The sequence below is a fragment of the Segatella copri genome (assembly GCF_949820605.1).
GTDB lineage: Bacteria > Bacteroidota > Bacteroidia > Bacteroidales > Bacteroidaceae > Prevotella.
Genome location: NZ_CATKVU010000006.1, coordinates 57,672 through 519,044, shown reverse-complemented (window position 1 = coordinate 519,044; position 461,373 = coordinate 57,672). Strand labels below are relative to the sequence as shown.

The following is a 461,373-nucleotide window of genomic DNA, read 5'->3' as shown; positions in this document are numbered from 1 at the left end:
CGGTATCCTCACAGTGGGTCATCACCGGCAAATCCAGCTCTTTCGCCTTCTTGAAGATAGCCTGCAGCGCCTCATATTTATCCACCAGCATATTGCCCGTACTGGAGCCCATAAAGAGCTTGATGCCCGGAACATGATGCGTATCGAGCTGCTCAAAATCATTTACATTGTCATTGGTAGCACCAAAGAAGAAACTGTAGTTTACATGACTCTTCTCTGCGCCCAGCTGCCGCTTTGCCTGCCAGGCCTCCAGAGTGGTAGTCTGAGGTACCGTGTTAGGCATCTCAAAATAACTGGTCACACCACCAAAGGCAGCAGCGCGGCTTTCGCTCTCGATGTCAGCCTTCTGCGTAAGTCCCGGCTCACGGAAGTGAACATGATCATCAATCACACCCGGCAAAACAAAACACCCCGAGGCATCGATAACTTCATCGTAATTGCCACGGGGTGCCTCGCCTTCATATATTTCCTTGATAAATTTACCATCCAACAAGAGGTCGCCCACAAAAGAGCGACCCTCATTTATAATGGTTCCATTCTTGATTAATTTCATATTACTAAACTTATAAAATGAAGAGTTTTACAAGATGTTAATGCCCAAGACCTTGAAAGAGCCCTGTTTCTACTTCTGACCTTCCTGTTTTTCAGGAATCGTAGGCGCAGCCAGTTCGTTGGCTGTAGGTGCCGGAGCCGCATCAGGATTTACCTGTGGAGCCGCTTCCATCTCTGGCTGCATGCCGCTCTGCGCATCTCGGGTACCATTCATAATCTCCTGATTTTCTTGAGCTTTTTTATAATAGTCCTTTACATAAGGATCATTCTTGAAATAGTCGGTAGCCTTGCTCATGATATCCTCAATCCAAGGAGAGAGCATCGGATACTGGTTGCCCATTGTAACGAGAAAGAAGACGCCCGGTCCCAGCACATTGTTGAAGTTGTCGGTAACAAACGAAGTGATGAGCTTGTCTTCCTGCTCAGAGAGGCGGATGGATTCCTCGTTCAGATGCTTGTTGACAGCCGCCATATCGCTACCATTCATGATAGCCTGGTCGTGCTTGTGTACCAGTTCGCGCAACTGATTCTGAATCTGCTGGTATTTCCTGAAGAATCCGAAGAGTTTATCGTTCATAGGAGTACCGCTTACCACCTGCTGTGTATCATCGAGCTTCACCGTAATGCTTCCACTCTCCAGCACCAGCGGCAGCACAGGGTCATCATCCATGAAGATATTCGCCATCTTCATAGAGTCGACAGAACCCTGAAAATGGAACTGTCCGTGCACTACATCGCAAGAATCCACGTTCTTGAAATCGTTGTTTTCCAGTATCTTAAGGTACAGCATGCGTCCGTCCAGAGTACTTACGTTAGAAGTACCCGAGATATCGTAACTGTTGGCACAAGATGCAAGTGCCATCAAGACAATGAATGCGTAAAAAATTCTATTCATAAGCTATCTATATCACTTTCGGTGAACAAAAGTACAATCTTAATTTGAACTGACGAAATAAATTGCAGCAATTTAATTCATTCTTACAAGATTTATGTTTTGTTTGCACTCCTATTGCCCACCGAAAGCTTTTTTCTCGTCCTTTCTATATTACTGATTGTTTTCCTTCTTCAGTTCATGAGAGATGCGATGCGTGGTATACAGTTCCAGCAGGGCTGCGACGAGGAGGAAGACTACCCACTTATTATAGAAATAGGTGATATAGGTCTCATAATTCTCAAACCAGCGGCGCAGGAAAGCATACACCGTATCTACCATCGAGATGCCTGAGAGCACGAAGAAGATGTCTGCTACATACTGCATCCGCTTCAGGCGGTGGATAACCAACGAAGGTCCCTCATAGACCTGCATCGCCTGCATTACACTGAAGAGTATGGTGCCCAGCAGGAACCCCCAGCTCGTTACCTGCACCAGCTGCGGATGTGAAAAACCAAATGCGAAGCAAGCCGCACCGACAACCATCAGCACGCCGCCCAGCAAGAAAATAACACTTTCCAGTTTACTCAATTGTTTCATTTTCGTCTTGTTCGTTAGTTTTTTCCGGAATATCCGAACTCAATACAAAGATGTCTTCATCATCAGCCTTCATGAAATAACACTGGCGGGCTATCTTCTCAAATGCCCGCGCACCATGCTGCATATCGCGCAGGGTATGCTTGTCGTTTTCATACTGCTCACGATACTTTTCTATCTCCGAACGGAGCGTAGCTATTTCTATCTGGTACTTAATGTGCTGTCTTACACTGTTGTCATCAACTACACCAACTACCAGAACACCCGCCACAATCACTATAAGATACTTATAATGAGCGAGATAATTCCATATAATACCAAGTTTTTTACTCATTTCTTCCGAATTTGTTTGCAAAGATAATATTTTTTTGTTATCTTTGCATCATCAATTAAGAAAAAATAATGGAAGAGTATATAGTTTCTGCAAGAAAGTACCGTCCGATGACCTTCGATTCGGTTGTCGGACAGAGTGCATTGACCACCACTTTGAAGAATGCAGTGAAGAGCGGCAAGCTGGCGCACGCCTATCTTTTCTGCGGTCCGAGAGGTGTGGGAAAAACCACTTGTGCCCGCATTTTTGCGAAGGCAATCAACTGCGAGCATCCTCGTGAAGACGGCGAGGCATGCAACGAATGTGAGAGCTGCCGTGCCTTCAATGAGCAGCGTTCCTACAACATTTTCGAGCTGGATGCCGCCAGCAACAACGGTGTTGACCAGATTAAGGTTCTGATGGAGCAGACCCGCATCCCGCCTCAGGTGGGCAAGTATAAGGTGTTTATCATCGATGAGGTCCACATGCTCTCTACAGCCGCCTTCAACGCCTTTCTCAAGACGCTGGAAGAGCCACCTCAGCATGTCATCTTCATCCTCGCCACTACCGAGAAGCATAAGATTCTGCCTACCATCCTGAGCCGATGCCAGATTTACGACTTCGAGCGAATGACGGTAGCCAATACCATCAACCACCTGAAGATGGTGGCTGAGAAGGAAGGCATACAATATGAAGAGCAGGCGCTCGCCGTGATAGCCGAAAAGGCAGACGGAGGTATGCGCGATGCCCTCTCTATCTTCGACCAGGCTGCCAGTTTCTGCATGGGCAACATCACTTACCAGAAGGTAATCGAGGACCTGAACGTGCTCGACAGCGACAACTATTTCCGGCTGGTAGACCTGGCTCTGGAGAACAAGGTAGCCGAGATGATGGTAACACTCGACGGCATTCTGAACCGCGGTTTCGATGGTGGCAACATGATACAGGGGCTTGCCCAGCACGTGCGCAATGTGATGATGGCGAAGGACCCTCAGACCCTGCCTCTGCTCGAGACCAGCGACGACCAGAAAGCCAAGTTCCAGGCTCAAGCCCAGAAGGCACCTACACCTTTCTTATATAAGGCGCTGGAACTGATGAACCAGTGCGATATCCATTACCGCGCCAGCAGCAACAAGCGATTACTGGTAGAGCTCACCCTGATACAGATAGGCCAGATTACGCAGCCCGAGGATCAGGATGTGCCTAGTGCGGGGCGTACGCCCAATAGATTAAAATCCCTGTTTCAGAAACTCCTGGCTCAGTCTAAGCTTGCCTCTCAGGGTGCAGGTTCTGAGCCTTCCGGCAGCAGCGAAAACCGGTCATCACAGCCGGGAGCGTCTGCTGCTACAGCTACTGCCGTGCCTTCGTCAGGGGCACCGACAGCCGCTTCTGCAGCCTCCAATGCTGCATCTTATTCTGCATCTGCCACCGCAGCCGCATCTGCCTCTCCAGAAGACTCAGCCGCTGCCGGAGCTGCTATTGATGCTGCATCGCCTCACAAGCCACGACTCAAGAATATCAAGCTGGGCGGCATAGGCATGACTTTCTCTAACCTGAAGAAGAAGGAGGAGAACCAGCGCCGCCTGCACAGTCCGTATGATGATGCCAATGAGGAAAAAGCGACCATCACGGGCGACCAGAACGAGTTCACCCAGGAGCAGGTGGAAGCAACATGGTTCAGTATGTGCATGAGAATGCAGAACAAGCTGGATTTCATAGGCTTAGCCAACCGCATGAAGAGTATTGTACCGAAGATAACCAACTATCCGCAGATAGAGGTTATCATCAACAACCAGCTCTTGCTAGACGACGTTTTGAACATCAAGAACCGCATTCTCAAGACTTTCGTCTTAGGTCTTCACAACAGCGAACTGAGCATCAGCTACCGCCTTGCCGACCAGGAAGAGGTAGGCAAGGTTCTTACCAAGAATGAAGTTCTGGAACTTCTTATGGAGAAGAACCCTGCGATGAAAAAACTCACAAAAGACCTGGATCTGGTTATGACATAGAAGATACTCCACACGATACGAAATTCTCCACTCCATGTAGGACAACCTATACGGAGTGAAGAAAAATGTTTTACAAATATCAGAAGTCTGGCACTTTAAGAGATATAGAAAAGTAAAGATCTAAGGCGTTACCGTGTGACAGTTGTGACAGTTGTGACAGTTTTCAGCGGAGGGGGTATATTGCGAGTTTGCAGCTATTAAATTATAAGTATATATATTTAAATTATTATATATATAATAATTTACCTCTAAAGAAAGGGAAGGAGGGGGTAGGCGCTGAAAACTGTCACAACTGTCACAACTGTCACACTGTAACGCTTTCTGGGTAAAAAGGAAGTAGTCAGAAGAAATGGCTTTTTTATAGCATCTCATTGTTTTCTTGCTCAAAACACACAGAGAAACATTTTACAAAATATAGTTTTCTTCCCCGCAACTCTACGACTTTTTTTGTTTAACTACGAAAGCCGGAATGTTAAAATCGGTTTAACATAACTCTGCAGGGTGAAATTTGGCAGTTCGGAGATTTTGATGTACTTTTGCACCATCGTTAAAAAGATTCCCGTGAAGCGCAGACCTTGATGTCGCGAAACGCGACACCAAACTTTTACGACCCGCGAAATGCAAGGGTTGACGCTGTAAGACACAGCCTCAAGGTATAAAACAAAAAAAAGCCCCCGATGCAGAAACCCACCGGGAGCCTTCGTAAGCAAATTATTATTATCTTAAAAAGATCAACTGAATATGCAGCACATCACAGTACACACCATGAAGCACCGACAGAAAGGCTTAGATAAGATTCATGCCCGCTTCCTCAGCCTCCTTGCGCATCTCCTCAGGCCAGATGCTAGCCTGAATCTCACCAATGTGAGCCTTATGAAGCAATACCATGCACAGACGGCTCTGGCCGATACCGCCACCAATACTCAGAGGCAACTTGTCGTTCAGGAGCTGCTGATGGAAGTAAAGCTTCTCTCTATCCTCCTTGCCCTCCAGCTTAAGCTGACGCAGCAGACTCTCCTTGTCGACACGGATACCCATAGAACTGAGCTCGAAACTGCGACCCAGAACAGGATACCAGATGAGGATATCACCATTCAGTCCCACCTTGCCGTTCTCAGCCACGGTGCTCCAGTCATCATAGTCAGGAGCTCGGCCATCATGCTTCTTGCCATCGCTCAACTTGCCGCCAATGCCCTCTACAAATACAGCGCCATACTTCTTGCAGATTGCATCCTCGCGCTCCTTAGGAGAAAGGTCTGGATACATATCGAGTAAATCCTGCGCATGAATAAAATGAATCTCCTTAGGCAGGAAAGGCTTCAGCTGAGGATAATGCTCGCAAGCCAGGAACTCGGTACGCAGGATGGCACCATAGATGCGGCGCACAATATTCTCGAGGAAGGCGATGGTACGGTCTTCCTTGGTAATCACAGCCTCCCAGTCCCACTGGTCAACATAGAGCGAATGAAGATTATCCAGCTCCTCGTCAGCACGGATGGCGTTCATATCAGTATATACACCATAAGCAGGCTCAATCTCATACTCGGCAAGCGTCAGTCGCTTCCACTTGGCAAGAGAATGAACCACCTCAGCCTGGGCTTCGCCCAAATCCTTGATAGGGAAACTTACAGGGCGCTCTACGCCGTTCAGGTCATCATTGATACCAAGACCCTTCAATACGAAGAGCGGAGCGGTAACACGACGCAGACGGAGCTCGGTGCTCAGGTTTTGCTGGAAAAAATCTTTTATCATTTTAATACCCATTTCGGTCTGGCGCATATCCAGCAGCGCCTTGTACCCTTCAGGTTTTATCAAATTGCTCATTTTTATTTCATATTTAGTATTTGCGCTGCAAAGGTACAAAATAATAATTAATCTGCAAGCATTTTTCCGTATTTTTTCGCAAAATGATAGCATTTTTAAGTTTTTTAGTAGCATTTTGTAGAACAATTTGCAAATACACATTATATATATGAAAAAATCTGCCCCAAATATTTGGTTATTTCAAATAAAAGCAGTAATTTTGCAGTCGACTTCCCGATTCGATGTCATTCAGGCGGAGAAACGGGCGGCAGAAAAGAGGGTCTCGTAGCTTAGCTGAATAGAGCGTCAGATTCCGGTTCTGAAGGTCGTGGGTTTGAATCCCACCGAGATCACCCGAAACAACAGAAATGATTAATAATTGAAAACATGGATTTAGTAGAACGATTTATAAACTATACGAAATTCGACACACAGTCGAGCGAAGAATCGACCAGCGTGCCTAGTACGGCAAAACAGCTCGAATTTGCCAAGTACCTGAAGAAGGAACTTGAGGACGAAGGACTGAGCGATGTCGAAATGGATGACATGGGCTATATCTATGCCACCCTAAAGAGCAATACCAAGAAAAAGACTCCTACCATCGGATTTATTTCACACATGGATACATCGCCTGATGCCAGCGGAAAGGATGTAAAGGCGCGCGTCATCAAGAACTATGACGGCAACGACATCGAGCTGAGCCCGGGCATCATCTCAAGCGTTGAGACTTTCCCAGAGCTGAAGGCACACAAGGGAGAGGATATCATCGTGACAGACGGTACTACCCTGCTGGGTGCTGACGACAAGGCGGGCATCGCTGAAATCGTACAGGCTATGTGCTATCTGCGCGACCACGACGAAATCAAGCACGGCGATATCCGCGTAGGTTTCAATCCTGACGAGGAAATCGGTATGGGTGCGCATCATTTCGATGTAGAGAAGTTTGGCTGCGACTGGGCGTACACCGTAGATGGCGGCGACCTGGGCGATCTGGAATACGAGAACTTCAATGCTGCCGGAGCTAAAATCATCATCAAGGGCGTGAGCGTTCATACAGGCTATGCCAAGGGAAAGATGGTGAATGCAAGCCGACTGGCTGTGGAATTCCAGAACATGATTCCTGAGAACGAGACTCCTGAGCAGACTGAAGGCTACCAGGGTTTCTACCACCTCATCGGCATCGAGAGCCGCTGCGAGGAGGCAAAACTCAGCTACATCATCCGAGATCACGACCGCAACAGGTTTGAAAACCGCAAGGATTTCATCGAGGACTGCGTGAATAAGATGAACGAGAAGTATGGCGACGGAACCGTAAAGGCGGTTATCTACGACCAGTACTATAACATGAAGGAGAAGATTGATCCTAACATGCACGTCATCGACATCGTGCTCAGAGCGATGCAGGAGAGCGGCGTTCCACCTCGCGTAGAACCTATCCGCGGCGGTACCGACGGAGCCCAGCTGAGCTTCAAGGGTCTGCCTTGTCCTAACATCTTCGCCGGCGGTGTCAACTTCCACGGCCCTCACGAGTTTGTGAGCATCCAGGTAATGGAGAAGGTAGTGAAGACCATCGTGAAGATAGCGGAAATCACAGAAGAATACAACGACTAATACAGATATGGGGAATTTAGACACATCTAAATTCCCCTTTTTCATAAACAGAAAAATATGGCTGAAATTCCATTCTTAGTAAAAGACCTTGCCCTCATCCTGATGGTAGCAGGCATCGTAACCCTCATCTTCAAGAGGCTCAAGCAGCCGCTGGTGCTGGGATACATCATGGCGGGATTCCTGGTTTCGCCACACATGTCCTACACCATGTCGGTAGTCGACGAGACGGATATCCAGACCTGGGCCGACATCGGTGTCATCTTCACCCTCTTCTCGCTCGGTCTCGACTTCTCGTTCAAGAAAATCGTGAAGATGGGTGCCTCTCCCATCATCGCCACCGTGGTCATCGTGTTCTGCATGATGATGCTGGGCATCAGCGTAGGCCACGGCTTCGGCTGGGGAAGGATGGACTGCATCTTCCTGGGCGGTATGCTCGCCATGAGCTCCACCACTATTATATATAAGGCTTTCGATGATATGCGGCTGCGCACCCAGAAGTTTGCCTCGATGGTGATGAGCGTGCTGATACTGGAAGATATCCTGGCTATCGTGATGATGGTGATGCTGTCGGCGATAGCGAGCGGAAGCAGTCCCGACGGCGGGCAGATGCTTGCCTCTATCGTGAAGATAGGCTTCTTCCTGGGCGTATGGTTTATCGTGGGCATCTTCGCCATTCCGTGGTTCCTGCGTTCGGTGAGGAAACTCATCAATGCCGAAACCCTGCTCATCGTTTCGCTGGGTCTGTGCTGCGGCATGGCGGTACTGAGCACCAAGGTGGGGTTCAGCAGCGCCTTCGGAGCCTTCGTCATGGGCAGCATACTGGCAGAAACCATTGAGGCAGAGAAGATTATCAAACTCGTAGAACCGGTAAAGAATCTCTTCGGAGCCATCTTCTTCGTATCGGTAGGTATGCTGGTAGACCCGAAGATTCTGGTAGAATATGCCGTTCCTATCCTCGCCCTGGTCGGTACGATACTGGTAGGTCAGGCGATATTCGGCACCTTCGGATTCATGCTCGGAGGCGAGTCGCTGAAGTCGGCGATGCGCTGCGGTTTCTCGATGGCTCAGATTGGTGAGTTCTCTTTCATCATCGCCTCGCTGGGTCTGTCGCTCGGCGTCATCAGCAAGTTCCTCTATCCGGTAGTGGTAGCAGTGAGCGTCATCACCACCTTCCTTACACCTTATATGATTCGTCTTGCCACACCTACCTATCAGGTGATGGAGAAACATCTGCCCGACAAGCTCATCCATATTCTGAACCATTTCGCGATGAGTCATCCCCAGACGCAGCAACAGAGCAAGTGGAAATCGCTGATCCGCCAAATGCTGGTCAACACCACCGCCTACTCCATCCTCTCGGCAGCCGTCATCGCCCTGATGTTCACCTTCGTGCTGCCACTGATGCGCAATCTGCTGCCCGGCTGGCATCTCCACTGGTATGCCAACGCCATCACCGGTCTGCTCACCGTCCTATTCATCTCACCGTTCCTGCGCGCCATTGTGATGAAGAAGAACCACAGTGCCGAGTGGAAACGCCTCTGGGTGGAGAGCAGCATCAACCGCGTGCCGCTGCTCTTTACGGTGTTCGTGCGCTTCATGATAGCACTGGCTTTCATCTTCTATATCATCAATTTCCTCTCGCGCTTTACCAATGCGCTGATTGTCTGCATCGGTGCCGCCGTGGTGATGCTGATGCTGGCATCCCGCCACATCAAGAAGCGTAGCATCGTGATGGAGCGCGTCTTCGTCCACAACCTGCGTTCGCGCGATATTGCGGCTCAGGTGAACGGCGAAAAACGGCCGCTCTACGAGGGCAGACTGCTGGACCGGGATATCCACATCAGCGAATTTGAAGTGCCTGAAGATAGCAGTTGGACTGGCAAATCGCTGCGAGAGCTGCATCTGCGCCAGCGGTTCGGTGTAGACCTGAGCAGCATTCACCGCGGCTCTCACCGGCTGAACATCCCGAACGGCGACATGATCATCTTTCCGGGCGACAAGCTGCAGGTAATCGGCAACGACGACCAGCTGCAGAAATTCAATATCGCCCTGCAGAGCGACCTGCTGCCTGAGGAGGCTGAAATAGAAAAGCGCGAGATGAAACTCAGCCAGCTCATCATCTCTTCTTCCAGCGAATTCCTGGGCAAGACGCTCATCGAAAGCGGTATCAGAGACCGGTACAACTGCATGGTTGTAGGACTGGAAGAAGGTCGTGAGAATCTGACGCACGTATCCCCTACCCGAGTCTTCAAGAAGGGAGACATCATCTGGATAGTGGGAGAAGAAGCAGATTTGAAGAGAATCAAAAATTAAATGAAACACCACTACTTCACGGTGATATGGAAGCACCCCTGGTTCACCTCATATTTAATATAGCAGCGGTTCTTGTTGCGGAAATCGCGAAGCACCTCGGAGAACACCCATTTCAGGGTATCATTCTGCACCTGGCGGCGAGGCTGTTCACGAGTCTGAATCTGCTTATAGCGGTTGTAGCAGATATCGAAGGTAGTACCATAGAGATGGCACGAATTCTCGGTAGCATTACCGTTTCGGGTACGCAGTTTCGCCACATCATCCTTGGTGCGCAGAATGCTCGTCACGATAATCTTATGCAGCGGAATGCCCTTGATCTGCAGCGAATCGAAATAGGCACGACCAATATCCTGGAGCAGCACAGAGGCACGAGGCACCAGATAAGGAATACTGTTGTTCAGCTTGTCGACATAAAAGAAAGGATTGTTGCCCACATACACCAGCTTGCCCTTGCTGTTCTCCGCCTCCAGACGGTTCTGTACCGGTTTCACACCATGCTTAGTAGCCGCCAGAATCTGCACATCCTGCTGGTCGGGGAAAGTATTGCCGAAATGAGGCACCGAGAAGATGCGATGCTTCACCTCCTTGCCATCCTTGTCGAAGAAGATAGAAGGCTTGCCGCTCTGTGCCGTATCAGGCATAACAGAGAGTTCATCCTTCTTCAGGTCCTCAGCCACATTTCCATCAGCACCAGCCGATGCATCAGAAATTTCAGCAGAAGAAGCATCAGAAGCAGCCGCCGTTTTCGGTTTTGCCACCCCCGGGAAGATGACTCTCACCAGCGCCAGAAGCAAAACCACAATACCAAAACCCTGTAAATATCTGTTCTTACTAATCTTCATAATTATCTTATTTTCACGAAATAATATTCTATATTCTTCAGGCAAAACGGGAACCGCATCGCCAAATTTAGCTGCAAAGGTAACAAAATCTTTCGAAAAAATAGCTTTTTTAATATTTAAAGAATGTTTTATTCGCCGAAATTTGCTCATTTCATGGAAAAGTAGTAATTTTGCAGCGTTATATAACAAAATATTAGATAGGATAGTTTAAACTTTATAGAATTAAGACATTTTGATAGAGAAACATATTGTACTCGAAGATATCGATCCAGTGATGTTCTACGGTGTGAACAATGCCCACCTGCAGATGATTAAATCGCTGTATCCTAAGTTGCGTATCGTAGCACGCGACAACGTGATTCGTGTGCTCGGCGACGAGGAGGAAATGGCAAAGGTGGAAGAGGATATTGAGCAGATGCGCAAGCACTTGCTTAAATACAACATGCTCAATGATGAAGACATCCTGGACATCGTGAAAGGAAAACAGACCAAGGCGGACAGCGTGAAAGGCGTGCTGGTATACAGCATCAGCGGCCGACCTATCAAGAGCCGCAGCGAAAACCAGCAGCAGCTGATAGATGCTTACGAGAAGAACGACATGGTATTTGCCGTGGGACCAGCCGGTACCGGTAAGACCTATCTCAGCATCGCCCTTGCCGTAAAAGCCCTCAAGGAGAAAGCCATCAAGAAAATCATCCTCTCACGACCAGCCGTAGAAGCCGGCGAAAAGCTCGGTTTCCTGCCTGGCGATATGAAAGACAAAATTGACCCATACCTCCAGCCACTCTACGATGCGCTGGAAGACATGATACCTGCCGTAAAGCTACAGGATATGATGGAAAAGCACATTATCCAGATTGCTCCGCTCGCCTTTATGCGCGGACGCACACTCAGCGATGCCGTCGTCATCCTCGACGAGGCGCAGAACACAACCTCCCAACAGATTCGCATGTTCCTCACCCGTATGGGCATGAACACCAAGATGATTATCACCGGCGACCTGACACAGATTGACCTGCCACGCGAACAGCGAAGCGGACTGAAGGAGGCGCTCAAGATTCTAGACGGCGTGGAAGGCATCGGAGTGGTGAAGCTGGGACAGAAGGATATCGTGCGCCACAAACTCGTAACCCGCATCGTCAACGCATACGACAAGTATGACAAGGAGAGAGCGGAAGCACGGGAAGCTCAGAAAGCAGAAAAAGATAATTCAAAATAATCAGAATGAAGAATGAACTGAATGATTCTTTAAAAATAGATTTCATCAAGAATGCAGATCATAAATAAAGCATATCATAAAGTTCAAAGTTCAAAATTCAAAGTTCAAAGTAAAATGAAAGCATTAACAAAGACAGATTTCCATTTTGATGGACAGAAGAGTGTTTACCACGGTAAAGTACGTGATGTGTATGACATTAACGACGACATCCTCGTGATGGTCGCTACCGACAGAATCTCAGCGTTCGACGTTGTTCTGCCTAAGGGTATCCCATTCAAAGGACAGGTGCTCAATCAGATTGCAGCTAAGTTCCTGGACACAACTACAGACATCTGTCCAAACTGGAAGTTGGCTACTCCAGACCCAATGGTTACCGTAGGTTTGAAGTGCGAAGGTTTCCGCGTGGAGATGATCATCCGTTCTATCCTCACCGGTAGTGCATGGCGCGAGTATCAGAAGGGCTGCCGCGAGATCTGCGGTGTGAAGTTGCCAGACGGTATGCGCGAGAACCAGCGTTTCCCAGAGCCTATCATCACCCCTACTACAAAGGCCGACGAGGGTCACGACATGAACATTTCTAAGGAAGAGATTATCGCCCAGGGCATTGTTAGTGCAGAGGATTACGCTGTGATGGAGGACTACACACGCCGCATCTTCGCCCGCGGTCAGGAAATCGCTGCCAAGCAGGGATTGATTCTCGTAGATACCAAGTACGAGTTCGGCAAGCGCGACGGCAAGGTTTATCTCATCGATGAGATCCACACTCCAGACTCTAGCCGCTACTTCTATGCTGACGGTTACGAGGAGAAGTTTGAGAAGGGTGAACCACAGCGCCAGCTCTCTAAGGAGTTCGTTCGCCAGTGGCTCATCGAGCACAACTTCATGAACGAACCAGGCCAGACTATGCCAGAGATTACCGACGAGTATGCAGAGAGCGTATCAGACCGCTACATCGAACTCTACGAGCACATCACCGGCGAGAAGTTTGACAAGGCTGCTGAGGAAGGCGACATCGCTGCCCGCATCGAGAAGAACGTAAGCGAGTGGCTTGCTGCACACAAGTAAACTATATATTAATGTATAAGCAAGAACAGATAAAGCCCTACGAGGGCACAGGAGACAAGGGCAAACTGGTAGAGGAGATGTTCGACAACATCGCCCCTACCTACGATACCCTGAACCACCGACTCTCGTGGGATATCGATAAGGGATGGCGCAAGAAGGCAATCAGGCGTCTTGCGCCCTTCTCTCCTAAAAAAATGCTCGACATCGCTACCGGTACCGGCGATTTCGCCATCCTAGCCGCCCAGATGCTACATCCCGACCAGCTAATCGGAGCAGACATCTCGGAAGGCATGATGGAGATAGGCAGACTGAAGGTAAAGCAGCTGGGACTGGAAAACACCATCTCCTTTGCCAAGGAAGACTGCCTCAACCTCTCGTTCCAGGACGAGAGCTTCGACGCAGTAACCGCAGCCTTCGGTATCAGGAACTTCCAGAACCTGGACCAGGGACTGAAGGAAATGTGCCGGGTACTGAAAAAAGGCGGACATCTCTGCATCGTAGAACTCACCACACCGGTCAGTTTCCCGATGAAGCAGCTGTTCAGCATCTACAGCAACACCGTCTTGCCGATTTATGGCAAACTCATCAGCAAAGACCAGAGCGCCTACAGATATCTCAACAAGACCATCGAGGCATTCCCTCAGGGCGAGGTCATGATGGAGGTGTTCAAAAAGGCAGGATTCGCAAAGGCAGAGTTCAAGCGACTCACCTTCGGCATCTGCACACTCTATTTCGCAACCAAATAAAACAAAAATATTATGGACAAGTATGGACTCATAGGTTACCCTCTGGGACATTCGTTCTCAAAGAACTATTTCAACGAAAAGTTTGAGAACGAGGGCATCGATGCCCAATACATCAACTTCGAGATACCTTCTATCGAAAATCTTACCGAGATTCTCGACTCAAATCCTGAGCTTAAGGGTCTCAACGTCACCATTCCTTACAAGGAGAAAGTGATCAGCTATCTCGACGTGGTAAGCCCTGAGGCGAATGCTATCGGAGCCGTCAACGTGATCAAGGTGGAGCACAGAGGTGAAGATGTTTATCTGAAAGGATACAACAGCGATGTCATCGGTTTTACCAAGAGCATCGAACCTTATATCGAGCCTTATCACAAGAAGGCACTCATCCTGGGCACTGGCGGAGCTTCAAAGGCTATCAACTTCGGTCTGAAATCGCTCGGACTGGAGACGATCTTCGTGAGTCGATACGAGCGTCCGGGTACAATCCAGTACGAAAAAATCACCCCTGAGGTCATCCAGGAGTATAATGTCATCGTTAACTGCACCCCTGTGGGCATGTATCCACACGTAGACGAGTGTCCTGCGCTGCCTTACGAGGCAATGGACAGCCACACCCTGCTCTACGACCTCATCTACAATCCCGACGAAACCCTCTTCATGAAGAAGGGCAAAGAACATGGAGCCACAGTAAAGAATGGCTTGGAAATGCTCTTGTTGCAAGCCTTTGCATCATGGGATTTCTGGCACCAGGAAAAATAAGCATATCATAAAATTCAAAGATCAAAGTTCAAAGTAAGAATATGAGTAACAATAGATATATGATGCGCGGTGTTAGCGCAGCAAAGGAAGATGTTCACAACGCTATCAAGAACATCGACAAGGGTATCTTTCCACAGGCTTTCTGCAAGATCATACCTGATATCTTGGGCGGCGACCCAGAGTATTGTAACATTATGCATGCCGACGGTGCAGGTACCAAGTCGAGCTTGGCTTACATGTACTGGAAGGAGACAGGCGACCTCTCTGTATGGAAAGGTATCGCTCAAGATGCTATCGTGATGAATACCGACGACCTGCTCTGCGTAGGCGCAGTAGACAACATCCTCGTAAGCTCTACCATCGGACGCAACAAGATGCTCATCCCAGGCGAGGTAATCTCAGCTATCATCAACGGTACTGACGACCTGCTCCACGAGATGCGCGAGATGGGTATCGGCATCTATCCTACCGGCGGTGAGACTGCTGACGTAGGCGACCTGGTTCGTACTATCATCGTTGACTCTACCGTTACCTGCCGCATGAAGCGCAGCGACGTCATCAACAACGCCAACATCCGTCCAGGCGATGTCATCGTAGGTCTTTCTTCTACAGGTCAGGCTACTTACGAGAAGAAGTACAACGGCGGTATGGGCAGCAACGGACTTACTTCTGCCCGCCACGATGTATTTGCCAAGTATCTCGCAGAGAACTATCCTGAGAGCTACGACCACGCCGTGCCAGACGAGTTGGTTTACAGCGGTAAGTATAAGTTGACTGATGAGGTAGAGGGTTCACCTATCAATGCCGGAGAACTGGTACTCTCTCCTACCCGTACCTACGCTCCTGTCATCAAGAAGCTTCTCGATGAGCTCCGCCCAGAGGTTCACGGTATGGTTCACTGCACCGGTGGTGCCCAGACCAAGGTTCTTCACTTCGTAGGCGAGAACTGCAAGGTAGTGAAGGACAACATGTTCCCTGTGCCTCCACTCTTCAAGGCGATCCACGACTGCTCAGATACCGACTGGAAGGAAATGTATCAGGTATTCAACATGGGTCACCGCATGGAGATCTACGTACGTCCTGAGGTTGCCGAGAAGGTTATCGCCATCAGCAAGAGCTTCAACATCGATGCCCAGATTGTGGGTCACATCGAAGAAGGCAAGCGCAGCCTGACCATCAAGAGCGAATTCGGAACATTCGAATACTAAAAATAGAATTAAAATTAATGGATAATAACAACATATTACAGAAGCTAGAAGGCTTAGAGAGCCGATACGAGGAAGTAAGCACCCTCATTACCGACCCAGATGTCATCGCCGACCAGCCACGCTACGTGAAGCTCACCAAGGAATGGAAAGACCTGGGTGACATCATGGACGCACGCAAGCGATACATCAACTGTCTGAATAGCATCAAGGAGGCAAAGGACATCCTTGCCAACGAGAGCGATCCGGAAATGAAGGAGATGGCTCGCGAAGAACTCAACGAGAACGAGGCGCTGCAGCCTAAACTCGAAGAAGAAATCAAGATTGCGCTGGTACCTAAGGACCCAGAAGACGCCAAGAACGTACAGATGGAAATCCGAGGCGGTGCCGGAGGCGACGAGGCTGCCCTCTTTGCAGGCGACCTATTTAATATGTATAAGAAATACTGCGAATCGAAGGGATGGACCGTCAGCGTGACTTCTGTTTCTGAAGGCGCAGTAGGTGGATACAAGGAAATCGACTTCGCCGTGAGCGGTACTGACGTTTACGGTACATTGAAGTACGAATCAGGTGTTCACCGTGTTCAGCGTGTGCCTGCTACTGAAACACAGGGCCGTATGCACACCTCAGCTGCTACCGTGGCCGTATTGCCAGAGGCAGACAAGTTTGAGGTGAACATCAACGAAGGAGACATCAAGTGGGATACCTTCCGAAGTTCAGGTGCCGGTGGTCAGAACGTGAACAAGGTGGAGTCTGGTGTACGTCTCCGCTACCCTTGGAAAAACCCTAACACAGGCGAGGTAGAGGAAATCCTCATCGAGTGTACCGAAACCCGTGACCAGCCAAAGAACAAGGAGCGTGCCTTGAGCCGCCTCTATACATTCATCCACGACCGTGAGCACCAGAAGTATGTTGACGATATCGCCAGCCGCCGCAAGAGCCTCGTTTCTACCGGCGACCGCAGTGCGAAGATCCGTACCTACAACTTCCCGCAGGGCCGTGTTACCGACCACCGTATCGGTTACACCACTCACGATCTCAACGGTTTCCTGGCAGGTGATATTCAGGACATGATTGATGCCCTGACCGTAGCCGAGAACGCAGAGAAGCTGAAAGAAACAGAATTGTAAAACCCCGATTCATCGTTCCGTGCTTCGGGGCGATGAATCATCATATCAATCCATTATGAACAGAAAAGAACTCGTAGAGCAGATTTTCGCCAAGAAGAGTTTCTTGTGCGTAGGTCTTGACACAGATATCAACAAGTTGCCTAAGTGCATCACCGAGAGTGAAGACATCCAGGGCGCAGAAGCCGAAATGATATTCAGATTCAACAAGGCTATCATCGACGCAACAGCCCCATACTGTGTGGCTTACAAGCCAAACCTGGCTTTCTATGAGAGCCGCGGAATCGATGGCATGATTGCCTTCGAAAACACCATCAAGTATCTCCACAGCCACTATCCCAACCACTTCATCATCGCAGATGCCAAGCGCGGCGATATCGGCAACACCAGCAAGATGTATGCCCAGACATTCTTCGAGGAGTACAATATCGACTCTGTAACCGTAGCACCTTATATGGGTGAGGATTCAGTCAAGCCATTCCTCGAGTATGACGGCAAGTGGGTTATCCTCCTGGCACTTACCAGCAACAAGGGTAGCCACGACTTCCAGCTCACAGAGGATAAGGAGGGCGAGCGCCTCTTCGAGAAGGTTCTCAAGAAGAGCCAGGAATGGGGCAACGATGAGAACATGATGTATGTAGTAGGCGCTACACAGGGCAAGATGTTCGAAGATATCCGCAAGGTGGCTCCTAACCACTTCCTCCTCGTACCGGGCGTAGGTGCACAGGGTGGCAGCCTGCAGGAGGTTTGCAAGTATGGCATCATCAAGGACTGCGGCTTGCTCGTCAACTCTTCCCGCGGCATCATCTATGCCAGCAACGGCGATGACTTTGCTGAGGTAGCAGGTCAGAAAGCTAAGGAACTCCAGGAGGAAATGGCAGCCGAGCTTGCCAAGCTGGGCTAAGCCTCCCTTCCGCTAGGCCTCCCGGCGGATTTGAAATCCGCCGTAAAAAAGGTTCGACCTATTAAACCAGGGGATTTGCAATCCCCCACCAAAAATAAGATTTTAGGCGCAAAGTATCTTGAAAAAGAGGCTTTGCGCCTAAAAAATACCCATTTGTTTGCGAAAAAAACAAAATATTACGAAAGAATGACAAGATTCTAAATTTATTTTGTTATTTTTGCAAACAAAATGTGTTTCCTAAAAGAGAATCTTGCAAGGAGACCCTAAGTAAAACAAACTAGAAGATTGATAAATATGGAATTTACCGCAGCGCAAATAGCCCAGTTCGTTCAGGGCCGTGTGGAAGGTGATGAGAACGCAACAGTCAACACCTTCGCTAAAATCGAAGAAGGCAAGAAAGGCGCTATCTCGTTCCTTTCAAACCCTAAATATACTCACTTCGTGTACGACACAAAGTCGAGCATCGTACTCATCGACGAGAACGTGGAATTGGATCATCCTGTTTCTACCACCCTCATTCGTGTGAAGAATGCATACGAGTGCGTGGCAAAGTTGCTCCAGATGTATGAATCAATGAAACCTAAGAAGACGGGTATCGATCCATTGGCTTTCGTTTCTCCAAAGGCTAAGGTGGCTGAGAACGTCTATATCGGTGCTTTCGCCTATATCAGCGATGGCGCAGAGGTGGGCGAAGGTAGTCAGATTTATCCTCACGCTTACATCGGCGAGGGTGTGAAGATTGGCAAGAATGCCCTCATCTACCCTCACGTAACCATTTATTACGGCTGTAAGCTCGGCGATAACGTGACTCTCCATGCAGGTTGCGTCATCGGTGCTGATGGCTTCGGCTTCGCTCCAGGACCTGATGGATATGACAAGATTCCTCAGATTGGTATCGTCACCATTGAGGATGATGTGGAGATTGGTGCCAACACTTGCGTTGACCGCTCTACTATGGGCTCTACCTACGTTCGCAAGGGCGTGAAGCTCGACAATATGGTTCAGATTGCTCACAACACCGACATCGGTGCCAACACCGTGATGTCTGCACAGGTGGGTGTAGCCGGCAGTACCAAGGTAGGCGAATGGTGTATGTTTGGAGGACAGGTGGGTCTCGCCGGTCACATCACCATCGGCGACAAGGTATTCCTCGGAGCACAGAGTGGTGTGCCAGGCAGCCTCAAGAGCGGCCAGCAGCTCATCGGTACTCCTCCTATGGAGCAGCGTGCTTACTTCAAGTCACAGGCCATCTTCCGTCGCCTGCCTGAGATGTACAAGGAACTCAACGACCTGAAGAAGCAGATTAAAGAATTAAAGAAAAATAAATAAAACTATATATAATTATGTCAAAACAGAAGACACTGAAAGGTAGCTTCTCTCTTTGCGGCAAGGGATTGCACACAGGCTTGAGCCTCACCGTGACTTTCAATCCTGCACCAGAGAACACCGGTTATAAGATACAGCGCATCGACCTCGAAGGCGAGCCTATCATCCAGGCTGTGGCTGAGAACGTCGTTGAAACCCAGCGTGGCACCGTACTCGGTAAGGGCGATATCCGCATCTCTACCATCGAGCACGGTATGTCAGCACTCTATGCCCTCGGCATCGACAACTGTTTCATCCAGGTAAACGGTCCTGAATTCCCTATCCTCGACGGCTCTGCATCCATGTATGTAGAGAAGATTCAAAGCGTGGGCATCCAGGAGCAGAATGCAGAGAAGGACTACTATATCATCCGTCATAAGATTGAGGTGAAGGACGACAACGGTTCTGTTATCACCATTCTTCCAGATGAGGAATTCAGTATCACGGCGATGTGTTCTTTCGAGAGCAAGTTCATCAACAGCCAGTTTGCTACCCTCGACAAGATGGAGACCTACGTTGACGAGATTGCTTCGGCACGTACCTTCGTATTCGTTCGCGATATCATGCCATTGCTCCAGGCTAACCTCATTAAGGGTGGAGACTTGGACAATGCCATCGTTATCTACGAGCGCCAGGTGGAGCAGGCTCAGCTCGATCAGCTCGCCGACCATCTCAAGGTGCCTCACATGGATGCCAGCAAGTTGGGTTACATCCAGCACCGTCCTTTACAGTGGGAGAACGAGTGTACTCGCCATAAGCTGCTCGACATCATCGGCGATATGGCGCTCATCGGCAAGCCTATCAAGGGTCGCATCATCGCTACCCGTCCGGGCCACACCGTGAACAACAAGTTCGCCCGTCTCATGCGCAAGGAGATTCGCAAGCACGAAATCCAGGCTCCTATCTACGATCCAAACGAGGAGCCAATCATGGATAACATCCGCATCCGTCAGCTCCTGCCTCATCGCTACCCAATGCAGTTGGTAGATAAGGTCATCGCCATGGGTCCTACCAGCATCGTGGGCGTTAAGAACGTAACCAGCAACGAGCCATTCTTCACCGGTCACTTCCCTGAGGAGCCTGTAATGCCAGGCGTTCTCCAGGTAGAGGCGATGGCACAGTGTGGCGGTCTGCTCGTATTGAACCAGTTGGAAGAGCCTGAGCGCTGGAGCACTTACTTCATGAAGCTCGACGATGTGAAGTTCCGCAAGAAGGTGGTTCCAGGCGATACCCTCCTCTTCCGTGTGGAGTTGCTCGCACCAGTGCGTCATGGCATCAGCTCTATGAAGGGCTACATGTTCGTAGGCGACCAGGTGGTGGCAGAGGCTACTTTCACTGCACAGATTGTTAAGAACAAGTAATAATAAGATAGAAATATGAATCAGATTAGTCCATTAGCGTTTGTTCATCCAGAGGCAAAACTCGGTGACAACAACATTATCGGTCCTTTCTGCTATATTGACAAGGACACCGTTTTGGGCGATAACAACGTATTGCAGAACAGCGTTACCATTCACGTGGGCGCTCGCATCGGCAACAATAATGAATTTTTCCCAGGCGCCAGCATCTCTACCAAGCCTCAGGACTTGAAGTTCAAGGGCGAACAGACTACCTGCGAGGTGGGCGATAACAACAGCATCCGTGAGAACGTTACTATCTCTCGTGGTACAGCCTCTAAGGGCAAGACCGTAGTAGGCAGCAACAACCTCCTGATGGAGACTGTTCACGTGGCTCACGACTGCGTGCTCGGCAGCGGCTTGATTATCGGCAACTCTACCAAGTTTGCCGGTGAGGTGGTAGTAGACGACAACGCCATCGTCAGCGCCAACGTTCTCGTTCACCAGTTCTGCCATATCGCAGGTTACGTAATGATCCAGGGCGGTTGCCGTTTCTCTCAGGATATTCCTCCATACATCATTGCCGGCAAGGAGCCAACCCGCTACTGCAGCATCAACCTCATCGGTCTGCGCCGTCGCGGTTTCAGCAATGAGACCATCCAAAACATCCACGAGGCTTACCGTCTGCTCTACAGCAAGGGTATTTTGAAGGAAGGTATCGAGGAAATCAAGAAGAATCTTGAGGTTACCAAGGAGATTCAGTATATTATCGACTTCGTAGAGAGTTCTCAGCGAGGCATTATCCGATAAAAGTAAAAGGGTAAAAAAGTAAAAAGGTAAAAAGAGCATCCTTGCATAGGTTTATGAAACGAGCAAGGATGCTTTTTTCTTGAATATAAAGAATGATATATGAAAACATTGATTGTGGTTTTAGGTCCTACCGGTGTAGGTAAAACGGAGCTTTGCCTTTCACTGGCAGAGCATCTCGCTATACCTATTATCAATGCCGACTCCCGCCAGATCTTCGCCGAACTCCCCATCGGAACCGCAGCCCCTACTGCCGAACAGCAGCAGCGGGTAAAGCATTATTTCGTAGGAAACCACCACATCGAAGATTATTACAGCGCTGCCCAATACGAGGCTGATGTGATGAATCTCCTGCAGGAAGACATCTTCAAGAATCACGATGTGGCTCTGCTTACAGGTGGCAGCATGATGTATATCGATGCTGTATGCAAAGGAATCGACGACATCCCTACTGTTCGTGACGACATCCGCACTTGGATGAAACAGCGTCTGGAAGAGGAAGGGCTGGAGGCGCTGGTAGAAGAACTCCACAAGATGGATCCGGAGCACTGGGCGATAGTAGACAGGAAGAATCCACGCCGCGTGGTTCATGCCCTGGAAATCTGCCATCAAACCGGCAAGACTTATACTTCTTTCCGCACAGCCGAAAAGAAGCAGCGCCCTTTCCGCATCATCAAGATAGGTCTGAACCGCGACAGAACTGAACTCTACGACCGCATCAACCAGCGTGTACTGATGATGATGGACGAAGGTCTGGAGGCAGAAGCACGCAGCGTATATCCGCAGAAGGGACTCACCTCGTTGAGAACCGTAGGCTACAAAGAAATGTTCTCTTACTTTGACGGCGAGATAGACCGCGATGAAGCTATCAGACAAATCCAGTCGCACAGCCGTGAATACATGCGCAAGCAGCTTACCTGGTTTAAGCGGGATACCACTATCCAATGGTTCCATCCAGAACAGCAAGAAGAAATCCTTGCGTATATTGATAAAGAAATAGGATAACTCTTAGTCCCTTTTTACTAAGAGTTATCCTAAAGTAAGGCTTGACCCCTTATTTTAAGGGGTCAAGTGGGTAAACTTACTGATTTTCAAGCACTTAACATACATAATACGGTAAAACTCCGTAACAAGGTAGCAAACTAACTGATTTTCAGATATTTAACATACATAAAACCGTAAAACGCGGTAGATGGGTATCAGCAGATAAAGAGGAAAGATCGATATTCTCCCCCTTTATATCCAATCAAGAATTTCCTTGAAATATGAGATGCGGCGGAGTTTCGGGTGTTCATACTCTTCAGTCTTCTCATGCGCCCAGATAGATTGGGCAGGAATATGGATGGCAGAACAGCCGATGCTCAGCGCAGGAGCAATATCACTTTTGAAACTGTTACCCACCATCACGAGTTCTGAAGGCTGGACATCCAACTCCCTACAGAGGCGGCGGTAAGCTTCAGGCTTTTTATCGCTCACGATACTTACCACATCAAAATAACGCTGCAACCCCGAGCGCCATAATTTATTCTCCTGATCCTGCAACTCTCCCTTCGTAAAGACGGCAAGTTTCAATCCCCTGCCCTCATTCTTCTTTTCATGCAGCAGAGCCAGCGTCTCCTCTACCCCCTCCAGCGGTTTGGCATCAAGATGCAGCAGACTCTTTCCCAGCCCTATAATCTGAGCAATCACATAGGCAGAAATCTTGCCCTTACTTACCTTCACGGCATTCTCTACCAGCGAAATGGTGAAAGCCTTGCAGCCATACCCCAAGTCAGCCATATTACCACTTTCCGTCTCCAGAAGAGCGGCAGAAATTTCTTTCTCTTTTCCGTATTCAGAAAGAAGTTCGCAATATTCATGCTCCACCTCTTCGAAATATTCCTGTAATGCCCAGAGCGTATCATCGGCATCGAAGGCTATCGCCCTGATATCTTTAAATCTATCCATTTTCATGTTTGTTATGTTTTACACCTTATTATATATAGGCGTTCTGACTGCAAAGATACTACTTTCTTTCAGAAAAACAGAAGAAAAATCGTTTTTAACAAGAATGTAACATCTGTTTAAATAGCCTGTAACATTTCCTACGTACTTTTGCAGCCGAAAAGAAGGAGAAAATGGATAACTCCCGCAAATAAGGGAAAGAAATGTCCCCCACAAAGTAAACAATAACAATAAACATTAAGATAATAATGGGTACAATTTATTTATGTATTGTGATCTTCCTGCTCTGTCTAGCAGTGTTCGATCTCTTCGTAGGAGTCAGCAACGATGCTGTCAACTTCCTGCAATCTGCCATCGGAGCTAAGGTGGCTAAGTTTCGCACGGTGCTGATTATCGCATCCTGCGGTGTGGTTCTCGGAGCCATCATGTCATCGGGAATGATGGATATCGCCCGCCATGGTCTCATAAGTCCTGAACACTTTACATTCGAAGAGGTAATGACGCTCTTCCTGGCGGTCATGGTGACTGATGTCATCATCCTGGATGTGTTCAACACCTTAGGTATGCCAACCTCTACTACCGTCTCTCTGGTATTCGAGTTGCTGGGTGGTGCTTTCATCCTCGCTACATTGAAGATGTATGGCGACGACAGCCTCAACTATGGCGTATTGCTCAATAGCAACAAGGCGTTGGAGGTAATCATGGGTATCTTCTCATCTGTCATCATTGCCTTCGTGTTTGGTGCCTTTGTGATGTGGCTTTCCCGTATCATTTTCACCTTTAACTACCGCAAGCACAGCCGCTACAGCATCGCTATCTTCGGCGGTATCGCCTTTACAGCCCTCTCTTACTTCATCTTCATGAAGGGTTTGGGCAAGAGTCCTTACCTGCCTGCTGAGGTGCGCGATTACATCGACCAGAATCTCGGTTTCCTCATCTGCATCACCTTCGTGGTATCTGCTGTTGTAATGGAATTCCTGCACCTCTGCCGTGTCAACATCTTCAAGTTTACAGTGCTGATGGGTACTTTCGCCCTGGCTATGGCTTTCGCTGGTAACGACCTGGTAAACTTCATCGGTGTGCCTCTGGCTGGTCTCTCTTCTTATCAGGACTATATGGCAAATGCCAACGGTGCAGCGCCAGACCAGTTTATGATGACTTCATTGATGGAGAGTGCCAAGACTACTCCAGGCTTCCTGCTTGCTGCCGGTGCCATAATGATTATCGCCATGGCGACATCCAAGAAAGCACAGAACGTAATCAAGACTTCTGTTGACCTGAGCCGTCAGGACGAAGGCGATGAGATGTTCGGCAGTTCTTCTGCAGCCCGCGTGATTGTACGCAACTGCCAGGCTACAGATTCATGGTTGAAGCAGTTTATGCCAAAGGCACTGATGAACTGGATCAACAGCCGTTTCGACAAGAATGATGTTGAACTCGAGGAGAGTGCTGCTTTCGACGTGGTTCGTGCAGCCGTAAACCTGGTACTTGCTTCTATGCTGATCACCATCGGTACCAACCTGAAGTTGCCTCTCTCTACCACCTACGTTACCTTCATGGTAGCTATGGGTTCTTCACTTGCTGATAGAGCATGGAGCCGCGAGAGTGCCGTATTCCGTGTAACAGGTGTATTAAGTGTAATCGGTGGTTGGTTCATCACAGCCGGTGTAGCTTTCGCAGCCTGTGCCATTGTTTGTATCATCATGCACTTCGGTGGTGTGGGCATCCAGGCTTGCTTCATGGGCTTGGTTATCTACCTGCTCATCCGCAGCAACATCCAGTATAACAAGAAGGCTAAGGAAGAGAGCAAGAGTACTACCTTCCAACTGATGATGCGTTCTCGCGACCCAGAGATTGTATGGGATTTGCTTCGCCGTCAGGTTTCACGCACCCAGTCTTACGTCTGCCACTTCGCCCTGAACGAGTTCAACCAGATTATGGATGGTCTTGCCAACGAGAATACCCGCAACCTTCGTCATGCCAACAAGGATCTGAAGAAGGAACAGGATATGCTGAAGAAGTTCCGCCGTCAGGAGATGCTCGGTTTGAAGAAATCGCCTATCGAGATTGCCATCGAGCGCAACACCTGGTTCCATCTGGGTGCCAACAGCAACCAGCAGTTTATCTACTCTCTGCGCCGTATGCTCGACCCAATCAAGGAACATGTTGACAACAACTTCAATCCGCTTCCTGCTGAATACATCAAGGAGTTTGCTCCTGTACGCCAGAAGATCAACGACCTGATGCGCATGAGCTGCGAACTGATTGAAACTGGCAGATATGACAGCTATCGCGAGATACTTGCCGAGGCAGATGCCTGCAAAGACGAGCTTTCAGTTCTCCGCAAGAAGCATATCGACCGCATCCAGCACATGACTGACAATACGCTGATGCAGATTTCTCTGGTTTATCTCAACGTACTGCAGGAGAGTCAGGAATTCCTGAGTGTGATGAGACATCAGTTAAGAGCTGCAAAGAAGTTTATGGAAAAGTAAATTTTCTCTGACATCTTGTCATGAAACTACTTTTTGGTATATCTGTTGCTTGTTGACAGATGACAGCGGATAACAAGAGTGTTATTTCGCTATCACAATATAATCTGAAAAGGTTAGTTTCTCATAGGTTAAGATTGTTAGGTTTAGTTTTTAGAAAAAAGTTTTAGGTTTTTAGTTAGATAAGGGCTCCAAGTGCTAGTGATTAGTATTTGGAGCCATTTTTTTTGCCCAAATATTTGGCTATTAAGAAGAAATGTTGTAATTTTGCAGCCGATTTCTGAAAAGAATCATCATATTCAATAACCCGAGTGCTTGGTAAACCTCGTAAAAAACAAGAAAATGGACAAGAAAAAAACTCAAGTGAGCGTGCTGTTTATGCTTTTCAGCATCCTCTTCTGCGTTTGCCTGATTGCAGCAAACGTACTCGAAACAAAGCAAATCGCCTTCGGGCCAGTTTCCCTTACCGGTGGACTCATCGTATTCCCTGTAAGTTACATCATCAACGATGTGGTATGTGAAGTATGGGGCTATCAGAAAGCGCGTCTGTTGATCTGGACCGGCTTTGCGATGAACTTCTTCTTCGTGGCACTGGGTGCTATCTGCGATGTAATTCCTGCAGCGCCTTATTGGACCAATGATGCCGGTTTTCATGCCATCTTCGGTCTGGCACCCCGCATTGCAGCAGCCTCTTTCGTAGCCTTCATCATCGGTTCGTTTGCTAATGCTTATGTAATGAGCGTGATGAAAATCCGCGATGGTGGCAAGCATTTCTCTGCCCGTGCCATCCTCAGTACCATTGCAGGTGAGAGTTGCGACAGTCTTATCTTCTTCCCACTTGCCCTGGGCGGTGTGGTGCCTACATCAGAATTGCCTTGGCTCATGCTCTGGCAGGTGATACTGAAGACAGCCTACGAGATTGTGGTATTGCCTCTGACCATCCGTGTAGTGAAATACGTAAAGAAGCATGAAGGTGAAGATGCATACGACAATAACATCTCCTACAATGTATTCAAGATCTTCAGCCTCGGCTAAAAGACATCAGTAAATATCAAACATTAAAACATTACCAAGCGTGGATAGAAAAGAAGACGGTCTTCAGGCATTAGGTGCCAAGACTACATATAGAATGGATTATGCGCCAGAGGTGCTCGAAACTTTCGTGAACAAGCATCCTGGCAACGATTACTGGGTACGTTTCAACTGCCCTGAGTTTACATCGCTCTGCCCTATTACGGGACAGCCAGATTTCGCAGAGATTCGCATCAGCTATATTCCTGACGTAAAGATGGTAGAGAGCAAGAGTCTGAAACTTTATCTCTTCAGTTTCCGCAACCATGGCGATTTCCATGAAGACTGCGTAAACATCATCATGAAGGATCTCATCAAACTGATGGACCCTAAATATATAGAGGTAACAGGCATCTTTACTCCTCGTGGCGGCATCAGCATCTGGCCGTATGCCAACTATGGCAAGCCAGGCACCAAATACGAGAAACTGGCAGAGCAGAGATTCGCTACTCACGAATAAAAACAAGAAACCTCGGAAGATTGGCAGATTGCTTTTCTTCCGAGGTTTTTTATTGTTTATTGCTGATGAAATTATGGGAACTGAGGATAATCCTCGAAGCGAGGCTTGCGCTTCTCAAGGAATGCCTTGCCGCCCTCCTGAGCCTCATCCATCGTATAATAGAGCATCGTGGCATCGCCAGCCAACTCCTGAATACCAGCCTGACCATCCAGTTCGGCATTCAAGCCAGCCTTGATCATACGGAGTGCCAGAGGCGAACGTTCCATCATGATTTCAGCCCACTCTACACAGGTATCTTCCAACTTTTCGAGAGGCACCACCTTGTTCACCATTCCCATCTCTTCAGCCTCCTTGGCAGAATACTGCTTGCAGAGGAACCAGATTTCGCGAGCCTTCTTCTGACCCACCATTCTTGCCAGATAAGAAGAACCGAAACCGGCATCGAAGCTTCCTACCTTAGGACCAGTCTGTCCGAAGATGGCATTCTCTGAAGCGATGGTCAGGTCGCACATCACATGAAGCACATGACCGCCACCGATGGCATAACCATTCACCATAGCGATAACCGGCTTTGGCAAACGGCGAATCTGCATCTGTACATCAAGCACATTCAGGCGAGGCACACCATCGTTACCCACATAACCGCCTCGGCCCTTTACATGCATGTCACCTCCTGCACAGAACGCCTTATCGCCAGCACCCGTCAGGATGACCACACGGATATCCAGACAGTCGCGGCAATAGTTGAATGCCTGTGCCATCTCCCAAGTGGTCAACGGCGTGAAGGCATTACGGTAGCGCTCACGGTTGATGGTAATCTTAGCGATATGATTATACTCCTCGAAGATGATTTCCTTGAAATCAAAACCTTCTATTTTTTTCCATTCTCTCATTTTATTACTTTGAACTTTGAATTTTGAACTTTGAACTTTGAACTTTATGATTACTTACTATCTTATTCTTTTGTCAGAACTATCAGTTATAGTTCCTTATAAGTCATCTATCAGCACTTCTGAACGGCTTCCAGCATCTCGTTATCTACATCCATATCGGTGAAAATCTCCAGGAGCATCGGGCGCTCGCTCTCGGCATGAATCAATTGGCTGATGCCCTGTTCCATCTCTTCCATCGTATGAGCTGCGAGATATTTTACCTCATTCTGACTACAGATTCCTTCAGCCGTTGCATGATGCTTTGCCATTATTATTTCTTCACGAGCCTGACTCTCCTTTAATCCCTGGAACTTGCCAAAGATGGCACCGCCACCATTATTGAGCACGATGATACGGAGCTTGCCGTTCAGATTTCTACTCCAGAGCGCATTCTGGTCATAGAAGAAACTCAGGTCGCCGAGAACGCAGTATACATGCTTATCAGACTTGTTCTTGCACATCGAGAAACCTACAGCCGTAGAAAGAGAACCTTCTATGCCGTTCACACCACGATTGCAGTAAACATGGCGGTCGGCATACAGATTCATCAACCGGATGGCAGAACTGTTACCGGAGATGACGCTGCTCATCAGACCAGGAAGGAATGTATCGAATTCGCGGTCATAGATACCATCGTCCTGAGCATCTTTACCGCCTAAGGTGAACGCTTTGAAATCCTGAGGCTCAACCTTCTGAAGCTGGCTGAAGAATTCCTTTACGGTAGCCAGACTGCTGAACTCAGGCTTGAAGTTCTCTTTGCGTTCATAGCTTTTAGCCAACGCGTCCATCCACAATTTGCGATAATCCTCCCAGTGGTTGTGCCAGCCAAAATTATCCAACCATGACATGGCATCACTGTTTGGCAAATCCATCACTTTAGTAAGATGCATGAACGTATCTTCGATATCAGCCTCTTGCGAAATTCTTATCTGCTCAACTCCTTTAAGCGAACGCAGATAAGATTTCAGTTTCTTGCTTACAATATGTCCACCTATATAAACCACCAGGTCAGGACGGAATCTTTCATCGTCCTTTATTTCATCCAGCAAATTCTCGAAAGCGCCATACAGGGTGGTTTTATTCCAATCTTCTCCCAGTTCTTCCTGAACCTTATATAAATAAGGTGGCATTGCCAGAGATTCCCATAATATAGGCATTCGGTCAATATAAGCCAACAAGTCTACATATTTTTCGGTATTGTCCAACTGTCCTATTACCAACAATGGCCGTTTGGCTTCTAACACACATTCAAAAGGGGTCCCATCAAATGTGTCAATATTTGCCCTGCAGTAAGCAACCTCTATCTTGCGCTCTACGGGCAAAGTTTCTTTCGTAAACGAATAGAAAGGCTCAGAGATAGGTACATTGATGTGTACAGGTCCCTTTACCCGCCCCATGCTTTTCAACAGCGCTTCGTTGACCAGCCGGTTGCAATACCAATGCATCTCTTCCTGCTGCTCACCTTCGAACACTTCTGGCAGAGATACCGATTTTCTTACCATCTGCCCCAAAGCATCAGGCTGAGGAAGCGTCTGACCATCCAGCTGGTTGATCCACTGTGCCGGTCTGTCGGCAGAAATCACTATGAGCGGGATTTGCTGATAATAAGCCTCAGCTACTGCCGGATAAAGATTGAGCAATGCAGAACCCGAAGTCACACACACTACGACAGGCTGATAACCTTCAGCCATAGAAAGTCCAAGAGCTTGGAAGCCGGCACTACGTTCGTCGGTTACAGGATAGCAAGTGATGTCTTCACACTCGTTGAGATTGTGAACTATGGCTGCATTTCTGCTGCCCGGACACACTACAGCATGGCGAACACCATGCGCTACCAGTAAACTTGTCAAAATATTGACGTTTTCTTTATTGCTATACATTTCACCTTATTTTTTAGGTTATTTTTATGTTTTCAGATTCTTGAAGACCCTTTGTCTTTTAGCATTATAAAATCAGAATGAATCCCTATCATTTTCTCTGCAAGACCTTTACAGAACCGACAGAATGGTCTGCATCTTAGCTTCAGTTTCCTTCCACTCCTTCTCCATCTCGCTCTCCTTCAGCAATCCGCCTCCGGCATAGAGTTCGCAGGAACCATCATCCAGGATATTCATGCAGCGCAGGGAAACATAGAGATGCGTCTTACCTTTCGGCGAAATCGGTCCCACAAAACCACTGTAGTATTTGCGCGACTGATGTTCATGCTGCAGGATAAACCGGCGAGCTTCATCCTTCGGTATTCCGCAGACGGCAGGCGTAGGATATAAGGCATCGAGCACATCGCCCAGACGCCCCGTATCATGCAGACGGAAAGCGATGTCGGTACGGAGATGATAGAGATTGGCAGCCATCGTGGTATAAGGTCCCTTCTTCTGATAATCATCCGAAAAGACCTTGATGCAATCCTCGATATAATCGGTTACATACTGCTGTTCCTCTCTGTTCTTCTCCGACCATTCTATCCCTTCTACCGGATAATCGGCTTCGGTCTTGGAAGGTTCAGCCTTTTGGGTGCCTGCCAGCGACATGGTTGCCATCTGATTCTGTTCACCTTTGAGCAGAATTTCAGGTGTAGCCATCAGCCATAAACCCGACTGGGGTGTATAAATCAAGGCTACAAAAAGACGGGGATACATCCGGCAGGTCTTCAGAAACAGAGCCTTTAAAGAGTCTGAATCCTGCACAACTGAAGCATTGGCTGTATTCTGCACATCTGAAGGCTTGCCGGCATCTTGCACTGCTGAAGTCTGGACAGATCCTAAAGGCTGCCGATTGCTCTGAATACGCAGTTTTCTTGCCAGAACAATCTTGCTGAATTTACCTTCAGAGAGCTGCCGGTGAAAGCATTCAAACTCCCTTGCATAGGCTTCAAAATTACGTCCCGACGTAGATTCTGCTACGTCACGACGTAAATCCTGCTGCGTCACGACGTAGGAAGTGCCGCATCGCGATGCATTTTCAGCCCCCTCGGCAGAGAGAAGTTTGCTTTCATCCGGATGCATCAGCACCACGGGACATTCGCTGGATGGCGCGAAAGGAGCTATCACGAAACCTTCCTTGCCATTCAGTTCTGCCACAGAAGAGAGAACCTCAGGTTCTCCCACATGCTGAGCCACATAGGTAGCATGGTGCAGATAAGGCAGACGATAATACGCAAAAGCTATCATACCTTTGTTTCTGCCCCCTTTTTCTGATTATCTTTCTTTGGAGTGAACACATAGTTGGTTACCTGTACGGTACAGATTACCTCACCAGCCGTATTCTTGATATCCACCTGCCAGGTATGCAAGGTTCTGCCCTTGTGCACAATCTTGGCAAAGGCAGTAACCGTATCGCCCTCGCTGACCGCCTGAACATGAGTACCGCTCACGTTGATGCCCACGGCAATCTGTCCCGGACAGAGCGCCAGGGAACCGATACCCGCCACATTCTCGGCAAGAGCCAAAGAAGCACCTCCACTCAAGAAGCCGAAAGGTTGGCGATTACGCTCATCTACCTTCATCGTTGCCTGAAGCGTATCAGGCTCAGGGGTAGAAATGAAATGCATTCCGAGGGTCTTGGATAATCCATCAGTCTTGCTGATTCTTTTTACTAATTCATCTATGTTCATCTTATTATCTCCTATTTTTTCGTATTTTGTTATTGATTCAGAGCTATTCGTTTTCTCATCGCTCCAAAGTATGTTTCTGATAAACTCAACGCAAAGGTAAGACTTTCTTTAGAGAAAACAAAATTTATCGCACTTTTTATTTGATAAAGGGCAAACTTTACATACCTTTTCCTTTCTTTAATAATAAAAAACATAAAAAACGGCATATAGTTCAGATTTATTTTGTATTTTTGCACCAAAAATAAGAAAATAAAAGATATATCTGAATAGAATATGAACATTTTAGAGCTAAGCGAACAGGAAATCGTTCGCAGACAGAGTCTTCAGACATTGCGCGAGATGGGTATCGACCCATACCCAGCAGCAGAGTTTCCAACCAATGCATTCAGCACAGATATCAAAGCTGAATTCAAGGACGAGGACGAGCCACGCCAGGTAGTTATCGCCGGACGTATGATGGGTCGCCGCGTAATGGGTAAAGCTAGCTTCGCTGAGTTGCAGGACTCAAAGGGAAGAATCCAGGTTTATATCGCCCGCGACGAGATTTGTCCAGACGAGAACAAGGACCTTTATAATACTGTATTCAAGAAACTTCTCGATATCGGTGACTTCATCGGTGTAAAGGGTTTCGTATTCCGCACACAGACTGGCGAGATTTCTGTTCACGCCAAGGAACTGTGCCTGCTCTCTAAGAGCTTGAAGCCACTCCCTATCGTGAAGTATAAGGATGGCGTGGCTTACGACAAGTTCGATGATCCGGAGTTGCGTTACCGCCAGCGCTACGTTGACCTCATCGTTAATGATGGCGTAAAGGATACTTTCATGCAGCGTGCTACCGTACTCCGCACACTCCGCAGCGTACTCGACAACGCAGGTTATACTGAGGTAGAGACTCCTACCCTGCAGAGCATTGCCGGTGGTGCTTCTGCCCGCCCATTCATCACCCACTTCAATGCGCTCGATCAGGATATGTACATGCGTATCGCTACCGAGCTCTACCTGAAGCGCCTCATCGTAGGTGGTTTCGAGGGTGTTTATGAAATCGGCAAGAACTTCCGCAACGAGGGTATGGACCGCAACCACAACCCTGAGTTTACCTGTATGGAGCTTTATGTTCAGTACAAGGACTACAACTGGATGATGGCTTTCACAGAGAAGTTGCTCGAAACGATCTGTATCGCCGTAAACGGTAAGCCAGAGCGCGAGATTGATGGCAACATCATCAGTTTCAAGGCTCCATATCGCCGTCTGCCTATCCTCGATGCCATCAAGGAAAAGACCGGTTTCGACTGCAACGGCAAGACAGAGGAAGAGATCCGCGCATTCTGCAAGGAGAAGGGCATGGACGTAGATGAGACCATGGGTAAGGGTAAGTTGATTGATGAGCTCTTCGGTGAGTTCTGCGAGGGCACTTTCCTCCAGCCAACCTTCATCACCGACTATCCTGTAGAGATGTCTCCATTGACCAAGATGCACCGTTCTAAGCCAGGCTTGACCGAGCGTTTCGAGTTGATGGTAAACGGTAAGGAGCTTGCCAATGCATACTCTGAGCTCAACGACCCAATTGACCAGGAAGAGCGTTTCATCGACCAGATGAAGCTTGCTGACAAGGGTGATGACGAGGCAATGATCATTGACCAGGACTTCCTCCGTGCCCTCCAGTATGGTATGCCTCCAACATCAGGTATCGGTATCGGTATCGACCGCTTGGTCATGTTGATGACCGGCAAGACCTTCATTCAGGAGGTACTGTTCTTCCCACAGATGAAGCCAGAGAAGAAGATGCCACAGAGCACCATCAAGGAATGGGCAGAGATTGGCGTGCCAGAGGATTGGGCATACGTGCTCCGCAAGGCAGGCTTCAACCTCATCTCTGATATCCGTGAAGAAAAGGCTCAGGGTCTCCAGCAGAAAATCGGCGAAATCAACAAGAAGTACAAGCTCGGCTACGAGAAGCCTTCTGTTGACGACATCCAGGGCTGGATTGATCGTAGTAATGTTGAATGTTGATTGTTGAATGTTGAATTATGAGCAGCGCAAAAGATTTACTTATGACCAAGAGTATGGATTTTGCTGTACGCATCGTTAATCTATACAAATGGTTATGTAACGAGAAGAAGGAGTTTGTTTTAAGCAAACAACTCCTTCGTTCTGGTACTAGTATCGGAGCTAATCTTTCCGAAGCTCAGTCAGCAATCAGCAAAGCAGACTTTGCTGCAAAGGTTTACATTTCTCTCAAAGAAAGTAAAGAGACATTATATTGGATAGAGCTTTTGTATCGAACTAAATACTTAGACGAAAAGCTATACCTATATATAAGGATGCCAATGAAATGGTAAGTCTTCTTGCTTCTGTTACTAAGAAATTACAACCAGACAGCCATTAAGTCTCACAACATCCAGCATGCAAGGCGTATGCCAACTCAACATTCAACATTCAACATTCAACATTAACATGTATAATTGCGGTAAAATAGCGATAATTGGCGGCGGTAGCTGGGCTACGGCAATAGCCAAGATTGTGGTGGGTCATACTCATCACATAGGCTGGTATATGCGTCGCGATGACCGCATCGAGGACTTCAAGCGCATGGGGCACAACCCTGCCTATCTGATGTCGGCACGATTCAATGTAGATGAGATTTTCTTCTCTTCCGACATCAACAAGATAGTGCAGAACTACGATACACTCGTGTTCGTCACCCCGTCGCCTTATCTGAAGAATCATCTCAAAAAGCTCAAGACGCGACTCAGCGACAAGTTCATCATCACAGCCATCAAAGGTATTGTGCCTGATGAAAACCTCGTTTGCTCAGAGTATTTCCATCAGGTTTACGATGTGCCTTACGAGAACCTCGCCTGCATCGGAGGTCCTTCTCATGCCGAGGAGGTGGCACTGGAGCGACTGAGCTATCTCACCGTGGGCTGTAGCGATACCGAAAAGGCGCGTGCCTTCGCCAACGATTGTCTGGCGAGTGAATTCATCAAGACCAAGACTTCGAGCGATGTCATCGGTATCGAATACTCTTCGGTTCTGAAGAACGTATACGCCATCGCAGCAGGTATCTGTGGCGGACTGAAGTATGGTGACAACTTCCAGGCGGTACTCATGTCAAATGCCGTTCAGGAGATGCACCGCTTCCTGACAGCCGTCCACCCTATCGACCGAAGCATGTACGACTCAGTTTATCTGGGCGACTTGCTCGTAACAGGTTACAGCAACTTTTCCCGCAACCGCACCTTCGGAACCATGATAGGCAAGGGCTACAGCGTGAAGAGTGCGCAGATAGAGATGGAGATGATTGCAGAAGGATATTTCGGCACCAAGTGTATGAAGGAAATCAATCGCCACATGCACGTCAACATGCCGATTCTCGATGCTGTATATAATATATTGTACGAGCGCATCAGTCCGCAAATCGAAATCAAACTCTTGACCGACTCGTTCAGATAGGCACATCCTATCCTTCGGTTTCGGCAGAAGAGTTTGTCTTCAAGTAGTAACATTAACACATTCATTTAGAAATTAAAAGAAAAAATGAAAAGTATCAGCTTAAACATTACAAAGGCTGCATCATTCCTTGCAGAAGGTGCAGTAAAGGCTTACGAGCCTAAGGTTAAGGCCGCTCAGGAAGCTCTTGAGAACGGCACTTGTGAAGGTAACGATTTCTTGGGATGGTTGCATTTGCCATCTTCTATCACTCCTGAGTTCCTCAATGAGATTCAGGCTGTTGCCAATACTTTGCGCGAAAAGTGTGAGGTGGTTGTTGTAGCAGGTATCGGTGGTAGCTACCTCGGTGCACGCGCCGTTATCGAAGGCCTCGGCAACTCTTTCGCTTGGCTCGTAAACGACAAGAAGAACCCTACTATCCTCTTCGCAGGTAACAATATCGGTGAGGACTACCTCTTCGAGCTGACTTCTTTCTTGAAGGACAAGAAGTTTGGTGTCATCAACATCTCTAAGTCTGGTACCACTACTGAGACTGCTCTCGCTTTCCGTCTTTTGAAGAAGCAATGCGAGGATCAGCGCGGTAAGGAAGAGGCTAAGGATGTTATCGTAGCTGTAACCGACGCCAAGAAGGGTGCTGCACGTACTTGTGCTGACAAGGAGGGCTACAAGAGCTTCATCATCCCTGACAATGTAGGTGGCCGTTTCTCTGTTTTGACCCCAGTAGGTTTGTTGCCTATCGCAGTAGCTGGTTTCGATGTAAAGCAGCTCGTTGCTGGTGCGGCTGACATGGAGAAGGCTTGCGGCAAGGACGTAGCTTTCGAGGAGAATCCTGCTGCTATCTATGCAGCTACACGTCAGGCTCTCTATACTCAGGCTGGCAAGAAGATTGAGATTGTATGCAACTTCCAGCCTAAACTTCACTACTTCGCTGAGTGGTGGAAGCAGCTCTATGGTGAGAGCGAGGGTAAGGACCAGAAGGGTATCTTCCCAGCAGCTTGCGACTTCACTACCGACCTTCACTCTATGGGCCAGTGGATTCAGCAGGGCGAGCGCTCTATCTTCGAGACTGTTATCAGCGTAGAGACTCCTAACGAGAAGTTACTCTTCCCTCACGATGATGAGAACCTCGACGGTTTGAACTTCCTCGAGGGCAAGCGTGTTGACGAGGTGAACAAGATGGCAGAGCTCGGTACACGTCTGGCTCACGTTGACGGTGGTGTTCCTAACATCCTGGTTAACGTACCAGAGTTGAACGCTTACTACCTCGGTCAGCTGATCTACTTCTTCGAGAAGGCTTGCGGTATCAGCGGTCTCTTGGAAGAGGTAAACCCATTCAACCAGCCTGGTGTTGAGGCATACAAGAAGAATATGTTCGCATTGCTCAACAAGCCAGGTTATGAGGCAGAGAGCAAAGCTATCCAGGAGCGCTTGAAGAATGAATAATTGATGAAGGAAATTATTTTTAAATATATGAAAGAACACGGCTTTGGGGAATTCAACCCTAAAGCCGTGCTTTTTGATATGGACGGCGTGCTGTACAACAGTATGCCAAATCATGCTGTGGCATGGCAGGAATCGATGAAACAGTTTGATATCCACATGACAGCAGCCGATGCTTATGCCACCGAAGGAGCCCGAGGCATTGACACCATCCAGATGATGGTGAAGAAGCAGAAGGGCATCGACATCACGCTGGACGAAGCACAGAAGATGTATGATGTGAAGACCGAAATATTCCACTCGATGCCTACTGCCGGAATATTTCCTGGCGTAAAGGAAATCATGCAGAAGATTAAAGATGCCGGCATGCAGGTAGGAGTGGTAACAGGAAGCGGACAGCGCCCGCTCATCATGCGACTGCTCAACGACTTCGGCGATTTTTTGGATGAAGCACATATCGTAACCGCCTATGATGTAAAGCGCGGCAAACCAAATCCTGACCCATATCTCATGGGATTGCAGAAGGCAGGAAACCTGAAACCCTGGGAAGGCATCGTGGTAGAGAATGCTCCTTTGGGCGTCCGTGCCGGCGTGGCAGCCAACATTTTTACGGTAGCAATTAACAGCGGTCCGCTACCAGATGAAGAATTATCCAATAAGGGTTGCAATCTACTCTATCACCAGATGACTGAATTCTGTGATGACTTTGAAAACCTGATTGCTAAGGCTTAATCCGGTTCACCCACAGATATTCTGACTTATTCAATAAAAAGACATCATTAAAAACATATAATGACATGAATAGAAAAGTAGCTTTAATTACAGGTATTACAGGCCAGGATGGTTCATACTTGGCTGAATTATTGTTGGAAAAAGGGTATGATGTTCACGGAACTATCCGCCGATCATCTACCGACTACCGCGAAAGAATTGCCCATTTGGAAGGTACACCTAATTTCCATCTTCACTATGCTGACCTCGGTGACTCTATGAGTATCATCCAGGTAATGAACAAGGTGAAACCTACTGAGGTATATAATCTGGCAGCACAGAGCCACGTACAGGTGAGCTTCGACTCCCCTGAGTTTACAGCAGATGTAGATGCTACCGGTGTGCTCCGTATCCTGGAGGCTATCCGCCAATGCGGTCTGGAGAAGACCTGCCGTATGTATCAGGCTTCAACATCTGAGCTCTACGGTAAGGTAGAAGAGGTTCCGCAGAACGAGAACACTCCATTCCACCCTTATTCTCCATACGCTGTTGCCAAGCAGTATGGTTTCTGGATTGTCAAGGAGTATCGTGAGGCTTATGATATGTTCTGCTGCTCGGGTATCCTCTTCAATCATGAAAGTGAGCGCCGTGGTGAGACTTTCGTAACCCGCAAGATTACTTTGGCTGCAGCCCGCATCAAGCAGGGCAAGCAAGACAAGCTCTATCTCGGTAACCTGGATTCGCTCCGCGACTGGGGTTATGCCAAGGATTATGTAGAGTGTATGTGGCTGATTCTCCAGGCAGAGAAGCCAGAGGACTTTGTGATTGCAACAGGTAAGCAACACTCTGTCCGTGAGTTCGCCCAGCTGGCGTTCCACTATGTAGGAATCGAACTGAAATGGGAAGGCAAGGACGAGAACGAGAAGGGTATCTGCGTTGAGGGTCCTGAGGAACTCATCGGCAAGACACTCGTTGAGGTTTCTCCTGATTTCTACCGTCCTACCGACGTGGTGAACCTCTGGGGTGACCCAACAAAGGCAAAGGCTAAGCTCAACTGGAATCCTAACACCACCTCTTTCGAGGATCTCGTAAAGATCATGGTAGAGAGCGATATGGCGAAGGTAGCTGCCGAGGATGCCGGTCAGAAGGTTCGCTGCAATCTTGCAGAATATTTGGAAAAGGGAATTGTCAAGTAATTATGTTGGATAAGAATTCAAAGATTTATATTGCAGGACACCACGGACTCGTGGGTTCTGCTATCTGGAATAACCTTAAGAAGAGAGGTTATAACAACCTGGTAGGTCGTTCTCACAAAGAACTCGACTTGACCGACCAGTATGCAGTAGAGAAGTTCTTTGACGAGGAAAAGCCTGATGCAGTAGTATTGGCTGCTGCCTTCGTGGGCGGTATCATGGCGAATTCATTGTATCGTGCAGACTTCATCATGCAGAACATGAAGATGCAATGTAACGTAATCAGCAACGCTTATTCTCATGGCGTGAAGAAACTCCTCTTCCTGGGCTCTACCTGCATCTATCCTAAGAATGCACCGCAGCCTATGAGTGAAGATGTACTCCTTACCTCTCCGCTGGAATATACCAACGAGGAATATGCCATCGCCAAGATTGCCGGACTGAAGATGTGCGAGAGCTACAACCTTCAGTATGGTACCAACTATATCGCTGTGATGCCAACCAACCTTTATGGTCCAAACGATAACTTCCATCTGGAGAACAGCCACGTAATGCCTGCGATGATGCGCAAGATTTATCTTGCCAAACTCATCCACGATGGCGACTGGCACAGTATCGAGGTGGATATGAACAAGCGCCCTATCAACCCTACTGATAAGCTCCGCGAAATCATCGGCGAGGATAACGTAGACGGCAGCAACTCTCACGAGCGCATTCTGAAGGCGCTGGAGTTCTATGGCATCTACGACAACAAGGTAGTGCTTTGGGGAACAGGCAAACCATTGCGTGAATTCCTCTGGAGCGAGGATATGGCAGATGCCAGCGTTCACGTGCTCCTGAATGTAGATTTCAAGGACATCATCGGTATCGAGAAGTACAGTTCTGTATTCTATGGTGCCAAGGTAGATGGTGCTGTGGATAGAAACAACTCTGAGGGCCGTGGTGGCGCTATCCCTTCTCTCGGTGAGATTCGCAACTGCCACATCAACGTGGGTACCGGCAAGGAGCTCACCATCCGTGAACTTTCTGAACTTGTAGTAAAGGCAGTAGGTTTCGAAGGCGAAGTAGAGTTTGACGCCAGCAAGCCAGATGGAACCATGCGCAAGCTCATCTCTGTAGATAAGCTCCATAGCCTCGGATGGACGCATAAGGTAGAGATTGAAGATGGTGTGAAGAAACTCTTCGACTGGTATCAGGAGAGTCTGAAAGGCTAATAAAGAATATCGACTATGGATACAGAACAACTTTCTATGACCAAGAAAACCCTTGTGGGAGTACAGTTTCTGTTTGTGGCTTTCGGTGCAACGGTTCTGGTGCCTCTTCTGATAGGCATCGATCCGGCAACGGCTCTCTTCACCGCTGGTGTAGGAACCTTTCTTTTTCACTTCATCACCAAGGGTAAGGTGCCTATTTTTCTGGGCAGTTCCTTCGCCTTTATCGCCCCTATCATCGCTGCAACCAAGCAATGGGGACTGCCGGGAACAATCGCCGGACTAACCAGCGTTTCTCTGGTGTATTTCGTCATGAGCGCCCTAGTGAAATGGCAGGGCAAGAAACTGCTGGACAGGATTTTTCCTCCGGTAGTCATCGGTCCCGCCATCATCCTCATCGGTCTCTCCCTTTCGGGCAGCGCTGTGGATATGGCAAAGACCAACTGGATTCTCTCCTTTGCATCGCTCATCACCGCTATCCTGGTGCTTAACTTCTGCAAGGGCTTGATGAAGCTGGTTCCTATCATTTCGGGAGTTATCGTGGGCTATGTCATCGCCATCTGCATGGGCGAGGTAGATTTCTCGGGCGTGGCAGCGGCATCATGGTTCTCATGTCCTGTATCCTTCGATACCATCACCCATTTCTCCTGGGCTCCATTCCTCTATATGTTGCCCGTGGCAATAGCTCCGGTGCTGGAGCATATCGGCGATGTATATGTGGTGAGTGCCGTAGCCAAGAAGGATTTCGTGGCAGATCCGGGATTGCATCGCACGATGTTGGGCGATGGACTGGCATGTCTCTGTTCAGCCTTTCTGGGCGGACCTCCTGAGACCACTTATTCAGAGGTAACAGGTGCGATGTCTATCACCAAGGTAACGAGTCCTGCCGTGATTCGCATATCCGCAGCCACCGCCATCTGTTTCTCCATCGTGGGCAAGTTGAGTGCTTTGTTGCAGAGTATTCCTCAGGCGGTTTTAGGTGGCATCATGCTGCTGCTTTTTGGAACCATCGCAAGTGTGGGCGTTCAGAATCTGATGCAGAACAAGGTAGACATGAATGAAACCCGCAATGTTATCATCATCTCTGTGATGCTGACGATGGGCTTGGGTGGCGCCGTTCTCTCATCCGGTTCCTTCGCCATTTCCGGCATCGGTCTTTCCGCCGTCATCGGCGTTGTTCTCAACCTCGTTCTTCCTAAGACGAAGAAGAAAGAGGCATAAATAAGGAAAAAGCTTTGAAAACGAGATTGTTTTCAAAGCTTTTTTCTTTTTTATTAGAACAAGAAGAGGGGTAAAACAAGGATTTTAACCTACTAAAACAGTTCTTTCAACTAAGAAAAAAAACATTTATACCTAGATAAAATCTCCGTTCATAGACGTTGAATGTCCGTTCAAAGACGTTGAACCGCCGTTCAAAGACGCCGAACCGCCGTTCAACGTCTATGAACGGAGATTTCAATAGGGTTAAAGAACATTTTATCCTATAATCAACCAAGATTTTTCCCGAGATTAACACATTATTAATACAGGAAGAAGGAAGAAAGGAGATAAGAGAGATGAAGAAAAGACGTTGTTTCTATCTTGAACTAAAACCGATTATACAAGAAAAGCGTGCAAGCTACATCTCTGTCGCCTGCACGCATCCTCTTTTTATTTAATCGCGCTATGATATATAATAGCTTTTTACAATCTCGCTCCGAATCTTGCGCTTGGCAATGGAGCGGTAAAGTAATAGTTCTGGTCGTTATTCTTATCCAGGAAATTCACCTGCTTCATACCGAAGAATGGCAGACCACCAGGGAAGAGCGGAGTAAAATCGGTTACACCACCAGAGAGAGCAGGACTGTTATCCTGATACTCGAAATTCCAAGTCTTATCGAATGCCAATGGAGCACCATTCTCCACTTTATCAATCTCGCAGTTGATGTTCATCTTGTCGCTCTGAGTGAAACTCTTGAAGAGAGGGTTGAACTGACCAGCCACGCTGCTCTTGATATCAGTATCAAACCAGATGCCCAAAGCTGCATCCTTCGCCATCTGCTCTACTCCTGTTGCGGTAGATGCAAAGTAGTAGTTTGGAGTAAGACGGCTGTGCTCCATATCAGCACCATCCTTCTTTGGCTGCTTCAGGCCGAAACGTGAATCATAGATGAGGTTGTTCACAAAGATTGGCTTCGCAGCCTTCTCTACCCATACAGAACCACCCTTCTTGTTCTTGGCACGGCGCCATCCGCAATTAACTACGGTATTGTTGTAAGCAGTCATCTCGGTAAGCGGAATCACCTCACTATTGCCGGCATTAGAGAGTTTGAAGGCGTTGGTGCAGGCGTTGTAGATGATGTTGTTGGCTACATCAAGTTTGCAACCAGCCTTTACGTTGATAGCCTCGCCGCCATCGGCAGCATTTCCGCTATCAGCGAATATATTGTTGATAATCACACCGTTACCACCAGTAAAGTAAGTCTGATCGTTGTAGTTGTCATGGAAGAAACTGTTTGCCATCACGAACTTACCATTCACATTACAGAAGTGGAAGGCTGGCACACCACCATCAATGGTAGTCTTGAAAAGCTTGTTCTGGAAAGAAGCAGAACTCTCGGTAGGAGTAGCACCGGCATAGGCCACATCTACGTGGTTGAGCACCACCTCTTCTGAATTGTAGCCGCAGATGATGCCGCCCCAATCGGCAGGTTTCTTGGTATCAGAAGTGATAGTAACTGGCTTCTCGGCGGTTCCCAGACAATAGAGATTGCCCAATACCACGATTTCTACCGGTACCTGAACCTCTGATTTGCAGGTAACAGTTACGCCCGGCTCGATGTAGAGCGATGTTCCTACAGGAATCTCCACGCTCTCGCTGAGGGTAGTATCCTTGCTCCAAACCAGAGAGCCTTTAGGATATTCTGCCACCTTAGTTGTAATGACATCTTTAGAACCCTGGTTCTGGTTGCCATCACTACCATTAGCGCCATTATTCACGTAATCGTATGGATTTATATTATCGTTCTCGCAAGATGTGGAGAACATTGCAGCTGCTACCATCATAAGCAAAACTGCAAAAGTATTTATCTTTTTCATTTTTTACCTTTTTTTCTTTTTTACCTTTTTGCCTTTAAAAGCCTTTTTACCATTTAAAGCTTGTATCTTACGCCCAGTAGGAAGGTTCTACCGTACTTATATGTACCTACGATGGTCTTATCGCTCTTCTGTCCCTCATACTCCAGGTTGCTCTTGTTCACGGTCTTCAAGTATCTCTCGCGCTTGGCATCGAGCAGATTGTTTGCCTTGAAGAAGACGGAGATGCCGTTCTTGAATTGCTTCTCGGCACTCAGGTCGAGACCGAACATCGCCTTATCCCACTGGTCGGCATCCTTAAAAGGAGAAACCAGGGCGAGCTTGGTACCCGTGAAGGAAGAGGCAAGCTGAGCATTCCAGCCATTCTCCGTATCCTTATATAATAAGGAGATATTGGCGGTATGAGGAGCCTGGTTAACCAGCGGACGGGTCTGGGTTACGCCCGATTTATACTCGGCACTACCCTCATTATACTCACGCTTCGAGGTGGTAATTTCTGAATGGGTGTAAGTATAATTCGCCTTTACTCCGAAGTGGCGGATGTACTTGATTACATCAATTTCGAATCCCATGTTCTTGGCATTACCCAGGTTATCCGGTGTATAGTAGGCATCGGTTCCGGCACCAATCTTGCCATCAGAAGTTACGAACACCTGCTCAATCGGGTCCTTCAGATACTTATAGAATACGCCGGCAAGAATCTGCTCGGTCTTGCTTGGGAACCACTCCCAGCGCAGGTCGATGTTGTCGATGCGCGCACGCTTCAGGTTTGGATTTCCCTTCTCCTGATACTCCTCGCCCATAATCTGATAAGGCACAATCTCATAGAAGCCCGGACGGTTGATGGAGCGATAGTAAGAGAGACGCACGTTCATCTTCTTGGTTGGAGTCCATTTGATGGATGCAGATGGCAGATAATCCCAGTAGCTCTGCTCGCCTACCTGTCCCATGTTGCGGAAGTGCTGGAGCATGGTGTAAATCTGGTTGGTATGCTCGGCACGGAAACCGGCATTCAGTTCACCCACCTCGCTCTTCAGGGTTACCATGGCGTAGGCGCCTCCGATGTGCTCCTTGGAATCGTAGTTGAGTTGCGAAGCCTGAGAATAAGGAGTTTTGCAAACCCAATCGATATTGGCATACTGCTCTAATCCGTTTCCATCCATCGTCTGCGAGATGTCAGCAGGATTGAAGATGTAAGAATAATATCTGTTGCTGCGCTCTTTTCTGCGATACTGCGCACCCGCCTTCCAGAGAGCCTCCACATCATTGGCGAAATGGGTATCGTAAGAAAGGTTGATGTAACCCGCCCAGTCGGTATCCTTGTTGTGCTGGAACCGGCGCTCGGCACTCTTTGGCAGGGTCTTGGTGATGTTCTTGTCGGCATCCCAGATGGAACCCGATACGGCATCGCCGCCATTCTCGGCTTTTCTGCTCACGGTATTCGTCAGGGTTACGTAGGTTCTGTCTGGATCTTCCTCCTTTGCCTGCGAGAATACGCCCGACCAATCTACGGTAAAATCCTTGGTAAGATGATGCGTACCCTTCAGGTTAGTGGCGAAGATGCTCTGGGTGGTTGAGAGAGAGCGCACCTCATCGTCCTGGGTATAGCTGTCGGCTCCGATGTATTCGGTGTTGACGCTGTTATTGTATCTGATGCCCTTGGAATTGGTGTGCACATACATGTTGTACCATTCCAGCTTGTGGCCAGGCAGGGTTAAATCTATCTTGGCATGAGCACCCGTGGTAAGATCATGGATGCTGTAGTAGCGATGTTGCAGATTGGAAATGTACATTGCCTGCTCGCCCGAAGCCATCTTTACGGAATTGTAGGTGCGCTCGGTGCCACGGAAAGTATTCTGCACGCTTCCGGCGAGCATCACGCCCAGGCGGTCGCCCCAGAAGCGGTTGCCGATGCTCAGACCTCCAATGAAATTAGGAGATGGCATGGAATGGCTCTTCAACTGAACAGGGCCGTTCTTGAAATCACTCATCTGCGCCTTGTAGTCTTTTCCGAAAGCCTCGTAAGGAGCCTTCTTTGTATAATCAGAGCGGTTGCTGGTAAGATAATCTCTGCCATCCTTCCAGAAATAATCACTTGCTCCGATGGCTGCATTCGCCTGAATCTGGAAGCGGGATGGGGCATCCTTCATCACCATATCGACTACGCCGCCAGCTGCATCACCTTCCATATCAGCTGTCAGAGACTTGGATACTACCAGGCGATCCATCAGATCTGAAGGGAAGATATTCAGCGGAATATAGCGGTTTTTATCATCCGGACTTGGAATCTTCACGCCGTTTACCAGGGTGTAGTTGTAGCGCTTGTCCATGCCTCGAAGGATGGCGTAGGAAGCCTCGCCCGATGCATCACGCTCCATGGTTACACCCGACACACGCTGCAGAACGCTCGCCACGTTGACATCAGGCGAAAGCTGGATGCTCTGCTGGCTCATCACGTTGAGCACGTTGCCGGCATTCTTCACGGTTTCTATGGCGCTACGGTCGCTGCGGTATTCACGGTGGCCTGTGACCACCACTTCGCCCAACTGCTTCAGGTCTTCATCCATCGGAATATCCACCTTGTCTTTCTTAGCCACATCTACTACCATCTCCCTGGTCTTGTACGACATGTAGGAAACGATGATGGTAAACTTGCCTTTATCAGGCAATTCATGCAGGGTGAAAGTACCATCGAGTCCGGTGGTGGTACTCACGTTAGGCAGCTCCTTTACTCGGATTACGGTTCCGATGAGGGGTTCACCCGTTTTGTTATCCTTGACTATACCATCCAGCGTATGTGCCTGGATGGAGGTAGTCGCAGCGGCTAGAAGCGCCGCACTCAGTAAAATTCTTTTCATCTATATCGCTATTGAAATCTTCATTCGTTTCTTTTCGCAAAAAAGCTCCTTTTACTTTTTTACCTTTAAAAGCCTTTTTACTTTTTTACCTTTAGAACCGTGTGGATGATTTTTCCATCCTTGTCTATCATCGACATTCTCAGCTGCTTCTTATCTACTGTAAATACAGAGAAACCATCGGCAGAACTGCAGAACACAGTACCATCGATAGGCTTCACAGGGCGAGCCAGAGATGAAGAGGAATTGACTACGTAGTCGATGTTGTCGCCCTTCTTCTGGATGTGCTGGAAGTTGTGGATATGGCCGCAGGCATAAATCGCCACATTATTATATTTATGGAGGATAGGAAGAAGGCGCTTCTGCATGTCGAGACGCTCACTCTCCTTCTTCTCGGTGTAGGCGTAGATAGGATGATGACCTACCACGATGACCCAGTCTTCCTTGGCATTCTTCAGGGTTTCATCGAGCCAGGAGAGCTGAGCCTCAGCATCCTGCTTGCAGGCATCAGGATATTTTTCTGTCGCCTTGCGATAAGAATCGATAAGAGGTGTGGTGTCGAGGAAGATGACACGGATGGTGGTTCCCTCGTGGTCGAACACCTTGGTGTAATATTTGGCTGGCATCATCCAGCGTCGGCTCACCTTACCATAGTCCATAAAAGCCTGAGTATTACCACGATACTCATGGTTGCCACAAACCGGGAACCAGTCGAGCATCAGGTCTGGATGAGAATAAACGTATTCGTAATTGGTAAGCCACAGAGGATCCTGGGTGGAAGCCACGCCATTGAAATGGTGGATGTCGCCTACGGCAAGTACGCATTCAGGATCTACCGTGCCAGCCATCTCGCCCATCAGTTCGGCGATAGACTTCTGGTCGTAGTAGCCGTTGCGACCCATATCATTGGTCATGTAGAGGGTGATTTCGCCCTTCAGTTTCTGCCATTCGGCAGCATTCGCCTTCCAGTTAGGATTCTGCGGAATAGCGGTTGCTGCACTCTGAGAACAAGTGGTTAATGCTGAGTTTTGAGCCTGTGCAGTCAAGCCTCCGCCCAATAATAAAGCCGAAGCCAAAACTACAGTTGCTACTCTACCTTTCATCATAGCAAAGCCTTTGCTATTGCCATACTTACCCGAAACTTTCTTTTCCATTTTTTCTTTATCTGACTATAATACCTTATTAAACTATATTAAACTATTTCCCCTTTCAGGGCAATACTTGTTAAATTTCGGGTGCAAAGGTAAGGGTATAATATGTCAAAGGGGTTACAAGGATTTGAATTTGCAGATAAAGAATGCTACAATTTTGTTACAGGAATCTCCCCGATGCTTTTAGGGAAAATCATACGCAGGTTTATGGTTTTCCCCTTGTTGTTTTCAGCTATTCTCCCTATCTTTGCACCAGAAATAAATAAATGCAGTAATAACCCTTTAAAGAGAAGATAGTTATGAAAAGAATGATTATGACATTGGTAGCAGTATGGATGATGATTACATCTATGAATGCTCAGAGACTGACAAACATTCAGGCAGAGGCTCGTTTTATCACAGATAAGATGGTGGTAGAACTGGGATTGAGCAACGCCCAGCGCAACAATCTCCTGAACATCAACTTCACCTACCTGGACGGCATCCGCAGCTATCGCGACATCGATGCCTACGGCTGGCATTATCGCAACAAGCAGCTCAAGCGCATGATGACCGCCAGACAATGGAAGAGATTCAAGGACTCTTACTATTTCTATCGCCCTATCGGTTGGAATAATCATGTGTATGTTCACCATATTTACACCAAGTATCCAAAGCATAACTGGGGACACGACAAGCGCCGCCCTCGCCCTGAGTGCAGCTACGGAAGACCAGGATGGCCAGGCGGAACTCATGAAACTTACGGACCAGGAAAGCCGGGCAAGCATCACAAGCATCACAAGCACGATAAGAAGTGGAAGCACGACAAGAAGAAGTGGAAGCACGATAGAGATTGGGATGATGATGATGATTGAGATAATGACTGGGATGATGACTAAGATTAAGACTGAGATTAAGACAAACATTCGATGATAAAACAGAAGAAATCCAAGCTAGAGATGATTCTCCGGCTTGGATTTCTCGTTAAATAAAAACTAACTATGCCGTCTAACTAATCATTAATCATTAATAACTAACAAAACGTCTTCCACAATCTGCTCATCGAGCAGGCGATTATCCGAAAGCAATTCCTTCACATCGTATCTGTCGTAGAGTCCCTTCCTGATGCCGCCCACCATCACCTTCATTTCTGAAGTGCCATAGTAAGAGGCGATACGCTCGCCGAATCCGCCATCCTTCGAACCATCCTCCAGGGTTACCACCAACTGATGGTTTGCCTTCAGGCTATCCAGCACTTCGGCATCCACCTCATTCAGATAACGGGGATTGATGAGAGTAGCATCGATACCCTTATCAGCCAACAGGCGGACTACATTCTCGCCCTTCTGATAGAACGAACCGGCGGCGATGACTGCCACCTTCTCGCCCTGGTGCATCACCTTGTACTTTGCCTCGTAACCATACTCTGTATCAACGGTTTCTGAAGTATGAACCACGCCATTGCTTGGCACGCGGATGGCAACAGGTTTCTTATCCTGCAGAATGCTCCAGCGAAGCATGGCGAAATACTCCTCGCAGGTGGTTGGAGCCAGATAGATGAGCCCCGGAATGCTGCAGAGCATCGGAATATCGAAAAGGCAGATGTGGGTGATGTCGTTCATCGAGTTCACTCCACCTCCTACCACGTTGATTACGGCTGGGTTGGAATTGATGCAGAGGTCTTGCGCTATCTGGTCGTAGGCACGTTGGATGAAGGTGCTGTAAACCGTCCATACCGGATGCAATCCACCCTTCGCCATTCCCGAAATCATGGCTACCGCCTGCTCTTCGGCGATTCCCATATCGATGTGCTGCTTGCCAGCCAGTTGGCGTTTATCGGCAGTAAAGCCGCCAGCAGTAGGAGTACCGGCGGTTACGGCGATGAGGGTATTATCCTGCTTCATCTTGCTGAGCATCCAGTCAGAGAATAATGTACCGTAATCTTCAGTCGGAGCAACCTTCGGGAGGGTTCCATCGGCATTCCTTCTTGGTCGCGAACCGTCTTCCAGATTGAAAGGCATTCCCCAATGCCAAGCCTCCTTGTTGGCTACGGCTGGCGCAAATCCATGACCTTTCTCTGTGTGAATGTGAACCACGGTAGGCTTATCCGTATCCTTTACGCTCTCGAAAACCTGGATGAGTTTTTCGATGTCGTTACCCTCTTCCAGATACTTGTATTCAAAACCCCACGCCTTGAACCAGTTGTGCTCGCAGGTGCCGTTGCTCTGGCGCAGGGCACGCAAGTTCTTGTAGATTCCGCCATGATTTTCGGCGATAGACATTTCGTTGTCGTTCACCACGATGATGATGCCCGTACCGAGTTCCGAAGCCTCATCCAGTCCCTCGAAAGCCTCGCCGCCAGAAAGGGAGCCGTCGCCGATAATGGCGATGATGTTCTCATCGGTTCCCTTGATGTCGCGCGCCTTCTGCAAACCGGTGGCAAGACTCACGGAAGTGGAAGTATGCCCCACCTCAAAGTTATCATACTCCGGACATTCGGCAGGAGAAGAATAGCCCGAAATGGCATTCATGTCATCCACATCGCCGAGGAATCCCGCAGCTCGTCCGGTGAGCACCTTATGCGGATAACATTGGTGGCTTACGTCAAACACGAGCTTATCCTTTGGCGCATTAAAAACGTAGTGAAGCGCCACGGTAGCCTCTACGAATCCCAGGTTCGGTCCCACATGACCGCCATGCTTGCTTACACGGTTCAGCACAGCCTGTCTGGTTTCATCAGCCACCACCTGCAGCTCCTTCAAATCCAGCTTCTTCAAGTCGGCTGGCGACTTTATTTTCTCAATATACATATTTTTTATACTTATAGTTATATGATGATCATGATTTCCGAGTGCAAAGATACGAAGATTCTCGAAAACACGCATTACCCCAACTACAGAAAAAATGAATGTTTTTCCGGAAATCTCATCTAGGATTATTCTTCAGGAAAACTCATCTTGGAAATCAGCCTGCAGCCTTATCCCTATCCTTCAGAATCACAGCCATGTTATCCAGCGCCCATCCTATCAGATGATCCATAATAGGAATAAGGGTTTCAGTACGGGGTGTGAGAGAATACTCCACTCTTGGCGGCACTTCGGCATAAGCCTTGCGGGTAACGTAGCCATCAGCCTCCAACGATTTTAACGTGCTGGTAAGCATTTTCTGCGAAATATCCGGAATCAGCTTACGCAGGGCATTAAACCGGAGGGGACCATCCTGATGATTTTTCAGGGTGTAGATTACCAGTAGCGACCACTTGTCGCAAACGCGCGCCAGAACGTTACGGATGGGACAGTCCTGCACTACCATTTCTTTTATCATTCTTCCCATAATCTATCTTCTTTATATTCTACAATAATCTATAATTTTCTGCAATAATGTTCTGCAAAACTCTATAATATTCTGCAATAGGCTACAAAAGTAACTAATATCCGGAAAGATACCAAACATACCAAGTTAATCTAAGTTAACGCTTCATTTTTCTTTCTCCCATTCCCTCGCAATAGTTACCTCCCGGTAACCATCTTACCCCCAAGTGCCCTCTTGCAGGAACCAGTTTTTCGCAGTATCTTTGCAGCGCAATTCAGAAATGAAAGCTGAAAGCAAGCGCTATTCAGAATTGAAAGCTGAAAGCAGAAGTATTCACAAATTCACAATAAGAAATAAAAAAAAAAGAAATATAAACATTTTAAAATAACAGACAAGATGAAAGAAACAAAGATTATTGCAAAGGCAGAAAACTTCACAGCCACAGATTTTGGTAAGATGAGTGAAATCAAGGATTACACCTTAGAGATGGGTCCTGAGATTAAGATTCCTGGAAAGGTATTCGGAGGTCAGAGCGTGAACGCTACTGGTGGCGAGTTCTCATTCCAGAGCTTTGCTCCTGGCACAGAGACAGGATTCCTCCACACCCACAAGAACCACGAGGAACTGTATTTCTTCCTCAGCGGCAAGGGCGAGTTCCAGGTAGATGGCAAGGTATTCCCTATTCAGGAGGGAAGCGTGGTGAGAGTAGCACCAGCCGGCAAGCGCTCTGTTCGCAACAACGGTACAGAACCACTCGTGATGCTCTGCGTGCAGTATAAGACCAAAACCTTTACAGCCGAAGATGCAACCGACGGCGTGATTCTCAACGATAAGGTGGAGTGGTAGAAACTACTCCACCACCTCCATGATTTCAGGATGCTCAAGCTTTTCCTGTTTCTTGAGCTTCTTCACTACTTCGGAATAACTGTGGCGAATCAGGGCCTGGATGAAATCATCTTCCAGCGTGCCATAAAGGTTTACCTGATTCCAGTATTTCTTATTCCAATGCCATGCGCCTTCTATTTCGGGATGCACTTCCCGGAGTTCGAGGGCGTAATCGGCATTACATTTCATCGTAACCCATTCCGGGCACTCCAGGTCAGCACAGGCAAAGATCTTGCCCAAGATGCGAAACACCAAGGTCTGCTCATCAAAAGGAAAAGCCTCGGTTACGAGGGGAAGCGAGAGGCAATACTCTCTAACAGATTCTATATTCATAATTTCTTCTGATTATTTCTGATTAAAATGTTTCTATGTTTTAGGGGACAAAGATAATGAATTCTAATGAAACCGCAAAACTTATTCCACAAAAAAACATCAGATTTTCCAGCACAACGAATTCTACGATGTTTTCTCTTTAAAGTACAAAGATTATTGTAACTTTTTATTGTAATGAGACTGCAAAGATAGGCGATTTTTGGGGGAGAAGATTTTAACACAAAGGAATAAAACGAGAGTTTTTAGAGAAGATAGATTACTTTTTGATGGATAAACAGATGAAATTAAAAAGAAAAACTTTAAAATAACTCCCTTATGGGATATCTAAAAACAACCTTTTTGTAACTTTTTCAAGAAAATATTTGGTAGTTACATAATTTTATTGTAGATTTGCAGCAGATTTTTTAAAGAAGGAGTGCTTATGCAGAAGAAAAAGGATAAAAACCTGATGAAAACGGATGTAAAACCGATGAAACAAGGACTGCTGTCCCGGATATTCCATCTCTATTACGATGGTTTCAGGACGATGACCCTGGGCAAGACGTTGTGGGCTGTCATCCTCATCAAGCTTGCCATCATCTTCCTGGTGCTCAAGCTCTTTTTCTTTCCAGATTTTATCAATACGAATGCCAAGAACGGAGACAAGGCTGGCTTCGTTTCCAAGGAAGTTCTGAACAGATAAAACTCTGGATTTCAATCCTATACCATCAAAATAAATACAAAAACATTATATAATAACAATTATAAAACCATTCAACTATGATGACAAATTTATTGTTAGACATTACATCAGCCACCATCGACTGGTCGAGGGCGCAATTCGCACTCACGGCCATCTACCATTGGCTGTTCGTGCCGCTCACCCTGGGACTGGCAGTAATCATGGGCATCGCCGAAACATGCTACTACCGCACCAACAAGCCGTTCTGGAAACACGTAAGCCGTTTCTGGCAAAAACTCTTTGGCGTGAACTTCGCCATAGGTGTTGCCACAGGCATCATCCTGGAGTTTGAATTCGGCACTAACTGGAGCAACTACTCCTGGTTTGTGGGCGACGTATTCGGCGCTCCCCTAGCCATAGAAGGCATCCTGGCATTCTTCATGGAGAGCACCTTTGTAGCCGTAATGTTCTTCGGCTGGGATAAGGTGAGCCGGGGCTTCCACCTTGCCTCCACCTGGCTCACGGGACTTGGCGCCACCATTTCTGCCTGGTGGATTCTCGTAGCCAACGCATGGATGCAATATCCTGTAGGTCAAGAATTTAATCCCGACACCATGCGCTTCGAGATGACTTCGTTTATGGATGTGGCACTCTCGCCATTCGCCATCAACAAGTTCACCCATACCGTTACTTCCTCCTGGATTATCGGCGCCACCTTCGTAGTAGCCGTAAGCTGCTGGTATCTCCTGAAGAAGAGAGAAACCCAACTGGCGAAGGCGAGCATCAAGATGGGTGCCGGAGTAGGACTCATCGCCACCCTGCTGGCTGCGATGACCGGCGACAGCTCTGCCTATCAGGTGGCACAGGTGCAGCCGATGAAACTGGCAGCAATGGAAGCCTTATATAATGGTGGAAAGGGCGAGAGCCTTACGGCGATAGCAGCCGTTCACCCCTTCAAGCAGCCCGATTACGAAAGCGAGCAGGAGCCAGCCATGCGCATCGCCATCCCCAACATGCTCTCGTTCTTAGCCACCCGCACAGCCGATGGCTACGTGCCAGGCGTAAACGATATTCTCAAGGGTTACACTAAAGAGGATGGCACCCGGGAACCATCCGCGCAGGAAAAGATAGCCCGGGGCAAGAAGGCGATAGTTGCCCTGAAAACCTATCGTGAAACCAAGGCGCAAGACCAGCTCCCTATCTTAAAGGAAAATATGAAATACTTCGGATATGGTTACATCAAGGACGCCAAGGAACTGGTGCCGAGCATCCCTATCTGCTTCTACGCCTTCCGCCTGATGGTGGGAGTAGGATGCCTGCTCATCCTCTTCTTCGCCCTCAGCCTATTCTTGGTCTATAAGAAGGAAATCGCCCAATACCGATGGTTTCTCATTTCCGCCATCATCATGATTCCGCTGGCTTACATCGCCTCAGAATCGGGCTGGATAGTAGCAGAAATCGGTCGCCAGCCTTGGACCATCCAAGACCTGCTGCCAGTAAGTGCCGCCATCTCCGACATCGAGGCAGGCAGCGTGGCCACCACCTTCTTCATCTTCCTGGCACTCTTCACCACCATGCTTGCCGTGGAAATCAGCATCCTGGTGAAGCAGATTAAGAAAGGACCGGAATATGAATAATCTCTCTGATAATCAATGTTTTTCAGAAAGATTTCGAAAAGAATCATAGGATAGTTTTTCAGTAAACAACAAAACCCGAAAGTATTATGACATACGAATTTTTGCAATCATACTGGTGGTTCCTCGTATCATTATTAGGAGCCCTGCTGGTGTTTCTCATGTTTGTACAGGGAGCCAACACCTTGATATTCTGTTTGGGAAAAACGGAAGAAGAGCGTCGCCTCATCATCAACTCTACGGGACGAAAATGGGAGTTCACCTTCACCACGCTCGTCACCTTCGGCGGAGCCTTCTTTGCCTCGTTCCCGCTGTTCTACAGCACCAGTTTCGGCGGAGCCTACTGGCTGTGGATGATCATCCTTTTCTCGTTTGTGATTCAAGCCGTGAGCTATGAATTCCAGAACAAGATAGGTAATTTTCTTGGACCGAAGACCTTTCAGATCTGCCTCATCATCAACGGCATCGTGGGTCCGCTGCTTCTTGGCGGAGCCGTAGCCACTTTCTTCAACGGCAGCAATTTCCTGATAGACAAAGGCAATATTACCAACAGTCTGCAACCCGTCATCAGCCGCTGGGCAAACGCCAGTCATGGTCTTGATGCCCTGCTCGACCCATGGAACGTGGTGCTGGGACTTGCCGTACTGATGCTAGCCCGCATTCTGGGCATGCTCTACATCAAGAACAACATCGAGCACCCGCAGATTCAGGAGCGTTGCACCCGCCAGTTACCATGGAATGCCCTGCTCTTCCTATTGTTCTTCCTGCCATTCCTCATCAGATTGCTGGTAAAGGATGGATTCAGCACTTCTTCCGGTATTACGATTGAGAGCATGAAGTATCTTCACAATCTTCTGGAGATGCCAATCTTGATTGTAATATTATTAATAGGTGTAGTACTCGTTCTTTTCGGCATTTTCAAGTCATCGAGGAGCGTGCAGTATAGAAAGGGAATCTGGTTTACGGGCATCGGAACCGTGCTCACCGTGCTGGTTCTGCTGCTGATAGCCGGCTGGAACAATACCGCCTACTATCCATCCAACATCGACCTTCAGAGTTCGCTCACTCTCGCCAACAGTTGCAGCAGCGAGTTCACGCTCCGCACCATGGCGATAGTTTCCCTCCTCATCCCGTTCGTGCTCGCCTACATCGTCTTTGCCTGGCGCGCCATCGACCGCAAGCGCATTACGCAGGAAGAAATAGAGCAGAGAGAAGCGTATTAAAAAAGGCAGGGAGAAGCGTATTAAAAAAGGCAGGGAGAAGCGTATTAAAAAAGACTGAAAAAGTGAGTCTCTTCAAAAGTCCCACAGATACCACAGATTTACACAGATTCATTCTTGCCATAATCGGGAGGATAATTCCCTAAATATTCAAACAAAAAATCTGCGTGCCTTTTTATCCAAAGACCGAACAGGTCAAGAATCTGTGTAAATCTGTGAAATCTGTGGGACAAAGAAATCTGTGGGACAAATAAAATCCTACAGCTCTATCACCTCCAAATCATCCGGAACGAAGATTCTACCCTTGAAGTTCTTGGCAGCTTCACGGGTGTAATTTTCTTTACGATTAGCGAGTGTTTTCTCCTCCGTATGATACAGGATAAGATTCTTCACGCCCAGTTCCTCCGCCAGTTTTCCGGCATCAAGCGCCGTGCTGTGGCACTTCTCATAAGGCTTGAAAGTATCGCGGTCGGCATAGAGACAGAACGCCTCGCACATCATCCAGTCAGCCCCCACTATGTAGCGTCGGTTCTGCTCGTTATAAGGTTCATCACCCAGGCACGCCAAGACCAAAGGCTTACCCGATTCATCAGAAGAAGGCAACTCTGCTCGGAATCCGAACTGTTTTTCCTTAGTAGACTGAATATCAAAGCATTCCAGCTTCATATCCCCCACTTCGAAACAATCGCCATCTTCCAGCTGATGGAACACCACCCTTTCTGCCACCTTAGTCAGTTGCTTCTTGGCAAGAATCATGTCGATGATGGTCTTGATCACCTTCATCACCTTGTCGTTTCCATACACATGCAGCAATCCCTCATATCCCTTACATTGTGCCACCATTCGGATTACCCAGATCACACCCAACACATGGTCGGTATGGGCATGGGTAACGAAGAGGTGATGAATATCAGAAATCTGAACATTCACCTTCTTCAGCTGCGCCAGTATTCCGTTTCCTCCGCCCGCATCCACCAGCATCAGGGTGCTGGGAGTCTGGAGCACAAAACAGGTATTATAAATCTGGGAAACCGTAGCATTTCCCGTTCCGAGCATCGTAATTTGAGTCGTGATCTTATCCATTATCTTATTCGTTATCTATTTGATTCACGTCCGCAAAACTACTCATTTTCTGATAAACCACCAAGAAAAAGCCCCGAAAACTTTGCTTATTCCAAATAATAATCTTAACTTTGCGGCATAAAAACAAAAAGCAGGTTTCGATTATGGCAAAAATAGAAAGACAAAAGCGAATCTATCGCAAACGCATCCCTTACGGAATGCAGAACTTTGAAGATGTAATGGAAAGAGATTGTTACTATGTTGACAAGACCCCATTCATTGAGAAAATAGAAGAATCTAACATGTATTTCTTCTTCATTCGCCCTCGCCGATTTGGCAAGAGCCTTACCCTCTCCATGCTCGAAAACTATTACGACATCAACAAGAAGGATAAGTTCGAAAGCCTCTTCGGCAAGCTTTACATCGGAGAGAATCCTACCCCCGAACGCAACAGCTATCTCATCCTTCACCTGAATTTTGCCATGATTTCAGCAGGATTGGATAATTATAAAAAAGGACTTGATGCCCATTGCAGCAACAAGTTCAATACCTTCTGCAGCAGATACGCCCACCTTTTGCCACCGCACACAAAGGAAGAGATGAACCAAAAGGAAGATGCCGTTGCCCAATTGGGATTTCTATGCGACAAATGTGCTGAAGCAGGCTTGAAGATTTATCTCTTCATCGATGAATACGACCACTTTACCAATCAGATTCTTGCCCACAAGGAGCATGAAAAACGATACCGCGAGCAGACTCACGGTGAGGGATATCTGCGACATTTCTTCGACACAATCAAGGGAGCCGCCGGAGATTCTTTGGGCAGAGTTTTTGTTACAGGAGTAAGTCCCGTAACCATGGATGATCTGACCAGCGGTTTCAACATCGGTACCAACTATTCCCTGTCTCAGGAGTTCAACGAGATGGTAGGATTCACCGAGGAGGAAGTGCGTGAAATGCTGGCTTATTACGCCAGCGTGCTGCCATTTCACCACAGCGTGGATGAGCTGATAGAAGTGATGAAGCCATGGTATGATAATTATTGCTTCTCAGAAGAAGAGTACAGCAAGACAACCATGTACAACTCCGTGATGGTACTCTACTTTGTAGATAATTACATCCGCAACGATTATGATATTCCGAAGAAACTGGTGGAAACCAACATCCGCATCGACTACGACAAGATTCGCATGCTCATCCGCCATGACAAGGAGTTTGCCCACGATGCCAGCATCATTCAGGATATCGTGACCAGGGGATTCACCACGGGAACCCTGATGGAGAATTTCCCTGCCGAGCGCATCAACGACCCAGATAATTTCCTGAGTCTGCTCTTCTATTTCGGCATGGTAACGATAGACGGCACCTACCAGGGCAACACCCGCTTTGTGGTTCCCAACGAGGTGGTGCGCGACCAGATGTACACCTATCTGCTGGATACCTACAAGGAGAACGACCTCACCTTTGAGCAATACGACAAGACCCAGCTGGAGAGCAAGTTGGCTTACGAAGGTGCATTCAAGCCCTACTTTGCCTACATAGCCGATTGCCTGAAGCGCTTCTCCTCCCAGCGCGACAAGCAGAAGGGCGAAGCCTACGTTCATGGTTTCACTCTGGCGATGACGAGCCAATGCAAGTTCTACCGTCCTATTTCTGAACTTGACAACGATGGCGGTTATGCCGACATCTTCCTGCTACCCCTCTGCGACATCTATAAGGACATAGAAGATTCCTACATCGTGGAATTGAAATATTGCAAGCCGGGCACCAGCGATGAGCAGCTGAACCATCTCTTCGAGGAAGCCTCAGCCCAGATAAGGCGCTACGCCAATAGCGACATCGTGCACAAATCCGTGAAAACCACGAAGCTTCATCAGCTCGTTGTGATTTACCGGGGAGCAGAGATGGCGATGTGCGAGGAGGTGGAATAAATAAAACGGAAGAAAAGAAAGGGGAATAAAAGACATACAGAAAGAAAGGGCAAAAGCATCATACCATATATTGACAAGGTAATGCTTTTGCCCTTTTATCTTTAACGGATAATGTATTTCAAAACGCCGATGGTAGCAATCTTGGCTTCATTATCTTCCGGAATTTCTATGGTCTCGAAGCCATCCTTATTGAGTGGCTGCAGTTCTATTTTTGAATGAACTTCCACCCCTTCTTCGTTGCGTTCTTCGCTGAAATAACGACTTGAAAACTCCAGAAGAGGAATGTTGATACTACTATACTACTATTAAGAGATGACAGAGAACCGCAAACAATTTTTTGATGATTGCGAGGGTAAAAAGAGATAAAACGGAGTGAGGCTTTCTAGAGGAAATGGGGATTTCGGGGGGCCGGTAACAGGATTATCCCTACCCTCATTTCCTCTTCAAAACAGTCTCAAATCTCAGTCTCAGTTAGGAAAAATGTCACATTCCAACTTCAAACCCGCTTCTTAAATCGTTATAACTTAATGATTATTAATTAGTTATATATAATATATATAGGAAGCGAGACCATAAAAAAACAACTGAGACTCTGAGACTGAGACTGCAAGCAAGAAAAAATGAACATGAAATTTGATTTAACTCTCTAAAAAGCAATGGATTATAATATTTTTAGCAACATCGCTCCGGCGAAGCCCAAACCCAGCAAGGGTACTGAATTTGTAAAATTTGCCATCTCTCAGGCATCAAAAGACATGCAGGAAACCTTATTTCCGATGCTCTTCCCGATACTCGAAGTGGAGATAAATGGGGCTATTTTTCAGTATTCCGCCCTCAATTAGGAGAAATCATGCCGTATGAAGACCTATCTTGTTGCCGATTCGAGCTATAATAAGGAACAACTGTCCAACATCGTTGAAAACAACTGTCCAACATCGTTGAAAACATCTGTCCCAACTTCCGTGAACACGAAGAAAAGAGATTAGCGGAAAATGTTCCGCTATCGCACGACATCGCACGCTATCGCACAACTGATAAAACGGGATTTCGTATCTTTGCATCGTGATTCAGAAAGCGCGCAAAATCATTTGCCCAGTTGGAGAAAAAAATCTCCCTAATTGGGAAAATAAAAAGGCCTGATTTAATCCGATAAAAAAAAAGAGCCCCCAATGCGGGAAAAACATCAGGGGCTTTTATTTTGATATCAAAAATCCTTAGTAAGGAAAAAGGAGCGGAAGAACGAAGGTCATCACAACGCCGATGATAATCTGCAGAGGCAAACCTACCTTCACGTAATCCATAAACGTATAACCACCCGCCTTCATCACCAGCGCATTAGGAGGCGTGGAGAACGGAGAGGCAAAGCACATGCTGGCGCCCAACGTAACCGCAAAGAGGAAGGAATAAGGACTCACACCTACCTGTCGGGCCGCCACCAGGGCAATAGGAGCCATCAGCACAGCCGTGGCAGTATTGCTGATAAACATCGTCATCAGAGAAGTGGTGAAGTAGATACCTGCCAAGAGAGCTGTAGGTCCCATCGAACCCAAACTCTCTACCAGCCCCTGAGAAACCAAGGCAGAAGCACCCGTCTTCTCAAGCGCCGTAGACATCGGCATCATGGCGGCTATCAGCACGATGCTCTCCCAGTTGATGGTCTTGTAAGCCGCCTCCACATTCCGGAAACAACCGGCAAAGACGGTCAGCAGTCCGGCGATGATGACCGCCGTGACCGGAGCCACAGGAATGAAATCGAATACCATCATCGCAATCATCAGCAGCATGATGGCAGCCGCAACAGGCGCCTTGTAATCCAAGAGCACCTTGTCGGCAGTCTTCTCTGGCTGGTCGATAACCACCCAGTTGCTCGTATCGGTAGCCAGATGAGCCAAATTGGTCCATTCGCCCTGCACCAGGAGCATATCGCCCACATGCAGCTTGGTGGCTATCAGATTGTCGGTAATATATTCATCGCCACGCTTTACGCCCAGCACGTTGATGCCGAAACGCTTGCGCAGGTTGGCATCGCCTATGCGCAGACCGGCAAAATTAGACGTAGGCATCACCACGATTTCGGTCAGTCCCAAGTCGTAGAAATCAATCTTCACATCCTTCATCTTCCTGAGGCCGTAATCGTTGGCAAAGCATTTCATCTTCTCCTCCTCACCTATTATATATAAGGTATCGTGAACCTGAATGGTGCTGCTGCTCTTCGCCATGTTCTGGCTCACATCCTTCACCAGTCCCAGTCGTGATTTCTTCTCGTTTCTTATCTCGATGATACTCACGCCATATTTCTTCTGGATGCTCAGATCCTTCAGGGTTTTGCCCACGATATCCATCTGCTCGCCATTCTCGTCGAGGGTGGCAGAAGGGCGGCGGCTAGGCACGATGTAGCGATGCAAATTATCAAGCAGCTGATATTCGTCTACCAGGTCATCAAGCGATTTGCCCTGCTTCTTTTTCTTACCGCTCTGCTTTTTGCTGAGGAAGATTTTGCTGAGCGGCATGAGCACGATGATGCCGATGGCGATGACGATGATGCCCACAGGGAAGAAGCTGAAGAAGGCAAGCGGCTGATAACCGCTCTCGGTCAATACTTCATCGATAACCAGGTTGGGCGGCGTACCGATGAGGGTGAGCATTCCGCCCAGACTTCCGGCAAAGGCGAGCGGCATGAGGAAACGCGACGACTGCATGCCCGAGCCCGCAGCTATGCTCATGATGATAGGCATCATGAGGGCCACCGTTCCGGTATTGCTCACGAAGGCGCCGATAAAGGAGGTTACGAGCATTACGAGCAGAAAGGTAACGGTTTCGTTGCCGCGCGAGAGCGCCATGAGTTTATTGCCCGTAAGCTTGGCAAGTCCGGTCTGCATGATAGCTCCACCCACCACGAAGAGTCCTATCATCATGATGACGATGGGCGAAGAGAAGCCCGCCAGCGCCTCGGCAGGCGTCAGGATACCCAGAACCAGGAGTGCTGCCAGGGCGGTAAGCGCCACGATGTCGGCCCTCACCCTGCCCCAGATGAATAGGGCTACCGTAATAACCAATATGATAAGTGTTGTTGTCATGTGCTGTTTTTTGGCTGCAAATATACGGAAATAAAGTGAGAATTAAGAATTTGTGGGAAGAAAAATGAAGAAAAATCTTGCATAATACAGAGATTTATGCTAACTTTGCAAACAAAAAAAAAGTTAGCAACATGACAAAGAAAGGTAAACATACCGTATTATTTATCTGCCTGGGCAACATCTGCCGCTCTCCGGCAGCCGAGGGAATCATGAAGAGTCTTGTAGAAAAAGCAGGGCTTCAGGATGAGTTTGAAATCGATTCTGCGGGCATCGGTGGCTGGCACATAGGTCAGTTGCCCGACAGCCGCATGCGCAAATGTGGCGCCGAGCATGGCTACAATTTCAACAGCCATGCCCGCCAGTTTCAGAAGTCAGACTTCGCCCGTTTCGAAACCATCGTGGTAATGGACAACGAAAACTACCGTGCCATAACCTCCATGGCTTCTTCAGAGTCTGATAGGAAGAAAGTAGTGCGCATGGCCGATTTCCTGACCCACCATCGTGAATACACCACCGTTCCCGATCCGTATTATGGCGACTATAGCGACTTCGAGCTCGTCATCACGCTTCTCGAAGATGCCTGCCAGGGATTGCTGGACAACATTATCGGGGAAGGGTAAAAAGTATAAATTCCTATGCAGTTTGATTTTTTAGAGAAATAAATCAATAAAAGTGCTATTGTTTCGCTAAAACTTTGTATCTTTGCAAATAGATTTGTTAAAGCAATAAGATTATATTAAATTATGCCTAAAGTACTTCTCTATATAACTGCCAAAATAATATGGAACTTTCTGTTTTACAATACAGATTTCCATGAAAACAGAGCTCATGTTCATGTGGGTAAACGAGGGACAGAAGAACTCTGCAAAATTTGGTTAGAGCCAAATATAGAATTGGCAAAACAAGGTGACTTAACAGATAAGCAGGTCAAAGAAGTGATTAAGATAGCAGAAAAATACCAATCTAAATTACTTCATCAATGGAAGCAGTTTAAGAAAGGTAAGACAATAAAAATCATTAAAATAAAAGAGTAAGAATATGTATCAGAAAGAAGGTTATTGGGATGTGAAGCCAAAGATAAAGGCTTTATCCTTTCCCAAAAGAGGTAAGTTTGAAGTTACCCTGCAAGATGGCCGTTCCATAACGATGCCTATCTCTGCATTCCCAAGCATGAAAAAAGTCCCAGTAAAAGAAAGAAACAACTGGTATCTCATGGGGGGTGGCTTTACTTGGGATTCTTGTCCAGAAGTAATCCATATTGAACAGATTTTGGGCAACTATGCAAATTATGCCCACGAGCAAAATGCCTGAAACAGAATTATAAATATTGGGAGTATTCAGCAAATGAAAAAATGCTGATGATACTCCCTTTTTCTTTTTATACCGTAATCTCGCCCGAGCCATAGCAACGATGATGATGCTCATCATAAACTACACAGAACTGGCCGGGAGCCACACCATGAATCGCCTCTTCTGAATGAATCATCCAGCGGCCGTCTTCTAGCTTTTCTATCTTAGCAGGATGATACTCCGGCGTATGGCGAATCTTGAAAGTTACCTTCTGCATCGCAACCTCGCGTGTGAGGAAATGGAAATCATGGAGAGGAAAATCCTTCTTGTATGCCGACTGCGGATCATAACCATGACTCACATACAGGATATTGTTCTCTACATCCTTCTTAATCACGAACCAGGGACCGCCGCCAAAGCCCAAGCCCTTGCGCTGGCCGATGGTATGAAACCACAAACCCTTGTGCTCGCCTATGCGCTTGCCCGTTTCCATCTCTATGACATCGCCCGGCTTTTCGCCCAGATAACGGCGGATATAATCATTATAATTTATCTGTCCCAGGAAGCAGATTCCCTGACTGTCCTTGCGCTTAGCATTTATCAGATGCTCCTCTTCGGCTATCTCGCGAACCTCATTCTTGATATGATGGCCGATAGGGAAAATCGCTTTTTTCAATTGCCAGCTCTCTATCTGAGCCAGGAAATCGGTCTGGTCTTTCACAGGATCAGGACTCGTGACAAGCCATTTATCGCCATTTTCATCCGTTTCGGTCTGCGCATAATGCCCCGTGGCGATGAGGTCGTAGTTGTGACCCATCTTCTCATCGAAGGCACCAAACTTAATCAGGCGGTTGCACATTACATCCGGATTAGGCGTAAAACCAGCCTTCACCTTCTCCATCGTATAACGGGTTACCTCGTTCCAATATTCATGATGGCAGTCAACCACTTGCAGCTTGCACCCATACTTTCTAGCCACAGCCGTAGCCATCTCCAGGTCCTCCTCCGAAGAGCAGTCCCACTCCTCTTTCTCCTCAGGACCAATCTTGATGTAGAAGCAATCAGGATGCAGGCCCAGCTGGGCAAACTCCCAAACCACAACCGAACTGTCGACACCCCCCGAAAGGAGCACGGCAATTCTCTTATCCTTTATTTCATCAATATTCAGCATATTCTTTCCTGTTTATAATAATCCGGTTGCAAAATTACGAAAAAAAACTGATATAAAGAACATAGAAAGGGCTAGAAATGCATGAGAAAGAGAAAAGAAAAGCCCGCAAAGCCTATTTTCGCTATAGTAAACACTTATAGCCGCATTCGTAGCTTTTAAACATAAAACGAGTTTTGCTTTCGTTTTTATCTATACCTTTGCAATCGATTTCAGAAATCGATAAGAAAGAATGTTTTTGAAAAATCAGTATTTACATTAATAGATAAAGAAAAATGGAGATTTTAAAAAATCTATTTTATGGCTTCCCAGACCTTTGGGGAGGCGGAGTAGCCCACTCTGTGATGATTCTTTCGCTGGTCATCGCCTTGGGTTTGTGTTTAGGTAAGCTCAGAGTAAAAGGTGTTTCCCTGGGCTTGGCTTGGATTCTGTTCATCGGTCTTATCTTTGGACATTTCTCTCTCAACCTTGACGAGCATCTGCTCCACTTCCTCAAGGAATTTGGCTTGATCCTCTTTGTCTACTCTATCGGTCTGGAGGTAGGTCCGGGCTTCTTCGCTTCGTTCAAGAACGGCGGCAAGAGTCTCAACCTGCTCAGCATGATTGTTGTGGCCCTGAGTATCATTACTACCTTGGTCATCTTCTCATTTTCGGGAACATCCATCACCTCTATGGCAGGTATCCTTTCGGGTGCCGTAACCAACACTCCTGGATTGGGTGCAGCCCAGCAGGCATTCAGCGACTTGCGCCACATCGACGCCCCATCCATCGCAGCCGGCTATGCCATCGCCTATCCTATGGGTGTGCTCGGCGTTATCCTCAGCTTCATTATATTAAGGTTCGCGCTACGCGTAGACAAGCAGAAGGAAGAGGATGAAGCTAAGCGAGGCAAGGGACATCTTGAAGCGATGACCCTGAACACCTTCGCCGTAAAGGTTTCTAACCAGATGGTTTTCAAAGATACCGTCAAGCAGATTCGCTATCTCCTGAAGCGCGACTTCATGGTTTCCAAGATTATCCGTCATAACGGCGAACGCCAGGACGAGGTGGTTAACGGACAGACCGTGATAGAAGAGGGCGACATTCTGCAGATTGTGGCTCATCCTACCGTAGAAGAACCTATCATCGCCCTGCTCGGCGAGAAGGTTGACGTAAAGGACGAGGAATTCAGCAGCGAGCTCATCAACCGCCGAATCCTGATTACCAAACCGGGTATCAACGGAAAGAGCATCAGCCAGTTGCAGATTAGAAGCAACCTTGGCGCCAACATTACCCGCGTAAACAGAAATGGTGTAGACCTCATCGCAACCCCAGACCTGAAACTCCAGTTGGGCGACCGCGTAACCGTAGTGGGCAAGGAACTCGCCATCGCTCATACCGAGAAGGTGCTGGGTAACCAGATGAAGCGTCTGAACTACCCTAACCTCATCCCAATCTTCCTGGGCATCATGCTGGGTTGTATCGTAGCCAACATTCCGTTCTTCATCCCAGGCATCAACGAGAATCTGCGTCTCGGACTTACCGGCGGTCCATTGGTAGTAGCCATTCTGATAGGTTATTTCGGACCGAAATACAACCTCGTTACCTACAATACCATTTCAGCCAACCTGATGCTTCGCGAAATCGGAATCTGCATCTTCCTGGCTTGCGTGGGTCTCGGCACAGGCGAACAGTTTATCCAGACCGTAGCATCAGAAAGCGGACTGACCTGGATTCTCTACGGCATCGCCATCACCATGATACCAATCATTCTGGGCGGCATCATCGGCAAGCTCGTGTTCCACATCAATTATTATACATTACTCGGCGTATTGGCAGGTGCCAACACCAACCCTTCTGCCCTGGCTTACGTACGTGAGCAGACTTCGGCAGATGCGCCAACTGTAGGCTATGCGAATGTATATCCATTCGCCATGTTCCTCAGAATAGTAACCATTCAGATTATTATTTTTGTATTCGGATAAACATATATGACAGAAAAAGAATTGAAAACCTGCGCTTGCGGAGAGGATAACTGCAACTGCAAGGAAATAGCAGAATCAGAACTCAGGAGAAAACTCGACTTATTATTACGTACCGGTAGCATTCTCATGGAGAGTGCTGCCGACACATCCCGCATCATGCGAACCATGAAGCGTGCAGCAGCTTTCCTCGGTCTCGACGAGCGATACATGCACCTTTACATCAACTGGAACGTGCTGATGGTAAACTATAGCGACGAGGAGCATTCCTTCTCCAAGTTCCAGCGATGCGAGAAGCATGGTATCAACCTCACCTCTATTTCCCAGGTAAGTAAGCTCACCTGGAAGGCCATCAAGGATAACTATTCACTCGAACAGTATGAGCAGGCCCTGAACGACATCAAGGCCACCCCACGCAGCTTTACCCCTTGGCAGGTAGCCATCGGCGGCGGTTTTGCCTGCGGCGGATTCTGCATCCAGTTCGGTTGCGACTGGCCAGCCTTCTTCTTCTGTTCGCTTGCAGCCATTCTGGGTTTCCGCCTGAGAATGTTCTTGCCAACCAAGGGCTGCAACAACTATGTAGCCATCGGTATTTCGGCTTTCATAGCCACTCTGATAGCCTGGTTGACCTCATTCCTTTCGCTCAACCCATCGATTGCCAAAGCGCTTCCAGCCTTCATGCATTCAGATACCCCTTGGCATCCGCTGATGGCGTGTGCCCTCTTCATCGTGCCAGGAGTTCCACTCATCAACTTTGTAAGCGATATGCTAGACGGATATATTGAGGTGGGAATGGTTCGTGCCCTGAACACCCTACTGATGCTCTTCGCGATGGCTTTCGGTATCGCCTTCGCCATCCAGGTTTGCCACATCGACAACTTCGTGAAGGATCTTACGATGACTCCTCATCACGAATACTGGGAGTTTGCCATCGCAGCTGCCGTATCGGCCATGGGCTTCTCTACCATCTTCAGCATACCTCGCCGTCTGTTGCCGGTTGTAGCTGTGGGCGGTATCATCGCCGTATGCTTCCGCAATTTCGTCAATCTGGGTCCATCTAACGACAACATCGGTCTTGACATGGGTCTGAGCATCGGTTCGCTTGCCGGTTCTGCGCTCATCAGCATCATCGTGATCAAGGCGCGCCATTGGTTCCATACCCCTCACCAATGCATTACCATTCCTAGCGTTATCCCAATGGTACCGGGAGTTCTGATGTATCGCGCCCTGTTCGCCTTCATCGACATGCATGGCGTGGTAGGCGAAGTAACCGTAGGTATGAACAACCTCATCAAGGCTTCGCTCGCCATCATCTGCATCGCCCTGGGTGTGGCAATTCCAAACGTATTCTTCCGCCGTTTCATCGCCGACAACCGCAAGCGCAAGCTGCTTGCCATGCTGGTAGAAAGAAAGAAGAAGAATGGCGAATTCGTAGATTTGCACGAAGTAGAAATCAAATAATCATCTGGTTGAAAATCAGTTTTTCATCGGATGATAATCAGAAATTCATCCGATGTTAACCGGTTTTTCATCCTATGATAATCAGTTTTTTCATCTGATGATAACCGGATAAAAAGAAGTAGAGATGCGATAAAACATCATTTTATTCTTCAAAAAAGGAGGATATTAAAATAAATGTTTTATCTTTGCACCCAAATTTAGCTATCGGTTATTTCTATAGCCGATAGCTTCAATAAAGGAACAATATGGAAATACGACAACTGAAATATTTCTTGAAGGTAGCCGAGACGCTCAACTTCTCAGAAGCTTCGCGCAAGTTATACATCACCCAGAGCACCCTCTCACAGCAGATTTCGCATCTGGAACAAGAGATAGGTCTGCCTCTCTTCGAGCGCAATTCTCATGAGGTTTACCTCACAGAGGCGGGCAAGGAATTGAGACCTTATGCCCAAAACGCGGTCAATTCTGCCGAAGCCTGTGTAGACCACATGAACGATCTGAAGGAAATGCTTACAGGCGAACTGAACATCGGCGTAACGTTCTCCTTCAGCAACATCATGTCCGAGACGCTCATCGCCTTTCTCCACGCCTATCCTCATGTAAAGCTCAACATCCAATACCGCACCATGCAGGAACTGATGGACGGACTGAAGAAGCGCGAACTCGACCTCGTTCTGGCTTTCAAGCCTCTGAAGAACGAAAAGGCGGTAGACAGCCGAGCTATTTTCAGCAACCGTCTTGCCGCCATCGTGAACGAGAATCATCCGCTGGCGCGTCTTTCATCGGTCAAGCTTTCCGATCTGGAGCGCTACGACCTCATCCTTCCTTGCAAGGGTCTGCAGGCACGCAACGCCTTTGAGCACATGGTAGAGGGCAAGGACTTGAACTACAAGATTATGGTAGAGGTGAATAATGTAAACATCATCTTCGACCTTCTGAGCCGCAGCAATCTGGTGACCATTCTCTCCGAATCGACCACCATTCTGCAGAACGGCATGAAGGCGATTCCTATCGATGCTGCCGACAACGAAATGGATGGCTGCATCCACATTCTGAAAGATGCTTACATGAAAAACTCAGCCCAGGAGTTCATCCGCATGCTGAGCCAGTCAACATCCATCCTTGCCAATTTTGCCCTGAAGGATATCCTGAGATAATCATCTTAACGCCTGGCGGCTTGCGAGCCTATTTGCTTGCGGCTAGAACAGATAAAAAAATCCTCGCTCGAGTTCTTTTTCGAGCGAGGATTTTTTCTTCTTTTTACCTTTATGGGGACCAGCGATGGAATCGCTGGGAACGGGGGACGCAAGGGGGCTTTTTACCCTTTCTTTCTTGCGATGATAATCGTTACGCCAGCCAGAATAGCGAGGATGCCTATCGCCAGCTGCAGAGAGAAGCTCTCGCCGAAGACGCAGACGCCGATGATTACCGCCGTTACAGGCTCCAGGGCTCCCATGATGGCGGCTGGCGTGCTGCCGATGAGATTGATGGAGATGGTCATGAAGAAGAGCGACAATACCGTTGGCAACAAAGCCAGCTGGGCAGCACTGAGCCATTGTTTAGGCGTTTGCAGCATCTGTATCGGCTCGCCCGCAATAAACGAATAGATGAGCATCGTGATGAGTCCGAACACCAGAATGTAGAAGGTAAACTTGATGTTCGACATGCCCGGATTCTTCCATTGGTTGATGGAGATGATGTAAAGGGCATAGAGCAGGGATGAACACATGACGAGGGCAAAACCCGCCGTGCTCAACTTATCGTTTCCATCGCCCTGATAGAGCAATCCTACTCCCGATACCGCCAGAAGAATGGCAAGCGAGGTAGACCACGTTACCTTCTCGTGGAAGAAGACCGTCATCAGGATGGCCGTCATAATAGGATAAACGAAGAGGATGGTGCTGGCAATACCTGCCGCCATATAATGGAAACTGACATAAAGCGTAGCTGATGAGAGCGAAAACATGCAGCCCAGCACGCCAAGACGAATCAGATGTCCCCACTTCACCTTGAAACTCTCCTTGCGAAACAGCATCACCACGGCAAACATCAGTACCGCCAAGAGATAACGATAGATGAGTACAGAACTGGAATTGAATCCGTCTCCATAGAGTTCGAGCGTGCCCAAAGGATTGGTACCATAACATACTGCGGCAACAATACCCGCCGCAAAGCCTTTAACTTTATTACTGCTTGTCATTAGATTAAATACTATTTTCTTTCTTATACTTCTTGTTATCTATCTATTTCGGGCTGCAAAGTTACAGCAAATATTCGAGATAAGCTAACAAAATCGTATAAATATATTGTAATATCTGAGAAAAAACGCTCTTTTCTTGTGCTTTACGAAAATAAATTGTACCTTTGCAATATCTTTGAAAAAAGATAATCAGATGAAACATTAAAAACTAAACAAAAGAATTAATAACAATGGAACAGATTAAGAATGATCAGCTCACACTTGAGATTTCATCTCTCGGAGCAGAACTTCAGAGCATCAAGGATGCTAATGGTAATGAATATCTCTGGGATGGCGACGAGAAATACTGGAACCGCCACTCTCCTATCCTCTTCCCTATCGTATGCGGATTGTGGAAAGACACTTATCGCACAGAGGGCAAGGAGTATCACCTTTCTCGCCATGGTTTCGCACGCGATACAGAGTTCAAACTCGTTGGCAAGACTGCCGACCGCCTCACCTTCGCGCTCATCGACAACGAAGAGACTCAGAAGAACTATCCTTACCACTTCAACCTTGCCATCTCTTACCGCCTGCAGGGCAACGAGATTCATGTCATCTGGCACGTAGAGAATACCGACGACAAGGAAATCTTCTTCCAGATTGGCGGTCACCCAGCATTCATGGTTCCTGGCTGCAAGAAGGGCGAAGAAATGAAGGCTACCCTGAAACTCGACAACGAGGCTCCTGTTCGTCTCTATGGTAACGTAGGCGGATGCATCGACCGTCAGGCTAAGGAAACCGTAGAAACCGACAAGGGTATCTGGGAAGTAAACGAGGAGACTTTCGCAGAAGATGCTGTTATCTTCGACAAGAGTCAGGTTAAGCAGGTGAGCATTCTCAACGAGCAGGGCGAACCTCATGTAACCCTCGAGTTCAAGACTCCAGCCGTAGGTATCTGGAACCCAACAGGCAAGCACGCTCCATTCATCTGCATCGAGCCATGGTATGGTTTGAGCGACTGGGCTGAATATGATGGCGAGTTTAAGGACAAGTATCTGATGAACCGTCTGCAGCCAGGTGCAAGTTTCATGAGTGAGTATATCATCAGAATTGAGAAATAATGGAAGAAAAAGACAATTTGCAACTCCCCGAGAACGCATTCCGCGAACTGAAAGACGGGGAGGAATATAAGCCGCTGATGTCGCCTGACAAGGTTTATCCTGAGGTGAACGGATGGTCAGTTACATGGGGAATCGTGATGGCAGTCATCTTCTCTGCCGCCGCAGCTTATCTGGGCTTGAAGGTGGGTCAGGTGTTCGAAGCAGCCATCCCTATCGCCATCATCGCCGTGGGCGTAAGTACCGCTACCAAGCGTAGCAAGGCGCTGGGCGAGAATGTCATCATCCAGAGCATCGGAGCCTGTTCGGGTGCTGTGGTGGCAGGAGCCATCTTTACCCTGCCAGCCATCTACATCCTGCAGGCTAAATATCCGGAGATGACAACTTCGTTTATGAAAATTTTCATGGCTTCGGCCTTGGGAGGAGTCTTGGGAATCCTTTTTCTTATTCCTTTCCGCAAGTACTTCGTAAGCGATATGCACGGCAAGTATCCGTTCCCTGAGGCTACGGCTACCACGCAGGTACTGGTGAGCGGAGCCAAGGGAGGCGACCAGGCTAAGCCGCTGCTCATAGCCGGACTGGTGGGTGGTCTTTACGACTTTATCGTAGCCAGCCTGGGATGGTGGAACGAGAACTTCACTTCCCGTGTGGTAAGTCTGGGATGCGACCTTGCCGACAAGGCAAAGCTCGTGTTCAAGGTGAACACAGGTGCTGCCGTATTAGGTCTGGGTTACATCATCGGTCTGAAGTATGCCTTCTTCACCTGTTTGGGTTCGCTCGTAGTATGGTGGCTGATTGTTCCGGGCATGAGCGTTATCTTCCATGATAGCGTGCTGAGCGCCTGGGATCCTAGCATCGTGAAGACCGTGGGTGCGATGAGTCCGGAGGAAATCTTCCGTGCCTACGCCCGCAGCATCGGTATCGGCGGTATCGCCATGGCAGGTATCATCGGCATCATCAAGAGCTGGGGCATCATCAAGAGTGCCGTAGGTCTGGCTGCCAAGGAGCTGAAGGGCAAGAGCGATGTGGATGAGAACGTGAAGCGTACCCAGCGCGACATCTCTTTCAAGATTATCGCTATCGGTTCGCTTGTTACTATCCTCGTAACCTTCCTCTTCTTCTGGTTTGGCGTGATGGAGGGCAACCTTCTCTTCGCCATTATCGCCATTCTGCTCGTGGCTGCCATCGCCTTCCTCTTTACTACCGTAGCGGCTAATGCCATCGCTATCGTGGGTTCAAACCCTGTTTCGGGAATGACCCTGATGACGCTCATCTTTGCCTCTGTGGTGATGGTGGCTGTAGGCCTGAAAGGTCCTGGCGGCATGCTGGCTGCCCTGATTATGGGTGGTGTGGTTTGTACAGCCCTCTCGGTAGCAGGTTCGTTTATTACCGACCTGAAAATAGGTTACTGGCTGGGAACAACTCCTAAGAAACAGGAGGGATGGAAATTCCTCGGTACCCTGGTGAGTGCGGCTACCGTGGGCGGCGTGATGATGCTGCTCAACGAGACTTACGGTTTCGCATCGGGTTCGCTTGCAGCTCCTCAGGCTAATGCGATGGCTGCGGTTATCGACCCTTTGATGAATGGCGTGGGAGCTCCTTGGGTGCTCTATGGCATCGGAGCCGTAATAGCCATCGTGCTGACTTATTTCAAGATTCCTGCCCTGGCTTTCGCGCTGGGTATGTTTATTCCGCTGGAACTGAACGTTCCTCTGCTCGTGGGTGGAGCCATCAACTGGTATGTTACTTCGCGCAGCAAGGATGCCAAGGTGAACAGCGAACGTGGTGAGAAGGGAACGCTCATCGCCAGCGGCTTCATCGCCGGTGGAGCCCTGATGGGTGTGGTTAGCGCCCTTCTGAAGTTTGGCGGCATCGAGGTAAGTATCGCCGACAGCTGGTGGGTTAATCCGATGTCTGAGGTTTGTTCGCTCCTGGCTTACATCTGCCTCATCGGTTTCTTTATCAGAGCCACAAAGAAATAAAGAATAGGCTTTTTACAAATAAGACAATCGCCTGGATGCATCTGAGCACCCAGGCGATTTTTTATTCTATCCGAATAGTTTTTCTATCCTACGATTCCGCAGCTACGAAATCCATCGGCTTGACGCCAAACTGCTTCTGGAAGCACTTGGCAAAATAGCTAGGACTGCTGAAACCTACCATATAGCTGATTTCGCTGATGCGGTAGTTTCCTTCTTTCAGGAGCTTTGCGCCCTTCTTCAGTTTCACGAGCTGGATCATCTCGTTTGGCGTAACATCGGCAAGACCGCGAATCTTATTAAAGAGCGAAGAGCGGCTCATGCCCATCTTTTCGGCAAGGAACGCCACGTTGAGTTCCGGATTCGCCACATTCTCTTCGATGATGCGAGACATCCGTTCCAGGAACGCATTATCAACCTGAGTTGGAGCTATCTCTGCTATCGGCTCAAGCGGAGTATGAGAGAACTTACTCCTCAACAGACGGCGCATCTCAAGAAGCTGTCTTACGCTTGCCTCAAGATACTTCATCGAGAACGGCTTTTCTATGTAGACATCGGCTCCACAGTTCATACTCTCCGTCTTCGCCGCATCATCGGTCTTTGCCGTGAGCATCACGAACGGGAGATGAGAATATTCAGAATTTTCACGCACCCTACGGCAGAACTCCGGACCATCCATCTCCGGCATCATCCAGTCGCTTATGATGAGCGAAACCGGATGTTTCTCCAGTTTACGGAGCGCATTCTTTCCGTTGTCGGCGGTATAAACCGTATACATCTTTTCGAAATGAGCCTTCACAAACTGGCGCATGTCTTCATCATCATCCACAATCAGCATCACCGGTTTTGCCGGTTCACGAAGCGGACTGGCAACAGCAACGCCTGCCTTTTGAGAACCTTGCTCAACTGGAGTTTCATCTGTCAGCAGATTTTCCTCAGCAACAGTTTCTTCTTCCTTCACCATTTCATCCGCCTTCTCTACCACAGCATCCAACTGGTTGAGCGGCAGGGTTACGATAAAGGTAGCTCCCTTACCTACTGCAGATTCTACTTCAACCATACCATGATGAGCCTCAACGAGATTCTTCACGATGTTGAGACCGATTCCAGTTCCCGGTTTGTTGTCGCGTGCCTGATAGAAGGCTCCGAAGATTTTCTCCTTTTCGTCAGGACTGATTCCCAATCCGTTGTCTTCCACCTCTATGCGGAAATGGTTTCCATCCTCCAGCAAGCGGCAGGACAAGCGTACATAATCCTCGGTATATTTCAAGGCGTTGGTCATCAGATTGCTGATAACCTTGGTAATGGCCTCCTGGTCAATCATCGCCACGAGCTCATCGGCTGGATAATCTACCTCAAAACGGATGCTTTTCTGCTCGAAGGTAGGAGCAAAGCGCTCTGCCACAGCATGCATCAGCTTCGAAATGTTGTTCAAATGGAAATGAACCTGCATGCCCTTCTGCTGCACTTTGTTGAAATCGAGCAACTGATTTACTAGCAGGAGCAAACGCTGGGCGTTACGGTCGATAACAGAAAGCGTCTGCGTGATAGTCTCACCATCGGTAAGTTTTTCGGAAACCTGTTTCCAATGCTCTTTCAGACTCTCCAAAGGTCCGATGATAAGCGTTACCGGCGTACGGATTTCATGGGCAATCATCGTGAAGAACTGCAGGCGGGCATCTCTCATCTCCTGTTCCTGCTTGAGTTCCAACTGGTCGAGTTCTTCCTGATGACGGAGTTTCTCACGTTTCAACCGGCTCTGCATGAACCAGTAGATTGCGTAACCGATGAGCAGAAGATACAGAATCTTGGCTGGCAAAGACCACCAGAACGGCGGATGAACCACAATCTGCAGTTTTGCCTCATTCTTCGACCATACACCATCATTATTGGTTGCCTTAACCAGGAAGGTATAGGTTCCGGCAGGAAGATTGGTATAGTTGGCACGATGCTCGTGGGTATAAATCCAATCCTTGTCTACTCCCTCAAGTTTGTAAGCATACTGGTTCTTCTCAGGCGATACATAGCTCAGGGCGGCAAACGAGATATTGATGGTATTCTCGTTATGAGACAGATTGAGTTCTGCTGCATGACTCAGAGATTTCTCCAGCTGGTCGCTCCCCGCCTCTATCGGCTGTCCGAAGAGTTCTACCGAGGTGATTGCCACAGGAGGAGCTACCTGGTTAATCTTGACGAGATATGGATAGAAGCAGTTGAAACCTCTTGTAGAACCGAAATAGATTCTGCCATCAGAAGCCAGGAGTCTGGCGTTTGGCATAAACTGATCACAAGTGAGTCCGTCATATTTATTGAACAGCTGGACAGGTTCACCCGGCGTATATTTCACAATTCCCTTGCTGGTAGAAATCCACATTACTCCCTGCGAAATGACAAGACTCGAGAATTCCTGACTAGGCGCATCGATGGAGATGCGTCGGAATATACCTTTTGAAGGCAGAAATTCGCAAAGCCCATCGCCAGTTGCGGCATAGAGCTGCCCCTTTTCGCCAATAACCAGACAGTTTACCTGATCACTCCCCAGCGAAGTAGAATCATTCTCAACATGCTTATACTGTTTCCAGGCATTATTCTTGTCCAAGCGCCACAAGCCACCTCCCTGGGTAGCAAACCATACGTTGCCCTGAGGATCTTCCTTGATATCGATGGTAAGCGACTTGAACGACTTGATTTTTCTAAACTTCTGCTGCCCTTCATCGAAAAGGCTGGCTCCATCCATCGAAGCCGCCCACAGCCGATTCTTCCGGTCGCGATAAATACAATAGGCATTACTTCCCGAAGCCATTCCATCGGTTTGGAAAATCTGCTGCGCTCCGGTAGCCATATTCATTCTGATGACACCATTACCATAGGTTCCCACCCACAAATCATTACCATTGGCAAAGAGAGCATGAACATTATACTTGCCCATAGCCGCCTTGCCCGGATAAGAAACAAAACTGTTGGTCTGGGGATTGAAGCAGTCAAGTCCGGCATCATCGGTAGCTATCCAGATGCGATGCTGCTGGTCTTCGAAGAATCTTCCTACCACATTACCGCGCAATCCCCCCTGTCGAGCTGAGTAAGCACGGAAACGTTCTTCAACACTCGTAGAAGGAAGATAACTTACGCCACCATAGAAAGTAGTTACCCAGATGCCGCCCTCATTATCGCCAGCAATACCATAAACAAAACGCTCGTTGGTACTCCGGCTCGGATCGTTTACTTCCGACAGCATACTCCAAGAGCGGTTCTGGATGTCATACTGCACCAATCCATCATCGCTGGCTATGAGAATATACTTGTTGCTGTTGTTGTAAAGCTGGTGGATATGATGAACAGCATTACTCAAGGTTCCGCTGATGAGCTGTTCGGCACTACCATCAGCGTTGAACTTATAAAGTCCGTTTTCCCAGGTTCCGACATAAAGATTGCCATCGGGAGCAGCCAGCATCGCCATGCCGTAAAACATGGTTGCATCGCCCTTCAGAGGGAATGCTTCAAACTGGTCGGTCGACTTGTTGAGATGATAGATGCTGGCATCACCATGGTTACAGAGCATCCATACCTGATTGTTGGCATCGACCAGCGTACTTTGCACTTTACCCTGAATATTCTTCATCGGATACTGATGCAGTTCGTGAGTAGTCCGATTGTATCTGAACACGCCCTGTCCGTTGGTAGAAATCCAAATATTCTGATCGCCGTCAAGCGAAAAATTAAGGACAGGCGCCGTAATCTTATCACTCAGTTTCTGGAATCGGTCAGTTGCATTACAGAACAGATAGGCTCCATTATTGCAACCTACCAGCAGGCCTTCTTCGCAAGCAGTAAGGGCGCTCACAAACTGGTCTACAGTCGTAAAGGGATTATAATAGGTTTTGACATCGTATCCGTCAAAACGGCACAATCCGTTGTCTGTACCAAACCACATGTATCCCTTGGAACCCTGAACCACGCTACGCACAGCATTACTCGGCAAACCATCATCCATTGTGATAGAGCGCACCATAGGGTCGATAGGAGCCCATTGTGCACCCGAGTTGGTTTGCGTTATCGTATGTGGCTGCGCCTGAATATCCGTAGCCCCTTTCGAAACAAAGGCTATCGGCACCTGCGCCTCAGCCCCTACAGGCATCATCATGCAGAGCACAGCAACCATTAGAGTAGATATCTTTCTCATTATATGGGTCTTTATTTTCTGTTGTTAGATAAAATAATGCCGCAAAATTACAAAAATATAACGAGAAATACAACAAAAAGAACAAAAAAAGCCCCGAAACAAACAAATAGCTACTTTTTAATAGTAAGACTATCTGTTTGCTTCAGGGCAAAACTTAAATAATGATTCAAGTGAGAAGTTTCACTATCAACAGATTGAAACCTGAATTACTTGCTCTTTACATCACTCCATTTAGGCGGTTTCACACCCAGCAGATTCTTCACGAAGAAATCGTAACGCTTGTGCTCGCCATAGAGTTCGCCCATGGTATGATGGGCTCCAGGAATCACCACGAGTTCGAAATCCTTGTTCGCCTTTTCCAGGGCATTCACCACCTGATAGGTGCTCGAAGGATCTACGTTGTCATCTATCTCGCCTACCACCAGCATCAACGGGCGCTCCAGCTTGTGGGCGTTCTCCACGTTGCTGCACTCTACGTAACTGGAATCGATAGGCCAGCTCATCCATTGCTCGTTCCACCAGATTTTATCCATCCGGTTATCGTGACAGCCGCAGGCACTATAGGCAGCCTTGTAGAAATCGCCATGCAGCAATACGGCTGTGGTACTCTCCTGTCCGCCTGCCGAACAGCCATAGATTGCCACATTATCAGCATCCATATAAGGATACTTCTTGGCTGCAGCCTTGATCCAGAGCTCACGGTCTGGGAATCCGGCATCCTTCAGATTCTTGTAGCAAACCTCCTCAAACTTCTTGCCGCGATAGGAAGTTCCCATCGCATCGAGCTGGACTACGATGAAACCGAGTTCGGCAAGCGAAGTGGTGTACCAGTTGTATGGCATGAAACTCTTCGGAGTATAGGCATCGCCCGGACCCGAATAGATATACTCAATAACCGGATATTTCTTGTTCGGATCGAAATTGGTAGGGCGCTGGATGATGCCCCACATATCGGTCTTGCCATCACGCCCCTTAGCCACAAACACCTCAGGAGCTACCCATCCGTGCTTCTTCAAAGTAGCAATATCAGCCGTCTCCAGAGTCTTGACGAGCTTACCGGTCTGCGCATCTCTGAGCACGGTAACAGGAGCGGCATCCACCTTAGAATAGGTATCCAGGAGATAATGGTAATCGTAGGTGTACTGGGCACTATGATTGCCCTCTTCGGGAGTGAGCGCCACCATATTCTTGCCGTCGATACCTATTTTATAATAATGTACCAGATATGGGTCCTCATTCTTGTTCACGCCACTAGCCGAGAAATAAATTTCTCCCTTCTCTTCATCCACACGCTGGATGCCGCGAACAAACCAGTCGCCCTTTGTAATCTGTCGGATAACCTTCGATTTCTGCACATCGTAGAGATAGAGATGATTCCAGTTGTCGCGCTCGCTCATCCAGAGCAGTTGCTTGCCATCCTTGATAAACTGACGCCACAGACGACCATAGTTTACGAAAGTATTGGCACGCTCCTCTACCACGGTACGAAGCTTGCCGGTTTCGGCATTCATCGCCAGCATCTGATAGAGATGATGCCCACGCTGGTTGTACTCCATCGTCACCTCCTTGCTGTCTGGTGTCCATTGCATCCACTCCAGTTCATACTGGTTTTCTATCTGATGCTTGTCAGCCTCCACCTTCTTTCCGGTAGCCACATCGATGATGACCGGATAGTGCTGTGGCAGGGCATCGCCCGGCTTGGCATACTCCTGCTTGTGGAGGATAGGCTGCAGCTGGTCGGCAGGCGAAGATTCCACGTAGTAAGCATAGCGCTTCTCTACCGGCACACGCTTGCATACGAAGATGTGCTTGCCGTCTGGACTCCATTGGATGCGGTTGCTGTAATAGCATCCGATGGTACCATCCTGAGTGAGGATTCGCTTGGCTTCGGTATAAGGTTTTCCTGCCTCATGAACCACCACGTTGTAACCTTCGATGTAGGCTTCCATCTTGCCGTCGGGCGAAAGTACCGGATAAGCCTCCTTCTCCTCATCTACCTCCATCCAATGGCGCTCGTGGCGTCTGCCAAACTGAGGTTTATAAGGGCGGCGAGGCTTGATGCCCAGCGCCTTCTCCATCGCTTCCTGCGACTCATAAGTCTTCATCTCATCCTTGTCGGCATCATAGGATACAAACTTCTTGCCCTGAGGAGTAGAAATCTGATAATGCAATACATGGGTAGAATCGCACCAAGCCGATGAGCGTGCCCAATGGAACACGGAGTCGGCTGAAAACTGATGACGCAGCGCATAGGCTCTGTTGTAATCTTCTAATGTGCCCTGTGCTGAAGCTGTAGCTGCCGGCATCGCCAGAACTGCGCTCAACAGCGAAAGGCCTAAAATCTTATTCTTCATTATGCTTGATATTTTACTTGTTGACTTCTTTAGTATCTTTTTTCTCCAGTTAGGAAAATATTATTTCCCAGTATAGAAATCGGTGATGCGTCGGATGGCACGCTGGCAAACCGGACAGAAATCATCCACTTCGTTGATTCGCATACGGCAAACCTGTGCCGGACGGTAACATCCCTTGCTCTGGTTGCCCGCCCCCTCGAATACACCAATCTTGAAGACGGCTTCGTTGAGTTTCTTCTGCTCCTTCTCATTTCTGATATTCTTATGATCCGGAAGTTTGGCAAGCGGCGTAGGAATCTTCACGCCCTTCGGCATCATATCCGCCCACTTGCTCTGGAAATCCTTCAGCGTGGTGAGGTTAGGCTCCCAAGGCTCGGTATCACCAGGATACATCGGGTCGTACTCATCGGTACTGTACTCATCACCCAAGCCCGCATAGCCATGACCGAACTCATGTACCAGCACCTTCTTGAACGTAGGATGATCAGAGGTGGAAAGCGTAACCTGGTTGTAGATGCCGCCGCCACCATACGTAGGAGAATTCACCAATACGATAATCTGCTCGAAAGGCACATTACTCAAGGCATCATAGATGCGATGAATCTTGCTCGTGGTGAGATAACGGTTCGAATAAAAAGTATCGTAATGAGAGCAAGCCATCGTGTTCTTCCATTTCCCTTCGTGCGGAATACTTGGTCCCTCATCGAGCGATGGAGCCGCAACAGCCACCACGTTGAATCTCGACTTGAGCGAAGCGAAAGGTTCGCGCTCGAAGATGGCATCAGCTGCCCGCTGCGCATCCTGATAGAACTTATCCATCTGGTCCTGGCGATAGCCCTCGGCGATGATGGCGAGGTCAACACAGTCGGCAGTCTCTCCGCTCTTCACGATATAGCGGTAAGGGATGCCATTCTCGCCCAATGGTCGGATGAGGATATCCTGTGGATTGATGGTATGGCGCAGTTCTGCAGTCACCTTCTGATGCGTATCGCTCAGGGTGATGCTTACATCCACCGGCTTCTTCGGGAACGGCACGAGGAAACTGCTCTCGAATGATTTCTGCAGATGCTTAGCCTCCTGTGTAAGCTGCCACTCCTGGAAGAGTGTAGAGAAGGTGTTTACATAGAGCACCTTGTTGGTGCCATGCTCATACACGGTCACCTGTCCGTTTCCGTTCAGGAATTTCTCATCCAGTCTTGTCTTTCTGCCCGCCCAGGTAGGGTTGCTGTAAGCCTGTTCAAAATAGATAGCCTGGTTCACGCTATCGCCCGCCACGATGTAATCCAGTCGCAGCGTCTTATCTTCGAAGTTGTCTTCAAAGCGCTGTGCCTGCATCGGCAAAGCCATCATCAAGGCGAGGGATGCAGTAAATAAAGTCTTATTCTTCATTTTTTATTTCATTCTCTTTAATAATGATATCTACTTCACTCTTACCTCATAAGGGAAACGGCGGGAAGATGGATCGAGCGAATGATTCGAAGGAGCACCCATCACCACGAGATAGAGCGCCTTGAGAGGCTGGGACTTTGGAGCCACAAGCGAAACCTTTCCATTCATCGCTTCGCCCATCGGGCTGTAGATGCATTCATCGGTATCGGCAGTTACTCCCACCAAACCATAACGGTAGCCGATGGTTCGTGCCATCTTGTCCTTAGATGCCTTGAACACCTTACCCTCGGCATCGAGAGCTCTGAAATCTACTGTAACCTTCTTGCCAGCCTTCGGGATTTCCAGCTTAATGGCATTGAAACCATAGTTCTCTGGAACCGAAGCTGTATCCGGACGGAGATAACCATTTTTCTGCTCCAGCATCCTGGTATCAAAGGTGCAGGCATAAGGTCGGGTCTCCTTACGGGCATAATCGAAATCGAAGTTCACGAGATGACGGTAGCAGTCGAACATCTCATCATTAAACAGCTTCTGACTCATCTTATACTTCCGCTTGTAGGTAACAACCGGGTCCTCTCCTACTTTTCCCTCACGATAGAGCTGGGCGATGCTTTCCAAACCATGCTTCTCAGCCCACCATTCTATCACGTATGGCGAATGATAGATGTTGTCCAGATGCAGATACCCCTTATGGGTAAGCTGTCTGAAGGCATCGAAATGATACTTCTCATCTGTTATCCAGTCGGGATTCACTCTCCAGAGCATCCATTGGGATGTCATCTCGAAGAAGCCACTTCCTCCCCAGGCTTCGCCCGTTTTGTCTGCCATAATCTGAAGTTGGAAACTATGTCCCAACTCATGAGCCAGACAGTTGAGTTTCTTATCTTGAATACGGTTAGGGGTTACCCAGAGCGCGCCGATAAAGTCATCGTAAGTTCCGCCGTAAGCAGTTCCTTCCAGCGAATAGTTCACCATCACCATCATCTTATACTTGTCGCAGATGCTGCCTGGTAGAGAGAACTTCAGGGTGTCACGGAAGAAACGATAGAACCGTTCTACCTGAGTCTGTAGATTGCCCAGGTCGAATTTCATCGGCTTACCTTCGAGCGAAGGAGGATTCTGCGGATTGTCTCCGAATGGCTTTTCCCAGAAATACACGATATTCTGGGTCTGTGCACTATGTCGCCAGCACCATCTCTCATCATCCTTGTTGAAATCATAGGGTTTCAGAGAGTCCGGTACGAAGATGAGTTTCTGTGGTGCAGAAACAGGATTTACGGGTCTGGTGGCAGGAGCCTCAGATGGGTCCTGCTGTGCCAGGACTGCAGTAGCCCAAGGCAAGGTTGCCGCTGTGAGTATCAGCGATAAAAAGATTCGTTTCATTTCGGTTATGATTTTTGCGTTATTTATATTTTTGCGTTATTTATTCTTTTCGTTATTGATATTTCGCCACAAAAGTACTGATAATCTTGCAAAAACGCTCGCAATATCGTCTAAAATGATATAAATATCGTATCTTCTCAAAGAACATCTTAGAGATTTGTCAAAAATTACATCAAAATGATAGATTTGTGCAAAAAAACTTGGGAGATATTATAAAAAGTCGTATCTTTGCCAAAAGAATTCTATAAAAAGAACAGATTATGAGATTATCAGAAGAACGATATATTAGCTTACTTACCGACTTTGGTTTCAAACGTATATTTGGAACAAAGCCAAATAAAGACTTGCTCATCAACTTTCTGAATTCACTTTTCGATGGAGAGCAGGTCATTAAGGATGTCCGCTACCTCAATAGCGAGCACGTTGGTGATGTTTTCGCTGAGCGCAAAGCTATCTTTGACGTGTACTGTGAAAATGAGAAAGGAGAAAAGTTCATCGTTGAAATGCAGAACGCTTTTCAGAAATACTTCAAAGACCGTTCTCTCTTCTACTCTACATTTCCTATCAGAGAGCAAGCCCCAAAAGGACAGGATTGGAATTTCAAGCTAGACCACGTTTATACAGTAGCATTGCTCAATTTTGATTTTAAGGAAGAAGCTTTCGACCAAAAAGAAATCAATCACGATGTTGGTCTGCTAGACAAAAAGACATTCAAGGTCTTTAACGACAAGCTTTCTTTCAAGTATATTGAAATTGCCAAATTCAACAAAAGCGAGGCTGAGCTAGAAACTCTGTATGACAAATGGCTCTATGTACTCAAGAATTTACCCAAGCTTGACAAACGACCGAAAGCTTTAAAAGAAAGAATTTTCACGAAATTGTTTGAAGAAGCTGAAATCGCTAAATTCAGTCAACAAGAATTACGAGAATACGAGGATAGTCTTAAGGCCTATCGAGACATAAAAAATTCAATCGATACTGCGAAGGAAGAAGGCAGGAAAGAAGGCAGAGAAGAAGGTGTTGCCAAAGAAAAGTTGGCCACCGCAAAACGTCTTCTCGGCATGGGGCTCACACAAGAGCAAGTTGCCAAAGGTACAGACCTTTCAATAGAATATATAGAGAGACTTGTTTAAACAACAGAACTTTCGCATGTGGTTCAAGAACGGGCTGAAGGCCCAAAAGCTCCTAGCTCAGGGCAGCGCCCTGGGTATAATAGCAATCAGCAAGGCGCCCTGTAAGGGCAAAAGCTTTATAAATCCTTGGTTTTTAAAGCTTTTGCCCTTACAGGGCGACAAGTTTGCGTCCATAATAAGTAGCTGTATCACACTTCTGCCAAGCAATTCAAGCTGTTCAGCCAAGCACCTCAAGTAGTTCAGTAAGCGAGTTCAGACGTCTCAGTTAGCTGATGCAGACGTCTCGATAAGCCTACGGATACGGCTCCGTTAGCTTACGCAGTAATATCTGTAACCCGATGCAGTAATATCTGTAACCCGATGCAGTAATATCTGTAACCCGATGCAGTAATATCTGTAACCCGATGCAGTAATATCTGTAACCCGATGCAGTAATATCAGTAACCCAGCGCAGTCTTCATATGAACAAATTTTATGTAATAATCTATCATCCATCACGATTTATATGTATTACACATCTTAATATACTAATATACAGACACTTGAATAGCGTGATAGATACTTCGAAAACGGAAATATCCATCACGCTATCCATCACGATTTGGGGGTATCCCTCACGATTTTCTCACTACACTCTATCAGATACTGCATATCATTGTTGAAAAGCTTGCGATAGATGGCATCAGACCTTAAAGAATTAGATTCGTGTGATTGCCGGCATATGGCAGCAACCACACAAATCAAGATGTTCAAACCAAATAAACGTGGATGTATGACTGTTTAAACTATGAATTATAGGGTATTAAGACAACACATCTTACGCTTCGGATATGTACGTATTAAAAGGAGAAACGAGAGTGTTATCAATATAAGTGGAGAAACAAAAAAGTTCCGTTGCATTCCGCAAAACAACAGTTTTACGTCAGCAACGGAAGTAACTATATTAACTATGCGAATTTCATCTTGATGGTGATAACTGCCTTATGCAGTTTACCATTCTTATTATAGACCATGGTTGGTTTGATGATATAAGTCTTGCCCTTTTCAGAAGAACCAGGCTTATGACCCACAGTAAGAGCATAGCCCCCGGCATCATATTCGAAGTAGATTTTCGTACCATCTCCCCAAACACCGGAAGAACCATCTTCTGCAATCCAGAAGCCGATTCCATTGGCAGAGTAAGCATACGACACCTTGCCATCAGGATTAGTCAAGCCCACAGCCACCTTGTCATCAGCAGGACCCGTGAAGCCCTCAGCTTTCACAACGCCAGCCTCCAATGTAGCACTTGCAATCTCAGAAGGCTGCAACTTGAATGCCTTTGCAATCTTCTCCATGACACCATCATTCAAGAGATTGAAGGTATACAGAGGATAGCTTTCGCTGCTTGCGTCAAGACTTACTTCAAGTGAAGTCTCCACGTCAGTAGGGTCTCCTTCCGGTATCGTCACGTTGCCCAGCAAGTCGGCACCCGAGAACTTCACACGATAAGGCCATTGCTCATCATTGGTCTCATCATCATCCCAGGCATTGCGATTATACTTATCAGGAGCAGCCAGCACACAGAGGTACAAGCGCTCGGTATTGGCAGGAACTTCGTAGTTTGCTGTGCCTTTCTTGCCTGTATGCATCTCGCCATAATGCGACTTACCATCCTTGGTGATAGCCACAAAACCATAACGATAATTCTGCTGAGTATTGCTCTGTGAATTATACTTGGTCACAGTACTCTTGGCATTACCATCTCCATCTACCACAGTGCCTGGATCACCAGCTGCCAAAGCAGAGCCAGGAGCCAAACCCTCAAGCATTGCACTTACCTTGCCCGAAGCAGGAACATTCAGCGGGATGAGATTGAAACCTGTTGTACCCGGGCAGTTAGTATAAGCCACCTGATAATAGCCATCGTTCTTATACAGTTTGGTAGAATAGTTGATGGCAGCCTCCTTCTTATACTGATGCACAACCTTGAAATCATAGTCAGCACAATGAGCACTATACGCATACAAATCCTTGTAGAGTGCATCAAGACTATTGTTGCAATAGATGCGCATATAAGTCTGGAGCGGATCCTCCGGATATTTGCTTTCTTTCCAGATACGGGCGTATGACTCGATGCCATGCTTTTCAGTAAACCAATACTGGAACCAGTAGCTTGCGTAACGCATGAACTCATGGTTGAAGTGGCGATGATGATTCTTGAGCCAAACAGCATAATGAGCGTCCTGGTCAAAACACTCGTTAGGATAATCCTGGAACGACTGCCACTGGGCACATTGTTCCCAATAAGCACAACCGCCAGCACCATTTTCACCAAATCCATAACGGAAGCCAGCAGGCACAAGCTGAGAACCATCAGCCCTATCTATTGGCGTAACCTCACCCGTGAAAAGCTTGTCGGCAGAAACCTGATATTGGAAAGAGTGCCCTATCTCATGACCGATGGTTGAACCAACCGGCTTGCAGGTAGATGGATTTACCCAAAGGGCACCTATCTTGTCATCATAGCCAGAACCAGTAGCAAGCCATTCTGTCTGATAAAGGAGATAAATCTGCATCTTATGATTGTCAAGGACCGATTTTCCCTGTCCGACAGTTGCCATACCGAGTTTCTCTACATTGGTCTTATAGAACTGCTCAGCCTTCTGCAACAAGTCATCAACATCCACACGCAAAGCCTCCGGTACAGATTCAGCATTAGGATTATCTCCAAAGCCAGGCTCCCAGAACACAAAGAAGTGCTCGCTCTGCTTCATTCTCCACCACGACCATCTGGCATCGCTGCGGAGCATGTAGTCAGGTCCCTTTTCAAATCCTTCATTCCAGGTACCAGGAGTGATATACATACTATAATTACTAATAGAAGAAGCATCCATCATCTTTACGGCATCAGGATTAGCCTCTTGATGGATTGTTACCGTAACACACTTCTCACCACATTTGATAGTAACCTCTGCCTCACGATAAGTTTCATTATCGTTTTTACTAAGGAGCAAAGGCATCTTAACATCTCCTGCGCCACCCTTAGGCACAGTTATTTTTAGCCAAGAGATAGAAGTTGCCGCACGGGTACCTACTTCTGCGACACTAGCCGTCCAAGCTGAATTTGCAGTAAAAGATATGCTTGCCTCTGTCTCATCCCAAGGAATCGTCTTTGTCAATTCACCAGTAGGCGAAGTAATATCACCGATTACAATATCATCATCACTACTACATGATGCTATCATTCCTATCATTAAGACTAGGAATAGATAAACTTTCTGTTTTAAAATGAATTTAAACATATTAAAGGTAATTAGGTTTAATAAAAACTACGGAATTGGCTCTACAAAAATAGAAAACTGTTTCTGACTAGCCATAGGAAAAAAGGTTTGTATCAAAGCTGCATTATTATAAACCGCAAATTCGCCACCATAACCTATAGTTGATTTTACTGAAACTTTAGAATAAGATATGATATTAGGGAATTTTACCTTAATCGTAAAATAGACACCGCCTCCCCAACGATATTCTGTTAATCGATAGGGATTCTTACTATAATCAGATATCGTTACTGACATTGGCTGCTTTAAAGGATCTTCTATAATATATTCAGTTCCATTACATCCACCAAGATACAGCCCAATAGAAGGTTGTTTATCTGTTTTGGCATTTACAAACAAAAAAGTCAGTAAGCTCAAAAATATAATTAAAATATTTCTTTTCATACGATTTATGTTTTAAATTAAATTACTCTGGTATCAAAAATATAGAACGCCCTTGTTTTAGAGGAACATAAAGCTGCACCTCTACTTTATGACTTTCTATAGGATATGTTTCAACGAATCCACCCATTGTACTAACCTTCAGTACCGAATAATGAGTAGATAAAGGAAACTTAGCCGTAAGACACAACATAACTCCTTCTCCTAAGAATAAATATTCTTTATTTATTTGGGGATTTGCAAAATTGTCATCAATCAAAACTTTTGTATAAGTTAATGGACTAGTAACCACATACTCTGTTCCTACAGGTCCCCATAATAAATCGCTAAAGGAGAGTTTGTCTGTGCTTGTACTTTTTCAACAAAAACCCAAGACAAAAGGAGAAAAGAAAACAAAAACAGAATTATTTTTTTTATAATCAAAACTAAATATGTTTTTTAATAAGTAGGAAGGAAAAAATCCTTCCTACTTATATTAAATTATAAAACTGTTGCAGTTACCTTAAATTGAATAAACTTGTTTTGCGGATCATCCTTCATCGCAAAAACAAAGTTTAATTCTTGTTTCGTCTTAGAAGCAATACCTGGAGCATGTCCTATTCCAATGCTACCAGCAGTACCATCAGCTTCTATATAGAAACTGAATCCATCAGCATTCCACACACAAACATGTGATTTTCCATCAACCCAGTAACCGATACCAGTTGCCGTATATTCGGAAGTAACATCCCATTTTCCGGTTTCGTTATCAACCATATACATAGCAATAGGACCTTCTGGATCTTTCAATCCTTTCAAAAAATCTGAATAAGAGATACCCATACATTTCTCAATAGCATCTTTACTCTTAGACAAATCTATAGAAGTAGGATCATATTCCGCTGTAGCAACGTCGATAGCTGCTATCACCAATCCAGGATTGGTTACTGAAATAGGGATATTGAATCGAACATAGTCGTCATAGTCCCTACCATTATTAACGGCAAATCCTACATTTTCAATAATTGAAAGACCTGCTTTGGTTGTTTCTGGCACTTTCACTACGATTGCTTTATTAGCTTTATCAAGTTCTACAGAAGCAACAACTTTACTTGCATCAAAGTTTCCATCTTTATCTTTAGCAAAATTGCCATCAACATCATATCCCCATCCTGAAGTTCCAACTGTTGGGGCAGTTTTGTCCCAAACCGTCTTAGATGTATTGATGTTGTAGAAGACAACACTACCATTATCAACTGCTGCCAACATATCATCAACCGTCATGCCTAATTTCTCTTGTATTTTCTCTGCATATTTCTTTAAGCTGATGGAGATTGGAGCTATGTGTCCTTCTCTGAATTCAGCATTATAAGTTATATTTGCAGAAGCATCGATTCGGAGATACGGAGACTCAGACTCGGTATATACATGCTTCTCTACCGCATCATTAGGATCATCGCTACAAGCGGTGAAGCTCAATGCCAAGCATGCCATGCATACATATAATATATTCTTTTTCATATCAATGTCTATTAATAATTATTTTTCACCAGATGTCAAACCATCATATCCTGGATTCTGTTTCAACTTGAGGTTACCCTTCAATGCTGTCTTAGGGATTGGGAACAAATCACCATCACGATTATCAACCTTATCCTTGCAGAACCAAGACTTACCGTTGTAAACATTCATATTGGTGCCCTTGATGTTAAAGCGAATCAATTCGTCACGACGATGAGCCTCGGCCACGAATTCCTTAGCATACTCATCGAGCAAACCTCCAAATTCAATATCAGCTCCACCTTCTTCAGTAATTACCCAATCATGAGAATTAACGTCCTTTCCACGGTCTTCACGATGACCATAGTTGTACTTACTACCACCTTTCAGATAAGCAGCAGTAACAACTGCCTTTTCCGGATTAGCCTTGAAGTTGCGGGCACGAACCTTTGTTACCAGCTCAGCAGCCACATCTTCATTCTGTCCCAAGCGAAGCAGGCACTCAGCCTTCATCATCATGGCATCTGCCAAACGGAAATAAGGCACGTCATCATAACTTGTACCAAAATCACCACTCAAGATTTCATACTTAATCAAGCGGTAGCTCTCAAATGGGAAACAACCAGGATTGTCGATACTATGAAGTTCCTTGGTATAAACCAATGGCTCACCATCTACAGTGATAGGACTTCCATCCTGCGCATACTGCTGACCACCTGTCCAAGTATTTTCCATGCGGGTATCACCCTCCTCATAGATATCAAGGAACTGTGGGAATACGATGCCACCTCCAGTAGCCCAACCAGCAAAGTTCCAACGGGCACGACCGGCATTGTGAATCCACATATTAGCCATATAGTTACCACCAGCATACTTATTCTCCAATGGAATACCAAATATAATCTCTGGCGATTTAGAGATATCTTCTACGAAGTTATCATTGTAGTTAGGTGCCAAAGAGAAAGGCCCCTCCAACACTTTGTTAACTTCGTCCAAACTCTTCTGATACCAACTCTTGTCAGAATCATCCTTAAACCAAGCATTGTGGTTCAAATAGAGTTTTGCCAAAAGCATGTGAGCGGCATACTTGTTGATCTTTCCCATCTCAATAGTAGAAGGACATTTATCAGCAACAGCCTTCAATTCGCTCTCAATCCATTTGAAAGTATCTTCTGGCTTTGACTGTTCCGGTGTCCAACCATCCTCATGGACATAGGTAGTATCCAAAGGAATATTACGGTACAAATCGAACAAATTGTAGTAATATAATGCACGATAAGCACGAATCTGCGCTGTAATATCCTCGCTGGAAGCGATTGCCTCGTTAGCAAGAATCTTGTTACAAGCATTTACACCTGCATAGTTGTTGTTCCAGTTAACCTCAAAGAAACCAATTTCTGAGTTCAACTGGTGCTTATGCATTGATACATAGAGGTCTCCCCATCCAATACCAGGACGGTTAGGAACACCCCATACATCAGAGCTCATATCCATAATGTCAGACATACCAAACCATCCCCAATATACATTACGCAAGCTGCTATATACAGGAGCAATGGTACGTTCCAATTCTGCCTGTGACAGAGGATGTTGCTCTGTTGCGATTACACTATATAATTTCTCATCAAGATCAGTACAGCCTGTCATGGTCAAGCCACAGGTACCAACGATGGCAGAAACTAATATCTTATTTATTTTTGTATTCATAATGTTTCTTTTTTAGAATGTTACCTTTGCACCCAATGTAAATGTACGAATAGTAGGATACTTATCACGTGAATCAATACCTGAGTACTGTGGATTACTGTTAGTCAACTCTGGATCCAAACCACTATAGCCTGTAATAGTAAAGAGATTATCACCTGACAAATACAAATACAGGTTCTTTACATAGTGATTTTCCTTCAAAGGTACAGTATAACCGAAAGTCAAGTTAGACAACTTCAAGAAATTACCATTTTCCAAGTAATAATCTACGAATGTCTGCTTCTGAGCTACAGAAAGTACAGCTGTTCCGAACTTTTTCTCTGCAGCGCTCTTCAAACGGTTATAGGTAACGGCATTGTTCTCATAATAAGCACGAGCCTCATTCAGAATCTTGAATCCAAACTGACCGGTAAACTGCATACTGAGATCAAAGTTCTTGTAGCGAAGCGTATTACTCCAACCCACATTGAACTTAGGGATAGCATTACCCAAATACTGATGATACTTATCATCGGTAAGCATATTATCAGTAAACTCCTCAGCTTCACCAGTTTCTTTATTCAGAATCATCCAAAGACCATTTTCAGAGATACCAACAGCCTTCATACCATACCACTGACCGAGAGGTTTTCCAACTGCCATACGCTGGGTTGACATAGTGATAGGCTCACCCAAATAAGCAATATCCTGCTCATTGGCTGTCTCATACAAGTCGTTGGAAAGACTAATCAACTTAGTAGCATTGGTAGCGAAGGTAGCAGTAGTCTTCCACTCAAAATCTTTTGTGCGAACAGGAACAGCGTTGATACCGATTTCAATACCCTGATTACGCATCTTACCAACATTAGCCAAAGTAGAGCTTACCAGATTTGGAGGTGTAGGAACGGTGTACCACCAAAGCATATCAGAAGTATTCTTGCGGTAAACATCAATAGTACCAGACAAACGATCATCCAATACACTCCAATCCAAACCGATATTGTACTCAGTAGACTTCTCCCATTTCAAATCGGGGTTAGGATTTGATGTAACGGCAAGTCCCTGATACCACTTACCTTTATCATAATAGTAGCTGCTACCCAATTCCCACTTGGTAAGAGACAGATATGGGTCGTTAGGAATGACACCGGTTACACCATAGCCAAAACGCAACTTCAAATTATTCAACCATCCCTTTGTACTTTCCATGAACTTCTCATTACTGATAGTCCAACCAGCAGATGCAGAAGGGAATGTACCCCACTTATTGTTAGCACCAAACTTAGATGAACCTTCACGGCGTACACTCACCAAGAGATTGTACTTATCAGCATAGCCATAACTGATACGACCAAAGAAACCGACGAGCTTATTGTCGTTCTTATAGCTACCCATACCAGCCTTACCATCTTTCAGATATTCACCTACTCCAAGGTTATTATACTGATAATAATCGCTCATGAAGTTGGTATTGTTAGCGTTGAAGCCCTCATACATATTATACTGATAGCTATAACCTACCAGACCCTCGAAACGATGCTCGCCCCACTGCTGCTTATAGGTTGAGGTCAATTCAAGATTATCGCTCTTGCCATAACTATAGCTATGATATGCATAACCCTTGAATCCATTCTGTTTCTGGTCATAATACTGAGAAGTATAATATCCTTCATCATGCGCATTAGAACGGTCGGTAGCAATCATCAGGTTGGTCTTCCATCCCTTAATTGGCTCGACTGTGATATTACCCGTCATACGTGTCTGCTCAGTCTTGTATTCACCCGTATGCTCATTCAAAAGAGCAATAGGGTTCATATAATAGTTGATAGACATGTTCTCATAATAGGTACCATCACTATTATAGATAGGCTCGGTAGGATTACGCATGATAGCCTGACGATAAATCTGAGTACCGGCAGCATCTACAGGACCGTTTTTATGATACTTCTTCATTATATTGAACTGCAACTTCACGATGTCGTTGAGCATATAATGCGACAGACCTGCATTGAAACGCATTTCATCAGAATAAGTCTTCAAGAAAACACCCTGCTGGTTTCTATAAGTGAAATCAGCATTATAAGAGGTTGTCTTGTTACCACCAGTAATAGAAATATTATGATTGTGCGTGAATGCAGTACGGGTTACTGCATCCAGCCAATCTGTATCGTATCCCTTGTCAGTAAAGTTGGTCAAACCATTTCGGATATCAGAGCCATCCATCATATCAAGCTTATTGGCAAATGATGCGATGGAAGCATAACCACTATAATTTACAGTAGTATTTGTCTCACGACGACCCGACTTTGTGGTAATGATAATTACACCAGCAGCACCACGTGTACCATAGATTGCAGCAGCTGATGCATCCTTCAAGACGTCAATACTCTCAATATCTTCTGGAGCAACTGTTGACATATCACCCTCAATACCATCAACAAGAACCAGAGGAGTATTAGATCCGCTCAAAGAAATCACACCGCGAAGACGAATAGCAGAAGTAACACTAGGGTCACCAGAACCATTAGAAATGGTCAGACCAGCAACCTTACCCTTGATCAAATCACCTGCATCATGAATATTTCCCTGAGAGAAATCTTCTGCCTTGACACTGGTAATGGCAGAAGTGATGTCACCCTTCTTCTGGGTACCATAACCGATAACGACTACTTCGTTCAAAGACTTCAAGTCTTCCTGAAGTGTCACGTCACCGCCTTTGGTCTCTTGATTTACATATCCGATATAGGAGATTGTTAAGGTAGCGCCACGCTTTACCTTTAAGGTATAGTTACCATCAAGATCGGTAACAGTACCATTCTTGGCGTTGCCTTTTTCAATAACACTCGCACCAATGATGGCTTCACCATTGGCATCCTTCACTACACCCTTTACGGTAACTTCGTTCTGCTGAACATTTTCCACCTTAGGGTTTGATAAGGTCTCATTTGCTGCTAGAGTAGGTAATGCCCCCCCCCACATGCAAGGACCAAACACGCGATGGCTTTTACATAAGCTTGACTATGTACAAAGCCTGAGATTTTTTGTGTCTGTCTCATTTTCTATTTTTGCTAGGTTTATAATTGTTTAAATTTCGATTGCAAAGTAACACAATATTTTGTATATTATGCTACATTATCGTCTAAAAAAGTGAAAATATCGTCCAAAATGAGCGATTTAGACGATATTTTCGTCTTTTAAGCCGATTTTGTTACTCTTAAATGTTGTTTATTCTAAATGATGTCTTTGTTGTCTTTAATGTTTTATTGTTTTGTTGTTTCTATATCTTTTTTATTGTTTCATCGCCTTCTTCAGTTTTTCCACAGCGGCATGAATCATGTCGTGGGTTCCACTTCCGTCGGTTACGTATTTCTGAACCATTCTGCCATAACTGATGGCATCCTTGAGTTCCTCGCTGGTGTTGTCATCCGGCCAGCCGGCACGGCGAAGCAGACCGGAGAGTTCCCGGAGGTCTTCCATCTCGGCAAGGTTGCCAGGGCGCATCGTGTTGATGGCACGGTTCAGGATAGCAGTAGTACCTTCCAGTTCGTCCTGGGTTACCTTCTTCTTACACTTTGCCACCAGCTCCTGTGCCTGAGCCATTACCTTCTGCATGCGCTCATATCCGAACGGTGCCCATGGAGCATACTCCGGAACCTTCTGAGAGAGGGCATTCCACTTCTCCTGGTCAGCCTTGCGCTCTGCGGCAAGATTCAGGAGAGAATTCAGTTCGGTGAAATCTATCTTCACCTTCTTGCTCTTCTTGCTCTTAGCATCGGTCAGGTTGATGCGGTAGTAGTGGGTACTGTTGGCGTTGCGATAATAGTCTGGCTGGAATTCCTTGCCATCCAGCTTCAGGGTAAGGAGATTGGCTCCTGCACCTGTGGTAACGCCGTTTGATTCGCCCACGGTGATATTACTCAACTTGGAGTCTATGTTCAGCGTAGCCTGGTTCCAGGTCTGTGCGCCTGTGCCCGCCATCACCAATGGTCCGTACATCAGGGTTCCTACCCAGGATGTCTTCAGCGGAGTACCGTCCAGACTTGCCACATCGCTCGAAAGCTTGTCGGCACCATATTCGATATGCTTGCTGAATGGCATGTCGATTTCTACGACATCTCCCACCTTCCAGTGCTTCTGCTCCAGTTCTACATAGGTGCTAGGCTGATAGCTCTTTGTCACTTCCTTGCCGTTCACCTTGATGGAGAAACCTTGCGTAGCCCAATATGGCACACGGAGTTTCAGGGTGAAATCGCCCTCACCTTCCGTAATCTTGATGGCTGAATGCTGTGCCGGCCATAGGCAATCCTGCTTGATGGTCACCCCCTTCTCCTTCCAGCGGAGGGTGGTTGGCATATAGAGTCCTACCCAGAGAGTATGATCGTTGGCAAAATAAGCCGACTGCTGGTACTTTGTATGGTTTTCAGAACCTGTACCACCGCAGCAGGTGCTCTGAGGAGTCTCGTTGCCGAACGGCTTGGTGGCATTCAGACCTACTGCATACTGATAGCAGGTTTGATACTGGTCCGGATTGAGCGAACCGATAATCTGATTATACAGCGTGCGCTCGATATAGTCGAGATACTGCGCATTATCAGGGTTATAACAGTTCAGATCCTTGCTCAGTTTGACGAGGTTATACGCACAGCAGGTTTCATTGATATCCGGATAAGCCTCCGATTCGCCTTCCTGCAGTCCGTTGGTTGCCATACTCAGTATCTGGGTATATGGCTGGCGGAACATCTCTCCATTTCCTACACCACCCATCGCATACATGTATCTGCCCTGCACCAGTCTCCAGAAGTTCTCAGCCAGATTGTAATAGTATGGCTTCTGATTGCTTTTGTAACTGCGCAGCGCTCCGATAATCATCGGAATATGCTGGTTGGCATGGCGGGTGCGGATGTCATCGATGTTCTTGCTCAGCGGATCATAGAACTTAGGCGCATCGAAACAGTTGGCTGCCTCGAGGAGCTTTGCCTTTTCATCCGGATTGGAAACCATCTCAGAAAGACGGGAGAGCGATTCGCTCATACCTCCCACCTCACCGGCGATGTACATGTCCCACATCTCGTAGCGGTTACCCGGCTTGGCTCTGCGCTCATCCTGGGTGCCGTCCTGCTTTACGTAAGTGCGGTAGTGCATGCGGTTCCATACCCAGAGTCCCATATCCTTGGCGATGAGGAGTGCCTTGTCGCAGATTTCCTTATCATCAAAGTAGGTTGCAATGTCTATCAGACCGGCAAGTTGCTTGTGTACGCTGTAATAAGGAGCCCAAACCCAATCGGAGTTGTTGTAGGCACGATACATTTCTATCAGGGCGCAATGCTGAGCCGGAATGGCGTTGATATAGCCGTAGCCATAAAGTTCAGGGTGCTTCTTATACTCATCAAAAGCAGCCCAGGTGCCCTTCATCTCTCTGAGTTCAGCCTCAGGAGCGAAATCACGAGCCTCCCAGTTGCGCTTCAGTTCCTTATTATATACGAAGGTCTTCTCCTGACACTCTCGCAACTCATTCACCATTCGGGTGATGTTCTTGCGGAGGATTGCCTTCTGTTCAGGATTAGTTGCCACGGCGTATGCCTGTGCGATTGCCGACATATAGTGGCCTGATCCATGACCCTTGAGCTTGGTGTCTGGCGAATCCCAGCCATCACTCTTGGTATACCCTTCGGTACTGAGTCCGTAGGTATCGCGATAGTTGTAGAGTTGTTGGGTAACATCCCAGGAACAGATCTCACGGATAGCCTCATCACGGTTGTGGGTGAGTCGGTTGTCACCATCTATGCTCACATCAGCGAGTGAGAAGGTATGAGCCACTTCCTTTTCTGGAGTCTGATAGCCTTCAGCCACCACCTTGATTTGTGCCTTGACAGGATAACCATTGTCGGTAGTCTCATCACCAATCACAAAACCACCTATCTCATATTGGCTCCCGGCAGGATGTTTCTGCGCATCAGCCTCAGCCTGCTCATCAGCAAGCGGAGCGTTAGCCCAGCGCACCTGGCGATACTCTGAATAACCATCAGAATAGGTTACCCATACGAGATTAGGAAGTCGGGGAACTGTGCCCACCGGACAATCTACTGATATTGCCTCCACCTTAGAGATGGTGCGATAAACCGTGGCTGCTGTTGTCATGGATGGCAAACTGGCTACACCTATCAATAATGTAAACTGCTTTAAATCCATATCTTCTAGGTTTATTATTGTTTCATTTATTTTTCTGGCTGCAAAATAACAGAAAAAATCAACGAAGTCCTAAAATTATCGTACATAAAGATACAATTATCGTCTAACAGGATACTTGTGATACGATATTTTCATCATTTTGGACTTTCTTTGCATTACATAAACAATTCTATTCGTAAATTTGCAGCAGAAATAAAAACTTGTGGTAATCCGGTAATACAGGCATTGCCACCAAGCGAACAACAAAACGGACAAAACAACAATAAACCTAGAAAGTTATGGTTAAGAAACTCTTTTTCATCGCCACCTTATTATATATAGGGGCAACAGTATCGGCAGAGAACTATCTGGTGAAATCACCAGATGGTAAAATCGTAGCAGAACTCAACACCAACAAGTCTCTCTCTCTTCAATTTAAATACAATGGCTCCATTCTTTTACAGGAGTCTTCAATAGGTGTAACGCTGAACGATGGAACGGACATGGGTAAGAATCCTAAGGTAGCAAGCCACAAGCTTAGCAACCATAAGGAAACTATCCATGCCCCATTCTATCGTCAGCAAAACTTTGAAACAGCTTATCAGGAACTGAATCTGAAACTGAAGAATGGTTTCGGCATCATCCTGAGAGCTTACGATGAGGGAGTGGCTTACCGATTCTATACCCAGCGAAAAGGCAAGACCATCATACTGAATGAAACCGCCGCCTACCAGTTTGGCAAGGACAAGAAGGCATGGTTGCCATACACTACGACACCAGAAAAGCCTTTTGCCATGGCTTTCCAGAATATCTATCACGAAACACGACTCGATACCGCTAAGCAGGATTTGGCTTTTCTCCCGGCTACCATAGATTGCGGAAAGGCAAAGGTCACTATTCTGGAAAGCGACCTGGAGAAGTATCCGGGCATGTGGCTGAAGGCTAACAGCAGCGAACAGGATAAAGAGAAGGGAATCCTGAGAGCCGCCTTTGCTCCCTACCCTAAGGAGATGGCTTACTACCCTTGGCGACACATGAGCCACGTAAAGAGCACCTGCGATTACATCGCAACCAGCACCGGCAAGCGCAATTATCCTTGGCGCATCTTCGCCATCACAGAGCACGATACCCAGATGCCAACCAACAATCTGGTGTACGCCCTGGCTGCTCCCAACAAGATAGGCGATACTTCCTGGATCAAACCGGGCAAGGTGGCTTGGGACTGGTGGAACGACTGGAATCTGAAAGGTGTGGATTTCAAGGCAGGCATCAATTTCGATACTTACAAATATTACATAGATTTTGCTCATAATCACGGTTTGGAATACATCATCCTTGATGAAGGATGGTACAACTCGAAAGAGGGAAGCATTCTGAAACCAATAGACGATATCCAGTTGTCTAAGCTCATAGAATATGGTAAGAGCAAGGGCGTGGATATTGTGCTTTGGGCAGTCTTCAACGTGATGGACGAGAATCTGGAAAACATCTGCAAGACCTATGCTGATATGGGCATCAAGGGATTCAAGGTGGATTTCATGGACCGCGACGACCAGACCGCCATCGAAATGGTGGAACGTCTGGCTGCCTGCACCGCCAAGCATCATCTCATCCTCGACCTGCACGGCATCTACAAGCCAAACGGCCTGAACCGCACCTACCCCAACATCCTCAACTACGAGAGTGTTTTCGGTATGGAAGAGTGCCGCTGGACGGAAGCAAAGAATGATATGCCACTCTACGACGTCACCTTCCCATACATCCGAATGATGGCAGGACAGGTGGATTTCACACCGGGAGCGATGAGAAACGGAACCCGCGACAACTGGAAGGCAATCTACACCAAACCGATTTCGATGGGTACCCGATGCCACCAGGCTGCCTGCTACATCGTACAGGACAGTCCGTTTACGATGCTCGCCGACACTCCTACCAACTATGAGGCGGATGAGCCATACACCCGATACATTGCTTCATTGCCTGTAGTTTTCGACAAGACCATCGTGCCACAGGGCGAAATCGGAAAGTATATCGTTACCGCCAGAAAGAAGGGCAACGACTGGTATGTTGGCGGTCAGAGCAACTGGGATGAGCGCACGCTCACCCTGAAGTTTGATTTCCTCGCGGATGGAGATTACGAAGCAATCGTATTGAAGGATGGCATCAATGCCAACCACGATGCCGAGGATTACAAGATAGAGAAATCTGTCATCAATCAGAAATCGGAAATGAAGATTCATCTTGCTTCTGGCGGTGGATTCGTCATCAAGGTTATCAAGAAATAAAAAAGCATTTAGAAAAAAGAAGTTCATATGGTTAGTAAAAATATAATTGTAACACTATTCGTAACAGCAGCTGCGGCAGCGCCTGAGACAGGTGCTGCCCAGAAAGCTGCTTACAACACTCCGGGAGCAAGCAACCCTATCCTGCCTGGCTATTTTGCCGACCCAACCATCAAGAAGTTTGGTGACACCTATTATATATATGCTACTACCGATGGTAGCGGAGCCGGTTTCGGACCGGCACAGCTCTGGTGCAGCAAGGATTTCAAGAACTGGACCCTGATGCCGATGAACTGGCCAGACAGCCACTGGATCTGGGCACCGGATGTAATGCAGAACGAAGCCGACGGCAAGTATTACTATCTCTACTGCCAGCCTTGCAAGCTCCATCTGGGTGTGGGCGATACACCTCGCGGTCCTTGGAAAAATGTGCTGGGCGAGAGCGAAGCCGTGCTCGTACCGGATAGATTCGTAAAGAATGCCATCACTCTGGATGGTCAGACCTTCCGAGATGATGATGGTTCGGTCTATATGTATTGGGGCACCTGGGGCATCTACAAAGGCTTCGGTTGCGGAGCAGGTAAGCTGAATCCTGACATGAAATCATTCAGCGAAACCAAGCTCATCCCGAACACCGAGGTTACTCACTTCTTCGAAGCTCCTTTCGTCTTCAAGCGCAACGGCATCTACTACTTCCTCTACTCCTGCGAGCATTGCGAAGATGCCAGCTACCGCGTAGATTACGCCACAGCCAAGAGTCCACTCGGTCCTTATACCTACCACGGAACTATCCTCAAGACCAATGCCGATGGAACCGTTCATGGTCCAGGACACAACAGCGTGCTCCAGGAAGGCGACAACTACTACATCGTATATCATCGCCACGATAATCCACATTCCAACCGTGGATTCCATCGTCAGGTGGCAATCGATAAACTCGAATTCAATGCAGACGGTACCATCAAGGAGGTCATTCCAACCCACGAAGGTCTCGATCTGAAACCGGAGATGAAGGTAGCAAAGAACCTCGCCTTCGGCGCCAAGGTTACCGCCTCTTCCTACTACGACAACGACTTCCGTCCGGAATATGCGGTTGATGACAACAACGGCACACTCTGGCGCCCTCGCACCACCGGACCGGCTTGGATCCAAATTGACCTGGGCAAGAAGCAGAGCATCAAGAGCATCTGGACTCAGTTTGAATACGGAACACAGTTCTATCAGTATCTCATCGAGACATCGAATGACGGCAAGCACTGGCAGACCTTCTCTGACAAGCGACAGAACCGTCTGGCTGGTTCGCCAATGGTAGATTTCGGAAATGCCAAGGCGCAGTACATCCGCCTCACCTATACTGGCGGACAGAAGAATGGTTTCGGTGGCGCCATCTGGAACATCAAGGTTTATGGTTCTGTAGAAGATTCTGCCCCACAGCAGTGGCTAGGCCTGACAGCAGCCGATTTCGATGGTACTACCTGGCATAACAACGAGGGAATGCTTGCCGGCAAGTTCTCGCTTCTTCAGGGCACCGCCCTCAGAGAGCGCATGACTGGCAAAGATGCAATCACCCTGCAACCGGGCACCCAGCTGGTGATGACTCATCCACAGCTCGGCAAGACACGCAAGCATACCCTCACCGCCCAAGCTTTCGACAACGGAAGCTGGCATCAGATAGATGAAAACGATCCTCGACTGAATCTTTCTGAAGGAAAACTGGAAATTAGTGCAGGCGAAAAACAATTTACCCTCACCAATCTCCGTTATTATAACTGGGAACAGGAGGCTGCAGAAAAGGCTTTCGATGCCCAAAGCAACATCGTACGTGAGGCAGTAGCCGACAAGAACAGTCAGGGACTGGTGGTAGATATCAGCGCTGACTACTACAACGAGGGCGATACCGTGCCTTACATCAAGAACGGCAGTCCGCTGGATGTTCACCTCAAGGGCGAGTTTGAGACACAGCACGATACAGCAGCCATCATCAAGACCATAGAGGGCAAGAAGGCATTCGCCTTTACCGGCAAGGAGAGTTACAGAAGCAACTTCATGCTCCCAGCCACTATCCGCGACAACGCTCCATATACCATCGAGGCATGGATTCTGAATCCGGAGATTGCCGAGAATGAATGCGTAGCCGATTTCACCTCTTCGCACGATGAACTGGAGAAGCTGATGCTGGTAAACGGCACCGAACCACGCTGCGGTGTGATGAACCATTACGGATGGTATGAGGATGCCGGCTACAAGGAGATGAAGACCCTGGAAGGCAAGTGGCAGCACGTATATGTCTGCTTCGACGGCAGAATCGAGAGCATCTACATCAACGCCAAGCTCATCAGCCAGAAAGATATCCAGCTCCTCGTCAAGCCATCGCAGTTTATGCTTCTGGGCAAGAATGCCGAAGAGGCATGGCCTTTCTCAGGCTATCTGCACTCATTGAAACTCTGGGATGAATACATTCCTTACAAAAGACAAACAAAATAAACTAGCAATACATGAAGAAGATTTTAGTAACATCAGCCTTGGCAGCATTGGCATTGATGCCTGCTTCGGCACAGAAGGTGAACAAGAGCTCGGGTGGTTATCCTATCACTCCGGTGCCTTTCACATCAGTAAAGGTTTGGAACAATACGTTCTGGGGACAGCGTATCGAGACCTCTCGCAAGGTAACCATCCCACTGGCTTTCAGCAAGTGCGAGACAGAGGGCAGATACAAGAACTTTGAGCGCGCCGCTCACCCTAGCGACAGTTACGACGTGGGCAAACTGATGCCTTACAGCTTCGACGATACCGACCCATACAAAACGATTGAGGGTGCCAGCTACGTGCTGCAAACTTATCCAGACAAGAAACTCAAGGCTTATATCGATAGCGTGCTCGATATCATTGCTCCGGCTCAGGAGGCTGACGGATATCTCTATACAGCCCGCACACAGAATCCGAAGCATCCCCATTTCTGGGCTGGCGACAAGCGCTGGAGCAAGGAAGAGGATCTGAGCCACGAGCTCTACAACCTCGGTCACATGGTAGAAGGTGCCGTGGCTCACTGGCAGGCTACAGGTAGCCGCAAGTTCCTCGACATCGCTATCCGCTATGCCGACTGCGTGGTTCGCGAGGTTGGTCCTAACCCAGGACAGGCTTGCGTGGTACCGGGACATCAGATTGCCGAAATGGCGCTCTGCAAGCTCTATCTCGCTACAGGCAACAAGAAATATCTCGAAGAGGCTAAGTTCTTCCTCGACTATCGTGGCAAGACATCTATCAAACAGGAATACTCTCAGAGCCACAAACCGGTTTTGGAACAGGACGAGGCTGTAGGTCATGCCGTTCGTGCCACCTATATGTATGCTGGTATGGCAGATGTAGCTGCCCTCACCGGCGATACCGCCTATATCCACGCCATCGACCGTATCTGGGACAACATCGTAAGCAAGAAGCTCTACATCACCGGAGGAATCGGAGCCACCAACAATGGTGAGGCTTTCGGCAAGAACTACGAGTTGCCTAATATGAGTGCCTACTGCGAAACCTGCGCAGCTATCGGCAATGTTTATGTCAACTACCGTCTCTTCCTTCTCCATGGCGAGAGTAAGTATTACGATGTATTGGAGCGTACCCTCTACAATGGTCTCATCAGTGGTGTGAGCATGGACGGCGGCGGCTTCTTCTACCCTAACCCATTGGAGAGCATGGGTCAGCATCAGCGTCAGGCTTGGTTCGGCTGTGCCTGCTGCCCTAGCAACATCTGCCGCTTCCTGCCATCCCTCCCGGGCTATGTATATGCCGTAAAGAATAAGAATGTATATGTCAACCTCTTCCTCAGCAACTCTTCTTCTCTGAAGGTAGCCGGTAAGAAGGTTTCCCTGAGTCAGGATACACAGTACCCTTGGAACGGCGACATCGCCATCAAGGTGGATGACAACAAGGCAGGTCAGTTCGGTATGAAGATCCGCATCCCGGGCTGGGTAAAGGGTCAGCCAGTACCATCAGACCTTTACTACTACAGCGACGGCAAGCGACTGGGCTATACCATCACCGTAAACGGAAAGAAGGTAGAGGCTAAGGTAACAGAGGATGGCTATTATACCATCAACCGCAAGTGGAAGAAGGGCGATGTGGTTCGCGTTCACTTCGATATGGAGGCACGCACCGTACGTGCCAACAACAAGGTAGAGGCCGACCGTGGCTGCATCAGCATCGAGCGTGGTCCTATCGTATATTGTGCAGAGTGGCCAGACAACCAGGGCTTCGACATCATGAGCATCCTGGAGAACCGCGAACCTCAGTTCGCTGAGGGCAAGCTCTCGTACGATGGTTTCATCGACCCTAAATACAAGAATGTACTGACACTCTACAAGGGGCAGAACATGGAGACCCTGACCGAGAATGTGCAGACTCTCGCCTACGACAAGAGCGGCAAGCTGAGCACCAAGGACCAGACCCTGACTCTCATCCCATACTTCGCCTGGGCTCATCGTGGCAACGGCAATATGAAGGTATGGTTGCCACAGGATGTCAAGGCTGCAAAGCCATCAGCTCCTGCAACTCTCGCTGCACAGGCTAAGGTAGAATTCTCTTCTCCAGTGCCAGCCAAGAGCAGTATCACCGACGGACTGGTTCCTGCCGATGAGAACGACCGTTCTATCCCATACATCCACTGGTGGCCTAAGAAGAACACCACAGAGTGGATTACCTACACCTTCCCAGAGAGCAAGGAGATCAAGACCAGCACCGTATATTGGTACGACGACCAGCCATGGGGCGGTTGCAAAGTACCAGACAGCTGGAAGCTCTACTATCAGGACGAGGCAGGCAACTGGAAGGAAGTTCCAGGAGCCGATGCTTATCCATGCATGCGAGGTGTAGCCTGCATCGTGAATTTCGACCCAGTGAAGACCAAGGCTGTGAAGCTCGAACTGAAGCAGCCAGAAACTCTGTCCTGCGGTTTGTTTGAGTGGAGCGTGAAGTAACAAGATTTATTATTAAATATTTTTCTTTCAAGAATTGCCATATTGCCATACCAGCCAGTAATCTCTCTGATTACAAAGCTGTTAGGGATATGGCAATTCTTTATTTTTAGGGGTTATCTGCCATATATTGCCATGAACAATCTTTATTCATAACTTCGCCATTGATGCGGAAGAAATTACGTCCCGACGTAGCATCTGATACATCGCGACGTAACAACAACTGCGTCCCGACGTAGCATCTGATACGTCGCGACGAAAATGAGGGTACTAATTCTCACAATAACAATATATGGCAATTCCCGGCGCTTTTCCGAGAATTACCATACGTACTTTTACGCTGAGTGTCAACCATTTACACATACAATATGGCAATTAAAACAACGCATTCAAACTTTTTTTATTTTTTCTTCACCAGTCTAATGACATACCCAGACCAAAGGCACCATACGGCAAGTATTCCCATTACGAAGATAAATATATATGTAGCAATACTACCTATGAAGATTCTACCGCTATGAGCCTCCAGAGCCACATTCCATAATGACATGGGCAGTTGGTTCATATAAGCGGGTTGTGGTGCAAAGTCGGTTCCTTCATTATACTCAGCAATGACAGGCGTATCAGAGAAATCCTGGCTCATACCTGCTATCGCCTTTTTTCCGAATGGTGCGCCAGCGTTCTTTAAAGCAGCTTTCCCGGTAGAATAATCAACGGTTGTCCCCTTTACTCTATCCCAAACAAAGAGACCACTAAACGAACCGCAATACCATTTACCATCTTTGTTTTGCTGAAGGACATTCAATCCCATAACACTGACTGGTGGAGTATTGGGGATTGACTCCAACTTTCCTGTCTGGAAATTCACGGAAAAGAAACCATCCGAAGTTGACAAGAGCCAGTCACCGAACTTTTCATCATAACGCACCACACGGAGTTTGTCATTCCAAGGGTTCTTGCTATGAAGCGTCGTCCCAGGAATAGACGGCATCTTGTTCAACACCAAGGCTATCATCACAGGTGGACGAAGGCACCAACCTGTCAGGGCTATCAACAAAGTAAGCATGATGGTGTATCGGCCTATTTTGTCATGCCATTGTAGCGAAAAGCGAAGCAACCTCTTCTGTTTAGGCTTTAACCAGAAGATAAGACCTGAGATGCAGAGCAACACCAGGATTATGGCAATGCCATCTACGATGAGTTTACCAATGCTGCCAAACAACTCTCCACTGTGAAGCAGCCATATCGTACGAAAGACTGTAACCTTCCCATCATACTCCTTTGGCATAGGCAATTCTATCCGGTGGAAGTTCTGATAAGGTGGCAAGGAAACATAAGCATAGGAGCGGCTGAGAACCAAAAGCGTATCTCCATGAGCAGAAATGTCGCTCAACTTCTCTTCCGGCTCTGTCGGAAGAGTTACGCTTTTCCATATTTTGTGACTCCCCAACCGGTAAAGTGCAAATGGAGATACCGACCAGACAGAACCATCATCCGTTCTGATAACATTTCTTATCTGTCGGCAGTCTGCTCCTGCTGGCATCCCCTTATTAAAGTCCTTGAATGTGGATGCTGTAGAATCCGTTTGCCAGATTCCCCCGTTTCCATACAGCAATATGGCATCATCCAAAGCAAGCGTTCCCCTCAGCAACCCGCCATTCCAATTCTTGAATTCATAGCGACTTGGCAGATATTTCCTGCTCACGTCCACATCTTTGATAAGCGAACGGTGGTTAAGCAGAATACCCGACAAGCAGAACATCAGCATGAAAAAGCTCATACCGATGCCTAACCATTTATGTTGTTTTCTCCAAGTTATTTTCTTATTTAGCATATTCATAATCATTATTACTATCTTGAATCAAGCTGCAAAGGTACATATTTCTAAGAAGGTATGCAATACCTAAAAATAATGAAAATGAGGATCTGGCAGTTTTTTTTTCTAAAAATATTTGGTAATTTCAAATTTTCGCCTTATCTTTGCACCCAATATCAGAAAATTCTCGGGGTTGACTGGATTTGACGGCGAGATGAAATGGTACGTAAGCATGCGGAGGCTCGTTGGCTACCTCCTAAATCCTAGTGAACAAAAAATTAATTGGCGAAAATAACTACGCTCTCGCTGCCTAGTCGAAGTATAGTAAACTAGCTTTATTCCAGCACAGGGTGCTGGAACGAGACATCGCTCAACGGATGTTGTTCCGAATCTTGTTGATCAAGCGGTGCAGGTAAATCGGAAATAGTTCATGTACGCCTCGTTGCATGGATGAAATTTTAGAGGATAAGGGTATGATTGGTGATCCAGGTCCTGTCATGCCTCGAAAACCGAAGGCTGGAATAAGCATGTAGAAAGCGTATGGTTTCCTTGTGCGGACGAGGGTTCGAATCCCTCCAGCTCCACCCTATTTGATAGAAACAAAAAACTCGCAGATTCTTTCTTTAGAATTTGCGAGTTTTTATTTTGCAGTTATTGTTTTCTCAAACTTTCACGATACTTCAGAGGTGACATGTGCAGATGCTCTCTTACATATTTACCGAAGAATGAGGTATTGGAAAAGCCCAGTATACCTGAAATCTCCTTGATTGTTTTCGTTGTAGAACGGAGATAATAGGTGATATCAGCAAGCGTATACTCTGTAATCCACTCGATGGCCGTCTTGCCGGAATGGCGCTTGCAGATGATGGAGAGATATTTTGGCGTGATGCAAAGCTGCTGCGCAAAATATTCTACAGGCTGATGCTTGATTTCGCTCTGCTGCAACATCTCCAGGAACTTATCAAAGAAATCGCTGGCACTGGTTCCCAAAGTTTCTTTCGGGAGATCTGTCAGCAAAAGATTGCTCACAGCAAGGAGAGCACTCTTCAGGAGCGTCTCTACAATCTCACGGCGATAAGGTTTCCACGAACTGCGGTCGTTGAACTTCGGATCCAAACAGAGGCGCACCAAGTCGGTAAACTTAGAATAGAATACCATATCCACCTCGTTCATCTTCAACACCGAAACCTTGCTCACATACATGGCACGGTTCCATACCGAGATATGAGAACGAAGAATACCAAGCAAGCCGTGATTGCTGACACACATGGCTGTGCATGCAAAATCTTCCGACACCTCTTTGATGTCGAGAATAGAGTTAGGCGGACTGATAAATATATCGCCCTTCTCCACGGTGAATTCCCGCCCGTTGAGTTCAGCTCTCAGGCTACCTCTCTGACAGGATGCAATCATGTTCATCTGGAATCTCATAGGGTCGGGGTTCTGCAACACCTTGACATTATCTATAATCAAGATGTCCTCATCCAGATAGCTCGCACTGATTTCTGCACTCTGTGCGAACTCACCTTCTTCGATACGCTGCCTGACGTCCTTCTGTTCTTTCATTAATATGCTTTTTAAATTTCTTCACTCTTCGTTCTTCACTCTTCACTATCAAAAAGCCTCTCTGTATTTGTTTTCGTCCTTATCCTCCAACATAGAGAGATAACTCTGATAGCGGCTAGCTGCAATATAATGTTCCTCAACCGCCTTGATTACCGCGCACCCCGGTTCGTGGGTATGGGTACAGTCAGAGAACTTACAATCCTGAGAGAACTTGAAGATTTCCTTAAAATAGCTGGTCAGCTCTTCCTTTTCGATATCAAAGGTACCAAAGCCCTTGATGCCCGGAGTATCAATGAGATAACCACCTTCCGGCAGTTCCAGCATCTCACTGAAGGTTGTGGTATGCATTCCGCTATTATGCGCCTCGCTGATTTCGGCGGTACGCTGCTCTGCTTCAGGAATGAGCTGGTTGATGAGGGTTGACTTTCCTACCCCGCTGTTGCCACTCAACAAAGATTTCTTATCCTTGATAAGAGGTCGCAACAGTTCAACACCTTCGCCTGTAGCTGCCGACAATTCGATACATTTATATCCGATGGTCTCATAGAGCGTGCACATCATCTTCTCGTAATGCAATTCTTCTTCTGAAAGTATGTCACTTTTATTAAAGATGATGATAACAGGCACTCTGTAGGCCTCAGCACCAGCCAGGAATCGGTCGATGAAGGTAGTAGATGTCTGCGGATAATTCACCGTTACCACAAGCAGCGCCTGGTCTACATTAGCAGCCAGAATATGACTCTGCTTACTGAGGTTAGGTGATTTACGAATGATATAGTTTTGGCGGTCTTCGATAGAAGAGATAAATGCCGTACCTTCCTGATTGGTAATAAGCTGCACATAATCACCTACAGCCACAGGATTGGTGCTGCGGATGCCCTTCAATCTGAAATTGCCCTTGATTTTACTTTCAATCAGCTGGCCATCGTCTGTCTTGACGGTGTACCAGCTGCCTGTATTTTTAATAACGAGTCCTCTCATTATCACTTATTAAATAATGTAAGTCCAGAATGATTTAGACTGTCATGATTTCCTTCTCCTTCTCGTCCATCAGGTTTTCGAGCTGCTTGATGTACTTGTCGTGGAGTTTCTGCAAATCATTCTCAGCATCCTTCTCCAAGTCTTCAGAAAGTCCATCCTTGATAGCTTTCTTCAACTTCTCCTTGATTTCCTGGCGCACGTTGCGCACCTCAATCTTAGCACGCTCAGCAATCTTATTACACTGCTTTACGAGCTCCTTACGGCGCTCACCTGTTGGCTGAGGAATACCCAGACGTACGATTTCGCCATTGTTCTCAGGAGTGATACCTACACCACTATCCATAATAGCCTTTTCGATATCCTTGATAGCCTTTTTGTCCCAAGGGCGGATAGCGATAGTACGGGCATCAGGGGTTGTAACTGTAGCTACCTGGTTCAGAGGAACCATACTGCCATAACTATTTACACGCACACCATCGAGAATGGCTACATTAGCACGACCAGCACGAACATGAGAGAGTTCCTCTGCGAGATACATTGCTGCCATCTCCATACGCTCTGCTGCAGAATTCAAAGTTTCTTTAACGTCTATCATAATTATATGTTTTTATTTTATTAATTCTAATCTTTTCAATTCTTCGCCCACATAGTTGGTGAGTTCTACAAACTGCTGGATAGTGAGTTGCTCAGGGCGCTTGGTCATGATGTCGGTGGTGTAGAAATTCTCGCGTGGGGTTACACCCGGGAACATCTGCTTCAAACTCACACGGAGCATCTTGCGACGCTGGTTGAAGACAGTCTTTACCAGACGCTTAAACAGTTTTTCATCACAGCCAAGGTCAGTCACCTTGTTACGAGTCATACGGATTACCGCACTCTTTACCTTTGGTGGTGGGTTGAACACATTCTCATCTACCGTAAAGAGATATTCCACATCATACCATGCCTGGATGAGCACACTGAGGATACCATAGGCTTTGTTGCCTGGTTCTGATGCCATACGCAATGCCACCTCGCGCTGAATCATTCCGGTACAGCAAGGAATGAGATCCTTGTAATCGAGCATCTTGAAGAATATCTGAGATGAGATATCGTATGGATAATTACCTGTCAGTACAAACTGCTTTCCATCGAATATCTGGTTCAAATCCATTCTCAGGAAGTCTTCACCGATGATATTATCCTTGAGTGTCGGGAAATTCTCATGAAGATATGCCACCGACTCCGAGTCGATTTCCACTGCCTTGACGGGTCTTGGTTTCTCTACGAGATATTGGGTAAGAACGCCCATACCTGGTCCGATTTCTAGAACAGGTATATCCGGGCAGGCATCCACCGTATCGGCGATGCGCTTTGCTATATTGAGGTCGGTCAAGAAGTGCTGACCGAGATTCTTCTTAGGCTTTACAGCTTTCATATCTTATCTTTATATTATATATTTTGCAAAAATACGATTATTTTTTGAGAATCCACACGAAGTATGCGATTTTTTTTATCTTTTTGGGTAAAAAAGGGAAAGAGCCACTTGTTTCTTAAAAAAAAGCCTATACTTTTAGCCATAAATGGCGCCCAAGCGTTTATTTATGCTAAAAATATGCAGATTCGAACGATATTGTCAATAAAAGTATTATCTTTGCATCTAATTATGGATATAAAGAAGATAGCAAACAACATTTGGAAGGTGGCTTTGTCGCTCATTCTGGGTGGCGCCATCCTTTATTGGATGTATCGCGGATTCGACTTCAAGCAAGTAGAAGATGTTCTGCTTCACAAGATGAGTTGGACCTGGATGCTGCTGTCGTTCCCCTTTGGCATCTCTGCCCAAGTGTTCAGAGGATGGAGATGGAAACAGTCGCTGGAACCATTAGGCGAGAAGGCACGCTCCAGTATCAGCACCTACTCCATCTTCCTGTCCTATGCTCTGAGTCTTGTAATTCCTCGTGCGGGCGAGTTTGCCAGATGCGGCGTATTGAAGAAATGGGATGATGTTTCGTTTCCGAAAGCCTTGGGTACCGTCGTTACAGAAAGAGCCATCGATTCACTCCTCGTGCTGCTGATTACGGTGCTGGTCTTTGTGATGCAGATTCCGGTATTTCTCAATTTCTTTGAGAAAACAGGTACGAGCATGGACAGTTTACTCTGCCAGTTTACAGCCACTGGTTACATTGTGACCGCTATCTGTGGCATAGCAGTACTCATCCTGGCTCACTATCTGCTCAAGCGACTCGCTATATATAATAAGGTGAAAGCAACACTGGGAGGACTCTGGCAAGGTATCATCTCGCTGAAAGGTGTCAGAAATGTACCACTCTACATCGCCCTTACACTGGGCATCTGGTTGAGCTATTTCTTCCACTACTATCTCACCTTCCAATGCTTCGAAGCAACCTCCCATCTCAATCTGATGTGCGGTCTGGTAACATTCATCGTGGGCAGCATAGCGGTCATTGTACCAACTCCTAACGGAGCCGGACCTTGGCATTTTGCCGTCAAGACAATGCTCATACTCTATGGCATTCAGGCAAACGATGCCCTCTTCTTCGTTCTCATCGTACACTCCGTGCAAACCCTGCTTGTAGTCCTTTTGGGAATCTATGCCTGGATAGCACTGGCGTTTACCGGAAAAGTGAAGAGTGAGGAGTGAAGAATCCTCTTGCTTTAGGGCGTATGCCCAACTTAACATTGAACATTTAACATTAAAATAAAAATATTATGGCTGACATTAAGAATTTGAACCCAGTTGAAATCTGGCGCAACTTTGACAAGTTAACACAAGTTCCACGTCCATCAGGACATTTGGAAAAGATTCAGGCTTATTTGCTCGATTGGGCAAAAGAAGCAGGTGTAGAGGCTTTCCAAGACCCAGCAGGCAACATCGTGATGCGCAAACCTGCAACTCCAGGTATGGAGAACCGCAAAGGCGTTATTATGCAGGCGCACATGGACATGGTTCCTCAGAAAGCACCAGACAGCAAGCATAATTTCGAAACAGACCCTATCGAAACCATCATCGATGGCGACTGGGTACGTGCTAATCATACAACACTCGGTAGCGACGACGGACTTGGCGTAGCTACAATCATGGCTGTAATGGAATCAAAAGATTTGCAGCATGGTCCTATCGAGGGCTTGATTACCGCCGACGAAGAGACAGGCATGTATGGTGCCAACGATCTCCCAACAGGCGAACTGAACGGCGACATTCTCTTGAACTTCGATACCGAGGTTTGGGGCGAGTTCGTTATCGGTAGCGCTGGCGGTATCGACATCACAGCAACTCTCGATTATAAAGAGGTAGAAACCGACAAGGAAGATGCTGCCGTTAAGGTAACCCTCAAGGGATTGAAAGGCGGTCACTCCGGTATCGAAATCAACGAAGGCAGAGCGAATGCCAACAAGTGCATGGTTCGTTTCGTGCGTGAAGCTATTTCAGAACTCGATGCCCGTCTAGCTTCATGGCAGGGCGGCAACATGCGCAATGCCATCCCATTCCAGGCTGAGGTTGTTCTGACTCTGCCTAAGGAGAACATTGAAGCTTTGAATGACCTGGTAGCAGACTGGAAGGACGAAATCTGTGATGAGTTCGAAGGCATTGAAACAACTGAGAACATCGAGTTCTTCACTGAGAATGTAGAGACTCCTAAGATGCAGGTTCCTGCCGAAATCCAGGATAATCTTGTAGATGCAATCTACGCTTGCCACGATGGCGTATTGCGTATGGCTCCATCTATGCCTGAAATCGTAGAGACCTCTTCAAACCTCGCAATCGTTGAGATTGGTGACGGCAAGGCTGCCATCAAGATTCTGGCCCGTTCCAGCCACGAATACTACAAGATGTATCTTGCCACAATGGTAGAGAGCTGTTTCAACATGGTAGGCATGAAGGTTGAATTCAGCGGCAGCTATATGGGATGGAACCCTAACCCTAAGAGCGACATTCTGGAACACGTATTGAAGGTTTACAAAGAGCAGAACGGCACAGACGGTAAGGTACAGGCTGTTCACGCAGGTCTGGAGTGCTCTATCATCCTGAGCAAGTATCCTAACCTCGATGTCGTATCATTCGGTCCTACTCTTCTTAGTCCTCACACAGCCAACGAGCGTTGCCAGATCAGTTGCGTTGCTCCTTTCTGGAACCTCGTCAAGCAGCTCCTGACAGAGATTCCTGCAAAGTAAAAAATGGGGAACGAAATTACAAAAAGATTAAAAAAGAAAGCCGAGAGTGAAAATTCTCGGCTTTTTTGTTCCAGTTTTCAAAAGAAATCATTACCTTTGCAGTCGATTTCGCAAGTCTTGTAAAATCTCTGTAGCAGATCATACAAATTCACTTGCATAAGTTTCATTAAAATAACACCAAAATGGACGATTATCACGCGGAGAACAATAATGAATTGTAAGGCGTGGAGATTCAGCAACGGCAAAGCCTTTCAGTAGGCCATACCCAAGCGCTAGTCTCCATACCCCAAACTTTTATTATGTGGAGATTAGCAAACTATGAAGACTTATTGGAATATAGACAAGAATCTGACTGTACTCAATGAGTGGCAGCCAAACTGCTGGATACAAGTAACATGTCCAACTGATGAAGACCAGCGCTTGCTGGAAGAAGAATTCAAGATCCCTGATTATTTCCTCTCGGATATCAGTGATACTGATGAGCGTGCCCGCTATGAATATGACGATGGCTGGATGCTCATCATCCTCCGTATCCCTTATGTCAAGGAAATACGCAGCCGTACCCCATACACCACCGTGCCTCTGGGTATCATCCATAAGCGCGATGTTACCATCACCGTATGCTATTATGAAACCAATATGATGATTGATTTCGTAAGCTACCAGCAGAAGCGCAGCGAGGGGTTCACCGACTATGTAGACATGATCTTCCGTCTCTTCCTTTCATCAGCGGTTTGGTATCTGAAGCGATTGAAACAGATCAATTCGCTCATAGAAAAGGCCAAACGAAACCTCGATCATGGTGTGAACAATGAGAGCCTGATTGGCCTGAGCCGCCTGCAGGACTCCCTTACCTACTTCATCACCTCTATCCGAGGCAACGAGAATCTCCTGTCTAAGTTGAAGTTCAAGCTGCAGGTGGACGAACTTGATGCCGACCTCATCGAAGACGTAAACATCGAGATGACACAGGCACGCGAAACCACAAGCATCTACTCAGACATTCTGGAATCGACGATGGATACCTATTCGAGCATCATCAACAACAACATGAATACCACGATGCGTACCTTGACCAGTATCAGTATCGTCATGATGTTGCCTACGCTGATTTCCTCTTTGTTCGGTATGAACTTAATCAACGGTATGGAAGACAGCCATTACGGATTTGCCATTGCCCTGGTTATCTCCGTGCTCGTTTCTGCACTTTCATGGGGCTTCCTCAGATACAAGCGCCTGCTCTAAGCATATACCACTCTGATATGCATTAAGTAGCCCGAAAGAGCACATAAAACGATGATTAGCAAGAAAAAGACAATTATAAATACAAAAAAAATTAAAAAATCGAATATCATGGCATGATATTCGATTTTTTTTTTTAAGTTTGCAACTTATTAATAATATAATTTTGTATGGGGTCGAATTGCGGATAAGCGACTACCGGCCCAAGAAACTCAAATCATAAACTAAACAAAGTGACATGATGGACTCTCAAGAAAAAGCTCTGTTGCAGCAGAGCACCCTGGAAGAACCTGCCAAGAAGGCTTATGCTACCAAGCAGGAAGTGCTCGAAAGAGTAAAGGAAATCGCTCATAGCAGCGAAAATCCAAACAAGGAGGAACTCGACCTACTCAAGACTACTTTCTACAAGATTCATCTCGCAGAAAGAGACGCACAGATGAAAGAGTATCTCGCAAAAGGCGGTGACCCAGAGAAGTATATCCTTCTACCGGATGACACCGAAGAAGCCTTCAAGGCTGAGATGCAACTCATCAAGGAGAAAAGAGCCAAGATCTTCCTGGCACAAGAAGAAGAAAAACAAGATAATCTCCGCAAAAAAGAGGAAATTATCGAAAAGATAAAGGCCATGACCACCTCACCGGAGGAGGCCAACAAATCATATCAGGACTTCAAGACCTTGCAGCAGGAATGGAAGGAAATCAAGAACATCCCTGCAGACAAGGCAAACGAAGTATGGAAGAACTACCAGCTCTATGTAGAGCAGTTCTACGACATGCTCAAGTTGAACAGCGAAGCCCGCGAATATGATTTCAAGAAGAATCTTGAAGCCAAGACCAAACTCTGCGAGGCTGCAGAGAAACTCAATGAGGAAGAGGATGTTATTTCTGCCTTCCACCAGCTTCAGGACCTCCACCAGCAATATCGTGAGATTGGTCCTGTTGCCAAGGAGTTGAGAGAACAGATTTGGGAGCGTTTCAAGGCTGCCAGCACTGTTATCAACAAAAAGCACCAGCAGCACTTCGAAGACCTGCGTGCCAAGGAAGAGGAAAACCTCGCCAAGAAAACTGCCCTCTGCGAAAAGGTAGAGGCTGCCAACCAAGGAGAATACAAGACTGCCAAGGACTGGGAGAAGGTTACCCAGGAAATCATAGAGATTCAGAAAGAGTGGCGCACTATCGGTTTTGCCCCTCAGAAAATGAACGTCAAGATTTTCGAGCGTTTCCGCATCGCCAACGATGAATTCTTCAACAAGAAGGCTGAATTCTTCAAAGGACTGAAAGATACCTACTCTACCAATCTCGAAAAGAAACAGCAACTCGTAAACAAGGCAAAGGAACTGGCTGACAGTACAGACTGGAAGAAAACTGGCGACAAACTCATCGCTCTCCAAAAAGAATGGAAGAAGGTGGGTACCGTACCTCATAAACAAGGCGAATTGCTCTGGAAGGAATTTCTGGATACCTGCAACAAGTTCTTCGAAGCCCGCAACAAGCAGAATGCCGGTTCACGCAGCGAGGAACATGCCAATCTGGACAAGAAGCGCAACATTATTGCCCAGCTCAAGGAACTTATAGTTGCAGAGATTACCGACAACGATTTCCAGAAGAAACTCAAGGATCTTGCCAAGCAATACAGTGCTATCGGACACGTTCCTTTCAAAGAGAAAGACAAGGTCTACAAAGAGTATCATGAGACTATCGATACTGCCTATGAGAAACTTCACGCCACCAATGCCAAGCGCCACTTTGACAACTTCAAGAACAACTTGAAGAATGTTGCCAAGGAAGGCGTCAATGCACTCGGCAATGAGCGTGGCAAACTCTTGCGCCGCTACGACCAGTTGCGCAATGAAATCACTACTTACGAGAACAACCTTGGTTTCTTCAACACAGCCAGCAAAAAGGGCAATAGTCTGGTAGAAGAAATGAACCGTAAGATTGAGAAACTCAAGGCTGACCTCGAAATGGTAAAGCAGAAAATCAAGGCTATTGATGCCGAGAAGAAATAAATACAATAACCCCCAGGGCGAAAGCTCTGGGGGTTATTGTTATGAATACTCCATAAAACAGAATTCCTATAAACAAAAAAAACACCTTTCATTACTGAAAGATGCCTTACCATATGAGTTGGGATACCCGGACTCGAACCAGGAATGACAGGACCAGAATCTGTAGTGTTACCATTACACCATATCCCAAACTTAAAATAGAACTTTTTGATTGTTGGGATACCCGGACTCGAACCAGGAATGACAGGACCAGAATCTGTAGTGTTACCATTACACCATATCCCAATATCAGCAAACGAGATGTTCATTTCTCAATTGCGAGTGCAAAGGTACTAGTTTTTTTTGAACCTGCAAAATTTTTCGGCACTTTTTTCTAAAAAAAGCGCAATTTCTTTAATTTTCCACATTTTTTTTGCCTTTTAAGTCGATTTTCCATTATAATAATGTATCTTTGCAGAAAAATAGAGAATATAAATTAAGTAAGAAAGAAAAGATAAATGAACACAGTTAAACAACTCGTAGAGACTATTAAAGAAGGTATACAAGAAAAGAAAGGTCAAGACATTGTTATCGCCGACCTGACAGAAATCGATGGAAGCATTGCCAAGTACTTCATCATCTGCCAGGGAGGAAGCCCTACTCAGGTTGAAGCTATCGCAGGTTCTGTGGGAGACATCGTGCGCAAGAACCTGAAAGAAAAACCTGTAAATGTAGCAGGTCTCGGCAACGACCAGTGGGTGGCAATGGACTTTGTTGACGTATTAGTACACATCTTCCTTCCGGAAGTACGTGCTTATTACGACCTCGAACATTTATGGGAGGATGCAAAGCTCACCCATATACCTGATCTCGACTAGTCAGTCTCTCCCATCCCACATGATGGAACAGACATTGTTTTTCGACTAAAAGTTATACATATAAAATAAATATGGAACAAAGCAATAATATGAAGCCTCGTGGCAATGGCGGACCAAAGATGCCACGATTTAATATGACCTGGCTTTTCACCATCTGCCTCATCACCATGATCATCCTCTTCTTTACAGGAGGAGGCGATGCGATTGGAGGCAGCGCTGCCAAGGAAGCCACATACACCCAGTTCAAACAGTATGTAGACAAGGGTTATGTGCTCAGTGTTGTGGCCAATAAAACAGAAAGCACCCTCAAAATATACATCAACCCGAAATATACGCGCGATGTATACAATATGCCGGCAAAGTCTGTTGGTCCTAACCCATACGTAAAAGTACAGTTCGGCTCAGTTGACGAAGTGGAACGCTATGCCAACCAGATGTTGAAGGAAAAGAAGATACGCTCCTTCAGCTACGACAACCAGAAGGATAACGACTTTTTAAGCACGCTCTTCAATCTGGCACCTCTGCTCTTCTTCGTATTCTTCATCCTTTGGATGTCTGGAAGATTCAGCGGCGGTATGGGCAGCGGCGGTATGGGCGGCGGCATCTTCAGCGTGGGCAAAAGCAAAGCTAAGATGTACGAAAAGGGAAATGCCATCGGCATCACCTTTAAGGATGTGGCCGGACAGGAAGGTGCCAAGCAGGAAGTGAAGGAAATTGTAGACTTCCTGAAAAACCCACAAAAATATACCGACTTGGGTGGTAAGATTCCAAAGGGAGCCCTTCTCGTAGGCCCTCCGGGAACTGGTAAGACCCTCTTGGCTAAGGCTGTTGCCGGCGAGGCTGGCGTACCTTTCTTCTCCATGAGCGGTTCCGACTTCGTTGAAATGTTCGTAGGTGTAGGTGCCTCACGTGTACGCGACCTGTTCCGCCAGGCTAAAGAGAAATCACCTTGTATCATCTTTATCGATGAGATTGATGCTGTAGGCCGTGCCCGCAGCAAGAACCCAGCCATGGGTGGTAATGATGAGCGCGAGAACACCTTGAACGCTCTCCTTACAGAGATGGATGGTTTCGGCACCAACAGTGGTGTCATCATCCTTGCAGCTACCAACCGTGTAGACATGCTCGACAGCGCCTTGCTCCGTGCCGGACGTTTCGACCGCGAAATTCACGTAGATCTCCCTGGTTTGAACGAACGTAAGGCTATCTTCCTGGTTCATCTCAAACCTATCAAGATAGACGAAACAGTAGATGTTGATCTACTGGCCCGCCAGACACCAGGGTTTTCGGGTGCAGATATTGCCAACGTTTGTAACGAGGCAGCCCTCATTGCTGCACGCCACGACAAGAAAGCTGTGTGTAAACAGGATTTCCTCGATGCAGTAGACCGTATTGTAGGCGGTCTGGAGAAGAAGACTAAGGTGATGACTGCCGACGAGAAGCGTAGCATCGCTCTCCACGAAGCAGGCCACGCAACCATCTCATGGTTCTGCCAGTATGCCAACCCTCTCATCAAGGTTACCATCGTACCTCGTGGTCAGGCTCTCGGTGCTGCATGGTATCTGCCAGAAGAGCGCCAGATAACCACCAAGGAACAGATGCTCGACGAGATGTGTTCATTAATGGGTGGACGTGCCGCAGAAGAACTCTTCACCGGTCATATTTCGTCAGGAGCCATGAACGACCTGGAGCGCGCCACAAAGAGTGCTTATGGTATGGTAGCTTATCTCGGTATGAGCAAGACGTTGCCAAACATCTGCTTTTACAACCAGAACGAATATTCATTCCAGCGTCCGTACTCTGAGTCTACAGCCCGCGAGATAGACCAGGAAGTTCTGAAGATTGTCAACGAGCAGTATACCCGTGCCAAGAACATCCTGATGGAGCACAAGGAAGGCCACAATGCCTTAGCAGAACTTCTGATCAAGAAAGAGGTGATTATGGCAGAAGACGTAGAACATATCTTTGGCAAGCGTCCTTGGTTGAGCCGTTCGCAGGAAATCATGGAAGACGAACAGCCTAAGATAGACGATGACGCCGTAAAGGAACTTCCTGAAGTTCAGGCTGCCATCAAGGAGCATGAAGAGAACCAAAAGAAGAATAATGATTCTGATGAGACTTCCAAGAAGGATGAAGGTTCGGAAGAAAACAAGAACGAATAAAACAAACCGATATGACTGACAAACAGAAGAATCTAGTGATAAGATCCATCACAGGCGTATTTTTCGTGGTGTGCATGGTATCTTGCTTTCTCAATCCCAGGGCAATGGTTATCCTGTTCGCCCTCATTACCGGATTGAGTATCTGGGAGTATTGCGGATTAGTTAACCAGAAGGAGAATGTTACGGTAAACCGTTTCATCAGCACCGTAGCGGGTGTTTACTTCTTCCTTGCCGTGGCTGGCTTCCGCATGGGCATTGTGGGCAATTTCGTGGTTTTCGTACCTTATCTGCTCACCATCCTCTATCTCTTCATCAGCGAACTGTATACAGGCAACAAGGATGCCATCAACGATTGGGCTTACACTATGCTCTCTCAGTTGTACATCGCCTTGCCTTTCTCGATGATCAATGTATTGAGTTTCGAGACATCAGCTTTCGATGGCCAGATACATTACGACATGCTGTTGCCTTTGAGCATTTTCATTTTCCTCTGGACTAATGATACCGGTGCCTATTGCAGCGGTTCGCTTTTCGGCAAGCATAAGCTCTTTCCTCGCATCAGTCCAGCCAAGAGTTGGGAAGGCAGCATAGGCGGAGGCATATTCGTACTGATAGCAGCAGGCATTATCGGCTATATTGCCAATGATGGGGAAGCCCACCGTCTCAGCATTCTCGGTTGGGAAGGTTTAGGTCTGGTTGTGGTATTCTTCGGCACATGGGGCGATCTGGTAGAAAGCCTCTTCAAGCGTACCCTCGGAGTAAAGGATAGCGGCAACATCCTGCCAGGACATGGAGGCATGCTCGACCGCTTCGACTCTTCGCTCATGGCGATACCGGCAGCAGTAATCTACCTATACACCATCCAGTTGTTTGGATAATACATCTTTTATGAGATAAAGGCCAAACCTACAGTTTGGCCAAGCACAAAGAAAGGCAGGGATTCCTCAAAGAACCCCTGCCTTTCTTTTTTTCATATCACCATAAAAAACACAAGTAGCTTCGTTGGCTCACGAAAGTACTTGCGATAAACTATGCTGTTATCTATTATATTTCTTCAGTGCCTGCTTCACCATCTTGCCCCATGGCTTGATGAGATCATCTGTCCAGGTGCCGGTAGCATTGGCACGTGGCAAAAGCATGGAACAGGTTTCATCCTTATCTGAAACCGACCAGTTTACCCAACTCACCTTGTTTTTCTCCATTACATCGAGCCATTTCTGATACTCATCAGGAGCCAGAGGACCATTACCCGAAGCCTCCATACCAACACATTCTGATACAAAGACCGGCAAACCGCTCTTCACGGCAGCCTCCAGTTTATCACGCAGATAATCTTTATGGGTGGCTGCATAGAAATGAAGGGTATACATCACATTCTCCACACCATCGATAGGGCTCTTTGCCACGATATCAATATCCTGGTCCCAATGCGGACAACCCATCAGGATGATATTATCCGGATCATACTTTCTGATTTCCGTGATGATGGTTTTAGCGTATACCTTCAAATCTGCCTTAGTCAGCAGTTCTGCAGCGGATTGATATCCGCACAGAACTGAAAGAGATTGCTTTTTATTAAAACATTTCACCTTTTTCCTGTTCTTCCTCAAAGCGTTCACCCTTCTGGGCTTCCTGCGCCTCATACTGTGCCTGGGCTGCACGCTGCTGAGCCTCACGTGCCTTAGCCTCAGCCGCCAGTCGGGCTTTTTCTGCTCTTATTCTTGCCAGTTCAGCCTCTTCTTCTGCCCGTTTCTGCGCCGCCAAAGCTTCCTCTTCGGCACGTTTCTTAGCAACCTCGGCTTCAGCTATCGCCTTCTGTCGCGCACGTTCTGCAGCCTCAGCTGCAGCTTTGGCTTCAGCTTCAGCACGCTCACGAGCCATACGGAGAAGCATTTCCCTACGCTTAACCAGAAGACCAAACATGATGCCCGCAGCCTCATCCGGCGCAACCTTATCGCCTAACTGAGTTCGAACTTCCTGATATTCTGCCAACATCTTATCCCTGCCAGGTTCTCCCGGAAGAATCTGATAAAGTTCGTTGGCAATACCATCAACCGTAAAGCGGTCGGCAAGCATCTCCGGCACAATCTCCTTATTGGCGATAAGATTCACCAGCGAGATGAACTTCACCTTGATGATATGCTTGAAACCGAAACGGATGAGATGAGGTACAGGCGTTTCATAACATACCACCTGAGGCACATCGAAAAGAGCCGTCTCTAAAGTTGCAGTACCACTGGTAACAAGAGCTGCTGTAGCATGCGACAAGAGCGGATAAGTCTTGTTACGCACCAGTTTGACAGGTGTACCTTTGATAAACTTCTCATAGTAAGCATCGTCTATCGAAGGAGCACCGGCAAGCACCATCTGATAATCTTCAAAACGCTCAGCCACCTCAATCATCGCCGGCAGATTATCTTTGATTTCCTGCAGACGGCTTCCTGCCAGCAAAGCGACAACAGGACGATAGGTGTCAAGATTATTCTCCTGACAGAATTCCGTAAAACTCTGATGATATCCCGACCTGAACTCCCCTACTTCCTGAGCCGTAGGATTACCTACATAGTGAATAGGATAACGGTGCTTCTTTTCGAAGAACGGCACCTCGAATGGCAAGATTGAGAAGAGTTCAGCGATATCACGTTTAATGCTGCGGATCCGCCACTCCTTCCATGCCCATATCTTAGGAGAAATATAATAATAGGCAGGGATATTGGTGTTCTTTTTCAGGAACTTAGCTATCTTGAGATTAAATCCCGGATAATCTACCAGTATCACTACATCCGGCTTCCATTTCACAATATCTTCCTTGCATCTCTTCATGTTCGAAAAGATGGTACCCAAATGTAGCAGTACAGGCACAAAACCCATATAAGCCAACTCCTTAAAATGCTTGACGCGAGTGCCACCTTCAGCAGCCATCAAATCACCGCCAAAGAAACGGAATTCAGCAAACTCGTCTATTTTTTTCAACGAGCGCATCAATCTGCTGGCATGCAAATCTCCACTAGCCTCGCCTACTATCAGGTAATACTTCATAATTATAATTCAAAGTTCTTTAACCAATCATAATCCGTTACATCAATCTTAGTTGGGGTAATAGCGATGTAACCATGATTCACAGCCCATTGGTCAGTATCCGTTGCCTCCGGTTCGTCATTACGGTATTCACCCACCATCCAATAATAATCATATCCATGCGGATGAGTGCGATGATCCACCTCATTGATCCAGGAGCCATGAGTCATCCGGCAACCTTTGAAACCCTTGAACGGAGGTAAAGCCGGGAAGTTGACATTCAGACAGGTATATTCCGGCAATCCCTTCTCCAACACCATCTTAACAACCTTCAGTACCCCATCGCGCAAAGGATTGAGATCCGCATTTTCATCATAATTGCAACTGCTGAAGGCTATGCTTGGAATATGCTGCATACAGCCCTCCTTAGCTACACCCATCGTTCCCGAATAATGATTGTTCACACTCGAATTGTCACCATGATTGATACCGCCGATAATCAAATCGGGCTTGCGATCAGCAAGAAACTGATCCAACGCCAGTTTCACACAGTCAACCGGTGTGCCGCTACATGACCAAACCTCCACATCATTCCCCATATTGTGGCGACGCTTCAGGCGCAAGGGAGTAGTAGCCGAGAAGGCACAGGCGAATCCCGAACGGGCACTTTCCGGTGCAACAACCAGCAGGTCACACCAGTCTTTCAGAAAGTTCACCAGGGTCTTGATTCCATTGGCATGATAGCCATCATCATTCGAAATTAATACTAACGGTTTCTTATTTTCCATAAAAATATATTTCTTTTTGGTGCAAAAGTACGAAAAAACCTTTAAAGATAGCGACTTTCTCACAATATTTTTGTATCTTTGCCGAAAATTTACTAAGAAAATGGGAAAAATCATCGCATTAGCTAACCAAAAAGGCGGTGTAGGAAAGACTACTACCACCATTAACTTGGCAGCATCGCTTGCCACGCTAGAGAAAACGGTACTCGTAGTGGACGCCGACCCACAGGCAAACGCTTCCAGTGGATTGGGCGTGGACATCAGCGAGGTAGACTGCTCGCTCTACGAATGCATCATCGACCATGCAGACGTGCGCGATGCTATCTACACCACCGACATTGATGGACTCGACATCATTCCTAGTCATATCGACCTGGTAGGTGCCGAGATAGAGATGTTGAATCTCAAAAATCGCGAAAAGGTGATTAAGACATTGCTGCAGCCTATCCGTGACGAATACGACTACATCCTGATAGACTGTTCGCCTTCGCTCGGCCTCATCACCGTCAATTCGTTGACAGCAGCCGACAGTGTCATCATCCCAGTTCAATGTGAATATTTCGCTCTTGAAGGTATCAGCAAATTGCTCAATACCATCAAGATCATCAAGAGCAAGCTGAATCCGAAACTCGAGATAGAAGGTTTCCTGCTCACCATGTATGATAGTCGTCTACGCCTTGCCAACCAGATATACGACGAGGTGAAACGCCACTTCCAGGAATTGGTGTTCAAGACCGTAATCCAGCGCAACGTGAAGCTGAGCGAGAGTCCGAGCCATGGTCTTCCAGTTATCCTTTACGATGCAGAAAGCAATGGAGCCAAGAACCATCTGGCCTTGGCAAAGGAGATTATCAACAAGAATAGTTAAGATTTGGAAATTGAGCCCTTTCAGAAAGTTCAATGTTCAAAATTAAAAGTAAAAAAATGGCAGTACACAAGAAATACAACAACGGTACAAAGAGCAACGCTTTAGGACGCGGACTCGATGCCCTCATCTCTACCGAGGGAGTGCGCACCCAGGGCAGCAGTACCATCAATGAAATTCCTCTCGACCAGATTGAGGCGAATCCCAATCAGCCACGCCGGGAGTTTGACGACGAAGCCTTACATGAGCTCGCCGAAAGCATCAAGGCCATAGGCATCATCCAGCCTATCACCTTAAGACAGGTTTCTGAAAACAGATTCCAGATTATCGCCGGTGAACGCCGCTGGCGCGCTTCACAACTTGCGGGGCTGACAGCTATCCCTGCATACATCCGCACCATCAGCGATGAGAACGTAATGGAAATGGCGCTCGTAGAGAATATCCAGCGCCAAGACCTCAACGCCATAGAAATAGCACTCGCCTACGAACACCTTCTGGAAAACGAGGGTATGACACAGGAGAAAATTTCAGAACGTGTGGGCAAGAGCCGTGCAGCTATCGCCAACTATCTGCGACTGCTCAAACTTCCTGCCCAGGTGCAGATGGCACTACAGAAGAAAGAAATCGACATGGGGCATTGCCGTGCCCTACTGGCCCTCGACTCACCTTCGCTGCAAATCAAGTTGTTCAAGGAGATACAGAAGAACGGCTACTCAGTAAGAAAGGTTGAAGAGATGGTACAGCGACTCAAGAGCGGAGAAGACATCGAGAGCGGTAAGAAAACCATCACGGCTAAGGCTCAGATGCCTGAGGAATTTACACAACTCAAAAACCGCCTGTCACAGTTTCTCAATACCAAAGTGCAGTTCACCTGCTCTGCTAAGGGCAAGGGAAAAATCAGCATTCCATTCGCCAACGAAGAGGAGCTGGAGCACATCATGAATGTTTTCGATCAGTTAAAGCAAGAATAAAAGTGAAACTCTGTATATCACAAATCTGTTTGGCAACCCTGCTGCTTCTGGCACCGATGGGCGCACAGGCACAGAAGTCGAAACAAAAAAAACAAGTGACCAATGTGCCAACCATTGCATCAGCCGACTCGGCAAAAATAGCCATAGACTCGATGCTTAGCGCACAAGACAGCAGCAAACTGGCAAGCCTCACCCAACCAGCAAAGCCTGTACGCAAAAAGCGCAACTGGGCAACTTGGCGACCTGATACCAAGCGTGCCATGTGGTTGGCACTTGTATTACCTGGTGCCGGACAGATATACAATCGCAAATATTGGAAACTGCCCTTCATCTATGGCGGTTTCGTAGGCTGTACATACGCCATCACCTGGAACAACCAGATGTATCACGACTATTCGCAAGCCTACATGGATATTATGGACGATGACCCCAACACCCAGAGCTACAATCAGTTTCTGCACTTGGGTGCCCAGATCAACGAATCGAACATAGAACGCTATAAGGAAATTTTCCGCAAGCGAAAAGATAAATATCGCCGTTGGAGAGACTTGGGAACCTTCGTCATGATAGGCATCTATGCCTTCTCAGTGATTGATGCCTACGTAGATGCATCGCTCTCGGAATTTGACATCTCCGATGATCTCTCGCTCAGAATAGAGCCTACCATGCTGAATAACGGTAACAAGACTGCTAATCCGCTGCGGTCTGGAAGCCTCGGCGTAAGCTGCTCACTCACATTTTAATGCGTGAGGAGTCAGAATACACCTATTTATATATATTATAACGCAAAATAGAAATTAGAAACATAGACGAGATAAAACATCAATATGAAGAAAATACTAGTCATGGCAGCAGCGATGCTGTTCAGCTTACAAGGCATTCATGCCCAAACCGACGTTACAGAAGAAACAGATAGCGATGATATCATCACCGTTACCGACAAAGACGGAAAGCAGGAGGAAATCGAAGTACCAGAGGGACTGGAAGATAACCTCGACAGCCTACTCCACCTTTACAATGCACAGACTTACATGATGGCAGATACAACCTGCAAATACCGCGATGTAAACCCTGTCTTCGAAAAGGAAGTGTATATCGACCGCCTGAAGAGAATGCCTACCATCATAGAAATGCCATACAATGAGGTAGTCCAGAAATTCATAGACCGATACAGCGGCAAACTACGCCGTTCGGTAAGTTTTATGTTGGGAGCAAGTAACTTCTACATGCCTATTTTCGAAGAGGCATTAGAGGCTTACAACCTGCCACTGGAGCTGAAATATCTGCCAGTTATTGAATCGGCACTCAACCCTAAAGCAGTATCACGCGTTGGTGCCACAGGTTTATGGCAGTTTATGCTGCCTACCGGCAAACGATATGGACTGGAAGTAAACTCACTCGTCGATGAACGCCGCGACCCGGTAAAAGCATCCTATGCAGCCGCCCACTATCTGAGCGACCTGTACAAGATATTCGACGATTGGAGCCTCGTGATTGCAGCTTACAACTGCGGTCCAACCAATGTCAACAAGGCCATTCATCGTGCAAAAGGCAACGCCGACTACTGGAACATCTATCCATATCTGCCAAAGGAAACACGTGGATATGTACCAGCTTTCATCGCTGCCAACTACATCATGAACTACTACTGCGATCATAACATCTGCCCTATGGTAAGCGAACTGCCAGTAAAGACAGACACTATCGTAGTATCAAAAGATATCCACCTGGAGCAGATTTCCAAAGTGCTGAACATCAACATCGAGCACCTGCGCAATCTGAATCCACAGTATCGTCATGATATCATCAACGGATTGAACCATCCGATGGCATTGCGTCTTCCATCTACCCTCATCGGCAGTTTCATCGACCAGCAGGACAGCATCTGTGCTTACAGAGCTGATGAACTCTTCCTGAAGCGCGCTACCGTAGATGTCAATGATACACAGCCTACCTATAGCCGCCCACGAAGCAGCTACAGTCGCCACAGCGCTTCTTCACGCAGCAAGAAGAGCAGCAAGCGAGATAGAAACAGGAAACAAGGCAACAAGAGTGTAACCATCAAGAATGGTGATACCCTTTCTGAAATAGCAGCACGCCACGGAACAACCGTTAAGAAACTGCGCAAACTGAACGGCATCAAGGGTAACAGTATCCGTGCCGGAAAGAAAATCAAAGTGAAATAAAAGAACTACGTACGCTGTAGTTTTTTCAGTCTAATTAAGAACATAATTTATTGGAGGGACCCACTATGGATGACCAGAACTTGAAAGACCTCGAAAGAGAGCAGGCTGACAACCAGTTGATTGGCGATGCCTTTCAACACCTGCTTGACACCTACCTGAGTTCGCGACACCGCAAGAAGGTAGATATAGTGACCAAGGCATTCAACTTCGCCCGACAGGCGCACAAAGGTGTGCGCCGCCTCTCGGGCGAACCATATATCATGCACCCTATCGCTGTGGCTCAAATAGCCTGCGAGGAGATGGGGCTCGGCTCAACGAGCATCTGTGCCGCACTGCTTCATGATGTGGTAGAAGATACCGACTACACCGTAGAAGATATCTCAAACATCTTTGGAGCTAAAGTGGCACAAATCGTTGATGGACTCACCAAGATCAGTGGTGGAATCTTCGGCGATAAGGCATCAGCACAGGCAGAAAACTTCAAAAAGCTATTGCTCACTATGAGCGATGACATCCGTGTTATCCTTATCAAGATTTGTGACCGCCTGCACAACATGCGCACGCTGGAATCGCAACCGGCCAACAAACAATACAAGATTGCGGGCGAAACCTTGTATATTTATGCACCTCTCGCCAACCGATTGGGCTTGAACAAAATCAAGACCGAACTCGAAGACCTCAGCTTCCGCTACGACCATCCACAGGAGTATGCCAACATAGAGCATAAACTTGCCGATACCGAATCGCAGCGCGATACCCTCTTCGAGAGTTTTACTGCACCTATCCGCGAAGAACTCGACAAGTTAGGCGTAGAATACAAAATCAAAGCACGCGTGAAGAGCCCTTATTCTATTTGGAACAAGATGCAGAACAAGCACGTTACCTTCGATGAGATTTACGACATTCTTGCTGTGCGCATCATCTTTACGCCAAAGGTGAGAGCAAACGAAGTAAACGAATGCTTCAATATCTACGTAGCCATCAGCAAAATCTACAAGAGCCATCCTGACCGTCTGCGCGACTGGTTGAACCATCCGAAAGCAAACGGTTATCAGGCACTCCACGTTACCCTGATGAGTAAGCAGGGAAGATGGATAGAAGTGCAGATTCGTTCCGACCGTATGGACGAGGTAGCAGAAAAGGGGTTTGCTGCCCACTGGAAATACAAAGAAGGTAACGAAGGTGAATATACAGAAGATGAGAACGAACTGAACGACTGGCTCAGCACCATCAAGGAGATTCTGGACGATCCGCAGCCGGATGCCATGGACTTCCTCGATGCCATCAAGCTGAACCTCTATGCTTCAGAAATCTTCGTCTTCACACCAAAGGGAGAAATCAAGACGATGCCGGCAGGCTGTACTGCTCTCGACTTCGCCTTCCAGATTCATACTTTCCTGGGCAGCCACTGTATCGGAGCCAAGGTAAACCATAAGCTGGTTCCGCTGAGCCATAAGCTGCAAAGTGGCGACCAGGTTGAGATTCTTACTTCCAAGAGCCAGCATGTACAGGAAGAATGGGTAAACTTCGTCAGTTCGGCCAAGGCAAAGAGCAAGATTCTTGCCATCCTGCGCCGCGATTCACGAGAGGTTCAGAAGAAAGGAGAAAACATACTCACCGAATGGCTCAAGAAGAACAGCATCGAGATGAGTGCATCGGTGGTAGACCGCCTATGCGATTTTCATAATATCCAGAAGCCTGAAACCCTCTTCCAGTCATTGGGAGACCATCAGATTATCCTAGGCGATAAAGACTTCGATGAGTTGCAGGGCAATCCTAAGAAACAGCAGGCCAGCAGCTGGCGCAATTATATCCCATTCCTAGGCAAGAGCAAGGAGAAGGCTCCAGAAAAAGGCATCGTGAAACCTCAGGAACTTTTCGTGGTGGGTAAAGACTTCAACAAGAAGAAGCCACTCATCCTGACCGAGGAGAATATCAACCAGTTTATCTTCCCTAGCTGCTGCCATGCGATTCCTGGCGATGACGTCATGGGCTTTATCGACAACAAGAACCGCATTGAAATACATAAGCGCTCTTGCAGCATAGCAGCCAAACTGAAGTCCAGTTTCGGCAACCGCATCGTAGATGCCAAATGGGATATGCACAAGCAGATACTCTTCGATGCTACCATCGAAATCAAGGGTATCGACCGTAAGGGCATGCTGCTGGATGTAAGTAAGGTGATTAGTGACCAGTTAGGCATCAATATCCACAAGATAACAATCAGTAGTGATAACGGCATCTTCGACGGAACAATCGAACTCCGTGTTCACGACCGCGAAGAAGTCAAAATTATTATGAATCAACTCCGAAATATCGATGATCTGCAGGAAGTACAGAGAATCCTGTAACTTAGGAGTTTATGATAATAAAGAAAAGATAAATCATAGAGAATCGCCGGATTTAAATCTGGCGATTCTCTATGAAATCATACAGATTTCAACATCTTATAAAAACAGATTCAAAACAACAAGCTTAAAAACAATATGAAAAAATTATTCTTATCATTTTTAATGATGTTGACCCTGTTGCCTCTGGCAGCAGCCAACAAGTATGACAACCCCGACACGATTGTAGTTTCCCGTGATGGTACCGGCGAATTCCGCACCATAGACGAAGCCATCGAAGTATGTCGCGCTTTCATGGATTACAGCAAGGTAATCTACGTAAAGAAAGGCGTATACAAGGAGAAACTCATCCTCCCTTCATGGCTCACCAACATCACCATCTGTGGTGAAGACCGTGATAACACCATCATCACATGGGACGATCATGCCAACATCAAGATGCCTGTAGGTGGACTCGATTCAGAAGCAGCTGTAAAGGGTAAACCGATGGGCACATTCCGCACTTATACCCTGAAGGTACAGGGCAGTTACATCACCCTGAAAAACATCACCATCGAGAACAATGCAGCCAAACTGGGACAAGCAGTCTCCCTGCATCTTGAAGGCGATCATATCCTGGTTCAGAACTGCCGTCTGCTGGGCAATCAGGATACCGTTTATACAGGTATAGCCAACAACCGTTCAGCCTTCTATGATTGCTACATCGAAGGAACCACCGATTTCATCTTTGGTCCGGGAAGAGCATGGTTTGAGAATTGTGAGATTCGCAGCAAGGCCAACAGCTACATCACAGCTGCATCCAGTCCTGCCGGTCAGGAATATGGCTATGTATTCAACAAGTGCAAGCTTACCGCCGAGCCAGGTGTAGACAAGGTTTATCTGGGCCGTCCATGGCGCCCTTATGCAGCTACCCTCTTCATGAATTGCGAAATGGGCAGCCACATCCGTCCAGAAGGATGGCACAACTGGGGCAAGCAGAGCAACGAACAGACAGCCCGCTACAGCGAATATAACAACCACGGTGCAGGTGCTGCAACCAAGGCACGCGTAGCCTGGAGCCGTCAGCTCACCAAGAAAGAAGCTGCTAAAGTTACCATCAAGAATGTCTTCGGCGAAGAAGCGTGGTAACCCTAGCTAATCATAAAGTCCAAAGTTACTAAACCAGTCCATCGAGCTGCTTTTTGAGTTCTTTGAGCTGGTCTCTTACAGAAATAAGGGTGTCGAGAACTTCAGAAGATTTCTCGGCACCCGTTCTGTTTTGGTTCAGATACTTGCGGGCAGCCGCAATCTTCAATCCCTTCACTTTGATAAGGTTGTAGATGAGCCTTACCTGCTCAATATCCTTATCGGTATACTGACGCACTTTATTGCCAGCAACCTTCGGTTTGAGAAAAGGAAACTCCTTTTCCCAATATCTCAACGTAGAGTCGTTTAGACCAAACATTTCACCTACTTCCTTGATCGAATAGTACAATTTCGTTGTTTTATCTGGAATTATTGCCATTTTTTCCGTCTTTAATTTCAAAAATAATTAATTTAGTTGCAAAATTAAACAATTCTTCTTATCTTTGCAAAGATTTTCGGAAGAAAATGCCCTAAAGGGCAAAAATATTTTCTGAGAGGATACTCAATCCCCTCTCCAAAACAGGAAAAAGAAATTAAAGATAAATATAAAAAAGATATGATGACAGCTAATGAAGTGCGCGAATCCTTCAAGAAGTTCTTCGAAGGTAAAGGCCACAAGATTGTTCCATCAGCACCTATGGTTATCAAGGATGACCCAACGCTGATGTTTACAAACGCTGGTATGAACCAGTGGAAAGACATCATCCTCGGTACAAAAGACCCAGGCAAGGATGTTCGTCGTGTTGATACTCAGAAATGTCTCCGTGTAAGCGGTAAGCACAACGACCTCGAAGAGGTGGGTCACGATACTTACCACCACACCATGTTCGAGATGCTCGGTAACTGGAGCTTCGGCGACTACTTTAAGGAAGGCGCCATCGATATGGCATGGGAGTATCTTACTGAAGTTTTGAAGCTCAACCCTTCCGATCTCTACGTTACCGTATTCGAGGGTAGCAAAGTGGAAGGTCTGGAACGCGACAACGAGGCTGCAGGTTACTGGGCTAAGCACGTGCCAGCCGACCACATCATCAACGGTAACAAGCACGACAACTTCTGGGAGATGGGCGAAACAGGTCCTTGCGGTCCTTGCTCAGAGATTCACGTGGATTCTCGTACTCCAGAGGAGAAGGCTCAGGTGCCAGGCCGTGAGTTGGTAAACAAGGATAACCCTCAGGTCATCGAAATCTGGAACATCGTGTTCATGCAGTACAACCGCAAGGCTGACGGTTCTCTCGAACCACTCCCAATGCACGTTATCGATACAGGTATGGGCTTCGAGCGCTTGGTTCGCATGTTGCAGGACAAGCACTCTAACTATGATACTGATATCTTCCAGCCAATCATCAAGGAAATCGAGGCTATCTCTGGCAAGAAGTATGGCTTCACTACTCCTACAGGTGAGAATGGGGAGGGTAAGGATGAGCAGGAGAAAATCGACATCGCTATGCGTGTCTGCGCCGACCACCTCCGTGCCGTAGCCTTCTCTATCGCCGATGGCCAGTTGCCAAGCAACGCCAAGGCAGGTTACGTTATCCGACGCATCTTGCGCCGTGCCGTACGTTACGCTTACACATTCCTCGGTCAGAAGCAGGCATTCATGTACAAGCTCGTCAATGTATTGGTAGAGCAGATGGGTGCAGCCTTCCCAGAGTTGCCTGCTCAGCAGGAGCTCATCACCCGCGTGATGAAAGAGGAAGAGGATTCATTCCTCCGCACCTTGGAGAAGGGTATCAACCTCCTCAATGGCGATATGGACGAGCTCAAGGCTCATGGCGAGACTCAGCTTGATGGCGTGAGCGCATTCCGCCTCTTCGATACCTATGGTTTCCCTCTCGACCTGACAGAGCTTATCTGCCGTGAGAATGGTTACACCGTAGATGCTGCAGGCTTCGACGAGGAGATGAAGAAGCAGAAAGAGCGTGCCCGCAATGCTGCTGCCGTAGAGAACGGCGACTGGGAGGTTTTGAAGGAAGGCGACCAGAACTTCGTAGGTTACGACTATACAGAATATGAGTGCCACATCCTGCGCTACCGCAAGGTGACTCAGAAGAAGAACTCTTTCTATGAGTTGGTACTCGACAACACTCCATTCTACGGTGAGATGGGTGGACAGGTTGGCGACAAGGGTGTACTCGTTAGCGAGAACGAGACCATCCAGGTTATCGACACCAAGCGCGAGAACAACCAGAGCATCCACATCGTAAAGGAGTTGCCAAAGAATGTAAACGCTGATTTCATGGCTTGCGTAGATATCGAGAACCGCGAGGGAAGTGCAGCCAACCATACAGCTACCCACTTGCTCGACTACTGCCTGAAGCAGGTTTTGGGCGAGCACGTAGAGCAGAAGGGTTCTTATGTAGATAAGGACACCTTGCGTTTCGACTTCTCTCACTTCCAGAAGGTAACAGACGAGGAGCTCCGCAAGGTAGAGCGCATGGTAAACGAGATGATCCGTGCCGACTATCCATTGGATGAGCACCGCGATACTCCTATCGAGGAGGCTAAGGAGCTTGGCGCTATCGCCCTCTTCGGCGAGAAGTATGGCGACAAGGTTCGTGTGGTTCGCTTCGGTCCATCTGCTGAGTTCTGTGGTGGTATTCACGCCAAGAGCACCGGTAAGATTGGTTTCTTCAAGATCATCTCTGAGAGCAGCGTAGCAGCCGGCATCCGCCGTATCGAGGCTTTGACAGGCAAGGCTTGCGAGGAGGCTATCTACGGCTTACAGGATACCATTGTAGCCCTGAAGGGCTTGTTCAACAACGCCAAGGATCTTGAGGGTGTCATCAGAAAGTACATCGACGAGCACGATGCCTTGAAGAAGGATGTTGAGAAGTTCCAGGCTCAGGCTGTAGAGCGTGCCAAGGATAAGCTTGTAGAGAACGCAAAAGAAATCAATGGTGTGAAGGTTGTTACAGCCGTATTACCTATGGAGCCAGCAGCTGCCAAGGATTTGGTATTCAAGGTTCGCGAGGCTTTGCCAGAGAACATGATCTGCGTAGTAGGTTCTGTTTATAACGACAAGCCTATGCTCAGCGTAATGTTCAGCGATGATATGGTAAAGGATCACGGATTGAACGCAGGTAAGATGATTCGCGAAGCTGCCAAGTTGATTCAGGGTGGCGGTGGCGGTCAGCCTCACTATGCTCAGGCTGGCGGTAAGAACAAGGACGGCTTGAGCGCTGCAGTAGATAAGGTTGTAGAGTTGGCTCAACTGTAATCAGCTTCCACATTTGAATATATGATAGAGTTATCTTAACTCTTATATATAATAAGGTATAAAGGGTTGCAATCCATCTTTTCGAGGATTGCAACCCTTTTTCTGTAAAATGCTGCGTATGATTTCAATATTTTTATTACCTTTGCACCCAAATTTAAATATATATTCAATATGGCTATTATAAAGACAGTAGAGGGAAAGACTCCTCAATGGGGAAAGAATTGTTTTATCGCTGAGAATGCCGTACTGACCGGCGACTGTATTCTTGGCGATGACTGCAGCATCTGGTATAGTGCGGTATTGCGTTCTGACGTGGATGCCATCAGATGTGGAAACAGGGTAAATGTGCAGGATTGCGCCTGCATCCATCAAACCGGTACGATGCCTTGCATTTTGGAGGATGATGTATCTGTGGGACATGGGGCCATCGTTCATGGAGCTACCGTTAGAAAAGGTGCTCTCATCGGAATGAATGCCACTGTGCTTGACAAGGCTGACATTGGTGAAGGAGCTATCATTGCTGCAGGAGCTGTAGTTACCCATGGCACCAAGGTTCCTGCACATGAGATTTGGGCGGGTATTCCAGCCAGGAAAGTAAAGGTCTGCGCTCCTGGACAAGCCGAGGAGTTTGCCAAACATTATTCCGGATACATCAAAGACTGGTATCTGAAGGAAGATTAATTGTTACAACAAGCATTTAATATCATTGAAACGATACCATCTATAAGTTATAAAAAACAAAAATAGATAAGTTTTATCACTTATAAGTGAAACTTTTCGTATATTTGCAAAAAGTTTCATTTATAAGTGATAAAAATATGGCAACTATTATTCGTCAATCATATATCGACAAGATAGAAAAGTATCTTGGAAAGGAGACCATCATCGTATTAGTAGGTCAACGTCGTGTAGGAAAAAGCTACATGATGAAGATGATTCGTGACCGTAAGAAGGCAGATGACAGCAACAATATCATCTTTATAGATAAGGAGAAAAGAGAGTTTGACTACATTCAGAGCTATCAGGATCTCAACGACTATATCGGAGAGCACTTTTTATCCGATAAACATAACTATATCCTTATCGATGAGATACAAGACATCAGGGAATTTGAACGCTCCATCCGAAGTTATCGCACAGAACCCAACACCGACATTATCATCACAGGTAGCAATGCTCGCATGCTGAGCAATGAACTGAGCACTCTTATCGGTGGCAGATATAAGGAAATCTATATCCAATCGCTGAGCTATAACGAGTTTCTGGAATTTCATCAACTATCAGATAATGACGAAGCACTTGCTCTGTACATTCAGTATGGCGGTTTACCTGGTCTGGCAAAGATAGGACTGGAAGAGGATGATGCACGTGAATACCAGATGGATATTTACCATACCATCTTACTTAAGGATGTCATTATGCGCAACCAGATAAGAAACGTGCCATTCTTAGAGAACCTGGTGCGTTTCCTTGCTGATAATACAGGTAAACTCATCTCAGCCAACAGTATCTCCAAATATATGAAATCTCAAGGAGAATCCATTGCTTCGGCAGCTATCACCAATTACATATCCTTCCTTTGTGAAGCCTATATTCTGCACAAGGTGAACCGCTATGACATCCACGGAAAACGTATCCTTGAAACCAACGATAAGTTTTATTTTGAAGACAACGGCATTAGAAATGCCATTGCCGGGGGAACACGTGAAGGAGACATTGAGATAGTGATAGAGAATATCATCTATCAGAACCTAATACGCTTGGGCTATCAAGTTTATGTAGGACAACTGCAAGTTGGAGAAATCGACTTTGTTTGTACCAAGCCAGGCGGCGAACGCATCTACGTGCAAGCTTCCTATATCATAGCCGACGATGCAACCAGAGAGCGTGAGTTTGGCAATCTCCGTGCCATCAAGGACAACTATCCAAAGTACGTTATCTCCATGACTCCTCTGCTCACCAAAAATGATGATGACGGCATCACGCACCTGCATCTTCGCAAATTCCTGACAGAAGGAATATAAATAACAGGAATTTCTCAGATTGGGCACACAGTGTATTCTCAATCTGAGGATTCTTTTATTCCTCCCCATTCAGGCATTCGCCCGTCTCATAACTCTTCGTCATATCCTTTAAGATACCAATCATCTCCTGCCTCAAGCTCTCAGGCTTCAGTACTATGATATTTCTGCCATGCCACAACAGTTCCTGAAGGAAATCACGGCTGGGGCGAATGGTGATGGTATATTCCCGATACATTCCGTCTTTCGACTCCTTCACTTTCTGCTGACTCTCGTGCAGCGGAACCTCCTCGATGTAATTGTATTCCGGATAGAAGGCACGGATGCGGATTTTCTCCACGGGCACATCTTCCATCCGATAGATGCCAAAGCAATCTTCATAATAATTCTCTGGAGTCAGAAACTTCTTCATCTTTGCCGACAACGGATGCTTTTCGCAAATAAGCTTCAGGAAACTGATGCGGTCGAAAGGAAGACAGCGAACGAGTTTTCTCACATCTACCTCTGCATTTGAATTGGCTTTCCCTTCGGACACCGAACGTTGTTTCTTTACTCCCACAACATACCATCTCTGCTTATAATATCTCACGAAAGCCGGTTGTAGCACGATATCGCTCTCTGCTCCGAAACCCGAAACGTATTTAAACTTCAGTAGATATTGCTTATCTATCGCAGCAAGAATATCATCCAGATATTCCGTGTTATATGGCGGTGTATCGAGCATCACCTTATTGTGAAACTTCAGCATATCACCTAACGAAGCCAACCGCAGGGAACTCAGCATCCATTCCGTCACATCATCATTAGCAATCGGATCACGCTTCAGATAATACCGATAGCCATCGCTCTTGTCGCATTCCACAGTAATGCCAAACTGCGACTGGATATTTTCACGATAACGATGAAAGGTACGTTTGTCCAGCTCATCCTCATCCTGATTAGCGTTGGCATCACGCCACTCATTAGCAATCTCCTCAAAGGTAAGATGCTTACGATCCAAGAGACCTATCAGCCAACTATAGAATTTTACACGATTGTCCATAATCTCTAAAAATCTAATGAATATTTACGAGAAATGCCTAAAAAGAAAAGGAGAAAAGATAGCCAACAAAATGGTAATGCTAAATGCTGGCGTTTCTGACTTTTGTCATATACCAATGCGCGATACACTTGTGCCCGATGCTTGAAATGAACTGTGAACAAACTCGTCTCTTTGCATGAAACACATGAATTTTTAATAATGCTAACACAGACCTATTGCCTGATGTCAGCCTCTTGCTGCCTCTATCTTTTCTCCGAAAATTTTAATCTACTCAATGAAAATTTCAATCCTCGCTCCATTATCGGGGCAAGTCTTGCAAATCTACAGTCCAGTTCAAACTCTGAATTTTCAGGTCGAGTTCCCGATACTGCTTGGCATAGGTATCAGCCTCCTTACGAAGAGTCTTTATATCTATGGTTCTAACATATTTCAGTTCGTTTCTGCCAAAGCGAGTATCGTTGGCAGCTACGTAGTTCACCACCTCTTTCAATGCCTTGACACGCATCGACAAGACGTCTCTCTTGGCTATCAATCGAGTCAAGGAGTCTCCGTCCTGAACTATCTGAACGTTGGTGATGTTGATGCGATAAATCAAGTCTTCCAACTGGACGAGTGCTTCGTCCAGTTCCTTGTACAGTTCCTCCACGTTATCGCAAGGTTCATCGCCCTCCTGTACCTTGGCGCTCTCCTTGATACGTTCTTTCAGTTGAGCCACTCTCTTCTGCAAGTCGGCTCTGATGCTCAATGCTTCTGCTAACTTCATAATCTTCTATTTTTATATATGACGTTCTAATTTTATTTTTATTGCATCACAAATTATTTTTCACCTTTCCAAACAAGGCACACCCTCAGGCCAATGAGGGTCATTCTCGTTTACATCAGGATAATGAATATCTCGCTGCTCTGACACGCTGCGCTCATAATTCAATTTCACATTAATAGTGAAATCATCCATACGAAGAATGTCTGGCAGGCACCAAGGCTCATGAGTATGCAAGGCATGCATCGCATAACAGATACACAAATGGTCATACGCCTTGTTGTGCAGATAGCCTTCCGCCCACGACGTGCCATCGTCGAGCGTATCAGTCAACTCTCTCAATGTATCCTCTTCGTTGCCGAAAAAGTTGGCAGACGCACCATCCACGATGGTATCCATCTTGCAATGTCCTGTACTGAGCAACTCATCTGTCAGATGAATCATATAGTCGAAGTCGGAACCGTAATAGTCATCATTCTCCAGATGCAAGACCGAGTCTTTGTCAGCATACTCGAATCGAAGCGTACTGTCCAAGTCGTAGCAGAAACGGTCGTCCACCTTGTATGGCGAACGGTAGAGCGTAAGCCAAAGGTTACGGCACTGCTCAAAACACTCCAAGGTGAGCTTGTAGAGTTTGTCGTTCAACTTGCTCAATCGTTCCACCTCGGCAGCAGTAGGATGAAGCATCATCTCATCGAGCGTCACCTCACGAAGCCCGAGCAAATCGTCCAGCAAATCCCGCTCCGTATCACTGAAGTTACGGAAGAACCCATCTGGATTATTATCCTCCCGATTCACCACCTTCTTGATACGACGTTCCACATCTTGCACGATGGCACGCTTATCCTCTATCGTAGACTTTTCTCTTATAAAGTCTACAAATTTGAAGTTAGGCTCCGAACTATAGCTACGGTTGTTCTCAACTTCATCAATCAGTTTTTTCCATTCCTTTTCCATTTACTTCCTCTTTAAAGAATACGTTTCCTTTTTTCCATTGATACACCTCTCGCTCATATCTCAAGCTGACATCCGTCCAAAAATCATCCATACGGAGGATGTCTGGCAAAGAGTAATGCTCATGACTATGGAGCGAGTGAAGGAGATGGCAGATGCAAAACTTGCCAAAGGCAGGATTATCCAGATAATCAAGATTCCACGACGTGCCATCATCAGCCACTAAAGGTTCCCCATACGAATACCGCCCACTATCCCTAAAATTGCAATGAAAATGGAGCATATACTCGAAGTCTGAGCCATAATAGTCATCATTATCCATCTTGAGGACGGAATCCTCATCATTCCAACTGAAATCAACGTGCTCCTCCACATCATAATAATCCTCGTTTGCCATCAAGCTCGGTGAGTGCAACAAAGACTTCCAGAGGTTGCGACCTTGCGCAAAGGCATCCTTCGACAACTCACGGAGTTTGTCGTTCTGATGTCCCAAACGCTCGATTTCTTCCTCTGTAGGATTTAACATCATCACATTGAGAATCTTTACCCGAGTACTCCAAAGGGAATCAAGCACCTCCCGCTCCTGCTCGCTGAACTTACGGAAACGGAAACTCTTGTCCGCATCATAACGGGCAATCATCTTGATGCGACGCTCTACTTCTTGTACAACTCTGCGCTTGTCATCATCCGACGCTTCGCCCACATAATCCATCAAAGCGAAGAAAGCCTCCGTTTCAAACGGATCTTTCTCAATTGTATCGATAAGTTGAATCCAGTTTTCCTTCATCTTCACCTACGATTTCACCATTACTAACTTCTATTATCTTATCATCGCCAAAACTTCCTCCCCGTATCTTGTAGGGAGAGTTTCGCTTCAACGTCTTCTCCAAATACTCCAAGTCTTTGGGACGGAGATGAGTGAGAGCGAAATCCACCTCATTCAGCTGCGACTGATTGCTCAAGGCAAGATGCTGGAGATTGTGGCACATGAAGATGTCCAAGCGACGCAACTTGTCGTTCTTGCTCAAATTCAAAGACACCAAATCTTTGGCTCCATCAATATGCAACTCCTCCAAGAGTAGATTGGCAGAGAAATCCAACTTCTCGTTTCTTATCTCGTGGAAGTCGATGAACTCCAGCAAAGGATTCTTGCTCACGTCGAGTTTCTCCTCGCCATACCCAGAATAGCCCAAGATACGCAAGTTAGGACATTCCGTGAGAATCACATCAAAGGTTTTCACCTCGAACATGCCACATCCATCAAATCCGATAATGGCATCTTCCTCTTCCGAACAGATGGTAATGGTGTAGTACATGCCCTTCTCAGGATAGGAATGACCAGCCTCCACCCAAGCCAACTTTTCGGAAGCAGGTTTCTGTTTACCTGTCACGACCTGTACCTTTCCATCGCCCCAAGCGATTCTTGCCTTGCTGTCTTTCTTCAACATCAAGTGCAAGCCTACGGTTTCCCCCATTGTCCAGTCCAACGTCTGGATATTGATTGTAATCTGTGCCATAATTCCTTGTTTTTAATGTTTACAGCTGCAAAGATAATGGTCAGGTGTGTCAAATCGTGGCACAAGCGAGAAAATTATCTCAATTCTCTCTAAAAATACGTCTTCACAGCAAACAAGAACTGCTCTATAAAGATTTTCTTGAAAGCAGCAATGTTATTCTGTTCATAAAACATGAGCATAGCCTTCTTATAGTCGATGGAGTCAACGGTTCGGAAAGAAATCGGGCAATAGCCATTTGCTATTAAGATAGCATTACTTGTGATTCTTGCCGTCCGCTTGTTGCCATCTACAAAGGCTTGAATATACGATAATAGCACTAATGTTAGGAGTGCCTTCTCAAATACATTATCTTTTCCATTCACCAATGTACAAGTTTCTTCCAACGCTTCACGAATCTGGAACTCGTTATCGAGTGGGCGATAATTAGTTCCAGTAATACCAACACGACGATGACGGATATTTCTGTCAACTCCCAACTCCTTTGTCAAGATGGAATGAATGTCCTCGATTCTATGCACAGACAACTCTTTCAAATAATCTGGTACGTCAAGCACAAAATCAAGCGCATCCTTATGATTAAGCAACATGATAGCCTCCTCTTTTGTCTTCCCAGAAGCCGTCTGCTTATCTTTTAGCAATCGCTCAGTCTCTAAAAGAGAATACGTATTGCCCTCTATCTGTGAGGATTTCCAAGATAAATCCACTCCCAAACGCTCCATTTCCTTATGATACTCAAGCTCTGTCATACCTTCCGTATTCTTCTCAAACTCCTTTTGTGCAGCAAACAATACAGAAAGTTCCTCCTTTGCAAAAATTTCTACCTTGGGTAAAACTTCACGAATCAAATCAAAATTGAATGATTTCTGCACAACACGTTCATCTATATCCTTATCGAAATAAGTAGCCAAATCCAAAGGCATGGTTACATGAGCTTGCGGAGTAAGTCTGTACTTGGTAGAAGGACCACGCCCAACAGTCTCAATATTTCCCTCCTTAACAGCAGCAGAAAGCAATCTCTTCACTGTGCTACCACTAGGAGTTTCCATAAGGCCCGCCATAATCTCTGTCCTATTTGCCAAGGGATGATAATGCAAGAACTGTAATATTTCTATGTCTATTGTCATATTCTTAATTTATTAATCGGCTCAAAGTTAGTCATTTTTTGCCATCAATCGGCTCAATTTGAGCCGATTTTATAGATATTTAAGCAAATTTGAGCCGATCCATATGTAATATCCAGAATTGCAGTTCACAATTTTCAAACCAGGTGTTCTCTGAATAATATAATCAAATGATGTCACAGGCTTCAACTATTTCTCAAAAAGTGTTGTATTACCCGATACCAATAGTCCCAGGAGTAGCCTACGGAAGGGTGATTCACCGCCATCACTTTCATCTGTTTTCCATTACTCAGAAGATAAAAACCCATAGCAACAGGATAACCATCCACTACAATGTCGTCGCCATCCTGCCAGCCAACATTAGGAAGATTATTCCAAAGCCTCTTGCCCCATACGATGATGTACTCAGGTTGGTACTTTTCGATGACCTCGAAGAAAGCCTTGCCAGCCTGATGATATTGTTCGGCTGTGCCAGCCTCGCGAGGACCACCCATCGCCACTTGCAGATAGTTGAAGAAGATGACCGAGTTCCAAATCTTCAGCCTCATCGCTTGATTGGTCTCCTCACCCACTAACGAACGCTCAAACTTCAGGAAAGTCCGCATCCAGTTCTGCCGTTCCTTGTTCTCATTGAGATAATCATCAAGCACCTGCTGAGTAAAGCCCATACACTCCCGATGTAGCTGGCAGTCGCCACAATCCGTACAACTCTCATCACAATAATGACTCTCGCCCAATATCATGATTCGCTTGCCGAATATCCCCCCATTGGCATAATCCTTGCCAACGAAGGGTTGAAAGAAAATATTGCTATTCATATTTTAGAACAATGAAGCTATCCAATCATAAGCCATGGTTCCCAAGCGAATGGCCCACGAAATCACCACATAAATCAACCAGCAAAGCACGACGATGAACACAGCCGTCCAGAATGCCTTCTTATTCACCTTATTGATAATCTCCTTATCATCCTCGATATACCCGGTAACCAATCTCAGGTTTTCTACATACGAACGCTTGAATACATCCAGCACATCACCTATATAGAAAGGTATGGCACCAATCAGCACATCCATCAAGATATTATAGATGACAGCCAAAGTCAGCGGAATAGACTTAACCACACAAAGACTGTAATAGATGAATGGGAATGCAAACACGCTCGTCAAAGCATCACCGATACCGACAGGAAGGATGAAGCCAAGGATAGGATCCAAGAACCACTTGTCCATATACTTCGCCGTACCTACCATCAAACGATAAGATGGCATGTTCATCATCTTCTCACGCTTTGCAGCTTTTTTATCAGCCCTCGCCTGTTCTTTGGCAAGAACCGCCTCTCGCTTTTGATCTTCCTTAGCGAAATCCATGCCCAAATCAGCCTGGGCTTGTTGTCTTCTTGAACTTTCCATACGCCTTATAATTCTATTTGTTTCTTACCATTTATAAATTCTGTGAACTCCTGTTCCGAAAGAGAGAAACCGCTCAAGTCGCTCATCAACTCCATAGCTTGCTTACGCTCCACCTCGCTACCAGCCAGATTGATGCGCTTGAACACTTCACGAAGATAAGCACTCTTGTTGTCTATCTTAGCCATTTCACGCTTAAACTCATCAGCATGTTTCTTCAACTCCTTATCGTATGCAGCCGAAGCCAAGCTACCACTGAGCTGCTGCGCTTTGAGCTTAGCGAAACTATCAAACAGAGCGATACCTTTCTGTAAGGATTGTTCCATAGCACCAGTTACCTGCGCCAAGTCTTCCTCGCTATACTCAGCAGGTTTGTTCTGTTGTGCGGTCTTGCCCTCTATCTTCTTAGGGTCTTTCGTGTATGCTTCCACTCCATCAAGCAGATTCTTAGCCATATCCTTGTCGGCATGAAGATTGTCTGCCAACATTCCTGTAAACAGAGAAAGGTTCTGCTCCACATCAGCAGGAAGCTTGGCTGTCTCCCGATAATCGGGAATATCTACCGTATGCACCAACTTCTCATCTATCTTACTCTCCATGATTTCACGTCCAAGTTTCAGCATGGCAACCATATCACGAAGATGTTTCAGCATCTTCAGCTTCAAGTCGTCAGAGCAAACTATCTTGCTTCTGATTTCCTTAGAAACCTTATCCAGTTCACTGGAGAGTTTGGCATACTCATTTTTGATGTGGGTTTGTTCCTCACGATGCGATTCCAATTCCTCCTTATCCAACTTCAAATCTACCTGATAGCTCTCGTATTCTCTCACAAGAGGGAAGCATACCGCATTCCATTCAGCAAAGTCGCGATAGTAGTTCTTGTTGGCCATACCAAAGGTTAACCAATTCAACAGGAAGAAAGGCTTGGAAGGCTTCTTCGCCTTAGCTTCCATATAGCTTTCCTGCTTAGACTCCAAGGTAGCGGTGATGTCATTAATCAGCGAGGTATAGACATCGATGTTCTGAAGATGGTCGTTCATTTCCATGTCCAGCGCCTTAATCTGCTGAAGCAGACATTTTCGTTGCTCCTCCAATGGACGAATAGTCTCATCCGCATACAAGACATCAAGTGTCGCCTTCAAGTCTGAAGCCAACAGTTTTTCTCCATAACGCAAGAACACATTCGCCTTCGGGATTACCACATCATTGAGCGTTTTGCAGATTACCAATAATCGTCCCATATCAGCCTTGATGCGAGTGGCATCATGCTTCACGCTCATCTGGAAAACTGATAAATCAGACTTCAAACGATTAGCGCGTTCACTTGCTCCCATATAGTGTTCGAGCATTGTCAGTCCTGCCATCGCCAAGCCCAAGGACTTGTTGCCGTTCGACAAAGACTTATAAGCCTGCAAAGAACCCTGCAAGGAAGTACGGAAACTAACAGAAATCTCACCAATCAAAGCTGCACATTTTTCCGTGAGCTTGCTATATTCCAACTCCATATACTTAAGCATCTCGTCCACATCCAGCCACTCTATTCGCTTGAAGTCGAACAAGTCTGGAGAAACCATCTTGATGGAGTCGCCATAGATATCAATCAGTTTCAGGGCATAATCACGATAAACCGTCCCGATATCACTACGCAAGGAGGTAAAATCTTCGATGTTTCCACGAACGCTATCCTCAGCATAGTGATAAGCCTCCACCATCTTGGTATATTTATCAAACATGGTAGACGCCTTACTTCTTACATCTTTCACGCCATTCGTACCCATGACAATATCAGCCATCTTCGACGTTCCCTTAGCAAGAACCAGGTTAAGGTTCAATTCCACTTGCTCTTTCAACTGCTCCAAAGCAGATGAAGACAACGCCAGTTCCGTCTCGGCTATCTTCAAAGCCTCCTCCTTGTTGCCCTGTTCCAAACTGTCATTCAACTTGTATTCAGCCACAAGGGTTGTACGTGAATTATTGGAAACAAAAGCAATGGCGATATTGCCATTATCATGGAAATATCTGTAGGCATCAAATACCAGCTTACTCACTTCCGAGGAATCGAAAGCTATACCATACTTCTTCAGTTCAAAAGCCAAATCTGCACGAAGATACGTCTTGTTCTCCTTGCAGAGTTCATCAGCAATCGTCTTGATTGCCTGATATACTTTTTGATTATCAGCCATACTGTCCATCGTATTTATATTTATTTATTCTTTATCACTACCTACAAATACCGATGCCTTCATAAAAGAGAAGGTTGCATCAACGAGCCAACCGATGCACGAACCGACTGTAGCAATCCACCAGGCAACATAATAACCTGTAGTACAATTGGTAGCCTTGAAAAGGACATCGCCGTCAAAGAGATGCCTCACCAGATTAGGCAGGAAGAACAATCCATGCGCCAATCCAGCTTGCCATCCATACAATTCCGTACCATTGATGTTGACAAACAATACTGCTGCCACTATAGCAACGATTGGTCGCCAGGGTAGGAACATGAAAACCATTACAAGAAGCCCTATAATTTTATTCATTTTTCGTTATACTTTATTTATGCTATGATTTCATCTATACAGACAATTATCTTTTAGATACATCTTGTTGTTCTTAATCTCAGTTGGAGTAAGTTTCTCTTTACGATAATCCTTCAAGGAATCCTTCTGCACCTGAAATCTACTCGATTCCACAAAAATCAGGCTCTTGTGAATCCTCGTCTTGGCACGTTTCTCCATCCATTCTCCGCCTTTAGCGAGAGAAGACATATACCAATATCTCGTCTCAGCCCAAGCATTCCTTGTAGGTTGCGCTGTGCCATGAATAAAGTCACGATAAACGGGAAGCGAGAGACCAGTTAGCCAACAAACTAGGACCGAATCCCCCTTAGCCATTAGCGTCATATCCGACAACATCTGTTGCATGGTCATTTTCTCCGACTTCCGCCAAAGCATCCTCCTATCCATATATTCACTCTTCTCTGCCTCCTTCTTCTTTTGCCAATAGCCATGAGGGGTCAAGAAGAACCAATAGCCAAATAACACTACCAGTACGGCACTCAATACCGCAGCCAACCAACACACTCTTTTTCTGATGTTCTTTTCCATTGTTACATTACCTTAATATAGTTATACATTTGATTTCGGCTGCGAAATAACTATATAGATATGTCAAATGGAGACAGAACATCAAGAAAAAAGTAAGAGTGCTCTATTTTCTTGCGAAATAGACGTCAGTCACCCATAACGAATCAATAGACTAATGACATTTCTATTCCAATATTACCCGGCTCAAATAAGATATTGTCAAGTTTCAGCTTTTCAAACACTTTCTGCAATTTGTCAATGTCGCCAAGGCGCAGCTTAACGATATTGTCAGGCATCTGTTCCACCCAACCTGCTTTCTCCGGCACAAGTTTCTTGGCATAAGAGATGGCTGGCGAAACAAGCATGTCAATGCCAATCTTACCGCCATACGACAAGAACAAGTCAGTACCCTCAATCTTCTTCACAATAAGGTTTATGCTTACAGACTTTGTAAAGCCAAACACCTTGATGGGCACAAAGACAGACATGGTTGCACCGTCAACATACCCAAGATTCACCGTCTTATGAAAATGACTGGCTAGATAATCTTGCAGCTCAGCATAAGTAATCGCCAACTTCATAATATTATCGTTTATCTGACAGTAGCGGAGGTTTCCAGCCTCCGCCACACCGAGTGTTTCACAATTCAAGACTTCTTCTTCGAGAACAAGTCTATCAACTTACCCAAAAAGCCCACAGGCATCGGACAAGGATCTACAAACATAGGACCATGCCGTCTAAGTTCATCTAAGATTTTGTTTTCTTTCTTTTCCATATTTGCCTACATTTTATTTTGTTATTTATCCTGTTGTTGAATCCTTAAAGTCATTCTCTTTGAATGCTTTCTTCCTATTCTCTATATGCTTTTTGCGAATCATATCAAGATATTCCTATAATGTGTTTATTATCGAACATTTCAGACAATATACTTCATTTAAAATATTCTGTATTTCGTCAATTCGTTTCACAGTTAGTTTCTTAACCATATAGAGAATCCACCAATAGACTATCGGGAGAAAAACTCCCAATAGTCAAATAGATACGTTATTACTTTTTCAGTTCTTTAGCTAGTGTTACTGCTAGCCCTCCAACGGCTACAGCTGCCAAACCAAGAGCCTTCCAAACACCCTTCTCTTTTTTCTTTGTTTCAATTTTTTCTTCACTCATAATTCTAAAATATTAAATGGTTAAACTTCTTCAAAATCGACATATTCAGCAGAATTCTTCCATGCCTCAATATCTCGTTTGTAATTTTCTAAATATTGAACTTTCTGTTTCAAAGAGGCAATTTCTTCATTTCGCTCCTGAATCTTCTGACATAACAGTATATAAGATGGCGCAAAATTCTTATAATACTCATTGTCTGACTCAAAAGTTTTGAACACATTGCTTATACAATCATTTATCGCATTAGTTAATGATTTCTTAAGCTCATTCAACTTCTTCTGATCTTTATATTGTTTATACCAACCATAAAGTTCAAAAGCGGTTCCAATTCCAGCTCCAATCCAGCCAGCCCATTTGGTAATATTCTTTCCCATATTGATGGCTCCCCAAGGCTTGAACTTATAACCTTTGGCGATTACATCACGAACAGCTTTAATCTGCTCACCTGTTATATTCAAGTTTTTCAATTGGTCAACACCATATTTCACGGCATCATTTAACATGGCATCTTGCATCGAATAGGCTTTTTCTATTTTCACGGCTGCAAGATTTACATTATTGGCGTTAGCTTCACAACATTGCTCAATTTGAGCAGACAGTTTGTCTTGGAAGACATAAAAAGTAACCTGATTATTTTGCACTCCAAGTTGAGCAGAAATAATATTGCCAATAGTTTCTAATGAAGCACCATTGATTTCACGAATGGCATCATTCTTTATTTCATTAATAGCTTGACGAAGCTCATTACGGGATAATGTAAGTTCAGACTTCAAATGCTTTCCGGCTTCCTCTATCTCTGTACAATCTCGCTCCATTTTAACAATTGCCTTCGATACCGGTTTTTCGGTACATACAATTGCTTTGTGTAATCCATCAACAACTTCAGAAACTGATGTTTCATAAGAAGACGAAGACAACTTATCAGTATCGGCATTATTGACTACTGCATTTACGCATTTTCTCAAATCCTTAATATGAGAACGCTCATAATAACTGTCTATTTTGGAGAACCAATGTTGCAAACCCTTTCCTTTTGGATCCGCAGCGATACATACAACATGCAAACGTTTCTCCTCGTCAGGAGTCAAGTTTATGGTACTACGCAAACGAGAAATTAGGTTCTCCTTCTTTATCTTACAACCATTATTAAAGTCGTACTCGTCCAACAAGTCATAACCAGCTTCATCCATTTTGTTAATAACAAAAATGGTATTGTCGAGTTTATGGTAATCACGCATAATGCGACGAATAATCTCAACATGACTATCCTTCAACGGAACTACAGCATCACAAACATAAATAATAATGTGAGCCTCAGAAATATAACGTTCTGTAATTTCTGAAAACTTTATATTTTGACCATTAATTTCCCTTTCTTTTGTACCAAACAATCCTGGAGTATCAATTATCTTGAATCCCTTTTTAAGATCCTTAGGGCGATAAATGGTAAGTTCATCAGAAGACTCATCATTATCAATCTTCATATTATCTTCCAATCTACCTAATAAACCTGCAATAGCACTCGTCTTTCCATCAGAAAAACTACCCAACAAGACAACGCTAATTTCTCCATCTTTTATGGTATTCACGATACTATCTATCTTACCAAGATAAGATTGTAATTCAGGTATATACTCCACTCCTTTTTGCAGAAGTTGTTTCAATGCAGTTAGTTTCTGCAATTTGTTGTTTTTTATATTAAATTCTTCCATAACGTTTATGTTTTAATTCATTTACAAATTCTGATATTTCAACATCAAAAGTATCAAGAGTTTCTTGTAATTCCTCAATATTTGTCAATTCTGTTTTGACAGAATTAGTTAATTGGCGCTTTTGAATATCCATATCTCTAATAACAGGTGCCAACATTGATTTGACATTGTTCTTAGCTCGCTGAGTTGCCTTACCGATAGCATCAGATACGCTTTTTCGAGCATCAGCCTTTCCGCCATCTCCAGAACATGCATGAGCAATGCCACCGACAAAAGCTCCTACACCTGCACCTATTAAAGTCCCTATACCTGGTATAAAAGATCCAACAAGAGCTCCTGTAGCTGCAGTACCTGCAGTTTTAGCTGTCCATGAAAGAACATCTGCGAGATCGATATCTAATTCTCCTAATGCTCCAGAGAAATCTATCTCTGTTTCAAGGTCAATAGATTGATTGAATTGTATTGGCTTTATGTTTACACCATCCAAATCTTTTATCTTTCGATTTGCAGTATCACGAACTTTTTTTAATTCATCGTTAACAATAGACTTAATACGATTCTCTAAATTCTCTATAACATCTTCTTGATACTGTTCTGCTAATTGATTAATATTACTTGGTTCATTATCTATAAGATCAAAAATCTCTGATTTCAATTCACCATAGGCACTTGTAATGGCATTTCTTGTCTTGTTAGTTATATTTCTTAAAGCAGAATCCATACTATTATTGCAAACCTCTCGATTTATAGTTCGAAGATTTAACTCCAAATTGGCTAAATAGTTCTTCTGAGATTCCATTACCTGCTCAATATCGGTGGCAATATTACCTGCCAAAGATATCAATTTCTGTTTGTTTGCTTCTATGATTTCAGACTTAAAATTAGAGGATTTCTGTTCAACAAGAGTTATCAATGTCTTAAATTGGCTAAACTCCAAAACTTTATCAGCAGAACCACCAAAATACTTCAATAACTTTTGTTGTCCTCTTATCAAATCTTCTCGTTTAGACGAAAATGATGCTTTAGCAGACATAGCCAACAGACCCTGCAAGGTTACATGCCCAGCATAAACATCACCCAATATAGTTTTAAATTCTGCCCGTATTAAACTTTCAGCCTTTAAGATACCTGAAGTTATCAATGTTTCGCGTTCTTCTTCTTCATCATAATTGCTAACACCACCACGCACATTATAGATTGAATAAACCTTTACCCAATCTCCTAGATATTTCTTGATTTTTTCAGCTGTAGCTCGATCTGGTTTCTTATTATGTCCCTGAACATAAAAGATACAATGAGCCTTATGCAAAGCTGTTTTTATCACATCTTTAAACTCTGATTCATTTCCTTCAATACCAGGTACGTCTATCAAAGTAAAAGGATGGCCTGCAATAGACAAATGATATTCTTCATAGGTTTTTGTAAAGTCGTGTCTGCCATCACCCACAATCAGACCATCTTCTTTTTTACGTTTATCATCAAAAAGAATTCTAAAGGTCTCGATAATTGTGCTCTTACCTGCATTTGTTTCTCCAAAGAAAGCTATAACAAGATTATCCCATACAGTATCCTTTAAAGCCACATCTAATTCTTTCTTAGCTTCTTTTATTTTCGAATCAAACGCAAAGGCAATTTTCCCCTTAACAGTATTAAACTGTGAATTTACTCCATTTAAGTCAAAGACATCCCTTTGAGTACTTTGCAAGATTTCTTGCAAATTCTTATAAGCCTTCTTTATTTCATCTTTAGAAGACAAACTCTGCGAAGACTTGTTCTTATCTGACAAAACATCAACAGACTCATGCTTTGCATTAGACAAAGATCCTATAACTACTTTTTTATCTTTTGGTTCCTCATTTTTCAGAACAGTCCGTCCATCCTTATACGGTAATTGTTTGAGTTGTTCTTCAAATTCAGAAAACAATTGTTCTTTGGTCATTTTTGATTCTTGTTCTTTATTGGTAAATACACCCTTTAAAAGGGTAACAACCGGACTTGAGTTTTCAACTTTTTTGTCGAACAAAGAGTAGTCGCTAATCTTCAACTCATTAGATGTCGTTACTGATGACTTTTGGATGTAGAAACTATTCATCATGTGCTTTATAGCTGCAACCTCACCCCACTCTACGCTAAAACTTTTTTTCTTATCATTTAAATTGAAATAGCAAATGCGTTGATCTGTGATGATACAACCTGAAGGAGTTTTCTCATCATCGTCTTTCGCCTTCCAATTAGCTTTATGACGCGATACCCATAGCAGATGTTCACCTCTTCTCAATGTAATCTCATTAAGAAGTTTATTCGAAATAGCATCTACATTGTTCAATCCCAAATGTACACAATCGGGCCATGAAACAAACGGTTTAAATAACTGTTTGTTTGACATGAATTCTGTGTATATGTGATTATCTTCCATGACAATTGTTTTATTTTTCTGAAAAACACTATATATTTTTAGTCCAACTTCTTAAATTCGAAATCATTCGGATTGCAGCATGCTTTCTTATAATCGAAAGCATAGATGCGCATGTAGGCTTCTTGCACCTCCTTGGCTCCATTATAAAAAGGGGTGGCGGTGTGCTGCATGGTTGTTACTGTCACTACCATATCGGGAGTGAGAACAGTACCGTTTGAGCGTTTAAGGCGCTTAGGCTTTACTTGAAATACCTTGCTCATAAGCATTCTATTTTTAAGTTCATTATATATAACTGCTCCTGCTTTTCTGCCGAAACAGCAAATCATTTACTTTCAAGGGGCAAAGATTATGCAAACGAGCGCAATGAAAGCTTGCTTTCAAATTGCCGAGTGCAGCTAATCTTCTGCAAAGATTATGCAAACCGAAAGCAGACTCATCAAGCTTGCTTGAATGTTATGCTGAGGTGCAGCTAATCTTCTGCAAAGTTAGGAAAAATCTGCGAACCAAACAAGTCCATAATGGTTCATAAGTGAAAAAAGATGGTGCGAACCCCTACTTTCTTCACTTCCTTGTAAGTTAGGCTCTGGTAAAACCCGTAGAAAAGAAAATGCGAAAGAGGAATCCACACCATATAACGGTGTAGACTCGCTCAAACAAATTCTCGTTCTTTCTACGTTTCAATTTACCAGATTTCAACCTACAGAACTGAATAGTTTGCTCGTGTCCACAAGATAATCTTGTTTCTCTGCATCATAGCGACTTCAAGCGAGGACTTTACCCTGCCCTGTCACTAATCCAATGGCAAATTTAGTAAAAATCTGATGAACCACCAAACTTTTAACAAGAAATCTTATGGATTCCTCTTATATTTTACTTTTCAGGGACTCCTAACCCCTCTTCTTTCTGCATTCATACCTTATTATATAGAGTTATTGCAATTCTGCTGCAAAACTATAATCCGGTTGCGACAAAAACTGACATAGGGAGAAGAAAAGATGAAGAGGGAAGATTAAATTGCAGATGAAATACATTCGGCAGAAAGTCCCATCGCCAGCAAACGTTGTGCTGTTTCTGTGTTGGCCTCATGTTTGCCTTCAACTCTGTCTTCTTCCATACTTCCGGAAAAAGTTGCTGAAAAAGTTTTATGGTTGCATGCAAGCACATGAAGAAGAATACTCAAGTGGTTCAGTCAGCTAACTCAAGTGGTTCAATCAAGCAACTCAAGTAGTTCAGTCAGCGAGTTCAGACGTCTCTGTTAGCTGATGCAGACGTCTCGATAAGCTTACAGATACGTCTCCGTTAGCCTACGCTGTCATATTCGTAACCCGATGCAGTCATATTCGTAACCCTACGCAGTCATATTCGTAACCCGATGCAGTCATATTCGTAACCCTACGCAGCCATATTTGTAACCCGATGCAGCCATATTTGTAACCCGATGCAGCCGTATTCGTGAATAAGTTTTATGTAATCATCTATCATCCATCACGATTTGTATCCATTCTATATCTTTATATGCTAATATCCAGATACTTGAATAGCGTGATAGATACTTCAAAAACGGAAATATCCATCACGCTATCCATCACGATTTGGGGTTATCCCTCACGATTTTATCACTTATTGTCTTTTGGCTATTGTTCATCATGATATGCAATTGAAACGCTCGACATATGAAGTTTTGCAGATTCTAAACATTTCATTGACGGACTCATGAAATGAACGAATGTGTTTTATGATAAGCACCATATAGCACGCAGGGATTCCTGCGTGCCAATGGTTAAGCTTCTATCAAATTAGAAGCAGGAATTACATCAAGTCACACTTCTCCCCAGTGTTCTTCTCAACCTTCTCGCCATCTTTCAGGATGCGAGCCTTATAGCCAAACTTCTCAAAACCTTTCTGGAGCTTCTCTGGGGTTGTCTTGTCGGCATTATACTGTACTGTGACAGTCTGGTCTGGCACAGAAGTCTCAATGCTCTTGATTCCCTTCTCGAAGCGAAGGTTGCTCTTGATTTTATTCTCACAAGCCTCACAGTGCATCTGTGGGGTTGTGGTGAACACTACGGTCTTGATGTCCTTGGCAAAGGTTACCATTGCCACCATCATCATTGTGAACATTACTAAAATCTTCTTCATAACTTTTCTATTTGCTTTAATCATTTAACTTTAAACATTTTCAATTAAAAGTGTACTCTCACTCCTGCATAGAACATCCTGCCCTCTACAGGTCCCCAAACCAAGGTTGGCTCGAAATCGCTTCCCCATGGGTTGCTGGCACCATAGATAGGAGTTTTCTGCTTGAAACCTGTCAGGTTCTCGCCTCCCACATAGATACTCCAATGGCGGAACCATCTCGTAACCTGCGCACTCACTTGCCCGAAGCTATGGAAACGAGGAGACCATGACTGGCTTCCATCTGCCAACTGGTAAGGCTCTGGATTCCTGCCTCCCCCATTCAACTGCATGGTGGCATCAAATTGCCATAGGCCAAGTGGAGTCTTATAGGAAGCCGTGAAGAGCGCCTTATACTTACTGGTCAATGGCTTTTCTTTCAAGGTTTTGCCATAATCGTAGGTACACTTCACATCGTTCAGACGATAAGCCGCTGTTATCTCCAAGCCCTTCAGCAATGGATAAGAGGCATCTATCTGGAAAGTGTGCGAATAAGACTTGCCCATCAAATTGCAGATGGAGATAAGCCCCTTGTTGGCATCATAATCCACCACCGCTTGATTCTTGAAGTCGGTATAATAATACTCGGCGTTCAGTTTCAGGGTCTTGCCAAACATCGGGATGTAGAAAGCGGTACTTATACCATAGTTCCAAGCCTCCTCTTGCTTTAGTCCATCACCCGTAATCTGAAACTCCCTGCCGCTCGCCAAGAGATAGTTGTACTCTGCCAAGCCAAATACTGTGCGATAGCCCTTACCTGCTGATAAGCGGATGCTGATGGCATCGACAGGTGAATACTTCACGTGGAAACGAGGGGTGAAGAAGCTGCCATAAAGCGAACTATGGTCGAAACGGACACCTGCCATCGCTGTCAACTTCGTGCCTAACGTATAGGTGTATTGGGCGTATGCTCCAGGAGTCGTCTCCTTCTCGTTCATTCTCTGCATCTCCGACAAAAGGTAAGGAGAGTCTTCTTGCCCTACTGCCGGTCTTGGAGAAACATTCACATTGGCGCGCTGTCCCAGGTAATCATGGTTGACGCTCAAACCTACCGACAAATTGTGCTGATGAGTAAAATTGGTCTCAAAAATCAGTGAGCCATAGAGATTCTTCTCATTGAGGTTGTAGAACTTGTTGCCATACTGGGCATCGAGCTGGTGCATCGAAGCCGAGGACATGAAGGCAATATTGGTGCCATGCTCATGATTGAGGATGAAGGCATGTTTCATATAACCCTCATAACGGTTGGTATGGAGCTTGATTCGATAAATATCATCACTATGAACATGTTCCTCATCCTGCCCACTGGTACGAATCTCCTTCAAAGCCCCAAGTCCACCATGAAAGATGTAGTGCTTGCCTTTATACAGCCAACGGTTCTGTACATTATATTGTTCTCTGCCTGGCATATCATAGAAGCCATCGCCATTGTCATCATGGTTTTTGAGGATATTCTCATGATGCAACAATATCTCCGTTGCCCACTTATCCGACAGATGAACGTTGGCATCGGCGTTTGCTTCGATTCGGCTCTTGGTATCGCCAAAGAGGTTCACCTCCACCTGTTGCTCATCCTCAGGTTGCAAGTAATCTACATTGATTTGCCCCGTAATCGACTCATAGCCATTCTTCACCGAAGCACTACCCTTGGATACTTGAATGCCTTTCATCCAAGGTCCCGGCACATAGCCCAGGGCGTATGGGATGGCTGCACCACGGAAATTCGGCAGATTCTCGGTGAGCATCTGTACGTAAGTGCCCGAAAGACCGAGGAGTTTGATTTGTCTTGCGCCCGTCGTGGCATCATTATAAGCCACATCCACCGATGGATTGGTCGTAAAACTCTCGCCCAGGTTGCAACAAGCCGCCTTGAAGAGCTCATCCTTGTTCACGGCGATGCCATTCACGGCACCAGCCAATCGGGAAGTGCCCGACTTGCGAGCCACCACCTTCACCTCCTGCAAGGTCTCGTCCTTGAAGATGGAATCCTGAGAGGAGGAATCTACAGAGTTATTTCTTACAGAATTATTATATGATGATGACAGAGACACAACCTCTGTCTTATTATTTTTTGCATAAGTCTCAGCACCAATAACCAGCAAGGTACTGAGCAATATATATCTTGAATACATAAATATATTTCCTTTTATCCGAATCTTAAATCTTCGCTTCGGATGATTTTACCTTTTTAATATATGCATGCGACCCTAAGATTTTTCTGATAGGGATAGGCATACGACAATCTTGGCTGCAAAAGTACAAACAAACTTTTGCAACCTATTTGCAAATATGGAAAAATCAAATAATCAGGATGTTAAGGAGGGCAAGATAAGCCCTTGGAGGCGAATGCGGAACATTCAGATTCCAATATCTTGCCTTTTGAATGCTACAGATAACAGGACGAGGCAACGTCTGCCAAAGGGCTGGCGCGATGCCTGCAAACACTGGTGCTGCATCGAAATCCAAGTGTTGGATAGAGACCGTAGGCGATAGTTTCACCAGCTCCACTTCCATGCAATGTTTGTTCACCTGTGCGCCCAGCTTGCCTAGGCAACAGTCATGGTGCATGCTACGTTTCACGCAACAGTCAGTCACCATACCCACCATCACCTTGTCATAGTGAAGGCAGCGCATGACGGTAGTACCCACGCTCAGGTAAACCACCATGAGCGAGAGCATCAAAGCCATCAATATGTTGAGCGAACGTTTCATACCTATTTTTTGCACCTTTCTTTTTCGGGTTGCAAAATTAAGCATTTCCATCAGAATATGAAGCTAATACCCCCATAAATTAATTACCTTTAACGTTTTTTCTTTTTTGCAAGTCTCTTATATTTTATTTTCAGGGACTCCTAACCCCTCTTCTTTCTGCATTCATACCTTATTATATAGAGTTATTGTCAATTCTGACAACTCCATCATTTTTACTTTCGAAACCGCCATTTCGGAAAAATAAGAAGCACACAAACAAATAAAAAAACTTAAATTAGCAAACAAACAAGCTGATATTCAGGCATTTTTATTACCTTTGCATTCGAAACCGCCATTTCCGAAACAGCGGTTTCGAAAAATAACATCAAAAAGAAACTGTAAAATTATAGAAATATGAAGTTCTTTGGAAGACAAAACGAAATAAAAGAATTGCAAGAGATAAGAAATCTATCTTTGCAAACGGCCCGTTTTACAATCGTAACCGGACGCCGACGTAGCGGTAAGACATCCTTATTGATAAAAGCATACGAGGATGTTCAGGATATGCTGTATTTCTTTGTTGCAAGAAAATCAGAAGCAGAACTCTGCAGAGATTTTATCGAAGAGATGACGACCAAACTTCAGCTTCCTATTCTCGGTGAAGTAACACGCTTTGCTGACATCTTTAAATATCTGCTTCAACTATCCAAGATTCGCCCTATCACTCTCATCATTGATGAGTTTCAGGATTTCAAGCGGGTTAATCCATCAATCTTTTCAGATATGCAAAAGATATGGGACCTTAACAAACAGGAAGCTCATATTAATCTTGTGGTCTGCGGTTCTGTTTATTCACTTATGAACATCATCTTTAAAAATAACAAGCAACCTCTTTATGGTAGGCAGACTGGAGAAATAAAAGTCACTCCATTTCCCCCTTCTGTCATTAAGGAAATTCTCTCTACATATAATTCTGCCTATACCAATGATGACCTACTGGCTCTCTACAGTTATACAGGCGGAGTAGCAGAATATGTAGAAATGATGATGGATGCAGGAGCCACGACCAAGGAACAGATGACAGAGCGGTTTATTGCAAAAAACTCTTATTTCATCTACGAAGGAAAAAATATGCTGATAGAAGAATTTGGCAAAGACTATGCCCGCTATTTCGAGATACTGCAACTTATCGCTTCAGGCTACACAACTCGAGGTGAAATAGAAAGCATCATGAAAATAGAACTTTCGGGCTATCTCACCAAACTGGAGAACGACTATAGCTTGATCTCCCGTTATATACCGATGTTCCAAAAGACCAATCGCAACATTCGCTATCAGATAGAAGACAACTTCCTTCGCGTCTGGTTTCGCTACATCTACAAATATGGATACATGATAGAGGTTGGCGCCAATAAAAAACTAAAAATGGTCATGGATAAGAGCTACACCACATACACCGGCAAGGTTCTGGAAAGATATTTTATTGCCAAGATGATAGAGAGCGAAGAATATACCCAGATAGCCTCCTGGTGGGACAGAAAAGGAGAGAATGAAATCGATATTATCGCTGCCGATGAACTGGAGCAGAAGGTTATTTTTTATGAGGTAAAACGCCAAGCTAAGGATATAAATCTCGGCATTTTAAAAGATAAAGCCGAGCATTTCTTCCAAGCTACAGGAAAATTCAAGAAATTCGATATCGGATACCAAGGATTGTCGATGGAGGATATGTAAAGCAAGCACATACAGAAGCTGGAGAAGGAATATGGGGTGCGACTGTTCGACAGAATCGGCAATCGCATCCAGCTCACCCGTGCCGGACAGTTTCTACTAGACCATGCCTGCAAAATCATCGATGCCTATCAGAATCTTGATTTCGATATGAAGAAGCTCACGGCAAAATCAGAAGGAGAACTGCGCATCGGAGCCAGTACCACCATCTCGCAATATGTTCTCCCCGGACTGTTTGCTGATTTCAGAAAACAACATTCTGACACTTAGAATTCTTTAAAAAGTAGCCTAAGATACCCCGTACCCTTTCTTCAGTTATTTCAAACGTTCTATGAGCATATTGAAGTTCTTTTTTCCAAGATTATTCTCAGATAAAGACTGGCTCATGTTCTTATTAACGATAAGACGTGATTGCATCTTTTCCCAAACATCAGCATCTAGTAATTCCTTCCATTTAGCTGCACTTCGCATGATAACAAACGCTACATCTTCTCTTTCGTAAGCCAAATATCTAATTAGTTTCTTTGTTAATTCCTGAGATGGCAACACAACACCCCTTGGAAAATCCTTAAAGGAAACAGAAGTGTAAGCACAATACTGAACTATTGCAAAGTTTCGGAAGAACTCATATTCCTTTTGATGATTTATGTTGAGGCGATTAATATTATTATACCAATAATAGTCACCGATTTCATTCAATGCATCGCCACAAAGGACTTGGGAACCCTCCATGCTATATTTTTCCTTGAACTCTTCATGACTCTTAACATAAGATTCCTGTGGGGTGAGCAATCCTCTCACTTGAAATGACAGCGTATTGATCAACTCCGCCATAGCATCCTCTAAAGGTGCCCTATATCTTTCATATTGCACATTATCATTCACACCTAACTTAAATCCTGGATTTAGGCTAAGAATAACGACTTTCGCCTTGAGTGGGTTACCTCTCCACGGCTCAGCAGGAGCACCAAGAAAGTACCGGCAATCCTCTTTTGCCTTTTTATTGAATTCATTTATCACTTGCTCCTCGTAAGAATTTGGATAAACCATTTTTACGGACTCGTCATACCAATGCGAACGCATATACTCCCCAGTCAGCTTAGGCCAAAGATTCTCTTTAACAATATCAGATTCAGATACACTATAATAGCCAGTAGGATTAACCATACATTTTAGTAGCTCTTCACCTTTCAAAGACTTTTTCAATGAAGCCAGACTATCCCACCTTAGGTATTTCTGCGTAAAAGTTACAGACTTATCGTCTTCTGTATAAGAGAATCTCAATCTAATCTCCATCATGAGAAGATCCAACACTTTCTCTAAACTAAGTGTTTCTTTAAGATAATTAGCCATTGCAAACTGGTCATCCACGTATCTATCACCGTCAGGATATCTAAGATGCGAAACGAAATACGCCAATGTTTGCTTGATACTATCTTGGGCAATCTCAGGATGATTGTCTAAAAACTCACGAATATGCGATAAGATATCAAAGCCCTTGTCGGCAACATAAAGCAGATGCATCAACTTTGTGTCTGTATCCGTCTGTCCAAACTCGTGACAATAATCGTCTACATAAGCCTTGATATGCCTCTCTGGTAGACTAACACGCTCTCCTCCTACTGGGTAAAATGCAATTCTTCTCATAATTAATCGTTTTGATGTTACACTTTTTGCTTCAAATCTTACTACATCCACAAAGATTATCAGCATTTTCGTTTTTGCGGATTGCTATATAACGGATTATCTAAAACTATATTGCATAAGGAACTCATTTTTTTTAAATTAGGAAGCAGCTTTAGATATTCCTGCCGATTCTCTTCTGAAATTGCAGATAAAATACAATATGCATACTGCCCAGAGAGATATGAAGTTCTTTGGAAGCAAAACGAAATAAAAAGATTCGCTACATAAACAAAAAATGCAGACGCATTTCTGTATATAAACTTACCGCACAACAGGTGGATGACGAGCGCACAACAGCTGATGGACATTCGCATAACAGCTGATATGCAAGCGCACAACAGCTGTTGTGCGGTTCACGATAGTATATTCCCCAACGACAGATACTATATCTTCCAACAACTTATCCTATATCTTCCAACAATTTATTCCTGTTCTTCCAGCACCCCTTCCCATATCTATCAACACCCCAATCCACTTTCGAGAACAGACGGAGGCACATCAATATAGAACAGCAAAGGCTTGAGAATGGAGAACATGTATATAGAATAGATGAAACCACAGGCCATCTATTTATTAAGGTAGTCAACTAAAAATATGACTAAGTTTCAGGAAAGTCAATGTGAATTATAAATAAGTTTTAACGGAATCAACTCGTCTTACAAATAAAACTAAAAGTGGGCAACTAAAATCGTTAAACCACATACTGAAATAGTGCCCACGAACATGAGCACGGATGACCATGAACATGGGTACGCGCGACCGATACGATGGGTATGAATGACCAAAACGATGGGCACGGATGACCGAGAGCCTGGGTACTTATACCCAACTAGCTCGGGCATTCGTGCCCAAGGCTTTGGGCAAAGTTGGGCAAAACGTTGCGTTGACTTTTCCTGATTTCAGCTGACTCTTCTTTATTTCAGTAGACACTTTTTATCTTTATGAACTGAAATGGTAGACACACTCAGTTGTTTTATGCTGAAAAAGTAGACTTTTTCATCTCTTTTTGCTTATTTCCTCTCCTTTTTTATATTTTTCCTCCGATAATCTCGTACTTTTTCTCCAATAATCTCGTGTTTTTCTTTGAAAATTCTGTGTTTTTCGCTGAGAATTCCCGGTTTTTAGCCCTAGCGTGGCAATAGGTGGCAATAGGTGACAATAGAAAAAGCCCTTATTGCCACGCTTAAATCAATAATTATCAAACAGTTATATTTAGAGTGGCAATAGTGGCAATAAATCAGAGAAAAAAAATCACCCCACATTTTCTGTTAATCTTTACTATATTCCTGCGAGAAAACTTGCAGGATAAAGGGAATATGAGTAACTTTGCACACGAATTTCTGAAACTATTGTCTTACAAAGACATAAAATAAGAGAGAAACTATTTTTTAAGGATAATATTGACTCATAAGAACAAATGAAAAAAGGACTATTTGCACTCGCGCTGGGTACCTTTACCTTGGGCATCGCAGAATTCATCATCGAGGGCATCATCACAAACATCGCCCACAACATGAACGTTTCCATCCCGGAAGCAGGACATCTCATCTCCATCTATGCACTCGGCGTCTGCACCGGAGCTTTCTCGATGATTCTCATGCATAAATACAGACCCAAGAATATCCTGATGTTCCTGGCTTCACTCATCACCTTCGGAGCTGTCATCGCCTCAGTAGCACCTAACTACTGGCTCTTACTCTGCGCCCGCTTTATAGAAGGTCTGCCTCATGGCGCTTACTTCGGAACGGGTACCATCGTGGCGGTAAAGATTGCCAAAGAGGGTAAGGGAACCAATGCCGTGGCGATGATGTGTGCAGGTATGCCGGTGGCCAACCTGCTGGGTGTGCCGGTGGGAACCTTTCTGAGTCACATGTTCAGCTGGCGAGTACCTTTTGTCAGCTGTATCGTGTTCGGACTCATCACCTTATACATGATTCACAGATGGGTTCCAGATGTAGAAGCACTGCCAAACAACGGTATGAAGGCACAGTTCCATTTCCTCCGCAACAAGGCTCCGTGGCTCATCATCGTAGCCACCTTCCTGGGCAATGGCGGCATCCTCTGCTGGTTCAGTTATATCTCGCCGCTGCTTCAGATGGAGGGCGGATTCAGCGCAGCCAGCATCTCTCTGCTGATGATTCTTGCAGGCGGCGGAATGGTAGTAGGCAATCAGGTGAGTGCCTTGCTTGCTGACCGCTTCAAACCGGGTCGCTTTACCTGTTATCTCCAGTTTCTGGCAGCAGCTGCACTTCTGCTCACCTTCTTCCTCGCCCCTATCGGCTGGGTATCTGTGGTGCTGATGTTCATCTGCTGCGTCTGTCTTTTCGGCATCGGATCGCCTGAGCAATTCCTCATCGTGAAGCATGCCAAGGGTGGCGAAATGCTGGGCAGCTGCTGCATTCAGGGAGCCTTCAATCTGGGTAACGCCATGGGAGCTTTCCTGGGTGGTATTCCTGTTGCTATGGGATTAGGATACAACTTCCCTGCCCTTATCGGTGTGCCGATGGCATTGGCAGGAGCCATCTGTCTGCTGATTTTCCATAAGAAATATGAATAAGATTCTATTATTCTGCGAAGATGAAGAAGGAGATGCTCAACATTACCGATGATGAGATTAAGCCATACTTCAACATCGACAGCGTACAGGTGAATAGTGTGTTCTATGCCGCCCATCGTGTTTACGGACTGAACTTCAAGCAGCGCAAGGATATCCCAACCTATCACCCAGACTTGAAGGTATTCGAGGTGAGCGACAAGAACGGCAAGCCAATCGCCCCCTTCTACAGCGATTACTTCCGCCGTCCTACCAAGCGTGGCGGTGCATGGATGAGCGCCTTTGCCAAGCAGAGCAAGCAGCGCGGCCAGTTGCCTATAATATATAATGTATGCAACAACGCCAAGGCACCGGAGGGGCAGCTATCTCTCATCACATGGGATGAGGTTACTACCCTGTTCCATGAGTTCGGTCATGCGCTTCACGGAATCCTTTCCAACTGCAAGTACAATACCCTTTCAGGAACAGCCGTTGCCCGCGATTTCGTAGAGATGCCAGCCGATCTGAAAGAGCGCATGCTGAAAAGCATCAGCTTCCAGACCGCTTATTCACTGGGCGAGAATCTGGCTGCAACCTGTCTTGACCTTGTCTGGCACAAGATTAGCGAAGAAGAGGTACCTTCACCTTATATGGCAGGCGCCTTCGAGAAGGAAGAGCTCCACAACATCGGTTTGCTCAATACCCAGATTCCTCCTCGCTACAGCACATCATACTTCAACCACGTATGGGGCGGCGGTTATGCTGCAGGCTATTACAGCAATCTCAGGACAGAGGTGCTGGCTGTGAACATCGCCGACTACTTTGCAAAGCATGGTGCCTTAAATCCAGCTGTTGGTCAGGCATTCCGCGATAAGATTCTGAGCCGTGGCAACATCAAGGACCAGATGGAAATGTTTACCGACTTTACAGGTATGGAGAAGCCAGATGCTTCCGGATTCCTGAAAGCAAGAGGTTTGTAATGCATAAAATTACAATATGAAACAGACCAACTTTCATACAGCGATGTTGAAGATAAAGCGTACGGCACTATTGGTAGTAGGCCTTACGCTTTTTCAGATTAAAGGGTGTGCCATAAGTTAATGACACACCCTCTTTTTTATCCTTTAATAGCCTGAGGTGTCCAGCTCTTCAGGAATCTGAGCACCTTTTCTTCGTTATATCCCTTCCCCTCTTCCAGGAAACTGGAATCCTGGATATGGAGAACCTTTCCGGTTTCATCGAGCACCACAAAGACCGGGAATCCGAAACGCTGAGGATTGTTCAGTCGCTTCATCAGCTGCTCAGCCTTCTTCACCGCCGCATCACCGGCAGTTTTTCTGCGATTGTAGTTTACATGAATATATTCAAAATGATCATTTACCATCTTGTTGACCGCAGCATTCTTCTCTACAAAATCGGCAAACTTCAAGCACCATGGGCACCAGTTACCACCTACCTGACAGATAACAAACTTGCCATTCTTCTTGGCTTTAGCCAAAGCCTCATCAATCTGAGCCATCGGATCAATGCTTTCATTATACACCTTCTTGAGAGCAGTCTGCATCTGAGCAGGTTTCAAAGCTCCTGCCTGGTCGAGCGAATCCAGTTTCTTCATCATCTCCTCCGCCTTCACGGTAGAGAATGCAACCTTACCTTCCGGATTGATCAGATAAGAGGTAGGAATCCATGAGATGTGATAATCCTTGGAAATCTTAGTTTCCTTCCATTTCTTAAACTCACAGTATTGCAACCAGGTATACTGATTATCGCCCAGATATTTCTTCATCTTCGCCTCGTCGGTATCAAAAGAAACACCCACTACCTGGATCTTGGTATTGTATTTGTCATAGATAGCCTTCACCATCGGCATGTCTCTTCTGCAGTCTGGACACCAGGAAGCCCAGAAATCGAGCACGGTCCAGACACCCGGAACCGTCTTTCCGTCTTTATCCTTCTGAGTCTTCTTATCTGAGAGCTGGAAGATTTTCTTACCCGTCTTACTGTCAGTAATCGTGAAGTCGGGAGCCTCGGTGCCTGCTGGCAGCAAGTCAAGCGATGTCTGTGCTCTACCGACGACAGCCGTCGTCAGGAGCAAAAAGAATAATAGTTTCTTCATACAATTTTTCTGTTTTGTCTGTTACTTCAAATATATATACTTCAACCTACAAAATTACATCATTTTCCAGTATCAAGTCCATAAAGCAAGATTTTATTACAGAAAATTAACCATAAAAGACTAGAACTGATAATAAATGAACGGTTGCACACTCTCCTGAGAAACCTCAACTACCATCTGCAAACAGATGATGAAGAGCAGCAGTTTAGCCACCCAAGGCAGGAGGATGAACCGGGCCTGAAGACGGTGATATTGGCGCTCGGTAAAGAGATAGCTCAGCATGACACCGATGATGCAAAGCGTCGAGGCAGGACGGGCATGGAAGAAAGCCAGCCAGCGTACGGGGAATGCTTATGCCCAACTGACGGCTGAAGAACTTATGCACCACAAGTCCGAAACCATGACCAGAAGGTGAGATAGAAGCAATATTCCAGGAGCGTTACCTCCATGTCAAACTTACGCTTATAGGTATCTACCGCATAGCTGATAGCCTGGAAGGTATAGAACGAGATACCTACAGGCAGAGCGATAGACTGCAGGGAGAAGTTGGTGCTGAACATCTCGTTGACTACATCGCCAATGATGAAATTGGTATATTTGAAATAGCACAGCAGAGTCAGGTCTACAAGCACCACGAAGGTGAGCAGCGCAAACGGAATACTGCCCAGACATACAAAGACATGGGTAGGTTTGATACGTTGGATATAATGCTGCAGGGTATCGGTAGCAGCCCAGTTTCTGGTGCCCGAACTCACCCAGGTAATACAGGTGAGCTTATGACCGTTCTTGTTGGCATAACCAGCCAGTCGCAGACCTAGATATTCCGACATCGAGTCACCGAAGATCAGTACTCGCTGCGCCGCCGTATCCACGGGTTTCTTTATCATGCTGTCAGCCTTTTCCTCTTCAGCAAGCTCTGCCTCGCTTTTACCGGTGAGCGCATCCATTCCAATCTGTTTCAGCGGAATGTTTTCAGCCACTTACTCTGGAATAAAGGCATAAGCCAGCAGTCCTCCAATGGTTATTGCCAGCAGGGCTATCATTTTCCAGGTTTCTTTCATTTTATATCTTTAATGAATTTTGGTTATTCTTTTTCTTATACATTCGCCCGTCATTACAGCTGAAAGGGAGTGAGTACATTCAGCAACTTTCCGAAATCGGTCTTCGAGATGCGCCTTCCTCTCAAGCTGCGCACCTGCGGATAGTCTTCGAAATAGTTCTCCATCGTAGTATACCACTGATGAGAAACCACTTCCCTGAGCGTCTTCAGTTGATTTTCGATGCGACGGGCAAAACTCGGATTCACTCTCGAGAGATAATGTCTTCCATCATTCATTTCGATGGCAAGCATCAGATAAATTTGCGGTCCCTTTTTCTCTTTCCTGCTTCTTACGGTTTCGCTTACCTTCCAACCCTTGGTGGATGTCGATACTCTGATATCCCAGCCATACTGGCTGTTGAGCTTATTCATCAGCCCCTTGAACACAACCCCGTGAGCCGAAGTATCTTTCAGTCCCGTATAACCGATGATGTAATGTATCATCTCGTGGAGCAAGACACTCTTTGCCTGCTTGTCGGTCATATCATAATAAGTAGACATGGAGAGTTTGAAATCGTAGAGTTTGGTGCGCCCCCATCTGGAGGCCCGCTTATAGGCAAGTTGCCCCAAGCGAGTCTTGGCATGAGTAAGTCCGAGTTCAGGAACAGGCAGTTTTCCCCCGAAATATTTCTGATCGAAACGCCTGAACCACTCCTCCATCCATTCTATTGTAACAATCATGTATGTATATTTATTCAATAATTATTCAGTTCTGTATATCAGATATTACAAAACGTTTGCAAAGATACAACTTTTTCTTTGTTTCTTTCAATATTTATCGAAAAATGCATAACTTTGCACGCAAATTTACAATAAAAATGAACAAGACAGCACAGCATATGCTACTCTACTCCCCTATCTTCATCATCATCATCGGTATCTCGCTCTTCCTGCTCTTCATCACGCTGGGCATTCCGCAGGGGTATACTACCGTGGTACTCTCGCATATCACCTTCTGTCTGCCATACGTTATTCTGAGTGTGATGCCAAGACTGAAGCAGATGAATCCTAACCTCTATGAGGCGGCACTCGATCTGGGCGGCGGCATCGTTATCTTCCTGCTAGCCGTAGTCCTTGCTCTCACGGTATTCGTTGCCATCAAGAAATATGAGCATTACAAGCACAGAAGGCTGTCGAGGAAACACCGCAGAAGACATGTGGTAAGGGTAAAAAGGTAAAAGGGTAAAAAAGTAAAAGGTAAAAGAGAGGGAAAAACCTATTTTATAGGGGAGAATGAACATTTTTTGAAGAAAAAGAGAAAAAAATGCCGAAAAAATTTGGTAATATCAAATAAAAGCATTACCTTTGCACTCGCTTTTGAGATATAAAGCTTTCGGGTAGTTACCAGAGTGGACAAATGGGGCAGACTGTAAATCTGCTGGCTATGCCTTCGGTGGTTCGAATCCATCACTACCCACTTTTCCCAAAAAATAACTCAAAAATTTAAGAGTCCGACTTTCGAGAGAGAGCCGGACTTTTTTCTTTTCATATAAATCCTGAACAAAAGAAGAAGAGTAATATCACTCTCCTTCTACCTGCGTCTTTGGCCAATTCACCAAATACAGCATTTCTGTGGCTCGTGTAAATGCAGTATAGAGCCAATGGATATAATCGGGAGTAAGCATATCATCCGTCATATAGCCCTGGTCTACATAGACATGCGACCACTGTCCGCCCTGCGCTTTATGACAGGTAACGGCATAGGCAAACTTCACTTGCAGAGCATTGAAATACGGATCCTGCCGGATTGCCTTCATACGGTCTGCCTTCAGTGGTATGTCCTGATAATCTTCCTCTATCTTATGGAAAAGCTGCTCTTGCTGATCATGGGTCAAAGCAGGAGCCTCACTCGTCAAAGTGTCCAGTAATACCGTAGCCTCCAGTTCATAATTGTCATAATCGGGGAATTTCAACAGAAGGGTGGCAAAATGAAAGCCGTAGAGGTCGATGCGACGGCTCACCTTCATCACCTTCGCCCTATCTCCATTAGCCAGGAAAGCAGGAAGTTCGTTACTTTGAACTTCTTTACTTTGAACTTTGAACTTGGAACTCGGAACTTTATGATTAGCTAAACTATTGAATTGGCTTTTCCTTCGGCCGCCGAACGCAGTTTCTTCACTCTTCACTCTTCTTTCTTCACTTTCCTTTATTTTCTTTCTTTCTTCCTCCATCCAATAATAATTGTTCTTCACAATCATCAGCATGTCGCCACTCTCCAGTTCCTCTTCCCTATCAAGCACCATGTTGCGGATGCCCTGGTTGAAGATGTTGGCGCGCTTGTTGCTACGAGTCACAACAATGGTATCGTCCAGTCCTACATGATGATAACTGTCGCCAAGAGCCTCGATGAGTTCTGCACCCGGCATCTCCCTGATATCCGAGAAACCGGAGAAACGGATTTTAGGCAGTTGGGTAATGTCATCGTGGGTAATCATCTGGCGGATACGGGTAGCATTAAAGAGGATGCCCGACTGCTGACTCTGGCGGACTACCTCGTTCAAATCGCACTCATAAACCGACAGCCCATACCCCTGGAGCATCGAAGCAGAAAGAGCTGGTGATTCTTCCTCACCAACAGGAGGCAACTGTGCCTTATCGCCTATTAGCAAGAGGCGGTCGTTACGTCCCTGATATACAAAATGAACCAGATCATCTAGCAGACAGCCGCTGCCAAAGGTGGTTCCACCCAATCCCAGATTGGCAATCATCGAAGCCTCATCTACCATAAAAAGCGTATCAGTATAGAGATTATCATTAAGATTGAACTGGCCATCCACTCCGGCAAACGCCTTTTCGCGATAGATGCGGCGATGAATGGTATAGGCAGGCATCCCGCTGTTCAGAGAGAAGACCTTAGCCGCCCTACCCGTAGGAGCAAGGAGCATCACCTTCTGGCGAACAGCACGGAGCGTACGGACGATAGCACCCGAAAGCGATGTCTTACCAGTACCCGCACTACCCCGGAGAATCATCACAGCATGAGGATTACTATCCGTCATAAACTGCACGAAAACATCGAGCGCTTGAGCCTGTTCTGGGGTTGGCGGAAAGCCAAATTGCTGTAATATCTGATATTTTAACTCTTCAATGTTCATATTTCGAAAACTTTTAGTATCTTTGCAGAAAATTTACTGCACCTATTTGCTGTGCAAAAGTAATAATACTTTTTGAAATGAGAAAAAGAATAAAGAATAATTATATTTTGGGAGCATGCGTCATCATCATGATGCTACTCTGTATTCTGAGTGTGAGCCAGCCCATCCGCTTCCAGAAAGCCATGGCTAGCAGAGAAGCAGAGGTGAAGGAAAAACTGATGCAGATACGTCAGGCTGAAGAGAAATACAAGGCGAAACACGGCGTATATACTGGCGATTTCCCGACACTGGTAAAAGGCAAGTTCTTACAGGAAGATGCCCAATACATTCCCTATGCCGACGGTAAGAAGTTTACACTCGCAGCCACGGTTATCGTAGGAAAAAGCGGTAAGCAGATTCCGGTGATGGAATGTGGGGCCGGTTATGAAACCTTCCTCGACGGACTCGATGAAGGTTCCATCCAGCAGAAGATAGAGGAGGCCAACTATGCCGGCAACTATCCCGGACTCAAGATAGGCGATTTAACGACAGATAATAACAACGCAGGTAATTGGTAACAGATATGCAAATAAAAGGTAACAACATTCAGCAAGCACGACTCACCATCCGCGTGAGCAGAAACACCCTCAGTTTTTCGGTAGTTGACCGTGAAGCTGAGCATCAGCTCATCTATGAACCTTATACAGTAAAGAGTGGTGTTTCGATGGCAGCCAACTTGCGTCAGGCTTTCAAGGAGAGTACTCTCCTGCAGCGGGGATACCAGAAGGTACGCGTATATCTCGATTCGCCTATCCTGCTGGTTCCTATCGAAGAATTTCATGAAGAGGATATCGATGTGCTCTATCAGCATGCCTTCAACAGTCATAACAGCGATGCCATTCTCTACAGAGTGCAGCCGGAACTGAATGCGGTAGCGGTATTCCCTATCAACAAGGATTTGAAGATGGTGGTAGAAGACAACTTTAAGGATGTCCGCTTCACACCTATCATGCAACCGATGTGGCACTATCTGCACCATCGCAGTTTCACCGGCATTCACCGCAAGCTCTATGTTTATTTCCACGACAAGAAGCTGGACGTTTTCGGTTTTGAGAAGAACCGTTTCAAATTCTTCAACTCGTTCAATGCCGAGCATGCCAAGGATGCCCTCTATTTCATTCTCTATGTATGGAAGCAGTTAGGATTCAACCAGATGCAGGATGAGTTGCATGTATCAGGCAATGTTCCGGATAAGGACTGGTTCCTCTACAACACGAAACTCTATATCAAGAAGACCTTCATTCTGAATCCTGCCGCCGAATTCAACCGTGCGCCCATCACAGAGATTAAAGGTCTGCCATTCGATTTGATGGCGCTGTACCTAAGTAAGTAAGACAAGAGTTGATAGTTAAAAGTTGATAGTTAAGAATTCAACAGAATAGCTTATCATAAAGTTCAATGTTCAACATTCAAAGTTCAAAGTAAATATGAGAATCATAACAGGACTATATAAGGGACGCCATTTCGACATTCCACGTTCGTTTAAGGCACGTCCGACAACAGATTTTGCAAAGGAGAACATCTTTAATGTGCTGCAGGGATATATTGATTTCGAAGATACCTCTGCCCTCGACCTTTTTGCCGGTACGGGCAGTATTTCGCTCGAACTGGTATCACGAGGCTGCAACCGGGTAATCAGCGTAGAGGCCGACCGCGATCATGCCAACTTCATACGCCAATGTTTTCAGAAGTTGGGCGAAGACAAAGATATTCTGATTCGTGGTGATGTATTCCGTTTCCTGAAGACCTGCAAGCAGAAGTTTGACTTTATCTTTGCCGATCCTCCATACGCCCTGAAGGAGCTGCCGCAGATTCCAAACCTCGTTCTGAATGGTGACTATCTCAACGAAGGAGGCATCTTCGTCTTTGAGCATGGCAAAGACTATGATTTCTCCGAGCATCCACGATTTCTGGAGCACAGAAGTTACGGAAGCGTAAACTTCTCAATATTCAGATAGGAAAAAATCCCCGTTTGCACCAGACAAGATGCAAACGGGGATTTATTCGTTACAACAGCGGCGAGAGTAATCTTACCGTACTCTCGAAAAGGCGCTGCAGGAACGGACGTTTTACGAAATAAGATACATCATCTACCAGGATGCTCTTCGCCTCATCCCGCAGATAGACAGCCTTCACGCGCTGCGCCATCCCCTCATCAAAGAAGAACGCATTCGCTTCGAAATTATTCTCAAAACTTCGGAAATCGATATTCGTACTGCCTATCGTACAGAGATTATCATCACTTACGAGCAATTTACTATGATTAAAGCCTGCCGTATAGAGATAAACCTTTACGCCAGCCTCTATCGCCTCCATCACATACGAACGTGATGCCCACTCTACCAGTTTGGCATCAGCATGACGAGGCAACATCAGACGGATATCCACACCCGCCAGAGCTGCTGTTCGCATGGCAAACAATACGGGTTCAGTTGGCAAGAAATAAGGCGTTTCCATATACACATACTTCCGGGCCTGAAGCAGGATGCGGACATAGCCCTGCATGATATCAGGCCAAGGACTGATAGGACTGCTCGTAACTATCTGTACGAGACAATTGTTGTGGATATGCGCACTGACCGGCGGATAATACTGGCGATTGGTAACCAACGTACGGTCTACGAAATACCAGTCTACCAGAAAGGCTCTCTGAATGGCGTAAACGCCACCGCCCTCAATACGGAGATGCGTATCGCGCCAAGCCTGTTTCTTATCACCTTTCACATAGCGCAGAGCTATATTCATGCCGCCGATAAAGCCCACCTTACCATCTATGACACAGAGTTTGCGGTGGTTACGATAGTTTACCTTACTCGTAAAAGCCGGAAAGCGGACTGGCATGAACGAATGTATATCAATGCCTGCATCACGCATACGTTCAAAGAATTCATCCTTCACTTTCCAGCAGCCTACATCATCATAAATCAGTCGCACCTCCACTCCCTGCTCCGCCTTATCAATCAAGGCATCAGCTATCAGATATCCCAAGGCATCGGCTTCGAAGATATAGGTATCGAGATGAATATGATGCTTTGCCTGTCCTATATTATATAATAAGGTAAGGAAGAAATCGTAGCCATCGGTATAAATATCCACCTGATTATCTTTAAAAGGCAGCGCCCAACTCTGGTTGGCAAAGAGATTCATCAGCGGTTTATTGCTGTCTGGCAGGTGAAGATTCTCCTGCTCTACGAACTCGAGCATGGAGCGCTTGGTGAGCTGGTCCATGCTGCGGTCGCTGATAAGACGTTCCTTGCGGGTATTCTGTCCGAAGAAGAAATAGAAGATAATACCCACAAAGGGGATGAAGAAGAAGACCAATATCCATGCCATCGTCTTGGCGGGCTGACGATTGTCCATCAAGACGGTAATGATAGCCGGAACGGTTATCACGACATAAAGCAACAGATATATCCAGTGAAAATAAATCATATAGCATTTCTCCTTTTAAATCTCTAATACTTCTTTACAGAGTTTCTCCCCCACAGGACAGGAGTTCCGGTTAATTGAAGATATTGTTTGCCTGACTCGCCAGAAGCGTGTTCATCTGCTTGAGTTTCATAAACTCCTGCAGCAGTTCACGATTGGTCGGATTCTTGGCAAATTCCTGCTGAACCTCAATAATACGCTGAGCAATATAATGAGTACGGAAGCTCAAGATGTCTTTAAAGACAAACTGACGGAGTTTGTCGGCACTCATCTTCATCTGCAGACTAGCCGTAGATACCTCCTGGGCACCTGTAGGCAAACCTGCCAACCTGCTGATTTCCGGATTCGGATGATTGGCAAAATAAGTTTCGGCGACAAAATCATCTTCTTTTTCGAGATGCTCCACAGCCTCCTGCATAATCTGATTATATAAATCATTATGAAACTTAAAGCCATCTCCACCCAAATCAAGACTGATATACTGGGCCACAGCTACCTCCACATCATTTCCGTCTACATCCTGTACCGTGATGAGTTGGTCGCCATGATGAATAATCAACTGTACCAGAAGTCCTTCTACCTCCAGAAGTTTATCCAGTGGGGTAACCGCTCTCATTGCTGATTGCGCCTGCTGCGCTGCCGCTACAGTCGAATCTTTCAATCCCGCAGCACGTCGCTCTGCCTTTACCTGCTCACTCATACCGTTTCGCACAAAATTATTCAAGGCATTCACGATGATTGCCTCGTTCACGCCCAAACGGTGAGAACAGTCGGTGATATAAGAAGCGCGCGTTATCTGATTCTTGATTTTCGAGATGCTCTCTACAATCGAATTGATAGCCTGGCTTCGCTTTACAGGGTCTGTCACGCCGCGTAGCAGAATATCGGTCTTAAACTGTATGAAATCGGTCTGATTCTCCTGAATATATCTTCTGAATTCCTCTGCCGAATGACTGCGGGCGAAACTGTCAGGGTCATTACCGTCAGGGAGAAAGAGTACCTTTACGTTCATCTCTTCTTCAAGCAGCATATCGGTACCTCGCAGCGCAGCATGAATACCCGCATTATCGCCGTCATAGAGAAGAACGATATTACTGGTAAAGCGGTGCAGCAATCTAATCTGATGCACGCTCAGCGCTGTACCCGAGTTAGCCACTACATTTTCGATGCCACACTGATGCATCGAGATAACATCGGTGTATCCTTCCACCATAAAGACACAATCCTCCTTGGCTATCGCCTTCTTGGCCTGATAGAGTCCATAGAGTTCGCGCTCCTTATGATAGATAACGCTATCAGGCGAGTTGACATATTTCTGGCTGATGCCCTTGGTTCGGCTGTCGAGAACTCGTCCGCCAAAAGCCACCACCTTGCCGCTCACGCTGAACCAGGGGAAGATGGCTCTACCAGAAAAACGGTCAAGAATCTTATCCTCACCCGACTTATTGCCGGCTTCGTCCTTATCCACCTTGAAGCAGAGTCCCGTATCAACCAGATATTTCGGATTATAGCCAGCCGCCTTAGCCGCCTCAGCAAGAGCAGTACGCTTAGGGAGCGCAAAACCCAACTGGAATTTTCTGATGATATCATCCCTGAAACCTCTTCCTCGGAAATAGGCCATACCGATAGCGATGCCATCCACATCATGCAAGAGAATATCCTGAAAATATTTCGCCGCCCAATCGTTGACGATAAACATGGATTCCCTTTCGCTCTCGCGCTGTTTTTCTTCGTTGGTCAGTTCCCGTTCCTGAATCTCAATTTTATATTTCTTGGCGAGCCAGCGAAGGGCATCGGGATAGGTCATCTGTTCCAGTTCCATCAGAAAGTTGATTGCATTGCCTCCCTTTCCGCAGGTAAAGCAATGACAGATACCTCTTGTTGGAGATACAGAGAAAGATGGATTGGAATCGTTATGAAAAGGACACAAGCCGACATAATTGATGCCACGCTTCTTGAGCGTAACAAACTCAGATACCACCTCTTCTATCTTGGTGGCATCCATAATTTTTGCTATCGTCGGTCTGTCTATCATTATATATATTCTTTTTTCTGTTTTTACTATGCAAAATTACTATTTTTCTTTGAAAACACAAAGAGAAACGGACAGAAAAGTAAAAATGAAACATATTAAAATCTAAAGGTTACATAAAATAAAGTACATTCGGATAGTTTTGGCTATCTTTGCAACCGGCAAAAACACATTGCTGACAATCGGGAAATAACAACAAAATAAATAAATATGAAACTAAACAACATCAAGCGAACATTCCTGGCAAGCGCTGCCCTGCTCTCAACTATCAGCATGAGCGCAGCCGACAGATTTGTGAATTTCAAGCAAGGAGACTTGCTGCTGAATGCCAACAACCAGGTAGAAATCTACATGGATACCAACGACTGCAAGGGAGTGAGCTATGCTGCTCATGCCCTGCTGAAAGATATAAAAAGTGTGAGTGGAGCCACAGCCACCCTCACCTCGGATGCCGGTTTTCTGAAAAAAGCCGACACTGTCCGACCAGCTATCCTCGTAGGTACCATCGGCCATTCAGCAGCCATCGACCAACTGGTGAAACAGAAGCGCATCAACGGAAATCTACTGAAGGGCAAACGGGAAAAGTTTATCATCACGCTCACAGATGGTCAGCTCGTCATTGCTGGCAGCGACCGCCGAGGCACCATCTATGGCATCTACGAACTCTCGCAGCAGATGGGCGTTTCACCTTGGTACGACTGGGCCGACGTGCCTATAGAGCATCACGATTCCATTTTCGTAAACAAGGGAATCTATACAGATGGTGAACCAGCCGTACGCTATCGCGGCATCTTCCTCAACGATGAAGCTCCCGGCCTCACCTCTTGGGTAAAGAACACCTACGGCACCGAGTATGGCGACCACCGATTCTATCAGCGCGTCTTCGAACTGGTATTGCGACTGAGAGGTAACATGATGTGGCCTGCCATGTGGGGCTGGGCTTTCTATGCCGATGACCCTGAAAACGAGAAGACGGCAGATGAGATGGGCGTAGTGATGAGTACTTCCCATCATGAGCCGATGGCACGCAACCATCAGGAATACGCCCGCAACCGAAAGGGATGGGGACCATGGAACTACCAGAAAAACAAGGCAAACCTGCAGAAGTTCTTCCGTGAAGGCATTGAGCGAATGAAGGGTACTGAACAGATTGTAACCATCGGAATGCGCGGCGACGGCGATGAAGCGATGAGCGAAGAGGCTGATACTAAGCTGATGACCAACATCATCAACGACCAGCGTAAGATTATCGCTGACATAACCGGAAAGAAGGCAAGCGAAACCCCGCAGGTCTGGGCACTATATAAAGAGGTATTGGATTACTACGACAAGGGCATGAAGGTGCCTGATGACGTAACCCTCCTGCTCTGCGATGACAACTGGGGTAACGTGCGCCGTGTGCCGAATGCCAAGGAACGCAAGCACAAAGGCGGTTGGGGCTTATACTATCACGTAGATTACGTAGGTGCTCCAAGAAACTCAAAGATGCTCAACGTTACTCCTGTGCAGAATCCTTGGGAGCAGTTGACGCTTGCTTACGAGAATGGCATTGACCGTCTCTGGATTCTCAATGTTGGCGACCTCAAGCCGATGGAATATCCTATCAGTCAGTTTATGGACATGGCTTGGAATCCACGTAAATACGATGTAAACAACATCACTCGCCATACCCGCGACTGGTGCGCACAGCAGTTTGGTGAATCGCAGGCCGATGAAGCAGCCCGCATTCTGAACCTCATCTGCAAGTACAACGGCCGCTGCACCCCAGAGATGCTTGACAAGAACACCTACAGTCTGGAAAACGGTGAATGGCAGGAGGTGGAAAACCAGTATCTCCAGCTCGAAGCCGATGCACTACGCCAGTACAACAGTCTGCCGGCATCCTATCACGATGCCTATCGCCAGATCATCCTCTTCCCTATCGAGCTGATGAGCAATCTGCACCAGATGTACTTTGCCCAGGCACAGAACCACGCCCTCTACAAGCAGGGCAATCCGAAGGCGAATGTATGGGCTGATGAATGCGAACGCCTCTTCAAGCGCGATTCACTCATCTGCGACTATTACAACCATAAGATGGCTGGCGGCAAGTGGAACGGAATGATGACCCAGAAGCATATCGGCTATAAGAGTTGGAATGATGATTTCGAGAAGGATACCTGTCCGGAGCTCTTCCGGGTAACCTCCAAGGATGGAGTGATTATCAGCGAAAACAACGGCGTGGTAGAAATCGAAGCTCCTTACTATAGCAGCAAGACGGATGCTGCCGAGGCTAAATGGACAGAGATTCCTTTCATGGGCAAAAGCGTATCGGCAATGACTCTGATGCCATATACTAAGAGTGTAAAGGGAGCTAGCATCACTTACAAGTTTAAGATGCAAGTTAGCAAAACTTCGGATGGCAAGGCATTTAATGGCAAGCAGAAGGTTCGCATTCATGTGATTACCAAATCAACCTTGGATTATCTCAACAAGGGCGGCTTAACCTATGGTGTAAGTTTAGATGGCACTTCTCCTGTAGAGATTAACTTCAACAAAGATTTGAACGAGAAGCCGGAGAATATCTACAATATCTATTATCCAACGATAGCCACTCGCATCGTGGACAAGGTGATAGAGCTAGAGCTGCCAGCCTCATCCGATGGCATCCACACCCTCACCCTCACTCCTAACGACCCAGCCATCGTCTTCGAGAAAATCGTGATTGATGGAAGAGGAGGAAAAAAGAGTGTCAAGGTGATTTAGACTGGCTGCATACAAACCTGCCAGTTTACATACGTTGGTTAGAGGGAAGTAAAGAGACAAATGTTCTACGTTTTACGCTAGATGACTATTGTCTCTTTACTTCCCGAACGACCGCAGGGAGTGATAACTTCTTTAACTTCTATAGTCGCTCTGTAGCCCATTGACGGAAACGCGTGCCTTGAATAGATTTTACACGATAGCCCACAGATATGATAACATCAAGGTTATATTAGGATCACTTTTTTTATTTCACTTCTCTCTCAACATCCATTCCCACGTAGGAAGAACATGAACCTGCTTGCCATCTATCTCAAGCTCTTCCTTCTCCTCCATCGTAAGAATATATCCCTCAGCCAAGCCATAAGCATTCATGGTTTCCATCAGCCCCTCGATTTCCCGCTTGCGAGTTTTCTCGTCATTCATCACTATCGTTACTTGATAAGCCTTCATGATTCTTATGCCCTCTCTAACAACAAAGTCGCACTCCTTCTTATCTGCATAATAAAAAACATCATATCCGCGGCGTTTCAACTCGACGAACACGATTTTTTAAGTAAACAACCAAATAAATCTTCATTTTTATTCATTCAGAATGAGTAATTTCTATCATTTTTGCTCATTCAGAATGAGTAAAAATGAGCAAAACCACTCATTCAGAATGAGCATTTCTTGAAAAGCGCCTTTTATTCACCTTCTACCTTGCATCCACTGAACCCCATTTCCTGCGCCTTCTCAGGTCCGAAGGTGTAATAGATAGTCTCAGCCTCATCACATACCTCCCCCTGCGAATTGCCAAGGATGAGATGGATGGTAACAATGTTGTGACTTATATGATGCAAGGAAGCAATTATAACGATGCAAGGAAACAATTATAACGATGCAAGAAAGCAATTATAACGATTGCGTGACATTTGTCATGCGATTATACGACACTTACCATACGGTCGGATGACAAATGCCGTATAATCACACGACATATACCAATGTTTAAATAACCCTAATATTTTACACCAAAAGATACAAGTTATCACATTATTATATATATTTGCATCATCTTTCATAGAAGACAAAGAATATAAAAAACAACGAACCATCAAACAACAAGAAATATGGAACTGAAATACGACATTTACATGCTCAACAATGCCCAGGGCATAGGAGAAAAGCGCCAATACGTTCGCATCGTGCAGCATGAACCTATGACCGAGAGACAATTGCAAGAGAAAATCCAGAACCGCTGCTCACTCACCAAGGGAGATGTGGCTGCGGTGTTGGCAGAGCTTCACGACCTTATGGTGGAAGAATTCTCACTGGGACGCCGCTTTTACATCCCAGAGATAGGCTACTTCTCCATGTCGGCTAGCCTAGAGATGCCAGAGGAGAATCCAGACAAGAAGATTACGGGCAAGGAAGTACGCATCACCGGCATCAACTTCCGACCAGAAGGTAAGCTAATGGAGGAAGTACAGCGCAACGTCCATTTCGTCCGCTCCCGCTATTCCAACCAATCTACAAAATACTCCGAGGAAAAGATGTTAGAGAATATCAAGGAGTATCTTCAAAAGAATCGTTACATCACCACTCGCATCATGCGCATCCACTTCGGCTTGACTCCATACATGGCTCAGAAGTGGCTCAACCATTTCTGCGAGAAAGGCATCATGGAGAAGGAAGGCACCCAGCATGCTCCTATCTACTTCTTGAAGTAGCGACCGCTCCGTCCCTTCACTGCAACTCACTGATTGACAGAGGATGATAGGTAAAAGTGAAAGGAGAAAGAATTTCAATTACTCAATTAAATCATCATTAAGATTATGACCAAGGAAGAGCTGATAGATAGAATCAACGACATCGAATGGGAGGACTTCGAGGCCAAGGAAGCCAAGAGCGAACTACCCAAGAATATATGGGAGACCGTAAGTGCATTCGCCAACACTTCTGGCGGATGGATAGTGCTTGGAGTGAAGCAGAATGGCAAGAAGTTTGAAATCTCCGGAGTTGACAATGCAGAGAAGTTGGAACAAGACTTCCTGGGCACCTTGCGTTCTCAGAAATTCAATGAGCCAGTCGATGCCAAGAGCATGCTCTATCATATAGATGGGCATAAGGTTTTGGCATTTCATATCGCCTCATCACCCCACAAACCCATCTACTATAACAATCCGCAGAATACATTCATCCGATTCGGCAGTGGAGACCAGCGAGCTACCAATGGCGAGATAACCGCCATGTTTCATAACCAATCATTCGGCATCAAGTCTGAGCAGATACTCTTAGACTCCGACCTCTCCATGCTCAATGAGGACACCATTCGTGACTATCGTAATTACTTCAAACTATACAGTCCTCGTCCCAATCTGATAGGCAATGACATCGCCGACTTCTGCAAGCGCATCGGCATCACCGATAATGAAGGGCATCTGAACTATGGTGGTTTGATGTGTTTTGGAAAAGAAGAATGGGTTCGCCGTTATGTCCCTACGTTTTGGATGGACTTGGTGGAGATTCCAGGCAGAAGCGTGAGAGAAGCCCGAACCCGCTATACCTACCGCATTCCCGAGCAAGAGAACCTTTGGGAGTATTTTCAGATTATGATCAGGAGACTGCGCCTCATCGTGGATACGCCTTTCATGATGAACGATGAGGGTTTCAATGTGGAAGATCGCTCACAGTTTAAGATTTTGCGAGAAGCATTAGTCAATATGCTCTCTCACTTCGATCCATTCAGCACCATTCACTCCTGCATTCATATCTATACCGACAGAGTCGAGTTCTTCAATGCCGGTGGCTATCCTGTGCCTATATCCCAACTGGGCAACCATCTCTATTCCAATCCTCGCAACCCGATTATCGCCAAGATATTCAGACTGGTAAATCTATCAGAAACCATCGGTTATGGTTTCGACATGATGAATGAGTGGAAGAAAATCACAGGAAATGACGTGACTTTTGAGAGTGATATCTGCACCAGCACTGTCACTTTTTGGCTGGATAGTGACAGAGCTACTAACAGAGAAAGTAACTATGTCAGTAACCATGTCAGTAACTATGTCAGTAACTATGTCAGTAACTATGTCACAGAAAACACTCAAAAGATTTTGGATTATTGCTTAACCCCAAAAACGAGAAGAGAAATTCTTACTTTTTTAGGATTAACATTCCAGACCAAAAACTACAAGATGCATATTGAGCCACTTGTCAGTCATGGATTTCTAGAGTTAACAATTCCTGAGATTCCGAAAAGTAGATTTCAGAAATTTAAGCTAACGGATAAAGGTAAAAAATTATTAATGACACTCTTAAAAAAGAAATAAAATATGAGTATTAGATTAAACAAAGCATTACGTAATCTCAATATCAGCCTTAAGACTGCTACTGATTTTTTATTAAGACACAAGGAATTAGGTGAAATTAGAGAAGAGCCATCCTTTAAACTTAATGAAAATCAGTACGAGGCATTGTGCCTTGAATTTAACAACACAAATGAAACAAAGAATCATATTGCATATCTTCATTTTATTAAGAAATCATTTCTTTTAGCATTTCCTACTGAAAATCTAAAAGGAATGACTCTTGACCAATACGCTGATACTAAAAATGAGGATTCCTTTTGCTATTGGATAGAAACACGCACATACAATCTTGGCTCTATTGGGGGAGGTAGCTCTTATAAATTAGGCATATTCAAATACCAACAGCGTAAGACAAAGGTTTGGGATGAAAGATTAACAAGTGATGGAATCTACGCTTGGCACTCCGAATACAATAAACCGACATCCTCTGAAGCATTTGAAGTTGTAAAAAAAGCCATAATTACAATTGCGACTAATGCACAAAGTGGAAATTTTGAAATTATAAATACAATCACAGAGCTTGGTGAAGAATATAAATGGAAAATTGCATTTTTGTATTCAAAGAAAGACTGCATTCCACTATTCAAGAAGAAAGATCTTGTCACTTTAGCTAAATATTTTGGAATGAAAAAAGCAAATAAAGCATCCATTTCAAAGCTCCAATCTGTAATCATTTCAGAACAAGGTCAAAAAGATATTTTTGAATTTACAGAAGAACTACAAAACATTCTTAAGGAACTAAAGAAAGAATCTACAAAAAAAGATATGGATACCCCAAAAGAAACAAATTACAATATAGACAAGCAATATTGGTGGCTCGTAGCCAGTCCTAAGATTTGGAGTTTCTCCAAGATGAAGGTCGGTGAAATCCAAGACTATACTCTTTATAATGAGAATGGCAATCCACGAAGAATCTTTCAGAACTTCGTGAATGCCAAGAAAGGGGATATTGTCATAGGGTATGAGGCTAACCCAGTGAAACAAATCGTTGCCATTGCCGAAATCGACACACCATCAGATGGGCAGCATATTTGTTTCAAAAAAGTTGAATCCCTGCAATACCCTATCGATTACGCCTCATTCAAGGATGCACCAGAGCTAAAAAGCATGGAATTCATTCAAAACAAGAATGGCTCACTATTCAAAGTTGCCCCTGACGAATATGAGTACCTGATTGATCTCATCAGAGAATCCAATCCAAAAGAAGAAAACAAACAGCTGAAACCCTATACACAAGAGAATTTTCTCAATGAGGTATATATGAGCGAAGAAGACTATACCAAGCTGCGCTTGCTCTTGCAAAACAAGAAGAACATCATCTTGCAAGGAGCACCTGGCGTAGGTAAGACATTCTCCGCTAAGAGATTAGCTTACTCTATGATGGGGGATATAGACGAATCGAGAATCGAATTCATCCAATTCCACCAAAATTATAGCTATGAGGATTTCATGATGGGGTATCGACCTAACGAAGATGGTGGATTCGAACTCAAAAAGGGAGTTTTCTATAACTTCTGTAAAAGAGCCCAAAGTAATCCGGACAAAGATTACTACTTCATTATAGATGAAATAAATCGTGGAAACCTGAGCAAGATATTTGGTGAATTGTTAATGCTAATAGAAAAAGACTATCGAGACACAGAAATTAAATTGGCTTATAATGGCGAAATGTTCAGCGTGCCAAGCAACCTATATATAATAGGTATGATGAATACTGCAGACAGAAGCCTTGCCATGATAGACTATGCCTTGCGCCGTCGATTTAGTTTCTATGAAATGACTCCTGGATTTGACACTGAAGGTTTCAAGAAGCACCAAGAGTCCATCGGAAATGATAAGTTTAATAAAGTTGTCAATGCTATAGTTTCACTCAACCATGACATAATCAATGACGACTCACTTGGTTCGGGATTCTGTATCGGGCACAGTTACTTCTGCGCATCCAATCCAAGCACCATCAATGATTTGTGGTTGGAGAATATCGTGGAATATGACATCAAGCCAATGCTTAGAGAATATTGGTTTGACAACGATTCGAAGTATCAAACGGCTGTAGAAAAACTATTAGATTCACTCAAATGACGAAAGACAAGAACATATTCATACTCAACATCTACTATATGCTCACTTATGCTTTTCGTGAGTTAAAGCAGAACAATTATGAAGAGATTGCTGGTGAGGATTTCGACAACATACAACAATTGTTTGCCGAAATTCTCATCAAGGGCATCTCATGCCAACTGAAACAAGGTATCTTCAAACAATATATCATTCGCAAAGACTCACTCCCTACCCTTCGCGGAAAACTTGACTTGAACGCTACCATCCAAAACAAGTTATGCAGAAAGCAAGAAATCGGTTGTGAATATGATGAGTTGTCAGAAAGCAACATCTTCAATCAGATTATAAAAGCTACAGTCTTTGGACTTCTTAAGCATGGAAATATCAAAAAAGATCAAAAAACTAAGCTAAAGAATCTCATGTTGTTCTTTTCAGGCATCGACATCATCGAACTAAGCACGGTAAAATGGAACATGCTGACATTCGACAGAAATAACAAGTCCTATCAAATGTTGCTTTATGTCTGTTATTTCCTTACCGAAGATATTCTGATGACAACTGAAAAGGGAAAATATAAGATGAAATCATTTACGGATGAACATCTTTGTCACCTTTTCGAAAAGTTTGTCTTAGAATACTATAGGGCTAAACATCCTGAATACAAGGCTCAAGCTGCACAAATAGATTGGAATATCGACCGAGAAGTATCTTCCACTCATGTTCTTCCTATCATGCAAACAGACATTTTACTTAGTATCAATGACCGAACGCTCATCATTGATACCAAGTATTATGGACATACTATGCAAGTGCAATTTGACAAAGCGACAATACATTCTAACAACTTGTACCAAATTCATACATATGTCATGAATAAGGACAAACTGCATTCGGGCAAAGTGGATGGCATGTTGCTTTATGCTAAAACAGACGAAGACATCACACCCAATGGAAGTATGAAGCTTGCGGATGGCAATACCATATACTTCCGCACTCTTGACCTCAACGTACCTTTCGCTGAAATAGAGAAGCAATTAGAGACCTTCGTATCGTATTCAAATTACTAAAAAACGCCGATACTGGTGCCAAAAGCGCATAAAAAAATCGACTTTTGGCACCAGTATCGGCACTTTTCTATGTTTTTCTGCTTATTTTTCGATATTTTATAGTATCTTTGCCCCATCATCAAAACGACAAAAGATATGCAGCAAAATATAATAGGAAGAAAGCGAGAAATCAACTTGTTGGAGATTAGCCAAGAAGAAAATTGGAATGAGCCGTGAGGACATCATGAAATCCTTGAAACTCACTTCTGGTGGAAAGTTGACCGAAGCCTTCAATGATTTGATAAGTTGTGACTTCATCAGAAAATACAATGCTTTCGGCAACAAGAACAATGGTGCCATGTTCCAGTTCACAGATTTGTACACCTTATTTTATTTACATTACACTAACAGAGCCCCTTTTTTAAGAGAGCTCAGTAATTCTAACATATCTGCTTATGTTAATATTTCTCCCCAAAAATAAAATAGACATTATGCAAAGAGTGATAATCATTCTTTGCATAATGTCTATTCCTTTTTTCCAATCGTTTTCTAAAAGGTATTCAAAGACAAACTTAAAGATAGATATTCCTTCTGAGAATATTCATTTTAGAATGCAAGTATATAAAGGCAAGAACTATTTTATTTTACCGAAAGTAGCTTTAAACTCTTTAAATAAATATATGGATAATGAAAGAATTTGGCAATGGCAGAAAACATATATTATTGGCAAAACAAATGTAATATTAGACAGTTTAAAAGCTGGAGACATCGTTGGAGATATATGTACTGGTTTTTATAAAATTCGTAAGAAAACTTCTTTTAGATTATTATATTTTATTCCACCACAAAAAATAGGATATGTCATATTACCTTATATGTATAATGAAAAAGCAAATAGACTTTATGTTAAAAATATTAGTGATTATATAACTACACCGGATACAAAATACCTCTATTCTATAGATGATAATCACCTTATATGGATAGAAAATACACCATCTTATGAAAAAATACCGAATGAAGTATGTCGTTTGCAGATATATAATCATCCATCACTAAGCGTAGAGAGAGAATTAAAGGAAGAATATTTTAAGAAATAAGAGTTCTAATGGCTTAAAACACAACTAAATAACTTTGCTTGAAAGGGAAAAATAAAATAAAATTCGAGAGAGTAAACTAAACTGTGTCAAACTACAATAAATGTAGTTTGACACAGTTTTTTAATTATGGACAACTTATAAATCGTTTACTTTAATAAAGAGTTTAAATGGAACAGCCGTGGAAACAAGGAGAACATGCAGCCCAGTTCTTCCTCTAGCCTCAATGCCAAGCTTTACAAGGCTTTCTGCAAGAATCGTTTCTCGGTTACGCTTGAAGCTAACGACATCTTCAACAAAAGCAATCGTGACATACGATTCTACAATAAGGATGTTACGCTTTGGCAAAGCAGCACCAGCGACAGTCGTGCCTTGCTCTTGACATTGCAATATAACTTTAACACATCTAAGAACCGATACAAGGGTAAGGGTGCTGGTAATGAGGAATTGAACCGTTTCTAATTCTAAAGAGCCTAATCTTTCTCCCCTAACCATTCTTCCAATACCTCGCAATACTCATCATTTTGCTCGGCAAATGGCATGTGTCGGGCTCCTACGAAGAGATGCCACTTGGAATCTGGGATACCATCGTAGAGCGTCTTTGCTACCAATGGAGTGCAGAGGTCATTGGTTCCACTCATCACAAGGCATGGTACTTGTATCTCGCCCAAGCGGTCGGTGTAATCATAATCACGGAGCGTACCTGTAGGAGTGTATTCGTTTGGTCCCCAACCATGGAGATAAGCCTCAGCACCAGCACGCTTCTTCCGGCGAAGACACTCTGGACTATCCTCCGTCACCTCACCGGCACAATGCAGGAGCATGAAGTGTTCATTCGCCTTGGCATACGCCTCGCTCGAAAAGTCATCCTTCGCCTCAGCCTCAGCGATGGCACGCTGGTCTTTCTCCGACATAAACTTAATCATGCGATGTTGCTCACTTGCCCAAAGCTTGCTGCTCGAAAGAGTACTGCTAAGAATGGTCGACTTCACGCCCTTCGCTTTCTTCTCTATCAGATAGATGATGGCAAGCATGCCGCCCCACGACTGTCCCAAGAGATGGAAATGGTCGATGTGGAGATAGTCGATGAGTGAACAGAGTTCGTTGAGCCAAGTCTCAGGAGTCCAGAGTTCGGGATGTCCCTCCACAAATGAGTTGCCACAGCCCAACTGGTCGTACATGATGACGGCTCTGCCTGATTCCGCTACCCTATCCAATAGCTCGAAATAGTTGTGGGTACTGCCTGGTCCACCATGCAAGAGGATGATAGGGCTCTTGCCCTCCTCTGTTTTACCTACGATACGATAATATGTTTGATAGCCCATGAAGGGCATGTATCCTTCCTTGATTTCCATTGTCTTCAAATGTTTTTATTGTTACCTAAACTGTGTTATCTAATTTTGCTGCTCCTATACCTTATTATATAGTCCCTCATTTTCCTTACGCAAGAACTCTGTCATTCGTTCCTTTGAAGGCACATTGAGTTGATACTTGGAGATAAATTGGAAAGACATGTATATCACATTTATCATGTGCATATATTATAATGTGCAAAAATATAAAAAATATGGCAATTAAACAAATATATCTTGCTTATTTTATCAAAAGAACTTAAATAATTTGGCTGTTTCTAGCTAATGCAATATCTTTGCATTCTAAATAATAATGAAACCAAATAAAAATAGAATATATGTTTAGTGGAATCGTAGAAGAAATGGCTACCGTCGTAGCTATCAGACATGATAAGGAGAACATCGACTTTACGTTGAAGTGCTCTTTCGTTGATGAACTCGGCATCGACCAGAGCGTGGCTCATAATGGTGTCTGCCTCACCGTGGTGGAAATCAAGGACGGTACCTATACCGTTACCGCCATGAAGGAAACCCTAGACCGCAGCAATCTGGGACTGCTCAAGGTAGGCGACAAGGTGAACGTAGAGCGTTCTATGGTGATGAACGGCCGTCTGGATGGTCATATCGTACAGGGACACGTGGACGAGACTGCCAAATGTATCGCAATGAAAGACGCTGATGGCTCTACTTATTTTACTTTCGAATATGAGCTCAACAAGGAAATGGCAAGAAAAGGATATTTCACGGTCGACAAGGGCAGCGTTACCGTTAACGGCGTTTCGCTCACCGTCTGTGATCCTACAGACAACACATTTACCGTTGCCATCATTCCTTATACCAGAGAGAATACCAACTTCTGCGACATCGAAGTGGGAACGGTAGTGAATATCGAATTCGACATTCTGGGCAAATATATCGCTCGACTCAAGAGCTTTGAATAAGCCAGCAAAGTTAAGTACGGACGTTCTAAAAAACTTGCACATTTCTTGCGTTTTGCGCACAAAGCAAGACTAAATGGGCATTTTTTTAATAAAATATTTGCGTAAGCCATAAAAAAGTGTTACTTTTGCCCCCGTGTTTTGTCCCAAATTGAACATTGGACAGTAACTTATTAGACGATAGCAAGTCTGACAATCGCACTAGACGACGTACAACTTGAGTACTGAGCACTAACAAACTTAGGAAATTATAACAATAACCATTTTTAAAAATATGAGTTTAAAAATCGTAGTACTTGCCAAGCAAGTACCTGACACAAGAAATGTGGGTAAGGATGCGATGACCGCCGAAGGCACAGTAAATCGCGCTGCCCTTCCTGCAATCTTCAATCCTGAAGATTTGAACGCATTGGAGCAGGCTCTCCGATTGAAAGAGCAGAATCCAGGTTCTACAGTTGGTATTTTGACCATGGGTCCTCCACGTGCTGGAGAAATCATCCGCCAGGGTCTTTATCGTGGTGCTGATACGGGTTGGTTGCTTACCGACCGTCTCTTTGCTGGTGCTGATACATTGGCTACTTCCTATGCCCTTGCTACCGGTATCCAGAAGATTGGTGACGTTGACATCGTGATCGGTGGTCGCCAGGCTATCGATGGTGATACTGCTCAGGTAGGTCCGCAGGTGGCTCAGAAGTTGGGATTGAACCAGGTAACCTACGCAGAGGAAATCCTCAAGGTAGAGGATGGCAAGGCTACTATACGCCGCCTCATTGATGGTGGTGTGGAGACTGTTGAGGCTCCATTGCCATTGGTTATCACCGTAAACGGAAGTGCTGCTCCATGTCGCCCATGCAACGTGAAGCTCGTAATGAAATATAAATACGCTACCTGCCCTATGGAGCGCAAGGGTGATGAGCCTTGGGCCAACCTCTATGAAGAGCGCCCTTACCTCACTCTGAACCAGTGGAGCGTTGCCGATGTAGATGGCGACCCTGCACAGTGCGGTTTGAGCGGTTCACCTACCAAGGTGAAGGCCGTGAAGAACATCGTGTTCCAGGCTAAGGAAAGCAAGACCTTGACCAGCAGCGATGAAGACATCGACGGACTGATGAAGGAATTGTTGAACGAAAGTATTATCGGATAATTTTGAAAAGACAATGAACAACGTATTTGTATATTGCGAGGTAGAAGGCACAACTGTTGCCGAAGTATCTCAGGAATTGCTCACCAAGGGTCGTAAGCTCGCTAACCAGCAGGGTGTGGAGCTCCATGCCATCGTGGCTGGTACCGGCATCAAGGGTCAGGTAGAGGATCAGATTCTCCCTTATGGTGTAGATAAATTATTTGTTTTCGATGCTGAGGGTTTGTTCCCATATACTTCAGCTCCTCATACAGACATTCTCGTCAACCTCTTCAAGGAGGAGAAGCCTCAGATTGCGCTGATGGGTGCTACCGTTATCGGTCGCGACCTCGGTCCTCGTGTTTCTTCTTCATTGACCAGCGGTCTTACCGCCGACTGTACAGAACTTGAAATCGGTGATTACGACGATAAGAAAAGCGGCAAGCACTATGAGGGTCTGCTCTATCAGATTCGTCCTGCCTTCGGTGGTAACATCGTGGCTACTATCGTAAACCCAGAGCACCGTCCTCAGATGGCTACTGTCCGCTCTGGCGTGATGCAGAAGAGCATCTACGAGGGTGAGTGCAAGAAGGAAGTAGTTTACCCTGAGGTAAGCAAGTATGTTCCTGCTGAAGACTTCGTAGTGAAGGTACTCGACCACCACGTAGAGGCTGCCAAGCACAACCTGAAGGGTTCTGCCATCGTTGTAGCCGGTGGTTATGGTGTAGGAAGCAAGGAAGGTTTCGACCAGCTCTTCGAGTTGGCTCATCTCCTCCATGGTGAGGTAGGTGCTTCCCGTGCTGCCGTAGATGCAGGCTGGGTAGATCACGACCGTCAGATTGGTCAGACTGGTGTTACCGTTCATCCTAAGGTTTATATCGCCTGCGGAATCTCTGGTCAGATTCAGCACATCGCCGGTATGCAGGATTCGGGTATCATCATATCTGTGAACAACGATCCTGATGCTCCAATCAACAAGATTGCCGACTACGTTATCAACGGCAATGTTGAGGATGTGGTTCCTAAGCTCATCAAGTACTACAAGCAGAATTCTAAGTAATCTGCATTACACATTATTTAAATAAGAAAAGCAAAATGGCTAATTACTATAGTGATCACCCAGAGATTGAATTTCATCTCAATCACCCATTGATGAAGCGTGTTGTTGACTTGAAGGAGCGCAACTACGCAGAAAAAGACCAGTTTGAAGATGCTCCAGTAAACTATGAGGATGCCATCGAGAACTACAAGCGATTGCTGGATATTACCGGCGATGTAGCTGCTAACATCATCGAACCAAACTCTGAGGATGTTGACCTCGAAGGTCCACACTTGGAGAACGGCCGCATGATTTATGCCAGCAAGACATTTGAGAACCTCGATGCTACCCGCAAGGCTGGCCTCTGGGGCTTGTCTATGCCTCGTCGTTACGGCGGCTTGAACCTGCCTAACGCCATCTTCTCTATGGCTTCAGAGATTATCGCTGCAGCTGATGCAGGTTTCCAGAACATCTGGTCGCTCCAGAGCTGTATCGATACACTCTATGAGTTCGGTTCTGAGGAGCAGCGCCAGAAGTACATCCCTCGCATCTGCGCAGGCGAGACCATGAGTATGGACTTGACTGAGCCTGATGCAGGTTCTGACTTGCAGCGCGTGATGCTGAAGGCTACACAGGATGAGGACGGCACATGGCGTCTGAACGGTGTGAAGCGTTTCATCACCAATGGTGACTCAGACATCCACCTGGTTCTGGCTCGTTCAGAGGAAGGCACCAAGGATGGTCGTGGTCTTTCTATGTTCATCTACGACAAGCGCGATGGTGGCGTAACCGTTCGTCACATCGAGCACAAGTTGGGTATTCACGGTTCTCCTACCTGCGAGTTGGTTTACAAGAATGCCAAGGCTGAGCTTTGCGGTAACACCCGTCTCGGTTTGATTAAGTACGTGATGGCTCTGATGAATGGTGCCCGTCTGGGTATTGCTGCTCAGAGTGTAGGTGTTGAGCAGGAGGCTTACAATGAGGGCTTGGCCTATGCCAAGGAGCGTGCTCAGTTTGGTGAGAAGATCATCAACTTCCCAGCTGTATACGACATGCTTTCAAGAATGAAGGCTAAGTTGGATGCAGGTCGTTCACTCCTCTACTGCTGCGCTCGCTACGTAGATATCTACAAGGCTTTGGAAGACATCGCCCGCGACACTAAGCTCACTCCAGAGGAGCGTCAGGAGATGAAGAAATACACCCGCTTGGCTGATGCATTTACTCCATTGGCTAAGGGTATGAACTCAGAGTATGCTAACCAGAATGCATACGATGCCATCAGCATCCACGGTGGTTCTGGTTTCATCATGGAGTACAAGTGCCAGCGCCTGTTCCGTGATGCCCGCATCTTCTCTATCTACGAGGGAACCACCCAGCTTCAGGTAGTAGCAGCTATCCGCTACATCACCAACGGTACTTATCTCAGCATCATCAAGGAGATGTTGGAGAATGAGGTATCAGATGACTTGAAGCCATTGAAGGAGCGTGTAGCTAAGCTCGTAGATCTTTACGAGACAGCCATCAACAAGGTGAAGGAAGCAAACGATCAGGCAGTTCACGACTTCCTGGCTCGCCGTCTCTACAACATGACTGGCGACATCGTAATGTCTCTCCTCATCCTCGATGATGCTACCAAGGCACCAGAGATGTTTGCCAAGAGTGCAAATGTTTATGTACGCATGGCAGAGGAGGAAGTTCTCGGCCATTCAGCATACATCCAGAACTTCAAGGCAGAAGACTTGGAGAGCTTCAAGGCATAAGAATCTTTAACTATACAATAAAAAAGTCCGTTGGGAAACTAATTTCCACGGACTTTTTTTTCTTCTTTGTATTACTTCTCGCCATCGAGGGGGCAGCTACATACTTTTGCAGTGGATGATTAATCATCTCCGGAATTCAACAGAAAAGTTTATATGAATACAAGTGTTAGTTTCTGCTCTTTTTACTTACTATATTTTTAGGTATATTTAGCTCCTATTTTTTACTACTTCCATCTTTTTATGTTAAATTATGCATATTGTTTAGTTGGTTTAACAAAATAATCGTATTTTTGCAAAATCAATTAAACAATAAGAGATTATGATACAAAAAGAAGTCATCAGAGAAATACTCTTGGAAAATAGAAAAGAGATAGAATTACAGCATATTGTCCCAAGAGACATCCAAATGGAAGAGTTTGCCAACTATGTCTTGATAGGCGTAAGACGAGCCGGCAAATCATTCATGCTTTATCAGCAAATTCAACAATATCTGAAACAAGGTATCAGTTGGAACTCTATGCTCTATCTCAATTTTGAGGATGAGCGATTGATGGGCATGACTGCGCAAGAACTAAACCTCATCCTTGAGGTTCATGGTATGATGTCTGACAAACGCCCAATTCTATTTCTTGATGAAATACAAAATATAGATGGTTGGGATAAATTTGCACGACGCTTAGCTGACAACAAGTACAGAGTCTATATAACAGGCAGCAACGCTAAAATGCTTAGCAGTGATGTGGCAACGACCTTGGGAGGTCGCTATATCACTAAACACATTATGCCATATAGTTTCTCTGAATTTCTGAATGCCAATGAGATTTCTTATGACACAGATACCATCGCAACCACATCAGGAAGAGCAAAAGTACAAAGATATTTTGAAAGCTATTTCCATTTTGGAGGTTTTCCTGAAGGTGCAAAACTGGCATCAAAAAGAGATTATATCAATAGTGTATATCAAAAGATTTACCTCGGCGACATCGCCTCTCGCAACAAAATAGAGAACCAGTTCTCACTTCGCATACTTTTCCGAAAACTTGCTGAGAGCGTAAAGCAACCAATTTCTTTCACACGACTCACCAATATAATAGCATCTACTGGTGCTAAACTCAGCAAACCAACTCTCATCAATTATATTGAATATTCTAAAGATGCTTTCTTAATTTATCCTATAAAGAATATCGCAGACAATCTCACACAACGTGAGACCAACCCTAAATACTATTTTGTAGATAACGGTATTATCAGTATCCTTGCCATGGATATAGACACATCATTATTAGAGAATATGGTTGCAATGGAACTATTACGAAGATATGGGTTAGACGAACAAGTTTTCTTCTATAATAAAAATATAGAAGTAGATTTTTATATACCTGATGCAGCAATGGCTATACAAGTAAGCTACAATCCCAAAAAATCTACAGAAACTTGGGAAAGAGAATCTACAGCTCTTATCAAACTTTCCAAGGTATTGGATTGCAAGCGTCTCATAATCCTAACTTACGAGTTGGAAGAAGAAATTGTTGTAAAAGACAAGAAAATAGAAGTGATACCTGTATGGAAATGGTTACTTGATTTATAGCTATTATCCAGAACGTTAAGGCATAAAGATTACCAGTAAAAGCGATCTATCTCTCTTAGAGTTCTTTTGATGAGGAATATACATAAAAATCCGTGGGTAAGACACAAAGTCTTCCTCACGGATTCATATTTTATATGCGAGCATAAAACTATAATCTCCTATTGTTTTCTTTTTTAATTGCTACTTCTCGCCATCGAGGGAGCAGCTACATACTTTTGCAGTGGATGATTAATCATCTCGGGAATCCAATAGAAGAGCTTGTTTGCCAATCTCAAAGGTTTCAGATATTTATCCTTTAATGCCTTAGGCGACCGTTGCAAAATAGAAGCTAGTTCCTCATAACTATATGGCTTAAATGCACATAAATCTATTAAGAGTTGGCATACTGTCTCAAGAGAAGCTCGGTTACCGATATTATTAACTCTTTCTTGCAATTCATTAGGAAGTTCTCGTACCAACTCTGCACGAGGTTTTAACATACATTCCTCTTCAATGGTATCAAACTTACCTTGGTACCTTTCATCTTCACCTTGGTACCTTTCGCCTAATGTACCATGCTGAGGTAGTAATCTTTCACCCTGAGGTCGTAACCTTTCTCCTAAGGATACCACCTTGGAGGTTCTTATATAATAAGTGCTACGACCTTGCCCTTTCTTCTCGATAAATCCAAGATCACAGAGTTTATGAATCTCCAAGCGTGCACGGGCATGAGTAATAGAAGAATCCAGCTGGCGATACGTAGCATTATCTATCGCACCCACTTCTCTCACGAAGACTAGAGCCAGCTTCAGCTCATTCACCAAGCCAAACTCGGCATATTGAGCCAACCACTCCATATTCTCCTTGCTGAGGAAATGATGGAGCAGAAGTCTTGCCGTAAACTTATTCGCTTCATGGTTCGACTCTAAAATTGGTATACAGTTGTACAGCTAAAAGGTATATAGTCGTACAACCAAAAGGTAAACAGGCTTCGTATACTTAATATATTAGTTCATTGAATCTGATTAAACGCCTTTCGTTACTTACCCAGTCGTCTCGGTGCGTTTATTCAGTCATATTAGGCTTTAGCAGTAAATGATAATCTCTTTTTATAATCACAGCCATTCCCGAAAAGTGAAACAAATAACCAAAATCGGAAATAGGGATTTTCCCTTCTACTTTAGGGAATTCTTCTCTTTTTATTTCAAAAGAAAGCTGTACTTTTGCAACCATAAAACAATATAATAACTTATAAAAACAGTATCGCTTATGAAAAGAAATGAAGTAATGGCGCTCATCGCCACAACCATATTGATGTTTGCCGTATGCCTCTCGGCTTCGGCTAAAGGAAAAAGAAACGTGGAGCGGGGAATGACCAAGCAGGAAGTAATAGCCATTCTTGGAGAACCTAAGCTCACCAGTTTCGACATGTATGGGGACAAATGGGAATATGCCAAATATAATAATCTGTTTGGAGATTCCAAGTACATCACGGTCTTCTTCGACAGAAACGGAAAGGTGGTGCAGTACGATACAAGAATCATAGAACCCAACAGCCAGATGTCGAATGTACAGCAGCCACAACACCCTACCCCACCCATCTACGATGGAAGATGTGATCCAGATGGCAGAATGGATTACGGCTATTGTCTCGATGATGCTTCCTTCACAAAACTATATAATAAGGTGAAGAAGGCAAGCTTTGATGACAACAAGTTCGATCTGATAGAAGTGGCCAGCCTCGGCTGTTACTATTCTTGTGCCCAAGCCGTCAGCATGATGAATATATTCACTTTTGGTGACAGCAAGATGAAAGCCCTCAGACTGATGGCTCCTCATATCATAGATTTGCAGAATGCTAATATCATCTATCAGCAATTCAGTTTTGAAAGCGAAAAGCAAAAGGTAGGAGAAATATTAAGAAGCAGCAGAATATCTCCTCAAAACTTGCATATTCAATGAAAAAGCATTAATTTTGCACTCAAAAATTGCAAAATAAATGAATACAAAGATATTATCAAAAGACAAAGACCCGATGGGCGCCGCTATCCTTGATTATCAGAAATCGGGAAGAGCAGGAAGATTACGTGTGCTCTCTTCTATGTTCGAAGAGGACGAAATGCCGGTGAAACATCTCTTCAGAAAAGTTGAAGAGATGCCGATGCTGGAGCAGAAGGCCTTGCAACTCACAAAAGGGCGTGTACTGGATATCGGAGCCGGCAGCGGCTGCCATACGCTCGCCTTGCAAGAGAAGGGCTTGGAGGTAAAAGCCATTGATATTTCTCCTCTGAGCTGCGAAGCGATGGAACTGAGAGGAGTGATGGATACAGAATGCATCAATCTTTTCGATGAACATCTGGAAACAGGGTTCGATACCATCCTCCTCCTGATGAACGGAACGGGTATCGCCGGAAAGATAGAACATCTCCCTACCCTCTTCAACCGTCTCAAGGCTTTGCTCAACAAGGGCGGACAGATTCTTATCGATTCCTCCGACCTCAAATATATCTACGAGAATGAAGACGGAAGTTTCGACATCAATCTGAATGGTGCCTACTATGGTGAAGTGGATTATCAGATGATTTACAAAGACATTAAGGGAGACTGTTTCGACTGGCTCTACGTAGATTTCCCATTGCTCAAATCCATCGCCGAAACCTGCGGTCTGCATGGCGAACTCGTGGCAGAAGGCGAACATTACGACTATCTGGCTAGGATTTTCTAAGCATATAAAGATAAAAGAAGTTAAGATGATGGTCTTAACTCCTTTTTATCTTTTCTTTCTATTTAATCGTCGAAATCGTGACGTCCGAGAAATCATTCATATAATCCAGAATCTCAAGCGTATGGAACCCCCGTTTGGCTTTTATTTCAATGCTCGCCTCCACAAATTCTTCCTTAGAAAATCTCCGTTCTTTCAGTTCGTAAGAATGAACTTCCATGCCTTTCTGCTTGATTTTACTGATGAATTCCTTCACGCTGTCCCTTGATGGAGCAGAGAAATTCAGTTCGATGGTAGAGGTTCCCAATTGCGGTATCAGATAATTCAGTACCTCCAGTCCCATCAACACCATCATCGTAGTAATAGCTGCAGCCACATACATACCCGTTCCGCAAGCCAATCCGATAGCTGCCGTCACCCACAAACCAGCAGCCGTAGTCAAGCCCCTGACCACATTCTTCTGGAAGATGATGGTACCGGCGCCCAGGAATCCGATACCCGAAACCACTTGGGCAGCAACGCGCGAGGAATCCTTCAGATCAAAGCCAAATCCATACTGGGAAACTACACAGAAAAGCGCACTACCCAGGGCTACCAGGAAGTGAGTGCGGAACCCCGCCTCCTTGGCACGGTATTCTCTTTCGATGCCTATCGCTCCTCCCAAAATGAGAGCTAGAGACAGGCGAACAGTCAGGTCTATATAGGTTGCATCCATAAATATCCTTTCTTTTTAAAAGATGAAAGAAGCATTACAAAATGCCTCTATTTGATGTTATCAATGCAAATATACAACTTTTCTTTGAAAGAAAGGCGAGAATTTCAAAAAAATAATGTATCTTTGCAACTGTTAGTGCCTATTTCGGCAAATTATTCACAAATACACATTTATTTATATACATGGCAACAGTTGACGACAAGAAGATTATCTTCTCAATGGTGGGCGTATCTAAGATTATCCCACAAAACCAGAAACAGATTCTGAAGAACATCTACCTATCGTTCTTCTACGGAGCAAAAATCGGTATCATCGGTTTGAACGGTGCCGGTAAATCTACGTTGATGAAAATCATCGCAGGACTTGAGCAACCTACCCAGGGTGAGGTGGTTTGGAGCCCAGGCTACTCTGTGGGCTACTTGCCTCAGGATCCTCCGCTCGACGAGAACAAGACCGTGAAGGAAAACGTGATGGAGGGTGTGCAGAAAATCTATGATGCGCTCGCAGAATACGAGGACATCAACAACAAATTCGGTCTCGAAGAATATTACGGAGACCCTGATAAGATGGACAAGCTGATGCAGCGTCAGGCTGAGGTGCAGGATATCATTGATGCTACCGATGCCTGGAACATCGACTCCAAGCTGGAGCGTGCGATGGCTGCCCTGCATTGTCCTCCTGGTGATTGGCCAGTTACCAATCTCTCGGGTGGTGAGCGCCGCCGCGTGGCTCTCTGCCGTCTGCTCCTGCAGAAGCCGGACGTACTCCTGCTCGATGAGCCTACCAACCACCTGGATGCTGAGAGTATCGACTGGCTGGAGCAGCACCTGCAGCAGTATGAGGGTACGGTAATCGCCGTTACCCACGACCGCTACTTCCTCGACGACGTGAGCGAGTGGATTCTGGAGTTGGACCGTGGCGAGGGTATTCCATGGAAGGGCAACTACTCTTCTTGGCTCGATCAGAAGACCAAGCGAATGATTCAGGAGGAGAAGACTGCCTCTAAGCGCCGCAAGACATTGGAGCGCGAGTTGGAATGGGTTCGCATGGCGCCTAAGGCCCGTCAGGCTAAGGGTAAGGCTCGTCTGAACTCTTACGAGCAGATGCTCAACCAGGAGCAGAAGGAGCGCGAGGAGAAGCTGGAGATCTTCATCCCTAACGGTCCTCGTCTGGGTAACAAGGTTATAGAGGCTCAGCATGTAAAGAAGGCGTTCGGCGAAAAGGTTCTCTTCAACGACCTCAACTTCATGCTTCCTCCTAACGGCATCGTAGGTGTGATTGGTCCTAACGGAGCCGGCAAGACTACCCTCTTCCGCCTCATCATGGGCTTGGATCAGGCAGATGGCGGTACATTCGAGGTGGGTGAGACCGTGAAGCTGGCTTATGTTGACCAGCAGCACAAGGACATCGACCCTCAGAAGACCGTTTACGAGGTGATTTCCCAGGGCAATGAGACCTTGCGTCTAGGTGGCAGAGATGTGAATGCACGTGCTTATATCAGCCGTTTCAACTTCTCGGGCACCGACCAGAGCAAGCTCTGCAGTGTCCTCTCGGGTGGTGAGCGCAACCGTCTGCAGTTGGCTTTGGCATTGAAGCAGGAGGGTAATGTATTGCTCCTCGATGAGCCTACCAACGATATCGACGTGAACACCCTCCGTGCATTGGAGGAAGGTTTGGAAGCATTTGCCGGTTGTGCGGTGGTAATCAGCCACGACCGCTGGTTCCTCGACCGAATCTGTACCCACATTCTTGCCTTCGAGGGCAATGGTGAGGTCTTCTTCTTCGAGGGCAGCTATTCTGAGTATGAAATCAACAAGGCCCGCCGCCTGGGCGATACTGAAATCAAGAAGGGTCGCTACCGCAAGTTGATGGAGGAATAAAGATTCGAAAAAGATAAGAACTTAAAAAGCCCAGGGCAATTTGCTCTGGGCTTATTATTTTTCAGATATTTCACTGATTGCTAAAAAGCAGAATTACTTTACTACCACCTTGCGGGTAGAACCATCGCTCATGCGGATGATGTTGAGACCCTTCTGAGGAGCAGAGATGCGCTTGCCATCAGCAGAGAATCGAGCCACCTCGCGAAGCTCTACACAGTTCCACTTGTTGGCAGAAATGCCAGTAGAAACATTCTTTTCGCAACCTACATTGTCGATGCAGACATAAGTAGATGTGTTCAGATAGCCATAGCTCTTATCTGTACCATCGAAACTAACGCTCAAGGAAACCACCTTGCCCAAAGAAGAAAGGTCAATCCAAGCCCAGTCTGTGAGGCAAGTCCACTCAGACTCATTCTCCGAACGGTAATCAGCCAAATAATACTCTACAGAAGCAGTTGACTTGTCAGCCTTAGTACCGGTAAAGATTACCTTGAACCAAGAACCCTGCTTAAACTTATTGGCAGCTCCATTGCCATTCTTCACGCATTCTACAACCCAAGCAGAGTTGGTGATATTCATACCCTTTACTACTCGTCCATCAGGAGCATCAGCCACCTTGATTACTTCCATAGGTGTATTAGGAAGAGAATTTCCATACAATACTCCGTAATTGGTAGAACCCACAGCACCATGACCTGCAGCAGAATTCCACTGGTCTTTCTCATAAGATTCAAATGAGGTTGCGGTCATGTTGCTGTAAGAACAACCCATCCAGGAACCCCAAGCTGGGTTTACAGAGTTGACAAACTCATAAGAACCACTCTTGAAAGTACCAACCCATTCCGGACCATAAGCACCAGCTACTTCCTCGGCATTATCAGCAGGGCCAGCCCAGTGGCTCTCAGGCTCCAAGGTCAAATCCTCAAAGGTTGCCACAGCAGCATCCTGCGAAGCCTCAGCAGTCACTGCTGCATTGTTATCCTGCGCATTCGCTACAGATGAAACACTCAACAAGGCTGCAACGAAAGCAGCCGACAAAGAATACAAGTAAATCTTTTTCATACTTTACATTATTTATTATTAATAACTGAATTTTCTGTTTGATTGATGATTCGCACCGGAAGAGAACTTTACTTGAAGATTATCTTCTTGCCGTTTCTGATATAAATTCCCTTCTGCGGAGTAGCCACACGGCGACCCATCAGGTCGTAATAGCTATCATCCTTGGCGACAAACTTACTGTCGGTCTTGATGACTGAAAGTCCTGTAGAGGTACGAGGGGTGATGATGATAGGATTCTCATCATAACCTTCTACCAGATGAAGGTCCTGGAAGCCTGTTACCTCGGTAGAAGTCTCGCCCAGCCAGCCACAATACTGGAAGGTTCCATTCATCACCTTCACGAAGTTGATTTCCTTCAAATCCACGTGGTTGCCCTGCTCATCCACCGCCCAGTCGATATCGAAGGTGGAGTAATCATCAGTATTGAGCGAAGCATCCACGTAGCCATACGCATCCTTGGCGTAGCGATAGAGCACCCAACTTTGCGAAGTCTCGGTTCCATAATTCACGGCATTGCTAGGCAATTTACCTCCCTTGAAAGTCAAGGTTTCTCCTTCCTCCCACAAAGGCCAGAAAGACTGTTTATGAAATGAAATCTTCATGTGATAGCCCGTAGAATCCCGGCGTTCACCGTTCTTATCAGTCCATGAAGCCTCCCACTTGATATAGTTATCAAACGAAGAGAACATCTGCGAATGCTCTCCTTCCTCTGCCACTGGCTTGTGATAGGTGATGGAGAAATCGTGAATCTCATCTGTATAATACTCAGAACCAGCCAGCTCATACCACTTGCAGGTGTTCACATCATCGCCCACACCCACATACACGATGCCCGGCTCAAAGGAACCTCCGATGGTCTCCTTGCCATATTTCGGGTCACCACTGCTATAAAAGCCATTGCCCTTGATGCGGAGGTCGGAACCTCGCTTGTTCTGTACTGGGTGGTCGAACTTCACGGTTACGTATCCGCCGTAAGTACCCAGATGCACAATCTGACCATCATTCAAGGCTTCGGTAGCCTCCTTGCAAACCTCCTCGTGGGTGGTTCCCTCCTCAGCCTGAGGCATGATGTTGACAAACTGGCCTGGAGCTGGATGAAACTCCACTACTTCCACATTCTGTGTCTGTGCCGAAGCCACTCCCATCGAAAGGCTCAGCAAAGTGCTCATTAAAATTCTATTCATATCTTTCATCTTACTTATCTTCATAAATTGGCAAAGCCAGGATATGTGCCGGATTCACATACGTTTTCTGCGGCGCAAACACCGGCTGTCCCTCCTTGGTGTAGCCATAAAGATAACCCGCAGTACCATAACTACCCGCATCCGTGAAATACACGTTTTGGGTATAAGGCGAAATGTAAAGCTCGTATGGCGAAGTTATCTCCTTGATTTTCTGAGTGATGGCTTCACAGAAGATTCCATCTTTCACCTCCTGTGTCTTAGGATTGATGGTTTTGATGGAATAGACATACTCACCTGTATTATAGGAGAATTCGGAACCTACGGTGTAAAAAACATCCCCATCCGTGCTGTTATAGGTAGCTGGGAAATCGAAGGTTTTCACCTCATCCGTCTTGCAATCCACAATCACCGTCTTAGGCTTCACATTGTAATAATCTCCGCAGGAATTGATGCAGAGATACTGACCTGCCTGCGACATTTCGCCATAGAGATTGATGCAGCCCGTTTCGATGGTCTTAATGGATTTCATCGTCTCTGCATCCACCACCTGCACGGTGGTTTCATACGCATGATTCTCTGAGAAAGCGTAGCCTCCGGTATTGGCCACATAGAGTTTGCCACCATAAAGACGTACTCCTTCTGGCTCCCAGCCCACCTCGCAAGTGGCAACCACCTGCTTGGTCTTCACATCAATCTTAGCCACATACCCCTTTTCGAAGGTCTGGTTGCCGCATTTGTGGGCGTAGGATGTGATGTAGAGATAGTTGCCGTCTGTGCACATGCGGCGATTGTTGGGCACGTTCTCGGTAGCCCCGCAAGCCGTTCCGTCGGGGTGAATATACTGGATGATGTTCGACCAGTTCACGGCGATGGCAATGAGCGTATCATTCACCTGGACGATGTCATTGGGCGTATCTCCCAGTTTGCTACCGTTCACCTGTCGGAACCACTTGTTGGTGAGCACGCCAGCCGTTCCATCATAGAAGGAAAGCTGCCCGTTATCCGACTGCCAGTTTCCCTCGTTGCAGATAATGAGGTTCTCGCCAATGATTTCCGGCTTCGGAATCACCGGTGTAATATCATCTTCTCCGTTCTCGTTTGAACAGGCAACAAAGAAAAGCGATAATCCCATCATCGCCAGCGTTCCTAAAATTTTATTTCCAAATCCTATTCTCATTTTCAGAAAATCTATCAATTAAAAACTATAAACTATTAACTCTAAACTCTCAACTATAAACTCTCAACCCTAAGGGTTACGCCAAATCTCCTTCCCGGCATCGGCCAGCGCTGAATCATCTCGTAACGCTCGTCAAATACATCCTGGCACTCTGCCTCCACCATATAATGGCGCAGGAATCGGTAACCTATCTTCAGGTCGGTGCAGTTGTACGCCGACAGGGGGTCTTCAATGGCATTCTCCGCCGTCCAATATCGCTTATCCACAAACATGTGGGAGATGGATGCAGTCCAACCCTTATATAATAAGGTATAGACTGCCGTCATCGACCATCGTGGCGAATAGGCGATGAAGTCATTATAGGCTTCCTCCTTCGGGTTGGTGCGGTTCCGGTCATCCTGATACGTGCCCGTAAGGAGCAGGGAATGCTGACGATAATGCGCATTCACGCTCACATCCACACCCATGCAGCGGGTGTAACCATAGTTGAGCATCGTCCACTGATACGAACCCTTGAGAGGCAGACAAACGATGCGGTCTTCCACCCGGTTGTAATACCAATCTGCCTGCACATCTACGAAAGGCCTGCTGAAGGTGATTCCCACATCCACCTGTTTGGTAAATTCCGGCTTCAGGTTGCGGTTGCCCACCATCGTATAATAGAGGTCGTTGAGGGTTGGTGCCCGGAACACGGTTTTGTAGAACGAGCGGAGGGTCCAGTCGCCCAACGTATAGGAAGCCAGCGCATTCCACGTCATCTTATGCAGAGGTTTTGCCTTGCCCTGGGTATGGTCGGCGAGATGCGTATAGAGTCCGCTTACGCTAGCCTTCAATCCCCCATGCTGATAGAACGCCGAGAGCGAGCTTTTGCTATCCAGGCGATATACGTAGTGGAAATTCTTCACATCGGTGGTGAGGTCACTCCATCGCAGGTCGCTGGAAGCCGAGAAGCCGAAATCGCGAATCTGATAGGAAGCCGAGAGCGCCGCATACACATCCTGCTGATGATACCTGTTGTTGGCGTGAACCGAGATGTTCTCCGGATAATCCGAACGGTAGTGCAGGAAATCGTTGGCGTATTTCAATATCGCCCTGATGCCTATCGAATGCTGATTTTCCGATGAAGGCTGATGCTTTCCCAAAGGGATCTGCGTGCGATACGACAGCTGCGAGAAGAAGTTACGGTCCCATTCCCTGCCCACATCGGTGTAGGTATCCGAGAGTCGGCGCACGATTCCGCCCGGCAATCCCCGTCGGGAATTAAAGTAATACGTGTGCCATTGCAATCCCTTGTAGAAGGCGCAGCTTTCGATGCGGAACATCGTAATGTCGGAGTTGCGACGGGTTCCCGTGGTGTCTTCATATTCCGTATGATATTCAAACGGATAGTTGCCCTTGCTATGGGTAAAGGCTGCATCTATGAAGCCCCAATTCCGATAACTGTAAGTGGCTGCCAACTTGTGGGTTCCAAAAGAGCCCAACTGGTAGGAAGCCTTGAGCTGAGTGCTGTCGGGGCGATGGGTCTTGAGATAAACTGTGGAGGCGGAAGCATATTCCGAAGCCGTCATCAGCATCTCCGTCTTGTTGGCATTGAAGAGCGAAACCGATTCCAGGGTAGAGAGCGAATACTTTCCCAAATCCACCGTACCGTTCTGTGCATTGGTGATACGCACACCATCCAGATAAACGCCCACATGCTGAGATCCGAGCGACCGCACGTTCACGGTTTTCTGTCCACCCAATCCGCCATAGTCCTTGATTTGCACGCCCGCCATATATTTCAGCGCATCTGCCACATTATTGGAAGGCAGGTTCTGCAACTGCTGATAGTTGATGGATTGATGGGGAGTAACCTCCTGCATCGCCTTCACCACCACCTCGTCCAAGGCCTGCACCGAATCGGTTCGAAAACTCTGCCCATACGATACAGCATTTGCTGCCATGCATCCCCCGACGCACAGCAGTAATTTTCCTATTCTCATTTAATCTCCTTATACCTTAAACCTAAATATAATAAGTAAATATCTATATGTCTCCATCACGAACCCATCCCACGGGGTTGGATAGAATCATCGGAATCGTATTCTTTTTATATCCCAGAGATATTCTTTGGGAATTTCTTTCCGATGGCAACGGCAGGTCTTCTGACTTGCGTCCTCCCAGCATCTCACTCTATGTAAACATAAAAAGATGCAAAACTCATGGCAAGCGGTCTTCCCGAAAAAATGTCAGTGACCATGGTGCTTGCCGCAATAAGACGCTTACAGCAGCGGGACTGTCCGGGCTTCTCACCCGATTCCCTTTTAATCACTACGCACTCATCCTGCCTGAGGCGGCAGAAGGTGGCAGCAAACCAATTGCGGGTGCAAAGGTACTATAAAAAAATGAATAAAAAGATAACTTTATCCGCTTTTTTATTCCAGCAAGAATAAAATTATCTTTTTATTCAGAGTTCAGTTTATTCTTTTACGATTTCCAGGAGTTCTGTGAAATCATCGATAATCCATTCGGCAGAGGCGAGCTGTTGGCGGGTTCCGTTGCCATAAGTCACGGCACAGGCCTTGCAGCCGGCATGATGCGCCATATCTACATCGAAGGTCATATCGCCCACTACAAGGGTTTCATCTGCCGTTCCCTTCATCTCTCCCAATGCCTTGAAGACCATATCGGGTGCCGGCTTCGCATGCTCCACATCATCGCCTGCAACAATGGAAGAGAATATATCCTCCAGCTGCATCTGATGCACGTATCCATCCAGCGAGCAATGGTTTCGACTGCTGGCCATACCCAATACAAACCCACAACGATGCAACGCTCTCAGGGTTTCTATCACATGAGGGAAGGGCTGCACTATCATCGTCTTCTTGTTCGCCAGGAAAATCTCGCGATAGGTTGCCGCACATTCCAGGCCCTCCTCAGCACTCATTCCGAAGAGCGAGACGAAAGCCTCATCCAGTCTTAAACCGATGGTCTTGGCACAAGCCTCATCCGATTTCACTTCCAGTTTTCTTGCCCGCATCGTATCCTGCAAGGTCTTCACGATGAGACTCTGCGAATCGCCGATGGTTCCATCAAAATCAAAAATTATATACTTCATTATTCTTACCTTATTTGAAAACGGTCACAAAGGTACAGATAATAGCTGAAACTACAAAGCAAATTGCTCACGAATTGCCTTTATTATGTTATTACGAGCCACTTCTGGCTTCATCGCCTCATCCAATGGCATTTCTTCAGGAGTAACCTGAACAACTCTATCAAATCCTGCATCCAGCATAGCCTTTCTATCGCTAACTCCGCCCGATACTAGCCATATTTTCTGATTGGTAACATGCTCAAGAATTCTTTGCGGCAACTTCCCCATCAAGGTCTGAAGGTCGCTATGACCTTCGCCCGTAATCACGAGATCTGCATCCAGAATGAGTGCATCAAAACCAATCTCATCCAAGAGAAGTTCAGCCCCTGGTCGTGTCTCTGCATTGAAATATTGCAGGAAAGCATAGCCCAAACCTCCGGCTGCACCAGCCCCAGGAGCCTCACTTCTATCATATCCGAAATGCTTGGCGCTTACCTCGGCAAACTTCCTCGCCCTATCATCCAGCATCTGCACCATCTTAGCATCAGCTCCCTTCTGAGGGGCAAAGACATGAGCCGCCCCATTTTCGCCGCAAAGCGGGTTGGTAACATCCGAAGCCAACACAAAACTGCATTCCTGTCGGATTTTCTTCCAGTCATCGCCCATCGCCTTAAGCATTCCGATGCCACAATCGGATGTGGCGCTGCCACCCAAGCCCACGATGAAACGGCGCACGCCCCGGCGATAAGCATTCATAATCATCTCGCCCACGCCCCAGGAAGTAGCCTTCATCGGGTTGTGCTGTTCAGGCTCAATCAGAGCCAGTCCGGCGGTCTGCGCAATCTCGATAATCGCCGTATCATCCACGATTCCGTATTCCGCCTCAATCCATCGCATCAGCGCATCATGGGCATGAATCCTCACTCGCTCTCCCTTCATCGCCGAGAGAAAAGCATCGAGCATTCCCTCTCCCCCATCACTCATTTCCAGGGTAATGATTTCGGGAGAAGCATCATCTGAATCCAATTTCTTCATTTCAGAAGCAGCATCAAGAGACAATTTCTTTATTTCGGGAGCAACATCATCCGCATTCCATTCCTTCACTCCCGAAGCAATCGCCTCATTTACCTCTCTGCTCGAAAGGCAGCCCTTATAAGAGTCGCAAACAATTATTATCTTCTTATATCCAGCCCCATCCATCAGTCTGAGGCCATCATTTTTCCTATCCATATCCTATTTATATTATATCATTCCAAGAATCATCGTCTATCAAGCGATTTTCCTTTCAGCCCGCAAAATTAGCCATTATTCCTGAAACCACAAACCTTTTTGGGAAAAACTTTCAAAAACAGATGCTTCTGATAAGAGCTGATAGAAAAAAGAGGTTAAAACATTTGGCTATTAAAAAGATTCCTCGTATTTTTGCAGTAGATTTTTCAAAGGTTTTCTAAAGGTTAAAGGCTTATGTGCAAATATGAAGAAATAGAAGGTTGGCGACTCTCGAATGGCAAGACAATTCGGGAAATCAACAATGCCGTACACGATGAGGTGGAACGAATCTACCTGGAAGCGTGGGCGAAAGGTATTTCCGTGCCGTATTTTGAGGGGAAAAAAGTTTTTCTAGCTAATCCTGACGGAAGTGATGATGAAGTGACTTTTGATGTAAAGACTAGAAAATATACTGTTATCCAGCAAGTAGCAGCTCCGGGAATGGGGAAAATGAGCTACTTGCTCCATGCATAATCCTCAAAAAAATTGCAACTATGACACGACGACTAGAATTCACCATTATTGCAGGACCAAACGGAGCTGGAAAAAGCAAACTTGGCCCATTCTATTCAAGTGTAAAAGCATTTGATGGAGATCAACTTGCCATGAAACTTCGTAAGGAACATCCAGACTGGAAAGATTCGTGGGTAGAAGGAACCGTTATCTCCACACTAATGAAAGAGAAAGACGAAGCTATCCTATTAAAGAAAAATTATGCCTTTGAAACTAATTTCTCCTCAGATTTACCTGTCAATCTTATCAAAGATTTCAAAAATGCAAACTATAAGATTTGTTTGATATATTTCGGTCTATCTCATATTATCGACTCCTCCACTCGTGTTGACCAACGCCATATATTGGGCGGTCATAATGTAAACCAAGACGTGATAGAATATAACTTCACGGAAGGCATCAAACGAGTAAGAGCCTCTCTACCACTTTTTGAAAACATTCTTTTCATTGATGGCACTTCCGATTTTGGCGACATTGTTGCCATTCACATCGAGAAATCAGGCAAGCATCAGATAACAGATCACCCAGTCGAGTGGTTCGACAAATACTTCAAAGAGGCATTCGATGCGCTTGTTGATGGATAGGAAGAATAGTTCTTTTACAAGATTCTAGCAAATCATTTTATACCCAATTCCCCTCACATTGATGATTCTGATATTTTCATCGGCAGATAACTTGTGGCGGAGCTTGGTGATGAAAACATGGAGACTGCGGGAATTGAAGAAGCTGTCATCGCCCCAGAGTTGCAGGAGAATATCCTTGCTCTCTACCACATTGTTCTTGCTCTCCACAAGCATGCGAAGGATTTCGGATTCACGATGTGACAGTTCTGTATCCTTACCTTCCAACTGCAGAATCTGACTGGTAACATTCAGGCGATAACGACCGATGGAGAGCCATTGATCAGCAGCATTTGGATTATCAGGAGAAACATTTCCCCCTTTCGGTTCCTCAGAAGAAATATTTCCTGCAGAAGCCCGATGACAAAGCGACTTGATACGGACAATGAGCTCCTGGATGGCAAACGGCTTCTTCAGATAATCATTGCCACCCAATTCAAATCCCTCTACCACATCATTCACCGCCGAACGAGCCGTGAGAAAAAGTACAGGAGTACGGGAATCCGTCTTGCGGATACGGCGCACCATCTCGAAACCATCCATTTTGGGCATCATCACATCCGCAACCAGCACATCAGGCTTCTGGTCATCAAACATACGAAGTCCCTCTTCGCCATCATGCGCCGTGCGCATCTCGAAGCCCTGCGCCTCCAAGGTGTCGCTCAGAATCATCGCCAAGGATGTTTCGTCTTCTACCAGTAATACTTTTATCTTATTCATTTTTTCTTTTTTACTTTTAAGATTAAGACTTGGGAGACCAGCGATGGAATCGCTGGGAACGGGGGTGCAAAAGGGACTAGGTTCTTTTTACCCTTTTACCTTTTTACCCTTTAAGAAAATGCAGGGTAAAGCAGCTTCCTTTTCCCGGCTCGCTTTCTACGGAAACAGAACCGCCCATTTTATCCATCAGGCTCTTGACATAGAAAAGCCCGAGACCATAGCCCTTGACCGTATATTTATTGCCATCCGTCACCCGATAGAACTTGTCGAAAATATAAGGCAATTTATCGTGGTCAATACCGATTCCATTATCAGATACGGAAACCAGCACTTCATCCTCGGCTTTTCGGAAAGCCTTGATTTCTATCTTCACGCTATCTTCAGAATACTTGATGGCATTGTCTATGAGATTGCTCACGATGTTTGAGAAATGCATCCGGTCGGCATGAACCACCAGATTTTCCGGTTCTACGGACAATGAAATACTCACCTTTTTATCCGTTCTTTCTCCTGATTTCACTTTCAGCTGATGCTGGGAGATTAATGGTTCAATCACCTCCTTCACAGGAACTTCCACGATATTGAGAAACATCGATTTCCGTCGTTCCATACTCATCGACAGAATCTGTTCCACCAATCCGCTGAGCGTCTGCAACTGCTTCTGGGCGATGGTGAGATACTTGCGCGCCTTATCAGGATGCTGGAGCATTCCGTAGTTCAGCAGGGAGTCGGTGGCAGCATAGGCTACGGCTATCGGAGTCTTCAATTCGTGCGTGATATTATTGGTAAAATCACTCTTCATCTCATCAAGCGTCTTCTGCTTGAGCATCGTATGAATTAGGAACCAAAAGACGAAAGCCAGGATGAGCATGATGAAGAGCGATGTGGCAAGGATGCCTGCCATCTGGCTGAGCACAGTCATCGTAAGCGGCTCTAGGGTAAGGACATATTTCTCCTCATTCGCCTCCCCCTCATTACAAACCACATATTGGTATTGCTTGGCATTGGCGGAAGGCACATACCCCTTCGTCGTCACTTTCGCCAAAATCTTCTTTCCTGCTAAAAGCTGAATCTGATGCGGAAGGAGATGAGCATTATCGCCCACCAGCAAACTGTCTGAAAGCATCTTGGCAACCCATGCACTGTCATAGTCATTGATGTCAGGTTTGGCGATTTCATTCAATTTGCCAAACAGCGCCTGTTGCACCATAGTTGCCAGCTTGCCCGACATCATCATCATCAATTCCTGGTCCTTGTCATCTTCACTACGCTTCTCTTGCTTGGTAAAAGTTGTTTGAACAGACTGAACGATCTTTCCTCCACGAACCTTTTTCACCTTTACCTTTTGATCTATATCATCGTCTTCATCCATAGAAAAAGCAACAGCACCCGTCAGTTGTCTATGAGGCCCTTTATCATCATTGCGCAATCGTTCGATTCGCTTCTTCATCTCCATGAAGTGAGCGTATTCCATTCCATCCTTGATTTTTGCTTCAACCTCCTTTTCCTGAGACTGATAAAGCCCCACGAGCCAATAGGTCTGATATGCGAAGATGCAGACCAAAGCCGTGATGACGAGCGTAACTATGTATTTAAGATGTAACTTCATGCTTGCAAAAGTAATAAAAAAGAAGATAAGTAAGATACTTTTCAGGGAATTATTTCTGATTTGATAAGACTAAATAACACTTCTGATAAGACTTGATAATCAAAAATCCTTGCTGACACGAGATTTTTACAGTACTTTTGCAACCGAAATCGGGAGTTTTTTTTCCGAAAGAACGATAAAAAGATAATAAGAAGAATATGAAAAGATTGGTTATATTAAGCGCTTGCCTGGCCATCAGTCTTGCCGGCTGGGCACAAGGAAACAGAAATGATTCCCTGAGAATGGACAGCATCATCCATTCCCTCCCCGATGTGATGGTAAAAGGCAACCGACCTATCGTAAAAGTGAAAGGAGCAGCATTGACCTATGACCTGCCTCAACTCATCAAAAACCATCCGGTGGATAATGCCTATGAAGCCATCAAGCAACTGCCTGGCGTGAGCGAACAGGATGAAGCCTTGACCCTCAACGCCCAATCCGTAACCGTGATGATAGACGGCAAGGCTACCACCATGACGAGCGAGCAGCTCTATTCGCTTCTGAAAACGATTCCTACCAGCCGCATCGCCAACGCTGAAGTCATCTATTCAGCCCCAGCCCGCTATCAGGTAAAGGGACAGGTCATCAACCTCCTGCTGAAGCACAACACAGGCTTTCACTCCCTGCAAGGCGAGCTCTTCGGCGGCTACACCCACCAGAACCGCAACAGTTACACAGAGCGCACCTCCTTGCTCTTCACCAACAAGAAATGGGAAATAGACATGCTCTATTCTTTCGGTCATGGCAAGAGATATTATTACTATGAAAATGAGTTTGCCCACACCTTGACTGATGGCACTTCCTATGCCTTCTCTACACATAGCGACAATATCAAACGCCATCTCAACCACAACATCCGACTAGGCATCAACTATCATCTGGCGAAAAATCATCAGCTCAGCTTTGCCTACACCTCACAACTCAATAACACGAGAGGAACGTCAGAGGATGATGGCGATTTCACATCCCTTCTCAGAATCCATGCCAAGAGTCAGTTTCACAACTTCCGCTTGGATTACTCCACACCATTCGGCTTCTCGGCAGGAGCAGAATACACCTATTATAATTCACCGGATGAACAATGGCTGAAAAGCAGTCTCTACGATGAGATTTACGACATCACAAGCCAGCAGCGAATCGACAAATGGCACGCTTACCTCAAGCAGGAGCACGACTTAGGAAAAGACTGGGGCTTGAACTACGGCATCAATTATACCACATCAAGAGACAAGAGTTCGCAGGAAAACAACAACAAGTCTTCTGATGGCAACACCATTCAAAACGAAGACCAAATGAGTTTCTGCGTCGGAGCCAGCAAGTCATTCGGTCAAAAACTCACGATGGAAGCATCGCTCATGGAAGAATATTACCACACCCCAATCTGGGATGAGTGGAACCTCTTCCCAACACTCTCCATCACCTATCTTCCAAAGGCAGGACATGTCATCCAATTCGACTTGGATTGCGCCAGAGACTACCCTACCTATTGGTCGGTGAAGAATTTCACCACCTATAATGTGGGCGGATATGGAAAGATTGTAGGAAACCCGACGTTGAAGCCATCACGAGACCTCAGCCTCTCGCTTACCTACATTCTGCACAGCAGATACGTGGCAAGTCTCTTCTTCAACAACTCGAAAGATGAATTCCGTCAGCTTCCTTACCAAAGCGACAAGAAGAAGGAGATGGAATACAAGCATGTCAACTTCGATCATGTAAACCAGGTAGGCTTGATGCTCACAGCCCCAATCAACATAGGCAACTGGTGGCAGAATCGCCTTACTTTCACCGGCATTTATCAGAACGACAAGAATTCCCACTTCTATGATCTTCCATTCGACCGCAGCAAATGGTTCTGTCAAGCCCAGTGGAACGGCACTTTTCTCTTTGGCAAGCATGTGCTTCTCAACCTCGATGCTTCCGTCCATACCGACGCCATCCAGGGAATCATCGACATCCCTGCCTCAGGCTATCTCAACGCAGCCCTCACCTGGAAGCCTCTCAAGGATGACAAGTTCCAGCTGAAAGCCTACTGCAACGACATCTTCGAGACAGGCGACAACCATCTGCACGACACCTACCGAGGTCAGCACGTCATCAACAAAATGTACTTTGGCAGAATCATAGGCCTCTCCCTCAACTATCGATTCGGCGGCTACAAGGCCAAGCAGCATGAAGAAGTAGATACTTCCAGATTCGGGAAATAAAACGAGAAAAGATCGCCAAGACCCTCAAAGTCATGGCGAGTTTTCTCTTTTTATATCAGTATTTTATTTCACTTTCACTTCTATCACATTCTTCGCAGCCTCAGCACTCGAACCACCTACGAAGATCTGATATTTGCCGGGAACCACACGCATGGTATTGGTCTGGGAATCCCAACCCTCGAAACTCTGGCGAGGCAGACTGATGGTTACCTGCTGCTTCTCGCCCGCTTTCAAAGTAATGCGCTTGAAGGCTTTCAGGGTCTTGATAGGACCCTCAGCATCATCCATTCTACGGATGTAAACCTGCGCCACTTCCGTTCCTTCCCTATTGCCTTTATTAGATAAAGAGAAGTTCAAGGAATAAGCCGAAGAATTCTTCACTCTTCGTTCTTCACTCTTCACTTTCTTCAATGCCGGCTTTCCATATTCATAAGATGTATAGCTCAATCCATGACCGAATGGGAAAAGAGCCTCACCCTTGAAATAACGGTAGGTGCGATTCTTCATCGTATAATCGAGGAAATCTGGGAGATCGGAAGTACTCTTATAGAAGGTAACCGGAAGCTTGCCCGATGGATTCACCTCGCCAAAGAGAACCTTTGCCACGGCTTCGCCACCCCGTTCGCCCGGATACCAAGCTTGAAGGATAGACTCCGCATTTTCGGTTTCAGGAACCATAGCAATGGCACTGCCCGAACAGTTGACGAACACCACTCGCTTGCCAGCCCGATGCAGCATCTCCATCACCTTGCGCTGAGCCTGCGGCAACTCGATGTCGGTTCTGTCGCCACCCTTGAATCCCGGTTCGGAGACCTTCATCTCCTCACCCTCAAGACTAGGAGAAATACCGCCTACAAATACCACCACATCAGCATCACCAACCTCTGCCAGAAGCTGAGACTCGGTTGGCGTATAGTTCTTCACGATGTCAAACTGCATCACCGCCATATCGGTCTTCTGGAAATAATCCACCTGAATCTTCATCGGCTTTCCCGCCTTTACGGAGATTGGCTTGTTGAGCATCTGCACACGGGCACGTCCCTTCCATACATCCGCCACCGTATCGCCATCAATGATGAGCCGGTAACCATCATCGCACCCCATTTTGATATTCAAGGTTTCATCCTGTTCAGAAATGAAGACACCCTCGTATCGGGCTGAGAAGTTGGTAAGGTTCACTCCCGGTGCAAAGACGGTATTTCCACCATTACTCTGATTGATAGGCGAAGTCATCATGGCTGTAGCCACCGGCTCGCCCTTCATCTCAGAATTGTTCCAATAAGTAGCCTTCATCCCCTTGCTGCCATCGGCAGAAGTCAGGAGATTGAACCGGCTTTCAGAAACTTCATTTCTTGTCAACGTGCAGGCAGGAATATACTTGGCATCCTTTACATATTTTCTGATGCCCTGCAGGATGGTGATAGTAGAAGTAGGATAACCCGAATAGTTGCCCCACTGCATGATGGAATCGTTGGCGTTCGGCCCCATCACCACAAACTTCATTCCTGATGATTTCAGTGGCAGAAGATTGTTTCGGTTCTGAAGAAGCACGATGCCCTCTTCTGCCATCTTCTCTGCCAAATTCTTATGCGCCTTGCTGGCAATGACTGAAGATGGAATCTGAGTCCAAGGCACGTTCTCGTCCTGATCGAAATCACCCAGACGAAAACGGGCTATCAGCAGGCGCTTCAAACTCTCGTTCACCTTTTCCTCGCTGATTAGTCCTGTCTTCACCGCCTCAGGAAGCGAACGGTAAACGCTTCCGCATTCCACGTCGGTTCCGGCACCAATTGCCTGCGCCGTAGCCTCAGCCGGAGTCTTTGCCGTACCATGTCGGCCAGGCACATAAAAGTCGTTGATGGCTCCGCAATCAGAAGTAATCAATCCCTTGAATCCCCATTCATCACGAAGAATCTGTCGTTCATACCTGGCATTGCTGCAACAAGGCGCTCCGTCAATCCGCTGATAGGCGCACATCACCTCAGCCACATTTCCATCCTGCACCAGCGATTTGAAGGCGGGCAGATAAGTCTCCCACAAATCCCGCTCAGGCAAATCCTCTACATTGAAACTGTGCCTATTCCACTCCGGACCGCTATGTACGGCAAAATGCTTGGCACAGGCTAGGAGCTTGACGTATTGGGGAGCCTGTGAGGAAGGTGTAGCCAGAACTCCCGGAGCCGACATCGGTTTGCCATCGAAGGTCTGTCCCTGCAAACCATTCACCACGGCAAGTCCCATTCTTGTGGTCAGATATGGATCTTCTCCATAAGTTTCCTGTCCACGTCCCCATCGTGGGTCACGGAAGATATTGATGTTCGGAGTCCAGAAACTCAGACTCTGGTAGCGCTTGATGTTGCCGCTTTTCTTCGCCTCCTGCGCCTTGGCTCTCGCCTCATCGCTCACGGCAGTAAACACCTTATATAATAAGGTATCGTCCCACGAAGCCGCCATGTGCATCGTGATAGGGAAAACGGTAACGAATCCGTTTCGCCCCACTCCGTGCAGCGCCTCGTTCCACCATTGAAACTGCGGAATGCCCAATCGGGCGATAGCCGGAGAAGTATCCATCATCAACTTCGTCTTCTCTTCCAGGGTAAGACGGGAAAGCAAATCGTTGGCTCTAGCCTCAGCAGAAAGGTTCGGATTCTGATAAGGAAGAAGCTGCTGTGCGCTGGCAGAAAGCGACATCGCCAGAAGCATCGCCATAAAAAATAGTTGTTTCTTCATTGATCTTATTATTTATTCGATTTATGCTTTGATTTTTAAGTTGGTGACAAAGTTACACTTTTTTGTTGAGATAACCGCATCATCTGGCAGAAAAGTTTAAAATATTTATCCTTTCGTGTCAATATTTACACTTTCCGTCCGCTGGCACATAAGTTGCAAAAACAGAGAGTGAAAGCTGAAGCTAAAAGACAAAGGAGTTCGGAAGAACAACGGAGTTTCGAGGTGGAGGCAAAAGAAATAACAAGAATATTAACAAACAGAAATCCCGACGGAGCCGTAAGGAACCGAGAGGACGAGTAAAATAAAATTTGGAGGTTTTAATTATGTTGTTAGCACGTAGAAATAATGATTCAGATTGGTTGAGTAACTTCTTTGATGATACTTTATTCAATACCGAAGTAATGTCACGTATGAATGCTACTGCTCCTGCCATTAACATCAAGGAGACAGATAAGAATTACATCATGGAGGTTGCAGCTCCTGGTTTGAAGAAAGAGTGGGTTCGTGTAAACATCGATAACGATGGTAATCTGAACATCGCCATCGAGAACAAGATGGAACACAAGGATGAAGACAAGCACGAGCACTATCTGCGCCGCGAATTCTCTTACGGCAACTACCAGCAGTGTTATACGCTGCCTGAGGATGCTGATCGTGAGAAGATTTCAGCAAAGGTAGCTGATGGTATACTCGAGGTCGAGATTCCAAAGCTTACTCCTAAGGAGGAGGCTAAGACTACAAAGAACATCGAAGTCAAATAATCATCTCCCATAAATGATGGAGGCAGATTCCAAAGCAATTTGGAACCTGCCTTTTTTTGTGCCCTTACCTGAAACATCGCATTTTCATCTACCTTATTATAGTGATTTTCATGGAGCAGCCAAAAGTTTTCACCATAAATCTTTTTTCTTCCATAATTAATATGTAATTTTGCAGGCAGAAAAGCAGATATGAAAGCTTCTGCTTATAGAATTCAGAACATTTATATAAGAAACAGATGAAGAAAACAATTCCAGTAATAGGCATGGCTTGCAGCGTATGCTCTGCCAATGTAGAAAAGAAGCTGCAGTCGCTAGAAGGCATCAACTCCGCCTCGGTTTCCCTGGCAAGCCGAACTGCCCTGGTAGATTATGACCCCGACATTATCTCTCTGGAAGATATGAAACGGGAAATCAGCAACGCCGGCTACGACCTCGTTATCGAAAGCGACAGAAGCGTGGAGGAAATCAACCGCCGTGAGTTCACACTCCTGCGCCGCCGAACCCTGGCTTCCTGGCTCTTCGCCATCCTGACCATGTGTTTCTCCATGGGATGGATTTCCCTGCGTATGGAACAGAATATGATTTCAGATGGTGTTACTTCGGCTCATCACTCGAGTTCCTTCGCCAACCAGATCTGTCTGCTCCTGGCACTCGCCAACCTGCTCTACTGCGGCAAACAGTTTTATGTTTCCGCTTGGAAGCAGCTCCTGCATCATACGGCAAACATGGATTCGCTCGTAGCACTCAGCACCCTCATCGCCTTCCTCTTCAGCACCTTCAACACCTTCTTCGGAGAAATGGTATGGGGAGCAAGAGGCATAGAATGGCACACTTATTTCGATGCTTCCGTGATGATTATCACCTTCGTGCTGACCGGCAGATGCCTGGAAGAAAAGGCAAAGGACAGTACGGCGAGCAGCATCCGACAACTGATGGGAATGCAGCCGAAAACCGCCCGACTGGTGACTTACGAGAAGATAGAAGGCACCAACGACTATAAGATGGAGGAAGTTCCGATTTCCACCATTCAGATAGGCGACATGATTGAGGTAAGAGCCGGCGAAAAGATTCCGGTGGATGGCGTGGTTACCCAGGCAGAGAGTTTCATGACTCCCGATGCAGCCTATGTAGATGAAGCGATGATCAGCGGCGAACCGACTCCGGCGATGAAAAAGGCAGGCGACAACGTGCTGGCTGGCACCATTCCGAGTCAGGGAAAGCTCCGCATGAGAGCCAAGCAGATTGGCGAGAACACCGCCCTGGCACACATCATCCGCATGGTTCAGGAGGCGCAGGGCAGTAAGGCGCCCGTGCAGCGCATCGTGGATAAGGCGGCTCTGATTTTCGTTCCAGTCGTGGCAGCCATCGCCCTCATCACCTTCCTGGCGTGGTGGCTGATAGGCGGCAACGCTGCTCTTCCTCAGGCCATCCTTTCAGCCGTAGCCGTATTGGTCATCGCCTGTCCTTGCGCCATGGGCTTAGCTACTCCTACCGCCCTGATGGTGGGCATCGGCAAGGCGGCGCAGAAGCAGATACTCATCAAGGATGCGTCGGCGCTGGAGAATCTCCACAAGATCAACACCCTCGTCATCGACAAGACCGGCACTCTCACCATTCCTAACCAGAACATCGATTTCACCAAGCAGGGGGATTTGGATCTGGAGACGAGAGAGACCCTCAAGCCTCATGCCCAGGAAGCGATGAAGCAGTTGCAGGAAAGGGGAATAGAGGTCTATATGATGAGTGGCGACAAGGAGGAAGCGGCTCATTATTGGGCTGAGAAAGCCGGCATCAAGCATTACCAGAGCAAGGTGCTGCCTGGCGACAAGCAGGCATTGGTAAAGAAACTTCAGGACGAAGGCAAGCAGGTAGTGATGGTGGGCGACGGAATCAACGACACCCAGGCCCTAGCCCTTGCCAACGTGAGCATGGCGATAGGAAAGGGAACGGATGTGGCGATGGATGTGGCACAGATTACGCTGATGAGCGACGACCTCCTGGCACTTCCGGAAGCCGTAAAACTAAGTCAGAAGACGGTTCACATGATTTGGCAGAATCTCTTCTGGGCGTTCATCTACAACATCATCTGCATCCCGCTGGCAGCCGGCGCCCTTCATATCTTCGGCATTGATTTCCAGATAACCCCGATGTGGGCAAGTGCCCTGATGGCCTTCTCAAGTGTGAGCGTAGTGCTTAATTCGCTGAGACTGAGATTGGCGTAAAATGAAAGAAAATGGGAAAAGTCTGAGACTTTCAAAATATATAAAAGCGACTTCTTGGCATTAAAACCAAGAAGTCGCTTTTATATATTTTTACTAAAGTTCTTTCTCTTTTCTCAATTCATCAAGTACCTTACCTTTATAGGAAAAGTACTTAGCTCCTTGATATGCGCCAGAAGGAGTTTGTTTCTCTACCGGCAAGAAAGTTCCTACAAAAGGAGAGAGTTTGTAGATTCTGTTCTGATACTCCACCGTATCATCACTTGCCACTCTAACCTCAATACCAGTTGGAATAAAAGTAACTATCTCACCTATTTTAATACCAATCCACCGGACGGGAACTCTTACCTATCTTCACCCAATCCTCGCGAAAGCTCGGATTGGTGAGGATATAAACGTAACCAATATTCTCTTTATTCATTGTTTCGTTACTTTAAATATTTATCCAAGATGGCTTGCTTGGCAGAGGAAGCATTGGACATAGATTCTCTTAAATCCATTATCGCTGAAATATTTTTCTGATACTCAGCAACTATTCTCAATTGTTCATCCATAGAAGGAACAGGTATTTCCAACTCCTCATAGAATGTAATCGGCACTCTTCTGTGACCACTTGAGCCAGTCATTACAGCAGCAGCCCTTTCTCGAATTTCTTTTCTATTTAGGTAAGCAAAGAGATAAACATTATTGATTAGTTTATTATTCACCCTGAGTACATGAAACTCAGAACTACCAAAACCAATACCATTCGTCAAACCAGTAGCAAGCGCACACTTCCCATTCTCCATACACGGAGTTATCTTAGCAATAATAATATCACCTTCTGCAAAATAAGTATAGCTACCTTTACGAACATCAACCAATGGTTTATCTACTTTTTGCTCAATATATCCATCATTGCTTACAGATGACATTTCGACAAAAGAGACCATTGTTGAAGACTCTATAGATTTCACATCCGCTTTCGACGGATTGATTGCCGAACAAAGTTTCTCCAACTTTTGACTTCTACCTGCAACTTCATCAAAAATTGATTCCACACGATTATTCAAAGAATCCAACTCAAACTGTTGTTGCTTGAATTTTTGATCAATCTTCTCACATTCCTCCACGATTTTCTTTTGAATATCCATTGGAGGAAGTGGAACCTCAAAATTAGGAATACTTCGTTTATCACCACGTGGCATTTTTATTCCAGTTTTTCCAACCATCATATATTCAAAGAAAATATCACTTGATAATACCTCAAACAGGTAGTCATTCAATATTTCATTTACTCTTTCATTTCTAAATACCAATACATCATTTGAACAACCACCATCATATTCTGCCAACCAAATTTTCTTCAAATAAGGACGGATATTAGATACTAAAATATCATTTTTGTGATACTCTGTTATCTTGTCTATATTAGGCATTCCTACATATGGCTTTACACCCGAACAATTTTGAAGAATATTTTCTGTAGAGATATAAGTCTTAACATCTATACCAGACAATGCTATTTTAACACTTGAATATGGAGCTATTTTTCCTAACTTTTCCTTGGGATACTTTGTTTCTATTTCCGGATAAGATAGTGTTGCAACAGTCTTTATTGTCTTATCGAAATTCACACGTGAAAAATCCAACAAGTCCACTAATTCATATTCAGAAGCAACATCTACATACTCATCTAAAATAGAATTATCTACCCCACAATAATTATTACGAATCAAAGCATTAATTTTACTTTCATCGTCCAGATTTAGAGGTGCAAACAATGGGGTCATAATACCTTCTATTCCTTTAATCTGCTCTATAGTATCATCATCTGCTGCTTCATCATCAGAGGAAGAATCCTTGATTTTTCCTGTATTCAGATAATGAATACCTTCTGCACCTTTTCGATTACTCCATTCATATCCCAAGAACTTTTTTTCCAAAGATTTGTCAGATGGGCTTTGCACCACCAATACCGGCTGCGGATTTGAAGCAGCAAGCATATAGAAATAGAGCTTTTCTTTCTCTATTTCGCGAATGAATTTAAGAGTAAAACGTTTCTCCTCCAACAATTTCTCTGCTGGAGTCAATGCCACATAAGCACGGCTCTTTACAAACTTCTGGGCTTCGTCACGTACTTTCTTTGCCTCAGCAGCTAAAGCTGTTGAAGCTGTATTCTTTCCTTGTTTTTTGATATTTAGAGCTTTCACGTATTCCTTTGCCATATCAGAATCCATGAAGCTATCCGTTAATTCACCTTTCAACAACTGGATATAATCATCGTGCTTATATCCCATGTGTTTGATATAAGCATCCAAGTTTTGAGAATCTTTATATGCACCATTATCTACCATATTACCCTCAAACCACTCCGTAATGCGGTTGTGTAAATGTCTAGACAAATCAGGCTCCAAAGCTTTTCGACGCAAGAACAATACTATCGTACTCGTATTGGTTTGACCAAATGTATTTGGTCCCAGGCTACAAATAGAAACTATGTCGAAGTTTTTCAAGAGAAGTTCACGTGTTCGCATATAGAGACCACCTTTCGACAAAATACTTGACGGAAGGACAATAGCAGCCACACCACCCGACTTCAAGAGTTGGGCAGCACGTTCGATAAAGAATGTCTCTATAGAGTTATTCTTCTCTATATTGCTAATATAATTGTTCAATGTATATCGTTCTCTATCCTCCTCAGGTAATGTTTCTAAAAAGCCTGACACAGAATATGGAGGGTTAGCCACCAATACGCTAAAAGTATGATCTTGAATACCAGACATTTCTTGCAATCCATCTCCATAATGGATATGAATTCCATCCATACCATACATAAATGCAGCAACCTGACTTACCTTTGAAAGACGATAATCCTTTTCAATACCCACTATCTGCTCATAATATTCACGAAGCACAGAAATAAGTCTTTCTTCTTTAGCTCTCTTGTCATATATATTTTCAAGATGAGCCATTTCCTCAACAATCGGCTTGATCTGACGAGCATACTCTGTCAAGAAATGTCCTGCTCCACAAGCATAATCGACAACTTTAGGAATCTCACCACCTTCTAGAATTTGACGAAGAGGCAAAGACGAAACCAAAAAACGAACTATAGGAATTGGAGTAAAAAACTGACCTTCACTTTGGTGCACACCACGATTAAGGAACCCCTCGAAAAGGTCTCCCAAAAACTGGTTATCCGTATTTTTAGTCAAATAAATATCCTGCAACATACTGATGGTATCCTTCAATATGACAGCATTCTTATAGAACAACTGCTCATTATGCACATCGAGGAAGGCAAAAGGGTTATTATTGAAATATTTCAATTTACGGAAATACCTTTTAATCGTATCCCTTGCCTCATCAGCTTTAGATGTAAGAAATTTAAATGCATCCTCTATTTCTGCATTTTCTACCGAAGCCACCTCATCATCGAAGAACTCCTTCATTCCTCTTTTATACAAATTGATCAAACGGTCTTGCAACGAGAAATAATCATCATAAGCCGCACCCTTCCAAAGCAATTGAAGTTCATCAGAATGATAACGCTCATCTATGATTTTCGCCAGGAAAAGATTCACCAATTTGTCAAAGGCATTCTCATGGCTTGAAATGGTATGTTTACGCAATATTAATGCAAACTCATTGTATTTCTTATCCAACGAGTATTCATCAATAGTCTTCAAATCATTTATGCCATAACTCTTCTTTCCTATGTTGAAAGCATCAATACCTTCTTCAAACAAACCACGAGTTGTATAATCCTGTTTATACGTCTGCTTCCAAACATAAAAAAAGTCTTCACTTCCGCCTTGCTGTTCTCGCATTTCCTGGAAACTATGGAGCTTATTATCCGTCTGCAGATATTCCTCATTATCAACCAAAGAAATAATATGATAGTTGATCTCAAGACGATTTATTTTTTTCCCTTTCTTGCTGTATTCTGGATAATCCGCCGCATACATACAAAGATATTGGGCTTTACGATAAGTATTGAAATAACGAAACAATTGGTCACCATCACGCATAGTCCTTGCCCAATGTTTACGAAACTCATCCTCTTTCTTATCAATATCAGCCTTTTTACATTCAACAATAAGATATGGCTCACCATTATTATCGCTTACCAGAATATCACAGTATCCCGTGTCTGTACCAGCATAATTTCTTCCCTCCAACTTGATATGTTGAGGAAGATAACCACGCTCAAGCAATTGGGCAACACAAACAAATACAACATAACTTTCTTTCTGATAATCTTCTTGCGTTGTATTTCTATCAGCCTGTAATCCTACCGGATAATTGAATTTACCAGTATTATAGTTATATTCCAAATCAAAGCCTTCGTCAGCCGAGCCAAAATGTCTGGTATAGACACCATGATTTGAAAAAAACTTCAAATCCAAAAGGACTTTTTGTATATTATCTTTTGTAATCATATATTTTTTATTTTTATCTTTTTTTCTATCGACAATGCTTTTGTTTTATAGCAATATCAATATACTCAAAATCAACTGCAAATATACAACATTTTTTGGAGAATCTATACCATACAAGGATTTTTCTTTCTCAAAATATTATATTTTCCACCTCCTTGTCCTCTAAACACATTTATAATAGTGAAGTGCTCACTGATTTGAGACCAACTTAATTTTCTAGACACCGTATGGAAAATTTGAAGAGTCATCTTCTTTATTTTATCCATAAAACTATTTCTTTATATTTATAAAAATTGAGCCCACTTTAAAAGGGGCTCAGTTCTTCCTCTTTTTTCTCCCCATACCTTTTTCTTACCCTCTTTTAGAAAGAAAATTCTAGAATTTCTTGGCAGTTTCAATAAAAAAGTGTATCTTCGCAGCAGATTTATAGAATCTAAACTGATAATTTATGGGTAGATACATCAACCCCTTTTACCGACTGGGGTTTCAAACGTCTCTTCGGTCAAGAGTTCAGCAAGGACTTGCTGATAAATTTTTTGAACGACTTGTTTGAAGGCGAGTTTCAAATCAAGGACGTAACATTCAAGGATAAGGAACAGCTTGGAGATACTAATGATCTCCGTGGCTGCATCTTCGATATCTATTGTGTTACCGACGATGATAAGCATTTCATCGTCGAGATGCAGAACAGATGGGTACCTTTCTTTGTGAACCGTTCCATCTAGAACGCGAGACAGGTTTTGAAAAATGGATTTATGTATTGAAGTATATGGAAGTATTGGAAAGATTGCCTTTTACGGCGCAGAAGAAGATATTCGATTATCTTGCTAAATTGGCAGATATTCGTTGCTTGAGTAGTGAGGAGCAGGAAAAATACGATGAAAGTATTAAGGCTGTTGACGATTACTACTCCGGTCTTTATGGCTCGTATGTTGAAGGCGAGGAAAAGGGTAGAGCGGAAGGTGAACTGTCTAAAGGTTTGGAAGTAGCCCGCAACTTGTTGGCAATGGGTATTTCTTGGTCTCAAATCATGCAGGCAACTGGATTGACAGAAGAACAATTGAAGCAACTTCAGTCGTAGTATTAGATTTCTGCCTGGTGCTTTGCTGGATTTAAATCCGGCAAAGCACCAGGCAGAAATCTCCTTCAGCTCTATACACATTATATAATAAATAGGTAAATAAGTAATGCCCACAGAAATCAAAACTACACTTTTCCTAAAAAAGCTGGATTTTAATAGGTAAAAACATGGATTTTACCCCCATAAACCACCCTTTTTTGCAAAGGCGATTTTCATAGCAAATCGTAAAGGACTTTTAAAGGATTGGAAAACCTTAATGACCTATAATGACCTTGACCTTAATGACCTTAACGACCTTATCCCCTAAATAGTCAGTCTCAATTGTCAACAGAAAATCACATTACCCAAGCTAAAATAGCTAGAAAGACCGGATTTTTTTTTGCAGAGAAAGGAGGAGAAAATGCCCTTAGAGCAAGAAAAAGTGGTTCCGATGGCACTTTTCACCCCTTCAGAAGACAAAAACAAGAGGGGTTAAAGGCTGAATGAAAGGGGAAAAAACGAGGATTTACAAGGAATTTCTTGATATATTTTGTCAAGATTCTCATAAAAAGAGCAAGAAAACTGGGATAGATCGAAGGAGATTCTGTGCGTTTTAATAGCATTAAACGAGGGAAACAAAACAGTTCAATCAACGACTATCAAACTGATTATCAACACGATATATTCAATACCACATTCTTCCAGAATAGCTTTCAGAAGCTCTATCGTGTCATTAAGGGTCAGGGGCATTAAGGGTCATTAAGAAAAAGCAAATGTCATTTAGAGCCATAGTATAATATAAATATATATTTATTATTATACTATAGAGATATTTGCGCCCCCGAAAACCTTAATGACCCTTAATAACACTGACCCTTAATGACACCACCCCACATTTCCCCGCTTTTCAATCATCAAAAGCAATCCAAGGTTACTTTTGCAATCAGATGCAAAAACCTAAAACACTTATACCTCTACACATCAGTTACTTACGAACTATTTCTCAACATTCTACGGGAAAAAGCTTGCTTTCTGCTTCGAATTTTTGTATCTTTGCACCGGCAATCGAAAGAACAGTCTTCTTGTGCCAAAAGTCGGTCATCTATGAAGACCGAGGCTGGTCTTAATAGATGGCAGGCGCCGGTCATCAATGAAGACCACAAAATGGGCAGAGAACGGCTTTCTGGGGAATTGTGATTCAAGGAACTCTTAAACGCAGACAGAGCATGATCAACTTCAAGAACTTTCAAAACTTCAAGAAAGACCCCAGCATTACAAACAAGTGGGGAGAGTTATTCCTCCCCCTCTACCTTGCAGCTGTCGAATCCCATCTCCCTGGCTTTATCAGGACCAAAGGTGAAGTAGATGGCTTCACCCTCATCACAAACCTCGCCTTGGGAGTTCTCCAGAGTCAGGTGGATGGTGACGATGTTGCGGCGCTGACTAGCGATGTGACCACGCACCGTAATCTGCGAATCGGTGGTCATCACAGGCTTCTTGTACTTCACGTTGAGCTGCATCGTCACACCCGTGGTCTGCAGTTTGCGGTTGATAACCCAGCCTGCCACTTCATCCATCAGCATACTGATGATTCCGCCATGCAGGGTATTGATCCAGCCCTGGTAATTCTCGCCGGGATTCCAGATGGTAAGCACATCCTCACCCTCTTCCCAAAACTCAAGATGCAATCCTACAGGATTGTTGGGGGCACAGCAAACGCAGTTGTAACCCTCCTTGTTCAAATATGGATTTAATATCTTCTTCATTTTTCTAATTGATTAAACTGTTTTCTAACTGATTAAACTTTTTAAAACAAGGCAAAGGTACGAATAATATCTGATAAGGAAAAGTTTTTTAAAGATATTACGGTTAATTTTCCATAATAAAAAGTGAAGAAGCGTGGGAATTTTTAAAATTGATGTACTTTTGCAAGCTACAAAAAGACGATTATAAGTAAGTATGATTAAGATTTTAGTGATAGAAGACGAAAAGCGAGTGGCTGATTTATTGAAAATCGGTCTGGAAGAGAACGGCTATCAGGTTCTGGTGGCTTACGATGGTGAGATGGGATGGAGACTGTTTCAATCGAATGATTTCCAACTGATTATCTCAGACATCATCCTGCCGAAGCTCAATGGTTTCGAACTCTGCCAGAAAATCAGAAAGGCAGATGAAGAAATCCCTATTCTGATGCTCACGGCTCTGGGAACCGCCGATGATAAGCTGGAAGGCTTCGATGTGGGAGCCGACGACTACATGGTGAAGCCATTCGATTTCAGAGAACTGCTGGCGAGAGTGAGAGTATTGCTGAAAAGAAGAGCCGTGGCTAAGGTTGATGCGGTAAAGGAGATTTCATACGCCGACCTGTGCATCAATCTTGAAAGACAGGAAGTAACACGAAACGGCGAACCTGTCAAGCTTTCGCCTAAGGAATACAACCTGCTGGTTTATCTGGTGGAGAATGCAGAAAAGGTAGTGAGCCGAGTGGAAATAGCTGAAAAGGTTTGGAACACCCATTTTGATACGGGCACCAATTTCATCGATGTCTATATCAACTATCTGAGAAAGAAAATGGATAAGAACTTCGAGGTGAAACTGATTCATACCAAACCGGGAGTTGGTTTTATCTTGACGGACAAGATGTAACGAACCAAACAGATAAACCGAATAAGAATTTGAATAAAATCTGAAAGAAAAGAGATATGAAGATCAGAACAGCCCTTACCCTTAAATACACCTGCATTACGGCAACCATATTTCTGCTTTGCATGGTGCTCATTTACCTGGTCAGCGAACATACCCGCGACCAGACTTTCTTCAGAAACCTGAAAAGCGAAGGCATTACCAAGGCCAATCTCTTCCTGGCCGGACAGGTAGATGCCAAGACCATGCAGTCGGTTTATCTGAACAATAGGAAGTTTATCAACGAGGTAGAGGTTGCCGTCTATACTACCGATTTCCACATGCTCTACCACGACGCCATCCACAACGACATCGTGAAGGAAACCGAAGGGATGATCAAGGAAATTATTCAGAAAAAAGAGATTGAATTCCACATCGGAAAATACCAGGGCATCGGAATGGTTTTCCAATACAAGGGAAAGGATTATATTGTTACAGCTGCCGCTTATGATGGCTACGGCTACGACAACCTGGTGGGACTGCAGGAAACCCTCATCTGCCTCTTCATCATCGGATTGTCGCTGCTCTTTATCGCCGGCTATGTTCTGGCAAAACTCTCCCTCAAACCGATAAGAAACATCGTGAACGAGGCTGAAACTATTACAGCCTCCCACATCGACCGCCGCATCCCCGTGAAGAACGAAAAAGATGAGTTGGGCGAACTGACCATCGCCTTCAATGAACTGCTCAAGCGACTGGAGATTTCATTCAATTCACAGAAGCAGTTTGTGAGCAACGTGTCTCACGAACTGCGTACTCCTCTGGCTGCCCTAACAGCCGAAATCGATGTTTCGCTGCAGAAAGAGCGAACCAACGAGCAGTACCAGCTCGCCATGCAGAACATGCAGCAGGACGCCAAGCGAATGACCCGACTGATAGACGGTTTGCTGAACCTGGCAAAGGCGGATTACGGCAAGGAAGAAATCAGCATGCGAGAGGTTCGCCTGGATGAACTTTTATTAGATGCAAGAGAACTCATCCTGCGGGCGCATCCGGAATACAGCATCGACCTACTCTTCTGCAACGAGGAAGAAGACGATGACAGTCTGATTACCGTCCTCGGCAATCCTTATCTGCTGAACATCGCCTTCTCGAATCTGATAGAGAACAACTGCAAGTATTCGGAGAACCATTCGTCTATCGTTCAGATTTCATTCAGAGACAAATGGAGCATCGTCCGCATGACTGATAACGGTTTTGGAATGTCGGCAAAGGATAAGGAGAATCTCTTCACCTTATTTTATAGAGGAGGCGGAGATGAGAAGAAGAAAGTAGAAGGCTACGGCATCGGAATGACACTGGCCCATAAGATTATCCATCTGCATGATGGCAACATCGCCGTGCATTCGGAGCAGGGCAAGGGAACCCTCTTCATTGTGGAGATTCCACATATCTAGCATAATCCTCACAATATACATCTCCCTATTAATGAACGACTTACTGATTCTCTAATAGTTTTCTAATACCGTTCTAATTCTTTTCTAACGGCTTCTTCCACATAGTTTGCTTACCTTTGCAACCGCAAAACAATAATTCACATCAAGTAAAAGTAAAGCAATTATGTGGAAGAAGAAAAAGAACATCAGAAAAATGGCTTTCAATACCGAGACGGTATTGATGGCTGCCAAGGCACCACTCAACACGGTGCTTACTTACTTCCAGACTACCTCATTGGGACTCACCGATGAAGAAGTAGAGAAGAGACAGTCACTCTATGGCAAGAACGAGATTGTACACGAGCAGAAGAAAAAGCCGCTCGTAATGCTTGCCAAGGCTTTTATCAATCCTTTCGTAGGAGTGCTCACCGTACTGGTAGCCATCTCTTACGTGATGGATGTGTGGATGGCAAATGCTGGCGACCAGGACTGGACTTCCATCATCGTAGTCTCGACCATGATTATTCTGAGCACCATCCTCCGCTTTGTGCAGGAATGGAAAGCCAACCGCTCCAGCGAAGCTCTACAGAAGATGGTGACCAACACCTGCTATGTAATGCGTCTCGGCACAAGCACCCGTGGCGGTTCGCCAGGCGATGAAATCAGCAACGAGGAACTGGTACCTGGCGACCTCATCATGCTCTCTGCCGGCGACATGATTCCTGCCGATGTCCGCATCATCGAATCCAAGGATTTGTTCGTCAGCCAATCCAGTTTGACAGGCGAATCAGATTCCATCGAAAAATTCCCGAATCTTTCGGAAGCCCGCAACCATACAGGCAGCATCGTTGACCTCGACAACATCTGCTTCATGGGATCCAACGTGGTGAGCGGATCGGCAAAAGGCATTGTCTTCGCCACTGGCAACCACACCTATCTGGGAACCATTGCCAAGAACGTGGCGGGCCATCGTGCCGCTACGGCTTTCGACAAGGGAATCACCAAGGTGAGTCTGCTGCTCATCCGCTTCATGCTCGTAATGGTTCCTATAGTATTCCTGGTCAACGGAATTACGAAGGGCGACTGGTTGGAGGCTTTCATCTTCGCCATCTCCGTGGCCGTGGGACTTACCCCAGAGATGTTGCCGATGATTGTAACCGCCAACCTTTCGAAAGGAGCGATGGTAATGTCGCGCAAGAAGACCATCGTAAAGGATTTGAACGCCATTCAGAATTTCGGTGCCATGAACATTCTCTGTACCGACAAGACGGGCACCCTGACGCAGGACCACATCGTATTGGAGCGCCACGTGAACGTGGATGGAACCGAGGATAAGGAAAACCGCATTCTGCGCCACGCTTATTTCAACAGTTATTTCCAGACGGGACTTAAGAACCTGATGGATCGCGCCATCCTCTCGCACGTCAAGGAACTGGGACTGGAATCGCTGAGCAGCTCATATAAAAAGGTGGATGAGATTCCGTTCGATTTCACCAGAAGACGCATGTCGGTGGTGGTAGAAGACAGAAATGGCAAGCGACAGATTATCACCAAGGGAGCCGTAGAAGAAATGCTGACGGTTTGCAGCTTTGCGGAATTCGGCGGAAAGGTTCAGCCTTTATCAGACAGCATGCGAAGCAAGGCACAGAGATTCGTGAAGGAGATGAATGCACAAGGTATGAGAGTGCTGGCCCTGGCGCAGAAGAGTTTCCTGAGCAAGGAAAACAACTTTGCCATTGAAGATGAAAAGGAGATGGTTCTCATTGGCTATCTCGCCTTTCTAGACCCTCCAAAGGAATCAGCTTCCCAGGCCATCAAGCAGTTGCACGAGCACGGCGTGGAAGTAAAAGTACTTTCGGGAGACAACGAGGCGATGGTAAAGGCGATTTCCCGACAGGTGGGAATCAATACTTCTGATTCCGTTACGGGGCCGGAACTCGAAAACATGAGTCAGGAGGCGAAACAGAAAGCGGTGGTAAAATGTAGCATCTTCTCGAAGCTTACACCGATGCAGAAGTCGGAAATAATCCAGCTCCTGCAGAAGAAGAACAACACCGTGGGCTTCCTGGGCGACGGAATCAATGACGCAGCAGCCTTGAGAGAATCAGATATCGGAATCTCGGTAGATTCAGCTGTAGATATTGCCAAGGAGAGTGCCGACATCATCCTGCTGGAGAAAGACCTGATGGTTTTGGAGAACGGCGTACTGGAAGGCAGAAAGACCTTCGGAAACATCGTGAAATACGTGAAGATGACGGCTAGTTCCAACTTCGGAAACATGTTCAGCGTACTGGCAGCGAGTTCCTTCCTGCCTTTCCTGCCGATGCTTCCGATTCATCTGCTCATTCAGAATCTGCTTTATGATATTTCGCAGACCACCATTCCTTTCGACCGCATGGACAGGGAATACCTCGCCAAACCACGCGTGTGGGACTCGGGCGACCTGAGCAGATTCATGATCTGGATTGGACCAATCAGTTCGATATTCGATATTGTCACCTACATGGTGCTGTGGTGGGTATTCAAGTGCCAGGGGCCGGATATGGAATCCCTTTTCCAGTCGGGTTGGTTTGTAGAGGGTTTGCTCTCGCAGACACTCATCGTTCACATGATCCGCACCCGCAAGGTTCCGTTCATCCAGAGTTCTGCCTCATGGCCTGTGATGCTGATGACCATCTCCATCATGGCAATCGGCCTCTGTATTCCGTTCACCTCATTCGGCAGTTCGATAGGCCTGACTCCTCTTCCATGGACCTACTTTCCATGGCTCATAGGCATTCTGCTGTCTTACTGCGTATTGACGCAATGGCTCAAAACCCTTTATATCAGGGCTTTCAAACGCTGGTTGTAATGTAAGAAAATGTTTATTGTCTGTTCCGTCTGATTACCTAGAAATAGGGGCTAGACGGAACCCAGATTATTTAGAAGAAACAAAAATACCTAGAAATGGGGATAGAGATAAGGCCCTCGCTATTTAGAAGAAATAAAAATACTGATTATTAAGTATTGCAGGATTTTAAAATATCAAGTATCTTTGCAGCGTGAATTAGAAAGATGCTCGCAGGCGGCGGGCAAGTGAACAAGAAATTATACAAAAACATAAAGAAAATGAAGAGAATTATTTTTATTATTTTAGGCTGCATCAATATTTGCCTTGCTTATGCTCAGAGCTTTAACGGACAATATATTTCTGAATGGCAATGGGACATGAACAAAAATACGAATCTGATCAATCAGCTGAGATTGGAACTGAGTGTTCCTATAGGAAAAGGAAAGGATTCGTTCGAGGCGGCTACGCTGCATGTGGCAAAGACCAACGATGGCATTATTGATGACTGGCAGGGATTTTCGAACATAAATGCGGATAATAATTTCGCTATGCTTGCCGTGCTGGGCTACATGCACGAGTGGAATTCGGGCCATCTGTTTGTGGGTGTGAGGAATGTGAACGAGGATTTCTTTACCTCTGACGTTACGGATCTTTTCCTGAACAGTTCTGAAGGAATTTTTCCTACCGTTGCTTCCAGCTATCCGATAGCCAATTATCCGTATTCGGGCTTGACCCTTTACTTTGATGTAACCAAAGGAAAATGGACATTCAGAAACAGTCTGTATAATGGTGCAGGATATAATGGTTGGAAAGCTCACGACAATCCCTTTCTGGTCCGCCCGAAGAAGGATGGAATCTTCAATATGTCGCAGTTGGAATACAACGATAAAGGTGGGAAATATTTTGCAGGTGCTGCCGTTCATACCCGTCAATATCCGATAAACGAGGATGGCGAAATGGTTTCTGCCGATGAATCCAAGGGCAAGGTCACCTGTGCCTGGTGGGTTTACGGAGAGCAGAGTGTTTGGAAGTCAGGAGACAAGAACATTTCGTGCATGGTGCAATATTCCGAGAACACCAGTCATCAGAATGCCTGCTACCGATACGCCGAACTTGGCGGCGCCTATCAGGACGATAAGAACGAGTGCGGATTGTCAGGCCAGTACGCCCGCTTCCTGCAGGGTTCGGAATATTCTATGGAAGTAACGTGGAAAAGACAGCTGACGGAATCCATCTCCCTTCAGCCATCGTTCCAATACATCAAAAACGACAATGGAGATTTCACGGCGCTCAGTGCCCGACTCTATGTGAATTTCTAAAGGAAGAGAAATTTAGCAAAAAGTGTACATCGTTTGACTTCAAAAAACAAACGATGTACACCTTTTTTATATGGTAAAATAACAGCTACCCACTATTCGGAATGAAACTATAGCATCTGAGACAATTCCCATGCCCTTACATGCGTAATACCCTTGCGAGAAGGCAACTGGAGATCATCAAGCGACACTACAACTTTTTCATAGTTATCTGCTATACATTCCAGCGGAGCATATTCACGCTCTATGGTCTGCTCATCTATAAGCATATAAGTGGCTTGTACATATATGGTACGATCGTTCTTGATGGCAACGAAATCAACCTCTTTATCCTTAATGCTACCCACATATACATCATATCCATAACGCAACAACTCTAGATAAACAAGATTCTCCAACAGATACCCAGCTCCATAGCCGAATCCGGCATAGAGATAATTTTTAAACGATAAATCGTTCATATAGTATTTACAACTGCCAGAAAGGATCTCCTTCCCTTTGATATTGTAGCGCAAAGCACGATGTGCAAGATAAACTTCTTCTATATATCCCAAATATAGAGATACTGTATCATACGAAGTCTTGCGTCCTTTGCTTTTTATGAAGTTGGTAATATTGGTAACAGAAAGAAGATTGGAAGAATTATTAACCAGATAGGCAAACAAATCTTCGAGCAGTCTTACATCGCGAATCGTATATCTACGTATGATGTCTTTCAGTAATACCGTATCCTTCAATCCCGAAATATAGTTACGCTTTACATCGGAAGACTGGAAATGCACGAGTTCAGGATAACCTCCATCAGCCATATACGTCAAATAACTCTCTCTGCCGACAGGGAGCTGATGAATGCTAGCATATTCCCCGTAAGACAACGGGAATATGTGAAATTCCACATATCTACCAGATAGAAGAGTGGATAATTCTCCTGAGAACATCTTTGAATTAGAACCTGTGATAAATATCTCGTAATCTTCAGTATAATCCTGAGACAGCGAGTTGACTACACGTTCCCAACCATCAATATCCTGCACTTCATCTATAAAGATGTAGATTCGTCCTTCAGGCTTTAATTCCTTCCGGTACAGACGGATAAAATTGTCCAAATCCTTATAGTTCTCTATAAAATCGAACGCCGTCAGTTCTCGGTTGATAAAGACAATATTATTGCTGCTGACCCCCTGTTGCACAAGATGCATGGCAGTTTGACGCAATATATAACTTTTTCCCACACGTCGTTGTCCCGTAAGTACCTTCACCACCTTGCTGCCAAGATATGAAGCGACACTTTCGGTATAAAGCGGACGAGGAAAACCACAATCGATGGTGTTACCGAACCAAAGATTATACTTCTTTACTGATTCTATATTTTCGTTCATACTCGAATTTTTGTGCAAAGATAGCATTTTTTTCGTGTATAGACGAAAATATCTCTGTTTTTAACAAGATTTTCGTGTATAGACGAAAATCTCCTTATTTCCATCATTGTTTTCGTCTATGGACGAAAATTTTGAAGTATCGAGATTGTTTCAATCTTATTTCCTTGCTATCCATTTCGGCAAGACCAGGGTGCCCATCACCAGGAAAGGGTAATAGAAGATGGCGCGCCAGAGCATGGCGGCAAGGATGGCTACTGAGGCATCGGGCAGGAAATCGGCATAATAAAGGCGGAACATCAACTCTGCCACGCCACTTCCGCCAGGCGTAGGACTCAGAATGGAAATCATCCACATCACCCATTGGCGGCACCAAGCCACCAGCATGTTGCCCTGACAATGAAAGGCAATGAGAATAGCTACCACGATGGCGAATCTCGACAGCCACGCCAAGAAAGTATAACCCATCAGCTGCAGCCAGAATCTTCCGCCCTCCAGCTTTGCCTCCTCCGAAGCCATCGTCATCTCCTCGGAAAACTTCTCTACCTTGGGTAGGAATCTGCGAAGGAAAGGAATCTTGCAGCATCCCTTCAATACCCAGCCCAGAATCTGAGGACGATGCAACAACAAGAGGTAGAGGATGACCGTCCAGACAGCAACGATAAGGGTGCTGACTATGAAAATAACCTGCACTCCGCCCTTAATCCATTCGTTCGTAGCATCCGCAGAAATCCCCACTTCATCAGCCAAGCTGAACAAGAGATGCGATGGAACACAGAAATAGAGCAACACGCAACTGATGGCAAGAAAAGCCTCATCAGCCAGCAGGGCTGCAAACATAGTGAAGATACTTCTACCCATAGAAACTCCCTCGCGATTGAGATAGACAAAAGCCAATCCACTTCCCCCCACCGCCGAAGGAGTGACGGCAGAAGTAAACTCGCAGAGCACATTGATGCGGAACGCCTCGGCTACAGATAACTTACGCTGGCAGAGATGACGGAAACGGAGGGTGAGCATCAGATTCTGGACCGCAAAGAGCAACACGCCCATTACTACTCCCAGAAAGAACCTGGGAGACAAATCTATCCTGCTCAGAACTTCCACATCAAACTCCCGAATCATCATTCCAACGATGACCACCAGTCCGATGGAAGCCGCCAACCATAAATGCCATTTTTTCATATTACTCTCAAAATAAAACTATACCTTATTATATATAGTAATATAACGATTAAATGGCTAATCTATTTTGTTGTCTGTCAATTAAATGCTGATATCTGTCCAAAACTTCTACAGCAATGTCCTCCCAAGAGCGCACCAGGGTCTCCTCAGCTCCCTTTGCAGCCCAGGAAATAATGGTTGGGCGCTCCAGAATATAACGGAGTCGATTGGCAAAGGCCGTTACGTCGTTATCCGAGAGGAATCCGTTGATTCCATCCTGAATGATTTCCGCCGTATTGCTGCCCCTTGCCACGATGGAAGGCGTATGAAGCGAAGCAGCCTCCCTTACCACCAGAGGGGCATTATCATAGATGGATGGGAAGAGGAAGAGATCGGAAGCCATATAGATCATCTGCATCAACTCCCGGGATTGCACGCTTCCGAAGAAGGTAATCTTATCCTTGCGGTAATCGCTGTTTCCCGACAAGCCGAGCTTTGCCGCCATCGCCTGCATATCAGCCCTAGCATAACCATCGCCCACGAAAAGGGCGTGATAAGGCAAATCCTTCACCTTGGCTAATGCCTCGATGATGAGTTTCACGTTCTTCTCCCAGATATGCTGCCCCACGAAAAGGAGCAAGGGTTCATCTACTGCCACATAAAGCTCTTTCTTGGCTGCCCATTTCATCTCCTCGGTATAAGGCGCATCGGCAAATTCGGTTCCGTTATCCACCACCTCAAAGGTTCCCTTGTAGCCATACTCGCGCAGGGTTTCGCCCACAGAAGCTTGAGGCACCCACACCTCATCTACGCTCTCGTAAAACTTCACCACCTTGCCCACGAGATAATCCACCAGAGCCTTGTTGGGAATTACTCTCTCAAAATCGTCACGATATTTGGAATGAAAGGTTGCCACCAATGGAATCCCCATCCTGCGAGCCGTCTTCAGGGCAAAATCACCCGAAGAGAAAGGACAATGGGCGTGTAAGATTTCAAAATTCTGAGCAGCAACCTGCTTCTGGAACTTGAAATCGAGCGATGGGAAGCCATAACGGTAAGGATGGCGACCGGGAACCGGAAACGAGCGATACTGGAAAACGGAATAAGGAAGCTGAGACTCATCGAGTCCTGGCATTTCCGGGGTTACAACCGCCACGTCCTTGCCCTGCTGATAAAAGCAGCGAGCCAAATTGCTTACCGTGAGTGAAACACCATCCATGACGGGTGGAAAACATTCATTGAACAATCCTATCATAATCTGTAAATCTTATTTGTTATTATCCTATTCTTGCTAAATAAAAAGCTATGTGAGAATCTTATAAATCTTCTATTTGAGAATCTTATAAATCGGCGAAGCCTCCGGCTGTTGATTATCATCATTCGTAAACGGAACCTTCAGGATGCTGGCGATGGTAGGAGCCACCTGCTTGGTATAGATGGTTCTGCCACCTTCCATTTCTCCCAGATGCTGAATGTCTTTTCCGAAAGCCACCAGCCAGGTCTGATTGCTGCCCTTAATTCTTCTGCCATGTTCCGCCCAGGAAGCTTTGGAATCAACTTCGCCACGGTTGGCGTGAACTCCCAGGCTTTCTCCCCTGCCATGATCGCAGGTGATAAGAAAGGTGGTGTTGCCCTTGTAAAATGGGTCCTGCTGGCAGCATTCCCATAACTGTCGAATAAACTGGTCGTTCTGATGGGCAGCATTCAGATACTCCTGCCATTTTCCATGATGACCGTAATAATCGGTCTCGCAAAACTCTACGAAGAGAAGCTTGGGATGCTTCTCCTTGAGGGTCTTCAAGGCACGGTTCAGAGTCACGCTGTCATTTCTTACCTGTTTGCTCACCCTGTGAGGAGAGCGGAAATCCACCGGCAATTCGCTTCTGCGATAATTCAGGATATAAGGAATCACATCCCAACTCGCCACGGCATTCACCCTGTCCTTGTACTCCGAACAAGCCTCTGCCAATTCCAGAACCGACCGGTTGGGGTTATACTGCTTGCGGTTATCAAAAATGTGCTCATCATCGGTTACACCACAGAGCATCTCGCTGTAACCGGCATAGGATTTCCAGATGCCGTTGGCCACCTCCATCTTCGATTTCCGGTTACGGTTGCCTATCATGCAGCCCTTCTTCCTGCCCATCTCCCAGAGAAACGGCATCAGACTGTCGCGCCTGGCACCCTCAAACACCTCCTGCCATCTCAAACCATCAATGGCAATCACTACCACACGCGACTCCTCCTTCTTGCTATCCTTGCCATACACGGCGAGCAGGAACAACAAGGGAAGAAGCAGCAACAATGGAATCATTTTCTTCTTCATAAGCCTGGTTCTCCTTTCTATAATAATAAGTATCGTAAGCGTTTTCTATGGCGGCAACGATTCGGCTTTCAGCATGGTTCTCCCACATTCTGAACTCCACATCCTCCTCGTAATCACGGGCAAAAGCCTTCAGTTTATCGATGTCGAAATCCTCGCTCACCACGCCAGCCATTTCTCTTTCTGCATCCATCGCATTACATTCCTGCTCCACATGAGCCGGAATCAGCATGCAAGGCTTGCCCATGTAGAGTGCCTCACAGACGCTTTCGAAGCCAGCGGTGGTGGCGAAAGCCTTGCAGCCTGCCATCATCTTGAGGAATTTTTCGTCGTTGATGCGATGGAAGGTGAGCGTATCATCTACCTTCAGTTCTTCGGGCGCATCGGGCTGATCCCAGAAAAAATGAAGATGGGTATGGGGATGCTTCTCGTGCCAAGCCTTCACATCCTCGGCAAAACCGGCATTCAGCATGTAGCCCATAATGTAGTCGCCATGATGACGGATGATGGTCTTGGCTTCCTGACGGAGCAACGGCGGAACCACCTTAATGCCGTGCACAGGCTCATCCCCGTAGTCACGGATGGAGAGTGCCAACTTGGCTGTGGCTCCCATACAGGTGATACGGGTAAAGAATTTTAATAAAGATTCTGGTACGGAATACTTTCCAGGCATCTGGAAAGAAGGATGGAGGAAGAGGTACTGGTGACCGATGCAAACCTCAGGAATACCGAAACAGAAGAGAGAACAGGTAATGCCGCACAACACCTCGTAGAAATTGATGATGATGTCAGCTCCGCTCTCCTGGATATTCTTCCGTATCAAATGGATACTTGAAAGATAGTTGGGAACCAAGAGCGTATTGTAAGCCAGGGAGCGCAGGAGATTGAACTTGCGGTTGTCCTTAGACGGCAAGAAATTCGGACTGTCAAAAACCTCGATAGGAGTACCTATCTTATTCTGGAAGAACTCAGGAATCACCCTGTTCTTGCTCTTGCCCACTAAAACCTTCACTACTTCATGGCCCTCGTGCAGAAGCATCTGCTTAAGCGCCAACGCCTGGGTGAGATGACCTCTACCCTCTCCTTGAATTACAAAAATTACCTTCATTTTTCTTTATACATCTTTAAACATCTAATATTATGCTGGCGAAGCGGCAGATGCATGTTACACGAAGCTGTCCATCGCCCCTTTCCGAGTGCAAAGGTATAAGTTTCATATTTCAAAGATGTGAGAGAAAAATGAAGATAGGGTTAAAAACTCAGAATACGATTAGAGCCTTATTCCTGAATCGAGTTCAGGAATAAGGCTCTAAATAAAATACTAGAATATCGGCTGACCTACACAGCCATTTGGCGCCTGAACATGAAGCAGGGCGGCGATGGTTGGAACAATATCGGTCATGAAAGTCTGCTTCGTGGTAGCCCCATGCTGGATTCCCCAACCCATGAAAACCAAAGGAATGTGGGTGTCGTATGGATTCCACTCACCATGATCGGTTCCCTTCATGCCGTGGGCATAGAAATTCGGCTTCAATACGATGGCCACATCACCGCTTCGCTCACGGTTGTAACCATTCACGATGCGCATCTTCACATCCTCAGGAATGCTCTCGGTCATCGTCTTCTCCATATCGCAGGCATACTGCACGCAACTGTCTTCCTTCAACACGTCCACCACGCTCTGCTTGATCTTGGCGAAATCCAACTTGTTTTCCTTGATGATGTTTCGATTGAAAAACACCTGATAGTTCATCACGGTCTTCACCAAATCACCCACGTTAGGATACTCCTGAGCCAAGGTCTGATTCAGCTTCTTCGCCACCGCATCACCATCCCAACTGCCCGCAGGAATGCGGCGGTCTTGCAGGAAACGGGCGTTGTTCATCGCTCCATGATCGGCACTCAGGAAAGCCAGATAATTTCCTTTGCCCACCTTCTCATCGAGATAAGAAAGAAAATCGGCTATCGCCTTGTCCAGGCGCAGATAAGTATCCTCAGTCTCTACCGCATGAGTTCCCACCTGATGACCGATATAATCCGTGCTGGAGCAGCTTACTGCCAGCAAGTCGGTTTCATCATCTGCACCCAACTGCTCGCCGTCTATCGCCGCCTTTGCCAAATCAATCGTCAGCGAATTGCCGAAAGGAGTTTTGCGGATAATGCTGTAACCATATTTCTTATAAAGGGCTGGAAGATTGAGCGGCAGCGTAGCCTTCATGCCCTTGCGGATGCCATCCTCATACTCGTTCTCATCTTCCGTACTTTCAACGTAAGTATTCTCAGGATAGAGTGTGTTCCATTTTTCCGAGAGATAACGCTCTGGCAGATGCTGGTTATTGAACGCGTCCACCCACTTGGGCAACTGGTTCATATAATAAGAACTGGTGATGAACTTGCCGCTCTCATCATCAAACCAGTAGGCACCGTTCGGATTATGACCTGCAGGAAGAATGGAAGCACGGTCTTTCAATGCCACGCCCACCACCTTGGCTCTGCCGTTGGATGCAATCTTCATCTCGTCGCCGAGAGTCGTAACCCATAGATTTCTGGGCGACATCAAGCCCGCCTTACTGTTGGAACCCACCGGTTTTACGGTTTCATCATCCGTGCAATACACCTTCTTGCCATTCTTCACAAAATTGTTTCCAGCGATTCCATGGATAGATGGAACACTACCAGTATAGAGACAAGTATGACCGATGGCGGTAACCGATGGAACATACGGAATACGGGTGTTTTCGCAAGAGAAGCCCTCGTTGAGCAGTCGCTTGAATCCACCTTCACCATAGCGCTTCTGATAGCGATAGAGATAATCCCATCGCATTTGGTCAACCACGATGCCCACTACCAGTTTGGGGCGCTGAACGTTAGAAACATTCACCTGTTGGGCAGCAGCAGAGCCGCATCCCAGAAATGCCAACGCAATAAAACTAAATACCTTATTCATTTCTTTCTTCAAAAATACTGTAATGCTTTTTACCGCTGCAAAGGTATTTAAAGGATGTTGCCATCATGTTACAAAGAAATGAAAGAAGAGTGAAGAAAAAAATACTGATTTCAACTTCATCTTTTCTTCACCAGATAGAAACCACGATGTAACAAAATCATTCTACTTTTGCAGTCGAAAAAAATAAATATGCAAGAAACAATAGATTATGAACAGATTTAAGATTGTATTAATGGCTTCCCTGCTCGTGCAGGGCGTAGCATGTCTGGAGGCGAAAGCCGACAATACTCCAGAAGGAAACAAAACTAATTCTAAAGCATTGGGCGTGAATGCAGTAAGCGGCAAGGTGACCAACGAACAGGGCGAGGCTTTGCCTGGCGTGGTGGTTCGCTGCGGAAACACGAATGTACAGACTGATTTGAACGGCGAGTTCCACGTCAACGTGAACGATGGTGACAAACTCACCTTTACTTATATAGGATACAATACCATCACCAAGGATGCTGACGACAACAACCTGAAGGTAGTGATGAAGGAAAATACACAGGCCCTGGGCGAAGTTATCGTCACTACCCAGAAGAAGAAGCAGAGTAGTTTGGAGATTCCTGTGGCTGTAAGTGCCGTAACAGGTAGCGTGATGGAGAAACTCAATCTCCACCAGATGGACGACGTGGCTCAGTTGACCCCAGGCGTTCAGATTCAGCTGCAGAGTCCTAACAACCCTGGCTACGTGATTCGTGGTGTAACTTCAGATGGCGGCGAGGCTTATTCCCAGCCAAGAGTTTCCGTGTTTATGGATGGTGTTTCTACATCTAGAAGCCGCTCTTCTGCCGTTGAACTATTCGACTTGGAACGATTGGAAGTAGTAAAAGGTCCTCAGGGAACTCTCTTCGGAAGAGGTGCTGAGATTGGCGGAATCAACATCATCCGCCACAAACCGGTAAATGAACAGAAGGGCGAACTTTCCATGAACTACGGCAGCTACAACCAACGCCAGGTAACAGGTTTCATCAACACCCCAATCATCAAGGACAAGCTTGCCAACCGCTTTGCCTTCGACTACGATGCACGCGATGGTTTCATCAAGAACGAGGCAGGCGGCAGACTGAACGGCAAGAATGCCCTGGCTTTCAGAAACTCTACCCAATGGTGGGCTAACGATGATACTTCCGTGGGCGTGGTACTCGATTATCAGCACGATGATTATCCAGGCACTTCCTTCCATAGCATCAACCCAGCCTTTGGCAATAGCAACCCAAACAGTCCTGCAAACCTGGAAGCCGGCAAGCAGTTGGGCATCAAGCGAAACGTGGGTGGCGCCCTGCTCAATATCGACCACAACATCAGCAACCGCTGGTCGTTTAATTCCATCACCGGATTCAGAGCCTTCAACAGCAATGAGCATTTCGATGCAGATGGTACTTATCTCCCACTCCTGCTCTGCGAGGAAAAAGAGAAGGGAACTCAGTTTAGCCAGGAATTCAGATTCAATTATGATGACAAAAAGTTCTTCTCTGGCTTCCTGGGAGCCAGCTATTTCTACGAGAATTCATCACAGGATGTCAACGCCAAGGCGAATCTCCAGTACCTCTATCCAGTGTTTATCCAGAAGAGTGTGAAGGCTTCGCTCAGCAGTCAGATAGATAATGTAAAGGGATTGCTCAGCCAGTATCTTCCTGCCGCTTACCTGCCGATGGTAGATGCTGCACTCGCCCAGCTCATGAGCAAGTGGTTCCCTGAGAATCCTGAAAAAGATGCTGATGGCAAACTGAAGGCACTGACCACCACTCCTGATATTTATGGTGATTTGAAGACTGCTCTGGGTGCTGTAGGAATGGATTTAGACCAGGTTCTTGCTGGCTTGGGCGATAACGGCAAACTGATTCAGGCTACCTTGCAGGGCATTTCGGCCAAAGCGCTCGATACTGCCTATACCGAACAGGGCAAGAATTACGGAACCAATCAGGCTGTAGAGGTTTTCGCTGACGGAACCTTCAAACTCACAAAGAATCTGAACTTCACCCTGGGTATCCGCGGAACTTACGAGAATCAGGAAACAGGCTACTCTTCAGCGACCGTACCAAGCATGTTTGGTGCCATACTTTATCACCCTACCGAGGGTAGCGCCAAGGTAACTGCCAAGGAGAGCTACTGGTCGTGGGTAGGTCGTGCAGCACTCAACTACATGATAGGTCGCAACAACATCTACGCCAGCGTGGCTCGTGGCCGTCGTCCGGGAGTGCTATATTTCAACAACGATCCTAAGGATTTCGAGACACTCGACCCTGAAATCATCTATAGCTACGAGGCAGGTGTAAAGGGAAGTCTCCTGCAAGGCAGATTGAATTACGATTTCTGCGCTTACTATTATGACTGGTATAACTATCAGACATCGGTTTTCAACGCTACCACCAGCAAGTTTGAATACGATGATGCAGGTCGTGCCCACAGTTTCGGTCTGGAGGCAAGCATCAGCTACTCTCCATGCCGCTACCTGAATCTCTTCGGCAACTGGTCGTACATAGAGGGCAAGTTCAACGACAAGGATGACAACGGAAACGCACAGCTTTATGCCGGCAACCGCTTTCGCCTTACTCCAAAGAACAGTTTTGCCATCGGCTTCGACCTGAACGTGCCAACCGGCGAGAAGGCTTCCTTCTATCTCTGCCCTACCTATTCATGGAAATCGAAGGTGTTCTTCGAAGAGAGCAACGAGCCAGAGTTTACCCAGGATGCCTACGGACTGCTCAACTTCACAGCCGGTTACCGTTTCCAGCCAGGCAAGGTTTACTACGAGATTGGAGCCTTTGGCAAGAACGTACTCGATGAGAAATATATCGTAGATGCAGGTAATTCCGGCCGACAGATTGGTTTCCCAACCTACATCGGCGGTTCCCGCTCCGTTGTCGGCGTGATGTTTAAAATGGGATTCTAAGACAATAAATGCAGACTGGAATACGTTTCATAAGTATAACGAAATACATATTGAAGAAATATATTAAAGATAAAAACAATGAAAAGAATTTTGATTTATATGATGCTGCTGATGGGAGTGATTCTCCCATCCTCAGCCAAGGATAGAGCCCAGCAGGTGATTGCCCACAGAGGCTATTGGAAGACAGAAGGTTCTGCCCAGAACTCCATCTCTTCTCTTCAGAACTCTTATAAGATAGGGGTTTACGGCTCAGAGTTTGATGTTCATATCACACGCGACGGCGAGGTGGTAGTTTTCCACGATGATGATGTTGACGGCATCAAGATAGAGAATGCCAACTATGCCGATATCAAGGACAAACGACTCAAGAATGGCGAGAAGATTCCTACCTTGAAGGACTATCTCAATGCTGCCAAGTCATTGGGCGATATGAAGCTCATCCTCGAAGTAAAAGAGCACATCCAGAAGAGCGATGAAGACCGCTGCATCGATGCCACCCTGAAGATGGTAAGAGAAGCCGGACTGGAAGCAAGAACAGAGTATATTTCCTTCAGCAAGCACGCCTGCGATTATCTCGTTCGCCACGCTCCAGGAGCCAAGGTTTCCTATCTCAATGGCGACCTAACCCCTCTCGATGCCAAGGATGCAGGCTATGCAGGCATCGATTACGAAGATAGCGTTTTCTACGAACATCCGTTATGGATCAAGGAAGCCCGGAAACTCGGCCTGATTACCAATGTCTGGACAGTCAACAATCTAAAAGCCATCAAATATTTCTTTAAGCAAGGCATCGATTACGTGACAACCAATGAACCGGAAAAAGCCAAGAATTTATAATACAACAATCAGAAAAAAGGGTAAGTTTCTCATCATGAGGGGCCTGCCCTTATTTTTTTTGCAAAAAGATTTAAAAAATAAGCATGAACAAGACAAGGTAATGATATTTTGTTTATTTTTGCAGTATCATTGCAAACAAACAGATTTAAGATATGAAAAAACTACTCTTATCCATTGCCTTTCTGCTCCCTGGTATGGGAATGATGGCGCAGACTCAGGTAACGACTGCCGAAGGTATCCTCGAAGGAAAAGACCTCTCAGGCATCACAGTATTCAAGGGTATTCCGTTCGCTGCCCCTCCGGTAGGAAATCTCCGCTGGAAGGCTCCGCAGCCTGTACAGAAATGGCAGGGCGTTCGCGAGGCCAAGGAGTTCGGACCGAACCCGATGCAGGAACCTCTCTTCGGCGATATGAACTTCGGTACGAAGACCAACAGCGAGGATTGCCTCTACCTTAATATATGGACACCGGCAAAGACCATGAAGGAGCATCTGCCGGTACTCATTTATTTCAACGGCGGAGGACTGATGGCGGGTAGCGGAAGCGAACCTCGATATGCGGGCGATGCGATGGCACGCAAGGGCATCATCTCCATCACAGCCAACTATCGTGAGGGCATCTTCGGATTCTTCGCCCACCCACAGCTCTCTAAGGAAACATCCTACAAGGGTTCCGGCAACTATGGATTCATGGACCAGGTGGCTGCCATCCAGTGGGTAAAGGATAACATCGAGGCTTTCGGTGGTGATCCTAACCGCATCACCATCGTAGGCGAATCGGCAGGTTCCATGTCGGTCAGCGCCCTGATGGCTTCCCCTCTCTGTCAGGGACTCTTTGCCCAGGCAATGGGTTCCAGTGGTTCGGTGATGGGATTCAAGAAGGTGGCTACACAGAAGGAAGCCGAGGAGAAAGGAGTGCAGCTTGCCCAGAAAATAGCCGAGATGATGGGTAAGGAAACCGGAAAGAAGGTGAAAAAGAACGTAGGAATGAAGAATCTCGACGACCTTCGTGCCCTTCCTGCCGAGAAATTGATGAAACTGGCGGGCGTAAGAGCGGTTCCGGTCTATAACATCGACGGATATTTCATGAAAGAACAGCCTGCAGAGGTCTTTGCCAAAGGCGAGCAGACCAAGGTACCTCTGCTCATTGGCGGTAACAACCAGGAGATGACTCCTGCAGCCGTATTGATGGGCAAGCAGCCTACCGTCGAGAATCTGAAGGCGGGTGCCAAGGCTACATTTGGAGAAGAGAACATCGAAGAACTCTTCCGCCTCTACGGCATCAACAGCGATAAGGATGTATTGGAGCAGCCGGGCGTGAACCTAGCTTCGGATATCTTCCTCGATTATTCTACATGGAAGTGGGGCAACATGCACAAGCTGACCGGCGGACAGCCTGTTTACCGCTACCGCTATTGCCATCCTCGTCCTGCTATGGCCATCAAGGGCAAGGTGGCTGCATTGGCTGGCGGCGTGGTAGATGCCAAGGAAGATGCGGCTCCTGCGCCACAAGACAAGGGAGCCGTTCATTCTGCCGACATCGAGTATGCAATGGGTACATTGCCAACCAACCGCGTGTTCAACTGGCAGCCGGAGGATTATATGATCAGCGACATCTTCAGCCAGTATTACGTCAATTTCGTAAAGACCGGCAATCCGAATGGTCTGGGTCTGCCTGAGTGGCCATCCACCAACGGCAAGGCAGTAACCCCTGTGCTTCAGATAGACGTGAATACCGTCGTAAAAACTGATGCCCAGATGGAGAAGCGCTATGATTTCATAGACAAACTGTTTTGGGAGAAGAAATAATTCTCTCATTACATTGAATCAATCGGAATACAGATTTCATTGAATAAACCAGAATTGAGATGTTTCAGAAATTCATTATCAACAGAGACGGAGTACTGAAGTTCGGGCGTGTCTACCTGCACCGTGACATGCTGTCACCCGGCGAGCAATGCACCTACGGGGGCGGTTTGTGGAAGATAGATGAAGGCAGAGGCGCCATCGTGCTCTACGGCAGAAGTTTCGACTTCGGTCCTCCCGATTTCGACTTTGTGAAACAGATAGACTGGACGGGCTTGGGCGGAACCCCTCGCCCGCTCTTCTATCTACCTCATTGGCCTAGTGAAGAAGAGATTGTGCCTGTCATCATCAATTAAGAAAATAGTATAATATTCTATAATTTTTTGTGTAAAACTTGCGGATTACAGAATAAAACACTATTTTTGCGAAGAGAAATCCTTCTCGGGGAAAGTACTCTCGAAGAGAAGAGATTCCGTAAATAAGTAACAATTAAAAAGCAGTATAGTATGAAAAAGAAATTAGTTTTGACAGCAGCCGTCATCGCTGCATTATCTGTTGTCTCCTGCAATGGCAAGAAGACAAATAGCCAGGGGGCTGACCAGGATAGCCTCAGTTATGCTGAAAATGATTCGCTCAATTCCAACGATGTCATTCTCGATTCCATCGCCGGCACCTACGAGGGAACTCTCCCTGCTGCCGACTGTCCGGGCATCAAGACCGTTTTAACGCTCAACGCCGACAGCACCTATCAGTACTCAGCCGACTATCTGGAGCGCAAGGATGGTCATGACGAAGCGAGCGGTATCTTCAAGGTATTGGCTAACAACGTGGTAGAAATCACCCGTCCATCAAGCGGCGAGACATCTTACTACAAGGTAAAGGATGCCAACAGCCTCATCATGACCGATTCGCTGGGCAATGAGCCTGAAGGCGCCATGGCTAAGCACTATGTGCTGACTAAGAAAAGTTAAAAGGGTAAAAAGGTAAAAAGAGCCCCCTAGCTTAACATTCCGCTAGGCTCTTTTTACCTTTTTACCTTTAAAACGCCTTTTTTGCCGGTTCTCACAGCACCATTATTACAAACATGTTACATTCCTGCCTTTCAAGTTAAAATCAATTAAGTTTTGCACCGGAACCTTCGCTATTCCAGATATTTTTCCTAATTTTGCGCCTACGTTTCTAACAGATGAAATGATTTTAAGATTCAATGGTATATACTAAATAGATTAAGGAAAAAGAAAAATGGAACATGTTTTTACTGAATCGATGTTTTTGGTGGGATTCGTGATTTTCATCGCTGCCATACTCGTATTAGACATGCTGGTCATCGACCGAAAGGCACATGTGGTGTCTATCAAGGAAGCCGGTTCATGGACGGCTGTATGGATTATTCTCGCGCTCGCCTTCGCCGTATTCATCTATTTTCATGGCGACATGGTGCACGGCATCGAGAACTTCGACGACCTGAAGCTGATAGCCTCGCGCTATGCTTCGCATCTCAAACTGGACCCGAACGACTATGAGGGAAGTCTGCAGCAATACCGGCACTATATGACCATCTCCTACATCTCGGGTTATCTGATAGAGAAAACGCTCTCGGTAGATAATCTCTTCGTGATGATGATGATTTTCACCTCGTTCGGAGTAGACAAGAAAGATTACCAGCACGTACTGAACTGGGGTATCCTGGGAGCCATCGTACTGCGCTTCGTCTTCATCTTTGCGGGTGCTGCGCTCATCAGCCGTTTTGCCTGGATATTACTCGTATTCGGAGGATTCCTGGTTTACAGCGGTACCAAGATGTTCCTCAACAGGAACAAGAAGGAGGAAATCAATGCTCTGGAGCATCCGGTAGTGCAGTTCATGCAGAAGCGCCTGCATCTGGGTCCGCTGGTGATGACGGTGGTTTTCATCGAGTTCTGCGACCTGATTTTCGCCTTCGACAGCATCCCAGCCGTATTCTCGGTATCGCTCGACCCGTTCGTGGTGTTCTTCTCGAATATCTTCGCCATCCTGGGCTTGCGTGCCCTCTTCTTCCTGCTGGCAGCGATAGCAGACAAGTTCCGCTATCTGAAAGTGGGTGTGAGTGTGCTGCTGGTGTTCATCGGTGTGAAGATGCTCATCCACGATTTCTTCGAGATTGATGCAGTCAGTTCGCTGGTATTCATCATCCTCGTACTGCTCGTCAGCATCGGGGCTTCGGTGATGATTCCGCAGAAACAGGAAGCGTTGGAAAATACGAAATAAGCAAAACATTCTTGGAAGGAGATTATCATCAGGTAATCTCCTTCCAGGAAAACATAAAAAGGGCGATTGCTATTCCCTACGCAAGGGATAAGCAATCGCCCTTATCTTTTATGAACTCAGTTTAGAAAGAAGAGCAAATGAATTGGCTTTTCCTTCGGCCGCCGAACTTTGTTTCTTCACTCTTCCCTCTTCACTCAATTTACTTCCAAGGATTCTCTGTTGGGTAAGGCAGACTAGCTGGCTGGTTGTAAGCGATATCCTTGATGCCGAGATACTTGAATACCTCGAACAAGGTCTTACCTACGTGAGAGAATGCTACGGCTCCGTGGTGTGGATAACCCTTCTGAATCAATACGTGACGATAGAAGCGGCCCATCTCTTTGATGGCGAAGATACCGATACCACCGAATGAACGGGTAGGAACATCGAGAACCTCACCCTCTGCGATGTAGCTGCGGAGGTTGCCCTCAGAATCGCACTGCAGACGGTAGAATGTGATGTCAGAAGCTGCGATATCACCCTCCAAAGTACCACGGGTGAAGTCTGGTTTACCACCATTCTCCAACAAACGGTTCTGGATGAGCTGATACTTAATCTTACGGCTAGAGCACATCTTGCACTGAGGAGTGTTACCGCAGTGGAAGCCCATGAAGGTATCAGTCAACTTATAGTCGTACTTGCCCTGAATATCCTCATCGTAGATGTACTTAGGAACTGAGTTGTTGATATCGAGCAATGTAACGGTGTCGTCAGAAGCACACATACCGATGTACTCAGAGAGCGCACCATAGATATCTACCTCGCAAGCTACAGGAATGCCGCGGCTAACGAGACGGCTGTTTACATAGCAAGGCTCGAAACCGAACTGACTTGGGAATGCAGGCCAGCACTTGTCAGCGAATGCTACATACTGGCGAGAACCCTTGTGAGCCTCTGCCCAGTCGAGCAATGTCAACTCAAACTGTGCCATTCTGCGGCTGAGGTCAGGATAGTAGCAGCCTTCGCCCATCTCCTTGGCCATATCAGCACAAACCTCGTCGATACGTGGGTCGTTCTCGTGCTCCTTGTAAGCTACGAGAAGGTCGAGCTCTGAGTTCTCCTCAATCTCAACACCGAGTTCGTACAAGCCCTTGATAGGAGCGTTACAAGCGAAGAAGTCCTGTGGACGTGGACCGAAGGTGATAATCTTCAAGCCCTTCAAACCGAGGATAACGCGAGCTACTGGTACGAAGTCCTGAATCATCTTAGCTACGTCCTCTGCTGTACCTACAGGATACTCAGGGATGTAACCCTTCAGGTGGCGCATGCCAAGATTGTAAGAGCAGTTGAGCATACCGCAGTAAGCGTCGCCACGACCATTGATCATGTCGCCGTCACCCTCAGCAGCTGCAACAAACATGCAAGGACCATCGAAGTTCTTTGCAATCAAAGTCTCAGGAGTCTCAGGACCGAAGTTACCGAGGAATACAACCAAAGCGTTGCAGCCCTGCTCTTTCACTTCGCCCAAAGCCTTGAGCATATCTTTCTCGTTCTCAACTGTAGTCTGGCAGTTGAAAATTTCACCCTTGTACTCTTTTACGATGTTCTCACGGCGCTGAGTAGAAAGCGCGATTGGAAAACAGTCACGGCTAACGGCAATAATACCGAGCTTTACTTGTGGAATGTTGTTGCTTACCATAATTAGTTTATTACTTAAGTTTTTGTATAAATTCTTATATTTATTGTTTATTATTTGATTTTTTCGAGTTTGTTTGGCTGACAATTATTCATTGTTCCGAGCACAAAGGTACAAATATATTTTGTATCACCAAGCGTTTTAAGGAATTTTTAATTCAAAAAAATGGCGCAAAATCGTGATTCTGCGCCAAATGTAACATATGATAAAGTTCTTGATACATTTCATACATGTCTCTATTATCATCTGATACTCCTTTTCTGCCTTAACATCTTCTTTAATATCTTCGCAGCGGCCGGTACCGGATGGTATAAATCTGATTGAAGTACTCCTTCCAGGCGTTCGGCTCCTTGTCATCATCACGCACGATGCGGATGCCATAGAATCGGGTACCCGTCTCCTTGTATTCCCGGAATCTGGACAGCAGCTGCTGTGGCGGATCGGGAATCAGGAAGTCGGTAATCCAAAGCACATCAGCATTCACGTAATGAAGACCGTCGTTGTCGAGAAGTTCGAACATCTGGTTCATCATCTTCTTTGCCGAAGTTCCGCCGCCGATAAATGGAAGGTGGGTTGTGGTAGGCTGCCGCCGGATGCCTCGTCCGGTATGCGCCTGTCCGTCTCCGTCGGACGGAGCTGCATCTGTTTCGGCTGATTCCATCATAGTGATTCCGATTCTCTTCAGGCGCTCTGCCTTCCGCTTCGCCATCAGGTCGATGGCACGGGTACTGACGGAGAAATCTATCAGGAAGCAGTCTCGCTCCAGATCTTCTGCCGTTTCTTCCAGCAGAGAGATGAGGGTTGAGGATATCCTTTCGGGCGTGCCATACATACTGGCTGAGGTGTCCAGACAGACGATCATTGGACCCTTGCGGGAGGCATGGGTAAAGCCCAGTTTGCGGGATGGTTTCGACATTTCGCTCTTATAACGGAAGGTCTGGAGTCTTCGCGTGCGATACTTATAGATAAAGAGGCCCTCCATATCCTCGTCACTGTACTGTGCCAGTTCGAGCGGGAGAAGGGAGTTGAGATCATCGCCCACGGTAATGCCCTCGATATCGCTACCCGCTGAATGCTCCATCTTCATCTCTACGCCCGATGCGATGGTGAGCCGGTCTTTGCCGTTGGCATCGGCTACTCGTCCCATCTTCGCCACAATTTCCTTGATTTCGGGATATTTATCCTGAATCTTCACCTGGTTCAGACGGCGTTCAAACTCCGTTTCAGTCCATCCGTTCGTCATCAGTTCCCAGGCTTGTACGGCGCGCTGTTCCGAAACGCCCTTCGTCTTCATGTTGCGGGTTATCTGGTCCATCATGCGCACCAGTCCTGTTTCGAAGTTGTTCTGACGGAGCGAGATAAAGTCCTTTAACTTGTTCAATACCTGATGTTCGATGCAGACCTTCCAGTCTCTTACCAGCCTTTCCCAGTTTTCGGGTTTCGAAGCCCCGTCTCCAGTCATCAGCTTGAGGAAGAAAGGCTTATCGAACCCATATTCAGCATGTTCCTGTACCAGCTGGTCGAGCAAAGGGAGCCACACCAGTTCATCCATCCGCTTGAAGGGAGCCCAATCGAGCACCTCATCTGCCCGATGACTCTCGGTCCAGGCACGCTGGCGCTGGAATCGCATGTGATGAACGCATTCCACGATGAATTTTCCCACGCTATCATAGAACACCTTGCTCTTGATTTTGCTGTTCACCACCTGTCGCACGAATTTCTGCACCTCTTCGCCAGTTTCTTCTATGGTTACTTTCAGGGTAAAGAGATGAATGAGATAATCCTTCAGCGGGTCTTCCTTCAAATTCCAAGGCATGGCGGTGCCTGTCGGATCAGGAATCTTCACCTGTCCCGACTTGCAGAAGTCATCCAGCATCTTCAAGTAATACTGTGCCTCCGCCAAATCTTTATTATTCTGGTATTTCATAGGAGTAAATCCTTATTTTTTCTCCATCAGATATTCTGCGAAGATTCTTGCAGCACTCTCTACTTTGGCTGCGCAAGGGCGAGACTTGTAATATTCTGCCGTTCTTGCCGAAGCCACATAGCTGGACTGCGCTTTCTCGTGGCCCTTCAAGCCTAGAATCTCGGCACAGATGATACTGCCGTTCTGCTCCTTCGATTTGGCGAGCAAATCCTGCACCACCTTATAGCATGCCGACTTGCCCTCACGGTCATCCCCCTCGGTCTGTCCACAATCCAAGCCAACGAGCACCACGATGCCCGAAACGGCACCGCACATCATTCTCATTCTGCCTACTCCACCACCGAAGCCGGCACCAATGCGCTTCGCCATCTCATCATCAAGACCATATAAATCGGCAAAGGCAGCCACTACCGACTGGCAGCAGCCATAGCCCTGCATAAAGTTATCCACAGCCTGGTGAACACGCGCCTCAAACTCTGGAGTCAATATTTTCTGTTCATTCATCATGTTTAGATTCTTCTATATATAATAATGTAATAGGAGACTATTAAAACTCATAGAGTTTCATCGTATCCTGACGGGTAAATGCCAACTCCTTATAGAAATCACGGAGATAAGCCGATATTTCCGCCTTATCATCAGCTGATGCGAAGAGATTCTCGCCCAACTGCTTTTCCAGCGAGGTCAAGCCATCCGAAAGAGTTTCTATCTCCCCCTCGTAATCCCTTCCATCCTCCGGATTCCTGCGTACACGATGATACTTAATATCCTCAGCAAGCGCATTCTTCATCTCCACGAGTTTATCTGCAAAAGGAGAAAAGAGGGCACGGATCACGATGTTTCGGATAGCATCCCGCTCTTCCGGTTCCTGCCATAGACAATGATAGATAGGCAGCAAATCGCAGATATCCACCTCTTCCCTATCCTGCATAAAGGCTGAAGTGCGAAGCAGGCGGACGATATTCTTCCATCTTCGGTCACTCACATAGATGTTTCTGCGCTCGGCAGCCTCATCCACATTCACGGCTCTCAGAGATTTACGGATGGCAGAAATCGCATCGAGCACCTCGATTTTCACGCCAATCTTATCGATACGCTCCGTCCATCCTGCATACTCCTCAGCAGTAATAGCATTTGAATTCGCTTTTCCTTCGGCCGCCGAACTTTGTTCTTTCACTCCTCGTTCTTCACTCTTCACTTCAGAAGCTCTCTGTTCTTCACTCTTCACTTCCAAGAGCATCGCCCGGAAATTCTTCTCCAGTTTTATCGGTCTACTCTCTATTCTGATGACGAATCGGTCCCAGAGTGCCTCCAGTCCTTCTCCCTTAGCCGGCAACTCATTACTTGCAGCCACGAGAAGTTTCAGAGGAAGATGCATTTCCCGATTGCCGTTTCTGAAGATTTTCTCGTTAATCACCGTAAGGAGCGTGTTCTGGATAGCAGGACCCGCCTTCCAGATTTCATCCAGGAAAACCACATCGGCAGTAGGCAGATACCCCTCCACCGCACGCTCGTAAGTATCCGAAGTCTTCAGTTTCTGAATGCTCACCGGACCGAAGATTTCATCGGGTGTAGAAAATCGTGACATCAGATACTCAAAGCTCTGAGCCTCCCTGAATGCCGTCTTCAACTGTCTGGCTACCATACTCTTTGCCACACCCGGAGGTCCAAGCAGGATGATACTCTCACCTGCCAGAGCTGCCAGGAGCGAGAGCGATATCTCCGTCTCCTTCTCATAAATGCCCCGGTTCATCTCACCGAGTAATTGTTTGAATCTTTCAAGCATATTCTTACTTTTCTATTCAGAATCGTATAAAGACGAAAAGAAGTTAAGAGATAAAATTCATTATCCCTTAACTTCCTCATATTCTTTTATATAAATAAGGTATGACTTACTTTACGTTGCCCACCTTAATCAAGTACTCAGCAATCTGAACAGCGTTCAGGGCAGCACCCTTACGAATCTGGTCGCCAGTCAACCACAATGTGTTACCATTGTCATCAGCCAAATCCTTGCGGATACGACCTACATATACATCGTCCTTACCGGCACTCTCCAATGGCATTGGATAAACGTAGTTCTGGGCATCATCCTTTACAGTTACGCCTGGAGCAGCCTCCAAAGCCTTGCGGATGTCCTCTACTGCCAATGGCTTCTCTGTCTCGAACCAAACACTCTCTGAGTGAGAACGGAGTGAAGAAACGCGAACGCAGGTAGCACTGGTACGAACATCAGAGTGCATAATCTTGCGGGTCTCGTTATACATCTTCATCTCCTCCTTGGTGTAATCGTTAGGAGTCATCTTGTCAATCTGTGGGATGACATTATATGCCAACTGATGAGGGAACTTGCTGATATGATCGGTCTTACCAGTCTCAAGGATATCCTTATACTGCTGCTCAAGTTCAGCCATGGCAGCAGCACCAGCACCTGAAGCACTCTGGTAAGAAGAGATATGAATCTTCTTGATATGGCTCAAGTTATCGATAGGCTTCAACACTACTACCATCATGATGGTGGTACAGTTAGGGTTGGCGATGATGTTGCGAGGGCGGTTCAGGGCATCCTCAGCATTTACCTCAGGCACAACCAGAGGCACGTCGTCGCACATACGGAATGCGCTAGAGTTATCAATCATCACGGCACCATACTTGGTGATAGTCTCGGCAAACTCCTCTGAAGTGCCGCCACCAGCAGATGTGAAAGCAATATCGACATCTTTAAAGTCATCGTTATGCTGCAAAAGTTTGACCTCATAGTCCTTTCCCTTGAAGTTGTATTTTCGTCCAGCAGAACGCTCAGAACCAAACAACACCAAATCATCCATAGGGAAATTTCTCTCGGCAAGGATACGCAGGAATTCCTGTCCTACTGCGCCACTTGCACCAACAATTGCTACTTTCATAATCGAATCTTTTAATTTATAAAGTTGTTATAAGTGTAAACTGTGGAAGAGAAAGCCAGCCCTCTTATCATCTTCATGATTCCTCATTTTCTAATAGCATCATGATTCCTTATTTTCTGATAGCCGGAAACTGCTTATTTTCTCAAATCCGCTGCAAAGTTAAGACTTTTTCTATAATATCAAGCATAAATTCCCAAAAAATATTGCTTTTTGCTGCAAATTTATCATTTCTGCTTACTTTTCTGCAAGAATATGCAAGAAATTGGAGAAAAATACTATTATTATATAGGTGTACCTATCTCGGTGACGCCCGAAGAGAACATTCAGACTATCATTAATCTTCTACCTTCCAATCCTTGATGGTATGCGTCTCCACATCAAAGTTGATGCCTACCTTCACGATTGGAAGACCGCAGAGGGCGAAACGCTTCGCATACTCCTTCAAGTCTATCTGTTTCATTGCCACATCAGCACTTTGGTTTAATTTCAATTCAAAGAGGTAGAGATGGGTGGCAGTACGGAGCACCATATCGACACGTCCCTTTGGCGTGTGAACCTCTACATCCACATAATTGTCGAGGATGGAGAAGATGACATACATCATCTGCTGATAATGCCCCTCATAATCCGTATTGTCGCAATAAGGAATCGTGCCGAGATAAGTCTGGAGCATTTCCAGAGCCTCATCTATCTTGTTATGACGAATGGCAGCAGACATCTTGGCGATTGTGGTGGTACCCTTCACCGTATTCATACCTATATAATAAGGTAAAAGACTACGATACAAACCCACACGAATCTCCTTGTTCGGTATGTCTAAGAGATAGAGTTCCGTCTCTGGGTCATAGCCCTTGATGGTGATGTAGCCACTCTGATAGAGCAACGGCATGATGGTGGTCATCTTCTCGGTTGGAGCATCAAACTCCGACTTATCTGCCTCACAGCCACCTATCTCAGATGGCATCACCTGGAACTTGTTGAGCATGTTGATCAAGTAAGTAGGTGTACCAGAGGCAAACCAATAGTAATCCAAATTACCATTTGTCATGGCATTGAGCAAGCTGAATGGATTGAATACGTCAGGAGATTCACTCGCAAAATGATAACCATCATAATATTCCCCGAGAGCCGCCAACGTCTCTTTTCTTGTCTTGCCCAACTTCTCGCCCAAAGCATCAATATCTGCGGACATTTGGGTCTCCAGTTCTTCCTTGGTGATACCACAAATTCCCGCATACTGAGGCAACATGCTCACATTCGAAATATTATTCAGTTCGCTAAAGATACTCATCTGCGAGAACTTGGTGATACCCGTCAAGAAGACAAAGCGGAGATAAGGCTCGCACATTTTCAATGGACTATAGAAATTGCGCATAACGTTGCGAAGAACCTGCAAGGAAGTATCCTCGTGTACTACATCCAACAAAGGAGCATCATACTCATCGATGAGCACAACCACTTGCTTGCCTGTCTTTCGATAAGCAGTCAGAATCAAATCGGTCAGACGATTATTTGCTCCATTCTGAGGTGTTGTAATACCATACGTAGCCTCTTTATTAGCCAATTGATAGCCCAAATAATCTTCCAACTCCTTCTTTTCCAGATGCTTGCCACCCGACATATCAAAATGCAGCACAGGATATTCCGTCCACTCCTGCTCCAGTTTTTCGATGGCAAGCCCTTTAAACAAATCCTTCTTACCCTCGAAATAACTTTGAAAAGTTGAAGTCAATAATGACTTACCAAAACGGCGTGGTCGGCTCAAGAAGAAATAACATCCACCAGAATGCGTCATTCTGTAAATGTATTCCGTCTTATCAACATAGAGCTTATCTTCTTTTCGAATTCGCTCAAAAGTTTGGATTCCCACAGGGTATAATTTCAATGCAGCCATCTTACAATATGCTTTAAGTACTTATATCTGGGGACAAAGATACAAAAAAATATTCATAGCTGCAAAGAAATCCCCATTTTGTTTGCGATATCTAACAAAAAACGTAAACAACATACCATCATCCCTTGGATTATATTCAAAAGCGGATACTCGGTTCATTCCAGCCAAGTTCCAGTTTCACGGCAAAGTGGAGCGCCGTGCTCTGGCAAGAACTTCCGACGAACGCCAATGCCACTACGAACAATACAGAAATAATACATTTCTTAGTCATGATTGATAATGTTTAAATTCAACTTTTAATATCCAAGACTCAACCCTATCCTTATAGCAGGGTAAAAATCCCGAGTGCAAAAGTAGAAAAAAAAAGCAAGTAATGATGCTATCCATACGTGGATTGTATCAAATACTCGCTTATGTGTATGAAATCATCAATGCCTATAGCATCAAATCCTTGATGGTTGTACCATTCATGAATCTGCTTAAATCTACCCTTTCTCCAATACCATGCAAATGTCCGGTTTCTGAATACTGCCAGATATTACACTTTCCTCTGCCGTCGATAGAGGGTTGTCTGGAGTTATAATTGGCGATGAAGAGATAATAGCGATTGAACTTCGCCCCCATCTCCTTATTATAGAAGCTCTCGTTGCTATAGATGATAGGATACTTACCATAGTGTTTCTTCACCAAGTCAGCAAACACCTGTATGCTATCCTGCAGCTGTCGTCCCTTCCATCTTCCCTGGATGCCTTTCTCCTCCACATCCAATACAGGAATCAAGTCCTGCTCACTCTTCTTCACCATCTTTTGGAAATCTCGGAACTGAGCAGTTACTGAAGAGCCGGCAGACATCAGATGATAAGATCCTACCTTCAACCCATATTTACGAGCCAGTCTGATATTTCGGCGATAATGTCGATCCACATATCCCTTACCATGTGTAGCTCTGATATAAACGAACTTGATTCGCTTGTTCTTCGCTATTTCCTTCCACTTGATAACTCCATTGTGTTTCGAAACATCAATGCCGTCATATCCGCCACGAGTATAAGGTTGCCCTTTCAATCTATCAACGAACACATCAGAATAAGATGAAGCGATGCCCACCCATCGCTTCACCTTATATGGCGACACCACATACATGATTCCCAGACCAATACCAGCCAAAACGACCAGGCTGCCTAAGGAAACCAAAGTATATTTTAATCCTTTCTTCATTACATTTTATCTTTTAGTTGTTTTCAGGGGACAAAGATAGTGAATTTATCCGAAACAGCATAGAAAGTTGGGGTATAAATGTATGAAATGGGGGGCTGAAAGTACGAAACTCAAGTTCTTTAGGATTATTCATAAGAAAAGAAAGAAAAACTTTGGTACTTTCAAATATTAATCGTAATTTTGCAACAAATTAGAGTATCAAAAATTAAGGAGGATTATTATATGACTAAAATAATGTCAAACCCAAAAGAACCAACAGTTACCTATCGTCACGATTATGCAACAGAGGCTCATAACGAATCCGAAGAATATCCTTTTATGGCATCATGCAATAATGACGAGTTGGTGAATCATGTCTTTGCCCGTGAAGAAGAATATGCAAGAACAGGCTACGCCGTTGACTTTCTTAAAATGATGGCTGATCTCAAAAACGAATTCGAATGGTAAAGATACGAGTATTTAATCTTTTACCACTTCATCACCACCATATTCCCATCAAACTTACCCCACATTACGGGATGTTGACGATTCCCAGATGCTTCTACTACTCCCTGATGTACGAAGTTATAAATTTCCTTAGCCATGATTACTCAGATTCTAGATTTTTTATAATCTGCAGGAATATCTAATGCTAGGCAGAAAAAGACAGATGATACCTTGCATTATCTTAAGAAATATCAGAAAAGAGGGTGAGTCATAAGTTCATGACGCACCCTCTTTGTCTTTTGATGAAACATAATCATCTTTAAAGAATTCTTGACTACTTACAAGTTTTCATTATCTGTTCTGCAATCTTTCTAAATGTTTGTCCTGCCATACCTCCTCCGGAAACCGGAATCTCCGGTCTTTTATAGCTGACGAATACCGTGTATTTCGGCTTCTCTATGGGGAAGTAACCACAGAAGTCAGCATAGATGCCATCATCCGTATGGATAGTTCCAGAGGTACCAGCCACATTGACCATTTTTGATTCTGCCTTCTTGCCCAAGCCATTTGTAACATAGAACCTAAAAGCCTTCTTCATGGATTCGATATTCTTCTTTTCTGCAATCATAGAGTCAACCACGATAGCAGAACTATCCTGCGATTTCAGACTAACCATTTCACCTCCATTGGCGATGGCATTGAAGAAGCTCACAAAATTGACTGGCTTTATATGGTGGAAGCCCAAAGCATACAAGGGCCAGGAACCTTTGAAAGTAGAATCCTTCACTAATCCCATTTGCTCCAGTTTTTGCAAGAAGACATCTTTATCTTGATAAGCCACATCTACAGCCTTGTCAATGGCAATACTGGAATTGTATGCTAATCCTTGCAGAAGAGTCAATTCCCCATATCCACCCTTTCTCCAATTATGGTCATAGATGGTATCCTGCCCAACAACATCAATACCGGCATAAGTATCAAACATATCGTCCAGCGATACATTTCCTGTTTCAAGAGCAGCAAGCAGGGATGCACTTCTGAAAAGAAATGTTTCGCGAGCCTTGGAAAATAAGGTGGTATCTGAAACAAGTTTTCCACTATTCTCCTTCAACCCTACCATCGCCCTGAGATTACCAGTCGATGTCTCCACCACAATTGCCATACCTTCCGTAGCGCCATACTCTCCCATTCCCTGTTTGAGCAAACTGTCAACAGAGTTCTGTAACTGAAGATTGACTGTACTTACAGGAACTTGTTTATTAGAACAAGCTGCAAATCCCATCACGATAAGCAACACGAATGCTGCAAAAAATATTTTCTTCATCATATCACCTTTATATAATTGTCACTACTATTTCCTTTATTTGTTACAATTTCAGATGTCCTGGTCATATTATTAAGGGAAACCTATGTTCTCTTATTAAGACTATTCTGAATGGTTTAAAAAGAATGCATCCAATACTTCCTCAAACACATCATTAGGACTCACTTTATTGAAGAGACGCATAGAAGTTTTGAGTTTCAGCACGTCAATTTCGCTTCCCATGATATATTTGATGTCCTTATCCTTGTGGAGCAAGAGCGCCTTGCAGCATTCACGGAGTCTATCACCCAGAATTTCATGGTCAACATAGGCTCTGGCTTCACCCTCGCCATCCAAGCCATAGTATTTTGAATTGTAACTATGTCCGAGTCCCTTCTGTTGCGGGAAGATATACCATATCCAATGGCTTTGTTTTCTACCTCCTTTCAGTTCACTTAATGCCTGGGTATAGGCAACCTCCTGTGCATCCAGGAAACGCAAGAGATCATAGTGTGGCTGCTGAGTCTTTAGATATCCGATAATGTCCGAAGGTGTAGAATCGGACGCTAAGCTTTCACCAGCAACAATTTTCTCATGATCAATTCGTTTGGGGCATTTACCGGGAACGAATAAAGCACTCAAAGACTTCACAAAAGTGACACTTAATTTCAAAAAATTCATCCTTGTTTTAACGTTTTATTAAATTATATGAAACGGCACATACTATATTGTTTACTTCTTAAATACTATCCAATTCGTTTGATATTTAGAACATGGCTTTATTGGATGTATTTCATGGACAGTTCCTACAGAATCACGATACCACGAATAATTCCATCCTGATCCCATATCCAAGTACAGAGCATATTTGACCTTCAAGTTTGCCAACTTTTCCACAAATTCGCTATAAGCCAACGCTTGCTTAGCCTCAACAATGCACAGCTTGCCATCTAGCTCGCATAATGCCCGATAAATATTCAATGGCTTATCCTTTCTAAATCTAGGCATAACTCGCCCATTATAAATAATCATATTCTGTCCAAAGCCCATACCTCTATGCTTTTCCGCTTTCCTTAGTTCACTAGCGTAACTATCATACAGGAACTTCCATTTGCCTTGATACCAAACAAAAGCCCCCGTATTCGTTTTAGCCACGTAGCCTCTATAAAAAATACCACCAGACACATGATTTCCTGCTACATTGCGATGCGCAAAAGAATCCAAGCATTCCCCTGTAAACGCAGCCTCAGCACAATAGCTCACAGACATATCCTCTTTGCTTGGTCGCTTACCGCAAACCAAATCTACAGTGTTATAAATCGGTGTAAAGACTATCAATTCCCCAGTGTCTTTCCGAGTGACAAAAATTCTAGCATTGGAACTTGACGCTGTATTCATTATTGTTTCAGGTAGGCTGTCAGCATTTACCTCTATCACAGAAACCTTAGGCTTATGGTTACAAGATAGCATAACCATAAGCACAAAACACATTGATAGAAGATTCAACTTTCTCATATCAAATCATTTTCTTTTTCCGAAGATGGCACTCAACACCATCTTTCCTATTTTTCTCTCCAATCCAGCCTTAGAGGTTGGAATCCCCGTCTCACGTGCAAATTTCTGTTTAGACTGCGTGATACCGAGTGCCCGATTTAAGGAGAATGAGACTCCTGGGATTTTTATCTTTGACATAACTAATAACTTTATTTTAGTTTAATTTTTCCATGACACTGCCAAAATGCCTTTCCACTTCCACAAGGACATGGTTCTAACATCTCTACCTTTTTACTATGCACTTTGATATATTTAAGCAAAGGATTTGAAGTTTCTTTTTGATTGTTTTCTTCGTCACCATTTATTGCATTCACAGGAATGTATAACTTTGTTAACTTATTCTCAACATCTTCCAACATACATTTTTTTGCATCCAAGAAAATTGCATACAAATCACCCGGAATCAAATTTTCTATATCAATCTCATTAATATAATTCATCCACGATTTGTTGATAGCATCAAGCAATACATATTTTTCTATTGAAGCATATAACGAACTTCCATCTGTCTCCAAAGCTGAGTTCAATGAAAAAGGAATAGAATAGACATTATTGCCATCCGACAGAGGCAGTCTTTGATAACTATCCATCACATAGGTATTTTCTTGAATCTTTCGGATTATAGGCATAGCCACACTTAGTATCTGCTCTACATGAGCATAATGCTCTTTCCAAAAGCTATCATTACCTTCACCGCACAATTCTTTCAAAACCGCATCGGCCTCTTTTGAATCTTTCAATATTCTATTTTTTATTCCATAAATTTCATTTCTGAAAGAATCTATACTATCGTCACGTAAGTTCGAATATTTTCGGCTATCCATTTCTTCTTGAACACAATTTCGCTGGGCAAGATAAAAGAAATCACAAATTTCCTTTGAAGTTATTTCTTTTTCACCCAAGCAATTGTCCACTATTTTACATAAAGACTTCATTTCTTTTTCAGAAAGATATGCCAAAATATCATCATCTAGAGAAACAAAGAATTGAGAAGAACCAGGATTACCTTGTCTTCCTGCACGTCCAGCCATCTGTTGGTCGATTCTATCAGAATGTGCCAATTCTACTCCCAAAACAGCCAATCCTCCTTTTGCCAATACGTCCTCGTCAGGTTTTATATCTGTACCACGACCTGCAACACTTGTAGAAATCGTTATGAAACCACTTTTCCCTGCATTTGCCACCAAAGAAGCCTCTTCTGCTAAAGTTTTACCATTTAGTACCTGAACTTCTATATCTCTTTTTGCGAATTTATCTGCTAAAAGAGTTGAACGCTTAATCGTTGCAGTACAAACCAAGACCGAACGTCCTTTTTTTTGGATTTCTATCGCTTTATTTATAACAGCCTCATCCAATAATTTTTGATTTCTAAAAACTCGCAAAGGTAAATCTTCCCTAACAACAGGTCGATGAGTTGGTATCTTTAAAACCGACAGATTATACACCTCTTTTAGTTCTTTAGAGCAAGCGACAGCCGTTCCTGTCATACCACTAATCTTACTATATTTTCGAAGATAGTTTTTTATACTGATAACAGCAGTTTGGTAACCTAAGCCTCCAACTTCTATCCCTTCTTTTGCCTCAATAGCTTCATGAAGACCATATTCCCAGCGACTCTGCTCTTTCAAACGTCCTGTATTAGAGTCTATAATTATAACACTCTTTTTGTTATTTCGTTCTGCGACAACATAATCTTCATCTTCGAAATATACAGTTAAAGCATGTAATAATTTATCTAAAACATTTTCCTGTTGCTTACGATATTTTACTTGATTTTTTGGGGATTCAAGTAATGCTTTTTTCTTTTCTTGCGAAAAATCAAAACACTGCTTTTCAACCTGTTCATAATTTTCCCCTACATTCTCTTCAAACAACAACGGATCTGCCAACTTTTCTCTTAGCCACTTCTTCCCAGTTTCCGTATAAGAAGCAAAATGCTTTATCTTATTAATTATATAGTATTGCCCATCTTGATTATTCTCCACCAATTCCTTTACAAATGGCAAATAATCAACAAATAACTTGTTCGTACACAAAGTATTTACCTGTCCTATACATGAGCTTATGATATGAGGGGTTGAAGCATCATCTATCAACATAGAATCTGCCTCATCCAAAATAACAAAATCGTACTTCCCTTGCATACGAGTTTCCAAATCGTTATTCATCATATCATAAAGATAATCAAAAATAAAGTTTGATGTTGCACCAAACACCACATCAGACTTATAAGCCTCTCGTAGAGCATTACTATTTCTCTCTTTATTCTCTATACAGTCTACAGTAAGACCAAAGAAAGAATATATAGGACGAGTAATTTCATAATCTCGCTTAGAAAGATAAGAATTAGCTGTCATTATATGACAACATTTCCCCAACAAAGCATTTAATAACACTGGAGCTATCGAAACAAATGTTTTCCCCTCACCCGTACACATTTGGATAATTTTCCCCTCGTGCAAAGCTATTCCACCCATCAGTTGCTCGTCGTATAGTACAACATTCCATTTATACATTTCGTTACCAATAAACCATGACGACACATAATTAAGACTCCAAAGATAACTTCGGTCTGTCGAATCATTCGGATCTTTCTTACAGTCTTTTATAAAAGGAACGTTCTCAAAGAGTTTTACATCCAAATCGGTCTGTTCCACCTTAATTTCATCATTCTCTGAAAAACGCCGAGTTACTTCTTTCAATAAAGAAAACACTTCAATCAAAGCAGAATCTAAAATTTCTTTTTCAGAAATGCCATGCTGTAGTTTATCTAATGCTTCATTACGTAATTGAGAATACCTTACTCTTAGTTCATCATTTGACAATGAACCAAGAGACTGATATTGCTCATTAATTTCTACTACTAAAGATTTTATTCTATCCAACTCCATAACTAACAAATAATATTATTTACAACAAAAGGAACCAACTCTTTCTCTATCAAAAGATAGAAAGCTACCGAACCGTCTTCATTCAATTGTGCCAGCAAAGGATTGTTCGTGTTTACCTGATTATCTGTAGCAATCTGGCTCAAAAGTGGAAGATGTTTTCCTATATCTTTTGAAACACAAACATTACCTATATAATCCAACACATTCTGTGAGACATTCTTTATTTTGCCCATATCCTTTTCAATATCATGCATACTCACAGCATGAGTCACAAAAATATGGGTACCATCAGAGGAATAACCACCCATAAGAACACCAATCTGTCCATCTTCAAAGATTACGCTCTGTCTTATTGAGTCTATAACGCTTTGCAGGACAACCAATCGAATCGCACCATTCTCTATCATATATGTATAAACAGATTCAGCCAAAATAGAATCCTCTTGATAATGCCAAACTGTTGAAGTTATCGGCATCGTGTTTGCCAAAGACTTGTTAATCTTTCTTACAACTAAATTTGTAAATGGCAACATATCACTCGCCGTCGCAAGAAAAGTAGGAGAATAGCATCCAGTACCCGCAACATAAAAATTATCTGTATCCTGTTCTATTTTGGCAAGAACATGCTTTCTTTGCTCAAACACATTGCCATTGGTATTTGACAAAAACAAACAATCCTTAGCATGGTTTGTTATACATACACTTATCAATTGTGTAGGTAATTTTACTGCATAACTTAAGAAATGAAGCAATTCATTACTTGCAGTACAATCTATAATAAGATCATACTTTTCTATTTCTTTCAAAAACTTCTCTTGAGAATTATAATTTACATTTCCATAAAACTCACCATGTTTATAATCACAAAGAAACAATCCATTTTCATCCCATTCTCCTTCTTGTTTAACTGCACAGAACGGTGATATTCGCTCCAACTTATCTGCCAAAGCTGAAGCTTTGCTATCCCCAATAGAGTTCATTTCAAAAGATGCCCGGCATAGATTGCCAGCTTCCACATAATCTCCATCAGACAAAGTTATATCACGAATACCTCCTCGAACTAAAGTTTCAGCTAAAAATGAACCAATAGCTCCCAATCCTATCAATAATATTTTCTTATTAATGAACCCTGATGCTAAACATCCCCTGCCGTAAAATTCATCTTGTTTTATTCTTTTTGCTATAGATGTATTCAAGGGTATATCTTGCACATGCTTTGTCCTATATTCATATCTTCCAAAATCAAAAGACAATTCTTCATATTTTACATTACATTGTTGTGCATCAATTAAATACCAATTTAATTTTCCATCATCAATTACGCCCAATGCAAAACAATGAAGAGAAAAGTAATATCGTTTAATTCCTTCATCAGGATCAAAGCCATAATCCTCATACTCATCCATATTGGTAGAAAACATACCTTTACGGTCACAAGCATTATAACTATCTTTCACAAAGGTTCTCAATCTCTCCCTTATGACTATCTTATACTTTCCAGGGATATCCTTATGTTCTAATTGCTGACATAAATATCTATAATCCGTTTCGATATTTTCTTTTCTTGGATGTTCTGTATATGGCTCATTATCTTCTTTACAAATAAATTTTCCTTCACTTTTCTTTTCACCCCAATTGAAATTCGGTAACAATTTCTCACACAACTCATCACTCCAACCAAACTCATCAACAAGCGATGCAAAACTATGAAAATCTTTCGGTTGATGGTTAACAATAACGAATGGTAATTTATCTTTTGTCTCAGTTCCATCATAAACGACATATTTTCCATTTTGTTGCTTGACACAATTCAAGTAACCATCTCTTTCATTTACTACATTTTTCCAAACATCTCCTACAAATATCAAGTCTTCTTTTGCAGCATTGAGTTCGTCCATCTCATCCGTATTTCCCTTTGCATAGGTGTTAAATACAGACAAAGCTCTTCGAGTATTGACATCAGCTATTATTGGTGGGAGTTCAGAGCGCATTTGCTCCTTTATCCAACCACGCAATCTATCAAACTCCTCATCCAATTGACCACGAGTAGTTTCTGCAAATGCAGAATTTAAGCAAAACCAACTTCTCCCAAAAGACTCCAGACACGGAATCAAATGAGGATAGCCGTAAAGGGAAGAAGTATAGAAATAAAGTTTGTTGTGTGGAAACGTTTTGGGAATCCTCACAACAAGCTCTAATCTATGAATTGTATTCTTTGCCAACAATTTACCGACATAGTTTTCTTTCATATCCTCAAAATATTCCAACAATATGAAATCCTCCAATTGCTCACAATAAGCATTATAAAAATCGGCATCTTTATACTTGAATTCCATTTTTTTAAATCTTTATAAGTTTATATTATGCATACCCTCTGCTTGAAGGTGTTCTTGTTTGAGTTTGAGAAGAAACATGTTGGCGAGCATAATTCTCTGCTTCGCGTTTTTTACGTTCTTCCTCCTCTCTTTTTTGGCGTTCCAATCTTTCCTCTTCTTCTTTATGCATAGCCTCCTCTTTTAAAGCAACAATACGTTCCATTTCTCTTCGAACATTTTCAGCTTTAATCTTTGCCTCCTCTTCTTTGAGTTTTCTTGCTTCTTTAGAATGTTTTTGCAATTCACTATTTTTCAGATAAAGATCATAATTCTTTGCCTGCTCACATTCAACCCACAAAATATCGTCAAGCTTTTTCTTTGCTTCGAAGACATATTTTCCATTTGGTCGCTCATCAATATATTTCTGCCACCAACCTTTTTCTGAATACTTTCTCCATACTTTATCATCTCTTAAAGTTTTTATTGCATCTTCTATTTTTCCAGCTTCCTCATAATCAATAAGATTACTTGTTACAAATTTTCCACTAGGCATAATAAACTCACTTATACCTAACATTTTTTCCCTTGTCTTATTTTGAATCATCTGAAAAGCATCAGCCTTAGTCCACATACTATCAACCTTTAAATCAGGAACAGAAGCCAACGAAGAAGGTATAGCCATCGAAGTATCAATACGACAAATTTGCTGATACAAATATTTCAAGCAAGACATTGTCTGTTCAAATACTTGTTTTTCAGAAAATCGAAGAACAATCCACCCTCGTTCCGTAAAGCGTTCATTTCTTTTGCCATCATTAGTTCTATTTCCTATCATGTAATGTATAGGTGTCTTCTCCCAACCAGAATATGGTTCATCAACTTCTATGTCTATGAATATTCCTTTTTCTACATCAATGTATGCAAAGTCTGGCTCGTAAGGACAACCATCCGCAAAAAGAGATAAGTTATCTCTAAAACCTTTCAAATGATATTTATTGATGACGTTCGCCAATTTTTCCTCACAAAATCCACGCCTACCATTTCTACCTTGAATAGGTAACTTTATCCAAGTTCCTTTTTCAGGTGCTACCAAATATGGGTATTCTAAATTCCCTGAACTTACCAAATCATAATTTACAACATATTGCTGCGAATAGTCTATATTTAATATATTCAAATCTGCTTTTAGAAGAGGAATCAGCTTTACGCTATAAGGCTCTTCCTTCTTAAAGGAAACAAAAGATTTATTTTCTCCATTTGCTTCTCCACTTGACAACTTGGCACTACAAACTTCTACCTGCTGTTCTCTTTGCTTTTCTACCTTAATTTGGGGAACTTGTTTATCCTTTGCATCACCACCTTTAGAAGCAATAGGTTCTTGCGATTTCGTTTGAACACGAACTGTATTAATTCCACCACTAACTCTATTAGTCTGACTAACAGAGTCTCTTCTATCACTTTTAAATCTATGGCAAAGATAACAGACCATGACAAAAGCAATTATTAAAAATACAATTATTATTTCCATAACTTCTTTATTTTTTAATCGTTTCAAACAATTTCTTCTAACAAATTGAAATCAATATTCTTTTGTTTTATACTATATTAAAATAATTAAGTACAAAAGTAAGCAACATTCTTGATACCGCCAAACTTTTTGCGATGTTTTTTGTCCCGAAGGAGAAAAAATGGCATTGAACGCTGCCATTGCCGAGAGAAAAATACTTCCACATTTCTATTCCATGGCAACAATTCAATGCCCTATACCTATATACCATCCCTTACGAAAAGGTAAACAACCAGTTACGATTACTTTTTAGTTATCGTTCCTTTTCTCATATTCACCGAGAAATTACCAAGGGATGTCTTGACTTTATAAACGCCATTCTTTGATGATACCAGCATTGCCGATATTCCCATAAAGCTGACGCCGCCATCCTTCTTCTCTATGGTGTACTTTCCGAAAGGAGTAGCTACGATAATATGGTGCTTGGTATTCTCAACCACACCATACACAGTACCGGATGGAGCCTGCTTCACCTGCTCGGCTACACTCTTTACGGCATTTGCCACATCGGTGTTGTTACTCTTTGCAAAACTGGTTGTGGTGACAGTTACTACCATCATCAACGAAATCATAATCTTCTTCATACCTTATTATATATTAAAAGGGTTATACTTCATTTTCCTCGTTTCACGAATCATTCTCTTCTATCGCTTCCCGATTACGAGCGCAAAAGTAAGAAGATTATTTCTATCCTCCAAATATCCAAACTTGTCTTGTATGAAATGCCGAGTTGAATGTACCAAATGACAAAACGGATACTTGACATTACTCATCAAGTATCCGTTTTAAAGATTCTATCATTTCTAGAATTGCCTTCTTCAAAGGTTGCAACTCATTTTCTATAATCCACCAAATCTGATCAGCATCAACCTCAAAATAATGATGAGCTATGATATCACGTAACCCTTTCACATTTTTCCAATCAATTTCAGGATGAGTTGTAAGGAGTTCTCCTCTAGTAACCTTATCAAGTCCCTTTAAACTTTCTCCTATAGCAATAAATTGCATACATATGGAATCAAGAATTGCTACACCAGTAGAAGACATCAGAAAATCATCGCCACAATGATAAGCTTGTGAACGCTCTTCTATATGCTCAATAGAAATATGTACTCTATTAAGTATATCCAATGCTACATATTTATCGTATTGCATAGATTCCATCCCGTTCAATTCTTGATTTAAAGAAAGGATTCATGTTTTTGTGAATACGCACTACATCAACTGAGCACTTAAACAAGTCCTCTAAGTATTCTTTCAAGTCGGCCAATAAAAATGGATTAGGAGTTTCTGTTTCTACACAAATATCCAAATCGCTTTGCTCTGTTTGCTCATTTCGTGATACGGAACCAAAAATGCGCAAGGTCTTGATTCCAAAATCTTTAGTAATCTTGGAACTATTTTGCCTAATTATTGCTATATAATCTTGAACTGTTCTCATAACACTTATCTTTTAAGACAGTGCAAATATAAGAAATTATCTGGTATCTTCCAAACTTTTTGCCATGTTTTTGCAATTCATCCCACAAAATATCAGTTGGCGCATAACAGTTGACCTACGCATGCACATCACCTGTTGTGCAAGCGCATATCAGCTGATATGCAAGCGCACAACAGCTGTTGTGCGACCGGAGATACTAACTATCTCAAAAACAGATACTATCTTTTCTAATAACTTATACTATGTTTTCCAACAACATATCAGTAACATTCCAACAAAAAAGGGTGAATCATTTACTTATGACACACCCTCTTTGCTAAAACCAGAACACAACTGATCTTATCTTATAATATTATACTCAAACTCATAATCCCCATTCTTCAGCCATTCGGGAACATCTTCCCCATTTTCCATAAGGCCTTATTCCTCCTTTTTTTAGTTCAAATTAAAATTGCAAAAATACCTCCCGTCAATATTTATAACCAAAATTCATATACCTACAAGTTTGGAATCTAGCGATAAAAACAAGGGGAATGAGAGGCTGGGATTCCTTGTTTTCTGCTCTATATTAAGAACAAGACCTATAGTTGTACGACTATAAAGTTACAGTTGTACGACTATACATGCTATGGTTGTACAACTGTAGAGTTATGGTTGTACAACTATAGGGGTTATAGTCGTACAACTATAGATTTTTCTCAACGGCATTATCTTGTCAAGAAATTACAAACATCTGATTATCAATAAGTTTCTATTCTTCTTCATATTTGCGATATTCTCAAAGAAACAATAAGCGTCTGAAAATACGAGAATCTCAGGCAAGCAAATGTAAAGAAAACTTATTCTTAACAATGCCACATCACTACATCTTCGGGATATTCTTGCAAATCACCTACTTCATTTTCCACCCATCAATGGTTCCCGTCTTCGATGAGAAGTTGCAGCCTATCTGATAAATCTTTCTGCCATCTGCTGCATATTCCCTGGCATAGCCCATATCCTCTATCAGCTTCAGGGCTTCTTCAGCTGAACCATCACGCTTGAATTCGAAGATGTAGATATAGTTCTGGGTCTCAACCACACAATCTACCCTACCTTCGCTTTGCTGCTTTTCGATGAACACCGTGAAACAGCTGATCATTCTCAATACGAGATAGAAGGTATATTGAAAATAACGTTCCTTCTCACGCTCATCGTCCTTACGACACTGGCTATAAGGAATGCTGGCAAAGAAGGAAGTCATCAGATTCTCCAACTGATGGCAATCTCCCTTCGACATCACATCTATTACCTGAATAACCCAGGCATCCGTTGACTTCGATGGCTTCAGATAACTGGAAGCTACCAACGTCAGGAAACCGCTCCTCACTTCATCATTCGGGAAATCCAGAAGATAGGAATCGGTATCCATATTCCAATCTTTGATGGTAAGATAACCGCTCTGATAAATCATCGGCAATGGTGCTTCCACATCTGCCTTGTAATCGATGAAACTACTCGTAGGATAAAACCTGTTCACCATCTCATTGATGTTCTCATCAAAATGAGACAATAGGCGAACAAGATAGGTTGGCGAACCGGTGCGGAACCAATAATCTGCCAGAATCTTCTTGCTCAAAGCATTCAAGATGCTGAAAGGATTATAGATATCAAGCATATTAGGACTGAAGTGATAACCATCAAACTTCCTTTTCAGTTTGTATTTCATCCCTTCCTCCGTCGTCTTATATCTCACGGCCATCGCCTTGATCTGTTCATCAAAGGTAGAATACAATTCTTCTTCCGTAATTCCACAAAGTGCCTCGTAATGCTCATCCATACTGATGTCGTTAGGCTGATTGAAGCCACTGAACACGCTCACCTGTGAGAACTTGGTGACACCCGTGAGCAAGACAAACTGCAGGTCATCATCAGCTTCCTTGAACACAGAATATACGCCTTTGAGCAGATTGCGATTATAATCCTCCAAAGTCATCTTTCCATATTCATTCTGCACAGAAATATCCATATCCATCACATCAAGCAAAGGCTTGTCATACTCATCAATGAGTACGACAGCTCTCATTCCTGTCTTCTGATGAGCTTTCCCCAACACTGCCTTAAAGCGACTACCTAAAGTCTCGGCCAACTCCTCACGCCCATAGATACGTTCTGCCATGGCAACAAACTCCTCCAACACTTTGTCTAACGCATAAGGCTCTACAAAGTTTTGACCACCAAAAGAGAGATGGAACACAGGATATTGCTTCCATTCCTTCTCCAGCTTGTCGATGGCAAGCCCCTTGAACAGTTCCTTCTTACCCTCGAAATAGCATTTCAAGGTAGATACGAGCAACGACTTTCCAAATCGTCGTGGACGACTCAGAAAGTATATTTTACCATTAGTCACTAAGTCATAGACCAATGCCGTCTTATCGAGATAAACATAATCATCTTCTATGATTTGTTCGAAACTCTGTATGCCGATAGGATATTTCATATTGCTGCCGTTTTAAATTCTTTCGGCAAAGTTACAAAAAATAATGATACAAGCAAAGGAATAGCCCGAAAAAAATAACGAGATTGCAAAATACCATATTTGTGGGATTGCTGACAAGGAAAAAAAATAATACCTTTGCCTTTTGAAAATAATAGTTTAAAATCATGGTAGAAACAATGAATAATATTGGAAATAGACAGCCGGATAGCAATGCTGGCTGCAGTAAGCAAAAAGGAGTGAAGAATAAGCAAACCCGGCAGCTGGTACTATGGATTGGCGCTTTGATAGTAGGCGCCGTCTTGGGGATATTCGGCATCAGCTGGCTGGATGGTCTGATGAACTTCATAGCCACGGTCTATACCCGCTTATTCCAGCTTCTGGCAGTACCAACCATAGCCTTGGCAGTCATCACAACCCTGGCATCCTTGGGCAACCAGGCAGACACCGGTAAGATATTCCGCCACGCCATCACCTACACCCTGCTCACGACGATAGCAGCTGCAGCAGTGGGACTGGTGCTCTACAACATCGTTTCTCCAGGCAATTTACCTACAGCCTTGGTACAGAGCGGTATGGCGGATGTTCCCCAAAAGCTGGGAGAAACCAGCTATTATGACCATATTCTTGGGGTAATACCCAACAACATCATCAAGCCGTTTGCCGAAGGAAATGTACTCTCTATATTGATTTTGGCAGCAGCAGCAGGTATTGCTTTAACCAAAATGCCATCAAGCGATAAAAAAGAAGTCGTGATGAAGGGATTGTTTGGATTACAGGATCTGCTTTTCATGCTGATTCATGGATTAATCTGGGCTTTGCCTCTGGGTATCGTTGCCTTTGCAGCACAACTCTCAGCCCAGTTCTCTGCGGGTATCGTGATGGCTTCTCTAGGAAAGTACGTAGCTGTTATCCTGGGAGGTAATGTCATTCAATTCTTCATTATCCTTCCGCTCTTCCTCTTGGCAAGAGGCTTGAATCCAGTGCGCACTTTGGGCAAGATGATGCCGGCAGTATTAATGGCTCTGTTTACAAAGAGTTCTGCTGCTACGTTGCCGGTGACGATGCAGACAGCAGAAGACAGACTGGGAGTTTCCAATCAGGTTTCCCGCTTCGTATTGCCTATCTGTACTACCATCAACATGAATGGTTGCGCTGCGTTTATCCTCGTAACCTCCTTATTCCTGATGCAGAATGGAGGAATGCCTTTACCTTGGACTACGATGATTCTCTGGCTCTTCATTTCAGTTATCTCAGCAGTAGGTAATGCAGGAGTACCGATGGGATGTTATTTCCTTACCCTATCTCTGATGTCTGGTATCAATGCTCCTATCGGCATCATGGGCATCATCCTGCCAATCTATACCATTATCGACATGGTAGAGACGGCAGAGAATGTATGGTCAGACTCCTGTGTCTGCGCCATGGTGGATAAGGACTTGAAAAAAGAGTCCAATTGAAAAAGTATTCTCATTAAAAGTTTAACATACATTCATTCTTCAAGCAACAGACGGGAACAACTGAGGAGGGAAGTATCTATCGAGAACAAGAACAAGAACGAGAAGAAGGAGGAGAAGAAAGACGATGTTAAGCACATTGAGGTAAAGTAATCACTCATAACGTGCTAAGCAGATTTCAGGATGACATTTCATTGCACCCTAGAAAATAATTAAAACGGAGGGCTAGTCCTGGTAATGGGCTAGCCCTTTTTTTGTGCCGGTTCTCATATATATACATATATATGTGCCGGTTCCTCTATATCAATATCAAAAAACACCTATTCCAATACGAATACCTTCGTTTCATGATTACTGCAAGAAATCATCGTTGCTTACCTTTACACCAAGTGGTCCATAGTCGCCAAGAGCTTTGTGAGCAAGTCGACTCAACCCTCGGTCTAAGGTGTAGATTGTTCGGTTGGATGCATCAGAGACGTAGTTTCCATGAAAGACGTGATTGAAACTATGAACAGCGTGGAAATCGTAGTAAAAGAAGAAGAAGAACTGTTTTTTATTTTTTTTTAATCCTATTTTCCCCATGCATTCAGCTAAAATTCATACCTTTGCATTATCTTTTCAAAAAACAACAAAATGTAATCAATATGAAACAGAAAGATGTTATAACGGGATGGCTTGTCGCATTCATTATCAGCTGTATGATGCTGGTGGGATGCACCGAAAAATCCAGCAAGCTAGAGAAGAAAAACGTGAAAGTTGAGACTATCTCCGTGGGGAATACAAACCTGGGGGGAACAAAAGACTATGTGGGAACCATCGAGGAAAAGATGGGATCTACACTCAGTTTCGAGATAGCCGGAAACATCACTTCCATACGGGTGGAAGAAGGAGATAGAGTGAGCAAGGGACAGCTGCTCGCCACCATCAACCCTACCACCGTGAAGGAGGCTCACCGGGCAACACTCACCACCCTGAAACAGGCGCAGGATGCCTACAGAAGATTCCTGCCCCTGCACCAGTCGGGAACCATCTCGGATATGAAATGGGTGGAGATAGAAAGCAAACTGGAACAGGCAAAGGCGGCTGAAAGCATCGCCCGCCAGCAACTCTCCCACTCTACCCTCACAGCTCCTTTTGCAGGTGTCATCGCTGCCAAGAACGTGGACTTGGGAACCTACGTGCTCCCCGGACAGCCTGTGCTGAAACTCGCCAATGTGGCACAAGTCAACGCCAAGGTATCCGTACCCGAAGCTGAAATATCTCATCTGCACGTGGGCGACAAGGTGAAACTGACGGTAGCCGCTCTTTCGGGTGCCATTTTCCGGGGAACGATTTCAGAAAAAGGCATCGATGCCAACCTCATCTCGCATACCTACGATGTCAAGGTGGGCATCACCAATCCGCAGGGCCGTCTGCTCCCAGGCATGGTATGCAACGCCCAGGTGCAGGGTAGCGCTGCTACCCCATCCCACATCACCGTTCCGCCACAAAGCATTGAACTGGATGTAGATAACTCCCGATTCGTATGGACCGTGGTAAACGGAAAGGCACATCAGCAACCCGTAACTACCGGCGATTTCGAAGGCGACGGCATCGTCATCCTTTCGGGACTGAAGACTGGCGACCAGGTTATCATCAATGGCCAGCAGAAAGTTTCGGAAGGAATGAATGTAGATACAGCAAAAAGCGATAACCGATAAAAAAGTGGAGGGAAAAGATATGAATCAAGAGACAAGGCTAGAGACAAACAAACCGGAGGATTCCAAAAAGCCGGAGAGAGACACCGCCCTTCGCGACCACATCAAGGCACGCATCACCAGGAAGCCCAACCGCATCCTCAAGCGCTCGTTCATCGAGTCGGCGATGTGCAACCACAACATCGTGATGCTTCTGATGGGCATGCTCGTATTTCTAGGCATACTCGGCATCTGCATCATGCCCAAGCAGGAGATGCCGCAATTCACCATCAGGCAGGGTGCCTGCGTAGCCGTATATCCGGGCGCTACATCCGAAGAGGTGGAAGAACGGGTGGCTAAACCGCTGGAGAACTTCATCTTCGGATACAAGGAGGTGAACAAGAAAAAGACCTATACCCAGAGTAAGGACGGCATGCTGATCGTGTTCCTGGAACTCAACGACGACGTGGAGGACCGGGATGCCTTCTGGAGCAAGTTCAAGCATGGCCTGCAGGCCTTCAAGAGCTCCCTTCCTACGGGTGTCCTTGCCCTGCAGGCTGTGGATGACATCGCCGATACCTCTGCCCTGCTCATCACGATGGAAAGCAAGCAGAAAACCTATAGGGAACTGAATACATACATAGACCAGCTGAAGGACAGACTGCGCCGCATTGATGCCATCTCGAACCTGCGAACCTACGGACTGGAAAACGAACAGATAAGCATCTGCCTGGACCAGAACAAACTGGCCAAATACGGCATCGGCCCCTATAAGATTCTGAACGACCTTGCCCTGCAGGGCTTCACCACCGTGAGCGGAAACCTGGAGATGGGCAACCTCAACCTGCCCATCCACATCACCGACTCCTACAACAACGAGCGGGATGTGGCAGAACAAATCGTATATTCCGACCCCAAGGGCAACATCGTGCGTCTGAAGGACATCGCACAGATTAAAAGAGAATATCCGAAACTGAACAAATACATCAAGAGCAACGGCAACAAATGCGTGCTTCTATCCATTGAAATGCGACCGGGAAACGACATCGTGAAGATGGGAAGAGACGTACACAAGATGATGGATGATTTTGAACAGTCCCTGGCAGGCGATGTACACATCAATACCATTACCGACCAGAGCAAGGTGGTAAGCGAATCGGTGCTAAACTTCCTGCGCGAGCTGCTCATATCGGTCATCTCCGTCATCATCGTGGTCATCCTGCTCATGCCGCGCCGCGTGGCAGAGGTATCAGCCCTCAGCATCCCTATCACCATCTTCTCGTCGTTGGGCATATTCTATCTTTTCGGCATGGAGCTGAACACCGTTACACTGGCTGCCCTCATAGTAACACTGGGTATGGTGGTGGATGATTCCGTGGTTATCATCGACAACTACATGGAGAAGCTGGGCCATGGCATGTCGCGTTGGCATGCAGCCATCGCCGCTCCTAGAGAGTTCTTCATGTCGGTGCTTTCTGCCACGCTCAGCATCTCGCTCACCTTCTTCCCATTTCTCTTTACCATGCATGGCGACATGGGCGATTTCGTAAAATCATTCCCCTGGGCCATGTTCATCATCCTGAGCATCTCGCTCATGGTTTCGCTGCTGCTCACACCTTATTTACAGTATATGGTGATTCACCAGGGCATCAACAGCCAGCACAAGCCCAACGCCCGCAAAAAGCCGCTCGACTATCTGCAGATGGGGTACACCTGGTTGCTGAAACGCTGTTTCGCCTTTCCACGCACCACCCTCGCTGTGGGCATCATGCTGGTGAGCACCGGAGCCATCATCTTCGTACATCTTCCGCAGAGAATGATGCCTATCGCCGAGAGAAACCAGTTTGCCGTAGAGTTCTATCTGCCTAGCGGAACCACCGCTGCAAGAACCGCACAGGTGGCAGATTCTATGGCCCACATTCTGCAGCGCGACCCGCAGGTAACAGCCGTAACCACGTTTGTTGGTCAGGGTTCACCCCGTTTCCACACCACCTATGCGCCACAGATTGGCGGTGAGAACTTTGCACAGTTTATCGTGAATACGGTAGATAACGATGCCACAGAAGAGGTACTCGACCGATATGCCGACCGATGCTCCAACTATTTTCCCGACTGCTACATCCGCTTCAAGCAGATGGATTACAACAACGCCACCTACCCTATCGAAGTAAGAGTGAGCGGCGACAGCATGGGCGACCTGAAGGCTGCCGCCAGGAAGATAGAAGCCTGCATGCACAAGATAGAAGGCATCAACCTGATTCGTACCAACTACGAAGAGCCCCAGCCTGGCATCAGGGTAACTCCAGATGCCACCGAGGCCAACCGGCTGGGTGTGAACAAGACCATACTCTCTGCCGACCTTGCCATTCATTTTGGCGATGGCATCCCGATGGCCACCCTTTGGGAAGGCGACTATCCGGTGAAGATGATTCTGAAATCGGAAAACGACAGCGACCTTGCCAATGAATACATCCCCGTGATGGGAGGAACATCGAGCGTTCCACTCCGCCAGCTGGCTAAGATTTCGCCCGACTGGCACGACGGCAGCATCATACGCAGAAACGGCGTGCGTACCATCTCTATCATAGGTGAACCTTTAAGGGGATTCAATGCCAACCGATTGGCCAACGAACTGAAGCAGGAAGTATCCAAACTCCCGCTAGATTCCAGTCTTGATTGGGAGATTGGCGGTATGGCAGAAAAGGATGCCGAAACCCTTCCTCAGGTTACATCGGGCGTGATGATAGCAGCCTTGATCATCTTCTTCATCCTGCTCTTCCATTTCAAGCGCATCAGTCTGGCACTGGTGAATCTCTCGTCCATGTCGCTCTGCATCTTCGGTGCTGCGACAGGCCTTCTGGTTACGGGTTTCGACGTGAGTCTTACCTGCATATTGGGCATTGTGAGCCTGATGGGTATCCTGGTAAGAAACGGCATCATCATGCTCGACTATGCCGAGGAACTGCGCCGCGACAAGGGATTATCGGTAAAGGAAGCCGCCTTCCAGGCTGGCGAGCGCCGCATGCGCCCTATCTTCCTTACATCGGCAGCCGCCTCGGTAGGCGTACTGCCTATGATGGTAGAGAACAATACGCTGTGGTCGCCAATGGGAGCCGTTATCTTCTTCGGTACGCTTATCTCGATGGTACTCATCGCCACCATCCTGCCAGTGCTCTATTGGCTCGTGTTCGACAAGCACGGCAAGTATAGTTTGAGGAAGCAGTAACCACCCCTGTGTATTAAACACTTCGTTCTCATCGGTTGTGATGCCAATAGGCATCGGTGCACCCGTTTTCGGGTTCACAAATTGCAAAAACATCACCATGATTGTAGGATAAGGGCAGAAAAACTTTGTGCTTTCAAGATTTATTCGTACTTTTGCAGTCAAAAACAGAAAGGGAGGGATGAATGCTGATGCAGAAATCCCTCTTTAAGTATAACAAAAAAGGAGAAAGCCTATGTTCCATATCGCTCAATACTTCCCTATCACAGACCCTACGTTGATATTCTTCGTAGTGCTCCTCATCATCCTCTTTGCCCCTATCATCATGGGTAAACTCCGTATCCCGCACATCATCGGTATGGTGCTGGCAGGTGTGCTCATAGGCAAATACGGACTGAATATCCTGGAGCGCGACTCTTCGTTTGAGCTCTTCGGAAAGGTGGGACTCTATTACATCATGTTCCTCGCTGCCCTGGAGATGGATATGGAAGGCATGAAAAAGAACAAGTCGCGACTGCTTATCTATGGCCTGCTCACCTGTTTTATACCGTTCTTCCTCACCTATGGCATGAGCATCTGGCTGCTCCACTACTCTGCCAAGGCTTCCTTCCTGCTGAGCTGCATCATGGCATCCAATACGCTGATTGCCTATCCTATCGTTTCGAGATACGGACTGCAACAGAAACCGAGCGTTACGCTGAGTGTGGGGTCGAGCATGATTTCGCTGCTCATAGCCCTGATAATGCTTGCCGGACTGGTAGCATCGTTCAGCAAGCATGACGGCGTACTGTTCTGGGTATTCTTCACCCTCAAATTTGCCGCCTATTGTGGCGTGATGATCATGCTGATTCCCCGACTTACAAGATGGTTCTTGCGAAGATACAGCGATGCGGTGATGCAGTTTATCTTCGTACTTTCAATGCTCTTTATGAGTGCGGCACTTTCGCAGATAGTGGGCATCGAGGGCGTTTTCGGTGCTTTCTTCGCCGGTCTGATATTAAACAGATACATTCCGCATGTTTCGCCACTGATGAACCGCCTCGAGTTTATCGGCAATGCCCTCTTCATTCCTTATTTCCTGATAGGTGTGGGCATGCTGATCAATATCAATCTGCTGTTTCAGGGCAGTCATATTCTATGGGTCGTGTTCTGCATCGCCTTCTTCGGAACCCTGGGCAAAGCCATCGCAGCCTATATCGCCTGTTTGGGTTTCCGATTGCCACTTTCTTCGGGTCACATGATGTTCGGACTCACTTCGGCTCATGCTGCCGGAAGTATCGCCATGGTGATGGTGGGTATGCATCTGCTCGTAGCACCGGGCACTTACCTCGTCAACGATGATATGCTCAACGGTGTGGTTATGATGATTCTGATTACCTGCATCATCTCATCCATCCTTACCGACCGGTCTTCGCAGAAGATTATCCTGAGAGACAAGGAACTGCCTGATGCGGAAGACGACAAGAAGGTGAGCGATGAGAAGATTCTGATTCCGGTGAAATATCCTGAATATGCCGACAACCTGATGAGTCTGGCGTTTCTGGTGAGAAACCAGAAGCTGAACAGGGGACTCATCTGCCTGAATGTGGTATATGAAGACAAGGACATGCGATACAACCAGGAACAGGGAAGACGGCTTCTGGAACATTGCAGTCAGCTTGCTGCAGCCACCGATGTGATGACGCAGACCCAGGTTCGTATTGCCGCCAACATCGCCAACGGCATCAAGCATGCCTTCAACGAGTTCCAATGTTCTGAGATTATCATCGGAATGCACATGCATCCTGAGGTTTCGCAGAAGTTCTGGGGAGAATTCCACCAGAGTCTCTTCAACGGATTGAGCCGACAGATTATCATGGCACGCATCAGACAGCCGTTGAATACATTGAGAAGAATACAGGTAGCCGTACCTTCGAGAGCAGAGTTTGAGCCGGGTTTCTACCGCTGGCTGGAACGCCTTGCCCGACTTGCCGGCAACCTAGACTGCCGCATCCAGTTTCATGGCAGAGAAGAGAGTCTGGCGCTCATCAATGAATATATCAAGAACCGGCATCCGGAAGTGCGTGCTGATTATACCCAGATGATTCACTGGAACGAGTTGCCACAGCTGGCTTCGCAGATATCTCCAGACCACCTGTTCGTGGTAGTAACCGCCCGTAAGGGAACCGTATCTTACAAGACAGCACTGGAGCGTCTGCCGGAGGAAATAACGAAATACTTCTCAGGTACCAACCTGATGATTATCTTCCCCGACCAGCATGGTGATTCCTACGGCGACCAGCTTACCTTCGCTGAGCCTCAGCATCAGGAAGAGATCAGTGCTTACGAATCATTCCTGCAATGGTTTAAGAAATTCAGAAAATAAAGAGAAAACAGAGGATACTACTAAAAAAGGTCGCCAGCATTTTGGCGACCTTTTTTAGTATATAAACATTCAAAACGATTCGGATTAATCAAATCGACTCGAATGATTTATTTCTTCTTACAATCGTCTTTCAGGGGAAACTTACTAAGCATAGTCAAATGTTAAAAAACACCCTAATTACGAAGAATTCCACAACAAAAGCCTTTAATATCAATCTTTTTCCTTACCTTTGTGTTCTATATTTGGCAATTCTTAAAAAGAAAAGTCAATCGGTTTTTCATCTAACCTCTGGATATAACATTGGAAGATAAAATCAAACAGCCTTTAACGGCTAATGCTTCATTGTATAATGGGCAACCTACCGACACAGGTTCATCGTGTCCAAGTGCAAGACTTACCTCTTGTACGCCCTCCATCTCAAAGAACAAAGGTGGGGTGTCGGTAAAGAATGTGCCTTCACGAAACAAGCAATGGTTTGTATTAAGAGTTTCTTATGGGCGTATTATCAAGGCAAAAACATTCGTTGAGGCTAAAGGATTGGAATGTTATGTTCCTTTGCGATATAAAGAGGTAAGAAAGCAAGGAAAGAAGCGAATCATCACGGAGCCTCTTCTCCACTCTTTTCTCTTTGTTCATGCATCAGCTGAGCAAGTTGATTCTCTTTTGCAAGATAAGAACATCAAGGCTTTTGAAAATATAGCTTTGTTGAGTTACTATTACGACCATACTTCACATTGTGAAAATGCGCCAACCAAGAATCCTCCTCTTATCATTGCCGATACAGCTATGGATAATTTCATCCGTTTAACCTCCATACATAATCCTCACATCATCCCTGTTACTTCGGATAATATCAAATATAAGTTAGGAGATGAAGTAGTGATTACAGAGGGTGAGTTTAAGGATATACATGGTAGAGTGACAAGGATTGCTGGTCAGCAGAGAGTGGTGGTAGAACTTTTTGATGGATGCCTGGTGGCTACTGCGTACGTGCCGAAGGAGGCGATGAGGAAATATATTGCTACGCAATCAACGAAAATTTGTTAGATATGAGGAAGTCTATAATCTCAAAAGAATAAAGATAGTTTGTACTGTTGCTGGACAAACGAATAAGTGGCTTGCCGAGTCTCTGTAATAGCACAATGACCATTAGTAATACATAATAAACAAATGTCTTAATCATAACAACAATATAATGAACAACGATACACTCCAAGAAATCATATCCGTATATCATTCTTTACAGAAAGACTCTTTACCTAAAAAAGGTGAAGGATGGGTTAATATGGCAAAATTTGGTCCTGCTTTACTCAAAGCAGGTATAGATTACAAAGGTATGGGATATGAAAAACTCTATGAATTTGTCTCCAAATCAGGCGTATTCGAAGTATATTCCGACACTTCTTGCAAAGTGCCTGTAAAATATATTAAAGAGAAAGAACCCCGAAAGGATATTTCTAAAAAGTATAGGACGGAACGTGCGCAAACAATATATACGGATTCTAATGAGGTAGTAAAGGTTAAGCGAAGATTGCGCCTTGACAACAATATGTTCATAGGGCAGTTCGCACCGCAGAAGAATGAAGGCTGGTATACGATAACGGACATACGCAATACTGATTTTACGAAAATAGAGGATAGAGAGCGAGGAGTAAAGAATTTGTCGATTTCATTCAGAAGTACGAAAAAAGAATTTAATCGTTTTGCTTATTACAAGTTCACCTGGGTGTTGCTAAAAGTTGAACCTCTAAAGTTCAGTATTGATTTGTGCGAGGAAATAACGCCAATATACCCTAAGGGCATTGTAAAAAGTCTTTACGAAGGTATTATGCGCTATCCTGCTGGTGCTGCGAAGAAGATTACTCGTTCGCTTGATACTCTCAAAAAGCAGTTAACCCAAAGTGGTAAAGAAGTATTCATCTACGAGTTGTTGCAAAATGCAAATGATTATCCTCGCCATACTATAATTAACGACAAATATCAATCTTTGCCTGTTGATGTAGAATTTCATTTAACCAAAAACTACTTGATATTTCAACATACGGGTGAATATTTTAATCCCAAGAATATTGCAGCTATTTGTGATATAAATGATGGCGAGAAGGCTGACAATGCCGAAGCCATCGGTTACAAAGGTATAGGTTTTAAGACTGTTTTTCTTGACAACGACTATGTTCTTCTCAATACTGGTAATTACACATTTAGGTTCGACAAGTCTGCTACGGATGTAATCAATACACCATGGCAGATATTGCCAATTTGGACGGAATATAATGAGATTGATAATGAAATTAAGTCTGTTTTCCGTCAGCATCCTACCGAAGAGTTCAGAGTAAAAGTCGCTCTCCAACCACGAGATACGGATATTCTGACTGGTGAAGACAGAGAGGATAACTACATCAATTTGTTTACCAATGTATTCGACTCGGAGCGTGTTATATTGTTTATCCCGAACATCAAGAAGGTTAGCATCTTTATTGATGGTCAAGGTGAACCGATTGTACGTGAGAAAGACAATAAAGACTGGTGTGTATCAGATTCTCTTATAGATGATATTCCTGAGGACATTACAGATAAGATAAACGATGTCTTGGAAAATCCAGAATCTCTTCGTTCGGATGGTTATGAGAAAATACCAGAGAAGTACATGAACTTCCGTAAGACTGCGGTAAAGTTTGCGTGCAAGAAAGTTAAAAGAAAGTTAATGTCTGTTGATGATGCCATGCTTTATTGCTATCTGCCAGCAAAGCGTGCTGATTGGGGCTTCAATTTCCTAATGAACACCGATATGGTGCCCAACGGACAGCGTGATGATATTGAGGATATCGAACTCAATCATGTTATTACTCGTATCGCAGGTAAACAGTTCTTTTATTGGATTAAGCAGCTTATTGAAAGCAAAAAATATGACCTTGACTCTATCTTTGCACTTGTCCCAGACTTTGATGAGTGCAAGAAGAGGCGCGTGTACAAGACGTTTATAGAGGAGTTCCAAGAAGAATTTGAAAAGCTCATAAAAGAAGAGCCTTTTATCCCATGCGTAGATAAGGATGGTGAACAAACTTTTGAATGCATCGATAATATTATCAACGACATGACTGGCATGACAGCGAACGGAGTCATATCTGACGAAGACTTCATAATTTTTATGGATTTGGGTGATTACTCCTTGCCTGTTGACGAGTTAAGACAATCGGAGGCATTCATGGATTTTTTGTACAAGCATTCTCCTTCGAGCCTTGATGTAAAGATTGATGCTGTAATAAAGAAATGTGAGGAAACTGATTTCCAAACATGGTTGACGGTTCCCGAAAACAACACACGATTTATAAGACATTGGTTGAGTAAGGATGATTTAGACGAGTTTGCGAAGAAAAAAATATTTATTGAATATGAAGGCGATTTGTTTACAGCAGGAAATCTCTACTATGATTTTGACACAAATTGTAATAGTTTAGGATTCTTGCGTAGATTTGTACCGCATCTTTGTGAGACATCAAAAGCAAATTTTGAGGGAAATGAAAATTGGAAATCATTTGTAGACAAGCATTTCCGGCCTTTCTTTTCTGCGTCTATGATTACGGATTACATTCTATCCAACGAGGACGCCATGACGTTGCTTAACGTACCAAGCAATTCTGTTGCATTTTATCGTTATCTTGCGGTAAATAAAGTTGATTTAAAGGCTAATAAGACAAAGATTCCGTACATTACCGAGGATGGTGATGCAAGTACCGACTATACCAATTATCACTACTTCTTTAACGAAGATGCTCACGACTTAACCCGTGAGAAATGGTTGGGCGAGAATGTTATCAACGTACTATCGCATATCTATTTGGACAGTCTGGCTGATGACGAGAAAGATTGCTTAACTGCAATATTTGCTAACCTTGGATTCAACGAATTTACCAAGGACTCGTTCGCTACTACTGTCATAGTTGGCGATGCCGATTTCCGAGCAAAAGTTAACGCAGCCATAGAAAACAATTATGCCGCTAACAAAGCATTTGTTGAATATGTTTACGGTTGTGAAGCGCAGTTGAAGGAAAACTGTTTCAAGGATTATGTCTTGCGTTGTGTTGACATCCACAAAAACGAGGTATATCTTTGCAACGACGACGTGCGATACTTCAATCAGGATGCGTATGCTCAGAACAGCACCTATGCTGACAATATCAATCATGCTTGGTTGAAGGATAGCATGATGTATGCTCTATCGAATGATTACTTTGAAGGTCATGAGAAGGAAGAGGTAAAGAAACTGGAATCGTTCTTGCGTCAGCAGTTTGGCGTTAAGACCTTCACAGACAAGTCGTTCTTCACAGATGTTGTAATCAAGAACAAGGCGATTATCTATGCCAATCTTGTTGACGAGGCAACTATGCTCACATTCTTAGAATACCTGAAGCGAGACGCAGACAGACTCTTTGATGAAACTATGAGTTTCAACGACATCAAAGATATGCCTTTACTTGCCTATGACGGAACCATAGTAAGAGCAAGGGAACTTAATATCCTGTATATCGAATACAATGAGGACGCAAAGACTCTATACGAGAAAGCATGGTGTCCGAAGACGTATGTTGTACTCTCACAGAAATATACCGATGATTTCTCTCAGGATATGCGTCAGCTATTCAAGATAGTGAAGTTTGACATCAATACCACAACAGACCTTCTTGCTCAGAACGCAAACTTGCGTAAATCGGTTAATGTTATTAACATTAACATTGATTTCTGGCGATGGGTAAAGGTTAACCAGAAGCAAATTGCATCTGTTGATAAGTTTAAGGCTATTCCGTTGCTAGACAAAAACAATGCGCTTATAAATGGTGCATCACTTTACATTTCTGACACCTATCAGCAGGAGCAAATTGAGGCGTTGGTAACTAAGTATGTAAAGGAGGCGCATTTTGTGTCTTCGTCTTACATTGAAACCGCCAATGAGAACGAGAAGGCAGAGTGGATGAAATTATTCAGAAGACTTGATCTTAAGTCCGATAATAGGGATATTCTTTTCTCAGACATCTTGCCTAAGCTTTCAACTATTGAAACTGAGTCTTTGGATTCGATTGTAGCGATGATGACCAAGCACCTTAAAGATCTGAAGGATAAATGGGCTGAAAGGAAATACCAAATTATGCAATTGAGAGTTCGTACTCAATCTGTCGGTTATAAGACTCTTGATCAGGTAATAATCGTCAACGTGGATGAGGATTCAGTATCTGAACCATTCAAGTACATCACTCTTGCCAACGAGGTTCATCCCGATATTCTAAAGGCAAATAAGAACTTGCTTCATGCTATCTCTGAAGAGTATGGTAATCGCAATCTCATTACCACAAAGCAAATGTGGATTGACGCAAAGGTTAAGGATTATCTTACAAAGTTTGCTGCCGATGAGAATAGCGTTGCAGACATTCACATTCAGTTTGTACGTGAAGTAGCCAAGATACAGAGTGAGTATGACATAAAAGACACACTTCGTAAGCAGATAAAGTATCTGGTCAAGTCTAATGAAACGACATACAAGTTTGCTCATGAACTGACACTTGGAACAGCATATTCTCCAACATGCGACTTTGAGGCAAATGGTGTGTCAGAATTGCCGTATCTTTCTGACACTTACATCTTCGAAGGCAATAAGGATATCATCAAGCAATATTTCAAGGCAGAAAACTTACATCAGAATATAACACGAGAAGACTTAAAGTATCTCGCAAACCGCACATTTGCTTGTTATTTCTGGTCGAAATGTTTCTCTCGTCGCTTGGTCGAATATGAATCATGGGTGGAAGACGGATGTTTCAATAACCGCATATGCATACCAACAGAGAATTCTGTTCAAAAGCCGGAGTTGTTGTATGCACCTCATATAGCTGGTTATGCTGTTCGGGCCAAGGTACCCCAATGGCAAGAGAAGGTTCCTTGCAAAGCTATTGTTGACTCTATTGACAATCGTGATGCTCGTGAATTATTTGAGAAGATCAACTTCTGTAAGGCTCTCTCTTTTGAAGATTGCCTTTATTACCTTGCTCGTGTTACGCATCCAAGAGAGGAAGAGACTCATTACCGTAGTATAGTGATTAATTGGATGCTGTCTTCGCCTATTCAAGATGAGACTTTGGTTGACAACTATCGTAAAACGCCAACTGCAGAATGGCGTAATGGTAAGGGGCAGAAGAAGCATATTACGGAACTTTATGCTATCCATCCGGATGCGACACAGGAAAGGAACATTTTCCGTGGCGATGAATTTGTTATGCAGACAAGTGCTTTCCCTTATGATACAGATTCATTTGTCAAGGTCTGCAACATGCTGAAGATAAAATGTCTGACAAGTTCTGATTTTGTCGCAACACCTATAGGCAAACAAGATGAAACAGCTGATATGGTTGCCATACTCAGACCTCGTCTGCTTATCTTGTCGGCTATCGAGAATCCAGACAGATTCCAAGAGCTCTACGAACGCTATAATACAAAGCTGTCGCAGTATCATTTTGTTGTATGTGAAAAGATAGATCTCGGTTATGACACTATACATAATGATGTGGAGCGTATCTATAACTATGACAATCACCTTTATTATGTAAGCTCATGGAAGCATAATCGTACCTTTACAAAGTTCTGTAGTAGATTGAAGCGACTGGTAGGTTTTGACGTGTATGATAATGTATGTGAAGACGTTCTTGATGATAGTGTTTCTGTAGAAGCGTGCATCGAAAAGTATTGCTCTTCGCTTGCATACGATGAAAAGTTCCGCGCTTATCTCAGATCGTTGGATTTGACCATCAACGTTGAGCCAGAAGAAGAACAATCTATCGAAACAGAAACTGATTACTATAGCAATGCTACGAATGGACCAACAGATTCTGCTACAGAAGCAACTACAGAGACATCAACAGAAAATCAACATGTTGATGATACGGAAACTATTCGCGAGGCTGACAAGCCTAGTGCACCAAATAAAGATGTAACGTTAAGACCTGTTAACGAACTTGAAGTTGGGGAAGAAGCAGAGACATCACCCCAAAAACCTATTCAAACCGCATCGCAGCAGCCAACTTCTGACTTTCGTCCACAACAGCAGTCGCAACAAACTGAATCATCAGTTGGTCAAACAACGTCATCTACAGCAGAGGAAGAGCCAGAAGATGACCTTGGTCAGTATGACACATATGAACAGGTTGATAAAGAGGATAGTGAAGACTACTATGACACAGGTGAAACAGACGATGTAGAAGCTGACGTTGATGAAGATGTTGACACAACGGATAGTGTCAGCACAAAGTATTCTAATACTCATACGTCTAACACGTCTCACGCTTCATCAAACAAGCCTCAGAATGATTATGATCCTGACCGTAATGGGTACATGGAATCTGTTGATAAGGACAAGAATTATCAACCTGTTGGCGACAGTCCTTACAAACCTCGTACACGTAAACATCCGAAGAACTTCACCAAAAAGGAATTAGAACGCCTTCGCTCACATGGAACGCCTCTTGAACTGGAATCATTACCACCAACGAGGGAGGAAATAGATCTCTTAGCTCAATGTAATATCAAGCCAGAGCAGATTGCCGACACCAACTATCTTGCTCAGTTGCGTCTGTACCAGAATCTCAAAAATGAGATGCACGCAGAGCCTGAGGAAACAATGGAAGAGTTCGTGCGTAATGCGAGTGATGTAACTGTACACAAACTTAAAGATGGTAGATACATTCATACTTGTAGTGCTGCTCGTGGCGTGATGTATGCTTCTCCTTCTGTATGGAATAAGATGGTTGATGACAAGTGGAAGATTTGTGTTTATCTTGATGGACAAGGCAAGAACTTCCATTATATTAACAACGCCGAGGAATTCTTGAAACTTGTAGAAAAAGACGATGTTGTTATCAAGATTACCGGCAAGGAGAAAGTTGATGTAGTAAGGGCTCTTTATACAGGCATACTTGAAGATGCCAAAGGTACTGCATACACCTTGATTCGTGTGGCTGCTCGCACAAATATGGATGCCGTATTCGCTCACTATGTTGGTGCTATGGCAGAAGCGGAAGATGGTAACGATGATTATAACGATAACGACTATTGATTATGATTGACAATATCAAACTTGCAAACTATAAGTCCTTCTTTGCAGACCAAGTAAAGGAGGCTATCGACGAGCAGCAAAAAATCAATCGCTCGCAGATGCGGAACTTATTCAAGGCAGGTGAATTATCGCTTGCTTATGTTGATTCCATTCAGCATGAGACAGGCATGATTATCCTCAAATTTCCTCGGCGTATGGCTCCACGCTTGAAAGTTCTGAAGGGCGTGTGCATAATTAAGAAAGGTGCAAAGCAAGCATTAGGTGAACACGTTACGGAGTGGAGCTGCCGTTGGGAGGAGTTTGTTGATAATAAGGATTTTCATTCTCCAGGTTCTGACATGACTCCAATGTACTATGTTCATACTGGTGTTTCCAACTATGACTATGTTGCATGCTCTGGATTCAGTCTTAAATTGTACGATATCTTGTCAAAGGCGTTGGCTGATGGCAAAAGTCTTTCACTTATCGTCCATAATCCATTTCCTCCTGTAGAGTATTTCCGCAACCTTACTAGCTATATGGATGCATTCTCTTCAAACGAGGAATTGAACATAGAATCGACAATCAATTACGAGGAATGGACACCCGAGGAACTTGCGTTTGATGAACAGAAGCCAACAGGCATTTCTGACACAATCATAGACACGCTCGCTAATGAACATTGTTGTATCGTACAAGGTCCTCCAGGAACTGGTAAGAGTTACACCATCGCTTCTGTAGTTTCATCGTATCTTGATGCTGGCAAAACCGTCTGCGTCACCACCATGGCGAACAAGGGTCTTATCGAGTTGATAAAGCAGATGCCTTTGCAGAAGTATGTGAAGGGAGGTCGTATCAGCAAGACAAATCTCTCTGTTGACGAACGCAAACAGGTGTCTGGTGTAAAAGCTGCTTCTGCCGACTTGCAGGTCCCTGATGGCGAAATGCTCTGTGCGACAAACTATCAATTGTCAAGCGTTTTTAGCGAAAAGAAAATGACTCTGTATGGTTTGCCACAATACGATTTGATAGTCATAGAAGAGGCTTCTCAAGCATTCCTTACTACTATAGTTGCATTCAAACAGTTGGGCGTGGATTGTATGATAGTAGGTGATCCTATGCAGTTGCCACCTATCGTGAAACTCAATAATCCGCAGTACAATTCTTGGAATGTATCAACGCAGGTGGAAGGCTTGAAGACGATGGCTTTAGGTTCGCAAATAAAGTCTTATCGTATTGTAACGACATTCCGTCTTACAAGTCGTTCGGCTGCTCTTACCAAGTGCTTCTATGGCAACCGCTTTGTTTCGGTAAAGAAAGAGTATCTTGATTTTGCTGATGCAAATAGTCCTCTTTTCCCATATGAAGGAGGGTGCCTGTATCATTGCACATGCAATGTAAGCAATGGAGTGTATTCTGATAAAGCGGATTCTATTATACGCAATGTAATTGGCATAATGGAGAGGTATTATCCAACACGTACTCTTGCTATTATTACTCCATTTCGTGATTCTGTGAAAGAACTTCAAAAGCGATTCTGTACATCTGACATAGAACTGGATATTACTATAGAAACAATAGACCGAATCCAAGGAATGACTGTTGACTATGCTATTCTCTATGTTCCAGCACGCAATCCAGGTTTTGCGCTTGAGGATTGCCGCTTCAATGTAGCAACAAGTCGTTCACTTAGCACAACACTTATTATCTCTGACATTCCGTTAAATGAGTTCCATACTGTTTCACCAACTGTCTTGCAATTCATTGAAAATTGCGATAGATATGATGGTGGAGTTCGAGTTATTACAAGTGACAGTTTTGAAGAAAAGCCAATTACAGGGTCAAACAAAACAGCAGTAGAACCAACTTACCCCAAAAACGCAGCTCCAACAATTGGTGTCAAAGTAGTTGGTAAGATTGATTTATCAAGGTTTGAACGCAAGAAGAAGGAACTGAGTTCTAATAAAAAGAATTTCTATATCATTGACACGAACATCTTTGTAAACTGCCCAGATATTCTCAGTAAAATCGATAAAACATATCCAATTATTCTTTCCGCAAAGGTAACAGATGAACTTGACACAATGAAGATAAAGTTGAATGATGAGTATAAACGTAATGCAGAAAAGGCGCTTCGTAATCTTAATAATGAAACACAACATGAGGTCATCTATGAGTTTGCTGACACTTCTTTATTGCCAGAAGATTTTGACAAGCGTTCACCTGATAATATGATCCTTTCTGTTGCTTTAAAATACAAAGGTGAGAATCCAATTGTATTGACATCTGATAATGGTTTACAGTTGAAATCAAAGGCATTAGGCTTATCCACGATAAGTCTAAAAAGTTTCTTAAAACGATAATCCAATGCTCGAACTCGAACTACAACAATACCTCCTCCGTGAGTACCCACAAGAGGATGCTCGCTGTGAGTGGAAGGAATTTAAGAATCTGAAGAACTCGTTTTGTGGGGACAAGAAGGATGATGTTATTTCCTACGTGTCAGCTATTGCCAACATGGAGGGTGGACATCTTGTGATTGGGGTAAAGGATAAGACGCTTGAAATAGTCGGTACAGATATTTCGAGACTTACTTTTAATGGGCAACCTGCAAACACTCAGTCGGCAACGTTCAAACTCACAGAACAATGCACTTATCTTTCATCTGAAGGTCTAAGCATTGAGGAGTTTATAACCGATGATACAAATAAGCGAGTATGGATACTACATATTCCAAAGCACTTGCCTCGTCGCCCTGTCCTTGCCCACAAGAAGGCATGGCAACGCATAGAAGATTCGTTGGTGGAATTGACTCAAGAAAGAATGGCTGTCATTCTTGAAGAGCCAATCTATGCAGCAAAGGACTGGTCTGCAGAAATTGTAGCTGATGCAACAATAGACGATTTGGATGAGGTTGCTATTGCCAAGGCTCGAATGATGTTCAAGAAAGTACATAGCCGTATTCCTGCTGAAGAAGTGAATGCTTGGAATATTCAAACTTTCTTGAGCAAGTGTGGATTAACGAGAAACGGAGGTATTACTCGGGCAGCTATCATTTTGTTGGGCAAATACGAATCCGCTTTCAAACTGCGTCCTGCTGTTGTACAGGTTACTTGGACACGGCGAGACAAGAACCAGGAAGTGGTTGACTACGAACACTTCACAGTACCTTTTATATTAACGGTGGACGAAATTCTCTCAAAGATAGAGAATCTGACATTGCGTGAAATGCCTGGAGGTACGCTTTTCCCCGACACGATGAAGCAGTATGATGACTATACCATCCGTGAGGCCCTTCATAATTGTATTGGCCATCAAGACTACACTCTCCAGCAACGCATCAATTTCGTGGAGAATCCAGGATATCTGTATTATTCCAATGCTGGCACATTCATTCCTGGCACTTTGGAGAATGTTTTGAGGAACGAAGAGCCTCAGACGCATTTCCGCAATGAATGTTTATGTAGGGCGATGGTAGATTTCAACATGATAGATACCGTAAGCCGTGGTATCAAGAAAATGTTCAATGAGCAATGGCGCAGACACTTCCCTATGCCTGACTATGAGATTGAACAGATCAAGAAGAAAGTAGTTGTCCGCATCTATGGCAATGAAATCAATAAACGATACACTGATTTGTTGAAGACAAACAACACTCTTTCTCTCTGGGATTGCATCTCACTAGACGCAGTACAAAAAGGCAGAACTATTCATGAGGATATAGCGCAAGACTTACTCAAACGTGGACTGATAGAAGGTGAGGTCCCGCATTACAGCATTTCTCTTAGCATTGCCAAGAACACTCACCAACTGTCTTCTTATACAAAAACAAAAGGATTGGATAAGGAGAGGTTGCGTCAAATGGTTCTCCAATATCTCAGCAATGCAGGAAGTGAAGGTGCCAAGCGAGATAGTATATACGAATATCTGAAGGATGTTCTTCCGCAAAACAAGACGGAAGAACAAAAAATTCGTATGCTCGGAGATTTGCTCAAAAACATGAGCAAAGAATATTTAATAAAAGCGGAAGGACGAACTTGGTATGTCATGCCTCAATCATAGAGGGCATATTATAGCGGATTATAGCGGAATTATAGCGAATTCGGCATTCTTATAGCGGAAAATCTGTCGAATTTCGACGGATATAGCGAAATAAATACTAAAAAGGTCGCCAGCATTTTGGCGACCTTTTTTCATATTCATTTCGTATTCAAAACCAACTTCTTAGCTTTCATCTTTTCTCCCGCTACCGAGAGTCCTATCTTTCCAGGCTTAGCACCGGCACGCAATATTACGAGGGCGGAACCTTGGAAGAGATGGCGCTGAATGGTTTTCTCCAACTGGGTCTTTCCGATATGAAGTTCATCCGATAAGATGTTTCCATTATCCACCGCCACGATATTCGCATCGCCCTTCACGGTGAAAGTCAACTTATCGAATGCCTTGGCATTCTTATCTAAAAATATTAAATTTTCATCCAAATAGCCAAAACTACTGTCAGTTAACAAGATATTTAAAATATGGAAATATCAATCTAACATCTCAAGGAAATGCAACTTTAAAAAAAATGTAAAGACAGATTCATTTCTTAAAATATGTTTAAGAAAAGCGGAAAAACGCCCTTCACACCCTTCACCTGTAATAAATTGATTTACAGAATGTTAAATAAAAAGGTGAAGGGTGAAGGTTTGAAAACTCTATTTATATATGTACGCGTGGGTAAAGAAAAAAGAGGGTAATTCAAAAAAAGACCCTAGGGTCAAAAATCGAAAAAGCCCTAAAAAAGAATATAATATAAAGATTTAAAATATACCCTTCACCCTTCACCTCGTCACCCCAACACAGTTTCCATATCTTCTTTATCGGAGATATTTTGCTATCTATCGGAGATAATTTCTTATCTATCGGAGTTATCTTTTTATCCTTCGGAGATATTTTCAGAATGATTTCATAGTATTTTCTGTACTTTATTTCCCGAATCCACGCAAATCGCACAAATCGCATAGGTAGGAAACGGAAATGTTGTATCTTTGCAACGTCAATCAGAAGTAACAACGAAATGCAGGATTGCTGAAAAAAACAACATAAAAATTTGGAAGTTAGAATTATTCAGCGTAATTTTGCAGATGAAATAAAACAAGAAACAATTGATAAACTAACATTAATAACAAGACAAATGAAGAAACTGATCTTTTCATCGCTCTTCATGCTTCTGGGTTTGACTTCTGTTTCTGCCCAGACCGCATTGCAAAATGAAATTCTGGAGGTAGCTCATCGCACCAACAACTACTTCATGACGAAGTACAGTGATCCAACCATCGACACTTTCGTGAAGAAAAAGCGTACCAGCAACCTCTGGACCCGCGCCGTGTATTACGAGGGATTGATGGCGCTTTACGAGATTGACCCTCAGCAGCGCTATCTCGACTATACCGACAAGTGGGCGGATTATCACAAGTGGACTGCCCGTGGCAGCGTGAACGATACCGATGCCGACAACCAGTGCTGCCAGCAAACCTACATGGATCGCTACGTTCAGACAGGCGGCAAGAAGGACTTGAGCAAGGTAAAGGAAAACCTAGACCATCAGATGAGCACCAAGCGTGTGAATTATTGGACTTGGATTGACGCCATCCAGATGGCAATGCCTGCCTATGCCAAGATTACTGGCGAGCGCAAGTATCTGGATTATGCAATGAATTCCTATAAATGGAGCCGTGATACCCTGGCTAATGGTCTCTTCAACAAGAAAGAGGGTCTCTGGTGGAGAGACAAGGATTACGTGCCACCTTACAAGGAGAAGGATGGCAGCAACTGCTATTGGAGCCGTGGCAACGGTTGGGTATATGCAGCCCTGGTCCGCGTGATGGAGACTTTGCCAAAGACCGACAAGTACTATCAGTATCTGAAGAAGGATTTCATCTCTATGAGCCAGGCTATTCTGAAATGCCAGCGCAAGGATGGCTACTGGAACGTAAGCCTCGTCTGTCCTGCCAACTATGGCGGTCCTGAGATGACCGGTACAGGTCTCTTCCTCTATGGTATGGCATGGGGTGTTCAGCAGGGCATTCTTCCTAGAGCCACCTATCAGAAGGCGATGGACAAGGCATGGAAGGCTCTTGCCGCATCCGTTCACGAGGATGGTTTCATCGGCTATAACCAAGGCACCGGAAAGGAGCCATCAGCTGGCCAGCCTGTCACCTTCACCTCCGTTCCTGATTTCGAGGACTACGGCACAGGTTGCCTCCTGCTTGGTGCTGCAGAGTATTACAAGCTTTTAAAAGTAAAAAGGTAAAAAAGAACCTCCCCCTTCCGCCACCGTTCCCAGCGATTCCATCGCTGGTCCCCAAGTCTAAGTTTTAAAGCTAAAAAAGAAAACAAATCATGAAGAAATATATCTGGCTGATGGCTTGCCTAGTGGCGTTTTCGCCACTAAGCGCCAACGCCGCAAAGAAACAGAAGAAAGCAAAGAAGGCACAAACCGAACTTTGGCCTGATGGCACAAAGATGGATGCCTGGTTCAGCAACGCCCAGAAGGTGAACGTGGATACCCTGGGCAAGAAATACGTTCTCACCGACTATGGCGTGAAAACGGATAGCACCCTGATTCAGACCAAGGCCATCCAGGCTGTTATCGACCGTGCTGCCCAAGATGGCGGTGGCGTTATCGTGGTGCCTGCCGGAACCTATCAGAGCGGTGCCCTCTTCTTCCGTCCAAAGACTCATCTCTATGTTTCGGAAGGCGGAAAACTGAAAGGTAGCGATCGCATCGCCAACTTCCCAGTGGTAGAAACCCGCATCGAGGGCGAGACCTGCAAATACTTCTCGGCATTCATCAATGCCGACAAATGTGATGGCTTTACCATCGCCGGTCCAGGTACCATCGATGGCAACGGTTATCACTATTGGGAGGAGTTCTGGATTCGTCGCACCTGGAACCGTGAATGCACCAACAAGGATGCACAGCGTCCCCGCCTCGTCTATATCAGCAACTCAAGCAACGTAACCTTGCAGGATGTACATATCCAGAATAGTCCGTTCTGGACCAACCACATCTACCGTTGCGACCATGTCCGCTTCCTGGGCTGCACCATCTTCGCCCCTACCAGTGGCATGCGGGCACCAAGTAGCGATGCCATCGACATCGATGTATGCCACGATGTGCTGGTGGATGGCTGCTACATGAGCGTAAACGATGATGCCATCGCCATCAAGGGCGGTAAGGGAACCTGGGCTGATCAGGCACCGGAGAATGGTCCTGTATATAACGTGCTCATCCAGAACTGTAACTACGGAAGAGTGCACGGCTGCTTAACCCTCGGCAGCGAGAGCGTGAAAGACCGCAACATCGTATTGCGCAACATCAAGGTGGGCAATGCACAGCGCGTACTCTGGCTGAAGATGCGCCCTGATACTCCTCAGCATTACGAGTACGTAACGGTGGATAACATCCAGGGCACCACAGGCAGCTTCCTCGTCATCCGCCCATGGAAGCAGTTCTTCAAACTAGGCGATCGCAAGGACATGCCGCTGAGCCAGTGCAACAACATCACGATGAAGAATATCCAGATGGATTGCGACAACTTCTTCGATATGGGCAAGAGCGAAAAATACCATCTGGTAGATTTCACCTTTGAGAACATCAACTGTACCGACAAGAAGGTGGCATTCGATGCCAGCCTCATCGAGAATACCGTGGCAAAGGAGGTGAATATCACCCCTAGAGAAAAGAGCAACGGATTGAAGACCACCAGTGATGCCGATGGGTTGAAATAGCACCTATATTTTATAGAAAGTAATACAGAATTGAGTACTGAAACGAGCTTTATTTGCAAGAATAAGGCGCGTTTTGTTTTTTTATATCCCTCCTTATTTCTTTTTATCTCTTAAAATTAGGCATTTCCAAATATTTTGCTTAATTTTGCCTGCAAAATAATTTTGAGTAAGAAAATGATTGATATAAAAGGTATAACCAAGAGCTTCGGCTCCCTGCAGGTGCTTAAGGGCATCGACCTGCATATTGACAAGGGCGAGGTGGTAAGTATCGTCGGTCCTAGTGGTGCCGGCAAGACTACACTTCTCCAGATTATCGGTACCCTCGACAAGCCTGATAGTGGCAGCATCATGGTTGATGGCATCGATGCAAGCAGCCTCAGCACCAAGAAACTGAGCGATTTCCGGAACCAGCATCTCGGTTTCGTCTTCCAGTTCCACCAACTTCTCCCTGAGTTCACCGCCCTGGAGAACATCATGATTCCTGCCTTCATTGCAGGCAAGAGCCGAAAAGAAGCCAAGGAGCGTGCCGAGGAGTTACTGGCGTTCATGGGCTTGAGCGATAGAGCCAGTCACAAGCCTGCCGAGTTATCCGGTGGTGAGAAACAGCGTGTAGCCGTGGCGAGAGCTTTGATCAATAATCCTGCCGTCATCCTTGCCGATGAGCCATCAGGAAGTCTCGACACCAAGAACAAGGCTGAGCTTCACCAGCTCTTCTTCGACCTCAGAGACAAGTTCGGTCAGACTTTCGTCATCGTAACTCATGATGAGGGCCTTGCTGCCATCACCGACCGCACCATCCATCTCAAGGATGGAATGATTGAGAAGACAGTGGAAGCTGGAGCTGCTGATAGCCAGGAAGAACCTGCAGAAGTTGCAAAAGCCCCAACAACAGAAGAAAAAACTGAAGATAATATTATATGAGCAAAAAGATAAAACTCGGCGATTACAATCGCCTTCGCATCGTAAAGAAAGTTGATTTCGGTCTGTATCTCGATGGTGGTGACGAGGGAGAAATCCTCCTACCATCCCGCTACGTACCTGAAGACGCAGGCATCGGCGACGAGCTGGATGTCTTTATCTATCTCGACCAGGAAGAGCGCCTCATCGCTACCACCGAAACCCCATTGGCTAAGGTGGGCGACTTCGCCTATCTCGAAGTGAAATGGGTCAACGAATACGGAGCCTTTCTGGGTTGGGGGCTAATGAAGGACATCTTCTGCCCATTCCGCGAGCAGAAGAAACGTATGGTGCTCGGCAACTCCTACATCGTGCATATCCACATCGACGAGGAGAGCTATCGCATCGTTGCCTCTGCCAAGATTGAGCGTTATCTCAACGAAGACCATCCTCACTACAAGCATGGTGACGAGGTGGATCTCCTCATCTGGCAGAAGACCGATCTCGGTTTCAAGGTTATCATCGACAACCAGTATCCGGGTCTCCTCTATCAGGACCAGATCTTCCAGTACATCCATACCGGTGACAAGATGAAGGGCTACATCGGAAGAGTTCGTCCTGACGGAAAGATAGATGTCACCCTGCAGAAGACCGGCATCCAGCAGACAGCCGACTTCGCCGAGACCCTCTACCAGTATCTCCTGGACAACGACGGCGAGTGTAACCTTGGCGACAAGAGCGAAGCCGACGACATCTACGAGCGTTTCCACGTGAGCAAGAAGGTTTACAAGCGTGCCGTGGGCGACCTCTACAAGAAGCGCCTCATCACCGTAAGCCCGATGAGCATCCGACTGGCGGAATAAAGCAGATTAGATGTATATATATATAATAAGGTATATAATCGAGTAGGAGAAAAACTACTTTGTTTTCCTCCTACTCGATTTAATACATTGGATATCACAAACCATGATTTCCTATGTTTAAGGTCGCAAATTGCAACATTAAAGATTTAATATTTTAGACGAAAAAAGCCAAGAAGCTCCTGGCTTCTTGGCTGATGCTTATTTATGTTTTTTCTTGTATTCTTCTATTTCGCGAATTCATTGCTACTTATTGTTTGTTAATTTTTTAACCGCCGATTCTACTTTATCCCAAATCTCCTCTAAACGCTTCTTTATTGGACTATAGTCACTTATTGAAAAGTAATGAAAGCTAGCCATCAGGTTACCATCCATATCGGTATCGAAGTATAAGCAATTTCGCTCATCATCATATATGGTACCTTCAAGTAATAATTTCTCAAGTTCCTTACATTTCTTTTGACTTGGACATTGTATGAATATTCGAATTTCGTGGTAATTCTTGAACCAGCAATTCATAGAATAATCTTCCTTGTCTGATAGTGATGCAAACATAAACAAATCTTCACCTTTATAGTGTCCAGTTTCTTCGAAATCAGACAGATAGGTATGTTTAGTTTCATCTTCCCAATATTCCATGCTAAAATCATCTTTTAGTTTTTGGGCTATGGCATCTCTTTCAGAATCGATTAAATATCTATCATACCATACACGTGGTATAGCTACAGCAATGTGTCCTTTAAACCAACTTATGCAAACGGGTGCTTTTTGAGAAGTCATCCAGTCGTATAGTCTGATGTCTTGGCATAAGATGTTATGAGCAATGGCAAGTTGAAGATCCCAGTTCTCTAAACCATTCAGTGACACAATGTTGCTCTTGATGTACTCTTCTAAAAAGAATGTAATCTCCTCCTTGTTGTTGGCATTCTTAAATGCTGCTATAAGCATCTTTCTTATGATAGGCTCATTAATGAGGAATGTCTTTAAGAACTTTTTAGGTTCACTATCTTCTGTTACATAGCGGTTCTCTAGTTGACCATCCCATTCGTACAAATTGGAGTTGATAGCACGAAGTAGTACATGATTCTTTCGATAATATGGACTGATGCCTTCCTTATCAAACATTTCTTGAATACACTCACAGTTCTTGCAGAATACTTCTATTGGCATTCCTTCTTCATAGAAGAAACAGGTAGTGCCTTTTATGAATGGATTGACTTCTACACTTTGAAACACAGTTAGCCAATCTGGATTCTCTGCAATTCTCTTGGCCTTTTCTATTTCTTCCTGGAATGGACGTGGCCAAGAGCCAATCTCCTTGGAAGCAGCTACTGCCTCAAAGAAACTGTTATTACATTTTGCCCTGGATTTGAGATCATAGAATGTACTTGCTTTGTGCTGATTCGAAGCAACAGCTTTTGTAAAATTAGATAAATTACGTAGTGTGTTGGTTGCTGGTATCAAACTGTCAATATTGGTATTCTCTATGATGTTCCATACGATTCTCATCCATTTTTGGTAAATATCTGCTTCCCAATCCTCATAGCATAGTATAAATTCACAAATGGCTCCAAATACAACCAAGAGCGTTTGTGAAAACGTTGCTGTAGAATCCAGAAAGAAGTTTTCCTCTTTCTCTTTTCCCCAGGCCGGGGTGAGTGATTTGGCAATTTCTTCTTTATGCGAACAAAGTGTATCTAAGACTTTTTCTAAAGCCGTAAAATATTCTGGATGGTTGGTCAAGACTTTCTCATATTCATCAAATCCTAAATATACATTTTCATTTTTTTTGCTTTCTGAAAGTGTATAAAATGAGTAAATGGGAAGTTCTTTGCTTGTCATTTCTTTAGCTGCAACATCACTATCAATCATATATCGATAGGCAAAGAATCTACTGAAAAATCTCATATAGCTTTCATCAGAATTAGATTTGTTTTTATTCCAAAACAAGTCTATCCATTTGGCATCCAGTTTCAGAGAAATACTTTCTTCATGTGAGATTAATTCATTTTGAATGCCACCCTCTAAGTCAACCTTTTCTTCTGTCAATGTTTTACATTTTCTTAAAGCACCTGTAAATTCTGCTTTAAAATTATCAAAGACAGATAGAGGCAGACCACGAGCATTCATCTTCATATATAGTTCTTCTGAAAGATTGTACTGCATTAGGGGGAGTACATAGAATTGCAATCTCTCGGTCTTTTCCAAGAGATTATTATTTTCAGTCTTATTGTATTCCTCGTTCATAGCATCCAGCATGACAAGCATACCTGCAATGGTAGAATCTTTGTCAAAATTATGATAGTACCATCTTGCTCTACGTATGCAAACGCTTGGCTTTTCATCTTCTAAGCTGCATGAATATTGAGCTAAAGATTGGCAAAAAGCAGTAGCTGTAGCTCTAGTCTCATAGGTGAAACTTTTAAGTGCATGGATAATGCTTTCTGCTACTTCCGTATTTTGTCTTTTCTCTTTGTTAAGAAGAAACCAATGAAGAAGGAACAGAGTTGTAAAACGCTGCTGACCATCTAATAGCTCCAAGATATACTCTTTTTGATTTGTAATATCTTCAATATTCTTGATAGAACCATAGATAAAATGAAAGTCCATGATGGCATCATTTTCAGATGTCAAGTATTTAAAAATATCCTTCAAGAAGGAATTTCTTATCTTTGTTTCTGCTTCACCAAGTCTTCCTTGCGCATAGGGTCTCTGTATTCTTGGTATGATAACTTTCGAAATTACTATAGGATCCTCGTCTTTTGCGTATGAAATAGGTTTGCTGAAGATACTTCTGAATGTATATGTCTCACTCATTGTCTTTACTTTTTAATGTTTAGATAATCTTTGAGTTCATCGCAAATGTAGGCTTGATATTTATTCATGTCCTCTTCTCCCCATCGAGAGCGGTTTGTTCCGTTTTCGTCGAAGAGTTTCATGAAGACATAAGTAGTTGTAACTGGAACATAAATGCCAGCTTTCATTCTTTCAATGATTTTACGACGTTTCACTACAAATAAGCTATTACCATATGAACGGTTGGTTTCTGAGTCTAATAGAGTGAGGTTCCCAATATTATTCTTAACCTCCTCTGGTGCATCAGTCCACTCTTTTGCGATTTCTCGTATTTTCTCGATGGCCTTGTCAAGTTCTCCTTCTTCGTAAAGCTCATTTATGAAAGATCTTTCCTCTTCATTCATACTTAAGTCTTCAAGAGCTATGCTAATCCATTCCTTTTTGCTTGATATTTCTTTCAATCCATTAGTTGTGAATGAATCTATATGTTCTATATCCCAACCTTGTTTAGTAAGAACATCAAATGGAAATTTATAGATAGAACTTAACTCGCTTTGGCTCTCAAGTCCTTCTGCTTGCTTATTTAAATGATGGACATTTAAGAGCAAGAGCAAATTAAATATTCGGCTATCACCAAAGCTGAGGTCAATATGTCCCTGTTCCACAGTGATATTTTGTGTCTGATCACAAATTTTTTGTTTAAGCCAATCTTTAAATTCACCCCTGGACTCATTTTCATCCATGTGATTGAAATGATAATAACACTTCGGAAGCAAGTTGCCTTGGTACTGACTGAGCATACCTATAAGGTTATAGGTGATGACATCCTCATACCAATCTTCTATTGTATGGAAGATATTAAGTATTTCATCCCATTCCGTGGTTAATGCTTGAATCAATTCAACATTAGATTTTCCATCAAACTTGTCGTAGAAATAGTTGAACACAAAGTTATTCGTTGCGAGTTTTGTTTCACAGTCTCTTAACAGTGTATCAACTTTTCCATCAAGATTGTCATCGTCTTGATTTAAGACAGAAAGAGTTTCCATCTTATATCTTAGATTAAAGATGAAGTCAATGCGGTTAGGCATATCAATTCCTTTGGCGTTTAAAAAACACCAGAAAGCATCATTTTGGAGCGTATTTTCAATATTTTCCCATTCTAAGGCACGCTGCATTTGAATATGCTCTTGCGATTCCAAGTTCTGTGTTCTGAGAAAGAGAGCTTTTATTAATTCAGCATCTGTTAGATAAATCTTACCTGTATTGATTTCTCTAAACTCTTTAATGGCATCTTTGTCATCTGCAAGTTCATACCATAATACTTGGACTGATCCATACATTGAATATTTATCTTTTTCCGCATTTAATAATGAACGGAATATGTTCAGAATATCGCTCACTTTTGTGCTTAAGTTGTATCTTTGGCACAAACTTTTTGCACCTGTAAGTTCATACTCATCAATGCTTCTTATCCATTTGTCAATAGTTTCATAGGCTTGACTCATGTGGAAAAAATCAATATTATCATTGCATTCATCATCGTTGTTTCCAATATTTGCTAAGAAAACTGAAGACCCTTTTCTTGTGGCATAGGTAAGATGATAGAGTTCTATTTCATCCTCTTTTAAACTTTCAGCAGAAATATTGCACTTCGTAATTAAATACTTGTACAATATATAAAGAGTTGTAAGTCTTTGTTGACCATCTATGATCTCCCATGCTTCTGCATCTTTCTTAGCATCTTTTGGTAGGAATTTTTTCAGTACTTCTTTGTCTGTGATTTTTCTTGCTACTACCGGCTGCAGACAATAGTACTCACCTTCGTTGATACCTTGTATTCGCTTGTTAAAAGTGCTACTTGCATAACATAATAAGTCACTTAGTAGTTGAACCACCTGGATGCTGGTCCATCTATAGCCGCGCTGATATGAAGGGATATAAAAATAATACCCCTTCATAAGTTCTGTTACCGCTTTTCTGTCAATACTATTAACCATAGCTTTGCTATTTTATCTTTTTTAGAACATCCCCAAATTTGGCATAGTTGACCACTACACCATCATCTAAGTCAAAATTAATTTGTGCTTATCCACTTTACATGGTAAGGCTCTGCAAAGATAGTGAAATTTGTTTAGAATCAATACTGATTTACTCGTTTTTTCACTTTTTGGGGGATTTATATTGTAATCTGTGCGAAAATTCTGCATAGAAGTTGTTTCATCTTGTTAATTATGCCAATATCGTATAATTTTAACTGGTATTTGCTTGGCTATGGCCATATCTATAAGTTGCTTTGTCCTTGTACTCATTCCATCCCAAAAAGCAATAAGCACATTAGCTCTTTCTACCATTTTAATGTTTGATATACCAGCAGCACTTCGGCCGAATCTATCCCATTCAGCAAAGTTAGATTCAACTAGGATTTTTAATTCTGCTGGATAGTCTTTTTATCAATTCTGTTGTACCAATGGAAGTTCCTGAGAGTAAGATGACATGATGCGTCTTAAGTTTGTTCTCAAGGTAGAGGCAGCATTTTTCTTTCATCAAATCACAATTGAAGAAACTGCTGCTTCCTGCAATAATAGCTCTATATTTTTCCATACCATTTTTGTAAATATTCCCAGTAACAATTTGGAATGTGTATTCGGTTAGGGCGCCTTTGAAGAAAGCAATGTTTGCATAATAACTTCGGCATCTTTCTGCTTCGTCCTTAGCAGAATGAGCTGGTTTGTCATGTTTGCTGAGTCTGCATTTAGGGGTTGCAGTTCTCTGTTTGATATTATCATTTCTGACAGCGTTACCAGCATTGGAAATGAGGCATTTTTATTTTGCAATTCTTTGCATAGCCTTGTTCTTCCTGACACCGTGGTGGTAAACCAGGACGACGATATCCATGGCATCATCATCGAGAACGCCAAGTATGCCGACATCAAGAATCTGAAGCTTGCCAACGGTGAGCCTATCGCCACGCTGAAGAGTTATCTGGAGGCAGGCAAGAAGCTTGCTCCCATGCAGCTGATTCTGGAAATCATGGCACATCAGACTCCTGAGCGTGAAGACAGATGCGTAAAGGCTTGCCTTGATTTAGTAAAGGCAACCGGCATGGAGAAGCAGGTGGATTACATCTCCTTCAGCATGCATGCCTGCGAGGAACTCGTGAAGCTGAACCCACAAGCCCGGGTTTACAATCTGGGCAGCGACGTGGCTCCCAAAGTCATCAAGCAGAAAGGCTTTGCCGGCATCGACTACTATGGTGGTGCCCTCCTCAAAAATCCGAACTGGATTAAAGAGAGTCACGACCTGGGCATGAAGGTGAATGTATGGACCATCGACCAGATGAAGGAGATTCAGAAATGCGTAGATTCCGGCGTTGACTTCATAACCACCAACAAGCTAGAAGAAGCTAAGAAGATTGCCGAAGGCAAGCTCAACTTCAAGTAAAGAATAAAAGGAAAAAATAGAATATGAATTGAGAATTCAGCAAATAGCCAAGATGCTTATTTGCTGAATTCTTTTGTTTTTGTATCTACCCTTTATTCTTCGACAACAGCATCCAATACGCTCCGCAAATTACCTATCAGATAAAACGGAAGATTGATCAACGTAAACTCCTTGCCATGAATGGTCTTGACCTTATCTATAGAATAAGGCTTTGACCAGATACGGATGGCTATGTTTACATCAGAACTATCCATAAACACCTGAAGTGAACGGAGATGGGCATTCGTTCCGCTCTTTACCTCTATCGGATAAAGCTTGGAGTTATGAGAAAAAATGAAATCAACCTCTGCACCGTTATTCGGCTTTGCCCAAAACGAGCGATGCTGTCCCACCCTATCTTCCAAAGCCAATAACTCCTGAGCCGTAATTTGTTCTGCAATATGCCCACGCCAACTGTCCACCATATCGGTAGAGCCAATGATTTCCTTTCTGATTCCCGCCTGATAGTTCACCAATCCCGTATCAAACCAGATGAGTTTTGGCATTCGCTTGGTCTCAGGGATAATCGGCAACTGGGTAGAAGATACAGGGTAAATCAACTCCAAGAGCATAGCCTTCTCCAGCAATCTAAAAGCCTCGCCCACCTCTCTTGACTTATAGCCAGAATTGGCAAAGTTGCCTAACGTAATGGTCTCACCCGAAAAAGCCCAACCATAGGAGAGGATGAATCTCACCACGTCAGTCAACTTATTGCCTCTGACGTATTTCTCAGAATCATCCTTATAGGCTTGCACCAGAGTTTCATAAACATCTTCGATACCAATGACATCTTGGGTTTCAGCATACTGCTGCACTGCTTCAGGCATCCCTCCCACAATGGTATATTGATTGAAAAGATGCATCAACTGTTCATGGAAGGCAACCGTATACTCAGCCTTCTGCGAGAGTACGGCAAGCAGATTATTCTTGCCGATAGCCCCCAGGAACTCCGAAAACGAACAAGGTCGCAAAGCCAGATACTGTACTCTTCCCACAGGGAAACTGACTTTAACATCCACCAGATTCTCCAACAGACTGCCAGCAGCAATAACATACAAATCTGGTCTCTGTTCATAGAAATACCTGAGTAGTGCTATGGTTTTAGGAGAATTCTGTATCTCGTCGATAAAAAGAAGTGTAGTTCCTTCTTTCTTAACCTTACCGACACTGGCATACAGCATATTCACCAGGTCGTCTAAAGGAATCTCCATTTCAAACAACTTGGCATTCTCATTTCTTTCCAGATTGAAATATAGATAATTATCAAACTGAGAGCCAAACTCATTGACCACAGTTGTCTTGCCAACCTGTCGAGCTCCTCTCAGGATAAGAGGCTTATGCTTTTTGTCTTGCTTCCAAGCCTCCAATTTACTGATGATATTTCGTCTAAACATACGCATTTGTTTCAAATCAGGGGCAAAGATACTACTTTCTTGTCGCAAATCAGCGGCAACAGCGTTAAAGTTTGTTGCAAATCAGGGGCAAGGACAAAAAAGAGACCTATTCTATGTATTAGACATTTTCACGTTTATCAAGCAAAAAGCTGATAAACTCATCAGAGATATTAGAGATTTCTCCTTTATCATAGATTGTCAACAAATCAATGATAATGAATTCTTTCGATCTGTACGGTTGAAACAGCCTGAAAGGGCAATTTCAACCATACATAAACGGTATCTCAACTGTTCTGGACCGAATGTTAACGCATGGCAGACACCAGTTGCTCCCTTAACGTTTCCACTCCAGGAAAGCTTGTCTTCTGATAGGTTATCTTTCCTTCCTTATTTACAACAAAATAGGTAGGAATGCCCGAGAACTTATGAATTTCGGCAAGAGCAGCAGCCTGTTCTTTGGTCAAGCGCACATGCACGCCACTTATTGTCTTTATCATCTCGCCCCATTTATCTACAGGCGATGAGGCATCAGCTATATAGACATACACCACATCATGAAGTTGTTCTTTCAAAGGACGAATGGCCGACATTGCTGCCCTGCATGGCACGCACCACGTGTTCCAGAAATCGATGAGCACAGCTTTACCTTTATACTTATCTGTTATCGTGGGCAATATCTGCTGGGCAGACATCTTAGGGTCTATGTCAATAATTGATAAGTATAAAGAAGAGATATTGGCCGTCTTTTTAATCTCTTCCATTTTTTTGTTGGCAGCTGACAGTTGCGACTTTAAATCATCGCTATTGGCAAGAATTAATTCGCGCACCATATCGTTGGCTATACTGTCATGAGCCACCGCTATCTGCTGTTCGGTAAGAGGACATTTGCGGTTGAACGAACGGCTTAGACGCTTACCAATAGCGATATCGTCCAACAAAGGGTCGGCAGACATATATTGACGGCGAAGAGCTGACGTGAAGTCGGATAGATAATGATAGTAACGCTGATCCTTTGAACGAAGCACGGATAGTTGCTCCAGAGGCTTGAAATAAGACAGGGTGTCGATACGCATGTCGGCACGTGGCACACCTCTCTTACCTGTTATCATTGGAGCCATAGATATATTGTTCTTAAAGCCAAACAGAGCCGATGCATAATTCATAGACAGGATATTCTGCGCCAATGTTCGGGTGGCGGAGCCAATAGCTGCATTGGAATTGATGGCAGCCGATAGTCGTTCATAATTCTGCTGCACATAATCGCGATATTGCAATGGAGTCATTCCGCAGATATCATCAAAGAAAGTATCGCCATATACATCAAGCATAGTCTTTACGCTCTGCAATTCGGTATCTACGGCAGCGTGTTTGCCTTCAAACCATACAAATTTCTTTACTTCAGAATCATTTGCAAAAAGGTGTGTAGCGGCAAGGGTAAGTGTTGGTAGGTCGATGGTCACGGTTGTCGTGTCATTAGGTACGGCAAGAAATGGTATCTCCATTCTGTTTACACGTATAGTTGCTACAGTTGGCAATATCGCATTGGCGCTGACTCGACAAGTGCCATCTACGCCGATAGAGTCATGAGCGAATGGCATGTGTTGTGGCGAGAACCAATTATCAACTATAATATCGAGCGTGGTCTTGTATTCTGGTTTATATTCAAGCAGGCGCACGGCTACAACAGTCTTGCCAAGATTAAGGTCGGTTGCTGGTAACTTGCTGTTCTTATCAGGTGCTTGTTGCAGCAAGTGTTGCGGAATGTCGGCCTGTGGACGCTTGCCATCGAGACGCACTCCATAAATATTCCAGCCGGAATTGTCGGCTATTTCACGAAAGTCAAACTCTGTTGTAGTCTCTGGCATTGGTTTAAAGCGCAATGTGGCTGCAACATATCCACATATGGGCACTTTCACGAATACCCCTTTAGGCAATTGCTTGCTGCCAATATAGTCATATTTTACTCCATTTGCCATAATAGAAGCATGTGAATCTATGCCCACCTCTCCACTGGCCTGATATATTTTCACGTCAAGAAATGTAGCTTTCTTATCGAGCGTAACACGCTCAATCTCTAATTTGTGATTGTTTGAGCCTAAGAAGTAAGGACGCTCAACAACTCGCTTGGCTTGCGCTGTAGTGGCAACAAGCAGCATCAGAAAGACAACAATCGTCTCCAATCTTTTGATAATCTTATGTTGTACCATATTTTACAATTAAACGTTTGCAATTATTTCTATTTTGCACTATCCGGCATCGATTTTAATTCTTGGCTGGTCATCTGTACATAGATTGAAACAGCCTGAAAGGGCAATTTCAACCATACAGGTCGAATTCTTTTTCCGTATAAATTTTAACCTTCATACTACGCCTCCTCTTCCCGAAGTCTTCTCAACAAATCACGAGCATCCATCGGCTTAGTCCCATTCTTCTTATGGGCTTCCAGTTCATCAAGAGCACGGTTGAGGCTTTCTGCCACGTAGGCTTCCTGCTCTGCCTGACTCATATAAGTTTCCTGGTAACAGTTTCCTGATTTGGAGATAGAACTAGCTAATTTTTCTGCATAGTCTTTGAGCTTGGCGACAAATTCGTCAAGCGTATATTGACCTGTAGAAGGTACTTGAAACTGAATATTAATCGTTTCCATCTTATTCCTTTCTTTTAAATTAACGCCACAAAATTAAAGAAAAGAATTGGAAATGCCAAGGAAAAGAACAACTTTCTTTAGTATAAGATATGAAAAACATTCAACAACAGTTTTTGAATGTAGCAAACTACATGATGCAAATTAAATATATAATCTGCAAGATGCATCATTTTTTCCTTTTCAACCCAGCCTAATAAAACAAGGGAGCGAACTGCATCGCAACGCAGCCCGCTCCCTTATCTATAATGATGATTGAATTTAATCTACCTTTTCGATAATCTTCATTCCCTCTTCCACTGCCTGCATGTTCAGCGGAATCAAACCATGATGGCGCTCTGGCAATGACTTGTAAAGCGCCTTGGTCAAACCATCGGTGCTCACAACAGGACAAACCTTCAGCAGACCGCCCAAAACAATCATATTGAACACCTTGGAGTTTTTCATCTCGGCAGCCTTGTCCATCGCATCAATGCGATAAATGGTGATGTCCTTGCGCTGTGGAGGATTCATCACACCATAGCCATCATAAATCAGGATGCCGCCTGGTTTAATCTTCGGCTCAAACTTGTCGAGCGATGGCTGGTTGAGCACGATGGCTACATCATAATGGCTCAGGATAGGCGAAGAGATGCGACTGTCGCTCACAATGACCGTTACATTGGCTGTACCGCCACGCTGCTCTGGTCCGTAAGCAGGCATCCAGGTTACCTCCTTATCCTCCATCAGTCCTGAATAAGCCAGAATCTTTCCCATAGAGAGAACGCCCTGACCGCCAAAACCGGATATAATGATTTCTGTCTTCATTGTTCTATTATTATATTAGAAGAGCAAATCGTTCTTCCTTCGTTATTCACTCTTAGTTCTTCACTTACATTCCCGTTGTATCCTTCAGGTCACCCTTAGGATACTGCTTAAACATGTTATCTTCCATCCACTTGTTAGCCTCAACAGGTGAGAGTTTCCAACCGCTGTTGCAGGTAGAAACAATCTCTACCAGGCTGGAGCCCTTGCCCTGCATGCTTGCCTCGAACGCCTTGCGGATAGCCTTCTTTGCCTTCTTGATGCTTGACACGGTCTCCACACTCTGGCGGGTTACATAACAAGTACCCTGCAGATGACTTGCCAACTCGGTAATATTGAGTGGATAACCATGAAGATCAGCCTCTCTACCATAAGGACAGGTAGCAGTCTTCTGACCCAACAGGGTGGTTGGCGCCATCTGTCCGCCGGTCATACCATAGATGGCATTATTGATGAAGATGATGGCGATATGCTCACCACGGTTCAGGGCGTGGATAGTTTCGCAGGTACCAATGCAAGCCAGGTCGCCATCGCCCTGATAAGTGAAGACAAGACGATCAGGCCACAAGCGCTTGATACCCGTAGCTACAGCAGGTGCACGACCATGAGCAGCCTCCTGCCAGTCAATATCCAAATAGCGATAAGCAAAGACAGCGCAGCCCACCGGACATACGCCTACCGTCTTATCCTCCATGCCCATCTCCTCTACAACCTCGGCAACGAGCTTATGAACTACGCCATGCGAACACCCCGGGCAATAATGCATCGGGGTATCGTTCATCAGTGTAGGCTTCTTATATACCAGATTCTCTGGTGAAATTATATCATTCATTTTATTAACTTCTTTAATGCTTCAACGATTTCCTCCGGCTCCGGTACAATACCGCCCAGACGACCAAAGTGCTCCACAGGAGTCTGACCATTCACAGCCAGTCGCACATCCTGAACCATCTGACCGGCATTGATTTCTACAACCAGAATGCCCTTCTTGGTCTTGGCGAGTTCATGAATCTCCTTTTCAGGGAAAGGCCAGAGGGTGATAGGACGGAACAATCCTACCTTGATGCCCTGCTCACGCGCATTCTCGATGCTCTTCTCGGCAATACGTGCCGCACTACCGAAGGCTACGATAACATAGTCGGCATCATCCATCTGCTCGGTTTCATAACGAACCTCGGTTTCACGGATTTTTCTGTATTTCTCCTGAAGAGCAATATTGCGCTCCTCCATCACCTCAGGCTTGAGTTCCAGAGAGGTCATGATGTTGACTGGACGACTCTTCGGACGGCCGATGGTAGCCCAAGGACATTCCTTTGCAATCTCCTTCTCGGTACGTCGAGGCTTGACAGGAGGCAGAACCACCTTCTCCATCATCTGACCAATGACACCATCGCTCAGAATCATCGCAGGATTACGATACTTAAAGGCAAGCGTAAAGGCGAGATCAACGAAATCAGCCATCTCCTGAACAGAAGCAGGAGCCAGCACGATAACATTATAGTCGCCGTTACCACCACCGCGGGTAGCCTGGAAATAATCACTCTGGGATGGCTGGATGGTACCCAGACCCGGACCGCCACGTTGCACATTGACGATAACGCCCGGAATCTCAGCACCTGCCATGTAAGAGATACCCTCTTGCATCAAAGCCACACCCGGACTTGAAGAAGTGGTAATGACACGCTTACCGGCACCGGCGCCACCATAAACCATGTTGATAGCCGCCACCTCACTCTCAGCCTGCAGAACCACCATACCTGATGTTTCCCATGGCTTGAGCAGAGCCAGCGTCTCTATAATCTCACTTTGAGGTGTGATAGGATAGCCGAAGAAGCCATCCGCACCACATCTGATACAGGCATGGGCTATCGCCTCATTGCCTTTCATTAATGTAACTTCCTGATTTGCCATTATTTAGTCCTCCTTCTTACGATAAACAGTGATACAGCCGTCCGGACACACGATGGCGCACGAAGTGCAACCAACACACGCATCAGGTACAGCTGCCTCTACATAACGGTAACCATGCACATTGACTTTTTTCTCTGCCAATGCGATGACATGCTGAGGACAAGCCTCCACACAGAGCGAGCATCCCTTGCAACGCCCGGTGTCGACTACAATAGCCCCTTTAATCTTACTCATATTCTAATTTCTTACTAATTATCTTTACTCTTGGAGTAAACAAAGCTCCTGCTGTCCACCTGTCGGTTGTTATGGATTGTAGTAGTCTTTGCAATAGAAGCTCATGATATCATCCAGCATCTCCTTGGCTGCTACGGCAGGGCTCTCCGGATCGAGGGCAATGGCCTCCATATAGCAGTCGAGGGCACGCTTAAAGTCACCCTGCTTTCGCCAGGCATTACCTTGCTGAAAATATTCTTCTGCTGTCATTTACTCTTTTCTTTTTAAGTTTTGCTCTGCGAAATTACTAATTTTCGGCTAAGAAAAAGAATATAAGCCTAAGATTTAAACTATATTAATGTAGTTTTTCACAAAAATGCGCACACTACAATTCAGTGTGCAATTTTTATGAAAGATGTACATTATTTCTACTAATATATTCCATAAAAACATAATTCGTCATTTACCGCAGTTTTTTACGGTAAATGACGAACAGTACGAGTCCCCTTAACAAGAGGTAGAGAATGAAGGCCAACCACAGGGCATGATTGCCCAGAAAAGGATGCAAGCCGAAGAACAGACCGAAGAACGAAGCCGAGGCTACGGCGGTAGAACTGAGCATCGACTTAGACTGGGTGATGCCTACAAAGATGCCATCGAAGACGAATGCCGACATGCCAGACAGCGGAATCAGCACAGCCCACCAGAAATATTCGCCCGATGCAGCTATCACCTGCTTATCGCTCGTGAGCAAAGAGAGGAAATTCTCGCCACCCACTATATATAATAAGGTGAAACCTACTGCCACGACAGCTCCAAAGCCCATCGTTCTCCTAACCACCTCGCGGAATGCCCCCATGTTTCGGGCTCCGTAATACTTGCCGCTCAACGCCTCTGCCGCATAGGCAAAACCATCCATAAAATAAGAGAAGATGGTAAAGAGCGTCATCAGCAGCGTATTCACAGCCAGCACGATGGTACTCTCCCTGGAACCTGCCGCCGTAAAGAAGAGGTTGACCGCCACCAGACAGAGGGTGCGGAGAAAGATATCCTTATTGAGCGAGAAAAACTGCTTCAGCGGTTCGGCAGCAAAGAGATGCCGGCGATAGTCATACTTGCTTAACCGGCGATAACAGATACGATAGAACAAACATGCCATCAGGAATCCCCACCATTGGGCAATGACCGTTCCGAGCGCCACGCCTTCTACCGTCATACCGCCGACAAAGACCAGCAGCAGAGAGGCTATGATGTTCACCACATTCTGCGTCAGCGATACCATCATCGGAATGCGCGTGTTCTGCATACCGATAAACCAGCCCGTAAATCCGTAGAGTCCGAGCACTGCCGGGGCTCCCCAGATACAGACATAACAGTATCTCCGTGCCAGTTCCACGACATCCGCTTCCGGCGACATCGCCCAGAGTCCGCAGCCTATCAGCCATTTCTGGAGAACGAAGAACAGCACTCCTATCCCCACACCGATACTCAGAGAGCGCACCAGGAGCCTCAGCACCTCAGCCAAATCTCTCCTTCCCAAAGCCTGCGAAGTCATTCCGCTGGTTCCCATTCTCAGGAATCCGAAAAGCCAGTAGATGACATTGAAGAGCATCGACCCCACGGCAATGGCTCCGATGTAAGCCGCATCGCCGATATGCCCGACGATAGCGACATCAACCAAACCCAAAAGCGGCACCGTGATATTGGATATTATCGACGGCACCGCTAATTGTAATATTCGTTTATTCACCTTTTTCAATTCTTAAACCTCATTTAGTTTTACCGGCATATGACCTTCAAGCTGTAATCACCTCTTTTAGAATTTAAAAATATACTCAATAAACTTACATTCATTTCGCTATTACCATCTGCTTATCAGCGAAAGCGCTACAAGCGTCAACCAAAGCCAACAGTTTGCTCCAGTTTGAGACAGGTTCCACTCTATGAGCAAAACATTTGCGCACATACACTTTTACACTTTCATTTCCAGCGGTAGCCTTAACCGTGAATTCTCCACACTCATTAGCCACCGAAGTCTCAATCTTCTTTAATGCTTCAGCAGAGACCTTATATCCTTGCGGCAACGGAATCTCTATATTCCATTCATCAACAAACGCCATCTTGCGCCAAACATCATCGATACGCTCTCGATCCTTGCCTTCTAGTTTCAACGAACTTCCTATTAACTTACCTACCGACAACAAATAGTTATTTCCAGCGCGTTTCACCATTCCATCCATCACATAATCTACATGATAAACAAAGTTAGAACTATCTCGACGGATTCCCACGCAATCTACTCCATAGCCACCGACTTGCACAGGATCACCATCGTGATAACTACTGATTTCTGCCTTAAACGGATCTATGGCATTTTTCCGATATTCATTGAAAGCTCCTTTTAATTCAGCAGATTCCTTCTTAGTATAACAAGAGTACGGATCTTTGTCGTCGTATTTCAAATATCGCCAATAAGCTTCAAGTTGGCTTGAACCAAAAAGCGTGTTATCAGGACTCACCAAAGACTGACCGTACATTTTCTGTTCACCCGAATAAGTTACCTTCCTACTGATATCAAGTTTAGTACCATCAAGTTTAACCACCATATCATTCACCGCCTTATTGTCTTCAGCTTGACTCACAGGTATCGTTATTTGTTCCTCGGAATCTTGCATATACGCCTTTCTTCCTTGATATATATAAGGTATCTCGGAAGCAACCTTAGGATAAGTCCCAGGGAAGTAGTACACATCAGTTCCCTTAAGGCGGAAGAACCAAGATGTAGAATTATAATTAATCAGTTTATCAACAGGCAATGCACCAAACGGAGTGGTAATGCCCATTTCTATTTCCATGCCCAATTTACGCAAATAATTTGCCACTGTATTAAAAACCCTCTGAGAAGCTCCCCTACTAACATACTCAAAAGAATAAATACGGTCAGCTTTCTCCTCGGCAGACATCCCCTCTTTTTTGGCAGACTTGAAGACGCTCTTGTACGTACTAGGAAGACCAGCAGGAGAATATCCCCCCTTAGACACATAAGATTTCAGCAATTTCCAATCGTCTTGCAGGATTGGTGTTACATCAGGATTGCCTCGAACACCTTTTTGGCGCATAGCTTTCTCTACTACTGCCACTTTAGTCTTGGTCGGGGTAATATACATCTCTATAAAAGGTGACTGCTCCAAAGAATTATACCAAATGGATGATTCTGCATCTATCGGCTTATCCATAACCATATCAAGCACTGCATTTTTGTCCTTGTCTGTGGTCTGAGTAAAATCAGGGGCACCATTCATCGTCCGATAGACGGTGGCAAGACTTTGGTCTAGCACACAGTGAACCTTGGTATAAAGGACAGGTTCGTCTTGACGAAGAACAAAATAGAAAGGATCCAGCTGTTGTTCCTGTGTATCTATTTGGTCTAGAGAAAAGACATCAATACAATCTCCCACTTCCAAACCAGGCACAGCTATCTTCTGACTCAAGTCCTTGTCATTTTTGCCTTCCTTGACATCTACATAGTCATCTAAACTTACTTCCTGTACATTACCATTCTTCTTTATAACACGAATGCCAAGCACCGTTTGCGTTTTATGATGATATCCCCAGGTCCACTTTCTACTTTTCGTCTTGAAAGTAAACTCAGAATAATCCTTCAACGCCTTTTTGTCATTGATTTGAATTAACATACGCTCCATATCCGTACAGTCTATCTGACGAGTAAGGCGAAGATTGAGCACCAGATCAGCCGTTGCCTTACGATAATAATCCGTGCTCAACTCCCGATAATAAGATAGTATGACGGCCGAAGCATTCTTGTATCTGTCGGGAACCGTTCGTTTTTGAAAGTCAGCAGGCGTACTGCTCCAAACTTCTTGCCGCACCTTTTGCGCCAACTTCAAATAATCAGCTTTCTCGTCAGCATTCACTGACAACGTCAAGAGCTGTACCAACAGAATACTGAAGACAACTCTGATTACTTTAATCTTTCCCATAATTCAACTTTTTGACTATGAATAATACATTTAACTCATTTTTCCTTTAATACTACTTGCTCATTACAAGCTGCTCCCCAATCACTTATAATCTTATTCCAAGCAGGGATTTCACTTCGCGGAACACGTCTGTGGTGTATTACACACTCCTTATGCATAACAATCTGATTGCCTGTTTGAGAATAAGTGCGACAAAAATCAACCCATGCAGTATGAATCTGATAAGGTGCGGGGAGACTACTGACCTCCATTTTCTCTGGAATCAAAATCTTTACATCACGTACTTCCTTAGACCGCAAGTCTATCATGTAATCGGAAACCCGTTTGGTTGTATCCACTGGAGTCAGAAAAAGGCTCTCATCGAGATTGGCATCTAAATAAACACTACCGTCAACCAGTTGCCCAGCTCCCTTTTTCATAAAAAAAGCAGTGATATTCAAAGACTCATCCCGAGGACGATTTCCCGTCATCACTATATCCCCAATCTTATCCAATCGTTCATCAACCCCCATCGCTGCCACCAAGGCCTTCTCTTTTTCATCTTGTGCCGTAGCGTCATTCCCCACTAGTATCCAAGACTTCATATCGCCCTTCCATTTAGAGTACAATTTTCCCTTTATATCGTAGTTTCCATCATCCCCAGATTCTAAGGTTGTCTGATATGTTATAGAAGAAAAGCAAGAATCAGCAGCCAGCTCAGGTAACTTATTCATACGAAAGCTATCTGCGTCTTCTACCAAAGCCATCCTTCCTTGTATATTGTCTGGCACATAGCCTAGAGGAACATATGGATTCGTAGCATCCAGATAATATGGCTTTCCCTGATAGAAAACCGTACATATCGCATGATCAATAGATGCAATAGAAGGATTTTCCTGCAAAGAATAAGGTACATCCCATGTCCCTATATCTGTTTGACGAGCATCAAAGCCTTGCACCTTGAGCAAGGTTTTGAGCAAAAGAGCCATAGCCTTGCAATCACCATAACGCTTACGAATAGTTTCAGCAGGTGTTGCCGGTTGATGGGCAGAAATGCCTGCCTCAAAAGCCAAATATCTGATATTCTGCTGTACCCAGGCATAAGTATTGGCTATCTTGTCATAATCGTTTTTTGCCCCTTTCTGTATCTCTCTTAGTATTTCTTCTTGATTAGGAATAGAGCAATCCACATTAGCCAACTGATGAGACCAGACAAACATATCTTGCAGACTTTGGAATGCTCCCAACACCAAGAGATGAGGAGCACTATATCCCCAAGATGGAGAATTAGGTTCTATCAGCTGTGCAGGTAAGGAATGAATCACATAAGTAAAAACGGAATCTCCCTCAGCATTACATGTAGTACTTTTCTCTATACCAGCAGGAAGATTATATTCTTTTATCCGAAACTGCTGGAAGGATTTTGGCTTGATTACCTCTATCTTCTTATGCTCTACATAATTAGCTTCACACAAAGGAATAGTTGTGAAATAAATAGGATTGAGATAGGTTCGAGTAAAAGAAGCCTTCAGAGTCTTGCCAACCTTTGGAATCTGATAGCTAAAGTAGCAAATCTTGGTATCATCGTAAAAGACATTACGAGGAATGGCTGACTTGTATTGTGCATACCCCTTACACTGTGCCTTGTCCAAACGAATAAACTCTCCGCAATAAGCACATGGTTGAACTAGAGCGGAATATTGGGTTACACCATACTCATAATCCGTAGTGTTAACAACAATAGTCTTACCTGCGTCATCAGTTTTGAAGACGTATCTATCATTGCATTGCAATATATGCACATTGTCATCAGCTTTTTGAGCCGAGATGGGTTGCAAAAAGGCGAAGAGCAATACCAGCATACTATCTAAATCAGCAAGTCTGTATTGGAGCATTTTTCTTATTTTCATTATACTCTGCTTCTTTTATTTATTCTGTTTGCAAAAATAAGAAAAAAAAACGAGAACAAAGGATAAGAAAAGAAATTATTTTGTTTTTTGCGTTAAAAACATATCATAATAATATAAAAAAGACAAAAGTTACCAGCTGACGATAACTTTTGCCTTTTCACTTTATATTTCTATCTTTTACATCATCATCAAACCTTAAATTTCGCAGCCTGCTCCTCAATATAGGCAGCATCGCTGAAGTAGTCGATACGCATAGCCTTGCGAACCTCATCCATGGTCTGGGCTGCAAACTCGCGGGCATCCTCGCTACCCTTCTTCAGGATATTGAATACCTCAGGAATATCCTGCTCAAACTCATGACGGCGGGCACGGATTGGGTCGAGCATCTTGTTGATAACGCTGTTCAGGAACTTCTTGCAGGTGCCGTCACCGATACCACCCTTCACATACTGCTCCTTCAACTCATCCAAAGTCTTGAACTCAGGCCAGAATTCAGCGAAGTCCTCAGGAGTAGAGAATGCCTCGAGATAGGTGAACACGGCATTGCCCTCCAGATGTCCCGGCTCTTCCATGCTCATACGTGGCTCACCGTTAGACATCTTCTTCACCTTCTTCCAAACGGTCTTCTCATCGTCGCTCATGTAGATGCAGTTGCCGAGACTCTTACTCATCTTCTCCTTACCGTCAGTTCCAGGAAGACGACGGCAGCAGGCAATCTCTGGAAGCAGAATCTCCGGCTCTACCAATACAGGCGCATAAGTCTGGTTGAAGCGGCGAACCAACTCGCGGGTTACCTCCAGCATAGGCTCCTGGTCCTCACCGGCAGGCACGGTTGTAGCCTTGAAAGCGGTGATGTCGGCAGCCTGACTCACAGGATAGCAGAAGAAACCAAGCGGAATGTTTGCCTCGAAGTTACGCATTTTGATCTCTGTCTTCACGGTTGGGTTACGCTGAACACGAGATACAGAGATGAGGTTCATCAGATAGGTAGTCAACTCAGCCAACTCTGGAATCATACTCTGGATATAGAGTGTACACTTCTGTGGGTCGAGGCCCGCAGAGAGATAGTCAAGAGCCACCTCTGTGATGTTCTGTCGAATTTTCTCAGGATTGTCGGCATTATCAGTCAAAGCCTGAACATCTGCCATGAAAACGAACATTCTGTCGAAGTCGCCAGCGTTCTGAAGTTGTACTCGGCGCTGCAGAGAGCCGATGTAATGACCCAGGTGAAGTTTACCTGTAGGACGGTCGCCCGTCAATATAATCTTTCCCATTTTCTTGCAATTTATTATTATTTTAGCTGCAAAGGTACAACAAAATAATGAGAATGAGGAAAAAAAGATGTAAAATTAACCAAAACCCAGAGTTTAAGAGACAAAATGCTTATCTTCTTTAATCAATTTCATCTATCTTCCTCAACTGATACCCCTCAAACTGCATAATTATCTTATGGAGTTTGGTACCTTGACGCAAGGCTTCTACCCTTGGAGCATCGGCATATCGGTTTATTTGTTCCACAGCTTGCTCCCATTGCTCTTCCGCCTTGGTTTGTCTGCCGTTATCAGCCATAGCTCCAAAATCTTTCTTTGACAGCATCTTCAGTTCGATAATATAGCTGTGCTTGGTATCGTAATGAGTCAAGTCTGGCAACAGGAAAAAGTCACAATATCCATGATTCAATTCCAATTCGGGCATCGTATAATAGTAACTGTTCAGATTCAAATATGCCATAAAGAAACCTTGCAGATTACGTTCACCCTCTATGCTATCTCTAACGGAAGAGACCTTGGCATAAGCCTGTGCCATAAACTCCAGCGCAGGTTTCCATTGACCATCAAAAGCCATATCGGTAAACAAAGACTTAAGACTCATTTCGTCTACCGCACAGACTTCGTCATATTGCTCCAGCAGATAGGTATAGTATTGCTTGCGAACATTATTATTTGGAATGCCAAGCACCAGCTGGTCTCCGCGTGTTCCCTTTATTGTCAACATTCCATAATAGAACAGAAGACTGATAAATATCTGTGGTCTTACCAACAATTTGGCAGGAAAACTTTCCTCAATATTACCTATTATTTCTCCATTCTCGATGATAATGCGCAGCACACCCTTACGGTCGCCATCCAGTTTATCAAGCTGCAGCAATTTCTTCATCTTGCCATAGTCTGTCTTGGTATTAGGATCCACCATCAGCTTAGGAGATTCACCAGCCTCACGATAATTGCGTAAGTAATAGAATACCATATCGCTGTTGAAAACTTTACTCTGAGTTTTCAAGGCACTTTCCGAGAAACAATAATTGTCATACCATGGTTTCATTTCGTTAATGATAGCCTCCACATCACTATCAGGACGAATCTCCCCGTTCTCCTTATAATAAGTGAAGAGTTCTCTTACATCTTCGGTAGAGAAACCAAGCATTTGATTAAAGGCAGGCTTGGTAGAGATATGCCATCCTATGTTGAATCCACTGGTCAAATCATCCAGTGTAACAGGACTTACGCCTGTCATAAAGATTTTAGAGAACATTCCCTTAAACACCTTGAAAATCTCCCGATAAAAACCACTGGCATGGGTAAGAGCCGTATACACTTCCTCCCCCTGCTCATTGAGCACAACATTGGTAAAGTTGTCATACTCATCTACTATAAGATAAAGTGGAAGATTCTTTTTCTCTGCAGCAATCCCAATGGCATTCAACTTTCTGGCAGCAGTTTTTGCCTTCAACACACTTTCCACTACTCGTTCGGGATAATACTCCTGATAAGTTTCGATAAAGCTATCAATACATTCATTGCAATAGGCATTGAAGTTTTCTTCCAATTGGTCTATCGAACCTCCTATCTTGGAGAAATCAAGAAACAAGACTTGATACTTTCCCTGATTTTCTGTAGGATGCGAACCGATCCAAAGGTTGCCAAACAACTTATCAAACTTATCTTTACGTTTGATGTCATAATAAGCCCTCAGCATACTGATAAACAAGCTCTTGCCAAAACGACGAGGGCGAATAAAGAACAAGGCATCAGGCTCATCCTCTAACTTTGGTATATACATGGTCTTATCGACATAATATTGATTTCTCTCTATGATGTCGATGAAGTCAGACACTCCGTAAGGTATTCTTTTAGCTCGTCCCATAATCGCTTATTTTTTTATACATTGCAAAGGTACAACAAAATATTGAGAAACTGCAAGAAATGGTGAAAAAATAACAAATGAGCAGGAGAAGGAAGGGATATCTGAACGAAAAACGGGGCACCCTTGAGGATGCCCCGCCACCAATTAAAATAATTGATTGTCGCATTATAAACTTACCGTACTACTTAGCGATCATGATCGTTACACGGTTCTCTGCGTTTTCTGCAAAAGGCTGCACACGTGCACCCTTAGATTCTTCTGTAATGCGCTCTGAAGGTATATTATATTTCTTTGTCAGCATCCAAACCACAGCTGCTGCTCGCTTGGCAGCGATGCGGTCGTTGATGACGTCATTGCCTGTACCCTTGTCAGCATAACCGGTTACTACAACCTTTGCCTCTGTGTTCTTGTTCAGGAAGTCAACCACCTCACGGATCTTAGCATCCTCAGCAGGAGCAATCTTGTAAGAATTGATGGTGAAGAAGATGTCACGGCGCATCTCCTCTACCTTCTTCTCTACAAGAGCTGGCTTAGGCTCTGGCTTAGGAGCTACATATTCCTGCTTAGGAGCTGGTGCCGGAGCAGGTTCCTCTACCGGCTTAGCCTTCTTGGTATAGCTCTTGCCCAGGTTGATGCGTACACCTGCCAGTGCATTGAAGTACCAGTCAGGGTTATCTGCCTTCTTAGAGTTGTACTTGTCAGAAATCATGTTGGCATTGCCTTCGAGCATGATGCTCACAGCCTTGCTTACCTTGAATTCCAGGTCGATACCTGCTCTGCCGTATGGGCGAACCTTCTTTCCCTGCCAGAGATATTCCAGCAGATAGTTGCTCTGATTCTTGATGTTGGCAGCCAGGTCGTTTACCTCCTGGTTAGCTCCTGCCCAGTTGATACCACCACCAACGAAGGCAGTAGCGTTGAATACGCGGTTCGGGTTCCAGCCACAGAAGAGGTTAGAGAGGTTGAACATAAAGTCCACACCCGGAGCTACATATTTCCATTTGTAGCTGGCGGTATACGGAGTACCGTCCTTGGTAGCCTTGTATCCGTTCCATCCGCCCTTGCTCCAGATACCGTTTATCTGACCACGGAGTCCGAAAACAGGAGAGAACTGGTAGCCGATGGCACCCTGGAAGTTAGGAGAAAGCAGGTCTGAGAAGCTTGCCTCACCCACAGTATATTGCCCACCAGCCTGAACATCCAGGAACCAGTGGCGCTTAAACTGATATTCGTTTCCATCCTTGTCTGTGTAGGATGCTTGCGCCATAGCGGCTGTAGAGCCGATGGCGAGCAAAGAAGCTGCATATAAACACTTAATAGATTTCATCATAATTTAATTGTTTTGTTATTGATTCACTCCTTTGACAAACAAACTTATGTATTTGTTTGAAGCATTTGAATTAACTACAATTTCTTTATTAAAACTCCCGATAACTGATCCTTTCCCATCATAAGTGATGATGATAGATCCTTTTTTGCCTGGCATGATGGGAGTTTTACTGAAACTAGCTTCAATACAGCCGCAATAACCATGTACATCATGGAGTATTAATGGAGATTTTCCTATATTTTGAAAATCGAACCTAACCTTCTGCAGTTTTTTTGAGCCAACCTTGCCGAAATCATGTTCATATTTCAGAAACTTTATTTTCGACTTTTTCGAATCGGGCAGTTTATCATATTTGTATTCAGCCTCCATCCGTTCTCCAGGAGTCAGTTCTTTTTTCTTTTCGGAGCAACTGGCTGTGAATATAGCACAGCACATAAGAAAGAACAGAACTTTCTTACTCATCATAAGTTATCTTGATGGCAGCTCTACCTTCATTCATATCAGTTTCCTGACGATAAAGTGCTCCGTCTCTCAGATAATAATAGGCAGGATCACCATTCCATTTTATAGTGGCAAATGGACGCTTGTGATCATCTCCATCACTCCAGGTGATTTGCTCTTTCTTCTCATTACCGGCAAACTGAATCGTACCGGTATAATCTTCGTTCAGAACGAACTTGTTCTCAAATTCGTCAGTAAAAGAGCCTGCAAAACCATGGTTCTCTTGCTTACTGCCTCCACCGCATGACATGAAGACGAATGTAACTGCCAGACATATAAAAACTAAAAATCTTTTCATTTTTTCTGTTTTTGTTTTAAAAAAGGGTGCCCTCTGAGGAAGACACCCTTAATTTTATGTTATCTTGAGATATACTTACTTCTTTCTGGCATTAGCCTGAATAGTTGTAGCAACATTAACCTTAATAGGATCTGTTACAATCTCACCCCATCCATACTTAACCTTAACAGGGATGTACAAGTTGAATGCATTCTGAACACCTGCACCATTGTTACGGTAAGTGATGAAGCCATACTTAGAGTTAGCACCTCCCATTGATGTAGCATTGCTCTGGGCAAGAACGATAGTTGCAGGTACATCCTGAAGTTCACCATTCAAATCACACTTAGCCTCATCGATAAGAGCTTCAACATCGAATGGACCATAGAAGTCCCAATATGTCATATGATCCTTGAATAGACGGTTCTTTCCGGTCTTAGCATCAATACGCCAATCAGACGGAGAAATCAAATCCTCGATTGTGATGAATGAACCCTTCTCACCGAAGTCAACACCATCAATGAAGTTGTCATTTGCATTTGTTGTAATGTTGATTGGACGGATGAAGTTAGCCTGGAAGTGATCCTTTCCATCAAATGTAATAGAAACTTCCTTGGTTGTTTCGCCACAAACATTTGCCTTTGCACCGATGAAGGTGTACAACTTATTTGTGTTCAACAAGTACTTAGCGAGATTACTCTCCTTATTCAATACGATAGAGTTCTGACGCTTAACATCATAAACACCTGTTGTTTCTGCATTATTAATTGTAGCAATCAACTCATTTGTATAAGTTACGTTACCTACCTTAGCAGAAGCATACAACTTAAGACCATCTGTACTTACAGTGAATGTAACCTTTGTACCGTTGATATCCTTGATAGCTGCAACACCATCTTTACCAGTACAGAAGAAATACTGGAGATTAGTAATGCTCTCATCGAGATACAACTGACCATTCTTATTATAGAATGGAGCATTCAAATCACTTACGAACAAGCACTTATTTGCATCAGTCTCGTTTTCATTAGGAGTCTGTACATTCAGCTTAGCATACTCCTTAGTGGCGTTCCAATACTCAGCATAGTAGTGAGCATTTTCACCAGCAGGAACCTCGCCCTTAGTCTTCCAAACATTGTATGTCTTCTTGACGCCCTTGATCTTAGACTTCAAAACTACGACTACAGAGTCTGTTGCATTTGTTCGAGCGTTCTTGAATACGATTTCGTTAGAAACCTCTTCACCTGCATGCTTCCACAAATCTTCATTCTTAATCTTCCAAGTATACAAATAGGTCATTCCACCTTCTGCATCGGTCTCTGGCTTTTCAACTACAGTACCTACATCGCCCTTAACATGAGTGCAATCGGTAAAGTATGGATAAGCTTTATGGAACTCATTCTTACTCATACCAAGTTTGTTATACAACTGAACGTTGATCTGCTCAACTGTCGTTTCAGACTTTCCATCCTGACCACAAACGAATTTGAATTCGTCAACAGTCAATGGAAGATCCTTAGCTGGTTTAATCTCACTTGGCTTAACAATCTTGATCTTTACGTAAGCAACCCGAACTACATTGCTGCCATTCATCAAGCTTACACGTACGATAGGCGTACGATCGATAGCAGCTTCACCTGTGGTAGTAAATACCTTAGGAGTTACGATACCATCCTCAGTAACTGTTACGAAGTCCTTCTGGTCTGTCTGGTTTGTACCAAGTTTATAGTTCTTCACAACCTCGTACTTAATGCTCATACCAAGTGGAGTAAGATCCTTAACAACAGAGCAACCTGTATTACTCTTCTGATGAACACCTACGAATGTAGACAAGTCGAGCTGACCATTGTAAGCAACTACGGTATCAACAACTTCCTTCTTCTGAGCATCTTCGCTCCAAACAAGACTGTTCTTCACCTTAGCACCAGCCTCGGTATCCTTAACACTGATACCAACTGTACCACGACGATAGTGATAATCCTCTGGAGTAGATCTGTTTATCTTTTCGATATCAGCGAGATACAACGGATCCATATTCGTCTTGTAGATAGTTGCATAATCGGATGTCACAGTTTCACCATTCTTTCTCTGTGCCTGCAAAGCTACGGTTGTTATGTTTTTATCTGTAGCTGGAGTACCAGTTACATTAACCTTAACCTTCAGAATACCATCCTTGAACTCAACAAATTCAGGCTTTGCAGCGAAATCATCAGAAGCTTTAGCGCGAGATTTGATAAAGTCGCCATTAGCCTCAAGTGCAAATATCAAGTTCTTCAACTGCTCTTCAGAAGCATTGGCAGGATTCACGTGATAGTAAGCGTATGTCTCAGGATTGACAACCTTTGCAGCACCTTCTGTCCATTTCTCATTCTTAGAGTCCTTAGTTGCACCAGCACTCAATGCCTTGTACTCGAACGAAGAGATGCGGATAGCAGGAACGCCATCAACGTAAGCACGAGAGTCGCCATCCTTCATGAATACGATACCACGGAGATTACTGCTCAAAGAGATAGTGTACTCACCATAAGTACCATCAGACTTGAGTACGTGACTCAATTTCAAGTCTTCCTCGCCCATAACTGCTGTGATAGCATCATTAGAAGCTGTCTTCCACATAATGCCGGTCTTGGTTTCTGTATTGCCATCAACCTTGTAGAAATAGCCATCTTCCTTTGGCAAGTAGTAAGCACCGTCCTTACCAGCAGTACCCGGTGTACCCGGTGTACCAGGTGTACCAGGGTCACCCTGATCACCCTTGTCGCCCTTGTCACCCTTAGCATTCAAGCCTGTGCTTACATCATCAATGTACCAAACTCCGTCAACGATTTTAACAACTGAGCCAGCCTTACCATCCTTACCATTTGTAATGTCATAAGTTTTACCATTGCTCAATTTGACTGTAATACCATTGTCGTTCTTTACTACATCTGTGAGAACACTACCAGCTGTAATCTGAGAATTGATTTCATCAATGGTCTTCTTCAATTGGTCAATCTGACTCTGCAAACCGCTGATGTCATCGTCGTAGTCTTTACAAGAAGTAAATGTGCTTACCGAGGCAATTGTCAATGCACCCATAAGCAGCGCGCTAAAATACTTTCTTTTCATACGGTAATAATTTATAATGTTATACGATTTTCCTAGCCTTTCGGCAGGAAGTTATTAATTAATTCTCTATATCGAATTAAGAGTTCCGTTTGATGAAAAGAGTCTGCACTCTTAGAAAAGTTCTTCATTCTCTTTCAAAGGTCCTCTTAGAAAAGTTATTTTTTATCGTTCTTATATCGTGGCTTTTTATCGCCACTCAGTTCTTATTGTTTTTATCATATCTCCAGCCAGAAGATTTTTCATGTTGCAAATATAAGTATATTTTCCGAAACTTGCAAGTTTTTGAGCATTTTTTTTCAAAAAAAGGCTAATTTTCTTATGTTTTTTATAAAATAGCCCCCATATTGGGCTTCTAGCCCGTCCATTTTCCCTGTTTTCCTCCATTTTGCCGATATAAAACCTACACCTTATTATATATAGGGGAGATTGGCGGTCCTACACCTTATTATATATAGGGACCATCCAGATACGAATGTATGAGTATCTACCAGGAATGTTGTTTTCTGCAGATTACCGAAAAAAAAACGTTTTTCTTTGGTATTATTCCCTTAAGTTGTATCTTTGCACAAAATTACAAGTAATACTGGAGATATGAAGCAAGATACTAAAAGAATACCTTATCGACGCAATGACTTCGTACAAATCATAGAGCAAAACAATTACTATGTGGACAAGACGATGTATTTGCCAGCATTGGAAGATGAGGCGGTAAACCTCTTCTTTATCCGTCCTCGCCATTTTGGCAAGAGCGTATTCATCAGTATGCTCCAAGCTTATTATGACTGTAACATGAAGGATAAGTTCAAGGATCTGTTCGGCAATCGGTGGATTGGCAAGAATCCTACTCCCCTTCAAGGCAAATATCTGGTTCTCTATCTTGATTTTTCGCAAGTAGGCGGACGTATCGACCAGCTGGAAGAGAAGTTTAACCGTTATTGCAAAGTGAAGCTGGATAGTTTTGTGGATGTCTACCGTCAATACAATTCGGAGGATTTTGTAAAGAAGGTCTTCGAGGCCGAAGACGCCGTAGACAAGTTGATACTTATCAACGACGAATCAAAGAAGCTGAATCTTCGTACCTATCTCATCATTGACGAATATGACAACTTCACCAACACGGTGCTCAACGAGCAGGGTGAAGGAGTAAATCGTGCCATTACCCATGCTGAGGATTTCTATCGTGATATCTTCAAGAAATTCAAAGGTTCGTTTGAACGTATCTTTATGACGGGTGTGAGTCCTGTGACGCTCGATGATGTAACCAGCGGTTTCAACATCGGATGGCATATATCCACCAAGAAGCAATTCAACCAGATGTCAGGATTTTCTACAGAAGATGTCTATCTGATGTTCAACTATTATAAGGAAAAGGGCGAAATTGCAGCCAATGCCAACGATGATAGACCCTAACACCAAGACCGACTATAACAAGATGAAAAAGCTCATCCAGCTCGACAAGCTAGATGGCGACCGAAAGGGCGTGATTCGCACGATTGCCGAGAAAGAAGAGATTGTGACTACACTCTATGACACCTTCCCTGCAAGAATGACAACAGACCCGCAAGTATTTCCAAGCCTGCTGTTTTATTATGGCATGCTTATCATCAAGGCTACGAGAGGAGCAAAGCTTATACTCGGAATTCCAAACAACAATGTGCGCAAGCAATATGATGAATATCTGTGGAGGTGTTGGAACCTCAATGGCGTTTTCTCGAAACCACCAAGAAATTTGCAATAATTTTAGTAGCCATGTTCGCTACAACCATAAAATATCTTGTATATCAGAAGAAATAGAGAATGTTCAAAAGTGGACATTCTCTATTGCTATTTCTATTTCACCAAAGTCAATCATCGCATTAAAAAGACTTACCTTGTTGGCATTTCGCAAATCTTCCAATGTAATATCTGCTTCTTGTATCATTCCCTTGTCCAATAGTGCGGCTCTTTTTGTGCCTGGCAATAAGGGATGTCTGGGAGTCACCCAATGTTTGCCGTCAAATATGGCAAGGTTCGTGAATGAGGTATCCGTTAAAAGTCCATGTTTGACGATGATGATGTCGTCACAGTTTCCTTTCTGTGCGACCAAGGCATTGAGGCGACTGCGGTCGGTACTTTTATAGCCATACGTTATCGTGTCGTCTGCGACCACTTGAAGGGAGTTTATGTTTCGAATAAAATACGGAGCATATTCTACTGCTTCAACGCCTTGTTTGCCATACACCACTCTCGCCTTGTAAAAATCCATACTTTCCGTTGGATTTATCAGTTTTTCCAATGAAGGCATGGACGCATTGCATAATGAAGGAAAGAACTTACAGATCGTTCTTTCCATTCTGTCCTGATGGTATGCAAGAGCTTGTGTCTTTCCATTCACAATTTTTATTGTCTCTACGAATTGCTGTGCCATATTAAAATCTATTCTATTCAAAAGGAAGATACACTTTTTGTAACACTTCCTCGTATTCTTTACTGCAATCACTCTTCGAAGTAATGCCTCCTCCTGCCTTGAAATACGTTCCCAGACCGTCATATTCAAGAAAGCGTATCATTACAGCCGAGTTGAGTTCACCATTATTATATATACCCATGACTCCTGTATAGAATCCACGGTCATACCCTTCCGCCTCATGGATTATTTCCATAGTCTTGTCCTTTGGCGCACCTGTTATGGAACCCGCGGGCAACATTGCATCCAATATGTTTCCGATGTGCTTTTGATAACCAGTTGGCAACTTGCCACTTATTTCGGAACTGGTCTGGAGAATATTCCCCTTATTGGTATGGAGCACATCAATATAACGGTATTTATCCACCCTTACATGCTCCGCCACACGGCTAAGGTCATTTCGAATCAGATCCACAATGGTAGCATGTTCGGCAGCTTCTTTTTTGTCGCTCATCAACACTTGCTCTGCTTCGGGTAAGGACGCGTCAATGGTTCCTTTCATCGGATAAGAAAATATCATTCCGTTCTTTATCCTCACGAATGTTTCCGGCGAGAAACACACGAACTGCCTATTGCTATTATTGTCTTTTAGTAGAATCTTATACTTGCCTTTAGCACGTAGGAAGATGTCCTCCAACGTAAGGTTGCAGTCCACAGCCACCTTACAAGTAAGGTTGGCAAGATAACAGTTTCCACGCAGGATGTTGCTTTTGACAGTTTCAAAACTTTTCGTGTAATCTTCAAAATTTGGCTCAGACACTTTCCACGTCGGATGTTTGGTAACCGAAGAGAGTGACTGCCGTTTTACATTGGTTATACCCTCAAAGTCATAAAGGCATTCATCGATAGCTATTTCAGATAGCTTCCGTATGTATGCTTCCGAACCTGCATAGTTGACGACAAAAAGGAAAGGCTCCTTTTCGTTAGCCAAATGATTGATACAGTCTATAATATTTTGTTTCATTGTCTTATATTTTAATGTTACTGAAACATCTGTCCAGTATCTTATATCTTTGTTGAGCATTCTTGTTTGTTGGCATACTTATGCGATTTTATTATATAATATTGCAAAGATAGCTATTTCTTCGCAATATCATTTTTTTTTTTGATAAAAAAAAGTAAAAATGGAGAGATGTTGTTTGAAGTTGCTTTTTTCATCAACCTTCATGGTTACTTCCTTAGAAGAGATAGGGATTGTAGGTCATCATCTTTACTGCAAATGTATGACTAATATTTCACGATGCTTCTCTGTTTTTTGAACTGTTACAAAAAATGCTATTGCCTCATTTTTCTCAATACTACAAAAAAAGCATGGCGCAAATCACTGCGCCATGCCCCAATAAAAGAAAACCTTATAGTCAAAATAGAAATTAGCGATTCTAATTCTTGTTCTGGTACTAATCTTTTTCTAGTACTTTGCATTCTGAGGGTCGAAGTTGGTCCAACCGCTCATCCAGTTGTTGCTGCCATCGAAGGCTCCGATGTAGGTTACGGTGTCGAAACCTGTCCAGCCAGTGAAACTTGCGGCACCAAGCAATGGGCTTCCTGCAATAGGAGTATAGCCATCTGCACCAACCAATGAAGTCCATGAATCAAAATACTTGTTGCTCTGCTCTGAGAAGAAGAAGGTGTTGCTGTATGACTTCTGATTCTTGTCGATATCCTTCTTGTTCGCTGCATCGTAGAGATAATCCTCATACTTCTTGTTGGCATCAGTACCAACGGCATCCATACCAGCGAAATATACATTCTGAAGCTTGAACTTGCCATCCTTGGCATCCTTCACGGTTTCACCCTTCTCCCCATCAACAATCAAACCGATAGGCCAGCCTAAGGCTACAGAGTTGATGCAGTTGAGGTTAGAAGAACGGCGAATCTGCATGGCTGACTGGAACTTGCCGAGGGCTGAACCGTTGTTTGGATTGTATGCTCCGGCAGTGATATAATCTGTGGTGTTCTGGAACTTAGAATCCAATACCTTAGGACCTACAAAGGTGATGTTAGAGAAGATTGCCTTGGTACGAGGATCCACGGTTGCACCATCAGCACAGTTGTCGCTCTCGAAACCGTTGCTCTGAGAGGTATCGGCTATCTTGCTGTCGCGCAGAGAAAGACCATACTGCACCTTTCCTGAGAAACCGTTATCGGTATCGAAATCATCATCCCATCCCTTGTAGGCTACGAGATACTTGCAGTTTACTGTACCGCCAAACCACTCGAAGGAATCATCATTGGAATAAGATACCTGAACGTGGTCAATCTCTGTGCCTGAACCCACAGAACCTAAGGTTAAACCATTAATCTCCTTATCCTTCTGGAATGGATAACCGGCAAACTCAATGCGTACATAACTCAAGGCTCCTGAATTGTCAGCATCATCTGCGCCACCATGCTTGGTACGAGGACCACCCTCTATCTGCTGCTCAGTCTGGTTATTCTTAGCCTTGCCGCAGAGGATGATGCCACCCCAGTCGCCAGGCTTTCTGCTACCGGCAGCCTCTTCAGATGTAAAGACGATAGGCTCTGTGGCTGTACCCTTGGCGATGAGCTTGCCGCCACGCTCAGCGATGAGTGCCGCCTTGGTCTGCTTGTCGCCCTTGATGATAGTTCCCGGTTCGATGGTAAGCTCAGCACCATCTGCAATATATACCCATCCCTTGAGGAGATAAGTGCCTTTCTTCAAAGTCTGCTTGCCTGTGAAGACGAATTCCTGGTCGCCGTTGCCAATCTGTGTTCCGTTGGCGTTTTCCTTGTCATCTGTTCCGAAGAGGATGTGGTCGCAAGCCTTCAAGCCGCCATTGGTTGTCCACTTGTAAACTACTCCTGATCCAGGATTTGGAGAAGGAGTTGGATCGTCATTGTCACTGCTGCAGCTGCTCAACATAGCAGATGCTGCGAGGATGCCCACGCATCCTAAAAAATACATCTTGTTCATCATTGTTTTCTGTTTTATTAAACAAATATCTAATATTATCTTTCTTGAAATTCTACGGATAGTCTCTAAAATTTATAGATTGCCTGCAAACCGATGTTTCTGCCCGGCTTGTAGCATCTTGCTATTTCTTCTACTTCCTTCTTGCTTCCGTCGCTATACGTTACATCGGCAAACTGCTTGTAATATATCTTTTCTGCAAGAAGATCCCTTACGTTGAGCTTCAGCTCCAGATGCTCGCCGAATTTCTTAGCCAGCGAGAAGTCGATGGTGTTGCGGGGCATCTCGTAGCTGTGAGGCACTCTGGCGTTGGAGTCATCGCCTGTGCTTCCCTCGCTTCTGCCCACACCGATGATTCGCTTGCCTATACGGTTGTAAAGCAGGGCGATATCCATCTTTAATGGCTCGTTCTTATAGAAGATGCCGGTGTTGATAAGGTATGGCGACTGACCCTGCATCGGTCTGTCTTCTTCCTTCGCTCCCTTCTCAAACTGCACCTTGCTCTTGATGAGAGCACCGTTAAACGACCAACTGAAATCCTTCAATCCTATGAATCCGAGATTCTTTCTGATATCCAGCTCCACACCATAGTTGTTAGCACTCTTCGCATTCTTGTAAGAGTAAATCAAGTCAGTGCCACCAGCCACCGTATAGGTCCACTCGATAGGAGAATCGAAGTGCTTGTAGAAGACTGCCAGCGAAATGAGCTCTCCACGGGATGGATACCACTCATATCGCAGGTCGAGGTTATCGACATAACAGTTCTTCAACTCAGTGTTTCCCTGCACATTGCTGGCAAGGTCGAAGTCGTAATACACCGACGACGATACTTCACGGAATTCCGGGCGGTTAATACTGCGGCCATACGACAGTCGCACCTGGTGCTGGTCGTTGATCTTATATGTTGTATTGAGAGATGGAAAAACATCATCGGTCTTGTAATGACGGCTCGATTCACTCTTCTCGTAGTCACGGGAATTGGAGATGAGTTCCATATCATTATGCTCGAAGCGGACACCGGCGTGGATGCCGAGTTTGCCAAAGGGGAGAGACAACGCCAGGTATCCTGCGCCTAAGGTGTTGTGTCCGCGGTAGTTGTTGCGCATCTGCTTTTCCTCCAGAAGATACAGCTTGTCGTAACCCATGTTTGCCTCGCTGGAGAGCAGGGTTGGGATGTCGCTGTGGCGGAAGTCGGATGGCAGGTTGTTATCTGAAACATTCCAGTTGTAGATGAAGTTGCGGGTCTGGTATTCTCGGCTGCGATACTCCCCGTAGGCACCCACTTGCAAGTCTGGCTCAAAGTTGCCAAACTTGAAGTGGTGCTTGTCATTTACACCAAGAGAGAGAATGTGTTCGTCGAGTTGAGTCCACTCGCGGGATATGTCGTTGCCGGTGCTCAGGGCATAAACGCCCGATTCTAGAGCATCGTCGATGAGGTATCTACGACGGTCAGGCAAATGGCGGTTGGCATACGCATACCCGATACTCCAGTCAAGGGCATCGCTAGTGAAGGTGTGCTTACCGGTAAGCTGACCGTTATATGTAGTTCTACTGCGGTAGTAATACTCTGCGCTTCGCTCCAGGTTCGACTGGGCGCTCACGCCATCACGCCAGGTATATCGGCTGGTAGCCAACTGGTTGAAGATGTTCTTGAGCTGATACTTGTGATTGCCGTCCTTGGAAAGAAAGGTGAAGTTGAGCATTGCTCCGAGTCTTACGTTATTATTATACTGATCGTCAATAGAGTGACGAAGATAGTTTGGCTTGTCGTTTGCCGCATCATAGATGCCATAGAGATTGTTCTCCATGTTCTCGTAGGTGCGGTATTCGTTGGTATAGTTCAGGGCGGCGAGCATGCCGAGTGTTCTTCCGCCGAGCATCCAGCGCTGGTTCAGGCTGGCTGCCAGTTTCAAGTCGCCCAAAGGCTTCTTGTTCTTGATGAGCCAATCATTATTGAATCCGTTGCCCAGGAGCGAAGTAGCATAATCGCCCACTGGTTTTCCGTTGGCATCGAGCTGTGGATTCAAGTCAGCATGGATGCCCCCATTCAGGTTTCTCAAGCCATTATCGAACCCAAGGAAATCGGTTCCGGAACCTTTTGAGTAAGAAAAGTCCTTGAAGGCAGAAGATGTATTCCAGTTTCCGCCCACGGCGATGTTGAAACTGTTTTCTGCCGGAATCTCCTTGGTGTTGACGATGATGAAACCGCCTGAGTAATCAGCGGGATATTCAGCCGTTGGCGACTTCACTATGGTAAGGTTGTCAATCTGCGAACTTGGGATGATGTCGAAGGAGAATGCTCTGGAATCAGCCTCAGAACTAGGCACTGCTCCTCCGTTCACCCACACATTGTTGTAGCGCTGTGACAATCCGCGAACCATCACGAATTTATCGTCGATGAGGCTCACGCCTGGCACTCGGCGTATCACCTCACCCGCATTCGTATCCTGAGTTCTGGATATTTCCTGTGCCGAAACATTACTCACGATGACGGGACTGCTTTTGGCCACCTGTATCATTGCCGCATCCGTATTACGCCTTTCCACTGCGGTAACGGTCACCTCTTTCAGCTGCTGTTCATCAGGTTGCAGCGCGATCACCTGGTCTGCGTCCTTCGCCTGAACCCCGTCAATTTTTTGAGTCTTATATCCTACATAATTTATATATAGTGTATATTTCTTGTCTTTATCCAATCCATCAATCTGGAAGTTTCCGTCGATGTTGGTGATAGCCTTCACGTTGGTTCCATCCACAGTGACGACTGCACCGATGAGTGTCTCTTTCGATTTCTGGTCGATAACCACACCCTTAATCTGTTGCGCCCACGTTGGCATGCTAGCCGCCGAGAGCAATCCTAATACAATAATTCCCCTTTTAGCATTCATAACCTATATCGTTTGATTACGGTTGCAAAGGTACGGCAGTATTATTACATTGCGATTGCGATGAGATTGAAAGGCATTGACGAAGCTGCGACAATGGTGTTACGGTTGCAATAACTAAAGATATTTAAATATTTAACCCGATATTTGGAGATAAATAAAGGAGTCCACTTTAAAAAGTAGTTTTTGGTTCTTTTTCCTACAAAATACCATTTGATTATCAGATGGTTACGTACATATAAAGATATACTATTTATGAGAGAACGCCAAAAATATCCGTAGCCACATTGACTACATTTGAAAAATTTCATGACTTTTACCATTATTCTTTAATACGATAACATTAAGATACAAATATATAATAATGGTTGCTGACCTGTGATGTAATAATGGAAAAACACAAATTTTTTACATTCTCAAAAAACTCCACGAATCGTTATATTCTCGGGCAGGTGCGGCTGTGATAGAGATTTACTCGAGGTATTTCGATTTTTATCGTTAATAATGCATAAATATTGGAGTTTATATACGTTTTTTAATGTATTGCACCTTATCTTTGCTTATCGGAAATCATCCATAACCAAAGTAAAAGAAATAGAAAATGGCAAAGAGCAAAAAAGATTTTACATTACTTCTCATTGCGCTCTTTTGCAGTTCTTTGGCTCATGCACAAAAGCAAGTTCCTGCAGAACGGAAAGATTCCATTGACAATGGAAGTAATATAATAAAGATAGTTGGAAATCATTCCAACAAGGGTGCGGCCAACAACGCCCTTGACGTGTTGAGTGGTCAGGCTGCTGGTGTCAATGTGACATCCAACGGTCTGGATCGTATGGCTATGCTCAATAGTGTGCGAGTACGTGGTACAACCTCCATCATCGGAGGCAATGACCCTTTAGTGCTGATTGATGGTGTCACTTCTGACGTACTTACCCTATCAACCATCTATCCTGCAGACATCGAGAGTTTTCGTATATTAAAGAATGCTGCGGAGACCGCCATGTATGGTTCACGTGGAGCGTCTGGTGTTATAGAGGTGAAAACCAAGAAAGGCACAGGACGAGGATTCCAGATTTCGTATGAGGGTAATGTGGGGTTCGAGCAGATGTACAAACACCTGGAGATGCTCAATGCTGCTGAATATGTTGCAACAGCAAAGGCATTGGGTATCTATTGCAACAACGGAGGTTTCAATACCGATAACTACAAAGTGATAACACGCACGGGTATGGTGAACAATCATTACCTTGCATTCAGCGGAGGTACGCCACAGTCAAACTATCGTGCATCTTTCGGAGTAATGGACCACAACACCATCATCAAGAAGATGGACTATAACGTTTTTGTTGCCAAAGTTGATGTAACCCAGAAAGCCTTCAATGACAGACTAACCGGAGAATTCGGAGTTTTCGGCTCTTCATTCAAGAACCATGACATCTTTGATACGCAGATGCTGTTCTATTCCGCAGCATGCCAGAACCCAACTTTCCCTGCTGGTACTGACGAGCATGGGAACTGGCTGAAAAACGAATCTGCAACGCATGTCAACCCACCCGGGATATTGCTTGAAGAGAAAAACGACTCCAAGGATTTGAACTTTGACGCGCACATAAAGCTGAGCTACGATTTCAATAAGAACTGGCGTGTATCCACCTTCGGCTCTTACCTGTATGGCTCTACCGAAAACGGACAATTCTGTCCGACATGGGTATGGGCACAAGGCAACGTGTACCGTGGTGAGTTCAAGAAAGAGGAATGGCTTGGCAATGTATCTCTTGATTTCAACAAAAGGTTCGGCATACATAAGGTCTCTGCTGGAGTAAGCAGTGAATACAGAAAGCTGAGAAAAACAGCTTTCTGGGTGTATGCCAAGGGCATACCTACAAACGATTTTCATTACGACAATCTCGGTGCGACGGCAGCCCGTCCGTATGGTGGAACAGAAAGCACTTACGAAGACCAGTCTCTGGCTTCTGTAATGGGAAGCATCACTTATAATCTGCTTGACAGATATACCTTAGCAGTTAATGCACGCGGTGCCGGATCGTCAATGGTTGGTGACAACAACACATGGGGATTCTTCCCATCTGTATCATTCACTTGGGACATGAAGAAGGAAAGCTTCCTTGCCAACATAAAACCGCTGTCAGTGCTAAAACTCCGCACGGGTCTGGGACAGGCCGGCAATCTTGGCGGTATCACAGCCTACACAACCATGAATACTGTAAGGCAGACAGGCATTGTTCCGATTAAGAATTCTCCGACAGTAACCCTTGGTATGGTAAGAAACAACAATCCTGACTTGAAGTGGGAAACGAAGACAACGTTTAACCTCGGTGCGGACATTGGTCTCTTTGCCAACAGGCTTATGCTTACAGCGGAGTATTACTATTCCAAGACCACCGACATGCTCTATGCCTATGAGGTTCCGGTTCCACCATTCGCATACAATACATTGCTGGCAAACATCGGTTCAATGTCAAACCGCGGATTTGAGCTGGGCTTGTCCGTGCAGCCAATAAGCAAGAAGGACATGGATCTTAACATCAATATGAATCTGTCGTTTCAAAGCAACAAACTTATCTCGCTAAGTGGTGATTACAATGGAATGAACATGTCGGCAGCGAACATCACCGCTATTGGATCATTGGATGGTGCTGGTCAAAATGGCGGCGACAACAACGTGGTCTATCAGATAGTTGGACAGCCGCTTGGCGTTTTCTACCTACCCCATTGCAAGGGACTTGTCAAGAACGAGAACGGCAGCTATTCTTACGACATAGAGGACCTTGATCATAATGGCAAGGTGGATTTGAGCGACGGAGGCGACCGATACATTGCAGGACAAGCCACACCAAAGGTGATCCTTGGCTCAAACATCAGTTTCAGATACAAGAATTACTATGTCTCCATACAGATGAATGGAGCATTCGGGCACAAGATTTTCAACGGAACAGGACTGGCTTACACAAGCATGGCTTGCTTCCCAGACTACAATGTCTTTAAGGATGCTCCAAAGAAGAACATCATAGACCAGAGAGTCTCTGACTACTGGCTTGAAAAAGGTGACTACCTGAACTTCGAGCATCTGACAATAGGCTACAATGTGCCTTTGAGGAGCAAGCTTATTCGTTCCTTGCGTGTATCATGCAACATTAGCAACATTGGAACAATCACCGGATATAAAGGTTTGACACCAATGATAAATAGCTATGTTGTCAACAGTACGATGGGTATTGACGACAAGCGCAACTATCCATTATACCGTACTTACTCATTGGGACTGAGTGTACAATTTTAAAACGAAAAGAGTATGAAGACTATTATTAAATGCATATTAGCAGCCCCGTTAATGCTTTGTTTCAGCAGCTGTCTGGATGAGCATCCCAAAGACCAGCTGGACCAGGAGGCAATCTACAACAATGCTGATAATATATACAAAAACGCAGTAGCTTCCCTGTACAACTACATAGGGAGCAATCAGGAGTCGGAAGGGCTTCAGGGAACTTGCCGGGGTATTTGCGACTACAATACCTTGACCACTGACGAGGCAATGATTCCTATCCGTGGTGGAGACTGGTATGATGGCGGTTTGTGGGAGAACATGTATCAGCACAACTGGAATGCCAATGATATTAATTTATATAATGTATGGAAATATCTCTTCAAGGTAATAGTTATATCTAACCAGTCGCTTTCTATCATTGACAGCCATAAGAGTCTGCTTTCTGCAGAACAGACAAGAGATTTCACGGCAGAGGTAAGAGCTGTACGAGCCTTGTTCTACTATTATGCGATGGATATGTTCGGGCGTGTTCCTATCGTGACATCATACGACGTGAAATTGGAGCAGGTAACGCAAAGCGAAAGAAGTGAAGTATTCAAGTTTATTGTTGACGAGTTGCAGGATGTTGCCCCACAGCTCGCCGATGAGCATTCCAACAAGGAGGGGAACTATTACGGACGTGTGACACGCCCGGTCGCAAACTTCCTGCTTGCAAAGCTTGCCTTGAATGCGGAAATATATACGGATGATAACTGGACCGACGGCAAGCGTCAGGACGGGAAAAGCATTTACTTCAATGTGAATGGCGAGAAAAAGAACGCTTGGGAAACCTGCATCTGGTATTGCGAACAACTGCGGCAAGAAGGCTATGAGTTGGAGAGCGACTACGCATCGAACTTTGCGGTTCATAATGAAAATTCCAAGGAGAACATCTTCACAATCCCTTTGGACAAGAACTTATATTTGAACGAATACCACTATCTTTACCGCTCACGCCACTACAAACATGGTGGAGCTTATGGTGGTTCTTCTGAAAACGGCACATGTGCAACTATTTCAACCGTCAAGGCTTTCGGTTACGGAACTGATCATGTTGACAATAGATTCAAGATAAACTTCTATGCAGATACCGTGCTTGTTGACGGAAAGAAGATATATCTAGACAACGGAAAGCCTTTGGTGTATATGCCACTGGAATTGAAGCTGAATCTAAGTGACAGTCCGTATAAACAAACGGCAGGTGCCCGTGTAGGCAAATACGAGGTTGACCGAACCGCCTATTCGGACGGACGGCAGGTTGACAACGATATCGTCCTTTTCAGATATGGTGACGCGCTGTTGATGGAAGCCGAGGCGAAAGTTCGCAATGGCGAGGATGGTTCAATAGAGCTGAACGCTATAAGAGACCGAGTAGGAATGCCTCATGTGGAAGCCAATTTGGACAACATTCTAAAGGAGCGTCTGCTGGAATTGGTTTGGGAAGGTTGGAGACGTCAAGATCTCATCCGTTTTGGCAAATATACCAAGGCATATGATCAAAGAACTCCATTAGAAAAGGAGTCTACCGGGTTTACAACGGTTTTCCCAATACCACAAAGATGTCTGGATTTAAACAAGAAATTAAAACAGAATCCAAGTTATTGATATAGTTGCCATAAGCTTTTCATTCACATGAAATCATTTTAAGGTAATAAGGGTTCAGGATCATGGGCTGACAAATTATAATTGCTCATATTTTAGTCTGCCCTGCCAAGACTGCCAAGGTGAGCGCATCATCATTGCACAGCAAATTGGAACTTTTGATGTTTCGGTATTGCGTAAGCCTTTGTGCTGTCTTGGCTATAACTAAAAAGGACCTTCTGTAAATTGGTCTACTTCCTATTATTTGAGAACTGATACGTTACTATCAATTCCATTTTAATTCAAGTTCCTATTTCTTAATAGTTAGCAATAAACTATTTGTTGTTTTCCAGCCATTTTTTAACACACCATAAAGCTCTGATTTGTTCGCTTCTATTGAGAACTTGCCTAATAACAAAATGTCCGCAAAACCAAATTCTTGGAATTGCGGACAAAAATGAATAGTTTTATATAATGTTAGAAAGCTGCAACATTATTAATACATGGTGTACCCTTGGCATCATCGAATACAATGCGAAGACCATTGGTCTTTACCTTGTCAAATCGCAGGATACGCTTGTAACCGATTGTGGTTGTCTCTTCCTTTTGACTGAGCTTTACCCAGTTCTTGCCCTGAAGATAATATACAGTGAATGCTTTCACACGCTGTCCTAAAGGAATATACTCCTGAAGCAAAAGTCGAGATATTTCTCGCTCTTTACCAAGACGGAACTCAATGCTTGCACCCTTAACCTTTTTAGAGGCCCAGAATGTGTCGTATTTTCCGTCATTAACGTTTTTACCGACATTCTTACCTTGCTGGCTGTCCACTTTAGGAGTAACACCTTTAAGGACATTTACAGACATCTCCTGCAGGATTCTCTTGTGGAAGTTAACTGCATTGGCAGAGTCTATTGGATGTATCAGTCCGTCTCTATCAACAGGGAAGTTGAGCAGGAATGTTGCATTGTGTCCCACACTTCTGTAATAAAGGTCACATAACTGATCAACGGTTTTTACCTTACTGTCTTCTTTTTCATGATAGAACCATCCCGGTCTGATAGATACATCGCATTCTGCAGGTGTCCATTGATCACCATTCTCCCAACCGAACTGCAGTTGCTTTGGCTTGTCGTAACCAGGATAAACTGTATTTGAAGGAATCATTGCCCAGTTGGTTTCACCTGCAAATCCATTCTCATTGCCTACCCATCGGCATCCAGGACCACCATCGCCAAAGATGATGGCATTAGGCTGCAAGCTGTCAACAATCTGATACAGTTTGTCAAACTCATAGTAATTCTTGCGGTCAATGGTTCGCTTCTCTGCTGCACCGCCATACCATCCGTCACCACCATTGGCACCATCAAACCAAACCTCGAAAATATCACCATAGTTACTAAGCAACTCTTTGAGCTGTCGCTTATAATACTCTACGTAATATTTGGAACCATAGCTTGTCTGATTTCTATCCCATGGTGAGAGATATACGCCGAATTTCAAACCATACTTCTTGCAAGCTTTTGAGAGTTCTCCAACAAGATCACCTTTACCGTCTTTGTACGGAGAGTTACGGATACAGTAGTCGGTAGTATGAGTTGGCCACAGACAGAAACCGTCATGGTGTTTTGCTGTAATGATGACCCCTTTCATGCCAGCAGCGACAAGAGTTCTTGCCCACTGCTCACAGTCTAATTTCTTTGGATTAAAGGTCTTGACGTCAGAATCACCATATCCCCATTCCTTATCATTGAATGTATTCAATCCGAAATGGATGAAAGCATAGGTCTCCATCTTCTGCCATTCAACCTGTGCTTGACTCGGAACCGGGAGAATAGGTTTCACTCCGTTCTTGCTACTCTGTCCCAAAGTTGTCAGTGCTGTAGTACCCACCAACAAGAGTGTAATGAATAATTTCTTTTTCATTTTTGTTTGATATTTAATGATGTTATAGATTGCAGTCTCACTCTGATTTCTCAGAGTGAGGACTATTTGGTTATCTTACAGGACGAATCACGAATTTGAATGCATAGTCCTGATAAGGAAGCATATATTTCTCAATAGGTAATGCACCCCATGTATTGATACATCCCAATCCCATCTGTCTCTGACTAATGTGTACAGAGGTAAAGTCTCGTGGTACAAGATCTCCAGAATGTTCTTGATTCTTTACCGGTCCGCGGTAAAGATCTGAAGTCAGATAGTTCAGGCTTGAACACTCCATTGGCTCATTGGAGAAAAACTCCAGACCTTTATTGTCTTTTGTCAGAACTTTCCAATATCTTACCTGCGTCTTGTTGCCAGACTCCTGTGGACGGACGTATGGATAATACTGATCCTTTACCAACTGGGTAAAAATGCCCAATCTGTCGGAGTTGTTACGGTCTGCATAATTCTCGTTAGGACCCTTTCCGTAGAATTCAACTCTATCAAACTCCTTAGGCATCTGCAATTCCATTCCATAGCGTAGAAGATTTGGCTTGTTCTCCGCATCAGGATTTACCTTCAGATCTTGTTCAACAGTCAGTTCTCCATTATTATTCAGTGTATAGGTAAGAGTCAGTGTAGACTCTGTTTCTTTGAGATACAACTCGGCAACAACAGAACCATTCTCCTTACGGGTAAAATTCTTCAGTTCCATACTTGGCTTATTCCATGCTGCACTTAATGTAGGCATATGTGAACCAAAATCGTTGTCTGTGCATGCTCTCCAGAAGTCTGGAGTCAAATCAAATCCCCTAACAAGCATAGGTGTTTTGTCAACATCCAAATAAGAAACAAGTCCTGTTGTCTTACTGATGGTAACATCCACACCATTGGCAGAAAGAACGAGATACTTGGCATGATCTACAGCCTTGACTTTGGCTGTTTCAGAGGAATTCAATACAGGGAACTTATAGTCGCTAATCACAAACTGCTGGTGGGCGATTTCTTCATCCTTACTTAGAAGAAGCGAATCACTGTTCAATTTGTACGAAAGATTCAGTGTCTTTTCCTTTCCTCTGTACTTCTTGTCTGCAACTATCTTTGCATATCCAGGAATTGCAATGGTCTTGCGTGTCTGAGGAAGAATATTGTATTTGCCAAGGTTGATTAAACCGTTTGCCATACTTTTTCCCTCTACCTCTATTGAATATACGAGATTTACGTTGTTCAACGGAACAAAGAAGTTCTCGTTGAATACAGAGACAGTACCCTTGACCTTGTTCTCAAGTTTGCTCCAGATGTTCTGATGGAAGTATTTCACTTCGTAAGCATGAGGATTTGGTCTTCTGTCCGGACTAACCAAGCCATTGTTGTTGAAGTTCTGGTCAGACATAGGGAAACGACCATAATCACCGCCATAGGCATAGATCTGATTACCAGTTATCTTGCTCTTGTCGCGCAGACCCTGATCAACAAAATCCCAGATAAAACCACCCTGATACTGAGGATACTGACGGATCAAATCCCAATACTGCTTGAATCCACCCATAGAATTACCCATGGCATGGGCATACTCCTGCTGAAGAAGAGGTTTGTCACAATAGTCCTTTTCCAGATATGCTCTACAACTGTCGTAATCAGCATACATAGGACAGAAAATGTCAGTCTTGCCAGCCTTCAGACCAGCCAACTCGTATGACTCAACAGGACGGGTTTCATCATGCTTGCCTGTTGAACATGCCATTTCGTATTGTACTGGACGAGAACTATCATATGCCTTCACCCAATCGTAGGCATCCTCAATGTTCTTACCATAACCTGCTTCATTACCAAGACTCCACATAATGATACAAGGATGGTTTTTGAGAACCTTCACATTGTGCATGTTACGCTCAATATGTGTCTTGTTGAACAACTCATTTTTAGCCAGAGTCTCTTTACCAAATCCCATTCCGTGGCTTTCCAGATTTGCCTCAGCCATAACATAAATACCATATTCATCACACAAATCATACCAGCGTGGGTCATTTGGATAGTGGCTGGTGCGTATAGCATTGATGTTTAATTGCTTGGCAACCTTTATGTCACGAATCATTTTCTCAACACTGACAACATATCCTCCATCAGGATCTATCTCATGACGGTTCACACCCTTGATCAGAACAGGCTGTCCATTTACCAAGAGCTGTTTTCCCTTGATCTCGATCTTTCTAAAACCGACATTTTGGCGAATGACTTCCAATACTTTATCTCCATCCATCAGTGTCGCTCTGAGTGTGTACAAATTCGGTGTTTCTGCTGTCCATTTGGCTACATTCTGAATGGTTGACTCTACTGTTGAACTGCCACCCTGTAACTGTTGCTTTCTTTCAAAAACCGTATTGCCAGTTTTCTTGTCTATCAATTCTACCAGAACATTCTTTCCATCACATGATTCTGTAGAAAAATGAATGGCAAAGATACCGTCTTTATAATTATCGGACAAGGAAGAGGTTACGTTCAAGTCCTTAATATGTGACTTCGGCTGAGCATAGATATAGTTCTCTCTGGCAATACCGCGAAGTCTCCAATAGTCCTGATCCTCAAAATAAGAGCCATCGCACCATCTCATCAGCTGCATGGCTATCAGATTCTCTTTTCCTGGTTCTACATATTTAGTAATGTCAAATTCCGCAGCAACCTTATTGTCTTCAGCATAGCCAACAAACTTTCCATTTACATATAGGTTGATATTGCTGGAAAATTCGCCGATGTGCAATATTATATTGTCACCATTCCAATTCTCAGGAATTACAATCTTACGTCGGTAAGATCCGACGTAGTTGCCAAGATCCTTCACATAAGGAGGATTTGATTCCCATTCATTTTCCCACTCATATTTTATGTTGGTATATACTGGCACGCTATAGCCATTCAACTCCCAACATCCAGGAATTGGCATCTTACCCCAATTAGAATCATCAAGATTGAGAGAATAGAAATCTAAAGGACGCTCATTGGCATTCTGCACCCAATTGAATTTCCAAATTCCTTCAATAGACAAGAATCTCTTTGAAAGCTTCTTGTCATTTCTGTCAGACAGTTCCTTATTCTCATAGCCGAAGAAATCAGAAACAGGCTCGTTACGATTGATGTTGTTCACCAAAGGGTCATTCCATGGCTCTGTCTTCTGGGCATATACATTACCAGACAAAGCCATAAAAAGTACCATAAAATTGCATAATTTATTCATAATCAATAGGTATTTATAGTTTTATACTTGCTCCAAACTCAACAGTGAAAGGACGAAGATAGCGTCCGGACATTACGTAGCCATTGAATCGCTTGGCTTCTTCCGGACCAATAAGCTCTGAGCCGGATATTGTACCGCTGGCACCTTTTTGGTTCAGGAAGTTGACTACACCAAGGTTGAATGATAATTTGTTGGTAGCATTCCATTTCACACCTGCGAAAGTTTCCCAATGGCCGTTAAACCAAAGGGCATTTGAAAGGTTAGCATACGTTTTTCCAAAATATCTGAAACTGCCCCATACAGTCATCTTATCCTTGTAAAAGGTATAACTTGGGTCAAGCTCAATCAGTATCTGTGGTATTTCCTTGACAATGTTACCAGTGGCATTTAAGTCAGCGGTCTCACCATCATCAAACTTTACTGTCACAGAATAGTCCTTGTATGTTGGTTTCTGATAAGTAAAGAGGGCATGAAGATGCGCACCCTTGAAAGGGTCAAGTTCCACATTGGTTGTCCATCCAACAGTCTGAATGCTATAATTTAATGATGTTGTCTTTGAAATACTAGTGCCAGGTTTGGTTATATCCTGCTGGTCTGTATTGTTCGTCTTCTGAATCCAGGTTATCATTGATGTAACATCAATCCACTTATTGCGATAGTATATACCACCACGGAGCAATGGAATGCGGAGACGCAGGTCCTGCGGTCCCATATTGGAATAATCTGTCATGCGAGGAGAGCGTTCCATTTGAGTGAAGTCAGCGGTGAGTCCCATACCTTTATAAAAGGACCATGTAGCCGAAACTGTAAATGCATAATTGAGCTTATTCTTTGTTCTGTGCTGTGGTGTAATGGTTACACCGTCTGCATTGGTTGCACCGACATACATGTCTGCAAATCGTGCATAAGGCAACTGGTCTACAGACATACGACACCACTCTAAGCGTGCGCCATAGAAGAAACGAAGGCTTTCAATAGGACGCCATTCGTCTGTGAAATATCCTGCTAACTTATTCTCATTACCGATAGCATAGTCTGTAGAAATCTCATTGAATCCATAATAAGTTGTTCTTGCAGTCGGGTCTGAAACCATGGAATGTGATAGAAACTCTGGATACTCCTTTACACTGGCATCCCATTGTGTTGACGCAGACCAGTAGTCTAAGTCAAAGTTCCATTCGTTGAGACCTATTTTAAGATTATGCTGGCCATAGTTTCTCATCACCTCAGAGGTGAGAAGGAAAGATTTTGCCTTTGCAGTATGAAACCAGATTCTTCGACCATCCATCATACCTGTATAAAGCTTTCCATTCTTGTCATAATACGTATTCGTATTACCCTCAACCTTTCCATCTTTGACATTCATGATGGAACTGCCGCCAAAGTCGGCATAGTTAGCATCAACCCAGGTATATTTAGCCTTTGTATCCAAGTTCCATGCATTACCTAAATCCCATTTGAATAATACAGCAAATTCGTGAGATTTGCTTTTGTTCCAATCATTGATAGTAGTGTTTTTCACTTCACCTGTCTTCATATCACGGTACATGAAGTTCTGAGAAGCTGGAACGTATGAAGATGTACCCAATTTAAAGCCGTCCAATTCCGTCACATCACCATTAGTGTGATAGATAAATGGTGCAAACTGGGTTATGGAACCCATACGCTGACTGTTTGAGAACTTGTAGAGAAAAGACAACTGACCTCTGTTTCCCCAATGCTTTGTCAGGGCACCCTTATAAATTTGTGTACGGTCATTATAGTTGGTAAACTTCAAGTCAAAGGTTCCAGGATCAAAGTTTTGATACATATTCAAGGCATAAGTCCAGCCTTTAGCCAGAGGTCCTGAAACGTTCAAATCAAACTGATGCATACCATAATGGTTGCCTTTGTAATTCAAAATACCCTTGAACGTATTACTGCCTAAGTCGCTGAAACTGTTTACTGAATAAGCAATGTTTCCTGTAGCAATGGCTGATTCCTGTGGGTTCATCAATCCTACCTCTGCCAAGCTACCATCACTTCTCCAATGAGCAGATACAGGATGGATGTAAGAAGAATAAACGACAGGTAATCCATTCTCGTACACATTTACATCTTCACTTGGAAGACCTATCTGAATGTAACGAGGTGCATTGGCATCGGATGCATTGAGCATCACATTGCGTTCTGCTTTCTTTTCTACCATTGCTGTGTCAGACTTCTCTTGTGCACTACAAATGCTTGGGATGACCACGCAACAAGATAAGAGCAAAAGTTCCCTTCTCATGACTTTAAAAAATTAATAACGCTAAATACATAATGGATTTATTTCAACCATACATGCAATTACGTTTTATGTCCAATGCACCTATACGGACCCAAAAAACTACTGAACACATACATAAGGGAAACGGTGTTGGTGCAGTACGAGCTACTCAGTCAAACAGTCCTGAACTCCTGAAACATCCTATACAAGCCAGTAGTGGAATACACTTTGTCACGTCCAAGATAATTTTGAAATCTTACTATACGTTATATGCTACCAATGGAATTATTCAGGTGCAGCTGATAATAAGTTTTCTATTTTTATATCCTATTGGGCGGTCTATAACTGCCTTGTATATTTCTAATCCTGATTTTGATATTATAGTATCCAAGTGTGTGTAACCAAGTGCGCTTGTAAACGCCATTTCCTATATGCTTGTTCTTCCCGTCTTTCTCACTCGGCATTCGTCAATTAAGGTAAGGCGTGAAAACGATTGCAAAGATAAGAATCAAATCTTAAAAACCACAAAAAAGTAACTAATATTATTAAATTTTAACGATAGCGACCAAAGCGTTTATCAGATTTCAATATATTCTTACTTGTTGGCACGGATCTTTAACCCGTAACCCTTTAGGAGTAACATCTGTTTTTACGCTATTTGTTGCTTTTTTGTTTACGAAATGATTTGGACATTCAAAAAGGCTACTTGAAAGGACGCTTTGGAGCTATTCCTTTCTTAGCTCATTTAGAGGATTTTAAATGGGAGGACTGACAAATGTCCAGTCTGTTTCTTGCGTTCCATCTTTATATTTTTCTTAGCCGTTACAATTCAATGGTCCTGCTGTAACCATCGTTACCTTTTACTTCAACCGTATGTTCATTCCATCTATATATGTCTTTATATTCCGGAGGTAGGATAATATTACCCCTCCTATCCAATAGTCCATACAAACATCTCTGTATGCCTATTCTGCATTCGGCATAATCACCTCTGAAGTTGGAGATATAAGTGTAGATAGGTTTCACGATGATGTCATCCTTCACCCTCAGCCCCCATCTGCCATCCTGTTGGAAAGGCTCTACATTCTTCAGATATTCATCAAGTTGTTGGATGGTCATCTTCTTCCTTGCCGTATTCGCCTTTTTCACCGTTATCATCTCATCATTCACAGCAATGATGTTCTGCATCTTCTTCACATAGGTTGGAATGATACCCTTGCCAGCCCTCAACCCTGCAAACATACCCTCCCAGTTGCGAGGCTTGTCAGGCAAACCGAACTTGCGGTAGTTACCTACATTGTCGATTATCATGCACACCTTATCCTTATTCTCATGGTTGATACGCAACCCACGCCCCACCATCTGCAGATACTTGGCAAGTGACAGTGTAGGACGGGCCATCTGGATAAACTCCACGTCAGGACAGTCAAACCCCTCATCGAAGAGGTTCACGTTCACCAGACAGTCTATCTCACTGCGCCTAAAAGCCTCCACCATCTCCTTGCGTTTCTTGGCTGGAGTCTTGCTATCGAGAGCGACACTCTTCAATCCGAGCGCATTGTAACATGTCGCTATCGCCTGGGCATGCACAATGTCAATGGCATATACAATTCCCTTCTTGCCGTCAGCATATTTCTTCACGCTGTCGTAGAGCCTTTGGATGGTCTGCGGAATATTCAGTTTCTCGTCCATCTCCTTGATGGCATAGTCGCCATCGCTGCCTCGGCTTTTCAGCTGGTTCACGGTCAACTGATCGTTGGAGTACTTGCCGATAACCACGTAGTCGTAGGGTGCCAGATACCCACGCAGGATAAAGTCGTTGGTACATGGAGATTTCAACAATATCTCGAACAGCTTGCTGAAGGATTTCTTGTTCATGCGGCATGGAGTTGCCGTCATACCGAGTTTCAAGGCTTTTCTATTCCTTTCAAACAGGTCCTGATAGGAGGTTGCTATAGCGTGGTGCGCCTCATCCACTACGATGAGTCCTGGCGTACACTCCGCCCCTTCCAGTTCGTCGATATGTCTGTTCAACCATTGAATGGAGAGCACCCTTATCCTTACTTTCGCTTTCAGCTCCATTTCCTTCTCCCCATAGTCTAGGCAGAATCTGTCCAGCGTCTGTTGCATCTGTTCCACCAGTTCACGCCGGTGCGCCACAATCCACACTTCGCCCGTGTCATGGTTATCAAGAAACCATTTCACCACAGCCGCCATCACGTAAGTCTTTCCCGTACCTGTCGGCATCTGCACCATCACCGAACTGCCTACCCGCTCCTTCTTACCATTCTCATTGTAGAATGTACTGGTAGCAGCAGAGATCAGCACGTTGATGATGTCCTCCAGCATCTTCTGCTGGTAGTCATAAAGTTTGATTTTCTTCATTCAAAAGATTTTTTTCAATAGATTCTCAATATCCTTGATGGCTTTATCAAGGTCAAAAGCTCATTTACCTTTGAAAATCTCCCAACCATAAGACTTCAATTGCTTCAGCATTTTGGATGACATAAAACTCATTGATTTCCTTGCTTCCATCTTTCGCAACGGAGCAAATCCTTTGATATATATCGTAATAGAATGGCACCTCAGCCCGTAAATCCATCGTTGGATAATGCTGATGCTGCCATCTCTCAGCAAATTCTTCTCTTGTCATAATATTAGTCTAAAAAATCAACATTACTATAGGATGCTTCCCAGATAACTCTTGAAATAATATTTGTCGGGATAATCCGCAATAAGCTGTCTGATACCATTCTTGATAATCTTATCTACGACCGCAGATTTCCTCATTACCCTCTCTATTTGTCCCAGCAGCCAGTTGAACTCCTTTGGCTTTTCCTTGAGCAGAGCTAATCTCTTGATGTCCTTGAATAGTATCTCTCCCACAAAGGCATGGTCTTGCTTGGGCACATACTTGATATATTCCGGATAAAGTTCCCACAGGTCCCAATGCTTATGCTCGAACATATCCTTGAGCAAATCCAACCGTTCCTCCTTGATGAGGATCTTGGCTTCAGCATCCTCGCCTTCACCACTTTATCCTCCCATTTCTTGGAGTAGGAGTGAAAGTCATCCTTGTTATCGTCTATCACCTCTACCGCCTTCTTATACTCGCCCCATTCAATGAGGCTGTCGATATAATGGTCACGGATATTCTCGTCATCCCGTTTCTCCCACATCAGCTTCTCTGCCTTTGCACGCTTACCATGGGCTGCCCAGTAATCCGCCTTTTGAATGTAATAGCGATAGTGGAAGTATTTCTCTTTCTTGTTTTTCAGTCGCTTGCTGATATGAGCCAGATACGCCTTTTCATCTTCACCGCAAAGCAACGGCATCTCCTCATCCACAAACCACTCAAAGCGCATGAAATAGTTGTCGCCTATTTCCTCGCATTGCTCAGCAATCTCCCCAAGCATACCCAAACGGGAATCCTCCTCTATCTCATCACTATTGATCAGCAACTCCCTCACCATGTCTGCCGACTGGGTGACAATGTCCTTCAACACCTTGTTTTCCTCTGCCCAAACATCATATCTGGCAGGAGTATAAGCCAGATGGTCGTGCTTAAACTCTCGGCAAGTTATAGTCATCACATATCCAGCAATCAAGGCAGCATCAATCAGATTACCTTTCTTCTTCATACTCTTGGCTTTCCTCATCATTGCCCCCAGGTCTTGCTCTATCTTCCTCCAGTCCAATTGCGGTTGTCCGAATCGTTTGCCCAACACACCAGCATGAGCAAAGCAAGCCTCCACCTGCTCCTTATAGTTACCACGCTCCGGCTTCCAATATTTTTCCACCAAGGCGGTAGCAAAGTCCTCATGCGTAGCTGCATACTGACGAACAAAGCCTTTCATCTCCTTGCCCGATATTTTCGAGAGTACTTTATCTATCTTGTCTATTTGAGTGTTTGTGTTCATAATTCGTTTTATATATTTAACTCTACATTAGGCTTTCTGAGCGGATAACTATAGGGGTATTTTGAAAGGAAGGTGCTAGCAGACCAATTTGCTGCAAAAACATTTTCCCATCATTTGTTAGAACCCATTCAAAAGAATCTTTAGTTATCATATGAGTATTTCCTAATATATGTATTTGAGAAATCAATACAGGTTGCGGTAATTTCATAAAGACATGATTCGTTAGGTCTTGCCATCAAATCACTTATAAATGAGAAGAATTCGATAGAGTCTTCTGAATATTCATTCTTCAGAACTTTTTTACAATCAGAGTTTAGCATATTAATTTCCGAACAAGCTCTCTTATATTGAGAAGACAAAGGAAAAGAATATACATGAACTTCTTCATCTATCATCCAAACACTTTGAGTAATTAAATTTTGTCCACTAGTTCCCTTAGCACGTAATAACGGGATTGTTTCCAATGCGCTGATAATTCTTGGATATGCATGAGACTTTTGAGAATATCCAATAATACTCCTCGTTGAAAAGTATTACTGTCTAGCATATTCAATATTGCCTGTATATTTTTATTCATTTATTATCAATATTGGTTGATTCTTAGAATCAAAACAAAAATTCTGATTACTTTCATTATGTTAGGTATTGTCATGATGAGTAGGGAAGAGGCAAACTTAGTCTTTGTACCCGCATCCCTCATTTTATTTGTGCCTTAACCTCTAGAAGAAATGCCAAACTCTGAAGATAGGCTCGGATAGAGCCTCAGCAGGAAAATACGTCACGAGCCTCATATCCCGATACACTCTTTGGAGATTATGCCCCAGCTTTGATCTTCCGAAGCGATTCCTTTCATCATGCTTACCAAAGTTTCCGGCTTCCAGCACCTCATTCAGCACAAACTTACCATACTTCTCATTAGGAGGGACAATAAGACGAGAGGCATGCATGCCGAACACCTCCTGCATGATATACATGATAGCCCCGGCAAAATTCCACAATCCCAACTCCTTCAATTCCTTCTGCAAGGAAGTTAACATTTCACAGTTAATACTTAACATTGAAAGAACAAAGTAGTAATCCAGAAGCTGCCTTAACCCAATCCCCTCATTCATCAGATGCGAGAAGATATGAGTCAACTGGAAGATGAGATTGAATTCCACTGTCGGAATCGCAATCTCACCTTGCTCTCCCAACATCACCCGATGCGAGAACTGCTCATCCTTCACACTCTCATAATATTTCTGAAGCTTTCTGTTATGCCAGAAGCACAGCAGGAAGCTAGGGCGATAATGCACTTCAACCTCCACACCCTTATACGATGGGAACTCGATGTGGTGATAGCACGCCTTTTCATGAGGCGAGATAGAGCGGACAAATGAGATAACTCGTTTATCTCCACCTTCCACCCAGATATCAATATCACCAGGAGTCCGGGAATAAGGATTCGGATACATCAATGCATTCCCCTGTCCTTTCAGAATACAGGTTCTGAATCCCTTCTTCCTGAACCACTCAGAAACCTGGATGGCAGCATCATTCAGCCGAACATTCGCTTTCTCCAACATCTGGCTTTCCGCCATCCATTGGAGTAGCAACTCCTTCTTCATCCCTACATGTTCAGCAGGCAACTTCTTGATACCATCAAAGAGAACACCCACCAGGCATTGCTTTTGGGCAATAGCATATATCTCCTTCCAATCCGTTTCCTTCAAGGAATCAGGTATCTCCTTGGCAGAGCCAATACAGAATCGCAAGAAATCAAAGAAAATCTTTTGTTGTTTCTTCACAAGTTACTCTTTCACCATGTTCCAGAGGAACAAAGTATTACCGATGATATATCTGCGCCACATACGCTTAGGCTCTTTGATCAAGCGATAGAGCCATTCCAAGCCATGCTCCTGCCACCAGATAGGTGCACGCTCCACGGTACCAGCGAAGAAGTCAAAGACGGCACCGATGGTACCCACATGACAATGGATGTTCAACTCATTCCAATGAGAGTACGTCCACTTCTCCTGCTTAGGCGCCGTCATACCAATCCAAAGCAAATCTGGGTTGGCAGCATTGATGGCATCAATGATAGCCTTGTTGTCCTCATCCGAAAACTCAGGCTTATAAGGAGGCGAATAAGTTACCACCTTCAGGTGAGGATAATCCACGACAGCACGCTTCACAATCAGGTCGAGCACCTTCTGCGAACTACCCATAAACATCACCGTACCACCTTTTTTATCCAGCTTGTCCATCTCGAAGAAGAATAAGTCCCAGCCGGCTATTCTTTCCTTCGGCTGACTCTTAGCCTTAATCCACTTGCACGCCTTCACGATGCTCACGCCATCCGGAATCAACACATCACCATTAGTCAGAGCATCAGCAAAAAGTTGATCCTTCTTTGCGGTGTTAAAAGAGTGAGCATTTACTGTGTTAATGAGCAATTTGCCTCTGGTAATGAGGCTAATTCCGCCTTACTACCCAAAATTGTTAATGTTTTTAAACAAAAGCAACGTCAGCAACTCCTTGTGGCTCTTCAGTCGCAAGGTATCAACGTTGTCAAAATCGAAGCCTACGAATATTCCGATGCCCCAGGCATTAAACATATGTTTTTCTATTTTTCGGATAGCCAAGAAGCCATCCCCTATTTTATGTTAGACAAAAAGGTATGGGAAGAGATTCAGATGGCAATCATGAAAATCTAGCAAGACCAACATATTGTATTACAATAGGAGCTTCGCTCATATCACCCCACCTTCTTTCATTTGTTTGATAGTATCTTGTCTTAATTTTGTCAATGGTTCTTTATGTATATCAGCCTCATTAAGCGACAATTGATTTGATAGATAAGCTATTGCATTTGCCTTTGTATTTTCAAATCCATAGCTTGCTGCCATAGCTTGCACTAGCGAATCATTAGTTTTAAAAGCATTCTCATAAAGTTTAGAAACTTCATTGATACGACCTGCATACAAAGAGTCAATATGGAACATCTTTTCATGATCCTTACTTTCTTTCGTCACTCGCTTTCCGCTACCTTTAAACAATATCTCACTGCAAGTAGGATAAGGACCTATTCCGCAACTTACCTTAGGGACAAAACGGAAAGGAGACAACACCTTATGCTGTTCAGCGTTGACATATAGCCCGAAATCAGAATCTTTCTTTCCCTTATGACCATTACAAATGCCACAAGATGGCTGAAGATTATAGAAACACGTTCCCAAGAAAGGATACTTACTCTGTGGTTGATAATGATCCATCTGATAATAAACCTGCTCATCATTTGAAATTGTGGGTATTACATTGCAGTAAACACAAGTTTTCAATCCCATTTGCTGTTGGATTTCACCCAATATCAACCTTGCATCCTCATAGCGCAAACAAAAAATAATCCTCTCATAAAATGGTGCTTCATGGACTTTGCCTTTACCACTAACACCATAGACCACCTTTCTTGTCAGCATAGTAGGTTCCCGTTGCAATACCACATCATATTTTTGAATATAAGCATTCCAGTCCTTAGGTTCAAGAGTAAGAACAGCAGGATAATCACTTATCAATAAACCAATATAGTCAGTAACCGCAGTCTTGTCTATCCCAGGATTGTGTGCTGCAACATAATTCCTAAGTTTTTCCAAATCATCCACAACTTTTGGGCACTTTACCTTAACTTTTGAAGCATAATCTTGTGCATATCCTCTAATTGTATCATCTATCTCAATCTTTCTCATTTCTCTTCCTCCTATCATCATACAATTGTTGCAACTGCATCTTCAGAAAAGGGTCGCCAATGATTTCCATCAACTTCCAATATTGCTCTTCCCATTTTTCTGTAAAATAGCTATTAGGACGTAAACGAGTAATCATATCTGTCACTTTTCTACGAGCATATTCCCCAGTAAAGCCATTTTTCAAGAAAAAGCTCTGATACAGAATATCACAGATATTGGCAGCAAATGGATTTTTGAAATCTCTAGTATCAGGTACCATTCCGTTTTCCAAATACAAGATATTACACTGTGGAATATCTGATAAGATAAAAGGAGAATGAGTAGCAATCATAATATTAAAAGAAGCATGCCGATTCATGCTCAATCGCTTGATATATCCAAGGAGTTCATCCACGAACCTACGTTGATACTCAGGATGGAAACACATCTCTACTTCATCAAGTATCAGATTAATATGCCTATACTTTACCCTATGAGATTCTTGGATGCTAAGCAAATTCAGAATATGATAGATGTATGTACTGAAAGTATATAGATATTGTCTCTCTCCAGAGCTCATCTGCTCTACCGGAATAGCAAACCTATTCACACGTTCACCATTAACCACCCTATCCATAAATATTTGTGTCTTGAAAAAAGAAGGAGGCAAGTACTCTTGGATGTCTCTCATCTTGCGAGGATACGCCCCTTTAAATACAGGCACCACATAATCTGGATAAGAAATAGACTCAGACCTTAGCCACTGAGAGTTTACACGCCCATCAAGCAAAGCATCTATGAAATGCAAAGTCTGCCTAATCTTTAAAGTAACATGAGATTTATCCTTCAATATAGTCTTAACCAATTCCCAAACAAGAATCCGAGACTCCTCAGTTACATCTTGCACAAACCCATCAAGTTCTCCCAAAATAGCAAACTTTTCATACGAAGGATAACTATTAGCTATTGCAAACGTCTTATATATAAGATATATCGCTGCGGTTCGTTGCATCACATCATCCAAATTCAGATGAGCAGCACAACCATATGCATATAAGATTTCAGAGCCTATATCATGCTCCTCATTAGTTTTTAAGTGAAACTTATGAAACACCTCTTCCTTCACATCATAATCCTTCAAATACTTTTCTTCCAATCCATCTTTGTCAAATGTATAGAGAATACTATTTAGCCTATATTCCTTCATGAATTCCCGATTATGCATTTGAGCATAAATCATAATGGAAGCTAATCTGGAAATCGTCAGACGATGCTCCTTATTGATGTCAAAAACCCCATTGTCACGATAAGGATTCAAAACAATCGGAGTCATATATCCATCATTCTTGTGAAAAAGACTATTGATCCAGCTATTCCCCTTTACTTCAAAAGCATCTTTATCCAAGCTATTACATTTCTCCCAAACAAAATCATTCGCATTAAATGCCTGCAAACTATAGTTAGTAACTATCGAGTAAAAAAGGCTTTCTTTTGCCCATTTCACAAAATCAGACATTAAGACATATTTTACTTCATCATCCAGACCAGGCATATCGAATGCTACCAAAGAAACCACCTTGCCATTTCCAACTTGAAACTCAACTACATTATCAAAACAAGAGATTCTCGCCAATTTTCCATCAATAACATAATAGATTTCAGCATAAAGTCCCTTTATGAAATAGAGAGCATCTGATGACTTACGTCTTTTCCCCCGATTCAACAAGCAGCCCAGATTGTTGATAACTCGATAGATGATTTCGAGCAAGGAAGACTTTCCGCTTCCATTCACTCCCACGATAGCTTGTACATTGATACGTTTACCATAGAAATCTCGTGGCAGCATACTATCACTCAATACTACTTTCTTATTTTCGAGGTAACACCTGTCATTAAGAAAGTAATACTCTTGGCGCAGTCCTTTTTTAAAATTAGCACTGCATTTAGGCAAAATATGAATGGCAGAAATGCAAAAATCATGTATAGGTTGCTCCTCAATAGGAGTAATAAAAAAGTCATTGTAATATTTCATACATACTATTATCAAAGAATATTATGGTAAGATAATTAGAGAAATGGCTTTTGAGAATGCTATATTCAGTAAGTAAAAGATTAGTAAGACTGAGTTCGAAATTCGCACAATTGCTGTTCCCAAATAAACATTGTTTTCATTGCGAACAGCAATTGTTACACAAAAATCATAATCTGAAATTAACTCTTTAAAGCATAAGAGCCTGCTAGCTCTTGTATATATTTCTTCTCATCTTCCTCTGTCGGTCTATCAACAGGAATCCTTGCCACATAGCTAGTAAAACGCATCATCATCTGTTCCACAAAAGGATGATTAAGCTGTCCTATCGGTTTCAAGCCGTCAATAGAATCTAAGTTTAACGATTTTAGATGTTGAAAATCAACGACTAAGCTATCCAAATCAATCACAGGACGAGGATCAAAAAAGAAATGCCTACATATATTCTTATTATGGATATACCCAGATAAAAATCTTATTAAGGCATCATATTGTTTTTTCTTTAACTGCCCATCAGTAGAATCTTTTACGATACTCTGAAATTCTTTAGAAGAACCAAGCACATCAGCAGCCACTTCCAAAGCAGCAACCATCAAGAAGCCACTATGATCATGTTCCAAGTCACAAGCATTAGAGATGACAATTCCCAAAGGATTTTCATCTCCTAATCCCCAATCCACACCATCCACAATGGTTCCTTGAGTAATCTGCCCCTTAAATTCTGAAATCCAAATGCTCATTCTTCAATCGTTAAAATTTCTCCTAGAGTTTTTCCGTTATAAGTGCTATTAAACCAATTCGATTGAGAGATTCTTTTGTATCTTTCTCTAAAATTCTTCTTTTTAGGAAACAAATAAATATTATCTTGCTGCATCTGCGTATTACTTTCAAAGCTACAAAAAGCCAAAGAATTACCATTAGCAGCAAAGCCAAGCCCTGTATCTACAGGATTTGCATTAACAGTCAACGCAGTCATAGTCATTGCCATCAATGCACATTTCTTTGCAAAAAAGCTTTGGCTACTTACCGTCATAGTTGTTTTATCCATAATCCTAAATATTATTCATTAAACAAATGATCAACAACCTCAGAATTTACTTTTTCTATAGAAGTCTCTATTAAACTTCTCAGTTGAAGAGCATCGGGAATCGAGTCTGAATTCTGATTATGATGATGATTGATATTGATAAAGACACCATCATCCACCCCCATTCTTGGTTCAACATCCACATTTGCGACCTGATTATCATCAAGACCAATTCGTAAAGTCAATTTACCACACAAGTGGAAATCGCTATTCGGTGCGATGTTTCCATTAATAAAATGGTCCCACATCCAAACTTCTGCATTTTCACCTAAACCCAAAATTTCCTTTTCAAAGTTAATTCCAAAGGCAGACAACGCCATTTTGAATTCAGGATTGATTCTTTTCAATTCGTTTTTTATTGCCTCAACATAACAAACCAAGCTTTCAATATCTTGAGCTTTTACAATAAGCTTAGCAGGATTAATAATGACCATTGGATATGGTTTATTATTCACTGCAATAGTATAACCTTCAGGTGTCAGTCCATTCACCGTTTCGTATGGCATCCCAAACAATTCACGGCAAAATTTTCCATCCATCTGCGGCATCATAGCCATTGGTTGATTCCAAACAGCTACATACGACAAACTCATATCTTTCTTTTCCATTGTTCTGCTATATTATTATTTTTATTGCAAAAGTAATCAAAATCCATCAAAGTTGGTTATTTTTTATTGATTTTTATTAGTTTTTCACCATAAAATCTATATTTACCTCATATTCTCGATTCTGAATCCTCAAAATTGCAGAGTTGTAACAGAATTCACTATATTCTATCCAACTTAATACATCTCGATAATATATACCCTATCCTCTCCTCAAACTTACTCAAAGTAAATTCTTGTTCAAACTTCTCCTTTCCTACTATTCCCATATCCTCACGGAGCTCTCTGTCTTTCAACAGCATTTCTATCATATCAGCCAACTGCACAGGATTTTGCTTCTCTAACCCATTGGCGGAATTAATTTAGCGCATACTTAACCCTGCCAATCGGTCTGTTGTTTACATAATTAATATATTGCAAGACTGTAAATGCGCTGATTTTCCCGATGATTCGGGTAAACAGTCCTGGTGTTTGCTTAGCATAGTTTCGGAAGAGCATGAAGTGATCACAAAGTTGAGAGAAATTTGTCTCGATTCTCTTCCTCGCCTTAGCATAAGGCTTAAATGTTGGTCGCCAATTCTTCATGTTCAAGCGATATGGAACTTCCAACTTGATGCCTACAGAAGAAAACAAGTCTTGCTGTAGTTCCGCACTGAGGTAAGCACGATCGCCAAGGATGCAACAGTCATAGAATTGAAACTTTACATCTTTAAGAAAATGAATGTCATGAACATCAGCTGGACTCAGGTCATACGAGTGGATAACTCCACTTAACCCACAGACAGCGTGGAGCTTATACCCAAAGTAGTATATCTTCTGAGTAGCGCAATAGCCAAATGCAGGAGAGTTTGTTACGTCTGTTCCTTTCATCTTGCAACGCAAGCCTCTGGACAAGCGACACACCTCTATTGGTTTGGAATCTATGCAGAAATATTCTTCTGCACCATCCATCTTTGACGCTATGCGCTTACGAATCTTCTCACATAGTTCCGCAGTGAACTTTCGCCTGTCATTGAACTGGCGTCGGGAAATCAGATTTGGCATATCTGCCTTATACTCCTTCAGCCTATCGAACAAGTTGTTTTCACTGTCGATGCTAAGATGCTCGGCTGTCAAGCTCAAAGCAACAACTTCGAGGTCTGAAAAACGTGGTACGACTCCAGGGCGAGGAATATTTCCTAGCTCATTAACTAAATTTTTGGAGAAATCCTTGCATATCTCAAGAATTTTTACGAAATTTGCATACAAGTTGTGCATAGCGTGAAATATATAACTTTATAATTGGACACTACAAAGTTACTAAAAATCAACGAGATGCATAACTTTTTCTCCATAAAAATATACTAATTTTCAGGCGGTTTTTTAATTCCGCCAACAGGTAAGAAAAGAACTCTTTCCTGTTCCCCATTCTCCAGTAATTCCAACGCTAAAAGCATGTTCAGTCACATCAACTGTTTCTAAATCTCCTTTTAGATACCATACTATATCCTTGTAGCCAAACAAATCGGATTCTATGTCATTTATAGGTTCATCGCTCAGTATGTTACCGCCAGAAGTTCGTTCGGTTTCTTTAACAGAATTGAGAATTTTCAAAATTACAAGTGTCAAAAATGCAGGAACAAGCAAATCCAAATATGCTATATTCATGCCTAAGACATTGATACCCCAAAAAAGAAAATGAGAGGATAATAGTCTATAATACAGGTAATATGCTAGTCCTGTACTCCACCAACACAGATACCGATGTGAAACATAAAGTCCTCTCCTTACATATTTCCATATGGATACTCCAATATACAAACTTACAGAGAAGAAGACAATCCATCCAAATGCAGTTTTATTCAAATCACAAACACACCAAGCATTCAATGTACCAAGGGCACTTGTTATATATGATTCCGCAAGCCACAAGAATATCACACAAGCTATTAAACTATAATAATATGGCAGTATGTTTTCTGCTTGTGTAAGAAACTTAAAAAATCTCTTCTTACAAACATTATAAAATTTCTTTATTGCAGATAGATTCAAGAACTTCATTTCTACGTGTTGATAATTAAAGATATTCGTATAACTAACTCCCATCCCCTCAAACAAACTCATTAAGAGCAGAGGAGCATTTCCCAAAATTCATCACTCTTTCAGATTCACCCAATACCAGTCGAAGAGTTTTCTTTTGTTGCAGCATACCCTCCAATCCCCCCATAACAAACCAGCGGTATGAGAAAGGCAATCGCCATACAGCCCGTAGTATCCGCAATATACCCCATGATTACCGGAGCAACCGCTCCACCCACTATCGTCATGATAAGCAATGAAGAGGCAAGCTTGGTCTTTGTACCCGCATCCCTCAATGCCAGCGAGAAGATAGTCGGAAACATGATGCTCTCTCCCAGATACAGGGCGAAGAACGCAATGAGAGATAAGGTTCCGTTACATACCACTACAATCAATGTGGCTACAAAGGTGAGGATGGCACTGACCTGCAGCACCAGCCTTGGCTGGATATAATTCATGATGACACCACCAGCCAGTCGGCCAATAAAGAACAACCCCATTCCGCCAAAAGCGAGATACAGACTGGCAGTCTGCTTCTCTATATGAATGCTCTCTTCTGCATAGTTGATGAAGAAACTGTTCACACCCGTCTGGGCTGCTACATAAAGAAACAAGGTCAGCATACCGAAACCGAATGCCATCACTCGCATCGGCTTCTCCTCCACCATCTCGTTCGTATCCGCCTCATGCGCTCTCCTTGGGTCCGGCAACTTGATCCTTGACAGGACCAGCGCCACAGAAAGCACGAAGATACCCACCAGGGCATAAGGGATGGCGATGTTGACACCCGAGAACAGAAGCTGTCCGCCAACCAGCGGTCCCACAATCCATCCGATACCATTGAGCGACTGCGACAGGTTGATTCTGCTCTCCGCCTTGTCAGGATGTCCCAGTACCGTGGTATACGGATTGGCACTCGTTTCCAGACAGGTCAGTCCGCATCCTATCACAAACAGCGACAGAACGAAGAAGTAGAAACTGTTGATCCTGCTTCCCGGTATGAACATTAGGGCACCGATACCGAAGAGAACCAGTCCTGTTATCACTCCCCTCCTGTAGCCCCACTTCCGGATAATCCATCCGGCAGGCAGCGCCATCAGAAAGTAGGCACCATAGACAGCAGTCTGCGTCAAGGCCGACATCGCCTTGCTGATATGAAACGACTCCTGGAAATGCGGATTCAGCACCTCCAGGATGCCATGGGCAAAGCCCCACATGAAGAAGAGGCTGCTGATGATGAGGAAGGGAACCAGATAGTTATGCCCTTCGTATCTGAAGATGGATGGCTTCGTCATGATTCTCTGCAAATTTAAGACTGTCCTTTACTACCAGTGCCAGATAACCGCCGCCACCGGCTCCCGGCATCTTCCATGCCAGAACCTCCTCCATGTTGCTGTAGCGGTCAATCATCGGCTGCACACTCGCCTCCGGTTCTATCACACCATTGATAGACGGATTCACCATACCCGGGAACATCGCAATCTGGGCTTCGAAAGATGCCCTGTATGCTGCAGCAAAGGCATCAAGGTCGTGCGCCAGAATTGCCTTCCAGCAGGCATCAGCTGCATCAGCCAGCGCCTTCACCTTCTCAGGTGTGATATCCTTACCTTCCACCACACTGCATCCCGGCCGTCTCGGTTCCATCGGAATCATCACCAGATGGTCTTCCAGGAAACGGAGGGTCATCTCATCCTGCGTACTCTCAATCTTCTCCGGCCAGAAGTTGTTGTCATAATAATGACGCACCAGACCGGGAACACAGATACCGATAGAATCCTGGGCACCCGAGATGATACCATCGTGACGCTCTGGATTGTTCTCGAAGCAGAATACCAGTCGGGCAAGCATCTCCGGATCCATCTTCGGCAACTTCACCGGCCAAATCTTCTGAATCACCTTACGGGTAGAGGTAGACAGACCACAGCGGTCGCGCACCTCAAAGGTCGGTTCCAGCGAGATGGTAATCGCCCATCCCGGATGATACATGCTTACATAAGGCTGGTCAATCCAAGTACCAGCCAGATCCAGACGGGTAGGAATCCCCGCCTCCTGTGCCGAATTCTCAGATACGTTCAATAACGCCTTCTTCAAGCCAGAAGAAGACCGCGCCTTCAAACCAGCATGAGGCGTGCGCTGGAGCTCGACATATTCTATGCCCCTTTCCTTACAGATTCTACGTTTCTCATCAGACCCACCTTCTGCGTTCACCACAAACACGTCCGGTTTCACCTTATCAAGAGTTGGCAGAAAATCGATGACTCCGCTTCCCTCATTGATATACGCATCCTTCACCGCCTTGATATTCTTGACCATGAATAGCCTTTCCTCCTGCGGAAACATAGGCTTGCGATGCTTATACTCCAGATAAGTAGCATCCGATCCGATACCCACATACAGGTCACCATACTGAGATGCCTGCTGGAAAAACTCCACATGACCAGAATGTAGCAGGTCATAGCAACCGCTTACAAAAACTTTTTTCTTCATTATGATTATCATTGATAATCGAAGTGCAGATTGTCATCCTCATCTAGCTGATTGCCTATCTGCATCTCGATAAACATAAACAAAGTTATTTCAATTAATTATCTGATTATTTTATTTTTTATATTTTAGCCTCCAAAAGAAATGCCATGTTCTAAAGATAGGCTCACAAAGAGCCTCACCAGGAAAATACCTCACGAGTCTTATATCCCGATATACCCTTTGGAGATTATGTCCAAGCTGTGACCTACCAAACCGATTCCGGGCATCATGCCTTCCGAAGTTCCCAGCTTCCAGCACTTCATTCAGCACAAACTTACCATACTTCTCATTCGGAGGAACAATAAGCCGAGAGGCAGGCATGCCGAACACCTCCTGCATGATATACATAATGGCACCGGCAAACTTCCACATCCCCAACTCCTTCAATTCCTTCTGTAAAACACCAAGGCGGTCCCATCCCGCACAATCTGGCGTAGACCTTTGATGGTCCGACAACCTTAGAGCGTAGCGGTTCTGAGCACCGAGTAGGGCGGTTACATCCCCGCTTCCTGAGGAAGAGGGGCTTGGGGAGAAAGTGGAGCTCCCTTTGGAAAGGGAGACGGAGGGATTCGAAAAATTTTGATAGACTTTATAAAAGTCGCAAAGAACATAGTAGTAATCAAGAAGCTGTCTTAACCCAATCCCCTCATTCATCAGATGCGAGAAGATATGAGTCAACTGGAAGATGAGATTGAATTCCACCGTCGGAATTGCAATCTCCCCTTGCTCTCCCAACATTACCCGATGCGAGAACTGCTCCTCCTTCACCCTTTCATAATATTTCTGAAGCTTTCTGTTATGCCTGAAACACAACAGGAAGCTAGGCCGATAATGCACTTCAACCTCCACACCCTTATACGATGGGAACTCGATGTGGTGATAGCACGCCTTTTCATGAGGCGAGATAGAGCGGACAAAGGAGATAACCCGTTTATCTCCACCTTCCACCCAGATATCAATATCGCCAGGAGTCCTGGAATAAGGATTCGGATACATCAATGCATTCCCCTGCCCTTTCAGGATACAGGTTCTGAATCCCTTCTTCCGGAACCACTCAGAAACATGAATGGCAGCATCGTTCAACCGAACATTCGCTTTTTCCAACATTTGGCTTTCCGCCATCCATTGGAGCAGTAACTCCTTCTCTATCCCTACATATTCAGCAGGTAGCTTCTTGATACCATCAAAGAGAACACCCACCAGACATTGCTTCTTGGCGATAGCATATATCTCTTTCCAATCCGCTTCCTTCAAGGAATCAAGTATTTCATCACCAGAACCAATGCAGAATCGCAAGAAATCAAAGAAAATCTTTTGTTGTTTCAACATAAAGCTGTACTTTTGCACGCATGATACAAACCATACGCATCATATTATCCTACATAGCAGCTATCATCCTTCTTCCGATAGCCTTACTATGTAAGTTCTTCCGAAGAAAGTAATTCTACTTTTTTCGGAAAGGATCCTTGTATATTCCCAAGAGCTGCTTACCGAAGTAATAGAAGAACTGCATATCATCCACGAAATAACGTTTGAAGAGGCGCTTTGGCTCCTTCATGCAACGATACAGCCACTCCATACCGATTTTCTGCCAAACCTTAGGCGCACGTTTCAATGTTCCAGCTTCAAAGTCAATGGTAGCACCCAGAGCCATGAATACCTTTACTCCAGGCATCTTATCACGATACTTCATAATCCACTTCTCTTGCTTTGGAGCACCCACACCAACGAGCAGTACATTTGCACCACTCTCGTTCACGATGCGAACCAACTTCTCACATTCATCCTCATGCTTCTCGAAGCCAAAGGAAGGAGAATGAGCACCAACCACCATCCGACGTCCCACCTTCTCATTGATACGTTCCATAGCCCTGGCAGCAATACCCTCCTTGGCACCAAGCAAGAAGATTTTGCAGTCAGCATCATTCTTATGATACATATAATAAGAGGTGAAGAAGCTGGAACCCGGAATTGCTTCCTTGATTGGGGTCTTCAACAACTTACCGAACAGGTAGAGGATCTTACTGTCACACACTACCCATTCCGACTTCTGATACACATCATAAAACTCCTTGTCCTTCTGAAGCTTAATCAGATGGTCAAGATTAGGAGTCACAAGAACACCCTCCTTCAGGTTCTCCAAGAGTTCCTGACGAGTAATATTCTGAATATCTATATTTAATACTTTAACAGTTTCCATAATTATGTCATTTTTAACCTAAAAATAGGTTATCTTTTAATAAGTCTTATCTACAGTCACTTTGCCCCTTTCATAAAGTTTTAAAAACTTTGAATTAAAAAGATTCGCAGGCATCTTGCGTTTCAACAATTCATAGAAATTCTTATCGTGGGTCGTCAAAATAATCTGCTTTTTATTTGTAAAAGCTAAATTTCTCAACAAATCAATTAATGACAAGATATTTATATCATCAAGAGATTGAATAGGATCATCGATAAATATACAGTCTACAGCTTCCCCTTTGTCATTCTTTGCATGTAATGCTTTTGCCAAAAAGATACAAAATGACAAGATGTTGATTTGCGCAGTACTAAAGTATAAGTTGGGAACAATCGGCTTCATATCCTTATCCATTTGTCTCATTACAATACTCAACTTTGGCCTTATATTATCGAAATTACAGGAAAACTTTATTTTTTTATAATCAGGGTGTGGATCTATTGTATTATAAAGTCGATTAATCAAATCTAAATCAAAAAAATTATTAACATAGTCATTAATATAATTCTCTAATGATACATTTTCATTTGAACAACACTCCAACTCACTTTCTAAAGTACTGAGCACCTTCTTTAATTTATTTTTTTCATCGAGATTTTCCTGATACTCCATATATTTTATGGATTTCACCATTAAGTCTTTTAAGATTTCAAGTTCTTTTATGTTTCGAGTTATAGTTAACTTTGATTTTGCATTACGCTGCTGAGCTTCATTAACCGCCACTTTCACCATCTTGATATCAAGACTTTGTTCTATTAGCAGAGGATCCAATTCATGCACCTCACACTGAGTATTCAGATAAGACAATGTTTTAGAAACATTAGTCTTCATATCCTCTATCTCAGACTCCGATATTTTTTTAAATTCCACATTCAAGTCGATTTGATCCTCCGATATTCCCTCAACCTCCAGTTTCTGGATAGAATCTTTCAAGACGGAAGTTTGAATATCTAGTTTCTTTATTTCTTCAGAAACCACCTCCAGTCTATCTTTCCATTGTATTGATGAAAAAGAAGGACTACGTAAATCTTGCTTTAACTTTTCAGAAAGATTCAAATACTCTGGATTTGTTAATAATGCAGAGTATTGTACAAGCAAAACATCTTTGGATTTCTGCTTATTTTCAACAGTCTCAAGCACCGTATTTTTCTCTTTCTCCTTATTCCTTATTGACTCATCGACGTCTTTAAATTCTATTTCTTTGCTTGATTTATGCTCCATATAAGCAAGGCGGAGTTGTTCCAAAGAGAAATCCTTAAACTCCAAAGACAAATTCTGTATAGCCTCCTTTTGGGTTTCAATTTCCGATTTTAACTCTACTTGAGCTCTTTCTTTCTCAACAATAGAGTCTTTAAGCTGATAGATGAGCTTATTACATTTTTCAACTTTATTAGAGATAACACCAAGAAGATTAGTTTGAGCATTCTGAATTTCTCGAGACAAACTTTGAATTTCATCAACGATACGTTGCTTTTGTCCTAAAAGATTCTTTATCGAATCATCTAGGATATTATTTGCTTCTATTCGTTGCAATAATTCCTCCTGCGATTTATAATCATAGCCACAGACTGGGCATACTCCATCTTTTAGGACACTATTTACATTTTGGACATCGATAATTAATTTTCTTACTACATTTTGATAGTCCTTTTGACCACTGATTAGCCCTTCTACCTCTGCCAATTCTCCTTTCTGTTGCTTTCGCTTTTCTACATTATTTTTCAAAGCGACAACCGTATCTGGGAAGAAGTCATCAGACATTAAGACAAAGTCCAAATCATTAACTTTCTGCACATATGAAGACAAAGTAATACGTCTGGAAGAAAGCTTGGTAATCCTATTTCGTGCATTATCAATCTCTTTAATTATGGTTTGTATTTTTTTGTCTTTGGCAGCAATACTCTGTAACTCGCTCTGAAATCTCGCATAATCATCTTCAAGAGAAGAAAGTTTGGAAACAATAGATTTCAGTTCCCCCATCACAGATTGGCGCTTTTTTGTTCCTTGCGATATCTCATTACAGAGAGTTGCCTCTTTTCCCTTCAATATTTTTATTTCTTCTTCTATTTTTTTTTGCTTTGTCTCATTTTCAACCAAGGCAACGGTAGTATCATGAAGGGATATTAAATGATTTAATCCAAAGTTTAATTCATCGTTTTCTATCTTATAAGGCATTCTGACCTTAAATAACGAAGACAATTCTTTTCGCAACTGCTTAAGTTTGTATTGCTTTTCCAGTTCTTCATTCACTCTTTTGAGTTTTATTTTCTCATTCTTTATATGTATCAGCTCAATACTGAGCTGAGATAAAGACAGACAATCAGACTTTCCTTCAAGCGAATCATCAAGATGTAGTATAATAGAATCTAACTTTTCCTGGTTTTTCAAAAGAGAAACTATTTTGTTGTCAACAATAACTATAGATTCATTCAAATTGTCTTTTGTAAGTTCACTGAGGGTAGGAAAAACGATATTCTGTTCTTCTAACTTAGTAAGTTGCTTTTCAAATTCATTTTTTACATTACCTGTAACAGGTTCCGACAAAAGCTCATCCAAGTCCTCGACTCTTTTTTCTGTTTTATTTTTCTCTGCATTTAAAGCGTTGATCTTCTGTTTCAACTTGAACCTATAACTTACAATATCATCACCATCATAAAAATATTTAAGAAATATTTCATATCGATTTTCTGGATCAGTTGCAGAAACGAATTCACTAAACCAATCTTGAGATAAGATGACACTTCGAAAATATTCATTCTTTAAATTATTTTTGCGACCATATAGATTTTCATCCGTATCTGTATAAATATTTCCATAACGAGCACCATCCTCGCAACCTATACTTATTTTAATAGGGGTTTTAACACATTCTTTATTATGTAAAAAAGACTTTTTATCTCGCAACTTCTTATCTACAACATTGTCATCTTTGTAATTCGCCTTTTCAAATCGCTCAATTCTGTTGGTCATGCCAAACTCTATGGCATCCAAAAGAGAGGTTTTACCAAAACCATTAGGAGCCTGTATGGCAACTAAATTGGCACTAACACCATCTTTTGAAAAATCAATATCTGCTTCTTCAAAACAGCGAAACGCCCGTATATAAATTGATTTAATCTTCATGATTATTTCGTTCTATCAATTCGACAACCTTATCATTCTTAACAAATGGTTTACCATAAACAGTATTTTCCGTCTCTATGGTATAACACAAATATTTATGAATTAGATATTCTGGAATAACATTTCCCTCTATCTCCTTTGCAGAAATAATAATCTTTCTAGAAGAGAGGGTATTATGTTCTATCTTAAACTTTAGATTTCTCCGAAGAGATTCTATGTCTTCGACAACATAGAAAAGATAAAAGTTCCACCTTTCAAAGTCATCAGTTAAACTTCGCTGATATTTCATCGCAATATCATCACGTATCATTATCCATTCTTCCTCCAAGTCTGCAACACTCATTGGCTCTGTTACAAAAATATCAATCGTAGAACCTACACCAAAAGTATCACAAAAGTATCTATTTATCTTTGTCTTTTCCATATATCGCATCTTTAAGTAAATTCAAATAAAAATCAAGGGGCTCATTTGAATGCTCTCCTATGGCTCTAGAATTATGATTTATCGTATCGACAAATAGTTTATTATTAACAAAAGTCACATAGGCCAACATGTTTTTACCACTTTTTGAAATATCCAAGCCATTCTCTTCGATATAAGCCCTACCGATATTAGGCACCTCCTTTTCAGAAGGGCACACATCATAATCGTAGTCAGTAGACTTTATTCCACCAACAACTACTACAGTATCTTTATCTATTTTTCCAATTACGCAGGGTTTAACATAGTCTCTTGCTTCAGAAATATCAAATTCCTCTTCTGAATATACAAAACGAAACTTATCTGCAATAAGGCAAATCTTATCATTATTCAATTCAATACCCGTTAAAAGCCGACATCCTACGAGATATCTAACTATCTCTATCCAAGTATCTTCCTTATAATCATGTATATCCTCTTTATCGCCCCACAACTTATTGTGACTTTTAAGTTGCTCATATATTTCTTGAGGTGATAGCTTGTTAATTTGCATAAGCAAAAAGTTTATATCAACTAACAAACTCTTCAAATCCTCTATCTTCTTCTTTGGAGAAACAGGAGGAGGAAATGCTTTTGGGGTAAAACTCGCAAACGTTAATAAATCAAGATAGATTATTCCCTTCAAAGCATCCTCTTGTGATATCAACTTTTTGAAATTTCTTATAGGTATGCATGAACTTTTTCCATTATATTCCCTGCCATCTCTGTTTGAGATACATTTATGTACTCCTAGTAGATGATAATCCCCATCAATTATTCCTCCCCCTGAACATTCACTCAATTCCGCTTGCTGATGAAACTTATCATATTCATATTCAAGTAACTTATCCCCCAACATCTGCCCAAACTCTTTTATAGAATAATCTATAAAATCGCTTCGAACTTCATCTTTGTTTCTTCGAATTTCAGGAAAGCCAACATGACGAAGATTCCGATACTTATAGTAGTCCTCACACAGAGAAAGCTGCTCTACTTGATAAGTGGTTTCAATTTCTATGATGGCAACATCTTCTTCAATATCAGTAGAATGATAAGATTTGATAATTGTATAAGAAAATACTTCAGTTAAATCAGAAGCTAACGATATCACTATCTCCGAATCATCCAAGTCTTTTATTACATGATATGCTGTAAAAACGAAAAGATGGTTTCCGGCAAGGGGTTTTACTAAAATGCCACTTCCTGCATTTACTTTTACCGAAAGCCGTTTTATTTGATCAATGTAAGTCATTATTAGTAAAAAGTTTACACCTTGATTTAATCATCGGATAAGTAGCCAGGTCCTTTACAGTAAAGAGCCTTTGTAGAACCGAATCATAATTAAAGAGTATATTCGAATTCGTTTTTCTGATGAGGTGCGCAATTACCTCTTTATCAGGATGCCCGTAAATAGAGCCATCTGTTGATACAACGAAATTCTTTGTTGCAACAACCTCTAAAAATTTGTCCGTATAGTTATTCTTACTGCCATGATGGGGAAGTTTGATAAATTCACACATCAACTTGTTATCTTTAGAATAGCCTAACTCCTTTATAGAATGAATAACTGTATTTATATCTGCATCTCCAAGCAGCAGATTGTTTTCTCCTTCTTTAGTAGTAAGAAGAAATGCAATGGAAGCCTTATTAGCATCACTCAAAGTAATTTTCCATTTACGTTCCATCAACTCATCTATACTAATTCGATAATCATCACTACCACTATTATCTGTCATATTTCGTTGATCCAAAGTTGTTTGTAATGCTTTTGCGATTTTATTATGATATTTCACATTTGGTGACAGGACTGTTATCTTTCCCCAATTATATAGATATGCCTGCCCCTGCGTTATACCATTTTTGTATGAAAGGCCATGTTCATCTAAAAGACTTTTGAGAGAAATTGCATTTGCTTTGCTATTATTAGTCGATTGATAAGATGGAACAAGCATGTTGTCATTAAACCAAACCTCATGAAGCAAAGTCTTATCAGGAAAATCATGAGAAAACCATTCCAAAAGTCCACCAATATGATCATCATCAATATGAGTAATAATCAGCAGGTCAATATGTTCATGTTTTCTTTTCAAACTTTCCAACTTGCTTTTCAAATCTCCAGACATCGGGTATCCACATTTTAAATCTACATAAGTTGCAGATACACCGCCATCAACAAGGATGCGGAATTTCTCATCATCATTTTCTATTGTGATAAAGAGACAATCACCGCATCCAGCCCTCAATATCTCTATTTTTGTTTGAGTCATAATATTTTACCCTTGATCCATTATTCTAATTGATACTTTCAATCAAACTGAAGATCTACACTAAAATACTCATTAAGGGTATCCGACAGATAATAAGCAGCCGCCCATGCCCCCACTTCAAGTAATTCTACGTTCATAGATCTACACGAAGACATTTGCCCCAAATAATATTTACCATCAGAATAGGATTTAGCCTTTCCTTTTTCTCTAAGAACTTCTATACATTTACTATATCCTCTCACAGTAACATTAACAAAGCCCCAATAGCCATAGTCCTCTTTAAAATCAGGGTTATCGTTCAAATATTGATCAATCGCATCATCTGCAAGTTTGCAAGCTTTATCATAGCAAGCCAATATCTTTGATGCTTTCTCTTGAGAGACGTTGTATTTTATAGGTAAATGAATTTGGGCGAATGGAAGAGATTCCAGCTTTACAAGATTAGCAATATCAAGTTTCGATATAGACTCCAAAGAAATAACCTTAGCAGATTCTATAGCAAGAATATTATATGCAATCCCTGTATTTGTACCTTTCGAATCGTATAAGGTTCTCAGATAGTTGGTTATCTCATTCAGTTCTTCATCTGTGGAAACAATTATGTATATCTCGGAAAAAAAGCTAGCATACTCTTTCGAAAGAAAGAAAGGTATTCCTGGCACTCCTAGCTTATCATAAGGCAAAGGCCATCTCCATTCCCTTTCCATCATCCAATCAATATTCTTCTCGGCAGGATTAGCCGTAAGCTTTGTCGAGACATATCTATATTGTTCGTCTAATGGTAACTGATTCTCAGAAAGCATCCTACCTTGATACACTCCCCTTTTATCATGATGCACTTCCACAGGATCAGAAGTCAGGCCATAGATTACTGGTCTTGCCCCCGCAGCATATAATTCGTTTCTTTTAAAGGCTATTCCATATTCACCTACATATCCAGATACTTGCCCCCTAGCTTTAGCATACTCCACCAAAGCATATAGAGGCATTTCCGTAAAACAGACTGCAGACACGGGACCGTATACTGTAGGGTTACCTTTGCGCATTGACCATCCGCTATGGATAAAACCATCATGGAGAATCTTTTTTAATACATCGAAGCCAGAAGCATCGTTATCTATTCTGTATTCATTGTCAACAAATTCATCCAAGATATATTTTTTATTACCATCCTCGTCATAATAGTCATGATATCTGCTATCCATCTCAAAGCCCTCATTTGCCGCAATTGTTGCAAGTTCAGACAAGGTCTCGCTGCCTGTTCTTTGGTGTACAAAATGTATCATCCATTCCGACAAATCAAGTCGATTTCTATATTTTGCAAAATAAGTCATTTTTTGTCTAATTAAGTCTATAAATAAAGAAATACAACATCATTTTTGGGTGACTTATTTCCCAAACTCTTTAATCCTCTGTTCCTCTTTCAAAGAGCAAACAAGCAGTTGTCCATTCTTCTCGGCTACGATATAGCCATCCAACCCCTGAACCACCACCTTGCTTTCATCGGCTACATGAACCACACAGTTCTTGCATTCATACAAACGGATGTCCTTGCCTACCTTAGCATTGCCAGCCTCATCCTGTGGAAGCAAGGTACGGAGACTACCCCAGCTGCCTAAGTCGCTCCAGCCGAACTCGGCTGGCAAAGTATAGATTTCCTTCGACTTCTCCATTACAGCATAGTCGATGCTAATCTTCTCACAGGTTGGGAAGAGTTTGCCGACCACCTCTTTCTCCTGTTCAGTATAGAAAGAAGGAGCCATCTCGTCCATGATGCTGGCAAGCTGAGGCTGGAAGGTGCGGATTGCCTTGCTGATGGTATCAATGTTCCATACAAAGATTCCGGCATTCCAATAGTAATTGCCGGCAGCAAGGTATTGCTCGGCTGTCTTCAGGTCTGGCTTTTCCTTGAAAGCCTCAACCTTGTAGATTTCATCTACTGATGTTGGCTCTGCTGAGGCTATATAGCCATAGCCTGTTTCTGGGCGGCTTGGCTTAATACCGATGGTAACGATGGCGTTCTTATCGGAAGTATAGCTCAATGCTTTGCTGAGCACTCGCTGATACTCCGAGGTATTGATGACCAGGGCATCGGATGGTGTCACCACGATGTTGGCATCAGGATGCTTCTTCTGGATTTTCCAACAGGCATAAGCAATACATGGAGCGGTATTGCGAGCCTCCGGCTCTGATAATATGTTATCTACTGGCATATCAGGGATTTGCTCCTTGACTATACTGATGTATTTCTCGTTTGTCACTACCCACATGTTCTCGACAGGACAGATTGGCTTCAATCTATCTACTGTCAATTGAATGAGGGAACGGCCGACACCCATCACATCAATGAACTGCTTTGGGTAATCGGGGGTTGACATAGGCCAGAAACGGCTACCTATGCCGCCAGCCATAATTATAATTTGTATATCGTTGTAATTAGTCATATATCTTGTTTTTTCGAAAACCTACCCGCCCTTCCTTACCGTTAAAGAAGGAGTTTTTCTACCTCTCCGTCTCTCCTGCAAGGAGAGCTCCACCTCTAACCAAGCCTTCCTCCTCAGAAGGAAGGATGTAACCGCCCTACTCGGTGCTCGGAACCGCTACGTTCTAAGGTTGGCGGACCATCAAAGGTCTACGCCATATTGTGCGGGATGGGACCGCCTGGGGCATAAACAATGACGGAAAGGCTACATCACAATTGCAAAGACGGCATTGTAGTATACCGACAATACATCCATTTCTCACTCCCTCCTTTTCCACTCCCCCACATCACTTATCACCGCCCCGAAGTCGTAGCCGGCCACGGAGAGCATCTTTTCGCGGACAATCTTCTCCATGCCACCCTCAAAGGGATGGAGGGTGACACCGGAATAACAGTCGCAGAAACATTGCTCCAATATATCCAGTATGCGACACATCTGAAGAATGCGCTCCCAGACAGAAGAGGTATTGAGGAGAAGGATGCGGATAGCGGCGTAAAGCTGCATCACTGACACCGACTCGTGGTGACGGAAATGATGCTGCGCCCTGCTGCTGAGATGATTCTTCTCTAAATATCTTGCACTATAAACTTGATGACCTAAGCCATCCACTGCCAACAGGCGGTTCCCAATCTTGATGATGAGCTGGACTGGTACATAATCATTCTGGTTACTCATGAATTCAAACGTTATTTATGTTTAAAACTCGTTCCCTAGCAAGGAAACAAATGCGATGATATGTCACCGACTTTTTATAATTTTGCCAGCGTTAGACAAAAACAACGATGAATTCGTGAAAACAACTAACAATATTTTATTTATTAACTTAACATAGGAAATGCAATTATGAACATTAACATTTTCAATGGCTACCAGTCTACAGTGCCTGCTGTCATCAAGTTCCAGCAAATGGTGGACATCATCAGGAGCGACAAGCAGCTCGCCGAACTGACGAAGCGTTACCGCATCACGCACCAGAGGGAGTACAAGAGCCAGTGCTACTGCTTCTCCGTGACCTGCGTCTTCCAGGGTGGCAAGGCGAAGAAGGATATCATCGAGGTGACGGGCGTCGGATTTTCTGACTTCGACCATGTGCCAAAGGAGAAACTAGCCAAACTCTGCGCCAAGCTGAGAGAGGACAGACACACTTTGTTCTTCCACATCACCGCTTCGGGCGAGGGACTGCGCGTGCTCTATCGCTATGAGATGAAAACGGGAATGACGCTGGAGGAGCAGATGAAGTTCTATCCCACGGCCTTCCGTCATGGCAACCAGTATTTCTCCGACCTGCTGGGCGTGGAGTACGACGAGCATTGCTGCAACCTGGGCAGACTGATGGGTGCCGCCTACGACCCTGATGCCTTCTTCCGTCCCGACGCCGAACCTTTCAGCTACGACTGGCTGGTGGCACGACAGCAGGAGAAGACCTTGCAGGATAATGCCACGGCCCGATTGCGACGGGAGGTGAAGAAGATTGACCGTCTCTACGAAGACAAGCTTGCCAAGGAACTGGAACATGAGATGAAGACTTATGTGGCGGGCAGCAAGAATGAGTATGTATCGTGCCTCGCCTACAAGCTCAATGCCTTCGGTTTCTCTGCCGATGCAGCCCTGGAGTTCATCCGTCAGGAGTTTCCCGACTACGAGCGCCCGAAGGCTGCCGTAGACAGTTGCTACCGTCAGACTGAGGAGCACGGCAAGCGCAAGCACGAACTGCAACCCCGACGCCATGAGGCGGGCAAGTCAGCTTCCGTGAACGACATCATCCAGTTTCTAGGCGAGCACGTGGATCTGAGGTACAACCAGATTACCATGAGGGTAGAGTATCGCATGAAGGAAGAAGGCGACGGAAAGGGCGAGGATTCTTCTGCCTCCGGACTTTGGCAGATTATCAACGACCGTGCGGTCAACACTCTGTGGAGCGAGATGTCGAAGACAAACCGTGCCGCGGTACAAGACTTCTTCCGTGTCATCGAGAGCAACTATGTGCAGCCGTTCAATCCGTTCACCGACTATCTGAATAGCCTTCCCGAATGGCACGAGGGCGACACCGACTACATACAACAGCTTGCCGACAGCGTGACCGTAAAGGGTGGCGAGGAGCAACAGAAGCTATGGACCTGCTACCTGCGCAAGTGGCTCGTGGGGATGCTGGCTGGATGGACGCTCGACGACGTGGTAAACAATGTGATTATCGTTTTGATAGGCGCACAGGGCTCTGGCAAGAGCACTTGGATAGCCATGTTGTTGCCGTCCGAATTGCGCCAGTATTTCTACACCAAGACCAATGCCAGCCGCCTCTCTAAGGACGATCTGTTGGTGCTCGCCACCTACGGACTGATGCTTTGCGAGGAGCTGGACACGATGAAACCCTCAGAGCTGAACCAGTTGAAGGCAGCCGTCACCATGCTCACCATCGACGAACGTGCTGCTTACGCCCATTACCCGGAGCATCGGCCACATATAGCCTCATTTGCTGCCACTGGCAACAACGTTCAGTTCCTTTCCGATCCTACGGGCAATCGCCGCTGGCTGCCCTTCGAGGTGGAGAGCATCCAGTCGCCCCGTGAGCATCCCTTCGACTATCCCAACATTTATGCCCAGGCTTTGCATCTGCTGCGCTCAGGCTTCAGATATTGGTTTACGCAGCAAGAGATTATCGAACTCAACCTTCACAACCACAAGTTTGAGGCACCCCGTCTGGAGCGAGAACTCGTTGCGCTCTACTTCGCCCTTCCTACCGAGGAGCAGCATGGCATATTCATGACCGCCAGCCGTGCCCTGCAGATTATCGGGGCGGGCATCAGCCAGAAGCTCAGTGCCGTATATGTGGGCAGGGCTTTCTGCGAGCTGGGATTCCACAAGGTGAGGGTGAACCACTGTTGGGGCTATCTTGTGATAGAGCGTGACGGCGACATGATCAAGGCTCAGCAAGTACACCTGGCGATGGAGGCAGAGGACGACTATTCGCAGCAGGATACCGACCCCGACCTGCCCTTCTAGGGGTGGGTAGGGTAAGTAAGGGGAGGGTACTTTCTAAGAGTTTCCTTATGTAAAGGTTCGTTTACTATAGGAAAGATATAGTATATATATAGGCTCCCAGAAAAATCGATTTCCTACTCACCCTAGTTACCCCTGGCGTAAACAAGATAGTTACGACCGCTAAGTATCATGGTTACGATGCCTAAGTATCATATTTATGAATTATAACCCTAATAGACATTTCTCTGCACGCGAATTACGTACTGTTTTTACTAAACATGAATTTCTTATTGTTTTTACTGAACATGAATTGCTTATTGTTTTTACAGAACACGAATTGCTTATCGTTTTTTCGGAACACGAATTACACGAATAAGTTGCTTGAAGACGAAAGATTCGTTAGATTCGAGAGATTCGTGTTCAAAATTCAACATTCAACACTCAACATTCAACATTATAGAAAATGGATTTACGAAGTTACACCAAGCAGGAGTTAGCCCTGCTCTATTTTCCGGATTCCGACCCGGACGTGGCAAGAGCCCATCTGATGAGATGGATAGTAAGATGCACCCAGCTCTACGAGCAGTTGCAGAAGAGTGGATACAACAAGAGCTGCAAGGAGTTCAATCCTCTGCAAGTATCCTATATTTTCTTTCATTTAGGAGAACCCTGATATTTATCAGTGATAATCGGTGAGTATCGGTGAGCAACAGTGAGCATCGGTGAGTTGGGAAAATGAAATGTTGTATCTTTGCAATGTGATTCAGAAAGAGTCATATGCATTAAACCAGGCACTGCGCAGCGCCCATTCAACATTCAACATTCAACATTCAACACTTAAAACTTTAAAACTTATGTTGCTTTACGTACTAAAACTAAATCAGAACGCCAAGATGCCAGAGGCATACGGCAAGTATTACGCCTATCCAGTCATCACTCAGACGGTAGACATCGACGGCCTGGCCGAACACATGGCTAGCCACAACACTCCTTTCTCTAAGGGAGCCATCAAGGGCATGATTACCGATATGGTATCGTGCATCAAGGAACTCACCTTGCAGGGTTTCGCTGTGAAGATTGACGACCTCGCCATCTTCTCCATCGGCATCCGCAACAAGGAGGGAGCCGCCTCAGAGAAGGAGTTCACCATCGCCAAGAACATCGACGGTTTCCGTCTCCGTGCTCGTGGCACCGGTGAGTTCAGCGCCAAGACCATCAACCTCGAAGCTACGCTGAAGAAGGCCTCTGCTCTGTTAGGTGATGGCACCACCCCGGATACCACCCCGGATACGGGGAAGGATACCGGAAAGGATACCCCTGGTGGTGGCAACACCGACCAGGGCGGTAGCGGAACCACTGAAGAAGGAGGAGGTGACGGCTTAGAGTAGCCCTACCCTCCTCGCATCTGAAACAAGAGAAAGCGCATCGGCAGGATGCAGTCCGGAGTAATCCGAGGGCACATCAGGAATGAGTTCATCACTCACCATTCAACATTGTCAAATCATCGCCCTGAACGGATACTTGCTCATCCTGCCCGCTTCCTTCTTGTCTTCCCACACTAATCACTAAACACTAATTACATTAATCACTAACAAAAATGAAAAAGGAAACAATCCAGAAAGTCATCAACTTCGTCATCACCGTCCTCACTGCCGTCCTCAGCTCCTTCTGTGTGCAGAGCTGCAAGTGATAGCGTCTGAACACGAATTACACGAATCGAACGAATCATATCTGTTCAAAGGACATATTCGTGCTATTCGAGATATTCGTGTTCAGTTAAATATCTGTTCAAAGCACGGAAAATTCGTGTCATTCGAGAAATTCGTGTTCAGTTAAACCCTTTAAAATCCATAGAATCCAATGAAGAATCAAAGAAAAATCGATTTGATCGTGGTACATTGCAGTGCCACACGTATTAACCAGGACTTCCCAGTAGAAGCCTTAGAAGCCTGCCACAAGGCCCGTGGTTTCCACTCCATCGGTTACCACTATTACATTACGAAGGATGGCGTGGTCTATCCCTGCCGTCCAGAAAGCGAGGTGGGCGCTCACGCCCGCCACTACAACGCCCATAGCATCGGTATCTGCTACGAGGGTGGTCTCGACGAGAAAGGCAAGCCTGTCGATACTCGCACTCCAGCCCAGAAAGCATCTCTGGAAGATCTCCTCTACAGTCTCGTCCTCGACTATCCCGATGCCGAGATTCTAGGTCATCGTGACCTTCCCTGGGTTCGCAAGAGCTGTCCTTGCTTCGATGTCAAGGAATGGCTGAAGGAAATCGACTTCCATCTCTAGAAAGCCCGGACAGTTCCCGGAAATTCGTACTATTCGAGTTATTTGTGTTCAAAATCATCCCAGCTTGTAGCAATACAGGTTGGGATTTTTATTATCCGTGAGATCTATGTGCGAACATAAGTAAGCATCCAACCCCTATCCTGCATCACTTTTTCGAAATATTCCCTTGTTTCCATTATCAAACTGTTTTGATTACGGATGCAAAGGTAATATATTATATAGGTACCGCCATACGGGCTAACGGTGATTTACTGGTTGTAGTCCTGCATCACCTTTTCAAAATATTCTTTGCTTTCCATTTTATGTGAATTTTAAAACGGTTGCAAAGATAATATTTTTCGTTTACCCCACCTTACGCTGTATTGGTGGTTTACAGTGAAGACAGATACAATCTAAATCCACTACACAAAATAAAGACATGAACACCAGCACCACCCAATGAAGCTGCCTTTTGCAAGAAGCCAGGTAAAGGATAACTCTGTGCAAGATGCATTAAAACTATAGTAAATGTGGAAAATCCTCTAAGGAAATCCACGACCACCACCCTTCTATTATTCATTTTTATTACTCAGCATTTTCAAATACAATGCTTTCAAATCTCCAAATACTTTTTTGGGGAAAAAGTCCTGTACTACATTGAAAGCATTATTGCCATGTTTTTTAATCGCATCACGATTTTCAATATAAAACTTGATAGCATCAGCAATGGCTGCAGTATCACCAGGCTTGACCAAGATACCATTTTCACCAGACTTAATAATCTCAGGTATACCACCAACCGGGGTGGATATGATAGGATGACTATACGCCATAGCTTCAAGTATAGCAATAGGCAACCCCTCGTTGTAGGATGGCAAGATATACACATCTTCCCAATTCAAACAATCTATCTTCTTCTGCCCTGCAATCCAGCCTTCATAGGTTACAAAAGATTCCAAGCCATTCTCACGAATATACACCTTGATATCACCATCAACCTCATTACCTCCCATACGAAGTAATAGCTTATCGGCAAAATACTCCTTATTGTCCACAATAGCCTTCAACAAGTCGAACCCTCCTTTTCGCTTGCTAATTTCCCCCATATACATCAGATGCAACTTACCATCTTCAGTATGTTTATCTGAAGCTATCTCAGGAGGTGACACGATGTTGTTAAGAACATGGATTTTGCCTTTGTCCATTCCGATGGATGAAAAATACTCTTTCCATGATTGCGACAATACAATTAAGGAATCACACATTTTCAATGTATCAGTAATACCTTTTTTATCTTCTGCTCCATGATAATACTCAACGAAGTCAGCTGCATGCTCATGCAGAATCACCTTTTTGCCACATTTCTTGGCAAGACGAATAAATAACTTACACCTATCAAACGAAGCATTAGCTGCTCCGTGTATATGCACGATTTTTATACGTTTGTCAAAAGTCAGTAAGAACCAAGTTCGCACCAATGCCTGCAGAGCATACCAAGACTTCACCAACTTATTACCCAACTTCCAAGTTGGAATAAAACGCATGTTCTCAATATACTTATCATAAGATACAAGAACTGCAGTCATACCACCCTTCGTTTTCTTTGAAACACCTAAGAATAAGACATTTAAAGAATCTTTGCTATCTATATATTTTACGACCATAACAATCCCAATAATTTAGATACCTGATCAGACTTTCTTTATAGAAATTGAGTCCAGCTTTCTTTTATAACTTTCTCAATTTCTTCGAAATTTAAATATTTGTCCGCAAGAAGTTTTCTGTCTTTTTTCTGAAGCCATAAGCCAACAGCTTTATCGTCAGAAAGTGACTGCTTCATCTTTTCTTTAAACTCAACGATACCCGAACATTCAGAGATATCAATCTGCGGAAAGACATGATAATCTATCAAAAAATGATTTTCCATATCTAACAGTTTATCTGTAAATATAGCATAAGTATAGTATTCGCTAAATCGATAAGTATTACATAAGGCCAACTTCCAACTGTGCATCCAATAGTTTTTTGCTATTTCTCTGAGAAGTTTTTCTGTATTCTCGCGTACAAAGCATACTGGGGTATTCATATAGTTATAAAAGCTTATATCCTCATACGTACCTTGCCAATTTAGAAGTTTTACCGCCGCATGGCAATAATCATCATGACTTGGTTCATTCACATTCTTTACACGATACATTAGATATTTACCATTTTTCTTCCACATTTTCAAATCAAAAGGCTTCATGAATACTGTCTCTGAATCTATATTAAAAACTGCCTCATACTCATTGCCTATCACTTTAAATACACCCAACTTACAAATCTGTTGAATTATCCACTCTCGAACAGGAATTGTCAGCAAACTCACATGAAAATGATGTCCCAACATCTTCCAAGGAACACGAATCAAGAACCAGGGAAGTACCAAGGACTTCTTTAAAACAACGTGCTTACCATATTGCAAGCACATAAACATCTCTAAATCTTCATCGTTCACAAAGATAAAATGATCTATCTCAGGTGCAAACTTATCCATACTGTCACATAGAAGCTTACACTCTTTAAAATCGTTTTTATACGACTGTGTAATAATTGCAACTTTTTTATCCATAATCATTTTCTTTTTCTTATTAATTTGGCAGGATTACCTCCAACTATGGAATAAGGTTCTACGTCTTTTGTTACAACGGCTCCAGCTGCCAAGATACTTCCCTTGCCTATACGATGACCTGGAGTTAAGATTACTCTAATACCAATCCAACAGTCATCGTCAATAATCGTCGGTGTAACCCCTTCAATAGAACCTTGAAAACACATAGGCTTCTCTGTATCACTAAATGTATGATTGTTAGCTACGATATGAACTTCTGGCGCCATCATTACATATTTTCCTATAACGGTATTATTAGGAACAACACAATTTTCACCTATCCCACTATAGTCACCAATTTCTACATTCCTGCCATTTCCAAAATAAGCGTGTCTATCAATAGTTGAAACTTTACCACAATACTTAAATATGTGACGACAACAGAATATTCTGATCATATTACAAAACTTGCCCCCCCATACCGAATAACTGCTAGGGAGATGCTGAGCGAAAGCATAATAAATTATGAGAAACAAAAATCTTTTCATATCTATGATTTTGCATTACAATTAAATATTGATTTTATAATCCTCTCCGAATTTTCCAAAGAGTACTTTTCTAAGAAAATTTTCCTGGAATACCGATTAAATTTATCTTTCTGAGCTGAAGATATTATTTTAATTTGCTGAATAAAATCATCAGCTGTACAACATATTACTCCCCATTCGTCACTATTTATAAAACCGCAAAAAGCCTCTTTTGTCCCTATGACATATTTTCCCCACATCAATGCCTCCGCTGTCTTAGTTTTCATACCAGAGCCTTCAAATATAGGTGCAACAACCACATCGCTATTACGATAATAATAGCCCAAGTCTTCTACAAATCCATGTATTTCTAATTTACTTGATGGAGTATACTTTAACTTTTCCATTCCTGCCCCAACTACTATTAGTTTTGCCTCAACAAAAGGTAAAACATTAGCAATAAACCATTCTATACCATGAACATTAGCATAAAAATAACTTCCTACAAATAGAAGGGTAAAAACCTTCGAAAAATTAGTATCCAAAGGAAGTTCTCTAAAACTATCGTTTAAAGAAGAAGGCAATATATGGATTTGAGCAAACTTATTTGTTTCTTTAACAAAATTCATGTCTCTAGGAGTTAACGTTACTATATCGTCAGAGTAAAAAATTGCATCGTGTTCTGCCTTATAAATAGGGCGAATTTTAATTGGATAAGCGAATATATTTCTCCAAGTAACTTTTGTAAAATTTCTCTCGATATTATGAAAGAAACAAACTATGCGCCCTTTATATCCAAATTCTTTTAAGCATTTTGCCAAAGCACCAAAAAAACTGCCATCAATCCATATAACATCATAATCGCCAGACAAACGAACTATATCACTAACATTGTTTAATGTAAGTCCACCAACATAATGTTTTTTCAATCTGTACAAGAAATCACAAATTTTAAAACGAGATTTCGTAACAATGAATTTTGTAACATTATCTTTGCCAAAAACATTTTCTAATACTGTAAAATTACGTTTTGCTATAACGTTGCCACCACCAGCAGCATCATAGCAACTTGTTATAAAGAGAAGTTTCATTTTTTAATCTATCTTTTATTGACAATAATATATAACACAATGAAAAAATATAAGGATTAGTCAAATCATCTGAGAAGAATGAAATCAAAAAAGTAAAGATTATCCAAATAGAACCAGCTAAAAAATAGCAATTATAAGTTCTCATTTTAAAGATTCCTTTAAATAAGTTATATACAAACATAACATAAACAAAGAATCCCCCAAAACCTAAATATGCAAGCATGGTACCATAAGCAATATCTGGACTTCTCAGCTGTTGAACCATTCCCGATCCATAGAACTTTATATTAACGATAAAACGATACATCTGCTGAGATAATGGTGACGAATCCGATAGTAAACCTAAGCCAAATATCTTTTCACCAATTGGTCGTTTTTCCAAATATTGAAATCTCTCCAGCACCCAAGAAAGACGATATGTAAAAGAACCTTCTATTTGTTCATATGAGTTCAGCTCAATATTTCCATGCAAAACTGCATTTATATCATCTTGTGTACCACTATTAGAAGACACATAACGCTCCGAAATCATAGTAGAAAATGGCAAGGCGCAAATTGTTATAATCAAACCATACTTAATAATAGCACTGCGCTTTCCTTGGAACCATAAACCTAACAAAATGCATATCAAGGTTATCAACATTAATGACCTTCCTAAAGTTCCCATTATACATACAAGCAAAAGTCCCAATACATATTTTGTCCTTTTTCCAAAATAGTCAGGCTTCACCAAACATACTATGAGAAAAAATATTGAAAACACAGGATAATTGAAGAATCGGATGAGCCCTGTTGCTGGATCTCTATTGATTTCATAAGTTGGTATGATAGGAATTTGAATTATTACTTGTACCACATCCACTATACCAACCAGCACTGTAAATCTAGCCAACAAATTAAACAGTCGCTTGCATTCTTCTAGTTTCATATTACGCAGAATAGGATAACAAAATACCAACAAAAGAAATCTGCCCCCCTGAATAACCTGCATAAAAGGAATGTCATAATGGTACATTGAAAATATCATACTACATCCTAAGAATAAGACAAAAACCACAAACCATTTCGTTATTTTATCATGAACTAAGACATACTTCTTTTGTAATATCATCACAAGGGATATAACAAAAGTATAGACTAAAGCAATATCACCATTTTTCACTCCACCTAAAACAGGATCTATCAAAACTTTATATCCATCAAACATAAAACTTATATATAGGAAATATGATAGATACCTTTTGCGAGGCGAAAAATATAAGATTACAGAAACTGCTAACAATAAAATTCCTAACATTTTTATCTATTGAATTATTTCTAAAAGTTTACCAAAAATAGTCAAATGTCCTTCTTTGTCATAAGGAAAGTATTTTATTTTCCAACTCAACTTATGAATCGGTACATTTTCTAACATAGAAGAAAAATCCTTGTCTTTTAAGTTTTCGTTCAAACACCCAGCTAGCTTTAGCATATTACCTTTATCATAAGGGAATTCATCAATGATGCTCTTGGCCTCAGGACATAACTCATATATTACCACTAGCAAATAATCCACTAGCAAATAATCCAATATTTTTTTCTCATTTTTACAATAAGCAAAAAATAAATCTCTCATATTCTGGAATATACATAACGAATTACCTCCTATAAGATAGCTAGCCCATCGATAAGCAGAAACATATTGAGCCACATTAGATGTTTTCTGTTTACTTGTAATGAATGGCATATGAGATAAATCATTCATTTTTTGAGAGACTAGACAGGTTGAATCAATCCAAAGTCCACCATATTTGGTTAACAGGCTAAAACGAAGAATATCCGAAAAATTAGTTAGTGAAATTCGCCCTTCCTCCAACATCGAAATTATATATTCAGGAAGTTCAACATATTTCTTATAATTATCAGCCGATATAATGTAAAGTTGTTGATTAGGTAAGAGATTTTTTCTCAAAGAGGCTAAACAAATTTTAGGAACTAATGGCATCATATTTTCTCCTTGCCACCAACATACCCAAATTGGGAATTTATCACCAATAGAAACTTGTTTATCTACTATATTAGCATTATTATTGACAACATATCCATATTTTTTCTTTAAGAAAGAAAGTATGGCCTTATGCTTAATTTTTAGTCCCAAAACACCCGGAATCATTTTTCCCAAAACAGCTAAAAGACCAAGAAAGCCCATAACTTGAATATAAGTAAACATCGTCGTAAACTTCTTTGCGGCAACATTATATATATTAGCCCACTCAAAAGATTCCATACAATGTTCTGCTATTATATCAATATAAGTTTGTTTATGTTTTTTAATTTGATTATACTCATTTGGCAAAAGTTCCTCCAGGACTTTCATACGTTCTTTCTTGCCTAACTCTTTCTGGGTAAACGTAGCTCCATCATGATTAAATTTACAAACATCAACATCTATTGAGCGATATTTTTTGTGCTGAAGTAAAAGAATCTCAATACAAAATTTCCAATCACTTACAAGTTTCAATTTCTCATCATAAGGATTAGAAAGCAGTAATTCTCTTTTTATAAAGCTAGCCTGATGGCTTAAAGACCGATTTACAAATAAATCTTTAGTTATACATGTCGGAGCATAAACATAATCTATAACCTTACCAGATTTTAATGAAATTTCATTGCCGCACAAATAATCAAATCCATCATTTAAAAAGAGCGAAACTTGCTTCAAAACTAAAGGATTAGCAAATCGGTCTCCAGCATTCATAAATATGCAGTATTCTCCTTTAGCCATTTTTACTGCCTTATTCATTGCATTATAAATCCCTGAATCAGGCTCACTGATCCAACGAGTTATATACTGGTCATATTTTTTTAGCACATCTAAAGTGCCATCATTACTGGCACCATCAACAATAATATATTCAAAACTATTATACTTTTGATTTATAACAGACATTATTGTTGGCTCAATGCAAGTTACTGCATTATAAGATATTGTGATAACTGATATTTTCATATTTTTCTTGTAACTATGTGGCCTAATAAGGTTTCTTTTCCGCATGTATCGTACAAAGGAATTGAAGAGGAAAACTTGTAGCTTAATTTATAAAACAGAGTATCATCTCTATTAATTAATGCTTCTAGATTATTTTCAGAATACGCTTGAGCAAGATTTATATCCAGACAATGTAAATTATTCGAAGGCACTGATGAAAACAGTTTTGCTATACTTCCTGAACGCTTTTGAAAATAAGCCCAAAAATAATCAATCCAAAGATAATCAAAGAGTTCATCATATTTGTTCCAATACTCTATCATCATCATTAAGGTCAACCTCATCAATTCATTTCCAGGTTGACAAGCTAAAAAGAAAACAGCCCACCTGCCGTGTGAAATTACCTTGTAAGGCGTTTCTAACTTTGGGGTAACAGTATAGAACTGTTTTTTCCAAATACATTCTGGAATCGAATGAACCATATACAAAGTTGCATCAACCCACACTCCACCATATTTCAATAAGAGAGAAACACGAACAACATCGCTAAAATGAGTTTTAGAAATGATACCTTGTTTATACTTTTTCCTTATGATTGGAGGTATCTCCACAAAATCATTTACATTTTCCTCACTTATAATATTTACTTTACTATTTTTATTTTTTAAAAGAATACTATCAACACATTGCTTTACCACTAAAGGCATTTTATTCGGATTGTCCCAATAAATCCAAATATAATGAACATCATCGTTTCTCGGAACTTCTTCATGCATATAACTTTTACAGCTAATATCTATATCTTTAAAATTTTCATGTAACCATTCCAGAAGTAGACGATCCTTATATAAATAATCTTTTTCTGAATCCATATGAAAAACTTGTTTTATTCGCAATTTTAATAAACTCATCGCATAAACTAGACTAACGATTTTTCCTAGTCTATAGATTTTCAACAAGTCTCTTTTTTGACTTAAAATTTTACCTAGAAGCAACTTTATAAATAAGGACAAGGATTTCCTGTGAAGACATACCGTATGTTCTTCGGTCTTTCTCCTATTTGTCTGGCAGGCACCCCCCCCATATAATGTAAATGGAGGAACATTTTTAGTAACAACAGCACCAGCTGCTACCACAGCACCTTCACCTACAGTAACATCATGCAAAATTATAACATTTGGACCTATCCATGCTCTATCACATATTTTCACAGGTCCAAAATGTTCAGGCGTACAGGCGAAATCTCTATCCCTATAATCGTGCTGAAGTGTCCAAATGCTCACATTAGAACTTAAATTTACATTTTCACCCAGTTCTAATCCTGCTCTTGCATCTAAAATTGCATTATTTCCTATTATGGTTCCATTACCTATTTTTAATTTAGTAGGATTGCGAATTTCACAATTACTATAAATAACGACATTTTTACCTAGCTCAATGCCTTGTATATAACGATAGAAAAAATTTCGAATCAAATGACTATGGATTTGGCTTATCCAATAGAGAAACAATCTTTCAAATTGCCAAGAATATCTTTCAGAAACTTTTGTTAACAAGCCATTAGTTGTACCCTTATTACGCTTATACCATGAAACAAGTATTGTCAAAGGAGAAAAGAATAGCATCAAAAGTATTCTATGAAAATATAACATTAAAATTATACAAGTAAGAGCTATACAATATGTACAGAGAGACAAATTCATAATTTACTTATTTTTAAAATGTAAGACTTTCGTTATAATCGCATTTTCAATATCATTAAGGATAGGATTCTTTACGATATACTTTTCTATCAGATACGTTCCTACAACAACGATAAATCCGCCTAAGACAATATTCACAACATAATTCAATCCAGATAAAACAAAACCAGACAGATATGTTACTAATGTTATCATAATTATTGGAACAATTCGTTTACCAAGATTAACAGCCAATCTGATCTCTGTTCTTTTACGGATGAAATAAATAGCAGAAAACATAACAACCATTTCAGAAACCAACCAACTGATTGCAGCACCAACGCATAAATAACTGGGGACTAATAGAACATTAAGAACTAAACCTGTAACAGCACCCCATATTGTATTTATCAAAACTTCTTTGTCTCTTTTCAGAGGCATTAGAATTTGAATGATAAGAATTTGTTCAATACCTACAATTATGATTAGAGGCATAATCAATCTCATAGGTACAACAGCCCCATCATACCCATTTCCTGCAACTAATCTGACTATATCAGGTGCATAGAATATCGCATAAATAGCAAAAGGAACAGTTATCGTCAAAACCACATTGAAACTTTTCGTTATCAAACGTTGAAAAGATGCTGTCTGATGCTCACTAACCAACAGACTAAGACGAGGCAACATAACTGCAGCAAATGCTGATAATACAGAAAGAAATATATTGTAAAATTTACTAGCTGTAGCATAATATCCTACTTGTTCGTCCGTTGAGACGAAACCAAGATAAGACATGCTAAAAGAATTGTATAACCATGCTAAAATAGAATAGCCGCCTAATATCAATATCGGCTTGACAATTCGCCTTATTGTAGCTACATCAAATGAAAAACTTATAATTTTACGAGCGTATAATAAATTAACAATCGCATTAATCGTTATTGAAAAGACTATTAAGAAATAATATAAGAGACAATCCTGCGGAGAACGTACAAAAGCAAAGACAGAAACTACGAATAACGTTCGAATGATTACTGTTCTCTGAGTAATAAATTTAAAATCTTCAATACCCTTATAAAACCAATCAATCAAAAGAAACATTGAAAATAATTTAAGACTTCCAACAAGCAATAAATCTTTGTAGTCAGCAAACTTTGGTACTATAAATATCGCTGCAAACAGCACCAATATAGCAATCAAAGTTGTTATTGCATTAAAGAGGAGCAACGCCGTAAAGGACTTATTCAATTTATCTTGGTCTGTTTTATTTTGAGCTATTTCTCTTACCCCAATAGTTTCTATACCTAACATTGAAACTATGATAAAAATTTGTATAATATTATCAGTAAAATTATATTTACCAATAGCCTCAACACCCAAAACTCTTGAAACATATGGGAATGTTAAAAGAGGAAATATATAATTTGCAACCGTAAGAAAGCTGCTGTATAAAAAATTACGCTTAATACTCATAAAGATTATGCTTTTCTCTCTCCTAAGAATATAGAGAAGAATTTTGAAGTAAATAATATTATCGGATAGAATGAAAATAACACAAATATACCTGCCAAATAATAGAAGCCAGGATATCTTGTAGACATACTAAGAGCATTTAAGTTTTATAAAATCCACAATATCTCGATCAACGAAAGAAGAGAATTTTCTTGCAAAGAAATTATTAGAGTTCATTATTTCTTCTATATCATCTTTTTTCCACACATATGGTTCCCCTCTATTCCAATCTATTAATCGCAAAGCTGCATTTTGATTTTGTATAGGTACATATAAACGCTTTTTGTATTCTGAATCCATTAAAATCGTCTGTATAGCTATTTCATCTGCACAACATGTATACTTAAAGCGTGACAAAATATATTTTTCTTTTGAAAGCAAAAACAACATAAAATCATGTGGAAGACTCATCCATTGATGCCCCTTGAACAAATTCAACCTTGGATTTCTCTTCAGGCAAAACAAGCGTTGAATATAAACAGATAAATCATCTAATTTAAGAAAAAGTTTACCAATAATCTTTTTTCTTAGCAACCGAATAAAAGGGTGGTAATAATTTATACAAAAGTCCATCCTCCTTTTGTCAACATCTGTATCACTTATTGTCATAAAGATTTCATTTGAATGCTTATCAAAAAAATCATGTATTACAGACAAAGGTTTTATTGCCAAATCAACACCTGATAAAAGGTGATAAAAATCATGATAAGTTTTCGAGGCTTCTTTAAACAAGATAAATTCTGCTTCAAGCATCGAACTATCTCCCCAACGAACATCAATTCTCGTAGAAACCAGCTGTACCCCCCCCATAAGCAACGCATATTGATTTAATCTTATCAAATTCTTCATCAGCAACTTTTTTATCTACATGAACATAGATGTCATCAGCACCTTTTGCCAATTGCCCCAGTAATACTTCAAGAATATATGGCTCATTATGAGCCAAAATTAAAAACGCATGTTTCATATTTACTTAATATTTATTTTCCAAACTCTTTAATTCTTTGTTCCTCTTTCAAAGAGCAGACAAGCAATTGTCCGTGCTTCTCAGCAACAATATAGCCATCCAAGCCTTGAACTACCACCTTGCTTTCATCAGCTGCATGAACCACGCAGTTCTTGCATTCATACAAACGGATGTCCTTGCCTACCTTGGCATTGCCAGCCTCATCCTGTGGAAGCAAGGTACGAAGACTACCCCAGCTGCCTAAGTCACTCCAGCCAAACTCGGCTGGCAAGGTATAGATTTCCTTAGACTTCTCCATCACGGCATAGTCAATGCTTATCTTCTCGCAGGTTGGGAAGAGTTTGCCGACCACCTCTTTCTCCTGTTCAGTATAGAAAGAAGGTGCCATCTCGTCCATGATGCTGGCAAGCTGAGGCTGGAAGGTACGGATTGCCTTGCTGATGGTATCAATGTTCCATACAAAGATTCCGGCATTCCAATAGTAATTGCCGGCGGCAAGGTATTGCTCGGCAGTCTCCAGGTTTGGCTTTTCCTTGAAAGCCTCAACCTTGTAGATTTCATCTACGGATGTTGGCTCTGCTGCGGCAATATAGCCATAGCCTGTTTCCGGACGGCTTGGCTTGATACCGATGGTAACGATGGCGTTCTTATCGGAAGTATAGCTCAATGCCTTGCTGAGCACTCGCTGATACTCCGAGGTATTGATGACCAGGGCATCGGATGGTGTCACTACGATGTTGGCATCAGGATGCTTCTTCTGGATCTTCCAGCAGGCATAAGCAATACATGGAGCGGTATTGCGAGCCTCCGGCTCTGATAATATGTTATCTACTGGCATATCAGGGATTTGCTCCTTGACTATGCTGATGTATTTCTCGTTTGTCACTACCCACATGTTCTCGACAGGACAGATTGGCTTCAATCTATCTACTGTCAATTGTATGAGGGAACGGCCGACACCCATCACATCTATGAACTGCTTTGGGTAATCGGGGGTTGACATAGGCCAAAAACGGCTACCTACGCCACCAGCCATAATTATAATTTGTGTTGTCATTTTTCAATCTTTCTATTGTAAAAAGACAGGTTCCATAATGAAAGCCGAAAAGCTGCTTAATAAATAAGCTCCAGGATATTCACCTGCCGTATATTATTATGCTCTTAAAACTACTTCAACACATAGTTTTAAGGTTTACCAAAATTCTTTTTCAATTCATATTCATAATTATCCATAAAAACCTTTCCTGAAGCTACAGTTTCAACCATAAAGTCAAAAATCGTAGATTCTGGATGATTTTTGAAATACGTCAAAAAATGCCGCAATACGACACATGCTATATAATTTATTTTCTTTGCATAATTGTCTAATCCTATAGACTGAATCATAGCATTATGAACCATCAAATTGCGAAGTCGATAAATCATCAATAAATCATTTTTCAAACTGTCGAAATATTTATTAGTAAGCATCCAACCCCTATGACAATACAACTCCATCCCCAGTGTTTACTGGGGATACAGAGTATTTTAAGAAATTGGACTTTTCTGATTTTTAAACAGGTTTAACTAAAAGTGCCTCTGTCATCAAGGCATAATCCCTTCTTCCAGCTACAATCATGTCAAAGAATCCCCTGAAGAAATCCAGTGGAGCCATTGCCATTAGCTTGCAGGTTTCAACGAAAGTAAGGAAGGTCGCTGTAACTCTGGCACCCTGCTCACTGCTAAATCCACCGAAGTTCTTTCGGAGATTTGTGAATGGGCGGACTGCGCGTTCACAACAGTTGTTGTCTATCAAGACGCTGCCTATCTTCGTATATGCCATCAGCTCTTCCCAATGCTTGGTCATATATGTCAAGGCTTGTTGCAACTTAGCAGAGAGCTTAATCTCGTTTTTCTCAAACTGTTTCAACAGTGCCGTCGCTTGCTGATAGAGGTCGTGTAAAACTGGTAGGGATTCCTCACCTCGATGCTTGACTATCTCTTTTTCTGTGCGACCCAATACTTGATTTTCAACTTCGACCTTATATAATATACCGATCAAGTCTATGAATGCCTGTGCCAAGGTATCCTTGTAGTCACGACTCGCCGAGACAAACAGTCTTCTAACGTGCGACCAGCAACATACATGAGTACAGTCCTTCAACTTATTGAAGTAAAGGTATGCAGCATAGGCATCGGTCATCAACGTGCCCTTGAAGTCACCAAGGAATTCCTTGATAACCTCTTTCTTACGGCTGCCATACAGATAATAGCAGACCTTGGTGGTCAAGTTGACAATGACCCACATATATCGTTTCTTGTAATGCACCTCACCATTGGCATCCGTCACCTTGGTGTCTACCCAGGACTCATCACAATAAATCGTTGAGCCAGGCTTCAATAGCCATTGTTTGATGGTCTCCTGACAATTCTCCAAGAACTCTGCACCATGCCGCAACCAGTTGAAAATGGTAGACTTAGACATACGCATCTTCTCATTGATCATGCGATACATCTCACGTCCACTCGTTATCGCATACTGAAAGCGATTGACAATCAAGTCTGAAAGCATGCCACCAGTACTGCTGGTATGAGGAACCAGACTTGGCACGTCGTACTTCGACTCATTGACAAACGAGCAAGTACGCTGTTCTACCTCTTCATCTTTTGGCACGAAGAAAGCGAACTCGTTGCCATCCTTGTCACGTACCCAAGCATAAAGGTAGCGGTCCTGACGGATCATACTGATTCGGTCAAACTGGTCGACAGGTCTGGTATAGCGAATGAACTCCAAACCCATAGCCTTAAGCTTGTCCTTGTCACAATCATGAACCACAAGAACTTCAGCCTTCATAGTCTTGTAGTGGTCCGGGCGTTGGCTCAAATCCTTTTTGGGATTGGTCGCCTCTGTGTCGGTAACTTCGTCTGAATCATCAGAATCGGAAGGTTGCTCACATCCATTCTCGATGTATTCCCCCTCTTCCTCATCCTTGGTCTTGCCTGTGTTTACCGACTTGTCACCAGTTTGCTTCTCATTGTTCTTGCCATGCATCTTACGCCTACGGGCTTGCAGTTCTCCAGTAAGCTTGTCAACCTGAGCCTGCAAACCGGCAATCTTACGATCTGCCTCTGCCTGTAGTTCCTTCTGCTTATTACCCAAGGCAATGTTGGCATCCAGAAGTGTCTGGACAGTCTGAACCAATTCCTTTATCTGATCTAGATATTGCTTACGTTCCATATCCGATAATCCATCACTTGCCGAAGAATTGTCTACCTCCAGCAAGTAATTGGAATGCATTATCATGCGCTCTATGTCTATATGTATATCTGCCATAATATGAAACGTTTGCAGATGCAAAGATAATCATATTATGAGACTCCACAAAACGCATAAAGCTTATTTAACAATCTGATATTCAGTATTTTACACTATTTTAGAGACTTAACATTTGTCGTAATACCACCCTATGTCAGACATGTTTGCAGTATCGCAAAACATCGAAAACAGGGCTTAACAAGCCAACCTTAAAGCTTTCTACAACACTCTGAATATCATTTACTTAACTCTATTTTACCCCAAAAAACGAATACGTATTTTTAGAAAATTAACTATCATTTTCGACATCAAGCTGCTTCCTCATAGCATTTTAGCTCTATTGGACCTATGCTTTTTACAACAGGGCATGAAAGCATAGCCACTAGATACTTCCACTCCAACACATAAATTGGAAGGACACCTTCAAACTCTAGACGGACAAAACTCATGTTCTTGTCAAACTTCTGATAATACATCTGACACTCATTATGTTCATGTCTGATGATCTTTACTATCTTTTGATCCTTGGAAGTAAACACGTAAGCGGTGCCATCCTCTGGATCTTCGCCCAAAGAGCGTATCACTCCACAAAGCTTGTCATAACCTCCACGCATATCCTGATAGTTGGGAATATACTTATATTTTACGGCACCATTTAAGCTAAACATAAGGCTTGAAGTTTAGAGATGAAACTTTGAAGACCAGAATAGCTCAAATTATGATGCTCTATCTTCATACCATTGCTAAGTCCAAGATTGACATACTTGATGACAACGGCATCCTCGGTCGGAGCTGGAGATAAACCGGCTGAAGGATTACCCTGTTTGGATGGTGTTGGAACTGCACTTGTTGAATCTGGCGCACCTGCAACAACACACTCCACAACATTTGGAGCCTGGAACTTCTTCTTGTACCACTTTTCAAATACATGATAAGGAACTCCATTGGATTCGAAAAATTGATTTACCGAAATGCCTGCTGGTACCGCCTCCGCTTTATAGCGTTGCCACAGGCTTTCAAGATCTTTACTACTTATTGCCATACTTATAACATTTAATGTTAAACATGGCGCAAAGGTAGCACTTATTGTTCAAACCGCCAAAATAGGGGTTGGATGCTTACATTTATTAATTGAATCTATCCCACTATAAAATTCATATACCTCTTTGAGCTTATCTTTTTCTATTTCATCATTAAGGGAATGCAGTAAAACATTCAAATGTTCAAAGAAATCCTTTATTCTATATTTTTCGCCTTCCTCCAAATCAATAGCAGCTGAATGAGCTATATTTTCTGGTACATCATAATAATTGTCATGATTCTTATAAAAATAAATTTGCTTTTCATAAACATCCCATATCTTATTATGAAATGTATGTTTGAGCATAATGTAACATACTATTTCTTGAATTACAGATAGAACTCCTTTTAAGTTTTTACCCTTTATGACAATCATCTGTCTTGAAGCATCATCAATTTTCAAAAGACTCTCTAAAGAAAACCAACTAAATAATAAAATATCTTCATTTTTTTCAGACTGATTTGCCTTATAAAGCCAATGCATGGAATTTTGAATTTGAATATTCTTATTCATATCAAAACTTACAAAATGACTTGCTATCCATTCCAAATCTGCTTTAGATTGTTCTGCATCAAATGATTCTAAATAGGAAAATTCCGGCTGACGATCAGCATATCGAGGATCATTACCCTCCATACATGTAGACTGTCCTATCTCTTTTCCTTCTTTAATCAACACAAACTCATTTTGCATGATACCAACAGGATTTTTCTTGTTCAATCCCAAATTGATAAAATCCAAGATTTTTAGTAATTTCTCCTTAGATCTATTCTTGGAAGAATTAAATGCTAAATGCTTAATCGGCACTGCTGCATTTAAATATTTATATTCAGGATCTACTTCTTCAATCTTTGATAGACTGTCTTTGTCTGAGATATATTTCCTTGAACGTGGTGAATAGATACAAACATCACCAATCTGTACATTAATATCACCTTTAATATTACTTAATCTCATCAATGCGATAGCATCTTCCTCCGTACGATGAAAGTGTTCATATAAACTTTCAAGTTTTTCCTTTATGGAACGGTGTTGAATATAATCAGAAACAGCTTCATGATACAATTCTTCAGATTCGAAATCATTTATATTCATACCTTTATATTCATTTGGCACATGCAGTACTGTTCCCCCACATCCAAGAAATACATTTGGAACAGCTAAAGGCAAAGAATCTATATCTTCCAATTCATAACCTTTAGCTATAAATTCAGATACTATCAACTTTGTTACATATATCAAAGAAGACTTGTTTTCACTAGTTAAGCCTGTATCAGAATTCAAAATTCGCGCCAATTCTTCTAATAAAGAATCATGATAACTACTATTATCTAATATATCTAATGCTTTATTGCATAAATTCAATACGATTTCACAACTTTGTTCTGATAGCTGAGAAGCTAAGATAGTAGAAATTATTGGATGACATAAGCCTGTAAATGCCCTATCATTTTTGTCAAATTCTGATAAACGAAAGAGAAAGTATTTGGCATTATCTTGGTTTTTCAACCTATTACCCTTTATTTCCAAAATGATATCTTCAAGTACATATCTAGGACTGTCGAGTGCAACATCTATGTTAGATTTAGACTGAAGCTGAGAAATTATGCTTCTCCAATAATGAGTCCAATAATCATATAATGTCGTGATTGGCAAGCCTAAGATTTCACGTATATTCTCTTTCATATGAAATATAATTATCGATTGTTACCTAACACATACCGAAATCTTTACAACAACTTTCCGTTCCCCTTTATTGGTGGCAGGAACCCATTTCTTGAAGAAAAGATGTAACCTACTTGATGTGCACAGAACCGCTGCACAATAAGAGTGGCGGACCATCTAAGGTCTTCGACATATTGTGCGGGATGGGACCGCCATGCTATAAGTCATTCTTTGTTCTCCTTATTATTCTTCATAAAATTCTCTACCCTTTTCCTTACAAATGAAGTTTGCTTTCTATAAGCAAATAAGAAAAGAACCAAAAGAGAAACTATCAACACCAATGGTTCGTCTTTCAAGAACAGACACCAATCGAAAGATATATTTTTGTATATATATCCCATAACAGCTATAAACATTACAGAGATATAGGAACGGTAAACATTATTCTCTTGACTAAGAACTGTCAATTTAGGATCGTTTTTTTCTGCTTTTAAAAACTCTGGATAAGGTGCAAACTTAATCCAACATATTTTCTTCAATATTGGCTCTATAATAAGAGAACCAACACGACTATTAACCATTCCCACGAAATAGAAAACAATACCCGCTTGATAATAATCTGTAGGTATCAAATCATAACCAACTAGATTCTTCAAGATGATACACAAGACTGTACCTGGTAATATATTTGTAAGAAAGTTATATTGCGATAGCTTATCAAATATAAGTTTTATAATATCCATTTTACACAACTAATGTTCCTGTATAATAATAAATAACGTTTCCGTCTTCATCTTCAATATTTTCCTTGCCATTTTTTGAATAAAGACAAATGGGTTTATTACTTATCTCATTTGTTGTATAAATATGAACCTCATTTTCTTCATTTACAAAAGCAATATCTCCTGCAGTATTTTGTGTTATGGTCATTTGTGAATCCCCATAGTCTATATGTTCAGAAGGAGCATTGCCAATAATGATCAACTTGGGCGATAATGCCTTTAGTAAATCTACAGGTAATGCGCCTGATTTTCTTCCATGATGTGGTTGAAACAAGATATCGACTTGCGGGATTTCATCCTTACACGTATCATAGTATTCTTGTTGCATATCTGTCTCAAGGTCTCCCATCCACATAAACTTTGCGCCATTCTCAACTTTATAAGTCAAGATGCAACATATATTATTAGGACTTTCTCCTTTGGTTACATTTTGTAGCTCTTCTTTAAACTTTTCATTTGTGACTATCGGCCAAAGAAATTCTAAACCAGAGCTTCCATTATCATCATTAGTTTGATTCAGCCAAGCTCTTTTTATCCCTTTATTAATTGGGAAGTTTTTTGTTTTCTTCAGTTCTATATATTTTGAAAGACTTGGATCATTCTTATCTGCTGGAATATTATTTTCCACAGCATAAAAATTTGTGATGGACCATTTCTTATCTAACTCTTCTATACCTAAAATATGATCGTTGTCAGGATGAGTAGATATAAATCTGCAAATTCTGTCACTTGATACTTCAACGATTTCATTAATTATCTCTTCTTTTCTACAACTTGCATCATTACCATCTTTAAGATAGCAATCAATGACCGTAAAATTGTTAGAATTGTGTTGAATATAAAACGTATCTCCACGTAATTCACCACAAGGAAATGAAAAAGATTTAACTATAGACATAAGCAATATTATTTAAAAATACATTAATTCAATTGATTCACTATCATAGGTAGTCAAAAATATAAAAGACTTGTATCTGCTATTTTTAGTTCTTTGACAACAAAGCATTAAAGTTCTTTGCCACTGAAGGTATTTTCCATTCCTAGTTATCCCTATCCTTGTAGGTCCATCTCGGAACGAATGGTTCATCAAGATCAATTAACCTACATTGAGTACCAGCGCAGATTTCCATCGCCTCTACCATTGTTTCATCATAATCACGGAATAGACATCGTAAAGAGTATTTACGAGGGATAACTTTTCCTTCTTCTGACAAGAATTTGAAAATATCCATATCGACACCATCCTTTGAGTAGATAATGAAAGCACCAAGCAATGTATCATGTACACATCCTGTAAGCTGGCTGAGAGAACCTGGGGTTACCAAAGACGTCAAACGTTTTATATCATTATCTATAGCTTCTTTTGTAGCACCTTTCTTTTTTAACTCAACAGCTAACAGGTTTCCCTCATAACCTCTGCTTTGAATAAGCAAATCGCTCACCATGTATTTGGGACGTTTCAGACTATCCTCATAGTATTTCATATCTCCATTACCCATTCTGTTATACTCAACATCTGCATAATAGGACGTGAAAAATGAGGTTCTGTTCTTTGCATCGTATTCTCTCATTATATTCTCCATATGATGAGCTAACCTTGCACAGATATTCCTTTCAGAAACATCAAATCTTATATTACTAAAATCCTCTTTATACAACTTGCATATCGAAGGAATCAATATTTGATTTTGAACAATATCTTTTAATTCATTATCATCCATATTACTAATGCTAAAGGTACTTTTGCTCTTCTATCACTAGTTTGTTCAATACCGGTAAGAGCTTTTCTATCTTGCGGCACTTCACCTTATTATAATAGAAGTCTATATCATCGAGGAGGTCATAAGTCTGGTCTTCGGGCATATCACTACCATAACCGCCAGCAACGATTGTTATGGCGGCTAGCTTGCGAGCATCTAAATGGGTATGGAAGTCATACGTACTTCGAAGTAGCATAGGAAGAGCATTGTACATGATGTTACAATAGTGCAGCAAGTCTTTGAAGTCTTCAGATTCCGTCAAGTAGGCTTCAAGCATCTCTTCCTGATATTGGCGGAGAAGCAGGAAGTACTTTTCCTTGCCTACCTTACCTTTTATGTTTTGGGTCATTACCCAGAACAGGGCATGGGATAGGACAATTTTATCTTCTGAAGGGTGATAATAGAAGAGGTCGTCTTTAGGACTATTACTCTTAGCCCATTGTTCTTCTAACTTACCGAGCATTTCCTTTCTAAAGGAATTTCTTTCTTCTTTATTCATTGGTATATTGTTATTTTATTTTGTTTCTTCGCCCCAAACTGCAACCAATCTATCTTTCCAGAGTTTCAGAGGACAGTGGGAATTGAGTTCTACATATAGTTTATTGACAGCATCTAGGAACTTGTCTAGACCTAACTCTACCAACGGATGGAAAGGAAGGTAAGTTGGAGCGAGATTGCGATAATCTACGTTCTCGATATCCATTCCTAAGTCCATGGTTTGACCGGCATTGGCTGACATAATAAATATATCATCGGGATGCTCGCTTTGCCATATCTGAACAAAAGTTGGGCACGGACGCTTCATTATACCAAAGAAATGCTCCTGGTCTTTGATGCTTGAAAGATGCAAAAAGTAATCACCCCAATCGGCATAAAGAGTAACGGAGTTTTCTCCGCCCAACATCAAATAGACATGGGCATAGTAGGTTTTGCCGGATGGTGTCTTGGTCTTGTAAATGATCTCGACATCGTCTTTATGATAGACGAGGGTGCGGGAGCTACCTAAAAAGAAGGTTGCTCCTGGCTTTGTTGAGAAATAAGATTTCATGATTTTGTATTTTGTTCCTCATTGCAGTATCGCTCTGCACTTGTCGTCGCTCGAATGAGGAATATTATTTTTATTCTACTTTTGATAGGATTACCTCAGGTGAGGTGCCCATCAGGGTTATGGCGGAAATCTTATGACCGCCATTGGCATTTAATGAATGACCACAATGATAGAGGCTATCATCTATAATAAGCCAGCGGTCATGGGACTCGTTTCGCCATTTTCGGATGTCTATATGATTGTTGGGGAAGGGTTAGCGATGAAACATAGCCATCTATGATGATTACTCGATTATTGGCAGAACGAACCAGGTTCTCTAAAGCAACTCTTGCTGTATAGAAATCACCTTCGAAGAAGACCATTTCTGCAGGAGGGGTCGAAGTCCGAATAAAGAAATCAAGCTGCTGTTGCTGCTTAGCCTGGGTATCCTTTATTCGTTGCATCTCATCATGCTGCAACATAAGTTTGCAGTCAATACGTTGCTCCATTTGAAGTATCTGCTGATGTACTGCATATCCACGAAGAAGATATTCCTTCAAAACATTGTTTGCCCATTGACGAAAGCGAATACCTTGATGACTATTTACACGAAAGCCGACTGATATAATCATATCAAGATTATAGTAATCCATATTACGTGTAACCATACGATTGCCTTCTTTTCTAACTGTTCGGAATTTCCGAACAGTTGCTGCCTGCATCAATTCTCCTTGCTGATAAATATTAGTAATGTGCTCACTAATATTAGCTTTACTAGAACCAAAAAGTTCAACCATTTGAGCTTGCGTAAGCCATACCGTATCTTCTTCTATTTTTACTTGAAGAGAAATGCTTTCATCTGGTTGGTAAAGTACTATCTGAGAGTCATCAGTAGTTGCCTGTATTTTGTTATTGTCGTTTGCCATAATCATACGTTTTTATTGCTAATATAGCGACAAAAGTACGATTTAATTTCGTAATCACCAAGGAATTAAGAGAAAAAATGCATTTATTAACCTATACTTGGCTTAGGGCTAAACATTACAACACACAAAATGATTCTGCTTCCTTACCGGTTCTGCGGCGATAGTCATCACGCATACGCTTTTCCATTTGTGCTATGTATTCTGCCTTTCGCTCCCTAGAAGCCTTGAAGCGACGTATAAAATCAGCTTTTTTTTCTTCTATGTTCATAACGTAATCTCCTTATTAATTATTGTATTTTTTCGACTCCCCTGTCCCCCTCTTGCGAAGAGGGGGGGCTTACCCTATACCCAAGCCCTAAATCCCTACCATAGGGATTAGGGATGTAACCGCCCTCCGGTGCTCGGAACCGCTACGCTATAGGGTTGGCGGACCAATCAAAGGTCTCGCCATGTTGTGCGGGATGGGACCGCCTGAGGACGGCAAAAAATATAAGTTTTTTTATTACTCCGACAGATACCTAACTATCCAAGGTTTCAACTCAGGAATGTCTACTTCTATCGTATCCCATAGACTTTCGGGGTCTATGGTATAATAGCCATGCACAAGGACATGTCGCATCCGTTCTATCTGACGCCAATTTACATCAGAATGAGAATCACGAAATTCTGTTGAAAGCATATAGACAGCCTCGCCTATTACTTCCACCAATTTGGTAAAGCCATAAAAGATGAGCTTATTCTTCTTGATATCTTCAAAAGTATATTGAGCATGAAACTCCTCTATACTTTCTATCGCTTCAAGAATATGCTCTAACCTTCCCCTATCTCTAACTTTTTCTCTCATAAATCAAGAATTTATCTTGGTTGGCTGTTTCTTGAGCAAAAGGGAGGAGACGATTAGCCTCTACTATATCCACCTTGCGATGAAGCAAGTCTTCCAAATTCAACATAATACCTGCTATTTTCATCAGAGAAATTCGATTATGCTGACGATCATACTCTACAAGAATGTCTATGTCACTATCAGTAGTTTCTTCTCCTCGTGAGCATGAACCAAAGAGCCAAGCCTTTGTTATTGGCTGGCTACCAAAGAAATCTTTTATCTTTGGAATCATATTTTGTACATTCTTACTAATCATAACAGCGTAATTTTATTGGTTTTAATGAAGTTTATACCCCATTTCTCTGTTTTTTATGCAAATATAGGCTTTTTCTGTGAAACTACCAAATTTTTGGAGGAGTTTTTTCAACTCAATGTATTTCACCAATACTGCGTCTCTACTATATCACAAGTAGTTACATCTATTCGTTTTTTGAAAAAAGCTAGTATGGAAGTCGTACGTACTTCGAAGTAGCATAGGAAGAGCATTGTACATGATGTTACAATAGTGCAAGAGGTCTTTGAAATCTGACGATTCCGTCAAGTAAGCTTCCAGCATCTCTTCCTGATATTGGCGGAGAAGCAATAGGTACTTTTCCTTTCCTACCTTACCTTTTATGTTTTGGGGCATTACCCAGAATAGGGAATGAGATAAGACTATTTTATCTTCAGAAGGGTGGTAATAGAAGAGATCGTCTTCAGGGCGATTATTCTTAGCCCATTGTTCTTCTAACTTACCTAACATTTCCTTTCGAAAGGTATTTCTTTCTTCTTTATTCATAATTATCTTAGTCTTGTATTTTTTCGACTCCCCTGTCCCCCTCTTGCGAAGAGGGGGTCCTTACCCTATACCCAAGCCCTAAATCCCTACCATAGGGATTAGGGATGTAACCGCCCTCCGGTGCTCAGAATCGCTACGCTCTAAGGTTGGCGGACCAAAGCGGCCTACGCCATATTGTGCGGGATGGGACCGCCTGACTGTTATGGAGATCAGCGCTTACGTCCTTTACCGAATAATTCAGAATGCGAACCTAAACGAACTAATTCTATTGCATTATTGTTCTTATCAAACCAAATCAAAAGTGTATCATTTTCTATATGGCATTCCATATAGTTCTTCCAGTTGCCTTTCAAAGAATGAGGATTATATTCTTCCGGTATCTGATTGCCTTCTGCCAAAAGCTTAACTATCCCCATAAGCGTTTCTACAAATTCTTTATCATTCTTAAAACGCTTATAATCTTTCTTGAACTGCGAGGTCTTTCGAATTTCTTTCATAAACCCTATTCCTCCATTGATGCCATGAAACTTTCTAAGCTATCTACTCGAACTACTCCCGCATCATGACCACTCTCAGCCTCTTTCATTGCTGCCAAAGTTTCTGCGTTTGGAACATCTTCCAAAGCAGCACTCCTTGAAACTGGGGAGTCTGAAACTATTTTAACGCCTCTCATAAGAGAGAGGACATTCTTTAATTGCTCCAACAAAGATGGACTATCTATCTGTAATGTTAACTGTGCCATAACTTCTATATTTAATTCGCAGCAAAGATAAGGGTTTTCTGTGAAACCACCAAATTTTTGGGGGAGTTTTTGCTTCATATCCTAATGTCTCACACATCATCCAAATTAACATCCGACAAGTCTGCTCCAATAATCGTCACTCGATTGTTGTATTTGCGTATCTCATGCCCATCTTTTATTTGCCTGGTGTAGCGATTGGCATCCAACTGGAGGCAACGACACACATTGCGACTTGTAGTTTCCATGTTCTTGTCGATAATGATGATTTGTGCATCGTGGTTCTCTCGCAACATATCACAGAAATAGTTGTCGGCAGAAGAGAATGAATAGCCAAGAATGATGATCTTACTTGCACGCAGCACCATCTGAGAAGCATGATACCATGTATCAATGTAATGCTTGGATATGACAGGGCGCAACTTTAATGGTGGCAAAACACCATGACCACTGAGCAGGAAACGAGACTCATTGACCTTTTCAGGAATCTGAAGATTCTCTTTCCGAAAGCGAAGATTGTGGGTCATCGGGACTTGCCTGAGACTACTCCCAAAGAGTGTCCGTGTCTGGATGCTGGAAGCTGGGCTGCTCGACACCGCCTTGATTAACTCTTATAACTCCTTTTGACTGGCATTGCTAGCTAAAAGGAGTTTTTTCTTACTGTTAAAGAAAGGTATCTTCGAAAACCTATCTTCTAAACAGAAGAAAGAAAAAAATACATACTGCTATCGAATATTTATTTATATTCCTTTGCCAAGATACATATTATATTTATCAAATTAATCTATATACTGAAGTTTTATTATAAATGAGGAATGTAAAGCCACACCAATAGCATCTATTTGTTAAAGAACTCCAGTTTCACCATTTCAATCTCAATGGTAGCACCGCAGATGTTTCGGATTTCATCACCTATAATGGCTTTCTTACCTTGAATACGCTGCACATAGGCTACAACTCCAACAAGTTCTCCGTCTATAATACGCACTTTGTCACCCTTTTTGATAGGGTGGTTCTGTATATCAGCCTTGCCAGTCATTACAATTCTGCGAAAATTGTCGAATATGGTATCAGGGATAGCATATGGGGCACTTTTGCCTGGTTCCGAAAGCATCTTATAGACATCGTCCCGAAAGCGGATTTCATTAAGTTTTTTGTCCTCAACTCTCACAAAGACAAAGGTGGTAAGAAAGACAGCCTCACGGACAACACGTTTACCTCGGCTGTTTATCATGATACGTCTTTCCAAAGGAAGCCAAGTCTCCAAGGCGTTTTTTTTATCCTTGAAGTTTTGTTCAATAAGAAGCTTGAATTTTTTCTCGTAGTTCACCCTTACACAAGCCACATACCAGTGCATCGGTTCTGTTGCTACGAAACCATTTTCCGCTACATATCCTTCGCTTTTTTCCACGGCTTCGCCGTCGTCCCCTGCAATAGTGGACGTAACCTGTGATTGTATATTTGTCTCTTTCATCATGCGAATCAAGTTCGTTTTTTGATGTCGATCATCTGAATCTCTATATAAGAGATACAGAAAACCGAAAAACATTCTTTCAATCAATGACTTAGAAGATTGTGTACGAAAAGGATAGTAAAAAAATGTTGATTTTCGTAGAATGATATTAATTTTTTAACACACATAATTTGCTAGTTTCCAACAATTTTCGTATTTTTGCAAGGAGATTCTGTGTCTCTTATATAAAGATTCAGAAAAATTGGTTCATTTTGGTTCATTTTACAAAATCCCTTTTTTTATTCTTTTTGCAGCTTATAGGGCTGCCAGTATCTTGGCGTTGGCATCATCAACTTCAGAGCTTTTGATGGAATTGAGATAGATTTGTGTGGTGGTTTCAGAATGATGCCCCAATGCCTCGCTGATGACGGAGATAGAGATATCATTGTCTCTTGCCGTCGTTGCCCAGGAATGACGGGCGACATAGAGGGTAAGCTTACCCTTGACACCGATCTTAGCACCTAACTTTCTGAGATGGTAAGAGATACGCGCTTCCGCATTGTGATATAGGTGCACCTCTTTCTGCTTTTTGTCAATAGTTTTATCCTGTCTTGTGTTTCCATCATCAACCAGGAAAGGGAATAGATAAGGTGAGGTGACGGTCTGCACCTGATACTTTTCCAACAACTCCTGCATATCATCCTCCCATCGGATGGTGAGACGCTGCCCTGTCTTTCTTCTTGTATAATGGAGAAAACCGTCCTTGAGGTCGGATTTGCGGAGATGAGCCAGGTCAATGAATGAGATACCTCGCAGATAGAAACTCATCAGGAATGTATCTCTTGCCATCTCTTCTTTGGGAGTGAGTTCCTTGACCGAATGCAGACGCTTGATTTGGCTGACATCCTCTGTAGGTATGGCTCTCTTGCGGGTTGGGGCAATACCGGTATAGACTTCCCTGAAGGGATGCTGCTGTGGCGTCAGTCTCTTTGCCACGGCTTTGTTATAGGTGGCACGGAGGATGCGGAGATAGAAGGAACTGGTGTTTTTGCATACCTCCGCCGTATGATGCAGATATGCCTCATACGAGCGCATCACGTCTGCATCTATCTCACTCAGGGCAATATCCCTGTTGTCCCGGTATCGCTTAAAGCTGTTGAGGGTTGCCTTATAATGCAGCGAAGTGCGGTATTGCCCGTTCTTCAGCAACAGGACGATAAGGAGGTTCATGAACTGGAATAACGACTCTGATGTTTTCTTGTTTCTTGACATAATACGTATATATTTTAAAAATAATAAAAAATGATAGGGACATCTTCGTCTCTACCAAAGAAACAAAGATGCCCCTATATATAGTAAAGTATCAGAATCGATATCTTCTTGCAGGACAAGTACTTGCGAAGAGCAATGAAGCCTGTTTCGAAGGACATCGAAACAGGCTTCATTTTTTTATTCTAGAATTCTGCGTTCTTTGGTGTACGTGGGAATGGAATCACGTCGCGGATATTCTGCATACCGGTTACGAAGAGAATCAGACGCTCGAAACCGAGACCGAAACCTGCGTGTGGGCATGAACCATACTTACGGGTATCGAGATACCAGTTCATATCCTTCATAGGGATGTTGCGAGCCTCAATCTCACCCATCAGCTTGTCATAGCTCTCCTCACGGACAGAACCACCGATAATCTCACCAATCTGCGGGAACAGTACATCGGTACCCTGAACGGTCTGACCGCTCTTGCCACCGAAACCACTCTCCTCCTCGTCTATCTTCATATAGAATGCCTTGATTGCCTTAGGATAGTTGGTCATGATAACCGGACGCTTGAAGTGCTCCTCTACGAGGAAACGCTCATGCTCTGAAGCCAGGTCATCACCCCACTCGCATGGGAACTCAAACTTCTTACCGTTGGCAATAGCCTCCTGAAGGATGCGGATACCCTCGGTATATGGAAGATGAACGAAGTCGGAATTCAATACGCCTTCCAGACGGGCAATCAGACCCTTGTCTATCATCTTGTTCAAGAAAGCAAGATCGTCCTTGCAATGCTCCAGAGCCCAACGGATACAATACTTGATGAAGTCTTCCTCCAACTCCATCAAACCGTCCATATCCAGGAAAGCAACCTCTGGCTCTACCATCCAGAACTCAGCCAGGTGGCGAGGAGTATTACTGTTCTCTGCACGGAAGGTTGGACCGAAGGTATAGATGGCGCCGAGTGCTGTAGCACCGAGCTCACCCTCCAACTGACCGGAAACGGTCAATGAAGTCTGCTTGCCGAAGAAATCATCAGAATAGTCAATCTTGCCATCCTCGGTCTTCTTCAGGTTGTAGAGGTTCTTGGTAGTTACCTGGAACATCTGACCAGCACCCTCGCAGTCGCTGGCTGTAATGAGCGGAGTATTGAAATAGAAATATCCATGCTCATGGAAGTAAGTGTGGATAGCCATCGCCATGTTATGGCGGATACGCATCACGGCACCAAAGGTATTGGTACGGAGACGGAGGTGAGCATACTGACGCATGTATTCGAAGCTCTGTCCCTTCTTCTGCATAGGATAGTCGCTGCCGCAGAGACCGTAAATCTCGATGCTCTCGCACTGGATTTCAACACTCTGTCCGGCGCCCTGGCTTTCTACCAGCGTACCTACGGCGCTGATACAAGCACCAGTAGTAATCTGACGGAGCTGATTCTCATCGACCTTAGATGGGTCGACTACTATCTGAATATTATTAATAGTAGAACCATCGTTAAGAGCGATAAAATCGACTGCTTTGCTACTACGATGGGTACGAACCCATCCCTTGACATTCACGATTGAGCCGTAGGCTGTACTCTTGAGCAAGTCTACAACTTTAGTTCTTTTTACTTTTTCCATTGTTTATTACTCTGTTTTATTCAAAAGCACCCATGCGGAGCATGTCTACCTCCTTCTCAGTAAGGAAGCGCCAGTCACCGCGACGGAGATTTTTCTTAGTCAAACCTGCGAACTGTACACGGTCGAGCTTGGTAACACGATAGCCGAGACTCTCGAAGATACGGCGCACGATACGGTTCTTGCCACTATGAATCTCGATGCCAACCTGTGCCTTGTCGCGATCATCAGCATACTCTACAGCATCTGCCTTGATCTCACCATCTTCCAAGGTGATACCCTCACGGATCTGATCCATATCGTGAGCTGTCAGGTTCTTATCGAGGTGAACGTGATAAACCTTCTTCTTCAGGAACTTAGGGTGAGTAAGCTTAGAAGCCAGGTCACCATCGTTGGTCAAGAGAAGTACACCTGTTGTATTACGGTCGAGACGGCCTACAGGATAGATACGCTCAGGACAAACATCCTTTACGAGGTCCATCACAGTCTTGCGCTGCTGAGGATCATCACTGGTTGTAACATAATCCTTTGGCTTGTTGAGCAATACGTATACCTTCTTCTCCAAAGTTACAGGAGCGTCGTGGAACTTCACCTCATCGGTACGAAGAATCTTGGTACCCAACTCGGTAACTACCTCACCATTGACAGTTACCAGACCAGCCTGGATGAACTCATCAGCCTCACGGCGAGAGCAAACACCAGCATTGGCGAGGAACTTGTTCAAGCGCAATGGCTCTGTTGGGTCGATGTTCTCCTCCTTATATTCGATACGCTTCTTCATGCTATACTTAGCATTTGGATCGTAACCAGGAGTGTGCTGACGGAAACCGCCACCACGGTTGTTGCCATAGCCACCACCCTGTGGACGGCCATAACCGCCACGGTTGTTGCCATAGCCACCACCCTGTGGACGACCATAGCCACCACCACGGTTGTTGCCATAGCCGCCACCCTGTGGACGACCATAACCACCACGGTTGCCATAACCACCCTGCTGAGAACGAGACTGGTAGCCGCCCTGCTGACGTGGCTGGTAGCCACCCTGCTGACGAGGCTGATAACCACCCTGCTCATCATTATTGTTGTAACGAGGACGATAGCCACCCTGCTGAGGACGAGACTGATAGCCTCCCTGCTGACGTGGCTGGTAGCCACCACGGTTGCTGTTACCATAACCACCACGGCTCTGGTAGCTGCTGCGCTGTGGACGCTCGCTGCTGCCTGTACTCTGCAAGCCAGCACCGAAACCTTCAGGACGGAAACCGCCTTCGCTGTTACTGCTACTTCTGTCGCTGCTGTATGCGCGATGTGAATTGATACGAGGACGCTGTGTGCGACCTACTGGTCGATAACTCTTCTGATAACCACCTGCTGGGTTGTAGCCCTCACGGGTTCTCTCATTCTCAGAAGACTGATCTTGAGGTTTGTTTTCAAATTCTGAATCCATTTTCTTAAAATACTTAATAGCCTCACGGCTGGGTTAATAAATCTAATTTTTACTTTTATATATATGTACTAAAACTACAAAATTCCTTTGTGTATATTAGATACCTGTATAATTGCTTGGTGTGATTGCCATCAGTTCTGCCTTAACACTATCACTCACATTCAATCCCCGGATAAACTCATGAATAGTTTCCTCAGTCATGTGCTGGTTGGTACGTGTCAACGCCTTCAATGCCTCGTAAGGATGTGGATATGCCTCACGGCGAAGGATAGTCTGGATAGCCTCAGCTACAACTGCCCATGTATTATTCAAATCTTCCTGCAGTTTCTCCTCGTGAAGAATCAGTTTACGCAAGCCCTTCAATGTACTCTGGATAGCAATGACGCTATGACCGAGAGGCACACCGATGTTACGGAGTACGGTACTGTCAGTAAGGTCGCGCTGCAAGCGGCTAACCGGAAGTTTCTGTGCCAGGAACTGAAGAATGGCATTGGCTATGCCCAGGTTACCTTCACTGTTCTCATAATCGATAGGGTTCACCTTGTGAGGCATCGCACTTGAGCCTACCTCACCTGCCTTGATCTTCTGCTTGAAGTAATCCATAGAGATATACATCCAGAAGTCACGGTCTAAGTCGATGATAATGGTGTTGATACGACGGATGGCGTCAAAGATAGCGCCAAGGTAGTCATAGTTACTGATCTGTGTGGTATACTGCTCGCGTTCCAAACCGAGTTTTTCGCTGACAAACCTGTTACCGAATGCTTTCCAGTCATACTGTGGATAAGCTACATGGTGAGCATTGTAGTTACCGGTAGCACCACCGAACTTAGCTGTAATCTTGCAAGTCTTGAGCGAATTAAGCTGCTCGGTAAGACGGTAAACATAAACCATGATTTCCTTGCCCAGGCGGGTAGGTGAAGCAGGCTGTCCGTGAGTCTTAGCCAGCATAGGCACATCCTTCCACTCATCAGCATAAGTCTGGAGCTGTGCAATCAGCTCTTCAACCTGCGGATAGAAGCACTCTTCCAAAGCCTCTTTTACAGAGAGAGGCACACTTGTGTTGTTGATGTCCTGAGAGGTCAAACCAAAATGGATAAACTCCTTGTAAGCATCCAAGCCTCCGATCTTATCGAATTCTTCCTTGATAAAATACTCTACAGCCTTTACATCGTGATTGGTAATCTTCTCGATGTCTTTTACGCGCTGTGCTTCATTTTCGTCAAAATTACGATAAATGTCACGCAGACGTTCGAACAGCGACTTGTCGAAAGAAGCAAGCTGTGGCAAAGGTAACTCGCATAGAGTGATGAAGTATTCAATCTCTACGCGTACACGATAACGAATGAGAGCATACTCTGAGAAGTAGTTAGCGAGCTGCTCTGTTTTTCCCCTATAACGACCATCAATTGGTGATATGGCAGTCAATAAATCTAAATTCATAACAATACGTATTATATATAGGGTGCAAAATTAATGAATTATCGTGAGAAAACAGAGAAAATAGTGATAAATAAATTTAAAAGCATAAAAAAAGGCCTCTCAACATTTGTTGAAAGACCTTCACCATTGTGGGCGTTGACGGATTCGAACCGCCGACCCTCTGCTTGTAAGGCAGATGCTCTAAACCAGCTGAGCTAAACGCCCTCTAAAAAAGTCCCTGCAACCACTAAAGTGAATCACAGGGAACACCCCCGTGGGCGCTGACGGATTCGAACCGCCGACCCTCTGCTTGTAAGGCAGATGCTCTAAACCAGCTGAGCTAAGCGCCCTTACTTTTCGTAAGCGGTTGCAAAGGTACGACTATTTTTTGGTTCCACCAAATTTTTCAGCAACTTTTTTCGTTTTTTCTTCAAAAAAGTGCATTTTCTGGTGTTTCTCCTCAATTTTCAGGGTAAAACGGTCAGTTTTTGCATTTCAATTGCCAAAAACAGCCAACCAAGAGAAAGCACTTACGACGGGACTGCAAAACCTCTTTCACCCCCAAAAGGTACTTATTGAGAAAGAAAAGTTCTTTTTAAGAAATTCAAAGAAACAAAAAGGCATTCTTCACGAGGAAGAATGCCCTATTCTATTTTTATACCTTATATTATATATACTGTATAATTACTCACCAACCTGAACAGTTGCACGACGGTTGTAAGAAGCAGGAGTCAAATCCTTAACACCACCGTTAGCCTTAACTACGATGTTCTCCTTAGCAACACCCAACTTAACGAGTTCATCAGCTACCTTCTCAGCACGAGCCTTAGAAATCTTCTGGTTAACAGCTGCAGAACCTGTAGCGCTGTCAGCATAACCGTTAACTACCAACTTAGCGTTGTTGTCCTTAGCATACTGAGCGAGAGCCTGTACGTTTACGAGATCCTTCTTAGAAGCAACCTTAGACTTGCCGATGTTGAAGAATACAGAAACTGGAGTAGCAACATACTCCTTAACTGCCTTTTCCCCTACAGACTTCTGGTTGTTCAAGAGATTCTTCAAACGGTCGTTCTCTGCATTAGCATCGTTCAACTTAGCATTGAGAGCGTCGAGTTCTGACTGATGAAGAGCGTTGATAGCGTCAACATCTGGAACCTTGTTCCAAGTAGCCTTACCCAAGTTGTATGTAACACCGACCTCAACATTCAAAGAACGGTCGCGTCTTGCAATCACCTTGTCGAGTGAGCGAGATGTGCTAGGCTTAGCACCTGCCAATACACCTGTGTAACCATCATAGTCGCTAGCACCTACTGCATAGTTTACATCGAGGTTGACAGCCCACTTGTTATTGATCTTGAACTCGTTCAAGAGACCAACACCAACTACAGGAGCATAGCAGTTAGCGCTCATGTTACGGTTAATACCAAAACCTGCATAAGGGATGCAATCCCAAACACGAGCCTCGTTGTAGCCACACAACATATTGCTAACATTGAACAAAACCTGCTCATTCAAAGTCCAATACTTATTTGCATTTGTTGACTTATCCTCAGAAACTACTGTACGGCCCCAAACGCCATTGAACTTGGTACGGAGACCGAGACCTGGTGTGAACCACTTACCTACAGCAACAGAGAAACCGAGATTGTTTCTGAAACCCTTGAGTGGGCTCTTAGAGAAACCATTGCCCTCTTCCTGGTTGCCCCAGAATGCAGAACCAGCAACGTTTGCCTGAACAAACCAATTGCTCCAGAACGAATTTGTTGCAACACTATACTTCTCAGTAGTTGCTGCATCCTGAGCCATACTGCCCATTGTTACGCTAGCCAATGCTAGCACTGCTAATAACTTTTTCATAACTTTATAATTTAAAAATCAATTTATATATATACCTTCTGAATGACGGAGCAAAGATAATACTATTTTTTGAAATAACCTTCATTTTCTAAAAAAAAAAGCATTTTTCGTTAACTTTTTTAAGTAAAACAGGATTTTTCCCCGCTTTTAACCTAAAAGATGCTCAATTTCCTGCTGACGGAGGATACAAAGTACCGACTTTCCGTCGGGCGTATAATTGACATTCTGGCAGGCAAACAGATCATTCACCAGCCCCTCCATCTCTTCATTACTCAATATCTGCCCCTGAGGTATTGCAGCCTGGCGAGCCAGACTCAAAGCCAAAGTCTGATTGATTTCATCAATGGCTGATACGCCCTTTTCTACTGCAGAAGAAACCATGTCCTGTACCAGTTTAAGAGGATTCAATCCTTCAAGTCCGCCAGGAACTGAATTAACGGCATAGCTTCCGCCTCCAAGATCTTCCAGTTCAAAGCCCATCGATTCCATTTCAGGCAGGATCTTTTCAAAGATTACCTTCTCAGACATCGGGAACTGCACAACCTCAGGAAAGAGGACTTTCTGTGAATGAAAGGTCCGGTCAGCCAACTGGCGCAAATACTGTTCGAACAAGACACGCACATGGGCACGATGCTGGTCGATAATCATCAATCCCGATTTTACCGCAGTCATGATATACTTACCTTTATACTGATAATGGGCTGGCGATTTCTCTGCAATGATACTGTCTGGCGTATTATCCTGACTAGAATCATCGGGAAACACCATGGTCTGCTCCATCCCCTGCACATCATCCTGATCTTTGAGTCCTTCATAAAGCTGTTCCCATTTTTCATCCACCTGAGGCTTTGACTTAGGAACAGAGAAGCCTGCTCCCATAGGAACTGCTCCCGTGGAAGAGGAAGACTTGAACGGATTATAACCAGGATTCAAACTGATCTTCGGTGCCGCAGCAGCAGTGCTCATCTCCGGATTATAAACAGGGATGTCCGGTTTATCCTCTGTATCGAAATCAATGGTAGGTACATCATTGAACATACCGATGGACTCCTTGACCGAAGCCGAGAGGATTTGCCAGATAGCCTGCTCATTCTCGAATTTGATTTCAGTCTTCGTAGGATGGATATTCACATCAATATCCTTCGGATCTACATCAAAATACAGAAAGTAAGGCACCTGTTCACCCTGAGGAACCAGACGGTCATAAGCAGCCATCACAGCCTTATTGAAATAAGGATGTTTCATGTATCTCCCGTTGACAAAGAAGAACTGATGCACACCTTTCTTTCTGGCAGATTCCGGTTTGCCCACAAATCCAGACACCTTACACATAGTGGTTTCTACATTTACCGGAAGGAGTTCCTGATTGAAACGCTTGCCGAAGACATCGAGAATGCGCTGACGCAAATTAGCGGCACGCAAATTGAATACTTCGGTACCATTGCTATGTAAAGTAAAGGTGATTTGAGGATTTACCAATGCAATCCGCTCGAAAGCCGTCAGAATATTGTTCAACTCTGTAGAATTGGACTTCAGGAACTTCCTTCGCGCGGGTACATTATAAAAGATATTGCTGACAGAGAAGATACTTCCCACAGCACAGGAGCATGGCTCCTGTTTCTCATATCGGGAACCAGAAATCTGTATCAGGGTTCCTATCTCGTCGGTAGCCTGTCGTGACTTCAGTTCTACCTGAGCCACAGCAGCTATAGACGCCAAAGCTTCGCCACGGAATCCCATGGTGCGAAGTGCAAACAAATCATCAGCCTTACGGATTTTGGAAGTAGAATGACGTTCGAAAGCCAAACGAGCATCTGTCTCGGACATACCTTTTCCATCATCTATCACCTGGATGTTGGTACGGCCAGCATCGGTAACTGTGACATGGATATTCCTGGCACCCGCATCGACTGCATTTTCGACCAGCTCCTTGATAACTGAAGCCGGACGCTGTATAACCTCACCTGCTGCTATCTGATTGGCAACAGAATCGGGTAAAAGTTGAATAATATCACTCATCTCTAAATATTAATCATATAAGAAAATGATGCTTCATTATAATCAATCAGTCAGTTTCTGAAGTGGAGCTTCATGACGCTTAATGTTCTTGAGTTCGGAGCCCTTGGATTTACCACGCCATACAAAGATATCATTCTTATCTTTAGGACGCAAGTCCTCGAACCAGGCAAAATTGTTAAGTTTATATTTTGCCGGCGGAATCTGCGTCATAGGATACATGGTAGATGTAAACTTATTGGTCCAGATTTTCTCCATCTTCCTGCCCGGTCCCATATACATGCGCATGGTATCGGTCTCCAGATAATTCAAGCCAATGAGCGAACTGTCCTTATCATCCGTCATATAATAGATGGTCTGTACATTACCGATAGACTCTCCTTGTTTTATCTCACCTTTTTCAAAGTAAGATTTCATCTCAGAAGAACTGATCTGATTGAAATGAACACTATCCGGCATCTGCTCTACAGACAGCGCCTGTCCGATGACATGGGCAAAACGAACGGTAGAATCATTCATGAAGACCAGAATCTTCTCGCCCAGCAACTGACGGTTTCCATTCCAGACGATAGGATCCTTATACATGGTCATGCAGGAATCCTGAGAATTGAAAACCAGGGAATCGCAGATGGCCTGCATATCCAGGCGATAGGCACGGACCTTAGGATAAGCATGCACCTTACGGTATACCGAATCGGTATTGATATGGAAGGTATTGATACGCATGGTATCAGAATGAACCCAAAGGGTATCTTTCTGCGAATAGTCGATCGCTACAGGATTGCGGGTGGCAAAGCCATTACCGGTTTTCTCGTTGTAACGCAGATAATTGCAAGTAAGGGAATTTTTATTTTTCTTGTCTACATAAACCACATTGCCATATCCGGTACTCTCTCCATTCTTTACATAATAGAGCGTATCACCCGTAAGTGTCTTGTCTTTATCTATAACCGTAGAACGGCCGTAAAGCTGTGCTCTATCGGTCTTGGTATCATAATATCCATCTTCTGTCTTGACAACACTTGCACCTGAAACAATCTTAGAAGGTCCTACCATGTGAGCCTTTGACTTACGGACATCGTAATACAAAGTATCGGTGGTAACAACATCCTTGCCGCTGCGCAACTTGACATTATAGACAAACTTAGCCTCACGCGTTTCGGTATGATACTCACCCCAATCGGCAACCAGCTTATCCTTACCATCAATCAGCGTTCCGCCGTCAAAGAAGTTTGCCATATTATACAAGCGGTCGAAATCCAAGCTATCAGTACGCAATGTCTGCCGACGATGATGCAAGACCACATTCTTGCGTGCTCTCATCATCTGCATCTGCCCATCATACTCTGCTCTATCACAAGTGAGTGACAAGGTGTCTCCCTGCCGGTAATGAACATGTCCGAAAGCTTTCACGGAATTAGAAGCCTGATAGAAATACGCGCTGTCACAGGTAAGATGACTGCCCTGATGCAAGAAAGAGACCTTACCTTTCAATATTTGGGCATCAGGATTATTACCGAACATATCATAGTACAATTCATCTGCATGCAAAAGATATACGCGGTCACCATGAGGGCGTTTTCTGGCATGCTTCTTTGGAGCCTGCATGGCTTGCACCAGACAAAACCCAAACAGGCATAGAACCATAACCGATATGATTCTATGCCCTCTGATATGATTATTTAATCTTTTATTTATCATTTAATCCAACCTTGATATTCAAACTTACAATCCTTATAGCGATCGTTCATACGAACATAAGTCTGCTTGATTTTATTGACTACCCAATCGTGCAAGGTCTGGGCACGCTCCTTAGCCAACACTACATCCTTCATCACCTGAAAATCTTCGGTAATGGTAGCTCTATGTCCGTCAACACGGCTTACCAGTTTTACCAAAGCACAAGTGGTTTTACCCTTGGAATTCACCATCGTGAAAGGTGCAGAAACCTCACCTACCTTCATCGTATCTACCATACGGGCAACCTCGGTAGGCAGATCCTTCATCTGGAAACGGGAAGTTCTTGACTGGTCAGGAGTAACATTGGCCATCAAGCCCTTGTTGTTGCGGGTATCCTTATCATCTGACAGTGCTTCAACAGCCTGTTCAAAGGTAAATTTATTGGCACGAATATCATTACCGATAGAATCCAGACGGCTGATAGACTTATCAATCGCATCTTGAGAAACATGAGGCTTGAGCAGAATATGGCGACACTTTATCTTGTCACCACGTTTATCAATCAACTGGATGATATGGTAACCAAACTCAGACTCAACAATCTTTGAGATTTTCTTAGGATCGGTAAGATTGAATGCTACATTTGCAAACGCAGGATCCAACATACCTCTACCGATATAATCCATCTCGCCACCCATACGGGCAGAACCCGGATCTTCAGAATAAAGACGAGCCAAAGTAGCAAAAGAAGTCTCACCCTTATTCACACGATCAGTAAATTCACGCAACTGATTCTTCACACGGTTAATCTCCTCAAGAGGGATACGTGGCTGCATGGTAAGAATCTCAACCTCTACCTCAGTAGGAACAAAAGGGATACTGTCGGCAGGTAAATTCTTAAAGTATTTACGAACCTGAGCCGGCGACACCTTGATATCCTTCACCAGTTCCTGCTTCATCTTCTGAATCAGCTGTTGGTTTTTGAAATCATCATGCATCTGCTGGCGCATCTGGGTAATACTCTGCTTGCGGTATTCCTCCAACTTTTCACGAGAACCAATCATGGAAACCCAACTGTTGATCTGTTCGTCGATACCATTCATGACTTCTGACTCAGATACTTCGATACTATCGATAGCAGCCTGATGGAGAAAAAGTTTCTGAACGGCAATCTGCTCAGGAATAGAACAGTCTGGGTCACCAGTATATTTAATACCTTCAGCCTCAGCCTGCAAACGGGTTACCTCGACGTCTGACTTCAGAATAGCCTCATCGCCGACAACCCAAATTACCTCATCAACCACACTACCCTCATTGATTTTCTGAGAATCGGCAGCAGCTTGTTGCTTGATATTTGCAGAATCAGCCTCATGAGCCAAAGCACTACGGCTTACTCTTGTTGCACTAGCACTTATTCCTACTATCATCAGCAGGGCTATAAATGCCATTGTCATTTTATATCCAGTATTCATGTATTGTTTCTATAATATATTAATGTATATTGAGAGTGGTCAACATACTACGGAAAACCACCACTTTATATTTCTTCTTCAATTGTGCGACCCATTGTTTCTCTAACGAGTCTTGATAGTCAGCAAGTACCACATCCGGGTATTCGCCATTCCGGGGCAGATTAACCTTCATCTTCTTCAGGCGCTTCATTTCCCATTTGTATTTTTTCTTATTCTTGGCATAGAAGGCAGCCAGACCTTTTTTATCAGCAGCAGCCTTATCCCAAATATTACGCTGGCAGATTTCATTCAGCAAAAGGTTTTCTACTTCCTCCTGCTGCTGGTAGGTTCCCCGCCAATTTTCTACCTTAGCATCAGCAACATATTTTTTCTGATTACCAGCATCATGTTTATCCAGCAACTTGACGATATGATAGCCAAACTCAGACATAAACGGTCTACTAATCTCACCCTTTCGCAGAGAGAAAGCTACTTTTTCAAAAGCCTGCACAGTCTGACCTTTTGTAAACCATGCCAAAGTCCCCCCATTGACCGCAGACCCTTTATCATCAGAACACTTTTTTGCCAGGTCTGCAAAATCTGCACCATTGCAAAGTGCCTGATAAATAGAATCGATTCTTCTTTCCACCACCTCCTGTTCCTGGTAAGATGCTTTCTGTCCCAATCTCAAGAGGATATGTGCAACATGAACACTGCCTTTACCGGGCATCAACTCGCATGACCCGACATCATCATATCGCTTCAACACACGCCTGATATTAGGCAAAGTATCGAGATGAGCATCCTTAGCAGCTTGCACTTTCAGCTTATAATCAACAAAGCCATCGGTAAACACCTTGACACTTTTAGAATCAACCGTATTTCCCAAATGATTTTTCTGATAAAAGTACTCAAATTCCGACTTCTTGACAGATTGACCATCAATAATCATAACAATTGGGTCGGTATGAGCAAAAGCAATGCTCCCCGAAAGGAGCATTGCCGCTATAAGTGCATAAAACTTCATATTTCCTAATTATATTATTCAGGACGGCTATAGTTAGGAGCCTCACTGGTGATAGTGATATCATGTGGATGACTCTCCAACACACCTGCATTTGTGATACGCGCGAACTTGGCATTGTGCAAGTTCTCGATGGTTGCAGCACCGCAATATCCCATACCAGAACGCAAACCACCAATCAGCTGGTAGATGACCTCCTGAACAGTTCCCTTGTAAGGCACACGACCAGCGATACCCTCTGGAACCAATTTCTTGACATCCTTGGTATCACCCTGGAAGTAACGGTCCTTAGAACCATTCTTCTGTTCCATAGCCTCCAAAGAACCCATACCACGATAGCTCTTAAACTTACGGCCATTGAAGATAATGGTATCACCAGGACTCTCCTCGGTACCAGCAACCAAAGAACCGATCATGACGCAGCTACCACCGGCAGCCAAAGCCTTTACAACATCACCTGAGTAACGAAGACCGCCATCAGCTATCAAAGGCACACCAGTACCCTTAAGAGCAGAATATACATCATAAACAGCACTCAACTGTGGAACACCAACACCGGCAACCACACGAGTAGTACAGATAGAACCAGGACCGATACCTACCTTAACACCATCAGCACCATTCTCTACCAAATACTTGGCAGCCTCGCCAGTAGCCACATTACCTACCACAACATCTACCTGTGGGAAGGCAGCCTTAACTTGCTTGAGTTTCTCAACTACACCCTTAGAGTGACCATGAGCAGTATCGATAACGATAGCATCAGCACCAGCCTCAACCAAAGCCTTGGCACGATCCAATGTATCTACAGTAACACCCACACCGGCAGCCACACGAAGACGTCCCTTGGCATCTTTGCAAGCCATAGGTTTGTCCTTAGCCTTTGTGATGTCCTTGTAAGTAATCAAACCTACCAGGTGATTCTCGTTGTCAACTACAGGGAGTTTCTCAATCTTATTCTCCTGCAGGATGGCAGCAGCAGCAACCAAGTCGGTCTGGATGTGAGTGGTAACCAAATTCTCGCTAGTCATTACCTCATCAATCTTCTTGTCCATGTGGCGCTCAAAACGAAGATCACGGTTGGTAACAATACCTACAAGATGATTTTCATCATCTACCACAGGAATACCACCGATATGATAATCATGCATCATATCAAGAGCATCCTTCACTGTACTGCCACGACGGATGGTGACAGGGTCATAAATCATACCATTCTCAGCACGCTTCACAATAGCAACCTGGCGAGCTTGCTCCTCAATGGTCATGTTCTTGTGAATTACACCGATACCACCTTCACGAGCGATAGCTATCGCCATTGAAGCCTCGGTAACGGTGTCCATCGCTGCTGTAACGAATGGAACGTTCAACTCGATGTTACGAGAGAACTTGGTTTTCAACTCTACCTGTTTTGGTAGTACCTCTGAATACGCAGGGATAAGAAGGACGTCGTCGTAAGTGAGACCGTCCATTACAATTTTATCTGCAACAAATGATGACATATTGTAACCTTTAAAAATTTATTGCGTGCAAATTTAGCAATAATTTCTCAGATAGAGTTCGCTTTTCACGAAAATCTTACCTTATTAATGCTATTTAACGTGATTAGTTGGCTTGTTCGGACAAAAACTTGATTCTGACGAGTCGAATTTCGTCTTCATTGTAGTCTTCCCCCAATTCATCTTGAGCCGCATTCAAATCATCAGTATCGCTCTCCATGAAGTAATCGTAGATGTCATCTACATGGTCATCATCCACAACTTCCTCTATGAAATAATCGATATTCAGCTTGGTACCGCTGTAAACGATTGCCTCTATTTCGTCAAGCAATTCTGAGAAATCCAAGCCTTTTGCTTCTGCCAAATCATCAAGATCTATCTGGCGGTCTATGCTCTGAATGATACTTACCTTCAAGACTGATTTCTTGGCAACTGTTCTGACACGTAATTCCTCAGGACGCTCTATCAGATTCTCTTCACAATACTGATTGATCAAATTACAGAACTCCTTACCATACCTCTTTGCCTTACCGGCTCCAACTCCCTGTATGTTCTGCAATTCCTGCATATCTACAGGATACATCGTTGCCATCTGTTCCAGAGAAATATCCTGGAAAATAACATAAGGCGGCAATTTATGCTTCTTTGCTACTGTCTTACGCAAGTCTTTCAACATGGAGAAAAGTGTCTGATCCAAAGCACCTGTATTATGCTCGCTCAGAGGCGCTCCATCAAAATCATCAGAGAATTCCTTATCGGCAACGATCATGAATGATTCAGGATTCTTAATGAAACGCTTACCCGCAGCTGTCAACTTCAAAAGGCCATAGTTCTCTACATCTTTCTTGAGATAACCGGCTATCAACGCCTGACGGATAACAGGATTCCAAACTTTAGCATCCATATCTTCTCCTGATCCAAACTCCTCCAGCTCATCATGCTTGTGAGAAACGATATCATCAGTAGCACGTCCCTTTACAAAATCGATGATATATTCCTGACGGAAATTCTCCTTCACCGCAGCAACAGACTCCAAAACAACGAGCAGCGCATCCTTAGCCTCAAATTTTTCTGTAGGATGCAGGCAGTTGTCGCAGTTATGGCAGTTTTCTTCATGATATTCCTCACCAAAATAATGAAGCAACATTTTTCTGCGACAGACAGACGATTCTGCATAGGCAGCCGTTTCCTGCAACAACTGTCTGCCGATATCCTGTTCTGCTACAGGTTTGTTCTCCATAAACTTCTCCAGTTTTCTGAGGTCTTTACGGGCATAGAAGGCAATACATATACCCTCGCCTCCATCACGCCCGGCTCTACCCGTTTCCTGATAATAACCTTCCAAGCTCTTGGGTATATCATAATGAATAACAAAACGGACATCAGGTTTATCGATACCCATTCCGAAGGCGATAGTAGCAACAATGACATCAATACGCTCCATCAGAAAATCATCCTGGGTTTGAGAACGAGTAGCCGAATCAAGACCGGCATGATAAGGAGCCGCTTTGATTTCATTGGCTTTCAACACCTCTGCCAATTCCTCTACTTTCTTACGGGAGAGACAATAGATAATGCCACTCTTTCCTTTGTGTTGACGAATAAACATGATGATCTGACGATCGATATCCTTGTTCTTCGGGCGCACCTCATAATACAAGTTAGGGCGGTTAAAAGAACTCTTGAATTCTTTGGCATCCATGATGCCTAAGTTTTTCTTGATATCAGTACGTACCTTATCTGTTGCAGTAGCCGTAAGCGCTATCACAGGTGCAACACCTATTTCGTTAATAATAGGGCGAATACGACGATACTCTGGTCTGAAATCGTGTCCCCACTCAGAGATACAGTGAGCCTCATCAATGGCATAGAACGAAATCTTTACAGTTTTAAGGAACTCAACATTATCTTCTTTCGTCAAAGATTCAGGTGCAACATACAGGAGTTTGGTCGTACCATTGAGAATATCATTCTTCACCTTCTCAATAGCCGACTTATTCAATGATGAATTGAGATAATGAGCCACGCCATCACTTTCACTCAAACCATTAATAACATCTACCTGGTTCTTCATCAAAGCAATCAGAGGAGAAATTACAATAGCTGTGCCCTCCATAATGAGCGAAGGCAACTGGTAACACAAACTCTTACCGCCACCTGTAGGCATCAATACAAAAGTATCATTGCCACTCATCAAATTTCTGATGATTGCCTCTTGATCACCCTTAAACGAATCGAATCCGAAATAATGCTTCAACTGTCCTGTAAGATTAACCTGTTCTGTCATATCCACCTATTATTATATTATATATGTCTATATATACGATTAAATAGCATTCAATTGGGCGAAAAGCCCAACTGATTTATGCTGTTTCCAACTGTCCGAGATGAGATTTATCCAACTGTTGCTTGGTATACTCCAGCGTAACAGTGAATGATTTAACCTTCTCTGATGGAATCTCAAACATAGCATCCATCATCACAGCTTCAACAATTGAACGAAGTCCGCGAGCACCCAATTTATACTCTACCGCCTTATCTACGATATAATCGAGTGCTTCCTCGTCAAACTTCAACTTGATGCCATCCATCTCAAACAATTTCTGATACTGCTTGACAATTGAATTTTTAGGTTCAACCAAGATTTTGCGCAAAGCCTCCCTATCCAACGGATTGAGATAAGTAAGCACAGGCAAACGGCCGATAATTTCAGGTATCAAGCCAAAAGACTTCAAATCCTGTGGAAGGATATACTGCATCAAATCCTTCTTATCTATCTTAGCTACATTCTGAACCGAATTATAGCCTACTACGTGCGTATTCATACGCTGAGCTATTTTACGCTCAATACCGTCAAAAGCACCACCACAGATAAACAGGATATTCTTGGTATCTACATGGATATAATCCTGATCAGGATGCTTGCGTCCACCCTTAGGCGGAACATTAACCATGGTACCTTCCAAGAGTTTCAACAATCCCTGCTGTACACCTTCGCCACTCACATCACGCGTGATAGAAGGATTATCGCTCTTGCGGGCTATCTTATCAATCTCATCAATGAACACAATTCCCCTTTCTGCTGCAGCCACATCATAATCAGCAACCTGCAACAGACGCGACAAGATGCTTTCAACGTCTTCACCCACATAACCTGCTTCAGTAAATACAGTGGCATCAACAATGGTGAAAGGAACATCCAACATCTTAGCTATTGTACGCGCCAACAAGGTTTTACCTGTACCGGTACTACCAACCATGATGATATTACTCTTTTCGATTTCTACACCATCTTCATCCTTTGGCTGCTGCAAACGCTTGTAGTGGTTATATACAGCGACAGCCAAATTGCGCTTAGCCTGATCCTGACCGATGATATATTCATCCAGGTATTTTTTGATCTCAACAGGCTTTGGCACCTCTTTGAGAACAAACTTACCTTCCCCAGCTTTAGGAGCTAAGACCCCTGTAGACTGTATAATTTCATAAGCCTGCTTAGCACAATCTTCGCAAATGAAGCCATTGATACCCGTGATGAGTAATCTGACTTCATTTTCTGATCTTCCACAGAAGCTACATACTTTCTTTGGCATATTATAATTATTATCTCTTCTTGCGCACCTTATTATATATACGCATATTTACTTAAAACAATTCGTTATTTACGAACCAACACATTATCTATCATTCCATATTCCTTGGCTTCTTCAGCTGTCATCCAATAGTTACGGTCGCTATCAGCATAAACCTTATCATAAGGAGTATGAGAATGGTCAGAAATGATAGTATACAATTCCTTTTTCATCTTCAAGATTTCGCGAGCCTCAATCTCAATATCAGAAGCCTGACCCTGAACGCCTCCTAATGGCTGGTGAATCATGACACGGCTATGAGGCAAAGCAGAGCGTTTACCCTCCTGGCCAGAAACGAGCAGCACGGCAGCCATAGAAGCAGCCATACCTGTACAGATAGTAGCAACATCGCTAGAGATAAACTGCATGGTATCATAAATACCCAAACCAGCAGTAACGCTACCACCAGGACTATTCAAATAGATAGAAATATCCTTGCCACTATCTACAGAATCAAGATACAGCAATTGCGCCTGCAATGTATTTGCTGTGTAGTCATCAATCTGTGTACCCAGGAAGATGATACGGTCCATCATCAAGCGAGAGAATACATCCATCTGAGTAACGTTCAACTGACGCTCCTCCAAGATGTAAGGGTTCATATACTGAGCCTGTGCCTTAATAACATCATCAAGCACCATACCATTCATACCAAGATGCTTGGTTGCATATTTTCTAAAATCGTTCATATCTATATAGTATTTTACGTCTTAAACCATACGAAAAAAGAGGTTATCGACCCTTATTTCTCGTTCGGTGGAACAAAGATAATAAAAAAAGTCGATAACCTCGTATTTATTTGAAGTTTTTTTTCAAAAAAATGTTATTCCTGCATCATCTTGTTGAAATCTTCTACAGAAATCTCCTTTTCGTTAAGCTTTACTGCTGTTTTCAGAGCTGCAGCCAACTTACGATCGATAGAGCGATCTACAAGTGCATCTGTAGCGTCACCCTTCTTGAGGATTTCCTTAGCATAGTTCTCAATGTACTCCTCAGGAATGTTGTTCATACCATACTGAGCGAACTGAGCACGAGCTGCCTCCTTAGCTGTCTCCATCAGGTCATTGTCATCAACCTTGATGTCCTGAGCCTTGATGAGCTGCTCCTTGATAAGATGCCATGTCAACTCCTTGATGCTCTCAGCATAGTTCTTCTCTACGAACTCCTCGCCCTTATCCTTGTTGTTAGCCAACATGATACGTTTCAAGAGTGCATCCGGGAACTGCAATTCACCAACCTTCTTCTCGCAGTGCTCGCGAACATCGAGAATGAACTTATAATCAGAATCGTTAACGAGCTGTGCCTGCAAGCCCTCTGCAATCTTAGCACGGAAAGCAGCCTCGTCCTTCACGTCAGTATCCTCGCCGAGAACCTGCTTAAAGAGCTCTTCGTTGATTTCATGTTTCTTGAAACGCTGGATTTCTGTAATCTGGAAGCTGAACTCTGACTCCAAGTCCTTAACAGCTTCACGCTCAATCTTCAGGAGTGAAGAAACCTCAGTATCGTTCTCTGGATAAGCCTTCTTAGGGTTGAATGTGATTACATCACCGAGCTTAGCATCGTTGAAGAGATTCTTCTGCTCGTCAACCTTGATGTAGCTAGGCATCAGGATAGCACCCTCTACAGTGATACCACCTTCCTTGGTATTGCCATTTTCATCAAGCTCACGCAAGTCACCCTTCAAAAGGTCATTCTCCTCGTACTTCTCAGCCTTCTCATAGCTACCTGCACGCTGAGCGTACATATCAATCTGCTGATCGAGAATCTTATCATCAACTGTGATGTTATAATAATCAACCTTGTCGCGACCATTGAGAGTTACCTTGAACTCTGGAGCAACAGCGATATCAAACATAAATGTAAAAGAAGTACCCTTCTCCAAGTCAGCTGGCTCCTGCTTCTCTGATGGGAGAGGCTCACCGAGCATCTGGATATTGTTGTCCTGTACATACTTGTAAATCTGCTGACCAACGAGCTTGTTGATAGCTTCCATTTTTACAGATGGACCGAACTGACGCTTAATCATACCCATAGGAGCCTGACCAGGACGGAAACCTGGAACATTAGCCTTCTTACGATAATCTTTCAATGTCTTCTCGACATCATTCTTGTAATCTTCCTCTTCGACAACAAGGGTCAAAAGACCATTAATCTTGTCAGGATTTTCAAATGAAATTTTCATCTTGATGTTTGTTATTTTATTATTGTTAATATTTTCTTTAATTCTACAGTTTTCGTGTATAACCGCAATTGGCTTGCAAAATTACACATTTTTAATGGATATACCTAATATATAAGAGAAAAAAATGATTTTTTAACCATCAGTCGCTACTTCTTTGGCTCTTTTTTGCTCATCTATGAGCTGAAAGTCCTTCTTTCTGAGCACAAAACTGTTACTCAGATACTTTTCGCGCACAATCTTATTCTCTGCCAATTCCTCTGGTTTGCCCTGAAAAAGAATCTTACCTTCGAACAGCAGATAGGCTCTGTCTGTAATGGTCAGAGTCTCCTGTACATTATGGTCGGTAATCAAAATACCGATATTGCGATACTTCAACTGCCATACAATATGCTGAATATCTTCTACCGCAATAGGGTCAACACCAGCAAATGGCTCATCGAGCATGATAAACTTCGGGTCAATAGCCAGACAACGGGCAATCTCTGTACGACGACGCTCACCTCCGGAAAGCTGGTCACCCTTATTCTTACGAACCTTATTGAGACGAAACTCGCTAATAAGACTCTCTAACTTCTGCAACTGATAACTACGTGGTTTTCCTGTCATTTCCAAGACTGAAAGTATATTGTCCTCAACACTCATCTTGCGGAAAACACTGGCCTCCTGAGGCAGGTATCCGATTCCCGCACGGGCACGTTTGTATACAGGAAAATCTGTAATTTCCTGATCTCCCAGAAAGACATGTCCCTCATTAGGCACAACAAGTCCAGTTGTCATATAGAAAGAAGTTGTCTTACCAGCACCATTAGGTCCCAGTAATCCCACAATTTCTCCTTGCTTCACATTGATAGAAACTCCATTGGCAACCGTTCGTTTACCATAGCGCTTCACCAATCCCTCTGTTCGCAAAACCAGAGAATTCTGATTTTGCTGTTCGTTATTGTTAATTTCGTCCATAATTAGCTAATTTGGCTGCAAAAATACTAAAAATAAAGGAAATATCGCTTATAAAATCAAAAACTATTCATAATATTGCAGTTTTTTAGAGGATTTTGGTTAATTTTGCAGCAAAATTCAGTTTTATAATAGCATGTTAATAGAAAAATGGCTTACCACCTTCGGTAAATATCTCATATTGATGGGACGTTCTTTTTCCCGTCCTGAGCGCATGCGCATGTTCTTGAAACAATACATCAAGGAGATGTCGCAATTGGGTATTGACTCTATTGGTATCGTTTTACTGATATCCTTCTTCATTGGAGCAGTTATCTGCATCCAGATGAAATTGAACATTCAGAGTCCATGGATGCCACGATGGGTTTCAGGTTACACCACTCGAGAAATCATGCTTCTGGAGTTCTCTTCAAGTATCATGTGTCTGATTCTCGCAGGTAAAGTGGGTTCTAATATCGCTTCGGAGTTGGGAACAATGCGTGTCACCCAACAGATTGATGCCCTTGATATCATGGGAGTGAATTCAGCATGTTACCTCATTCTACCTAAAATCATCGGCTTGGTTACCATCATGCCATTCCTGGTTATCTTCAGTTCTGGCATGGGTATCATCGGCGCCTACGGAACAGCGTATATTGGGCATATCCTACCACCAGATGATCTGACACTCGGCTTGCAGCATTCATTTAACCAATGGTTTGTATGGATGAGCATCATCAAGAGTCTTTTCTTTGCATTCATCATTTCCAGCGTATCTTCTTATTTCGGTTATACCGTAGAAGGTGGATCTGTTGAGGTTGGAAAATCGTCAACCGATGCTGTTGTCTGTTCTAGTGTTTTGATTCTGTTTTCAGATGTTTTCCTCACTCAAATTCTCTCGTAAACTATGATAGAAGTTAGAAATCTCACCAAGTCGTTTGGCGACAAGGTTGTATTAGACAATATAAACGTCACCTTTGAAACAGGAAAGACTAATTTGATAATCGGACAGAGCGGTTCCGGAAAGACCGTACTCATGAAGAATCTCGTAGGATTACTTCAGCCTACAAGTGGTGAAGTTCTCTACGATGACCGTGACTTCACCCAGATGTCGAAAAAAGAAAAAGTCCTGATGCGCCGCGAGATGGGAATGATTTTCCAAAGCGCAGCCCTGTTCGACTCTTTGAATGTACTTGAGAATGTCATGTTCCCACTTGATATGTTCTCTACTATGAATTACAGGGAGCGCGTAAAACGGGCTCAGGAATGCCTTGACCGCGTCAATCTGATTGAGGCTCAGCAGAAATATCCGGGTGAAATCTCGGGTGGTATGCAGAAACGAGTAGCTATTGCACGCGCCATCGTAATGAATCCAAAATACTTGTTCTGCGATGAGCCAAACTCAGGTTTGGATCCAAAGACCTCACTTGTGATAGACGAACTTCTTTCAGGCATCACCAAAGACTATAATATGACTACCATCATCAATACCCACGACATGAATTCGGTGATGGGCATTGGTGAAAACATCTGCTTTATCTACCAAGGTCATAAAGAATGGCAAGGCAACAAAGATGAAGTGATGACCTCAACAAACGAGAAACTCAACGATTTAGTCTTTGCTTCCGATCTCTTCCGCAAAGTAAAGGAGGTGGAGCTGGAAGAAGCTAAAAACAAATAAAACAGTATCGTTCAAAAAAAGAGGGTGTGTCATAAGTCTGTGACGCACCCCTTTTTATTTTTTGCCTTTTCACAGATACGAAATCTTTTAAAAACATTTTTATTTACAACAAAGCCCAAACTTTCACAAGCTCGGGCTTTGCCTTTCCGCAAAAGATTTGTATCTTTGCAGAAAACTTCTTTAAGTATGGCAAAGATACAAATAAAATCTGAAACTCGGCACGAATTGAGCTTTTTTCCTAACTCTTTCGATGATTAAATTATCTTTCGCAACAATCAACCGCTTTAGATCCCATCATATGATTAAATGCATCGACTTTTATTTTGATGCAGTCGTCTCCATATTGGTTGAAAAGGGCGTGATTAGTCTGGAGGAACAATATGTTGATGGCACTAAGATAGAGTCGAAAGCAAACAAGTACACGTTTGTATGGAAGAAGACCGTGGAAAAGAACAAGGCTAAGCTCTTGGAAAAGACATCTGCTGCATTGGCTCAGATAAAAGAACAAATTCGCCTGAATGGCGGGAGTGACATTAAGGAAGAAGACAGCGAGCCAGCCACTTCCGCCAAGGATGTAGAGAGAAGTGCACGTTTGTGTGAGAGGCAAGCGAAGAACCTTCCTAAGGCAAAACTTACAGGAAGAGAGAAGCAAAAGCTAAATACTCAGATAGATCACTTGTTCAAAGCCTCGGACAAACTGTGCGAGTATGAAAAATCACTGGATATACTGGGCGAGAGAAACAGTTACTCCAAGACTGATCCCGATGCGACCTTCATGCGCCTCAAGGAAGATGCCATGAACAATGGGCAGACAAAGCCTGCCTATAACCTTCAAATAGCGACAGAGAATCAATATTGGACGAATTTCGCCCTTTATCCCAATCCAACAGACACCCTGACCTTCAAGCCTTTTTTGGATAAGTACAAGAAAAGATATGGAAAGCAATCCAAGAGCGTCACCGCAGACTCAGGGTATGGCTCGGAGGAGAACTACGAGTACCTGGAGATGGAAGAAATGATGGGTTATGTAAAGTACAACTGGTTTCACAAGGAACAGCATAAGCCTTTCAAGGAGGATGCCTTCAACCAAGCGAACTTCTACTACAACAGGGATGATGACTATTATGTCTGCCCCATGGGACAACACATGGAACCTTGTGGACAACGGCAAACGAAAAGTGACTCCGGCTATGTGTCTGTCATTACATTATATAGAGCACAACGATGTGATGGATGTCCGCTTGGAAGTCTCTGCAAGAAATCCAAAGGCAACAGAACCATATATGTCAACCATAAACTGAATGCATATAAAAAGGAAGCCTTCCTGCTACTAACGTCTGAAGAGGGCTTGAAACACACAGAAGACAGCGACCGATAGAGTCGGAAGCTGTATTTGGGCAGATGAAGGCAGATATGCATTATAAGCGATTCAGGCATTTTGGAATGGACAAGGTTTACATGGATTTAGGATTGTTCGGAATGGGATTCAATTTGAAGAAATATTTGGGTATAAAACGATAAAACTCAATTTTGTTTTTTTTATCGTCAGGGATAACTATGCCCTTTTGTGAACTTCCTGCCTGTTTATAATAGAGAAGATCGGAAAAAGTAAAATTTGCAGACGATATTATATGATTCCCTTTTTGGAATAGGCTACGATACTTCTAGGATTATACAATAAATAATATAAAAGAGGAGGGTGTGTCATAAGTCTGTGACGCACCCCTTTTTATTTTTTGCCTTTTCACAGATACGAAATCTTTAAAAAACATTTTTATTTACAACAAAGCCCAAACTTTCACAAGCTCGGGCTTTGCCTTTCCGCAAAAGATTTGTATCTTTGCAGAAAACTTCTTTAAGTATGGCAAAGATACAAATAAAATCTGAAACTCGGCACGAATTGAGCTTTTTTCCTAACTCTTTCGATGATTATGTGCCAAAAGACAGCAAAGTTCGTATGGTGGATCGTATTGTTCGCAGTATGGACATCAACCCTCTCATGGATACCTATGATGGGATTGGTGCTCCTCCTTACAGTCCGAAGATGCTTCTAAGTTTAGTTGTTTTTGCCTATATCAATGGCGTTTATTCCTGTCGTGGCATAGCGGACGCACTTAAATACGATGTTCGCTATATGTGGATTTGTGGAGGTAAGCAACTGTCTTTCGCGACCATCAACCGCTTTAGATCCCATCATATGATTAAATGCATCGACTTTTATTTTGATGCAGTCGTCTCCATATTGGTTGAAAAGGGCGTGATTAGTCTGGAGGAACAATATGTTGATGGCACTAAGATAGAGTCGAAAGCAAACAAGTACACGTTTGTATGGAAGAAGACCGTGGAAAAGAACAGGGCTAAGCTCTTGGAAAAGGCATATGCTGCATTGGCTCAGATAAAAGAACAAATTCGCCTGAATGGCGGGAGTGACATTAGGGAAGAAGACAGCAAGCCAGCCACTTCCGCCAAGGATGTAGAGAGAAGTGCACGTTTGTGTGAGAGGCAAGTGAAGAACCTTCCTAAGGCAAAGCTTACAGGAAGAGAGAAGCAAAAGCTAAATACTCAGATAGATCACTTGTTCAAAGCCTCGGACAAACTGTGCGAGTATGAAAAATCACTGGATATACTGGGCGAGAGAAACAGTTACTCCAAGACCGATCCCGATGCGACCTTCATGCGCCTCAAGGAAGATGCCATGAACAATGGGCAGACAAAGCCTGCCTATAACCTTCAAATTGCGACAGAGAATCAATATTGGACGAATTTCGCCCTTTATCCCAATCCAACAGACACCCTGACCTTCAAGCCTTTTTTGGATAAGTACAAGAAAAGATATGGAAAGCAATCCAAGAGCGTCACCGCAGACTCAGGGTATGGTTCGGAGGAGAACTACGAGTACCTGGAGATGGAAGAGATGACGGGTTATGTAAAGTACAACTGGTTTCACAAGGAACAGCATAAGCCTTTCAAGGAGGATGCCTTCAACCAAGCGAACTTCTACTACAACAGGGATGATGACTATTATGTCTGCCCCATGGGACAACACATGGAACCTTGTGGACAACGGCAAACGAAAAGTGACTCCGGCTATGTGTCTGTCATTACATTATATAGAGCACAACGATGTGATGGATGTCCGCTTGGAAGTCTCTGCAAGAAATCCAAAGGCAACAGAACCATATATGTCAACCATAAACTGAATGCATATAAAAAGGAAGCCTTCCTGCTACTAACGTCTGAAGAGGGCTTGAAACACAGAAGCCAGCGACCGATAGAGCCGGAAGCTGTATTTGGGCAGATGAAGGCAGATATGCATTATAAGCGATTCAGGCATTTCGGAAAGGATAAAGTTTACATGGACATAGGGTTGTTCGGTATAGGATTCAATTTGAAGAAATATTTGGGGATAAAACGATAAAACTCAATTTGGACAGTTTTACCGTCTGGGACAATTATGCCCTTTTGTGAGCTTTGGGGCTGTTTTGTTATCGATAAAACAAGAAAAGTAAAGTTTCTATACAATATAATAAGATTCCCTTTGTGAAGAAAGACTACGATTCAACTAGAATATATAGAAACACACAAAAAAAAGGGTGCGTCACAGACTTATGACACACCCTCTTTTTTATTACAAAATAAATACTATCTCATTTTCCAGGCATCCTTTACCTCTACCATAGGTACCACAATCTGTTCTTTAGTACTGTCACCATACACCACTTGCAAAAAAACATCAGCAACATGATGCGCTGTATCAGCTTTTGCATTCAGAACATTCACCTTAACCATACCTTTATGTTCATCTTGCTGCTGCTCAACAAACATTTTGGCATTCATCAGCAGTTGATCCTGATAGCCATTTGGCAACCGATAAGGTTGATTGTAACCATCTACAAACTCCTTATACTTGCCCTCTAAAAGCAAATCATAATATCCCTTGGCTGCAATACCTGCAAGATAGCCAGGATCAGGTTTCTCCTCCCTACAGGAAGATAATCCCAATCCCATCATGAATATCATAAAAATCAAAAGTTTCTTCATTTTTATACACTTTGATTCTGCATTCTTCGCTTCATTTATTTACTTCTGACGAATGAAGACGTTGATAGGACAGCCATGTAATGACCAGTTCTCACGAATCTTATTCTCCAGGAAACGGCGATAGTTCTCCTTGACATACTGAGGCAAGTTTGCATAGAACACAAACGAAGGAATCGTTGTATTAGGCAACTGGGTGCAATACTTAATCTTGATATACTTACCCTTTATGCTCTGTGGAGGATATGCCTCGATAATAGGCAACATCACCTCATTCAACTTAGAAGTTCCAATATGAGCCTTACGGTTCTGGTAAACTTCCTTGGCAGTTTCCAATACTCGGAAAATACGCTGCTTAGTCAAGGCTGAAGCAAAGATGATAGGAAAGTCTACGAATGGAGCCATACGCTTGCGGATTGCATTTTCAAAAGTATCAATTACCTTCTGATTCTTCTCCTCAACCAAATCCCATTTGTTTACGACAACCACCAGACTCTTGTTGTTCTTCTGAATCAACTGGAAGATGTTCATATCCTGGGTCTCGATACCACGGGTAGCATCGAGCATCAGGATGCAGACATCACTATTCTCGATGGCACGGATAGAACGCATCACAGAATAGAATTCCAAGTCTTCGCTTACCTTGTTCTTACGACGGATACCAGCTGTATCAACCAGGTAAAAATCGAAACCAAACTTATCGTATCTGGTATAGATACTATCACGTGTAGTACCAGCAATTTCTGTCACGATATTACGATCCTCACCGATAAAAGCATTGATAATGCTACTCTTACCAGCATTCGGACGACCTACTACCGCAAAACGAGGAATATCTTCTTCGATTGCCTCCTCAGGATTATCCTGAAGTTTGTCCAGAATCATATCAAGCAAATCACCAGTACCACCACCTGTGGCTGCACTGATACACTGGGGATCCCCCAAGCCTAACTTATAGAACTCAGCAGCCTGATAATACTCTGCGCTGTTATCAACCTTGTTAGCAACAAGGATAACAGGCAATTTGGCACGACGCAAAATAAGCGCCACGTCTTCATCCCAATCAGTAAGGCCAGTGTTAACGTCTACCAGGAAGAGAACCAGGTCAGCCTCTTCTGTAGCAACAAGCACCTGCTTGCGGATAGCATCTTCAAAAATATCATCAGATTTTACAACCCAACCACCGGTATCAACAACCGAAAATTCTCTACCATTCCAACTGCACTTACTATACTGACGGTCACGAGTAGTACCGGCAGTATCACTAACGATAGCGCGACGTGATTGAGTCAAACGATTAAATAAAGTAGACTTACCCACATTAGGGCGTCCTACAATAGCTACTAAATTTGCCATAAACAGTCATTATCCTCCTTCCTTTTAGGAGGTATTCAAGGATGTGGTCTCTGCATCCAAGTTAATAATTTGCCGAAGCTGACCTTGCTCCGGCCCTCGCTCTTTTGGCGAGAGTCACTCCCTCGATTACATTCAGGGAGGAGTTATTTTAGTTGATAGTTTATAGTTATTAAAGGCGACCTTAAACTATTAACTCTTAACTATCAATTATTCCGGATTATATCCAAAGGCATCAAGTTCTCGCTGAGAGCTGCGCCAATCCTTATCAACTTTTACGAAAGTCTCCAAGAAGATTTTCTTGTCGAAGAACTTTTCCAAAGCCTTACGACTCTCGGTATTCACCTTTTTCAATGCAATACCCTGGTGCCCGATGATGATACCCTTTTGGGAATCACGTTCAACATAAATCACTGCATTGATGTGGATACGTTTTTCATCTTCCTTAAATCGCTCCACTCTTACCTCTACAGAATAAGGTATCTCCTTATCATAATAGAGCAAAATCTTTTCTCGGATAATCTCTGAAACGAAGAAACGGGCAGGCTTGTCTGTCAGCTGATCCTTATCAAAGAAAGCAGGAGATTCCGGCAAGAGTTCCTTAATGCGTTTCAAGAGCATATCCGTTCCGAATTTATTCTTCGCTGAGATAGGAAGAATCTCTGCATTAGGCAACAAAGAGTGCCATTTTTCAACAATATCACCCAACTTCTTCGGATCACTCTGATCAATCTTGTTGATGAGTAAGAGTACAGGAATCTGCATTTTCTTAACCTTTTCCAAGAATTCCATGTTCTTTTCTGGATTCTCTATCACATCAGTCACATAAAGCAGCACATCAGCATCCGCCAATGCACTTTCCGAGAAGGCAAGCATCATCTCCTGCATCTTGTAATTAGGCTTCAAAACACCAGGAGTATCAGAAAATACAATCTGCATATCATCAGTATTCACAATACCCATGATACGATGACGGGTTGTCTGAGCCTTAAAAGTTGCAATACTAATACGTTCACCCACCAATTGATTCATCAAGGTACTTTTTCCCACATTAGGGTTACCTACTATATTTACGAAACCAGCTTTATGCATAAAAAATTGAATTTAGCAAAATTTTACTATCAAGAAGTTAAGCTCTATTGTTTTTAAGCTAAAGAAACGCATCCTTACTTATTTATAGAGAAATAAGAAAGATGCGTTTCCTTATATAGATTATTATTCTATCCTATTTTTATAGATTACTTTCCGTAAGCAGCGCCATCATACGCCCACTTATAGAAAGAAGCGCCATGTACAAATCCTGCACCAAATGCTGTGAAGATGACGTTATCGCCCTTCTTCAATTGGCTTTCAGCATCCCAGAGTGCCAATGGAATTGTTGCTGCACTAGTATTTCCATAATGATCGATGTTTACAACCACCTTATCAAGTGGAATTCCAGCACGCTTGGTTACTGCCTCGATAATACGGAGATTAGCCTCGTGAGGAATTACCCAGTTCACATCATCAGCCTTCAGATTGTTCATTTCCATGATCTTCATCACATCGTTGCTCATATCTGTTACTGCGTAACGGAATACAGTACGACCTTCCTGATAAAGATAGTGCAGGCGATGATCAACTGTAAAATGTGATGGAGGGCAAACAGAACCACCAGCCTTCATGTGAAGGAAAGGCAAACCTTGTCCATCTGTACGAAGGTATGAGTTCTGAACACCAACGTTCTCCTCTTCAGTTGCCTCCACCAAAACCGCACCTGCTCCATCTCCGAAGAGAACACAAGTAGCACGGTCTGTGTAATCTACCAATGAAGACATCTTATCAGCACCAATCACAATAATCTTCTTGTATCTACCACTCTGAATCATGCTTGCTGCAACATCAAGGGTATACAAGAATCCACAGCAAGCTGCAGAGAAGTCAAATGCAAAAGCATTCTTCAAGCCCAGCTTACCGAGGACGATAGATGCTGTAGAAGGGAACTTGTAGTCAGGTGTCGTGGTTGTTACAATCAGTGCATCGATTGTATCCGGATCAACGCCAGTCTTCTGAATCAACTGCTTGGCAGCTTTACGCGCCAGATAGCTTGTTCCGAGGCCTTCCTCTGTAAGGATGCGGCGCTCTTTGATACCCACACGGGTGGTAATCCACTCATCTGTAGTATCTACCATGCGAGACAATTCCTCGTTGTTGAGGATATAGTCTGGCACGTAGCCACCGACACCAGTAATTACAGCATTAATTTTACCCATTATTCAGCTGCTTCCTTAACGATTGCAACCTTACCACGATAGTAACCGCAAGTAGGGCAAACAGTGTGGTATACATAGTATGCACCACAATTAGGGCAAACTGCCAATGTAGGAGCTACTGCCTTATCATGAGTTCTTCTCTTAAGTGTACGTGTCTTTGACTGTCTTCTTTTAGGATGTGCCATAATTTTTAAATGTTTAAAATTTTAATTTTTATTTTTTCAATTTCAATAGAGCTTCCCAGCGTGGATCTACATTTTTCTCTTCTTCCTCACCGCTTCGGGCGGCAGAATGCTCATTGAGCTTTTCAATCATAGCAGGGTTGCATTTTCCAGGTGCATGCACATGCTTGATGGGAATATTGAGTTCTATAAATTCATAGATAAACCAGGCGACATCGAGTATTCCTTCGTTCTCGGCCACAGTCACCAGATCATCATCCTCTGAGTACTCTTCTCCGAATTTTACGACTAGCCTATCATTAGTCTCAATGGTTTGATCCATATCGTCCAGACAGATGTCGCATGGTATGTGAACCACTCCCTCAGTATGGAAATTGAGTTCGAAGAAGTCGTCCGTCCTATTGACAGACAGACTACTTGACAACTCGCCTCTCTGAACATCAGGAGCATCGATTGCCTCAAAATATTCATTGGTAAGCTTAAATTCCTTTTCGGTTATACCTTGAGGTAAAGCTTTCAAATCAATCTTAAAAGAATCTATGTTACACATATTCAATATATACTATATTGTTTCGGGCTGCAAAGTTACAAATAATTTTTGAGATAAAATAATTTTTTATGTAAAAATCACTAAAATCACTCATTATTAATTGATTATTCTTTCTTTAACTCAATTCTAAAGGTGGTTCCATGCCCAATTTCTGTACTTTTCACCCATATTTTACCATGATGGTATTCTTCTACGATTCGTTTAGCTAGTGATAAACCTAAGCCCCAGCCTCGCTTTTTGGTAGTAAAACCGGGACGGAATACATTCTTCAAATCCTTTTTTCTTATACCATTTCCTGTATCTGAAACTTCTATAATAGCTTTATCATCTGTTTCTTCCACATGGAGCGTAATCTGTCCACCATTTACTCCCATAGCATCAACAGCATTCTTCGACAGATTTTCTATCACCCATTCAAAGAGAGAGGCATTCATCTTAACGATAACATCCTGTTCAGGTATTTCCTTCACCATTTTAACTTTCTTCGATGTTCGACGATCCATGTAGTCTATAACATGATTCATCACTTCGTTCAAACTTGCAGGAACAGGCTCTGGCAGGGCACCTATCTTTGAGAAACGGTCTGCTATCAGTTGCAAACGCTGGATATCCTTGTTCATTTCAGGAATGAGTTCGTCATCCGGATAATTCATCTTCAGAATTTCAATCCAAGCCATCAGACTGGAAATTGGAGTACCCAACTGATGAGCAGTTTCTTTAGACAACCCCACCCACACCTTATTCTGTTCCGCTCTTTTGGAAGTAAGCAAAGCAAAGATGGCAATAACCACAAAGAGCATGACTACCCCCAACTGAATATAAGGATAAGCTGACAGACGTCGTATCATGAGGGATTCATCATAGCAAACCTGAATATAGTCATGCGTTGAATCATCTAGTTCAATTTTAATATTCTTGCCTTGTTTCAATAGCCGCTGACCGATGGCAGAAGCATAAGCAAGGGAATCTGCATAATCTTTCCCTTCCACATCAACATTACGAAAAGTCTGAGCATGGTTTTCAGAATCCATTACGATAACAGGAATGGAATTATTTTCATTGATAACCTTCAATACCAAGTTCAAGTCAGTATTCTCATCAGCATTATTGAGCGTACGCATAGCTTCAGCCCAAACCGCCATACGGTTGCGTTCCTCTTCTGCTAGATCACGAACCAGAAAATGAGACACAACAAGAGAGGCGACAGCAATAAACACTGCTGCTATCACCAGAAAAATCTTCACCTGTCGTATTCTATCGGTCCAAATCATGCTGCAAAGTTAATAAAAATCCGTGTAATCAACGTCATCTGCTGATAAAAAACATCTTGAGCAGATAAAAAAAACAAAAAAAGCCTCAGAAATCTTTCGAAATCTGAGGCTCTTGATAAAAGAAGGCGGCTACCTACTCTCCCGCATTGCATTGCAGTACCATCGGCGCAAGTGAGCTTAACTTCTCTGTTCGGAATGGGAAGAGGTGGGACCTCACCGCAATAACCACCTGATAATGGGTTATGACGTATTTGCACACAAGCAAACGTATAAGTAATGTTGAATGTTGATTGTTGAATGTTGAATTACAACTTTCAGCACCATTCAGACTGTACATACAGTTGAAACTATGAACTTTCGAAAGAAAGTGTTCGGGCAATTAGTAATGCTCGGCTTTGACATCGCTGTCTTTACACCTGCATCCTATCAACGTCATCGTCTCTGACGACCCTCAATGGAGTTCTCATCTTGCGGCTGGCTTCGCACTTAGATGCTTTCAGCGCTTATCCAATCCAGACTCAGATACCCAGCGGTGCGCCTGGCGGCACAACTGGTAAACCGGAGGTCTGTCCATCACGGTCCTCTCGTACTAGTGACGGCACCACTCAAAACTCCCACGCCCACGATAGATAGAGACCGAACTGTCTCACGACGTTCTGAACCCAGCTCGCGTGCCACTTTAATGGGCGAACAGCCCAACCCTTGGGACCTTCTCCAGCCCCAGGATGTGACGAGCCGACATCGAGGTGCCAAACCACCCCGTCGATATGAGCTCTTGGGGGGGATCAGCCTGTTATCCCCGGAGTACCTTTTATCCTTTGAGCGACGGAGTTTCCATACACATCCGCCGGATCACTATGCCCCAGTTTCCTGCCTGCTCGGCATGTCTGCCTCCCAGTCAAGCGCCCTTATGCCATTGCACTCTTTGAGGTCGGTTACCAATCGACCCGAGGGCACCTTTGGAAGCCTCCGTTACGCTTTTGGAGGCGACCACCCCAGTCAAACTACCCACCAAGCAGTGTCCGCGCATCTGCGCGTTAGACCTCAGACAGCCAAAGGGCCGTATTTCAAGGATGGCTCAACGAAAGCTGGCGCTCCCGATTCAAAGCCTCCGGCCTATCCTACACATCGGATGACCAAGGTCAATGCTAAGCTGTAGTAAAGGTTCACGGGGTCTTTTCGTCCCATCGCGGGTAATCGGCATCTTCACCGATACTACAATTTCACTGAGCTCATGGTTGAGACAGCGTCCGGATCATTACACCATTCGTGCAGGTCGGAACTTACCCGACAAGGAATTTCGCTACCTTAGGACCGTTATAGTTACGGCCGCCGTTTACCGGGGCTTCAATTCAATGCTTCCCATTGCTGGTGACATCTCCTCTTAACCTTCCGGCACCGGGCAGGTGTCAGGCTGTATACCTCATCTTTCGAGTTTGCACAGCCCTGTGTTTTTGTTAAACAGTTGCCTGGACCTATTCTCTGCGCCTCGCTCATCACGAGGACCCTTTATCCCGAAGTTACAGGGTCAATTTGCCTAGTTCCTTAACCATGAATCTCTCAACGCCTTAGTATGTTCTACCCGACCACGTGTGTCCGTTTGCGGTACGGGTGCCGCATGGGTTAAGCTTAGCGGATTTTCTCGGGAGTATGATTACCCACACTATTGGATTCTTCCGAAGAAGACTCCATACTGTCAAGTTCAGCTCGGATGGTGGATTTGCCTGCCATCCTCAACACCTACACTCTTCAACGGGGACTTCCGTCGCCCCGCGGTGGTTTCACTGCTCCGTCTCCACGTCGCCCCATGCGGCAGTGACGGAATATTAACCGTCTCTGCCATCGCCATCGCCGTTCGGCTTAGACTTAGGACCCGACTGACCCCGGGCTGATTGGCATTGCCCGGGAAACCTTGGTCTTACAGCGGGAGGGAATCTGACCCTCCTTATCGTTACTTATTCCTACATTTGCTTTACTCACCGCTCCAGGATAACTTACGTACACCATTCGACGCTGTGAGTATGCTCCCCTACCGATACTTTCTTAAATGCTATCCCGCGCCTTCGGTGTCTGCCTTATACCCGATTATTATCCATGCCCGGACCCTCGACTAGTGAGCTGTTACGCACTCTTTGAATGAATGGCTGCTTCCAAGCCAACATCCTAGCTGTCATAGGGACCAGACTTCGTTAGACTAACTCAGGCAGAACTCCGGGACCTTAGACGGCGGTCTGGATTCTTCTCCTCTCGGGGACGGACCTTAGCACCCGCCCCCTTACTGCCGGACTGCAGACCGTGAGCATTCGGAGTTCGTCAGGACTCGATAGGCGGTGAAGCCCTCTTGTCCTATCGGTCGCTCTACCTCTCACGGTGACCATCCGACGCGGCACCTAAATGCCTTTCGGGGAGTACGAGCTATCTCCAAGTTTGATTGGCCTTTCACTCCTACACTCGGCTCATCCAGAAGCTTTTCAACGCTTATTGGTGCGGACCTCCATCCCGTGTTACCGGGACTTCATCCTGGCCAAGTGTAGATCACTTGGTTTCGCGTCTACCCCCACTGACTGTGCGCCCTCTTCAGGCTCGCTTTCACTGCGGCTACGTGTCTCGTGACACTCAACCTCGCCAGTGACGGTAACTCGTAGGATCATTATGCAAAAGGCACGCCGTCACATCGTAAGATGCTCCGACCGCTTGTAGGCGTATGGTTTCAGGAACTATTTCACTCCCCTGCTCGGGGTTCTTTTCACCTTTCCTTCACAGTACTCGTTCGCTATCGGTCTCACGGGAGTATTTAGCCTTACCGGATGGTCCCGGCAGATTCGCGCAGGATTCCTCGTGTCCCGCGTTACTCAGGATACCGCTATGCCTGATCTGGCTTCGTGTACAGGATTATCACCTTCTGTGATGTAACTTTCCAGATACTTCCACTCACCATTTCAGTACAATGTCGCGGTCCTACAACCCCGCTGGCGCCTTGCGACGTCAACGGTTTGGGCTGTTCCCCGTTCGCTCGCCACTACTGGGGGAATCATTCATTTATTTTCTCTTCCTGCAGGTACTAAGATGTTTCAGTTCCCTGCGTTAGCTCTAACACTTAAGTGCTAGTAGCCGTCCTTCAGACGGCTAGGTTGTCCCATTCGGAAATCTCCGGATCAAGGGTTATTTGCACCTACCCGAAGCTTATCGCAGCTTATCACGTCCTTCATCGCCTCCGTGAGCCTAGGCATCCGCCATACGCCCTTTCTTACTTTCTTTAAGACTGTATTCTTGTTACTCGTTTCCGAATAACGAATAAGTAGCTCATACTTTCAGCTGTATTCTAACAAAGTGAAATCTCATCTTGCGATTTGATTTACTTTAGTCTGAACTAAAGTTCATTACTTACAGTTTTGCTTGTGTCAATATGTCAAAGATCTTCTTGTGGTGAAGTTTTTATGATTGGCTCCTTGCAGTCGCCTATCCTAAAAATTCCCACTGTAGTGGAGAATAACGGATTCGAACCGTTGACCCCCTGCTTGCAAAGCAGGTGCTCTAGCCAACTGAGCTAATCCCCCAAATCGAGAAGTAAAGAATGTATCAAAGTTGAACTTTGATTACACATTGGCTACGCCGATGTGTAGTCCCAGGCAGATTTGAACTGCCGACCTCCACATTATCAGTGTGGCGCTCTAACCAACTGAGCTATAGGACTGTGTTGGTAAAGAGTAGCATCTCTGCCGAACATTCTCTATCTCTTATTTAATTAAACAGATGGTGCGTACAAGAAGAGAAGCGAACTTTTAAGTCCTGTTCCTAAATCTTCTATAGGAAATTCGTCTCTCCAGAAAGGAGGTGTTCCAGCCGCACCTTCCGGTACGGCTACCTTGTTACGACTTAGCCCCAATTACCAGTTTCGCCCTAGGCCGCTCCTTACGGTCACGGACTTTAGGCGCCCCCGGCTTTCATGGCTTGACGGGCGGTGTGTACAAGGCCCGGGAACGTATTCACCGCGCCATGGCTGATGCGCGATTACTAGCGAATCCAGCTTCGTGGGGTCGGGTTGCAGACCCCAGTCCGAACTGAGACAGGCTTTAAGGATTTGATGCGCTTTGCAGAGCACCATCTCTCTGTACCTGCCATTGTAACACGTGTGTAGCCCCGGACGTAAGGGCCGTGCTGATTTGACGTCATCCCCACCTTCCTCACACCTTACGGTGGCAGTGTCCCCAGAGTGCCCAGCTTCAACTGATGGCAACTAAGGAGAGGGGTTGCGCTCGTTATGGCACTTAAGCCGACACCTCACGGCACGAGCTGACGACAACCATGCAGCACCTTCACAGAGACCCCGAAGGGCGTCATTGTCTCCAAATCCTTCCTCTGCAATTCAAGCCCGGGTAAGGTTCCTCGCGTATCATCGAATTAAACCACATGTTCCTCCGCTTGTGCGGGCCCCCGTCAATTCCTTTGAGTTTCACCGTTGCCGGCGTACTCCCCAGGTGGGATGCTTAATGCTTTCGCTTGGCCGCTGACCTGTTCAGACCAACAGCGGGCATCCATCGTTTACCGTGCGGACTACCAGGGTATCTAATCCTGTTCGATACCCGCACTTTCGAGCTTCAGCGTCAGTTGCGCTCCAGTGAACTGCCTTCGCAATCGGAGTTCTTCGTGATATCTAAGCATTTCACCGCTACACCACGAATTCCGCCCACTTTGTGCGTACTCAAGGAAACCAGTTCGCGCTGCAGTGCAGACGTTGAGCGTCTACATTTCACAACACGCTTAATCTCCGGCCTACGCTCCCTTTAAACCCAATAAATCCGGATAACGCCCGGACCTTCCGTATTACCGCGGCTGCTGGCACGGAATTAGCCGGTCCTTATTCATAAGGTACATGCAAAAAGTCTCACGAGACTCACTTTATTCCCTTATAAAAGCAGTTTACAACCCATAGGGCCGTCATCCTGCACGCTACTTGGCTGGTTCAGACTCTCGTCCATTGACCAATATTCCTCACTGCTGCCTCCCGTAGGAGTTTGGACCGTGTCTCAGTTCCAATGTGGGGGACCTTCCTCTCAGAACCCCTACTGATCGTCGCCTTGGTGGGCCGTTACCCCGCCAACAAGCTAATCAGACGCATCCCCATCCATCACCGATAAATCTTTAATCTCTTTCAGATGTCTTCCAGAGACGTCATTGGGTATTAGTCTTACTTTCGCAAGGTTATCCCCAAGTGATGGGCAGGTTGGATACGCGTTACTCACCCGTGCGCCGGTCGACGCCCATCAAAAGCAAGCTTTCGATGTCGTTTCCCCTCGACTTGCATGTGTTAAGCCTGTAGCTAGCGTTCATCCTGAGCCAGGATCAAACTCTCCATTGTAAAATATCATTTTTACCTAGCCTTGCGGCTTGGTTTGTTTGTTGTCTGTACTTAGGACGAATATCCTTTTCGTTTATTGAAGCTTAGTAAACCTGACTTGTCAATTGCTTGACGGTTCGTTTCTTTTACCCAGTCAACTTTCTTATTTCTAAGAAGTTAACCGCTTCTTGTACTACTTGTCTGTTTATGTAAAATCTTTCAAAGAACTCTTTCTTTTGTTGCTAAGAGAAACCGTATTTCTCAAAAGCGAGTGCAAAAGTACTAATAATTTTTCATTCCACCAAATCTTTTCTCAAAAAAGTTGAGATTTTAGCCATATTTTAACATCTGTAAACAAATAAATTCATTTTTGAAGCTATTTCTGCCTATTTTAAAGGACTACATAAAAACTACATTTCAAATTAGGAAATACACCTGTGATAGATTTAACTAGGATCATGTAGAATAGAGAGACATGCATACGAATTTTCCTTCTTTATCATAATGTACGCGCGCAATAACATATTTTTAATCTTATCTAAACCTACACAAGCATCACCCCCCTAAACATTCTATCCAGCTATGCACTTAACAATAAATCCACTTATTTTTCTATATTTTTTATTTTTTGATTCCATTTCAATAGTTTTTTGTACTCTTTCCTAGTAATTCTCATAAAACTGCCATGCTGAGGAGCCGTAACTCCCTTGATATCTACAGGATCGGAGAAATTGCGGAGATACTTATCTGCCTTGCAGATACGATAATGCTTAGGATGATCGCTGTACTGGATGTAAGCCACACGCCAGGTATCATCACCGATAAGCTGGAAGGCAGAACTTCCTTCTGTCAGTTTATTTCCCTCGAAACTTACGAAGTCGTCATCGACAGGAGCGCCCCAACCATGGGTGAGATACTTGCTGGTAGCGGTGAAGATACCTCTCTTGCCACCCTCTTTCTTGATGAGCATGTGGTAGAGGCCATCGCTCTTTAGGAAATTGATATCGGCATCGATGGTAGCATAGCCCCAGTCGAAGAGTAGCTTAGGAGTGGTGAGTTTGGTGAATGTTTTGTCGGCATAACTGTAATACATGCGGTCGTACTTCTCCTCAGCACGGTTGAGCATGGAATAATAGATCATATATCCACCCTTCTCGCCGTTTTCCCAACGATAGTCAGGATCCCAGAAAATCTGAGGTGCCCATACACGGTTGATGGTGCTCCAATCCTTATAAGGAGATGTAGCTGTAGCAGCATCGCAGAAGTTCTGCATGCCCTTACGGAAATCGAAGGTAACGCTAGTCCAGTTCTTCAAATCCTTACTCTTCAGGAGATCGATACCATAGTTATCCCACTTGTGGCTCTTGCGAACGCACATATCGGTGGTAACCATGATGTAACCCTTGCCATTGTACATGCGGGTGATGTAGGCATCGCGGGTACCGCCTTCGATGCGGGCGTGCTCTTCTGGATTGAAGATTGGGTTGCCACCATTGATGTCCTGATAGTTGTAACCATCACGAGAAATGGCATAGGCTGTCCACTCACCCTTATCGCTCATGTGACAATAGAGATAACCATAATCTCCCTTTACAAGATTCTGTGCAGTCATTGGCATAAAGGCAGCCAATGCTAAAAGAACGGTTGATAATTTCTTTTTCATTTTCTGTTATTTCCTTAGTTTAATTATTATTAGCTGAAGTTTTTGAGTGCAAATTTACACTTTATATTTGGGAATACCAAATTATTAAGGGAAATATGGGGAGAATTCACGAATAATGGTCTTTTTTTATTGATTATTATTCATGGGACAGACGATGGAATCGCCTGGAACGGGGGCAGAAGGGGGACGGAACAGAAGACAAAGGAGAGGGAGGAAAGAAAAAAGGGAGGAAAACCTCATCACTGAGGTCAACCTCCCTACACTTATAGTTAAAAATAACCGATTTATTTGTTCAGGAACTTATCTACCTGGGCAGCAATCTTTCTGCCGCTTGCCATGGCGCGTACTACCAAAGAGGCACCACTGGCTGCATCGCCTGCCACGAATACATTCTCGGCAAACTCAGGCTGCTGTGGCTTCAGAAAGCCCATTGCCAGGAATACAGCCTCTGCCTTGATAATCTCCGGCTCACCAGCCTCTACCATCAACGGACGACCACCCTCTGGATTTGGCTTCCAGTCGATAGGCTGAACCTTCACACCTGTCAACTTACCATTCTTTCCCAGAAACTCCAGAGAGTTGATGTTCCAGCGGCGAGTACAGCCTTCCTCATGACTTGAAGTGGTCTTCAGGGTGCGAGGCCAGTTTGGCCAAGGATTCTTAGGATCCTCAGGGCCTTCTACAGGCTTCGGCATGATTTCTATCTGGGTTACGCTCTTGCAACCCTGACGATGAGCAGTACCGATACAGTCGGAACCCGTATCACCACCACCGATTACCAACACCTCCTTGCCCTTGCAGTTAACCAGTTCGTCCTTAGAGAACTCCATACCGGCAAGGATACGGTTCTGTTGAGAAAGCAGTTCGAGGGCGAAATAAACACCCTTCAACTCTCTTCCAGGAATTTTCAGGTCGCGGGCTGTCGGTGTACCGGTAGATACCACGTAGGCATCGAAGCCTTCTGGCAATTTAGTTACATCAATCTGCTGATTGTATCTGAACTCGATGCCCTCCTCTTCGAGAAGACGAAGACGGCGGTCGATGATGCTCTTGTTGAGTTTGAAGTTAGGAATACCGTAACGCAACAGACCACCGGCATTCTCACGTGCCTCGAATACTGTTACCTTATATCCCATGTGGTTCAACTGGTTGGCAGCTACCAATCCCGCAGGACCGGCACCGATGACAGCCACGGTCTTGCCATTACGCTCTGGAATCTCAACGTGCACATAATCCTCAGAGAAAGCGTGCTCCACGATGGCACACTCATCCTCACGGTTGGTGGTTGGTTCATGATCCATGAGATTCAATACACACGCCTTCTCGCAGAGTGCAGGACAGATGCGTCCTGTGAACTCCGGGAAGTCGTTGGTGGAATTGAGGAGACGGTAAGCCTGCTCCCAATCGCCCTTGTAGAGGGCATCATTCCACTCCGGTGCCTTGTTGCCCAGCGGACAAGCCCAGTGGCAGAAAGGCACGCCACAATCCATGCAACGGGAAGCCTGCTGTCGGCGGTCGTTGCTATTCAATGTCTGTTCTACCTCGCTGAAGTCGAGGATTCTATCGTGAATTGGTCTATAACCTGCTTCCTTGCGAGGTATAGTCAAAAATGCTTTTGGATTTCCCATCTTTTTTCTAATTTTAAAATTAGTAGTCTCGCTGCATATCCGCAATCTTCTGCTGCAACTTCTTTACCTGCTCCTCCTGGAGAACTCGCTTGTACTCGATTGGCACTACCTGGATGAAATCCTCTACGTAGTGGTTCCAGTCGTCGAGCATGGTACGGGCAAGCTTACTGCCGGTGTAGAGATAATGCTGACGGATCAGCTCGTGCAACTCCTTGCGATAGGTGCTGTCTTCCACAAGGTTGATTTCCACCATATCCATGTTACAGAAGTAATCGAAGTTGTGGTTCTTATCCCATACGTAGGCAACACCACCACTCATACCAGCGGCGAAGTTACGGCCGGTTTCACCGAGCACTACTACTCTACCGCCCGTCATATACTCGCAGCAGTGGTCGCCAGCACCCTCAATCACGGCGATGGCACCGGAGTTACGAACACCGAAGCGCTCGCCTACCTTACCATTGATATACAACTCACCGCTTGTGGCACCATACAATCCGGTGTTACCGGCGATGATGTTATCCTCGGCAGAGAAGTTGCTGCGGATAGGAGGAAGGATGGAAATACGACCTCCTGAAAGTCCCTTTGCGAAATAGTCATTGGTCTCACCCTCGAGCTTGAAATCCACTCCCTTAACCAGGAAGGCACCGAAGCTCTGACCTGCAGAACCCTTGAACTTCACGTTCACGGTCTTGTCTGGAAGACCCGCCTCACCATATTTCTCGGCAATCATACCACTCAGCATGGCACCGGCAGCACGGTCAGTATTCTTGATGGCGAAGTCGAGGTTCACCTCTTCCTGGTTCTCGATGGCACGCTGGGCACCACGGATGATCTGCTGGTCGAGTACATTGTCGAGGTTATGAATCTGCTCGGTAGTATGATAGAGCGAGCAATGACCTGTTTCACGATGCAGCAAACGGGAGAAGTCGAGCAAGTCGGCCTTTTCCTCGATGCTCTTAGCCACCTCTGGCTCTACGGCATCCGGACCCTCGGTAGGAACAATCTCCTCATCCTTCTTGCGGACGATGAGCTCTGTATGACCGATGATATCATTCAATGAGGTGTAACCCATCTCAGCCAGATACTCACGAACCTCCTCGGCGAGGAAGCGGAAGTAGTTGATAAGATACTTGTAGCTGCCACGGAAATGCGCACGGAGCTTAGGATCCTGTGTGGCAACACCCATAGGACAGGTATTCAGGTTACACTTACGCATCATGACACAACCCAAAACGATGAGGGCTGCCGTACCGAAACTGAATTCCTCAGCACCAAGCAAAGCCATCAGGATGATGTCTCTACCGCTCTTCAACTGACCATCCACCTGCAGGCGAACCTGGCCACGAAGACCGTTCTTCACCAGAGTCTGCTGGGTTTCAGAAAGTCCGATTTCAGGAGAGATACCTGCAAAACGCATACTTGATGCAGGGCTGGCACCTGTACCACCCTCGGCACCGGAGATGACGATGAGATCTGCCTTCGCCTTAGCCACACCGGCAGCGATGGTACCCACACCACTCTCAGCTACCAGTTTTACGGAGATAGCCGCCTTAGGGTTCACATTTTTAAGGTCGAAGATGAGCTGAGCCAAATCCTCGATACTGTAGATATCGTGATGAGGTGGAGGAGAAATCAGGCTGATGCCAGGGATAGAGTGACGGGTCTTGGCGATGACCTCGTTAACCTTGAAGCCAGGCAACTGACCACCCTCACCCGGTTTAGCACCCTGTGCCACCTTGATCTGGATTTCCTCTGCATTCACGAGATATTCTGTTGTCACACCGAAACGACCGGAAGCCACCTGCTTGGTCTTGCTGGAGAGGCTGATACCATCCTGTGTAGAATGGAATCGCTCGTTATCCTCACCACCTTCACCGGTATTGCTTCGAGCACCCAGGGCGTTCATGGCGAGTGCCATAGCCTCGTGAGCCTCCTTGGAGAGGGCACCGAAACTCATCGCACCGGTAACGAAGTGCTTCACGATTTCCTCTACCGGTTCCACCTTATCTATTGAGATAGGATTCTTGCGGAAACCGAAGAAGTCGCGGATGAAGATAGGCTCCGGCTTATCGTCAACGAGATGTGTATATTTCTTGAAGAGATCGTAATCACCCTTGCGTGTTGCGAGCTGCAGGGTGGCGATGGTCTCTGGGTTCCAAGCGTGCTTGATACCGTCCTTGCGGTAGTGGAACTGACCGAGACTTGGCAGGAAGTCGAGCTTCTTGGTCTCGAATGCCTTGTCGTGCAGGCGGATGGCATCACGAGCGATGGTCTCGAGTTCGATACCGCCGATGGTGCTCACCTCAGTTCCGAAATAGCTCTTCAGGAGGCTCTCGCTCAAACCGATGCTTTCGAAGATCTTGGCACCACGATAGCTTCGGATGGTAGATATACCCATCTTAGCCATGATCTTGAACAAGCCCTTCTTCACAGCCTTGATGTAGTTCTGCTCGGCTGTATGATAATCCTCCTGAATCTTTCCCTTCTTTACCAGGTCGTCGAGGATGGCGTATGTCAGGTATGGACAGAGGGCTGATGCACCGTAACCCAGCAGCAGGGCTGCGTGCATTACCTCACGAATTTCACCACTCTCAACGATAAGGGCAGTCTGCACACGCTTGCCAGCATCAATCAGATAATGATGTACGGCGCTCACGGCGAGCAGAGATGGGATGGCGGCATGAGTCTCATCCACGCCACGGTCGCTCAAGATGATGTAGTTGTAGCCATCATCCACGCTCTGGGCAGCCTGCTTGCAGAGTTCATCCAGAGCCTCATGCAGTCCTTCTTCGCCCTTGGCGGTTTCGAAGAGCATGTGGAGCTTTACTGTATTGAAGCCCTTGTAGCGGATATTCTGAAGGATATCCAGCTGGGTATTGGTCAGGATAGGATGTGGCAGACGGACCATCTTGCAGTTGCTCTCGTCAGGATTCAGAATGCCGGAACCTACTCTACCGATATACTCGGTAAGACTCATCACGAGGTTCTCACGGATGGAGTCGATGGCAGGGTTGGTAACCTGTGCAAACTGCTGACGGAAGTAGTTGAAGAAGATCTGTGGCTGGTCGGAAAGCACAGCAAGCGGCGTATCATTACCCATGGATGCAGTAGGCTCCTGACCCTTAGTAGCCATCGGGATGATGGTACCGTCGATGTCTTCCGCGCCGAAACCGAACTCCAATTCCTTGCGAGTGAGGTTTTCCACAGCGTTTTCCACTTTTCGTCCGCTGCGCAGCTTTTCCAGTTCTATACGGTTGGTGTTCAGCCACTTGCGGTAAGGATGAGCCTCTGCCAGGCGCTCCTTGATTTCGCCATCATAGTAAATCTTGCCTTCCTGTGTATCAATCAAGAGAATCTTACCAGGCTGCAGGCGGCCCTTCTCGGCAATCTCGGTTGGGTCGAAATCCATCACACCCACCTCAGAAGCCACAACCATCATATCGTTCTTGGTGATGGTATAGCGTGCAGGGCGCAGACCGTTTCTATCGAGCATACCACCGGCATAGCGGCCATCGCTGAAGAGCAGGGCAGCAGGACCATCCCATGGCTCCATCAGGATAGAGTGATACTCATAGAAAGCCTTCAGATCCTCAGAGATAGGGTTCTTGTCGTTGAAGCTCTCAGGCACCATCACTGCCATGGCGTGAGGCAGAGACAGACCGCTCATCACGAAGAACTCGAATACATTGTCGAGACTGGCTGAGTCACTCATATCAGGCTGAACGATAGGAGAAATCTCACGGATATCGCCCAGAGCCTCGCTGCTCAACACACTCTCACGAGCCTTCATCCAGGCACGGTTGCCACGGATGGTGTTGATCTCACCATTGTGGGCAAGGAGACGGAATGGCTGAGCCAGACTCCATGTTGGGAAGGTGTTGGTAGAGAAGCGGGAGTGAACCAGAGCCAGACCGCTTGTAAAATAATTATTAGTCAAGTCAGGATAGTACTGACGCAGCTGAAGGCTGCTCAACATACCCTTATATACGATGTTCGAATTAGACAACGAACAGATATAGAAATCAGGATCGCTGATTCGTTTCTCGATGCGCTTGCGGATGAGATAGAGGATGCGCTCGAAGACAGGCACCTTATCATCTGTCACACCTGTAATGAACACCTGTTTGATGGCAGGTTCATTGCTCAATGCAGCCTCACCCAGACAGTCTGGATTGGTAGGTACATTGCGGAGATGCATCAACTGAAGTCCCTCACGTTCAATCTCTTCAATCATGATAGAGAGAATATCCTGCTGTTTCTTCTCATCCTTAGGCAAGAAGACGAGACCCGTTCCGTATTTTCCCTTCTCAGGCACAGGGATACCCTGAAGAAGAATAAACTCATGTGGAATCTGGAGCATGATACCGGCACCATCACCCGTCTTGTTGTCGGCACCCTCAGCACCACGATGGCGCATATTCTCGAGGACCTTCAAGGCGTTATCGACCAGCTCATGACTCTTGTTACCGTGGATATTCACCACCATACCTACGCCACACGCATCGTGCTCATAGGCTGAACTGTACAATCCTTTTTCCATTTCTTGTTCGTTTTATATCGGTTATTTATAACTATCTATATATCATCTTATGTTGCCTATTTATACGCCTGTTCATGAACACCCGCCACGGCTCTGCCACTAGGGTCGTTCTGGTTCTTGAATGAGGCATCCCAGGCAAGGGCTTCGGCTGTAGAGCAAGCCACGCTAGGAATGCTAGGCACGCTCTTGGCAGCACTGTCGCTTGGGAAATGCTCGGCGAAGATAGAGCGATAATAGTACTCCTCCTTGTTCTGTGGAGGATTGATAGGGAATCGCTCGGCAGCATGCGCCATCTGCTCATCGCTTACGGCAGATGCCGTAATCTGCTTCAAGGTGTCAATCCATGAATAGCCCACACCATCGGAGAACTGCTCCTTCTGGCGCCATGCCACTTCCTCAGGAAGCAGATCGGCGAATGCCTCACGAACCACCTTTTTCTCGATGGTCTTATCCGGACACATCTTCAGCACAGGGTTCATGCCCATGGCTACATCCAGGAACTCCTTGTCGAGGAAAGGCACACGGCCCTCGATGCCCCATGCAGCCAGACTCTTGTTGGCTCTCAGGCAATCGTAGAGATAGAGCTTGCCCAGCTTGCGCACGGTTTCCTCATGGAAAGCCTTGGCATCAGGTGCCTTGTGGAAGTAGAGATAACCTCCGAATACCTCGTCGGCACCCTCGCCCGAAAGCACCATCTTGATACCCATGCTGCGGATTACTCTCGCCAGCAGATACATCGGGGTAGATGCACGCACGGTGGTAACATCGTAGGTCTCGATGAAGTAGATGACATCACGGATGGCATCCAAGCCTTCCTGGATGGTGTAGTTGATTTCGTGATGCACGGTTCCGATGTGCTCGGCCACCAGTCGTGCCTTTGCCAAATCAGGCGCACCCTTCAAACCCACAGCGAAGGAGTGCAGACGTGGCCAGTATGCCTTGGTCTCGCCACCGTTCTCCACACGGGTAGAAGAATATTTCTCGGCTACAGCAGAGATGACAGATGAATCAAGACCGCCACTCAGCAATACGCCGTAAGGAACATCGCTCATCAGCTGGCGCTTTACAGAAGTCTCCAGGGCATCGTGAATCTCCTTCACGGCAGCCTCTTCCTGAGGTTCCGCATCCTTCAGCTGGGCTTCAGCCTTCTTCTTATCATCAATCTGATATTTCTTCTGCATGGCAGCATACTCAAACCAGTCGCGGGTGTAGTAGCGCTTCATGCCAGGGTTCTTGCTGTAATAATAATGACCCGGGAGGAATGGCTCGTAGTGGTCGCACTGACCTTCCAGAGCCTTCAACTCACTTGCTACCAGCACTTTTCCATCCTTATCATAACCAATATAAAGAGGAATTACGCCGATAGGGTCGCGGGCAATGAGGAACTCTTCACGCTCGGCATCGTAAAGAGCGAAGGCAAAGATACCGTTCAGCTCTTCGAGCATCTTGGTGATACGGGCGTGGAGTGCATCCTCACCTTTATATATTAAGGTATCAAAGTTGGCATCTTCTCGCATCTCACGATAGAGAGAAAGAATCACCTCGCAGTCGGAACCCGTCTGATACTGGTATTTACCGGCAAAGTGGGCACGGATGTCCTGATGATTGTAAATCTCACCGTTTACGGCAAGCACCTGTTTCTTATCTGGTGCAAACAAAGGTTGGCGACCACTTTCTGGGTCAACGATGCTCAGACGCTCATGTGCCAGAATAGCGGAACCACCACAATAGATGCCGCTCCAGTCGGGTCCGCGATGGCGGATCTTCTGGCTCATGCGAAGCGCTTGCTGTCTCAATTCAGGAGTCTGCTCCTGAATATTGAAGATAGATACGATTCCACACATAATATTTTTTCCTTTCTTTTACGGTTATTTTTAACTATTATTCTCTCTTATTCACCTTGGCATGTCCCAACGATTGTTTCAGAAGCAAACCAAGCTAAAACAAAGCTTAAAATTACTATTTGCTACGTTTCGTGTGCAAAATTACAACTTTTTGCTAGAATAAAGAAAAGAACAGTAGCATTTTGTCTTTACTTTATCACAACAATAACATATCAACACATATTAAATTAAAATATACGATAAATTGAAAAGAAAAACACACAATTTAGTTACAATCTGTAAAATACAATCGATTTTAAGATAAATAAAGCGCTTCTAGAGCACATTTTACATCATATACGACCTTCTCCCCCCATACCCCAAAGAAATGCCGATCGCTCTTTGGTGGAACTATCGGCATTTAAAATAAAAATTTAAACTTACCAACGTAAGATTTTATCGTAAAACCTAAGAGCCTATTATGGCTGCAAAGTAAAACCTACTACCAGGTAAGCTTTTTCAGTGCTAGGATTAGCAGCTACCTGAGCGAAGACTGGAACAGAGAAAGAATCTGTAATCTTCAAATCCTTGGTAGCTTTCAGTGAAACATTGGTAACTGCAAAACCATTGGCATCACCATAGAAAGATGTTGCAAATGGAACTGCGCCTATACTTGCTGCCCAATCACAACCGCCCAACTTGAATGGGGCTGTAGCCTCAACATATGAAGAATAAGCACGGTCACCATCCTTATTTAATCCATCATGGCCTGCAAAGTTGGTGTACCAGTTCAAGGCAACTGGTCCAAAGTCATAACCTACGTTTGCCTCAAACACATGAGAAGTTTCATGTGCCTTATAGGCGAAATACTTCTCGTTAGGAGAGTTGAACCAGTAATCGGTTACGCCGATATGGAAACCACCGGTTTCATAAGCCAAGGTAAGGTCAAACTCCTTAGTATCCTCTGGCTGAGAGATACCTACACTTCCCCAAGCCGTCAGAGACAAGCCCTTGTAACCAATACCAAGTGTTGGCTGCAAAGAGACTTCTCCAAGTGACTGACCACGCCAGTAATACTGGTTTACAACATCTGCAGCGATGGTAGTTTCAACCTTGTCCTGCGCAGAAGCAGCAGGAGCAAAAGCAACCAAACCGAGTACAATGGCACCCATCTTCTTTATATTAAAAATCTTCTTCATATTCTCTCTTTTTATGTGATACACTTTTGTTTTTAAAAGTTTCGGCAGCAAAGGTGCTGCAAATCGAAGACAATACAAAATAAATCGCGATTTATTTATATTGTAGAGATGCAGCGTACCTTACTCAATGGTACTAATAATAACTCTGCTCGCCAAAACTTCTGCTGAAAAATCTCTCTCGCTCGCTATATGAAAGTATCTTTAGTTGTAGCAACTTTCACCATGCTCGTAGATATCGAGACCTTCTTCCTCGATTCTCTTGTCAACACGGAGACCACAGATTTTCTTGATACCCCAGAAGAGGATAATACCTGTTACGGCTGCCCAAAGGTCGATACAGAGAATACCGAAGCACTGAGCACCAAAGAAACCGAAGCCACCACCATAAAAGGCGCCACCATCAAGGGCGAAGAGACCGGTCATCAAGGTACCGAAGATACCGCATACACCATGTACTGAACTTGCACCTACAGGGTCATCAATATGAAGCTTTGTATCAATGAACTCGATAGAGAATACCAAGATGATACCTGCCAAGAGACCGATGATGGCAGAACCCAATGGACTAACCAAATCGCAACCAGCAGTAATGGCTACCAAACCAGCCAAGATACCATTCAATGTCAATGAGAATGATGGCTTGCCATACTTGATCCAAGATGTGAACATAGTACCCAAACCACCGCAGACTGCAGCCAAGTTGGTTGTCAGGAATACGTGACTGATAGCAACACGGTTAACCTCACCAGAAGCAGCGAGCTGAGAACCAGGGTTGAATCCGAACCATCCGAACCAGAGGATGAATACACCAAGGGCAGCAGCCATCAGATTGTGACCTGGGATAGCAGTACTCTTACCATTGCGATACTTACCAAGACGAGGACCTAAGCAGATAGCACCCACCAAGGCAAGTACACCACCAACACTATGTACGATGGCAGAACCTGCGAAATCATGGAAGGCTGCACCGAAGGTGTTCATCATGAACGAACCTGCCTCGCTGTTGCAAAGCCAACCGCCACCCCATGTCCAGTGGCCCTCTACAGGGTAGATAATCAATGAAATGAAGAATGAGTAAACGCAGTACATGGAGAACTTGGTACGTTCTGCCATAGCACCTGAAACGATGGTAGCACTAGTAGCGCAGAATACGGTTTCAAACATCAGGAAGCCTTCAGTAGGAAGACCGGCTGCATTTGTATAGAAAGACAAATCACCGAAGTTAGGCATACCGATGAAACCGGCGCCATCACTACCAAACATAAATCCGAAACCTACGAACCAGAAGAGAACGGAACCGATCATAAAATCGACAAAGTTCTTAAACAAGATATTCGCGGTGTTTTTACTACGGGTAAAGCCCGCCTCGCAGAGGGCAAATCCCGGCTGCATGAAAAAGACCAACATGGCTGCCAAGAGCATCCATACGGTATCTACTGAAATTCCTAAATCCTGTACACTCATAATCTTTTTACTGTTTAGTGTGTAGTGTTTAATGTTTAATTGGCATGCGCCCTCACTACACAAGATTCATAAAATTTTAATAAAACGTTTAATGTTAGCCATCAAAGCCGTGCTTATGCTACCCATCTAAGTAAACATTAAACACTAATCACTATTTCTCCTGCTCAGCATTATAGAGAGCGATGTCGCCTCTTTCACCTGTACGGATTCTTACGGTATCCTCTACAGGAATTACAAAGATTCGCCCATCACCAATCTCGCCTGTACGGGCAGCCTTCTGGATGGCATTAATCGTTTTCTCTACGTTCTTGTCGCGCACGACAATATTCAGCAACACTCGCTCAATACTGCTGGTATCATACATGACACCACGATAGATTCGAGCCTGTCTCATCTTACCCTCTCCTCTTACATCGTAGTAAGAAAACCACTCGATGTCGGCGGCAAGCAAAGCTTCTTTTACATCCTCAAACTTAGTCTTACGGATGATTGCTTCAATCTTTTTCATGTTAATCTCTCCTATTAATTAATTTACATTTTGTTTGTTTTCTGGTGCAAAGGTACGACATTTTGCTTAATATTCCACAATATCACTTACTTTTTTGATGTTAATATTTTCATTTAATTATTATTTTGTATAGTTCTTTTTAAAATATAGAACAAAATGAAAGCAAATTACACATTATTCGTTTCATTTTGAAACAAACAATAAAAAAAACCGCCTGAAAGGCCACAAAGACCCCTCAAGCGGCAAACCTAAAAACAATCTCTCAACCCTAAAACTAGGGTCACTTTATTATTTAAACTTAATCTTATACCCATATTTCCGCATATATCTGAGTTTTATAACGGAAATTTTATTTTGAATGTAAATTCACAATCAGCATAATGGAGACGATACTTCTCCATAGGCTTGGTCATCTAACTGTCGATGCAGCCCAATGGATACTGGCATTTCTGGATATGCAACTGCACGAGTCCCTTATCCACCAGATCACCATTGTGTTGTCCCCATGCATGCGTCTTCTCGATACCAGAATCCAAATCCTCTACCAGATAAGGAATGGCACTGCACTCCATAGGTTCATACCCCTCGAAGATAATCCCCTTGCCGGTGGTTGGATTAAAGATAGAGAAATAGCGGATATCGGTATGGTTACCACTCTCCTGCGGACGGATATATGGATAATATTCATCCTTCACGTCAGACTCGTACTTGCCGATAAAAGCAGAAGAATGACGATCTACGCAGTTCTCTTCAGGACCTCTACCATAATACTCGAGCTTAGAGAAAGTAGCAGGCATCTGCAACTGCAGACCGAATCCGAACAGATCGGCAACCCGAACCTCCCTGTCGGTAGTCATCTTCTGGGTAACATTCCCCTCGCCTGCAGCACTGATGTCATAGCGGAGCATCAGCTGAGCTTTCCCTTCAGGCATATCGAAGAGAGCTGTCAGCACCATATGCTAACAGACATTCCCAGTGCGCTGACCTTCACATAAGAGTTGGTTTCCTCCACCTCCACTCATGCCGGTTGACACCCTTAATCAGTACAGGCTTGCCGTTCACCAGCAACTGGGCGTTCTTGATTTCCACATTGCGGAAGCCCACCTTCTGCAGAATCATCTCCGCTATCCCCGGCTTATTCTTCAGAGAGATGTATACCTTATATAAATAAGGTGTCTCAGCAGTCCAAGCCTTCACCTTCGGTACTTTGATTACACCCTGAGTTCCGGTAGCCGACGCTATTTGCTTGCCATCCTTATCGCACAAGGCTACAATCACATCAGCCTTGCCGTCTTCACTATATCCCACATACTTGCCGTTCACCCAAAGGGTCAGGTTGCTGGTAGCCGAACCTACATGGAAATAGACATCCTTGCCCTTCCAGTCCTTAGGAAGTTCACAGCAAGGCGAGGCAAAGCGATACATTTGCCATATTTCTGATGCTCATATCTGTTTTTTTATTTTCTGAAAAACATAGAGTTATCTACTGGTGTAAACTTCTGCTCGCTGTCCTTGCGCATTTCAATGCCGAGACTGCTCCACCATGAAGGCCAGCCGCCAACGATATTGCTGAGGAAAACCACCTTGAAAGGATGCAATCCCTTAGCCAATGCTACAGAAGTATCATGATTGGTACCAGCCTTCACATCCCCCTCGTTGCTGATCATTAGTTTGTTATCAATCCAAACCTGCTCCAGACGGGAAGAGAGATAATAGACACCATCCTCCGGAATATTGATGTAGCCCTCAGCGATGGCAGCATAATTATTGGCACCGCGCAAGGTAGCAGCATCATCCTTCTGCTGAATCTTCATCTGCTCCAAGCCCTCGATGTTTGCACACTCCCAGGCAGCATCAGCCCATTCCAGCTGGTCAACCTTCAGATAGTTGCCCTTAATGCGCTTCATCTGCAACCCAGGTTTTGCGCCCTCCACCTTAACAGCAGGAGCATAAGTTTGCTTCTCAACATCAACGGTTCTGATACGGCTCATCTTGCCTGAAGGCAATATGGTTGCTATCTTGATGATGGTGTTTCCACTCACCCTGATAGGCTCTGCATAAGCCGCAGAAGAAGGAGTTGGTGTACTTCCATCCAATGTATAAACCATCTTCATAGGACGCGAGGTGGTAAAGGTTACCGCAGTATCCCCAGTAATAACTACCTTATCGCAAGACCCGAAAGGCTGCTCAGGTAATGGGATATGATAACGGATATGACGCTCGTCCAGACGAACACAATTTGCATCCAGTCGGCGGCAGAAATCCTTGAAGTTTTTCCTGTTCACTGGCGACCATGCAATCTCAGAGAGAGCAATGGCACGAGGATACATCATATACTCCATCTTGGCATTGGAATACATATATTCCGACCAGTTGTTACACTGAACGCCCAAGATATGATGAGCCAGTCCCAACGCCTTGATGGTATCAGGTACCGGATTATAATTATAGGTAGAAGCCAGATATCTAGGAGGACTAGGAATGGTTACAGGCTCCACCTTGCTGTCGCCCTGATACCAGTCGAGATACATACCTTCGCTGCCCGGCGTCATGATGACATCATGCTTCTGCATGGCAGCCTCGATACCTCCTTCCGTTCCACGCCATGACATCACGGTAGCATTCTCACTCAATCCGCCTTCCAGAATCTCGTCCCATCCGATAATCTTTCTGCCACGCTTCTCCAGCATTTTCTCTATGCGCTTGATAACGTAGCTCTGCAGTCTTTCCTCAGCCGAATGCTTTCCTTCTGCCTGCAAGCCCTCAGTCTGAATACGCTTCTGACAGGCAGGGCAGTTTTTCCAACTCGTCTTCGGACACTCGTCGCCACCGATATGGAAGTACTTACCTGGGAAGAGAGGAACAATCTCACTAAAGATGTCATCCAGGAAGCGGAACATATCTTCCTTGCCCGGACACATCACGATATCCTCTACACCCCAAACTGTTCTCACCGACCACTGCTCACCTTTGCATGAAAGATAAGGATAAGCAGAGATAGCTGCCATCATGTGACCAGGAAGGTCGATTTCCGGAATCACGGTAATATAGCGCTTGGCAGCATAATCCACTATTTCCTTAATCTGCTCCTGGGTATAGAAACCGCCATAAAGAGAGCCATCGCCCTCGGTACGGATACTGCCCACAGAAGTAAGTTTAGGATATTTCTTGATTTCGATACGCCAGCCCTGGTCTTCCGTCAGATGGAAGTGCATGGTGTTCACCTTGAACATAGACATCAGGTCCAGTTGCTTCTTCACATTCTCGACAGAAATGAAATGGCGGCATGGATCAAGATGGAATCCACGGTAGCCGAAGCGTGGAGCATCCTGGATATCACAGCATTGTGCTACCCATTTCACCCCATCCACCCGGGTTGCGCTCTCTATCTGGGCAGGGAGTAACTGCATGAAACTCTGCATACCGTAGAAGGCGCCCTTGGCGGTCTTCGCCTTGATAACAACCCCCTTGGCGGTTACGGTAAGGCGATAACCTTCCTCAGCAATTTTCAGCGAAGGAGAAATCTGTATAGAGATATTCCCCTTCTTTCCACCTACCGTTACCTCATAACCTGTAGAAGCCTTCAGTTTGTCTGCCATGTACTGGGCGATATTTCTGCCTTCAGCTGTCTGGTAAGCGATTACCACCTTCTGTGGCAATACGAACTCACCTTTCTGTACCTGAGTCTTCACCGGTATCGGGATAATATTAATATTGGCAGCAGATGCCGGAGAGGAGATACCACCCAGCATCGCTGCACAGGCTACAAACGAGCCTAATAAACGATTGAACTTTGTCATGACATTAAATATATTAATAAGGTATTACAATGGCTTGTACTCCACGAAAGCCTCCATGGCCTCATAGCATGCCAGACCCAACTGGTCGTAGAGCGATGCTGTAGCACGGTTACGGTCCTCGGCTCTCTGCCAGAACAGGCGCTCATCATTACCCAAGAAAGGAGCACTCTCCATCTGCGACTGATGCTTGAGAATAGAGTTACGCTTTGCCCGCAACTCCTCAGGGCTCAATGGAACACACATTTCGATATTCTCAATCTCCCATTCTGCCCAGGCACCACGATACATCCAGATGCGACAGTCCTTCAACCATTCTGCACCCGCTTTCTTCTCTTCGTCGATAGCTGCCAGAACGGCATCGGTACACTTCTTGTGGGTTCCATGAGGGTCAGCAAGGTCGCCGGCTACATAAATCTGATGCGGCTGCACCTTCTGCAACAGAGCTCTCACTATCTCTACATCCTTCTCGGTCATAGGCAACTTCTCTATCTTGCCGCTCTCATAGAATGGCAGGTCGAGGAAGTAGACATGGTCAAGCGGAATATCATTATAGGTACAAGCGGTACGAGCCTCACCACGGCGAATCAGTCCCTTGATGGTCAGGATATCTCTTGTATCGAAGTCACTCTCCTTCTTCTTGGCAAAGAAGGTCTTGATTTCCTTATATTTATTAGAGATGATGCTGTCTTTTGAGTCTGCAAAAAGCTGGTTGAAACCATTGATAAAGTGCATGAATCTTGTTACTTCCTCATCACCCACAGCAATGTTTCCTGATGTTTCGTAAGCTATATGCACATCGTGGTTCTGCTGTACCAGTCGCCGGATGGTTCCTCCCATTGAGATAACATCATCATCTGGGTGTGGAGAGAACACGATAACCTTCTTAGGGAATGGTGTTGCACGCTCCGGACGATAGGTATCATCGGCATTCGGCTTACCACCTGGCCATCCGGTAATGGTATGCTGCAAATCATTGAAAATCTTGATATTGGCATTATAGGCTGAGCCATAGAGAGCCAGAAGTTCACTCAGTCCGTTCTCATTATAATCCTTATTGGTCAACTTCAGGATAGGCTTACCGAGTTTCTGGCAGAGCCATACCAGTGCAGAACGCACCAGTTTATCACTCCACTGGCATGAAGTTACGAGCCATGGATGCTCGATACGCGTCAGATGGTGAGCTGCACCTAGGTCGATGACAACATGAGCATTCGGATGAGTCTGAAGGAATGATGCCGGCAGGGTATCTGTGATAGAGTTCTCCACCACCTTCTGCATAATCTCTGCCTTCTCTTCGCCCCAGGCTGTCAGATAGATGCTCTTGGCTGAGAGTAAGGTAGCGATACCCATGGTGAGCGAACATGGAGGAATGGTTTCCTTGGTCTGCTCACTGTTCTCCATCTCTTCGCGAGAGGTATTGCCGATGAGGATGATACGGGTCATCGACTGGATGCCCGAACCTGGCTCGTTGGCTGCAATATTACCCGAACGGCCTATACCTATGAGGGCTACATCGAGACCGCCAAAGGTCTTGATACGCTGCTCATAAAGACGGCAACTGTCCTGTACGGCATCCTGTGCCACAAAACCATCCAGTGTAAAGATGTTCTGCTCAGCCACATCCACATGATTGAGGAAACGCTCCTTCAACTGGTTGATGGTACGGAGAGAGCTGTCCTTCTGGAGCGGATAATATTCGTATGCATTGAATACAACAACATTGCGGAAGCTCAGGGTCTTCTCGTTGTAACGGCGAACGAGGTCATCGTATACAGAATAGAGAGAAGAACCGGCACCCAGCGCCATCACATAGAATTTGCCTTCCTGCTGTGCCGCCTTGATACCAGCTTCTATTTTATCAGCTACATGACTGGCACCTTCTGCCATAGAGGCAAAGATATCTGTATGAATCTTCTCCATTCTGGAGATTTCAGAGTATTCTACAGTCGTCTTTGGCTTGTAGAACTCTACAGGTACTTTATTGAGTACGATTTGCGAACTAAGATTGAGTCTCATATCTTTATCTATATTTAAATAGGTTATGTTATATTTTTTTTTAAATGACGGATTAGAGTTCAGATGCCATTGCCGCAGCACCCAGGATGGCAGCCTTGGCTCCATCCAGTCCGCTCATCAGGAACTTAGCCTTACCTTTATATAATGAGAGCACATGCTCGTTATATGCTTCTTCAATAGGACGGAAGAGGAGATCGCCAGCCTGTGCCAATCCTCCGAAGAAGATAAAAGCCTCCGGGCTCAGAAAGGTAGCTATCTCTGCACAGGCCTTGCCGATTCTTGTACCGGTTTGTCTGAACACTTCCTGTGCCAGTGTATCTCCTGCCATGGCAGCCTTATAAACCACATAAGATGTAATTTCTTCCCTTGGAATATTTCTCAGCTCAGTTGCCACGGTTGATGCTTCGAGCATGGCCAAGGTAGTACGGACCACGCCTGTAGCCGAACAGTAGGTCTCCAGACAGCCCTTTCTGCCACAGCCGCATGGTCTACCGTCAGGATCCACTACCATGTGTCCCAACTCACCGGCGAAACCGTCGCAACCATAAATCAGCTGCCCGTTAGCCACGATACCCGATCCTACGCCTGTTCCGAGAGTGAGTTCTACGAAGTTTTTCATGCCAACCGCAGCACCATATTTCATTTCTCCCATAGCAGCCGCATTTGCATCATTGGTAATAGCAACCGGAATGCCCAGTTTCTCTGCAAACATGTCAGCCAGCGGTACAATGCCCTTAGCCCATACCAGGTTTGCCGCATTTTCAATGGTTCCCTTGTAGTAGTTACCACAAGGCGCACCAATGCCCATGGCACGAATTTTCTCCATACCACCTACCTGTTCTACTATCTGCATCACAGCTTTTACCGATTCCTCTACGTATTGTTCCACGCGTTGGAATGCCTGGGTCTTGATTGAGACGGTAGCTATTATTTCTCCATCCCCATCAACGATACCGAAAACGGAATTGGTGCCACCCAAATCCAAACCAATCACTAAAGACTTTACATCGTATTCCATAATTCTTTTAATAAAATAGATTAAAAACAAATAATGAGGAGCAGCACAAACTGCCATTTATTAAATTCTTTATTAATATTTACCACATTACTAAAATATTTTATTTTGCAAAGTTACTAGTTTTATCAAACACTACAACAAAAATAGCGTTAATATTTCTAAAACAGAAACATTTTTTATACTTTAAGCATTCTTATGACTGGAGCACCTGCATTTTGCTCTCATCTGCCACCGATTAAGTGTAATTTAATCCATATTAAGAGAAAAATTTAGTGTAGTTTTACACACTATATCAAATACTTACGGAAGAATTATACTTTATCGCTCTTCAAAGCTACTCACTCCTTCATCACCCCTTTTGCGCACTTACGTATCCAACCCCTCTATATATAATAAGGTATAAGAGGAAACCGGATGTCCGAAAACTACGAAAAGTATACTATTTTTTACTATTTAAGTTTTATTAACTGCAAAAATATTGTATCTGTCCGAAAAAACATTATCTTTGCAAATAAAAAATATTAGTTATGAAAGTCGACTTAATAAAATATATTAGTAAGATAAACGAAAAGCCCTCAGCTCAGGGCAAGCTCCTGGAGCAGTTTATCTCTCACGGAGCCTCCACCATCCCAGAGATATCGAAGGCTATCGGAGTTAGCTTACCGACAACAACAAGTGCCCTCAACGAGTTGATAAAAGAAGGACTCGCCAGAGAGATTGGAAAGAAAGACAATTCTTCGGGACGCATCCCGATGGTTTACGACCTCGTTCCAACAGCAGGCTACTTCATCGGTGTCAATCCTGAGATGAACTGCCTGGCACTTGCAGCAAGCGACTTCGCAGGCAATCTGATTACCGAAAAAACAAGAGTGCCTTACGTATATAAGAACTCTCCAGAAAACCTGGAAGAGATAAGCAGAATCATCAATGAGTTTATCGAAAGCCTTCCTGTTTCAAGAGAAGAAATACTTCAAGTTTGCGTGAATGTGGCTGAGCGCGTGAATCCTGTACAGGGAAATGCCTACAACATGTTCACCTTCCTGAAAGAATCATTGACCGACAAGTTGACCCAGCTCATACAGCTACCTATATGTATCGAGAACGATACCCGGAGCATGGCTTTCGCTGAGTTGATTAAGGGACAGTGCAAAGGCCTGAAAGACGTCATCTTCGTGAACGTATGCTGGGGCATCGGAATCGGAATCATCATCGACGGCAAACTCTATTACGGAAAGTCGGGATATTCTGGCGAATTCGGTCACATGACTGCCTACAACAACAACATCATCTGCCACTGCGGCAAGATAGGTTGCATAGAAACAGAGGTTTCGGGCAGAGCACTCAAAAGGAAGCTCGTCGAGAAGATAAAGGAAGGAAAGACTTCTATCCTCTCAGAAAGAGTACTGAAAAAGAATGAAGATCTATCACTCCAGGATATTCTGGATGCCATAGCAAAGGAAGATGTACTTAGCCTTGCCACACTGCAGTACATAGCAGACGAACTTGGCAAGCAGCTGGCAGGAGTCATCAACATCTTCAACCCTGAAATGCTGGTCATCGGAGGAGAAATGTCGGTTACAGGCGATTACCTCACACTACCGGTAAAGATGGGCATCAAGAAATTTTCTCTCAACATCATGAATGAGGATTCTAAAATCGTTACCTCAAGCCTGAAAGGCCTTGCAGGAATCACGGGAGCCTGCCTGATAGCAAGATACCGGTTTCTAAATGACAATAAGCAAACATAAACAACAATAACAATGAAAAGTAGATTAATTCTAACACTGTTTATCATCACTTCAACAGTTGTTATGGCTGACAGCAAGAAAGAAAAGACAATATTTCTTGACGAGTTCAATAGTTCTGAATCAATTCCTAACCCAAAAGTTTGGAAACTTGCAGAATATTTAAATGTAGCCTGGGCGCGACATTTCAAGAACGTAAATGAATATGAAAATGTGAAAGTAGAGAATGGCTATCTCAAACTTAAAGCAAGCAAAGACGACGGCTTATATAAAACAGGTGGTATCCATACGATAAAGGGGTTTGGCAAGAATACCCGAGTAGAAGTAAAGGCAAGGTTAACCAAACGGGCTCGCGGTGCATTCCCTGCTATTTGGCAGATGCCAATTGGAGGAGAAATCTGGCCTAGAAGCGGCGAAATAGATTTAATGGAATGGATACAAAAGACTCCAGATGAATTTTATCAAACAGTACATACGTATTATATTAATGGAGATACTGGCTCTGCAGGGGTAACCAATCCTAACAGAGATTCCAACTTTGATGTTACACAGTTTCATGTATATGCAGCAGAAAGGACTGACGAAGCTGTAATATTTTATGTAGACGGAAAAGAAACTTTCAGATACAAGAATATGAATCTGCCAAAAGAAAAGCTGCAATTTCCGTTCTGCGATTATAATTTTGACATAATTCTAAACTGTTCCCTAGGAGGTGTGCTTAACGGGCAGCCAACTTGGGCAGGCATAATACACGATGAAGACTTACCAGTTGAATTGTGGGTAGACTGGGTAAAAGTCATAGAATGCGAATAATCAATATAACATTTTAACTAACAATATATAATAATCCTATGAACAAAAGAGCATATTTGTACATTGCGGCTCTACTTGGTATCACATCACCATTTTATGCCGCCCCTGCATCAGCAGCTCAGACCTATTCAAAAACTGCTATGCAACAACAGAGTTCCTGCAGTGGTAATGTTAAAGACTCTAATGGAGAACCTATCATCGGTGCTACAATCAGAATCGAAGGGAGCAACGGTGGTACTGTAACTGACCTTGATGGTAATTTTACCCTAAAAGACGTCAAAATGGGAGTTAAAATTACAATTTCTTCCATCGGCTACAAGACAAAGACTATAATATGGAATGGCGGTTCTATCCGTGCTACACTGTTAGAAGACAGCAACATGCTTCAGGAAACTGTAGTTGTAGGTTATGGAGTTCAGAAAAAAGCAAACCTTACAGGTTCTGTATCGGCAATCACATCTAAAGACATCGAAGGTGTGCCAGTAGCAAACACCGCTACCCTATTACAAGGAAGAATGACAGGTGTCAACATTACAATGAATGGTGCCCAAGCTGGTAATGATAATCCGGAAATTAGAGTACGTGGCGTAGGAACATTTGGTAACAGTAATCCTATGGTTCTCATTGATGGCGTAGAAGGAACATTAAGTCAACTCAGCGATATTTCACCTGCAGATATTGAGAATATTTCTATTCTGAAAGATGCCGCATCTGCCGCTATATATGGTGTACGTGCAGCAAATGGCGTAATCCTCATTACAACAAAGAAAGGTTCAGCCGGATCTGTAAAAGTAAACTATGGAGGAAGTTATTCTATCCAGAGCGCAACTGTTTTACCAAAGTTTCTCAACAGTTACGATTGGGCCATCATGCGTAATGAAACTAATCCTGGTTCTTACGACCAAGCTGCGCTTGAAAAG

General features: G+C 44.1%; 350 protein-coding genes, 8 tRNA genes, 3 rRNA genes, 1 other RNA gene, 10 pseudogenes and 1 riboswitch (2 of these 373 running past the window's edge). Of the genes and pseudogenes, 133 read left to right on the top strand and 239 right to left on the bottom strand.

The genetic code is table 11. The annotated features are described in order from the left end of the window. From RCO84_RS03180 to RCO84_RS03165, 4 genes are all read right to left on the bottom strand, one after another. Positions 1-553, bottom strand: partial view of a dihydroorotase gene (locus RCO84_RS03180; protein ID WP_144152058.1) — the 5' portion only. It extends 782 nt beyond the left edge of the window; the window shows 553 of its 1,335 coding nt (coding positions 1-553); it begins with the start codon at positions 551-553; its stop codon lies off the left edge, out of view. Positions 554-622: 69 nt separating this feature from the next. Further along, on the bottom strand, positions 623-1,447 hold the full coding sequence (locus tag RCO84_RS03175) for a DUF4369 domain-containing protein (protein ID WP_317576982.1): 825 nt from the start codon (positions 1,445-1,447) through the stop codon (positions 623-625). Between the two features lie 150 nt (positions 1,448-1,597). Beyond that, positions 1,598-2,023: a hypothetical protein gene (locus tag RCO84_RS03170; protein WP_144152050.1), complete on the bottom strand. Its 426-nt coding sequence runs from the start codon at positions 2,021-2,023 to the stop codon at positions 1,598-1,600. Continuing rightward, entirely contained in the window at positions 2,007-2,354 is a 348-nt protein-coding gene (locus RCO84_RS03165) for an FtsB family cell division protein (RefSeq protein WP_144152047.1), read from the bottom strand. The genes RCO84_RS03170 and RCO84_RS03165 overlap by 17 nt, the downstream gene beginning before the upstream one ends. 68 nt (positions 2,355-2,422) lie before the next feature. Here RCO84_RS03165 and RCO84_RS03160 point away from each other — a divergent pair, with 68 nt between their 5' ends. Beyond that, the gene (locus RCO84_RS03160) at positions 2,423-4,339 is read left to right on the top strand and encodes a DNA polymerase III subunit gamma/tau (protein ID WP_317583854.1); all 1,917 of its coding nucleotides are present in this window, start codon (positions 2,423-2,425) and stop codon (positions 4,337-4,339) included. Between the two features lie 786 nt (positions 4,340-5,125). On the opposite strand, the gene asnA is transcribed toward RCO84_RS03160, so the two are convergent. Then, positions 5,126-6,163: an aspartate--ammonia ligase gene (gene asnA / locus RCO84_RS03155; protein ID WP_317573534.1), complete on the bottom strand. Its 1,038-nt coding sequence runs from the start codon at positions 6,161-6,163 to the stop codon at positions 5,126-5,128. Between the two features lie 258 nt (positions 6,164-6,421). Here asnA and RCO84_RS03150 point away from each other — a divergent pair. The 3 genes from RCO84_RS03150 (at position 6,422) to RCO84_RS03140 (ending at position 10,066) form a co-directional block, all read left to right on the top strand. Continuing rightward, positions 6,422-6,495 (top strand) — tRNA-Arg (locus RCO84_RS03150). Between the two features lie 34 nt (positions 6,496-6,529). Further along, entirely contained in the window at positions 6,530-7,753 is a 1,224-nt protein-coding gene (gene pepT / locus RCO84_RS03145; protein ID WP_218434408.1) for a peptidase T, read from the top strand. 57 nt (positions 7,754-7,810) lie between these two features. After that, complete coding sequence (locus RCO84_RS03140; protein ID WP_317583853.1) at positions 7,811-10,066, top strand: cation:proton antiporter; 2,256 nt, start codon at positions 7,811-7,813, stop codon at positions 10,064-10,066. Between the two features lie 11 nt (positions 10,067-10,077). Here the strand turns inward: RCO84_RS03140 and RCO84_RS03135 are convergent, their stop codons facing one another. Beyond that, entirely contained in the window at positions 10,078-10,908 is an 831-nt protein-coding gene (locus tag RCO84_RS03135; RefSeq protein ID WP_317583851.1) for a DUF5715 family protein, read from the bottom strand. A gap of 232 nt (positions 10,909-11,140) precedes the next feature. Between RCO84_RS03135 and RCO84_RS03130 the strand changes: the two genes are divergently transcribed. The 11 genes from RCO84_RS03130 (at position 11,141) to miaA (ending at position 22,447) form a co-directional block, all read left to right on the top strand. Then, entirely contained in the window at positions 11,141-12,127 is a 987-nt protein-coding gene (locus RCO84_RS03130; protein WP_022120453.1) for a PhoH family protein, read from the top strand. A 114-nt stretch (positions 12,128-12,241) separates the two neighbouring features. Beyond that, positions 12,242-13,192 (top strand): phosphoribosylaminoimidazolesuccinocarboxamide synthase, encoded by a 951-nt coding sequence (locus RCO84_RS03125; RefSeq protein ID WP_117587647.1) that lies wholly within the window; start codon positions 12,242-12,244, stop codon positions 13,190-13,192. An 11-nt stretch (positions 13,193-13,203) separates the two neighbouring features. After that, positions 13,204-13,938: a bifunctional demethylmenaquinone methyltransferase/2-methoxy-6-polyprenyl-1,4-benzoquinol methylase UbiE gene (gene ubiE / locus RCO84_RS03120; protein ID WP_144152030.1), complete on the top strand. Its 735-nt coding sequence runs from the start codon at positions 13,204-13,206 to the stop codon at positions 13,936-13,938. Between the two features lie 12 nt (positions 13,939-13,950). Then, a complete protein-coding gene (locus RCO84_RS03115; protein ID WP_144152027.1) occupies positions 13,951-14,697 on the top strand; it encodes a shikimate dehydrogenase family protein in 747 nt (248 codons plus the stop codon). Between the two features lie 59 nt (positions 14,698-14,756). Continuing rightward, positions 14,757-15,905 (top strand): AIR synthase-related protein, encoded by a 1,149-nt coding sequence (locus RCO84_RS03110; RefSeq protein WP_317585495.1) that lies wholly within the window; start codon positions 14,757-14,759, stop codon positions 15,903-15,905. Between the two features lie 17 nt (positions 15,906-15,922). After that, the gene (gene prfA, locus RCO84_RS03105; RefSeq protein ID WP_006847233.1) at positions 15,923-17,032 is read left to right on the top strand and encodes a peptide chain release factor 1; all 1,110 of its coding nucleotides are present in this window, start codon (positions 15,923-15,925) and stop codon (positions 17,030-17,032) included. Positions 17,033-17,087: 55 nt separating this feature from the next. After that, a complete protein-coding gene (gene pyrF, locus RCO84_RS03100) occupies positions 17,088-17,933 on the top strand; it encodes an orotidine-5'-phosphate decarboxylase (RefSeq protein WP_287797530.1) in 846 nt (281 codons plus the stop codon). Positions 17,934-18,227: 294 nt separating this feature from the next. Further along, complete coding sequence (gene lpxD, locus RCO84_RS03095) at positions 18,228-19,262, top strand: UDP-3-O-(3-hydroxymyristoyl)glucosamine N-acyltransferase (RefSeq protein WP_287797532.1); 1,035 nt, start codon at positions 18,228-18,230, stop codon at positions 19,260-19,262. A gap of 14 nt (positions 19,263-19,276) precedes the next feature. Continuing rightward, positions 19,277-20,659: a bifunctional UDP-3-O-[3-hydroxymyristoyl] N-acetylglucosamine deacetylase/3-hydroxyacyl-ACP dehydratase gene (locus tag RCO84_RS03090; protein ID WP_153097943.1), complete on the top strand. Its 1,383-nt coding sequence runs from the start codon at positions 19,277-19,279 to the stop codon at positions 20,657-20,659. Positions 20,660-20,674: 15 nt separating this feature from the next. Beyond that, the gene (gene lpxA, locus RCO84_RS03085) at positions 20,675-21,445 is read left to right on the top strand and encodes an acyl-ACP--UDP-N-acetylglucosamine O-acyltransferase (protein WP_022120462.1); all 771 of its coding nucleotides are present in this window, start codon (positions 20,675-20,677) and stop codon (positions 21,443-21,445) included. 99 nt (positions 21,446-21,544) lie between these two features. Next, positions 21,545-22,447 carry a tRNA (adenosine(37)-N6)-dimethylallyltransferase MiaA gene (gene miaA, locus RCO84_RS03080; RefSeq protein ID WP_264915400.1) on the top strand — a complete coding sequence of 301 codons (903 nt, stop codon included), beginning with the start codon at positions 21,545-21,547 and terminating at the stop codon, positions 22,445-22,447. 231 nt (positions 22,448-22,678) lie between these two features. Here miaA and RCO84_RS03075 read toward each other — a convergent pair whose 3' ends face one another. Continuing rightward, the gene (locus RCO84_RS03075) at positions 22,679-23,395 is read right to left on the bottom strand and encodes an HAD family hydrolase (protein ID WP_186292225.1); all 717 of its coding nucleotides are present in this window, start codon (positions 23,393-23,395) and stop codon (positions 22,679-22,681) included. A gap of 239 nt (positions 23,396-23,634) precedes the next feature. Here RCO84_RS03075 and RCO84_RS03070 point away from each other — a divergent pair, with 239 nt between their 5' ends. The 3 genes from RCO84_RS03070 (at position 23,635) to queF (ending at position 27,409) form a co-directional block, all read left to right on the top strand. Then, positions 23,635-25,881 (top strand): inorganic phosphate transporter, encoded by a 2,247-nt coding sequence (locus RCO84_RS03070; RefSeq protein WP_144152008.1) that lies wholly within the window; start codon positions 23,635-23,637, stop codon positions 25,879-25,881. Between the two features lie 339 nt (positions 25,882-26,220). Beyond that, positions 26,221-26,913 (top strand): queuosine precursor transporter, encoded by a 693-nt coding sequence (locus RCO84_RS03065; RefSeq protein WP_264900711.1) that lies wholly within the window; start codon positions 26,221-26,223, stop codon positions 26,911-26,913. 40 nt (positions 26,914-26,953) lie between these two features. Then, positions 26,954-27,409, top strand: coding sequence for a preQ(1) synthase (gene queF / locus RCO84_RS03060; RefSeq protein WP_006847219.1), 456 nt, complete (start codon positions 26,954-26,956; stop codon positions 27,407-27,409). 71 nt (positions 27,410-27,480) lie between these two features. Here the strand turns inward: queF and menB are convergent, their stop codons facing one another. From menB to RCO84_RS03040, 4 genes are all read right to left on the bottom strand, one after another. Beyond that, positions 27,481-28,302: a 1,4-dihydroxy-2-naphthoyl-CoA synthase gene (gene menB / locus RCO84_RS03055; protein WP_022121706.1), complete on the bottom strand. Its 822-nt coding sequence runs from the start codon at positions 28,300-28,302 to the stop codon at positions 27,481-27,483. Positions 28,303-28,412: 110 nt separating this feature from the next. After that, complete coding sequence (gene menD / locus RCO84_RS03050) at positions 28,413-30,221, bottom strand: 2-succinyl-5-enolpyruvyl-6-hydroxy-3-cyclohexene-1-carboxylic-acid synthase (RefSeq protein ID WP_317583845.1); 1,809 nt, start codon at positions 30,219-30,221, stop codon at positions 28,413-28,415. 108 nt (positions 30,222-30,329) lie between these two features. Continuing rightward, complete coding sequence (locus RCO84_RS03045; protein WP_317583844.1) at positions 30,330-31,508, bottom strand: chorismate-binding protein; 1,179 nt, start codon at positions 31,506-31,508, stop codon at positions 30,330-30,332. Further along, positions 31,505-31,951 (bottom strand): PaaI family thioesterase, encoded by a 447-nt coding sequence (locus RCO84_RS03040; RefSeq protein ID WP_118255541.1) that lies wholly within the window; start codon positions 31,949-31,951, stop codon positions 31,505-31,507. Before RCO84_RS03040 ends, RCO84_RS03045 begins: the two co-directional genes overlap by 4 nt. Positions 31,952-32,224: 273 nt before the next feature. Here RCO84_RS03040 and lysS point away from each other — a divergent pair, with 273 nt between their 5' ends. The 8 genes from lysS (at position 32,225) to RCO84_RS03000 (ending at position 41,177) form a co-directional block, all read left to right on the top strand. Next, a complete protein-coding gene (lysS, locus tag RCO84_RS03035) occupies positions 32,225-33,961 on the top strand; it encodes a lysine--tRNA ligase (protein WP_144151993.1) in 1,737 nt (578 codons plus the stop codon). 17 nt (positions 33,962-33,978) lie between these two features. Further along, complete coding sequence (locus tag RCO84_RS03030; protein ID WP_317573523.1) at positions 33,979-34,290, top strand: four helix bundle protein; 312 nt, start codon at positions 33,979-33,981, stop codon at positions 34,288-34,290. 115 nt (positions 34,291-34,405) lie between these two features. Then, entirely contained in the window at positions 34,406-35,404 is a 999-nt protein-coding gene (locus tag RCO84_RS03025; RefSeq protein ID WP_022121699.1) for an NAD(P)H-dependent glycerol-3-phosphate dehydrogenase, read from the top strand. An 84-nt stretch (positions 35,405-35,488) separates the two neighbouring features. After that, positions 35,489-36,844, top strand: coding sequence for a glucose-6-phosphate isomerase (locus RCO84_RS03020; RefSeq protein ID WP_006847211.1), 1,356 nt, complete (start codon positions 35,489-35,491; stop codon positions 36,842-36,844). 3 nt (positions 36,845-36,847) lie between these two features. Then, entirely contained in the window at positions 36,848-37,573 is a 726-nt protein-coding gene (locus RCO84_RS03015) for an HAD family hydrolase (protein ID WP_317583841.1), read from the top strand. Positions 37,574-37,638: 65 nt separating this feature from the next. After that, on the top strand, positions 37,639-38,748 hold the full coding sequence (gmd, locus tag RCO84_RS03010; protein WP_022121697.1) for a GDP-mannose 4,6-dehydratase: 1,110 nt from the start codon (positions 37,639-37,641) through the stop codon (positions 38,746-38,748). A 2-nt stretch (positions 38,749-38,750) separates the two neighbouring features. Continuing rightward, the gene (locus tag RCO84_RS03005; RefSeq protein ID WP_317583840.1) at positions 38,751-39,959 is read left to right on the top strand and encodes a GDP-L-fucose synthase family protein; all 1,209 of its coding nucleotides are present in this window, start codon (positions 38,751-38,753) and stop codon (positions 39,957-39,959) included. Positions 39,960-39,974: 15 nt separating this feature from the next. Continuing rightward, on the top strand, positions 39,975-41,177 hold the full coding sequence (locus RCO84_RS03000) for a uracil-xanthine permease family protein (RefSeq protein ID WP_287587038.1): 1,203 nt from the start codon (positions 39,975-39,977) through the stop codon (positions 41,175-41,177). Positions 41,178-41,639: 462 nt separating this feature from the next. On the opposite strand, the gene RCO84_RS02995 is transcribed toward RCO84_RS03000, so the two are convergent. The 3 genes from RCO84_RS02995 to RCO84_RS02985 form a co-directional block, all read right to left on the bottom strand. Continuing rightward, complete coding sequence (locus RCO84_RS02995; protein ID WP_317583838.1) at positions 41,640-43,034, bottom strand: hypothetical protein; 1,395 nt, start codon at positions 43,032-43,034, stop codon at positions 41,640-41,642. A gap of 53 nt (positions 43,035-43,087) precedes the next feature. Continuing rightward, entirely contained in the window at positions 43,088-45,889 is a 2,802-nt protein-coding gene (locus RCO84_RS02990; protein ID WP_317583836.1) for a TonB-dependent receptor, read from the bottom strand. A 77-nt stretch (positions 45,890-45,966) separates the two neighbouring features. After that, positions 45,967-47,040 (bottom strand): metallophosphoesterase, encoded by a 1,074-nt coding sequence (locus RCO84_RS02985; protein ID WP_144151972.1) that lies wholly within the window; start codon positions 47,038-47,040, stop codon positions 45,967-45,969. A 296-nt stretch (positions 47,041-47,336) separates the two neighbouring features. Here RCO84_RS02985 and RCO84_RS02980 point away from each other — a divergent pair, with 296 nt between their 5' ends. After that, on the top strand, positions 47,337-47,891 hold the full coding sequence (locus RCO84_RS02980) for a hypothetical protein (protein WP_317583834.1): 555 nt from the start codon (positions 47,337-47,339) through the stop codon (positions 47,889-47,891). Between the two features lie 144 nt (positions 47,892-48,035). On the opposite strand, the gene RCO84_RS02975 is transcribed toward RCO84_RS02980, so the two are convergent. After that, the gene (locus tag RCO84_RS02975) at positions 48,036-49,826 is read right to left on the bottom strand and encodes a 1-deoxy-D-xylulose-5-phosphate synthase (RefSeq protein WP_317583833.1); all 1,791 of its coding nucleotides are present in this window, start codon (positions 49,824-49,826) and stop codon (positions 48,036-48,038) included. 154 nt (positions 49,827-49,980) lie between these two features. Further along, the gene (locus tag RCO84_RS02970; RefSeq protein ID WP_287837199.1) at positions 49,981-50,349 is read right to left on the bottom strand and encodes a winged helix-turn-helix transcriptional regulator; all 369 of its coding nucleotides are present in this window, start codon (positions 50,347-50,349) and stop codon (positions 49,981-49,983) included. Between the two features lie 375 nt (positions 50,350-50,724). Between RCO84_RS02970 and RCO84_RS02965 the strand changes: the two genes are divergently transcribed. Continuing rightward, on the top strand, positions 50,725-51,174 hold the full coding sequence (locus RCO84_RS02965; protein WP_317583831.1) for a cupin domain-containing protein: 450 nt from the start codon (positions 50,725-50,727) through the stop codon (positions 51,172-51,174). A 3-nt stretch (positions 51,175-51,177) separates the two neighbouring features. On the opposite strand, the gene RCO84_RS02960 is transcribed toward RCO84_RS02965, so the two are convergent. Continuing rightward, positions 51,178-51,546, bottom strand: a complete 369-nt coding sequence (locus RCO84_RS02960) for an MmcQ/YjbR family DNA-binding protein (RefSeq protein WP_317583830.1) — start codon at positions 51,544-51,546, stop codon at positions 51,178-51,180. A 421-nt stretch (positions 51,547-51,967) separates the two neighbouring features. Here RCO84_RS02960 and RCO84_RS02955 point away from each other — a divergent pair, with 421 nt between their 5' ends. From RCO84_RS02955 to cydB, 3 genes are all read left to right on the top strand, one after another. Continuing rightward, entirely contained in the window at positions 51,968-52,228 is a 261-nt protein-coding gene (locus RCO84_RS02955) for a DUF4492 domain-containing protein (RefSeq protein WP_260849705.1), read from the top strand. A gap of 80 nt (positions 52,229-52,308) precedes the next feature. After that, entirely contained in the window at positions 52,309-53,844 is a 1,536-nt protein-coding gene (locus RCO84_RS02950; protein WP_317585494.1) for a cytochrome ubiquinol oxidase subunit I, read from the top strand. A gap of 86 nt (positions 53,845-53,930) precedes the next feature. Continuing rightward, complete coding sequence (gene cydB / locus RCO84_RS02945; protein WP_317583828.1) at positions 53,931-55,064, top strand: cytochrome d ubiquinol oxidase subunit II; 1,134 nt, start codon at positions 53,931-53,933, stop codon at positions 55,062-55,064. A gap of 255 nt (positions 55,065-55,319) precedes the next feature. On the opposite strand, the gene RCO84_RS02940 is transcribed toward cydB, so the two are convergent. Continuing rightward, a complete protein-coding gene (locus RCO84_RS02940) occupies positions 55,320-56,144 on the bottom strand; it encodes an MBL fold metallo-hydrolase (RefSeq protein ID WP_317583826.1) in 825 nt (274 codons plus the stop codon). A 143-nt stretch (positions 56,145-56,287) separates the two neighbouring features. On the opposite strand from RCO84_RS02940, the gene RCO84_RS02935 reads away from it, so the two are divergent. Next, a complete protein-coding gene (locus RCO84_RS02935) occupies positions 56,288-58,054 on the top strand; it encodes an ATP-binding protein (RefSeq protein WP_317583824.1) in 1,767 nt (588 codons plus the stop codon). Between the two features lie 101 nt (positions 58,055-58,155). Here RCO84_RS02935 and RCO84_RS02930 read toward each other — a convergent pair whose 3' ends face one another. Further along, entirely contained in the window at positions 58,156-58,281 is a 126-nt protein-coding gene (locus RCO84_RS02930; RefSeq protein WP_260849706.1) for a hypothetical protein, read from the bottom strand. Positions 58,282-58,710: 429 nt separating this feature from the next. On the opposite strand from RCO84_RS02930, the gene RCO84_RS02925 reads away from it, so the two are divergent. Beyond that, a complete protein-coding gene (locus tag RCO84_RS02925) occupies positions 58,711-58,896 on the top strand; it encodes a hypothetical protein (RefSeq protein WP_287850253.1) in 186 nt (61 codons plus the stop codon). A gap of 372 nt (positions 58,897-59,268) precedes the next feature. Here the strand turns inward: RCO84_RS02925 and RCO84_RS02920 are convergent, their stop codons facing one another. Then, positions 59,269-61,131 (bottom strand): SLC13 family permease, encoded by a 1,863-nt coding sequence (locus RCO84_RS02920; RefSeq protein ID WP_317583820.1) that lies wholly within the window; start codon positions 61,129-61,131, stop codon positions 59,269-59,271. A gap of 131 nt (positions 61,132-61,262) precedes the next feature. Between RCO84_RS02920 and RCO84_RS02915 the strand changes: the two genes are divergently transcribed. The 3 genes from RCO84_RS02915 (at position 61,263) to RCO84_RS02905 (ending at position 62,442) form a co-directional block, all read left to right on the top strand. Continuing rightward, positions 61,263-61,751 carry a low molecular weight protein-tyrosine-phosphatase gene (locus tag RCO84_RS02915; RefSeq protein ID WP_264908950.1) on the top strand — a complete coding sequence of 163 codons (489 nt, stop codon included), beginning with the start codon at positions 61,263-61,265 and terminating at the stop codon, positions 61,749-61,751. Positions 61,752-61,874: 123 nt separating this feature from the next. Beyond that, a complete protein-coding gene (locus RCO84_RS02910; protein ID WP_117691667.1) occupies positions 61,875-62,165 on the top strand; it encodes a DUF4160 domain-containing protein in 291 nt (96 codons plus the stop codon). Positions 62,166-62,169: 4 nt separating this feature from the next. Beyond that, the gene (locus tag RCO84_RS02905; RefSeq protein WP_117691669.1) at positions 62,170-62,442 is read left to right on the top strand and encodes a DUF2442 domain-containing protein; all 273 of its coding nucleotides are present in this window, start codon (positions 62,170-62,172) and stop codon (positions 62,440-62,442) included. Between the two features lie 67 nt (positions 62,443-62,509). Here RCO84_RS02905 and mnmA read toward each other — a convergent pair whose 3' ends face one another. After that, positions 62,510-63,589 carry a tRNA 2-thiouridine(34) synthase MnmA gene (mnmA, locus tag RCO84_RS02900; RefSeq protein WP_117727460.1) on the bottom strand — a complete coding sequence of 360 codons (1,080 nt, stop codon included), beginning with the start codon at positions 63,587-63,589 and terminating at the stop codon, positions 62,510-62,512. Between the two features lie 275 nt (positions 63,590-63,864). Here mnmA and RCO84_RS02895 point away from each other — a divergent pair, with 275 nt between their 5' ends. The 3 genes from RCO84_RS02895 to RCO84_RS02885 all read left to right on the top strand — a co-directional run bounded on the left by RCO84_RS02895 (position 63,865) and on the right by RCO84_RS02885 (position 68,168). Beyond that, complete coding sequence (locus tag RCO84_RS02895) at positions 63,865-65,553, top strand: putative transporter (RefSeq protein WP_287850248.1); 1,689 nt, start codon at positions 63,865-63,867, stop codon at positions 65,551-65,553. Positions 65,554-65,559: 6 nt separating this feature from the next. Beyond that, positions 65,560-67,011, top strand: coding sequence for a threonine/serine exporter family protein (locus tag RCO84_RS02890; protein WP_317583817.1), 1,452 nt, complete (start codon positions 65,560-65,562; stop codon positions 67,009-67,011). A 245-nt stretch (positions 67,012-67,256) separates the two neighbouring features. Beyond that, the gene (locus tag RCO84_RS02885) at positions 67,257-68,168 is read left to right on the top strand and encodes a LysR family transcriptional regulator (RefSeq protein ID WP_117691673.1); all 912 of its coding nucleotides are present in this window, start codon (positions 67,257-67,259) and stop codon (positions 68,166-68,168) included. 161 nt (positions 68,169-68,329) lie between these two features. On the opposite strand, the gene RCO84_RS02880 is transcribed toward RCO84_RS02885, so the two are convergent. Beyond that, positions 68,330-69,211, bottom strand: coding sequence for a DMT family transporter (locus tag RCO84_RS02880; protein ID WP_317583816.1), 882 nt, complete (start codon positions 69,209-69,211; stop codon positions 68,330-68,332). Between the two features lie 230 nt (positions 69,212-69,441). Between RCO84_RS02880 and RCO84_RS02875 the strand changes: the two genes are divergently transcribed. Together RCO84_RS02875 and RCO84_RS02870 are read left to right on the top strand one after the other, a co-directional pair. Further along, a complete protein-coding gene (locus RCO84_RS02875) occupies positions 69,442-70,314 on the top strand; it encodes an aldose 1-epimerase family protein (RefSeq protein WP_117691677.1) in 873 nt (290 codons plus the stop codon). Continuing rightward, on the top strand, positions 70,314-72,293 hold the full coding sequence (locus RCO84_RS02870) for an OPT family oligopeptide transporter (RefSeq protein WP_006847168.1): 1,980 nt from the start codon (positions 70,314-70,316) through the stop codon (positions 72,291-72,293). The genes RCO84_RS02875 and RCO84_RS02870 overlap by 1 nt, the downstream gene beginning before the upstream one ends. Positions 72,294-72,381: 88 nt before the next feature. Here RCO84_RS02870 and RCO84_RS02865 read toward each other — a convergent pair whose 3' ends face one another. The 4 genes from RCO84_RS02865 to RCO84_RS02850 all read right to left on the bottom strand — a co-directional run bounded on the left by RCO84_RS02865 (position 72,382) and on the right by RCO84_RS02850 (position 81,596). Then, complete coding sequence (locus RCO84_RS02865) at positions 72,382-76,470, bottom strand: hybrid sensor histidine kinase/response regulator transcription factor (RefSeq protein WP_317583815.1); 4,089 nt, start codon at positions 76,468-76,470, stop codon at positions 72,382-72,384. 206 nt (positions 76,471-76,676) lie between these two features. Continuing rightward, a complete protein-coding gene (locus RCO84_RS02860; RefSeq protein ID WP_445081691.1) occupies positions 76,677-78,824 on the bottom strand; it encodes a DPP IV N-terminal domain-containing protein in 2,148 nt (715 codons plus the stop codon). Between the two features lie 60 nt (positions 78,825-78,884). Beyond that, positions 78,885-80,213, bottom strand: coding sequence for a M64 family metallopeptidase (locus RCO84_RS02855; RefSeq protein ID WP_317583813.1), 1,329 nt, complete (start codon positions 80,211-80,213; stop codon positions 78,885-78,887). Positions 80,214-80,243: 30 nt separating this feature from the next. Further along, positions 80,244-81,596 (bottom strand): DUF6055 domain-containing protein, encoded by a 1,353-nt coding sequence (locus tag RCO84_RS02850; protein WP_317583811.1) that lies wholly within the window; start codon positions 81,594-81,596, stop codon positions 80,244-80,246. A gap of 260 nt (positions 81,597-81,856) precedes the next feature. Here RCO84_RS02850 and RCO84_RS02845 point away from each other — a divergent pair, with 260 nt between their 5' ends. Continuing rightward, positions 81,857-82,729: an Rpn family recombination-promoting nuclease/putative transposase gene (locus RCO84_RS02845; protein WP_317583808.1), complete on the top strand. Its 873-nt coding sequence runs from the start codon at positions 81,857-81,859 to the stop codon at positions 82,727-82,729. A gap of 947 nt (positions 82,730-83,676) precedes the next feature. Here RCO84_RS02845 and RCO84_RS02840 read toward each other — a convergent pair. The 7 genes and pseudogenes from RCO84_RS02840 to RCO84_RS02810 form a co-directional block, all read right to left on the bottom strand. Beyond that, the gene (locus tag RCO84_RS02840; RefSeq protein WP_317577008.1) at positions 83,677-85,956 is read right to left on the bottom strand and encodes a DUF6055 domain-containing protein; all 2,280 of its coding nucleotides are present in this window, start codon (positions 85,954-85,956) and stop codon (positions 83,677-83,679) included. An 84-nt stretch (positions 85,957-86,040) separates the two neighbouring features. Next, positions 86,041-86,436, bottom strand: a complete 396-nt coding sequence (locus RCO84_RS02835) for a hypothetical protein (RefSeq protein WP_293501007.1) — start codon at positions 86,434-86,436, stop codon at positions 86,041-86,043. A gap of 22 nt (positions 86,437-86,458) precedes the next feature. Continuing rightward, entirely contained in the window at positions 86,459-86,692 is a 234-nt protein-coding gene (locus tag RCO84_RS02830) for a hypothetical protein (RefSeq protein ID WP_144153420.1), read from the bottom strand. Positions 86,693-86,913: 221 nt separating this feature from the next. Then, a complete protein-coding gene (locus tag RCO84_RS02825; protein WP_260849665.1) occupies positions 86,914-87,933 on the bottom strand; it encodes a DUF4859 domain-containing protein in 1,020 nt (339 codons plus the stop codon). Positions 87,934-87,951: 18 nt separating this feature from the next. After that, on the bottom strand, positions 87,952-89,619 hold the full coding sequence (locus RCO84_RS02820) for a RagB/SusD family nutrient uptake outer membrane protein (protein ID WP_287578782.1): 1,668 nt from the start codon (positions 89,617-89,619) through the stop codon (positions 87,952-87,954). Positions 89,620-89,631: 12 nt separating this feature from the next. After that, positions 89,632-92,654: pseudogene (locus tag RCO84_RS02815) on the bottom strand (SusC/RagA family TonB-linked outer membrane protein). A 232-nt stretch (positions 92,655-92,886) separates the two neighbouring features. Further along, positions 92,887-95,787: a beta-L-arabinofuranosidase domain-containing protein gene (locus RCO84_RS02810; RefSeq protein ID WP_373690115.1), complete on the bottom strand. Its 2,901-nt coding sequence runs from the start codon at positions 95,785-95,787 to the stop codon at positions 92,887-92,889. Positions 95,788-96,065: 278 nt separating this feature from the next. Here RCO84_RS02810 and RCO84_RS02805 point away from each other — a divergent pair, with 278 nt between their 5' ends. Genes RCO84_RS02805 through RCO84_RS02795 form a run of 3 tightly spaced genes read left to right on the top strand, consistent with a single transcriptional unit; the run spans position 96,066 to position 103,018 of the window. Continuing rightward, a complete protein-coding gene (locus RCO84_RS02805; protein WP_317583806.1) occupies positions 96,066-98,051 on the top strand; it encodes a glycoside hydrolase family 97 protein in 1,986 nt (661 codons plus the stop codon). 27 nt (positions 98,052-98,078) lie between these two features. Continuing rightward, a complete protein-coding gene (locus RCO84_RS02800) occupies positions 98,079-100,532 on the top strand; it encodes a family 43 glycosylhydrolase (RefSeq protein WP_317583805.1) in 2,454 nt (817 codons plus the stop codon). Positions 100,533-100,543: 11 nt separating this feature from the next. Continuing rightward, the gene (locus RCO84_RS02795; RefSeq protein ID WP_317583804.1) at positions 100,544-103,018 is read left to right on the top strand and encodes a glycoside hydrolase family 127 protein; all 2,475 of its coding nucleotides are present in this window, start codon (positions 100,544-100,546) and stop codon (positions 103,016-103,018) included. A 397-nt stretch (positions 103,019-103,415) separates the two neighbouring features. Here the strand turns inward: RCO84_RS02795 and RCO84_RS02790 are convergent, their stop codons facing one another. Next, positions 103,416-104,861 (bottom strand): PepSY domain-containing protein, encoded by a 1,446-nt coding sequence (locus RCO84_RS02790; RefSeq protein ID WP_317583802.1) that lies wholly within the window; start codon positions 104,859-104,861, stop codon positions 103,416-103,418. A 159-nt stretch (positions 104,862-105,020) separates the two neighbouring features. On the opposite strand from RCO84_RS02790, the gene ssrA reads away from it, so the two are divergent. Next, positions 105,021-105,418: a transfer-messenger RNA gene (gene ssrA / locus RCO84_RS02785) on the top strand. A 64-nt stretch (positions 105,419-105,482) separates the two neighbouring features. On the opposite strand, the gene RCO84_RS02780 is transcribed toward ssrA, so the two are convergent. Genes RCO84_RS02780 through rsmA form a run of 4 tightly spaced genes read right to left on the bottom strand, consistent with a single transcriptional unit; the run spans position 105,483 to position 108,795 of the window. Then, the gene (locus RCO84_RS02780; RefSeq protein WP_022121437.1) at positions 105,483-106,397 is read right to left on the bottom strand and encodes a helix-turn-helix domain-containing protein; all 915 of its coding nucleotides are present in this window, start codon (positions 106,395-106,397) and stop codon (positions 105,483-105,485) included. Positions 106,398-106,445: 48 nt separating this feature from the next. Next, positions 106,446-107,378, bottom strand: a complete 933-nt coding sequence (gene rsgA, locus RCO84_RS02775) for a ribosome small subunit-dependent GTPase A (RefSeq protein WP_264904940.1) — start codon at positions 107,376-107,378, stop codon at positions 106,446-106,448. A gap of 34 nt (positions 107,379-107,412) precedes the next feature. Beyond that, the gene (gene frr, locus RCO84_RS02770; RefSeq protein WP_006847159.1) at positions 107,413-107,973 is read right to left on the bottom strand and encodes a ribosome recycling factor; all 561 of its coding nucleotides are present in this window, start codon (positions 107,971-107,973) and stop codon (positions 107,413-107,415) included. Between the two features lie 12 nt (positions 107,974-107,985). Further along, complete coding sequence (rsmA, locus tag RCO84_RS02765; protein WP_317583799.1) at positions 107,986-108,795, bottom strand: 16S rRNA (adenine(1518)-N(6)/adenine(1519)-N(6))-dimethyltransferase RsmA; 810 nt, start codon at positions 108,793-108,795, stop codon at positions 107,986-107,988. A gap of 228 nt (positions 108,796-109,023) precedes the next feature. Here rsmA and RCO84_RS02760 point away from each other — a divergent pair, with 228 nt between their 5' ends. The 4 genes from RCO84_RS02760 to RCO84_RS02745 all read left to right on the top strand — a co-directional run bounded on the left by RCO84_RS02760 (position 109,024) and on the right by RCO84_RS02745 (position 114,804). Next, positions 109,024-110,022: a lysylphosphatidylglycerol synthase transmembrane domain-containing protein gene (locus tag RCO84_RS02760; RefSeq protein ID WP_317573491.1), complete on the top strand. Its 999-nt coding sequence runs from the start codon at positions 109,024-109,026 to the stop codon at positions 110,020-110,022. A 68-nt stretch (positions 110,023-110,090) separates the two neighbouring features. Then, positions 110,091-111,554, top strand: a complete 1,464-nt coding sequence (locus RCO84_RS02755; protein WP_287829861.1) for an aminoacyl-histidine dipeptidase — start codon at positions 110,091-110,093, stop codon at positions 111,552-111,554. A gap of 318 nt (positions 111,555-111,872) precedes the next feature. Further along, a complete protein-coding gene (locus RCO84_RS02750; RefSeq protein WP_144153452.1) occupies positions 111,873-112,799 on the top strand; it encodes a magnesium transporter CorA family protein in 927 nt (308 codons plus the stop codon). A 235-nt stretch (positions 112,800-113,034) separates the two neighbouring features. Further along, the gene (locus tag RCO84_RS02745) at positions 113,035-114,804 is read left to right on the top strand and encodes a DUF349 domain-containing protein (protein ID WP_317583795.1); all 1,770 of its coding nucleotides are present in this window, start codon (positions 113,035-113,037) and stop codon (positions 114,802-114,804) included. Positions 114,805-114,922: 118 nt separating this feature from the next. On the opposite strand, the gene RCO84_RS02740 is transcribed toward RCO84_RS02745, so the two are convergent. After that, positions 114,923-114,993: transfer RNA gene (locus tag RCO84_RS02740), tRNA-Gln, on the bottom strand. Between the two features lie 25 nt (positions 114,994-115,018). Next, positions 115,019-115,089: transfer RNA gene (locus RCO84_RS02735), tRNA-Gln, on the bottom strand. A gap of 212 nt (positions 115,090-115,301) precedes the next feature. Between RCO84_RS02735 and rsfS the strand changes: the two genes are divergently transcribed. From rsfS to RCO84_RS02720, 3 genes are all read left to right on the top strand, one after another. Continuing rightward, complete coding sequence (gene rsfS / locus RCO84_RS02730; protein WP_006847152.1) at positions 115,302-115,661, top strand: ribosome silencing factor; 360 nt, start codon at positions 115,302-115,304, stop codon at positions 115,659-115,661. 71 nt (positions 115,662-115,732) lie between these two features. Continuing rightward, positions 115,733-117,823 (top strand): ATP-dependent zinc metalloprotease FtsH, encoded by a 2,091-nt coding sequence (gene ftsH / locus RCO84_RS02725; protein WP_144153456.1) that lies wholly within the window; start codon positions 115,733-115,735, stop codon positions 117,821-117,823. 11 nt (positions 117,824-117,834) lie between these two features. Continuing rightward, positions 117,835-118,701, top strand: coding sequence for a phosphatidate cytidylyltransferase (locus RCO84_RS02720; RefSeq protein ID WP_022121429.1), 867 nt, complete (start codon positions 117,835-117,837; stop codon positions 118,699-118,701). A 159-nt stretch (positions 118,702-118,860) separates the two neighbouring features. On the opposite strand, the gene RCO84_RS02715 is transcribed toward RCO84_RS02720, so the two are convergent. The 3 genes and pseudogenes from RCO84_RS02715 to surE form a co-directional block, all read right to left on the bottom strand. Beyond that, a complete protein-coding gene (locus RCO84_RS02715) occupies positions 118,861-119,331 on the bottom strand; it encodes a glycoside hydrolase family 5 protein (RefSeq protein WP_264900847.1) in 471 nt (156 codons plus the stop codon). Positions 119,332-119,719: 388 nt separating this feature from the next. Then, positions 119,720-120,862 (bottom strand): annotated as a pseudogene (gene lpxB, locus RCO84_RS02710) (lipid-A-disaccharide synthase); the annotation flags it as partial. A 2-nt stretch (positions 120,863-120,864) separates the two neighbouring features. After that, on the bottom strand, positions 120,865-121,629 hold the full coding sequence (surE, locus tag RCO84_RS02705; protein ID WP_317583793.1) for a 5'/3'-nucleotidase SurE: 765 nt from the start codon (positions 121,627-121,629) through the stop codon (positions 120,865-120,867). Between the two features lie 100 nt (positions 121,630-121,729). Here surE and RCO84_RS02700 point away from each other — a divergent pair, with 100 nt between their 5' ends. From RCO84_RS02700 to RCO84_RS02675, 6 genes are all read left to right on the top strand, one after another. Beyond that, on the top strand, positions 121,730-122,494 hold the full coding sequence (locus RCO84_RS02700) for a ParA family protein (RefSeq protein WP_117586026.1): 765 nt from the start codon (positions 121,730-121,732) through the stop codon (positions 122,492-122,494). Positions 122,495-122,550: 56 nt separating this feature from the next. Further along, positions 122,551-123,462: a ParB/RepB/Spo0J family partition protein gene (locus RCO84_RS02695; protein ID WP_022121424.1), complete on the top strand. Its 912-nt coding sequence runs from the start codon at positions 122,551-122,553 to the stop codon at positions 123,460-123,462. Between the two features lie 56 nt (positions 123,463-123,518). Continuing rightward, positions 123,519-124,205: a DUF5683 domain-containing protein gene (locus RCO84_RS02690; RefSeq protein ID WP_144153840.1), complete on the top strand. Its 687-nt coding sequence runs from the start codon at positions 123,519-123,521 to the stop codon at positions 124,203-124,205. 84 nt (positions 124,206-124,289) lie between these two features. Then, positions 124,290-125,648: a lytic transglycosylase domain-containing protein gene (locus tag RCO84_RS02685; RefSeq protein WP_317583792.1), complete on the top strand. Its 1,359-nt coding sequence runs from the start codon at positions 124,290-124,292 to the stop codon at positions 125,646-125,648. A 65-nt stretch (positions 125,649-125,713) separates the two neighbouring features. Next, on the top strand, positions 125,714-127,999 hold the full coding sequence (locus tag RCO84_RS02680) for a RelA/SpoT family protein (protein ID WP_317583790.1): 2,286 nt from the start codon (positions 125,714-125,716) through the stop codon (positions 127,997-127,999). 135 nt (positions 128,000-128,134) lie between these two features. Continuing rightward, a complete protein-coding gene (locus tag RCO84_RS02675) occupies positions 128,135-129,124 on the top strand; it encodes a pectinesterase family protein (protein WP_117691726.1) in 990 nt (329 codons plus the stop codon). Positions 129,125-129,152: 28 nt separating this feature from the next. Here RCO84_RS02675 and RCO84_RS02670 read toward each other — a convergent pair whose 3' ends face one another. Next, entirely contained in the window at positions 129,153-129,500 is a 348-nt protein-coding gene (locus RCO84_RS02670) for a MerR family transcriptional regulator (protein WP_022121419.1), read from the bottom strand. A 177-nt stretch (positions 129,501-129,677) separates the two neighbouring features. On the opposite strand from RCO84_RS02670, the gene alaS reads away from it, so the two are divergent. The 3 genes from alaS to RCO84_RS02655 all read left to right on the top strand — a co-directional run bounded on the left by alaS (position 129,678) and on the right by RCO84_RS02655 (position 134,365). After that, entirely contained in the window at positions 129,678-132,341 is a 2,664-nt protein-coding gene (alaS, locus tag RCO84_RS02665; RefSeq protein WP_287837233.1) for an alanine--tRNA ligase, read from the top strand. A 171-nt stretch (positions 132,342-132,512) separates the two neighbouring features. Beyond that, positions 132,513-133,022, top strand: coding sequence for a gamma carbonic anhydrase family protein (locus RCO84_RS02660; RefSeq protein ID WP_144153801.1), 510 nt, complete (start codon positions 132,513-132,515; stop codon positions 133,020-133,022). Positions 133,023-133,159: 137 nt separating this feature from the next. Next, positions 133,160-134,365 carry an ATP-binding protein gene (locus RCO84_RS02655; RefSeq protein WP_317577019.1) on the top strand — a complete coding sequence of 402 codons (1,206 nt, stop codon included), beginning with the start codon at positions 133,160-133,162 and terminating at the stop codon, positions 134,363-134,365. Positions 134,366-134,420: 55 nt separating this feature from the next. Here RCO84_RS02655 and RCO84_RS02650 read toward each other — a convergent pair whose 3' ends face one another. From RCO84_RS02650 to RCO84_RS02560, 19 genes are all read right to left on the bottom strand, one after another. After that, the gene (locus tag RCO84_RS02650) at positions 134,421-135,404 is read right to left on the bottom strand and encodes a helix-turn-helix transcriptional regulator (RefSeq protein ID WP_317577020.1); all 984 of its coding nucleotides are present in this window, start codon (positions 135,402-135,404) and stop codon (positions 134,421-134,423) included. A gap of 298 nt (positions 135,405-135,702) precedes the next feature. Beyond that, the gene (locus RCO84_RS02645; protein WP_317577021.1) at positions 135,703-136,167 is read right to left on the bottom strand and encodes a DIP1984 family protein; all 465 of its coding nucleotides are present in this window, start codon (positions 136,165-136,167) and stop codon (positions 135,703-135,705) included. A 60-nt stretch (positions 136,168-136,227) separates the two neighbouring features. Beyond that, on the bottom strand, positions 136,228-137,121 hold the full coding sequence (locus tag RCO84_RS02640) for a hypothetical protein (RefSeq protein ID WP_317577022.1): 894 nt from the start codon (positions 137,119-137,121) through the stop codon (positions 136,228-136,230). Next, positions 137,093-137,911, bottom strand: a complete 819-nt coding sequence (locus RCO84_RS02635) for a hypothetical protein (RefSeq protein WP_317577023.1) — start codon at positions 137,909-137,911, stop codon at positions 137,093-137,095. Before RCO84_RS02635 ends, RCO84_RS02640 begins: the two co-directional genes overlap by 29 nt. Next, complete coding sequence (locus tag RCO84_RS02630; protein WP_287867342.1) at positions 137,868-138,635, bottom strand: hypothetical protein; 768 nt, start codon at positions 138,633-138,635, stop codon at positions 137,868-137,870. Before RCO84_RS02630 ends, RCO84_RS02635 begins: the two co-directional genes overlap by 44 nt. A gap of 89 nt (positions 138,636-138,724) precedes the next feature. Beyond that, positions 138,725-139,759 carry a Fic family protein gene (locus RCO84_RS02625; RefSeq protein ID WP_144153815.1) on the bottom strand — a complete coding sequence of 345 codons (1,035 nt, stop codon included), beginning with the start codon at positions 139,757-139,759 and terminating at the stop codon, positions 138,725-138,727. A 182-nt stretch (positions 139,760-139,941) separates the two neighbouring features. Continuing rightward, complete coding sequence (locus RCO84_RS02620; RefSeq protein ID WP_317577024.1) at positions 139,942-140,574, bottom strand: hypothetical protein; 633 nt, start codon at positions 140,572-140,574, stop codon at positions 139,942-139,944. Between the two features lie 3 nt (positions 140,575-140,577). Beyond that, complete coding sequence (locus RCO84_RS02615; protein WP_264900878.1) at positions 140,578-141,168, bottom strand: DUF4112 domain-containing protein; 591 nt, start codon at positions 141,166-141,168, stop codon at positions 140,578-140,580. Between the two features lie 5 nt (positions 141,169-141,173). Next, positions 141,174-143,348 (bottom strand): hypothetical protein, encoded by a 2,175-nt coding sequence (locus RCO84_RS02610; protein ID WP_317577025.1) that lies wholly within the window; start codon positions 143,346-143,348, stop codon positions 141,174-141,176. A gap of 24 nt (positions 143,349-143,372) precedes the next feature. Next, a complete protein-coding gene (locus RCO84_RS02605) occupies positions 143,373-143,702 on the bottom strand; it encodes a hypothetical protein (RefSeq protein ID WP_287875713.1) in 330 nt (109 codons plus the stop codon). A 30-nt stretch (positions 143,703-143,732) separates the two neighbouring features. Then, a complete protein-coding gene (locus tag RCO84_RS02600; RefSeq protein ID WP_317577026.1) occupies positions 143,733-144,269 on the bottom strand; it encodes a hypothetical protein in 537 nt (178 codons plus the stop codon). A 143-nt stretch (positions 144,270-144,412) separates the two neighbouring features. Next, a complete protein-coding gene (locus RCO84_RS02595) occupies positions 144,413-144,898 on the bottom strand; it encodes a hypothetical protein (RefSeq protein WP_317573476.1) in 486 nt (161 codons plus the stop codon). Then, the gene (locus tag RCO84_RS02590; RefSeq protein ID WP_317573475.1) at positions 144,895-145,023 is read right to left on the bottom strand and encodes a hypothetical protein; all 129 of its coding nucleotides are present in this window, start codon (positions 145,021-145,023) and stop codon (positions 144,895-144,897) included. The genes RCO84_RS02595 and RCO84_RS02590 overlap by 4 nt, the downstream gene beginning before the upstream one ends. Positions 145,024-145,435: 412 nt before the next feature. Beyond that, positions 145,436-147,127, bottom strand: coding sequence for a LeoA/HP0731 family dynamin-like GTPase (locus RCO84_RS02585; RefSeq protein WP_317577027.1), 1,692 nt, complete (start codon positions 147,125-147,127; stop codon positions 145,436-145,438). Further along, positions 147,114-149,543: a GTPase domain-containing protein gene (locus tag RCO84_RS02580; protein ID WP_317573473.1), complete on the bottom strand. Its 2,430-nt coding sequence runs from the start codon at positions 149,541-149,543 to the stop codon at positions 147,114-147,116. Before RCO84_RS02580 ends, RCO84_RS02585 begins: the two co-directional genes overlap by 14 nt. A 38-nt stretch (positions 149,544-149,581) precedes the next feature. Next, a complete protein-coding gene (locus RCO84_RS02575) occupies positions 149,582-149,803 on the bottom strand; it encodes a DUF6140 family protein (protein ID WP_040552952.1) in 222 nt (73 codons plus the stop codon). Positions 149,804-151,352: 1,549 nt separating this feature from the next. Next, complete coding sequence (locus RCO84_RS02570; RefSeq protein ID WP_117693922.1) at positions 151,353-151,682, bottom strand: heavy-metal-associated domain-containing protein; 330 nt, start codon at positions 151,680-151,682, stop codon at positions 151,353-151,355. A 44-nt stretch (positions 151,683-151,726) separates the two neighbouring features. Beyond that, a complete protein-coding gene (locus tag RCO84_RS02565) occupies positions 151,727-153,850 on the bottom strand; it encodes a TonB-dependent receptor plug domain-containing protein (RefSeq protein WP_317577028.1) in 2,124 nt (707 codons plus the stop codon). Between the two features lie 166 nt (positions 153,851-154,016). After that, positions 154,017-154,445, bottom strand: coding sequence for a hypothetical protein (locus RCO84_RS02560; RefSeq protein ID WP_287838152.1), 429 nt, complete (start codon positions 154,443-154,445; stop codon positions 154,017-154,019). A 378-nt stretch (positions 154,446-154,823) separates the two neighbouring features. Between RCO84_RS02560 and RCO84_RS02555 the strand changes: the two genes are divergently transcribed. Then, complete coding sequence (locus RCO84_RS02555; RefSeq protein WP_287586365.1) at positions 154,824-156,143, top strand: ATP-binding protein; 1,320 nt, start codon at positions 154,824-154,826, stop codon at positions 156,141-156,143. Positions 156,144-156,152: 9 nt separating this feature from the next. Then, positions 156,153-156,410, top strand: a complete 258-nt coding sequence (locus RCO84_RS02550) for a LysR family transcriptional regulator (RefSeq protein WP_264909722.1) — start codon at positions 156,153-156,155, stop codon at positions 156,408-156,410. Positions 156,411-156,455: 45 nt separating this feature from the next. Here RCO84_RS02550 and RCO84_RS02545 read toward each other — a convergent pair whose 3' ends face one another. Next, positions 156,456-157,787, bottom strand: coding sequence for a hypothetical protein (locus RCO84_RS02545; protein ID WP_317583782.1), 1,332 nt, complete (start codon positions 157,785-157,787; stop codon positions 156,456-156,458). A 1,456-nt stretch (positions 157,788-159,243) separates the two neighbouring features. Between RCO84_RS02545 and RCO84_RS02540 the strand changes: the two genes are divergently transcribed. Further along, positions 159,244-160,383 (top strand): MFS transporter, encoded by a 1,140-nt coding sequence (locus RCO84_RS02540; protein ID WP_287838148.1) that lies wholly within the window; start codon positions 159,244-159,246, stop codon positions 160,381-160,383. Beyond that, positions 160,383-161,339: pseudogene (locus tag RCO84_RS02535) on the top strand (M3 family metallopeptidase); the annotation flags it as partial. The gene RCO84_RS02540 and the pseudogene RCO84_RS02535, both read left to right, overlap by 1 nt. Before the next feature lie 137 nt (positions 161,340-161,476). On the opposite strand, the gene RCO84_RS02530 reads toward RCO84_RS02535, so the two are convergent. From RCO84_RS02530 to RCO84_RS02515, 4 genes are all read right to left on the bottom strand, one after another. Continuing rightward, positions 161,477-162,475, bottom strand: a complete 999-nt coding sequence (locus RCO84_RS02530; RefSeq protein ID WP_287829573.1) for a thioredoxin-like domain-containing protein — start codon at positions 162,473-162,475, stop codon at positions 161,477-161,479. Between the two features lie 120 nt (positions 162,476-162,595). After that, a complete protein-coding gene (locus tag RCO84_RS02525) occupies positions 162,596-162,757 on the bottom strand; it encodes a hypothetical protein (protein ID WP_264900896.1) in 162 nt (53 codons plus the stop codon). A 95-nt stretch (positions 162,758-162,852) separates the two neighbouring features. Next, positions 162,853-163,455: a hypothetical protein gene (locus RCO84_RS02520; protein WP_287839268.1), complete on the bottom strand. Its 603-nt coding sequence runs from the start codon at positions 163,453-163,455 to the stop codon at positions 162,853-162,855. A gap of 134 nt (positions 163,456-163,589) precedes the next feature. Continuing rightward, positions 163,590-164,255: a SprT-like domain-containing protein gene (locus RCO84_RS02515; RefSeq protein ID WP_317577030.1), complete on the bottom strand. Its 666-nt coding sequence runs from the start codon at positions 164,253-164,255 to the stop codon at positions 163,590-163,592. A 185-nt stretch (positions 164,256-164,440) separates the two neighbouring features. Here RCO84_RS02515 and RCO84_RS02510 point away from each other — a divergent pair. Together RCO84_RS02510 and RCO84_RS02505 are read left to right on the top strand one after the other, a co-directional pair. Next, positions 164,441-164,650: pseudogene (locus RCO84_RS02510) on the top strand (ABC transporter permease); the annotation flags it as partial. Between the two features lie 259 nt (positions 164,651-164,909). Further along, a tRNA-Tyr gene (locus RCO84_RS02505) sits at positions 164,910-164,991 on the top strand. Between the two features lie 103 nt (positions 164,992-165,094). On the opposite strand, the gene RCO84_RS02500 is transcribed toward RCO84_RS02505, so the two are convergent. Then, positions 165,095-166,669: an ATP-dependent DNA helicase gene (locus RCO84_RS02500; protein WP_317583780.1), complete on the bottom strand. Its 1,575-nt coding sequence runs from the start codon at positions 166,667-166,669 to the stop codon at positions 165,095-165,097. 77 nt (positions 166,670-166,746) lie between these two features. On the opposite strand from RCO84_RS02500, the gene RCO84_RS02495 reads away from it, so the two are divergent. From RCO84_RS02495 to rsmD, 3 genes are read left to right on the top strand one after another with little or no spacing between them, the layout of a single operon-like run. Further along, complete coding sequence (locus RCO84_RS02495; protein WP_118190105.1) at positions 166,747-167,226, top strand: hypothetical protein; 480 nt, start codon at positions 166,747-166,749, stop codon at positions 167,224-167,226. A gap of 5 nt (positions 167,227-167,231) precedes the next feature. After that, on the top strand, positions 167,232-168,041 hold the full coding sequence (locus RCO84_RS02490) for a DUF3822 family protein (RefSeq protein ID WP_006847081.1): 810 nt from the start codon (positions 167,232-167,234) through the stop codon (positions 168,039-168,041). Positions 168,042-168,096: 55 nt separating this feature from the next. After that, complete coding sequence (gene rsmD, locus RCO84_RS02485) at positions 168,097-168,666, top strand: 16S rRNA (guanine(966)-N(2))-methyltransferase RsmD (RefSeq protein WP_317585491.1); 570 nt, start codon at positions 168,097-168,099, stop codon at positions 168,664-168,666. A gap of 49 nt (positions 168,667-168,715) precedes the next feature. Here the strand turns inward: rsmD and cls are convergent, their stop codons facing one another. Then, on the bottom strand, positions 168,716-170,140 hold the full coding sequence (gene cls / locus RCO84_RS02480) for a cardiolipin synthase (RefSeq protein WP_317583779.1): 1,425 nt from the start codon (positions 170,138-170,140) through the stop codon (positions 168,716-168,718). Between the two features lie 70 nt (positions 170,141-170,210). Next, entirely contained in the window at positions 170,211-172,172 is a 1,962-nt protein-coding gene (dnaG, locus tag RCO84_RS02475) for a DNA primase (protein WP_317573457.1), read from the bottom strand. A gap of 207 nt (positions 172,173-172,379) precedes the next feature. Here dnaG and RCO84_RS02470 point away from each other — a divergent pair, with 207 nt between their 5' ends. Then, complete coding sequence (locus RCO84_RS02470) at positions 172,380-174,914, top strand: glycosyl hydrolase 115 family protein (RefSeq protein WP_317583777.1); 2,535 nt, start codon at positions 172,380-172,382, stop codon at positions 174,912-174,914. Between the two features lie 142 nt (positions 174,915-175,056). Here RCO84_RS02470 and rhuM read toward each other — a convergent pair. The 3 genes and pseudogenes from rhuM to RCO84_RS02455 form a co-directional block, all read right to left on the bottom strand. Next, positions 175,057-175,143 (bottom strand): annotated as a pseudogene (rhuM, locus tag RCO84_RS02465) (RhuM family protein); the annotation flags it as partial. A gap of 20 nt (positions 175,144-175,163) precedes the next feature. Beyond that, positions 175,164-175,364 (bottom strand): hypothetical protein, encoded by a 201-nt coding sequence (locus RCO84_RS02460; protein ID WP_264900917.1) that lies wholly within the window; start codon positions 175,362-175,364, stop codon positions 175,164-175,166. Positions 175,365-175,597: 233 nt separating this feature from the next. Next, complete coding sequence (locus RCO84_RS02455) at positions 175,598-175,753, bottom strand: hypothetical protein (protein WP_297156643.1); 156 nt, start codon at positions 175,751-175,753, stop codon at positions 175,598-175,600. A gap of 270 nt (positions 175,754-176,023) precedes the next feature. Here RCO84_RS02455 and RCO84_RS02450 point away from each other — a divergent pair, with 270 nt between their 5' ends. From RCO84_RS02450 to RCO84_RS02425, 6 genes are all read left to right on the top strand, one after another. Beyond that, entirely contained in the window at positions 176,024-176,623 is a 600-nt protein-coding gene (locus RCO84_RS02450; RefSeq protein WP_317583773.1) for an HU family DNA-binding protein, read from the top strand. A gap of 105 nt (positions 176,624-176,728) precedes the next feature. Next, on the top strand, positions 176,729-178,228 hold the full coding sequence (locus RCO84_RS02445) for an RNA-binding domain-containing protein (protein WP_317583770.1): 1,500 nt from the start codon (positions 176,729-176,731) through the stop codon (positions 178,226-178,228). A 3-nt stretch (positions 178,229-178,231) separates the two neighbouring features. Continuing rightward, positions 178,232-180,349 carry an AAA family ATPase gene (locus RCO84_RS02440; RefSeq protein ID WP_317583769.1) on the top strand — a complete coding sequence of 706 codons (2,118 nt, stop codon included), beginning with the start codon at positions 178,232-178,234 and terminating at the stop codon, positions 180,347-180,349. Then, positions 180,346-181,395: a 5-methylcytosine-specific restriction endonuclease system specificity protein McrC gene (gene mcrC, locus RCO84_RS02435; protein ID WP_317583767.1), complete on the top strand. Its 1,050-nt coding sequence runs from the start codon at positions 180,346-180,348 to the stop codon at positions 181,393-181,395. Before RCO84_RS02440 ends, mcrC begins: the two co-directional genes overlap by 4 nt. Before the next feature lie 434 nt (positions 181,396-181,829). After that, positions 181,830-182,474, top strand: a complete 645-nt coding sequence (locus RCO84_RS02430) for a hypothetical protein (RefSeq protein ID WP_264910257.1) — start codon at positions 181,830-181,832, stop codon at positions 182,472-182,474. A gap of 141 nt (positions 182,475-182,615) precedes the next feature. Next, a complete protein-coding gene (locus RCO84_RS02425) occupies positions 182,616-182,933 on the top strand; it encodes an outer membrane beta-barrel protein (protein WP_317573971.1) in 318 nt (105 codons plus the stop codon). 11 nt (positions 182,934-182,944) lie between these two features. Here RCO84_RS02425 and pepI read toward each other — a convergent pair whose 3' ends face one another. Continuing rightward, entirely contained in the window at positions 182,945-183,826 is an 882-nt protein-coding gene (pepI, locus tag RCO84_RS02420) for a proline iminopeptidase (RefSeq protein WP_317583766.1), read from the bottom strand. A 335-nt stretch (positions 183,827-184,161) separates the two neighbouring features. Between pepI and RCO84_RS02415 the strand changes: the two genes are divergently transcribed. The 5 genes from RCO84_RS02415 to RCO84_RS02395 all read left to right on the top strand — a co-directional run bounded on the left by RCO84_RS02415 (position 184,162) and on the right by RCO84_RS02395 (position 190,268). Further along, entirely contained in the window at positions 184,162-184,764 is a 603-nt protein-coding gene (locus RCO84_RS02415) for a riboflavin synthase (RefSeq protein WP_022120073.1), read from the top strand. A 271-nt stretch (positions 184,765-185,035) separates the two neighbouring features. Further along, positions 185,036-185,905: an electron transfer flavoprotein subunit beta/FixA family protein gene (locus RCO84_RS02410; RefSeq protein WP_006847063.1), complete on the top strand. Its 870-nt coding sequence runs from the start codon at positions 185,036-185,038 to the stop codon at positions 185,903-185,905. 13 nt (positions 185,906-185,918) lie between these two features. Then, positions 185,919-186,941, top strand: coding sequence for an electron transfer flavoprotein subunit alpha/FixB family protein (locus RCO84_RS02405; protein ID WP_089545009.1), 1,023 nt, complete (start codon positions 185,919-185,921; stop codon positions 186,939-186,941). 35 nt (positions 186,942-186,976) lie between these two features. Then, entirely contained in the window at positions 186,977-188,680 is a 1,704-nt protein-coding gene (locus RCO84_RS02400; RefSeq protein ID WP_144154228.1) for an acyl-CoA dehydrogenase family protein, read from the top strand. Between the two features lie 319 nt (positions 188,681-188,999). After that, positions 189,000-190,268, top strand: a complete 1,269-nt coding sequence (locus RCO84_RS02395; protein WP_144154226.1) for an ATP-binding protein — start codon at positions 189,000-189,002, stop codon at positions 190,266-190,268. Between the two features lie 173 nt (positions 190,269-190,441). On the opposite strand, the gene RCO84_RS02390 is transcribed toward RCO84_RS02395, so the two are convergent. Together RCO84_RS02390 and RCO84_RS02385 are read right to left on the bottom strand one after the other, a co-directional pair. Then, the gene (locus RCO84_RS02390) at positions 190,442-191,104 is read right to left on the bottom strand and encodes a hypothetical protein (RefSeq protein ID WP_317577042.1); all 663 of its coding nucleotides are present in this window, start codon (positions 191,102-191,104) and stop codon (positions 190,442-190,444) included. A gap of 208 nt (positions 191,105-191,312) precedes the next feature. After that, complete coding sequence (locus RCO84_RS02385) at positions 191,313-191,480, bottom strand: hypothetical protein (RefSeq protein ID WP_264909002.1); 168 nt, start codon at positions 191,478-191,480, stop codon at positions 191,313-191,315. A 36-nt stretch (positions 191,481-191,516) separates the two neighbouring features. Between RCO84_RS02385 and RCO84_RS02380 the strand changes: the two genes are divergently transcribed. Both RCO84_RS02380 and RCO84_RS02375 read left to right on the top strand, forming a co-directional pair. Further along, complete coding sequence (locus RCO84_RS02380; protein ID WP_144151745.1) at positions 191,517-192,209, top strand: DUF4476 domain-containing protein; 693 nt, start codon at positions 191,517-191,519, stop codon at positions 192,207-192,209. A 37-nt stretch (positions 192,210-192,246) separates the two neighbouring features. Further along, the gene (locus RCO84_RS02375) at positions 192,247-192,972 is read left to right on the top strand and encodes a class I SAM-dependent methyltransferase (protein WP_144151748.1); all 726 of its coding nucleotides are present in this window, start codon (positions 192,247-192,249) and stop codon (positions 192,970-192,972) included. A 58-nt stretch (positions 192,973-193,030) separates the two neighbouring features. Here the strand turns inward: RCO84_RS02375 and RCO84_RS02370 are convergent, their stop codons facing one another. Beyond that, positions 193,031-193,684, bottom strand: a complete 654-nt coding sequence (locus RCO84_RS02370; RefSeq protein WP_022120191.1) for an MgtC/SapB family protein — start codon at positions 193,682-193,684, stop codon at positions 193,031-193,033. 182 nt (positions 193,685-193,866) lie between these two features. On the opposite strand from RCO84_RS02370, the gene ettA reads away from it, so the two are divergent. Beyond that, positions 193,867-195,564, top strand: a complete 1,698-nt coding sequence (gene ettA, locus RCO84_RS02365) for an energy-dependent translational throttle protein EttA (protein ID WP_006847047.1) — start codon at positions 193,867-193,869, stop codon at positions 195,562-195,564. A 93-nt stretch (positions 195,565-195,657) separates the two neighbouring features. Here the strand turns inward: ettA and RCO84_RS02360 are convergent, their stop codons facing one another. The 6 genes from RCO84_RS02360 to RCO84_RS02335 all read right to left on the bottom strand — a co-directional run bounded on the left by RCO84_RS02360 (position 195,658) and on the right by RCO84_RS02335 (position 203,293). Beyond that, positions 195,658-196,626 carry a DUF4465 domain-containing protein gene (locus RCO84_RS02360; protein WP_144151751.1) on the bottom strand — a complete coding sequence of 323 codons (969 nt, stop codon included), beginning with the start codon at positions 196,624-196,626 and terminating at the stop codon, positions 195,658-195,660. A 68-nt stretch (positions 196,627-196,694) separates the two neighbouring features. Continuing rightward, complete coding sequence (locus RCO84_RS02355; protein ID WP_144151754.1) at positions 196,695-197,810, bottom strand: PKD domain-containing protein; 1,116 nt, start codon at positions 197,808-197,810, stop codon at positions 196,695-196,697. Between the two features lie 10 nt (positions 197,811-197,820). Further along, the gene (locus tag RCO84_RS02350) at positions 197,821-198,987 is read right to left on the bottom strand and encodes a YncE family protein (RefSeq protein ID WP_144151757.1); all 1,167 of its coding nucleotides are present in this window, start codon (positions 198,985-198,987) and stop codon (positions 197,821-197,823) included. Positions 198,988-199,040: 53 nt separating this feature from the next. Further along, complete coding sequence (locus RCO84_RS02345) at positions 199,041-200,969, bottom strand: TonB-dependent receptor plug domain-containing protein (RefSeq protein WP_144151760.1); 1,929 nt, start codon at positions 200,967-200,969, stop codon at positions 199,041-199,043. A gap of 135 nt (positions 200,970-201,104) precedes the next feature. After that, a riboswitch (cobalamin riboswitch) is annotated at positions 201,105-201,357 on the bottom strand. Between the two features lie 88 nt (positions 201,358-201,445). Beyond that, positions 201,446-202,084 (bottom strand): HAD family hydrolase, encoded by a 639-nt coding sequence (locus tag RCO84_RS02340; protein ID WP_317577043.1) that lies wholly within the window; start codon positions 202,082-202,084, stop codon positions 201,446-201,448. Between the two features lie 51 nt (positions 202,085-202,135). Beyond that, positions 202,136-203,293, bottom strand: coding sequence for a glycerate kinase family protein (locus RCO84_RS02335; RefSeq protein WP_317583762.1), 1,158 nt, complete (start codon positions 203,291-203,293; stop codon positions 202,136-202,138). A 234-nt stretch (positions 203,294-203,527) separates the two neighbouring features. Between RCO84_RS02335 and RCO84_RS02330 the strand changes: the two genes are divergently transcribed. Then, complete coding sequence (locus RCO84_RS02330; RefSeq protein ID WP_317577045.1) at positions 203,528-203,806, top strand: xenobiotic reductase B; 279 nt, start codon at positions 203,528-203,530, stop codon at positions 203,804-203,806. 20 nt (positions 203,807-203,826) lie between these two features. Next, on the top strand, positions 203,827-204,429 hold the full coding sequence (locus tag RCO84_RS02325; RefSeq protein WP_317583761.1) for a hypothetical protein: 603 nt from the start codon (positions 203,827-203,829) through the stop codon (positions 204,427-204,429). Between the two features lie 24 nt (positions 204,430-204,453). Here the strand turns inward: RCO84_RS02325 and RCO84_RS02320 are convergent, their stop codons facing one another. Both RCO84_RS02320 and RCO84_RS02315 read right to left on the bottom strand, forming a co-directional pair. Continuing rightward, complete coding sequence (locus tag RCO84_RS02320; protein ID WP_317577048.1) at positions 204,454-205,185, bottom strand: response regulator transcription factor; 732 nt, start codon at positions 205,183-205,185, stop codon at positions 204,454-204,456. 103 nt (positions 205,186-205,288) lie between these two features. After that, complete coding sequence (locus RCO84_RS02315) at positions 205,289-206,794, bottom strand: sensor histidine kinase (RefSeq protein WP_317577049.1); 1,506 nt, start codon at positions 206,792-206,794, stop codon at positions 205,289-205,291. Positions 206,795-206,991: 197 nt separating this feature from the next. Between RCO84_RS02315 and RCO84_RS02310 the strand changes: the two genes are divergently transcribed. Next, positions 206,992-209,040 (top strand): outer membrane beta-barrel protein, encoded by a 2,049-nt coding sequence (locus tag RCO84_RS02310; RefSeq protein WP_144151775.1) that lies wholly within the window; start codon positions 206,992-206,994, stop codon positions 209,038-209,040. Positions 209,041-209,103: 63 nt separating this feature from the next. On the opposite strand, the gene xyl3A is transcribed toward RCO84_RS02310, so the two are convergent. Next, positions 209,104-211,770 carry a xylan 1,4-beta-xylosidase gene (gene xyl3A, locus RCO84_RS02305; protein WP_317577050.1) on the bottom strand — a complete coding sequence of 889 codons (2,667 nt, stop codon included), beginning with the start codon at positions 211,768-211,770 and terminating at the stop codon, positions 209,104-209,106. Between the two features lie 323 nt (positions 211,771-212,093). Here xyl3A and RCO84_RS02300 point away from each other — a divergent pair, with 323 nt between their 5' ends. Then, the gene (locus RCO84_RS02300) at positions 212,094-212,531 is read left to right on the top strand and encodes an Hsp20/alpha crystallin family protein (protein ID WP_119227235.1); all 438 of its coding nucleotides are present in this window, start codon (positions 212,094-212,096) and stop codon (positions 212,529-212,531) included. A gap of 236 nt (positions 212,532-212,767) precedes the next feature. Beyond that, positions 212,768-214,753, top strand: a complete 1,986-nt coding sequence (locus RCO84_RS02295; RefSeq protein ID WP_317583758.1) for a heavy metal translocating P-type ATPase — start codon at positions 212,768-212,770, stop codon at positions 214,751-214,753. A 93-nt stretch (positions 214,754-214,846) separates the two neighbouring features. On the opposite strand, the gene RCO84_RS02290 is transcribed toward RCO84_RS02295, so the two are convergent. Genes RCO84_RS02290 through RCO84_RS02280 form a run of 3 tightly spaced genes read right to left on the bottom strand, consistent with a single transcriptional unit; the run spans position 214,847 to position 219,174 of the window. Further along, positions 214,847-215,020, bottom strand: coding sequence for a hypothetical protein (locus RCO84_RS02290; RefSeq protein ID WP_287798266.1), 174 nt, complete (start codon positions 215,018-215,020; stop codon positions 214,847-214,849). A 46-nt stretch (positions 215,021-215,066) separates the two neighbouring features. Further along, positions 215,067-215,171: a GIY-YIG nuclease family protein gene (locus RCO84_RS02285; protein WP_260849602.1), complete on the bottom strand. Its 105-nt coding sequence runs from the start codon at positions 215,169-215,171 to the stop codon at positions 215,067-215,069. Between the two features lie 7 nt (positions 215,172-215,178). After that, positions 215,179-219,174, bottom strand: coding sequence for an N-6 DNA methylase (locus RCO84_RS02280; RefSeq protein WP_144151784.1), 3,996 nt, complete (start codon positions 219,172-219,174; stop codon positions 215,179-215,181). A gap of 521 nt (positions 219,175-219,695) precedes the next feature. Between RCO84_RS02280 and RCO84_RS02275 the strand changes: the two genes are divergently transcribed. After that, a complete protein-coding gene (locus tag RCO84_RS02275; RefSeq protein ID WP_260849603.1) occupies positions 219,696-219,899 on the top strand; it encodes an Rpn family recombination-promoting nuclease/putative transposase in 204 nt (67 codons plus the stop codon). Between the two features lie 44 nt (positions 219,900-219,943). Beyond that, positions 219,944-220,255: a transposase gene (locus tag RCO84_RS02270; RefSeq protein WP_260849604.1), complete on the top strand. Its 312-nt coding sequence runs from the start codon at positions 219,944-219,946 to the stop codon at positions 220,253-220,255. Positions 220,256-221,526: 1,271 nt separating this feature from the next. Here the strand turns inward: RCO84_RS02270 and RCO84_RS02265 are convergent. Further along, the gene (locus tag RCO84_RS02265; protein ID WP_144151787.1) at positions 221,527-222,000 is read right to left on the bottom strand and encodes a PaaI family thioesterase; all 474 of its coding nucleotides are present in this window, start codon (positions 221,998-222,000) and stop codon (positions 221,527-221,529) included. A gap of 193 nt (positions 222,001-222,193) precedes the next feature. Between RCO84_RS02265 and RCO84_RS02260 the strand changes: the two genes are divergently transcribed. The 4 genes from RCO84_RS02260 to RCO84_RS02245 all read left to right on the top strand — a co-directional run bounded on the left by RCO84_RS02260 (position 222,194) and on the right by RCO84_RS02245 (position 228,441). Further along, positions 222,194-222,880, top strand: coding sequence for a response regulator transcription factor (locus tag RCO84_RS02260; protein ID WP_144151790.1), 687 nt, complete (start codon positions 222,194-222,196; stop codon positions 222,878-222,880). Positions 222,881-222,936: 56 nt separating this feature from the next. Next, positions 222,937-224,313 carry a sensor histidine kinase gene (locus tag RCO84_RS02255; protein ID WP_144151793.1) on the top strand — a complete coding sequence of 459 codons (1,377 nt, stop codon included), beginning with the start codon at positions 222,937-222,939 and terminating at the stop codon, positions 224,311-224,313. A gap of 160 nt (positions 224,314-224,473) precedes the next feature. Next, positions 224,474-227,143 carry a magnesium-translocating P-type ATPase gene (gene mgtA, locus RCO84_RS02250; RefSeq protein WP_186292219.1) on the top strand — a complete coding sequence of 890 codons (2,670 nt, stop codon included), beginning with the start codon at positions 224,474-224,476 and terminating at the stop codon, positions 227,141-227,143. Between the two features lie 257 nt (positions 227,144-227,400). After that, positions 227,401-228,441, top strand: a complete 1,041-nt coding sequence (locus RCO84_RS02245; RefSeq protein ID WP_144151800.1) for a carbohydrate porin — start codon at positions 227,401-227,403, stop codon at positions 228,439-228,441. Between the two features lie 107 nt (positions 228,442-228,548). Here RCO84_RS02245 and RCO84_RS02240 read toward each other — a convergent pair whose 3' ends face one another. From RCO84_RS02240 to pafA, 6 genes are all read right to left on the bottom strand, one after another. Then, positions 228,549-229,817: an ATP-binding protein gene (locus RCO84_RS02240; RefSeq protein WP_144151803.1), complete on the bottom strand. Its 1,269-nt coding sequence runs from the start codon at positions 229,815-229,817 to the stop codon at positions 228,549-228,551. Positions 229,818-229,973: 156 nt separating this feature from the next. Then, complete coding sequence (locus RCO84_RS02235; RefSeq protein WP_144151806.1) at positions 229,974-230,999, bottom strand: lysylphosphatidylglycerol synthase transmembrane domain-containing protein; 1,026 nt, start codon at positions 230,997-230,999, stop codon at positions 229,974-229,976. A 49-nt stretch (positions 231,000-231,048) separates the two neighbouring features. Next, complete coding sequence (locus RCO84_RS02230) at positions 231,049-232,233, bottom strand: glycosyltransferase (RefSeq protein WP_144151809.1); 1,185 nt, start codon at positions 232,231-232,233, stop codon at positions 231,049-231,051. Between the two features lie 72 nt (positions 232,234-232,305). Next, complete coding sequence (locus RCO84_RS02225; RefSeq protein ID WP_317577056.1) at positions 232,306-233,304, bottom strand: alkaline phosphatase family protein; 999 nt, start codon at positions 233,302-233,304, stop codon at positions 232,306-232,308. Beyond that, positions 233,231-234,409: a glycosyltransferase family protein gene (locus RCO84_RS02220; protein ID WP_317577057.1), complete on the bottom strand. Its 1,179-nt coding sequence runs from the start codon at positions 234,407-234,409 to the stop codon at positions 233,231-233,233. The genes RCO84_RS02225 and RCO84_RS02220 overlap by 74 nt, the downstream gene beginning before the upstream one ends. Before the next feature lie 213 nt (positions 234,410-234,622). Continuing rightward, complete coding sequence (gene pafA / locus RCO84_RS02215) at positions 234,623-236,248, bottom strand: alkaline phosphatase PafA (protein ID WP_317577058.1); 1,626 nt, start codon at positions 236,246-236,248, stop codon at positions 234,623-234,625. A 208-nt stretch (positions 236,249-236,456) separates the two neighbouring features. Between pafA and RCO84_RS02210 the strand changes: the two genes are divergently transcribed. The 6 genes from RCO84_RS02210 (at position 236,457) to RCO84_RS02185 (ending at position 244,072) form a co-directional block, all read left to right on the top strand. Next, on the top strand, positions 236,457-239,183 hold the full coding sequence (locus RCO84_RS02210; RefSeq protein WP_317583754.1) for a TonB-dependent receptor: 2,727 nt from the start codon (positions 236,457-236,459) through the stop codon (positions 239,181-239,183). A gap of 78 nt (positions 239,184-239,261) precedes the next feature. Further along, the gene (locus tag RCO84_RS02205) at positions 239,262-240,020 is read left to right on the top strand and encodes a glycerophosphodiester phosphodiesterase family protein (RefSeq protein WP_228114855.1); all 759 of its coding nucleotides are present in this window, start codon (positions 239,262-239,264) and stop codon (positions 240,018-240,020) included. Positions 240,021-240,172: 152 nt separating this feature from the next. Beyond that, positions 240,173-241,828 (top strand): carboxylesterase/lipase family protein, encoded by a 1,656-nt coding sequence (locus RCO84_RS02200; RefSeq protein WP_317583753.1) that lies wholly within the window; start codon positions 240,173-240,175, stop codon positions 241,826-241,828. A gap of 59 nt (positions 241,829-241,887) precedes the next feature. Further along, a complete protein-coding gene (locus RCO84_RS02195; RefSeq protein ID WP_117587460.1) occupies positions 241,888-242,181 on the top strand; it encodes a hypothetical protein in 294 nt (97 codons plus the stop codon). 150 nt (positions 242,182-242,331) lie between these two features. Then, a complete protein-coding gene (locus RCO84_RS02190; RefSeq protein WP_317583752.1) occupies positions 242,332-242,796 on the top strand; it encodes a copper resistance protein NlpE in 465 nt (154 codons plus the stop codon). A gap of 271 nt (positions 242,797-243,067) precedes the next feature. Then, entirely contained in the window at positions 243,068-244,072 is a 1,005-nt protein-coding gene (locus RCO84_RS02185) for a TerC family protein (RefSeq protein WP_287798063.1), read from the top strand. A gap of 199 nt (positions 244,073-244,271) precedes the next feature. Here RCO84_RS02185 and RCO84_RS02180 read toward each other — a convergent pair whose 3' ends face one another. The 8 genes from RCO84_RS02180 to RCO84_RS02145 all read right to left on the bottom strand — a co-directional run bounded on the left by RCO84_RS02180 (position 244,272) and on the right by RCO84_RS02145 (position 253,692). After that, positions 244,272-245,750, bottom strand: coding sequence for an L-fucose/L-arabinose isomerase family protein (locus tag RCO84_RS02180; RefSeq protein WP_317573407.1), 1,479 nt, complete (start codon positions 245,748-245,750; stop codon positions 244,272-244,274). Between the two features lie 274 nt (positions 245,751-246,024). After that, positions 246,025-247,674 (bottom strand): vWA domain-containing protein, encoded by a 1,650-nt coding sequence (locus tag RCO84_RS02175; RefSeq protein WP_317583749.1) that lies wholly within the window; start codon positions 247,672-247,674, stop codon positions 246,025-246,027. Positions 247,675-247,686: 12 nt separating this feature from the next. Continuing rightward, positions 247,687-248,181: a C-GCAxxG-C-C family protein gene (locus RCO84_RS02170; RefSeq protein ID WP_317583747.1), complete on the bottom strand. Its 495-nt coding sequence runs from the start codon at positions 248,179-248,181 to the stop codon at positions 247,687-247,689. Between the two features lie 40 nt (positions 248,182-248,221). Next, complete coding sequence (locus RCO84_RS02165; protein WP_317583745.1) at positions 248,222-249,460, bottom strand: AAA family ATPase; 1,239 nt, start codon at positions 249,458-249,460, stop codon at positions 248,222-248,224. Positions 249,461-249,566: 106 nt separating this feature from the next. Next, on the bottom strand, positions 249,567-250,580 hold the full coding sequence (locus tag RCO84_RS02160; RefSeq protein ID WP_144151842.1) for an aspartate-semialdehyde dehydrogenase: 1,014 nt from the start codon (positions 250,578-250,580) through the stop codon (positions 249,567-249,569). 334 nt (positions 250,581-250,914) lie between these two features. Further along, complete coding sequence (locus tag RCO84_RS02155; protein WP_317583743.1) at positions 250,915-252,474, bottom strand: ATP-binding protein; 1,560 nt, start codon at positions 252,472-252,474, stop codon at positions 250,915-250,917. A 136-nt stretch (positions 252,475-252,610) separates the two neighbouring features. Then, positions 252,611-252,745, bottom strand: a complete 135-nt coding sequence (locus tag RCO84_RS02150) for a hypothetical protein (protein ID WP_317583742.1) — start codon at positions 252,743-252,745, stop codon at positions 252,611-252,613. Between the two features lie 164 nt (positions 252,746-252,909). Then, positions 252,910-253,692, bottom strand: a complete 783-nt coding sequence (locus tag RCO84_RS02145) for a glycoside hydrolase family 25 protein (RefSeq protein WP_317583741.1) — start codon at positions 253,690-253,692, stop codon at positions 252,910-252,912. 222 nt (positions 253,693-253,914) lie between these two features. On the opposite strand from RCO84_RS02145, the gene RCO84_RS02140 reads away from it, so the two are divergent. Next, positions 253,915-254,139, top strand: coding sequence for a hypothetical protein (locus tag RCO84_RS02140; RefSeq protein WP_294882849.1), 225 nt, complete (start codon positions 253,915-253,917; stop codon positions 254,137-254,139). Between the two features lie 313 nt (positions 254,140-254,452). Here RCO84_RS02140 and RCO84_RS02135 read toward each other — a convergent pair whose 3' ends face one another. From RCO84_RS02135 to RCO84_RS02085, 11 genes are all read right to left on the bottom strand, one after another. Then, positions 254,453-255,445, bottom strand: a complete 993-nt coding sequence (locus tag RCO84_RS02135; protein WP_317583739.1) for a penicillin-binding transpeptidase domain-containing protein — start codon at positions 255,443-255,445, stop codon at positions 254,453-254,455. A gap of 99 nt (positions 255,446-255,544) precedes the next feature. Continuing rightward, positions 255,545-256,102, bottom strand: coding sequence for a DUF1810 domain-containing protein (locus RCO84_RS02130; protein WP_317583737.1), 558 nt, complete (start codon positions 256,100-256,102; stop codon positions 255,545-255,547). Positions 256,103-256,153: 51 nt separating this feature from the next. Continuing rightward, positions 256,154-256,936, bottom strand: a complete 783-nt coding sequence (locus tag RCO84_RS02125) for a hypothetical protein (RefSeq protein ID WP_317583735.1) — start codon at positions 256,934-256,936, stop codon at positions 256,154-256,156. 6 nt (positions 256,937-256,942) lie between these two features. Next, on the bottom strand, positions 256,943-257,113 hold the full coding sequence (locus tag RCO84_RS02120; protein WP_317583733.1) for a hypothetical protein: 171 nt from the start codon (positions 257,111-257,113) through the stop codon (positions 256,943-256,945). A gap of 11 nt (positions 257,114-257,124) precedes the next feature. Continuing rightward, complete coding sequence (locus RCO84_RS02115) at positions 257,125-259,866, bottom strand: preprotein translocase subunit SecA (protein WP_317583730.1); 2,742 nt, start codon at positions 259,864-259,866, stop codon at positions 257,125-257,127. A 2-nt stretch (positions 259,867-259,868) separates the two neighbouring features. Then, a complete protein-coding gene (locus tag RCO84_RS02110; RefSeq protein ID WP_317583728.1) occupies positions 259,869-262,202 on the bottom strand; it encodes a HesA/MoeB/ThiF family protein in 2,334 nt (777 codons plus the stop codon). A 25-nt stretch (positions 262,203-262,227) separates the two neighbouring features. Beyond that, a complete protein-coding gene (locus tag RCO84_RS02105) occupies positions 262,228-263,736 on the bottom strand; it encodes a hypothetical protein (protein ID WP_317583727.1) in 1,509 nt (502 codons plus the stop codon). A gap of 254 nt (positions 263,737-263,990) precedes the next feature. Next, a complete protein-coding gene (locus tag RCO84_RS02100) occupies positions 263,991-264,332 on the bottom strand; it encodes a hypothetical protein (RefSeq protein WP_317583724.1) in 342 nt (113 codons plus the stop codon). A 181-nt stretch (positions 264,333-264,513) separates the two neighbouring features. Then, entirely contained in the window at positions 264,514-264,903 is a 390-nt protein-coding gene (locus tag RCO84_RS02095) for a HepT-like ribonuclease domain-containing protein (RefSeq protein WP_317583721.1), read from the bottom strand. Beyond that, a complete protein-coding gene (locus tag RCO84_RS02090) occupies positions 264,890-265,189 on the bottom strand; it encodes a nucleotidyltransferase family protein (protein ID WP_317583719.1) in 300 nt (99 codons plus the stop codon). The genes RCO84_RS02095 and RCO84_RS02090 overlap by 14 nt, the downstream gene beginning before the upstream one ends. A gap of 892 nt (positions 265,190-266,081) precedes the next feature. Next, positions 266,082-267,668, bottom strand: coding sequence for an ATP-binding protein (locus RCO84_RS02085; RefSeq protein WP_317583716.1), 1,587 nt, complete (start codon positions 267,666-267,668; stop codon positions 266,082-266,084). 176 nt (positions 267,669-267,844) lie between these two features. Here RCO84_RS02085 and RCO84_RS02080 point away from each other — a divergent pair, with 176 nt between their 5' ends. The 8 genes from RCO84_RS02080 (at position 267,845) to RCO84_RS02045 (ending at position 288,525) form a co-directional block, all read left to right on the top strand. Further along, positions 267,845-269,125, top strand: coding sequence for a dicarboxylate/amino acid:cation symporter (locus RCO84_RS02080; protein WP_317583714.1), 1,281 nt, complete (start codon positions 267,845-267,847; stop codon positions 269,123-269,125). 641 nt (positions 269,126-269,766) lie between these two features. After that, positions 269,767-270,822 carry an efflux RND transporter periplasmic adaptor subunit gene (locus RCO84_RS02075; RefSeq protein WP_317583712.1) on the top strand — a complete coding sequence of 352 codons (1,056 nt, stop codon included), beginning with the start codon at positions 269,767-269,769 and terminating at the stop codon, positions 270,820-270,822. 19 nt (positions 270,823-270,841) lie between these two features. Further along, on the top strand, positions 270,842-274,024 hold the full coding sequence (locus RCO84_RS02070; RefSeq protein WP_317583711.1) for an efflux RND transporter permease subunit: 3,183 nt from the start codon (positions 270,842-270,844) through the stop codon (positions 274,022-274,024). 232 nt (positions 274,025-274,256) lie between these two features. Then, positions 274,257-276,386, top strand: a complete 2,130-nt coding sequence (locus RCO84_RS02065) for a cation:proton antiporter (RefSeq protein ID WP_317583710.1) — start codon at positions 274,257-274,259, stop codon at positions 276,384-276,386. A gap of 300 nt (positions 276,387-276,686) precedes the next feature. Next, positions 276,687-277,433: a UpxY family transcription antiterminator gene (locus tag RCO84_RS02060; RefSeq protein ID WP_317583709.1), complete on the top strand. Its 747-nt coding sequence runs from the start codon at positions 276,687-276,689 to the stop codon at positions 277,431-277,433. 238 nt (positions 277,434-277,671) lie between these two features. Further along, positions 277,672-284,484: a sacsin N-terminal ATP-binding-like domain-containing protein gene (locus RCO84_RS02055; RefSeq protein ID WP_317583707.1), complete on the top strand. Its 6,813-nt coding sequence runs from the start codon at positions 277,672-277,674 to the stop codon at positions 284,482-284,484. A 2-nt stretch (positions 284,485-284,486) separates the two neighbouring features. Beyond that, positions 284,487-286,826: a PIN domain-containing protein gene (locus tag RCO84_RS02050; protein WP_317583706.1), complete on the top strand. Its 2,340-nt coding sequence runs from the start codon at positions 284,487-284,489 to the stop codon at positions 286,824-286,826. 4 nt (positions 286,827-286,830) lie between these two features. Next, entirely contained in the window at positions 286,831-288,525 is a 1,695-nt protein-coding gene (locus RCO84_RS02045; protein WP_317583705.1) for an RNA-binding domain-containing protein, read from the top strand. Between the two features lie 137 nt (positions 288,526-288,662). On the opposite strand, the gene RCO84_RS02040 is transcribed toward RCO84_RS02045, so the two are convergent. Then, positions 288,663-288,944, bottom strand: a complete 282-nt coding sequence (locus RCO84_RS02040) for a hypothetical protein (RefSeq protein WP_317583704.1) — start codon at positions 288,942-288,944, stop codon at positions 288,663-288,665. 695 nt (positions 288,945-289,639) lie between these two features. Between RCO84_RS02040 and RCO84_RS02035 the strand changes: the two genes are divergently transcribed. The 4 genes from RCO84_RS02035 (at position 289,640) to RCO84_RS02020 (ending at position 293,999) form a co-directional block, all read left to right on the top strand. Then, positions 289,640-290,758: a glycoside hydrolase family 88/105 protein gene (locus RCO84_RS02035; RefSeq protein ID WP_317583703.1), complete on the top strand. Its 1,119-nt coding sequence runs from the start codon at positions 289,640-289,642 to the stop codon at positions 290,756-290,758. An 89-nt stretch (positions 290,759-290,847) separates the two neighbouring features. Continuing rightward, positions 290,848-292,239, top strand: coding sequence for a rhamnogalacturonidase (locus RCO84_RS02030; protein ID WP_317583700.1), 1,392 nt, complete (start codon positions 290,848-290,850; stop codon positions 292,237-292,239). A gap of 174 nt (positions 292,240-292,413) precedes the next feature. Further along, positions 292,414-293,160, top strand: coding sequence for an ABC transporter ATP-binding protein (locus RCO84_RS02025; protein WP_317583697.1), 747 nt, complete (start codon positions 292,414-292,416; stop codon positions 293,158-293,160). Next, on the top strand, positions 293,157-293,999 hold the full coding sequence (locus RCO84_RS02020) for a CvfB family protein (RefSeq protein ID WP_022121556.1): 843 nt from the start codon (positions 293,157-293,159) through the stop codon (positions 293,997-293,999). Before RCO84_RS02025 ends, RCO84_RS02020 begins: the two co-directional genes overlap by 4 nt. A gap of 243 nt (positions 294,000-294,242) precedes the next feature. Here RCO84_RS02020 and RCO84_RS02015 read toward each other — a convergent pair whose 3' ends face one another. The 3 genes from RCO84_RS02015 to RCO84_RS02005 all read right to left on the bottom strand — a co-directional run bounded on the left by RCO84_RS02015 (position 294,243) and on the right by RCO84_RS02005 (position 299,396). Next, a complete protein-coding gene (locus tag RCO84_RS02015; RefSeq protein WP_317583695.1) occupies positions 294,243-296,813 on the bottom strand; it encodes a DUF262 domain-containing protein in 2,571 nt (856 codons plus the stop codon). Between the two features lie 5 nt (positions 296,814-296,818). Beyond that, entirely contained in the window at positions 296,819-298,792 is a 1,974-nt protein-coding gene (locus tag RCO84_RS02010) for a DUF262 domain-containing protein (RefSeq protein ID WP_317583694.1), read from the bottom strand. Positions 298,793-299,207: 415 nt separating this feature from the next. After that, complete coding sequence (locus RCO84_RS02005) at positions 299,208-299,396, bottom strand: hypothetical protein (protein WP_194252559.1); 189 nt, start codon at positions 299,394-299,396, stop codon at positions 299,208-299,210. 117 nt (positions 299,397-299,513) lie between these two features. On the opposite strand from RCO84_RS02005, the gene RCO84_RS02000 reads away from it, so the two are divergent. Then, on the top strand, positions 299,514-300,236 hold the full coding sequence (locus tag RCO84_RS02000) for a glycerophosphodiester phosphodiesterase family protein (RefSeq protein ID WP_317583691.1): 723 nt from the start codon (positions 299,514-299,516) through the stop codon (positions 300,234-300,236). A gap of 92 nt (positions 300,237-300,328) precedes the next feature. On the opposite strand, the gene RCO84_RS01995 is transcribed toward RCO84_RS02000, so the two are convergent. The 17 genes from RCO84_RS01995 to RCO84_RS01915 form a co-directional block, all read right to left on the bottom strand. Next, complete coding sequence (locus tag RCO84_RS01995; protein WP_153086667.1) at positions 300,329-301,669, bottom strand: ATP-binding protein; 1,341 nt, start codon at positions 301,667-301,669, stop codon at positions 300,329-300,331. Positions 301,670-301,974: 305 nt separating this feature from the next. Continuing rightward, positions 301,975-303,876 (bottom strand): TlpA family protein disulfide reductase, encoded by a 1,902-nt coding sequence (locus tag RCO84_RS01990; protein WP_317583689.1) that lies wholly within the window; start codon positions 303,874-303,876, stop codon positions 301,975-301,977. Positions 303,877-304,034: 158 nt separating this feature from the next. Next, complete coding sequence (locus tag RCO84_RS01985; protein WP_287827868.1) at positions 304,035-304,316, bottom strand: hypothetical protein; 282 nt, start codon at positions 304,314-304,316, stop codon at positions 304,035-304,037. Between the two features lie 258 nt (positions 304,317-304,574). After that, positions 304,575-305,120 (bottom strand): 2-oxoacid:acceptor oxidoreductase family protein, encoded by a 546-nt coding sequence (locus RCO84_RS01980; protein ID WP_118139378.1) that lies wholly within the window; start codon positions 305,118-305,120, stop codon positions 304,575-304,577. Positions 305,121-305,184: 64 nt separating this feature from the next. Beyond that, the gene (locus tag RCO84_RS01975; RefSeq protein WP_287839707.1) at positions 305,185-305,949 is read right to left on the bottom strand and encodes a thiamine pyrophosphate-dependent enzyme; all 765 of its coding nucleotides are present in this window, start codon (positions 305,947-305,949) and stop codon (positions 305,185-305,187) included. Beyond that, positions 305,946-307,028, bottom strand: coding sequence for a 3-methyl-2-oxobutanoate dehydrogenase subunit VorB (locus RCO84_RS01970; RefSeq protein WP_317583685.1), 1,083 nt, complete (start codon positions 307,026-307,028; stop codon positions 305,946-305,948). The genes RCO84_RS01975 and RCO84_RS01970 overlap by 4 nt, the downstream gene beginning before the upstream one ends. A 3-nt stretch (positions 307,029-307,031) precedes the next feature. Further along, positions 307,032-307,262 carry a 4Fe-4S binding protein gene (locus RCO84_RS01965; protein ID WP_006848322.1) on the bottom strand — a complete coding sequence of 77 codons (231 nt, stop codon included), beginning with the start codon at positions 307,260-307,262 and terminating at the stop codon, positions 307,032-307,034. A gap of 69 nt (positions 307,263-307,331) precedes the next feature. Next, on the bottom strand, positions 307,332-307,511 hold the full coding sequence (locus RCO84_RS01960) for a tetratricopeptide repeat protein (RefSeq protein ID WP_117728619.1): 180 nt from the start codon (positions 307,509-307,511) through the stop codon (positions 307,332-307,334). A 193-nt stretch (positions 307,512-307,704) separates the two neighbouring features. Continuing rightward, the gene (locus RCO84_RS01955) at positions 307,705-309,000 is read right to left on the bottom strand and encodes an MATE family efflux transporter (protein ID WP_118139376.1); all 1,296 of its coding nucleotides are present in this window, start codon (positions 308,998-309,000) and stop codon (positions 307,705-307,707) included. 91 nt (positions 309,001-309,091) lie between these two features. Continuing rightward, entirely contained in the window at positions 309,092-311,242 is a 2,151-nt protein-coding gene (locus RCO84_RS01950) for a hypothetical protein (RefSeq protein ID WP_317583683.1), read from the bottom strand. 35 nt (positions 311,243-311,277) lie between these two features. Next, positions 311,278-313,131 (bottom strand): transglutaminase domain-containing protein, encoded by a 1,854-nt coding sequence (locus RCO84_RS01945; RefSeq protein ID WP_317583681.1) that lies wholly within the window; start codon positions 313,129-313,131, stop codon positions 311,278-311,280. Between the two features lie 188 nt (positions 313,132-313,319). Continuing rightward, entirely contained in the window at positions 313,320-314,405 is a 1,086-nt protein-coding gene (trpS, locus tag RCO84_RS01940) for a tryptophan--tRNA ligase (protein ID WP_117695026.1), read from the bottom strand. A gap of 118 nt (positions 314,406-314,523) precedes the next feature. Continuing rightward, positions 314,524-316,275, bottom strand: a complete 1,752-nt coding sequence (locus tag RCO84_RS01935) for an ATP-binding protein (RefSeq protein ID WP_317583679.1) — start codon at positions 316,273-316,275, stop codon at positions 314,524-314,526. Between the two features lie 181 nt (positions 316,276-316,456). Continuing rightward, the gene (locus RCO84_RS01930; RefSeq protein WP_264910304.1) at positions 316,457-317,605 is read right to left on the bottom strand and encodes an OmpA family protein; all 1,149 of its coding nucleotides are present in this window, start codon (positions 317,603-317,605) and stop codon (positions 316,457-316,459) included. 15 nt (positions 317,606-317,620) lie between these two features. After that, entirely contained in the window at positions 317,621-318,070 is a 450-nt protein-coding gene (locus tag RCO84_RS01925; protein WP_233401521.1) for a DUF1573 domain-containing protein, read from the bottom strand. Beyond that, positions 318,060-318,404, bottom strand: coding sequence for a hypothetical protein (locus RCO84_RS01920; protein ID WP_144155327.1), 345 nt, complete (start codon positions 318,402-318,404; stop codon positions 318,060-318,062). The genes RCO84_RS01925 and RCO84_RS01920 overlap by 11 nt, the downstream gene beginning before the upstream one ends. Before the next feature lie 75 nt (positions 318,405-318,479). Further along, on the bottom strand, positions 318,480-321,491 hold the full coding sequence (locus tag RCO84_RS01915; protein WP_317583676.1) for a PL29 family lyase N-terminal domain-containing protein: 3,012 nt from the start codon (positions 321,489-321,491) through the stop codon (positions 318,480-318,482). Positions 321,492-322,082: 591 nt separating this feature from the next. Between RCO84_RS01915 and RCO84_RS01910 the strand changes: the two are divergent. Then, a pseudogene (locus RCO84_RS01910) lies at positions 322,083-323,172 on the top strand (AAA family ATPase); the annotation flags it as partial. Positions 323,173-323,292: 120 nt separating this feature from the next. Here RCO84_RS01910 and RCO84_RS01905 read toward each other — a convergent pair. From RCO84_RS01905 to RCO84_RS01890, 4 genes are all read right to left on the bottom strand, one after another. Then, on the bottom strand, positions 323,293-323,898 hold the full coding sequence (locus RCO84_RS01905) for an aminotransferase class IV family protein (RefSeq protein ID WP_317583674.1): 606 nt from the start codon (positions 323,896-323,898) through the stop codon (positions 323,293-323,295). Between the two features lie 13 nt (positions 323,899-323,911). Further along, complete coding sequence (locus RCO84_RS01900; protein ID WP_317583673.1) at positions 323,912-324,901, bottom strand: aminodeoxychorismate synthase component I; 990 nt, start codon at positions 324,899-324,901, stop codon at positions 323,912-323,914. A 444-nt stretch (positions 324,902-325,345) separates the two neighbouring features. After that, on the bottom strand, positions 325,346-326,875 hold the full coding sequence (locus tag RCO84_RS01895; protein ID WP_317583672.1) for a hypothetical protein: 1,530 nt from the start codon (positions 326,873-326,875) through the stop codon (positions 325,346-325,348). 62 nt (positions 326,876-326,937) lie between these two features. Then, complete coding sequence (locus RCO84_RS01890) at positions 326,938-329,754, bottom strand: TonB-dependent receptor (protein WP_264910317.1); 2,817 nt, start codon at positions 329,752-329,754, stop codon at positions 326,938-326,940. 598 nt (positions 329,755-330,352) lie between these two features. Between RCO84_RS01890 and RCO84_RS01885 the strand changes: the two genes are divergently transcribed. Together RCO84_RS01885 and RCO84_RS01880 are read left to right on the top strand one after the other, a co-directional pair. After that, positions 330,353-333,052 (top strand): SusC/RagA family TonB-linked outer membrane protein, encoded by a 2,700-nt coding sequence (locus tag RCO84_RS01885; protein ID WP_317583668.1) that lies wholly within the window; start codon positions 330,353-330,355, stop codon positions 333,050-333,052. Between the two features lie 12 nt (positions 333,053-333,064). After that, positions 333,065-334,681 (top strand): RagB/SusD family nutrient uptake outer membrane protein, encoded by a 1,617-nt coding sequence (locus RCO84_RS01880; protein ID WP_317573371.1) that lies wholly within the window; start codon positions 333,065-333,067, stop codon positions 334,679-334,681. Positions 334,682-335,137: 456 nt separating this feature from the next. On the opposite strand, the pseudogene RCO84_RS01875 reads toward RCO84_RS01880, so the two are convergent. The 27 genes and pseudogenes from RCO84_RS01875 to RCO84_RS01740 form a co-directional block, all read right to left on the bottom strand. Then, positions 335,138-336,583 (bottom strand): annotated as a pseudogene (locus tag RCO84_RS01875) (alpha-L-fucosidase); the annotation flags it as partial. A gap of 70 nt (positions 336,584-336,653) precedes the next feature. Next, positions 336,654-339,815 carry a glycoside hydrolase family 2 TIM barrel-domain containing protein gene (locus RCO84_RS01870; RefSeq protein ID WP_317583665.1) on the bottom strand — a complete coding sequence of 1,054 codons (3,162 nt, stop codon included), beginning with the start codon at positions 339,813-339,815 and terminating at the stop codon, positions 336,654-336,656. Positions 339,816-339,828: 13 nt separating this feature from the next. Next, a complete protein-coding gene (locus tag RCO84_RS01865) occupies positions 339,829-342,003 on the bottom strand; it encodes a TonB-dependent receptor (protein ID WP_260849777.1) in 2,175 nt (724 codons plus the stop codon). Positions 342,004-342,885: 882 nt separating this feature from the next. Beyond that, positions 342,886-344,448 (bottom strand): DEAD/DEAH box helicase family protein, encoded by a 1,563-nt coding sequence (locus RCO84_RS01860; protein ID WP_317583662.1) that lies wholly within the window; start codon positions 344,446-344,448, stop codon positions 342,886-342,888. Positions 344,449-344,512: 64 nt separating this feature from the next. After that, positions 344,513-344,716, bottom strand: a complete 204-nt coding sequence (locus tag RCO84_RS01855) for a hypothetical protein (RefSeq protein ID WP_317583659.1) — start codon at positions 344,714-344,716, stop codon at positions 344,513-344,515. Positions 344,717-344,742: 26 nt separating this feature from the next. Further along, positions 344,743-344,949 (bottom strand): hypothetical protein, encoded by a 207-nt coding sequence (locus tag RCO84_RS01850; RefSeq protein ID WP_294822299.1) that lies wholly within the window; start codon positions 344,947-344,949, stop codon positions 344,743-344,745. Next, the gene (locus tag RCO84_RS01845; protein ID WP_317583656.1) at positions 344,913-345,983 is read right to left on the bottom strand and encodes a hypothetical protein; all 1,071 of its coding nucleotides are present in this window, start codon (positions 345,981-345,983) and stop codon (positions 344,913-344,915) included. The genes RCO84_RS01850 and RCO84_RS01845 overlap by 37 nt, the downstream gene beginning before the upstream one ends. 719 nt (positions 345,984-346,702) lie before the next feature. Continuing rightward, positions 346,703-347,770: a nucleotidyltransferase domain-containing protein gene (locus RCO84_RS01840; RefSeq protein WP_317583654.1), complete on the bottom strand. Its 1,068-nt coding sequence runs from the start codon at positions 347,768-347,770 to the stop codon at positions 346,703-346,705. A gap of 3 nt (positions 347,771-347,773) precedes the next feature. Beyond that, positions 347,774-348,462, bottom strand: a pseudogene (locus tag RCO84_RS01835) (WecB/TagA/CpsF family glycosyltransferase). A gap of 253 nt (positions 348,463-348,715) precedes the next feature. Next, on the bottom strand, positions 348,716-349,708 hold the full coding sequence (locus RCO84_RS01825; RefSeq protein ID WP_288575832.1) for an HNH endonuclease: 993 nt from the start codon (positions 349,706-349,708) through the stop codon (positions 348,716-348,718). Further along, positions 349,695-351,719: an AAA family ATPase gene (locus RCO84_RS01820; RefSeq protein ID WP_317573361.1), complete on the bottom strand. Its 2,025-nt coding sequence runs from the start codon at positions 351,717-351,719 to the stop codon at positions 349,695-349,697. Before RCO84_RS01820 ends, RCO84_RS01825 begins: the two co-directional genes overlap by 14 nt. Positions 351,720-351,898: 179 nt before the next feature. Next, positions 351,899-352,456, bottom strand: a complete 558-nt coding sequence (locus RCO84_RS01815; protein ID WP_288575829.1) for a hypothetical protein — start codon at positions 352,454-352,456, stop codon at positions 351,899-351,901. Beyond that, entirely contained in the window at positions 352,453-352,764 is a 312-nt protein-coding gene (locus RCO84_RS01810; RefSeq protein ID WP_288575828.1) for a hypothetical protein, read from the bottom strand. The genes RCO84_RS01815 and RCO84_RS01810 overlap by 4 nt, the downstream gene beginning before the upstream one ends. 11 nt (positions 352,765-352,775) lie before the next feature. Beyond that, the gene (locus RCO84_RS01805) at positions 352,776-353,411 is read right to left on the bottom strand and encodes a hypothetical protein (protein ID WP_288575826.1); all 636 of its coding nucleotides are present in this window, start codon (positions 353,409-353,411) and stop codon (positions 352,776-352,778) included. 354 nt (positions 353,412-353,765) lie between these two features. Beyond that, positions 353,766-354,742, bottom strand: a pseudogene (locus RCO84_RS01800) (IS982 family transposase). A 28-nt stretch (positions 354,743-354,770) separates the two neighbouring features. Beyond that, on the bottom strand, positions 354,771-355,535 hold the full coding sequence (locus RCO84_RS01795; RefSeq protein WP_317583651.1) for a P-loop NTPase fold protein: 765 nt from the start codon (positions 355,533-355,535) through the stop codon (positions 354,771-354,773). 20 nt (positions 355,536-355,555) lie between these two features. After that, positions 355,556-356,761: a sugar MFS transporter gene (locus RCO84_RS01790; RefSeq protein ID WP_317583650.1), complete on the bottom strand. Its 1,206-nt coding sequence runs from the start codon at positions 356,759-356,761 to the stop codon at positions 355,556-355,558. Then, on the bottom strand, positions 356,724-357,953 hold the full coding sequence (locus RCO84_RS01785; RefSeq protein WP_317583649.1) for an adenylyltransferase/cytidyltransferase family protein: 1,230 nt from the start codon (positions 357,951-357,953) through the stop codon (positions 356,724-356,726). Before RCO84_RS01785 ends, RCO84_RS01790 begins: the two co-directional genes overlap by 38 nt. A 111-nt stretch (positions 357,954-358,064) precedes the next feature. Next, positions 358,065-359,321, bottom strand: coding sequence for a nucleotidyltransferase family protein (locus RCO84_RS01780; protein ID WP_317583648.1), 1,257 nt, complete (start codon positions 359,319-359,321; stop codon positions 358,065-358,067). Between the two features lie 115 nt (positions 359,322-359,436). After that, a complete protein-coding gene (locus RCO84_RS01775) occupies positions 359,437-360,192 on the bottom strand; it encodes a WecB/TagA/CpsF family glycosyltransferase (protein WP_317583647.1) in 756 nt (251 codons plus the stop codon). 36 nt (positions 360,193-360,228) lie between these two features. Further along, the gene (locus RCO84_RS01770) at positions 360,229-363,354 is read right to left on the bottom strand and encodes an AAA family ATPase (protein WP_317583646.1); all 3,126 of its coding nucleotides are present in this window, start codon (positions 363,352-363,354) and stop codon (positions 360,229-360,231) included. Then, positions 363,344-363,778: an ABC-three component system middle component 1 gene (locus tag RCO84_RS01765; RefSeq protein ID WP_293513216.1), complete on the bottom strand. Its 435-nt coding sequence runs from the start codon at positions 363,776-363,778 to the stop codon at positions 363,344-363,346. Before RCO84_RS01765 ends, RCO84_RS01770 begins: the two co-directional genes overlap by 11 nt. After that, positions 363,756-365,066 carry an ABC-three component system protein gene (locus RCO84_RS01760; RefSeq protein ID WP_317583645.1) on the bottom strand — a complete coding sequence of 437 codons (1,311 nt, stop codon included), beginning with the start codon at positions 365,064-365,066 and terminating at the stop codon, positions 363,756-363,758. The genes RCO84_RS01765 and RCO84_RS01760 overlap by 23 nt, the downstream gene beginning before the upstream one ends. Then, the gene (locus RCO84_RS01755) at positions 365,053-366,081 is read right to left on the bottom strand and encodes a ComEC/Rec2 family competence protein (RefSeq protein WP_293513212.1); all 1,029 of its coding nucleotides are present in this window, start codon (positions 366,079-366,081) and stop codon (positions 365,053-365,055) included. Before RCO84_RS01755 ends, RCO84_RS01760 begins: the two co-directional genes overlap by 14 nt. A gap of 38 nt (positions 366,082-366,119) precedes the next feature. Next, positions 366,120-367,415 carry a hypothetical protein gene (locus RCO84_RS01750; RefSeq protein ID WP_317583644.1) on the bottom strand — a complete coding sequence of 432 codons (1,296 nt, stop codon included), beginning with the start codon at positions 367,413-367,415 and terminating at the stop codon, positions 366,120-366,122. A gap of 54 nt (positions 367,416-367,469) precedes the next feature. Next, entirely contained in the window at positions 367,470-368,525 is a 1,056-nt protein-coding gene (locus RCO84_RS01745) for a mannose-1-phosphate guanylyltransferase (protein ID WP_317583643.1), read from the bottom strand. A gap of 297 nt (positions 368,526-368,822) precedes the next feature. Then, on the bottom strand, positions 368,823-369,239 hold the full coding sequence (locus RCO84_RS01740; RefSeq protein WP_317577398.1) for a hypothetical protein: 417 nt from the start codon (positions 369,237-369,239) through the stop codon (positions 368,823-368,825). A 168-nt stretch (positions 369,240-369,407) separates the two neighbouring features. Between RCO84_RS01740 and RCO84_RS01735 the strand changes: the two genes are divergently transcribed. The 5 genes from RCO84_RS01735 (at position 369,408) to RCO84_RS01715 (ending at position 373,838) form a co-directional block, all read left to right on the top strand. Further along, entirely contained in the window at positions 369,408-371,564 is a 2,157-nt protein-coding gene (locus RCO84_RS01735; RefSeq protein ID WP_317583642.1) for a VapE domain-containing protein, read from the top strand. 442 nt (positions 371,565-372,006) lie between these two features. Continuing rightward, positions 372,007-372,216 (top strand): DUF4248 domain-containing protein, encoded by a 210-nt coding sequence (locus RCO84_RS01730; protein ID WP_117727236.1) that lies wholly within the window; start codon positions 372,007-372,009, stop codon positions 372,214-372,216. A gap of 181 nt (positions 372,217-372,397) precedes the next feature. Continuing rightward, on the top strand, positions 372,398-372,931 hold the full coding sequence (locus RCO84_RS01725; protein WP_317583641.1) for an HU family DNA-binding protein: 534 nt from the start codon (positions 372,398-372,400) through the stop codon (positions 372,929-372,931). Between the two features lie 209 nt (positions 372,932-373,140). After that, entirely contained in the window at positions 373,141-373,233 is a 93-nt protein-coding gene (locus RCO84_RS01720) for a smalltalk protein (RefSeq protein ID WP_153073602.1), read from the top strand. 170 nt (positions 373,234-373,403) lie between these two features. Beyond that, on the top strand, positions 373,404-373,838 hold the full coding sequence (locus tag RCO84_RS01715) for an N-acetylmuramoyl-L-alanine amidase (RefSeq protein WP_317583640.1): 435 nt from the start codon (positions 373,404-373,406) through the stop codon (positions 373,836-373,838). 551 nt (positions 373,839-374,389) lie between these two features. Here the strand turns inward: RCO84_RS01715 and RCO84_RS01710 are convergent. From RCO84_RS01710 to lptB, 47 genes are all read right to left on the bottom strand, one after another. Then, the gene (locus tag RCO84_RS01710) at positions 374,390-375,481 is read right to left on the bottom strand and encodes a glycosyltransferase family 4 protein (protein ID WP_317583639.1); all 1,092 of its coding nucleotides are present in this window, start codon (positions 375,479-375,481) and stop codon (positions 374,390-374,392) included. Between the two features lie 38 nt (positions 375,482-375,519). Further along, on the bottom strand, positions 375,520-376,428 hold the full coding sequence (locus tag RCO84_RS01705; protein ID WP_317583638.1) for a DUF6492 family protein: 909 nt from the start codon (positions 376,426-376,428) through the stop codon (positions 375,520-375,522). Between the two features lie 2 nt (positions 376,429-376,430). After that, positions 376,431-376,955 (bottom strand): acyltransferase, encoded by a 525-nt coding sequence (locus RCO84_RS01700; RefSeq protein WP_317583636.1) that lies wholly within the window; start codon positions 376,953-376,955, stop codon positions 376,431-376,433. A gap of 2 nt (positions 376,956-376,957) precedes the next feature. Continuing rightward, entirely contained in the window at positions 376,958-378,025 is a 1,068-nt protein-coding gene (locus RCO84_RS01695) for a glycosyltransferase family 4 protein (protein WP_317583635.1), read from the bottom strand. After that, positions 377,994-379,232, bottom strand: coding sequence for a hypothetical protein (locus RCO84_RS01690; RefSeq protein ID WP_317583634.1), 1,239 nt, complete (start codon positions 379,230-379,232; stop codon positions 377,994-377,996). The genes RCO84_RS01695 and RCO84_RS01690 overlap by 32 nt, the downstream gene beginning before the upstream one ends. Positions 379,233-379,328: 96 nt before the next feature. Next, positions 379,329-381,014, bottom strand: a complete 1,686-nt coding sequence (locus tag RCO84_RS01685) for a capsular polysaccharide synthesis protein (protein ID WP_317583632.1) — start codon at positions 381,012-381,014, stop codon at positions 379,329-379,331. After that, positions 381,011-382,696 (bottom strand): capsular polysaccharide synthesis protein, encoded by a 1,686-nt coding sequence (locus RCO84_RS01680; RefSeq protein ID WP_317583629.1) that lies wholly within the window; start codon positions 382,694-382,696, stop codon positions 381,011-381,013. Before RCO84_RS01680 ends, RCO84_RS01685 begins: the two co-directional genes overlap by 4 nt. 3 nt (positions 382,697-382,699) lie before the next feature. After that, complete coding sequence (locus RCO84_RS01675) at positions 382,700-384,151, bottom strand: flippase (RefSeq protein WP_117729088.1); 1,452 nt, start codon at positions 384,149-384,151, stop codon at positions 382,700-382,702. A gap of 129 nt (positions 384,152-384,280) precedes the next feature. Further along, positions 384,281-385,039 (bottom strand): beta-1,6-N-acetylglucosaminyltransferase, encoded by a 759-nt coding sequence (locus RCO84_RS01670; protein WP_317583628.1) that lies wholly within the window; start codon positions 385,037-385,039, stop codon positions 384,281-384,283. After that, entirely contained in the window at positions 384,966-385,157 is a 192-nt protein-coding gene (locus RCO84_RS01665; RefSeq protein WP_317583627.1) for a hypothetical protein, read from the bottom strand. The genes RCO84_RS01670 and RCO84_RS01665 overlap by 74 nt, the downstream gene beginning before the upstream one ends. Positions 385,158-385,170: 13 nt before the next feature. Continuing rightward, positions 385,171-386,214, bottom strand: a complete 1,044-nt coding sequence (locus RCO84_RS01660) for a mannose-1-phosphate guanylyltransferase (RefSeq protein ID WP_317583625.1) — start codon at positions 386,212-386,214, stop codon at positions 385,171-385,173. 128 nt (positions 386,215-386,342) lie between these two features. Further along, positions 386,343-386,543, bottom strand: coding sequence for a hypothetical protein (locus RCO84_RS01655; RefSeq protein WP_317583623.1), 201 nt, complete (start codon positions 386,541-386,543; stop codon positions 386,343-386,345). A gap of 166 nt (positions 386,544-386,709) precedes the next feature. Further along, entirely contained in the window at positions 386,710-388,470 is a 1,761-nt protein-coding gene (tnpC, locus tag RCO84_RS01650; RefSeq protein WP_264902769.1) for an IS66 family transposase, read from the bottom strand. 290 nt (positions 388,471-388,760) lie between these two features. Continuing rightward, entirely contained in the window at positions 388,761-389,120 is a 360-nt protein-coding gene (tnpB, locus tag RCO84_RS01645; protein ID WP_117587742.1) for an IS66 family insertion sequence element accessory protein TnpB, read from the bottom strand. Continuing rightward, complete coding sequence (locus RCO84_RS01640; protein WP_154480917.1) at positions 389,108-389,494, bottom strand: hypothetical protein; 387 nt, start codon at positions 389,492-389,494, stop codon at positions 389,108-389,110. Before RCO84_RS01640 ends, tnpB begins: the two co-directional genes overlap by 13 nt. Before the next feature lie 48 nt (positions 389,495-389,542). Next, the gene (locus RCO84_RS01635; RefSeq protein WP_317583621.1) at positions 389,543-391,219 is read right to left on the bottom strand and encodes a hypothetical protein; all 1,677 of its coding nucleotides are present in this window, start codon (positions 391,217-391,219) and stop codon (positions 389,543-389,545) included. Positions 391,220-391,422: 203 nt separating this feature from the next. Beyond that, on the bottom strand, positions 391,423-391,941 hold the full coding sequence (locus RCO84_RS01630; RefSeq protein WP_117729080.1) for a hypothetical protein: 519 nt from the start codon (positions 391,939-391,941) through the stop codon (positions 391,423-391,425). A 1-nt stretch (position 391,942) separates the two neighbouring features. Further along, a complete protein-coding gene (locus tag RCO84_RS01625) occupies positions 391,943-392,878 on the bottom strand; it encodes a hypothetical protein (protein ID WP_117729078.1) in 936 nt (311 codons plus the stop codon). A 142-nt stretch (positions 392,879-393,020) separates the two neighbouring features. Continuing rightward, on the bottom strand, positions 393,021-393,701 hold the full coding sequence (locus RCO84_RS01620; RefSeq protein ID WP_117729077.1) for a hypothetical protein: 681 nt from the start codon (positions 393,699-393,701) through the stop codon (positions 393,021-393,023). A 10-nt stretch (positions 393,702-393,711) separates the two neighbouring features. Continuing rightward, on the bottom strand, positions 393,712-394,239 hold the full coding sequence (locus RCO84_RS01615) for a hypothetical protein (protein ID WP_317583619.1): 528 nt from the start codon (positions 394,237-394,239) through the stop codon (positions 393,712-393,714). Between the two features lie 15 nt (positions 394,240-394,254). Continuing rightward, the gene (locus tag RCO84_RS01610) at positions 394,255-394,788 is read right to left on the bottom strand and encodes a hypothetical protein (protein ID WP_317583617.1); all 534 of its coding nucleotides are present in this window, start codon (positions 394,786-394,788) and stop codon (positions 394,255-394,257) included. 200 nt (positions 394,789-394,988) lie between these two features. Continuing rightward, positions 394,989-395,693: a virulence RhuM family protein gene (locus RCO84_RS01605; RefSeq protein WP_317583615.1), complete on the bottom strand. Its 705-nt coding sequence runs from the start codon at positions 395,691-395,693 to the stop codon at positions 394,989-394,991. Between the two features lie 115 nt (positions 395,694-395,808). Continuing rightward, the gene (locus RCO84_RS01600; protein ID WP_153121738.1) at positions 395,809-395,961 is read right to left on the bottom strand and encodes an ABC transporter ATP-binding protein; all 153 of its coding nucleotides are present in this window, start codon (positions 395,959-395,961) and stop codon (positions 395,809-395,811) included. A gap of 234 nt (positions 395,962-396,195) precedes the next feature. Beyond that, on the bottom strand, positions 396,196-396,537 hold the full coding sequence (locus tag RCO84_RS01595; RefSeq protein WP_117729067.1) for a HepT-like ribonuclease domain-containing protein: 342 nt from the start codon (positions 396,535-396,537) through the stop codon (positions 396,196-396,198). Continuing rightward, entirely contained in the window at positions 396,521-396,832 is a 312-nt protein-coding gene (locus RCO84_RS01590; protein ID WP_117729066.1) for a nucleotidyltransferase family protein, read from the bottom strand. The genes RCO84_RS01595 and RCO84_RS01590 overlap by 17 nt, the downstream gene beginning before the upstream one ends. Positions 396,833-396,979: 147 nt before the next feature. Beyond that, complete coding sequence (locus RCO84_RS01585) at positions 396,980-397,354, bottom strand: hypothetical protein (RefSeq protein ID WP_317583613.1); 375 nt, start codon at positions 397,352-397,354, stop codon at positions 396,980-396,982. A 209-nt stretch (positions 397,355-397,563) separates the two neighbouring features. Next, a complete protein-coding gene (locus RCO84_RS01580; RefSeq protein ID WP_117729061.1) occupies positions 397,564-397,851 on the bottom strand; it encodes a type II toxin-antitoxin system YafQ family toxin in 288 nt (95 codons plus the stop codon). A 5-nt stretch (positions 397,852-397,856) separates the two neighbouring features. After that, positions 397,857-398,174 carry a hypothetical protein gene (locus RCO84_RS01575; protein ID WP_287830178.1) on the bottom strand — a complete coding sequence of 106 codons (318 nt, stop codon included), beginning with the start codon at positions 398,172-398,174 and terminating at the stop codon, positions 397,857-397,859. Positions 398,175-398,185: 11 nt separating this feature from the next. Then, the gene (locus RCO84_RS01570) at positions 398,186-398,620 is read right to left on the bottom strand and encodes a hypothetical protein (protein WP_287819932.1); all 435 of its coding nucleotides are present in this window, start codon (positions 398,618-398,620) and stop codon (positions 398,186-398,188) included. A 311-nt stretch (positions 398,621-398,931) separates the two neighbouring features. Continuing rightward, positions 398,932-399,570, bottom strand: coding sequence for a transcription termination/antitermination NusG family protein (locus RCO84_RS01565; RefSeq protein WP_186292331.1), 639 nt, complete (start codon positions 399,568-399,570; stop codon positions 398,932-398,934). 291 nt (positions 399,571-399,861) lie between these two features. Next, positions 399,862-400,818: a tyrosine-type recombinase/integrase gene (locus RCO84_RS01560; protein WP_144155220.1), complete on the bottom strand. Its 957-nt coding sequence runs from the start codon at positions 400,816-400,818 to the stop codon at positions 399,862-399,864. 182 nt (positions 400,819-401,000) lie between these two features. Continuing rightward, the gene (gene asnS, locus RCO84_RS01555; protein WP_117587394.1) at positions 401,001-402,428 is read right to left on the bottom strand and encodes an asparagine--tRNA ligase; all 1,428 of its coding nucleotides are present in this window, start codon (positions 402,426-402,428) and stop codon (positions 401,001-401,003) included. Between the two features lie 16 nt (positions 402,429-402,444). Beyond that, on the bottom strand, positions 402,445-403,872 hold the full coding sequence (locus RCO84_RS01550; protein ID WP_317583610.1) for a pseudouridine synthase: 1,428 nt from the start codon (positions 403,870-403,872) through the stop codon (positions 402,445-402,447). A 96-nt stretch (positions 403,873-403,968) separates the two neighbouring features. Beyond that, a complete protein-coding gene (purB, locus tag RCO84_RS01545; RefSeq protein WP_317583609.1) occupies positions 403,969-405,315 on the bottom strand; it encodes an adenylosuccinate lyase in 1,347 nt (448 codons plus the stop codon). A gap of 129 nt (positions 405,316-405,444) precedes the next feature. Continuing rightward, positions 405,445-405,519, bottom strand: a tRNA-Val gene (locus RCO84_RS01540). A gap of 50 nt (positions 405,520-405,569) precedes the next feature. Beyond that, positions 405,570-405,644, bottom strand: a tRNA-Val gene (locus tag RCO84_RS01535). Positions 405,645-405,978: 334 nt separating this feature from the next. After that, positions 405,979-407,151: an OmpA family protein gene (locus tag RCO84_RS01530; RefSeq protein WP_144155212.1), complete on the bottom strand. Its 1,173-nt coding sequence runs from the start codon at positions 407,149-407,151 to the stop codon at positions 405,979-405,981. 147 nt (positions 407,152-407,298) lie between these two features. Further along, positions 407,299-409,170: a DNA mismatch repair endonuclease MutL gene (gene mutL, locus RCO84_RS01525; protein ID WP_264901208.1), complete on the bottom strand. Its 1,872-nt coding sequence runs from the start codon at positions 409,168-409,170 to the stop codon at positions 407,299-407,301. A gap of 42 nt (positions 409,171-409,212) precedes the next feature. Next, entirely contained in the window at positions 409,213-410,868 is a 1,656-nt protein-coding gene (locus RCO84_RS01520) for an OstA-like protein (protein ID WP_264901210.1), read from the bottom strand. After that, the gene (locus tag RCO84_RS01515; RefSeq protein WP_317583608.1) at positions 410,865-412,319 is read right to left on the bottom strand and encodes a peptidylprolyl isomerase; all 1,455 of its coding nucleotides are present in this window, start codon (positions 412,317-412,319) and stop codon (positions 410,865-410,867) included. The genes RCO84_RS01520 and RCO84_RS01515 overlap by 4 nt, the downstream gene beginning before the upstream one ends. A 19-nt stretch (positions 412,320-412,338) precedes the next feature. Then, positions 412,339-413,325, bottom strand: a complete 987-nt coding sequence (locus tag RCO84_RS01510; protein WP_317583607.1) for a peptidylprolyl isomerase — start codon at positions 413,323-413,325, stop codon at positions 412,339-412,341. A gap of 14 nt (positions 413,326-413,339) precedes the next feature. Next, on the bottom strand, positions 413,340-414,824 hold the full coding sequence (gene guaB / locus RCO84_RS01505) for an IMP dehydrogenase (RefSeq protein WP_118416037.1): 1,485 nt from the start codon (positions 414,822-414,824) through the stop codon (positions 413,340-413,342). 103 nt (positions 414,825-414,927) lie between these two features. Then, complete coding sequence (gene recQ / locus RCO84_RS01500; RefSeq protein ID WP_264901217.1) at positions 414,928-417,108, bottom strand: DNA helicase RecQ; 2,181 nt, start codon at positions 417,106-417,108, stop codon at positions 414,928-414,930. 76 nt (positions 417,109-417,184) lie between these two features. Beyond that, on the bottom strand, positions 417,185-418,414 hold the full coding sequence (gene clpX / locus RCO84_RS01495) for an ATP-dependent Clp protease ATP-binding subunit ClpX (protein WP_117695001.1): 1,230 nt from the start codon (positions 418,412-418,414) through the stop codon (positions 417,185-417,187). Positions 418,415-418,479: 65 nt separating this feature from the next. Next, positions 418,480-419,142 carry an ATP-dependent Clp endopeptidase proteolytic subunit ClpP gene (clpP, locus tag RCO84_RS01490; RefSeq protein WP_006848346.1) on the bottom strand — a complete coding sequence of 221 codons (663 nt, stop codon included), beginning with the start codon at positions 419,140-419,142 and terminating at the stop codon, positions 418,480-418,482. Positions 419,143-419,276: 134 nt separating this feature from the next. Beyond that, positions 419,277-420,635, bottom strand: a complete 1,359-nt coding sequence (gene tig / locus RCO84_RS01485; RefSeq protein ID WP_144155200.1) for a trigger factor — start codon at positions 420,633-420,635, stop codon at positions 419,277-419,279. Between the two features lie 132 nt (positions 420,636-420,767). Beyond that, positions 420,768-421,592 (bottom strand): LPS export ABC transporter ATP-binding protein, encoded by an 825-nt coding sequence (lptB, locus tag RCO84_RS01480; protein WP_287851184.1) that lies wholly within the window; start codon positions 421,590-421,592, stop codon positions 420,768-420,770. A gap of 133 nt (positions 421,593-421,725) precedes the next feature. Here lptB and RCO84_RS01475 point away from each other — a divergent pair, with 133 nt between their 5' ends. From RCO84_RS01475 to RCO84_RS01455, 5 genes and pseudogenes are all read left to right on the top strand, one after another. After that, on the top strand, positions 421,726-422,472 hold the full coding sequence (locus RCO84_RS01475; protein ID WP_118085747.1) for an MlaE family ABC transporter permease: 747 nt from the start codon (positions 421,726-421,728) through the stop codon (positions 422,470-422,472). Positions 422,473-422,475: 3 nt separating this feature from the next. Further along, the gene (locus RCO84_RS01470; RefSeq protein WP_144155198.1) at positions 422,476-423,249 is read left to right on the top strand and encodes an ATP-binding cassette domain-containing protein; all 774 of its coding nucleotides are present in this window, start codon (positions 422,476-422,478) and stop codon (positions 423,247-423,249) included. Between the two features lie 730 nt (positions 423,250-423,979). Then, a pseudogene (locus RCO84_RS17000) lies at positions 423,980-424,627 on the top strand (transposase); the annotation flags it as partial. A gap of 23 nt (positions 424,628-424,650) precedes the next feature. Continuing rightward, positions 424,651-424,770, top strand: coding sequence for a transposase (locus tag RCO84_RS01460; protein ID WP_317583602.1), 120 nt, complete (start codon positions 424,651-424,653; stop codon positions 424,768-424,770). Positions 424,771-425,110: 340 nt separating this feature from the next. Next, positions 425,111-426,667 carry an IS1182 family transposase gene (locus tag RCO84_RS01455; RefSeq protein ID WP_317583601.1) on the top strand — a complete coding sequence of 519 codons (1,557 nt, stop codon included), beginning with the start codon at positions 425,111-425,113 and terminating at the stop codon, positions 426,665-426,667. 224 nt (positions 426,668-426,891) lie between these two features. Here the strand turns inward: RCO84_RS01455 and RCO84_RS01450 are convergent, their stop codons facing one another. From RCO84_RS01450 to RCO84_RS01335, 24 genes are all read right to left on the bottom strand, one after another. Continuing rightward, positions 426,892-427,290, bottom strand: coding sequence for a hypothetical protein (locus RCO84_RS01450; protein ID WP_317583600.1), 399 nt, complete (start codon positions 427,288-427,290; stop codon positions 426,892-426,894). A gap of 39 nt (positions 427,291-427,329) precedes the next feature. Then, positions 427,330-428,643, bottom strand: a complete 1,314-nt coding sequence (gene der / locus RCO84_RS01445) for a ribosome biogenesis GTPase Der (protein ID WP_317583599.1) — start codon at positions 428,641-428,643, stop codon at positions 427,330-427,332. Between the two features lie 207 nt (positions 428,644-428,850). Continuing rightward, complete coding sequence (gene era / locus RCO84_RS01440) at positions 428,851-429,732, bottom strand: GTPase Era (RefSeq protein ID WP_006848354.1); 882 nt, start codon at positions 429,730-429,732, stop codon at positions 428,851-428,853. Positions 429,733-429,878: 146 nt separating this feature from the next. Continuing rightward, entirely contained in the window at positions 429,879-430,892 is a 1,014-nt protein-coding gene (locus RCO84_RS01435) for a beta-ketoacyl-ACP synthase III (RefSeq protein ID WP_006848355.1), read from the bottom strand. Continuing rightward, the gene (rpmF, locus tag RCO84_RS01430) at positions 430,892-431,077 is read right to left on the bottom strand and encodes a 50S ribosomal protein L32 (RefSeq protein ID WP_006848356.1); all 186 of its coding nucleotides are present in this window, start codon (positions 431,075-431,077) and stop codon (positions 430,892-430,894) included. The genes RCO84_RS01435 and rpmF overlap by 1 nt, the downstream gene beginning before the upstream one ends. A gap of 28 nt (positions 431,078-431,105) precedes the next feature. Continuing rightward, positions 431,106-431,624, bottom strand: a complete 519-nt coding sequence (locus tag RCO84_RS01425; protein WP_144155194.1) for a YceD family protein — start codon at positions 431,622-431,624, stop codon at positions 431,106-431,108. Between the two features lie 104 nt (positions 431,625-431,728). Further along, on the bottom strand, positions 431,729-432,895 hold the full coding sequence (locus tag RCO84_RS01420; protein ID WP_144155192.1) for a sensor histidine kinase: 1,167 nt from the start codon (positions 432,893-432,895) through the stop codon (positions 431,729-431,731). 120 nt (positions 432,896-433,015) lie between these two features. Beyond that, a 5S ribosomal RNA gene (gene rrf / locus RCO84_RS01415) occupies positions 433,016-433,128 on the bottom strand. A gap of 126 nt (positions 433,129-433,254) precedes the next feature. Continuing rightward, positions 433,255-436,152, bottom strand: a 23S ribosomal RNA gene (locus RCO84_RS01410). A 226-nt stretch (positions 436,153-436,378) separates the two neighbouring features. Next, positions 436,379-436,452 (bottom strand) — tRNA-Ala (locus RCO84_RS01405). A gap of 63 nt (positions 436,453-436,515) precedes the next feature. Next, positions 436,516-436,589 (bottom strand) — tRNA-Ile (locus RCO84_RS01400). Between the two features lie 133 nt (positions 436,590-436,722). Further along, positions 436,723-438,254 (bottom strand): 16S ribosomal RNA (locus tag RCO84_RS01395). Together the 16S, 23S and 5S rRNA genes with 2 tRNA genes alongside form the textbook arrangement of a ribosomal RNA operon. 583 nt (positions 438,255-438,837) lie before the next feature. After that, complete coding sequence (locus tag RCO84_RS01390) at positions 438,838-439,896, bottom strand: glycoside hydrolase family 43 protein (RefSeq protein WP_144154773.1); 1,059 nt, start codon at positions 439,894-439,896, stop codon at positions 438,838-438,840. A gap of 284 nt (positions 439,897-440,180) precedes the next feature. Then, on the bottom strand, positions 440,181-441,524 hold the full coding sequence (locus RCO84_RS01385; protein WP_264901244.1) for a glutamate synthase subunit beta: 1,344 nt from the start codon (positions 441,522-441,524) through the stop codon (positions 440,181-440,183). 19 nt (positions 441,525-441,543) lie between these two features. Further along, on the bottom strand, positions 441,544-446,067 hold the full coding sequence (gltB, locus tag RCO84_RS01380) for a glutamate synthase large subunit (RefSeq protein ID WP_317583596.1): 4,524 nt from the start codon (positions 446,065-446,067) through the stop codon (positions 441,544-441,546). Between the two features lie 56 nt (positions 446,068-446,123). After that, complete coding sequence (asnB, locus tag RCO84_RS01375) at positions 446,124-447,911, bottom strand: asparagine synthase B (RefSeq protein ID WP_287798575.1); 1,788 nt, start codon at positions 447,909-447,911, stop codon at positions 446,124-446,126. Positions 447,912-448,369: 458 nt separating this feature from the next. Beyond that, positions 448,370-449,089 (bottom strand): hypothetical protein, encoded by a 720-nt coding sequence (locus RCO84_RS01370; RefSeq protein ID WP_144154765.1) that lies wholly within the window; start codon positions 449,087-449,089, stop codon positions 448,370-448,372. 201 nt (positions 449,090-449,290) lie between these two features. Then, positions 449,291-450,553, bottom strand: coding sequence for an ammonium transporter (locus tag RCO84_RS01365; protein ID WP_144154763.1), 1,263 nt, complete (start codon positions 450,551-450,553; stop codon positions 449,291-449,293). Positions 450,554-450,704: 151 nt separating this feature from the next. Beyond that, positions 450,705-451,061: a P-II family nitrogen regulator gene (locus RCO84_RS01360; RefSeq protein WP_144154761.1), complete on the bottom strand. Its 357-nt coding sequence runs from the start codon at positions 451,059-451,061 to the stop codon at positions 450,705-450,707. Positions 451,062-451,474: 413 nt separating this feature from the next. After that, complete coding sequence (locus RCO84_RS01355; protein WP_317583592.1) at positions 451,475-452,017, bottom strand: beta-galactosidase small subunit; 543 nt, start codon at positions 452,015-452,017, stop codon at positions 451,475-451,477. Between the two features lie 31 nt (positions 452,018-452,048). Further along, positions 452,049-452,486 (bottom strand): glycoside hydrolase family 2 TIM barrel-domain containing protein, encoded by a 438-nt coding sequence (locus RCO84_RS01350; protein WP_317583590.1) that lies wholly within the window; start codon positions 452,484-452,486, stop codon positions 452,049-452,051. A 32-nt stretch (positions 452,487-452,518) separates the two neighbouring features. After that, complete coding sequence (locus RCO84_RS01345; protein WP_287861542.1) at positions 452,519-454,861, bottom strand: family 20 glycosylhydrolase; 2,343 nt, start codon at positions 454,859-454,861, stop codon at positions 452,519-452,521. A gap of 24 nt (positions 454,862-454,885) precedes the next feature. After that, positions 454,886-456,877: a glucosamine-6-phosphate deaminase gene (locus tag RCO84_RS01340; RefSeq protein ID WP_317583588.1), complete on the bottom strand. Its 1,992-nt coding sequence runs from the start codon at positions 456,875-456,877 to the stop codon at positions 454,886-454,888. Positions 456,878-456,929: 52 nt separating this feature from the next. Beyond that, the gene (locus tag RCO84_RS01335; RefSeq protein ID WP_317583586.1) at positions 456,930-457,895 is read right to left on the bottom strand and encodes an ROK family protein; all 966 of its coding nucleotides are present in this window, start codon (positions 457,893-457,895) and stop codon (positions 456,930-456,932) included. 527 nt (positions 457,896-458,422) lie between these two features. Between RCO84_RS01335 and RCO84_RS01330 the strand changes: the two genes are divergently transcribed. The 3 genes from RCO84_RS01330 to RCO84_RS01320 all read left to right on the top strand — a co-directional run. Continuing rightward, positions 458,423-459,643, top strand: coding sequence for an ROK family transcriptional regulator (locus RCO84_RS01330; protein WP_287829984.1), 1,221 nt, complete (start codon positions 458,423-458,425; stop codon positions 459,641-459,643). 12 nt (positions 459,644-459,655) lie between these two features. After that, positions 459,656-460,453, top strand: a complete 798-nt coding sequence (locus RCO84_RS01325) for a glycoside hydrolase family 16 protein (protein WP_317583584.1) — start codon at positions 459,656-459,658, stop codon at positions 460,451-460,453. 140 nt (positions 460,454-460,593) lie between these two features. Next, positions 460,594-461,373 carry the 5' end (the start) of a SusC/RagA family TonB-linked outer membrane protein gene (locus tag RCO84_RS01320; protein ID WP_287838465.1) on the top strand. It continues 2,184 nt past the right edge of the window, so only the first 780 of its 2,964 coding nucleotides appear in the window; it begins with the start codon at positions 460,594-460,596; its stop codon lies off the right edge, out of view.

Bases quoted from the DNA above. Each gene is read 5' to 3' on its own strand.
- RCO84_RS03175 (WP_317576982.1), bottom strand. From the start codon at position 1,447: ATGAATAGAATTTTTTACGCATTCATTGTCTTGATGGCACTTGCATCT.
- RCO84_RS03170 (WP_144152050.1), bottom strand. From the start codon at position 2,023: ATGAAACAATTGAGTAAACTGGAAAGTGTTATTTTCTTGCTGGGCGGC.
- RCO84_RS03165 (WP_144152047.1), bottom strand. From the start codon at position 2,354: ATGAGTAAAAAACTTGGTATTATATGGAATTATCTCGCTCATTATAAG.
- RCO84_RS03160 (WP_317583854.1), top strand. From the start codon at position 2,423: ATGGAAGAGTATATAGTTTCTGCAAGAAAGTACCGTCCGATGACCTTC.
- asnA (WP_317573534.1), bottom strand. From the start codon at position 6,163: ATGAGCAATTTGATAAAACCTGAAGGGTACAAGGCGCTGCTGGATATG.
- pepT (WP_218434408.1), top strand. From the start codon at position 6,530: ATGGATTTAGTAGAACGATTTATAAACTATACGAAATTCGACACACAG.
- RCO84_RS03140 (WP_317583853.1), top strand. From the start codon at position 7,811: ATGGCTGAAATTCCATTCTTAGTAAAAGACCTTGCCCTCATCCTGATG.
- RCO84_RS03135 (WP_317583851.1), bottom strand. From the start codon at position 10,908: ATGAAGATTAGTAAGAACAGATATTTACAGGGTTTTGGTATTGTGGTT.
- RCO84_RS03125 (WP_117587647.1), top strand. From the start codon at position 12,242: ATGAAAGCATTAACAAAGACAGATTTCCATTTTGATGGACAGAAGAGT.
- ubiE (WP_144152030.1), top strand. From the start codon at position 13,204: ATGTATAAGCAAGAACAGATAAAGCCCTACGAGGGCACAGGAGACAAG.
- RCO84_RS03115 (WP_144152027.1), top strand. From the start codon at position 13,951: ATGGACAAGTATGGACTCATAGGTTACCCTCTGGGACATTCGTTCTCA.
- RCO84_RS03110 (WP_317585495.1), top strand. From the start codon at position 14,757: ATGATGCGCGGTGTTAGCGCAGCAAAGGAAGATGTTCACAACGCTATC.
- prfA (WP_006847233.1), top strand. From the start codon at position 15,923: ATGGATAATAACAACATATTACAGAAGCTAGAAGGCTTAGAGAGCCGA.
- pyrF (WP_287797530.1), top strand. From the start codon at position 17,088: ATGAACAGAAAAGAACTCGTAGAGCAGATTTTCGCCAAGAAGAGTTTC.
- lpxD (WP_287797532.1), top strand. From the start codon at position 18,228: ATGGAATTTACCGCAGCGCAAATAGCCCAGTTCGTTCAGGGCCGTGTG.
- RCO84_RS03090 (WP_153097943.1), top strand. From the start codon at position 19,277: ATGTCAAAACAGAAGACACTGAAAGGTAGCTTCTCTCTTTGCGGCAAG.
- lpxA (WP_022120462.1), top strand. From the start codon at position 20,675: ATGAATCAGATTAGTCCATTAGCGTTTGTTCATCCAGAGGCAAAACTC.
- miaA (WP_264915400.1), top strand. From the start codon at position 21,545: ATGAAAACATTGATTGTGGTTTTAGGTCCTACCGGTGTAGGTAAAACG.
- RCO84_RS03075 (WP_186292225.1), bottom strand. From the start codon at position 23,395: ATGAAAATGGATAGATTTAAAGATATCAGGGCGATAGCCTTCGATGCC.
- RCO84_RS03070 (WP_144152008.1), top strand. From the start codon at position 23,635: ATGGGTACAATTTATTTATGTATTGTGATCTTCCTGCTCTGTCTAGCA.
- RCO84_RS03065 (WP_264900711.1), top strand. From the start codon at position 26,221: ATGGACAAGAAAAAAACTCAAGTGAGCGTGCTGTTTATGCTTTTCAGC.
- menB (WP_022121706.1), bottom strand. From the start codon at position 28,302: ATGAGAGAATGGAAAAAAATAGAAGGTTTTGATTTCAAGGAAATCATC.
- menD (WP_317583845.1), bottom strand. From the start codon at position 30,221: ATGTATAGCAATAAAGAAAACGTCAATATTTTGACAAGTTTACTGGTA.
- RCO84_RS03045 (WP_317583844.1), bottom strand. From the start codon at position 31,508: ATGATAGCTTTTGCGTATTATCGTCTGCCTTATCTGCACCATGCTACC.
- RCO84_RS03040 (WP_118255541.1), bottom strand. From the start codon at position 31,951: ATGAACATAGATGAATTAGTAAAAAGAATCAGCAAGACTGATGGATTA.
- lysS (WP_144151993.1), top strand. From the start codon at position 32,225: ATGAACATTTTAGAGCTAAGCGAACAGGAAATCGTTCGCAGACAGAGT.
- RCO84_RS03030 (WP_317573523.1), top strand. From the start codon at position 33,979: ATGAGCAGCGCAAAAGATTTACTTATGACCAAGAGTATGGATTTTGCT.
- RCO84_RS03025 (WP_022121699.1), top strand. From the start codon at position 34,406: ATGTATAATTGCGGTAAAATAGCGATAATTGGCGGCGGTAGCTGGGCT.
- RCO84_RS03020 (WP_006847211.1), top strand. From the start codon at position 35,489: ATGAAAAGTATCAGCTTAAACATTACAAAGGCTGCATCATTCCTTGCA.
- RCO84_RS03015 (WP_317583841.1), top strand. From the start codon at position 36,848: ATGAAGGAAATTATTTTTAAATATATGAAAGAACACGGCTTTGGGGAA.
- gmd (WP_022121697.1), top strand. From the start codon at position 37,639: ATGAATAGAAAAGTAGCTTTAATTACAGGTATTACAGGCCAGGATGGT.
- RCO84_RS03005 (WP_317583840.1), top strand. From the start codon at position 38,751: ATGTTGGATAAGAATTCAAAGATTTATATTGCAGGACACCACGGACTC.
- RCO84_RS03000 (WP_287587038.1), top strand. From the start codon at position 39,975: ATGGATACAGAACAACTTTCTATGACCAAGAAAACCCTTGTGGGAGTA.
- RCO84_RS02995 (WP_317583838.1), bottom strand. From the start codon at position 43,034: ATGAAAAAGATAAATACTTTTGCAGTTTTGCTTATGATGGTAGCAGCT.
- RCO84_RS02990 (WP_317583836.1), bottom strand. From the start codon at position 45,889: ATGAAAAGAATTTTACTGAGTGCGGCGCTTCTAGCCGCTGCGACTACC.
- RCO84_RS02985 (WP_144151972.1), bottom strand. From the start codon at position 47,040: ATGGAAAAGAAAGTTTCGGGTAAGTATGGCAATAGCAAAGGCTTTGCT.
- RCO84_RS02980 (WP_317583834.1), top strand. From the start codon at position 47,337: ATGAAAAGAATGATTATGACATTGGTAGCAGTATGGATGATGATTACA.
- RCO84_RS02975 (WP_317583833.1), bottom strand. From the start codon at position 49,826: ATGTATATTGAGAAAATAAAGTCGCCAGCCGACTTGAAGAAGCTGGAT.
- RCO84_RS02970 (WP_287837199.1), bottom strand. From the start codon at position 50,349: ATGGGAAGAATGATAAAAGAAATGGTAGTGCAGGACTGTCCCATCCGT.
- RCO84_RS02965 (WP_317583831.1), top strand. From the start codon at position 50,725: ATGAAAGAAACAAAGATTATTGCAAAGGCAGAAAACTTCACAGCCACA.
- RCO84_RS02960 (WP_317583830.1), bottom strand. From the start codon at position 51,546: ATGAATATAGAATCTGTTAGAGAGTATTGCCTCTCGCTTCCCCTCGTA.
- RCO84_RS02955 (WP_260849705.1), top strand. From the start codon at position 51,968: ATGCAGAAGAAAAAGGATAAAAACCTGATGAAAACGGATGTAAAACCG.
- RCO84_RS02950 (WP_317585494.1), top strand. From the start codon at position 52,309: ATGACAAATTTATTGTTAGACATTACATCAGCCACCATCGACTGGTCG.
- cydB (WP_317583828.1), top strand. From the start codon at position 53,931: ATGACATACGAATTTTTGCAATCATACTGGTGGTTCCTCGTATCATTA.
- RCO84_RS02940 (WP_317583826.1), bottom strand. From the start codon at position 56,144: ATGGATAAGATCACGACTCAAATTACGATGCTCGGAACGGGAAATGCT.
- RCO84_RS02935 (WP_317583824.1), top strand. From the start codon at position 56,288: ATGGCAAAAATAGAAAGACAAAAGCGAATCTATCGCAAACGCATCCCT.
- RCO84_RS02925 (WP_287850253.1), top strand. From the start codon at position 58,711: ATGGATTATAATATTTTTAGCAACATCGCTCCGGCGAAGCCCAAACCC.
- RCO84_RS02920 (WP_317583820.1), bottom strand. From the start codon at position 61,131: ATGACAACAACACTTATCATATTGGTTATTACGGTAGCCCTATTCATC.
- RCO84_RS02915 (WP_264908950.1), top strand. From the start codon at position 61,263: ATGACAAAGAAAGGTAAACATACCGTATTATTTATCTGCCTGGGCAAC.
- RCO84_RS02910 (WP_117691667.1), top strand. From the start codon at position 61,875: ATGCCTAAAGTACTTCTCTATATAACTGCCAAAATAATATGGAACTTT.
- RCO84_RS02905 (WP_117691669.1), top strand. From the start codon at position 62,170: ATGTATCAGAAAGAAGGTTATTGGGATGTGAAGCCAAAGATAAAGGCT.
- RCO84_RS02895 (WP_287850248.1), top strand. From the start codon at position 63,865: ATGGAGATTTTAAAAAATCTATTTTATGGCTTCCCAGACCTTTGGGGA.
- RCO84_RS02890 (WP_317583817.1), top strand. From the start codon at position 65,560: ATGACAGAAAAAGAATTGAAAACCTGCGCTTGCGGAGAGGATAACTGC.
- RCO84_RS02885 (WP_117691673.1), top strand. From the start codon at position 67,257: ATGGAAATACGACAACTGAAATATTTCTTGAAGGTAGCCGAGACGCTC.
- RCO84_RS02880 (WP_317583816.1), bottom strand. From the start codon at position 69,211: ATGACAAGCAGTAATAAAGTTAAAGGCTTTGCGGCGGGTATTGTTGCC.
- RCO84_RS02875 (WP_117691677.1), top strand. From the start codon at position 69,442: ATGGAACAGATTAAGAATGATCAGCTCACACTTGAGATTTCATCTCTC.
- RCO84_RS02870 (WP_006847168.1), top strand. From the start codon at position 70,314: ATGGAAGAAAAAGACAATTTGCAACTCCCCGAGAACGCATTCCGCGAA.
- RCO84_RS02865 (WP_317583815.1), bottom strand. From the start codon at position 76,470: ATGAGAAAGATATCTACTCTAATGGTTGCTGTGCTCTGCATGATGATG.
- RCO84_RS02860 (WP_445081691.1), bottom strand. From the start codon at position 78,824: ATGAAGAATAAGATTTTAGGCCTTTCGCTGTTGAGCGCAGTTCTGGCG.
- RCO84_RS02855 (WP_317583813.1), bottom strand. From the start codon at position 80,213: ATGAAGAATAAGACTTTATTTACTGCATCCCTCGCCTTGATGATGGCT.
- RCO84_RS02850 (WP_317583811.1), bottom strand. From the start codon at position 81,596: ATGAAACGAATCTTTTTATCGCTGATACTCACAGCGGCAACCTTGCCT.
- RCO84_RS02845 (WP_317583808.1), top strand. From the start codon at position 81,857: ATGAGATTATCAGAAGAACGATATATTAGCTTACTTACCGACTTTGGT.
- RCO84_RS02840 (WP_317577008.1), bottom strand. From the start codon at position 85,956: ATGATAGCATCATGTAGTAGTGATGATGATATTGTAATCGGTGATATT.
- RCO84_RS02835 (WP_293501007.1), bottom strand. From the start codon at position 86,436: ATGAAAAGAAATATTTTAATTATATTTTTGAGCTTACTGACTTTTTTG.
- RCO84_RS02825 (WP_260849665.1), bottom strand. From the start codon at position 87,933: ATGAAAAAGAATATATTATATGTATGCATGGCATGCTTGGCATTGAGC.
- RCO84_RS02820 (WP_287578782.1), bottom strand. From the start codon at position 89,619: ATGAATACAAAAATAAATAAGATATTAGTTTCTGCCATCGTTGGTACC.
- RCO84_RS02810 (WP_373690115.1), bottom strand. From the start codon at position 95,787: ATGGATTTAAAGCAGTTTACATTATTGATAGGTGTAGCCAGTTTGCCA.
- RCO84_RS02805 (WP_317583806.1), top strand. From the start codon at position 96,066: ATGGTTAAGAAACTCTTTTTCATCGCCACCTTATTATATATAGGGGCA.
- RCO84_RS02800 (WP_317583805.1), top strand. From the start codon at position 98,079: ATGGTTAGTAAAAATATAATTGTAACACTATTCGTAACAGCAGCTGCG.
- RCO84_RS02795 (WP_317583804.1), top strand. From the start codon at position 100,544: ATGAAGAAGATTTTAGTAACATCAGCCTTGGCAGCATTGGCATTGATG.
- RCO84_RS02790 (WP_317583802.1), bottom strand. From the start codon at position 104,861: ATGATTATGAATATGCTAAATAAGAAAATAACTTGGAGAAAACAACAT.
- RCO84_RS02780 (WP_022121437.1), bottom strand. From the start codon at position 106,397: ATGAAAGAACAGAAGGACGTCAGGCAGCGTATCGAAGAAGGTGAGTTC.
- rsgA (WP_264904940.1), bottom strand. From the start codon at position 107,378: ATGAGAGGACTCGTTATTAAAAATACAGGCAGCTGGTACACCGTCAAG.
- frr (WP_006847159.1), bottom strand. From the start codon at position 107,973: ATGATAGACGTTAAAGAAACTTTGAATTCTGCAGCAGAGCGTATGGAG.
- rsmA (WP_317583799.1), bottom strand. From the start codon at position 108,795: ATGAAAGCTGTAAAGCCTAAGAAGAATCTCGGTCAGCACTTCTTGACC.
- RCO84_RS02760 (WP_317573491.1), top strand. From the start codon at position 109,024: ATGGATATAAAGAAGATAGCAAACAACATTTGGAAGGTGGCTTTGTCG.
- RCO84_RS02755 (WP_287829861.1), top strand. From the start codon at position 110,091: ATGGCTGACATTAAGAATTTGAACCCAGTTGAAATCTGGCGCAACTTT.
- RCO84_RS02750 (WP_144153452.1), top strand. From the start codon at position 111,873: ATGAAGACTTATTGGAATATAGACAAGAATCTGACTGTACTCAATGAG.
- RCO84_RS02745 (WP_317583795.1), top strand. From the start codon at position 113,035: ATGATGGACTCTCAAGAAAAAGCTCTGTTGCAGCAGAGCACCCTGGAA.
- rsfS (WP_006847152.1), top strand. From the start codon at position 115,302: ATGAACACAGTTAAACAACTCGTAGAGACTATTAAAGAAGGTATACAA.
- ftsH (WP_144153456.1), top strand. From the start codon at position 115,733: ATGGAACAAAGCAATAATATGAAGCCTCGTGGCAATGGCGGACCAAAG.
- RCO84_RS02720 (WP_022121429.1), top strand. From the start codon at position 117,835: ATGACTGACAAACAGAAGAATCTAGTGATAAGATCCATCACAGGCGTA.
- surE (WP_317583793.1), bottom strand. From the start codon at position 121,629: ATGGAAAATAAGAAACCGTTAGTATTAATTTCGAATGATGATGGCTAT.
- RCO84_RS02700 (WP_117586026.1), top strand. From the start codon at position 121,730: ATGGGAAAAATCATCGCATTAGCTAACCAAAAAGGCGGTGTAGGAAAG.
- RCO84_RS02695 (WP_022121424.1), top strand. From the start codon at position 122,551: ATGGCAGTACACAAGAAATACAACAACGGTACAAAGAGCAACGCTTTA.
- RCO84_RS02690 (WP_144153840.1), top strand. From the start codon at position 123,519: ATGGGCGCACAGGCACAGAAGTCGAAACAAAAAAAACAAGTGACCAAT.
- RCO84_RS02685 (WP_317583792.1), top strand. From the start codon at position 124,290: ATGAAGAAAATACTAGTCATGGCAGCAGCGATGCTGTTCAGCTTACAA.
- RCO84_RS02680 (WP_317583790.1), top strand. From the start codon at position 125,714: ATGGATGACCAGAACTTGAAAGACCTCGAAAGAGAGCAGGCTGACAAC.
- RCO84_RS02675 (WP_117691726.1), top strand. From the start codon at position 128,135: ATGAAAAAATTATTCTTATCATTTTTAATGATGTTGACCCTGTTGCCT.
- RCO84_RS02670 (WP_022121419.1), bottom strand. From the start codon at position 129,500: ATGGCAATAATTCCAGATAAAACAACGAAATTGTACTATTCGATCAAG.
- alaS (WP_287837233.1), top strand. From the start codon at position 129,678: ATGATGACAGCTAATGAAGTGCGCGAATCCTTCAAGAAGTTCTTCGAA.
- RCO84_RS02660 (WP_144153801.1), top strand. From the start codon at position 132,513: ATGGCTATTATAAAGACAGTAGAGGGAAAGACTCCTCAATGGGGAAAG.
- RCO84_RS02655 (WP_317577019.1), top strand. From the start codon at position 133,160: ATGGCAACTATTATTCGTCAATCATATATCGACAAGATAGAAAAGTAT.
- RCO84_RS02650 (WP_317577020.1), bottom strand. From the start codon at position 135,404: ATGGACAATCGTGTAAAATTCTATAGTTGGCTGATAGGTCTCTTGGAT.
- RCO84_RS02645 (WP_317577021.1), bottom strand. From the start codon at position 136,167: ATGAAGTTAGCAGAAGCATTGAGCATCAGAGCCGACTTGCAGAAGAGA.
- RCO84_RS02640 (WP_317577022.1), bottom strand. From the start codon at position 137,121: ATGGAAAAGGAATGGAAAAAACTGATTGATGAAGTTGAGAACAACCGT.
- RCO84_RS02630 (WP_287867342.1), bottom strand. From the start codon at position 138,635: ATGGCACAGATTACAATCAATATCCAGACGTTGGACTGGACAATGGGG.
- RCO84_RS02625 (WP_144153815.1), bottom strand. From the start codon at position 139,759: ATGACAATAGACATAGAAATATTACAGTTCTTGCATTATCATCCCTTG.
- RCO84_RS02620 (WP_317577024.1), bottom strand. From the start codon at position 140,574: ATGAATAGCAATATTTTCTTTCAACCCTTCGTTGGCAAGGATTATGCC.
- RCO84_RS02615 (WP_264900878.1), bottom strand. From the start codon at position 141,168: ATGGAAAGTTCAAGAAGACAACAAGCCCAGGCTGATTTGGGCATGGAT.
- RCO84_RS02610 (WP_317577025.1), bottom strand. From the start codon at position 143,348: ATGGCTGATAATCAAAAAGTATATCAGGCAATCAAGACGATTGCTGAT.
- RCO84_RS02605 (WP_287875713.1), bottom strand. From the start codon at position 143,702: ATGAATAAAATTATAGGGCTTCTTGTAATGGTTTTCATGTTCCTACCC.
- RCO84_RS02600 (WP_317577026.1), bottom strand. From the start codon at position 144,269: ATGGAAAAGAACATCAGAAAAAGAGTGTGTTGGTTGGCTGCGGTATTG.
- RCO84_RS02590 (WP_317573475.1), bottom strand. From the start codon at position 145,023: ATGGAAAAGAAAGAAAACAAAATCTTAGATGAACTTAGACGGCATGGT.
- RCO84_RS02585 (WP_317577027.1), bottom strand. From the start codon at position 147,127: ATGGAAGAATTTAATATAAAAAACAACAAATTGCAGAAACTAACTGCA.
- RCO84_RS02580 (WP_317573473.1), bottom strand. From the start codon at position 149,543: ATGGAAGATAATCACATATACACAGAATTCATGTCAAACAAACAGTTA.
- RCO84_RS02575 (WP_040552952.1), bottom strand. From the start codon at position 149,803: ATGAGCAAGGTATTTCAAGTAAAGCCTAAGCGCCTTAAACGCTCAAAC.
- RCO84_RS02570 (WP_117693922.1), bottom strand. From the start codon at position 151,682: ATGAAGAAGATTTTAGTAATGTTCACAATGATGATGGTGGCAATGGTA.
- RCO84_RS02565 (WP_317577028.1), bottom strand. From the start codon at position 153,850: ATGTATTCAAGATATATATTGCTCAGTACCTTGCTGGTTATTGGTGCT.
- RCO84_RS02555 (WP_287586365.1), top strand. From the start codon at position 154,824: ATGAAGTTCTTTGGAAGACAAAACGAAATAAAAGAATTGCAAGAGATA.
- RCO84_RS02545 (WP_317583782.1), bottom strand. From the start codon at position 157,787: ATGAGAAGAATTGCATTTTACCCAGTAGGAGGAGAGCGTGTTAGTCTA.
- RCO84_RS02540 (WP_287838148.1), top strand. From the start codon at position 159,244: ATGAAAAAAGGACTATTTGCACTCGCGCTGGGTACCTTTACCTTGGGC.
- RCO84_RS02530 (WP_287829573.1), bottom strand. From the start codon at position 162,475: ATGAAGAAACTATTATTCTTTTTGCTCCTGACGACGGCTGTCGTCGGT.
- RCO84_RS02525 (WP_264900896.1), bottom strand. From the start codon at position 162,757: ATGCTGAGCTATCTCTTTACCGAGCGCCAATATCACCGTCTTCAGGCC.
- RCO84_RS02515 (WP_317577030.1), bottom strand. From the start codon at position 164,255: ATGATTGTTACAATAGAATGGATGGAGGAGTGGTTCAGGCGTTTCGAT.
- RCO84_RS02500 (WP_317583780.1), bottom strand. From the start codon at position 166,669: ATGAACATTGAAGAGTTAAAATATCAGATATTACAGCAATTTGGCTTT.
- RCO84_RS02495 (WP_118190105.1), top strand. From the start codon at position 166,747: ATGAGAAAAAGAATAAAGAATAATTATATTTTGGGAGCATGCGTCATC.
- RCO84_RS02490 (WP_006847081.1), top strand. From the start codon at position 167,232: ATGCAAATAAAAGGTAACAACATTCAGCAAGCACGACTCACCATCCGC.
- cls (WP_317583779.1), bottom strand. From the start codon at position 170,140: ATGATTTATTTTCACTGGATATATCTGTTGCTTTATGTCGTGATAACC.
- dnaG (WP_317573457.1), bottom strand. From the start codon at position 172,172: ATGATAGACAGACCGACGATAGCAAAAATTATGGATGCCACCAAGATA.
- RCO84_RS02470 (WP_317583777.1), top strand. From the start codon at position 172,380: ATGAAACTAAACAACATCAAGCGAACATTCCTGGCAAGCGCTGCCCTG.
- RCO84_RS02460 (WP_264900917.1), bottom strand. From the start codon at position 175,364: ATGAAGGCTTATCAAGTAACGATAGTGATGAATGACGAGAAAACTCGC.
- RCO84_RS02450 (WP_317583773.1), top strand. From the start codon at position 176,024: ATGGAACTGAAATACGACATTTACATGCTCAACAATGCCCAGGGCATA.
- RCO84_RS02445 (WP_317583770.1), top strand. From the start codon at position 176,729: ATGACCAAGGAAGAGCTGATAGATAGAATCAACGACATCGAATGGGAG.
- RCO84_RS02440 (WP_317583769.1), top strand. From the start codon at position 178,232: ATGAGTATTAGATTAAACAAAGCATTACGTAATCTCAATATCAGCCTT.
- mcrC (WP_317583767.1), top strand. From the start codon at position 180,346: ATGACGAAAGACAAGAACATATTCATACTCAACATCTACTATATGCTC.
- RCO84_RS02430 (WP_264910257.1), top strand. From the start codon at position 181,830: ATGTTAATATTTCTCCCCAAAAATAAAATAGACATTATGCAAAGAGTG.
- pepI (WP_317583766.1), bottom strand. From the start codon at position 183,826: ATGGAAATCAAGGAAGGATACATGCCCTTCATGGGCTATCAAACATAT.
- RCO84_RS02415 (WP_022120073.1), top strand. From the start codon at position 184,162: ATGTTTAGTGGAATCGTAGAAGAAATGGCTACCGTCGTAGCTATCAGA.
- RCO84_RS02410 (WP_006847063.1), top strand. From the start codon at position 185,036: ATGAGTTTAAAAATCGTAGTACTTGCCAAGCAAGTACCTGACACAAGA.
- RCO84_RS02405 (WP_089545009.1), top strand. From the start codon at position 185,919: ATGAACAACGTATTTGTATATTGCGAGGTAGAAGGCACAACTGTTGCC.
- RCO84_RS02400 (WP_144154228.1), top strand. From the start codon at position 186,977: ATGGCTAATTACTATAGTGATCACCCAGAGATTGAATTTCATCTCAAT.
- RCO84_RS02395 (WP_144154226.1), top strand. From the start codon at position 189,000: ATGATACAAAAAGAAGTCATCAGAGAAATACTCTTGGAAAATAGAAAA.
- RCO84_RS02390 (WP_317577042.1), bottom strand. From the start codon at position 191,104: ATGGAGTGGTTGGCTCAATATGCCGAGTTTGGCTTGGTGAATGAGCTG.
- RCO84_RS02385 (WP_264909002.1), bottom strand. From the start codon at position 191,480: ATGGTTGCAAAAGTACAGCTTTCTTTTGAAATAAAAAGAGAAGAATTC.
- RCO84_RS02380 (WP_144151745.1), top strand. From the start codon at position 191,517: ATGAAAAGAAATGAAGTAATGGCGCTCATCGCCACAACCATATTGATG.
- RCO84_RS02375 (WP_144151748.1), top strand. From the start codon at position 192,247: ATGAATACAAAGATATTATCAAAAGACAAAGACCCGATGGGCGCCGCT.
- RCO84_RS02370 (WP_022120191.1), bottom strand. From the start codon at position 193,684: ATGGATGCAACCTATATAGACCTGACTGTTCGCCTGTCTCTAGCTCTC.
- ettA (WP_006847047.1), top strand. From the start codon at position 193,867: ATGGCAACAGTTGACGACAAGAAGATTATCTTCTCAATGGTGGGCGTA.
- RCO84_RS02360 (WP_144151751.1), bottom strand. From the start codon at position 196,626: ATGAAAAAGATTTACTTGTATTCTTTGTCGGCTGCTTTCGTTGCAGCC.
- RCO84_RS02355 (WP_144151754.1), bottom strand. From the start codon at position 197,810: ATGAATAGAATTTTAATGAGCACTTTGCTGAGCCTTTCGATGGGAGTG.
- RCO84_RS02350 (WP_144151757.1), bottom strand. From the start codon at position 198,987: ATGAGAATAGGATTTGGAAATAAAATTTTAGGAACGCTGGCGATGATG.
- RCO84_RS02345 (WP_144151760.1), bottom strand. From the start codon at position 200,969: ATGAGAATAGGAAAATTACTGCTGTGCGTCGGGGGATGCATGGCAGCA.
- RCO84_RS02340 (WP_317577043.1), bottom strand. From the start codon at position 202,084: ATGAAGTATATAATTTTTGATTTTGATGGAACCATCGGCGATTCGCAG.
- RCO84_RS02335 (WP_317583762.1), bottom strand. From the start codon at position 203,293: ATGGATAGGAAAAATGATGGCCTCAGACTGATGGATGGGGCTGGATAT.
- RCO84_RS02330 (WP_317577045.1), top strand. From the start codon at position 203,528: ATGTGCAAATATGAAGAAATAGAAGGTTGGCGACTCTCGAATGGCAAG.
- RCO84_RS02325 (WP_317583761.1), top strand. From the start codon at position 203,827: ATGACACGACGACTAGAATTCACCATTATTGCAGGACCAAACGGAGCT.
- RCO84_RS02320 (WP_317577048.1), bottom strand. From the start codon at position 205,185: ATGAATAAGATAAAAGTATTACTGGTAGAAGACGAAACATCCTTGGCG.
- RCO84_RS02315 (WP_317577049.1), bottom strand. From the start codon at position 206,794: ATGAAGTTACATCTTAAATACATAGTTACGCTCGTCATCACGGCTTTG.
- RCO84_RS02310 (WP_144151775.1), top strand. From the start codon at position 206,992: ATGAAAAGATTGGTTATATTAAGCGCTTGCCTGGCCATCAGTCTTGCC.
- xyl3A (WP_317577050.1), bottom strand. From the start codon at position 211,770: ATGAAGAAACAACTATTTTTTATGGCGATGCTTCTGGCGATGTCGCTT.
- RCO84_RS02300 (WP_119227235.1), top strand. From the start codon at position 212,094: ATGTTGTTAGCACGTAGAAATAATGATTCAGATTGGTTGAGTAACTTC.
- RCO84_RS02295 (WP_317583758.1), top strand. From the start codon at position 212,768: ATGAAGAAAACAATTCCAGTAATAGGCATGGCTTGCAGCGTATGCTCT.
- RCO84_RS02285 (WP_260849602.1), bottom strand. From the start codon at position 215,171: ATGAATAAAGAGAATATTGGTTACGTTTATATCCTCACCAATCCGAGC.
- RCO84_RS02280 (WP_144151784.1), bottom strand. From the start codon at position 219,174: ATGATTACAAAAGATAATATACAAAAAGTCCTTTTGGATTTGAAGTTT.
- RCO84_RS02270 (WP_260849604.1), top strand. From the start codon at position 219,944: ATGGAAGTATTGGAAAGATTGCCTTTTACGGCGCAGAAGAAGATATTC.
- RCO84_RS02265 (WP_144151787.1), bottom strand. From the start codon at position 222,000: ATGAAGAAGATATTAAATCCATATTTGAACAAGGAGGGTTACAACTGC.
- RCO84_RS02260 (WP_144151790.1), top strand. From the start codon at position 222,194: ATGATTAAGATTTTAGTGATAGAAGACGAAAAGCGAGTGGCTGATTTA.
- RCO84_RS02255 (WP_144151793.1), top strand. From the start codon at position 222,937: ATGAAGATCAGAACAGCCCTTACCCTTAAATACACCTGCATTACGGCA.
- RCO84_RS02245 (WP_144151800.1), top strand. From the start codon at position 227,401: ATGAAGAGAATTATTTTTATTATTTTAGGCTGCATCAATATTTGCCTT.
- RCO84_RS02240 (WP_144151803.1), bottom strand. From the start codon at position 229,817: ATGAACGAAAATATAGAATCAGTAAAGAAGTATAATCTTTGGTTCGGT.
- RCO84_RS02235 (WP_144151806.1), bottom strand. From the start codon at position 230,999: ATGAAAAAATGGCATTTATGGTTGGCGGCTTCCATCGGACTGGTGGTC.
- RCO84_RS02230 (WP_144151809.1), bottom strand. From the start codon at position 232,233: ATGATAGGATTGTTCAATGAATGTTTTCCACCCGTCATGGATGGTGTT.
- RCO84_RS02225 (WP_317577056.1), bottom strand. From the start codon at position 233,304: ATGAAGAAGAAAATGATTCCATTGTTGCTGCTTCTTCCCTTGTTGTTC.
- RCO84_RS02220 (WP_317577057.1), bottom strand. From the start codon at position 234,409: ATGAAGGTAATTTTTGTAATTCAAGGAGAGGGTAGAGGTCATCTCACC.
- pafA (WP_317577058.1), bottom strand. From the start codon at position 236,248: ATGAATAAGGTATTTAGTTTTATTGCGTTGGCATTTCTGGGATGCGGC.
- RCO84_RS02210 (WP_317583754.1), top strand. From the start codon at position 236,457: ATGAACAGATTTAAGATTGTATTAATGGCTTCCCTGCTCGTGCAGGGC.
- RCO84_RS02205 (WP_228114855.1), top strand. From the start codon at position 239,262: ATGAAAAGAATTTTGATTTATATGATGCTGCTGATGGGAGTGATTCTC.
- RCO84_RS02200 (WP_317583753.1), top strand. From the start codon at position 240,173: ATGAAAAAACTACTCTTATCCATTGCCTTTCTGCTCCCTGGTATGGGA.
- RCO84_RS02195 (WP_117587460.1), top strand. From the start codon at position 241,888: ATGTTTCAGAAATTCATTATCAACAGAGACGGAGTACTGAAGTTCGGG.
- RCO84_RS02190 (WP_317583752.1), top strand. From the start codon at position 242,332: ATGAAAAAGAAATTAGTTTTGACAGCAGCCGTCATCGCTGCATTATCT.
- RCO84_RS02185 (WP_287798063.1), top strand. From the start codon at position 243,068: ATGGAACATGTTTTTACTGAATCGATGTTTTTGGTGGGATTCGTGATT.
- RCO84_RS02180 (WP_317573407.1), bottom strand. From the start codon at position 245,750: ATGGTAAGCAACAACATTCCACAAGTAAAGCTCGGTATTATTGCCGTT.
- RCO84_RS02175 (WP_317583749.1), bottom strand. From the start codon at position 247,674: ATGAAATACCAGAATAATAAAGATTTGGCGGAGGCACAGTATTACTTG.
- RCO84_RS02170 (WP_317583747.1), bottom strand. From the start codon at position 248,181: ATGATGAATGAACAGAAAATATTGACTCCAGAGTTTGAGGCGCGTGTT.
- RCO84_RS02165 (WP_317583745.1), bottom strand. From the start codon at position 249,460: ATGCTTGAAAGATTCAAACAATTACTCGGTGAGATGAACCGGGGCATT.
- RCO84_RS02160 (WP_144151842.1), bottom strand. From the start codon at position 250,580: ATGAAAGTAGCAATTGTTGGTGCAAGTGGCGCAGTAGGACAGGAATTC.
- RCO84_RS02155 (WP_317583743.1), bottom strand. From the start codon at position 252,474: ATGGCTGCATTGAAATTATACCCTGTGGGAATCCAAACTTTTGAGCGA.
- RCO84_RS02150 (WP_317583742.1), bottom strand. From the start codon at position 252,745: ATGACTAAGAAATGTATTATTTCTGTATTGTTCGTAGTGGCATTGGCG.
- RCO84_RS02145 (WP_317583741.1), bottom strand. From the start codon at position 253,692: ATGAAGAAAGGATTAAAATATACTTTGGTTTCCTTAGGCAGCCTGGTC.
- RCO84_RS02140 (WP_294882849.1), top strand. From the start codon at position 253,915: ATGACTAAAATAATGTCAAACCCAAAAGAACCAACAGTTACCTATCGT.
- RCO84_RS02135 (WP_317583739.1), bottom strand. From the start codon at position 255,445: ATGATGAAGAAAATATTTTTTGCAGCATTCGTGTTGCTTATCGTGATG.
- RCO84_RS02130 (WP_317583737.1), bottom strand. From the start codon at position 256,102: ATGAATTTTTTGAAATTAAGTGTCACTTTTGTGAAGTCTTTGAGTGCT.
- RCO84_RS02125 (WP_317583735.1), bottom strand. From the start codon at position 256,936: ATGAGAAAGTTGAATCTTCTATCAATGTGTTTTGTGCTTATGGTTATG.
- RCO84_RS02120 (WP_317583733.1), bottom strand. From the start codon at position 257,113: ATGTCAAAGATAAAAATCCCAGGAGTCTCATTCTCCTTAAATCGGGCA.
- RCO84_RS02115 (WP_317583730.1), bottom strand. From the start codon at position 259,866: ATGGAGTTGGATAGAATAAAATCTTTAGTAGTAGAAATTAATGAGCAA.
- RCO84_RS02110 (WP_317583728.1), bottom strand. From the start codon at position 262,202: ATGGAATTCAAGTATAAAGATGCCGATTTTTATAATGCTTATTGTGAG.
- RCO84_RS02100 (WP_317583724.1), bottom strand. From the start codon at position 264,332: ATGAAGAAGATTATGATTTCGTTGATGATGGTAGTAACTGTCACCACA.
- RCO84_RS02095 (WP_317583721.1), bottom strand. From the start codon at position 264,903: ATGCAATACGATAAATATGTAGCATTGGATATACTTAATAGAGTACAT.
- RCO84_RS02090 (WP_317583719.1), bottom strand. From the start codon at position 265,189: ATGAGAACAGTTCAAGATTATATAGCAATAATTAGGCAAAATAGTTCC.
- RCO84_RS02085 (WP_317583716.1), bottom strand. From the start codon at position 267,668: ATGAAATATCCTATCGGCATACAGAGTTTCGAACAAATCATAGAAGAT.
- RCO84_RS02080 (WP_317583714.1), top strand. From the start codon at position 267,845: ATGAATAATATTGGAAATAGACAGCCGGATAGCAATGCTGGCTGCAGT.
- RCO84_RS02075 (WP_317583712.1), top strand. From the start codon at position 269,767: ATGAAACAGAAAGATGTTATAACGGGATGGCTTGTCGCATTCATTATC.
- RCO84_RS02070 (WP_317583711.1), top strand. From the start codon at position 270,842: ATGAATCAAGAGACAAGGCTAGAGACAAACAAACCGGAGGATTCCAAA.
- RCO84_RS02065 (WP_317583710.1), top strand. From the start codon at position 274,257: ATGTTCCATATCGCTCAATACTTCCCTATCACAGACCCTACGTTGATA.
- RCO84_RS02055 (WP_317583707.1), top strand. From the start codon at position 277,672: ATGGCAAAATTTGGTCCTGCTTTACTCAAAGCAGGTATAGATTACAAA.
- RCO84_RS02050 (WP_317583706.1), top strand. From the start codon at position 284,487: ATGATTGACAATATCAAACTTGCAAACTATAAGTCCTTCTTTGCAGAC.
- RCO84_RS02045 (WP_317583705.1), top strand. From the start codon at position 286,831: ATGCTCGAACTCGAACTACAACAATACCTCCTCCGTGAGTACCCACAA.
- RCO84_RS02035 (WP_317583703.1), top strand. From the start codon at position 289,640: ATGAAGAAACTGATCTTTTCATCGCTCTTCATGCTTCTGGGTTTGACT.
- RCO84_RS02030 (WP_317583700.1), top strand. From the start codon at position 290,848: ATGAAGAAATATATCTGGCTGATGGCTTGCCTAGTGGCGTTTTCGCCA.
- RCO84_RS02025 (WP_317583697.1), top strand. From the start codon at position 292,414: ATGATTGATATAAAAGGTATAACCAAGAGCTTCGGCTCCCTGCAGGTG.
- RCO84_RS02020 (WP_022121556.1), top strand. From the start codon at position 293,157: ATGAGCAAAAAGATAAAACTCGGCGATTACAATCGCCTTCGCATCGTA.
- RCO84_RS02015 (WP_317583695.1), bottom strand. From the start codon at position 296,813: ATGAGTGAGACATATACATTCAGAAGTATCTTCAGCAAACCTATTTCA.
- RCO84_RS02010 (WP_317583694.1), bottom strand. From the start codon at position 298,792: ATGGTTAATAGTATTGACAGAAAAGCGGTAACAGAACTTATGAAGGGG.
- RCO84_RS02005 (WP_194252559.1), bottom strand. From the start codon at position 299,396: ATGGAAAAATATAGAGCTATTATTGCAGGAAGCAGCAGTTTCTTCAAT.
- RCO84_RS02000 (WP_317583691.1), top strand. From the start codon at position 299,514: ATGAGCTGGTTTGTCATGTTTGCTGAGTCTGCATTTAGGGGTTGCAGT.
- RCO84_RS01995 (WP_153086667.1), bottom strand. From the start codon at position 301,669: ATGTTTAGACGAAATATCATCAGTAAATTGGAGGCTTGGAAGCAAGAC.
- RCO84_RS01990 (WP_317583689.1), bottom strand. From the start codon at position 303,876: ATGGTACAACATAAGATTATCAAAAGATTGGAGACGATTGTTGTCTTT.
- RCO84_RS01985 (WP_287827868.1), bottom strand. From the start codon at position 304,316: ATGGAAACGATTAATATTCAGTTTCAAGTACCTTCTACAGGTCAATAT.
- RCO84_RS01980 (WP_118139378.1), bottom strand. From the start codon at position 305,120: ATGAAGACAGAAATCATTATATCCGGTTTTGGCGGTCAGGGCGTTCTC.
- RCO84_RS01975 (WP_287839707.1), bottom strand. From the start codon at position 305,949: ATGAATGATATAATTTCACCAGAGAATCTGGTATATAAGAAGCCTACA.
- RCO84_RS01970 (WP_317583685.1), bottom strand. From the start codon at position 307,028: ATGGCAAATCAGGAAGTTACATTAATGAAAGGCAATGAGGCGATAGCC.
- RCO84_RS01965 (WP_006848322.1), bottom strand. From the start codon at position 307,262: ATGAGTAAGATTAAAGGGGCTATTGTAGTCGACACCGGGCGTTGCAAG.
- RCO84_RS01960 (WP_117728619.1), bottom strand. From the start codon at position 307,511: ATGACAGCAGAAGAATATTTTCAGCAAGGTAATGCCTGGCGAAAGCAG.
- RCO84_RS01950 (WP_317583683.1), bottom strand. From the start codon at position 311,242: ATGGGAAAGATTAAAGTAATCAGAGTTGTCTTCAGTATTCTGTTGGTA.
- RCO84_RS01945 (WP_317583681.1), bottom strand. From the start codon at position 313,131: ATGAAAATAAGAAAAATGCTCCAATACAGACTTGCTGATTTAGATAGT.
- trpS (WP_117695026.1), bottom strand. From the start codon at position 314,405: ATGGGAAAGATTATATTGACGGGCGACCGTCCTACAGGTAAACTTCAC.
- RCO84_RS01935 (WP_317583679.1), bottom strand. From the start codon at position 316,275: ATGGGACGAGCTAAAAGAATACCTTACGGAGTGTCTGACTTCATCGAC.
- RCO84_RS01930 (WP_264910304.1), bottom strand. From the start codon at position 317,605: ATGATGAAATCTATTAAGTGTTTATATGCAGCTTCTTTGCTCGCCATC.
- RCO84_RS01925 (WP_233401521.1), bottom strand. From the start codon at position 318,070: ATGATGAGTAAGAAAGTTCTGTTCTTTCTTATGTGCTGTGCTATATTC.
- RCO84_RS01920 (WP_144155327.1), bottom strand. From the start codon at position 318,404: ATGAAAAGATTTTTAGTTTTTATATGTCTGGCAGTTACATTCGTCTTC.
- RCO84_RS01915 (WP_317583676.1), bottom strand. From the start codon at position 321,491: ATGAAAAGAAAGTATTTTAGCGCGCTGCTTATGGGTGCATTGACAATT.
- RCO84_RS01905 (WP_317583674.1), bottom strand. From the start codon at position 323,898: ATGGCACAGCAATTCGTAGAGACAATAAAAATTGTGAATGGAAAGACA.
- RCO84_RS01900 (WP_317583673.1), bottom strand. From the start codon at position 324,901: ATGAAACAAAATATTATAGACTGTATCAATCATTTGGCTAACGAAAAG.
- RCO84_RS01895 (WP_317583672.1), bottom strand. From the start codon at position 326,875: ATGATGAACAAGATGTATTTTTTAGGATGCGTGGGCATCCTCGCAGCA.
- RCO84_RS01890 (WP_264910317.1), bottom strand. From the start codon at position 329,754: ATGAATGCTAAAAGGGGAATTATTGTATTAGGATTGCTCTCGGCGGCT.
- RCO84_RS01885 (WP_317583668.1), top strand. From the start codon at position 330,353: ATGGCAAAGAGCAAAAAAGATTTTACATTACTTCTCATTGCGCTCTTT.
- RCO84_RS01880 (WP_317573371.1), top strand. From the start codon at position 333,065: ATGAAGACTATTATTAAATGCATATTAGCAGCCCCGTTAATGCTTTGT.
- RCO84_RS01870 (WP_317583665.1), bottom strand. From the start codon at position 339,815: ATGAATAAATTATGCAATTTTATGGTACTTTTTATGGCTTTGTCTGGT.
- RCO84_RS01865 (WP_260849777.1), bottom strand. From the start codon at position 342,003: ATGGTAGAAAAGAAAGCAGAACGCAATGTGATGCTCAATGCATCCGAT.
- RCO84_RS01860 (WP_317583662.1), bottom strand. From the start codon at position 344,448: ATGAAGAAAATCAAACTTTATGACTACCAGCAGAAGATGCTGGAGGAC.
- RCO84_RS01855 (WP_317583659.1), bottom strand. From the start codon at position 344,716: ATGACAAGAGAAGAATTTGCTGAGAGATGGCAGCATCAGCATTATCCA.
- RCO84_RS01845 (WP_317583656.1), bottom strand. From the start codon at position 345,983: ATGAACACAAACACTCAAATAGACAAGATAGATAAAGTACTCTCGAAA.
- RCO84_RS01825 (WP_288575832.1), bottom strand. From the start codon at position 349,708: ATGAGAAAGATTGAGATAGATGATACAATTAGAGGATATGCACAAGAT.
- RCO84_RS01820 (WP_317573361.1), bottom strand. From the start codon at position 351,719: ATGAAATATTACAATGACTTTTTTATTACTCCTATTGAGGAGCAACCT.
- RCO84_RS01815 (WP_288575829.1), bottom strand. From the start codon at position 352,456: ATGAGCATTTGGATTTCAGAATTTAAGGGGCAGATTACTCAAGGAACC.
- RCO84_RS01810 (WP_288575828.1), bottom strand. From the start codon at position 352,764: ATGGATAAAACAACTATGACGGTAAGTAGCCAAAGCTTTTTTGCAAAG.
- RCO84_RS01805 (WP_288575826.1), bottom strand. From the start codon at position 353,411: ATGGAAAAGAAAGATATGAGTTTGTCGTATGTAGCTGTTTGGAATCAA.
- RCO84_RS01790 (WP_317583650.1), bottom strand. From the start codon at position 356,761: ATGACGAAGCCATCCATCTTCAGATACGAAGGGCATAACTATCTGGTT.
- RCO84_RS01785 (WP_317583649.1), bottom strand. From the start codon at position 357,953: ATGAAGAAAAAAGTTTTTGTAAGCGGTTGCTATGACCTGCTACATTCT.
- RCO84_RS01780 (WP_317583648.1), bottom strand. From the start codon at position 359,321: ATGTTGAAACAACAAAAGATTTTCTTTGATTTCTTGCGATTCTGCATT.
- RCO84_RS01775 (WP_317583647.1), bottom strand. From the start codon at position 360,192: ATGGAAACTGTTAAAGTATTAAATATAGATATTCAGAATATTACTCGT.
- RCO84_RS01770 (WP_317583646.1), bottom strand. From the start codon at position 363,354: ATGAAGATTAAATCAATTTATATACGGGCGTTTCGCTGTTTTGAAGAA.
- RCO84_RS01765 (WP_293513216.1), bottom strand. From the start codon at position 363,778: ATGGAAAAGACAAAGATAAATAGATACTTTTGTGATACTTTTGGTGTA.
- RCO84_RS01760 (WP_317583645.1), bottom strand. From the start codon at position 365,066: ATGACTTACATTGATCAAATAAAACGGCTTTCGGTAAAAGTAAATGCA.
- RCO84_RS01755 (WP_293513212.1), bottom strand. From the start codon at position 366,081: ATGACTCAAACAAAAATAGAGATATTGAGGGCTGGATGCGGTGATTGT.
- RCO84_RS01750 (WP_317583644.1), bottom strand. From the start codon at position 367,415: ATGACTTATTTTGCAAAATATAGAAATCGACTTGATTTGTCGGAATGG.
- RCO84_RS01745 (WP_317583643.1), bottom strand. From the start codon at position 368,525: ATGACTAATTACAACGATATACAAATTATAATTATGGCTGGCGGCATA.
- RCO84_RS01740 (WP_317577398.1), bottom strand. From the start codon at position 369,239: ATGAGTAACCAGAATGATTATGTACCAGTCCAGCTCATCATCAAGATT.
- RCO84_RS01735 (WP_317583642.1), top strand. From the start codon at position 369,408: ATGAACATTAACATTTTCAATGGCTACCAGTCTACAGTGCCTGCTGTC.
- RCO84_RS01730 (WP_117727236.1), top strand. From the start codon at position 372,007: ATGGATTTACGAAGTTACACCAAGCAGGAGTTAGCCCTGCTCTATTTT.
- RCO84_RS01725 (WP_317583641.1), top strand. From the start codon at position 372,398: ATGTTGCTTTACGTACTAAAACTAAATCAGAACGCCAAGATGCCAGAG.
- RCO84_RS01720 (WP_153073602.1), top strand. From the start codon at position 373,141: ATGAAAAAGGAAACAATCCAGAAAGTCATCAACTTCGTCATCACCGTC.
- RCO84_RS01715 (WP_317583640.1), top strand. From the start codon at position 373,404: ATGAAGAATCAAAGAAAAATCGATTTGATCGTGGTACATTGCAGTGCC.
- RCO84_RS01710 (WP_317583639.1), bottom strand. From the start codon at position 375,481: ATGGTCGTAAAATATATAGATAGCAAAGATTCTTTAAATGTCTTATTC.
- RCO84_RS01705 (WP_317583638.1), bottom strand. From the start codon at position 376,428: ATGGATAAAAAAGTTGCAATTATTACACAGTCGTATAAAAACGATTTT.
- RCO84_RS01700 (WP_317583636.1), bottom strand. From the start codon at position 376,955: ATGAAAAGATTTTTGTTTCTCATAATTTATTATGCTTTCGCTCAGCAT.
- RCO84_RS01695 (WP_317583635.1), bottom strand. From the start codon at position 378,025: ATGAAACTTCTCTTTATAACAAGTTGCTATGATGCTGCTGGTGGTGGC.
- RCO84_RS01690 (WP_317583634.1), bottom strand. From the start codon at position 379,232: ATGTTTGATGGATATAAAGTTTTGATAGATCCTGTTTTAGGTGGAGTG.
- RCO84_RS01685 (WP_317583632.1), bottom strand. From the start codon at position 381,014: ATGAAAATATCAGTTATCACAATATCTTATAATGCAGTAACTTGCATT.
- RCO84_RS01680 (WP_317583629.1), bottom strand. From the start codon at position 382,696: ATGAATTTGTCTCTCTGTACATATTGTATAGCTCTTACTTGTATAATT.
- RCO84_RS01675 (WP_117729088.1), bottom strand. From the start codon at position 384,151: ATGAGTATTAAGCGTAATTTTTTATACAGCAGCTTTCTTACGGTTGCA.
- RCO84_RS01670 (WP_317583628.1), bottom strand. From the start codon at position 385,039: ATGAAGAATTTGATAAGATTAAATCAATATGCGTTGCTTATGGGGGGG.
- RCO84_RS01665 (WP_317583627.1), bottom strand. From the start codon at position 385,157: ATGAAACATGCGTTTTTAATTTTGGCTCATAATGAGCCATATATTCTT.
- RCO84_RS01660 (WP_317583625.1), bottom strand. From the start codon at position 386,214: ATGACAACACAAATTATAATTATGGCTGGTGGCGTAGGTAGCCGTTTT.
- RCO84_RS01655 (WP_317583623.1), bottom strand. From the start codon at position 386,543: ATGATTCAGTCTATAGGATTAGACAATTATGCAAAGAAAATAAATTAT.
- tnpC (WP_264902769.1), bottom strand. From the start codon at position 388,470: ATGGCAGATATACATATAGACATAGAGCGCATGATAATGCATTCCAAT.
- tnpB (WP_117587742.1), bottom strand. From the start codon at position 389,120: ATGTTTAGCTTAAATGGTGCCGTAAAATATAAGTATATTCCCAACTAT.
- RCO84_RS01640 (WP_154480917.1), bottom strand. From the start codon at position 389,494: ATGGCAATAAGTAGTAAAGATCTTGAAAGCCTGTGGCAACGCTATAAA.
- RCO84_RS01635 (WP_317583621.1), bottom strand. From the start codon at position 391,219: ATGAAAGAGAATATACGTGAAATCTTAGGCTTGCCAATCACGACATTA.
- RCO84_RS01630 (WP_117729080.1), bottom strand. From the start codon at position 391,941: ATGGATATTATAAAACTTATATTTGATAAGCTATCGCAATATAACTTT.
- RCO84_RS01625 (WP_117729078.1), bottom strand. From the start codon at position 392,878: ATGTCTATAGTTAAATCTTTTTCATTTCCTTGTGGTGAATTACGTGGA.
- RCO84_RS01620 (WP_117729077.1), bottom strand. From the start codon at position 393,701: ATGGATGATAATGAATTAAAAGATATTGTTCAAAATCAAATATTGATT.
- RCO84_RS01615 (WP_317583619.1), bottom strand. From the start codon at position 394,239: ATGAATAAAGAAGAAAGAAATTCCTTTAGAAAGGAAATGCTCGGTAAG.
- RCO84_RS01610 (WP_317583617.1), bottom strand. From the start codon at position 394,788: ATGAAATCTTATTTCTCAACAAAGCCAGGAGCAACCTTCTTTTTAGGT.
- RCO84_RS01605 (WP_317583615.1), bottom strand. From the start codon at position 395,693: ATGGCAAACGACAATAACAAAATACAGGCAACTACTGATGACTCTCAG.
- RCO84_RS01600 (WP_153121738.1), bottom strand. From the start codon at position 395,961: ATGAACATAGAAGAAAAAAAAGCTGATTTTATACGTCGCTTCAAGGCT.
- RCO84_RS01595 (WP_117729067.1), bottom strand. From the start codon at position 396,537: ATGAGAGAAAAAGTTAGAGATAGGGGAAGGTTAGAGCATATTCTTGAA.
- RCO84_RS01590 (WP_117729066.1), bottom strand. From the start codon at position 396,832: ATGATTAGTAAGAATGTACAAAATATGATTCCAAAGATAAAAGATTTC.
- RCO84_RS01585 (WP_317583613.1), bottom strand. From the start codon at position 397,354: ATGAATAAAGAAGAAAGAAATACCTTTCGAAAGGAAATGTTAGGTAAG.
- RCO84_RS01580 (WP_117729061.1), bottom strand. From the start codon at position 397,851: ATGAAAGAAATTCGAAAGACCTCGCAGTTCAAGAAAGATTATAAGCGT.
- RCO84_RS01575 (WP_287830178.1), bottom strand. From the start codon at position 398,174: ATGAAGCAAAAACTCCCCCAAAAATTTGGTGGTTTCACAGAAAACCCT.
- RCO84_RS01570 (WP_287819932.1), bottom strand. From the start codon at position 398,620: ATGACCCACAATCTTCGCTTTCGGAAAGAGAATCTTCAGATTCCTGAA.
- RCO84_RS01565 (WP_186292331.1), bottom strand. From the start codon at position 399,570: ATGATGAAAGAGACAAATATACAATCACAGGTTACGTCCACTATTGCA.
- RCO84_RS01560 (WP_144155220.1), bottom strand. From the start codon at position 400,818: ATGTCAAGAAACAAGAAAACATCAGAGTCGTTATTCCAGTTCATGAAC.
- asnS (WP_117587394.1), bottom strand. From the start codon at position 402,428: ATGGAAAAAGTAAAAAGAACTAAAGTTGTAGACTTGCTCAAGAGTACA.
- RCO84_RS01550 (WP_317583610.1), bottom strand. From the start codon at position 403,872: ATGGATTCAGAATTTGAAAACAAACCTCAAGATCAGTCTTCTGAGAAT.
- purB (WP_317583609.1), bottom strand. From the start codon at position 405,315: ATGAATTTAGATTTATTGACTGCCATATCACCAATTGATGGTCGTTAT.
- RCO84_RS01530 (WP_144155212.1), bottom strand. From the start codon at position 407,151: ATGAAAAAGTTATTAGCAGTGCTAGCATTGGCTAGCGTAACAATGGGC.
- mutL (WP_264901208.1), bottom strand. From the start codon at position 409,170: ATGAGTGATATTATTCAACTTTTACCCGATTCTGTTGCCAATCAGATA.
- RCO84_RS01520 (WP_264901210.1), bottom strand. From the start codon at position 410,868: ATGATAAATAAAAGATTAAATAATCATATCAGAGGGCATAGAATCATA.
- RCO84_RS01515 (WP_317583608.1), bottom strand. From the start codon at position 412,319: ATGAATACTGGATATAAAATGACAATGGCATTTATAGCCCTGCTGATG.
- RCO84_RS01510 (WP_317583607.1), bottom strand. From the start codon at position 413,325: ATGAAGTTTTATGCACTTATAGCGGCAATGCTCCTTTCGGGGAGCATT.
- guaB (WP_118416037.1), bottom strand. From the start codon at position 414,824: ATGTCATCATTTGTTGCAGATAAAATTGTAATGGACGGTCTCACTTAC.
- recQ (WP_264901217.1), bottom strand. From the start codon at position 417,108: ATGACAGAACAGGTTAATCTTACAGGACAGTTGAAGCATTATTTCGGA.
- clpX (WP_117695001.1), bottom strand. From the start codon at position 418,414: ATGCCAAAGAAAGTATGTAGCTTCTGTGGAAGATCAGAAAATGAAGTC.
- clpP (WP_006848346.1), bottom strand. From the start codon at position 419,142: ATGAACGATTTTAGAAAATATGCAACCAAGCATCTTGGTATGAATGGT.
- tig (WP_144155200.1), bottom strand. From the start codon at position 420,635: ATGAAAATTTCATTTGAAAATCCTGACAAGATTAATGGTCTTTTGACC.
- lptB (WP_287851184.1), bottom strand. From the start codon at position 421,592: ATGGACGAAATTAACAATAACGAACAGCAAAATCAGAATTCTCTGGTT.
- RCO84_RS01475 (WP_118085747.1), top strand. From the start codon at position 421,726: ATGTTAATAGAAAAATGGCTTACCACCTTCGGTAAATATCTCATATTG.
- RCO84_RS01470 (WP_144155198.1), top strand. From the start codon at position 422,476: ATGATAGAAGTTAGAAATCTCACCAAGTCGTTTGGCGACAAGGTTGTA.
- RCO84_RS01460 (WP_317583602.1), top strand. From the start codon at position 424,651: ATGAAGGCAGATATGCATTATAAGCGATTCAGGCATTTTGGAATGGAC.
- RCO84_RS01455 (WP_317583601.1), top strand. From the start codon at position 425,111: ATGGCAAAGATACAAATAAAATCTGAAACTCGGCACGAATTGAGCTTT.
- RCO84_RS01450 (WP_317583600.1), bottom strand. From the start codon at position 427,290: ATGAAGAAACTTTTGATTTTTATGATATTCATGATGGGATTGGGATTA.
- der (WP_317583599.1), bottom strand. From the start codon at position 428,643: ATGGCAAATTTAGTAGCTATTGTAGGACGCCCTAATGTGGGTAAGTCT.
- era (WP_006848354.1), bottom strand. From the start codon at position 429,732: ATGCATAAAGCTGGTTTCGTAAATATAGTAGGTAACCCTAATGTGGGA.
- RCO84_RS01435 (WP_006848355.1), bottom strand. From the start codon at position 430,892: ATGGGTAAAATTAATGCTGTAATTACTGGTGTCGGTGGCTACGTGCCA.
- rpmF (WP_006848356.1), bottom strand. From the start codon at position 431,077: ATGGCACATCCTAAAAGAAGACAGTCAAAGACACGTACACTTAAGAGA.
- RCO84_RS01425 (WP_144155194.1), bottom strand. From the start codon at position 431,624: ATGTGTAACATAGATTCTTTTAAGATTGATTTGAAAGCTTTACCTCAA.
- RCO84_RS01420 (WP_144155192.1), bottom strand. From the start codon at position 432,895: ATGATTTGGACCGATAGAATACGACAGGTGAAGATTTTTCTGGTGATA.
- RCO84_RS01390 (WP_144154773.1), bottom strand. From the start codon at position 439,896: ATGAAAAAGAAATTATCAACCGTTCTTTTAGCATTGGCTGCCTTTATG.
- RCO84_RS01385 (WP_264901244.1), bottom strand. From the start codon at position 441,524: ATGGGAAATCCAAAAGCATTTTTGACTATACCTCGCAAGGAAGCAGGT.
- gltB (WP_317583596.1), bottom strand. From the start codon at position 446,067: ATGGAAAAAGGATTGTACAGTTCAGCCTATGAGCACGATGCGTGTGGC.
- asnB (WP_287798575.1), bottom strand. From the start codon at position 447,911: ATGTGTGGAATCGTATCTATCTTCAATATTCAGGAGCAGACTCCTGAA.
- RCO84_RS01370 (WP_144154765.1), bottom strand. From the start codon at position 449,089: ATGAAGAAGATTTTTAATATAAAGAAGATGGGTGCCATTGTACTCGGT.
- RCO84_RS01365 (WP_144154763.1), bottom strand. From the start codon at position 450,553: ATGAGTGTACAGGATTTAGGAATTTCAGTAGATACCGTATGGATGCTC.
- RCO84_RS01360 (WP_144154761.1), bottom strand. From the start codon at position 451,061: ATGAAAAAGATTGAAGCAATCATCCGTAAGACTAAGTTTGAGGATGTA.
- RCO84_RS01355 (WP_317583592.1), bottom strand. From the start codon at position 452,017: ATGGTGCTGACAGCTCTCTTCGATATGCCTGAAGGGAAAGCTCAGCTG.
- RCO84_RS01350 (WP_317583590.1), bottom strand. From the start codon at position 452,486: ATGTATCGCTTTGCCTCGCCTTGCTGTGAACTTCCTAAGGACTGGAAG.
- RCO84_RS01345 (WP_287861542.1), bottom strand. From the start codon at position 454,861: ATGACAAAGTTCAATCGTTTATTAGGCTCGTTTGTAGCCTGTGCAGCG.
- RCO84_RS01340 (WP_317583588.1), bottom strand. From the start codon at position 456,877: ATGAGACTCAATCTTAGTTCGCAAATCGTACTCAATAAAGTACCTGTA.
- RCO84_RS01335 (WP_317583586.1), bottom strand. From the start codon at position 457,895: ATGGAATACGATGTAAAGTCTTTAGTGATTGGTTTGGATTTGGGTGGC.
- RCO84_RS01330 (WP_287829984.1), top strand. From the start codon at position 458,423: ATGAAAGTCGACTTAATAAAATATATTAGTAAGATAAACGAAAAGCCC.
- RCO84_RS01325 (WP_317583584.1), top strand. From the start codon at position 459,656: ATGAAAAGTAGATTAATTCTAACACTGTTTATCATCACTTCAACAGTT.